Below are 380,222 nucleotides of genomic sequence, written 5' to 3'. Positions count from 1 at the left end.
GTAAATATAAAGCCCGAGCGGCGGGGTGGGTTCATCGCGTCGCCGGGTCAGGCCAAACCGTTCGCGCCAACCGCCGGTGCCGGTTGCCGGTTCATAATGGTCCAGCGCATGTTTCAGGCTTTGCAGCTTCTCGGCGCACAATTCCTGCATAGGATCGTGGGACAGCTCACCAGCGGTGATTTTCGCGCGATAACGGGAAAGTGGGCCGTCGGTCATCAACAAATCTCGGATGCAGTGAAAGAAATCGAAGTCGTGGCTTTGTCATAGCGCCAAGAACCGCTGCAATGCAACAAGGTGCTTTGCAATGCCGCCATTCAGATCAGACGCATCTTCTTGAACAACCAGATTTCAAACGCGGTAATCACCGCAAGTATGATCGACACCCCAAGGAAGCCATACGGGCTGTCTGTTGCCGGAACACCGCCGACATTGATGCCCAGAAGCCCGGTGACAAAACTGATCGGCAGGAACAGACCGGCTATCACGGTTAACCAATACATGGTGCGGTTCATCTGCTCGCTTTCGATTGCCATCAGGTTCTCATTGACGATCTGAATGCGCTCGCGCAGCGAATCAAATTCCTCGACCAGCCGGACGGTTTTATCGGTCAGCGCGCGGGCGCGGCGTTTGAACCGCTTGTCCGACCATGCCGGTTTCTGTTCGACAAAGTTTGCCAGTGCGTCGCGTTGCGGTCCCAGATGGCGGCGCAGGCGCGATAACTGATGGCGGATGTCCGATCCGCGTTTGCGCAGCGCCAGTGTCTTGCCTTCTGCGACGGTTTCCTGATCGTCCTCAATCGCTTCGACATCTTCTTCCATGCCGAGCACGATATTCTCGACGCGAAAGGCAAGCCGTTCTGCAACGGTCAGGACGAAGTCATCAACGCTGCTGGGGGCTTTGCCCTCGGCAATGGCGGCGCGCATGTCATCAAACGCCTTGAGCGGCTGTTTGCGCAGCGTGATCACCATGTTGGCCGTGACCCAGAACCGCACCGATATCATATCGGCCGGATCATTATGGGCATTCAGGTTCACCCCGCGCAGGTTAAGTGAATATCCCGGATCATAGAAAAATACCGCCGGACGCGTGCCCCGGGTCGAAAGCGTGTCGCTGATGGTGGCGTCAATCCCGGCCACATTGATTAGCCAATCGCGTACCCCGTCACCCATCCAGTCCAGATGCACCCAAAGGTAACTGCCATCAGCAATCGGCGGCAGACCGGATTGCAGGGTGGCCCATTCAAACGGCTGGGCCGTGCCGTCCGGGGCAATTTCAAAGGCATTGATCAGCGTTGTATTGCTCATCGCGGGCTCCTTGGCTGACGGTGCATGCACAGGTCAGGAACGGGGTTCTCATAACATTTTCATCAACGCATCGTTGCACGGGAACGAAACGTTAGATGATTCGTTACTGTCTTCAGTGTAGGGTTCTGTTCTGTGAACAAGTATCAAGCCAACCTGTTTACAAAACGCCAAAAACGCTCAAGAAACGGTTGTCGGGCATCATAATGGATCATCAGGAATGACATCAGTTCGTCAGGTCATCGCAGGTCTTGCAATCGCCCTGTTTGCAATGACGGCTTCTTTGGGGGTGTCGGCACAACCCAGTGAACAGCGCACTGAATCTGTTCAGAAGATTGAACTGGAAAACGCCCAGAACCGCATCGCGGGCTGGGAATCCGATCTTGATGAGCTCGAAAAATCCATTTCCGGCGAAGAAGTCACCGGTCGGGTTATTGCAGATGGCCGCGATCGGGTTGAAACCATTCAGCTTGCAATTGGCGATCTGCGCGGGCGTGCCAATGATCGCCTGCAACGTTTTCAGGCAGCGCTTGGCAAGCTCGGCGATCCCCCGGCTGAGGGCGAAGAAGAAGTCCCCGCCGTGGCCCGCGAACGCGAACGCATTGATCAGGATATTGCGCGCGTCAGCGGGGTGATCAAACAACTTGAGTTGGTCAATTTCCGCGCCAGTGAATTATCCGATCAATTGGCCGGACTGGCACGTGAACGTTTTACCCAACGCATTCTTGGTCGGGTGGATGTGCCAGTTGATCCGGTTGTCTGGTTCGAAGCGTGGCGTGAAATTGTCCAGCTACCAAGTATGGTGCAGGCCCGCTACGCCAATCTGGAACTTGAAGGACAGGTGGCCGACGAGCTGTCCGAGGTCGCAGCCGGACTGGTTTTCCTGACATTTATTGTCATTGCGGCGCTGATTGGCGGTGAAGTCATCGTCCTGCGCTACATCCCGGCGCGCTGGAATACTGTGCCCGATGAGGATCGGGTATCGCTTGTTTCCGGTACGCGGTTCCTGTTTACGGCGATGGTGCCGGGAATTGCGCTTGTGATTGCCTATGGCATGCTTGAATCGCGTCAGGCGTTGCTCAGCGGTGCAATGGGCGACTTTGTTCATCAATGCTTTGCCGCGGCGCTTTTCCTGCTGTTTGTCGGGGCCGCCATACGCAGTGTCCATTCGCCCTTTGCCCCGTCATTGCGCCGTTCTGGCACAACAGTAAAAGGCGCACGGGTTGTCGGGTTCTGTTCGCTGGCCGTGGCGGTGATCTTCGCCTTTGACATGGTGCTGCTTCAGGGTGCGACGACGTTGGGAACGTCGCTTGATATCGCGCTTGTGCAGAGCATCTCGAACGTTCTGGTTATTTCGGTACTGTTGTTCGTCTCCTCGCTGGGCGTTTTTTGGCAGCATGACGAGCGCGACCGGCATGCAATCTGGTCAAAGATCGAACGCCGATCGCGCCGGGGCTTTAAAATAATCGCGATCTTGATGCCGGTTCTGATGGCGGTTGGCTATGTCGCACTGGCGCGTTTCATCCTTGAAAACCTGATGATGGCGCTGGCATTCCTGACCTGTTACTGGCTGCTGCGTGCCTATTGCCGGGCGCTTATGCATACCTATCTGGTGCGCCCCGAAAGCAGCGAAGACAGCAATGTCAGCGATGCGGTGCATGGCACGCTTTATTTCTGGATGCGGGTCCTGATCGATGTGGTGATGTTCTCCATCGCCGTGCCGGTTGCGGTCATGATCTTTACCGATATTGCCTGGGCAGACCTCATTCTGGCAGTCCAGCAGGCGTTTGTCGGTATTCAGGTTGGCGGTATTCATTTCTCGCTGCGTTCGATCATGTTGGCGGCCTTGATGTTTGTCATCGTGCTGGCAGTGATGCGTTTCTTCCAGCGCATGCTCAGCACACGCGTTCTGCCCAACACCAAACTTGATCAGGGTCTGCAGCATTCTGTGTCGGCGATCTTTGGCTATGCCGGGATTTGCCTTGCCATTTTGCTGGCGGTCTCTGCCGCCGGGCTTGATTTGTCGAACCTTGCCATCATCGCCGGTGCCATTTCGGTTGGTATCGGTTTTGGCATGCAAAGTATCGTGAACAACTTTGTCTCGGGCCTGATCCTGTTGGTGGAACGCCCGATCAAGGTGGGTGACTGGATCGTGGTGGGGGCCGATCAGGGCTTTGTCAAAGACATCCGTGTCCGCGCAACCGAGATCGAAACCTTTGACCGATCATCTGTTGTGATCCCGAATTCCGAACTGATTTCCAACCGGGTCCTGAACTGGACACTCAAGGAACGTTCAGGCCGTGGCATTATCAAGATTGGGGTGTCTTATGGCGCGGATATCGAAAAGGTTCGCGAAATCCTGTTGGAGATGGCCGACAAGCGCCGTGAAATCCTGACCTATCCGGCACCGCAGGTGGTGTTCATGGATTTCGGAGCCAGCTCGCTTGATTTCGAGCTGCGCTATTTCCTGCGTGATATTGGCGATGTGATTGCGGTGGGAAGTTCGATCCGCTTTGAGCTTGTGCAGCGCTTCCGCGATGAAGGTATCGAAATTCCATTCCCGCAGCGTGATTTGAACCTGCGCGATATCGATAAGCTGACCGATGCCATCCGCGATGCTGGCAAGGGTGCTCCGACAAAGATCACTGAGGTCGAGCCGCAAAAAACCGAGACCTTGGAAAACAAGCCGGACGACACATCTTCTGATGCCGATAATAGCGGAGCGGATCAAAAGGCCGCGCCACCATCCACGGCCAAAGATGTGTCGCGTGATCGCGATGCGTCTGGCCGTGAAATACCCGATGCGGGCGGTAGTTCGGATGGGGATGCGCCGCGCTAGGCGTGTTGTCGCTTGGAAACGCAGATCAGATATCAAACAGGGCCGCAGTGATCTTTTGCCCCATTGGCGCCATCAAATGGCGTTCGCGCGGTGAGAGCCATCTGAGTTCTGCGATCTCGCTTGCCGGTGCAAGGGTGCCGGAATAGTGCCCTGTAAAACAGGTCATGCGCACAACCGATCCGTTGGGCTGGTTGTGGCCCTGTCCGGCAAAGGTGCCCAGTTGGCGTAATGTGCCGGGGATCAGGTCAACGCCGAGTTCTTCGCTAATTTCACGTTTGATGGCTTCGCGGGCGGTTTCGCCCGGGTCAATCTTGCCACCGGGTAAATAGAACCGGTCGCGACCGTGGCTGCGGACCGACAGGATGTTCTCCCCGTCACGCAAAATCCAGTTGGCGGTTTCGATCACCTTGATCAGGGCAGGGTCTGTGATGCTGTGATTGCTTTCGCGCATGCGGCCTCACAGGATTGCGACATCAAGTCCAATATCAACGGCCGGGGCAGACTGGGTGATCCGGCCGACGGAAACATAATCGACCCCGGTTGCGGCGATGGCACCGATGGTCTGAAGGTTTACACCCCCGGATGCCTCAGTCTTGCAGCGACCAGCGACAATGGCAACTGCTTCGCGCAACATATCCGGGCCCATATTATCAAGCAGGATGATATCCGCGCCGGCTTCGGTCGCTTCCTTGACCTGATCAAGGGTGTCGCATTCGACCTCGATCTTGGGCAGGTTGGCGGCACGGGCAGCTTCGACGCATTTGGTGATCGACCCGACAACGCCGATATGGTTGTCCTTGATCATCACGCCGTCATAAAGCCCCATGCGGTGGTTTTGCGCGCCACCCATGCGGGTCGCGTACTTTTCAAGTTTGCGCCACCCCGGCAGTGTCTTGCGGGTATCAAGCAGTTTGGCGTTTGTTTCGCCCATCGCCGCGACATAGGTGCGCGTGGTGGTGGCAATGCCCGACAGGTGTTGAAGCGTGTTCAGTGCTGTGCGTTCGGCCGTCAGGATGCCGCGTGCATTGCCCTCGACCACAGCCATGACGTCCTTGGCGGAAATTGCATCGCCATCTTCGCAGTGCTTTTCGATCTTCGCATCCGGGACCAGCTTGCGGAAACAATCAAGGGCAATGTCAAGCCCGGCCACCACGATATCCTCGCGGGTTTCAAGGGCCACGCGCAGGCGGGCATCAGCGGGAATGACATTATCTGATGTGATATCACCTGTACCGATATCCTCGGCAAAGGAACGATCAATGAATTCCGCAATTTCGGCTTGGGTCAGGACGGTCATGATGGCGGGCTGCTTTGGATTCTGGTGGGGATTGCAAACAGCCCCGCAAGATTTGCGGGGCTGTGAGGTAACTCGGCCTAGGCCGCGTGGTCTTTGTCGTCTTTTTTGACCGGAATGTGCTTTGACATTTCCAGCATGCGTTCAAGCGGTTTGACCGCTGCTACGCGCAGGTCTTCGGGCATGACGATCTGCGGACCGTTATTGACCAGACACAGATAGAGCTTTTCAAGCGTATTGAGCTCCATGAACGGGCAGTTGTTGCACGCACATGACCCGTCGGCACCCGGAACCGGAATGAATTCCTTGTGCGGGGCGGCCTTTTCCATCTGGTGGATGATGTGGGGTTCAGTCGCGATCAGGTATTTCTGATCCGGGCCGTTAATCACATATTCCAGAATGGCGCGGGTCGACCCGATGTGATCGGCATGCTTGAGAATACCGTCATGGCATTCCGGATGGGCTGCGATCTTGGCATCCGGGTTCTGGGTTTTCAGACGGATCAGTTCACGTTCGGAGAACTGTTCATGCACGATGCATGACCCGTTCCACAGCGTCATGTCACGACCGGTTTTCTTGGCAAGATAGGAACCAAGATGGCGGTCAGGCGCCCAAAGAATCGGCTGATCTGCCGGGATCTGATCAATGATTTCGGCCGCATTGGACGAGGTCACGATAATATCGGACGCCGCCTTAACCTCGGCCGAGCAGTTGATATAGGTGATCGACACGTGATCAGGATGCTGTTCGCGGAATTTGCGGAACGGCTCGGGCTGACAGGAATCTTCGAGCGAGCAACCCGCTTTCGAGTCCGGCAGCAGAACAGTCTTGTTCGGGCTGAGGATTTTGGCGACCTCAGCCATAAAGCGCACACCGCAGAACACGATGACATCGGCATCGGTTGCTGCTGCCTTACGCGACAGGTCAAGACTGTCGCCGACAAAGTCGGCAAGGTCCTGAATTTCCCCATCCTGATAGTAATGGGCCAGAATGATCGCGTTCTTTTCCTTTTTCAGGCGCTGAATCTCAGCTTCCAGATCAAGGGTGGGATCAATCTGCATTTCCGACATTGCGTCGGCAGATGCCTCGGCAATGGTGATCATTTCATTCATGGCGTCTTCTCATCTCGCCTGGTTGCAAGCCGGAGATAATGCGCGGGGCCCGGCATCGCAAGTTAATGACAGTTTGAAACCTGAATATCGCCATTGCGACGGGATGGCAAGGAATAGGCGGTGGGTATCCGATATTGATCGGAGCTGACATCTTCTGAGCCCGAAATGGAACGTAATTACTTGAATTAGTAAATAAAAGCGATGTCTTTAAGGTCCGAATTAAAGTTCAAGTTTTTGTTTTTTTGATTAAATAAAAAATAATACCGTTGTAAATTAATCAAAAATATTCATATGGTCGACGCTGCAAATATTTTTTGATTCTCAAATTTCCAATATTTTATTGGCTTGGGCAAATTAGTCCGTTGTTAATCTGAAAACTTTGATCTGTCTGTAATCCGAGTCAGTGTCCGACGGCGGGAATGGTCCCGATCGTTTGGCCTGGCCAACGCGCATTCCGGCGCAAGGAGCCTTTTTTGACCAATCGTACCACTTCGAGAATTCTGAATTTCACACGTCCGTTCAGCATGCGTGGCCTTGCAGAAGTCCTTCCGGCCGGATCCTACAAGGTGATTACCGAAGAAACGCAGGATGAAAAGCTGACATACCCGACATGGCAGTGGGTTTCGACGCAGATTCACCTTAATACGAATTCGGATCGCCCGGAATCTTCCCGCGTGCTCAGTGTTGAGCCCCGCGATCTTGAAGTCGCCTATCTCCGCGATCAGAAAACCATGGACGCCCGCCCGCAAGTCGCCTTCTCGGCGCGCAAATCAAACAACCGTGCAAAGCGTGTTTTCTAACGCTGCACACTGCCGGTAGTCCTGGTCAGGGCAATCTGACCAGACGGCACCTTCAACAGAAAATCTGCAATATTTCCATCCAGTTGCTGGTACTTTCGGCACAATGCGCTGCTTCATGTCAGGGTTGCAGAATGCGAAGTTTGCCTGCGCACAAGATGAGGCCATAACATCCATAACACATAAATATGAGAGTCTTTGTTATGGATTGGGTCCCGATCGCCTTTGGCACGTTTAAAGTTGTTGCACTGCTGACCGCGATGTTTTTTGCCATCAAGTGGCATTACGATCAGGGTCAAAAGTACGGAAGACAAGCGGTCCTGCGCGCCAGTGCCAAGGTCACCGGCATCTTCGTGCTGGCACTTCTGGTTGTCGGCGGCATTACCCTGGCACTCAGCAACTTCCTTGGTTTGGACCTAAGTTACTGATCACTGTGGCACCGTCCCCGCAGATAGGGGATCAGACGGAAAACCCGTAATATTCCCACTCTGCTGCCGAAACCTTCAGCGCCATTTGTTCGTATTCGGCCTGTTTGATTTTGGTGAACGCGGTGTGGAAGCGTTCGCCAAGGGTGCGTTTATTGAATTCGGATGCGGCAAACTGATCAATCGCCTCAAGCCAATGACGCGGCAGGTCGTTTGGTGCCTTTGCCTCGCCGATTTCATCTTCACATGGTTTGCCCGGATCAATTTTGCCTTCGATCCCGTCAAGGGCAGCACCCAGGGTCACAGCCGCGACCAGATAGGGGTTGGCATCAACCCCGGCGATACGGTGTTCGAAATGGCGCGTTTTGCCCGGTGTGCCCGGTACGCGCAGTGCCACGGTGCGGTTTTCAACACCCCAGTCATCAGATGCCGGTGAATACATCGCCGATGCAAAGCGACGCCAAGAATTCATGAACGGGGCGAGCAACAGCATGGTTTCGCCAATCGTGCCGCGAATGCCGCCAATCGCATTGAGCATCAACGGGCTTAACGATCCATCCGCCTGATCGGCAAACAGGTTATTGCCATCCTGACCGGCAAGCGACAGGTGCAAATGCATGCCCGATCCGGCTTCGTTGCCGAACGGCTTGGGCATAAAGACGGCTTCCTTGCCAAAGCGCCGTGCGACCGTGCGGATCAGACGTTTGGCAATGATCACGTCATCGGCCGCACGCATCAGATCGCGATAGCGGATGGTCATTTCATACTGGCCCGGACCATATTCCGAAATCAGGGTTTCCAGCGTCAGGTCCAGATGCTTGGCACCCTCATAAACCGCATCAAAAAGCGGTGACATTTCATCGATTTCATCGACCGACATTGTGTTGCGCAATTTGCTGCGCCGCTTGGTGATGGCATAGGATGCCGGGTGATACAGGCCCTGGGCATCCGGGGTCTGATCGACAAGATAAAATTCAAGTTCGAACGCACCCATCGGATAGAAGCCGAGCTTTGCGGCCCGTTTGACCTGTTCGCCGAAAACGTTGCGCGGATCAACGTCATGCGGTGCATCGTCTTCTTCATACATGGCAATCAAAAGCTGCCCGCGTCCGGTATGGGGCAGATAGCCAAGCGTGCCCGGCACCGGCCAGCAGCGGCAATCCCCGCCACCACCGGTTTGCACAAGGCCGCAATCATCAACATCCTCGCCACTGACATCCTGTCCGAACAAGGAGCTCGGCAAGCCGCGCCCGGATTTATAGATACCTTCTAGTTCATGACGGCGGATCGTCTTGCCCCGGCCAATCCCGTGAAAGTCGGTCAGGATGATGTCGATGGCTTCGACATCGGGATATTTTGCCAGAAAGTCCTGTGCTTCGGACAATTGACTTCCACTGGGCGAAGGGGCATTTGCGGTGGCCACGGCACGATTTCCTAAGATGCTGACGGGGGCTCTGCGGGTACAGAGCCAATTCCAAAACTGGGCGCGATATTAGCCCTGATAACGACGGAAGAAATAGCGATCTTTTGGAACGCCTTCGGGCAGCGGTTCGGCAATCGTGCCCGGCACATCGATTTTCTGGTCGGACGCCACAATTGCACCCTTGATCAATGCCGGGGGCAGGGTCGATCCGATAAAGGCTGCGATCTTGGCATTCAGTTCCTCATCCCCGGTGCCGACATCGGAATGAACAAGGGCGACCTTGCCTTTGAAGCGCTCTACTGCCTTGGGCAGGGTTTCAAAGATATCGCCAAGGAACAGATGGTCATCATCGGGGATGCATTTCGGGTGGGCGGCGATTTGGCGATCAAACACGAAAATCTCGCGGTCGGGCATAATTTCGCGGAGGTGATCGAAGGTGCGTCCGTTGCCAAGCCCGACTTCAAGCACGATCCCGTCCTGATCCTTGATCATTTCTGCTGCCGCATTCAGGCAATCGCGTTGGGCTTGAAGACGGCGGATAACGCTGTTCAGACGGGACATTGTGCAAAAGGCTCCGGGTTGTTTTTAGTGGCTAAGCACTTGATTTAAAATCTTTGCCCTTTGGCGCAAGCAGCATTGCGCCAAAGGGCATCAGTCTCAGGCGACAAACTTGGTGGCCTCAAAGGCCGGGACGCGCGCGTCAAAGGTTTCAAGCCATGTGACAAGCGTCGGATAGCTTTCACGCCATTTGCCCTCAAAGCGCAGATCAAGATAGCCCAGCGCACAGGCAATCGCGACATGACCAATCGTCAGGTCACCTTCAAGCGACGGCGCATTGGCACTCAGTTGATCCAGTGATCGTTTGACCTTGTCCGCCTGATAAGACAGCCATTCGTCATGGCGTTTGTCTTCCGGGCGCATCCGGGTTTCATAGACCTGCAAAATGGACGCATCGACGATGCCGTCACCAAGCGCCTGAAGTGTCAGTGCCTCCCACCGTGCGTCGCTTTCAGTCGGGTGCAGGGTGGTGCCATCGACCTGTGCATCAAGATATTCGCAGATCACGCGGCTGTCGAAAATCTTGCGGCCATCATCAAGGATCAGGATCGGAATTTTGCCCAGCGGGTTTTGCTGGCGCAGTGTATCCGCCGGATCGTTGGTATTCGACATTTCCACCGTCAATTGGTCATAAATACCAAGCATCTTGGCAACGATTTTGACTTTCCGGCCAAACGGCGACGGACCACTCGAACGCAGAATCATGGTTTTCCTCCGTGGGGATCAATTGGTTGCGCGCAGTGTAAGGGGGAAATGCGACCAGCAGGAACCGAAAATTTATAAAACAGGATCTGCAACTCTCAGGATCGCGTGGCGCTTTCCTGTTCGGGGGATTGGTTGTTTGATGAATTTCCGGTTTCTTCATCGCCAAGTCCGGCCAGATGCAGTTCCCGCGCAAGGCGCACGGCAGGCCGGGCCGCAAAGAAAACCGATCCGATGATAAACAACCAGGTCCCGGCTGTGACGGTTTCGTCGTCAAGAAACAGGAAACTTCCAACGATGAACAACACGGCGGCCAGCAGGTCGACGGCTGAATAGGCGATTTCATAGGCGCTGTAAATCTGGCGGTGGCGATGGCTGGCATCAAAGCGGCGGGATCGAAATAACTTCATCGGGCGACTGCTTTTTCCCGTGGGGCTGGAAGGATGACTTGTCTGGCTTTAACGCCCGGTCGAGCGCAGCAGTTCCGGCAGATGTCCTAGCGCCGGGCGCGTGGATGGGTGCCGTTATAGACAGCCATTAACTGTTCGGTATCAACCGCGGTATAGCGCTGGGTCGTTGAAAGCGATGCGTGACCCAGCAAATCCTGAATGGTGCGTAAATCACCCCCACCGGCCAAAAGGTGGGTCGCAAAGGAATGACGCAGCGCGTGCGGTGTTGCGGTGTCGGGCAGGTTCAAAAGTTCCCGTACCTTGCGCATTTCGCGCTGGGCCACCTGCGCAACAAGGCGTTTGCCGCGTGCGCCGAGAAACAATGGATCATCGCCATCGGGCGCAAACGGGCAGGTGCGGACATAGTCCTCGATTGCGTCCCGTACGATGGGCAGAACCGGGACAAGGCGCTGTTTGTTGCCCTTCCCCGTGATCACCATCGAATCGCCGGTCGGGCGTTGATTGGCATTCAGATCAAGTGCCTCCGATATACGCAATCCGCATCCATAAAGCAGGGTAAACAGGGCAAGGTTACGTTTGCCAAGCCACGGTTCATCCTGCCAGGCATCGGCATTTTCCAGCACCGCCATGGCGTCATCCGGTGCCAGCGGCTTGGGCGTTGATTGCGGCAGGCGCGGGTTTCGGATCGACTGTACGGCGGCGTTCTGGCCCCGCCCGGACCGTTCAAGAAATCGGTAGAAATTGCGAAGGGAAGACAGTGCGCGCGCGGTCGAAGTCTTGGCCATGCCATCCATGCTGCGACGCGCCAGCCAGCTTCGAAAATCGCGCGGGTTCAGGCGGAGCAAGTCCTTAAGCGTCGGAGCATCGCCAAGATGGTCTTTGACGAAGCCCAGAAACGCATAAAGATCGGCCAGATAGTTTTCAGTGGTGTGGTTGGATGCGCGGCGCTCATTGGCAAGCCAGCCACGCCAGTCGGCAATGGCGTCGCTCACATCCTGTGGCAGGGTGATGGCGGTCAGACCGTTTGGGTCAGCCATCGACGCACACCAAACTCGATCACGGATGCCAGGAACATGATCAGGTCATTGGCCTGGGCCGGGCTGAAATAATCCGGTTCCTTCACGCCAAAGGCAACAAGCCCGACCGGATCACCATAAAACGGTGCGAGGCGGACAATCGCCGCAGACCGGATTTCAGAGGCCTTTGGACCAAAGATAGCCTCATCCCCGGCGTCATCTGGCAACAGCCAGACATCCTGTTCTTCGCCAAGAACCTGATCAACCGCACCAACGACAAGGCGGCGCACCCGGCCATCACAACTTGGCACCGGGGCCTCAGTGCATTCTTCAAAGCACAGCGCAATGGCATCAAGATCAAGAAGTTCGGGCACCAGATCCTGAAGCGCCTCGACAAAGGTTTCAAACCCGCGTGCATTCAAAAGCGCCAGAACCGCACGGTGAATACGGCTTTGGGTTTCGAGATTGGATTTGGAAATATTGATAAGCTCGCTGGTGGCACCACGCAGCTTTTCGCGTTCGTCGCGCAGGCGGGCAACGACATATTGTTGCATGTCGGCAACGCCATTGCCCAGTTCGCGCATCGGCAAATCAAGACTTTCAAGCAAGTCCGGGCGCGTAGTGAAGAATTCAGGATGTTCGGCAAGGTAGTCCGCGACATCATCGGCGCGCAAAGCTGTCTTTTCCATCGGTTCCGGCTTGAAAAGTGAGAAACAAAAAACCCGGCTGCCACAATGCGGGCTGCCGGGTTAAATGCATGTTAAAAACCACGCGAGATGCGGGTTTTTATATATCTGTCGCGATCAGCGATCCGAAATCAAAGGATCGACTGGCCGGTTTTTTCCCAATCGGCAAGGAAGGCTTCGAGGCCTTTGTCGGTCAGCGGGTGTTTGGTCAGCTGGCCAAGAACCTGCGGCGGGATGGTGACGACGTCAGCACCAAGACGTGCCGAGTCGACAACATGCTGCGGGCCACGTGCCGATGCCACAAGGACTTCGGTGTTCCAGTTCGGGTAGTTGCCATATACATCAACGATGTCGGCAATCAGCTGCATGCCGTCAGAGGAAATGTCATCCAGGCGGCCAACGAACGGCGAAACATAAGTCGCACCGGCCTTGGCAGCCAGAATCGCCTGACCAACCGAGAAGCAAAGGGTGACGTTGGTCTGAATGCCTTCGTCGGTGAAGGTGCGGCAAGCCTTGAGACCATCAGCGGTCAGCGGCAGTTTGACGACGACATTGTCGGCGATCTTGGCAAGCTTGCGGCCTTCGGCAACCATGGTTTCATAATCGGTTGCAGCAACTTCCGCGCTGACCGGGCCGTCAACAACGTCACAAATTTCCTTGATCAGTTCAAGAAACGGTCGGCCAGACTTTGCTACCAGCGAGGGGTTGGTGGTGACACCGTCTACGAGGCCGGACATGGCCAGTTCGCGGATTGCGTCGATGTCAGCGGTATCGATGAAAAACTTCATTGGAATTCCTGTTTAGGACCTGTTGTTCAATGATGCGGTTAGCTGCTAGGTTCTGGATCATCTGTTAACGAAACCAGATCCTTGCTGTGGGACCGTTTGTTTCTGTGCCCAGTCTCTGGCGAACCTGAAACGGCACCGGTCTGATGGGCAACCTCACGGGGTTTATAATATATGAGTGCCGCAAAGGCCACCTCTGGAAATTTGTTTGCGAACGATCCGGCCTTTGAGGTAACCGCCCAGACCGTAAGCGTCCTGCCGCCACTGCCATTGGCCGGGCCATATGACTATCTGGTGCCCGAAGGTGTTTCTGTCGCACCCGGCGATTTCGTTGAAATTCCCCTGGGCCGTCAAACCCAGCGCGGTGTCGTTTGGGGCGATGCCAAGGGTGATGTGGATCCCGCCAAGCTGCGCGAAATTTTCGGTGTTCTGCCAACCCCGCCGATGGCGGATGTCACGCGCAAATTCATTGATTGGGTATCGGCCTATACCATGTCCCCGCAAGGGGCCGTCTTGCGTATGGCCATGAGCGTGCCTGACGCGCTTGAGGCCCCCAAACCGATCTTTCGATTTACCCTTAATCCCGAATTTGAGGCAGCAAGCTTGCGCATGACGCCGCCGCGCAAGCGGGTTCTGGCGTTTCTGGCTGATCATCCACCGATGGAACAGGGCGATATCCTGCGCGAAACCGGTGCCGGGGCCAGCGTGATCAAGGGGCTGGTCGACGCCGGTGCCGTGCAGCGCCTGATGGTCACACCACCATCGCCATTTGAAGCCCCTGATCTTGATATTGCACGACCGAGCCTGTCGGCAGAGCAGAACGAGGCAGCAGATGCGCTTTGCGCGCGCCTTGATGACGGCGGCTTTTCCTGCACGCTGCTGGATGGGGTGACCGGGTCGGGCAAGACCGAGGTTTATTTCGAACCGGTCCGTGCAGCCCTGGCGCAGGGCAAACAGGTTGTTGTCCTGTTGCCGGAAATTGCGCTTTCGGCCCAGTGGCTGCAACGTTTCCGCGACCGGTTTGGTGTCGAACCTGCCCTTTGGCATTCCGAAGTCGGACAGGCCAGGCGCCGCGATACCTGGCGGGCGGTGGCCGATGGGTCGGCCAAGCTTGTCGTTGGCGCCCGCTCGGCCCTGTTCCTGCCGTATCAGGACCTTGGCCTGATCGTGGTGGACGAGGAACACGAACACGCCTTCAAACAGGAAGATGGCGTGATGTATCATGCGCGTGACATGGCCGTGACACGTGCGCATCTGGGCAATATTCCCATCGTTCTTGCGTCCGCGACCCCATCACTTGAAACCCTGGCCAATGTTGAAGCCGGTCGCTATCAGCATGTTCAACTTGGCAATCGTCATGGTGCGGCGGTGTTGCCAAGTGTCGAGATCATCGACATCCGGCAGGACAAACCCCAACGCAACCGCTGGATCACGCCGACCCTGAAAAAACGGCTGACAGAAACCTTTGCCAATGGCGAACAGGCGATGCTGTTTCTGAACCGCCGGGGCTACGCACCGCTTACGCTGTGTCGGGCCTGTGGTCATCGCTTCCAATGTCCGAACTGCACGGCCTGGCTGGTTGAACATCGGGCATGGGGCAAATTGCAATGCCATCATTGCGGCTATCAGGCCAAGGCGCCCGATGCCTGCCCTTCCTGCGGGGCAGAGGGAAAACTGGCTCCTTGCGGGCCGGGCGTGGAACGCCTGTATGAAGAGGCGGTAGAAACCTTCCCCGATATCCGGGTAGAAGTCGCGACATCGGACAACATCATGGGGCCAAAGGCGGCAGCCGCGCTAATCAACCGTGTGCATAATCACGAAGTCGACCTTTTGATCGGCACCCAGATATTGGCCAAGGGCTATCACTTCCCGATGCTGACACTTGTTGGGGTGGTTGATGCCGATCTTGGCTTGGCCGGCGGCGATTTACGCGCGGCCGAACGCAGCTATCAGCTTTTAACACAGGTTGCTGGCCGTGCAGGGCGCGGGGATCGTCCCGGTACAGTGATCTTGCAAACCGCCGACCCGGCCAATCGGGTGATCAAGGCTATTGCCGCTGGTGATCGCGATGCTTTTAACGAGGTCGAGCTGTCCCAGCGTATGACCCATGGCATGCCGCCGCATGGTCGGTTGGCCGCCCTTATTATAAGTGGCAAAAAGGAAAATGAAGTCGATGAAGCAGCCTGGCGCATTGGCCGGGTTGCGCCGCGCGGGGATGGTCTGATGGTGCTTGGTCCTGCACCGGCACCATTATCGCTCTTGCGTGGGCGTTATCGGCGGCGGTTCATGATCCGGGCGGACAAAGGGGTCAAGATGCAGGCCCTGATCCATGACTGGCTGTCCAAGGTCAAAACGCCCGGCAGTGTTCGTGTGCAGGTCGACATAGATCCCTACAGCTTTATGTAGTTGGCGCTTGTTGCGCCAACTCCGGCTATTGGGAATATTGCGATTGCCACCAGTCGTACCCGTCGGGTCCGAGATAGCGTTCAAAAATACGCAGCAACCTGCCGTCATCGCGCATCTCGCGAATGATCTTGTCGTATTCTTCAAGAAAGGCTTCCTTGCCCGGATAGTCTGATGCCCGCGAGAACACGTTGTAATAGGGCGCGCGACGCAAAGGTGGATAAAGGAAGGCAACCCTGTCGCGATAGCGGTTCTGCAAACTGTGATAAATGGTGTTGAGGTAGTTTACCGGCACCACGTCAAAACGCTTTTGCAGCAGCATCGGAATCAGAAGGTCGCTGCGCGCCACGGTCTGTATATCGAGACCTGAATTCCAAAAGCTGCTGGTATAAGAGTAATCGGCAGCCGCACCGATCCTGAGACGTTCAAGGTCGGTGAAATCGTCAAACCGAATTTTGTTCTTGTCCTCGGCCCGCACGGCAAAGCGCCAATCAAGAAGCAGATGGGCCTCGTCCGGATACATAAGGTATTTGGTTCGTCGGTCATTCATCGACAGCGTCAATATGATGTCCGAATTGCCACTTTTTGCATTGTGCAGCAGCCGGCTGCCCGTATCGACAAAGCGAAACACATAGTCGCTGACGCCCATGGTGGTGAGAACCTCGGTCATGATATCGACATCAATGCCCATGGCTTCTTCGTGACCAAGCCATTTGAGAGGCGCTTCTTCAACGCCCTCTATCACCAGTGTGCGCGCCAAAGGAGTTCTGTAGGATAACAGGATCAGGCAAACTGCGGCGCATAGGCAAAGCGCCCAGGTCAGGGAACCTTGTTTTCGTGCTGCGGGCATCTTCGTTGTCATTCTTGCGGTCCTGAAAGCGGCGCGAGTGCATTTTGATGTCATACTATATTTAAGGAGTTAATTTGAGAATGCGTTGTGAAAACAATAATCAATCATCCGAAAACCAGCGCAGCATGTGCGATTGGGCGGAGCAAACCTTTGGCCCCGTCGCCGATCCCGCATCGCTCGTACAAAGGGCGCTCGTGGAAATGCAGGAACTTGGCGAGGCCGTCGATCAGCGCGACATCAATGAGATCGGCAAAGAGGCCGCCGATGTTCTGATCTTGTTGTATCGCCTTGCCGATCAGTTCGACCTCGATCTTGATCAGGAAGTTCAGGCCAAGATGGAAATCAATCGATCAAGGACATGGGTATCGAAGGGCGATGGCACAGGATCACATGTCTAAATCCATGGACTGCTTCTTTATATAGGAAGGGTGCCTTTCGATAATCAGGGGTGACAACCGGGTTGCCAAAGGCAGGTGATGGTCAGCTTCTGATGTGAACTCGATAACAGTTTGGGCGGTTCCAGATGACGATTTTGACCGTTCTGCGACCGCGCACTGTGCAAATTGCGGGATTCGTCATGAAAATGGTCGATCAAACTGCCCAATCGATGGATCGTCGGAAATGGGCGTCTTATAAAATAGTTGTAAGCCTGCCTTAAAAATGAGCGAATTCGCGGTGTTTTGGCCCATCTTTGCCAAAGAATGGAAAAGAGGGCGCAAATGCGCTTGCGCGGGGGTTGCCCCCTCCAAGGACATGTGATACCAAACGCTCGCTTCCCGGAAGGAACCCCTTTCGGGGGACCATTTTTTTATACGTATCCGAGTCGTTCTCATAACCAGAATTGAGGGCTTTCACCGGTGTCCCAAAATACTGCCGCGACCGGGCTCCAAGGGCGCTATGCCACAGCACTATTTGACTTGGCCAATTCGGCCAACCAGCTTGATGCTGTCAAAAGCGATCTTGAATTGCTCGACCAGGCCATCGCAAGCAGCGATGACCTCCGGAATGTACTCCGCAGTCCCGTGATTTCCCGGGACGTGCAGGCCAAGGCGATGGCGGCTCTTCTGGACAAGCTTGGCGTTTCCGAGTTGACCAAGAAGACCGTAGGGCTTCTGTCTCAGAAGCGTCGTCTGTTTGCCCTGCCGGATGTCATTGATTCCTACCTTTCCATGCTCTCGGCTCACAAGGGCGAAGTTACCGCACAGGTGACCTCGGCTTCCGAGCTGAAAAAAGAGCAAATCGAAGCCGTTACCGGCGCTCTCAAAGAAGTTGTCGGCGCCACTGTCAAAGTGGACCTTAAAGTTGATCCGGCTGTTCTTGGCGGTCTTGTCGTCAAGGTCGGTTCCCGGGTTTTTGATGCCTCGCTTCGTACTAAACTGCAGAAGCTCGAGCTCGCTATGAAAGGGGTTGCGTGATGGAAATCCGCGCCGCGGAAATCTCCGCTATTCTCAAGGATCAGATTGCCAATTTTGGTGCTGAAGCCGAAGTTGCCGAAGTCGGTCAGGTTCTGTCTGTCGGTGACGGTATTGCCCGTGTTTACGGTCTGGACAACGTTCAGGCTGGTGAACTTGTTGACTTCCCAGGTGGCATTAAGGGCATGGCCCTTAACCTCGAGGAAGACAACGTTGGTGTCGTGATCTTCGGTTCTGACCGTTCGATCAAGGAAGGTGACCAGGTTAAACGTACTGGCGCCATCGTTGACGTTCCGGTTGGCAAAGAACTTCTTGGCCGCGTTGTTGACGGTCTGGGTAACCCGATCGACGGCAAAGGTGATCTGGGTGCCAAAGAACGTCGCCTTGCTGACGTCAAGGCGCCGGGCATCATCCCGCGTAAGTCGGTTCACGAGCCAGTACAGACCGGTATCAAGTCGATTGACTCCCTGATCCCGATTGGTCGTGGCCAGCGTGAGCTGATCATTGGTGACCGTCAGACCGGTAAAACCGCCATCATCGTTGACACCATTCTGAACCAGAAGCCGGTGAACGATGCAGCGAAATCCGACAGCGACAAGATGTTCTCCATCTATGTTGCAGTTGGTCAGAAACGTTCGACCGTTGCACAGGTTGTCAAGGTCCTTGAAGAGCGCGGCGCGATGGACAACACCATTATTGTCGCTGCGACCGCATCCGACCCGGCGCCGATGCAGTTCATCGCACCGTTCGTTGCTTGCGCAATGGGTGAGTACTTCCGTGACAACGGCATGCACGCAACCATCTTCTATGATGATCTGTCCAAGCAGGCTGTTGCTTATCGTCAGATGTCGCTGCTGCTTCGCCGCCCGCCGGGTCGTGAAGCATTCCCGGGTGACGTCTTCTATCTGCACTCCCGTCTGCTGGAACGTGCTGCGAAGATGAATGACGAAAACGGCGCTGGCTCGCTGACCGCACTTCCGGTCATTGAAACCCAGGGTAACGACGTTTCGGCATTTATTCCGACCAACGTGATCTCGATTACCGATGGTCAGATCTTCCTTGAAACCGACCTGTTCTACAAAGGCGTACGCCCGGCTGTGAACGTTGGTCTGTCGGTTTCGCGTGTTGGTTCGTCCGCACAGATCAAAGCGATGAAGCAGGTTGCTGGCTCGATCAAACTGGAACTCGCTCAGTATCGTGAGATGGAAGCATTCGCACAGTTCGCATCGGATCTTGATCCGGCGACCCAGAAACTTCTGGCCCGTGGCGCACGTCTGACCGAGCTGCTCAAGCAGCCGCAGTACTCGCCGCTCAAGGTCGAAGAGCAGGTTGTTGTGATCTATGCTGGTGTTAAAGGCTATCTCGACAACGTTCCGGTGAACAAGGTTCGCGCCTTCGAAGAACAGTACCTGTCCGAAATTCGTTCGGCTGGCGCTGATATCCTCGATGCGATCCGCACCGAGAAGGTTCTGTCCGATGACAGCGAAGCCAAGCTTAAAGCGTTCCTCGACAAGTTCGCGAAAACCTTCGCGTAAGACTGAAACTTAGGCGAAGGAGGAAACGCAATGGCTAGTTTGAAGGATCTGCGCTCGCGCATTGCCAGCGTCAAGTCGACGAGGAAGATTACCTCGGCGATGAAGATGGTGGCAGCCTCCAAGCTCCGTCGTGCACAGGATGCAGCGGAAGCAGCCCGTCCCTATGCGGAACGCATGGGGACGATGCTGGGCCGTCTTGCAACTGCCGTCGGTAGCAATGAAGGCGCTCCGAAGCTTCTGGCCGGTACCGGTAAAGATGATGTGCATCTGCTCGTCGTCTTCACCGCAGACCGTGGCCTTTGCGGTGGTTTTAACGCATCGATCGTGAAAGCGGCTCGTGCGAAGGCCCTTGCCCTTAAGGGTGAAGGCAAGACCGTTAAAATCATCTGCGTCGGCCGTAAGGGCTCAGATGCGCTCAAGCGTGAATTTGGTGACAATATTGTCGCCCGGTATACTGGCATCGAGGGCAAGAAGGGGATTGATTTCTCCTCTGCAACCGAGGTGGCAGACAAGGTTCTGGCGCTTTACGACGAAGGCGAATTCGACGTCTGCACGATCTTCTACAACAAGTTCGTGTCCGCGATTTCGCAGGTAGCAACCGCTCAGCAGCTGATCCCGTTCGCGGGTGAAGAAGTTGACGAGCAGGAAGAAGCAACCGGTTCTTCTGCGGTTTACGAATACGAACCGTCCGAAGAAGCCATTCTGGCTGATTTGCTGCCACGTAACGTTGGCGTCCAGATCTTCGGTGCAATGCTTGAAAGCAGTGCATCTGAACACGGCGCGCGTATGTCCGCGATGGATAACGCAACCCGCAATGCCGGCGACATGATCGACCGACTGAGCATCGAATATAACCGCTCACGTCAGGCTCAGATCACCAACGAACTGATTGAAATCATTTCCGGCGCCGAGGCTTTGTAAGCGGGTCGCAGGAAGTTAACGGATAGCTTTGTCCGAGCAGGAGACAATACCTATGGCGAACAAGAAGGCGGGGAAAATTTCCCAGGTAATGGGCGCCGTCGTCGACGTTAAATTCGACGGCGAACTGCCTCCCATTCTGAATGCGCTGCATGTTGACAACAACGGTCAGCGCCTGGTTCTTGAAGTTGCACAGCACCTTGGTGAAAATGCGGTTCGTACGATCGCAATGGACACCACCGAAGGTCTGAGACGCGGTCAGGAAGTCATCGACACCGGTGATGCGATCTCGGTTCCGGTTGGTCCGGAAACCCTTGGTCGTATTCTCAACGTTATCGGTGAGCCGGTTGACGAACGTGGTCCGGTTAAATCAGCCAAGACCTCTCCGATCCACCGTGAAGCACCTGACTTCATTGACCAGTCCACCGACACCGAAATTCTGGTGACCGGCATTAAGGTTATCGACCTTATCGCGCCGTACACCAAAGGTGGTAAGATTGGTCTGTTCGGTGGTGCGGGCGTTGGTAAAACCGTCCTTATCATGGAACTGATCAACAACGTGGCAAAAGGCCACGGTGGTTATTCGGTCTTTGCCGGTGTTGGCGAACGTACCCGTGAAGGTAACGACCTCTATCACGAGATGATGGAATCGGGCGTTATCAACCCGGAAGGCGAATCCAAAGCTGCACTGGTTTATGGCCAGATGAACGAACCCCCGGGAGCACGTGCACGTGTGGCTCTGACCGGTCTGACCCTTGCGGAATACTTCCGTGATGAAGAAGGCCAGGACGTTCTGTTCTTCGTCGATAACATCTTCCGCTTTACCCAGGCTGGTTCGGAAGTGTCGGCACTTCTCGGTCGTATCCCGTCTGCTGTGGGTTATCAGCCGACGCTGGCAACCGACATGGGTGCGCTGCAGGAACGTATTACCTCGACCAAAAAAGGTTCCATTACCTCGGTTCAGGCAATTTACGTCCCGGCCGATGACTTGACTGACCCGGCACCTGCAACCTCGTTTGCCCACCTTGACGCAACCACCACGCTGAACCGTCAGATTGCCGAGCTCGGCATCTACCCGGCAGTTGACCCGCTCGACTCCACTTCGCGTGCTCTGGATCCGGGCGTCATTGGTCAGGAACACTACGAGACCGCTCGTGAAGTTCAGCGTGTTCTCCAGACCTACAAAGGTCTTCAGGACATCATCGCCATCCTCGGCATGGACGAGCTTTCGGAAGAAGACAAACTGGTCGTGGCACGTGCCCGTAAGATCCAGCGTTTCCTTTCGCAGCCGTTCCACGTTGCAGAAGTCTTCACCGGTACTCCGGGCGTGTTCGTTCAGCTCGAAGACACCATCAAGGCGTTCAAGGCGATCTGCGCTGGTGAATATGACCACATGCCGGAACAGGCATTCTACATGGTCGGCACCATCGAAGAAGCCATCGAAAAAGCCAAGAAGATGGCCGAAGCTGCCTAAGGCAGCTTTGGTCCCCCTCCGGCTAAGGAGCGAGGATTGTCATGACTGATACGACTGTACTGGAACTTGTTTCACCGTCTGCCCTGCTCAAATCCGAGCCGGTCGAGATGGTCGTTGTTCCGGGCACGGACGGGAATTTTGGTGTACTGCCCAAGCATTCGCCGATGATCTCGACCATTCGTCCGGGTGTCATCGACATCTATGCAGGTGGTAAGGTTTCCGAACGTATCTTCGTTGCTGGCGGTGTTGCAGAGGTTAATCCCGAGCGGTGCACCATTCTGGCAGAAGAAGCGGTTCCGGTTGCCGATTTGAAAGCTGACGAAGCACAAGCCCGTCTTGAAGCGGCAGAAGCCGACATCAAGACTGCCGAGACTGCACACGACAAAGCCAATGCCGAGCGCGCGCTTGACATTGCCCGTGCACAGATCCAGGCCCTGACCAACTAATCGTCGGTTTCAGAAAATCATTTCAAAAAAGGCCGTCCTGCTGGGACGGCCTTTTTTGTTGTCAACGCCGCAAGCAATCTAGCCACGCCACCCGGACTGGGCGCTCAGACTTGCTGCTTGTAAAATCCAGCCACCCCCAAATCCAATGACCAGAATAAATCCGAATGTGATCGCTGCCATCGGTCCAGCGACATTTGCGACCTGGCCCAAATTGATCGGGCTGATGGATTGTGCTGTGACAAGGGCAATTGTGCTTCCGGCGGTGACGCCGACCATCCCGCCAGTCGCGACCATCAGTCCGGTTTCAAGCGCCCCGGTTCTGGTGATCTGTCCGGGTCGAAGACCCAGCGCACGCAGCATCGCAAGCGTTGCTGTTTGTTGCTGACGCAGTGCAATCAGCCCGCATACAATCACGAAGGCCGCGCCGATCGTTGCCAGGGTGGTCAGGCCAATCAGTCCTGTAACCACGCCATCAAACAGACGGGTAAGTTTCAAAAGTACCTGATTGATGAAAATGACCGGAATATCGGGGTAGGTATCCAAAGTGGGTGTAATTGCCGCCTTTGTGCCGACACCTTCTTTCAGGTCAATCGCACTGATTACCCCATGATCAAAGGCGGGATCCATCGGTGAGAGTACAATTGGAAAATCAAGCCCAAGTCGCGTCCAGTCGATCTGGCGTAAATTGGCGACTTCCACCACGTGCGATTGTCCAAGGATGTTCAGGGTCAGCTGATCTCCAAGCGTGATGCCGATGGCCCTTGCAGCCCCGGCATCAAGCGAAACCAGGTTCTCATTGAGGCTGTCGGGTTTCCACCAGTGTCCTGTCTTAATCGGGTTTTGGCGCATGTCCGATGTCGGCCGATCAGTCCATGACATGCCGCGGTCCCCCCGCAAGAACCAGTGATAGCGGCGCGGCACATCTGCGTGGGTCAGTGGTCGGCCATTGAGGTGTGTCACCCGGCCATGCAGGAACGGCATCTGGATGACGGATGTCACGGCTTCATTGTTCTGGATACTGGTACGAACAGCGTCTTGTTCAGCCGGTGGAATATCGAAAAACACCACATCAGGCGTTTGTGTTGGCAAAACGGATTTAAGGTGTTGCCCTGCCAGTGCCCCAAACAGCAGGACAGCGCACAAACAAGTCATGGCGAGCCCGAATGATGCCGTAATGGTTACAGTCGGGGCAGAAGGCCGGGAGATGTTACGCAACGCCAGACGCAGCGTAGGAGAGTGCATGCGTATTGTTGCAAGCTTTCCTGCCAGCAGGCGGACCGCCCGACCAAGCAGGACAAACAGTCCCTGACAGGTGATCAAAACCCCCAACAAAACAAGGGCGACCCAACCCAGGTCAATCAGGACACTGGCGATGGCAATCAGGCCAAGTGCGAGGAAAGCCTGCAAAAGGCTGAGTCGGGCTGATCGATGTTTCGCCTCTGTGGGGGATTGATGGCGAAACAGACAAGCGGGGGATGTCAGGCAGGCATCACGCACGGGCTTGATCGTGACAAGTGCGACAAACCCGAAGACGAAGGCGGTGATCAGCGGGCCATCTTTGAAATCCGGGTGAACATCAAAACCAAGAGTCTCACCGATCAAAGGGCCAATCGCGGTGCCGATGAGCATGGTTAGGATTACCGCAATCAGGATGGCGACACCGGTGACAAGTCCAAGCTGCCATATGATGCTGCGTGCGATGTCGCGCGAACGCGCACCCACGCTGCGTAGCGTGGCAAATCGCGAACGCCTTGCCGCAAGGTCAGCGCGCAGGGCATTACGGATTGCACTTGTCGCAATGGCAAAAATTGCGATGCCGATCAGGCTGACAAAGGCCGATGCGAAATCACCGATGCGCTCAAGGCCCGGTACGCCATCCGCAGCATTGACGATCCGCCAACCACTGTCGGGAAACCTGGCTTCAATGTCGGCAATGACTTGCTGGTGTGTTTGGCGGCTGTCTTGCGGAAGTTTGAGGCGCAAATACCAATAGACCTGCTTGCCAGGCGCCAGAAGGGGGCTTTCGCGATAGTGCTCCAGTGCGACGATTACCCTTGGACCCAGTGAAAACAGCCTGAATTTTCGTTCAGGTTCCGCCGCGATGCTTGCGCGAATTTGGTAACTGCGTCCTCCTAGATCAAGCTTGTCGCCAATCGCAAGTCCGGTGTCCTCGAGCAATTCCGGGCCAACGACGATCCCGGGCAGGCCGTCTTTGTTTTTTATCGCATCGCGAAGGGGGATGTCGGGCGACAGCCCCAAATTGCCAAACAGCGGGTAGGTTGCGTCAACCGCCTTTAATTCGGACAGAACCGGTGGCTGATCATTTGAAGGCTGGATCATTACCCGTTGTTCTATGCTGACACCGAGGGTGCCAAGCGTCTCGAGGAACGCTACCTCATCAGTTGTTGGCGCACGGTGAAACAAACGTAATGATATGTCGCCGCCGATGGTCTGTTGAGCAGATTGACGCAATCCATCGCGAACTGATTGGGTCAGGCTGACGGTCAGGACCAGAATGGTCACGGCAAAGACAAGGGTTGCAAACAGGATGGTGATGCCTGCACCAAGCTTGCGCAATTCACGCAGCGCGATCCGCAAACTCGTTGGAACATAAAGGGATTTGAAAGGAGCGGATGTCGGGCGGGACACGGCAGTCTCGCTGGCAGAAGGTTACGGCGTGGGCGTTAACGCCAGCCCCAGCCAGAATGATTCGATCATTTTCATCAGATCAATGAATTCTGTCACATCAACCGGTTTACGCAAATAACAGTTCGCACCGGCCGCATAACAGAGATCGACGTCATGCTCGGCACCGGATGTGGTCAGGACAATCACGGGAATGGATGCACAGTTCGGATCATTGCGGATATCACGCAACATTTCGCGGCCATCTTTGCGCGGCATGTTCAAATCCAACAGGATAAGACGCGGGCGCGGCGAATTGCGATAGGGGCCGTCCTGCTGCAAGAACTGCAGGGCAGCCATTGCATCTTTTACATGATGCAGCTCAACCGGTTGTTTGAATTCTCTAAGTGCTTCACGCACAAGGCGCGCGTCACCTGGATTGTCCTCGATCAACAACAGGTTGTTTGTTGTGCCATTTCTATGATCCGGCATGTTGATCCGCTATCCTTACGGGTGACCTCCCAGAAAGCCCGGCCAGCCCTGTTTTTTTTATTTCGTGAGCCTGTTAGTCAATTGATCCTAAAGAAAAGATGGCCCCCGCCATCGGTAAGTATTCTCTAAGACTATGTATATGATTATTTATTCATATATCCTTAAGTCTTATTCTCATACCCCAGCACGAACATCAATTCAATAAGACTTCAGTAAAGTTGCAGATATTATTCGTACGTATGAGATATAATGGCCCAAAAGTGCAGTAAAAAGGGCCTGCCGCGAACTATTTTTCTTTTGCGTTAAAGTTGAGAAGCGACAGCTCAGTTCGCCGTGATACCGATCTCACGAGCCAACGAGTCGAATCGGGTCAGCAGTTCTGGCTGTTGGGCAAATACCTTGCCGACCTTCTCATAGGCGGCTTTGGCATCGTCTTCCTGGCCCAGCACCATATAGGCCTGCATCAGGCGGGCCCAGCCGTCCGGGTCGTTTGGCTCTGTCTCAAGACGTTCGGCCAAACCATTGACCATCGACATCACCATTTCCTGACGTTGTTCGGGCGTGAGTTCTTCGGCGGCGGCGATGTCAGCCTGACTTGGGCCGGGTTGTGTGTTCTCGGCAAGGTTCAGGCGTCCTTCAATGTCGATCCCTTGCGCAAGCGCAGCCTCGTTGATCCGCCCCACCACCATTTGCAACCACGGCGCATCGGCAGGTGCATTGTTGGCAAGGGCGATCCAGCGATCAATAGCGGCCCCGACATTGCCTTCTTGCGCATCGGCAAGGCCAAGGTAAAACTGAATGCGTGGATCAGTGCTGTCGGTTTTTTCGGCTTCACGCAACACGCCACGGGCGGTTGCATTGATTTGACCATTATTGCCGCGCACAAGGCTTTCTGCATACATGGCAAGATAATCGCCATTGCGTCCGGACCGTTTGACGGCCTCAAGAAATGCGGTCTGGGCTTCTTGCGGGCGACCAAGCGCCATGAGGCTGGCACCAAGCAATTCCCATGCGCGCAAATCATCCGGGTCTTCCAGAAGTTTCTGCGACAGGTCGCTGACGGCACGATTCAAAACCGACTGGCGGTCCTCATCAGCACTTTGCGCCATGCGCATGGCATTGATTTCATCGGTGCGGCTGGCGATCGGCCGATCCGGCATGGTCGGGCTCCCCAGATCCAGATAAAGCCCAATGCCGCCGGCAATGAACAATACGATGAAACCTGCGGCAATGGCGCGCATTGGCGAACGGTTCGATGAGATGTGTGTTTCAGAACCATCCGCTTGTTGCTGCTTGATACGCTGGTCAGCAGCCAGAATACGGCGCTGGACCTCGATACGTGCTGCCGTGGCCTGCTCTGTGCTCAGCACGCCACGTTCGATGTCGCGGTCAATTTCGGACAGCTGGTCACGATAGACCGCAAGATCACGCGAAAGTTCGTTCTCCGGGCTGCCATCCTCAGCACTCTTTGCGGATGCTGGTGTTTCGCCATCCGCATCGGCGGTTTCGGTCCGGCTGTTTTGGAAGATCGGCCACAAAATGAACCCCGCAAGCAGCAGGGTCATCGCGCCAAGAACAATCCAGATGGTCATTATGCGTATCCTGTTCCTGGGCTTTTATTCTGCGGGAACCGCTTTGGCGGTGCTTTTGTGCGATCGGGTGGGGGCACCAATGCGATAGCGACGATCAGACAATGACATCAAACCGCCAAATACCATGACAATGCCACCAAACCACATCCACGGGATCATTGGTTTGACATAGAACCGTGTGATCCACTTGCCGCTTTCATCCTGATCCCCGATCACGGCATAGATATCGCCGGTGAAGCTTGACCGGATGCCCGCCTCGGTGGTTGGCATGCCTTCAACCGTATAGATACGTTTTTCCGGCGTCAGGGTGACGGTGCGCTCACCCGGCGTGGTAATGGTGATCTCCGCTTCGCGGGCTGCATAGTTCGGTCCCTGATATTCGCGGATGTCAGACAGGATAAAGGTGTGTCCGGCAAGCTCGGCACTTTCGCCAACCGCCAGCGACTGCACGGCTTCCTCAGTCCAGGCCTGTGAGCCGGTTATCCCGGCGACGACAATCGCCACACCGGCATGGGCCAACATCGTGCCATGGGCTGAGCGCGGCAGGTTGCACATGCGTCGCCAACTGGTGCTGAGCGGTTCGCGGAACAGTTTGATCCGGCCTGCCCATTCAAGGATCGATCCGACAAACAACCACGCCGCCAGGCCCATACCAAACAGGGCGATGGCAGGGCCACCCGCCAGCCAGAGCGTTCCCAGCACGACCACGGCGGTCGCAGCCAGCGCAATTCTGAGCTTGTTAAACACACCCATCAGGTCGGCACGTTTCCATGGCATCATCGGGCCGAATGCCATGGCAACAATTAGCGGGGTCATGATCGGGACAAAGGTCGCGTTAAAGAACGGCGCCCCAACAGAGATTTTTTCGCCGGTCAGGGTTTCAAGCAACAGCGGGTAAAGTGTTCCCAGCAAAACCATCGCAGCCGCGATTGACAACAGCACATTGTTGAAGACAAGTGCCCCTTCGCGCGAAATCGGCTGGAACAATCCGCCGCCCTTCAAAGAAGGTGCACGCCACGCATAAAGCGATAGCGACCCACCGACTGTGAGGCACAGCAGGAACAGGATAAACACCCCGCGCGTCGGATCGGTGGCAAAGGCATGCACGGATGTCAGCGCGCCTGAACGCACAAGGAAGGTGCCCAGAAGCGAAAAGGAAAAGGCCAGGATCGCCAGAAAGATGGTCCAGCTTTTCAGCGCGTCGCGCTTTTCCACCACGATGGCCGAATGCAAAAGTGCTGTGCCGGCAAGCCAGGGCATGAAAGATGCGTTTTCGACCGGGTCCCAGAACCACCAGCCGCCCCAGCCAAGCTCGTAATAGGCCCACCAGGACCCAAGTCCGATTCCGGCGGTCAAAAAGACCCAAGCGGCCAGAGTCCATGGCCGAACCCAGCGTGCCCAGGCCGGATCAACCCGGCCTTCGATCAGGGCGGCAACCGCAAATGCAAAGGCGACCGAAAAGCCAACATAGCCGAGATACAGGAATGGCGGATGGATGGCGATGCCCGGGTCCTGCAAAAGGGGGTTCATGCCCTCCCCGTCAAGCGGCGGGTTCAAGACGCGCTCAAACGGGTTGGAGGTCAGAACGATAAACAGAATAAAGCCAACCCCGATCAGCCCCATGACACCAAGCACACGGGCCAGCAAGGTCGGCGGAAGATTGCGACCAAATGCTGCAACCGCGCCACCAAACAGGGTCAGGATCAGCACCCAAAGCAGCATCGATCCTTCGTGATTGGCCCAGACGCCGGTGATCTTATAAATCATCGGTTTGGATGTGTGGCTGTTGGCCAGAACGTTCACGACAGAGAAATCCGAACTGACATAGGCATACGTAAGCGCAAGGAAACTTGTCGCAACCAATGCAAAACACGCAATCGCCAAGCGGGGTGCAACATTCAGAAGCGCCGCATCGCGACGGGACGCCGCCAAAAACGGAATCGTGGATTGGGCCACTGCCATCACAAGTGACAGTATCAGGGCGTAATGTCCGATTTCTACAATCATGTTCGCGTGTCTCGTCCCTAGCAGGCCTGAGGTTATCTCTTATGCGCCCGGATGCGACATATAATCCCTTTAAAAAGGCTTGGAAACCTTGCGGAATATCAAATATGCGCTATTTGCTGCACAATGCGGGCGAAAATATGGCAATAGTCGTTACATATTGTACCCAAACAGGCTATAAAACCGTGATCAGCCAGCATATTGGTAGGCCAGAGGTCAACAACCCATGAGTCAATGTCCCGTCATTGACATCGCACAAAAAGAAATGTGGGCACGTCGTGCGACGACGGCCTCCATTGTTATTGCTGCGACACTGATCCTGATCAAGGCTGTCGGCTGGTTTCTGACCGATTCCGTAAGTCTTCTGTCTTCCATGATTGATAGCATGCTTGACGTTGGCACATCTGTGATCAACTTCATGGCTGTGCGTTCGGCTTGGCGTCCGGCGGATTACGATCATCGCTTTGGCCATGGCAAGGCAGAACCATTGGCCGGTCTGTTCCAGTCCGCCTTCATGATTGGTGCAGCTGTTCTGGTGTTGGCCGAGGCCGCATCACGCCTTAATGAACCCAAACAGATATCCTTTGCCGTTGAAGGCCTGTGGATCATGGGTGTGTCGCTGGTCATGACAGTTGGTTTGGTTCTGCTTCAACGCAAGGCGGTCCGTATTTCCGGCTCTGCTGCGGTCGAGGCGGATTCGCTTCATTACAGCAGCGATATCCTGTCCAATCTTGCGGTCATGATTGCGCTGTTTGGCGGTATGTCCGGGCTGGCCTGGGCCGATCCGGCGATTGGCGGGATGGTTGCGATCTTCCTGCTGTATTCCGCGATCAAGGTCGGGCGCTCCTCGGTCGGGGTTCTGATGGATGCGGAACTTCCCGAATCTGACAGCCAGCGCATCATCGAACTGACCATGAAAAATCCCGATGTCATCGGTATTCATCGTCTGCGGACCCGTTCATCGGGTGTGCATCGCTTTGCCGAGATCGAGCTGATCATGGATGGTGGCATGTTGATGCGCGAATCACATACCATTTGCCATCAGGTGATGGACAGTATCCGTGCGGAATATCCCGATCTCGATATCACCATCCATCCCGAACCGCCCGAAGACATCCACCTTGATGAATTCAGCGGCTATACCGAAGATCCTGAATTCTGGCACACCGGCCGCGCCAAGCGTGCCGGACAGCATGATATCCCGGTTTCCAACAGTGGCGGTGAAGTCGCGGCCATGGGGCGCTAAGCGCCACCCGGTGACAACCCCGTCGCTTGGATTTGAAAGCAGTCACAAAAAATGGCGGACCCTTGCGGGCCCGCCTTTGTTTTATGCAGTGTTTTTGCAGTTTGCCGTGTTGAAACCTTAGAGAACGGTCAGCATGCTTGCGACCAGCGGATGACGGACAATGTCCTTGTCGCGCAACTGGACGCAGGCAATGTCATCAACATTGCGAAGGCGATCAGACATTTCTGACAAGCCCGACATTTCCGGCAGAAGGTCGGTCTGATCCGGGTCGCCGGTCAGGATCATGGTGGAGTTCCAGCCAAGACGGGTGACCAGCATCTTGAGCTGCCCATAGGTGCAGTTCTGTGCTTCGTCGATGACGACAAAGGCATTGTTGAGTGTACGACCCCGCATATAGCCAATCGGTGCAATCTCGATCGTGCCGTCCGAGATATAAGTCTTAAGGCGCTTGGCCCCAAGACGATCATTCAGCGCATCATAAAGCGGGCGAAGGTAGGGGGCCATTTTGGCTTCGACATCACCGGGAAGGAAGCCGATATTTTCCCCGGCTTCGACAGCAGGGCGGGCCAGAACAATGCGGGCGATATCGCCGTTATCAAGCGCCTCAACCGCCTTGGAGACCGCGATATAGGTCTTGCCGGTCCCCGCCGGGCCAAGGGCCATGACCAGATTGAAATTGTCGATGGCATCCATCAGGGCTGCCTGGTTCTCACTTTTCGGGCGGATGTTGCGGCGGTAGCTTTGATCGCGTTGTCCTTTCTGTTCTGGTTCGCCAAGCGGATGCCAATCGGCATTCTTTTCATCAAACAGCTCATGAACATTGGTGTTAGGCTGTTGCGGACGGTTACGACGACGTGCTGCGCGCTTACCCATGACGATCACCTCAACAAAGTTGCCAAAAAAGCAAAACGCGCCATTCCGTCATGGAAAGGCGCGCATTCAATTTTCATCTTGCGATGGAAGTGGCGGTAGGAGTTTCCGCCGGTCACAGCATGTTGCATGTGCGATCCGGGGGGCGAAAATTCTCGTTTTAAGACGCTTTTTCGCGGCACTCGGGAACCCCTCCTGCGGTCCAGTTATTGACCGTTGACTGGAATCGTACCCCTATATGCTGTGTCTTGTCACGGGTTTTTGCGCGATTAAATTTTCATGAAACAGGATTGTGAGTCTTTTCAGATATTTATCCCGCATCTGCGAAAGAACTTTTTCCCATCAACTCTGCGTTGATGCCCCGGAACGCGATGGCAACGCGGCACTGATCACCCAGGCAAGGGTTAAAAACGCGATTGATGTCACAAGACACCCGACCAGTCCGCCATACAGATAGGCTACCCCCGAAAGCACCGTGCCGGTCAATCGCCCGATGGCATTCGACATATAATAGAAACCGACATTCATCGCGACCTTGTCGCCCTCGGCATAGGCAAGGATCAGGTAGGAATGCAGCGATGAATTGATCGCAAAGACAATCCCGAACACCAGCAATCCGCCCAGAACTGCAAGTTCTGGGGCGATATCATGTGTGATGGCTGCGGCAATTGCCGCCGATACGGCAATCAGGACTGCAATCCAGATTTGCGCAGTTCTGCCGTCCGGCTCGCGGGTTTTGGCACGCAACATCTTGGGGGCAATGGCCTGAATAAAGCCATATCCGATCACCCAAAGCGCCATGTAGCTGCCGACTTCGATATGGCTCCAGCCAAGCTCGGATGCCAGAAACACCGGCAACCCGACGACAAACCAGATATCGCGCGATCCGAACAAAAACAGCCTTGCTGCCGACAGAACATTGATCTTGCGGTCACGCGAAAAGACATCGCGGAACTTCGGCTTTATGCCCCCGGCCGGACCTGCCATTGCCGATCCGAGCGATATGGCAACCGCAATCAGGGTAAGCGCAAGACCTGCCGCCATTGCCAAAAGTGCACCTGAAAAACCAAGCCAGGACAGTAGCGCGCCACCCATGAAAAAGCCCACGCCCTTAAGCGCGTTCTTCGATCCGGTCAAAAGCGCGACCCAGCGGAAAAGCGCACCGTCAGCATTAGCAGGCACCAGAACCTTGATTGCCGATTTGCTCGACATTTTGGTCAGGTCCTTGGCAACGCCTGATGCAGCCTGAAGCCCCATGACATAGGCCACCGAAAGGGCGGGGAGCCAATCGGGATTGGTAAGTGATAGGGCGGTTAGCGAAGCGATTTGTAATGCCAGCCCGGCAAACAGGGTAAAGCGCAATCCGCGTGCCTGGGCCAGCCATCCACCGACCAGATTGGTGACGATCCCGGCCACTTCGTAAAGGATGAACAGAAGTGCGATTTCAAACGCCGAATAGCCCAGCGCATGAAAATGCAACAGCACCAACATGCGAAGCGCCCCGTCGGTCAGGGTAAAGCCCCAATAGGCCCCGGTGACCAGCGCATAATTGCGGATTGCGGCCGACATCTTTGCTAGTTCCCCAAAAGATGTTGCGCGACTTTGACGGTCAAATCCGCCATGCGGCAGACATATCCCCATTCATTGTCATACCAGGCCAGAATTTTGACCTGACGCTTGTCGATCACCATGGTCGATCCGGCATCAATGATTGAAGATCGGCTGTCATTAAGATAGTCGGCACTCACCAGCGGGCGTTCTTCATATCCAAGAATACCCGAAAGATACGTTTCCGATGCCTCTTGCATCAGTCGATTGACGGTTTCGACATCGGTATCCTCGGCCACTTCGAACACGCAATCGGTCAGCGATGCATTCAGCAGCGGAACGCGCACGGCAATGCCGTTCAGTTTGCCCTTGAGTTCCGGGTAAATCATCGTGATCGCGGTGGCAGAGCCCGTACTGGTCGGGATCAGCGATTGCAGGCAGGACCGTGCGCGGCGCAAATCCTTGTGCGGCAGATCGACAATCGTCTGGGTGTTGGTCACATCATGAATGGTGGTGATGGATCCATGCACGATCCCAAGCTTCTCATGCATGACCTTGACCACCGGCGCCAGACAGTTGGTTGTGCAACTCGCCGCCGTCAGAAGGTGGTGGTGCGTTGGGTCATAAAGATCATCATTCACGCCGTAAACGATGTTAAGCGCACCTTCCTTGACCGGGGCGGCAACGATGACCTTTTGAACCCCCTGATCGAAATAGGGCTGCAATGTTTCGGGTGTTTTGAATTTGCCGGTGCATTCCAGAACAATGTCACAGCCCATGCCGACCCAATCGGTCTCGCCGGGGGTGGCGTTTTCGCTAAAACTGATCTTGTGCGTCTGATCGATCACCACGTGATCATCAATGCAGGCTACACCATTGCCCCAGCGGCCATGGACCGAGTCAAATTCCAGCAAATGGGCCGCGGTAACGGCCCCGCCCTTTATTTCATTGATGTGCACAAATTCAAGGTTCGGGTGTCCCCATCCAGCGCGCAGAACCAAGCGCCCCATGCGGCCAAAACCATTGATGCCAACGCGAATTTTACGGCTCATGTCAGGGCTCCGTTAGTTTGCAATTTTTGATGGGTTGAACCAGCCGCGGGTGCGGTTGGCAATCGCGACGAGCGACAGCATCACGGGTACTTCGACCAGCACACCAACCACGGTGGCAAGGGCTGCACCCGATGAAAAGCCAAACAGCCCGATGGCAGTCGCCACAGCCAGTTCAAAGAAGTTCGAGGCCCCGATCATCGAAGACGGCGCAGCGATTTTATGCTCCACGCCCAGCACCTTGTTGGCGACATAGGCGATGGCCGCGATGAAATAGGTCTGCAAAATGATCGGCACCGCCAGAAGAGCAATGATCATCGGTTGAGCAAGGATCTGTTGCCCCTGAAAGGCAAACAGCAGAACCAGCGTGCTTAGCAACGCAATCATCGATACGGGTTTAAGCTTGGCATCAAAGCTGTTGAATGCCGCGACCCCGCCTTTCATGACGCGGTTTCGGATGATCTGCCCGGCAATCACCGGAATAACGATAAACGCCACAACCGAAATGGTCAGCGTTTCCCACGGAATAGTGATTGCCGAAATGCCCAGCAATAGGGCCACAATCGGCGCAAAGGCAAAGATCATGATCGTGTCATTAAGTGCCACCTGGGTCAGCGTAAAGTTTGCATCCCCCTTGGTCAGGTGCGACCAGACAAACACCATTGCTGTGCAGGGGGCTGCCCCCAACAGGATAAGACCGGCGATATAGCTTTCGATTTGTGACTCGGGCAAAAGCGGGCGGAATAGAAAGCCGATAAACAACCAGCCAAGGGCGGCCATGGTAAACGGCTTGATCAGCCAGTTCACACCAAGTGTTACGCCAATCCCGCGCCATTGCCGTCCGACTTCATGCAGGGCACCAAAATCGACCTTCATCAACATCGGCACGATCATGAGCCAGATCAGAACCGTGACCGGCAAATTGATCTCATAGGCGGTCATATTGCCGATCGCCTGAAACACATCGGGGAACAGTTCGCCAAGGATGATGCCGACAATGATGCTTGCAGCGACCCAGATGGTCAGAAAACGTTCGAAAATACCCATCTAGCAGCATCCTTTGTCAGTGTTGGTGGCTGAACGGCTTGGCAACCCGCACAGTTCGGGGTGTCCTTGGCAGCAATCATCGGCAAGGAACCCCAAAAGATCGCGCATCGCATCTGGCACAATCCGGTAAATGATCGACCGGCCTTCGCGTGTGCTTGTGATCAGACCCGCCTGACTAAGCGTGGTCAGATGCGATGACATGGTGTTGTGCGGAATGGATATCTGCCGGGCCAGTTCGCCCGCGGCAATGCCATCATTCCCCGCACGGACCAGCAGCCGGAAGGCCGCCAGTCTGTGTTCCTGTGCCAGGGCGCCAAGGGCGCTGATTGCGTGTTTTGTTTCCATATGTCGGGAATTATCGACATATAGCCACGCTGGCAAGTGACATTTGTATTTCAGTGATGCGGACTGTTATGCGTGAGAGCAAAAAAGTAATTTGAAACAGTAAGGTAGGTTCGATCAAAAAAATAAGTTTAAATAACTAGAAATATAGTTATAATAGCGCCATGAGCGAAAAAACAGTTGCACCGGCCTTTGCCGCCTTGGGCCACGAAGCCCGTCTGAAAATCTATCGTCTGTTGGTAAAGGCAGGTGATGAGGGACTTAATATTGGCGATATCGGACGGCTGGTTGGACTGCCGGCCTCGACCCTTTCCCACCATCTGGGGACTTTGGTTCAAGCCGGTCTGGTCAAGCAGGAAAAACAAGGCCGTGAAACCCGCAATCGGGCGGATTTTGATGTGATGCGTGATCTGGTCGGCTTTATCGCGGACGAATGCTGCAGCGGCGTTGATCTTGATGCCGTACGGGAACAGGAAACCGCCGACTGAGCGGCGCGTTTTTTTGGGTTAAAGAAACTAATTTTCTAGGGATATAGATATGAGTGCCCTGACAGTTCAATTGCGCCGCTTTGGGTCATCTGCACGACAGATTGATCGTGTGTTGCTGGCCGCCTGCATCATCCTTGCCGCGATCTTTATCTTGGACGCGCCGCAATTTGTGCCAAGCGTGCTGTTCACGGCCAATTCCTTTGCCGAAACTGCGCCGTTCCTTGTTCTTTCCATCGGGATTGCTGCTTATGCCACGGCAACCGGGGCCGATAACCTGATTTCACGCGCCTTTGCCGGGCGGCCTGTGCGGATGGTCTTTACCGCTGCGGCCTTTGGGGCGTTGTCGCCATTTTGCTCTTGCGGGGTGATCCCGCTGATTGCGGCCCTGCTTGCCATGGGGGTTCCCTTGGCGCCGGTCATGGCATTCTGGTTGGCAAGTCCGGTGATTGATCCGGCGATGTTTGTTCTGACCATGGGGACGCTCGGTACCGATTTTGCCGTGATCAAAATGATCTCGGCGATTGCGCTTGGTCTGATGGGCGGTTTTGTCACCATGTGGTTGGGTGCGCGGGGTTTTCTGTCTGATCCACTACGCGACGGCGTTGGCAATGGCGGCTGCGGCGGGGCGAAGGTGCGGTCCCACAAGGCCGTCTTCTGGAAGTTCTGGCAGGATGGCGAACGGATCAAAAAGTTCCGCACGTCCGCTGTGTCGAACATGATCTTTCTGGGGAAATGGCTGGCGTTTGCCTTTCTGCTGGAAAGCATCATGGTTGCTTATGTCCCGGCCGAAAGTGTTAGTGGATTGCTTGGTGGCGACGGGCTGGCACCGATTGCGATTGCCACCCTTGTCGGGGTTCCTGCCTATTTGAATGGCTATGCTGCGCTTCCGATCATGGAAGGCCTGATTGCGCAGGGTATGCAATCGGGGGCGGCAATGGCGTTTCTGGTGGCCGGTGGTGTGTCATCCATCCCGGCGGCGATTGCGGTCTTTGCGCTGGTGAAAAAACCGGTCTTTGCGCTTTATCTGGTCTATGCGCTGGTCGGTTCGTTCGCAATCGGCGTCATTTCGCAAGCTTGGCTGGGTTAAACCGTCCGCTTCATGTCCGATATGATGATTTCACGGTGGCAATACCGTTAAAAATCGCTACATTGCGCGCCAAGAAATTCATATCGGATTAAAGTTGATAACCATGTCGATGATTGACCAGCAGGTATCGCGTCGCCGTACCTTCGCCATCATTGCCCACCCGGATGCGGGTAAAACGACCCTGACCGAAAAGCTGCTGCTGTTCGGGGGTGCCATTCAGATGGCAGGTGCGGTGAAGGCGAAAAAGGAACAGAAGGGTGCCCGTTCGGACTTCATGAAGATCGAACAGGACCGCGGTATTTCCGTGTCTTCGGCTGTGATGACCTTCGAGTTTGAAAAGAACATCTTCAACCTGCTTGATACGCCGGGCCACGAAGACTTTTCCGAAGATACCTATCGCGTGCTGACCGCAGTTGATTCCGCCGTCATGGTGATTGACGGTGCGAAGGGCATCGAGTCCCAGACCCGTAAGCTGTTTGAGGTCTGCCGTCTGCGTGACGTGCCGATCACGACTTTCGTCAACAAGCTTGACCGCGAAGCCCGTGATTCATTCGAACTGATCGATCAGATCGAACAGGATCTCGCCCTTGATGTCTCGCCGGTAACCTGGCCAATCGGGTCGGGCCGTGATTTCCATGGCTGTTACGATCTGGTCAATGATCAGCTTCTGTTCATGGAAAAAGGCGGCAATGTCGTCAAGGAAGCCATTCCGATCAAGGGGCTTGATGATCCGAAGCTTGATGAGCTGATCCCGGATTATCTTCTGGAAAAGCTGCGCGAGGAAGTCGAAATGGTGCGCGAAATGTGCCCGCCATTTGATTTGCAGAGCTATCGCGAAGGGCATCTGACGCCGGTCTTCTTTGGGTCGGCCGTCAATAACTTTGGCGTGCGTGAATTGTTGCGCGGCATTGGCGAAATTGCACCGACCCCGCGCCCGCAAGAGGCGGCAACGCGTCTGGTCGAAGCGGTTGAGCCAAAGGTGGCGGGCTTTGTGTTCAAGGTACAGGCCAACATCGACCCGAACCATCGTGACCGCATTGCGTTTATTCGTCTGTGCTCTGGCCACTTCAAACGCGGCATGAAGCTCAAGCACGTTCGTGCGGGCAAACAGATGGCGGTGCATAACCCGATGCTGTTCTTTGCCAACGAACGTGACATTGCCGAAGAAGCCTGGCCGGGTGATATCATCGGCATTCCGAACCACGGGACGCTTCGTATCGGCGATACCCTGACCGAGGGCGAAGAGCTTCGCTTCCGCGGTGTTCCGGCCTTTGCCCCGGAATTGCTGCAGAAAGTCCGTCTGGATGACCCGCTCAAGGGCAAGCATCTCCAGCGCGCGCTTGAACAGCTTGCCGAAGAAGGCGCATCACAGGTTTTCAAACCGATGATGGGGGCAGACTGGATCGTTGGCGTCGTCGGGCAACTGCAGTTCGAGGTTCTCAAGGAACGCATTTCGGCCGAATATGGCATCAAGGTGCATTTCGAACCGACCCCGGCCTATGCCGCGCGTTGGGTGGTTGGCGATCCGGCGGAAATCAAGAAGTTCCGCGATACCAACCAGTCCGCGCTGTTTGAAGATCACGATGAAACGCTGGTCTTCATTGCGCGCAATGCCTGGCATCTTGATACGACCCAAAGCGACTGGCCGAACCTCAAATTCGAATCCACCCGCGAACAGAATCTGGTTGCGGCCTGATCATTGGCTGCCGACCATGTGAAAAAGCCGCCCCGATCAAGGGCGGCTTTTTGTTTGGTGTAGGCAGGTCGTCGCGATAGTTTTGATTTTCGACGTCACAGAAGGGCAACCAAATGACCGGTGATCGCAAGACACATTGGGACTGCGTTTATCGCGAAAAGCCCGAAGCCAGCCTGACCTGGTATCAGGATCGCCCGGCGGCGTCGCTGGCGCTGATTGATAACGCCCGGTTGACGCCATCCTCCTCGGTGATTGATGTCGGCGGCGGAACCTCTCGGCTGGCGGCATCATTGCTGGCTATCGGTATCCGCGATGTGACGGTTCTGGATATCTCAGGCGTTGCCTTGGACCATGCCCGTGATCAGCTTGGCGGTGCGGGCAAGTCGGTAAAATGGATTGCAACCGACATCACTGCTTGGTCGCCGGATCGCCAATATGATCTTTGGCACGATCGCGCGGTATTTCATTTCCTGGTCGATCCGGATGAACGCATGGCATATGTCGCGAACCTCAAAAAAGGGCTTCGCATAGGCGGGCATGCCATCATCGCGACCTTTGCGCCGGACGGGCCGGAAAAATGCAGTGGCCTGCCCGTTGTGCGTTACAGCCCGGCTGAACTTGGTGCTGTTCTGGGTGATGATTTTGAACTGATCACCCATCGCAACGAGATGCATCAAACCCCGATGGCCAGAACGCAGTCCTTCCAGTTCAGTCTCTTTCGCCGGATAGCTTAGCAGCCTAGCCTAATTGCTGATGAAATATCGGCCGACACCAACCAGAACCATGCCCACTGCCATGGCGGCAAACAGGTTGCGCGCGAGCGCCATGGTAATCACGGTGGCGGCAGCCCCTGCAATGCCAATCGCACCTGCCGAAAGGGCGCTGGGTACCCAGACGGAAATCAAAACGGCACCGGGCAGGCGTTCCAGTACATGCGCCCAACGACCATGTTGCGGCAAACGGTCCGCCATCAGAAGGCCCCCCAGCCGCATACCATAGGTCACGGCTGCCATGCCAAGAATGGTCAGAACGGCCTCTAAGCTGAAACTTGTCAGATCGGGGAATTGGGTCATTTGCCGGTCTCCACTGCGGGGGTGGCGCGGGTGGCGCTGTTTTTGCCTTCCGGCGCGCCATAGGCATTGCGGCCTTCGACGGCAAATTCGGCCTCAAGGCTGTCATCATCCATGTCTTCACGCCATGTCAGTGCGGCAACAACCACCCCTGCACCTGCACCGACCAGGATCGACCAGGTTCCGGGCAAGGTGAAATGGCCAATCACGGATCCAATGGCCGCTGCAATCCAAGGTAAAAGGTCAACGCGCCCCTTCCACATGCCAATGGTGAGTGCGGCAAACACGGCAGTGAACGCGAAATCAAGCGCATAGACTTCCGGGTCAGGAATGCCGCCGCCAAGCAGGTAACCAACCGTATTGCCCGTCGCCCAGACCACACCAAGGAACATCCCGCCGCCCAGCAAGAATCCTGGATTGGCAAGGTCCTTTTGGGTCATCGACACGGCCCAGTTTTCATCGGCGACCATATGCATGCCGGTCACCTTGACCCAGAGCGGGCGACCGCGAAACACGGGGCGCAAGGATGCCCCGATCAGGATATAGCGCATATTGATCACCGCGGTTGCGATGATGATGGTGGCACTCGGGATGGTTTCGCGCCACAGATCGACCGACACGAACTGTGCCGATCCGGCAAACACCGCCAGGCTCATAAATAAAAGTTCGCCAAGCGACAATCCGCGCTGTGCGGCCAGAACGCCAAGCACCGCACCAAAGATTATGGTGCTGGGCAAAAGCGGCAGGCAGGCAAGGGCGCCGCGTCTGATGGTGTCAGAATCAAAATGGCCCGTTTTGGGCTGGCTTTCCGGGTGTTTTTCGGGCTGTCCGGGGCGTGACATTTCCGACGTTTCCTATGGTTGTTGGCAGCCGGTTCTTTGGCGTGACCGGTGCGTCCTTTTTATCATGCGGTGGGCGAGGAGCCATTGTTTCAGGCTCCATAATGATCGACATCAGATAGTCGGTCTTGGACGATATTGCTATCGATTGCGATTGCCGGTTTTCACTTGGCAGTCAGGCAGCGTCGCCTGCGAAATCAGCAATCAGCATATCAAGAAACAGGTTGGTGATCGGGTCGGGCTGTTTGGTGTCATCAAGGCTTGCCTGAAACGTGACCTTCACCGTCAATCGGTCTGGCAGAATCATGCGCATGCGACCGGCATCCACAAACTGCTTGGCATAGTGTTCGGGCAGATAACCCAGAAATGCACCTGACAGGATCAAACGTGCTTCGGCCTCCATGTCTGATACGGTTGCGTGCGGCCGGGCAATCGCGAATTCCTTAAGGTCCCTGCCAAGCCAGGATTTGCGCCCGATCAGGCGGTAACGCCGGATTTCATCAATGTCGATTTCGTCATCGGGCTGGGTAAAAAGCGGATGGTCCGATCCGCAATAGAACCGATGGGTTTCACCGTAAAGCGGGATATAGCGCAGACCCAGAACGGTTTTCGGAAAACTGCAGATGCCAATCTGGATATTGTCGGTCACCACTTCACGCAACAGGTCATTGGGCGGATAGGTCACGACATTGAGCGTCACATCCGGGGCGCGTTCCATAAAGCGTGCAATGGTTTTTTCGATCCGGCGTGCAGCAGGATCGGTGATGGTATTATCCGTCAGTCCGATGGTCAGGGTGCCGCTTAGCTTGTCACGCAGTGCTCGCATCTTGGTTTCATATTGCGCGACCGATTTGAACAGCCGGTGGGCTTCTTCAAATACCACCTGTCCCTCAGCCGTCAGCGCAAAGCCACCCCGTCCGCGTTTGCAAAGTGTGAACCCAAGCCGGGTCTCAAGGGCGGTGACATAGCTTGAAATTGTTGAAAGTGACAGGTTGAGATCGCTTTGTGCAGCGGCAAATCCCCCGGCCTCGACGATGGTCAGGAAAATACGCAAAAGCTTCAGGTCGGCCTGTTCCGTGATCATCGGGTCAATTCCATGCGGTAAAAGTCATTACTTTGGAAAATGCCAAAGTAAAGTTCAGAAATACGTGATTTTTAAGTGCCGCGCAATTTGATCTGATCGGGCCAACAACAATATCCGGCCACTGGTTCAATGTCCGCGAACCAATGCCCCGATCAGGAGGTCCCATGTTCACCGACGACAAACTTGCAAAACTGCGCGAAAAATACGGCAACACCAAAGGCGCAGACATTTTTGATCCGCATTTTCGCGAAGTGGCGGCATCGCAGTTTTCTGAAAGTGGCGCGCGCAAATGGCCATTTGCCGGTGTGCCAACTTTCCTTGATGCGCCGTTTGCCGCCGATGCCGAGAACGAGAATTTTGCAGGCCTCGACATCGCACTGGTTGGCGTGCCGATGGATCTTGGTGTCAGTAACCGTGCCGGTGCACGACTTGGCCCGCGTGCGGTACGCAATATCGAACGCATCGGTCCGTATGAACATGTCCTGCGCATGGTGCCCGGGGCCATGGCACGCATCGCTGATATTGGCGATGTACCGTTTCGTAGCCGATATTCATTGGAAAGCTGCCACGAAGATATTGAGGCCTATTTCAATAAGATCGTTGGTGCCGGTGTCATTCCGATTGCCATCGGTGGCGATCATTCGATCAGCTATTCGATCCAAAAGGCGGTCGGCAAGGATCGCCCGGTCGGCATGATCCATCTTGATGCCCATTGTGATACCTGCGGGGAGTATGATGGATCGCGGTTCCATCATGGTGGCCCGTTCCGCGAGGCGGTGATGGATGGTGTGCTTGATCCCGAACGCACCATACAAATCGGCATTCGCGGCCCGTCGGAATATGTCTGGGAATTTTCCTATGACAGCGGCATGACCGTGATCCACGCCGAAGAAGTCCCGAAAATGGGCGTTGAGGGCGTCATCGCCAAGGCGCGCGAAGTGGTCGGCGATGGCCCGGTTTATCTGTCATTTGATGTTGATTGCCTGGATCCGTCCTTCGCACCGGGCACGGGCACGCCAGAGGTCGGTGGCCTGACCTCGCGCGAGGCATTGGCGATCCTGCGCGGTCTTAAGGGGATTGATTTTGTCGGTGCCGATGTTGTCGAGGTTGCCCCGCAATATGATGCCACGACCAACACCGCCCAGGTCGCGGCACAGGTTCTGTTTGAAGAGCTTTGTCTGGTGGTCGATGCGATGAAGCGTCGCAATGGCGAAGCATAAGGCCTTGCCGTAAAACCCGATGAACGACCTGTCCGTACGCTTTGTCGTTATGGACAGGTCTTAATGATCAAGACTGGCGATAAACGCACCGGGACTGACACCCCACATGGCCTTGAAATGTCGGTTCAAATGGCTTTGGTCGGCAAAGCCCGTGGCAGCCGCTGCATCGGCAATGGTCGATCCGTCAAACAGCATCCGCTTGGCCCGACGCAATCGCATATGGTTGAAATAGGTGTGTGGCGGAAGCCCGGTTGCCGCACGGAACACGCGGAGCAAATGAAACCGGCTAAGCCCGGTCACAGCGGCCAGATCATCCAGTGATATATTCGCATCGAGATGGGCCGCCATATAGTCAATCACCGCCTCGACGCGCTTGTCCTCGGACCCCGGTTGATAGGAATAGGGCGGGGCATCCGCATGGCGCAGCGCAAAGCGGGCTGCGCTGTAAAGAAGCTGGCTGTCGCGTTCCAGCAACCTGTTTGAGCCGTCTTCTTCGGGCCGGAACAGGCGGTGCAGACCTTGCAGTTGTAAATGCAATTCCGGGTCATTGACCACGCAGGTGCCAAAGAATGGCAAGCCGGTGTTCTTTGGTGATGTCTCTGCCACCAGTTCACCAAACACCTTCGGGTCGATGAACATGATTTGGTACTGATACCCATCATCAGATGCCGGGCCACCGTCATGAACCTGCATCGGGTTCATCATCAAGATCTGTCCGCGCGCGGCGACATAATTGGTCCCACGCGTCATGAACCGCTCGGCCCCATTCAGGATGGTGCCAAACGCGTAATAATCGTGGCTGTGTTTCGGGAAAGAGAAATTCTTGTAGTCGGCCTCGAACATATCAATGCCGTCGGCTGCCCGCCAATGACGGGCAATCTCGCGGGGACGCCTGGACGCCGGTCGGGATGATCCCGGACGTCGAGCAGGCGCAGAGCTATGTCGCGACACTTTGTTCATCGCCTCATTATAGCGTTTCTAACGATGCGCAGCTTGTACAATATTGTCATGGCGACATTTTAATCCGCTTTCTTCCAATGGGTTCCAGAAAGCGAAAATGGGTCTGGCGGTCGTGCCGATTCGCGGACCAAGACCGCAAAACTGACTTTTTGACGCATTTTGAAATGGATAATGTGCCCCCGCCCAATTGTATAGATGCATGTTCATATGAACATTTTCAGGTGGGCGTTTTGTTGTTTTCTATATTCTGAATGCGCGTCTTGTACGTTGCGCCATGGACAAATGCTGATTTCATCCAACTGAAACAATCCCGGACGCAGAGCGGATGTAAGGATCACGCCAAGTGTAGTTCTTACTGTTTGGATGTCCCATGTTTCTTGACCGAATTCGCATTGGTTCGCGCATTTTCGCTGGTTTCTTTGTTCTTGTGGTTATGCTTGTCGGCCTGTCTGCGCTGTCTTCAACCTATTTGCTGGGGTTTGGTTCCCATGCAGACCGCATAGCCAAAAGCACCGGGTTGGTCGGACTTGCCAACGACTATGCATTGCGCCTTGAACGCCTGTCCAATCAGGTTCTGCTGTTTGCCCAAACGGTCGATCCGCTTGATCGTGACGGCATCGCCACCATCCGCGAAGCTGCAGAGCAAAGCGGCGCGACGTTGGTAGCTGAACTGCGGATGAATGGTGATACTGAGCGGGCCGATGCGCTTGAAAGCCTGAGCGCAGATTACATCGCAACGCTTGAGCCACTTGTGCTGCGCGCGGAAAACCTGTCTGCGGCGTCAGAAACCATGCTGCTTGGGGCCAATCAGCTCGGAAAATCTGCGGCCCGGCTCGAAGATTTCATCACCAAGCGAAACCCGGCCATCGCCGAAAAATTCGACGACAAACTTGCAACAGCCAATTTGTCCGCAATCGTTAATTCGTTGCAGTTCTCGATACTGCGCACCCCGGAATCCCTTGATGCCGCACGCACACAGACCTCTGCCCTGACGGACTTGCAGGAAGAAATCAAATCTTCCTTTGATGGTTTGACCCGCAATGACAAAAAGCTGTTTTCCTATGCAATTCGCGACAACGACTTGCTGAAACAGGGGGCAAATCAGCTGGAAGCCTCGATTGCAGGTTTCCGCCAGTCGATGGATGCCTTTAAGTCGGCGGTCCGCGAAGTTCAGACCATCACCCAGAACATTCGATCCGATGCGATGGCCAATCAGATCGCGCTTGTCGATGCTGCGCACAGCCAGTCCGAAAACTCTGCCCTGACCAACATCGTGGTGGCGGCCATCGGTGTTGTGGTTGCTGTTGCCCTGGCCCTTGGGATCGCCATGAGCATCCTGCGCCCGCTCAAACGTGTAAATGGTGACATGACCCGCCTGAGCGAAAACGACACCAATATCGCCCTTTCCGATATCCAGCGTCGTGACGAATTCGGTGCAATGTCGCGCACAGTGGCCATTTTCCGGGAAAATGCGCTTAAGATCGAAAGAATGGCTGAAGAACGCATCACGCTTCAGCGCATCGAAGAGGAAAAACGCCGTGCCTCATTGGGGGCGATGGCCGAAACGATTGAAGGCGAAACCACGGGCCTTGTTAAATCGGTCAATCATCAGGTCACCCGTATGCGTGAAGCCGTGATTGAAGTCGCGGCAGCGGCCGAACGTGTGACGGTGCAAACCGAATCTGCGAACGGTGCCGCACAGGACAGCCAGTCACATTCCAATGCCATTGGGGATGCCGCCAACCGCTTGCGCGAAGCCATCGTCTCGATTGCCAACCGCGTCGAGCATCAGCGCGAAATTGCCCAGAACGCCGTCGGTTCGACCGAGGAATCGGCAAAGGCCGTCGATGACCTGCGCGAAGTGGCGACCAGCATCGAACAGATTGTCGATCTGATCCGCGGCATTGCCGGGCAAACCAACATGCTGGCCCTTAATGCGACGATCGAGGCCGCCCGTGCGGGGGATGCCGGCAAGGGCTTTGCCGTGGTTGCCGCCGAGGTCAAAAACCTTGCCAGCCAGACCGAGCGCGCCACCGAACAGATTACCGAACATGTCAACGCCATGGGCGCTGTGACGGATCGTTGTGTCGCTTCAATGGAAGACGTTGGCGTGACGGTGCGCTCCATGATGTCGATCTCCGAAGAAGTCGCCGGTGACGTTGAACATCAACGTCGCGAGACCGAGGAAATCACAGGCGCCATCGCCCTTGCCGGGGATGCGGTACGCAATGTCGGAACAGCCATCGGGGCGGTTTCGGAAGACATCGAAGTTACTCGCAAGCTAAGTCTGGATCTGAACCGCCGTGCGGATGAGGTTGATCGCAATGTGACCGAGCTCACAGCATCCCTTGATCGGGCGGTGGCCTCTGCCGCAGGTGACGAAGGAATTGATGCTGAGAACAACAATACCGCTGTTGATGATAGCTGGCACGAAGACAATCTGCTGACCTTCCCGCAAGAGCAAAGGCGCGGTGCTGCCTGAAAAGCTGCTTGCCAAGGATAATCAGACAACCAAAATTCACATTTGAACGACACGGGCCTGTTCACCGTATATCTGGTGTGCAGGCCCGATGCATTTGGTCTGCATTTTCGGTGCAAAACACAGGTTTTGTCAGCGGTTAAGATACAAACTGCGACGTTTCTGATACACTTTTTGTGTGGTTCTGACTGGCTGGTTGCAATATCGTTTCCCCCAATGGAAACCCACAAACGCATGACAACCTGAATTGGTACTGAATTGAAATACCGACACTTTCCCGGTGTGGGAATAGGGTTGTTTGCACTAAGGCTGTTTGGTCAGTCCGACTTGGAAGTATCAATGTGATGGCGCGTAAACCGACGCTTCTGATCGCAGGTGTTGCACTGATTGCAGTTGCAGCCTCTGCCTATTTCTTTGCCAAAGACGACATCACGGCGCTGATTGCGCCCGATGCGCAACCCGCAAGCGTGGCGCAGCGCGGCGGTGGCGATCGCAGCCTTCCGGTGATCGCCGAACATGCCAGCCTGATGGACGAAAAAACCGTGGTTGAGGCTGTCGGGACCGGCAAGTCCGCCCTTGGTGTTTCGATCTATCCTGCGGTGTCGGGTGAGGTTGCTGATGTGCTGGTTCGGGCTGGTGCCAAGGTGACCAAAGGTCAGGTCCTTGTCATTCTTGATGCCGAACGCGAACGCCTTGCCCGCGATCTTGCGGCTGTTCAGGTGCGCGATGCCCAACAGCTTCTTGACCGGTATGAAAAGGCCCGGCCACTTGGCGCGGTTGCCGAAAGCGAAGTTGATACCGCCCGGACGGCGCTGGCCGAGGCCCGCATTCAACTTGATCAGGCCGAGGTTAATCTGGCGGACCGAACCATTCTGGCCCCGTTTGACGGCATTGTCGGTATTCCGCAGATCGAGGCAGGTGATCGCGTGGACAGCTCGACCATGCTTCTTACCCTGGACAATATCGACAGCATCCTGGTTGATTTCGAAGTTGCCGAAACCCGGTTTGACAATGTCCGTCCCGGCCAGTCCGTGCGGGTTGAAACATGGAGCCTGCCGGGCGAAGAATTCACCGGTGTGATCGAATCTATTGGCAGCCGAATTGACCCGGAAAGCCGCACCTTTGCCGTGCGTGCCCGTGTGCCAAATCCCAACGGCCGTTTGCTCGCGGGGATGTCCTTTGCGGTTTATGTTGATATCGAAGGAAAACAGTATCCCTCGGTCGCTGAAATCTCTGTGCTTTGGGGCGATGAGGGTACCTATGTCTGGCGGATTGATGACGAGAACAAAGTCTCGCGCGTTCCGGTCCGGGTCGTGAAACGAACCAATGGTCGCATTCTGCTTGATGGTGGCATTGCGCAGGGTGACCTGGTTGTCGTCGAAGGTGTCTTGCGCCTGCGTCCCGGGCGGACCGTTTCCGCAACCATTCGCGGTGACAACAATGCTGGCGGCACTGGTGGCGTTGCCATCCGTGAAGACACTGGCGAGGGGTCCTGATCATGTCGACAGGAACCGGCAATCACGACCAAAACGATCTAGCGTCACTCAGTATCCGACGCCCTGTTCTGATCTGCGTGGTTGCCATGCTGATCATCCTTGCCGGTCTGGCTGCGATGCTGGGTGTCGAAATTCGCGAACTGCCCAATGTCGACCGCCCGACCATCACCGTGACCGCCGACTATGACGGTGCATCACCTGAAACAGTTGATGCCGAAGTGACCGGTATCATCGAAAGTGCAGCTTCGCGTGTTAGCGGGATCAAGGAAATCAGTTCCCAAAGCGAAGAGGCCAATGCACGCATCCGCATCGAATTCTACCCCGATGTTGAAATCAACGATGCCGCCAGCGACATCCGCGAAGCCATCAGCCGGGCAGAACGCAGCTTGCCCGACGGAGTGGAAAATATTCGTGTGGTCAAGGCTGACGCCGATGCCAGTGCCATCATGCGCATTGCGGTTGTCAGCAACCGCTTGACCGAAGAAGAACTTGCCAACATTGTCGAAGACCAGATCAGCCCGTCCTTGCTGTCTGTTCCCGGTGTGGCAGAGGTCGGGGTGAACGGGGATCGTGAACGTGTCTTGCATGTGCGCGTTGATCCGCTGCGCATGGCAAGCTTCGGCCTGTCGGTTCAGGATGTGGCAGATCTGTTGCGCACGGCGCAATTTGATATTCCGGCAGGCAGTTTTGAATCATCGGATCAAAAGCTTTTTGTCCGTGCCGACGCATCCGTGTGGGAAGTCGACAAGCTTAATCAGATGCTGGTGCGTGACAGCGTGCTTCTGGGTGATGTTGCCGATATTTATTACGGTCCCGATGATGCGACATCCTATGTGCGATTGAATGGTCGCACCGTGATCGGGCTGAGTATTACCCGACAGGCGCAATCCAATACGATCGCGATTTCCAATGGTGTGCGCGAGGTGGTTGAACGCCTCAATCAGCAATATGATGACCTTGATGTTTTCGTGAACTCTGACGATGCGGTCTTCATCGAAGGCGCGCTTTGGGAAGTGATCTTTAGTCTGGGTTTGGCCATCCTGATTGTCATTGCGGTGCTGTATCTGTTCCTGCGCTCCTTCACGGCAACTCTTATTCCGACCATCACCATTCCGATTGCCCTGATCGGCACGGTCGCTGCGATCTGGGCGATGGGCTTTTCGATCAACATCCTGACCCTTCTGGCCCTAGTGCTGGCGACCGGCATGATTGTCGATGATGCGATTGTTGTTCTTGAAAATATCCAGCGCCGTCGACATCAGGGGCTTGGGTCGATGGCGGCGGCGGTCCTTGGCTCACGACAGGTCTTCTTTGCTGTTGTTGCCACCACACTTACGCTGATTTCCGTTTTTGTGCCGATTTCCTTCCTGCCCAGTACGGCCGGGCGGTTGTTCCGGGAATTCGGCTTTGTTCTGGCTTTTGCAGTGGCTGTGTCATCCTTTGTTGCCCTGTCCCTATGCCCGATGCTGGCATCACGGCTTAAACATATCGATCCACATGACGGCAAGGCCGACGATGCGCCCAACATGCTGGAACGCTTTGGCTTCTTCTGTGCCGGGATCTATCGCCGCATTCTTGAAGCAGCCCTTGGCAGCCCGGTTATAACCTTGATGGTTTGTATCGTTGCCGGCGGAACGGCCTTTGGTGTTTATACAACTGTGACGCAGGAATTGCTGCCCGATGAGGATCGCGGTCGTATTCTGGTGTCGATGCGCGGGCCGGACGGGGTTGGTATCGACTATATGGACCGTCAGGTCGAGGCGGTTGAAGACATTCTGCGCCCGGTGGTCGAGGCGGGGGATGCCTATAACATCTATACCATTGTGGGGCTGTGGGACCCAAACCGTGCCCTTGTGATTGCCCCGCTTAAACCATGGGAAGATCGCACCCGCTCGCAACAGGAAATCACGGCGTCGATACGGGGCGATCTGAATGCGCTTCCGGGCGTGCAGGCCTATATCTGGCAGCCCAACAGTCTTGGCTTGCGCGGTGGCACGGGCGAGGGGCTTGAATTTGCCCTGATCGGAACAAGCTATCGCAAGCTGGCTGAAAATGCCCGCGCCATGCAGCAGGAAATCGAGGCGAACTATCCCGGTCTGACGGGCCTTCGGGTGTCCTATCAAACCACCCAGCCACAGCTTCTGGTGAATATTGATCGCAGGCGCGCCTTTGATCTGGGCATTCCGATCGAAGAACTCGATACAACTTTGCGTGCGATGATCGAGGGGTACGAAGTCACCGAAATCAATGTCGATGACCAGAATGTGCCGATCAAGTTGCGCAGTGCGCTGGGCAGCATCAACGACCCGTCCGATCTTGAAAACCTGTTTGTGACCGGCACCAATGGCCGCATTCTGCCATTGTCATCCGTGATCACACTCAGTGAAGAGGCGGTTGCCTCCGAACTTGAACGCGAAGGACAGCAACGCGCTGTCACCATCTCGGCCAACCTGACACCGGGCTATACCCTGGCCGAAGCGGTCGCGGATGTGAACGCGGTTGGCGATGAATTGCTGCCACCAGGTGTCGGCATTCTGTTCCTTGGCAATGCTGCGGCGTTGGGTGAAACCGCCAGCGATGTCCAGATTACCTTCCTGATTGCTGTTCTTGTCGTGCTCCTTGTTCTGGCTGCCCAGTTCGAAAGCTTCACTTCGGCCCTTGTAGTGGTTTTGACCGTGCCGTTTGGTCTTGCGGCTGCCATCTTTGCGCTGGCGCTTAGTGGTACCTCGATCAATATCTATAGCCAGATCGGGTTGGTGATGTTGGTTGGACTGATGGCCAAGAACGGGATTTTGGTTGTTGAATTTGCCGATCAGCTGCGCGATGCGGGTAAATCTGTGCGTGAAGCCGTGCATGATGCGGCGATGGTGCGTTTGCGCCCGATCATGATGACCATGATCTCGACCGTTCTGGGGGGCTTGCCGCTTGTCCTTGGCACGGGTGCCGGGGCCGAAGCACGCGCAGCCATTGGCTGGGTGGTATTTGGCGGTCTTGGCTTTGCGACGGTCTTTACTTTGTTCCTGACCCCGGTGCTTTATTTGTTGTTGGCTCCACTGGTGTCGGCCCGTGCCGATGGCGGCAAGAAGCTGCAATCACAGTTGCGCGCCGCAGAAGCCATTCCTGATCACGGCGAGGCGGCATCACATGTGGCGGCGGAGCCCGGAAGTGACGGTCTTCAAGGAAGTGCGAAATAATATGAATAATCCTCACATTTCTGCGATTTCGGGCATTGCCCTTTTGCTCGCGCTGGCGGGGTGCCAGTCCGTCGGACCGGATTATACCGCCCCGAACTTTGATCTTGTTGGCGCCTATACGCCGGAAATTCCTGTGATTGCCGCCAACCAGAACGAACAGGGCCGTTGGTGGGAAAGCACTACAGACCCGGTTTTAAATGGTCTGATTAATGAGGGGCTCGACAACAATATCGACCTTCAGATCGCGATCAGCCGTATCCGTGCCGCTGCCGCAACCGCACGCGGTGTTGCCGGGGCGAATGGGCCGCAGGTCGGTGCATCGGTGGATGGTTCGGCAAGTCGTTCGACCTCCAGCCGTGCCAGTGGTGATCAGGTGTCCGATATGGGCTATGGCGCGGGCATTGATTTGTCCTGGACCGCCGATATCTGGGGCGGGCAAACCCGCGAAGAAGAAGTGGCAGAGGCAGATTACCTTCAGCAGGTTTATCTGCGTGAAGATGTCTATCGCACGATGATTGCCGACATCATCACAAACTATATCGAACTGCGCGGGGCACAGCGGCGTTTGGCACTTTTGCAGGACTCCCTTGATCTGCAACGTCAGACCAGCAACATCGTGCAAGTGCGTTTGCAGACGGGCCTTGGCTCCGAACTTGATCTGTCACGTGCGCGCGCCGAAGTCGCCGATCTCGAAGCAACGGTCCCGACCCTGCAAACCACCATTGATCGCTCGATCAATGCGATTTCTATTCTCGTCGGTGCACAGCCGGGAACGCATCGCGATTTGTTGCTTGATGCATCACCGCTTCCCGAGTTTCAAAGCAGCCCACCAATTGGTATTCCGGCCGATCTGCTGCGCCGTCGCCCGGATGTGCGCGCGGCCGAACTGGCGCTGATTTCTGCGACCTCGCAAATCGGTGTGGAAACCGCAACGCTTTATCCGGAATTGTCCCTTGATGGGTCACTCGCCCTTGGTGTCACCGGCTATGGCACCGGGCCGATTGTCCGCACCGCCATGGCCGCCATCGGGGCGCTGATTGATGCGACCCTTTATGATGGCGGGGAACGCCGTGCCAATATTACTGTTGCCGAGGAAGAGGCAGAACAAGCCTTCCTGACCTACCGCCAGACGCTTCTGAACGCGATCGAGGAAGTTGAAAGCGCGATTTACGGCTATGTCGGGGCGGTGGCACAGCGCGATTCCCTGATTGCATCAGTGCAATACCACCGCGAGGCCTTTGAACAATCGCGCGTGCGTTATGTACAGGGGCTTTCGGACTTCCTTGATGTACTTGATTCCCAGCGCAGCCTGACCTCGTCGCTGCAATCATTGGCCGATTCCGAGACCGATCTGGAACTTGAAACCATCAATCTCTATAGCGCGGCAGGACTGAGTGTCGAAGACGTCGAGCGTTATGCCAAAGAGGCCGGTGTGACGCTTGCGAATGGTTAGAAAGCGCTGCAAAAACGCATATATCAGTGAACTGTGGCTTGAGTTTCCTGATCTTTCATCCTAGGTCTTTGGCAATCTGCATTCCGGGGAAAATCATGACAGGCGATCTGTTTGCCAATGAACCACCACGCAACCTTTTGCCCTTTGATGGCGAAGTGTTGCTGCTGCGTGACATCATGGCCGCCGATGACGCCGACAAGACCTTTGCCCGACTTCAAAGCAACATCGTCTGGCAACAGGAAACCGCCAAAATCCATGGCAAGGAAATCCCGGTCCCGCGCCTGACTGCGTGGTATGGTGAGGTGGCCTATCGCTATAGCGGTGTCTATCACCCGGCCAGTCCGTTTCCCTCTATCGTTGCGCCGTTGCGCACACTGGCCGAAGAACTGTCTGGCGCGGCATTCAACACAGTGTTGTTGAACCAGTATCGTGATGGGCGCGACAGTGTTTCCTGGCATGCCGATGACGAGGAAGTTCTGGGCGAAAACCCGGTGATTGCCAGCCTCACCTTCGGGCAGGAACGCCGGTTTCATTTCCGCCACAAGAAAACCGGCGATCGTATCAGCGTCGATCTGCCGCATAACTCGGCCCTGATCATGTCAGGCGCGACCCAGCATTGCTGGCTGCATCAATTGCCAAAGACCGCCCGTCAGGTTGGCCCGCGGATCAATCTGACCTTCCGCAATACCCGCCCGGAAAGCCGATAAATTATCGCGTCGTGACGTGGCAATGCGTTCTGGTAGTATCGTGCAGGACTTGGCTATAGTGTCGGCAATTCAACTGGCTAACGATTACACACGACGGTTTCGGGGATAAGGCACGCATGGCAAAACGCGTAAAACTTCTGGATGTCGCCAAGGCGGCCGGGGTTTCGCAAGGGACAGCGTCGAATGCGTTTGGCAAGCCTGATCTTGTCCGCCCGGAAGTCCGCGAACGCATCTTTGAAGCCGCGCGCGAACTGGGTTATCGCGGCCCGCATGTCATGGCGCGCATGCTGCGCACGGGCAAGGCCGGGGCACTGGGCGTCGTTTTCCCCGATAATCTGGAATATGCCTTTAGCGATCCGGTGGCGATTGAATTGCTGCGCGGGATCGGGCGCGAATGCGCGCGTCATGGTGTGAATGTCATGATCATCTCGGCCGAAAACCCCGAACAGGCGATTGCGGCGGTTAACAATGCGGCGGTCGATGCCTTTCTGGTGCATTGCTATTCCGATAACAACGACATCATCAAAGCCATCCAGCGCCGCAACCAGCCCTTGATCAGCATTGATACCGACATTGCCGGGGCGGCGGGCACCGTGGTGCTTGATGACTTTTCCGCGGCGAAAAATGCTGCGCAGCATTTGCTTGATTGCGGGGCGTCAAAGTTTGCAATTTTGTCATTGCAAGCCACCGAGCATGATCATTTCGGCCCGATGAGCCCAAATCGTCTGGGGGCTGCCAGTCACCGGGTGGTGCGCGAACGTCTGGCGGGCTATCACGCCGCACTTGAGGCCGCAGGCATTGCCGCCACTGATGTTGTCCATATCGAATGCGACAACCAGTCCGCTCACAGTGCGAAAATGACGACAGAGCTTCTCTCTGATCATTCCGACATCAACGGCATTCTCGCCATGTCGGACGTGATCGCGATTGGCGCGATTGATGCTGCACGCGCCATCGGCCGAAGCGTGCCGGGCGATCTCAAGGTCATCGGCATTGATGGCATTGCTGCTGGCGAACGCACCGACCCGCCACTCACGACCATGTATCAGGATTCGGTGGAAAAAGGCCGGCTTGCCGCCGAAATGGCCCTGTCGGATGCGCCGGGCAAAACCATCACGCTTGAAACCAGCCTGTTGCTGCGCGGTTCTACTCAGGCCCCGAACTAGGAGAGCTCGGCATAGCGGTAACAATCCGTCGTGTGGTCCATCACGATCCCGGTGGCCTGCAGGAAGGAATAGACGATCGTGGTGCCGACGAACTTCATGCCGCGTTTTTTCAGATCCTTGGAAATGCGATCGCTAAGGTCGGTCGAAACCGGCACGTCTGACATGCTTTTCCAGTGATTGATTACAGGCTTCCCGCCAACAAAGGACCAGATGTAGGCATCAAAGCTTCCGAATTCTTTCTGGATCGCGATGAATGTTTGCGCATTTTGAATAGACGCCGCGACTTTTAATTTATTTCGAATAATCCCCGGATCGGCCAGAAGCGCTTCTTGCTTTGCCGCGTCGTAAGCTGCGACCTTGGTCACATCAAAATTGTCATAGGCTGCGCGATAGGTGTCGCGCCGTGCCAGAATGGTCAGCCAGCTTAAGCCTGCCTGAGCCCCCTCAAGGATCAGCATCTCAAAGAAATGCCGGTCATCATGTACTGGAACCCCCCATTCCTTGTCATGGTATTCGACATAAAACGGCTTGTCGGCATGGACGAGTGCCCAGCCGCAGCGCGGGTGATCCGTATCTTGCATGATAAATCCTCCTTTAACGCCCGCATTCTGGCGGTGAAGCGCGCCTGTATACAAGGCGTAATCGGGGCGCGACTGACATCTCCTGACAGTTTCTGGCAGGGGTTTGGCGGGGCTTTGGGCTGGCGTTGAAGGGGCGTGTTGATCAACCGGTTGGTGAGCATGATCACAAAGCGATGAAAACTTGGCGTGAATTGCACCAAAATCAACGCTGTGTGCTTGCGTTGGGGGCAATTGCCGACTAGGTTTTGCTGCGTGCAAACATCTTTCCGGGCCAAAATCATCCATGTGCCCGGCGATTGTAAGGAGCGGCGATGCTGGCGATTTTCTGGCTGATTGACACTGTGGTGGGGATCTACATTTTCATGCTGATTGCATCTGCAATCCTGTCATGGCTTGTGGCGTTCAACGTGATCAACACCAACAACCGGTTCGTCTATATGGTCGGTGATTTCCTCTATCGTGTCACCGAACCGGCATTGCGTCCGATCCGGCGGATCATGCCCGATCTTGGCGGCATTGATATCTCGCCGATTATCCTGATCCTGATCCTGCAATTTGCCAACATGCTGATCCAGACCGATGTCCGCATGGCGCTTGTCGGGTATTAGGTCCTGACCCCTAATGTCTCATTTCACCTATTAAATTGTCTCATTTAGACAATGTCTGATCATGCGCCCGTGTTACGGTCCGAGCCATCAGGGGTTCGACTGTTCGTTCGGTTGACGCCAAAGGCATCGCGTAACGCGATTGGTGATGTCATGGTCGATGCAAACGGGCAGGAGCAGCTAATGGTGTCGGTGACGGCCGTGCCCGAAAACGGCAAGGCCAATCAGGCGCTGATAAAACTTTTGGCAAAAGCGGCCAAATGTCCTAAATCGTCGGTCAGGATTGTTTCCGGGCAAACTGATCGCACCAAAACGCTGCTGATCGACGGAAATCCCGAAGAGCTGATGGCGAAAATATCCCAACTCACGGGGCGGACAGACATATGAGTGACGCGAAAATCATCGACGGCAAGGCATTCGCAGCCAACCTGCGCACCGACATCACAGCCGAAGTATCCAAGCTTAAATCCGAACATGGTGTAACACCGGGTCTGGCCGTCATTCTGGTCGGCGAAGACCCGGCCAGTCAGGTCTATGTGCGCAACAAGGGCAAACAAACCCTTGAATGCGGCATGAATTCCTATGAGCACAAGCTTCCGGCCGAAACCAGCCAGGCCGATTTGCTGGCGCTGATTGCCACGCTGAATGCCGATGAAAATGTCCACGGCATCCTCTGTCAGCTTCCCGTGCCCAAGCACATCAACGAACAGGCCATTCTGGCCGCCATCGACCCGGCCAAGGATGTGGATGGCTTCCACGTTGTGAATGCCGGAGCCCTGGCAACGGGCGGAGAGGGCTTCGCACCCTGCACGCCGTATGGCTGCCTGATGTTGCTCAAAGACACGCTGGGTGATCTGTCGGGCAAACGTGCGGTGGTGGTCGGCCGTTCGAACATCGTTGGCAAGCCGATGGCGCAGTTGCTGCTGAAGGAAAGCTGCACGGTCACGATTGCGCATTCGCGCACCCGCGACCTGCCTGAGGAAGTCCGCCGTGCCGATATCGTGGTTGCCGCCGTGGGCCGCCCGAACATGATCAAGGGCGACTGGATCGCCCCGGGTGCCACCGTGATTGATGTCGGCATCAACCGCGTTGAAGGGACTGAGGGCAAAATGAAGCTGGTCGGCGATGTCGAGTTTGAGACCGCCTCCAAGGTGGCCGGTGCTATCACCCCTGTCCCGGGCGGTGTCGGCCCGATGACCATCGCTTGTCTGCTCAACAACACCCTGATTTCGGCGTGTCGTGCCAACGGCCTTGAAGTGCCGAATCTTGGTTTCGACAACTAAGAAAATCGATCATATCGAAATGAAAAAGGGCAGCCATTGGCTGCCCTTTTATTTTGACTTAAAGCGGCCAGACCCACAGCAACATCGGTACACCAACCGCGACAACGATGATTTCAATCGGCAGGCCGAGGCGCCAGTAGTCGCTAAAGCGGAAGCCGCCGGGGCCGAGGATAAGCGTGTTGTTCTGATGGCCGATGGGCGTCAGGAACGCGCAGGATGCGCCGATGGCGACCGCCATCAGGAACGGGTCGGAGCTTGCGCCGAGCTGGGCTGCACTGCCAATCGCAATCGGGCACATGACGGCAGCAGTCGCGGCATTGTTCATGAAATCCGAGAGCGTCATGGTGACAATCAGGATCAGCGCAAGGGCAACTGGCGGGCTTCCTTGTGCGACGGTATCGAGAAGGAAGCGCGCAATCAGATCGGCACTGCCGGTACTTTCCATGGCGTTGGCGACCGGGATCAGGGCGGCCAGCAACACCACCACCGGCCAGTCGACTGCATCATAAAGGGTACGCGGCGAGATGACGCCCAGAAGCAATGCTGCCAGAACGCCAAGGGCAAAGGAAACTGCCGCGGGTAAGACTCCAAAGGCGGCCAGAGCGATGGCAACCGCCATGATGCCCGTCGCCTTGAGCGCGTCGAATTTATCGCCCAGATGGAGCGAGCGTTCGGCAAGCGGCACACAGCCCATGCGGTTGCCAAATTCATTGACCGCGTTTGGCGATCCTTGCATCAACAGCACATCACCGGCCTGCATTTTCATCGTTCGTAATCGGCTCATGGAGCGATTGCCCTGACGCGAGATGGCCAGTAGGTTGATGCCATAGCGGCTGCGAATGCGAATGTCAGCCGCCGAGCGGCCAATAAATGTCGCATTTGGCAGGACCGCGACTTCAATCAGCGAGATGTCTTCTGATTGCAGGGCTTTTTTGCGGGCTTCGGCCTTGGCGTGAATCGGGTCTTTTTCAGGTTCGGCGTTCTCGGCTGGGGCGTCACCCTTCTTCTCGGCCGCGCGTTGGGCTTTCTGCGCTTTGACCTGCTCGCGGGCTTCTTCTTTTTGTTCGGCGTTTGCTTCTTCGCTGCGGAATTCAGCCTCAAGCGTCAGTTCGAGGTTGTTCAGCACGCTGGCCAATCCTTCGGGTTCTGCTTCAATCAGAAGAATGTCGTCCTTGTGCAATTCGCGATAGGGACTTGGTGCGGGAATGCGACGTTCGTTGCGGATCAGGCCGATGATCTGTGCATCAGACTTTTCGAGTTCAAGGTTGATGTCGCGCAGCAACATACCAGCAGATTTGCTGTTTTCGGTAATGCGCGCTTCGGTCAAATAGGATCCGGTCTCGAACCCTTCGGCCCCGGCACGTTCACGGGTGGGGACCAGAAAGCGGCCCAGCAGTATGACAAATAACAGACCGGCAAGCGCGATGGCGACGCCGACCGGGCTGTAATCAAACATCGAAAAGCCCGTTCCGGTGGCCTCGGCCCGGAAGCCCGAAACGATCAGATTGGGGGGTGTGCCGATCAGGGTTGTCATGCCACCGAGGATCGAGCCAAAGGCCAGCGGCATCAGGATTTTGCCCGGCGGCAAGTCCTGTTTGTTGGCGATCTGAATGCCAATCGGCATCAAAAGAGCCAGTGCGCCGACATTGTTCATAAAGGCCGAAAGGATGGCGGCCAGAAGACTAAGGGCTGCCATGGTGACAAATGGCCCCGCCGATTGCGGCAATACCGTGCGCGACAGGGTATCGACAGCGCCAGATTTTTGCAGGGCCGAGGACAGAATCAGAATACAGGCCACTGTGATTACGGCCGGGTGGCCAAAGCCGACAAAGGCATCGTCGGTTGGCACCAGTCCCAGCATCACACAAACCAGAAGTGACGCCATTGCAACCATGTCATGGCGCCAGCGGGCCCATAAGAACAGCACAACCGTGCCAAGCAGCACGGCCAGAATCATGATCTGCGGGGTGGTCATTCGGGCTGTCCTGTTTGTTGGGTCGTCATTGCTGCGATGTTACCTGAATCCTATGAGCGTCGTGATGTGCGGTCAAGTTCGCCAGCAGTGAAGATGCTGAAATCATCCTGCCAGAATTGTCAGGAGCCTGTGTTAGTATCACCCTGTTTCCGTTTAAGAAATTATATGTGTTCTGATGCCAATTGACAGTGCCGACAGGCAAACGCCTGCCGTTTCGATTTCCGCCAAACAGGCACGCAACCTTGCACTTGTCGGGCAGGGGTTTGCAGCCAATCCTGACCGGGATGTGACCAAGCGCCGGATTCTGAAAACCATCCGGGCGACCAACATGTTGCAGGTCGATAGTGTCAATGTTCTCACGCGCGCGCATTACATGCCGGTCTTTTCCCGGTTGGGGGTCTATGACCCGGATTTGCTTGATGAACTGGTCTGGGGAACGGCCCGTCAGCGCAAGCTGTTTGAGTATTGGGGACATGAAGCATCGATGATCCCGGTTGAGGATTATCCCCTTTATCGGTGGCGCATGCATGATGCGCAAAGAGGTATGGGAACGTGGGGACGGATCGCGCGGGTTCAACGCGAACAACCCGATCTGATTGATAATATCCTGCGCCATATTGATCAGGAAGGTGCAGTTGCCGCCAGTTCCCTTGAGACCGAGGGACGCAGCAGTGCCAAATGGTGGGGTTGGTCAGATACCAAAACCGCGATGGAATACCTGTTCTGGAGTGGACAGGTCATGGCGCGCAAACGACGCAGCAGTTTTGAACGCGAATATGATTTGCCCCACCGTATTATCGGTGACATGGCACACGAACCGGCCCCCGATCGACAGGATGCAATGTGCGATTTGATCTGCAAGGGGATGGCCGCGATGGGGGTGGCTGCAGAGATCGATGTGCGCAAATATTTCCGCCTGCCAACTGATGAGACCAAGACGTGTCTGGCCCGCCTTGTTGAAGAGGGCCGGTTGCTGCGCGCCGATGTTGAAGGTTGGAAACAGCCGGGCTATCTGTGCCCGACGGTCAATCCACGATCCCGTGCCAAACCGACTTGCCTGATGGTGCCGTTTGATCCGGTGATGTGGGAGCGCGACCGGGTAGAGCGGATATTTGGCTTTACCTACCGCATCGAGATCTATGTGCCCTCCGAAAAACGCGAGTACGGCTATTACGTTTTGCCATTCATGTTAAACGGCGAATTTGCAGCGCGAGTGGATTTGAAATCAGACCGCAAGGCGGGGATGCTTCGGGTGCAAAGTGCGCATCTGGAACATCATGCCAAGGCTGGCGATGTCGCCGGGCCGCTGATGGAAAATTTGCGGCGTCTTTCGGTCTTTCTGGGACTGGAAGGGGTTGAGGTCATGCCCGCCAATGACTTTTCGATATATCTGGGGTCATGCCCCTAGATCGCCTAATAGACCGCCAAAGGTAAACGGGGCGCAGGTCCCACATCCGCGCCCCGTCTATCCGTCGTACTGGCCGACCACAAAAGCTTCAGGACATTGTGGTCATATCGTTGCACCTGGCCTTACCAGCAGGTGTAACCCCCATCAGCCAGAACGATGGACCCGGTCATCAGGCTTGACGCATCGGATGCAAGGAACAGCACAACCGACCCGATTTCTTCGGTCAGGCCAAGACGGGCCATCGGAGTGCCATTGATCCAGGCGTCATACATTTCCGGTTTGGATTTCACGAACTCATTGAGCGGGGTCGCGATATAGGTCGGTGCGACGGCATTAACGCGCACACCACGATTGCCCCACTCGGCCGCAAGCGACTTGGTCAAGTGATGGACCGCAGCCTTGGATGCGTTGTAATAGGCCTGTTCCTGCGGCTTGTTCACGATGAAGCCCGACATGGAACCGACATTGACGATGACGCCGTTTTTCTTTGCGAGCATTTGCTTGCCGAATTCACGGCAGCACCAGAAGGTACCGTTCAGGTTGACATCAATGACATTGAGCCAATGTTCGTCAGTTACGGTTTCGGCCGGGGTTTCAGAACGCGCGATCCCGGCATTGTTCACAAGGATATCAACACCACCCTGTTTAGCCATTTTTTCGGCACTGTCGCGGACCTGATCGGTGTTGGTGACATCCATGATGTCGATGTCAGCCGAGTAACCCTTGGATTTCAGGTAATCGCGACCTTCTTCGGCAACGCCTTCGCTGATATCGCCGATGATGACATGTGCGCCTGCCTCGGCAAGGGCTTCGCAGCAGGACAGGCCGATGGCGCGACCGCCGCCGGTGACATAGGCCCGACGGCCGGTAAGATCGAACTTTTTCAGGTACATTTTGGACTCACAATTAGCTTGTTTGGTAAGACGGGCCCCAATGCGTGTGGGACATTGGGGGCCGGTTTATGCACGTATCAGGAATTGCCCAACGCCAGCCCGTGGGCATCAAAGCGATGGATGCGATCCTGTTCGGGTGTCAGGAAAATCTTGTCATGTTCGCCCAACGGGATTTCGCCGGTCGCGCGAACTGTCATCGGGCCGAGGCCATCTGCTTCGACATGAAGATAGGTTTCGGCCCCAAGGTGTTCGGCGATCTTGACCGTTGCGGGGATTTCGCCGCTTTCGGTGCTGACCGCGATATGTTCCGGACGAATGCCGATTTCGTGGCAGTCGCGTTTTTGGGCAAGCTCCCCGCCCAGAAAGTTCATTTTCGGTGACCCGATGAAGCCCGCGACAAACTTGTTTGCCGGGTTGTTGTATAGTTCCATCGGTTTGCCGACCTGCTCGACGCGTCCGGCCTGCAGAACCACAATCTTGTCCGCCATGGTCATGGCTTCGACCTGATCGTGGGTGACATAGATCATGGTGGTTTTAAGTTCCTGATGCAGACCGGTGATTTCGAGCCGCATGTTCACACGAAGTGCGGCATCAAGGTTGGAAAGCGGTTCGTCAAACAGGAAGGCAGCCGGGTTGCGGACAATCGCGCGGCCAATCGCAACACGCTGGCGCTGACCACCAGAAAGCGCACTTGGGCGGCGTTCAAGATAGTCGGTCAGGTTCAGGATCTTGGCAGCAGACTGGACTTTCTCTTCGATAACTTCCTTGCTTTCGCCCGCCATTTTCAGGCCAAAGGCAATGTTGTTATAGACCGTCATATGCGGGTAAAGCGCATAGGACTGAAAGACCATGGACAGGCCGCGTTTGGCCGGGGCCTCGTTCGCGACGTCCGTACCATTGATCAGGATTTTGCCGTCAGTGACGTCTTCAAGGCCTGCAATCAGCCGCAGAAGCGTTGATTTGCCACAGCCAGACGGACCGACGAAGACAACGAATTCGCCGTCATTGATATCAAGGTCGACACCGGGAATAACATCGAGTGTGCCGAAGGTTTTCTTGACTTTCTCCAGTCGGATAGCACCCATTTTGGTGTTCCTTCTTTCCAGATTTCTATCAGGCTGCGGTTACTTGACCGCGCCGAATGTCAGACCACGAACCAGCTGTTTCTGAGAGAACCAGCCAATCACGAGAATTGGGGCAACCGCGAGCGTCGATGCGGCTGAAAGCTTCGCCCAGAACAGGCCCTCGGGGCTTGAATAGGAGGCGATGAAAGCAGTCAGCGGGGCTGCATCGGACGTTGTCAGGTTGAGCGTCCAGAAGGCTTCGTTCCATGCCAGAATGATGTTGAGCAGCATGGTCGATGCAATGCCCGGAACCGCCATGGGCAACAGCACAAAGATGATTTCCTTGGGCAGGGTCGCGCCATCCATGCGGGCCGCTTCGAGGATGTCGGTCGGGATTTCCTTGAAGTAGGTGTAGAGCATCCAGACCATGATCGGCAGGTTCATCAGGAACAGAACCATGATCAGACCAAAGCGCGTATCAAGCAGTCCCCAATCGCGGAACAGAAGATAAATCGGGACCAGAACGCCGACCGGCGGCATCATCTTGGTCGAAAGCATCCACAGAAGGGCATCCTTGGTCCGTTTGGTCGGGTTGAATGCCATCGCCCATGCACAGGTGACGGCAAAGACCAGACCAACCAAGGTGGAGCCCACAGCCAGGATGACCGAGTTCATGGCGAACTTGAAATAGTTCGAGCGTTCCTGAACCTCGACATAGTTTTCCAGCGTCCAGTCAAAGGAAATGAAGCTGGGCGGGATGGAAACGGCTTCGAGTTCGGTCTTGAAGCTGGTCAGCACCATCCAGAAGATCGGGAAGAAGATCAGAAGACCCACGATCCACGCAAAGACCGAGAAGCTGACATAGCCAAGGGGTGTCTGTTTGTTTTCCATTTCGGGCCCCTATTTGTCCAGATTCTTGCCGATAAGGCGGATCAGGAAGATCGCCACGATATTGGCCAGAATGACCGCGACAATGCCGCCTGCAGATGCGCCACCGACGTCGAACTGCAACAGCGCCTGCGTATAGACGAGGAAGGCGATGTTGGTCGTTGCCAGACCCGGGCCACCACCCGTGGTGACAAAGATTTCGGCAAAGACGGTGAGCAGGAAGATGGTTTCAATCAGAACAACCACCGTGATCGCACGGCTGAGATGCGGCAGGGTGATATAGAAAAAGATCGATATCGGCCCGGCGCCATCCATCTGGGCGGCTTCTTTCTGGTCGCGATCAAGCGATTGCAGCGCGGTCAAAAGGATAAGCACAGCAAAAGGAAGCCATTGCCAGGACACCATGATGATGATCGAGGTCAGCGGCGCATTGGTAAACCAGTCGATCGCGGGCAGGCCAAACAGGCTGGCGATCCAGGCAAACATGCCAGACACCGGATCCATCAGTAGGTTTTTCCAGACCAGCGCATTCACAGTCGGCATGATAAAGAACGGTGCAATCACCAGCAGGCGCAGAACACCGCGGCCAAAGATCGGCTGATCAAGCATCAGGCCCAACAGAATGCCACCCACCACCGTGATGGCCAGCACCGATCCAACCAGCAAAAGAGTATTTGCAAGGGATGCGAAAAATGCCGGATCTGTCAGAAAGAATTCGTAGTTAAGTGTCCCGATCCACTCTTCCATGCCCGGCGACAACAGGTTGTAGCGCAGGAAGGAGAAGTAAATCGTCATGCCCAGCGGGACGGCCATCCACAAGAACAGGACGATGATCGACGGTGCGGACATAATGCGCCCGGTAAGGGTCGAGGCCCGTGTCGACATGATGTGCTCCCCGAAATTGACGTTTTGTCCTTATTAGGCCCTGAGCCTAGTCCTTAAGGGAAAAAAAGGGTGGTGCGTTTTGCAACCACCACCCAAGTTTCTCTCAGGTTAAGGAGGTGCAGACCGGAATTCCAATCAGGTAAAGAATTCCGGTCCGGGAAGTGTATCAGTAGTAACCAGCTTTACGCATGGTGCGGTCGGTAGAGGATTGTGCAGCAGAGAGGGCCTGCTCAACGCTCATCTGACCGGCAAGGGCTGCTGAGAACTGCTGACCAACCGTGGTTCCGATACCCTGGAATTCAGGGATCGCAGCGAACTGAACACCAACATACGGCTTCGGTTCGAGGGTCGAGTTGATCGGGTCGGCGCTGTCGATTGCCAGAAGGGTCTCGTCTGCGAACGGTGCCGCTTCAAGATATTTCGGGTTTTCATAAAGCGACATACGGGTGCCCGGGGGTACGTTTGCCCAGCCTTCCTTGGAGGCAACCAGTTCCAGATAGTCTTTCGAGGTCGCCCAGGAGATGAACTTCTGAGCAGCTTCTACTTTCTGGGAGCCCATCGGAATGCCAAGGTTCCAGGCCCAGAGCCAGTTGGCGCCGGTGCAAGTTACAGCGCACGGTGCTTCGGTGAAGCCGACCTTGTCTGCAACTTTGGATTCTTTCGGGTTGGTGACGAAGGATGCGGCAACAGTGGCGTCGATCCACATGCCGCATTTGCCGGAGTTAAACAGCGACAGGTTTTCGTTAAAGCCGTTCGACGTCGCGCCCGGAGGACCATAGTTCCCAAGAATGTTGGTGTACATATCGAGGGCGTTTTTCCATGCCTCGCCATCAAAGGTCGGTTTCCATTCTTCGTCGAACCAGCGCGCGCCATAGGCGTTACCCATGGTCGAAATCAGCGCCATGTTCTCACCCCAGCCGGCCTTGCCGCGCAGGCAGATGCCGTAAACGCCTTCGTCAGGCTTGTGGAGTTTCTTGGCGATTTCAAGGGTCTGGTCCCAGGTCAGGCGGCCGTTGATTTCAATACCGGCAGCTTCGAACAGGTCGGTGCGGTACATCATCATCGAGCTTTCGCCGTAGAACGGTGCAGCATACAGCTGGCCGTCATTTGACACAGCAGAGCGGATGGCAGGCATCAGATCATCGACGTCATAGTCGGAGCCGAGGTTATCAAGCGGTGCAAGCCAGCCTTTTTCAGCCCAGATCGGAACTTCATAGGTGCCGATTGTCATGACGTCATACTGACCGCCCTTGGTGGCGATGTCGGTGGTGACGCGCTGACGCAGGGTGTTTTCCTCAAGCGTGACCCATTCCAGGGAAATGTCAGGGTTCTTGGAGGTGAAATCATCCGTCAGCTTCTGCATGCGGATCATGTCACCGTTGTTGACGGTTGCGATGGTCAGTTTCGTTTCGGCATTGGCGTGTGCGATACCGCCCGCCAGCAACGCACACAGCGCTGCTCCCATTACGCGTTTCATATTTCCTCCCAAAGGACTATTTACCCGCTGAGCAGCTTCGGCTGCTCATATTGATCATTTGTTCAGGTAGTGAGCATTCACTCAATTTCAGCTGCGCTTGTCAAACAAAATCGTTTTTGCGTCGCACAAAAAAGCGCCCCGTCCAAGAGATTGGCGGGGCGCAAAAGCATTTCAAGAATGGTCAAAAATTGCAGTCGCTAGCGCAGCAAACTTTCCGCTGTGGCTTCGTCAGTAATGAGAGTCGAAATGAGCCTGCCGCGCATTGCGCCGCGAATCGCTGCGACCTTTTTAGCCCCTTTGGCAACCGCAATGGTGTTGGTTGCAGGCTGCACTGCCGGGGCGCTTGTCACACAGTGATTAACCGGATGATCAAGGATATTTCCGTCCTGATCGAAGGACCAGCTGATGACTTCACCAATTCCGCCGCTGTCGCGCAGCGAGACCAGCTCTTCCTTGGAAATAAAGCCATCAATGTGAAGCGGCGCGTCATCACCCAAATGGCCGACACCGATAAAACGGATATCGGCCTCGCGCGCGAGTTTGAGGATGTTGTCCATCGGTGGCTGTTGCTGCATGCGCTGACGCATTTCCGGATCAGCGATGATCACCGGGATCGGCAAGGGATAGTGCGGGGCGCGCGTGCGATCAGCAAGGTCCGTGACGGCATCATAGAAACTGGCAGCCCCGTCATGAGCGATTGTGCCAACCAGCGAGACGATCTTGTGGTGCTGGGCGTCAATACGCCCGATTTCGTCCACCATGGCGCGCATGGCACGCCCGGTGCCAAGGGCAATAATCTGTGGCTCTGTGGTATGCAGCGTGCGTTCCAGATAGTTGGCGGCCGCCTGTGCCATGCCAAACATTGCGTCCGGGGCGGCCGGATCGGTTGGCACCACATCGCAATTGGCAATTCCGTATGTTTCGCAGATGGCCTTGCCCAGTTCCATGCAATGGGTAATCGGGTGATCAAGGCGGACCTTTACCAGTCCTTCGCTGACGGCGGCAGATACCAGGCGTTGAGCCGTCGGGCGCGACACGCCAAGCTTGTGGGCGATTTCATCTTGCGTATTGCCCGCACAATAATAAAGCCATCCCGCACGGGCAGCTTCATCAAGGCGGGATGCTTCTTTGCGTGTGCGTTTGACCATCCGATTCCCCAGATTTTTTTTGATCCGTCGTCATCAGGACGTCGGGTGTTTTTTGGCTTTGAAATTTGTGTTCTTTTTCCCTAGCGCCTTTTGGTGCTTCTGACCAGTATCTTGCCGGGTCCGGAACGACAAAACCCGCCCCAGGATGGGCGGGTTTTGGTTTCAATTCGGTATATGGCCGGAGGCTGCCTTTACTTTTTCGGCAGGAAATCGGCGATCAGTTTTTCGGCTATTTGCACGGCGTTCAGTGCGGCACCCTTGCGCAGGTTATCGCCAACACACCAAAGCGACAGGCCGTTTTCAACCGTCGGGTCCTTGCGCACGCGCGAGACAAAGACATTGTCTTCGCCCTGTACTTCTTGCGGGGTGACATAGCCTTCGTCCTGGCGGTAATCGACGACCGAGACACCCGGGAAGTCTTTCATGGCCTTGCGGGCATCTTCGACGGTGATCGGTTTTTCGAACTCGATATTGACGGCTTCGCCATGACCGACAAAGACCGGCACACGGACACAGGTGGCATGTACGGCGATTTCCGGCGCAAGGATCTTGCGGGTTTCAACCGTCATTTTCCATTCTTCGCGGGTCGCACCATCATCCATGAAACTGTCGATATGCGGGATGACGTTGAAAGCGATCTGCTTGGTGAATTCTTCTTTCTGCGGCGGGTCGTTCACATAGATGCCGCGCGTCTGGTTAAACAGCTCGTCCATGGCGGCCCGACCGGCACCGGACACCGACTGATAGGTCGAGACGACAATGCGCTTGATCGCTGCCATGTCATGCAGCGGCTTAAGGGCAAGCACCATCTGAATGGTCGAGCAGTTCGGGTTGGCGATGATGTTTTTCTTGGCATACCCCGACAGCGCATCCGCATTGACTTCCGGTACGACAAGCGGAACACCCGGCTCCATCCGCCAGTAGCTTGAATTGTCGATGACAACGCAGCCGGCCTCAGCTGCCTTCGGCGCCAGCTTTTTGGCGGTTTCGCCGCCGGCGGAAAACAACGCGATATCGGCCTTGGAAAAATCAAAGGTCGCGGCGTCCGAAACGGTCAGTTCGTCATCTTCGCCATAGGAAACCGTGCGACCGATGGATTTCGAAGAGGCCAGTGCAAAGATTTCGTCTGCCGGGAATTTGCGTTCGGCAAGAGTGTTGAGCATTTCGCGCCCAACATTTCCGGTCGCGCCGACAACGGCGATTTTATAGCCCATCAGGGTGCCTCTTTTCAGTCTGGCAGGCAGCGGGGATCAAAGCCCGTACCTGTGGATAATGTCTGATAATCTGCGGCGACATGTAAGGGTTTCGGGGTGATTGTGCAAGCATGTCGTTGGTAGGGGGATAGGTCCTGAGCCTAACGATTACTACTTGAGATCGCAGAAAAATCTGGCAGAATTATTACAGGGGTTTATGTAGCGAACCTGAAATCAGAATCGTTTTGCATATTGCCGGGTTGATTTCTGACTTTCGGCTTGGCGGGCATTGATGCCGCCAGTGCCACTACTTGACGACTTTTCCGGACGACCAGTCAAAACGATCGTGAAGATGGGTTCAACGCAGATATGCGGCATTGCTGCATATGGGGCGATCACCAGGGGCTGGACCCATTAATTTGGTTTGAATGGTTGACCGAGTTTGCGCGGATGCGCGGAGAAAAACCGCAGAAAGATGAATATCTTTCAAGGCCTTGCGACCAAGTATCCCGTGCAAATCCGGTTAATCCGAAGGACAGACGTTATATTTGCAAACCCCGGCGTCAAATCCCTTGTGCGGGATGCCAACCGGCTCTGCGGCATTTTCCGTGGATTTCGCAAATATAACGTCTGCCATTCAAATCAAATTAATGGGTTCGGACCCTATCCCGACTTTTGAAAAAAGGACGGCCAATGACGTACCCGATGACTTTGGATTGGACACAGAAAAAGGTTCTCGATTTCTTTCGGGAACATGTCACGCGCGGGACTTTGGTATTTCGCGTGGATGACAAGCACGAAGTTGTGCTGGGGGATGGGACAGAACCACGGGCGGGCATGACCGTTCCGGACTGGACCAATACACTTAAAATGGCACTGAGCCCGGATCCGGGCTTTGGCGAAGCCTTTATGCGTGGCGGGTTTGACCTTGTCAATTGCGAGATGGAGGACCTGATAAAGGTGCTGCGTCTTAATTTTGAGGGCGGACATTCGACCAGCGGATTTGGCAGCTTTATTGAAAAACTTCAGGCGCTGAAATTCCAGATCGGACAATTTACCTCGGTCAGGGCGGCGTCGCACCGTGTGCGCCATCATTATGATATTGGCAATGATCTTTACACCCGGTTCCTTGATCCGGAGATGCAATATTCATGTGCCTTCTGGGATGATGGGGCGCAAACCCTTGAAGAAGCCCAGCATCGGAAAATGAGCCTGACCACCCAGCGCCTCAAGATCAATGAACCGGGGTTGCGGGTGGTCGATATCGGTTGTGGCTGGGGCGGGCTCAGCCGCTTTATCCATCGTGAAACCGGGGCAGAGGTGCACGGCATCACGCTTTCGACCGAACAATATAATTGGGCACAGGAAAAACGTGCTGAGATGGGCGATAACATGAAGGCGGGCCTTGATTATCATCTGCTGGACTATCGCCTGTTTGCCGATGCCAATGCCGGGAAATATGACCGGGTGGTATCGGTTGGTATGTTTGAACATGTGGGTCGCCATCAGTTCAGAACCTATTTCGAAAAGGTTGGTGAACTTCTGAAGGCGGGCGGTCGTGCCGTGATCCACACGATCATCAAGCCGCGGGCGGAATTCACCTCGCCCTGGATCGACAAGTACATTTTCCCGGGTGGTTACATTCCGGCCGTCCATGAGGTGGTTGAGGCCGCCGAGCATGCCAACCTGACGGTGGAGGCATCGCATTTCCATCCCGGGCGCAATTATGCCAAGACGCTGATGGCGTGGCGCGATCGGTTCCGGGATGTGGCTGATGATCTTGATCCGGAAAAATACGACGAAGAATTCAAACGCATGTGGGAATTCTATCTGGCGGGTTGCATCAATGCCTTTGACGCGGGCGAGGGCGGCGGCGGCATGCGGGTCGGCCAGTTCGTCTTTACCAAGCCGGGCTTCGAATATGCCTAAAGCTAAAGGGCGGGGAACGATGGTTTCCCGCCCTGTTTGTTTTATGCGTGCCAATTCCCATATCGAATAAGTGGGCGCGCACTGTTTCCGAAGCTGAATACGCAGCAGGACTGCAAATCAAAATCAAACCAAAGCGGAATCAGAATGTGCCCTCAAACCAGACCACATCGCGTGATGGACCGGCACGACAGATGTGAAAAGCGAATATGAAAAACGATGTTCCGGTCATTTTGTCGGGAGGAAACGACATGTTTGAACTAGTCGGCCGGGATGACGCCAACCACCATACTCAATCAGATACCGCGACAGCGCCCCATATCGGACGGCCAGAGGATTATGTCCGTGCCTTGGCTGAAATTGAAATGTCGAGCTGCGAGCGCGATATGCTGCGTGCACATGCCAAAGCACCGGGGCGCAAGATTACCGGCACGAAACTTGCCGAGACGGTCGGGCATTTCGGCTGTCGGATCGGGAACAAGAAATACGGCCGCCTTGCTGCCAAGATCGCAACCGCAGCAGGTCTGCCGATGTGCAAGACTGATGTCAGTGACTATCTTGCAGCGATCTTTACCGTTGCCGAAGGAACGCAAGGCGAGGGTGAGGATTGGACATGGGAGATGCATGACAATGTCGTCAAAGCGCTTGAAAGTTCCGGCATGGTCTGACGCAAAGGTATCATCAGGCCAGTAATTTTGGTTTTTGCAGACGGGCATGTAACACCACCCGCATGTGGTTCGTCCTTGTTGGCAGAGGGGGAAATTTTTCCCTTAAGTTCCTCGTGTCACCAAGGAGAATTGTCATGACTCGCTTTGCCTTCCACGAAGATACGCCTGCCCTGTTTCAGGCTCAGTTTGCCCTTGCCGCACAGCTTGGCGAAAACCCGCGGATCGCACCGGTCCTTCGCGATTTGATCGAATGCCGGGTGTCTCAGATCAATGGTTGTGCCTATTGCGTTCGGATGCATTCAGAAAGCTTTGCCAAAAATGGCGGTGACCCGACCAAGCTGACCATGCTCGCAGTCTGGGAAGGGGCACAGGGGTTTGATGAGGCCGAACGTGCGGCACTGGCATGGGCCGAATGCCTGACCCGAACGGAAAGTCAGGTGGAGATATCGAAATGCCATCGTGCGCTGCTTGATCATTTCGAGGCTGCCGAAATCTCGGAGCTGACCTGCATTATCTCTACCATGAATGCCTGGAACCGGTTGGGTATCGCACAGCATGAATACGCATAATCTGCGCAAGGTTCCTGACGGGGCCACAAAAAGGACTTACACTAGGACGGAAACAGCGGTACGGGATTTGCCCGTATCGCTTCATTTGCTTGGTGGTACGTCCTTGGTAGACCGGATTTTCGAAACACATCGCGCCCGGCTAACAGCGCTGGCTTATCGCATGCTCGGCAGTCATGCCGATGCCGAAGACGCGGTTCAGGATGTATGGTTGCGTTGGCGCCAACAGGATCAGGATATGATCAAGGATGCTACTGGCTGGCTTGTGCGGGTCTGTAGCAACATATGCCTTGATGTCTTGAAATCGGCTCGGCGGCAACGTGAAAATTATGTCGGCAATTGGTTGCCCGAACCCTGGCTTCCCCCCGAGCAGCCCAAAGCCGAACAGCAGCTGATCGAGCAGGATGGCCTTGGTCAGGCTTATATGCTGATGCTTGAACGTTTGGCACCTGTGGAACGCGTGGCCCTTGTGCTGCATGAAGTGTTCGATTGGGTGCATGATGACATTGCCCCGCTGATCGAACGTACGCCAAACAATACCCGTCAGATATTGTTTCGGGCACGACGCAAGATGCAACGCGAAAGTGACCGTGACGCGACACCAGAACCGGATTCAACGACCTGCGACCGTGCCAAACTGGACGCTTTTGTAACGGCAATTGGTTGCAGCGATGTGAGCGGATTGCTTGATCTGCTAGCCCCTGATGTGATCTTGCATTCAGATGGTGGGGGTAAGGCACTGGCAACCGCCAACCCGCTATATGGCGCAGATCATGTGTCACGCTTCTTTATCGGGGTTTGGGGCAAGCGTAGTGCTGACGAGCGTGTGTTTCATATCACGCTGGACGATGAATGCTGGCTTCTGATGGTGGAGAACGGCGTGGTGACGACGGGTATATGCGCTTCTGAACGTGATGGGCGAATCATTGATCTGTTCGTGCACCGAAACCCGGACAAGCTGGCATTGTTTTCGCCCGTTCTTGCCGGTGCCAAACCGATCGAACTTTCAAATAAAAAGGCCGGGTGATTTCCCGGCCTTTTGTCATTGAAGCTTACTTGATGCTGTCATTTGCCTGAATGGCTAGCCCCATCAATTCAACTGCTGTGTTTGGTTGAATACCACCTGCGGCGATGACGCCAAACGGAACCGGTTCATCAGGTGCCAGCGAAATCACCAGATGTTGCGGGTCATTCAGCCAGGTGACAAGTTCACCAATGTTTTCTGCCAGCTTTGGAAACGGTGCAAAGTTCTGCTGGGTTTGCATCAGGGTCATTGTTCCGATCATCTGCAAGTCTTCTGGCGACTGGCGTTGGCTTTGTGCGATCAGGCGCAGGAACATTTTGACCAGTTTCTCCCCCTCGATTTCAAGGCGTGCACCGCCAAAACCGGTTTGGGTCAAACCAATCTGTTGCAGTTTTTCTGTCTCGCTCAGGCGGGTTGCCAGAAGTCGGCTCATGACATCGCGGGGTATGTTCCCGATACTGACTGACAAGCTGATGCTGCCAATATCATCGATCGAGGTATCTTCGATGTTATGGGTGAAAAGCCCTGCTTCTTCATCCCAGGTGACTGAAGCCTTGCCATTGATGCTGACGCGTTCGAAATCATCAACACCAAGAACACCTGCGATGGCGGGTTTGATTGGTGAGTTGTCCGAAACTTTCAGATATAGGCCTTCGTAAGCTGTTCGCGCTTTTTTGGCGAACGTCATGTTGCTGCCTTCCAGCTGAACGGGGTCGCCAAGGCTGGCATTTCCGCGCTCCAGTCCAAACTCAATCCTGCTGTCCGGGGCCATATTGCCAGCAATCGACAGATCAGAGACAACCAGGCTTTCATAGATCAATGGCGATATCAAAACGCCGATATCGCCAAGTGTTTGGGTCATAAGGTTTTCGAGTGGTGCCTCGGGGTCGGTCGATGTCGAAACACCCATAGCATCAAACATGCGGTGAACACGATTCAGGGAAAGCTTCGAGATTTCGAAGTTACCCAGCTGCATGTTTGGCTTGGCTTCGTGGTTGCTTACATTGACGTCGATGCCAGCAAGCTGGAACTTTTCAAGGGCACCATTCTTGAAGCCATCAATGGCAAGGATACCCAGTTTCCCCGTACCGGTAACGTCCTCCACAAGCAAATCATTGATGGAAAAATGCCCGATCGACAGATTATCGACGATGTGTTGCCACTCGCGGCTGTCAAGTTGGCGGTTATCATCGAAGGCGTCTGTGCGCAGTGATTGCACAATGTCCTTGATGTTAATTTCAGCAACCGTTGCCTTGACCATGTCATCACTGACGATTTGGATGTCTGTCAGGGTCGCGCTTTCAACGCCTTCACGGTTGAGCTGATTGGAAGCAAATGCGGCAGTGTTGATTTGCTTGTTGTCATCAAACGAGATGGAAACGCCAGTTCCTGAAAGGGCGATGCAGTCATCCAGCGGCGTTTGGGGGAGGGCAATGTTTACCGGCTCCGTCAGGTGCAGGGTACAGTTATCTGCAGTCATTGTTTCCAGTGAAACGGCATCGCTGCCCATCGGATTGGTATAGTGAATATTCTGGATTGTGACTTTGCCGAGCTCCACCGGGTTAATGATTTCAAAGGCAACGAGATCCGCAGTGACGGCATGTTCGGCGCCTGCATCAATGATCAGATCAATCACTTCCCCGGACTCAGCTGCATATTGCGGCCCGTTCGCGCCAGGTGTCATATGCAGCGTGTCTAGTGACACCGCATGGGCGGAAATTGACTGAGAACCAAACTCGACCGTCCCATTTTCAGCGGTTACCTGATTGGCAAGGACGTCGCCGAATGGATTGGCGTTGATCAGGGTGAGCCAGTTGACTTTTCCGAGCGCAAGCATATCGGCGGTAAACTTGACGCCTTCACTGTTGCGCAGGGTGATGTCCGTGGCGGACATCGTGCGGTTAAACAAAGACAGCTCGAAATTATCGAATGTGCCACCCAGACCTGAGTTCGGACTGGTCAAATGTGTGCGAAAGCGGCCTTCGAAAAAGGATGGCGCTGCAAAATGCGCGCCGACGGCCAAGGCGGTGATAACCCCGATACTTCCCAGAATGATTTTGTTTTTGCTCATGTGACCCTGCTTAATGGCACTTTTGCGCACCTTGTTTGGTTTATATTACCAAATCAGCTTCCGGCCTCACCATCAGAGTGTCAACCCGCACAAAAGAACAGGCCCGGCTGCAATCAGCCGGGCCTGTTAAAGATCTGAGTTTTGTAGATCAGAAAACTCAGACGAGCTTGTCGAGTTCGTTGATCAGCGATTCGCCCATGACGGTGGTCGAAACCTTGGCCATGCCGTTCTGCATGATGTCAGCAGTACGCAGACCGCCTTTAAGGACGTTCTGAACTGCGTCTTCAATCAGGGTGGCATCATCGCCCATGTCGAACGAATAGCGCAGCATCATGGCAAAGGACAGGATGGTTGCCAGCGGGTTGGCGATGTCCTGGCCGGCAATGTCCGGGGCGGAGCCGTGTACCGGCTCGTACAATGCCTTGCGGGCACCGTTTTCATCTGCCGCACCAAGGGATGCGGACGGCAGCATGCCAAGCGACCCGGTCAGCATGGCGGCACAATCGGAAAGAATGTCGCCAAACATGTTGGTGGTGACCATCACGTCAAACTGTTTCGGGTTACGGACCAGCTGCATTGATGCGTTATCGACATACATGTGGCTGAGATCGACTTCTGGGAAGTCCTTGGCAACACGTTCGACAACTTCGCGCCACAGAACGGTGGATTCCAGAACGTTTGCCTTATCGACAGAGCACAGGCGTTTGTCGCGTTTCATCGCCATATCAAAGGCTACGCGTGCAATGCGTTCGACTTCCGGCTCGGAATAAACCAGCGTGTTAAAGCCGTGACGCACACCGTCACGTTCTTCGATGCCGCGCGGCTGGCCGAAATAGATGCCCCCGGTCAGTTCACGCAGGATCATGATGTCCAGACCCTTGACGATGTCTTCCTTCAGCGAGGATGCACCGGCAAGTGCGTCAAACACCAGTGCGGGACGCAGGTTGGCAAACAGGCCCATTTCCTTGCGGATTTTCAGAAGACCGCGTTCCGGTTTGATGTCGAACGGCATGTCGTCCCATTTCGGACCACCAACAGCACCCAGCAGAACGGCGTCTGCGGCCATGGCATCGGCCAGCGTTTCGTCGGTCAGCGGATTGTTATGCGCGTCAATCGATGCGCCGCCAATCAGACCTTCGGTGATTTCAAAATTCACACTGCGCTTTTTTGCCATCCAGTCCATGACGCGCTGAACCTGACGCATGACTTCCGGGCCAATTCCGTCGCCCGGCAGCATCAGTACTTTTTTGGTGGTGCTCATAAATGCTTCCTTCCCAGATATTTTCCGACCAGATTTTTTTTGGGGTGGATCACCCCGTAACGATCAGAAAACGGGCGACAAACCGATGTTTGCCGCCCGTCTTGAAATTACAGCGACAGCCAGGGCTGCGATGCAGCGCGTTTGGCTTCGAAATCATTGATGGCATCCGCCTTCTGCAGGGTCAGACCGATATCGTCGAGACCATTGAGCAGGCAGTGCTTGCGGAATTCTTCGACTTCAAACTTGATGCAGCCGCCATCCGGGCCGGTGATTTCCTGTTTTTCAAGGTCAACGGTAACAGTGGCGTTGGCACCGCGTTCGGCATCAGCCATCAGCTTGTCGACATCTTCTTGCGGCAGACGGATCGGCAGGATGCCGTTCTTGAAGCAGTTGTTATAGAAAATGTCGGCAAAGCTCGGTGCAATCACGCAGCGAATACCGAAATCAAGCAGCGACCAGGGTGCGTGTTCACGCGAGGAACCACAGCCGAAGTTATCACCAGATACAAGGATCTGGGCGTTGCGATAAGCCGGTTTGTTGAGAACGAAATCCGGGATTTCGTTGCCGTTGTCATCATAGCGCATTTCATCAAACAGGTTCTTGCCAAGGCCCGAACGTTTGATGGTTTTGAGGAACTGTTTGGGAATGATCATGTCGGTGTCGACATTGATCATCGGCAGCGGTGCGGCAACACCGGTGAGCTTGGTGAATTTTTCCATTATCTTATCCCTTGCTTCCAGTTTCCCAGGCCAGACCGAGTGCTTCGATCAATTCTTCGGTCGCGTCGAGTTCCTGCGCAACGAAGTCCGGCAGATTAATGCCGGTGAGTTGCGGCAGGAGTTGCTCAAGCACCGGTGCGCGGCCCAGACGTGGGGCACTTTCGCGGAAATTGATGAATGTCTGATCGGCCATGGGAACCTTCCTTAACCGAGTTTACGAATGTCGGTCAGATGACCGGTGATCGCAGCTGCAGCTGCCATGGCCGGGCTGACGAGGTGGGTACGACCACCACGGCCCTGACGGCCTTCGAAGTTACGGTTCGAGGTCGAAGCGCAACGCTCGCCCGGGGCCAGACGGTCCGGGTTCATTGCCAGACACATCGAGCAGCCCGGCTCGCGCCAGTCAAAGCCTGCTTCGATGAAGATCTCATGCAGGCCTTCGGCTTCTGCCTGTTCCTTCACAAGGCCTGAGCCCGGAACGATCATGGCATTGACAGTTTCGGCAACCTTGCGGCCCTTGGCGACTTCGGCAACGGCACGCAGGTCTTCGATACGACCGTTGGTGCAAGAACCGATAAACACACGGTCGATCTTGATTTCCTCGATCGGGGTACCGGCGGTCAGACCCATATATTCAAGCGAACGCTCGATCGCTTTTTGCTTGCCGGCATCCTTGCCGTCGGTCGGGAACGGAACAGTGCCCGTGACCGGTACGACGTCTTCCGGGCTGGTGCCCCAGGTCACCTGCGGGACGATGTCGGCGGCATCAAGTTCGACAACCTTGTCGTAATGTGCGCCTTCGTCAGACGGCAGGGTCTTCCAGTATTCAACAGCCTGTTCGAACGCGGCACCTTTCGGTGCCATCGGGCGACCCTTGATATATTCAAAGGTTTTCTCGTCCGGTGCGATCAGGCCGGCACGTGCGCCGCCCTCGATCGACATGTTGCAGACCGTCATGCGGCCTTCAACCGACAGTGCACGGATGGCCGAGCCAGCATATTCGATGACATAGCCGGTACCGCCAGCCGTCCCGATGCGACCGATGATCGCAAGAGTGATGTCCTTGGCCGTTACACCCGGATGCAGATCGCCTTCGACCTTGACCAGCATGTTCTTGGCCGGTTTCTGAACCAGGGTCTGGGTGGCCAGAACATGTTCAACTTCCGAGGTGCCAATCCCAAATGCCAGTGCGCCGAATGCGCCGTGGGTGGAGGTATGTGAGTCACCGCAAACCATGGTCACACCGGGAAGAGTGAAACCTTCTTCCGGGCCGACGATATGCACGATGCCCTGACGCAGGTCAGCCATCGGGAAATAGTGAATGCCGGTATCCTTGGCGTTCTGATCAAGGGTTTCAACCTGAATACGGCTGTCTTCTTCCTTGATGCCTTCGGAACGGTCAGACGTCGGTACGTTGTGATCAGGCACAGCAAGGGTCAGTTTGGGATGGCGCACTTTACGGCCCGAATTGCGCAGGCCTTCGAAAGCCTGCGGGCTGGTCACTTCGTGGACGAGATGACGGTCGATATAAAGCAGGCAGGTACCATCATCCTGCGTATCGACCACATGGCTTTCCCAAATCTTGTCAAAAAGGGTTTTAGGCTGACCCATCTCGACCTCCTCATAAAACATCGATCTTTTGAGCAGCAACTCTCTTCCCGTCTGATGCGGTCCTGAATGTCACGAAGATTGGTGCAATACCTGCCATTGATGGCGGGTGGGACTTGACGTTTCTTCGGCGCAACCGGCTTTGTCCAGTCTGCGTAATTTTATTATCCAGAACCACACGGGTTTGATCGTTTTTGCCGCGGGAGTGCCTTTATACACGCCGCCCTCTAAATCGCAAGGTACAGGGCGCGTGTTTTTGGGTGTTTAACACTCCGAAATAGAGTGGCGCGATCCGGAGCATCCCTAAGTAGCTAAATCAGGCGTGCTGGATTTACGTAAGAGATATCTGATATAACTTAAGCTGATAAATTAATCGCCGGGTTTCTGCGGGACTTGTTCTAGGGGCACGGAATCTTGCGATTCGCTATAATGCAATCAATGCGTGTATATGACGTTCTTTGATCCCGCCGGACATGGCGAGAGGGAGAAACAAAAACGGGCCCACCCGAAGGTGAGCCCGTATTTTTGTCCGACGTTGCGGAACGTGCGAATTACTTTTTCGCGCGTTCTGCTGCGGTCAGTTTGCCTTTGTGACCGGTGGTCTGCTCGGCGATACGTGCAGATTTACCGGTACGGCCACGCAGGTAGTAGAGTTTCGCGCGACGTACGTCACCGCGGCGAACGACTTCGATTTTGTCGATGGCCGGGGAGTAGGACTGGAAGATACGCTCAACGCCTTCGCCCGATGCGATTTTACGCACGGTGAAGGAAGAGTTGAGGCCGCGGTTCTTACGCGCAATGCAAACGCCTTCGAACTGCTGAATACGCTCACGGGTACCTTCCACGACTTTCAGGTGCACACGAATGGTATCACCGGCGTCGAATTCAGGAACTACGCGCTTTTCAGCGATTTTGTCGAGCTGCTCTTTCTCGAGCTGCTGGATGATGTTGGTCATGGTTTAACCCTCTTTGATGTTCCCGTTTGCCACGTACCGGTCCCAAAGGTCCGGGCGTCGCGCGCGGGTAATTTCTTCTGCCTGAGCATGCCGCCAGGCTTGTACCTTGGCATGATGTCCGGAAAGCAAGATCTCCGGCACGTCACGCCCGTTCCAATTGGCCGGGCGCGTGTAATGCGGATATTCAAGCAACCCGGTTTCAAAGCTTTCCTCGTCGACAGACTCGGTCTTGTTGACCGTTCCCTCGATGAGGCGAATGCACGATTCAATCAGGACCATGGCCGGCAGTTCGCCGCCCATGAGGATGTAATCACCGATGCTGATTTCCTCGGCCTGATGTTCATCCAGAACCCGTTGGTCGATACCTTCGTAACGACCGCAAAGCAGGATGGCACCCGGGCCTGCTGCCAATTCGCGGCAGCGTTTCTGGTTCAGCACTTTTCCCCGCGGGCTGAGATAAATCAGCGGCAATTGCGGTGCATCTGCACGCAATTCACGCAGGGCGGCGTCGACAATATCCGGGCGCATGACCATGCCGGCCCCGCCCCCAAAGGGATTGTCGTCTACAGTGCGGTGGCGGTCGGTTGCATGATCGCGGATGTCTTTGACATCAAGCGACCAGATCCCGTTTTCAAGCGCCTTGCCAGCCAGAGACTGACCAAGCACACCCGGAAACATTTCCGGGAACAGGGTTGCAACTTTTGCCTGCCACACAGACATCGATCAGGCCTCCTTCCCGCTGCCGGTCGCGTTTTCCGCGCCTACTGCATCGGCAGTAACGGCATCAGAATCGCGGTCGGCCTGAGAGTCCTTGCGGGATTTGTTCGGACGTCGGCTGCGATTGCCGGGTCCGTCCTCATCCTGCAGTAGCCCCTCGGGCGGATTTACCACCATCTTGCGTTCCGAAAGAATGACCTCGGGCACGACTTCCTTGGTGAAGGGGAGAACCACAACCTTGTTCTTGGCTTCTTCAAGCGCGACTTCGATCACGTCGCCGGCGCCAAAATCGGCCACACCCCGTACGGTGCCGAAAATCGAACCATCAATATGGTGCGCTTTCAGACCGACAAGGTCAGCAAGGTAGAATTCATCTTCTTCAACCGTGTCAGGCAGTGCAGCACGCGGTACATGCAGCTTGGTGCCCCGCAGCCGTTCGGCAGCGTCCCGGTCGTCCACGCCTTCGATCTTGGCGATCAGCTGGTCGCGGACATGTCCGACAGGAGACAGCTTGTATTTCACGCGTCCCTTGGCGTCGAACAACGGGCCGTAACCGACAAGGTTATCCGGATCGACGGTATAGCTTTTGACGCGCACGGCACCACGCACCCCGTGCGGGGCGGTGATCATGCCGACGCAGACATAAGCTTCGTCGTTTTTGGATTTGCGGGTATCAGCCATTTCGGTTCACAAGTTTCCGGTATCTGATCAAAGCGTGCGTTCAGCGATTACTCGCCTGCAGCTTCTTCAGCAGGTGCTGCTGCTTCGGCAGCGGCTTCCGCAGCAGCGGCAGCAGCAGCTTCGGCTTTCTCAGCTTTCTCGCGAAGACGTTCCTGAGCTTTCGCTTTCGGAGCAGACTTCTGCGGCTGTTCGGTCGGTTTGAACGCTTCTGCCAGGCCAGCTTTGCCCAGGAAACGTGCAACACGTTCGGTCGGCTGTGCGCCAACAGACAGCCAGTATTTGATGCGCTCTTCTTTGAAGGTCACGCGGTTGTCAGCATCCTTCGGGAGCATCGGGTCATAGGTACCGACACGCTCGATGAAGCTGCCGTCACGCGGCGAACGAACGTCAGCAACTACGATACGGTAGTACGGACGTTTTTTGGCACCGCCACGGGAAAGACGAATCTTGACAGCCATTCGGATAAGTTCCTTTCAGCTTGGGTTTGTAGTCTTCTAAATCATGACCCCGAGGGGCCTATTCACTTGGTCTTTGACCCGGCTTTATGGGCCGGTTTTGGTTCGTAAGAGGAATTCATGAAGAACTCATTCTAGAACCGGGGGCTTGACTATTTCTTTTTGCCGAACCCCGGGAATCCCGGAGGCAGGCCACCGCCGCCTCCCAATCCCGGCAACCCGGGCGGCAAACCGCCCCCGCCACCGGTCAATCCTTTTGGCAGGTTATTGAGATCCGGCATTTCGCCGCCCTCAAGCATCGAGGGATCCATTTTCGGCATACCGCCAAACATCCCTTTCTTGCCCTGCTTGCCCATCTTTTTAATCATGGTGGACATGGTCTGATATTGCTTCAGAAGCTTGTTGACCTCCTGAACGGTCAGGCCACAGCCTGCGGCAATGCGCTTTTTGCGTGATGCCTTGATGATGGCCGGGTTTTCACGTTCTTTCGGCGTCATCGACAGGATGATTGCTTCCTGGTGGGTCAGAAGTTTGGGATCAAGCTTGGTCTGCGACATCTGTTTTTTCAGCGCGCCCATGCCCGGCAGCATCCCCATGATGCCGGAAAGATCACCCATTTTCTGAAGCTGTTTGAGCTGTGCCAGAAGATCGTTCAGGTCAAACTGACCTTTACGCAGCTTCTTGGCCATTTTCTCGGCGTCTTCGGCCTTGATGTTTTCCGCAGCCTTTTCAACCAGGCTGACAACATCGCCCATGCCAAGAATACGGTTGGCGATACGATCGGGATGGAAGGCTTCCATCTCGTCGATTTTTTCGCCGATACCGATCATCTTGATCGGGCAGCCGGTAATCTGACGCATCGAAAGGGCTGCACCACCGCGTGCATCACCGTCAACACGGGTCAGAACGATACCGGTGATGCCGACCTTTTCGGCAAATTCCTTGGCAACGTTGACCGAGTCCTGACCGGTCATCGCATCGGTGACCAAAAGCGTCTCGACCGGGTTGACCGCATCACGGACCTGAGCGACTTCGCTCATCAGTTCCATGTCGATATGCAGACGACCAGCGGTATCAAGGATAACCGCGTCATACCCTTCCTTGCGGCCGGTATCCATCGCGCGCTTGGCAATCGAAACCGGCTTTTCGCCCATCACGATCGGCAGAACGCCAAGGCCGTTATCGTCGGCCAGAACTTTCAGCTGCTGCTGGGCAGCCGGGCGATAGATATCAAGCGATGCCAGAAGGACTTTCTTGTTGCGCTTCTTGGTCAGGTTCAGTGCGATCTTGGCAGAGCTGGTGGTTTTACCAGAACCCTGCAGACCAACCATCAGGATCGGCACAGGCGGGGTCGAGGAAAGATTGATTTCCTCGCCTTCGCCCAGCATGTTTTTCAGTTCGTCATGGACGATCTTGACGACCATCTGGCCCGGTGTGACCGAGCGCAGAACATCGGCACCAATTGCACGTTCGGTGGCGTTGGAGATAAAGGTTTTGACGACCGGAAGTGCCACGTCCGCCTCAAGCAGGGCGACGCGTACTTCGCGCATGGCTTCCTTGACGTCGGATTCTTTCAGCGCGCCACGTTTGCGCAGCTTATCGAGAACCCCGCCAAGGCGATCGCTTAGTCCTTCAAACATTCCAAATCCCGTCTGTGTTGCCGGTGTTTCCACCGAGTGCGCACAAAAAACTAAAACCCAGTGCTCGAAACTCGAGGACTGGGGGAGTCACCCCTTGGGCGACCTTTGGTGGAGAGGGTTTATTGGATCAGGGGGTGGGAGTCAAGCGCAATCGGGCGCAAAAGCGCGTTATTCTGCGCTTTTCATTCGCCTTGCTGTGCAATTGGCGATTCCGCCACTAAGCGCGGGTATTTAACCCCCGGTCATGCTTTTGGCTATGGCCGGTTCAATTGCATGATTGTCGATCAAACGCGCTTTGCCAAGCCGGGCTGCAACGAAGATTCGGGCGGATTTTTGGACCGTGTCGCTGATCAGTTCCAGGGTCGCTGCATCGCGGACTTCAAGATAGTCGATCGGATCGAACCCGGCCTTGAGGATATCTTCGCGCCCCTTTGCCAGAAGCGGACCGAGTTCAGCACCCTGTGCCGCCTTGGCGGTGATTTCCGCCAACACGTTGTTGAGCGTTGGGGCAATGGCGCGTTCGTCGGGTGTCAGATAACGGTTGCGCGATGACATGGCAAGTCCATCTTCTTCGCGCAGGATTTTCGCCCCGATGATCTCGACCGGAATGTTGAGATCTTCCGTGAACCGGCGGATGACCATCAGTTGCTGGTAATCCTTCTGACCAAAAATGGCGCAATCGGGCAGGGCCTGGAGCAGCAATTTGGTCACAACCTGTGCCACGCCATCAAAGTGGCCGGGCCGGGCCGCCCCACACAGCACGTCGGTCATTGCGCCATCAACAGAGACCTTGGTGGCAAAGCCGTCGGGATACATTTCATCAACCGACGGGGCAAAGCACAGCTCGACCCCGGCACCATCAAGCAGTTTCTGATCTGCTGGCAGGGTGCGCGGATAGGCTCCGAAATCCTCGTTCGGGGCAAATTGTGTCGGATTGACGAAGATCGAAACGATCACCCGGTCGGCATGTTCACGGGCCAGATGTGTCAGGCTGACATGGCCATCATGAAGCGCGCCCATGGTTGGAACCAGGGCGACACGCAGGCCTTTGGCGCGCCAGTCGGCAACAGTCGCGCGTAAATCAGCGACAGTGTGAACAGTCGTAAGGGACATCGTTATCGTCGTACCGAAGATTGCAGAAAATTACGGCGATCTGGATCAGACCGCGCGCAACTTACCTTTTTTGGCGATACCAAAGCAATGTTCATCCGTCGGAAACTGACGGGTGCGCACTTCGTCGGCATATTGGCCGACAGCCTCGGAAACCGCATCACCAAGATTGGCGTAGCGTTTAACGAATTTTGGCGTGAAATCGGAAAACAGGCCAAGGATGTCTTCGGTGACAAGGACCTGACCATCACAGGCAACCGAGGCACCAATGCCAATGGTCGGGATGTCGATGGCCTCGGTTATCTGACGTGCGACGGGTTCGACCGTACCTTCGACGACAACCGAAAAGGCACCGGCATTAGCAACCGCCTTGGCATCGGCAAGTGCCTTCATGGCCGTTTCTTCGTCACGGCCCTGACTTTTGAAGCCGCCCATGGTGTTGACCTGTTGGGGCATCAGGCCGATATGGGCCATGACCGGTACACCACGCATGGTCAGAAATTCGATGGTTTCGGCAAGTTCGGCGCCGCCTTCAATTTTCACAGCCGCGCATCCGGTTTCAGCCAGAATGTGCGATGCGGTGCGGAAGGCCTGTTCCTTGGATTCCTGATAACTGCCAAAAGGCAGATCAACGACGACGCAGGCATTCTTTGATCCGCGCATGACGGCCTTGCCATGGTTGACCATCATATCGACAGTCACGGCAAGGGTGCTTTCCATACCATAAACAACCATGCCCAATGAATCCCCGACCAGAAGCAGGTCACAATGTTCATCAAGGCGCTGGGCCATTGGTGCGGTATAGGCGGTCAGGCAGACAATGGGGTCATGCCCCTTACGGGCACGGAGTTGTGGGACGGAGGTCCGGCCCATCTTTTTGCTGGTGGCACTCATCACGTTTCTCCCCCGGTACAACCGGATTTCGCTGCCCGATCTTTGTCGGGCGTGCGGTCATGTTTACAATACCATGACCGCGAACGGGAAACATTTTTTGCAATCGCGAAATAGGCAATTCGGCCAATAACCGCCATTTAAGGCGTGCGTTGGCAGATGGTTCGAATGATCTGCGCCGCTTATTGTGATTGGCACTTCACGGTCACGAAGGAATCACAGACCTTCGGCAAGATCTTCAAGCATGTCGAGACCAACCGCCTCAATATGGCGGTTATCCTTAAGCGAAATGGTCGATTCCTTGCGAAGCTGGGTCAGGGTACGTGACACGGTTTCAATGGTCAGGCCCAGATAATCGGCGATGTCAGAACGGCTCATGGGCACATTGATCGTCTCGGTGCTTTCGCCACGATGTTCCTGACGGCGGGCAAGCATCAGAAGGAAGGATGCGACCTTTTCCTTGGCGGTCTTGCGGCCAAGCAGAAGCATCTGATCCTGTGCTGCGGCCAGTTCATCGACCGCCATGCCCAGCATGCGTTTTTCAAGATGCGGAAACTTGTCAAACAGCTTTTCAAGCTTTTGGCGCGGGAAACGGCAGGCTGTTACCGGCTCAATCGCCTCGGCGGTGTAACTGTAATTGGCATTAAGTGCCAGGCCCAGAAAATCACCTGCAAACAGGAAACCGGTAATCTGACGGCGGCCATCGCCCAGCAGTTTATACAACTTTACCGAGCCGGTTGTGACGTTAAAGACGTAATCAGCATCTTCGGCTTCGTGGAAAATCGTGCTGTGTGGATCATACTGAGCATGAGTCAGCAATTGACGCAGCTGGTCATGTTCATCGCCGTGCAATGCCGAGCAAAACGTTAAGTCCTTGATAGAACAGGCGTCGCAGATTTGAGGGCGGACTGCCATCACAGACTCCGATGCTGGTGACCCGATAGGCGAAATAAAACTGAATCTATCCGATGATATAGGTCAGTTTCAAGCAATTCTAACTATCGTCCTGATGGAATTTCTTCGACTTGTCAGAAGGTTTAACATCGTCGTCATCAAAAAGAATGCGATTTGCTGCTCCTTCCATATCGTCAAACTGGCCAGAACGCAATGACCACAAGAACGCACCAAGGCCCAAAAGCCCCAGAAACAATGCAATCGGGATCAGGAGAAGAAGGTTGCTCATGGCTTTATGATCCTGCCTGCTGCGACAACTTGGTTACCGGTTTCGCGCCAACCAGGTCAGGCTTGCCTGAATTGACGTGTAAACGCAAGGCGTTGGCGATCACGACAAGCGAAGAAGATGACATCGCAATTGCCGCAATGAGTGGCGTGACATACCCGGAGACCGCAAGCGGGATCGTGATCACGTTATAGGCAAAGGAAAGGGCGAAATTCTGACGCACCAACTGGTCAGCCTTGCGGGCCACGTCAATCGCCTCGATCACGGCACCCAGCCGGTCGCCCTGAAAAACGATGTCGGCAGCATTTTGCGAAATTTCGGCGGCTGTGGCCGGGGACATCGATGCATGGGCCGCGGCAAGGGCCGGGGCATCGTTGATGCCATCACCAACCATCAAGTCGCATTTGCCCTCATCCGACCGCGTCTGAATGTGGGCAGCCTTCTGGGTTGGGGACATCCGGGCCTGCCAGTCCGGAATCCCCAGTGTTTCGGCAAGCTGGCGCACAGTGCTTTCGCGGTCGCCCGACAGCAAGGTCATTTCAAACCCGCGTGTGCGCAGACTGTCGATGACGTCCGGTGCGTCGCTTCGCATGGTGTCACGGAACACAAAGCGGGTCGGCGCAACACCGGGTTCAGACAACCACAGTTCCGGTCCGGCAATATCGGACGGGAAATCTGCGTTCTCGGCCACATCGCAAAAGGCACGACTGCCAAGTCGGATCGGCCCGGATGGGCCGGGGGTCACAAGGCCAAGACCAGCCTGTTCGCTGACATTGGGAAGGGCTGTAACATTGCCAGCAGCGCGTACCAATGCCCGCGATAGCGGGTGATTGCTGTTTGCGGCCATCCCGGCGGCAAACAGTAGCTTGTCCTGATCTGGTTCGCCAACCAGTTCCGGTTTTCCGGTGGTCAATGTGCCGGTCTTGTCAAAAATAATTCCGGTAACTTTTGTAAGCCGTTCAAGGGCTGTTGCCGATTTGACCAGAATACCTGCACCCAACAAGCGCCCGGTGGCGATCACCTGCACGACAGGAACAGCCAGTGCAAGCGCACATGGACAGGTAATGATCAGAACGGCAATGGCATTCATCAGCGCATCCTGCCAGCCAATGCCGCCAATCAACCACCAGCCGATAAAGGTTGCGAGCGACAGGGTATGAACCACCGGTGCATAAGCCTTTGCCACACGATCGGCAATCGCAACATAGCGCGCGCGCCCCTGTTCGGCATTTTCCATCAGACGGACAATTTCCGACAGCAACGTATTGCCACCTGTGGCGGTGACTTCAATGCGCAGCGGTGCAGAAATGTTGGTTGTTCCGGCAAAAACGGTCGCGCCCGGACGGTTCAGAACGGGAATGCTTTCGCCGGTGATAATGCTGGTATCGACATCGGACTGGCCATCGACGACCTTGCCATCAATACCAATGCGTTCGCCTGCTGCGACCAGAACAATCATGCCCGGCACGGCCTTTTGTGGTGCGATAAGCCGTCGCGTGCCGTCAGGTTCGACAACGGTAATCGAACGGGCATTCAGCGATAACAGATGTTCCGCGGCTGATCGCGCCTGGCCCCGTGCCCGGCCGTCCAGATATCGTCCGATCAGCAAGAAGAACAGAAGCGTAATCGCACTGTCGAAATAGGCATGCGGTTCACCACGAATGGTTTGGGCAAGGCTCATGCCAAGCGCCAGGATGACACCGAGGCTGATCGGCACATCCATATTGACCCGTCGGTTGCGAATAGCTCCAACGGCGGAACGATAAAACGGCAAACCGGCATAGGCGGCCGCAGGCAGCGCGATCAGGGCGGAAATCCAGTGAAACAGATCACGGGTTGCCCCGCCCATGCCCTGAAAATACCCGGCCCAGACCGAGACGGAGAGCAACATCACATTCCCCGCAGCAAACCCGGCAACCGCAAGGCAACGCAGCAATTCCTTGTTGCGTGACGCTGTTGCCTGTTCAAGTGCGGCCGGATCAAACGGGATCAATCGATATCCCATCTGCATCACCGGGCGGATGATGTCGTCAATGTCGCCAAGTTCGCCCTGCCAGCTCAGGCGCAGGCGCCGGGTGGTCATATTGACGCGCGCCTGAAGAACAGTCGGATTGCGTTGCAGGAGGGTTTCGATCAGCCAGACGCAAGCCGCACAATGAATGCCATCAACCATCAGATTGAGGTGGTGGTTTCCATCGCCGTCCGTGCTTGCGAGTTCGGTGAAATCGACGTTTGCCACTTCATCCTCGTCGGGGCGGAGCGCACGGACCTTCGGATCAATTGCACGTCGATTGTAATAGGATTTCAGTCCCAGTTCACCGAGCAAGGCATAGGCACCCGCACATCCGCTACAGCAAAAGTCGGGTGCAGCCGGTGAAAGGGCTGTCACCGGCTCGCCGCAATGGCGACAGGACTGAAGAGGGGCGTTCATGGATTTACGACGACATACTCGACGGTTTGATAATCATCCCCCATCGCGTTCGCGATGGTGCGCAGCTGCCAGCGTCCGTAAACCGGGAAAGCAGCACTTGCACGATATTCACCCGGGGCAATTTCGGCCAGCGGAATTGTGGCATCAAGGTCATCTCGGTCCGCACGCGACATCATGACAGACATTTTAGCGCCGGTAATCGGGTTGGATTCCTTGTCGCGGAACAGGACGGTGATTGTACCATTCTGATCAATGACACCATCGACGCTAAGCTTGCTGCGCCAGCCAAGTTCTTGCTGACGGGCTGCACCGGAAATGGCCGCGTTATAGTTGTTGCCCTCTTCAAATGCATGCTTGGTCACAAGGCCATTCCAACTGGTCATCGAAAAGGTGACAAGCGAGATGTTGGCGATCAGCATGATGGCGAAACCGCCGACAAAGTACCACGGTATCCAGCGATCAGATTTGCGCGGGCCGTTCGGGTCTGAAGAAGGGGACGTCGTCATATGCATAGCCATTTCTTGTCTCCAGTACTGAGTCGCAGCGGCGATCAGTTTTCGGTCTCGGGACCGGCGAATACTGTATCATATGTTTCGGTGTTTCCGGTTTCCTTATCGGTCACCGTAAATTCGAATGGCGTGGATTTCTCGCCAAGATCGTCAGGATCAGCGGCAACAAAGACGCGGAAACTGCCGACACGATCTGGTGCAACTTCAAGGTCAAAGGTGCCGTTCTGGTTGGGTGTCAGGCCAATCACCTGAAGGTCGGTGGTATCGAGCCCCTGAACGGACAGGACATAGGTTTTTTCAGCCTGTTCCTTGTTGAGTACCTTCAGCGTATAGCCGTTGCGTACATCGCCATTGGACAGCGCAACAAACAGCGGGTTGCGATCACGCAGGACATTGAGTTCAAGGACCGAGCGGTTGGCAAGGCCAAACATCATCACCGACGCGACAAGGACAAGAATAACCGAATAGAAAATGGTGCGCGGACGGATGATGCGAACACGGGTCGCCTTGCCCTGGGCCCGCAATTGGGAGTTCTGAACCGAGTCAAACCGGACGAGATCCCGCGGGAAGCTGACCTTGTCCATCATTTCGTTGCAGGCATCAATGCACAATCCACAGCCAATGCATTCCATCTGCAAGCCGTCGCGGATATCAATCCCGGTCGGGCAGACATTGACACAGGCACGGCAATCAATGCAGTGGCCGGTTTCGGGGACTTCACCACGTTGCAGGTTTTTGCGCTTGATCGGTCCACGCGGTTCACCGCGCCAGCCTTCATAGGTTACAATCATGCTTTCATCGTCAAGCATGGCTGACTGGAAGCGCGGCCACGGGCACATATAGGTGCAGACCTGTTCGCGGGCCCAACCCGCAAGAAGGTAGGTGGAACCGGTAAGGAAGGCGATGGTGACATAGGTGCCAAAAGAGGCATTGGCAGTGAAAATATCGACCATCACGGTCGGCGCATCGTGGAAGTACAGGACAAAGGCACCACCGGTCGCCATGGAAATGACAATCCATGCCACATGCGTTGCACCGATTTTCCAGGCTTTTTCGAGTGTCCATTTAGACTGGTCGAGACGCATGCGCGCGTTGCGGTCGCCCTGAATGTAACGTTCAACCAGCATGAACAGATCAGTCCAGACTGTTTGCGGGCAGCCATAGCCGCACCAGATGCGACCAAACAGCGATGTTGCCAGAAACAGCCCGATCGCCGCCATGATCAGGATGCCAGTGATGTAGTAAACTTCCTGAGGCCAAATCTCGATGAAGAAGAAATAGGCGCGCCCAAGATCCATGTCGATCAAAACAGCCTGATCCGGCGCAGTTGGTCCGCGATCCCAGCGCAACCACGGGACAGCCCAGTAAATGCCCAGAAGCGCGATCAGCGCAAACCATTTCAGATTTCTGAACCGGCCCGAAACCCGTTTCGGGTAGACCTTGTCGCGTGCCTTGTAAAGCGGCTGATCACGGTCATCTTCTTCCATGACAGTGGCGGGGTCGACATCGGGATGCTGCAAATTGGACATGGCCATGTTCGCTACCTGGTTGTTGCTCTGAATCTTGCGATTGCTCTCTGTGCGGGATGGACCCGCCAATCGTTTTCAAGATTAGGCTGTCAGGAGACGTTGGTTTCTGGCAGCTTTGCAGGGCAAACTCTAATTATTCAAATCTCAGGCTGAAAATACGAGAGCCCCGGCACAGACACCATGACACATGTCAATTTATCGGCAGTTCCTGTGCGAAATTTGGGAAAAGGCTTTCGCGTGTGCAAAGTAGTCACGAAAAAGGCCCACGACTTGTGATCGCGGGCCTTTATTCAAAGCTGTTCCGGCTTACTGACCGCCACCGAGCGAATGGACATAAACCGTCAGCATTTTGATGGTTTCTTCGTCCAGACGACCACCCCAGGCCGGCATGACACCGCTTCGGGAATTCATGACCGTTTCGGTGAGGGTTTCTTTCGATCCGCCATAGAGCCAGATGGCATCGGTCAGGTTCGGTGCACCGAGATCCTGAATACCTTTGGCATCTTCACCGTGGCACGAAGCGCAGTTTTCCTCAAAAACGACCGCTCCGCGATCCGCAGCAGCGGCATCGGTTTCACGACCGGTGAAGGAGAGAACATACTCAACCACATCTTCGATCTGGTCACGTTCAAGCAGTTCGTCACGACCAAATGCCGGCATGTCGTTGAAGCGGGTATCTTCGTTGGCATCCCAACGAATACCGACATGCAGCGTTTCATTGATCGCATCAAGCGTCCCGCCCCACAGCCATGCATCGTCCTGCAATGACGGGAAACCCGGGTTGCCCGAACCACCGGTGCCATGACATGGCGCGCAGTTATCAGCGAAGACTGCCTTGCCACCAGCCATCGAGAAGTTCAGAAGTTCGCTGTCATTGGCGATTTCCGATACATCGAGGGCAGCCAGACGTTCCATGTAAGGTGCACGTTCAGCTGCAACGTTGGCCATGGTTTCGTGAAGTTCAGTACGGTTGGTCGTACCAAACGTACCTTTAAGGTAGTCATTGGCGGTTGGCCAGGACGGGTAAACCACCCAATAACCAACTGACCAGATGACGGTGATCCAGAAGACATAGACCCACCAGGACGGCAGCGGAGTGTTGAGTTCCTTGATGCCATCCCATTCATGACCGGTGGTCTCGCGCCCGGATACTTGGTCTTTCTCGACTTGTGTCGACATTGCTCTGTTCTCCCCTCAATCCTGATCCCGGAAGGGGATCTGCGCGTGCGATTCCATGTCCTTGTTGCGCTTTTTGCTTGGCCACATGACCCAGGCAATAATCGCGCTGAACAGCAGCATCAGCCACAGACCCCACAGAGGGCGGAAAAAGTCAGCGAGTTGCGTAAAGAATTCCATGACGATCCCCTTGCACTAGCGCAGGTTCATCTGCGGGTTGTAGGTGGTGAAGTCGACCATCCGGCCAAGGACCTGCAGGTACGCAACAAGCGCATCCATTTCGGTCAGTTCTGCCGGGTTGCCGTCAAAGTCACCTGTTGCCGCATTCGGATACCGTGCGAGGAAATCATCGTCATAGGCCGCATCCTCGCTGGCCTGCAGGTAAAGGTCTGCCTTGGCCGCCTCGATCATCTCGTCTGTGTAGGGGACACCCACCATCTTGAGGGTCTCGAGATGTGCCCGAGCGTCATCGAAATCCAGTTTGCGTTCCGCCAGGAACGGATAACCCGGCATGATCGATTCCGGCACAACGGCGCGCGGGTCAATCATGTGGGCCACATGCCAAGCATTGGAATATTTTCCGCCAACACGTGCCAGATCAGGACCGGTTCGTTTTGACCCCCACTGGAACGGATGGTCATACATCGATTCTGCTGCAAGACTGTAATGGCCATACCGTTCGACCTCGTCACGGAACGGACGGATCTGCTGGGAATGGCAGTTATAGCAACCCTCGCGGATATAAATGTTACGACCAGCCTGCTCGAGCGGCGAATAGGGACGGACCCCTTCGACCTTCTCGATGGTTTGTTCCATCGTGAACAACGGCACGATTTCAACAATACCGCCAATGATGATGGTCAGGAAAATACCAAGGATCAGAACGAAGACGTTCTTTTCAACAATATGGTGTTTTTTAAGAAGCATATCTCGTTCCCCCTTATTCGGCTGCAACGGTTGCAGGCGTGCCGATTGGTGCTTCGTTACGGAGGTCACCCTTGATGGTCTTGTAGATGTTCCAGACCATCAGCAGCGAACCCAGCAAGAACAGCAGGCCACCGGTTGCACGAATGATGTAGTAGGGATGCATCGCCTCTACCGTTTCGATAAAGGAATACTGCAGGAAGCCAAGCTCGTCATAGGCGCGCCACATCAGGCCCTGCATGATCCCCGAAACCCACATCGAGGTGATGTAAAGAACGATCCCGATGGTGCCGAGCCAGAAGTGATGAGCAACAAGGCGCATCGAATACAGGCGTTCACGGTTCCAAAGTACCGGGATCAGGAAGTAGATCGCACCGAACGATACGAAGGCAACCCAACCAAGCGCACCGGAATGCACGTGACCAATGGTCCAGTCGGTATAGTGCGACAGGCCGTTGACCGCCTTGATTGACATGACCGGACCTTCGAAGGTCGACATGCCATAGAAACCGACAGCCGCGACCATGAAGCGCAGAACCGGGTCAGTGCGCAATTTGTCCCAGGCACCCGAAAGCGTCATCAGACCGTTGATCATCCCGCCCCAGGAGGGCATCCACAACATGACCGAGAAGGTCATGCCAAGGGTCTGCGCCCAATCCGGCAGTGCGGTGTAGTGCAGGTGGTGCGGACCAGCCCAGATATACAGGAAGATCAGCGCCCAGAAGTGAATGATCGACAGGCGATAGGAATAGACCGGACGTTCAGCGCGCTTTGGGATGAAGTAATACATCATGCCAAGGAAGCCTGCCGTCAGGAAGAAGCCAACCGCGTTATGGCCATACCACCACTGGGTCAGCGCATCCTGCACGCCCGAGAACATCGAATAGGATTTCGTGCCCATGAACGAGACCGGAATGGCAAGGTTGTTGCCAAGATGCAGCATCGCAATGGTCACGATGAAGGCCAGGTAGAACCAGTTCGCAACATAGATGTGAGGCTCGGTACGTTTCAGAAGGGTACCGACAAACACCGCCAGATAGCAAACCCAGACGATCGTGATCCAGATATCAACGAACCATTCCGGTTCGGCATATTCACGACCCTGGGTCACGCCGGTAACATAGCCGATTGCTGCCATCACGATGAACAGCTGGTAACCCCAGAACACAAACGCCGGAAGGGCCTTGCCACCATAAAGCGGGGCGCGGCAGGTGCGCTGTACCACATAGAAGGATGTTGCCAGCAGCGCGTTACCGCCAAAGGCAAAAATCACAGCCGATGTGTGCAGCGGACGCAGACGTCCGAAATTCAGAAATTCGGTATCAAAATTGAGAACCGGAAATGCGAGCTGCCATGCAATGACATCGCCCACCAAAAATCCGACTACTCCCCAAAATACGGTCGCAAGTGCGGCCCAGCGCACAACGTCCATATTATAATCGACAGCAACTGAAGGCGATGCTGCCTGTGCCATGCTCCCCTGGCTCATGCTTGACTCCCGTTCAAGGTGGTCGGGTGAACTGCCCAAAACCCTCTCGGGCAGTTTCAATAGTCCTGGTGAAACGCTGATCAGCCGATCTTTGATTCACCCGCACAAAAAGCCCCACCCAAAATGCGCCATGGCCTGTGGTCAGGGCGCGCTATTCCGGGCGAGGTTTCCTAATTCGTCTGACGAGTATGCGGGCAGTTCATCGGAAAGCCATTGACCTACGTCAATATTGGCGTGCAATCCCGTCAGAAATTCAATCAATGGAAATCTCATAGCCCTTGGAATGGGTGCTTCTGTACTGGCTGTGTTTATGCGCGCCAAACCCTTGGAAGGTGTTGATACACATCAAGGTTAGCGCGAATTTTTTCCGGCATGATTTGATAAATTCGAGAGGGCAGGATCATGTCAGAAGCCTATAAGTCACTTCCACTTACAGCACAGACCGCGGATATGACCTATCCGCTGGTTCAGATGTTGAAAGTCGACATGTCTTTTGACCGCTGGCGGGCATTTGTCGACCAATATTGCATGCCCGTTGCTGCCGGTTCGCTTGATGCAAACGCCGACAGAGATGACATTCTTTGGCAGCGTCAGCGCGGCATCATCGTGGTTGCCAACGAGCGTGGCTATATTCACGGGCTTTTTTCATATTATGTCCGTGATGACATGGCTGACGGTGTGGTGCTGCATGTTGATAATGTCATCGCCGTGGAAATTGTCACAGGTGACTATGTGCTGGATGCCATGCGCGATGCCATGGCCCGGCTTTCGGACCTTCATGAATGCCGGAACGTTTACGTGTCACTGGGTGAAGTCGAAGGCCGCTTGCAGTCCTATTTCACCAAATCCGGGTTCGTGCCCAGCAAGGTGCGCTATTGTGCGCCTGCAACGCCCAGACTTTCCGCCTGATTTATCCGTTTTCGTATGCGTGAAAGCGCAATCGGTGTAATGCCGATAAAACTTGCAATCTGCGCCTGGGTCAGGCGCGGAACGATATGGGCGTAATCTTCGAGAAACCCCCGGTAACGGTCCTGTGCGGACAGGCACAGGAATTCGTATTCGCGCTTTTCCTTGCGCAGGCTGACCTGTTCGTTGAAATCAAAAAATACAGCCATCAGGTCCGGGTCTTTTGAGCACACAGATCGCAGTTTGTCATACGGAATGGCGGTGACTTCGCAATCCTCAAGGCAGGTGATTGCGAAATGGCTGGGTTCGCCCATGATCTGGCAGCGGCGCGATCCCATAACCGAGTTTTCCGCAAAGAAGCTTTTGATCCATTCCTTTCCCTCGAAAGTGACATAGGACATCTGGGCCAACCCGCGGCGCAGGAAAATCACATCCTGGCACACCTCACCCTGTTTGATAATTTGACTGCCCTTGGCATGGTTGGTGTTGCAGATATGGGGTGCCAAATACGCATCTGATTGAAGTCGTCCGATCAAATCCGAAAAATTCATGTCCAATAAACCCGGGTTAATGCGAGTCCCGCTCTGTGGTGGCCAACTGTGGTGGTTCCAAACAACAGACTACGCGGATGGCAGACCATTATGAATAGACAATCGGGAACTGTCTTAATTACCGGGGCAACATCGGGAATCGGGCGGGAATTGCTGGGCATTTATCACGCAGAAGAGTTCGATGTGATCGCCCATGGACGATCAGAGGTAAAGCTCCATGACCTGAAAGACCAGTTTCCGGGCATCAGGACCGTTCAGTCTGATCTGGCTGACATGGCGTCTGTTGACGCGATGATGACCGATATAATGCGTGATGTTCCGCACCTTGATCTTGTGATCAACAATGCCGCCATTCAGGAAAAAGGTGTTCTGACGGACGCGGACTTCAGCACATCGCAGGCAGATCGCGAAATCGCGGTTAACCTGCTGGCGCCAATGAGTATATGTCGCGCTGTGATCCACGGATGGATGACGCGGGCTGAAACAACAAGAGCGCGAAGCAACAGCGCAAGCTGTCGGATCGTAAACGTGTCATCGGGTTTGGCATTTTTTCCCAAGACAAGCGGGGCTGTTTATTGCGCCAGCAAAGCCGCGCTTCACAGCTTTTCCCAAAGCCTGCGCTACCAGCTTGTTGCTGCAAATCTTCCTGTTGCGATCAGCGAAGTATTCTTGCCGGTGGTGGATACGCCAATGACCGCGAGTCGCGACCTGCCCAAGATCCCGGCGCGACAGGCAGCACTCGCGATACATGACGGAATTCTTGCCGGGCAGGATGAAATCTATGTCGGTAAGGCCAGACTGATCCCGGTGGTGACCCGTTTGTCTCCGTCGTTGATGAAATCCATTTTACGCAAGGGATAAGCCACCATGAAGGATCTGATTAAAACGGGATTGGTCCTGGCGATCTGTTTTGCTGCGACGTTTGGCATATTGGTCGCCACCGGATTGCTGCAGCGCGACGATGTTGTGCGCTGGCTGGAAGCAGCCCGTGAGATTGATGCCTGGATTGTTGCGCTGATTGTCATGGGTTTGCTGGTGGCGGACTTGTTCATCGCCGTACCAACCATGACTGTCACCTTGCTTGCCGGTTTTTTCCTCGGACCCGTTGCCGGGGCACTTGCCGCCGGGGCCGGTATGATCACTGCGGGCGCAATGGGTTATGTCATGAGCCATCAATTCGGCCGTCCGGTCCTGCGGCGGATAATCAGTGATGAAATCAGATTGGCCGAAATGGAGGAGGTCTTTGCCCGCTATGGGCTGGTTGTTTTGATGATCTGTCGCGCGATGCCGATCCTGCCCGAGGTTTCCTGCTGTCTGGCAGGGGTGACCCGTATGCGGTTTACCAAGTTCGGGTTCGGTTATCTCATCGGGACGGTGCCCTATGTCATTGTTTGCGCATGGTTGGGCGCACAAAGTTCGACCACTGATCCGATGCCGGCGATCTGGGGTGCTGCGGGCGTGACAGTTGTGATGTGGTCCTTCTGGTTCTTTCTGATACGCCATCACCGCCGTTCAACCCGAAGGACTTTAAAGGGATAGGTTTGGCAAAACTGCACATACCCACATGTGGACGTGATTTGGAATCAGGACTATAAGGCGGGTATGAACGGTATTCCTTTTGTCAAAATGCATGGTCTGGGAAATGATTTCGTTGTCTTTGACGGACGACGCGATCCCGCCGTGCTTGATCTTGATAACGCGACCGCAGCCCGCATTGCCGATCGTAAGACCGGGGTTGGCTGTGATCAGCTGATTGTGATCGAACCGGCGCGCGATGATCTTGCCGATGTCTTTATGCGCATCCGCAACAATGATGGCGGCGAGGTCGAGGCATGTGGCAATGCCACGCGCTGTGTTGCCAACGTCGTCATGGGCGAACTGGGCCGCAAGGAAGTCATCATCGAAACTGTTGTTGGTCTGCTTGATGCCAACGGTCTGGCCGATGGCCGTGTCACCGTCGATATGGGGCAGGCCAAGCTGGACTGGCGTGATATCCCGCTGTCCGAGGCGGTCGATACCAATCACATTCCATTGTCGCTTGGTCCGCTTTCCGATGCAGTTGGCGTCAATGTCGGCAACCCGCATGGTGTTTTCTTTGTCGATGATGCCGAGGCGGTTGATATTGAAAAGCTGGGCCCGGTGCTTGAACATCACGAAATGTTCCCGGAACGCGCCAACATCGAGGTTTGCAGCATCATTGATGAAAACAAACTGCGCATGCGGGTTTGGGAACGCGGTGTCGGGGTAACCCGTGCTTGTGGAACCGGCGCCTGTGCGGCCGGTGTTGCCGCAGCACGCCGTGGTCTGACCGGGCGTAAGGTCGAGGTCGTCCTCGATGGCGGTCCGCTGACCATTGAATGGTTGCCCGATGATCATGTCTTGATGACCGGGCCAGTAGCGACCAGTTTCTCAGGATTTTTGCACGCGTCCCTTTTGGGGAACCATTGATCAGGTTTTGAAAACCGGCCAAACATAAACGTCGGCCGGTTTTTCGTAGAGGTATTTTTGCGGGCCTGATCCGGCCTTGCGTCGGTTGCGCTGATCGGGCAAAACAGGGCGCATCAGGATTTGGTTCAATCCATGTCGGGACACCCAATCCCGTCTTTTGTGAAACTCAAAAGCAGGTTCAGATAATGGCTGACTTCAATACGCTTGACGGTGTCAATGTCGCTGGCAAGCGCGTTTTGCTGCGCGCTGATCTTAACGTTCCGATGAAGGATGGTGTTGTTGGCGATACGACTCGTATCGACCGCACCGTACCGGGCCTGATCGAACTGGCGGATGCAGGCGCGAAACTGGTGGTTATCACCCATTTCGGCCGTCCCAAAGGTTCGCGCGTTCCGGAAATGAGCCTGAAACCGGTTGCTGATGCCCTTGCCAAGCAGCTTGGCCGTCCGGTGAAGTTTGCTGATGACTGTATTGGTGACGCGGCGGCAAGCGTGGTTAATAGTCTGAAAGACGGCGAAGTCGCCCTTCTGGAAAACCTGCGTTACCACGCCGAGGAAGAAAAGAACGACCCGGCCTTTGTTGGCGAACTGGCAAAGCTTGGCGATATGTATGTCAATGACGCGTTTTCCTGCGCGCACCGGGCACACGCCTCGACCGAGGGGCTGGCACGAGCTCTTCCGGCCTATGCCGGCCGTTTGATGCAGGCGGAACTCGAAGCCCTTGGCAATGCGCTGGAAGCACCAAAACATCCGGTAATGGCGATTGTTGGCGGGGCCAAAATCTCTACCAAGCTTGATCTTCTGGGGAACCTTGTTGCCAAGGTTGATCAGCTGGTCATTGGCGGCGGCATGGCAAACACTTTCCTTGCGGCCAAGGGGGTAAATGTTGGCAAGTCGCTGTGCGAGCATGACCTGCTTGATACCGCGCGCGAGATTTTCAAAAAGGCCGAGGCTGCCAATTGCGAGATCGTCCTGCCGGTTGATGGTCTGGTTGCCAAGGAATTTGCCGCCAACGCACCGCATGATGTCTCTGACATCAATAACGTCGCGCCTGACGGGATGATCCTTGATGCAGGCCCTGCCACCATCGTGGATCTGAACAAGCGTCTTGAGTCTTGTGAAACGCTGGTCTGGAACGGTCCGCTTGGTGCGTTTGAAATCACCCCGTTTGACACAGCAACAGTTTCCGTTGCCCAACATGCAGCCAAGCTGACCAAGGATGGCAAGCTTCTGTCTGTTGCCGGTGGTGGTGATACTGTTGCCGCCCTGCGTCATGCCGATTCTGATCAGGCATTTTCCTATGTCTCGACCGCGGGTGGGGCGTTCCTTGAATGGCTGGAAGGCAAAACCTTGCCCGGTGTGGCAGCGCTTCGCGCCAGCTAAGCCGGTTGACTTGATCGTAAGACAACAAACCCCGCCAAACTGGCGGGGTTTTCTTTTGCCAAGTCCGCAGCGGATTTAGTCGTTCTTGACGTCTGGCAAGCTGTTTTGCGCGGTACTTTGCATGATTGCATCACGATCCCTGAGAAACGCAGCATAGCCATTTTCGGTCATGGCCGCGGCCAGTTCGATATAGACCGTGAACAGGCGCGACAATGTGTCGGCCTCGTCCGTATCAAGGACGGACAGCAGTTCACTGGATCGGGCCTGACCGGTTTCAAAATGTTCCCACGCGTGTTCAAGCAGGATCTTGCCCAGATAATCAAGGTCGTCATACTTGCCCTGACCGATGGCATTGCGGATCTCACCCAGTGTGATGTCCGCTGCAATCAGCATTTCGGATGGAACGGTAACAAGGCGATCGGGGCCTTTGATGTCTTCGGGCAGGTCGCGAAGGATGTGAATGATATAGCAAAAGATCGCCATATCGCGTGCGTGATAAAGCGGTGGATCGGTCAGTGGCGAGGTGTATCCGATTTCAGGATCATGCCGCGCTGACAGCAGATAGACAAAAATTGATGCTGGTGCCGCGGTCGCGCCTTCGCAATAGGCGATGAAATCGTCCCATTCATCCATAGGTTCTTCGGCGATGTCACGATGCAGCGCATCGGCCAGTTCAATCCATGGATCGGCGGGAAGGTCACTACGCCCAAGGGTTAGTCGGAGTGCGTCATAAACCGCACCGGTCAACGGACCGCCTTCGGGCATCGGATTGTCCACATCGGCCTTGGCTGCCATGACCTGTGCTTGCCACTGATGAACGGTTTCAAGAACCGCTTCGCGTTCGGCATCACGCTGGGCATCAGGAAGTTCCAAGAACCCGTCATCAACGATATCGTCAATCACGCGCATCGAGGCATAGGCAGCCAAAAAGAATCTCTGGCGTTCCGGACCAAGGCGCATGGCCGCACGATAGAGGTTGGCGTTTTTTGCCGCTGCCAGATCGTTACAGGCATCAAATGGTGCGCCAAGCACAGCGTGTTCTGGTGGAAGCGAATGGCTCATGCGCGTCTGTATGTTCCTTTGGGTTTCCTTCCAAAGAGTCATACAGGACTGCCCGCCTTGCGCAAGATCGGAATTGGGAATTGTGCGCAAAGCCCAAGCTGCGTTCACTCAAATCATCAGAACTTGATCTTATAACTCGCCGTAAGACCCAGCATGGCGTCAATTCCGTCAAGAAGGCCGTCTTCGGTGTTTTTGGTGCCCAGATCGCGCGAGACAGAGCCATGCAAGCCAATCCAGATATCTTCAAGCGGCATATAGGATAGTGAACCCGCGAGCCCGGCGTCATTGGCATTCGAGACACTATTCAAGCCAAACCTTGGGCGGGCAAGATGACGGGTGCCGAATTGGTCGGTTTCGTACACCCCGACAGTTCCAGGCGCAGCCGCGTTAAGATCAACAAACGGCCCCATTGAAAAGCCGAGGTCGGGTGACGGTGAATAACCAAAACCAATCCGCGCATTAATGCCGTGATCAGAACGCGGTGCGCCCCCGAACTCAAGCCAATATTGTGATGGGTTCCCCGATGCATTGGCATCCGGGGCAAGCGTGAAGCCATAGCGCGCAGATGGTGTGAAATCGGGATTAAACCCGGATGGGCTTGATGGGGAAATACCATCTGGACCAAAGGCACTACCGCCTGGAATTAACTGAAAACCATTGGCGGAAGATGCTTTGTTTTCAAGTGACTGGGCCATGACAACAGGGCTCTGAGCCGTGCTTGCAATCAGCAAGGTCGCCAGAATCGTCAGAGTCCGCTGTTTTTTTATCCAATCCAACCAATGCAGCTTTGTCATGTCGCCTGTTCCAACAGGTGATTGAACAACCACAAAAATCGAGGCAACAGCCAAGCCGCGTCTCGTCCCGGACGCTTGAATGGTGTGATTTTGTCGGTCCCAACCAACATCCGTCGAACCCGTGCCGCGTTCTTGGCGCGCAGCAAAGCAGTACCGGATTCAAGACGGACGGGATTTCAAGGCGTGATGATATCCTGTAGCGGGCCAAGCTTGGCCGGTCAGGATGTGCTCTTGCTCAGAAAGTCCCGAATTGCGTCGATTTGCGCTTTATCATTCAGATGGGGAGCGTGTCCGCAGTTCGCCACTGCAAAAACCGGCATTTCCGGTTTTTTCTGTTTCATCTTTTCGACAATGGGTTTTGGAATCAGGTCGGATTTCTCGCCGCTGATCAACATGACGGGGCAGGGCAGGGCTTCGAATTCGGCCCAGGCGTCAAATGAATCAATATGTTCGGCAAAGACCCGCATTACTTCGGGATCGTAATGCATCATGAAATTGCCGTTTGGCAACCGGCGAACGGAACGTGACGCCAAAAATGCCCATGTCGCATCATCTGCCACCCCGAAGGAGGCATAAACCAGCCGCACCAGTTGTTCGACCTCGTCGATGGTTTCAAATTCCGGAGATGCCCCGACATACGATTTGATCCGTGCAACCGCATCGGGATCAAGTTCCGGGCCGATATCATTAAGTACCAATCGTTCGATACGCCCTGCGACCTCGGTCGTGGCGTAAAGTCCGATCAAGCCACCCATGGATGTGCCAATCCAGTCGCAGGTATCGATTTTGAAATGGTCCAGCAGTTCAAACATCTGCGCAACATAGAAGGGCACGGTATATTCCGCATCCGGATCACGGGCCCAGCCAGAGAAACCGCGCCCGATCATTGATGGGCACAGCACGTAATATTTATCGGTGAAATGCGGCGCGACATGGTCAAAGTCATCGGCCAGACGGGCGAGACCATGCATCATCAAAAGCGGCCGATTGGCCGGATCGCCCCATGCCCTGACATGGACCTCGTAACCGCAGCATTTGACGAAATGTTCGCGAAAATCGGCCATCGGGGGCTCCTTGTCAGGGATGTCTGCTTTCCGGGCTTACCCGGATTTCTTTTGGGCAATCATGAACAGACGGTTGAACGGAAACAGGGTTCGCCCATCATCACGTGATGGATAAACCTGATTAAGACGTTCCTTGTATTTCTTGGTAAATTTTTCGCGCGCTTCGTCATCTGGCAGGGCATCCATCACCGGACGCAAGATGGTCGAACTGGTCCAGTTATACACCGCATCGGGGCCAGTCAGGACATGGCAATACTGGGTTTGCCACAGATCGATGTCGTCACAGGACGGGGCAAGCGCATCGAAATAATCACCCGGACGCATGATGCGGGCTGCGTGTATGGCGGTTGCCACTTCCTTGCGCCAATCCATGCCGGCTTCACCGATCAACTGGTGGCTGGGGGCAAGAAAGTTGTTGGGCACCTGAATGGCGATCATGCCGCCGGGGCGCAGATGTTCAAGAAGACGTGGAAACAGCTTTGAATGATCAGGCACCCAGTGCAGGGCTGCATTGGAAAACAGCAGATCAACCGGCTCATCAGGTTGCCAATCTGCGATGTCTGCCTTTTGCCATGTGATGTTTTCTGCGCGCTTGCGCGCGGTTTCAAGCATCTCGTCAGAAGAATCGACGCCGACGATGCTTGGCCCGTCAGTCGCGCCTGCACCATAAGCATCGGCAAGAACCGCCGTCACTGATCCCGGGCCACAGCCGAGATCGACAATGCTACGGGGAGAAAACCCGTTTGCCGGTTTGGGCAAACGTGAAATCAGATCGATGGCCGGTCGCAGGCGCTCATTGCCGAACAAACCGTAACGGGCAGGGTCCCAATGTGTATTGCTCATGGGAAACTCTTATCGCGTTTCGGGAGCCGTTTGAAGCATGGAGGTGACTAATTCCCAAAGACTTACGCCCCGAACCAATGAACGGGGCGCAGTAAACCGGATTTACATCACGTCAGGGCAGCGATCAGTGATCAGCTGCCTCGAGCTGATCATAGTGGCCCTTGATCAGATGGAACATGAACAGCACGGCACCAATGAACATGGCAAGGCCGACGAAGTAGGAATAGCCGTCCTGCGAACCTGACGCATAAAACAGGCCGAAAAGACCGACCACAATGGTCAAAACACCAAAGATCAACCGATCCATACCCATGCTGGAACTCCTCTAAGCCGAATGTCTGTTTATTAAATCTAACGAAAACTGCGCTGCGATCAAACCGCAAACATCGTCTTATGCATCACCCATTTCGCGAATTCTTTGCGGTACATCATGAAATTCAGCCGCGATTTGCAAATAAACAGGTCTTTTGAACGGTACGATCAGATCAGGCAAGGTCGCCAGATCGTTCCAGCGCCAGCTGTCGAATTCCGGGTCTGGCACATCAATATTGATGTGCTTGTCCTTGCCGGTAAAGCGCATGGCGAACCATTTCTGTTTCTGGCCGCGATACTTGCCTTTGAAAGCCTTGCCAATCAAATGTTTGGGGAGATCATAGGTCAGCCAGCTTGGCGTCTCAGCGACGATTTCGGCTTTGTCGGTTCCGATCTCTTCCTTGAGTTCGCGCATTGCGGCTTCGACCGGGGTTTCCCCCTCGTCAATTCCGCCTTGCGGCAATTGCCAGGCGCCTTCGAACCCGTAGCGGTTACCCATCCAGACCAGTCCGTCGGCATTGAACAGGGCAATGCCGACACACGGACGATAGGGAAGGTCCTCTGCTGTGACGTGATCCGGGGAACCGGTTTCCGTCTGTTTGGGGGTGTCGGACTTTTTTGCCATGATTGCTCCTGACGGGCGGGCCAAGCGGCCCGGCAACTGTTGCTAGTTCTCAATTGTGTCGGCCGGTTCGGCGTTCTCTTCCTGGGCTGCCTGCTCGGCCATGGCTTCGCGTTCACGTTCTTCGGCTTCAAGGCGGGCCGCTTCGGCCTCGTCCGCTGATTGCGGGGTGACCTGCTGGCCGCTAATTGCGCTGACGGGTACCAGAACAACACCGTGACGGCGCAGGCGGAACGCCCAGTTGCGCAGTCGCTGAATTGTCACCGGATAGGATTGCGCAATTCCGACGGCAACTCCGTTGCGTTTGGCCATTTCAACCAGTTCGGCCAGACGGTTGTCAATCTGGCGGCGGCTTGGCGTGTCATCAATGATCACATTGCCAATCGCATTCGGGGTGCCGGCGTTTGCTGCCAATTGTGCACCATAACTGGCAACTCCGCTGCCCGATGCTTCGACATACATCAGACCCGTGCGCGATATGAATTCGATCACCGGGCGAATGGCGCTATCAAGGCTGCCAAATTTGGATCCCTGACGGCTGACCAGTCCGGCATACCCCGGGAAGCGCGCCAGCAGCCATTCCAGACGGACAAGATTTTCGCCCTCTGACAGCGACGTCAAAAGCGCGCGCGGGCCGGGATCGGAAAGCGGGAAGTCAGCCGGTTCCATGGGAAGTTCAAGAAAGACCTCATGGCCCATGGCGCGTGCTTCGCGGGCAACGGTTTGCAAATCGCGGGCATAAGGCGAAATCGCCAGCGAGATATTCAAAGGCAGATCATTGATCGCGGTTTCGGTACGCTGTTCGTTCAGGCCGACACCGGTCAGCATCACCGCGACAACAGGCGTGTCTTCCGGAAGTTCGAACGGGCGCTTATAGGCATCAAAAGGCGTTGTGCCATCATCGGCAATGCGCGGGATGCGGCCAAAGCTGCCTTCTTCGTCCAGACCGGGCAACGGGGCCGGGCGCAGGGGATCGGGCTCGATCGGATCATCAAGCGATCCTTCTTCCTCGATCAGGGCTGCGAGTTCTTCCGGGGTCGGGGCATCATTTCCACCGGTGCCATCAGTTGAACCCGGTGTTCCGATCAGGTCGGAAACGCCATCAAGGTTCCCTGCAATGTCTTCGGCGGATTGTTCTTCACCGTTCGCTGCGTTTGCTGCTTGCTGTGCCGCACGGTCACGATCCTGAATATCCTGAACACCGCGTGCGATTTCTTCTTGTAGTTCGCGCTCGGTGCCCGGAACCGTAATTGTGGTTTGCGGTCCGCCCATGTGAAACAGACGCCAGCCGGTTTCAGGGTCCAGAACAGGGATCATCGCAACTGCTGTTGCCCCGAACGGCGACAGAAACAGCGTAATAATCAGCAACTTTGACAGCCAGCTGCGCCGTGATTTAGGCCGTTTGGGCAGTCGTTTTGACTGCACCTCGATGGGCAGCTCGTTAAAGGGAAGATCGTCAAGATTGACATCGTCCTCGTCTTCGGCGGCGTCAGTCATCCCGTCGGCAAGGTCGTCGGCCAGCTCATCGGCCATTTCCCCGTCGATGTCGCCGTTCTCCTTTTTGCGGAACGGCAAGGAATTTAGGATTTTCCTGAACACGAACAGCTAGTCTTTCACGATGCCAAGCCCAACCTTATCCATTCGGACGTGGGCCAAACAGGGAAATACCCCGGATCATGTCAAGCGCCCGCGACAGCTGATAGTCGTCAACCGCCAGCTGCTCGGCCTCGTCACGGCGGGAGTTTGCATCCTTTTCTTCATCACTGATGCCTTCGTCCTCATTGCGAAGGGCCCCGCTCAGGGACGCTTCCGAACGACGGGTTTCGGCTTCGATGCTTTCGACGCGTGCCTGCGGAACGATGATGTCCGGCACGATGCCCACTTCCTGAATGGATTTGCCAGATGGCGTGTAATAGCGCGCAGTGGTCAAACGAAGGGCGACGTTGCCCGGCATTGGCAGGATGGTCTGAACCGATCCCTTGCCAAAGCTGCGCGTGCCCATGATGACAGCGCGACGGTGATCCTGAAGGGCACCCGCGACGATTTCCGATGCCGAGGCAGAGCCATCATTGATCAGAACCACAATCGGCAAACCTTCGCTGAGGTCACCACTGCGTGCGTTGTAACGTTCGGTATTCTCGGTATCACGCGGGCGGGTCGATACGATTTCGCCCTTATCAAGGAAGGCATCGGAAACCGAGATCGCCTGGTCAAGCAAACCGCCCGGGTTGTTGCGCAGATCAATGACCAGACCCTTGATTTCCGGGCCGATTTCTTCGCGCATGTCAGCAATGGCGCGCTGCAGGCCACTAGAGGTCTGTTCATTGAATTTGGTGATGCGGATATAGCCGACATCGTCTCTGGGCTCGGCGCGTACTGACTGGATCTTGATGACAGCACGGGTCAGGGTAACATCGAACGGTGCCTGTTCACCCTTGCGGATGATGGTCAGGACAATGTCGGTATTGACCTTGCCGCGCATCATTTCGACCGCGTCATTTAGCGTCATGCCGCGAATGGCGGTGCCGTCAATATGGGTGATGAAGTCGCCCGGCTGCAGACCGGCCTTTTCGGCCGGGGTGTCATAGATCGGCGCGATGACTTTAACAAAGCCGTCTTCCATGGTGACTTCGATGCCAAGGCCGCCGAATTCGCCGCGGGTATCGACCTGCATTTCCTCGAAATTATCCATATTCAGATATGACGAATGCGGATCAAGCGACGTCAGCATGCCGTTGATGGCTGCTTCGATCAGTTGTTTGTCATCGACGTCTTCGACATATTTGCCTTTGACCTGTTCGAATACATCACCGAACAGATTGAGCAGGCGATAGGTCTCAGCCGAGGAGGTTGAAGATTGCGCCAAACCTGGCGACGCAAGGCCGAGAGTCATGCCGGTCGCGAGTGCGAGTACTGCCAATCGAGAGGTTTTCATCCACTTACCTTGCCGTTTTTCGAGGCCAGCCATGGAAGCGGATTGATTGCTTCCCCGTTCTGGCGCATCTCCAGATATAGTTTTGGCGAAGTTTCACCCATAATACCAACAGGTTCGCCCGCCAATAGATATTGTCCTACCACACTGTCGAGCCGATCAAAACCGGCGATAAGGCTATGGTATCCTTCGCCGTGTTCGATAATCAAGAGTCGGCCATAACCGCGGAAGGGCCCGGCAAAGACAACTTTGCCGTCAAAAGGCGAGACAACCTGTGCATTTGCGCGTGTGCTGATCTCAATTCCCTTCGACCGGTTTACGGTCAAACCATCCGGGCCGCGTGATTTTTCACCAAAAAGTGTAACGACTTTACCGCTGGCGGGCATCCTGAGGTTGCCTTGTGCCAGTGTGATTGAACTGCCAACGGCAAATTCTTCTTCGTCGCTTGTGTCGTTGGTTCCGCTGTCATTACTGCTTGCGGGTTCGGTTTTGCTTTCGGGTGGTGGTGGCGGTGTGTTTTTGGCAATCGTTGTTGCGCCAAGCGTATCGGCATCCGGTTCGGTGCGCGCTGCAACCCGCATGTCCGGACGTGACCGCGGCACCGGCAGGCCCTCGGCGCGGTTTTGAAGATTGCGCAGAAGCTCGCCCAGTGATTTTGCCTCATCGGCCAGCGCGCTGACCGCCTCGGCGGCTTCTTCGGCTTCGGCCTCTGTCTGGGCGCGCAGGCGGCGCTTTTCATCAAGCAACGCTGAGAGGGATGCGCGTTCGTTCTGCAATTCTTGGGTGGCGGCGGCCAACTCGCTGCGACGATTGCGGATATCTTCGCGCAGGGTGGCGATCTCGCCCAGTTCCTTGCGCAGGTCACGCGCGTGTTGCTCGACACCGGGCAGGGCGGCTTTCAGCAATACTGCCGAACGCAGTGTATCCTGTGGCGATGTTGGCAGGGCAATGACGGCCTCGGGCGGCGTGGTCGAAAGACGCTGCAGGGCCATGAGAATGCGGGCATATTGCCCGGCCTTGTCTTCCAGACTGGTGGCAGCAACCTTTTCACGCGCTTCAAGGTTTTCTAGCTGATCTTCCAGATCGGTCAGGGTTGTTTCAAGGCGCTGGGCGCGTCTGGCGACGGAAATCGCCTCGGACTGAAGGGCTTGTTCCTCGGTCCAGAGTTCACGCGATTTGCGTGACAGGAATTCTTCCTGTTTTTGCTGTTCGGAAAGCTGGTTTTCAAGTTGATCGAGTTGCTGATCAACTTTTTGCAGTGATTGGGCAAAAGAAGGCGCAGCCCCGCCTGCAGCAAGAACCGCAAATGCGATCAGCGCAGGCAGGGCGATCTCATAAGCTAGCTTAGCTCGCAAGAAGCGCGTCATTTTCTTTCATGCCCTTAAGCAAGGGTTTTCCGGTCATCTCGGCCGGTTGCGGCACGCCAAGCAATTGCAGCAGGGTCGGTGCGACATCGGCCAAACGCCCATCTTCCAATGTTACTCCTTCCGGACCGTTAACAAGGATGGTCGGAACGAGATTAAGCGTATGTGCGGTGTGCGGTTCGCCGGTTTCCGGATCGACCATCACTTCGCAGTTACCGTGATCGGCGGTGACAAATGCAACGCCGCCCACCGACTTGATCGCGTCAATCACCTTGCCAAGGCAGCTGTCAACGGCCTCTGCCGCCTTCATGGCCGCTTCAAGAATGCCGCTATGGCCGACCATATCGGGGTTCGCGAAATTCAGGATAATGGTGTCGTATTTTTCCGACTTTATGGCCGCAACCAGCTTTTCGGTAACTTCCGGCGCAGACATTTCCGGCTGCAGGTCATAGGTCGCTACTTTTGGGGACGCGACTAGAATGCGTTCTTCGCCGTCAAAGACCTGTTCTTCGCCGCCATTAAAGAAGAAGGACACATGCGGGTATTTTTCGGTTTCGGCAATGCGAAGCTGCTTCATGCCTGCCTTGGAAACCACTTCGCCAAAGATGTTTGGCAGGGTTTGCGGCGGATAGATCGCATCCATGTATTTGGCATGTTCGGACGAATATTCGACCATCCCGGCCTGCACGGCGAATTTCACCGGCGTGCCGCGATCAAACCCGTCAAAATCCGGTGCGCAGAGGGCGGCCAGAATTTCACGCGCACGGTCCGCGCGGAAGTTGGTCATCAGAAGGCCATCGCCATCTTTTATACCAGCATAATCGCCAATCACGGTCGGCAGGACGAATTCGTCTGTGGTGTCGGCTTCATAGGCGCTGGCAATCGCGGCCTCGGCACTTTCGGCTGTGCGGCCATCGACGTAATTTTTGCCCTGAACCATGGTGAAATAGGCTTGGCTCACGCGTTCCCAGCGATTGTCGCGGTCCATGGCGTAATAGCGGCCTGTGACTGTGGCGATTTCAACATTGGCATCGCCAATCAGGGCGCGGAATTTCTCAAGGAATTTGGCGGCACTTTTCGGTGCGGTATCACGACCATCAAGATAGGTGTGGATTTTTACCGGTACACCGGCAGCCGCAATAATTTTGGCAAGGGCGGCCATGTGCGCCTGATGGGAATGCACCCCGCCCTCGGACAGAAGGCCCGCGATATGGCAGACGCCCTTGGAATCGGACAGTTTGGCAATGATCTTTTTGACGGTGTCGGTTTCGGCGATGGTGCCGGTTTTGACGGCCTCGTCAATTTTGGGCAGTTCCTGCATGACGACGCGGCCAGCACCAAGGTTCATGTGACCGACTTCCGAATTGCCCATCTGGCCTTCGGGCAGGCCAACATCCAGACCGCAGGCCTTGAGGAACCCGGTTGGGTTATTGGCGTAAAGGTCATCCCAGACAGGCGTGTTGGCAAGCGCAACAGCGTTGTTCTTGCTTTCTTCGCGATAACCCCAGCCATCCAGAATGCACAGCACCACAGGGCGCGGGCGCTTTACGGAATTCGATACAGTCACGTTCATAAACCCCACAGATAAAGTAAAAGGCTGAATGTCCCGTAAATATGGTGACTTACGGGATGTTTCGCCATTAATCCTGTTATGCGGGCAGGGTGGGTCAACCTTCGCACACAACAGGTGCATGAATTGTCCCGGCAATTTAGCACGATTGCCGGTATGTAACAGTATCCGTCGCAGAAAATTTTGCAGATGCACACCAGTTCTTTTGACAGTGTCTAAAGACGCAGATAGTGTTCAATCTGACGGTGAACCTCTGAGGTGGCAGAAATGCCATTTCGCACCGTGACGGGAGAGTTCGGATGTCATGCGATTTGCGTGATGGACGGCGCCGAAGGAGCAATGCCTCATAAACACTCTCAGGCAGATGGACCGTCACGGATAGAGGCTCTGGAGAGAGAAACCAAAAAGCGTCTGGGAGAAAGCGCTGGTCAGGTTTCCACCGAAGGATAAACGCCATTTGCGCGATCATGATCGGGCGTTGGCGGATAATCTCAGGTCAAGGGACAGAGGGGGCAAAAACACCGGTTCGTAAACAGCGCGAAAACAAGCGCTTTATTGAGCCGTGAAGGAGGCCCTTGATGACGAATCCCGCGACCGATCCCTCTTCGGGATCGCAAAACAATTCCCAGCACGACGTCAACCTGTCGGTTGTCGACCTTTACACGATCGGCATCGGCCCATCGAGTTCGCATACGGTTGGCCCGATGCGTGCGGGTTATCGTTTCTGCCTTGAACTGGAATCGCGCAATCTTTTGCAAAACACCGGCAGTGTCGTGGTTGATCTTTACGGTTCGCTTGCCCTGACGGGCAAGGGGCACGCAACCGATACCGCCGTGATCATGGGCCTGAATGGCAAGCGCCCGCGCAACATTGATCCTGATGATATTGTGCCAACGGTCGCGGCAATTGATGAAACCAACCTGCTGCAGCTTTACGGCCAATATCCGGTGTCGTTTAACCGCGATACCAATCTGGTGTTTCATTTCACCGAAACCCTGCCGCAGCATCCCAATGGTATGCGCATTACCGCCTTTGACCGCGATGGCCTAAAGATCCACAGCCAGGAATATTTTTCGGTCGGGGGTGGCTTTATCGTCTCAAGCGATGATCACGGGGCGGAGTATTCCGGTGATAACATCACCTTGCCATTTCCGTTCTCTTCTGCGGATGAACTTATGGAAATCTGCAAGCGCGAAGGTCGATCCATCGCGGAAATCATGATGGAGAACGAGCAAAGCTGGCGCAGCCCAGAAGAAACCATCGCTTTTGTCGATCGCGTTCATGATGCGATGATGTGCTGCATTGACCGTGGCATTCGTACCGATGGCATTTTGCCCGGTGGGCTCAATGTGAAGCGGCGGGCATCGAAGCTTTATAAAGAACTGACGGAGAAGCCCGAGGCGGGCCTGCGCGATCCGCTGACCGTGATTGACTGGGTTAACCTTTATGCGCTGGCCGTGAACGAAGAAAATGCCGCAGGCGGGCGGGTTGTTACCGCGCCGACTAATGGGGCGGCGGGCGTTATTCCGGCTGTACTGCGCTACTACGAAAAGTTTGGTGCCAATGCCAATCAGCACAATATACGTGAATTTCTGTTAACCGCGGCGGCGATCGGGTCGATCTATAAAAAGCGTGCCTCAATCTCGGCGGCCGAAGTTGGCTGTCAGGGCGAAGTTGGGGTTGCCTGTTCGATGGCGGCCGGTGCGTTGTGTGCGGTTCTTGGTGGAACGCCAGAGCAGGTCGAAAACGCTGCCGAAATCGGCATGGAACATAACCTTGGTCTGACCTGCGATCCGATTGGTGGTCTGGTGCAGGTACCTTGCATCGAACGCAACACCATGGGCGCGGTCAAGGCGATCAACGCCGCACGCCTGGCTTTGCGCGGTGACGGCCAGCATACCGTGTCGCTTGATAAGGTGATCGAGACCATGCGCCAGACGGGACTCGACATGCAAAGCAAGTACAAGGAGACCAGCCAGGGCGGTCTTGCGGTCAATGTCAACGTGGTCGAGTGCTAGCCCCAATTCTTAAGAATAGGGCAGAAAACCGGGCTTTTTGACATCTATAATGTAAATTGGCCGGTTTTATGTGCTTGTTTCTTGCGACTTGCGGTTGGTGTTTTGCTATGATTTTCCGACTAAAAAATAGGGGCAAAGACCCCAATATCGGTTGGACATAGACATGAGCAAAAAACTGTTCCGCATTTACATCGCGGTCAGTCTGGATGGCTTCATTGCGCGCGCTAATGGTGCGGTGGACTGGTTGGGGGAATATGACCCGGCCGAGTTCGGCTTTGATGACTTTCTGGACTCCGTTGGCACCCTGATCATCGGGCGAAACACTTTTGATCAGGTGATGGAATTTGGCGATTGGCCTTATGAGGCCCGTCGCACAATCGTTCTGACATCACGGGATCTGCCCCGGGACCGGCCCGCCAATACCGAGGCCTATGGCGGGAGCATCATCGAACTGGTCGATCAGTTGCGTGACCGTCGGGCCGGAGACGGTGATATCTGGGTCGTTGGAGGGGGCAGTGTGGTAACACAGTTCCTGTTTGGCGGCTTTGCTGATCAACTTGATATCTTTACGATTCCAGAAGTGCTGGGCGATGGCATTTCATTGTTCGGGCGTGATGCCGGGGGGATCAAGCCCCGGCTGCTGGCATCCGAGCGATACAATTCCGGCGTCGTGCGCAGCCAGTACGGCTTGGCATAATCACAAAGAAACAGCACAGACAGCATCGCGATTCCGATGCGGTCTGTGCTTTTCTGTGCCGGTTTTGAAGCGGGTAGAAGCTTAGATCTCCTCAAGTGCCTCAAGCGATTCCGGCAGTATCTGACCACCGTCGACCACGATCTGCTGGCCGGTGATGTAGGCGGCTTCATCAGATGCAAAGAACAGCGCGGCATTGGCAATATCCTCGACACTGCCCAGACGTTTGAGCGGGATCGAGTTGGCCATGGAATCAAGATATTCCTGACCAAGATCAGCAAGGCCTTCTGTCATGATATTGCCGGGCATGACGGCATTGATCGTCGTGTTATAGCGTGACAATTCCATGGCTGCGGTCTTGATAAAGCCAAGCTGGCCGGCCTTCGACGCGCCATAATGCGACCACCCCGGATAGCCCGTTACCGGCCCGGTGATCGAGGATGTGATCACCACGCGACCCTTGCCGGTTTTTTCGAAATAAGGGATACAGGCCTTCACGCACAAAAAGCTGCTTTTAAGGTTGGTCGACATCACCTGATCCCAGTCGTCCGCTGTCATGTCGACCATCTTGATCTGTGGGAAGATGCCGGCATTGGCGCACAGGATATCAATCCCGCCAAAGGTCTTGGCAGTGTGTTCGGCCAATGCGCTTACCTGTTCGAAATCTGACACATCGCACAAGAATTTGTCGGCGGTACCCCCGGCTGCCTTGATTTCATCAACCGTTGCGGCGGCATCCTTTTCGGTGCGGGCCGCGATCATGACCTTTGCACCCTTGCTGGCAAATACCATGGCAATACCCTTGCCAATGCCCTTGGAGCCACCGGTGACGATGACGCTTTTGCCGGAAATCGAAGTCAGCATGGTCGATCCTTTCGTGAAGTCATTGGGCAATGCGCCAGCTTTTGCCGGGTTCGCTTGTTGCCGGTTCCCTGATTGTGCGCTGCGTTATGTTTTCTTGATGATTGGTCGAAATATTCCGTGATGCAACAAAAAATGTTGCAAGTTACACATTTTGTGCCGCATTATTCACAAAATGGCGCTGGGGCGGCACGGAACCCCGTTCCAATGGCGGTCAAGGTTGAGCGACAGGAGGCACCGGTTGGGCGGCATTTACGATGACAACATGATTGATGTCCTGAAGGCCGGGGCGGCATCGGTTCTGCCCGGATGGGGCATGGCACCAGATACCGATGTGTCATTACTGACCGTTTCGGAAAACGCGACCTTTTTGGCAACAGACCCAAACAGTGGTGCGAAGCTGATCTTGCGGGTGCATCGACCGGGCTATCACACGCGCGCGGAAATCGAATCTGAATTGGCCTGGATCAATGCCCTTCGTGCTGCTGAGGTCGTCGATACACCCAAGCCGCGCCTGCGCAGTGACGGGTCGCTGGTCGCCGAATTCGATCAGGGGGGCGTCAGTCGCCATGTGGTTGCCTTTGATTTCATGAGTGGTTCTGAACCTTCCGCCGATGAGGCATTGGTTGATGGGTTCTTCAAACTGGGCGCGATCAGTGCACGTCTGCACGGGCATGCGCGGCAATGGACGCGATCTGTTAATTTTGTCCGCAAAAGCTGGACCTTTGACACCACCCTTGGTGCCAATCCGCATTGGGGAGACTGGCGCGCAGCCCCCGGCCTTGATAGCGATGGTCTGGCGTTGCTTGAGCGACTGTGCAGTCATCTTGACCAGAAATTGTCGGCTTTCGGGATGGGCAATGATCGGTTCGGGTTGATCCATGCCGATCTGCGTTTGGCCAATCTGTTGGTCGATGGTGAACGACTTGGTGTGATTGATTTCGATGACTGCGGTTTTGGGTGGTTTGGCTATGACTTTGCGGCAGCGATCAGCTTTATCGAACTTGATCCGATGATCCCGGCACTTAAGGAAGCATGGATCGAAGGATACAGGACCGTTGCGCCATTTTCGGCCAGTGATGCGGGGATGCTTGATAGCTTTGTGATGCTGCGTCGCCTGCTTTTGACCGCCTGGATCGCAAGCCATCCGGAAACGCCGACCGCACAGGAAATGGGGACGGGCTTTACGGCAGGGACCCTGCAAATGGCGCAGGATTATCTGACGGCCGAAGGTGCAAAATGAAGCCTGTGCGCCCCATCCTTGATATGAACGCCTATGATGGCAAAACGTCACCCGATCAGCTCAAGGCTGGAGATGACTTGCTGTCACGGCGCACCCGGAACTTTGGTGCAGCATCGGTCTTGTTTTACCGTGATCCGATTGAAATGGTGTCGGGGGCAGGCTGCTGGATGACGGCGGCGGACGGCACCAGTTATCTTGATTTCTATAACAACGTCCCATCGGTCGGTCATTGCCATCCGCGTGTTGTTGCTGCCATGGCCGAACAGGCGGCCAAGCTCAATATCAACAGTCGGTATCTGCATCAGACGACAGAGGAATATCTCGACCGCCTGAAGGCGACGTTCCCGGACTATCTTGAAAATGTTGTTCTGACCTGCAGCGGCAGTGAGGCCAACGATCTTGCATTGCGTATTGCCGGACGCGCTACGGGGGCGCGCGGCGTTATCGTGACCGAGTCTGCCTATCACGGGAACACGACGGCAGTGACCGACATTTCCCCATCAGCATTGAAGCGCGGCAACCTGCCCGATCATGTTGTTGCCGTTCCCGCACCGAGCAAATTGACCTATGGCGACAACATAGCCGCCGGTTTCGCCGATGAAGTTCACAAGGCCGCACTTGTTCTAGAGGATCGTGGGCATGGGGTAGCTGCCTTGATCGTGGACAGCATTTTTTCAAGCGACGGTGTGTTTTCCAATCCGCGCGGTTTCCTGAGACTTGCGGTGGCGGTCGCTCATCGGGCGGGGGGGCTGTTTATTGCCGATGAAGTTCAACCGGGTTTTGCGCGAACCGGGGATGCGTTCTGGGGATTTGATCGTCATGACGTCGAACCCGACATCGTCAGCATGGGTAAACCGATGGGCAATGGTTTCCCCATGGCAGGCATTGCGGTGCGCCCGGAACTTTTGAATGCGTTTTGCGAAGACGTTGGTTATTTCAACACCTTTGCCGCAAGCCCCGTGGCATCGGCGACGGGATTGGCAGTGTTAAATGTTATCCGTGATGAGAACCTTCAGGGAAATGCTGCACTTTCTGGCAACTCATTGCGTGAAGGATTGCTGCATCTGGCCGATATTGATGGACGCATCAGTGATGTACGTGGTGCGGGCTTGTTTATCGGTGTTGATCTGTCCCCGGACGGCGATCCGGCCAAACCCAGCGGGCAACTGGTCAGTGATGTGATCAATGCCATGCGCGAACATCGCGTTCTTATCGGTGCGGCCGGGAAACACGGTCAGACATTGAAAATACGTCCGCCACTTTGCCTGAAGTCGTCCGAGGTCGATTTCTTTATTGATGCACTGGCAAAGTCCCTGCGGTCCTGTCGCTAGGGGGTGGTTTGGGCTGAGAGGTCAGGTTTTCGTCGCAGCCTTGATCATACAACCGCCTCCCCGGATGGTTTCATCAAGCACCCCCATGGGGTGTTCATCCGTGACAAGAACATCGACCGACGTCCAGTCGCAATAGCGCGCCGGGAAGGCCTGATTGAACTTGGTATGATCGGCAACGATCATGCTGCGGGTGGCGCGTTCCATCATGACGGAATAAACGTCAGCCGCCTCGATCAGCGCATCGCTTGCCCCGTCACCATCAAGGCCGCTGGCACCCAGAATGGCCCATTCCACCCGATAGTTTTCAAGAAACCGCACGGTCTGCGCGCCATGCATCGCACCCTCCTGTGCGTGATAAAGCCCGGGCGCCATGATGACCCGGATCGTCGGATTGATGGCAAGAACCGTCGCCACACCGAAAGAATGGGTGATCACGGTCAGATCGGTCATGGTGACAGCCAATCGTTTGGCAACATGAACCGTCGTGGCACCAGACCCGATCATGATATGGCGTGCCCCGGCCAGAACCGGCACGGATTGTTTGGCGATGCTTTCGCGTTCGGCAATGTGAAGTTGATGGCGTTCGTTCAGCCCCGGCTCGCTCGCCTGACGGCGAACCGCACCGCCATAGGTACGGTTGATCAATCCTTGCGACGTCAGTTCGTCAAAGTCGCGCCGGATGGTCTCATTCGAGACATTCAGGCGTTCGGCCAGATCGGCGATCCGCAATGACGGTTCAAGGTCGAGTTCGCCAAGAATGCGTTGTTGTCGAAGGGTTTTCTTGTTTGCTGCCATGATGCGATGATAGTGCCCGGACTCTCATCGCGCCAGCCGTTTTACGCAATCTGTCAATCGGGATTGAGCCCGTATTTGCGGCAGTGGGCGTGGTAGCTGCTGGCCAGTTCATCGGCCCCGATCAGATTGCCGGCTTCGTCCTTGTAGGTCAGGTGATGTTCAATCTTTTGACCCTGCCAAAGCTTCTCTATTTCGGTGCGTTTTGGCGTATTGCGGAAATCAGCAATGAAGTTATTGATCGCACACAGCAGTGGATAGGATGCAGGGTCGGCAGCAACTGCCGCCGCATAAAAGAACGGGTGCGACAGGATCGGTTTGGGCAGGACCTCCAGTCGGCCATGCCATGGGCTTTGCGGGTTTTTCGAAGCCCAGTAAAACACCGGATGATCTCCGGCAAAGGCATCAATTGCCCCGTCGGCAACGGCATCATGGACGCGCGAGATATCGCCATAGGCGATCATGTTCGAAAGCTTGGCAATGCCGCCGGGCTTGTTTTCATTGTCCGCCCAGCGAAGACCGACATCCTCAAGCACGGCAAGGGCGGCCGGGTCGTTAACCGTCCCCAGAACCTTGCCCTCAAGATCGGCAATCGTGTTGATTGATGTGTTATCCGGGCGGCGGATCAGCGAAAAGTTAAGGTACGTGTAAGTATCTGAAAACGCGACACCCTTGTAAAAATCACTTGGCGGCAGCGCACACCAGACAACATCGGCGGGCGGTTGTCCCGCCTTTTTGCCAACAAACAGAAGCTCGGTCAAAAGATCCCACGGATGTTCAATGAACTCGCATTTTACGCCGATGGATTTGGCAAAGGCTTCGGCATAGTCGATATCAATGCCATGCAGCGGGCCGCCCTTTTGCGGGCGGAAGGATGCACCGACCAGTGCCGGGTCGATCGCAATGCGTATTTTGCCACGTGCCTTGATGTCGGTAAGCCGGTCATAAGCAGGGTCTTCATGGATGTGATTGGCTGCAAGAAATTGCGAAAGCCGTCCTTTGGCCGAGATGGAGTCTTCGGTGCAGTTTGATAGCTTGCCGATTTCACCTGCGGCCCAGGTGACCTTGCCCCGTGCACGCGCAGATGATTCCTTGCTGGCATCCAGCAGTTCGAAGACGACATGGTTATGGCCACTGATATGCTCCAACCGACCCGACATCTCGTGGAAACGGTTTTTCAGATCGCTAAGTGCCTGTTCGATTTCACCCCCGAGACTGTCAAGATCGCGTCCAATACTGACCATGCTATCGCGCAGGGACTGCGTGACGTCGGACAGGTCAATCAAGTCAACCGCCTCGTTGGTGCGTTGCATTGTGCTTTGAGCCAGATTGCCGACTTCCTTGGCAACAACGGCAAAACCGCGTCCGTGCTCGCCCGCGCGGGCTGCTTCGATGGTGGCATTCAGAGCCAAAAGCTTGATGCCTTTGCCGATATCTTCAATCGCGCTCAGGACCTTGGTTGCGCCTTCGGCTTTGGATTCAAGGTCCTGACTGATTTTTTCAAGATCAGTGCGGATCGCATGGGTCTTGGTCGAGACGATTTCGCGCGTGGATTCCTGCACATCATTGGCTGTTGCAGTGCTTTCCTCAATCTCGCGACTGGTTTGTTCAAGCCCGGTACGCAGATTGTTAGAGCGAACATCAATTTCGCGCATCAGGCTGTCCTGGGTTTCACCAGCGGTATTGGCGAATTCCAGCAAATGTTCGATATAGTCAAGGGCAGTGGAAATACCGCGCATCAGCGCGTCAAGTTGTTCAGCTTGCGGGTCGCTGTAAACAGATTGCATGTCTGCTGATTGTTGCAGTGCGTCCTGATCGCTCAAGTCCGCACGCGGTGCCATGATGGTTTCTTCCATTTTCAAAGCCTCACCACTGCCACTGAATTTTGTGAATTTTTATTTCTTCTAAGGAAACCCTATCCTCGGGTGAAAAATGTTGCAAGGCAACATGTTGTGAAAGTTGATAATAGGTCCTGTGACGCGTTGAAGTTGCAATGCTTTTCAAATGCCGCTGGACGATGCTTCTTCGCACAACGGTATTTGATATTGCGTTGCAAAATCTAACTTTCGGCAATGCCGAACTTGCGGCAATGTGCGTGATACAGGGTGGCCAGTTCATTCTCACCGATCAGGTTTCCGGCCTCGTCCTTGTAGGTAAGATGATGTTGCAACGCTTTACCTTGCCAAAGCTTTTCGATTGCGGCGCGTTCGGACGTGTTGCGGAATTCGGCAATGAATTGGTTGGCCGCTGACAAAAGGGTCCATGATGCGGGTTCGGCAGCGACGGCCGCGGTATAGTAATATGGCAGCGGCAGGATGTTGCCCGGCAGGACTTCAATCCGCCCATGCCATGGGCTTTCCGGGTTGTTTGCCGCCCAGTGGAAGATCGGCTGATCAACCGCAAAGGCATCAACCGCCCCATCGGCCAACGCATCATGCAGGCGGGTCTGGTCGCTATAGGCGATCAAATTGGAAAGCTTGGCAATGCCCCCTGGTTTGCTTTCATTATCCGCCCAGCGCAGTCCCTGTTCTTCAAGAACCTGAAATGCAACGGGATCATTGATGATGCCCAATACCTTGCCATTCAGGTCAGAAAGACGGTTGATCTCGGTGTTGCCGGCCCGGCGACAAAGCGCAAAGTTGAGATACGTGTAGGTATCGGAATATGCGACCCCTTTATAGAAGTCACTGGGGGGCAGCGCGCTCCAGACCAAATCGGCGCACGGCGCACCGGGTTTTGGTCCGACGAAAAGAAGTTCGGTCAAAAGATCCCAGGGATGTTCGACAAACTCGCACTCAACACCCAGCCATTTGGCCAAGGCCCTTGCATAATCGGCATCCAGACCGCGCAGCGGATCGTTGGCTTTGAGGCGGAAAGACAACCCCACAAAGGCCGGTTCGATGGCAATGCGTATTTTCCCGCGTGCCTTGATGTCGGCCAGGCGGTCATATGTCGGATCATCATGCAGATGATGACTTTTCAGGAACCGGCGTAGGTTTTCCTGTGCAGTGGTCGCATTCGAAAGATTTGAGCCAAGCGCGTTGGTATCTTCGTGCGCCCATTTGACTTTGCCACGTGTCCGCGCAGAGGCATCCTTGCTACCTGCAAGCAGCTCAAACACTACCTGATTGTGTTCGGAAATGTCGGATAGCCGCTCGGACATGGTAGCAAAGCGTTCCTGAAGAGTGGTCAATGACCCTTCGATTTCATTGCCAAGACTATCAAGGTCGCTGCTGATATTCGCAATATTCCCGTGAAGGGCTTTCGTGACATCGGAAAGATCAATCAGGTCAACCGCCTCGTGAGTGCGTTGCATCGTGCTTTGGGCAAGGTTGCCGACTTCCTTGGCAACAACAGCAAAGCCTTTACCGTGATCACCTGCCCGTGCAGCCTCAATCGCAGCATTCAGCGCCAAAAGCTTGATGCCTTTGCCGATATCTTCGATTGCGCTTAGAACCTTGTTGGCACCCTCCGCCTTGGTTTCAAGTTCGGCGCTGATGCGTTCCAGATCGGTGCGGATGGCCTCGGTTTTTTCAGAGACCGTGGCGCGCGTGGATTCCTGAACCTCCTGGGCAACAGATGTGCTGTTTTCAATTTCAAGCCGTGTATCATCAAGCCCGGCGCGCAGATTGCCTGATCGCACATCAATTTCGCGCATAAGGCTGTCCTGAGTTTCCCCCGCCGTGTCGGCAAATTCCAGAAGATGCTGGATGTAATCAAGTGCAGAGGAAATCCCGCGCATCAAATCTTCAATGCTGGCATTGGTTTGGGCGACTTTGTGCGCAGTCTTGCCATTCTGCGCGGCCAAAATGGTTTGTTCCATGTTCATAGCCTTACGATTGCCCAAGAGTCTTTTTTGATTTTGGGAATATTTGTTTCTTGTAGGGAATGTTAGCGGTGCTTTTGGCATGTTGCAAGGCAGCATGCGCTAGAAGCGAGAAAATATACTTATTTTCTCGGGCTTTACTTGATCAATTGTATAGGGATATTGGACGGAAGGTGGGGCAGGGTCACTACCATATACCGCACTGCGGTATTACTCGCGGTGATAGGGATGATTTGTTTGGATCGCGTGGGCGCGAAATAGCTGTTCGGCGATCAAGGCACGCACCAGCATATGTGGCCAGGTCGCCTTGCCCAGAGACCAAAGTGTGTTAGCACGTGCTTTTAAAGCTGTGCCATGCCCGTCCGCCCCGCCAATGGCAAAGGCGATATTGCCGGAATATTGATCCATCCAGCCTTCAAGCTTTTGCGAAAACTCGATCGAGCCGTATTCCTTGCCGCGCTCATCAAGCGCGATCAGAAACGCGTTTTCCGGAATGACGCCAAGCAGGAGATCCGCTTCGCGGTCTTTGAGCTGATTGGGCGGGAGTTTCTTTTTTTCTTCAACTTCGCGAAGCGCAAAAGGCCAGCGCAGTCGGCCTGCGTAATGGTCAAACAGATCTTTCTCGGGGCCGGATTTCATCCGTCCCACAACTGCAAGGGTAATTTGCATGTCTTCGATCCAGACCGTTACGCAGATATCTGTTCGGCGTCCGTTCGGGGGACCCGGGGAAGCGCCAAACAGCGCGGGCTGTTAGTACAGCCGCGCTGCCTGCTGTTTCAGAGCCGGGTTTTCAACGCCCCACATCTCTTCGATGTTGTAAAAGGCACGAACTTCCGGACGGAACAGGTGAACGATGACGTCGCCCGTATCCACCAGAACCCAGTCGCCCTGTTCCTTGCCTTCGGCCAAAGCACGGCCCTGACCAGCATCCTTGATGGCCTCGACAATGTGTTCGGCCATGGCTGCGACCCGGCGCGATGAAGAGCCGGTTGCGATAACCATGTGATCGGCAAGAGAGGTTTTATCGGTCAGATCAATGGTGACAAGGTCTTCCGCCTTGTCATCTTCAAGCGTACTCTTGATGAGCGAAAGCATTTCGCCCGGGTTAAGAGTCTGTTTTGCGGTACCTATGGTCGCCACCTTAATTTTCCGCGCGATGGTCGGCTTTTGCCGACAAATAACATCGCTGCGATGCTTACACCTGCCATCTGCCTTCGGCGCGAATTGCGGTCGAAGAAGCCGGATGGCGCTTGATTGGCAGGTACACCCAGGCCGGAACATCGAGATCGGCCAGCAAACCCGCCCTGTCCATGGGAATTCGCCAGCGTTCCATACGGCGCGCGGCGGTTCCGGACAATGCCTTGTTAGAATACCCCTCACGGTCGAGAACCGCAATGGGAGCACGTAAAATCAACCTTTCCCACCATTTCCATTTATGGAACTGGGCCAGGTTGTCTGCTCCCATCAGCCAAACGAACTTTGTTCGGGTAAAACGGCGTTGCAAGGCTGCAAGAGTATCGGCCGTATAGCGGGTTCCAAGCTCGTTTTCAATTGCAGAAACAACAATGCGGGGATGCTTTGCCATCATCAGTGCAGAATCAAACCGATCCGCGAAGTCGGCCATACCCGACGATGATTTCAACGGATTTTGCGGCGATACCAGCCACCAAACCGCATCAAGCTGCAAGCGTTTCAATGCTTCGAGCGATATATGAAGGTGACCTTCGTGGGCGGGATTGAACGACCCGCCCAACAGGCCGACCCGTGGCGGGGCCGCATGTGATCTGGGCGCAGATGACGTCATGGACGGGTCTGACCCTGACCACGGACAATGTATTTATAGCTGGTCAACTGTTCGACTCCGACCGGGCCACGCGCATGCAGCTTGCCGGTCGAAATGCCGATTTCAGCCCCCATGCCAAATTCGCCGCCGTCTGCAAACTGGGTTGATGCATTAACAATCACGATCCCGGAATCCACACCATTCAGGAACGTGGCCGTGGCGGTGGCGTTTTCGGCAACGATTGCATCAGTATGGTGTGATCCGAACGTGTTGATGTGATCAACGGCTTCTTCGACACCCGATACAACCTTGATCGAGACAATCGCATCAAGATATTCGGTGACCCAGTCATCGGCGGTGGCCGGTTTGATGCGCCCGTCAATCGCCTGCGCGGTTTCATCACCACGCAGCTCACACCCCTTGGCGACAAGTGCTTCAGCAATGCGGGGCAATAGACGACCCGCAACCGAACTGTCGATCAGAACCGTTTCGGTCGCACCACAGATGCCAACCCGGCGCATCTTGGCATTGACGACAATATCCACGGCTTTTTGCGGATCGGCACTGGCATGGACATAGGTGTGGCAGAGCCCTTCAAGGTGCTTGAAAAGCGGAATACGGCTTTCATCGGTGATGCGCGAAATCAGTGACTTGCCACCGCGCGGGACAATGACATCAATGTAATCTGACAGTTTCAGCATCTCGCCAACGGCGGCACGGTCGGTCACCGGGATCATCTGAATGGCATTCTCAGGCAGGCCCGCTTCACGGATGCCCGCGACCATGCAATCAAAAATCGCACGCGATGAATGGAAGCTTTCCGATCCACCGCGCAGGATGGCAGCATTGCCCGACTTGATGCACATGGCACCGGCATCTGCCGTCACATTCGGGCGGCTTTCATAGATGATGCCAATCACGCCAAGCGGCACGGACACACGTGCGATATCAAGTCCGTTGTGCTCCGGGCTCCAGCGCGCCAGTTCACGTCCGATGGGGTCGGGCAATTCACCAACGGCTTCGACACCCTTGGCAATCCCTTCGATGCGGTCTGCATCCAGTGCCAGACGATCAAGCAAGGCTGCAGTCAGGCCCTTGGCACGACCGGCTTCCATGTCCTTGGCGTTGGCGCTCAGGATAGCATCGGAATTTTCACGCAGCTTGGCAGCCGCGGCCTTGAGAGCGGCTTCTTTTGGTTCGGCCGGGACCTGTGCGAGTTCGAGTGCTGCTTTGCGGGCTTTGATTCCCATATCGCGCATCAATGCTGCGATATCCTGGCTTTCGATACTGGCAAGCGCCGTCATGGTCCTGGTTCCGTTCATGAAGGTAGAAAATGGGTTGGTCATCAGGCGCCAAACCCGGTGTTTCTGAGATTTTATCAACAAATTGGCAAAATAGACATCAAACCGGCTATCTGCAATGACCTTCATGGATAAACGACCCAGGATGCTTGCCAAATTGGCCTGATCGGTCCATCTGTTGATGACAGAATGAAAAGATATGCCGTGCACATCCTGAAATGCTGTTCGGTACCTGTTTGGGGATAAGAAATTGAAAAGCATGGGTTCCGACCAGCCAACTGCACGCGCAGAGTTTGGCGTCGTCAAGACATTCCTGCCGTATTTGTGGCCGCGCGGCGAGCTTGAGCTCAAGGCGCGCGTTGTGTTGGCATTGCTGTTCCTGGTCGGTGCCAAGGTCGCCAATGTTTATATCCCGGTACTGTATAAATACGCGGTCGATGCGCTTGGCGGTGGTGACAAGGCCGGTGATGCGGCAGCAAACGCGACCCAATCTGGATCGCCAGATACCACAGCCCTGATTGTTGTGCCGGTGGCATTGATCGTCGGCTATGGCCTTGTGCGTATTCTTGTCTCGGCCTTTGGTGAAATGCGCGATGCGGTCTTTGCCAAGGTGGCCCAACGTGCCATTCGCAGATCCGCGCTCAGCGTTTTTGAACATCTGCATGGTTTGTCGCTGCGTTTCCATCTGGATCGTCAGATGGGCGGGTTGTCGCGTGCGATTGAACGCGGGGTGAAGGGCATTGAATTTCTTTTGTCCTTCATGCTGTTCAACATCCTGCCGACCTTGCTCGAGATCTTCATGGTCTCCATCATCTTGTGGGCGCTTTATGACGTCTGGTTTGCACTGATCACCTTTACCACCATTGTGATCTATATCGTCTTCACACTGGTGGTGACGGAATGGCGCATGAAGTTCCGTCGCGAAATGAACAAGCGCGATGATGAAGCCAACACCAAGGCCATCGATAGCCTGATCAATTACGAAACAGTCAAATACTTCAATAACGAAGCCCATGAATCGACCCGCTATGACAAGGCATTGCGTGGGTATGAAGTTGCCGCGGTTCAGTCGCAAGTCTCGCTGTCTAAACTTAACGTCGGGCAAGGCGCGATCATTGCGCTGGGCTTGGTTCTGAACATGCTGCTGGCTGCGCAGGGCGTGAAGGACGGTACGATGACGGTGGGTGATTTCGTTCTGGTGAACACCTATCTGCTTCAACTTTACATGCCGCTGAACTTCCTTGGGTTTGTCTATCGCCAGATCAAACAGTCCCTGACAGATATGGAGCGGATGTTCTCGCTTCTCGATGTCGAAAAGGAAGTCGAAGACAAGGCGGATGCCAAAAGCCTCGCCTGTGATGCAGCAACCGTCCGGTTTGAGGATGTGCATTTCTCCTACAACCCGGATCGCAAGATTCTTAAGGGTGTAAGTTTTGAGGTTCCGGCTGGCAAAACCGTTGCCGTTGTCGGGCCAAGCGGTGCAGGCAAGTCGACCCTGACCCGTCTGATGTTCCGCTTTTATGATGTGTCGGGCGGCAAAATCACGATTGATGATCAGGACATCCGCGAGGTTACGCAAAACTCGCTCAGACGTGAAATCGGCATCGTGCCGCAGGATACCGTCCTGTTTAACGATACCATTGCCTATAACATTTCCTATGGTCGACCGGGTGCGGCGCACGATGAGATCGAAAATGTCGCCAAGCTTGCCAGCATCGACGGATTTATCGCAGGCCTTCCCGAAGGCTTCAAAACCATGGTTGGTGAACGTGGCCTGAAGCTGTCGGGTGGGGAAAAGCAGCGCGTATCGATCGCGCGTATGCTTCTCAAACGTCCGAAAATCATGATCTTTGACGAGGCAACATCAGCGCTTGATACCCGGACTGAAAAGGATATCCAGCAAGCACTTCGCGATGTGTCACGCGGGCACACGACCCTGATCATTGCGCACCGTTTGTCGACCGTGATTGATGCTGATGAAATCATCGTGTTGCGTGACGGGCAGGTGGCAGAACGCGGCCGCCATCAGGAATTGCTCGATCGTGATGGCCTTTATGCCGAGATGTGGGCACAGCAACAGGAAATCCGCGAAGCCGAGGAAATTCTGGCCCATGCTGGCGAAATTCCGACCTGACAGAACCGCGTGGGAAATTTGGACTGGAACCCTGCGCGGCGTCGCTAAATAATAGGGGTGTTATCGCAACTGGTTTTGGGGGGCGTCCAGTGCCGAAATTAACACGAACTGATCTGCATGCGCTTAGGGGGGCGTCGTCAGAACACCATCATCATCACCATATGCCAGCGGATGAAGGTTGTTATGCCGGGGATGCGCGTGAAGAAGTTGATCGCATGCGTCGCAATGTTCTGGTGGGAATGGGGATGTTGCCGCTTGCTGGCATGGTCCTCAATCCGACGAAGCAGGCCTGGGCGCTTTCAAATCAAGTCAGCATGCGCGAAGACGGTCGCTATCGTTACATACGGTCCAACGCAATCCCGGATCATGTGACCGGCAGTTTCCCCAACCGCAAGAACCCCAATTCCATCAAAGCCCAATCGCTTGAGTTCAGGTTGCCACTAAACCCGACCAAAGGCGGGCGGTTTTCATCGATTGATCACATGTCGTTTGGTGTGGCGGTAAACGGCGTGCCATTTGATCCCTTCACGGCCGAATTCTGGCAACGTGATCGTCAGTCCGGATGGCGCTATGAGGCGATCTCGCCGACAGTGGATCTTGGTCTTGACCAGAACAATGCCCATGTCCAGCCAGACGGAACCTATCACTATCACGGCCTGCCCACGGGATTGATCAAAAGCTGGTCGCCGGACCAGCATTCAATTCGCATTGGGTTTGCTGCGGACGGGTTTCCAATTTATGCGATGTTTGGCTATTCCGACCCCAATAATCCTGCTTCACCCGTGGTGGCAGTGCGCAGTTCATGGCGGGTAAAGGCTGGAACACGACCGAGCGGACCGGGTGGCACATATGATGGCACTTTTGGCGAGGATTTCGAATTCGTTCCGGGGCTTGGCGATCTGGACGAAGCCAACGGCCGTGAAACGGTGACGCCGGAATATCCCCGGGGCACCTACGCATACTTTGTCACGGAAAGCTTCCCGTTCGTTCCCCGCATGCTGGCAGGAATGCCTGATCGCAGTTTTGCAAAGGGGCCGGGCGGCATGGGACCCGGCGGTCAGGCAGGCGGACCTGGCAGTGGCCCCGGTGGCGCCCCTGATCAGGGGCGACGCCCACCACCACCGGGCGGCGGTTTTCCGGGGCAACGGCCGAAATTCGGACAGCCGCCGCGATAATCAGGGCAATGGTCCGAATACTGCCGTGCTATCAAGTAACCATAGTGCTGTGCTTATGGTGATAAAGGATAGAGATGTCGCTGCCATCAGGGATGCTGCCCCCATGCCCTCGTGCCCGTAACGCTGACCATAGATCGGGTAGACGCTCAACATCGGGGCACAGGCAAAGCCGACCGCAGCTACCTTCATCAACGGGTCCAGGTCGGGAACAAGTCCGAGCAAAAGGAAAATGATTAACGGGTGCAGCACGAGTTTGCCAAACACGATGCGTGCCATGTCGAAACGCAAACCGCGCAGTTTGAGCCCAACAAGCCCGCCACCGATGACAAACAGTGCAACCGGGCCCGAAGCCGAGGCCAGCATATCGATCACCGAAAAGATCGGGCCGGGTAATGTGATCCCGGAAATCGAAATGCTCATCCCGATCACGATGGCGATAATGATTGGATTGCGTGCAAGCCGGGCAAGGGTCTTGCGCAGAATTTGCCAACGGCTAGTGCCCTCTGCCTCGGCACTATCACCCAGGATCAGAGCAAGTGGCGTGATGACCAGATTTTCGATGATGAAGCACAATGCCAGCGCAATACCCGCCGTAGGACCAAGCAGCTGCAGAACAATCGGATAGCCGATAAAACCACTGTTGGACACAGACATCCCCATGCCTTGTAGTGCGGCATTCTGTTGGCTTTTCCTGGCGACCAGCCGGGCAAAGAAATAGCCCAGTGCGAATACGATCAGCGACCCGCTGCCATATGCCACCAGATAGTTGGTGTTGAACACCTTATTGATATCATGGGCAATTACCGTGCGGATCAAAAGGCATGGCAGAGCAAAATTAATAACGAACGCCCCCATGCCACGCACAACTGTTTGAGGCACAATGTTGCGAAGAACCGCGATATAGCCGATGGCAATGATTAGAAAAATCGGTGTTGTTATGGCAAGAATATCAAGCATTTGTGCCAGCGGCTTTCGTTAGGAGTGGGCTTGGATATCAGCTATCCCGGTAAAACTGTGCAGGTCAAGAAACGGAATGACTTTCAGAATGAACCAAACGGTAATGGATTGGCCTGAAGGGTTGGATACCCAAAGCTTTTCGGGGATTGGTCGGCTTGCGACTGCATCGCTGCAGGGCGCGCAGGCAGCGGATATTCTTGATCGTTTCCAGATTCTGGAATGCCTTGTGGATTACGGTCCGGAAGTTGTCGGTACCCTGCCTTTGGGGATAGATATAGCAACATCTGACATCGACATATTGTGCAATGTATCCGGACTGGATGCTTTTGGCTTGTTTGCTGATCACGCCTTTGGTGATTTCGCGGGCTATACCCGGCACAGGCGTGATGCGACCGACCATGTCGACGCGGCCGTTGTCGTGCGGTTTGAATGCGACGGACTGCCAATTGAAATCTTTGCAACGGATCGTCCGGCCCGCAAACAATACGGCTTCGTCCACATGTTGGTAGAGGCGCGCATTCTTCACGTCATGGGGGATGGCTTTGCCCGTAAAATACAGGACTTGAAGCAGACAGGCATTAAGACCGAGCCAGCCTTTGCCAGCCTTTTACGGCTCGATGGGGATCCCTATCTCGCATTGACAAAACTCGCTGACCTGTCGCCAAGCGAGCTCTGCGGGCGGCTTGGAGTATCGGGTATCTAATTTGCCTCTTCAGGCACAGGTAACGCGCGATAAACGACGTTTTCAATTTCCATTGAACGTGCTTCGAGAAGTGCGTTGCCTGCAAGGTCAAGGATTTCACCAGCTGTGTGGTGGAACTTGGTTTCCGGTTCCGCCCAAGTGGCACCGACACTCACGGTGATCCTGACCGGATCGCCTTCGGCATCGGTGAAACGGCATTGTTCGCGCACGGTGTCACACAGTTTGAAACCCAGAAAACTTGTTTGTTCTTCACGCGCGCCGGGCATCAGGCAGGCAAAGCCATATTTATCAACACGCCCGACAACATCACGGTCGCGGAGCGATGACGTCACGGCAGAAGCAATTGCTTGCACCACGCGCTCCAGGGTTTCCGCTCCGTACGTTTTGGCAAGGTTTTCATGCTCATCAATCTCAAAGCGAAAGATGGCAATCGGTGTGTTTTTGAGACGCGCATTGATCAGCTCGCGATGCAGGAATTCCGTCATGCCTGCCGCATTCCAGGAGCGCGTTTGGGGATCGGTCAGCAGTTCTTGTTTGGCCGGATCAAGGTCATCAAAGACCTGTTGTGGGGTTCTTGCACCATAACGCAATGCGATGATGGTTTCCGCCCACAACCCGAGATCCTCCAGAATCTGAATGTCTTCATCGCTAAACTGGCGGCTGGTGGTGTCGACCACACACAAGGTTCCGATCTTGAAGCCGTCCGGGTTTGTCAGGGGTACACCGGCATATGACCGAACAAACGGCGCGCCGGTGACCAGCGGATTGTCACGGAACCGGTCATCGGATATCGCATCTTCTACGACGAATGTGCGATCATCATGAATCACATGACCACAAAATGAAACGTCGCGCGGTGTTTCAGAAGTCGGCTGGTTGATGTTGGATTTAAAAAACTGGCGGTCGTTATCAAGCAGCGATATTGCCACGATTTCAGAGCCGAATATCCGTTGGGCAACACGCGTGATGCGGTCAAGTTCCGGATCGGCAACACTGGTCAGAATGCCCATGCTTTCAAGAGACTTCTGACGGTCCAGTTCGTTATCGGGCAGTTCCGCCTTGTGCATCCAGTAATCCCCCAATTAGGTGCTCTTGATATCCGGAATTCTAGATGGTTCAAAAATCTGATCAAGTTGACCTTTGAACTAGATAATCTGGTTGACCGGATCTCCGATCGATAGTGTTCCGGCTCCGACCACGCGGCAGGTTACGCCGCCACGCCAGTTTGGTGTAAGCGCGTCTTTCAGGCCCATGGCGACTTCGTCCATTCGATCACACGGGTCGGTTTCTCCGGTGATCTCGAATATCACACCACCGATTGAAAGTTTGCTGCCTTTGATCCGCGGTAACACGATGCCGCAGACATACAAGTTTGCGCGGCGCTCGGTCCATGGGATATCGCCTTGATCAATTTCGCGACATGCCGCCTGCCAGTCTTCCTTGGCCAGAATGGTGACCTGACGACGGCGCAACTTGCCGCGATAATCACCATTCACGCCAAGCTCTTTTGTGACCTCAACGCGGTCAAGGCTTTCCATGGGGGCTCGCGACCGTGTCTTGCGTGCGATGCCAATAAGTTCCGCTTTGGTATTCATTCAAGTTTTCCACTGACCGGAAATCACCCAGCGACCCGCAAAGTTTTCCGGGACCAGTATGGTCTGGCGCGGGGTGCCGCTTTCATCAAGTTCAGGATAGTCGATCGTGTAATGCAAACCCCGGCTTTCGCGACGCCACAGGGCGGACTGAATGATCAGTTTGGCTACCACCGAAAGGTTACGCAGTTCCAGAAGGTCATTGGTGACGCGGAAGTTGCCGTAATATTCGTCAATTTCTGACAACAGCAGGTCCACGCGGTGCTGGGCGCGTTGCATGCGTTTGGTTGTGCGCACAATACCGACAAAGTCCCACATCACGTTGCGCAGCTGTTCCCAGTTATGGGCAACAATGACTTCTTCGTCTGAATCGGTAATGCCGGTTTCATCCCAGTCCGGGATCGGTTTGAAAAGATCTTCGACCGGAAGGGCTTCGATAATGTCCTTTGCCGCGGCCTCACCAAATACAAGGCATTCCAGAAGCGAGTTCGACGCAAGTCGATTGGCCCCGTGCAAGCCCGTGCCAGCACATTCGCCAATTGCGTAAAGGCCGGTCAGATCGGTACGCCCGCGCAAATCGGTAAGAACCCCGCCACAGGTATAATGGGCGGCTGGAACAACCGGGATCGGTTGTTTGGTCATATCGATGCCGTAGCTCAGGCAGTTCTCGTAGATGGTCGGGAAGTGCTCCTTGATGAAATCAGCCCCCTTGTGGGTGATATCAAGGTAAACGCAATCCGCACCAAGACGTTTGAGCTCATGGTCAATCGCGCGTGCGACAATATCGCGCGGGGCCAGTTCACCACGTTCGTCGAACTGGTCCATGAAACGTGTGCCATCGGGTAGCAAAAGTTTGCCGCCCTCACCACGTACAGCTTCGGAAATCAGGAAGGATTTGGCCTGTGGATGATAAAGGCAAGTCGGGTGGAACTGGCTGAATTCCATATTCATCACACGACAACCCGCACGCCAGGCCATCGCAATACCATCCCCGGTCGAGCCGTCCGGGTTGGATGTGAATCGGTACACCTTGCTTGCCCCGCCTGTGGCAAGGATCACGGTGCGCGCGTTAAATGATTTGACCTGCCCGGTGCCAAGATCAAGCGCATAAGCCCCGATACAACGCCTGCCTTCACCGCCGAACTTGCGGTCGGTCACCAGATCAATCGCCAGATAGTTTTCAAAGATATCAATGTTTGGGTGACTGACGGCTTGGCTTTGCAGTGTGGTCTGGACCGCGCGCCCGGTGGCATCTGCGGCATGGACGATGCGCCGATGGCTGTGGCCGCCTTCGCGGGTCAGATGAAATGGCTGATTGTTGTCGCCATTAGGATCGCGGGTCAGTTGAATGCCAAGTTCGTCCAGCCATGCAATTGCCTTTGGCGCGTTGGTGGCGACGAATTCGACGGTTTCACGTTTGCACAGGTCCGCACCGGCGACCAGTGTGTCACGGACATGGTTTTCAACACTGTCAGCGGCATCAAGAACAGCGGCAATGCCACCTTGTGCCCAATTGGTCGAGCCATCATCAATCTTTCCCTTGGAAAGAACGGCGACCTTCACATGTGGGGCAAGTTTAAGCGCAGTGGACAAACCGGCAGCACCACTGCCGATGATAAGCACGTCATACTGGAAAGAATTCTCGGACATTTTTCCCATCACTTTCGGGCGGTGCCTGATGGCAGAAACTGGCGCGGTGGCGTCAATATCAGGCTCCGAACAGAGGCGCAGAATAGGGCTGCTTTTGCGCAATCTCAAACATAATCGCCATCAATCGCTACGAATACCCACCAAGGGGTGAATACCTTTGGTTGTATGAATATCTTGCGAACTAATCCGGGATCGGATGAAATGGGGGTTTGTATGGCAGCTTGTCTTGACACCCGCCATCAGCTTATCGGGGGATGCTGTTGTGGTCGATAAACTCCGCCTGCGCCTGATTGATTTCTTGCCCTTGTTGCTTGGGCTGCTTGGTTTTGCCATTGGGACGACACTGCTTGGCCGGTTTGGGTTGCATGAACTTGCACTGGTGGCGGACCCAAAGGCGGAAATCATTGAGCATCTTGGCGAAATGCCAACCGCCACACAGGTCACTGCGCGATATGCCATGGCGGCGGCCTTTTTGACATTTCTGATCGCGGGTCTCGTGGTGGTCATTCAGGCGTTGCGTCAGATTGCATTTTGCCTGAAAGACAGAATGCATTTTACCCTGGTGCCACCGGGCTGGGTATTGCGCGTGCCGGGAAGTGTTCTGTTGCGTAAGTGGCTTGGATGGTTGTCGGCAAAACTCACTGCCCATACGCTTGTTCTTGTGACCTCCATCATCTTGCTTCTCGGTCTGGTGGGGTATCTCGAACCACAGGTCTATCAGGGGCGCTTGTTACCCTGCGCGGTGCTAGAAGATGGTGCGTGTGTTGCAACAACCGATGACCAGCAGACAGAAATGGTTCGGAAGTTCGCGCCAGCCGTGTTTGCCAACACCCTGGGGCGTTGCAATGAAACGGGTTGCCTGACGGAAAGTGACGCGCCTGGCGGAGATGAGGAGTATTTCCTGTGGGATTTGCGCAAGAGCATTGTGATTGGCAACGTGCTTGCGGCTGTTGCGGCATTTTTGATGGCCGTTGCGGCATCCTGTCTTGTCATCCGGGCGTTTGACGTCGCATCGGATGATCCGGATGCCCGTGTTGTCTTTGCCCGGTTGGGAGCCCGTTGGAAAAATCTTTTGTACTTTACGTCGCTGTTTCTCGTTACCAGCGTTCTGCACATGAACTATTGGCGCAGTTGGCCTGCGGCTTATCTGCCAGACGATGCCAAGTTGACAATGGCATTCGAAGCCGCAGTAAAAGGTACGGTCCTTTATGAAGGTATCCTCTATTCGATTATCCTGTTTTTGACTTTTGTGACGGCAGCGACGCTGATGGGGGATGCCTATGAAAAGGCGGGGCTGGAGCCGGAAGTCGACAAAGGTGCCAAGGGCGTCATGGCATTGCCTGATTTCAAGAACATGCTCAATGTCGGCGAGTTGGCAAAGACCATGCTGGCGATCATTGCACCCGCTGCCAGTGCCGCCGCCCCGATTATCGAGCAGCTTTTGACAGGAGCACCATAATGACAGCCCCCAGTTCGAAGTCAGGCAAGCATCAAGGTGGGTGTCATTGCGGTAAGGTACGCTTTGAAACCCGCGGGCAGCTAGATAATCCGGTAATGTGTCACTGCAATTTGTGCCGAAAATTGCACGGACATGTCAGTGCTTATGCCCGGTTTAATCGCAAGGATTTGCACCTGATCGAGGAAGACGGTTTGCGGTGGTATCGAATGTCGGGCAAGACGGATCGCGGCTTTTGCAAGCTGTGCGGAACGGGCATTTTCTGGCGGCCAGTCCGGTCGCGCAGTATGGCGGTGATGCCCAGCACCCTTGACGATACCAGTCAACTTACGATGTCAGGCCAGATTTTTTGTGCCGATAAGGGGAACTATTATCCGCTTGATCCGGCAATTCCCCAACATGATCAATCAGACAATGCCGATAACGCTGCTGTTGCCGATCAATCCTGATCGGTAACGCCGGGCACCTTCATCCAGGTCAGTTCGTGCTTGTTGTTATACAGATGCACGACCTTTGACCCCGGAATATCGGCAAACTGGGTGATGGCGGAATAGTCCGTATCGCCCTGAAGCTTGATGGTGCAGATGAAATTGGTCGCCATCCCGGCATCCATCCACTGATTGACCAGTTGGTATAGCCGATCCGGATAACAAATCACGTCCGAGCACAGCCAGTCGATATAGCCAACTTCGTCCGGGTTCAGGCCAAAGGCACTTTCCTGGCGGAAATCAACGCGGGGCAGATTGGCGATCTTGCTATCAAGGCGGGCCTTGTCGATGGAAATGACATCGGTGCCAAATTCATGCAAGACCCAGGTCCATCCGCCGGGACTGCCGCCAAGATCCATGGTGCGATCACCGGCCTGCGGGTAGGCGCCCAGACGGGTGAAGGCTTCCCACAATTTAAGGTACGCACGGTTGGGCGGGGTGACCTTGTCCTCTTCAAATTCGATTTCGCCGTTCTTCCATGGGCTGGAACAATCGGCCGCCGCGATGATGGTATCGGGATCAATCAGTGTCCATGATCCAAGCGGTGCGGTAGGGGCTGGTTCGCCAAACACCTGACGCTTGGCTGAGACGTGGGGCAGGTGGCTTTCAATCAGCTTGGCACGGGAAAAGTGGTCAAACTTGAACAGCGCCCAGTTACGTTGATTGAATTTCAGGATTTTGGCCGCCCCCTTGATCGACGGGATGGCAATGCGCACAGGGTTGCGCCAGACATTCTGTGCCCAGAAAACGCGCCGTTCCGGGCCGGGAGCAAACATCAACCGGTCATGGCGTTCAATCACGTCGCCAAGCTCTGCTTCCAGCTGATCCTCAAAGCCCACAGGGGCGAGATAGCCGGTGGCATCCATTGGTTCGATGACAGCATCAATGCCGTCCGGGGTGTCGAATGTCTGTGTGTTTTCCATCATGGGCCTGCTTTTACGCCGTTTTGACCCAATAAAAAAGCGGGAAAGCTGCATGACAGCTTTCCCGCCCGTGATTGCCGGCTTGAGAAGCAAAAACTCAGAATTTGTCAGCCTGAACCAGACCGTCGATCAGCAGAACCTTGGTCGGATCGCCTTTGATGCCAAAATCATTATCGTTGATCATCGCAAGCGCGCCGTCCCCCATGATGGCCAGGCCTTCAAGCTTGTTCGGGGCTTCCGGGTAATCGGCACTGTCGAAACGCAGCGTCTTGGAAACCGCGACCAGATCAATGCTGCCAAGGTCGTTTTGTTGTTCCAGTGTCGGGCTGGTGGACATGTCGTCCCAACGGGTGGCAAGGATGTTGGTCGCCCCGCTCAGTTCGACTTCGTGTAGCTTGGTGGTCTTGTTGGTGCGTTCCAGCACCAGAAGACGGTCATTACCAAGGGCCAGAACTTCGGAAATGCGCGGAGAATTCTGTTTCTCGGAGGGATCGTTGCGGAAGGTCTGCGGGTCATCAAGCTGGTAGATATATTCACCGCTCAGCTTTGAAGATTTACGATCATAGACAAACAGACGGGTGTTCTTTGCCTTGGTGTAGGCAGCCTTGTCCGGGTTCGCCAGCGGGTTCTGAACCATGAAATACAGTTTGCTTTCATCTGGCGAAACGGCCATCGATTCAATGCCACGGTTGGTCTGGCGCTTCACGAGGATGGCCGGAAGGCCGCCACTGACCTTATAGGCAGAACCTTCGAAGTCCTTTTCCGAGCCGGCTGGAACGATACGTTCAATAACTGTACCGTCAGCCGCGACATGCAGGATCGACGGACCGTTCTCTTCACCGATCCAATATGACCCATCGCTCAGACGAATAATGCCCTCGGCATCGATCGAGGAAACCGACTGTTCAAGCATATTGCCATTGGCATCAACCGGTTTTTCGGTTTTGGCGACGGTCAACTTGTTGGTAAGACCGGTCAACGGCACACCGTTCTGGTCCTTGATGGTAATGACATCCTTGATGTCAAAGCTGCCATCGTCATTCAGGAAGATGGTGTAGATCGAGGGCGAATAATCCGGGGTCGGATAGACGCGAACTTTCGCACCTTTGCAGACCTGATCGGCGGGTACGCCCAGAACCACTTCGACGTTTGCGCAGGTAAAATTCGGACCACGGTCAGACACTGCATAGAACATGTTGCCCGGATCGCTTGGCCGACGATAGGCACCAGAGCCGAGACCAATGGTCAAATCACGGGCCTTGCCGCCTTCGACCATGATGGTCGACAGGTTGTTGATCGCGCTTTTGGTTTCAAAAACCTTGGCTTCGCCTGCCATGACAGAGCCCGCCACCAAACTGGCGGCTACGCCGATTAGGCCGGCTGCAAATGACCGTTTCATTTCTGGGAATCCCCTGGAAAAATTTCACAAAAACATGCAGCTCAAGCCCGTCATGTTCGGGCGAGCTGTGTTCTTGTTCACACTAAGGGGTCTGTGTGACAGTTTGGTTGCGCTTGAGCGTCGCTTTGATGAAACAAATCAGGCGCTTGGCGGCAACTGCTACCGACTATTTCCAGAAATCCTCTCGGCGGACCGTGAAAGTTTCCGATACGCTGGCATATTCCTGATAGCCAAGGCGTGCGAGTGGTTCAAACAGGGTGACATCGACCATGCCATCGCGAATGATTGAATCATCAATATGCAGACCAATGACAGTACCAATCACCATAGCGCAAGGATGTTGCGGACTGGGGCTTGGCAGGTCAACGATCTGGAACACCTTGCATTCCATGTGGATCGGCACCCCCTTGATCAGGTGCGGTTTGACACACTTGGCGGGCAATTTTTCCAAGCCAGCATATTCAAACTCGTCCTCACCCGGCGGCAAGGGGGCTGAAGAAAAGTTAAGTTCTTTCAGCATCGCCTTTGGGGCAACGCCAACCACGAATTCACCTGTGTCACGGGCATTGCGCAAACTGTCGACAGAGCCACCTGATGAAAACATCACCATTGGCGGGTTGCCATGCACTGCATTGAAAAATGAATAGGGGGCCAGGTTGGGCCGACCATTGGGGTCAACGGTCGACACCCAGCCAATCGGACGCGGAGCCACACAGGCCTTGAATGGATCATGTGGCAAGTTATGCGCGGTTTTTCCAGGTTCGTAGAACATGGTGCATCCTGATGTGTTTGCGTGTTTCTTATCCGCGAACTGCGCCCGTTTGGATCACAAGAAGTTATCCGGATCTGTTATTGGCGCGGGGCATATGCATGTTCTCGTACATGATCCGGTCGGTCGGCAAGGTGCAGGCGCGTTTGGGCCATCGGTGTTTCGGCTATGATCTTGCCATGCTTGATCACAAACAGGCGGTTGGCGCGCATGCGGATGGCTTCAATCGTGTCGCGGGCCTGAAGGATGACGAAGTCCGCGTTATTGCCGACCTCAATCCCGTAACCTTCAAGACCCATGATCTTTGCAGGTTCGGTGGTGACGGCATCAAAGCAGGCGCGGATATCATCGCGCGACGTCATCTGGGCCACATGCAGCCCCATCGATGCAACTTCAAGCATGTCGCCCGATCCCATGGAATACCAGGGATCCATCACACAGTCATGACCGAATGCCACGGTCAGCCCGGCCTTGCGGAGCTCCGGCACGCGGGTCATGCCGCGCCGCTTGGGATAGGTATCGTGGCGGCCCTGCAGGGTGATGTTGATCAGCGGGTTGGCGATGGCGGAAACTTCCGCCTCTGCCATCAGGGCGATCAGCTTGGACACATAGTAATTGTCCATCGAGTGCATCGATGTCAGGTGTGATCCGGCTACCCGGCCCTGAAGCCCCAAACGTTGTGTTTCATAGGTCAGCATTTCGATATGACGCGACAGCGGATCATCCGACTCATCGCAATGCATGTCGACCATAAGCCCGCGTTTGGCCGCCATTTCGCAAAGCTCTTTGATGCTTTGTGCACCATCGGCCATGGTGCGTTCGAAATGCGGAATGCCACCCACAACATCAACACCCTTATCAAGGGCGCGGATGGTGTTTTCCTTGGCGGTCGGGCTGCGCAAATAACCATCCTGCGGGAAGGCAACAAGTTGCAGATCGATATAGGGTGCGACCTGCTTTTTGACTTCCAGCAACGCATCAACCGCAAGCAAACGGTCATCGCAAACATCCACATGGGTGCGGATGGCAAGCAGGCCCTTGGATACTGCCAGATCGCAGTATTTAAGCGCGCGTTCAATCACCGCTTCGGCGGTCAGAAGTGGTTTCAGTTCGCCCCACAACGCGATGCCTTCAAGCAACGTGCCCGACTCATTCATGCGCGGCAGACCCAGTGACAGGGTCGCATCCATATGGAAATGGCTGTCGACGAAGGGCGGGCTGACCAGCATGCCGCCGCAATCAAGCACCTCGACCGCCGGAACATCAATATGACTGGCGATCTCGACGATCTTGCCATTCTGGCAGGCAATATCGACGCCGGTCTGGCCGTTGGCGATATTGGCGTTTTTCAGGATCAGATCGGGTTGCATGATGTCATCCTTGGTCTGGTGGTGGCAGTCACAAACGGGTTGTAGTGCTTAACGTTGTCCCTTGAACCATGGCACAAGAAGCGCCTTGGGGTAATCGGCTTTGCGGGCCACAACAATAAGCGCAATGATCGACAGGATATAGGGCATCATCAGGAAGACCTGCGATGGCAGGAATGCGCCGACCTCGGTCTGCAAACGCACCTGAAACGCGTCAAATGCCCCAAACAGCAACGCCCCGATCAATGCCTTGCCCGGTCGCCAGCTGGCAAACACGGTCAGCGCGATACAGACCCAGCCACGGCCATTGATCATGCCAAAGAAGAACGCATCAAAGGCCGACATGGTCAGGAAAGCCCCGCCCAATGCCATCAGCGATGATCCGACAACGACCGCACCAATGCGAAGGCCATAAACCGAAAGTCCCTGTGCCTCGACCGAGGACGGGTTGTCACCAACAGCCCTGATCGCAAGACCAAGCGGTGTGCGATACAAAACCCAGCCGGTGACAAACACCAGAACAAGGGCCAGCATCGTCATGGCCGTTTGCGAAAACAGCGCCTGTCCGATGAAGGGCAGGTCTGAAAGAAACGGGATATCAAGCGGACGGAACGGTTCGATGCGCGGCGGGGACGAAACATCGGGCAATGCCGTGCGATAGGTGAAATATGACAAACTGGTCGCAAGCAACGTCACCCCGATGCCCGACACATGCTGGCTTAGCCCCAGCGGCACAGTCAGGATCGCATGGATCAGGCCAAAGAAGCCACCCGCAAGGGCTGCAACCAATACACCACCCCAAAGACCGGCACCCAGCCATACAGCCATCCAGCCCGCCATGGCACCGGCGGTAAAGATGCCCTCGATCCCAAGGTTAAGCACACCGGCGCGTTCGCAAATCAATGCGCCCAACACGCCAAATATCAACGGGGTTGCAATGCGAATGGCGGCTTCCCAGAAGCTGGCGGCAAGAAGAATATCAATGATTTCCATGGTCTTTCCCCTTAGCCCTGCGCCGATTTGCGATCAAAGTGAACCCTAAACCGGGTCAGGAACCCGCCGATCAAAACGCACAGCAACGCCATGGCAACGATCAGATCAGCGAGATAGCTTGAAACGCCAATCGCGCGGCTCATGGAATCTGCACCGACAAAGACCGATGCAACGAAAAGCGCCGATGCAATTACCCCGATGGGCGACAGACGTGCCAGCATCGCGACCACAATTCCGGCATAGCCATATCCGGGCGACAGGTCAGTTGCGAGGTAACCACGCGTGCCAGCCACTTCCGATACCCCGGCAAGACCGGCCAAACCACCTGACAGGGCGGCAACAAGGATCATGGTTTTGGTCACCGAAATGCCGGAAAATTTGGCAGCTGCGGCATTTTCCCCCACCGCACGAATTTCAAAGCCCCATACCGTACGCTTGACGAAAATCGCCAGCGCAATGGCCGAAACAAGTGCGATGAGAAGCCCGATATGTACCCGCATGCGTTCAAGAAGGGCCGGGAAGGCCGCACTATCAATGATCGGTTCGGACTGTGGCCAGCCCATCGACATCGGGTCTTTAAGCGCCCCTTCAAGCATCATCTGCACGAACAACAATACGATGAAGTTCAAAAGAAGGGTGGTGACGACCTCGTCCACACCAAGGCGGGTCTTCAAAAGCGTCGGACCAATCAGCATCAACGCACCAGCAGCCATGCCAGCGATAATCACGACCGGGATCATCACCCAGCTTGGCCCGTCAATCACACCGGAACCAACGGCAACTGCGGCCATGGCCCCCATGTAAAGCTGGCCTTCGGCACCGATATTCCAAAGCTTGGCGCGGAATGCGATGGCGGCCGCAAGCCCGGTCAGGATCAGCGGGGTGGCGCGGGTCAGCATTTCCGAGGTTGAGAACACTGATCCAAAGGCACCACTGATCATAAGGCCATAGGCCTCAATAATCGGTGCACCGGCAAGCGCCAGCGGAATGGCGGCGAGAAGTATGGCAATCGTCGCGGCCAGAACCGGCACGCCATAAACAAGAAGCGGGCCGGGATTGCTGCGCGGTTCAAAGCGGATCATGCCGTTTCTCCCGGTTTGGTGGTCGTCGTGCCATCGGGGGCATGCGGGGCGGCTTTCTGTCCGGCCATCATCAGGCCAAGCTCGGACCTGTCAATGCTGTCGGTTGGCATGGCGGGCGTTATGTGCCCGGCATGGATCACGGCGATCTGGTCGGAAATGGTCAGAAGTTCATCAAGGTCTTCGGAAATCAGAATGACCGCCGCCCCACCCTGACGGGCTTCCAGCAAGCGGCGATGGACTTCTGATTGCGCACCAACATCAAGGCCACGCGATGGTTGGTTGGCAAGGATCAGCTTGGGTGATTTTTCCAGAACACGTGCCAGGATCAGTTTTTGGATATTCCCACCCGACAAAAGACGGGCAGGCGCATCAGGACCCGGGCAGCGCACGTCATAATCGGCAATGGCATGCTCGGCCCGTGTGCGGATGGCGTCGAAATCAAGGAAGCCGAGTTTTTGGTATTCCGGGCTTCGGACATCTTCGATCGCGATATTTTCAGCCACGGTCATCGACCCGACCATACCGTCATGATGGCGATCTTCGGGGATGCGCGCGATGCCGTTTTGGGCGAATGTGTGGGCATCGAATTTGGTGATTGTTTCGCCAAATATCTCGACTGTGCCGCTATCGGGTTTATCAAGGCCTGCGATCAGTTGCGCGAGCGCCGCCTGGCCATTGCCTGACACCCCGGCGATGCCAAGGATTTCTCCCTCGCGGGCGGTGACATTCACCCCATGCAGGGACCGGCGGGAATCCCCGCGATCAATTATGACGTCTGCAAGCGTTATCACCGGTTTTCCGGCCTCGCGCGGTGTGCGGCGGCTGGCAGGAACTTCGCGACCGACCATCAGTTCAGCGATGGATTTGTGGTTCGCGTCGCTTGTTTTCATTTCGCCAACCTTGGCCCCGCCGCGCAGCACCGCAATCCGGTGCGATACGGCAAGAACTTCGGCCAGTTTGTGGGCGATGATAATCACCGCAAGGCCGGTTGCGGCAAGTTTGCGCAGGATGGCAAACAGGCTGTCGGCTTCTTGCGGGGTCAGAACAGCGGTCGGTTCATCTAGAACCAGCAACCGCGCATCGCGATAAAGCGCCTTGAGGATTTCTACGCGCTGCTTTTCGCCAACAGTCAGTTTGTGGACCGGTTGATCCAGATCGACATTAAGCCCCGATCCGGCCATCAGTTCACCAAGCTTTGCTCGCGCCGTGCTGCGATCACGACGGAGCCTGAAAATCGGTTCGGTCCCAAGGACGATGTTATCAAGACCGGTCAGGTTTTCAGCAAGTGTGAAATGCTGATGAACCATGCCGATCCCGGCATCAAGGGCTGCCTGCGGGGCGCCCGGTTCAAGCTGCTCAAGATCGCCATCGCGACCGGCAACCGTAACGGTGCCTTCGTCTGCGACATAGTGACCGAACAGAATATTCATCAAGGTGGTTTTGCCAGCGCCGTTTTCGCCAAGAAGGGCGACGATTTCGCCCTTGTGAACGGTCAGATCAATGGCGTCATTGGCAACCAGCGGGCCAAATCTTTTGGTGACACCTGCCAGCGACAGCAGCAGGTCTTGCGACGTTTCAGAAGATGTGTGCGCAGCAGATGACATTCGGGTAATCCGTTTTGTTTTTATGCGTCACGCTGTGGGGCAGTGGGCGTATGCGGGGCGGGATCGGGTTAGTACCCTATCATGTCGTAAACAACAAAGGGCAGTTCGATTATGTAACCGAACTGCCCAATGATTTCAGCGAAATCTTACATCGATGATTTCGGTTCTTCGTCGTTTACTTCGACAGTGAAGGACCCATCAAGGATTTCAGCCTGCTTGGCTTCGACTTCTTCGACCGTACCGTCCGGCAGCAGGGCCGGATCAAGAACGACGGAACCGCCGCCGAATTCCATGTAGCTGTATTTGCCGTAATCTTCGGCTTTGAATTCACCGGCTTTGACCGCTTCGATCGCGTGGTCAATGGTCGCTTCCATATGCCACAGTGCCGAACCCAGAATGGTGCCCGGATAATCAGCCGCAGTGTCGATCACGTTACCAACAGCCAGAATTCCGCGTTCCTTGGCCGCATCGGATACGCCAAAGCGTTCGGCATACATGATGTCCGCGCCATTATCGATCATGGCAAAGGCTGCTTCTTTGGCCTTGGGCGGGTCATACCAGCTGTTGATGAAGGTCACCATGAATTCGACATCGGGATTAACCGATTTGGCACCAGCCATGAAGGCATGCATCAAACGGTTCACTTCCGGGATGGCAAAGCCGCCAACCATGCCGATCTTGTTGGTTTCGGTCGCCTTGCCAGCGGCCATGCCGACAAGGTAGCTCGGCTCATGGATGAAGTTATCAAAGACCGAGAAGTTTTCCCCGTCCGGCGCAAAGCTTGACCCCATCAGAAATGCAGTTTCCGGATAGTCAGCAGCAACCTTGCGGGCAGCGCGTTCGACACCAAAGACTTCACCAACGATCAGATCAGAACCGTTTTCGGCATATTCGCGCATGACGCGCTCATAGTCGGTGTTGGCGACGTTTTCGGAAAACTCATAGGAAATATCGCCGCGTGCTTCGGCAGCGTTGAGCGCCTTGTGAATGCGCGATACCCACTGCTGTTCGACCGGAACGGTGTAGATCGCCGAAACTTTCAGCGGATCAGCGGCCTCTGCCGGTGCGCCAAAGCCAAACGAAACCACTGCGGCTGCGCCGGCGATGGCTGACAGCATGGCACGACGCGTTAGGCGGAAAGTACCAGACTTCATTTTTGTCCCCCTGCGGATTATTGCCGTTATACGAAACTCAACCTTTTGCATAGATTGTGTGCAGATTGTATACGCGATCACAAAAGAGGCAAAGCACCTTCTGTCCAAATGGTCAGTTTTCCACTTTTTGGTGTAACTATTTGGGAATACGCGGGCTTTAAACCAAATCCTCGGGCGGAATTGGCTGAGGTTTAATCAGTCCATCAAGGAACACGTTTTTCTGAGCGTCGATTTCCACCCCGTCGAATGCCATTGGCCCACGGAGTCCCCGACATATTCCGGTGCATTTAAGAATTGCGTTTGTCGCGGCAAATCTTCCGGTTTTTCGACCATAGCCGTTAAGATTGTCTAAACAGGCGACGCACTTTCTAAGACAATGCGAATCCTTGAAAAATTTCGGAGTCGGTTAACTCTTTCATTAACTATTTCGGTTGATGCTTTCATCAAGATTTCAAGGGGGAACCTAGAAGGCATCATGACAAAAAAGACATCTTTACCACTTGATCAGGTGATGGTTGGCGATTGCATCGAACTGATGAACAGCCTGCCGGAAAAATCCGTCGATCTGATTTTTGCCGATCCGCCCTACAACCTTCAGCTTGGTGGGGATCTGCTGCGCCCGAACAATTCCAAGGTCGACGCTGTCGACGATCATTGGGATCAGTTCGACAGCTTCCGTCACTATGACGAGTTCACCCGCGACTGGCTGACGGCAGCACGCCGTGTTCTTAAGGATACCGGTGCGATTTGGGTGATCGGGTCGTATCACAACATTTATCGCGTTGGTAACACGCTTCAGGACATCGGTTATTGGATCCTCAATGACATTGTCTGGCGCAAAACCAACCCGATGCCGAACTTCCGCGGCAAGCGTTTCTGCAACGCGCACGAGACCCTTCTGTGGTGCTCGAAAAGCGAAGAGCAAAAGGCGATCACCTTTAATTACGAAGCGATGAAGCAGCTTAATGAAGGCTTGCAGATGCGCTCTGACTGGTTGATGCCGATTTGCTCTGGCTCGGAGCGTCTTAAGGACGACAAGGGCAAGAAGGTCCATCCGACCCAGAAGCCCGAAGCACTGTTGCAGCGTGTTCTGATGGCAACCACCCGTCAGGGTGACGTGGTGCTTGATCCGTTCTTTGGTACGGGAACGACCGGCGCGGCTGCACGACGCCTTGGCCGTCACTTCATCGGTTTGGAACGCGAAGAAAGCTATGCCGAGGCCGCGCGTGATCGCATTGCCAAGGTCCAGATGCTGGATGGCGACAGCCTTGAGTTGACCGAGTCGAAGCGTTCCTTGCCGCGTATTCCGTTCGGTGCTGTGATCGAACGTGGCCTGCTTTCGCCGGGCGACAAGATCTATGACAACCGGGGCAATGTCGCTGCCATGGTACGTGCCGACGGGTCCATCAGTCACAAGGACAATGCCGGTTCGATCCATCAGGTTGGCGCACATGTGCAGGGCGCACAGGCTTGTAATGGTTGGACTTATTGGCATTACAAGTGCGATGGCCGACTGGTTTCGATCGACAATCTGCGTAGTCAGCTACGCAAGGAAATGGGTCAGGTCCCCGCCTGAGCCTGACCGGAAAATTCCGACTAGATCATTGATGCCCAAAAAAAACCGGCGTGGTTGCGAAACCCGCCGGTTTTGCTTTTGCGCAAAATTCTTGCTATATTACGATCATCAAACTTATCCGCAAGGATAGATGGAGAAGAACATGCAAGCAGGTGCAGTAGGGGGTGCCGCATACGCACCCAACCCGGTCCAAATTCAGCAGGCCACAGCGCCGATTGCTGAAACGGGTAACAATGACCTGAACACACCGCCGACACAGCGGGTAGAGCAAACAGCAGAAGCTGAAACGTCGCAGCAGGCCGCACCGACCCCGACAGAGGGCCGTGGACAGGTAATCGACATCTACGCCTGATCGCGCCGCGCGATGAAAGAAAAAGACAAAGGCCCGTGGTTTTGACCACGGGCCTTTTTAATTACGCAGGTTTTATACGACAGAGCTGCCAGATCAGGCTGGCCCGTATTTGAGGGCATGACGGACGATCTTTTTCATGACGGTCGGCAGGGCAAAGTCCGACAGCCCGTCAATTGTTGTCCAGCTGCCGTCAAGTTTATCTGCCTCCTCAACGGGCAGGGTGGTCGCAAGCACGCTGACATTCAGATGAAAGTGCGTGAAGGTGTGGCCAACCGTGCCGTCAAGCTCTGCCCACTTGGCCGACACCGGTGCTTCGGACAGCATCACATCATCAGGCGTTTCAATCGCGCGCCAGTCGCTTCCGGGGACTTCATACAAGCCACCAAGCAATCCCTTTTCCGGGCGGCGCCGCACAAGAATGCGACCATCGTCTTCGCGCCGGATCCAAAACGCATAACCGACCCGTGTTGGTTTCGGTTCTTTTTTGCGTTTTTTGGGAAGCTCTGGCGCAATGCCTGATTTGCGTCCCTCGCAATCGGCCTGCCACGGGCAAATGCCGCATGCCGGATTGCGCGGCGTGCATACCGTTGCACCCAAATCCATCAATGCCTGGGCATAATCACCCGGGCGATCAGTCGGGGTTAGGGCGGCTGACTTTTCCTTGATTTCGGGTTTGACGTCAGGCAGTGGCGTTTCCAGTGCAAACAACCGAGAAATCACCCGTTCAATATTTCCATCAACCGGGCTTGCATGGCGGTTAAAGGCAATGGCGGCAACCGCGCAGGCGGTATAGGGACCAATACCCGGCAGCTTCAACAAGCCGTCCTCGGTATCGGGAAAAACGCCGTCATATTCGGATGCAACAACCTTGGCGCATTTATGCAGGTTGCGCGCCCGCGCATAATATCCAAGCCCTTGCCAGGCATGCAGCACATCATCAAGTTCTGCATTGGCAAGATCAGTCACCGTCGGCCAACGTTTCAAGAAGGCAGCAAAATAAGGCCCCACCGTCTGCACGGTGGTTTGTTGCAGCATGATTTCGCTGAGCCAGACATGATAGGGATCTGGCGTCTCGCCTGGTTCTGATCGCCAGGGCAGGGTGCGGTGATGGCGGTCGTACCATTCAAGCATGCTTGCTGCGAGGCGTTGGGTATCCTGATGGGTGAAATGCACGTCGATCCCGTGTTATGTTGTTTTTCGGACTTTGAAGCAGACCCTACGAAAGAAGCGGGCGTGAGCAAGAAAAAAGATAGTGTAGGTACGAAAAGTGGCTCGATGCTGGATCAGCCATCCAAAACCGTTGCACCTAAAAAGAAGCAGGCATTCACACCGCTTGGCAGCTCAGAACGTCGCATGGGGCTTCGCAATGTCGCCCCGCTTGTTGGCAATCTGACCCGGCCGCTGGTGCGTAAACGTGGCTTCTTCCAAACCGAAATCATCCTGCATTGGGCCGAGATCGTCGGGCGTGACCTTGAAAAATACACCATGCCGTTGAAATACAGCCCCCCGCCCAAGGAAAGTATCGCCGGTGGCACCTTGCTGATCCGGGTTGTTGGTCCGGTAGCCCTTGAATTGCAACACCGTATGCCGCAAATCATCGAGCGGGTGAACAGCTATTTCGGCTATCGTGCGATCAACAAGATCACGATGCTTCAGGGTGATATTTCGCGCCCCGAACGCACAGTCCATCGCCCGACCGAAGTCCCCGAAGCCGACATCAGCCCAACCAGTCAGGCCGATCTCGAAAAGATCGAAGATCCCCATCTGCGTGAAGTGCTTGCACGGCTTGGCCGACATATCGCCGGGGCAAGTGGCGGGTTGCGGCCCAAAACCGGCAAGAAATAAGGCATTTGATGCAGTTCGCGGGTGCCCGCGCTCCCATGTTTGGCGATCACGCCCTGTTGTGTTGCGTGTCGGTAATAATCGAATCAGTTTTCTTAAATGAACGATCACGGAGTTGCCGCAATTGCGCGCCAACTTGGCGACTCGTTGGTGGCATAGCCGTTTTCGGGGGTGTGTTGACTCCCGCGCTGCAACAGGCTTGTAATCACAAAACTTTGTTTTAACGGAGGTTTCCTTGCTAAAGGCAGTTAAGTTTCTTGCTGGTGCGTTTTTGATGATGGTCGGGCTTGCAAGCGCCCAACAGGCACAAGCAGTAGAGTGGAAAGAACATGTGATGGGTGACGAGAATGCGCCGGTCACGATGATTGAATATGCATCTTTGACCTGCCCGCATTGCGCGTCCTTCCACAACGAGGTTCTGCCTGAGATCAAGGAAAAGCTGATTGATACCGGCAAACTGAAGCTGATCTATCGCGACTATCCGCTTGACGGTGTTGCGTTGCGTGCTGCTGCCATTGCGCAGTGCGCGGGCGAAGATCGCTATTTCGGTGTTCTGGGCATGCTGTTCAAATCCCAGATGACCTGGGCACGTTCGCAGGACCCGGTCGCCAGTATCAAGGAAGTGGTGCGCTTTGCAGGCATGACCGGCGATGCGGTGGATGCCTGTATTGCCGATCAGGAACTGATTGATGGTATCGTTGGTTCGCGCATGACTGGCGAACAGGAATTCAATGTCAGCTCCACGCCAAGCTTCATCCTTGATGGAGAGCTAATTGAGGGTTCGCGCGAAGCAGAACTCTTTGTTGAAAAAGTCGAAGACCTTATCGACTAAATAAAACAATCCTGTCGAACACCGTATCTGCGGTGTTCGGCAACAGGGGACAGGGTCGGACCGGGGGACATGATTGGTCCAGTTTAAATCGCTAAAGCTGACGGGGTTTAAATCCTTCGTCGATTCAACAGATCTACTCGTTGAAGACGGGCTGACCGGTGTTGTCGGCCCGAACGGCTGTGGCAAATCCAATCTTGTCGAAGCACTGCGCTGGGTGATGGGTGAAACATCGGCCAAGCAGATGCGCGGGTCCGACATGTCCGACGTGATTTTTGGCGGCACTTCGAGCCGTCCGGCACGTAACGTGGCGGAAGTATCGGTTACCCTTGATAACAGCGAGCGCAAGGCGCCCGCGATGTTCAATGACTTTGACATGCTTGAAGTCACGCGCCGTATCGAACGTGGTGGCGGGTCGAATTACCGCGTGAATGGCAAGGATGTTCGTGCCCGTGATGTGCAGCTGTTGTTTGCTGATGCCGCGACCGGCGCACGATCAAACGCCATGGTTTCCCAAGGCAAGATTGGCGCTCTGATCGGGGCCAAACCGATCCAGCGTCGCCTGATCCTTGAAGAAGCTGCGGGCATCACAGGCCTGCATTCGCGCCGCCATGAGGCGGAACTCAGGCTTAAGAACGCCGAACAGAATATGGAACGTCTCGAAGACGTTCTTTTGCAGCTTGATGGCCAGATCGCCTCCCTGCAAAAACAGGCAAGACAGGCCGAACGTTATCGCAAACTCTCCGAAAGTGTCCGCCAGACCGAGGCATTGCTGTTCCACATCCGCTGGACCGAAGCCCAGAAACGTCAGGATGACGCTCGTGAGTTGCTGGTCGCAGGCGAAAGCGCCGTGCGCGACCTGACATCGTCGGTGACCGAGGCAACAACTGTTCAGGCCCACGTGGCTGCAAGCCTTCCCGATCTACGCAAAAAAGAATCTGAGGCGGCAGCAGCCCTTCAGCGCCTTTTGATCGAACGCGAAGGTCTTGATAAGGACAAGGCCCAGATTGAAACCCAGATGGGCCAATTGCGCGCACGCATCCAGCAGATTGACGCCGACCTTGCCCGCGAGGCGGAATTGGCAAGTGACGCGGAAGGCGCACTTAAAAAACTGAAGGACGAGCGCGAAGAACTGAGCGAGGCGCAGGGCGGCGAAGACGACGCCCTTGATGAAGCCCGCGAGGTCGCATCTGAAAAGGCCCTTCGTGTTGAGGAGCTGGAAACAGAAGTTGATGCACTGACCAACAAGGTCGCCGAAGAAGAGGCGCGCCTGAAATCGGTTCAGCAGCGACTGAGTGAACTTAATGCACGCCGTTCGCGCCTGACGGAACGCCACGACGAAGCTGTTGCAAAGCTTGATGACATCCGCATCGAGGCTGATTTTTCCGAAGCCCTTGAAGAAGCAAGCATGCATCTTGAAGAGTGCGAGGAGCTTGTTGAACAGCGCAAAATGGCGGTCGAAGAGGCGGAAATGCGCCTTGCTGAAATGCGGGATCGCGAAGATGGCTTGAAAACCGCTGAAAGCGATGCGCGCGATGCGCTGCGTGACGCCGAAAGCCGAAAGGCCCGCCTGACAGCGGAAATAGAGGCGCTTGAAAGCCTTTTGCGCGGCGGTGATGATGACAAGTATCCCGGCGTGATTGAAAACATCACGGTACAAGGCGGGTTTGAACTTGCCATGGCGGCTGCGCTTGGCGAGGACCTTGATGCCCCCGATGCAACTGATGCCGCCATGCATTGGGCAACCATTGATCCGGCAACCGATGACCCGGCCCTGCCTGATGGTGTCACAGCACTTGCAAAATATGTCGAGGCACCCGCCCTTTTAAACCGTCGTCTTTGGCAGATCGGCATTGTCGATGATGAGGCGACCGGTAACTTCCTTGCCAAGAACCTTAAGGTTGGCCAGCGGCTTGTGTCGCGCGACGGTGCACTTTGGCGGTGGGATGGCTATCGCATTCTTGCCGGGGCTGAATTACCCGCCGCCGTGCGGCTGCGTCAGCGCAACCGCCTTGAGGAACTGCGCGGTGAACTTGAAGAAGCTGATGCGGTGGTTGAAGCTGCGAGCGAGCGCGCCGAGATCGCCAGTGAAAATGTCGAACGCCTTGATGAAGAAATAGAGGCAGCTCGAGCGGCGGAGCAGGAAGCTCATAGGGCGGTGCGCGATGCGGAAAATGCCGCGTCATCCGCGCGTGAGGAAATCGCCAATATCAAACGCGATGCCAGCGCCATCGAAAGCCGCCTTCAGAACGCCGAAGAAGCCGAAAAGCGCGCCAAGCAGGATCTTGATGAGCTGATTGCCGAACAGGAAGAGCTTGCGGCCCTGCCAGAGGAAAGCAGTGAGGGCCTGATGGAAATCAAGGCCGAAATGATCGAGAAACGCGCAAATCTGGCCGATGCGCGTGCCGATCACATGGAAGCCCGCAGCCAGCTTGAACGCATGCAAAGCACCATGTCGGGCCGGCGGAAGCGTCTTGAATTTGTTGAAAACGAAATTGCCACCTGGAACGAACGTGCATCGGGGGCGGGTGAACGGGTTGCCGAACTGCGCGAACGCCAGGAAGAAGCCCGCATGGAGATCGAGGAGCTTGAACTAAAGCCCGAAGAGATCGAAGAACGCCGTGCAATCCTGTCAGACCGGATCGAGCTTTCTGACGCGACCCGTAAAGAAGCCGCTGATGAACTGCAACGCGCCGAAAACGCCCAACGCGAGGCCGATCAGAACCTGCGCGAAGCAGAACAAAAACTGGCCGAAGCCCGTGAGGGGCGCGTGCGCTGCGAAGCCCTGCTGGAACAAGCTGAGCAACATCGCCGTGACCTGATTGAACGTATCCGTGAACGGGTTAATGCAACGCCAGACCAGTTGGTGGAGCTTGGCCAAATTGATCTGACCAAGGACCTGCCAAGCGAAGGCGATATCGAAGCCCGTCTGCAACGCCAGACCCGTGAACGTGAAAATCTGGGGGCGGTCAACCTGCGTGCAGAGGTCGAACTGGCCGAAATGCAGGAACAGAAAGACACCATGGTGTCCGAACGCGATGATTTGATTGCTGCCATTGAAAAGCTGCGCAATGGCATCAACCAGCTCAACCGCGAAGCTCGTGCACGTTTGAAAGCTGCCTTCGATGAAGTCGACAAGCACTTCCAGCAACTGTTTGTCCGCCTGTTTGGCGGTGGTGGTGCGCATCTGATGTTGACCGACGCGGACGATCCGCTTGAAGCCGGGCTGGAAATCATGGCATCCCCGCCGGGCAAGAAGCTCCAGCATCTTTCGCTGCTTTCGGGTGGTGAACAGGCCCTGACTGCTGTGGCATTGCTGTTTGCGGTCTTCCTGACCAACCCGGCACCGATATGTGTGCTTGACGAGGTCGACGCACCACTTGATGACGCCAACGTGGACCGCTTCTGCAAGCTGTTGGAAGCCATCGGCCGACATGCCAATACCCGCTTCCTGGTTATCACGCACCACCGTATGACCATGGCACGTATGAACCGCCTGTTTGGCGTGACCATGGCCGAACGCGGTGTGTCCTCTCTGGTCTCGGTCGACCTGCATCAGGCAGAAGTCTATTCCAAAAAAGAACAGACCGAACTCGACTTCACCAGCTAAGACCCACAACATCGGCTACAGGCCGCCCGGTTCTTGAGCAGTTTATTAATAAACTGATAGGGCACCCGATGCTAAACATCATAGAAACTCAATGATGGTGAAGGCCGAATGTCCCAGAAAGTGCGCGAGCTGTATGAGCTGTTTCCCTATCCCCTGCGTGATCCGCAGCAGGAAAAAGACCGTCTGTTAATGCCGCCACTTGATACACTCTCGCGGGTTAATCATTACTGCTTTGGCGGGGCCAAGGACTTCGACGACAGCTTTCGCGCCCTTGTGGCAGGTGGCGGAACCGGTGATTCGATGATCTGGTTGGCAGAACAGCTACGTGACGTTGGTGGATCGGTAACCTATCTTGAACCATCAAGCGCCAGCACAAAGGTCGCCCGGGCACGGGCCGAGGCACGCGGTCTTTCAAATGTCAGCTTTGTTAATCAGACGATCTCAGAGTTTGCCAAATCCAAACCCGAAGCGTTCGATTACATCAATTGCGCCGGTGTCTTGCATCACCTTGAAGACCCGGAAGAAGGCCTGCGGGATCTGACATCTGTGCTTAAGGCCGATGGGGCGATGGGCATCATGGTTTACGGCGAACATGGCCGTCTTGCCGTGACAGAATGGCGCAAAATGATCGAGCCATTGCTGGAAGGCAAAGACCTGCCGCAGCAGCTTGAGATGACGCGTACGTTGCTCTCGGCCCTGCCCGAAGACAACATGTTGCTTAAAATGGGCGGCTGCCCGGGCTTTATCAAAGGTCTGCTTGAAAACGATCCGGAAATTGTCGACCTGCTGCTGCATCCCGTTGAATGTGCCTATGACGTCCATGGTGTTTATCGCTTTGCGTCTTCGGCAGAACTGCATGTTGCGGCCTTTACCGGTTTCTTCGGGTTCGGTGGCACGGGCAAGGCCCATTACAACATTGAAAATCTGGTCCGTGATCCGGCGTTGCTGCGTGAACTGGCGGCAAAGCCGCTATGTGATCAACAGGCATTCTGCGAACGCTTCAGTGGCGCGATGCCACTTCATGCATTTTATCTGACGCGTGAAGACAAGGGCCAAACGACCGAAGTTCTGCCGGATGCGGAACTGGCACCCTATTTCTTTGTTCCGCCAAACAAGACCTTCTTTGACGATCTGGTTGCGCTCGCAGGTCAGCCGGTCCTGATCGAAGATGGCAGTGGCAATGCGGTTGATCTGACAGGTGGGCCAGATTTGGCGCGCTTGTTGGCGGTCTTTGATGGCAAGAACACGGTCGCACAGATTGTTGCCATCCTGCGTGACGAAATCCTTGATACCCAGCCGATTGATATGAACTCAATTGCGGTCAATACGCTTGGCGCTGTTTGGGCACTGTTTCACAAGTTCGACTGGATGTTGGCTGCCAAACCGGATGGCTGGCAGAAAGTCGACGGTGAACGCACCCTGCGCGTGCGTAAGGTATGATCAACTGATGGCTGTCCTTGGTGACGGGAGTGACGGGAACTGAAGTCGCGGCCTGATGGTGAATCGGGAATGTGGCCACGGTTTAAACTGCCGATATTTCATGGTTTCGAAGAAATTCAGCTCTGATTCTGGCAAATTGTATGGTCTTGGGGAAAATCACCAAATTTGTCAGTCGGCACAGAAACCGCCGCCAAATCGGTGATAACCAAGGAAAACCGCCCGTTGCAGGCAAGTGGGGCAGTTCACTGTTAATTTAACCGATTGCGACTATTGCCTAACATCAAAAGTGTTTTCAATCACATTTGCTGGGTTAAGTATTTGAAATATATCATTTAACATCAGTTTTTAAAGCCAGCGCAGGGTGGGGTTTTACAGCTTGACAGCCCATGGGGTGCTAAGTATGTTGCCCGCGCATTTCCTTGCGACGTCTGCAGGGCTGCCAAAGCGGGGTTCACGACAATGAGCGATGATAAAGATCGCGCTTCATTAGCAGAGCTTGAAAGCAAACTGGCAGCAGTTACAGGCAAACGCAAAGACCTGCACAGCCCGAACCGGGCGACCGGCAAACCATCCCAAGGGATGGCGCTTGGCATGAGGATTTCGGCGGAAATGATCGCTGCGGTTCTTGTTGGCTTGCTGATCGGCTGGGCGCTGGATCGGGTGCTTGATACGACACCTTGGCTGCTTGTTCTGTTTGTTTTTCTCGGAGCAGGTGCCGGAGGTTTGAACGCTTATCGCGTTGCCAAGGGTTTTGACAGTGCTGTCGGACTTGGCCGTGCGATGGGGGAGCGCAAGCAGGGGAACGGGGACCAATCCGAACCCTGATAATATTGAGCGAGGATTACGGTGGCTGGACCGCTAGAGCAGTTTGAAATCAAGCCCTTGGCCGAACTTTCGGTTGCCGGCATTGATATTTCCTTCACCAACTCCGCACTTTGGATGGTGATCGCAGCCGTTCTCGTAACGGGCTTCATGACGCTTTCGATGCGTCGCGGCGCGCTGGTTCCGGGGCGCTGGCAGGGATCTGCCGAGGTGATGTACGAATTCGTCGCCAATATGCTCAAGGACAACGTGGGAAGCGCAGGTCGCAAATATTTCCCGTTCGTCTTTACGCTGTTTATGTTTGTTCTGTTCGGGAACCTGCTTGGCATGATCCCGCACAGCTTTACCTTTACGAGCCACATCGCCGTAACCTTTGCGATGGCTCTGGTGATCTTCCTCGGTGTGACGGTCATCGGCTTCATGCGTCATGGTACGCATTATCTTCGGATGTTCTTCCCTGAAGGTGCGCCGATTGCGACTGCGATCATTCTGATCCCGATCGAAATCATCTCCTATTTCTCTCGTCCGTTCAGCTTGGCGATCCGACTGTTTGCGAACATGACCGTCGGCCACATCATGCTGAAAGTTATCGGTGGGTTCGTTGGCCTGATTGGCATTCTCGGCGTGCTTCCGTTTGCTTTGCTGACGGGGATTACTGTTCTGGAGTTCGGCATTGCTGCGCTTCAGGCTTATGTCTACACAATTCTCACCTGCATCTATCTCCATGATGCAATCCACATGCACTGATGTGTGTGGTTTGGTGTGATCTCTTCTGATTGCCTTTAAGAAATTCGAAAGGGTGAAGTTATGGAACTCGATGCTGCTAAGATGATCGGTGCTGGCCTGGCTGCTATTGGCATGATTGGTGCCGGTATCGGTGTTGGTAACATCTGGTCGAGCCTGATTGCGACTGTTGGCCGTAACCCGGCTGCAAAAGGCGACGTTGAACTGTATGGCTGGATCGGCTTTGCTGTTACCGAAGCTATTGCACTGTTCGCACTCGTCGTTGCGCTGATCGTTCTGTTCGGCTAATCGGCGCCTTTTGCGCGAATACACGGCCCGGCGAGGCACTCCCTCGCCGGTCTCGTTGAATTCGGGAGTAGGCTATGCCGCAGTTTGATATTGCGACGTTCTCAGAACAGATTTTCTGGCTGTTCGTTATTTTCGCCATCTTGTATTTCCTGATGTCGAGAATCGCGCTGCCGAAAGTCGGTGAAGTTCTTGAACGCCGTCAAAAAACCATCGAAGACAACCTTGGCAAGGCTCGGGCGTTGAAAGACGAAACCGATGCCGCCATCGCGAAGTACGAGGCTGCTCTGGCAGAAGCTCGTGATGCTGCTCAGGCAGATATTCGCGAAGCATCGGAAAAGGCTGCTGCAGAGCAAGCCAAGAAAACCGAAGCTATGGTCAAGAAGCTGTCTAAAAAGACATCTGACGCCGAAAAGGCAATTGCGGACGCAAAAGCGGATGCGATGACGGGTGTTGCAGAAGCAGCATCGGAAATTGCCCGTGAAGCAACCGACAAACTTATCGGTGTCAAGGTTCAGGCCAAAACTGCCGACAAGGCTGTTTCGGCAATCGTAGGAGAGTAAGATAATGGCAACCCAAGAGGTTACTTTCCTTACCGATCCATACACCTGGACCACGCTTTCCTTCGTGCTGGTCGTCGGTTTTGGCGGTTTCAAAGCCGTCAAAGGGATCTCTGCTGCACTTGATAAACGTGCACAGAAGATTTCCGACGAACTGGACGAAGCACAGCGTCTTCGCGAAGAAGCCCAAGAGCTTCTGGCCAATTATCAGGCCAAACAGCGTGAAGCGCTTAAGGAAGCTGACGAAATCCGCGCGCATGCCAAGGTAGAAGCCGACCGTATGCTAGAGAGCGCCCAGGCAGAGTTGAAAGCGGCCCTTAAACGCCGTGAACAGCAGGCTCTGGATCGTATCTCCAACCTCGAAAGCCAGGCTATCGCCGAAGTTCGTGCGCATGTCGCCGAAATCGCAGCCAAGGCCACCACGGCACTTGTCAGCGACAAGGTTTCGGGTGCAAAGGCAGACGAGCTGGTTGATAGCGCGATCGCGGAAATCAAAGTTCGTCTGAACTGATTTTTCCGATTTTCGGAAATTAAAAACCCCGCAGCGATGCTGCGGGGTTTTTTGTTTTTCGATACCGGGTTTGGCGATCAGGACAGCTTTTCGCGACCATGTGGCGCATCCAGATCCATCACCGGGCCCAATGGAACCACACCAGATGGATTGATCGTCGGGTGGCTTTCGTAATAGTGGCCCTTGATATGGTCCATGAACACCGTCTGCTTGATACCGGGCTGCTGATACAGATCACGCGTATAGGCCCAAAGATTGGGATATTCATTCAGCTTGCGCAGATTGCATTTGAAATGCCCGTGATAAACCGGGTCAAAGCGCAGCAGGGTGGTAAACAGCCGCCAGTCTGCTTCTGTAAGCTGATTGCCAACAAGATAGCGCTGTTTGGACAGGCGGTCTTCCAGCCAGTCGAGCGCGTCAAATAGGGTGGTGACCGCCTCTTCATAGGCTGACTGTGTCGTGGCAAAGCCTGATTTGTACACGCCGTTATTCACGTCGTGGTAAACGCGCTCGTTCACCTTGTCGATTTCGGCCCGCAATGCTTCGGGATAGAAATCAACGTTGGTCGCGCCAAGGTCATCAAACGCACTGTTAAACATGCGAATGATTTCGGCAGACTCATTGCTGACCAGTTTGTTGGCCTTCTTGTCCCAGACGACAGGCACCGTGACGCGCCCTGTGTAATCGGAAATCGCGTCCGTATAGACCTGATGCATGAAGTCGCGGTCTTCAAGATGGTCGGGAAGCCCTGCGGTGCGATCAAACTCCCAACCGTTCTCACCCATATGCCAGTGCACGACCGATACGCTGATCATGTCTTCAAGCCCCTTCAGGGCGCGGAAAATCAGGGTGCGATGCGCCCAGGGGCAGGCATAGGACACATAAAGATGATAGCGGCCCTTTTCCGCGGGGAATTCTGCATCTGCATCAGCCGAGATCCAGTTGCGAAACGCTGATTCCTGACGCTTGAACTTTCCGCCGGTACTTTTGGTATCGTACCATTTGTCTTGCCATTTTCCGTCGACAAGTAATCCCATGTCCGTTTCCTTGCATGTTGTCGGCGCGGTGCCCTAGCGGCTGCAAAGGGCATATTGCGATTGTTGAGGTTTATTGTCCCGATTTCCGCGTTGAAGACAATCCGTTGATGTGACATTAATTTGTTTCCAATCGCGCAACAGTCCGCCCTGGGAGTCGCTTAATGTTGATCGGAAATCTTGACGGGATGACCGTCTTTGCCCGCGTTGTCGAAGAACGCAGTTTTTCCGGCGCGGCCCGCAAACTTGGTATGTCAAAATCTGCGGTCAGCAAACATGTGACGAAGCTTGAGGACAATCTTGGCATTCGGCTTTTGAACCGCACAACACGGCGGCTGAGCCTGACAGATGCCGGGTCGACCTTCTATCAGCACTGCGCACGCGTGGTCGAAGAAATCGAAACAGCCGAACATGCATTGACTGATTTGCGTGGCACACCGCGTGGCACACTTCGCATTTCCGCCCCGCTGACCTTTGGGCAGATGTATCTGCCGCAACTCGTTACCGAGTTCATGGAAAAGTATCCGGGGCTCCACGTCGATATTCACCTGGCCGATCATATGGTCGATCTCGTGGCCGAAGGGATTGATATGGCGTTGCGAATCACGCGCCTTAAAGATTCCAGTCTTATTGCACGCAAACTTGCCGATTTCAGGGGGCATGTAGTTGCATCCCCGGGGTATCTGGCAGAACATGGCGAACCCAAAACGCCACAGGATCTGCTCGAACACAGGACGATTTCATATACCAACGTCCCAAGTCCCAATATCTGGGATTTTGAAGGTCCCGATGGTCAGGTCTCGGTTCGGGTGAACCCGGTGATGTCATGCAACAATGGCGAGTTCACCTCTGTTGCTGCCATCCGGGGACTTGGCATCGCGCGCGAACCGGAATTCATCGTTGCCGAGGCCCTCAGTGAAGGGCGTTTGGTCCGCATCCTTCAAGACTATGACCCGCTTAGCAGTGGCGGGATTTATGCGGTCTATCCCGAGCGCCGCCACCTGCCAAGCAAGGTGCGTGTCTTTATCGATTTCCTGGTCGAGAAATTCAAAGGTGGCCTTTGTAACTTCCACAAGGAAGCATGCGTCGAATATCATGAAGGGCGTGGACGTCAGCGCCCGACCCCGTAATTACTTGCTTTCAATCCGCCAGCCCAGCAAACAGATCGCGCCGATCAAAAGTGCTACAAACGGGATGGGCAGCAGGTTGGTGATGCCGCCAATCACGGTCTTGAAACTGTCGGTTTGTACAAAGCCAGCCCAGTTACCGCCATGCCAGATACGATCATCAGGCACATGGCGAAAATCAGGCAAGCCGTCTTCGATCCGACCGATATAACCGTCATTTTCCGCCACCACGCCAGCCAAAAGGTCTGGGGTGGAATTGGTGTTCTGGGTTTCGGCGGTCAAAACATCGCGATCCACATGCAGGCTGGTTTGACTGCGATTGTTTTGATCGCGGACCCGAACCCGGATCAGACCACGGGTTTCAATAGGCACGGTCGCCTGCCATGACTGGTCGGGCAGTTGTTCGAACGTGGCGTTGATCTGTTCGCCTGTTTCCGGGTTGATCACGCTGGCTGTGTCCGGGGCCGCGCCGATTTTGCGCCAATTCAGGATCAGGCTGTTGCCATCGGGACTGCGTTCGCTGCGGACCGTATTTTCGTCAAGGGCGGGTTCCTTCATCAGCCAGTGCGAAAGACGCCGCAGCAATTCGGCAACCGGGCCGCCGCCATCATGGCCGCGCTGCCACAGCCACATCTGATCGGAACTCAGCATCGCGACGCGGCCTTCCTCAACGCGCTGCATGGTCAGAAGCGGCATTTCGTCAACACCGGTCAAAAGCGTCATGGCGTCAGGATCAGAGACACGGGTTTCGATCTGGCGATACCACTGCCCCCATTTTGGTGGCGTATTCGGGGACCCGGCAATCGCGGTTGTCACCGGATGCAATCGTCCGGCCTGATTGACGCGCGGGACGAAGGCCTGTTCGATCACACGTCCTGTGGGCACGGCGGGCATCAGATCGTTCAAGGCCGTACCGGCAAGTCCGTCCGGCCCGATATATTCCGGCCCGGCGACGACCAGTGCTGCCCCGCCCCAGCGCACGAAATCAACCACCTTTTCCAGATAGTGGGGCGGCAAAACCCCGCGCATCTGATAGCGATCAAAAATGATCAGATCGAACTGACGCAACCGGACCTCAAACAGGTCGCGGATCGGAAACGGGATCAGGGCCAGTTCATTGATCGGTGTGTCGTCGCCCTTTTCCGGCGGGCGCAAAATTGTGAAATGCACAAGATCCACACCCGGATCGGCCCGCAGAAGGTTGCGCCAGGCGCGTTCGCCCGGATGGGGTTCACCAGAAAGCAACAAAACGCGCAGCCGGTCACGCACCCCTGTGGTTTCAAGGATCAACCGATTGTTGGTTTTGTCGGTTTCTTCATCAAACGTATCCATGCGCAATTCGGCCAGAACCGATCCGGCATGGGGCACCGGGATGCTCACCCGGTGTTGCTCATTGGCAGGCAGGGCAATCTCACGTTCCGTGCCGTCTTCGAACAACATCCTTACCGGGATGGCCGTGCCCGGGGGCAGTTGTGGATCAACGGCCTCGATCATGAATTCGGCATCCTTGCCGACAATGCCGTAATCGGCACTTTGGCGAATGACCAGCCTGCGATCGCGTTCATCGCGCCCGCCACTGATCAGAACATGCAATGGCGCGTTCAGGTCAAGCCGGTCGGGAACGTCATGCACCTGTCCGTCGGTAATCATCATGACCCCGCCCAGCCGTTCGCGCGGTAAACCACCGAGTAACCGGTCAAGCACTGCAAACATCCGCGTATCGGTCTTACCCGGAACATCTTCAAAACGCAGCTCAACAGACGGATCATCGGCAAAGCGATCTTGCAGTTCAGCAATTGCCGCGTCGGTCTGTGTTGCCCGGTCTGCGATATTCTGGCTGGCCGACCGGTCGACCAGCACAAGCACGATGTCGCTGAGTTGTTCGCTTTCCTGATCGGTGAATTGCGGAGCCAGAAGGGTCAAAAGAACCAGCACCATGACAACTGCCCGCCAGACCGTCCCGCGCAAGCGAAACAGCGTAAAGACAATGACCGCCACCAGGCACAGGATCGCCAAACCTTGCAGGATGGTGATATCAAGCAGTGGTGAAAGCTGTAGGTTCTGCCATCCCTGATTCATCGGCCCAACCTTTCAAGGATGGCCGGGATATGCACCTGATCGCCCTTGTAGCTTCCCGTAAGGGCATACATCACCAGATTAACACCAAACCGATAGGCCATTTCACGTTGGCGCGGCGAAATGTCTTCATTGCGCAGATCATCGCGGCCTTCCGGGATGATCCATGCCGACGCCCAGTCATTGCCACCAAACAAAACGGAAGCCACACCGTCCAGTCGCTGACTGGGGCGGGCGTCAAGCCAAAGCGGTTCTGAAAACCGGCCAAAGGCGTGATCCAGCAGATAGAAACTGCGAAACAGGATGTGATCACTTGGCGCGCGGTCCAAAAGCGGGACTTCAAGCCCGGCCAGAAGGCGCCGCAGACGGGCGGGTTCCACCTCGCGGTCGCGGCTATCAATCAGGATCATTCCCCCATTGTTAAGATATCTGTTCAAGCGATCCTGTGCGCGTTCGGAAAACGGTTCCTGACCATCAACCAGTGGCCAGTAAATCAGGGGATAGAAGCTAAGCTCATCTGTTTCCGGATTGATGCCATCAACGCTGTTCAAATCCGCTGCACTGCGCCGACGCAATATTTCGGTAAGCCCGGTCATGCCCGCGTGGCTAAGACGATCCACCGGCGCATTCCCGGTTTCCAGATAGGCCAGGCGTGGCTGCAATGCGGCCTCGGGCAGGTTGGTTGCGGCTGCCGAAGGCAAAGGGTGCATGACGGCGATGCTGGCCCCGGTAAGGATAACCGCGAGCAAGACCGACGTCAGGGCATTGCTGCGGCGACTTCGGCGCAGGGACACATGGTTTAGAACAAGCAAGATCAAGGCATCAAACAGAACAAGAATGAAAGCCGCCAACAAACAAAGGGCTGCAAGGTCTATCTGGTTTTGATCGGTGACTTCGCGTGTGCTGACGCCAGACGGCCATACGACATCGCGCCCGATATCTGTAAGCGACGGACCAAGATTAAGTGCAACTGCTTGTCCGTTTTCGCCGTAAATGCCCGGTGGATGGCGCGGGCTCGGTGTTGGCAGCGGTGTTTGAACCGGCAAGATGAGCGCGTCTGGTTGGTGCGGATGCCCAAAACCGTCCAACACGGTTTGCGCCGGAAGACTGCTTTGAAGTTCGGCATCGCTGCGATTGCTCGGACTGGCAAGTGGAAGGATCTTTTGCCACAGCTCCACAAACAGGCCCGACATCGGCAGGTTCGACCAATCCGCCCATGGTGTGACATGGAACAGCACAAGTCGGCCAGCGTTGCGCGGTGCGCTGGTAATCAGCGGTGTGCCGTCGGTCAGGCGCGCCCATGTTTTGCTGACAATGTCCGGGTCAGGTTCGGCCAGCAATTGTCGGGTGACGGTGATGTCACCGGGGACAGCGATACCGTGAAACGGACTGTTTTCCGGGAAATCGAGCAACCTTTTAGGTTTCTCCCATGACATTGATCCGCCAAAGTCCCGGTTGCCCAGTCTGAGCCTGACGGGCAGAAAGTCATTGCCGATTTGCGATGAACTGTCGCCTGCGAAGCGGACCAGCATACCGCCTTGATTGATCCACCGTTCAAGCGCGTCAAACTGGCTACCCAGACCGGAAATCGGCCCGGCGGAGACCAGAACATCGACCCCGTTTTCCAACAAAGTCCCCAGTGGGGCATAGGTCACATCCGCATAGGGCGATAACGCACGATCAAGAAAGAAGTACTGATCAGACAATACCCCCGGACCATCGCCGGAACTGGCAACGACGCCAACCCGACGTTGCTGCCAGCGCGCCCCGGTCTGGAACATCGTTGCGGCACTTTCGATACCCTCGATCCCGACAGACTGTATCGCGTTGGAGATATCACTGGGCAGCATTATGGCGACGTCGCTTTGGTCGGTATTGGCTGCCAGATCAACCGAATGGCGCAGGATCACATTGCCGCGCTCTCCACGGGCCAGAAGGTTGACTGTGCGTGGAAGGTCATCGCGATTATGGCTCAATGTCGCAACCATGCCCGTTCCGGACCGGTTCAATGACCGGATGGCAATACGATCTGTTGTGGTCGGCGAGATGATGGTGATTGGTGCGATATCAAGTAACTCGGATGCCAGTTCCGCTTTGTCGGGACTGTCCATTTGCCCTGTCAGCCACAGAATGCTTCCAACCGACCGGTTCATTTCCGGGCGTTCTGAAATCAGATCCGACAGTGCGGTGTAATCGGCCGACCAGGGGCGTGGTTGCAACCTGTCAAACAGGCTTGTGGTGTCGGCGGGGGATACCGGCCCGACAATGTCGGGAAGCTTCCATGTGCTTGCACCGGCGGCCTCGGGCACGGTTTGTGCGATATAAACTGTTTGCAGATCAAAACGGGCCTGGTTGGCGATCTGGTCCAGTGCCGTCCGGTATTGTCGCCAGTTCGCCGCACTGTCCCAGCCATTATCGGCAATGATCAGGATCGCGCCATCATCGGCGGCAAAATCATTTCGGTTCATCACCGGGCGGGCGGCGGCAATGATCAGAAGTGTCAGGATAAGACACCGCAGAATGGTCTGCCAAATCGGGGCACGCTGGATGTCGCGGCGATTACTTTTAAGACCGCGCAAGATGCGAGCTGCCGGGAAAACAATGGTTTTTGGTGAACGCGGTGCCGATCTGATCAGAAGCCAGACAATCGGTAAAACCATCAGTCCGGCCAGCATCGCGGGGTACAGGAATGTAATGGCCGAAAGGCTCATGACGTCTCCTGCCTGTTGGCACGCTGCAGGTTCGGGCGACCCCGCCCGTTTGACCCGCTTTGGTTTTGTCGTTCGCTCAGATGCTGATAAAGCGCAAGCAGGGTCGGGCTGGCGCTTTCTGATGTGACGTGGCGGTCATAGAGCCAGTCATTATGACGCGCGGCATCGCGGACCTGCGCGCGCCATTTTTGCGCGCGCTTTTTAAAACCATCGGCAAGGTCTTCGAACTTTTCGCTGCGAAAAATCATCTGATCGTCGGTATCGAACAGATCAACACGCCCCTGATATGGCGGGGTGATCTCCGCAGGATCAAGAATCTGAACCAGCGCCCCGTCATTTTGATATTGCCCCAATCGCCGAACAGTTTGCGTCGATCTTTCGGTTTCATCAGAAAATTCAAGGAAGTCACCCAGAATTAGAACCGAATGTTTCCGTCCGGGATGAATGTTTGTGCCCTGATCGGAAATGCTTTGCGGACTTGCCAGCATCGCATGGGCCAGCTTTTCAAGATGTTCTGCCGAAGTGATACGCGTGCGTTCACCATCAAAAGTGCCAACGGTTTCACCGTTGCGGATCAAAAGATCAGCCAGCGCAATGGCGATGATCAGGGTGCGCTCTGCCTTTGATGGAAGGCTGTCTTTCGATGCCCAATAGGTTGATGGCGAAAGAACCGGCCAGATCCAGTAATTGTGACTGGCTTGCCATTCGGTTTGTCGGATGAAGGTGTGCTCGCTGCGCGCCGAACGACGCCAGTCTATCTGGTTGGTCGGATCGCCCGGGACATAGGGGCGGAACTGCCAGAAATCGCTGCCCGGTCCGACCTTGCGATTGCCGTGCAGACCACTGCGCAGACTGATGGCCGTTCGGCGCGACTCATCAATCAGCTGGGGCAGTCGGGCCGCAAGGGCGCGGGCGGCGGCAACATGATCATGCGCGGGGGCGGTGACCAATTAGCTGTTCTCCTGCAGATGGGCCAGCGCATCGGTTATCAGTCCCTTGGCGGTAAAGCCCTCGGCGCGGGCACCATAGGTCAGACCGAAACGATGGCGCAGGACAGGGACGGCAAGTTCTTCGATGTCTTCGATGGATGGCGCGAAGCGGCCAAACAGCATGGCCCGTGCCCGGCATGCCAGTGACAGGGCCTGTGCGGCACGTGTACCGGGACCCCAGGCCACATTTTCGCGAATTTCGGCAAGTGATGTGCTTTCAGGACGGCATTCGCGACACAGTGCGACGATCGTGTCCAAGACCCGGTCAGGCATCGGAAGGCGCCGGACAAAGTCCTGTGCCTCGACCAGATCATCGGTCTGGAGAACCTGGCGCGGGCGGGTCGGATAACGGCCGGTGGTCTCGGTCACGATCTTGCGTTCTTCATCGGCATTGGGATAGCCAAGACGTACTTCAAGCAGGAAACGGTCAAGCTGTGCTTCGGGCAGGGGATAGGTGCCTTCCTGCTCCAGCGGGTTCTGGGTTGCCAGAACGTGGAACGGTTCGGGCAGCTTGTGGCTGTAACCGGCAACAGATACTTCGCGTTCCTGCATGGCTTGCAACAGGGCCGACTGTGTACGCGGGCTGGCACGGTTGATTTCGTCGGCCAAAAGCAACTGGCAAAATACCGGTCCCTTGATAAAGCGAAACGCGCGTTTGCCATCTGCGCCTTCTTCAAGAACTTCAGAGCCCAGAATATCAGCAGGCATCAGATCGGGCGTAAACTGGACACGCTTGTCAAGCAGGCCAAGAACCTTGCCCAGCGTATGGGCAAGCAATGACTTGCCAAGGCCCGGCGCACCAACCATCAGAACATGTCCACCGGATAAAATTCCGATAAGTGTTTGCTCTACGGCATCATTCTGCCCAAATATAATACTGGAAACCATTTTGCGGGCTTCGGCCAGCCGTGAGACGCACTCGTCCAGACGAGTTGCATCGCGTTCCAGACTGCTTTCCTGGGAGAAACCCATTTCTTCGGGAAATTTTGGCGCGTTTGTCATGGCGGTTGACTGTGCTTCCTATGTTGCAGTGCAGGCGATAGCAGGTCGAAGAACGCAGATGAAATCGGTTAAGTGAAACGGGAAAACGTCTGGTTCAGGATCAACTCTACAGCATGAATGATAACCAAAAAACCGTCGATCTCGCCGAGAAATTGTGGACGCGCCTTCGGGGGCAAAAGCCTGATACCGGTCGACATCCACAAATTTGCGGCGACATACCTATGTCTATAGGTCGTGATGGCACCTGGTTCTATCAAGATGGGCCAATCGGCCGAATTGAACTGGTAAAGCTTTTTTCTTCCGTGCTGCAGCGTGACGAGGAAGGCGGCCACTGGTTGGTTACCCCCGCCGAGATGGCGCGAATTGATGTCGAAGATGTCGCCTTCATCGCGATCGAGATGCAAAACGAAGGCAAAGGCAAGGATCAGAACATCCGCTTTCGGACCAATATCGACCAGTGGGTCGAACTCGATAGCGACCACCCCCTGCGTGTCGAACATGATCCCGAAACGGATGAACCTTCGCCCTATATCGGGCTGGAGCGCGGGCTTGAGGCCCGTCTGAACCGCGCGGTTTTCTATCAGTTGGTCGAACTGGCCGAAGAAATAAATGACCCTGATAACAATATGATCCGTATCGGTGTGTATAGTCATGGCCAGTTCTTTGAGATCGGTCGGATGGAGGCCACCGAATGACACCCGATGATATCATTGCAGCCTTGCGCGCGCCCGCGGGCGATGTTTTGCAGCGCCGTGGTGATCATGCTGTCGATTTCCCGGGTTCTAAATCCCGTGCGCGTGCCTTTGCCGATGGCGAACTGGTGTCGCGTCCAGCCGCCGTTCTGGTGCCTTTGGTCAAACGCGATGCCGGGTTGCATGTGATTCTGACAAGGCGTACTGATCATCTCAGCGACCATGCTGGCCAGATCAGTTTTCCCGGCGGGCGGCAGGAAGAAATCGATGCGACATTGGAAGAAACCGCGCTTCGCGAAACAGAAGAGGAAATCGGTCTCGCGCGACATCATATCGATTTGGTTGGGCGGATTGACGATTACTACACAGTGACCGGTTATCAGGTGACACCGGTGATTGGTCTTGTGACTCCGCCCTTCGACCTGAAACCTGATGATCACGAAGTGGCCGAAGTCTTTGAAGTTCCGCTCAATTTCATTCTTGATCCGCGAAACCAGAAACTGCAAACCGTGACATTTGAAGGTACCCGCAGGCGTTATTTTGCGATCCCGTATCGAGAATATTACATCTGGGGGGCAACAGCCGGGATGCTGGTCAATTTTTCCGAAGTCATCCGGGCCAATGCACCATCACTTAACCGTTAATCCGAATATTAGGACAGAGCTTTATGTTGCGACAAATCATCCAGATCGGTCTTCCTCTGATCCTGCCCTTTGTGATTTACGGACTGTGGCTGAAATGGGCACGTATAAAGGCCATCCGCGAAGGTCATGATATTATCCCGCCCTGGAACAAGGGGCCGTGGCTTATGCTGTTTGGTTTGGGTGTGTTACTGACCGCCGCAATCCTGATTTTCACCGCACTTGGGACTGGTGCGCCGCCCGATTCCATTTATCATGCGCCGGTATTGCGCGACGGCGTGGTTGAACCGGGCTATTTCGAGCCCAAGGAATAGCCATAACCCAACCCCCCGTTGCGACAGTGGATATGCGGTAACAAAGCAACGATGACAGCACTTGAAGTAACCGGCAGATTGCGGCCATACGGGATCATGGCCGCCGATGATACCGCCCGCGTGTTTGATGCTATTGCGCAGCAAGGTGGTTGCGCGCGCTTTGTCGGCGGCGTGGTGCGCGATGCGTTGCTGCAACGTGATCTGGTCGATGTCGATATTGCCTGCGACCTTGCGCCTGAGGAAACCCAGTCAGCATTGGAAAAGGCAGGCATTCGGGTAATCCCGACCGGGCTTAAACACGGGACCGTCACGGCGATAACCGATGCTTCGGCCTATGAAATCACCACCTTGCGGGTCGATGTTCTGACCGATGGCCGCCATGCAGAGGTCGCCTTTACCGACAGTTGGCTTGAAGATGCCAAGCGCCGCGATTTCACCTTCAATGCGATATATTGTGACCTTGATGGCACCATCTATGACCCGTTCGACGGCGAAACCGATTTACGGGCAGGGCGGGTCCGTTTTATCGGTGTTGCTGAAAGCCGCATTGCAGAGGACTTCCTGCGTATATTGCGGTTTTTCCGCTTTCAGGCGTGGTTTGGCAGTATGCCAATTGACCCTGTCGGCGCAGAGGCATGCCGAAAGGCGGTGAACGGGCTGCGCAGCATCTCGATTGAACGCATTCGCGACGAGATTTTCAAACTGCTCCGATCGCCAAGCCCTGCAAGTACGGTCAATGACATGATCGGGTTTGGTATTCTGCCGGCTGTTCTGCCCCAACTGATCCATACAGATTGCCTGCGCATCATGCAGTGGCTTGATAGCACCGCGCTTGCTGATCCGACCATCCGGCCGGATCCCTTGCGCAGACTAGCGTCATTATTTGCACCAGACGATGACACCGGAAAACATGGTGAACAGGAAGACGATCTGGCCTCTGCAGAACGCTTTGCACGTGGTCTGCGGTTGTCGAACGAGGAAACTGACCGGTTTGCGGAAATGGTTGCCCACGCACCACTGATCAATCCGAAACTGCCGATTGAAACGGTGCGTCGTGATCTTTACCGGATGGGGGCTGCGGCTTTTCGCGATGCTGTGCTTTTGGCATGGAGTGCGCGTGCCTCTGTACCGCCACGCTGCACGCGTGCGGAAAACGAAGAATGGAAAACCCTTCTTGAAGCCGCGACAAACTGGCAACCGGTTACTTTGCCAATACAAGGGCGCGATATCTTGAACGCGGGTTTGGCGACTGCGGGGCCGCGTGTTGGTGTTTTGCTAAGGCAGGCAGAAGAATACTGGCTTGAGCATGATTTCAAACCTGATCCGAATGAACTGATGGATTATCTTGCCCGCCAATCCCAAGTGGGCGACGAGGAAGCGCAATGAATAAAGGTACGATTGGACATCGGATTTGCTGTTTTGGTGACAGCTTGGTCAACGGTGTTCGTGACGCCAAGAAGGGCGGTTGGCCGATGCGTCTTGGTCAGCGCCTTTTGGAGCAATCCGGGCGGGATGTCACCATTTACAATCTTGGCATCCGGGCGGATACGAGCGAGGGGATAAAAGCGCGCTGGCAGCACGAAGCCAGCCTGCGGATGGTTGAGGAATTCCCGACAATCCTGATTTTCAGTTTTGGGGTCAATGACGCCAACCATGCCGAAGACCGAGGCGAGGAAACCACCATGCGGGTATCTCCGGCGGCCTCGGCGGCGAACGCAGCGGAAATCATCGGCGCCGCATCCAAACTGGCACCCACCCTTTGGGTCGGACCGCAGGCCGTGATCGATGGCAGCAAATCCAGTCAGGAAATCAATCAGCGACTGGAAGGCCTAAACCAGATTTACCTGGAAACCGCACGTGGCTTTGATGTGCCATATCTGGATCTGCATGCCACAACACTTGCCGATGACACATGGCAGCGCGCCCTTCGACGCGGTGACGGCTATCACCCGGATGCAGCGGGTTACGACCGGCTAGCAGACTTGATATGGGAATGGGGTGCTGTGCAAAAGGTCATCGGTCTTTAGGCATCTGATGGATAAAGACCGATGATGGATCAGGTCAGAATGTCGAAATACTGTCCACGACCGCCGGAACTGGCGGTCAGGTTATTTAATGAATTGCCCGACGCGTTATAGGTCGGGGACGCGAACTTTTCGATATACTGATCCGATTGCGTCTTTTGTTCGCCGTCTTTTAGAAACTGTCTCTGTTCACTGCGGTCGCGCTGATAGGACTGAACGGCGCGTTCAATTTCCTGATCAGATGTCAGGACAGTGGCACGTGTCCCGTCAATAATCCGGCTTTGATCGGCAAATCGTTGTTCGTCGCCGCGTTGCTGGGCGATCGGGCTTGCCTGACGGACGGGATTGGACGACGGAAGATCAGAAAAAGGCGCGATATTTACCATTGACGGAACTGCTCACTCGAACCGATTGGTGTTGTTGATTTGGTCGGAATATTACTCAGAGTGAGCCCGATTTGAAGCCCTAATTTGACCTGTGACACAACAAAATTACAAGTCTTTGAAAACCAAAATCAAAGCAGTTTTGGTGCGCTGGCATTGTTGCTGTTCGCATCATAGATTCCGGTCGCAAACCGGCCCGGGCTGGTCTTTGCAAGTGCCTTCAGTTTCGCGGCTTCGACGGAAATATGATCAAGGGTAATATCGGTGCGTTCGGCAGGAAGGCGGATCAGAGCGGCGCTGACACTCATCAGGTCAAACCGTGTCGGTTCGCCATCGCGGCCCTTGCCCGTAAGATAACCAGTTTCACGGGTTTTCGGATCATAGAAACTCTTGATCTGGGCATCGAACATGGCCTGTGCGCGTCGCACAGCAGCGACTGCATCCTCAAAATCAATCGACTGGACATAGGCAAAGAAATCATCACCGCCGATATGTCCGACAAACCAGTCATTCTGACTTAAAACCTTGCCCAGAATATCCTTGAAAAGCAGGATCGCGCGATCACCCTGACGAAAACCATAGCGGTCGTTAAACGGTTTGAAGTTGTCGAAGTCGAAATAGACAGCAAACCGGCGTCTGCGGGGTTCGGCCAAAGCGCGCGCGGCATACCGGTAAATCGCGCTGTTGCCAGGCAAACGGGTCAGGGGGTTTTCATCACGGGCATTAAGGGTGTTGCGCTCGTTCACTGCGCGCAACAGCGCACTTTGATCCAAAACGCCAAGGTACTGACCATTTTCTGTCAGGATCACGCCATCAAGGGCTTCTGTCGCAACAAAGGTCTCAAGCAGTTCTGACAGGCTGGTGCGGATATCGGCAATCGGGCAGCGGCGCAAGAAACGCTTGATGTTGGCGCGATTGGCCGGGTTCTGCAAAAGTTCACGCCCGAACGGGGTATAGATGAACGCCTTGAATTCTGAATCCCGGACGATACCCAGTGGTTCGCCATCCGGTCCAACTACCGGCACCAGCGAGATGTCCGGGTTTTGTTGAAAGTACGTCAGTATATCGACCGGGTTGATATCACTTGGCAGGGCCGGCGTTTCCAGCAAATAGGACCTGACGACATCATCATCGTGATCAGACTGACGACGTGAGTCGGCCGCGATGTCTGCGGCTGCTTTAACGATATCCGTTTGTTCGGGAATATCGCGTCCTGGGCGTGCAATAAAGAAGCCCTGTACCAGATCACAGCCCAGACGACGGCAGCACAGGAACTCCTCGCGGGTTTCGACACCCTCTGCGACAACTTGTGCTGCGATCATATGGGCAAAGGCGGTGATTTGGGTTACGAACAACTCCTTGCGACGGTCCCGGTCAATGCCATCAATAAAGAACCGGTCGATCTTGATGATGTCTGGTTCGCATTCGTAAAGCGCGCGCAATTGGGCAAAGCCGCTGCCGTAATCGTCAATGGCAATCTTGAAGCCCTGACTGCGATAGCGCACCAGAATGTCTTTGAGATACCCGGCATTGCTGATGTCGTGGCGTTCGGAAATCTCAAGGAAGATGGTATCGCGTTCCAGTCCAGCTTCGCTGAGCAAAGCGGCGGTTTGACCGGGTTGGTAATCCTCGGTCTTAACGACGCGATTATCGAAATTGTAAAACAGCTTAAGACGTTTGGCATCCGGGAAGCGTGCGAATTTCTCGATCGCCTTGGCGCGCAGCATCATATCGACACTGTGCAGGTTGCCGGTGTCCCAGGCGGTATCAAACAATGCCTGAATAGATGAAAACCCGGCGTCCTCCCAACAGCGCAGAAGTGCTTCATAGCCAAAAACATGGCCTGTATGTGGGCTAACGATTGGTTGAAACGCAAAGTCGACTTTTTCGACGACCTGCTGCCAGTTACGGAGCATGACCGGATGGGTCATGGGTCGCTCGGTTATCCATTGTTCATCTGCATCAGACGTCAAATGCAGTACCCCGATCTTCAAAATGGCCTGATTTCCCGGAAGTTAGAAAAGACATGAGTTTCCGGTAATGCTGTTAAACCAGATATGACAACAAGTTCATGACAGCGGGGTTACGAATATATGACATCCGCAGAAAACGTCCGCTTTTTTGTCAAAAAACGGCAGGGTGCCTATACATAGGGGTTAGACAAATCGACAGAATCGATACTGCATCGACCTAGCTGTTTTTACGTGCGGCAAGCGGATGATGTTCCTGAACCAGTCCGCGCAGGCGTGACTCGAGAACATGGGTGTAAATCTGCGTGGTCGAAATATCGGAATGGCCCAGCATCTTTTGCAGGCTGCGCAAATCTGCACCATTGGCCAGTAGGTGGCTGGCAAAGGAATGACGAAGGACGTGCGGCGAAACCTTTGACGGCGGCACACCGGCTTCAACAGCCAGATCCTTGATCATTTTCAGAAACATTTGGCGGGTCAGATGCCCGGTTTTCCCACGCGACGGGAAAAGGTATGAGGATTGCCCGGGCCGGTCCGCATGGCCGGCCGATTTGTCTGACGGAATGAAGGCATCGCGCACTTCAAGGTAATTGCGCAGGGCATCGCGCGCCGGATCGGAAAGCGGTACCAGTCGTTCCTTGCTGCCCTTGCCCCGGACAATCAGCATCTGCGGATCACGTGATGCTGCCGCAAAGGGCAACTCAACCAGTTCGGAAACACGCATGCCGGTGGCATACATCAATTCCACCATCGCCAGCAGGCGTTTGCCCTTGATGCCGGGATGATTGGTCGCAGCGATGATCAGGCGGTCAATTTCCTCAATCGACAGAAACTTTGGCAGGGCCTGACCCTGTTGGGGGCTGTCGATATTCGATGACGGGTCATCATTGCGATAGCCATCAGAATAAAGGAACTTGTGAAACTGCCGCAAAGCCGACAGACGCCGCGCCTGTGTGCGGGGGGCAAGTCCGGCAGAACCCAGTTCGGCCATATAGCGCCGAACATCAGTATCACTTGCAGCCACCGGGTCGGATTTCCCGGCCGTCAGCGAGGACGCGTAATCTTCAATATCCCGGCGATAGGCATCAAGCGTGTGGGCACTGGCCCCGCGTTCAGCCGCCATCATTTCCAGAAAGGCCGATATCAGCGAACTTGTCATTGCCTTGGCCATGGCCGGTCCCAGCGGTGATTAAAGGACGTGGTGATCAGCGGCTCAGTGATTGAATGATATCAGCAATTCTGTTGCCAGACGCCGCGCATCACTCTCAAGCCCGACGGTCTCAAGCGACGTGACAGTATCGCTCAGAACCTTGGGGTCGGCATTGTCCGCCGCAGCAATCTGTTGGGCCTGAATGGTCATTGCGACGGTTTTTGCCTTTTGCTGCGCACGGGCAGCGGCGGTTAGATGATGGGACACCGCACTGCTGGTGGTAACGCGTTCCTCGGCATAGGGGGCTGTTAGAAGCCCATCCCACAAACTATCGGGCACTTCGATGCCAAAGCCTTCAAACAGGTTGAAGATCAGTTCGCTGTAACGTCTTGCCGCGGCCTGATCGCCGCGTGCGGCCTGCATTTCCTGCCACTCGATCATGCGCGCACGATGACGGGCAAGGGCAGCGGCCCGTTCAGATGCGCTTTGCACATCTTCGGGGGAGGCCGAATTGGGCATCACGGTTGCTGATGCCATGCCGCCACTTGATGTTGGCGCGCCCGGAACAACAGCCCCACCCAGGCCAAAGTTCTGCTGCGGGGCGGATTGCGTGTCGCTGCCAAATGTCTGTGGCGTGCTTTGGTTTGCCGCATTGGCAACCGGTTTGATCGCGCCGGTCTCTTCAAGGCCCGAAATCGCCAGAACCGGATAAAGCAGGCTTAGACGCGATGAAATATCATTCGATGCATTGGCCGAGGAGCGTGCAACCAGAAGCCAGTTTTCAGCGCGCTCGAAACTGTTTGCGGCAATGGATGCCTTAAGGGCAGAAACCGCAAACCACGAAAAATCCCCATTGATCGGAATGTCGGCCAACAAAGGGGCAGACAAGCGGGCAGCTTGCATGAAGTCGCCTTCGAACTCGGCGGCTTCAAACAGGGCGGCCAGAATTTCGGCACGCGCTGCCGGAACGTCACTTTGTGCTGCTGCCTGATAAAGCTTGGCGTATTGGCGGGCCTGTATGCCTTCGCTGGCATCATCAAGAACGCTTTCCAGTGCACCGGCCGCGAAATTCACTGATTGATAAACGTCTGCCAATTTTTCCGCACTGATCAGGCCAAGCTTTTCGGCCTTGCGAGCGGCTTCAAGGCGAACATCCGTTGCTGTTGCATCGGCGTTGGTGATGCCAATGATTGCCGCCGCATTACCGGTTTCAAGCTGGCTGGTCGGGATTGATTGCTTGGCAATCGCCAGAAGAGCAAGATCCAGCGGGCGCAATTGGCTGAGCAGTTCCGGATCGGCGGCATTTCCGCTTCGGATCGCTGATACCAGACCAAAGAAGGTCTCATCACCCTCGCCGCCCATTTCACGCACCAGGTCGACCGAAAAGGCCGCCGAGGTCGGATCATTGGCATAGAACGCACACATCGCTGCGGCCTTCAGCCAGAAAAGCTCCTCGTAACTTGCGCCGTAACTTTCAATTGCGTCGCAGGCGGTATCAAGGTCTGAGCCGATCAGCAGCGCGTTAATTTCGGCCTGTGCCAGCATCGAGCCACGCGACCCTTGTGGCGCAGCGCGGACAAGTTCGATGGCTTCATCCAGCGCGCCCATTTCAATCAGCTTGGCAACGCGCGCTTCAAGCAGGCTGATTTCAGCAGAATCCTGTGGCAGGGCAGCCGCCGAAAGCAGCATGCGTTCCTGCAAATCGCGCGCGGTGTGGGTCGCTGGTGTGGCGGGCAGTTCGGAAATCAGTTTTGCCGCAGACCGGCGTGTTGTGCCGTTCCACATATCGATGCCAAGGCCGCCGCGCGATCGATCAATCGTACCGACCGCTTCGGCATCTACAGCGCCAAGTGACAGCGACTGAACTGCATTTGGGTCAGACGGGAATGCTTCTGTCTGCGGTGTGTTGGAGTTCGTGCTGCCAAAACCGCCAGATAGCGGGGCGCTTGTCGTTCCCGGATTGGTCGCGCCCTGATCAGACTGACGTTCCGCGTCCTGCTCGGCTTCCTGTTTTAGAAACAGCGGCACAGGGGCCGATGTCTGCGCGAATGCAGGCGCGGCGCCAAGTCCCGTTCCCGTCATCATGGCCAGTAAACAGGTTCGCATTAACAGGCGGGAACGCAATTTCATATTAGTTGAACCTCGAATTCGGGATGGTTTCTTCGATTTGGGCGGTCGGGGCCGGGATGTCCCAAGTCACAAGGAACGTAGCACCGCCGGCAATCACGGCGATAACCAGCAACAGGATGATGCGCGATAGAATTCTCATTTTGATCCAGACTTCGAAGCGTTTAAGCGAAGGACGCGAATACCAGTATGCGGACGAAAATCAAAGATGCAACAACAGGAACCGCCAATCAATCTGACGATCCGTCCGCGTATCTCCGACCTTTGATCGCATTGGGGTGGTCGCACTCCAATTCGGCAACTTAAAGGCAGTATAAGTGCCTGTTACTCACAGAGAGTTAATGGCATCGCGCAGAACAAGGTTCGGCAAAACGATGCATTGGCATGCCTAAAGTGACTGAAAGGGGCAATTTGGCGCAGTATTTTTGTCGTGTTTTCTGTGCGGTTTGCTTGCGTTCGGGGGCAAGCTGGCCTAAAGATTTGGGTAATTTGTATCTCAATGATTGAACCACAGGACTGCAAACCGAACATGGACAGCAACATTGCCGAGTCGGGTTTGCACGAAGACGTGATCGCCAAAATTCGGGATGGCCTCAAAGGCCGGACATTGGTGTTCATTGGACTGATGGGTGCAGGAAAAAGCTGCATCGGCCGTATGGTCGCCAAGGAACTCAATCTGGATTTTGTCGATGCCGACCGCGAAATTGAAGAAGCCGCTGGCTGCTCGATCGCCGATATCTTCAAGCTGTATGGCGAAGAGGCGTTTCGCGACGGCGAGGAACGTGTAATTGCCCGTTTGCTTGATGGCGAACAGATTGTGTTGGCCACAGGCGGTGGTGCGTTCATTCGTGAACGTACCCGCGAACTCATTCTCGAAAAATCCGTATCAGTCTGGCTGCGTGCCGACCTTGATCTGCTGATGCACCGCACCAGTGGCCGGACGCATCGTCCGTTGCTCAATAACGGTGATCCAAAGCAGGTTCTGGCCGAGCTGATTGATACGCGTTATCCGGTCTATGCCGGGGCAGACATTATTTTTGACTGTGATGAGTCCTCAAAGGAAGCAACCCGTGATGCGGTTCTCGAACTGCTGGCCAAATCCTTTGATGACGATGGTCAATTGATCAAGACAGGAACCTGACAGAGTGAGCAATCACGACACCCTTCGCGTCGAACTTGGCGCACGCAGCTATGATATCCTTGTTGGCAGCAACCTTTTGGCCGACACCGCCAAATATATTGCCCCGTTCGTCAAGAAAGCCGGGGTTGTTGTGATCAGCGATGCGGCCCTTTCCGACAATCACCTGCCAACCGTTCTGGCATCCCTTGACGGGGCGGGGATTAACCATCGCGAAGTCGTCGTACCGTCTGGCGAAAAATCCAAAAGCTTTGCCATGTTTGAAAACGTCGTCGAACAGATTTTGGCGATGGGGATCGAACGGTCCACCCTGATCATCGCATTGGGCGGCGGGGTTGTTGGTGATCTTGCCGGGTATGTCGCGGCGTCTTTGTTGCGTGGGCTTGATTTCGTTCAGATTCCGACAACCTTGCTGTCGCAAGTCGACAGTTCCGTTGGCGGCAAGACCGGAATCAATTCCAAGTCAGGCAAAAACCTGATCGGGGCGTTTCATCAGCCGCGTCTGGTTCTGGCCGACACATCGGTTCTTGATACGCTGCCAGCGCGTGAATTGCGCTCGGGTTATGCCGAGGTTGCAAAATACGGGCTGATTGATGATCCTGAATTCTTTGCGTGGCTCGAAGAAAACGGGCAGGCGGTTCTTGAGGCTGATGGGCCTGAGCGCCGTCAGGCCGTGATCAAAAGCTGCGCGGCCAAGGCCCGCATCGTGTCCGAGGACGAACGCGAAGGCGGCAAACGTGCGCTTCTGAACCTTGGTCACACCTTTGGGCATGCGCTTGAAGCCGAAACCGGGTACGGCGAAAAGCTTTTGCATGGCGAAGCCGTTGCCATGGGCATGGTCATCGCACATGACGTTTGCGGTGCCATGGGTATGGCGCCTGCGGGCGAGAAGGATCGGATTATTGCCCATCTGAAATCGGTGGGGCTTCCGGTGGCGGCGTCCGAGGTGACGGGCATGCATTGGGATATCGACAAGGTGATCGGTCACATGTCGCGCGACAAAAAAGTCCGCGATGGGGAGATCACCTTTGTTATGACACGTGGTATCGGCAAGGCATTTACATCCAAGGCCATGGATGTCGAGAAGATGCGCGCAGCGATCACCCGGTCTTGCCGGGGCTGAGCAAACATTCGACCCATAGCGCGGTCGAATGTCGCCAGTGTGTTGTTGTTAACTTGTTTAACGCCATTTGACCTTATAGATGAACACAGAACAAACTTGCTCTGTTGCAATCACCGTTTGGAGACGGACCTGAATGACGATCACGATTGTCGTGATTTTTTTGCTGTTGATGCTTTCGGCATTCTTCTCTGGCTCGGAAACCGCGCTGACGGCTGCGTCGCGTCCGGTCATGCATCACAAGGAACAGGATGGTGACCCGCGCGCCGGGATCGTCAACAGGCTGCGCCAGTATCAGGAACGTCTGCTGGGCGCGATTCTGCTTGGCAACAACATGGTCAATATCTTGGCCTCTGCGCTTGCAACGTCTGTGATGATCGAACTGTTTGGCGAGAACGGTGTGGTCTATGCCACCGCCGTGATGACTGCCCTTGTTCTGATCTTCTCGGAAATTCTGCCAAAAACCTATGCGCTTCAGCATGCCGATACCATGGCGCTGCGTGTGGCACGCCCAATGAGCGTGCTGGTCGTTCTGTTTGCGCCGATCACCCAGACCATTCAGGTCTTGGTGCAGGCCACCTTGCGCTTGTTTGGCAGTGGCGAGGGACCCGGACTTGATAGCGAACGCGAATTGCGTGGCGCGATTGAACTGCATGCCGATGACGTGGTGGTTGGTAACCACCATGCGGAACGGACCATGTTGCATGGGGTTCTCGATCTTGAAGATGTTGGTGTGTGGGAAATCATGGTGCACCGTCGCAAGGTGCAAATGATCGATATTTCCCGACCGATGGAAGAAATCCTCGATACCGTTCTGGCAAGCCCGCATACCCGTATTCCGGTTTACGAAAAGGACCCGGACAACATCGTCGGCGTTTTGCATGCACGTGAAGTTCTCAAGGCAATTGTGCGTGGGGCGAAGCCGTCCACCGCCGCGGATGTCCGGGAACTGAGCGCCGAACCCTGGTTCATCCCGGACTCAACCACCCTTGCCGATCAGCTCAAGGCGTTCAAGGAACGTCACGAACACTTCGCCATTGTCGTGGACGAATACGGCGCGTTCGAAGGTGTTGTGTCGCTTGAGGATATTCTCGAAGAAATCGTCGGTGACATTGCCGATGAAACTGACGTCGAAGTGGTTGGTGTACAGCCGCAGGCTGACGGATCGGTCATTGTGCGCGGTGATGTCACCATTCGCGATTTGAACCGTCGCTTCGGATGGCGTCTGCCTGATGAAGAAGCTGCAACTGTCGCTGGTCTTTTGCTATATGAGACACGGCGTATTCCCGACGTCGGGCAGCAGTTCCGCTTCCATGGGTTTGAGTTCGAAGTGCTGCGGCGCATTCGCAACCAGATCACCCGTGTGCGCCTGCGTGCCGTCACAGACCCGCTTGGCGAGGAGCAGGAATAAAACCTGCCCTTTCTCGGTGCATGTGCGATGCCGGAAAACCACTATCGCGTAAAAAATTTCAGCTTTATCTACTTATGGGTTAAACTCTTGTTCCAAGGTCTTGACCCAAAGGATTGCAGGGCCACTTGCAAATAAGGGCCCGTCACACTGTGCCATGCAACGACGTCATCATTACCTGACGTCTGCCAGTGTGAAACCAGATGATCTGATCGGGTTTGGGCATGTGCAAACAGCAACCTGCAGAGAGAGATGCATGGATACGAAAATTGTACCGGGTGTGGTCCAGGAACAATCCATCGCGACACTCAATCCCGCCGATTCCGTGATGGACGCCGTCAATATGATGTCGGAACGCAAAATCGGTGCGGTCATCATCGTTGACAATGATGCCAGACTGGCGGGAATTTTTACCGAACGCGACCTTGTTAACCGGGTGGTCGCCAAGGGGCTTGATGCGGCGTCAGTGCCGCTGTCAAAGGTCATGACGGCAAACCCGGATACGCTTGGCCCGGATGACTTGGCTATGAGTGCGCTTGATCTGATGAGTGCCCGGCGATATCGTCACCTGCCGGTCCTTGATGGTGACAAGGTTGTCGGTATGGTGTCGATCCGTGACCTGTTTAACGTGGTCAAACGTCAGCTTGAAGAAGACGTGCGTGAACGTGAAAAGTTCATCTTCGGCTCTGACTACGGGGTAGCATAAACACCCCGGTTCTCAGCAGAACAGCCTGATATCAGCCTGTGGGGATTCTTCCCCCGGGCCTTTCGGTGTGGGTGCAAATTTGGCTGTCGCAAGGATGGTCGAGCATTTTTGTTGCTTGACAGTTCCCACGTGAACGTCTTTACGTTTACGTAAAGGAGATAGTTCCCATGCCATTGTCCAGCCCCACCGAACGTGACCATATCCATACCCGCACGGTGACCTGTCAGGGGTTCCGCCGCAAAGATGGCCTGTGGGATATCGAAGGTCATATCACCGACGTCAAAACATACGCGTTTTCCAATGATGACCGGGGGGAAATTCCCGCGGGTGAGCCGGTGCACGGTATGTGGATACGTGTGACCATTGGCGATGATCTTGTTATCCGCGCGGTCGAAGCGGTGACGGATTATGCCCCGTTTCATGCGTGTGATGCGATTACGCCAAATTACGACAAGCTGGTTGGTTTGAAGTTGGGACCGGGGTTGCGCAAACAAATCCGTGACAGGGTTGGTGGCGTGCATGGCTGCACACACCTTAATGAATTAATGGGGCCGGTTGCGACCACGGCTTTTCAGACAGTTTTCCCAATTCTTGCCAGGGAATCCCTTGAAGCACCCGACGCGGCTGACGACAAGCCGCCACGGCGCAATCCTTTGATCAATACATGCCATGGTTGGCGCAGTGATGGGGCGGCCGTGAAACGCATCGCACCGGACTTCTATACCGGTGATGATTAGGCCGGGGTCCCTATGGCTGTGCCTTGTAAGTGCACGCCTGCAGTACAATATCAATCCCATTCGTAACGTGTCTTTGTCAGGTGTTCGTGACCATGTTGCGCCGGGATGGAAACTGCAGAAACCATAACGAAATCAGGGTTCAACGTAATCTGTTGTGCATGGTCGCAACGGTAGTCGTCTGTTTGTTTGTGACGGTTGGCATCGCCAACACCGCAAAGGCACAGGCGTCGGACAATGATGCGCAGGACGGTTTCCTGATCTTGCAGACAAACCTGCATCCGCCTTATCAGGAACTGCAAAACGGCATGCTGAGCGGATATTCCGTCTCGGTCCTGAACTGTGTGTTCGAGCGGATTGATGTCGGCTATGGCTTTGCCATTGCTCCACGCCAACGTAATCGTGAAATGGTTCGAAATGGCCGGGCGGACGGGTTCTTTCTGGCGCGCATAAGTGAAACCATGGACGAATATGCGGTGGCAACAAATCCGCTGGCGCTTGAGAAATGGATGTGGGTCTCATCGGCAATTAAATCCGATGATCCGCGGGTCAGTCGGCGTCCCAAGCCCGGCGATTTTACCACTGTCGGAGCCATTCTTGGCTCGAACGAGGCCGAATGGCTGACCGAGCAGGGCTATACGGACGTGATGCGGGTTCCCTCGATTGCGTCGCTTGTCGGTCAGGTCGCGGCCGGTCGTGTTGAGTACGCCCTTGTTGACAAGAACAGTTTTGAAATTGCCCGCAATGAACTTGGGATGGGGGCAGATAAATTTACGGTGCAGTTCGAACGCTATGCACCGTTGGTGGTTTATTTCTCCAACAGCTATGTCGCGGCTTTTCCTGATATCCTTGATAAGCTGAATGCAGTTCTTGAGTTTTGTGAAACCCGCCCGATGCGTCTTGAGCCTTGGGAACGCGATGCCATCGAACAGACGCAACTGCCCACCGTTCGTCAGTTCGCAAGTTCACCAGAACTTGTGGCCCACGTACAGGACCAGCTTGCCGGGGCCAAGCAGCCAAAAGAAGATCAGAAACACCTGATCGATGCAGAATGGAAGGCGCTTGCGCGAAGCGGACAATCAAGCGACACCGCAGCCGAGATTCTTCGAAATGACCTGTCGGAACATCTGCGTCGTTTTCAGTCAAGCGTGGGCAATCAGGTGGCAGAGGCCTTTGTCTTTGACGTGCACGGTCAGATCATCGGTATGAGCCGCCTGACATCCGACTTTGATCAGAGCGACGAAGCCCAATTCCAGATGATCGAAAGCATCAATAGAGATCAGGCCCTTATTGCTGATATCTGGTATGATGCCTCAACCCGCACATTCCTGTCGCAAATCACCGTGCCGGTTGTTGATCCGGACACGGGGCTGACGATGGCGGCGCTGACGGTCGGGCTGAACGTTTCCGCCGCACTTCGCCCCGACAGCTGAACGTTTGTCGGGCGCTGTGAAGTTTGGGCGATCAGCCCGCCAGCTTTTTGTATTCATCCGGTGTCATGGTTTTCAAGGCCAGCGCGTGAACGCGATCCTTTAACAGCGCGTCAAGCGCGCCATAAACCATGCGCTGGCGATTGACGCGGTTCTCGCCTTCGAATTTGTCAGATACCACAAGCACGGAAAAATGGGACTCGCCACGCGGGTCGGCCCCTGCATGACCGGCATGTTTGGATGAATCATCATTGATCTGAAGTTCGACCGGCGCGAATTGTTCGGTCAGGATGTCTCGGATCTGATTGGCGACCTGCATTGTAAGGGCCTCTGTTTTCTGGTGATGTTCGCAGATCACTGCGAAACTGATGCGTGCGGACAAGTTCTGTCATGCGATGGCCGTTTTTCAAGCCTTTTATCGCATTTAAAGCGCCCTTATGATATTGCGCGTCGCGAACTTTCAGAACATATAGACGCAAATGAACCGAGGACACCGCAACAAGCGCAAGACGCTCTACCATGACGAACCCGTTCTGCCATCATGTGACTGGCCGGAATGTGACGGGCATGGGGAATTTCGTGCGCCCAAGGATCGCAAGTTGCGCGACTATTACAAGTTCTGTCTGGAGCACGTCCGCGAATACAACAAGTCGTGGAACTATTATGCCGGCATGAAGGCCGAGGACATTGAAAACGACGTGCGTCGTGATACCCACTGGCAACGTCCGACATGGCAGTTCGGTCATATCCGGGGTTCGAAAAAACCGTTCAATTTCAAATTCAAGGACGGGTTCGGCTTCTTTAACGAAGACGGTGCCCAAACCCACCATGGACCCGGTGCCGAAGAAAAGGCCAGGGCCGAACGCAAGCGCAAAAGCGAAGATGCCCAGCGTCGCGCCGGTGCCCTGGGCATGCCAGCCGAGCAGCAACAGGCCATGGCCACCCTCGATCTTGGCTGGCCGTTCACCCGGGACGAGCTGAAAGCCAAATACAAGGCCCTTTCAAAGAAGTATCACCCGGATGCCAATGGCGGGGACAAGGCTGCCGAGGAACGCTTCAAACGCATCAGTGCGGCCTATACATCGCTGACACGGTATATTCGCGACCTGGAAGCGAGGGTAACACTGTAATTCTCTGCGAATTTCGATGAAAACCGGTCTATCTGGTTGCAGTTTGCGTACCGGGAATGTCTTATCGAGCAAACCTTTTGCGATAATAGAGATTTTTTGCGCATCTTCCCTTTGTGTGATGCGTCATAACCGCTATTAATGAGCAAGTTTAATGAAACGACCGCGCCACCAGCGCCGGTCCGAAAAATGCGCGAGTACTTATGAGCCAAGGTTACGAAGCGAGCGGTGCAGCGGCTGAACACCCGCTTGATGCACCCGATACCACCCTTTCCGTGCGTGAAACGTTCGGAATTGACGTTGATATGGAAGTCCCGGCCTTTAGTCAGGGCAGCGAACATGTGCCGGCAATTGACCCGACCTATCGCTTTGACCGCGATACCACGCTGGCGATCCTGGCGGGCTTTGCCCATAACCGTCGCGTGATGATCCAGGGTTATCACGGCACCGGTAAGTCGACCCATATCGAACAGGTGGCAGCGCGCCTCAACTGGCCGTGCGTACGTGTGAACCTTGATAGCCACATCAGTCGTATTGACCTGATCGGCAAGGACGCGATTGTCCTGCGTGATGGCAAACAGATCACCGAATTCCGCGAAGGCATTTTGCCCTGGGCGCTTAAGCGCCCGGTCGCGATGGTGTTTGATGAATATGATGCCGGTCGCCCGGATGTGATGTTCGTGATCCAGCGCGTGCTTGAAGTCGATGGCAAGCTGACCTTGCTTGATCAGAACAAGGTGATCCATCCGCACTCGCATTTCCGCCTGTTTGCAACGTCCAACACTGTTGGTCTTGGCGATACCACGGGCCTTTATCATGGTACCCAGCAGATCAACCAGGCCCAGATGGACCGCTGGTCGATCATTGCAACGCTGAACTACTTGTCGGTCGAGGATGAAACCAACATCATCGCCGCCAAGGTTCCCGCGTTCGATGACGCCGAAGGCCGCCAGAAGATCGAAGCCATGGTCGCCCTTGCCAACCTGACCCGTCAGGGCTTTGTGGCCGGTGATATTTCGACCGTCATGAGCCCGCGTACCGTGATTACGCTTGCCGAAAACGCCAAGATTTTTGGCGACGTTTCCTATGCCTTCCGCGTAACGTTCCTGAACCGTTGCGATGAAGTGGAACGTCCGATTCTGGCGGAATATTACCAGCGTTGCTTTGGTGAAGAGCTGCCCGAGGAAGCCATCAATGTGATGGTCCGCTAAGGCGTGACACTCAAGCAGATTGGCGAACTGGTTCCACAAGCGAGTAGTGCAATGAAGAATGATGAGGCTCTTTCCGGCTTCTTGCGCGGCACGGCAGCGACGTTTCGTGCGCTTGCCGGGCGCAATGATCTGGAAGTCGGCTTTGTCAAAGGCGGGCGTCCGGGCGGGTACGGCGAACATGTGCGTTTGCCTATGCCCAAACAGGCCATGCCAAAGGATGAGGTCGCCGATCTGCGCGGTGTAGCCGATGGCTGGGCGCTTAAGATGCGCCATCATGATGCCGCCCTGCACGCCAGGCGCATGCCCGAAACGGCCGAGGCACAGGCAGTTTATGATGCGCTTGAAACCGCACGCGTCGAAGCCGTGGGATCGCGTTATTTCCCCGGTGTGCGCAAGAACCTGCGCGAACATGCCGAACAGGATTGCCATACCAAGAACTATCACCGTGTGACATCGCGCGACGATGCCCCGTTCGCCGATGCGATCGGGATGCTGGCGCGTGAAATCTTTACCGGTGAAAAAGCCCCGGAATCTGCAGGTCCGCTGATTGATCAGTGGCGTGCGCATATCGAAGAAAATGCTGGTGCTGACCTGACTGATCTGCGAGACATGGTCGACGATCAGGACGCCTTCGCACGCGGCATGCGCAAACTGCTTGATCACCTGTCGCTTGAAGATGACCTCGACGATGCCCCGCCCGAACAGGAAGGCGAGGATGACGAGCAAAAAGAAGGCGAAAACGATCCCGATCAGGAAGATATGGAAAGTCAGGGCGGCCAGCAGGGCCAGAATGATGATTCCGAACCTGATGGTGGTGATGATCAGCAAGATGCCGGTTCCGAAGAAGCCGAAGCTGGCGAAGGCGACATCGACGACCAGCAGCTTGAAGCCATGTCGCAGGAAGAAAAGCCTGCGGGTCCCGGCGAGCAACCGGAATTCGACGGTCGTAACGAACCGGTCGAGCGCGGCTATGAGCCATTCACGCGCGAATATGACGAAGTCGTCACCGCAGATGATCTGTGTGAAAACCTTGAACTGGCGCGCCTGCGCGCGATGCTTGATAAGCAGCTGGCAAACCTTCAGAACGTGGTTTCCAAACTTGCCAACCGCCTGCAACGCCGCCTGATGGCCCAGCAGAACCGTGGCTGGGACTTCGACCTTGAAGAAGGCATTCTTGATGCCGCAAAACTGGCCCGCATCGTATCAACCCCGTCAACCTCGCTGTCGTTCAAGCAGGAACAGGATACCGATTTCCGCGATACTGTGGTGACGCTTCTGATTGATAACTCCGGCTCCATGCGCGGGCGTCCGATCACGATTGCGGCCCTTTCGGCGGATATCCTGGCGCGCACGCTGGAACGTTGTGGCGTTAAGGTCGAAATTCTTGGTTTCACCACCCGTCAGTGGAAAGGTGGCCAGTCCCGCGAAAGCTGGGTCGAGGCTGGCAAGCCGCCAAAACCCGGTCGTCTGAACGATCTGCGTCACATCATCTACAAGGCTGCGGATACGCCATGGCGTCGGGCACGCAAGAACCTTGGTCTGATGCTGCGCGAAGGGCTGCTTAAGGAAAATATCGACGGCGAAGCGCTGCTTTGGGCGCATGAACGTCTTTTGGGTCGCACGGAACAACGCCGGATCATGATGGTGATTTCCGATGGCGCGCCCGTCGATGATTCGACCCTTTCGGTCAATTCAGGAAACTATCTGGAACGCCATTTGCGCGAAGTGATCGAATGGATCGAAACCAGATCGCCGGTCGAACTTCTGGCCATCGGTATTGGCCATGACGTGACGCGCTATTACCGTCGTGCGGTGACGATCAACGATCCGGAAGAACTCGGCGGTACCATGCTGCGCGAATTGTCCGATCTGTTTGACGAACAAGGCGCACGTCAGCCAAAACGTCCGATGCGCCATGTTCCTGCCGACAATGCGCAGGCCCGTGATCACGCCACAGGCGATCGCGACCGCTGGTAAGGGCAAAGGTGGATTGAGGATGAGTATCATCACCCGCTTTGCACCAAGCCCAACCGGATATCTTCATCTCGGCCATGCGGCCTCTGCTCTGTTTTCTGCGGGGCAGGCGGGTCCGGATGGCCGTTTTCTTTTGCGGATCGAAGATATCGACCAGACCCGGTGTCGTCCGGAATATCTTGATGCGATTTACGAAGACCTTGCCTGGCTTGGCCTTGAATGGGAAACGCCGGTCCGGGTGCAATCCGATCACTTTGCCGACTATCAGGCGGTGCTTGATCGCTTGTCAGACATGGAATTGCTCTATCCGTGCTTTTGCACCCGCAAGGACATTCAGGCCGAAATCGCGCGCATTGGTAATGCGCCGCATGGGCCCGATGGTGCGCTTTATCCCGGGACCTGTCGGCAGTGTTCGCCAACGCAACGCCAGGAACGCATTGCGGCAGGTCAAAGCTACGCGCTCCGCCTTGATATGGGGGCTGCGATCAAACGGGTGGGCAAGGAGCTGACATGGTATGACCGCGCTTCTGGCAAACAGATCGCCACCCCGGAAATCTTTGGTGATGTGGTTCTGGCGCGCAAGGATACACCGACCAGCTATCATATCTCGGTCACCTGTGATGATGACCTTCAGGGCATTACACTGGTCACGCGCGGCGAAGACCTGTTCTTTGCCAGCCATCTGCATAGGCTATTGCAGGAATTGCTGGGCTATGCCGTCCCGGAATATCATCACCACGGGCTTCTGACGGGCCCGGATGGCAAACGCTTTGCAAAGCGCGACAAGTCCAAGACGCTTCGATCAATGCGTGAAGAGGGGCTATCCCCGGCGGACGTTATCAAACGCGCGGGTCAATTCTGATCGCAGTTATCCTGTGGGATTTCCCGGCCTAGTATAGCAGTTTTGTCATATTCCCATTGTCGTGTGTTAGTACCTACGTATAGGATATTCTAATCGTACGACGATGTCAGAGGCGCAAGACCAGATGGAAAACAACGCTGGCTTGGTCAGGAGGATCGGTAAACGCGTTCTCGACCCGGGCATAGGACTGCATGCCGACGAAGAATTGACTGGCAAGGTTCGGCGCGACTTGCTTGATTTGGCATATCGCAACAATTGGGCGAACGTTCTGGTCAATCTGGCCGCAAGTGCCAGTCTGGTTGTGATGTTCTGGTTACGGGGTGATCTTTCCCGGGGCACGGTAATCTGGTTGCTGGTCGTGACAGTTGTATGCGGCTTTCGCCTCTGGGGCGGCTATCTGTATTGGCTGGTCCGTGAAAATTTCACTGAATTATCGGATGCATTGTTACGGAAATGGCGGTTTCGCTATCAGGCGGGCGTAATTTTCACAGGCCTTTTGTGGTCTGTCGTCGGACTGACCGTAATTCCCACCGTACGTGGCGAAAGCCAGTTCCTGACCATGATCATCATCGCTGGTATGGCTGGTGGTGCGACCGGCATTCTCGCCCCGGTGTTTCTGGTCGGGCGACTTTATCTCTGTGCGTTGCTGTTGCCGCCTGCAGTGATCTTGATGGTAATGGAGGATGCGAGTTACATCCTCGCTGCGCTGGTGCTGGTGTTCCTGCTTGTGATGCTGGTGACCCATCGCAATAACCACGCGGTCCTTTTCAAATCCTTCGTGCTGAAACACCAGAATCAGGAACTGATCGAGGACCTTAAGCAGAAGAACCGCGTTACCGAAGACTGGAATGCAACGCTTGAAGCGCGTGTCGAGCAGCGCACAGAAGAGCTGCGCGACCTGGTCGAACATGATGCCCTGACGGGGGTCTATAATCGCGATGGGATTGTCGCGTGGTTTGAAAACAGAAAAAGATCAGACCCATTGCTTGATTACGCGGTGCTGTTCATAGATCTGGATCGCTTCAAGCAAATCAATGATGGCCTGAGCCACGCGATCGGGGACGAAGTCCTGCGTGCTGTCAGCATGCGGCTTGGTGAATGTGTTGGTCAACAGCACGCACTGGGCCGGTGGGGCGGGGACGAGTTTCTTATCGTTTTGGCAGCCCCCCATCATGAGCTTCATCCTCTGGTCGAGGACACCGTCGAGCTGGCGCAGCAGGCTGTCAGCCAGCCGATCAATATCGTCGGTCATACGCTTCATGTCGGTTTTAGCACTGGCGTTGCCTTTTCGTCTGGTCGCAACCCGTCGATAGCGGAACTGATCCATTGGGCCGACCTTGCCGCAGCAGAGGTCAAGCGGTCAGGACGGGGCAGTGTGCACAACTATGACAAAATGCTGCTGACCGAACAGGAACGCCGTCTAAGTGTGACACAGGCGCTGCGTCGCGCCATGAGCGCTGACGAGTTCAATATCCATTATCAGCCGGTCATTGATGCCGTCACGGGCGAAATTACCGCATATGAGGCGCTCTTGCGGTGGAACAGCGAGACCCTTGGTCCGGTGTCGCCTGATGAATTTATCCCGATTGCCGAGGAAAGCGCGCTAATCGTTGATATCGGGCAATGGTGCATGCGCCAAGCCTGTCAGGCTCTTCAGGATCATCCTGAAATCCCTGCGACCACGAAAATCGCGATTAACGTCTCGATACGCCAGATCGTAATGCCGAATTTTGCCGATATGGTGTCGCGCATTCTAAAAGAGACGGGCCTGCCTGCGGAACGACTTGCGCTTGAAGTCACAGAGTCAATTTTCGAAAAACGCCAGACGACACAGATCGCCACCGTGCTTGATCAGCTCCACGCCATGGGCATTGAAATCTTTATCGATGATTTCGGAACCGGGTACTCTTCCCTGTCGCGCCTGCATGAAATTCATGTAGATGCAGTCAAGATCGACAAGTCTTTCATTCTTGCCATGGATGAAAATGCCCGTGTGGTGATCGAGGCCGCGATCCTGATTGCGCATCGTTTCGGTCTAAAGGTCATCGCCGAGGGGATCGAAACCAGCTATCAGCGCGCCGAACTCATGGCGATGGGGGTCGATGCCTGTCAGGGCTATTTCTTTGCCCGTCCGGGCGAAATGCCCTGTCATGATATCCACTGGCAGACCGACCTGATCAACCAGGGCGATCGCCAGTCGTAATCTGAAAAAAAGAACGGCCCACCACGACAAATGGCAGACCGTTACAGGTGCTGTTCTACGGGGGGCAGAATCAGCGACTAAAATCAATCAAGACAAGGAAGCTGACCGGCACAAGTGCGAGGGCCACGTAAATCCAGAAGGATGCGACAGGAACGCCCAGCGCGGCCAGAACGTACCCGGCAAGATACAGCGCCAAGCCAATTACAGCGACCAGCAGAATGCCCAAAAGCGGCAGAGAAACTTTGCTATCTGTTTTCATGTTCCGTCATGCTCCCGAAACGGATTTCTTAACTCATGGTGTCGAACTTACCATGCTGTACGCGCCTGCGTTTTGATCCGTGTCAATAAAGGGTTCAGATTGGAACCAAGCCGCCTGAACCGATAAAGACGGGCACTGGAAATATACAGAGTCATAATAGCGTCGGAGAATCGGTACGCAGGGGAGCGATCAAAATGATGCAATTGCCAGCAATTGAGCTCCTTGTTACTGTCGCCCCGGTTTGGCAGGGGGCAGATTCCGTGCGGTTGAGTTGGGTAAAATGCGACCCAAACCACGGATTATCGCCAAAACAGCTCTGATAAGCGTTTTTGTCGCGGTTTTCGCTTGATGAAGGCTTGACGGCATTGGTCAGAGGCGGTAATAACCCGGCTCCAAGCGCGGGCCTGCATGTTCAGGCCAAGCGTCCTTTTGCGAATTTATAGACCAGGAGATCAGGTCATGGCACGTCGCTGCCCGGTATCCGGCAAAGGCGTTTTGGTCGGCATGAATGTGAGCCACGCCCACAATCGTACCAAACGTCGTTTCCTCCCGAACCTGCAGCCGACCTCGCTGCTTAGTGAGTCGCTCGGTCGTTCGGTGCGTCTGCGTCTGACCACCAATGCTGTCCGCACCATCGAAAAACGTGGTGGTCTGGATGCATATCTGCTCAGCACTGCAAATGCAAAGCTGCCGGCAGATTTGGTGAAAATCAAACGCCAGGTCGCCAAAGCTGTTGAAGCAAAAGCTGCCTAATTCAGGCTTCTGCTTTACAGACAGAATTTACGAAGGCTCGCTTTTTAGCGGGCCTTTCGTTTTTTGTGCTTCATGGCATGCATAATTGCACTGGTTTTGATGCGCAATTCACGTTGGCTGCTATGCTCAGTCGGCTTTTTTTGTGCTGCGCGGTATCGGCTTTCCCCAAGGGATCCAAGGGCTGCGTATGAATGTTGCGCCAAGAAACGCGACTCGGCAGAACACGAGCTTTGCGCTTTTGGTAATTTGTTCTATACTTTGCTCTATCAGTGGTTTACGTCGCCGCGTCGCCCGGTTTGGTGAAACGTAATGATATGTTCATCAACAGCGATTCCCGGACCTGCTAAATAAGGCAAGCGACTCGGTAAACACGGTGGAGCGGATGATATGCATTTATCGCCCAATGCGTGTCCGGCACTTGTTCTTAACGCCGATTTTCGGCCGTTGAGCTATTTTCCTCTGTCTCTTTGGTCCTGGCAAGATACGCTCAAGGCGGTCTTTCTTGAACGCGTCGATGTTCTTTCCGAATACGACCGCGAAGTACGCTCTCCTTCCTTTAAAATGCGCCTGCCCAGCGTGATCTCGCTTAAGGAATATGTCCCGCTTAAAAACAGCCCGGCCTTTACCCGGTTTAACGTCTTCTTGCGTGATGAATTTTCCTGTCAGTATTGCGGGGACCGCCTGCCGACCAATGAACTGACCTTTGATCATGTCATTCCGCGCGCAAAGGGTGGTCGTACAAACTGGGAAAACATCGTCACGGCCTGTTCTGACTGTAACCTGTACAAGGGCAGTCGATCGGTGCGCGAGGCCGGCCTGCGACTGCGCAGGACGCCGGGACAACCCTCGATGCACGAACTGCAAAGCACAGGACGCCGTTTCCCGCCAAACTATCTTCATGAAAGTTGGCGGGATTTTTTATACTGGGATACCGAACTGGAATACGATTTCTGATCGCGTTACAGCGCGCTATGCCAGAACAAAAAAAACCGACGGAACATTCCGTCGGTTTTTCTTTTTTGGTCTTCTCGGCTCATGAAACCTCAGCTGATCAGAAATCCGCCGTAAGCGAGAATGTCGCGGTAAGTGGCTTGCCGACGGTCATATAGCTGGTTTCCGTGCTGGCAGTTTCCCAATAGTCATTATTGGTCAGGTTTTCGACATTTGCACGGAAGGTGACCGGATAATCATAAAGCTCGGTCACGTAGCGTGCACTCATGTCAAATCGCGTCCAGGACGGGATTTCAACCGTGTTGCCGGTATTAACGTATTGCGCGGCCGTATGGATCAGGCGTCCACCAACTGTCGCACCATCAAGGAACGGCAAATCATATTCCGCACCAAGGGTTGCCTGATATTCCGGAACGCCCGGTGCCGTATTGCCGTTATTGGTGCCATTCTCGGTTTTGGTTAGTTCGGCGTCGATAAAGGTGATGCCACCCAGAATGCGGGTGGCAACAATCGGTTCACCAAAAGCTGTCAGCTCAAGGCCACGGTTTCGCTGCTCACCATCGGTGGTATAGAGGTTGCTGCTATTAAGAAACGCTGACGGTTTCTCAGCCTGGAACAGGGCAATCCCGCCTCCAAAGGTGCCGAAGTCGAATTTCGCACCGACCTCCATTTGCTCGGTCGTGTACGGTGCTAACGTTTCACCTCGGTTGGTTGCGGTTGCCTCGGTCACGGTTTTTCCGGCCTCCAGACCTTCGATATAGTTGGCATAAACCGTGATCTGATCGGTCACATTGCCAACGAAGCCGAGCATCGGTGAGTTGGTCGAGGAGTCATAGTTGGAGTTCTTGGCCCCGGTAAGTCTGTCGTAACCACGCGATTTGACGTTCTGACGGCGAACACCACCGGTCAGGTGGATGTTGTCATCAAAGAAGCTCACCGTATCGGCCAGGAAATAGCTTGTCAGGATTGTATGTGAACTGAGATTGGCGTCCCCGGGGTCGCCAAATACGATGTTGGATGGGCCGCTGTTATAGATGTTACCGGCAACAGATGTGCCGAAATCCCAGTTTGTCCTTGCTTCCTGCCACATTGCGGTGGTTCCGGCATTGAGTTCGTGCTTGACCGGTCCGGTGTCAAACTCCTGACGGATGCCAGCAACACCACTGACATCTTCGCGTTCATAAACGGTCGCGAACCTGCCAAAATCGCCCGATCCATCCGTGCTGGTTAAGGTGACGGATGAAAAATCACTGTCTTCGTCAGTGGTATGCGCACCAATGGCGGTATAAAGCATCGTGCTGTCGGTTGCGTCATACTCAAAGCGCACCTGTGCGAACTTGTCCTCAAGATCACTATAAGTGCCAGCGGCGGCAAAGTTATGCGAACCGGACGGCGCATCAAGTATTGAGGTCAGGTTGTTCGCCCTAACCGTTGGGCGGCCTTCTTCAACGCGCAGCTTGTTAATCGCTGCATCGAACGTGACCCGGGTATCATCGCCGCGGTAATCGAGCGCGATTGAACCAAGCGACGTCTCACGATCTTCATTCTCGATGGATGCTTCACCCGCCCGATGCATGATGTTGGTGCGAACCCCGAACTGATCGTCCGAACCAAAGCGACGGCCAAAATCAAAATGCCCGCCAACTTCGCTGGTTGCGCCATAACTGCCCGTGAAGCTGGTTACCGGGTCATCACCGGCCCGTTTCGGAACAAGGTTGATGTTGCCGCCCAATCCACCAGAAGATGGCGCCATGCCATTCAAAAAGCCCGAAGCCCCCTTGATGACTTCAACGCGGTCAAACATTTCAAGGGCAACGGACTGGCGCGGTGCCGTTCCATAAAGGCCGTCAATCGAAACGTCATCAGATGTCAGGTCGTAGCCACGAATGGTGAAACGGTTGGCAAATGTGCCAAACCCGTTGGTGTTGATCACCGATGGATCGTTATCCATCACATCGGAAATATCGCGTGCCTGCTGGTTCTTGATCAGCTCGCTGGTGTACCCGGTGGCGGCAATCGGTGTATCCATGATGTCACTGTTGCCAAACGCACCAAGTCGGGTGCCTGTGGCAACCTGTCCACCGGCATAGACCGGCGGGGTGGGGTCACCGGCATCGGCGGCAGTAGCATCGCCTTCGATGATCAGGACTTCGGTGGTTTCGCCTTCGCTTGCTATCGCGTCGTCTGCGGACTGCGCCAGTGCGAAATCGGGTGCGGCAAAAACCATTGTCAGTGCTGTACCCAGCAAAAGGGTCGAAGACAGTTTCTGTCCTGTAAAGCGCATTTGGGATTCCCTGTATCGGTTGTCTTTGATGACGACCTGTCGGGCGGGAACCGGCGGGTCATCTTTGATGATGGCCACTCGATATCACGCGGTAGGGGATGGAATATTGAACCGGATTTCGGCGTATTGAACGGATTTTGGCTTAAGTTAAGCGATCTGTTCCTTGCGCCAGGCACCCGGCGTGGTGCCAACGATTTTGCGGAACACGCGGGTCAAATGCGCCTGGTCGGCAAAGCCGACCCGAAGGGCGACCGAGGCAAGCGGTGTATCGGCATCTTTAAGCAGGGATTTGGCGCGCTCCACCCGGGCTTTCATCTGCCATTGTTGCGGGGGCATACCGGTACTTTCGCGAAAGGCTGAGCAGAAATAGGATTGTGAGAGCCCGGTCAACTGTGCCAGTTCGTCAAGGCGGATGGTGCGTCCGCAATTCTGTTCAATATAGTCGACCGACTTGCGCAGATGATACGGAGCCAGTTTGCCGCGTTTGCGTTGCGGTTCATTGGCTTGGCGCGGTTGCAGAAGGGCCGCGGTCAGCGCGCTGATCAAGCCTTCGCCATAGATCTGCGGGCTTTGGTGTTCGCTTTGCAGGTCGTCGGCTAGCAACCGGACCAACGTATTGATGCGTGGATCGCAAAAACCGATGCGCGGTGTTTCCAAGTTTACGCGGTCAAGCGGAACACCCATGCTGTTTTCAAGCGCGTCGATATCAAAATGAATATCAAGATGACGCAGACGACATGCACCGAAAACCTCGGATGAGACCTCCATCCCGGCCGGGATATAGGACAGGCATCCTTTGCCGCGACGTCGCTGATCTGCCGCGTCATCTGAGGAACGGACGTTGATGCCCCCATCGCCCACGCAATCAAGGATCGCCACCAGACGTGGTGCTTGCGAAACATAGGTTCCCCCGGCCTCTGCTTCACATTCCACATGCCACAAATCGGAAATGGCGGTGTTCCAACGACGGAACCGTAAATCATCAAGAAGGGAAATCCCTTCGATGTGGCTGGTCATATGCGGATGGAATGCCATGGCGCTCACGACAATGGGGTCCTTTGTCCGGTCGGAACTTATGGTGCGAATGGCTCTCAATATAACCAGGAATTTTTTGCAAACAATAACAATTCTCATTATCATGCGAAGAATTGTCAGATTTATGAGCAATTGTTCGCGTAAAAGGCGAGCCTTGGAAATGCAAAAACCCGCCTTGCGTGTCAGGCGGGTTTTCCAAAGATTTGCTTGGGCGCGGCCAAAGTCGTTTGCTGTTACTTTTTCATCCAGCGCGACGGCGCAATCAAACAGAAAACAGTCAGTGCTGCCGAGAAGAAGACATTCACCGTCGGCATGGTGATGCCAAACAGGGTCCAGTCGATCTTGTCACATCGGATGATTGGCTGCGCCATCAGCTGCGCCTTGAGGTCCGCCAACGACGCCGCACCGCTTTGAACCCCGCCACACATGGCGGGCCCTTCCCACCACAGTTCCTGAACACCGACGTGGTAAAACGCAATCGCCGTTCCGACTGCAAACGTTGCAGCGCAGAGATAAACCACCATCCGCGCGGCGCCAGGAAAGCGGATCAGAAGCAGGGCAACTACCGCAAGACCGGCAACCACATAAAACGGCACACGCTGATACAGGCACAGTACGCAGGGCAGTAGCTTCTGCACATACTGGGCATAAAACGCAAAGCCGAGGCTGCCCACCGAAATCAACAGCAGGGCGACGGGCGGAAAGGCCGGGATAAAGCGTGGGCGCAGCAATTTAAACATCAACAAATCCGTTTTTCGTCTTCCATAAGAATCTGGCATCGGGTCAACCATGCGGGATCAGTTTGAGTGCGGCAAACCCACCAACAAGAACCACAATAAATATGGTGAAAACGAGGCCCAGTCTCTTTTCGATAAATTCGCGGATGACGGGGCCGAATTTCCAGATCAGCGCGGCAATAACAAAGAACCGCAATCCCCGCGCCAGGATCGATGCAATGGTGAAAACAGTCGGATCAAGCGCGGTGACGCCAGACAGGATGGTGATCACCTTATAGGGGAATGGTGTGACACCGGCGATAAACACCGCCCAGGCGCCCCATTCATTATAATAATCGCGGAATTGATCAAATTTCCCGGCATAGCCATAAAGCTCCAGCACCGGACGCCCAACCGCTTCAAACAGGAAGAATCCGATCCCATAGCCGACCAAGCCACCCAGCACTGACCCGACAAGGCAGATCAACGCATAGCGCCAGGCGCGCGTGGGCGCCGCAATAATCATCGGGATCAGCAGAATGTCTGGCGGGATCGGAAAGACAGAGCTTTCGATCGCTGCAATGAAAAACAGGGCCCAGCCAGCATGGCGATGGGCAGCAAGGTTCATGGTCCAGTCATAAAGGCTGCGGATCACGGCGATGGTGCCTTGTCTTGATTTTGTGTATTTGATGAACGGCCCATGGCCTTGAAAACGGATCAGATCAAACCGCATTTTGCCAACAATCGCAATGACACAGTTTATCGGTGTTTACCGCAACGCATTTTTGCACAAAGCCCCATTGACCCGGCGAAATTTACAGCTATTATCCCGCCCGTTGATGGAGGGTGCGCAACGCACCCGGATTGCCTGCCCCTGTGGCGGAATTGGTAGACGCGGCAGACTCAAAATCTGTTTCACTTAGTGAGTGGGAGTTCGATTCTCCCCGGGGGCACCATCACTTTTCCAAACCCAGCCAGTTCATGGTTGGGTTTTGTTGTATCAGGCTGATTATTCACTTCTGATATTAATCCAACCAAGACACAACTCCCGTTGGCCAGTGCCAGAATGTGGAGAGTTTCGCTTCCGTCGGTTGCGAGATGCTTCGATGTTTATGGTTGTCAACTGATACTCAGGCCGTGATTCAGCCCGAATCCTTCAGGCGAAAATGCGGCTGAACATGATCAGCAAAATTTTCTTTTCCTGCGATAACCATTGGTTTTGAACGCTTTGCGCGAAAACCAAATGGTTGAAATATATTTCATGTTGACTCCAAAAATGGGATCAACCCAAATGAATGGTAGATATTTCGATCAATGAAATATCTACCATAAATAACATCGTGCGAACCAAGCCGTGTCGTGGAAAGCCCGGAAATGGTTACGCATTAGGGAGGATAACATGAAAATCAAATCAATGCTGCTGGGAACAGCAGCAGCTGCCTTTCTGACTTTCACGGCGTCTTCGGCTATGGCGCAAGAAGCTAAACAAAGTGCATTCCAGTGTGAACCCGGCGAGCTTTACGCGATGAACGTCATGGTCAGCGGCGTTGAATACTGGTTCCCGGTCTACGAAATGTTCAAGCAGGCCGCACAACAGATGGGCTGTGATACCGTCTATACCGGTACCCCGGAATATGACGTGAACAAGCAAATCGCGACCTTTGAACAGGTTCTGGCACGTCAGCCAGCCGGCATCATGGTTCACCCGATGAACTCTGACCCGTTTATCGCGCCAATCAACCGTGCGGTTGAACAGGGTATTGCAGTTGTGACCTTTGCTGCAGATTCACCAAATTCCAAGCGTGCGGCCTACATCACCTCAAACAATGATCGCGAAGGTGCCGCTGCTGCGGACGCAATCGCCGAGGCAATGGGCGGAAAAGGCGAATATGCTGTTCTCGAAAACCCGGGTCAGGACAACCATGACCGTCGCGTTGCGGCCTTTATCGACCGAATGGAAGAAAAATACCCGGACATGAAGCTGGTTGCACGTGCAGCATCAAACCAGGATCCGACCAAGGCCTATAACGCGGTTCTGACCATGCATCAGGCCAATCCGAATTTGGGTGCAGTTTTTATGCCAGAGGCCAACAGTGCCCTTGGTGCCGCACAGGCGGCAATTGAGACCAAAGCCGACATCAAGGTCATGACGGCAGACGTGAATGCCAAAATTCTTGATATGATCAAGGCTGGCGAAGTCTTTGGTTCAATCAACCCGAACCAGGGTATTCAGGGTTATATGGGCTTCATTTCCCTGTTCCTTGCGGCTCATCCAGAACTGATCGACCCGATGAACGACTACAAGCGTACGGGCAGCAACCCGATGCTGGTTCCCTATATCGATAATGGATATGCCGTCGTAACAGCCGAGAATGCTGACGATTTCTATTGGGAAGCATATCTCAAGCGTCGCGGTACCAAAGGTATCGAAGAATAAGGATATCCGCATCCGGTCGTTATCCCATAACGACCGGACGACCCTTCCTTTCGGTCCTCCCATTGTTTTCGGTTCGAAAGGAAGGGATGTCCTTCTTTCCATCGCAAGGCATCTGGTTCCATGCAGCCCATTCTAGAAGTTCACGATATCCATAAGTCATTCGGCCCCGTACAGGCACTGCGCGGTGTGAACCTGTCGTTGATACCTGGCGAAGTACATGCCCTGATGGGGGAAAACGGTGCGGGAAAGTCGACCCTGATGAATATCCTGAGTGGTGTATTCTCGCCTGATCAGGGACGTATTCATTTCAAGGGCCAAGACATCATTCTGCCCAATCCGGCCACGGCACAGGCGCACGGTATCGGCTTGGTGCATCAGGAAATTGCACTGTGTCCCGATATCTCGGTTGCCGAAAACATCCTGATGGCGGCGACCAATGCGCGGAGGTCGTTCTTGATGAATGATCGTGAACTGCGCGAACGTGCGACCAAGATCTTGTCGGATCTGGTGCCGATCCCGGTCGATGAAAAGGTCGGAAACCTGCCCATCGCAAGTCAGCAGATCGTCGAAATTGCCAAGGCATTGACCCTTGATTGCGATGTCTTGATCTTTGACGAGCCAACCGCGGCCCTGACCGACAAGGAAGCGGATGCGCTGTTTCGCATCATTGCCGATCTGAAGGCACGCAATATCGGCATCATCTATATCAGCCATCGCATGGCGGAAATCTTTGCCATTTCCGACCGAATTACCGTTTTCCGTGATGGAACATTCATCGAAACACTCTTGACCGCCGACACCACGCCAGATGCCGTGGCGACCAAAATGGTCGGGCGCGAAATCCTTAATCAGTTTCCCGCCAAGAACGACAACCCGGGCGACGATATCCAGCCCCTGATGTCGGTGCGTGACCTGTCGGATGACGGTTTCCTGCGCGATATCAGTTTTGATCTGCGCAAAGGCGAGGTTCTCGGGCTTGGTGGTTTGATTGGTGCGGGGCGCAGCGAGCTTGCCCATGCAATTTGTGGCTTTGGCAAAAAAACAGCTGGGCACATCACCATGCATGGTGCCGATTTTGCACCGAAAGATTATTCCGACAGCATCAAGAACGGTCTGGTTTATCTGTCAGAAGATCGCAAGGGATCGGGCGTGTTTCTTGATCTTTCGATATCGGCCAACATTTCCGCCCTCGATCTTGCGTATGTCAGTGCGCGTGGCTTTGTGCGTCAGCGCATGGAACAAAACCGTGCCGAGGAACTTGGAAAATTGATGTCCCTGCGCTGTGCGCATGTATCACAACCTGTGTCGTCACTCAGCGGTGGTAACCAGCAAAAGGTCGCCATTGCCAAGATGCTCTCGGTGCAGCCGGACATCATCATTTTTGACGAGCCAACGCGCGGCGTTGATGTCGGTGCAAAAAGTGAAATTTACAGCATTCTTCGAAACCTGGCGGCAGATGGGGTCGGGGTTCTGGTGATCTCATCGGAAATGCCCGAACTGATTGGCCTGTGTGACCGCATCCTCGTGCTGCACGAAGGGTCAATTGCCGGCGAAGTCGAAGGCGAAACCATGACCGAAGAAGAGATCATGAAATTGGCTTCGGGGCTGGGGGGCCAAAATGGAAGCCCGGCAAAGAGGGGGGTGGCGTTATGACGATGGTCAAGGCACTGAAATCAGGAACCAAATCAAAAACTGAAACGACAAAACCGGAGACAACCACATTGGAAAACGGTGTGCACAACCGGATGCTTGGCATCTTCAAGGCCCGCGAAGCAGGGCTTGTGGCCATCATTCTGATCATCTGCATCGCAATGAGCTTTGCCTCGCCCTATTTCCTGACCTGGCAGAACTTCCGCGCGATGTTGCTGTCCTTCTCGATTGAGGGGATTGTCGTTGTTGGCATGACGATACTGCTGATTGTCGGGGGCATTGATTTGTCGGTCGGGTCGGTTGTGTGCCTTTCAATGGTGATTGGCGGGAAGCTGTTCCTGATGGGGGTGGATCCCTGGTCTGCCAGCGTGATCGCGATCCTTGCGTGCGGTTTTATCGGTTTCCTGATGGGGCAATGTGTCACGCGAATAGGACTTCATTTCTTTATCGTGTCACTTGCCTTCATGGTGATCGCGCGCGGGTTGTCGCTTCTGATCACCAAGGGCACGCCGCAGTCGCTGTTCTCGCTGCCGCCAAGCTTCAAGTTTGTCGGACAGGGAGATATCGCAGGCATGCCGTTTGTGATCATTCTGTTTTTTGGACTGGTTATCTTTTTCGATCTGCTGCTGCGTCATTCGACGATCTTTCGCAAGGTCTATTACACCGGCAGTAACGAAAAGGCCGCGCTGTTCTCGGGCATTAAAACCAAGAACATCAAAATCTTCTGTTCGACCCTTTGCGGTCTGCTGTCGGGTGTCGCCGGTGTCGTCTATATGGCCCGTTTTGGCGCCGCGACACCGCAATTTGGCATCGGTATGGAATTGAGTGTGATTGCCGCGGCCGTCATTGGGGGCGCAAGCCTGAATGGTGGGGTAGGCACCATCTTTGGCGCAGTTTTGGGTGCTGCACTTCTGTCACTTGTGACCAGTTCGCTGATCCTTCTTGATGTGCCGGTTTATTGGCAGGACATCATCCGCGGTCTGATTCTTCTGGTTGCGGTTTCAGCAGATCACTTGCTGAACCGTCGCAAACGCAACACGTCGGCCCAATCGTAATCCAGGCGAGATAATAACAATGACGAACAGTACAGAATTCGAACGTCTGCGCCGTCTGCACAAAGTGCTGGTGATGTTCTATGAACAGAATATCTCCCAGGCCAAAATCGCAGAAATGACGGGCATTTCCCATACCACCGTCAACCGGTTGGTCAAGGAAGGTCAGGAACGTGGGCTGGTCGAAATTACGGTCAAATCACCGTTTGGCAACATGACCGACCTTGGTGCAGTGATCGCGGAACTTGGGCGCATCGATAACGCGATTGTCGTGCCCGAAGTGTCGACCGATCCAAATATCACAATCAAATCAACGGCTGATGCTGCGGCAGCGGCCCTGTTTGAAAAGCTTGAAGACGGCATGACAATTGCCATTTCCGGCGGGGTCGGTGTCAGTGCGATTGTCGAAGCGATGAAACCTAAACGCAGCTACGACGTGACCGTCGTGCCGGCAACCGGAGGCGTTCAGGGCAAATATTACACCGACGTCAATCAGGTATCGATGGCGATGGCCGAAAAGCTTGGCGGGCGTGCCCTTCAGCTTCATGCCCCGATCATTGCAGGGTCGCGGGAAGCCCGCGATACGCTGCTCGATGTTCGCTCTATCCGTGACGTTTTTGATGTCGCGCGCAAGGCGGATATCGCGGTGATGGGCATTGGTTCAGTCCGCGCCAGCACATCGACCTATCTGTCACTTGACGAAGATATCGACCGGGAAGAAGTCCTTGCGTCCGGGGCATGCGGCGAATTGTTGGCACATGTGATCAACAAGGACGGTGCGCCTTCTGATTATTCGGGCAACGACCGTGTGGTTGCCCTTTCGCTCGATGAACTGCGTCAGATCCCGCACCGCTTTGCAATTGCCAGTGGACAACACAAGGCAGAACCGATTGCGGCCGTCCTGCGCGGTGATTTCCTGACGACTTTGGCCATGGACGAGCAAACCGCCTATGCGGTCAACGACATACTAAAAGGAGATGCCTGATGGCACAGCTTATTCGTGAAATTGGAAAATCCGGTGTTTCGGCATCTGCAATCGGGCTGGGCACCTGGGCCATGGGGGGCTGGATGTGGGGCGGTCACGACGACGTCAATTCCATCAAGGCCATTCAGGCATCGGTTGATGCCGGTGTGACCCTGATTGATACAGCACCGGCATATGGGCTTGGTCGTGCAGAAGAACTGGTTGGCAAGGCCATTGAGGATCGTCGTGATCAGGTCGTGATTGCCACCAAATGCGGCATGGTCTGGGACACCGACAAGGGGAACTATTTTGTCGACGAGCATGACAAGAAAATCCACCGCTATCTCGGTGCGGAATCTGTTCGCAGCGAGCTTGAAACAAGCCTGAAGCGTCTGCGCACCGATTATGTCGACCTTTACATTACCCACTGGCAGGACCCGACGACGCCGATTTCCGAAACCATGGGGGCCCTTCTTGATCTGAAAAAAGAAGGCAAGATCCGCTCGATCGGGATTAGCAACGTGAACGCCGATGAAATGAAGCAGTATCTGGCGGCTGGTCAACTCGACTGCATTCAGGAATGCTACAACATGCTCGACCGCCAGCTTGAAGATGAGCTGATCCCGCTATGTGTCGAAAATAACGTGGCGATACTGAGCTATTCATCGATGGCGCTTGGTCTGCTTTCAGGCAAAATCGGCCCGGACCGCGTGTTCGAAGGCGACGATCTTCGTCGTGAAAACCCTAAATTCTCGGTCGAGAACCGCAAACGTGTTGCCGACTTCATGAAGGTCCTTGATCCGATTGCGCGGGCTCACAATGTCGAACCGGGCCAGATCGTGATTGCGTGGACCATTTCTCAGAAGGGGATCACGTTTTCACTTTGCGGGGCGCGTAATGCGACGCAGGCAATCGAAAATGCCCGCGCGGGTGAGGTGACGCTCAGCACCGATGAACTTGCCATCATTGACCAGGCAATCGCGGCCCATCTTGGCCCAGTTGCACGGGCTGCCTGATTGATTTTGTGATGACACAGAATTCACAGGAGACAGCAATCCCGCAACGGGCCACGGTTGTGGTCGTTGGGGGCGGGATCAACGGGATCAGTGTGTTCCGTGATCTTGCCCTGCAGGGGGTGGATGTAGTGTTGCTTGAACAGAGTGATTTCTGTTCCGGGGCCAGTGCCGCGTTGTCACGGATGGTGCATGGCGGTTTGCGTTACCTTGAAAATGGCGAGTTTCGTCTGGTGCGCCAGTCCTTGCAGGAACGTGATTTTCTGCTGCGCAATGCCCCGCATTACGTCTTTCCGTTGCCAACGCTTGTGCCGATCTTTGATACGTTTCAAGGGTCGCTTGCATCGCTGAAACGTTTCATTGGTTTGGGCGGCGGTCCGTCACGTCGATCTGCTGTTATGATCAAGATCGGTTTGACGCTTTATGACTGGCTATCACGCAAAAGCCGTACGATGCCAGCCCATGAATTCGTCTCGCGCCGAAAGCTGCGAGATATGGCACCGGCACTTTCACCCAACGCCAAATTTGGGGCGATCTATTACGACGCTTGGGTGAAATATCCCGAGCGCCTTGGTATCGAGATGATTCTTGATACTCAGCAAAGCTGTCCGAATGCGCGGGCCTATTCATATGTCGCGGTGGAAGACGTCGACGGTGCCGACATCCATTGGCGTGATCGCCTGACAGGCGAAACCGGGACTATCACGCCTGATCTTGTGGTAAATGCCACCGGCGCGTGGGTTGATTTCACAAACCTGGCTTTGGCCGGTGGTCAGGAAAACGACACGCCGCGTTTTGTGCGCGGGACCAAGGGATCGCATTTGATGATCCGCAATGACCAGCTGGCAAAGGCGCTTGGCGATCAGATGGTCTATTACGAAAATGCCGATGGCCGGATTTGCATCGCATTTAACTATCTTGGTGTGTCGCTGGTCGGGTCGACCGACATCCTGATTGACGATCCGGAACTGGCACGCTGCGAAGCCACTGAAAAGGACTATATGCTCCGCGCCCTGCGCTTTGTGTTCCCGGACATCAAGGTTGCCGAGAAAGACATTGTTCATGTCTTCACCGGTGTCAGGCCATTGCCTGTCAGTGATGCAGATGCGACAGGCAGAATAAGTCGGGATCATTCGCATCGGGAACAGGAAGCCAATGAAAAGCGGAACTTCCCGGTCATCAGCCTGATCGGCGGAAAGTGGACAACATTCCGCGTATTCGGCGAAGAAATTGCGGATGTCGTTTTGAAACGTCTGGGACGCAAACGCAATTGCAGCACAGTGAATATCAAGATTGGCGGCGGACGTGATTTCCCGATGTCCGAAAGTGATCTGGATGACTGGATCAGTGCAGAGCTGATTGACCTGGAAATTGATCGTCCAACATTGGAACGTTTTGCCGAACGTTACGGCAGTCGGGCACGGGATGTTGCACGCTTTTGCCAGTCGGGCGCGGACAAGCCCCTTTCGGCTGTACAAACCTATAGTCAGCGCGAAATTGAATTTCTTGTTCGCAACGAAAAGGCACGCAGTCTTTCCGACATTCTGTTGCGCCGGACCGCAATCGGTCTTGAGGGCGGGATCACGCAAAACCTGATCGAAGAAATTGGCAAGTTGATGTCGGACATCCTGGGCTGGTCGGCATCGGAACTTGATCACCACAAACAATTGCTGCGCGACGAGCTCGGCAAAAAACACAGCATTGTCTGAATAACAATCCCGGGCCACCGGGGATAGAGGAGGTATTATGTACGTAACCAAGAAAGTTCGTTTGAACCGTTTGATGAAAAACGGCCGTTGCCTTGATGTCGCGATTGATCACGGCGTGTGTAATGAACCAAGCTTCATGGTCGGTCTTGAAGACGTTGAGGCCGTCGTCAGGTCGCTGGTGGATGCGGGCCCGGATGCCATTCAGATGAACTACGGGCAGTCCGATGTGTTGCAGACCTTGCCCGGCGAAAACCGTCCGGCATTGGTGATGCGTGTTGATATGGGGAACCCCTATAACAAGGAACGCCATCGTGCGATGTGGGCTATCATGCAAAATGAAACAGATCCGATCCTGCCGGCCCTGCGGATGGATGCGGCTTGTGTCGTTGTCAATCTGTTCATGCTGCCCGATGAGCCGGACCTGTTCCGTCAATGCGTCCAGAACATCTCAAAGCTTGGCAATGACTGCGAAAAATACGGTATGCCGCTTATGATCGAACCACTGGTCATGCAACCCAACAGCGCACGTGGCGGGTATCTTGTTGATGGTGATACCGAAAAGGTCACCACACTTGTCCGTCTTGCCCGTGAATTGGGTGCCGACATCATCAAGGCGGATCCGACCGACGATCCCAACGATTTCCACCATGTGGTTCAGGCGGCCCGTTGTCCTGTTCTCGTGCGTGGCGGTGGCAAGGCCGAATTGCGCACCGTGTTTGATAACTCGGCAGCCCTAATGGCGCAGGGCGCACACGGGATGGTGTATGGGCGCAATATCTATCAACATGACAATCCCAAGGCCGTTGTTGCGGCCTTGATGGCAATGATTCACGAAGGGGCAGATGGTGCTGCTGCGTGGGACATTTACAGCGGGTTTGAAGGTTAACGCAGATGGGACGTTATTTTCTTGGAATTGATGCGGGCAACACGGTCGTAAAGACCGTGTTGTTTGACGCCGCGGGATCCGAAATTGCCCATGCCTGCCGCGAGGCGGTTTCACATTGCCCGCATCCGGGGTTTGTCGAGCGCGATATTGACCAGCTTCGTCATGACTTGATGGCCGTGGTGACAGAAGTCGTCCAGAAAGCCGGTGTCGAGACCAGCGACATTGCCGCAATTGGCAGTGCTGGGCATGGCAATGGCCTGTACCTTTTGGGTGCAGGTGGCAAGGCGCTTTTGGGAATTCAGTCGCTTGATACGCGGGCCAACGCACTCGTCGATACCCTGACATCGAAGGGCGTCGGGGACGTTAGCTATCCAATTTCCGGTCAACGGCCCTGGGTGTCACAAACGCCGACCTTGTTGGCATGGATCAAGCGCGAACGCCCTGAAATCTATGCCAAAACGCAGACTGTCTTGCTGTGCAAGGATATCGTGACCCATGCCCTGACCGGCGAGCTTGTCAGCGACATTTCGGACATGGGGGGATGCGGCATGTTGCGTATGCCCGAAAATGTCTATGACGATGGCTTGCTTGATGCGTTTGGCATTGGTGATGCGCGTAGCAAGCTTCCGCGTCTCGCAAAGCCAAGCGAAATCGTTGGTCACGTAACCGAAGCAGTCGCGCGTGAAACCGGCCTGTGTGCCGGGACGCCTGTGGTTGCGGGTTTCTTTGATGTGATTGCAAGTGCGCTCGGATCAGGTGTTGCGCGGCCGGGCCAGGCTTCCATGATCATTGGCACCTGGAGCATCAATCAGATTATTGTCGAGAACATTGATTTCACCAGCGAGAACGAGATTTTCATGTCATCGGGCTATGCCGATGACCGGTTCATGTCGATCGAAAGCTCGGCGACATCGGCCGTCAACCTTGAATGGCTGGTGCGAGAATACCTTGAACATGACGCCGAGGTTGCTGCCGGGAAATCGCCCTTTGAATTGGCCAATGAACTGGTCAGCCAAAGTGCATTTCGTGAAGACGGGCCGTATTATCATCCGTATCTGTACGGGGCGCCGGGCAATGGTACTGCGCGCGCCGGGTTCTTCGGGGTTGGTGGTTGGCATGGGCGTGGCGACATGTTGCGCGCAATCTATGAAGGCGTGACCTTTGCCCACCTTAACCACATGGACAAGCTGCGTGCCACGGGGGTCACCTTTGACAAGATCATCTTGTCAGGCGGTGGGGCACGCAGCAACATCTGGCCCCAGATCATCTCAGACATTCTTGAACTGCCGCTGACTGTGGCGAAGTGTCAGGAAACCGGGGCGTTGGGCGCTGCCATGGCAGCATCCGTTGGGGTCGAGATGTATCATGATTACGCGCAAGCCGCTGACAAGATGGTTCAGGCGGACCGTCATTACAGTCCAAATGCCGATGCCAGTGAAATTTATCGCAAACGGTTTGCCACCTGGCGCGAACTGGAACAGGCCATGCTGCCATTCTGGTCGCGCTTTGCCGCCGCCTGTTAGCGCGTGGCAGACGACTGCGTCGTCCTTGACCCTGTCAGAGCCAGCGGCCTGACAGGGTCCCGTTTCTTGATCTTCTGACGATACCACCCTGTGGCGTGGGGCTGGATTTGTGTGCCGTTCTGGCATCGCGGAGAAAACAGATGTCGTTCGACAATGCATCCTTTGACTACATTATTATCGGTGCCGGATCTGCCGGCTGCGTTCTGGCCAATCGGCTAAGTGCGGATCCACGCAACAGTGTTTTGCTGGTCGAAGCCGGGGGCAAGGACAGCTATCCGTGGATCCATATTCCGGTCGGTTATCTGTTTTGCATCGGCAATCCCAAAACCGACTGGCTTTATAAAACGGCTGCCGAAAAAGGTTTGGGTGGACGCTCCATTGCCTATCCGCGCGGGAAGGTGCTGGGCGGCTGTTCCTCGATCAATGGCATGATCTATATGCGCGGACAGGCCGCTGATTACGATCGCTGGCAATCACAAGGGGCGACTGGCTGGGGCTGGAATGATGTTTTGCCCTATTTTGTGAAATCCGAAAATTATCACGAACTGGCAAACGGTCATGGCAACCACGGTGAACTGCGTGTCGAAAGACAACGCCTGCGCTGGGATGTTCTTGATGCAGTCCGCGATGCGGCCGAAGAAATCGGCATTCCCAAAACCGATGATTTCAACGCCGGGAACAATGAGGGATCGGGCTATTTCGATGTGACGCAAAAACGCGGCGTTCGCTGGAGTGCTGCGCGTGCCTTCCTGAAGCCTGTCTTGTCGCGGCCCAATCTGTCGGTGATGACAAAGGCCACAGTGGTGGGCCTCGAAACTGAAGGTGCGATTGCACGGGGCGTGACCTATCAACGCGGAGGCAAGACCAAAACAGTACGGGCCAACCGCGAGGTCATTTTGTCCGCGGGTGCAATCGGAACGCCGCAAATCCTCAAACTGTCTGGAATTGGGCCGGGGGCAGAGCTTTGCGATCACGGTATTACGGTGAAACATGACTTGCCCGGTGTCGGCGAAAACCTTCAGGACCATCTGCAAATTCGAACGGCCTTCCGCGTCCAGGGGGCGAGGACACTGAACGAGATACAGTCAACCGCACTCGGCAAAGTTAAGATTGCGCTAGACTATGCCTTGCGGCGGCGTGGGCCGATGGCGATGGCGCCAAGTCAGTTGGGCATCTTCACAAAGTCCGATCCGGCTTTTGAAACACCCAACATCGAATATCACGTTCAACCGTTGTCACTTGATAAGTTCGGGGATCCCTTGCACGATTTTCCAGCAATCACGGTTTCGGTTTGCAACTTGCGTCCGACCAGCACCGGACGTGTCACACTGACATCGCGGGACCCGAATGCTGCGCCGCATATTGCGCCAAATTACCTCAGTACAGATCAGGACCGGCAGGTTTCCGTGCAGTCAATTCGTCATGCCAGAAGGTTGATGGCGACCAAACGCATGGCGCAATTCTGTCCGGTTGAATTTGCACCAGGCGCGGAAATCACATCAGATGAAGCCTTGGCCGAGGCGGCCGGAAAGGTCGCAACGACAATCTTTCATCCGGTCGGAACCGCAAGGATCGCGCACAGGGATGACCCGATGGGTGTCGTTGATCATCGCCTGCTTGTTCGCGGCTTCTGCAACTTGCGGGTCGTCGATGCGTCGGTAATGCCGTCAATTGTTTCGGGCAACACACATGCCCCGGTTGTCATGATTGCAGAAAAGGCAAGTCAGGCAATACTCGAAGATCAAAAAGGCTAGGCCTGCGGCAAGTTGATTTGTGCGGGGGAGCTTCACCCAGCACGTTGGCATCACCGCTTGCCCCCAACATTCCTGCCAACTTTTCAGTTTGGGCTGGTAACTGCGTTGCGGGCTTTGCTGGTGGCCAGTGCAACAGCACCCCATTCCCTTGCCTGATCAAGGCAGGCCTGATAGCGCGTGCTCTGGGATGCGGAAAGGCTGCCCGCCAGCTCGCTCCAAATCGCAACCCCATAGGTCGCGGCACTGATTTGCATATAGTCGTGGGCGAACTTTTCCGGGGTGTCGCTGGTGGTGATTTCCGAGGTCATCTGACGCCAGTGTTCGAGAAGTTCCGTCGCCAGAGTGATGTAGCTGTCGGACGCGGCAAGCAATTCGCCAATCCATGCGTCAAAGGCCTTGGCACTCGCGCCATCCTTGTGGCGTGTCAGTCGGCCGGCAAGCGTCAGCGCATGGATGCCGTTCGTGCCCTCATAAATCTGGCAGATGCGGGCATCACGCAGTGTTTGTTCCACCCGGTATTCACGTAAATATCCATACCCGCCAAGAACCTGTATGCCGATATGGGCTGCTTCAACCCCGGCATCGGTGCAGAACGATTTGCAAATCGGGGTCAGGAATTCGACAAGGTCGGAATGTGTGTCTGTCTCCATCAGGGCAAAGGTCTTGTAGGCCATCAGGCGACCTGTCATGGCCAGCATGTCCTGACGGGCAAGCTGGCGCGCAATATCGTGATGCTGATCGATTGCAATCGGTTGCCCACTGGCGCGATCCCGGCCCTGTTTGCGCTCTGCGGCGTAGCTTTGGGCAATTTGATGGGCGCGCGCCGCATGGGCCACCCCCTGTAAGGCGACATCAAGGCGCGCATGGTTCATCATGGTGAACATGCACATCAAGCCCTTGCCAATCGGTCCAATCGGCGTTGCGGTTGCCCGGTCAAACGCCAGTTGGCAGGTGGGGGAGGCATGCAAACCCATCTTTTCTTCGATCCGGGTGACCGTAACAGCGTTGCGGTCGGTCTCGCTCGAATGTGACGGACAAAGAAAAAGCGTCAGGCCCCGTACGCCGTCTTCACGGGTGCCGGTCCTGGCCAAAACCAGATGCAGGATTTCATCGCTCAGGTCCTGATCCCCGCCGGAAATAAAGATTTTCTCTCCGTTCAGAATCCAGTGGCCGTCTTGCCTTTGGCTTGCAATCGTGCGGATATCCGAAAGATCGGACCCTGCTTGCGGTTCGGTCAGGCACATGGTGGCAAGGTGGCTGCCTGATGCCAGCTTTGGCAACCAGGTATGGCGTTGTTCATCCGTGCCAAATTTGGCAATCAGTCTGGCCGCACCCGGGACAAGTCCGGTGATCATCTGAAAGGAATGGCAGGCCCCTGCCAGTATCTCGCTGATCGCGCCACAGACGGTGGCGGGGGCACCCTGACCATCAAATTCCTCGGCCAGTGATATCGCCTGCCAACCCTGTTCGACATAGGCCTGATAGGCATCGCTGAAACCCGATGGCATCTGGACCCGTCCATTTTCGATCCGGCAACCTTCCTGATCGCCCTGTTCATCAATCGGCGCGATCACGTCTTCGGCAAAGCGGGCAAAATGATCCAGAATTTCACGGGTGATTTCCGCGTCAAACCCGTGTTCTGCAGCGTGATTTTCATCGCCGGTTACAGACAGGGCAAACAGAATATCTTCAGTTGGGGCTTTGAAGGGGATCACGATGGCGTCTCTTAGACTTGTGTTTCCTGGCGAAGGGTCAGGCGGATAACCTTGTCTTCAGACAAAGCGGTCTTGACCGCGTCCGGCACAGGAACAGCTGCCAGACTTGCCGGGTTGTCCGGGCTTGCGCGCCCCCAAACACGGGTTTGCGATCCTTCAAGCAAGGTTGTTTCGCCCAGCGTGAACCGATGGGAAAGATCAAATGATTTCCCACCCCAGCGTGACACTTCGACATGATGCTCAATCAAATCCCCGACCCGTGCGGGTGCCATGAAGCTGGCGTCACCGCGCACCAATGGCGTGCCACGAAAATCGGGATCGTTTGCAATCATGGTCGCAAGATCGAACCCGGCCACCGACAGCAAGGCCAGAAGGCCACCTTCCATCCAGTCGTAGAAGTTCGGGTTGTAGACAATCCGGGCCGGATCGCAGTGACCCCATTCAACACGGATTTCTCGGGATAGTCGCAGCATGGGCGTAACCTGATCTGAAAGTTATTTAACCTGTTGAATCCGGATCAGCATCCGGACCAGAAGATCACGTTCTTCTGGGCTGAAATCTTCAAGAAGCTTTTCCTCGTGCCTTTGAACGGCCAGACTTGCCTCGTAAAACAGGCTGACGCCTTTGGTGGTTGTTCTAAGGGCATAGACCCGGCGATCCGTCGGGACCTTGTTGCGTACGATCAACCCGCGTGATTGCAATTCATCGACCATCACCACAATGTTGGATCGCTCCATCGAAAGGGCGCGTGCAAGATCGGTTTGGCTGATGTCCGGGTTCTCGTTGATGATCGCAAGCGCACTGAAGGTCGTTGGTTTAAGGTCAAGATGCGTCAGGCTGGCGACGAAATCGCTGTGCAACGACATATAAGCGCGTTTGAGGTTATATCCGACAAACCCGCGCAACGGGCTGTCTGTTGACAAGTCCGTAAGCTGCGTATCCTGATCTGCAGTCTTTTTCTTGTTTGCGTGCAAGGGTTTCTCCATTTGTTGGCCAGGCTAACCTGTAACGATATCAACAAGCCAGAATGTCAGGGCAGGAAACGCAACAATCACCGCGATGCGCAGGCATTCAACGATCAGGAAAGGCACAGCCCCGCGAAAGATCTTGCGTGTCGGAATGTCTGGTGCCATTGCCGATATCATGAACAGGTTCAAGCCCACAGGTGGCGTAATCATACCCAATTCAACAACGATCAGGGAAATGATACCGAACCAGATCGCCTGGTGCGTCGGATCCATGCCAAAGTCCATCGCCATAAAAGCGGGGAAAAATACCGGAACCGTCAACAGGATCATCGACAGGCTGTCCATGATGCAGCCCATAATGATGTAAAACAGAATGACGGCCAGCAACACAGTCATCGGCGCGATGCCTGCCGTTCCGACCCACTCGGCGGCCATGGTCGGGACACGGGTCAGGGCAAGCGCCACGTTGAAAAGGTCCGCCCCAAAGATGATCGCAAAAATCATGGCAGTGGACCCGGCTGTTTCAATCACACATTCAAACAGACCCTTGGCTGTAAGGCTGCGCATCAGAAAACCGGTTAGGGCAATCAATACAACACCGACCGACGCCCCCTCGGCCGGGGTAAAGACACCGCCATAAATGCCGCCAAGCACGGCAATGAACACCAGTGCAATATGCCAGATTCCGCCAAGCGATTTGATCCGTTCGCGCATGGGAACACCGGGATGGGCGGGGCCTTCTTCGGGGAACAGGCGCACATACACCCCGATCGCCAGAATGAAACCCAGTACTGCAAGAATGCCGGGAACCGTTGCAGCCAGAAACAGTTTGACGATGTTCTGTTCAGTCAGCAGGGCATAAATGATCAAGACAACCGACGGCGGGATCAATATCCCAAGTGTGCCGCCCGCAGCAAGCGTGCCCGCGCCCAACGCGCCGGAATAACCATGTCGGCGCATCTCCGGCAGTGCGACCTTGCCCATGGTGGTCGCGGTGGCAATGGATGATCCACAAATTGACCCGAATGCGGCGCAGCCTGCAACCGATGCCATCGCCAGACCCCCGCGCCAATGACCAAGCCAAGCATTGGATGCGGTAAAGATTGCTCTGCTAATGCCGGTCCGGGTCGCAATTTGCCCCATCAGGATAAACAGCGGGATAACAGCAAGGTCATAGGAGATGTATTTGTCTACAATCGCAGTCTTCAGATAGGCCGACAACGGTAGCCATCCCGACAGAACCACATACCCGCCGGCGCCAACGATGGCCATCGCCAATGCAATAGGCATGCGCAAGAAGATAAGGATCATCAGGACGATGACCATGACGATGCTGATTTCAACCGGACTCATTTCAGGGTTTCCGTTTGGGAATTATTGGGATCGGGTCGCGCAAACTGTTCAAGTGCGTTCGACAACGCAGTCAGGGATGAAAGTCCAAGTCCAAGCAGTGCGAACCCGTAGACGATCCATGTGGGCATTCTCAGAAGCATACTGCGGTCGTTATACTCATACATATCAATCAGGCCGTATGCGACGCGCCACGTGATGATAACCCAGGCAAGACAGAACAGGGCTTCCCACACTTGATCAAGAAGCTTGCGGGTCCGCATGGGGAAAGCCATGCTGAAAATATCGACCATGACATGGTTGCCCTTGCGCTGGCACAACGGCAAAAACAGAAATGCGGCTATTCCGCATCCCATTTCGACGATTTCAAAGTCACCACGAATACCGCCAATGCCGATATATCGCATCAAAACCGACAGCGTGACGGTAACCGCCACGCCAACAATCACCGCCCCGGCAATTGCCGCAGCGGCAATGCAGGCGCGATCAACAAACTGGCCAAGGGATTGAATGGACGCGGCAAGGTTGCCGCGCCCATTGTGATCACGGGTGGATCCTGACATCTCAGGCGGTCTCTGCGTCGATCAGTTGATTAAGGCGATCAATCATCGCCTTGCCGTCATGTCCTGCATCGTTCAGCGTTTCGATCCAGTCATCAATTACCGGCTGGGTGGCCGTCTGCCAGCGTTGAACCTCGTCTTTGGGAATCTCGACGAACTGGTTCCCGCGGTCTGCACACATTTTGTATCCAACCGATTCAAAGCTGTCGAACTGTTTGCCGATCTGGCGTGAAAGTTCGATGCCGGAGTTGGCATCAATCACAGCTTTCAGGTCATCAGGCATGCGGTCATAGGCATTACCCGCCATCAACAAGCCAAACGAGTTGGCATAAAGGCCGCGACCACCCTCGGCAGGTGCGCAATGTACCGATGTCAGTTCATGAAGCTTGAACGCAGGGACAACCTCATATGGCAGGCAGGTGCCGTCAATCACGCCATTGGCCAGGCCCACTGCCATCTCTGTGACCGGGAAAAAGACGGGCTCCGCGCCCAGAATGGACAAGGCTTTGCCGACACTCTGGTTTGGTGCGCGGATCTGCAGGCCATCCAGGTCCGCCTGACTTTGGATTGGCTGGTCGCGCATGTGGAATTTGCCACCTGCATGAACATGGAATGCCAACGGCTTCATGCCGCGATATTCGTCCTGACCGAACTCATCCATGAATTTATGCATCGCCACCGATGTTGCTTCGGCAGTCGTGACCATGAAGGGCAGGCTGAGCGTTTCGGAGACCGGATAGCGGCCCGGCGTATACACCGTCAATGTCCAGGCGATATCAACGACATTGTTTGCCACCTGATCTGCGAGTTGCGGTGGTTTGCCACCAAGCTGCATGGCCGGGAAAATCTGGATATCAATGCGGCCATCTGATTGCTCGCGAATGGTCTTGGCCCATGGTTCAAAGAATGCTTTGTGCATGGGGGCAACGGGTGGCAGCATGTGGTGCAAACGAAGTGTCACTTCGGCTGCCCGTGCTTTGCCGATGATGGCCGGGGCAGCAAGAGCACCACCCATAATTCCGAGCATCTGTCGGCGGTTCACTGAAAATCCTGACATCGAACGTCTCCTCAAAAATTGGATACACCTTTGTTTGCCGGTGTTCCTGTTCCTACCTGACTGTTCTGGCGACCGCTTTGGTGCGGTTTCTTGCCTGATGTTTTAGGTGCAGAAGAACGACACGCCCCCTGAACCCAAGCTTCACTTGAAATTCGGGGCGCGTTTTTCCAGAAAGGCCCGAAGACCTTCCTGTGCGTCTTCACTTGTTTGGGTCAATGCGGCGCAAAGACTTTCGGTAAACAGACCGTCGGCCTTTGCCATGTCTTCAATCCGGGCCAGTGCCTGGATCATGACATAGTTGGAAAGCTGTGCGTTTTCGGCAACCGTGGCTGCCAGTTCTTCAGCTTTGGATTTTGCATCGTCTTCGGTGTCACACACGTAATGAGACAATCCGAGACGCAGACCATTTTCGGCGTCATATTTCCGCCCGGTCAGCATCATTTCGATCATGCGGTCTGCGCCCAGGATGCGGCCGATCCGCACAGAGGCACCGCCACCGACAAAGATGCCACGGCGGCCTTCCGGCAGTTGATAAAAGGTTGTCTTGTCGGCAATACGGATGTGGGTGGCGCTGGCCAGTTCAAGACCCCCGCCAATCACCGCACCCTTAAGAAGCGAAATGACCGGCAATCCGCCAAACTGGATCATGTCCATGATCCGGTGCCAGTTTCGCGAATGACGCATCGTTTCCGCAGCATTGCGTGCCACATGTTCGGCAAGATCAAGCCCCGCAGAAAAATGCCCGCCTTCCCCGGCCAGAATGATGACCCTGACATCCTTGGGCGGGTTGGAGAAAAATGCATCCAGTGCTTCCATGAGCGTATCACTGACGGCGTTTCGCTTGTCAGGTCGCGTGATGGTCAAACGTGCAATCGAACCATCGATCGCAACGTCCAATACGTCATTCGCGCCATTCGTCATGTTCTTGTTCCTTAATTTAACTATCAGTCTGTCTTTATCGGGCCTGGAGGCGAACTGCGCCGTCAAGGCGAACAACAGTGCCGTTGAGCATGGTGTTTTCAACAATGTGCCGCGCCAGATCGGCAAATTCCTGTGCTTTGCCAAGGCGCTTGGGAAACGGGATATTTGCCGCAATTGCTTCGCGGGCAGCATCGGGCAGGGTGTCGGTCATGGCGGTGGCAAACAATCCGGGCGCAATTGCCATCACCCGTACACCGATCCGCGCAAGCTCACGCGCAGCGGGCAGGGTCATTGACGCAATCCCGCCTTTGGACGCCGCATAGGCACACTGACCAATTTGCCCGTCCTCATACCCGACTGACGATGTATTGATGATGACGCCGCGCTCCCCGTCGTCATTAAGAGGGGTCGCTTCAGACATCAGTTGTGCAGCATGACTCATGCTGATGTAGCTGCCCGTCAGGTTGACATTGAGTGTCTTGATGAAATCGTTGATCGGCAGTGTCCCGTCGCGGGGCAAGATGCGGCTTGCTGTACCGATACCAGCGCAATTAACCAACACGCGCGGGATGCCCAAACTCTGCTTAACCTTCTTGAAGGCCTCTGCAACCGAGTCAGGATCTGAAACATCGACTTCAAAGCCGATGCCGCCCGTTTCGCTTGCAATGCGTTTCGCTGCATCCGGGTCGCGGTCAAATATCGCAACCCGTGCCCCGGCAACTGCAAATGTACGTGCCGTTGCCGCGCCAAGACCGCTTCCGCCGCCTGTTACGATTGCGGGAATCTGATTAAGCAGCATTTCCTCACCTGAGTTTGTTATGTTTTATAACAATTATATTTACACATCAAAAATGCTGCGTCAATCGCGTTTAATGCGATGAAAATACAGGCAGATTCTCCTGTACTCGCGCGCGATCTATATAATGCAATGCGCGATCATGTTCCTGTCATAGGCACGCTGCAAGATATTCCACTTGATGTAATGAATCATGATTGTTATGAATTATAACAAATAAGAAAAGATAAATTGGAGGTTTCGTCTCATGGCGATGGTTGCTGAACCCGGACTCCGTCCGGTTCGCATGGGTGATACGCGTGTCGCTGTATCAAAGGGAGAAAACGGCACGATCTATATGCGATCGTGCGAAGAGCCGGATGAATACCCGCGTGCCATTACGGACCGCCTGGATCACTGGGCGGAGCAGGCGCCGGACCGATTGTTCATTGCTGACCGGGATGCCAAAGGTGAATGGCAATCGCGCACCTATCGGGAAACCCGCGATCAGGTGCGCAGCATTGCGCAGTATCTTTTGGCGCAGAACCTGTCAGAAGATCGTCCGGTTCTGGTTTTGTCAGGCAACAGCCTTGAACATGGCTTGCTGGCGCTGGCATCAATGTATGTCGGCATCCCTTATGCGCCAGTCTCACCGGCTTATTCTTTGATTTCAACAGACTATGCCAAGTTGCGTCATATCGTTGATTTGCTGCAACCTGGTCTGATCTTTGTTGATAATGGTGCCAAATACGTCAAGGCACTGGCAGCAGTGATGCCAGCAGATGCCCGCCTCGTCGTGATTGAAAACCCGCTAAGTGCACATACCTGTGACCTTTTCAGTGATGTCGTGAACACCAAGGCAACCGGCGCTGTTGACAGTGCGAATGCAAAAATCACCGAAGACACAATCGCCAAGTTCCTGTTTACGTCCGGCTCAACGGGTATGCCGAAGGCGGTGATTAATACCCAGCGCATGTTGTGTTTCAATCAGATGATGCTGCGTCATACTCTTGCATTCTTGCAGGACGAGCCCCCCGTTCTTATTGACTGGTTGCCATGGAATCATACCGCAGGCGGGAACCATAATTTCGGGATCGCCCTCTACAATGGCGGCAGCTTCTATATTGATCAGGGCAAGCCGACACCCGATGGCATTATCGAAACTGTCCGAAATCTCTGCGACGTTTCCCCGACATTGTATTTCAACGTCCCAAAGGGATACGAGGCCCTCGTCCACCACCTTCGGGACAACAAGCGGCTGTGCGAAAGCTTCTTTGCCAGATTGAAACTGATGCAATATGCCGGGGCGGGACTGTCACAGTATGTTTGGGACAGTCTTGAAGAGGTGGCTGTTGATACCGTTGGCGAAAAGGTCATGATCGTCACCGGTTATGGCTCGACGGAAACTGCGCCATTTGCCTTCACAACCACTTGGCCTGTTGATCAGGCCGGAAGTGTTGGTCTGCCTGCCGTCGGTCTCGAAGTCAAACTTGTCCCCAATGCTGAAAAGCAGGAACTGCGCCTGCGTGGGCCAAGCATCACGCCGGGCTACTGGCGTCAGCCGGACAAGACCCGCGAGTCCTTCGATGAAGAAGGCTATTACATGATCGGTGACGCGCTCAAATTTGTTGACCCCGATGATATTGAGCGCGGCTTCCTCTTTGACGGCCGCGTCAGCGAAGATTTCAAGCTTTCGACAGGTACGTGGGTTCATGTCGGCTCCATCCGTGCGGCGATTGCCGAGACCTTTGCGCCTTATGTGCGTGATGCGGTTCTGACCGGTCTGAATGAAAATCATATCGGTGCTCTTTTGTTTGCCGATTTCACCGCGTGTCGGAAACTGTGCGACGACCTTCCCGCAGATGCATCTGAACGTGACATCGCAACCCACCCGGTTGTGCGATCTGTGTTTCAGGAACGTCTTAACGCGCTTGGTGCCAAGGCAACGGGAAGTGCCCAGTTTGTGGCGCGCGCCATTCTGCTGGAAAGCTCGCCAGACCTTGATGCGCATGAAGTGACCGATAAGGGATCCATCAATCAACGTGCCGTTCAGGCCAAGCGCGCTGACAAGGTTGCGGATCTGTATCGTGATCCGATTCCGGCCGGCGTCATGGTTGCGAAAAAAGGGAACTGACATGGCTGCGAATTCCAAAGGTCTGCGGACCGAGTTTGAAGACGTTTGGCTGCTTGGCGGCAAACGCACACCTTTTATTGACTACACGGGCGCTTTCGGCCTGATTTCGCCGATTGATCTGGGGATCAAGGCCGCACGTGCCGCCATTGCGGATGCCGGGGTGAGCGCCGCTGATATCGATTTCACGGTTGCCGGTTCGATGGCCCAGGCGTCTTATGACGCCTATATGACGCCGCGCCATATCGGGTTATACGCGGGCGTTCCCTACGATCGTCCAGCGCATCTTGTGCAGCGTATCTGCGGGACAGGCATCGAAGTGATCTTGCAGGCGGCGGACCATATTTCGCTTGGTCGTGGTGATCTGGCGCTATGCGTTGGCACAGAATCCATGAGCCGCAACCCGATTGCGGCCTATACCCATCGCAGTGGTTTTCGCATGGGGCAGGTCGAATTCAAGGACTTCCTGTGGGAAGCCCTTCTGGATCCGGCCGTTAGTTGCACCATGGGCGATACGGCCGAAAACCTTGCCAAAAAATACAACATCACCCGTGAAGAAGTGGATCGTTTTGCCGAACGCAGTTTTGCGCGCGCGGTCAGTGCGCAGCAAAATGGGTTCCTCGGTGGCGAGATTGTCGCCGTCACCAATGAAACCTTTGAAATGGAAAACGGTAATCCGCGCACCATCAAACTCCCGCGCAAGGTCGAAGCCGTTGACGCCGACAGTCACATTCGCCCGTCTCCCTATGAAATCCTGTCCAAGCTTCGCCCGGCATTCGGGGGTGTCCAGACCGGCGGTAATTCATCTGCCGTGGTTGACGGTGCCGCCGGTGTGGTTCTGGGAAGTTCCGAATATGCCAGGCGCAACGGTCTGACACCGCATGCGCGCATTATTGCGGGCGCGGCTGTGGGTGTGCCCCCGGAAATCATGGGTATCGGCCCGGTCCCGGCCATTCAGGCGGTTCTTGATCAAACCGGTCTGACCGTTGATCAGATTGACCGGATCGAAATCAACGAGGCCTTTGGGGCACAGATCCTGGCCTGTATTCGCGAACTTGGCTTGGACGAGGACAAGGTCAACGTTAATGGCGGCGCAATTGCGATTGGTCATCCGCTTGGCGCGACCGGCGTGCGCATTACCAACACGCTTGCGCGCGAACTGACCAAATCCGGCGGTCGCTATGGCATCGCATCCGCTTGCATCGGCGGTGGTCAGGGGATTGCAGTTTTGATCGAAAATTCAGAATTGGCATAGGCACGATCCAAGGCGCCATCCGCTGCGCCGGGTCGCGACAACCGGAGACGTTATTTTTAGCCGGGACATTGGTTTTGGGCCCGGTTTGGCGATCAGCCCAACCCATGGGGCAAAGGCTTCCAAGGGTGGTCTGATCAAATCGAGAAACCGACAGACAAGGCAACAAAAACAAAATTGCCGGTGCCGGTTTGCTCAGGGAGGAAACAATGAAACGACTTAAACTTGGTTCAGTGATTGCCTTGGCTTCAGTTGCCGCCATGTCGGCCATTTCCGGTGCGTCTGCCCAGGAAGTGAATTTCCGTCTGGCCCACTGGTTGCCGCCAACCCACCCGGTCCAAACCATGGGTCTTGAGGATTGGACTAACTCTATTCGCGATGCATCGGGCGGCAAAATCGACTTCACGATTTTCCCGGCCCAGCAACTGGGCTCAGCACCTGATCACTATGACATGACCCGCGATGGCATTGCCGATATCGGCTATATCAATCCGGGTTATCAGGCCGGGCGTTTCCCGATCTATGGCCTGACCGAGGTGCCCTTCAATGTGAAGGATGCGGTCAATGGGTCGGTCGCCCTTCACAAGTGGTATGCCAACTACGCCGAACAGGAAATGCCGGAAGTCAAACTGTGTCTGGTGAACCCGCATGACCCCGGCACCATCCACTCAAAAATGCCGGTCCGCGTTCCGGAAGATATCAACGGCCATGCCGTGCGTCCGGCCCATGCCACCATGGCACGGTTTGTAAACCTGCTGGGTGGGGCCAGCGTTCAGGTCCCGGCCCCCGAGGCCCGCGAAGCCATTGCCAAGGGCACGGCAGATGCGATCACCTTCCCGTGGAACTCGATCTATATCTTCGGGATTGATCAGGAAACCAAATATCACCTTGATATGCCGTTCTATGTCTCCTCGCAGATCCTTGTGATCAATCGCGGTGTCTATGACGGATTGTCGGCCGAAAACCGCAAGGTCATGGATGATCACTGCACGCCGGAATGGTCCGGTCGTTTTTCCAAGGGCTGGGCCGAGAACGAGGCATCGGGTCGCGACAAGATGATGGCATCGGGCGATCATGAACTGTATCAGCCGACCGCCGATGAACTGCAACAATGGCGCGATGCCGCCGAACCGCTTGTTGCCCAATGGCGCGAAAGTGTTACGGCCAAGGGCGGTGATGCCGATGCCATTTACAAGGCTTTCATCGACGCGCTCCAAGCCGAGAACGCCAAGTATTGATGACACTCCCTGTATCGGCGGCATCGCATCCCGGTGCTGCCGATACCTCTGAAAGTGCATAAATCATGCGGGTTCTTCATCGCTCCCTGACATATCTCGAAGCCTTTTCGCGCAAGGTCGAAATAGTCTCGGCCATTTTGCTTGCGGTGATCACGTTGCTGGTTCTGGCATCCGCAATTGGGCGCTACCTGTTTGCATGGCCGATCCCCGACGCGTTTGATTTTTCGCGCCTGTTTCTGGGCGTGGTCATTATGTGGGGTTTTGCCTGCGTGGGGTATCGCGGGTCGCACATCAAGGTTGATCTGTTCGCCCTGATGCTGCCCGCGCGCGTCCGGCGTTGGACGGATTTCTTTGCCTGGATGGTCTTGCTGGGCTTCACCGGCTTGCTGTGCTGGAAGATGCTGGCGCGTGTCACCAGCGCCTATAACAGTGGCGAGACGACATTTGATCTGCAAGTGCCCGTCTGGCCGGTCATGGGGCTGATCTGGCTTGGTGTTGCGGTCAGCATGCTGACCATTCTGGCGCGTGCCTTGATGATCGCGCTGACCAATGCCGGTCTGGATGATTTTGAACCCGCCGAGTCAGAGCCGCATATTGCCTCCGACCCGCAAAAACAAAAGCAAACTGGTGGTTCAGGGGGAAGTGATGACTGAAGCCGATTTTGTCGCACTGGGCGGGTTTGTTGCGCTGTTTGCCCTGATGCTGCTTCGGGTTCCGATCGGCATTGCGATGGGGATTGTTGGTGTCGGTGGATTTGCCGCGATTGTCGGCCCGACGCCTGCACTCAACCTGCTGGCGCAATCGCCGATCCGCACCATCACCGACTTTAACCTCAGCCTCATTCCGTTCTTTATTCTGATGGGCGTTCTTGCCACCAATTCCGGCATGTCGCGCGAACTGTTTCGCGCAGGGCAGGCGTGGCTGGGATCATTTCGGGGCGGCATGGCGCTTTCGACCATTGCATCCTGTGCCGGGTTTGCCGCCATATCGGGATCATCAGTGGCAACAGCGGCAACGATGACCAAGGTTGCTTTGCCGGAAATGCAACGCAGCGGCTATCGCGATCATGTGGCGACCGGGGTGATTGCTGCGGGCGGAACGCTTGGCATTCTGATCCCGCCATCGGTTGTTCTGGCGGTGTATGGCTTTATCACCGAACAGGATGTCGGCAAGCTTTTCATCGCGGGAATCATTCCGGGCCTTCTGGCGATTGTGATGTATATGCTGGCCTTTCGGGTGACCTATGCTCGTGGATTACCAGCAGGCGAACCCTTTGATTTGCGCAACGCCATTCGCTCCTTGCGCGATGTGTGGGCGGTCCTCGCCCTGTTCATCGCCATTATCGGCAGCATCTATCTGGGTGTCGTGACCGCGACCGAGGCCGCGGCAGTTGGGTCTGTCCTGACCGCCCTGATCGGGGTGATCCGCGGTCGGCTTGGCTGGCGCAGTATTCTTGATAGCCTGATTGAGGCCCTGCGCACCTCGGTTGCGATTTATACCATCCTGATCGGTGCGATCCTGTTTGGCTATTTTCTGGCCATCACCCAGACACCGCAAAAGATCACAGCTTGGCTGGTCGGGCTTGATATCGGGGCCTATCCGACACTTGCCCTGATCCTTGTGTTCTTCCTGTTGCTGGGCTGCATCCTTGATGCCATGGCGATGATCATTCTTCTGGTGCCCATCGTTTTTCCTGTGGTCACCCAGTTGGGGTTTGATCCGATCTGGTTTGGCATCATCGTCGTCATGACGGTTGAACTTGGCCTGATCACCCCGCCTGTCGGAATGAATGTGTTTGTCATCAATTCGATTGCGCGCGAAGTGCCGCTACAAAAGGTTTTTCAGGGCGTCATCCCGTTTGTTGCGGTCGACATCATTCGTCTGATCCTTTTGGTTGCGGTGCCATCCATTGTTCTTTTCCTGCCGACGACCATGAACTAAAGAGGCCGATATGAAGCTTGAGATTGAACATTTTTGCGATCTGACGGTCGAACTGGAAGCCCCGATGGAATTGGGCAACTCGATGCGCGGCACACGCCGGATCATCCCGATCATAGGCGGCCATGTTGAAGGCAAGTCGTTGAATGGTCGCGTTCTGGCTTTGGGTGCGGACTGGCAAACCGTTTTCGACAACGGTGTGGCCGAACTCGACACCCGGTATTGCATCGAAACCCACGACGGGGCGTTGATTGACATCCGCAATTTCGGGTTCCGGCATGGTCCCAAGGATGTTCTGGACGCGCTTGCACGCGGCGAACATGTCGATCCGTCGAAATATTACATGCGCACGCAGCCCCGGTTTGAAACCGGCGATGAACGCTATAGCTGGCTGAACCATCGCATCTTTGTCGGATCCGGACAGCGCGAAAAAAGCACGGTTTATGTGTCGGTCTATCAGGTTCTTTGAACGAGTTTCTTTATTCCGTAAAACCGTGGAAATTCGTCAAAAACTTACCCGAGGAAGTTACTGTGCTCGACCGTGAGGGCACGATAATCGATTGATTTTCTTGAATAATATTCTGCCTCAAAATCTGTTTCACCTAGTGAGTGGGAGTTCGATTCTCCCCGGGGGCACCATCGCTTTTTCTCCAAACGTAATATATCGCGACAAAACCATGCCGTGCATTGTATGGCTGGTCTGGCAGCCGGAGCGGCAAGCGATCATCTCAAGGAGTTCTTGAGCGGCGACCGCTCAACAAAACGCTGATTTCCCTGAGTTTTGGTCATTTTTTGTTGGCACAAGAATTGCCCTTCCCTGAGTCCTTATCAACTTAGGGAGGAAATAATGCAAAAAGTAAAAATCGTGACCTTTGCATCCGCAATGCTTGGTGCAATCGGAATTGTTGGCTCTGCGTGTGCTGATGAAAGGTTCAGTTCTCACTTTGGTCCGGAAGATCAGATCGGGGCAGCGAACTATCTGACTTCGGAAGTAACACTTGCAGCCAGCAAGCTGATTTCCGAAGGCAAGGTCTATTCACTGGGAATGGAAGTTTCACGTGATACGCCGGCCTTTGCACCACGTGGTGTCGCAGTGACGGTTTTCTCGCCCGGACAAAGCGGTAACAAAACAATCGGCAGCAATGCGGGAACCTACAACGATGACATGTTCACCGGCTGGCTCGGTGTCGGGACACAGATTGATGGTCTGGGCCATCTGGGTGATCATCATACCTATTATAACAATAACCACGCCGAAGACATGGTCGCAGCCACCGGCCTGACCAAGCTTGGCATTGAAAACGTGCCACCAATGGCAACGCGTGGTGTTCTGCTGGACGTTGCGGCGATCAAGGGGACGGATCGTCTTGAAGGCGGCTATGTCATCACCCTTGAGGACATCTTGGCGGCCCAAAAAGCGGCAGGTACCGAAATTCGCAAGGGAGATGTGGCTCTGATCCATACCGGATGGCTTGATTTGGTCGGGAAGGACAACGAGCTTTACGGGACGACCGAACCGGGCCTCGGTCTGGAAGCAGCGGAATGGTTGGCAAATCAGGGTGTTGTGGCCGTTGGCGCCGATACATGGGGGCTTGAAGCTGTTCCCCATGAAGATCCCAGTACTTTCTTCCCGGTCCATGTGAAGCTTCTGGCAGAAAACGGTGTCTATATTCTTGAAAATATCGTCACCCGGGACCTGGCCGCAGACCGGGCGCACGAGTTCCTGTTCGTTCTCGGGCAGGCCAAGCTTAAGGGCGCTGTACAGATGATCATCAACCCGGTTGCCATTCGCTAAGCCGGTCTGATCATTTTGATAACTTTAGAACCGGCGGCCAAGCGACCAAACAGGCCGCCGGTTCTTGTGCCACGATACAAACCGAAGTTTGCAAACGGGCAAATCAATAAACGCTGCGATAAATCGCCTCGATTTCCTTGGTAGTCATGTCGCGCGGATTGCTGTCGATCAGGCGATGGATCTTGGTAAAGACTTCCTCGGCCATTTCAGGCAGGGACTCTTCGGTAACGCCAAGATCGCGCAGGCGGATTTCAAGACCGCTGGCCGGGACCATTTCCTCGATCCGTTTGACGAACGCCTCGGCGGCGGCGTCTTCGCTGTCAAAATCGACCCCTTCGATCAGGCACGGGGCGAGTTCGGCATACAGCTTTTTCGCGGCTGGCAGGTTAAAGCGGATCACCTGCGCCATCACCAGCGCATTGGCATGGCCATGCGGGATGTGGAAACGTGCGCCCAGCGGATAGGCCAATCCATGAATGGCGGCAACCGATGCATTGGCAAAGGCCATCCCGGCAATCAGCGATCCCTGCAACATGGCAGAGCGTGCTTGCTTGTCACCCGGATTTTCAATCACCTTCATCAGGTTCTTGCCGAGCAGCGAAAGGGCGGTGACCGCCATGCCATCGGCAATCGGGTTTTTGCGTGTGCGGCTGGTATAGCCTTCGATCGCATGGACCATGGCATCAAGGCCCGTGGCCGCTGTGACCTTTTGCGGCAGGCCATAGGTCAGTTCCGCATCAAGAAGCGCGATATCGGGCATCAGTTGCGGGGTGTAGACAACCTGTTTGAGGTGGTCGTTATCGGTAATCACCGACACCCATGTAACTTCCGATCCGGTCCCGGCGGTGGTCGGGATCTGGATCAACGGCAGGCGATCACCGGTTGCCTTGTCCACCCCATAGATCTCTTCGATGGTCTGATCGCTGTTGGCAAGCAATGCAACCAGCTTGGCACTATCGAGCGAGCTGCCGCCGCCAAGACCGATTACGCCATCCGCCTTCCATTCACGTGCACCGGCAATGGCGGCTTCGACGATTTTCTGGGGCGGGTCGGCTTCGACCTCGGAAAAGACCTGAACCGCGATACCGGCGGCCTCAAGTGCATCTTGCGCCTTTTGCGCAAAGCCCAGTTTGACGATGCCCGGATCGCAGACAATGGTGACACGGCTGGCGCCGAGTTCCTTCATCAGGCTGCCGGTCTTGGCAATGCCGCCGGCTTCGCAGACGATGCGCGGCACGCTTCGGAACATGAAACTCATGATGTGTCTCCTTATCCGGGATCAGTTGGCATTCCCGGCGAGACCGCCGAGGCACATATATTTAATCTCGACGAAGTCATCGACGCCGTATTTCGACCCTTCGCGGCCGATGCCGGATTCCTTGACCCCGCCAAACGGGGCTGATTCGGTCGAAATGATGCCTTCGTTGATGCCAACGATGCCGTATTCAAGCGCCTCGCCAACCCGCCAGATGCGGCCGATATCACGGGCATAGAAATAGGCAGCCAGACCAAATGGCGTGTCATTGGCCATGCGAATGGCGTCTTCTTCGCTGCTGAATTTGAACAGCGGTGCAACCGGACCAAAGATTTCCTCGGAGAAAATCCGCATATCCGACGTAACCCCGGTCAGAATGGTCGGGGTAAAGAAGTTGCTATCCGGTTTGGCCCGGTCACCACCCAGAACAGCCTTTGCCCCACGTGAAACCGCGTCTTCGACAAGTGCTTCGACTTTTTCAATCGCCTTGGCATTGATCAGCGGGCCCTGGGTGATGCCTTCTTCGGTGCCCAAACCGACACGCAATTTGCCAACGGCCTCGGCCAGTTTGGCGGCGAAGGCGTCATAGACACCTTCCTGAACCAGAATGCGGTTGGCACAGACACAGGTCTGACCGGCATTGCGGTATTTCGAGGCAATCGCGCCTGCAACGGCCGCATCCAGATCGGCGTCGTCAAAGACAATAAACGGCGCATTGCCGCCAAGCTCCAGGCTGACTTTTTTGACGGTATCAGAACATTGACGCATCAAAAGTTTGCCGACCTGGGTGGAGCCGGTGAAGGACAACTTGCGCACGATCGGGTTGGCAGTCAGTTCACCACCGATTTCCGCCCCGTGTGATGCCGTGACGATATTGAGTACGCCATCGGGGAACCCGGCACGTTTGGCCAGTTCGACCAGTGCAAGCGCGGTCAGCGGGGTATCTTCCGCCGGTTTGATGACGACCGTGCAACCCGCGGCAAGGGCCGGGGCACATTTGCGCGTGATCATTGCCATCGGGAAGTTCCACGGCGTGATCGCGGCAACAACACCAATCGGCTGTTTGACGGTGATGATGCGTTTGTCCGCGCCATGGGACGGGATGACATCGCCGTAAATGCGTTTGCCTTCTTCGGCAAACCATTCAAGGAAGGACGCGCCATAGGCCACTTCGCCGGATGCCTCGGCCAGGGGTTTGCCCTGTTCGCGGGTCATCAGCAATGCAAGGTCGGCCTGTGCCGCCATGCAGAGGTCAAACCATTTGCGCAACACATTTGCACGTTCCTTGGCGGTTTTGGCCCGCCAAGTTGGAAGGGCGGCATTGGCGGCATCAATCGCACGATTGGTTTCTGCCGCGCCCATATCGGGAACATCGGCAAGATGTTCGCCGGTGGCCGGGTCAACAACCGCAAAGGTCTTGCCGCTGTCCGATGCAACCCATTTGCCGTCGATATGCCCCTGGGTTTGCCAAAGGCCAGTATCATTTAGCTGGATGGTCATGGTGGCTATTCCTTTTCGTTACAGCACGGCGGCATAGATCGCGCGGGCGGCGTCGAACGTCATTTCACGCGGATTGTTGATCAAAAGGCGTTCAACCTTCATCGCATCGGTCGCCAGCATGTCGAGATCGCTTTCCGCCACGCCGACTTCGCGCAAGGTGCGGCTGAATGGCATGCGTTCGACCATGTCGGTCATGAAAGCAATGAAGCGATCACAGGCAGCATCGTCATTTGCGAACTTTTCACCCGGCAGAATGGCGCGGGCGAGTTCGGCATATTGCGATACGGCCGCATCCCGATTGAATTTCAAAACCTCGATCAGGACCAGCGCATTGCTGTGTCCATGCGGGACATGGAAATGCCCGCCCAGTGGATAGGCAAGGGCATGAACCGCTGCGACCGGGGCATTGGCAAAGGCCATTCCGGCCAGCATGGACCCCTGAAGCATGGCTTCACGGGCTTCGCGTGACGGGCTGGCAGAAACCGCATCATCGATATGGGCTGTCATCAGCTGCATCGCGCGGATGGCAAGTCCGTCCGACAGGGCATTTTTCTTGTGCTTGGTGGTGTAGGCCTCAATGGCGTGTACCATGGCATCAATGCCGGTCATGCCCGTGATCGGGGCCGGAAGGCCCATGGTCAGTTTGGCATCAAGCAGTGCGACATCGGGATAAAGCAGGCTGGACACCACGCCCTTTTTCTCGTGCGTTGGCGTGGTAACGATCGAAATCGGCGTGACTTCCGAACCGGTGCCCGCCGTGGTCGGCACCTGAATAAGCGGCAGGCGCGGAACGGTTGCCAGACCGATGCCATAGATCTCGTCAAGTTTCTGATCCTTGCCACACAGAAGGGCGACCAGTTTTGCGGTATCAAGCGATGAACCGCCGCCAAGGCCGATGACGATATCGGCCTTGAAGTCACGGGCACCCTTGACCGCGGCAAGAATGCTTTCCTCGGGCGGGTCTGCCTGAACATCGGTCCAAAGCAGGGTTTCAATCCCGGCTTCCTTAAGTGCTGCATAAGGGGCGTCGATCAGGCCAACCTTCTGCAAACCCGGATCGGACAGAAGAACGGCGCGTTTCGCGCCGAACTCCTTGCACAGGGTGCCGAGTTGCAAGGCACCGTCGAACTCGCAGATGACGCGAGGAGTGGTTTCAAACACAAAGTCTGACATGGGGACCTCGTCTTTTGACATGTCTGTTGTCGGGATCAGGCGGTTTCCAGTTCAGCCTTGGAAACGGTGCCACGTTCGATGCGATAACTGCCCGCCACCAGATCGGCGGAGTGGCTGTCATCAGATTCAGAGATCAGAACGCACAGCCCGCTGCTGCCAAGATCGGAAATGACTTCCGACAGGCGGCGTGACAGGACCGGTGCGACCCCTTCGAACGGTTCATCGAGCAACAAAAGATTGCGACCGGGCATCAATGCACGCCCGAGCGAGACCAGTTTCTGCTGACCACCGGAAAGCTGCAGCGCACGGCGATCCCGGAACTGGGCGATTTCCGGCAGCAGGTCATAGACCCATTTCAACCGTTCCTCGGCGTCCGCAATACCGTTGGTCCAGGCCGGAAGAAGAATGTTTTCCTCGACCGTCAGGGACGGGATCAGACGGCGATCTTCGGGCATATAGCTGATGCCGGCTTTGGCACGGGCAAAGTCAGCCATCTTGCGCAGGTCCTGCCCATCAAAGGTGATGGTGCCCTGATCTGCGTCCAGAAGGCCCATGATGGCGCGCATCAGCGTGGTCTTGCCCGCCCCGTTATGGCCGATCAGGCCAAACATCTTGCCGGACGGCACCGAAAGCGAGACATCGCGCAGGATCGGAATATTACCGATCGATACATCGAGATTACTGATTTCCAGGGTCATGATGCGCCATTCCCTTGTTTGGTGGTGGGACGATGGCCGGTCACAAGATCGCGGACCTGCTGATCGGCCAGAACAGCCGCAGGTTCGCCATCAGCAATGATTTCGCCGCTATAGAATGCCAGAACGCGCGAGACATAGCGTTCGACCACATCCATGTCATGTTCGACAAACAGCACGGTTACGCCATGCTGACGCACGGCATTCATGACCGTATCCATCAGGTCGGTTTTTTCATCCACGCTGACACCACTGGTCGGTTCATCAAGCAGCAGCATCTGAGGATTGCCGATCAACGCCATGGCGATATCAACTAGTTTACGCGCACCCTGCGGAACGGCGGTTACCAGTGAATTGCGATAGTTTTCGACACCGAATTCCTTAAGGATTTCCTCAGCCCTGGCAATACGGGCATCGCTGCGCAGGGGGCTTAGGAAACTCGGACGGGCGCTTTCGGCCGCAGCCAGCGCGACAATCAGGTTGTCGAGCACGGTCATTTCCGGGAACAGCTGCGCAACCTGAAAGGAACGCGCCATACCGGCCCGCGTGATCGCACGCGGGGAATGGCCCATGATGGACTTGCCGTTAAACAGGATCTCGCCGCGTGTCGGCTTGAGATAGCCCGTCACCATGTTGATGAAGGTCGTTTTGCCAGCCCCGTTGGAGCCGATCACACCAACGACTTCACCCTTGTTGATCTGAACGTTCAAATCCTTTGCGGCGATGACCGCGCCGAATTCCTTGTTCAGCGAACGTGTTTCAAGAATGCAGGTCATGCCCGTTCTCCTGTTTTTTCACGGCTGACCAGGCTCCACAGCCCTTTGGGCAGGAAGATAATGACCGCAAGCAGCGTGAAACCGAGGATCATCTGCCAGGTATGGGGAACGAATTCGATGGCGTAGGTCCGCACGAACGAGAACACGATGGCCGCAATAAACGGTGCTGCCACGTGGCCCAAACCACCCAAAAGCGCGATGAAGACAAATTCACCCGACGTGGTCCAATAGGCCATCTCCGGATCAACGTGGCCGGTGGCCAGCGCCGTCAGACCGCCGCCAAGGGCCGATACCGCAGCCGCAGCAACATAGTTGCCATAAAGCAACCAGCGCGGTGACAGACCAAGATATTCAACACGGACTTCATTTTCGCGAACAGCCTCGCAAATGACGCCAATGCCTGCCTTGGTGTACCGATGGATCAGAACAGCAACGATCAGACCAGAGACCACAGTCATGGTAAAGACGGTGTGCTGGCTGCCAGCGCCTGCTTCGGGGGCCCAGCCAAACAGGGTCCAGTCATGAACGTTAAAGCCGTCCGTGCTGCCCAGTTCCTGACTTTTGACAAGGATGCCAAACAGGATCATCGAAAATGCCAGCGACAGCATGGCAAAGAAGATTTCGCGATAGCGCGTCAGCAACAGACCCAACAGCATGGCAACGACGATTGCGACAAACATGCCAAGTGACAGGGCAGCAATCGCATCATGAATGCCAAAGAACTGGCCGCCCATGCCAACGGTGTAACCACCGATGCAATAGAACAGGCCCTGACCAAAGGATACGAGGCCGGAACGCATCTGCATGACGACGCCCTGGACGACAAGTGCCTTGGCCAGCGCGATGGTCAAAAGGAAGATCAGCCAACCCGGCGAAACGAAGCCGAACAGAACGCAGGCAAGCGCGATCAGTCCGAGCGAGATTTCAGTTTTATCAAGACGCATGTCAGATTTTCCTCGCCAAAGTACGGCCAAACAGGCCTTCGGGACGGAACGCCAGAACCAGTGACATCACGCCGTAAATGACGAACAGTTCGAATTCAGGGGCATAGTGAACAGCGGCTGCACGGCTTAGCCCGACCAAAAGGGCACCAACAGCGGCCCCTCCGATGCTGCCAAGGCCACCGATAACCACCACGGCAAAGGCCAGAACGATCACTTCGATGCCGATCCCCGGCACGACAGAGATCGCAGGCGCAGTCAGCGCACCGGCAAGTGCGCCCAGTGTGGTGCCCAGAACGAAGGTAATGGTGAACATCAGTTTCACGTTCACGCCCATGGCAACCGCGATTTCGCGGTCATGGATCACTGCACGCAGGACCTTGCCCTGATTGGTGCGTTCAAGCCACGCCCACAGGCCAAGCCCAAGCAATGCGGATACCCCGACCAGGGCGACGTCGTAATTGGAAACCTTAAGCAAGCCGAGCGATGTTCGCCCAAGCTCGGAATAAGGCTGATAGGCGAAATAGGGGCTGACACCCCAGACGATTTTCATACCGTCTTCAAGAATCAGAAGAAGGGCATAGGTAATGATCACCATCAGGATTTCGTCGCGGCCATACATGAGGCGCAGCAATCCGCGTTCGACGATCACACCGACAATCAGACCGGCAACCAGCGCGGCACCAACCAGCAACAAATAGCTGACCCACGCCGGGCCCATGCCGTTGTTGAAATACCAGCCAACCAGTGACGCTGCCGAATAGGCGCCGATGGCATAAAAGCTGCCATGCGCCATGTTCAGGATGCGCATCACCCCGTAAATCACGGTCAGGCCGGCAGCCACAAGAAACAGCCACGATGCATAGATCGAGCCATCAATCAGGACGGCAAGAAGACTTGTCATCACAAATATCCAGTGTGCAGGGAAAGGGGCGGACACCCCAAGGGAGACGGGATGTCCGCAGGATCAGGAAGCTCTGTGAAACAGAGCGGGCAACTTAGTTACACTTAGCGCCCGGGAAGCCGTCTGCGATCCAGTCCGCAGCAGCAACACCTTCCGGGGGTGTTACGCATTCGCCATCAAACGAAACAGCGTTCTTGATCGAGGCAACGCCATCTTCGTAGTGGTATTCACCATAGGTGATACCCTGCATGGCCTGATGACCATTGGCTCGTGCCATTTCAACCGTGCCCGAAACCGACTCAAAGGTTGCACCTTTCATCGCAGCAGCAAGTTGTTCTGCCGACGGGATTTCCTTATCGGCGACACCGGCATTCTCGGCGGCATATTTCAGACCAAGGATCGCCTGGGCCATCTTGGTTGCCGGATAGACCGGCTCAAGGTCATAGGCGTTCTGATAGACACCCTCAAACCAGGTGTTCAGTTCGTTGTCCGGGGCGAACTGGCCAAACGGGCCACGTGCACCGATGATCATGCCGTTCGGGGCCTGATCCTTGTAGGTGGCAAAGGATGCTTCGCCGCAGGTCAGAAGGCCGGTTGCATCTTCAAGCAGGCCACGTGCATTTGCCTGCAGAACCAGGGCTTCCATGTCACCACCCCAGAAGGAGCTGTGAACGATTTCCGGGCGCTTCACGGACAGGGCAGAGATTTCTGCACCGTACTGACCCTGATAGATTTTCGGGAATTGCTCTTCGACGATTTCTGCTTCGGGCATCAGGACCGATGCAGCCGCGGTGAAGTCAGCCCAGCTGTCCTGACCCCAGGAATAGTTCTGCTGGATACCGGCAAGACGGGTAACGTCCGGGCGGGTTGCCGCAAGGTAGCGAACCGCACCGATGTTATCGACAGATGCGTCAAGGCCGGTACGGAACATGTAGGCCGCGTCCGGGTTGTCAGCAAACAGGCGGGGAGTACCGCAATCATATGCGATGGTGAAGGTTTTCAGTTCTTCGGCAACCGGCGCAATCGCCAGGCAGTCGCCCGAAGAAACATAGCCGATGACAGCATCGACTTTCTGACGCTGAACAAGGTTGCGGTATTCTTCAACCTGCTTGGTTGCACCACCGGCTTCGTCGATGATCACGGCTTCGATTTCAGCACCATTGATGCCGATCTTGTCGTATGGTGCAGGCAGGTTGCCCTTGTTCAGTTCTTCAACAAGAACCTTGGCGGCATTTGCCGACGGAACGCCGAACGGACCAGCTGCCGGACCGGACAGGAAGGTCACGATCCCGACGCGGAATTTGCCGTTCTCAGCGGCCGATGCAGAACCGGCTGCGCCAGCTGCAAGGGCAAGCGCTGCGACGCCCGATACAAGGTATTTGCTGAATTTTGATTTATTGTTCTTCACTATTTCCTCCCTTGGGAAAGGTCATGGAGTTGGCGGTGGAACTGCCTCTGACCCGCCGGCCACGGCATCGCGGCGACGTTTGACCATCTCTTTCGATGGTTTGAGGTCTTCGGCATCGTAGATCGCCCAGTTCCCCACCATCAGTTTCGATGGTGGAAAGTCTTCGTTGTGGACGACCGTGCCCACGGCTTGCGCCTGGACAATCTGGTGAGTTTCGGGATCGATATAGGATGCAAAGCCCGGCGGATCTTCGGGCAGGGCCAGTTGCAATCCTTCAAGTGCGGTGATGAGCGCGCGGTCATCGTCAACGCCACCAGCCTTTTCAATGGCGCGTGCAATGGCGATGATCCCGGTATAGGCGCCTTCGGCCGCATAGGTCGGATAACGCCCGGTCATGTCGTGAAACTGTTTGACGAACCGCTTGTTACGGCCGGTGTCGGGCCAGTTATTGTGATGGCGTGCCGACAGGATCAAACCCGGATAGGGCTGATCACCAAGGGCCATCATCACATCGTAATTTGCACCGGTATCGAAATTGGCCAGACGGGTGGTTTCAAAGAAACGGGTTGATGCCGCCTGCTTGATAAAGGCGATGAAATCGCCGCCCCAAAGGGCGGTTACGACCACGTCGGCCTTCGCCGATTGCAGGGCGTTGATGTAAATCGAATAATCCGGCTCATAAAGCTTCGGCCACAGATCGCCGACGGTCTCATATTCGACACCCAGTTCATCAAGGGCGAGTTGCAGATCCGTCCAGGAAACATGGCCGTAATCATAATCCGGTCCGACAAAGGCAAGGCGTTTCCACCCGGTTTCCTTTTGCAGATCGCGTAAATAGCGCGCACCGGCGGCCATCGACGTCCAGCTGTCATTGGTGACGCGGAAGTAATAATCGTGGCCGGCCTCGATGCTGAGCCGCGATGATGCATGATCGGTACCGACCATGATGATCTTTTCGTTCTTGGCGAGATCGCTCACGGCGTGGGCCACTCCCGATGACACGATGCCGCAGAAGAACTTGGCATTGTCATTGGTGATGAAATCCTGTGCCAGACGGACCGCATAGGATGCCTTTGATCGCGGGTCATCGGCGATGACGCGCAGATTGGGCACATCCAGGCCGGACTTTGCTTCGGCTTCGAGGTCCTGAAGGGCGATCTTGATGCCGGAAATACTGTCGCGGCCATAGGTGGCCGACCGTCCGGTCATCGGGTACAAACAGCCGATGACAGCATCTGCGTTCTGTGCAGATGCGCCCAGCTCAAAACGTTCTGCCTGTGCGGTATTGGCCGCAAACAGTGCGAACGTGGCTACAATAATGGTGATGCACCCGGAAACCGGGTGTTTGAGCATCTCCATGACTTTCCTCCCTGCGAATGGTTGTTCCATCCGCGTTTGTACCTTTGTCTCGCTATTCCGCAAAGGCTGTGCCAGTTGCGAAATTTCGGCGCAAAGTCAGGAAAGCCGCGCGATTGACCGTTTTGGGCCAAAATCATGGAGCGGTCTTGAGCGCGAATTTGAGCGTTAGGCGCTCAAACAGCAAAACACCCTTGAGCGGAAACCGCTCAAGGGTGCATCGGAAATGCTTCGGGTTGGGGATACGTTATTGCAGGCCCAGCCTTTGTAGTCGGCGTTTCAGGGCATGACGTGAAATACCAAGTATTTCTGCCGCACGGCCTTTGTGACCGTCGGCCTGATCAAGCGCATCTTGCACCAGATGACGCTCGGTGTTGTCCATGCGGTCCTGCAATTGCGCATTGCCATCCGAAACTCCGCCATGCAGATCATCGGGGTTATCATCCGTGACGTGGAATTCAGCCGGCAGCAGGTCGGGCGAAATCTGTTTGGACGGATAAAGAATGGTCAGACGCTCAATCAGGTTTTTAAGTTCGCGCACATTGCCGCGCCAGCGATGATGGCGCAGCAGATCAAGGGTTGCATCGTCAAAATGGATCGGATGGCATCCTTCGGCCTTGGCCTGATGATCGGCGAAATGGTCGACCAGTTTGATAATGTCCTCGCCGCGGTGGCGCAGGGCGGGGATATCAATGGTGATGACGTTCAGGCGGTAAAACAGGTCTTCACGGAAATTGCCCAACCGGACTTCCTCGGCAAGGTCGCGGTTGGTCGCGGCAATCACGCGGACATCGGCCGATGCGGAATGTTCGCTCCCGACCGGGCGATAGTCGCCGTTTTCAAGGAAGTGCAAGAACTTCGCCTGCAGCGCCAGCGGCAATTCGCCGATTTCATCCAGAAACAGACTGCCACCATCGGCAAGACGGACAAGGCCGGTGCGTTTCTGATGCGCGCCGGTGTAGGAGCCCTTTTCGGCGCCAAACAGTTCGCTTTCAATCAGCTGTTCTGGCAGGGCGGCACAGTTGACCTCGATAAAGGCGTTGGAGGCACGCGGGCTTTGGCCGTGAATTGCGCGCGCAACCAGCGCCTTGCCGGTCCCGGACTCCCCTTGCAGCAGGATGCGGCTGGCACTGCTTTGTGCGACACGGTCGATCGTTGTGCGCAATTCGCGCATCGGCGCGCATTCGCCAATCAGACCGTTGGTCGGGACATTGCGCTTGCGGTGGTAATCAAGCTCAAGCGCGGTGCGGTTCTGATCAAGGGTGGTGTTGATCGTGTGGATCAGCTCATCAAGTTCGAACGGCTTGCTCAGGTAATCGGCCGCACCAAGCTTGACGGCTTTCACCGCCGCACGGGTATCGCCATGGGCCGAAATCATGATGACGGGCACGTCGATATCAAGTTTGCGGATGCTATCAAGGACCTCCATACCATCGGCACCGGGCAGGCGCAGATCAAGCAGGATGATATCGAACTTGTTTTCACGGACTTGCAAAAACGCATCTTCACCGGAATGGACGCCGGTGACATCCATGCCTTCGGTACGAAGCGCAAAGCTTAGTGATCGGACGAATGATTCTTCATCATCAACGATCAGAATCCTGATCTGGCGGGGCATTTTTCGATGTTTCCTCCTTTGAAGTTTCCGATTTCGTTGCCGGGAACTTCAATGTGATTGTCGTGCCCTCTTGCGGGGCACTTTCAATATTGATTGAACCGTTATTTGACTCGACCAGTTGTTGGCTGATTGTCAGGCCAAGTCCGGTTCCTTTGCTTTTCATGGTAAAAAATGGCTGCACGACGTCAAGCAAATGCTCTTTGGGGATGCCGGAGCCATCATCGGTGACGCGGATTTCGACCTGATCGTGGTGGCGTTCTGCGCGCAGGCTCACTGTGCCGCCGGGCTGGCAGGCCTGAATCGCATTGATCCCGATATTGAGCAGGATCTGCAGCACCTGATCGGGGTCGACAAAGATCGTCAGGCGGGAATCGCCGCTGGTGTAAAACCGCACCTGGGCCTCTTCGGCGACCGGGGTCAGGACGCGCGATGACTGTCGGAACAGATCCCGTATTTCGGTTTCCTGCGGGCAAGCCTCACCCGGTCGGCCATAGGCCAGAAGATCATTCACCACGCGTGACAGACGATCAATCTGGTGGCCCATATCATCCAAAAGTGTTTTGCGCTCGCCATCGGGTTCCTTGCGCACAAGGGCCTGAACGGTGGTTTTCATCGTCGCCAGCGGATTGCGGACCTCGTGCGCCACACCGGTGGCAAACTGGCCCAGAACGGCAAGTTTTTCGGCGCGCACTGTCCGATCAATCAGGTCTTTAAGCTGCCAGGCCATGGTGTTGAAGGCCTTGGCGACCGTGCTGATTTCATCGCGACGGCGACCTTCGGGCAGGCGGTAATACAGATCGCCCGATGCAATACTGTGTGCCCCCTGAACAAGTGTATCGACCCGTCGGCGCAGACTGCGCGACAGGGCAAAAAAGATCGCCAGAATAACCACAATGATGACGGCGGCTGTCACCGTCAGCCAAAAGCGCGTTTCATCAATCGGCTGCAGGATGGTGCCCGGTCGAACACTCATCACAAGGTTCCATCCCGGAAGGATGCTGGGGCCTTCGATCAGTTCGCCAGTGACCTCGGTCGGCCGCCCGGTGGCATCAAGAACAATACCGCCCGGCGTGCGCAAAAGCGGATCAATCACGCCCGACACCCCGGCACTTGCCAGAAGCTCGGTCAGGGATGCCAGACGCACATGCAGGGCCACAGACGTGTTCTGCCCCAAGCCGGTATCGCGGATATGGGCCCGCATCAAGATCCAGCCGGAATTGCCATTTTCGGGCAATTTGGGACCGATAAACTCAATACCTTCGTGCTCTACACGCGGCAGGCCGGAAATATCCCAGCCGTTTTTCGACCAATAAGGCGGGCCGGATGCGGCTTGGCCGGCGACCAGGCGATCAAGATTGTCGTACCAGTCAAAAAACAGCACACCATAAAGGTCGGGCGAATCTGCCTCCACCCGAAGCAGGGTCAGGGCCTCTTCAGCCTGTGGGGAATTCGGCGCTTCAATAAAGGCCGGCAGGGCCGGGTGGTTGGACAGCGTAACCAGCTGATAGATGCGCGCATCAAGAAAGGCAGAAAGCTTGTTTGACGTTGCCGCGACCTGCGCACTGAGCCGTTCACCAGTCAGACGGTCAATCAGTTCATTGGAAAAGCGCTGATAAAAGAAACTGAGTGCCAGAAGCGCGCACACGACAACACCGACCGATAACAAGGTATATCGGCCCACAAGGCTTAGTCGTTGATTTCGGGACCAATGAAATCCGGTCACGAGCGTTCCCTGTTCTCAGCGTTTTTCGTTTTATTGTTTCCTAAGTTCTCGCCGAATTCCGCCAAAACGGCAATGCAAATATCTACAACTTTCCGGTGTGATGCTTTGGGTGGCCTTGCAATTACGTGTCACAAAGGGCAGCAATCAGCTTGATACATTTGACCTTGCCCATATATGCCAGCACTAAAAAACGCCCCGGAACGAACCGGGGCGTTTTTTGTTTTCGATGGGTTTTTACTTAGAACACGACACTTGGCAGCCAGTTGGCGAGTGACGGCCACAGCCAGATCACGAAAATGCCAAACAGCTGAAGGGCGATGAACGGAATGACGCCCTGATAAATCTGGCCGGTGGTGATTTCCGGCGGGGCGGCACTGCGCAGATAAAACAGCGAGAAGCCGAATGGCGGGGTCAGGAACGATGTCTGCAGGTTGATTGCAATCAGGATCGCCAGCCACACCGGATCGTGGCCCATCATGATCAGGCCCGGCGCAATCAGCGGCAGCAGGATCACCGTGATTTCAACGAAATCAAGGAAGAAGCCCAGCACAAAGATCAACGCCATGCAGAAGATCAGCGCCCCTGTCGGGCCACCCGGCATGGATTCAAGAATTTCTTCTACATGGTCTTCGCCGCCCAGCCCGATAAACACCAGCGAGAACATGCTGGCCGTCAGGATGGTGGCAAAGATCATTGAGCTGACCGTCATGGTCGACGTCAGGGCCGATTTCAGAATGTCGGTCTTCCATGCCTGACGCAGGCAGGCGAGGATCGCGATAATTCCGACAACAGCCAGCGTCACATAACCGGCACCCAACACATAATCGAAACCGGTCAGATCACTGCGCTGGAAACGCACTGGCGCGACACCAGCCATGACTGCAAGAATCAGAAGTGCCACAGTCCCGGTCAGAACCAGATTGCGGTTCGCCCCCTGACGGACGCCCGCCATCAGGATCGCGCCGATTGCACCCACTGACGCCGCCTCGGTCGGGGTGGCAACGCCGCCCAGAATGGCACCCAGCACGGCAATGATCAGAAGCACAGGCGGCAAAACTGCACCGACCACTTCGCCCACACTGGGGCGGCCATCATCACTTTGCACCGGTGGCATGTCGGCCGGGCGGAACACCCCGCGCAGCAGGATATAGATGATATAAATCGCCACCAGCGTCAGGCCGGGGATCAGCGCGCCGGCAAAAATCTGCCCGACCGAAATGGTTTCAATCGTGAACTTGCCCTGTTCGTATTGCGCTTGCTGATAGGCCGACGACATCACGTCAGACAGAATGATCAAAAGCGTCGAGGGCGGGATAATCTGGCCCAATGTGCCTGCGGTGCAGACAAGGCCCGATGCCATTTTGGGGTTATAGCCAGTGCGCAACATGGTTGGCAGGGCAATCATGCCCATGGCAATGACAGTGGCCCCGACAATCCCGGTCGAGGCCGCAAGCAACGCCCCCACCAGCACCACCGAAATGCCCAGGCCGCCGCGCAACTGCCCAAACAGTCGGCCCATGGTATGGAGCAAATCTTCGGCAATGCGGGATCGTTCAAGGACGACACCCATGACGACAAACAGCGGGATGGCGATCAGGACATCATTGGTCAGCGTACCAAACACGCGCTGACCGAACGCCCCCATCAGGCCGATATTCATCGAATCCGTGACCCAGCCGAGATAGCCAAAAATCACCGCCGTTCCGGCAATCGAAAACGACACCGGAAAGCCCAGAAGGATGCAGCCCATCAGGGCGGCAAACATCAAAAGATCAAGATATTCCATTAGCTTTGCGCACCCCGGTCTTCAACGCCACTGCGCAAGGCAATGATCTGTCTGAGCAAGCAGGCGACAGACTGAATAATCAAAAGAATGCAAAAGGCCGGTATCAGTGATTTCAAAAGCCAGACGGCGGGAATGCCACCCACCGAAATGGCCCCTTCCATCATCGCGATCGAATTGACCACCGACGGCCAGGTCCAATACAGCAGGGCTGCCATCGACGGGATTGCCAGTACCACATAGCCAAACGCATCGATCCGCGCCTTGGTCCTGTCGGTGGCTGCGGCATAAAAAATGTCCACGCGGACATGGCCATCAACCAACAGCGTATAACCCGCCCCCAACATGAACAAAGCGGCATGCAGATACAGAACGCTTTCATTTAGCGCAATCGAACTAAACCCGAAAACATAGCGCAGCATGACCACGGTAAATTGCAACAGAACCATCAAAAGTGCGAACCAGCGCACAGTCTTTCCGGTCCAAATGTTTACCTGATCAAGTGCATCAGCAAGGCGTTGCATGACATCTCCCCGCGAAAGGCACGCCTGAAAAGAAAAAACCGACGCTGGTTTGTCCAGCGTCGGTTTCAGTGTTTATCAGAAGCCGAGCGCTTTGGCGCGTGCATTCATCTGACCGTTATCGGCATAGGTCATGTAACCGCCGATCAGGTCACGGTAAGAAACAAAGCTTTCCGTAACTTTGCGGGTCAGTGCATCGTCGCTTTCGCGAAGCTCCGCAATCACCTCGGCACCGGCTTTGGCCATGGCTTCGACAACTTCGTCCGGAAGCTTGCGAACCTTGACATCCTGTTCTGCAACAAGCTGTTTCAGCGCCATGGCATGCTTGGTCTCGTACTCGGTCCAGACTTCGTTATAAAGGCTGTCTGCCGCGAACTTGACGACGGCTTTCAGGTCATCGGGAAGATCGGCATAGGCCTTGGCGTTCACCGCACATTCCTCGGCTGAGGACGGCTCACCAACACCCGGCCAGTAGTAGTTCTTGGCAACCTGATAGAAGCCAAGCGCACTGTCACTCCACGGGCCAATGAACTCACCGGCATCAAGCGCACCAGACTGAAGTGCCTGGAACATGTCACGGCCGCCCATGGCCTGAACCGCCATGCCAAGTTTCGAGCACATCTCCGATGCCAGACCGGTGGTACGGAACTTGAGACCCTTGAGGTCATCTACCGAGTTGATTTCGTTGCGGAACCAACCTGCCCACTGCGGGCCGGAGTTACCGCAAAGGAACGGTTTAAGACCGAACTGGCCATAGACTTCGTCATACAGTTCCTGACCGCCACCATAGTTCAGCCAGCCAACCTGTTCATCGGCACGCAGGCCAAACGGCTGCGACCCGAACAGAAGGATACCTTTGGATTTCGAACCCCAGTATGCCGGAACCGCGTGATAAATCTCGGCCGTACCTTCGGCGACGGCGTCAAAAACACCATTGCCCGGAACCAGTTCGCCAGCCGCATGAAGTTTGACTTCAAGACGACCGCCCGAAAGTGTGGTGATACGGTCTGCCAGTTTCTGTGCAGCGACACCCGGCCCAGGCAGGTTTTTCGGCCATGCGGTAACCATGTTCCACTGGCGCTTGTCCTGTGCGATGGCAGGGGTTGCGAATGTTGCAGCGGCCGCTGCACCTGCGCCGGCAACACCGGCGGTCAGAAATTCACGTCTTTTCATGTTAAGAAGCCTCCTTGATTGTACCCCAAAAGGGCGGTGCAGGGGCAATCGTCATTGCCCCCACGTGAAAGTTCGACTTACTTGCCGAGAATCCCGGGCAGGTTCAGCCCGTGTTCTCGTGCGCAATCCAGTGCGATGTCATATCCTGCATCCGCATGACGCATCACACCGGTTGCGGGATCGTTCCAAAGGACGCGTTCGACCCTTCGTGCGGCATCTTCTGTGCCGTCACAACAAATCACCATGCCGGAATGCTGCGAGAAGCCCATTCCGACACCGCCGCCATGATGCAGCGATACCCAGGTTGCCCCGGACGCCGTATTCAGCAGCGCATTAAGCAACGGCCAGTCACTGACCGCATCCGAGCCATCTTTCATGGCTTCGGTCTCGCGGTTCGGACTTGCGACCGAACCGCTGTCAAGATGGTCACGCCCGATGACGACCGGGGCTTTCAGTTCACCATTCTTGACCATTTCGTTAAACGCCATACCCAGACGATGGCGCTGTCCCAGACCGACCCAGCAAATACGCGCCGGTAGGCCCTGGAACGAAATGCGTTCGCGCGCCATATCCAGCCAGTTATGCAGGTGCGGATCATCGGGGATCAGTTCCTTGACCTTCTGGTCGGTCTTGTAGATGTCCTCCGGATCACCCGAAAGTGCTGCCCAACGGAACGGACCGATGCCCTTGCAGAACAGCGGACGGATATAGGCCGGAACAAACCCCGGGAAAGCAAAGGCGTTTTCAAACCCTTCCTCAAGCGCCATCTGACGGATGTTGTTGCCGTAATCGACCGTCGGGACGCCCGCCTCGTGGAAGGCAACCATGGCCTCGACCTGAACGCGCATCGAAGCACGTGCGGCCTTGGAGACAGCCTTGGGATCGGATTCCTGCTTTTCGCGCCATTCGGCAACGGTCCAACCCTGCGGCAGGTATCCATGCACGGGATCATGTGCTGATGTCTGGTCGGTGACGATGTCCGGGCGAACGCCGCGCTTGACCAGTTCCGGGAAGACATCGGCCGCATTGCCGATCAGGGCAACGGACTTGGCTTCGCCTGCCTTGGTCCAGCGTTCGATCATTTCAAGCGCTTCGTCCAGCGAATGGGTCTTCTCGTCGACATAACGGGTGCGCAGGCGGAAGTCTGCACGGGTTTCATCGCACTCGACTGCCAAACAGCATGCACCGGCCATCACGGCGGCCAACGGCTGTGCGCCACCCATGCCGCCAAGGCCACCGGTCAGGATCCATTTGCCCTTAAGGTCACCGTCATAATGCTGGCGGCCTGCCTCGACAAAGGTTTCATAGGTGCCCTGAACGATGCCCTGTGACCCGATATAGATCCACGAACCCGCCGTCATCTGGCCATACATCGCCAGACCTTTCTTATCGAGTTCGTTGAAATGGTCCCAGTTGGCCCAATGCGGCACAAGGTTGGAGTTCGCGATCAGAACGCGCGGTGCGTCCTTGTGGGTGCGGAATACACCAACCGGCTTGCCTGACTGCACCAGAAGGGTCTGATCATCTTCAAGTTCCTTCAGGCTGGCAACGATCTGATCGAAGTCCTTCCAGGTGCGCGCAGCCCGGCCAATGCCGCCATAAACAACCAGCTCATGCGGGTTTTCGGCAACATCGGGATGCAGGTTGTTCATCAACATGCGCATCGGTGCTTCGGTCAGCCAGCTTTTCGCCGAAATTTCGCTCCCGGTGTCGGGATAGATATCACGCTGGTTGTGACGCGGATTGTTGGTCATGACTTGCCTCTTAGTGCTGGGGCCAAATCGGCCAGTGTCTTAAGGATTTCAGTAAGATGCGTGCGCAATTTTGCTGCACGGCTTTCGTCATAGGACCAAGGGGCTTCCTCGGCCGTCAGATAGGTGGATTGCGCCAGTTCCATCTGGATGGCGTGTTGATTGATCTCCGGGCGGCCGTAATGGCGGGTGGTCCAGCCACCCTTGAAACGACCGTTCAGAACCGCACTGTATCCTTGGGCCTGCGAACAGATTTCCGACGTCAGCGTTTCGATCATCGGATCGCATGTCGCGCCCAGATTGGTGCCGATATTGAAGTCCGGCAGGGTCCCGTCAAACAGGAACGGAATGTGCGAGCGGATCGAATGGCAATCATAAAGGATCGCCACACCGTGTTTGGCGCGCACGCGCTCAAGCTCGGCGGCCAGTGCCTGATGATAGGGCGCGTGGAAGGTTGCCGCCCGATAGGCGATGTCATCCTCGGTCGGGGCAACGTTCCAGATATTCTCGCCGTCAAAATCGGTCAGCGGCACAAGGGTGGTGGTGTTTTGACCGGGATAAAGGCTGACACCTTCGGGGTCGCGGTTGGCATCAATCACATAACGATGGAACGTCGCACGCACCGTCGTCGCACCATCCAGCAACCCGTCATAAAGGGTGTGAATATGCCAGTCGGTATCAGCCAGTTCACGGCCACGATCATTCAGCTTTGCTGCAATGTCACCTGGCACAAAAGTACCCGTGTGGGGCAGACCCAGAACGACCGGGCTATCGCCGCGCTTGATTTCAACCGGGTTGGTCATGATTATGCATCCTCCCCAACGACAAAGCCCGAAAGCTTGGCCGCGGCGACAAGGGTGCCTTGGCTTACAAGCTCTGCGGCCTTGGCCAAATCCGGCGCCATGTAACGGTCTTCCTTGACGGTCGGAATGTCGGCACGAACGGATTTCAGAACATTGAGCAGCCCCGGGCTGGTCTTAAGCGGCGCACGGAATTCAACACCCTGCGCGGCACAGATCAGCTCGACACCAAGAATTTTGGAAAGATTGGCGTTCATCCGGGCCAGGCGGCGTGCGCCGTGGGCCGCCATCGACACGTGGTCTTCCTGATTGGCACTGGTCGGTGTGCTATCGGTCGAACACGGGTTGGCGAGATGCTTGTTTTCACTCATCAGGGCTGCGGTCGTGACTTCGGCAATCATCAGGCCGGAATTCAGGCCGGGCTCCGGGGTCAGGAACGGCGGCAAATCATGTGACAGGGTCGGATCGACCATCAATGCGACACGGCGCTGGGCAATTGCACCGATCTCGGCAACGGCAAGCGCGATCTGATCGGCGGCAAACGCCACCGGCTCGGCATGGAAGTTGCCGCCCGAAACAATGCGGCCGTCTTCTTTCAGAACCAGCGGGTTGTCGGTCACGGCATTGGCTTCGATCTCAAGCGTCTGACCGGCAAAGCGCAGCAAATCCATCGCCGCCCCGGTGACTTGCGGCTGGCAGCGGATGCAATAGGGGTCCTGAACGCGGGTATCGCCTTCGCGGTGGCTTTCGCGGATTTCCGATCCGGTCATCAGATCGCGCATCGCACGCGCGACATTGATCTGGCCTGGATGACCGCGCAGCGTATGGATTTCATCGACCAGCGGGGCGGTCGATCCCATGATGGCATCGGTCGAAAGCGATGCTGTGACAATCGAACTCGCCGCATTGCGCCATGCCGAAAACAGCCCGACCAGCGCGCAGGCTGTGGAAAACTGCGTACCGTTAATCAGCGCCAGGCCCTCTTTCGGACCCAGTACAACCGGGGTCAGGCCGGCCTTGGCAAGTGCCTCGCCACCCGGAAGGGTTTTACCTTCATATGTGGCTTCGCCCGCACCGATCATGACGGCTGCCATGTGCGCCAGCGGGGCCAGATCGCCCGATGCGCCAACCGATCCTTGCGACGGGACGACGGGGGTAACACCCTTGGCCAGCATGCCTTCGATCAGTTCGATCAGATCCCAGCGCACACCCGATGCCCCGCGACCAAGCGACAGCAACTTCAACGCCATCATCAAACGGGTGGTCGCGATATCAAGCGGCTCACCCACGCCGCAGCAATGGCTGAGGATCAGGTTGCGTTGCAGGGTTTCGGTATCTTCCGGGGCAATCTTGACCGAGGCCAGTTTGCCAAAGCCTGTATTCACGCCATATACCGCGTCGCTGCCGTCGGCCGCCTTGCGCACCATTGCGTTTGCGGCTTCAACATCGTCGCGGGCCGATGGGTCGAGTTTGACTGCGACCTGATCACGCCAGATGCGTTCAAGCTCTGCCAGTTTGACCGAGGCGGGGATAAGGGTGACAGTCATAATCTATCCTCAGGGCATATGTTGATGCGGTGGCGCAGTTATCTTTGGGTTCAGGCGGCGGTGCTTTCACCGCCAACAATGCGTTCGAACAGCGGGTTGAACCCGATGCGGTATGCAAGCTCGGCCGGGTGTTTGGCATTCCAGATGGCAAGATCAGCCCGCAGTCCCGGCTTGATCCGACCGGTATCCGACAGACCAAGGGCGCGCGCCGCATGGGCAGTCGCGCCAACAAGCGCTTCTTCGGGCGTCAGGCGGAACAGCGTGCAGGACATGTTCATGGTCAAAAGGATTGATGCCAGCGGCGAAGAGCCGGGATTGCAATCGGTCGCAATTGCCATCGGCACGCCGTGCTTGCGGAATGCGTCAATCGGCGGCAACTGGGTTTCATGCAGGGTATAAAACGCACCGGGCAGAAGTACCGCGACGGAGCCAGCCTTGGCCATGGCGACCGCGTCTTCTTCGGTGGCGTATTCAATATGATCGACCGAAATTGCCCCATATTCGGCGGCCAGTTTGGTGCCGCCGATGTTCGATAGCTGTTCGGCATGGAGTTTGACCGGAATGCCAAGCTCGCGGGCAACATCAAAAACGCGTTTGATTTGATCGGTGTTAAAGGCAATGCCTTCGCAGAAACCGTCAACGGCGTCCACCAGCCCTTCGGCGTGGGCGGCTTTCAGGGCCGGAATGCAGACATCATCAATATAGCCGTCCGGGTTGTCTTTATATTCAACCGGCACCGCATGGGCGCCAAGGAAGGTGGTCTTGATCCGCACATTACGATGATCGGCAATTTTCCGGGCTGCGCGCAGCATATTAAGTTCGGTCTCGCGATCAAGGCCGTAACCCGACTTGACCTCGATCACCGACACGCCCTCTGCCAGCAGCGCATCCACGCGCGGTAGGGCGGATGTCAGAAGATCCTCAATTGATGCTTCGCGGGTCGCCTTCACGGTCGAAACAATGCCGCCGCCAGCACGCGCGACTTCTTCATAGCTTGCACCCTGCAGGCGCATTTCAAACTCAACCGCGCGGTCGCCGCCATGGACAACATGGGTATGGCAATCAATCAGGGCCGGGGTGATCAGGCGACCTTCAAGGTCACGCACTGGACCGTCAAGATATTCGGCCGGGATGGCGTCATCCGCGCCAACCCAATCGATCAGGCCGTCCTTGATGGCAATCGCGCCGCACTCGATCAGGCCATAACTGTCCTGATCCTCAATCGTGACGATTTTTGCGTTTCGAAGCAGCATCGCGAAGCATCACCCCTTGATAAGTTTGTTATTAAAGATAATATGTACGTACATAATATTTCTGTCAAGACGGGTAGAGGCAATGAAGGTTCTTTGGGCAAATCAGGCACTTACGACATCAGGCTGGCAGCACAATGTCCGGATCGAGATTGATGAGAATGGCAGAATTGCTGCGATTCAGGCCGATTCTGCTGCGCCATCCGATGCCACGAGCAAAACCGATATTCTTCTTCCGGCGATCTCAAACCTGCACAGCCACGCGTTTCAGCGCTCCATGGCCGGCCTGACCGAAAGGCGCGGCCCTGATCCGCGCGATACCTTCTGGACCTGGCGGCAATTGATGTTCCGCTTTCTGGATCAGCTGACCCCGGACCATGTCGAGGCGATCGCAGCCTTCGTTCAGATGGAAATGCTGGAAGCCGGGTATGCCAACAATACAGAGTTCCATTACCTGCATCACCGCCCCGGCGGGCATTTGTATGACAATATCGCCGAGATGGCCGAACGTATCGCAGCGGCCACCGAAATCACCGGCATCGGCCTGACGCTTCTGCCGGTGCATTATCAATATGGCGGCTGTGACAAGCGCCCGCTTGGTCCCGGTCAAATCCGGTTTGGCAACGATCCCGACCAGTTTACCAAATTGTATGAGGAATCCGCTCGCGCAATCAAAAACCTTCCCGCGGATACGGTAATGGGTGTCGCGCCGCATTCCCTGCGTGCGGTGGGCCGTGAAGACCTGCTTGCGACAAGTCTTCTTTCCAAGGACGGACCGATCCACATGCATCTGGCCGAACAACTGGCCGAGGTCGATGAAGTTCGTGAAAGCTGGGGCAAGCGCCCGACCGAATGGCTGCTTGAAAATGCCGATGTTAATGCGAACTGGTGTTTGATCCACTGTACACAGATGGAAGAACACGAAACGCTTGCCCTCGCCAAAACCGGTGCTGTGGCGGGGCTGTGCCCGATCACCGAAAGCAGTCTGGGCGATGGTATCTTTGATGGCGTTCGTTATCTCAATGCCGGTGGCGTGATTGGTGTGGGATCGGATTCCAATATCCGTATTTCGCTTTCGGAAGAACTCCGCACATTGGAATACAGCCAGCGCCTGCGCGATAATTCCCGCGCGGCTTTGGCAACCGAACAAAAATCGACCGCACGGCGCATTTATGATGCAGCGGCCAAGGGCGGCGCACAGGCCGCCGGGCGCGATGCAGGCCGGATTGAGGTCGGCGCACTGGCCGATTTGATGGCCCTTGATGGTTCGGCGGTTGACCTGATCGGCCGGACAGGCGATACGATCCTCGATACATATATCTTTGCCGGAGATGATCGCATGGTGCGTGATGTCTGGTCGGCCGGTCGCCATGTTGTGACCGAGGGCCGCCACATCGCCCATGACGCAATCACCAGCCGGTATCGCAAAGTGATGGAACAACTCAAGGAAGCAGTGTGAACAGCACGGAACAGCAAAGCTGGCAATCCGTCCATGACGAGGTTTTGCGCCGCATTCATACGCGTGTTTGGAAGCCCGGCGATCTGATCCCCAAGGAAGTCGAGCTGGCCGAGCAACTTGGCTGTGCGCGGGCCACCGTGAACCGTGCGCTGCGCGAACTGGCATCCGAAGGGTTCCTGGATCGCAGGCGCAAGGCGGGCACGCGCGTGGCGGCCCACCCGGTGCGGCGCGCCAAGCTTGATATTCCGGTCATCCGGCTTGAGATCGAAGGGCGCGGACAGAAATATGCCTACGCCCTGCTGTTTAGCGAACGGCGCACACCGCCCCCGGAAATCTGCGCCAATCTGGGTGTCACGGCCGAAAGCGACATGCTGCATATCACGTCGCTTCATCTGGCCGATGGCAAACCGTTCATGTTTGAGGATCGCTGGGTGTCGATCAAGGCAACCCCGACGATCCTTGATGCCGATCTTGAAAAAATCAGCGCCAATGAATGGCTGGTGTTGCATGCACCCTATACGCGCGGCGATATCTATTTTTCCGCGGTCAATGCCAGCGCGGCAGAGGCGAAGGTGCTGCGCACCGACCCCGGCACATCGCTTTTCCTGATGGAACGTACCACCTGGGAAAATAACACCGGCATCACATCGGCCAGGCTTCTGTTTGCACCGGGCTATCGCAAGCATTCTGCGATCTGATTGCGGTTCTGGTGGGCGAAGTCGGCCATTGACCAGCTTTGCCAAATGTTTTCTTGAAGGCCACACCACATCGGCGCGTTACAGATTTTCGGAAATCAGAATTTCGATGCGAATGCGTTCCTGAGAGGCCAGTGTCTCGCGGTTTTCGCATTTGGCTCTGAGGGTGCGAATGGCGCTTCGTACAATGTGGCCGGGATCTTGATTGATCAGTGCATCAAGCCTGTTGTCACGTAACGCCTGTTCAGTGGATGGGGTGCGCTCGTGCGCAATGGTAATCAGTTTCTTGTCAGGGTTTAGCTTGCGTGCGCATTCAATTGCCAAACGCGCTTCCGAGCCCATGATGTACAATCCGACGATATCGGGGTGGGCGGCGAAGGCGTTTTCCAGAACAAGTTTGGTTCGTTCCGGATAGCCATGTGTTTCAAGGGTTGGCAGCGCATGGAATTGCGGGCAGCCGGGGCTCATGATGCGGTCAAAGCCAAGGCGCCGTTCAAGGCTGTCGCGAGATTGCATGGTTTCGGCAAGGACAAGGATATCACCCGATTGGGTGCCAAGAAACCGCGCCATAAGGCGCCCGGCTGTGGCGCCCGCGGCCACGTTATCAATGCCGACAAACGATTGGCCGTCTTCTTCCTGCTGGTTGGAAACAATAGCAACCGTCTGAATGCCGCGTTCACGCATCCGATAAAGCGCATCGCGAATTTGCGGGGTTTCCGGGGCCATGATTGCGATGCCGTCATATTCATCTGCTGACAGACGCGAAAGCGTTCTTGCTGCGCGATGGGGGTCATGGTCGTCAATGCGAATGACTTTTGTCTGGATCATCTCGGCCCGGCTGGCCTGATCAAATTCAGAGATATGTTTGATGATGACACTCAGGAACTCGTCACCGGAACGCGGCACGACAAATCCAAATCGATAGCCGCGCTGGCGGGCCAGTGTGGCGGCGACCTGATTGCGTTCAAAGCCGATGCGCGTGATTGCGTCGTTAACGGCATCGACGGTTTTCTGGCGCACACCGGATCGTCCATTCAGTACCCGGTCAACCGTCGCAAGGCTGACACCGGCGGCCTTCGCAAGATCTTTTGTGGTCGGTCTCATTGTTTCATAAGGCCCAGATTCAGTCTGTTTTTTTCTATCTTACCCTCAACCATCGGAGACGTCTCTGCAAGAAAATTGAGGTACGTACCGCAAAAAATGCTCATTTTGAGGTGCGTACCTCAAAAACTTGTGGTAGAAGTGTCGCAGTCGCTAAAAAGCTGCGACTTTCCAACGGGAGGAAAAACAAAATGAAATCAACAGTTTTAAAGACCGCGGTTGCGTCCGCAATCGTGGCAGGCGCGCTTCCAACAGCCGCCGCTGCAGAAGATCTAACCCTTTGCTGGGCGGCATGGGATCCGGCAAATGCCCTGGTAGAACTTTCCAAGGACTTCGAGGCCAAAAGCGGCCACAACATGAGCTTTGAGTTTGTGCCGTGGACCTCGTTTGCTGACCGTATGCTCAATGAGCTGAATTCAGGTGGTCAACTTTGTGATCTGATGATCGGCGACAGCCAGTGGATTGGTGGCGGTGCCGAAAACGGTCACTACGTCAAACTGAATGACTTCTTTGATGCGAACAGCATCGATATGGGCGACTTCATTCCGGCTACCGTGACCGGTTATGCCGAATGGCCCAAAAACACACCGAATTACTACGCGCTGCCGGCTTTCGGGGATGTGGTCGGCTGGACGTATCGCAAGGACTGGTTCGAGCGTCCGGAAATCCGTGCCGAGTATAAGGAAAAGTACGGCCGTGAACTGGGCGTGCCGGAAACCCTTGAGGAACTGAAAGATATTGCGCAGTTCTTCCAGGGGCGCGAGATTGATGGAAACACGGTCTATGGTGCGGCGATTTATACAGAGCGTGGCTCTGAAGGCATCACCATGGGTGTCACCAACGCGCTGTACAACTATGGTTTCCAGTATGAAAACCCGGATCAGCCCTATGATATTGAAGGGTTTGTCAATTCCGACGGTGCGGTCGCCGGGCTGGAGTATTACAAGGAACTTTATGATACCGCCACGCCCCCGGGGTCTTCGAACTGGTATATGGGCGAAAATATTGATGCCTATAAATCTGGCCAGGTTGCCCTTCAGATGAACTTCGCCTTCATCTGGCCCGGGGTTGAAGCCGATGCCAATGTTGGTGGTGGAAAATCGGGATACTTCCCGAACCCGGCAGGTCCGGAAGGGCAATACGCCCAGCTTGGTGGCCAGGGAATTTCGGTTGTTGCCTATTCCGAAAAACAGGATGCCGCGCTTGAATACATCAAGTGGTTTGCCCAGCCTGAAATCCAGGCCCGCTGGTGGGAGCTTGGTGGCTATTCTGCGCTGCGTGCCGTGGTCGAAGATCCCGGTTTCGCCAGCAGCCAGCCATATGCACAGACCTTCCTTGATAGCATGGCCATCGTGAAGGACTTCTGGGCGGAACCTGCTTATGCCGATCTGCTTTTGTCGATGCAGGAGCGCGTCCACAACTATGTTGTTGCCGGTGACGGCACGGCAAAGGAAGCGCTTGATGATCTGGTCAAGGACTGGATCGAAGTCTTCGAAGACGAAGGTAAGCTGTAAGTCGTCTTATTGAAGATGACTGGCTCTGGACCGGTCCTGGTGTGATGTGTAATTGCGCCGGGACCATTCCTGACAAAAGCAGAAACCGTGTGGCCTTGCCGCATGGTCAAGGGCATCCATAATGAAGAATATTCCGATCGAAAAGATCGCCAGCGCGACGCCGGACGGTGTGGCGCGGCACATTCGGGGCCTGTCGGACCGAAGCATTGCATGGATTTTTGTTGCACCAACGATCTTCCTGTTGCTGGCGATCAACATTTTCCCACTGATCTGGACGGTCTGGCTGAGCTTTACCAACAGCCGTGTAAACCGCCCCAACCGTGATGTTGATTGGGTGGGGTTGCGCAATTACGAGCGCATCCTGACCGATTCCGATATCTGGAACACGATGCAGGCAACGGCACATTTTCTGATCTGGACCATCGTCTTGCAGGTCCTGATCGGTTTTATGCTGGCATTCCTGATTAACAAGAAGTTCCGGGGTAACGACCTGTGGACGACGATAATTGTCTTTCCAATGATGCTGTCACCAGCGGTGGTCGGCAACTTCTGGACCTTTTTGTATCAGCCGCAAATTGGTCTTTTCAATTATGTCATCGCCTTCTTTAACGGTGCTGATCCGGCAAGCTTTTCGATGATTGGTGATGTGCATCTGGCACCCTGGGCAATCGTGATTGCCGATACCTGGATGTGGACGCCGTTCGTGATGCTGATCTGTCTGGCAGGTCTGCGATCAATTCCCGAAAGTATCTATGAGGCGGCCGAGTGTGATCGGGCGTCGAAATGGCGGCAGTTCTGGACGATCACGGTTCCCATGGTGCTGCCGTTCTTGATGCTGGCCGTACTGTTCCGCGGGATTGAGAACTTCAAGATGTTTGACCTTGTGGTCCAGCTTACGGGCGGTGGTCCCGGAAATACGACGACATTGACGTCAATCGATCTGAAACGCGAAGCCTTTGAAAAATGGCGAACCGGATATTCGTCGGCTTATGCCGTCATTCTGTTTGTCACTGTGTTCGGGCTTGCGTCGATTTATGTCAAAGCTCTCAACAAGGTAAAAGAAAGATGAGTTTTTCTGTTACAGAACCAAATAAGGGGACCAAATGGGTCGCCGGGGTCCTTGTTGTTGGCTATGCGCTGGTAACGATCGCACCCTTGTTATGGATCATTGCGACCGGGTTCAAGTCACCTGCTGATTCCATCGCCTATCCGCCAAAGGTGGTTTTTGAACCATCGATGGAAGGATATGTGAACCTGTTTACCGAACGTACACGGGCGACCGACGATATGCTTGAAGAAGCCGGGGAGCCCGAAACCTGGTACGAAGAAATCGCGCGCAATCAGGGAACCGTGATCAGCGGTCCGTCGCGCTATGGTGAACGTTTCCTCAACTCGGTCATTATCGGTTTTGGCTCAACCGCACTGTGCATGATCCTTGGGACGGCTGCTGCCTATGCGTTCAGCCGTTTTCGGGTGCCGCTCAAGGATGACCTGCTGTTCTTCATTCTTTCAACGCGCATGATGCCGCCAATTGCGGTCGCCATTCCGATTTTTCTGATGTTCAGAAATCTAGGGCTGAATGACACGCATTTGGGAATGATCCTGCTTTATACGGCCGTAAACCTGTCATTGTCGGTTTGGTTGCTGAAGGGATTCATTGATGAAATCCCGATTGAGTATGAAGAAGCCGCCCTCATTGATGGCTATACCCGTTTTCAGGCCTTCTACAAGGTGGTGTTGCCACAGGCGGCTACGGGCATCGCATCCACAGCAATCTTCTGTTTGATCTTTGCGTGGAACGAATATGCGTTTGCTGTGCTGCTGACGTCTGGTACTGCCCAGACAGCGCCACCCTTCATCCCGACAATCATTGGTGTGGGTGGCAAGGACTGGCCGGCGGTTGCCGCCGGGGCAACCATCTTCCTTGTGCCCGTCATGGTCTTCACCATCCTGTTGCGCAAACATCTGTTGCGCGGGATCACGTTTGGAGCCGTACGCAAATGAGCAATTTCATCAATAAACTTCTGATGCTGCGCCGTGGTCCATGGGAAATGGTGGCGTCGGTTCTTATTGCGCTGGGTGTTGTCATGCTGATGCAACCGTTTGCGATCACGCTTTACACCTATTCCTTTATCACCACGCTGATCGGAACAGTCATGTTCATCATCGTCAGCCATTTCCCGGAGTAACCCATGGCACAGATCAGAATTGAAAACGTGCGCAAGGATTTCGGGGCGTTTACGGCGGTTCAGTCGTCAAGCTTCACGATTGAAGACGGCGAGTTCTTCATGCTTCTGGGGCCGTCTGGCTGTGGCAAGACGACCACGCTGCGCATGATGGCCGGGCTTGAATTGCCAACCCGGGGCGAAATCTTTATCGATGGCGAGGAAGTGGGCCAAAAGCCTGCGAGCCAGCGCGATATTGCCTTTGTTTTTCAGATGTTTGCCCTTTATCCGCATATGAATGTGCGCGCCAATATCAGCTATCCTCTGAAAAGTCAGGGGATGAAATCAGGCGATATCAAGAAGAAGGTCGGGGAAGTTGCCGAGATTCTTGGCATCACGAACATCCTTGACCGCCCGGTTGGCGGGTTGTCCGGCGGTGATCGCCAGCGCGTTGCGTTGGGTCGGGCAATTGTCCGTGACCCCAAGGCATTTTTCATGGATGAGCCGCTTGGTGCGCTGGATGCCGAGTTCCGCGAACATATGTCCGAGGAACTGCGCGCGCTGCATGACCGGATGGGGGCAACCACGGTTTACGTCACCCATGATCAGCTCGAAGCAATGCAGATGGGCGACAAGATCGTGGTTATGAACCATGGCGTTGTCGAACAGTTTGGCGTTCCCCAGGACATCTATGACTGGCCTGCGACCCGCTTTGTTGCCGAATTTATCGGATCGCCACCAATGAACTTTCTTGAGTTCGACGGGATGATTGGCACTGGCGGAACAGAGGTACGGTTAAACGATGTCCCCATGGAGGTGCCGCAAAGCCGCGAAGGAGCAAATGGCAAACTGACATTTGGCATACGTCCCGAACATGTCGATTTTGATGATGATGCGCCCTATCGCGGGCGGGTGATTGCGACCGAGTATCTTGGCACCACCCAGATCGTCACTTTCGATACGCCAAATGGTTTGCTCAAGGCGCGTGTCCCCAGCCATGAAGTGGTAACGAACGGGCAGTTGATTGGTCTGCGGTTTGATCCAAGAACCATCACATTGTTCGATGCCCAACATGGCAAGGCATTGCGTTCACAGGCGAATGAAGGAGTGCTCGGACATGGCTGAGGTAAGCTTGACCGGCGTAACCAAGCGTTTTGGGGCGGATGTGGCGCTTGATGATGTGACTATGACCATTCCGCATGGTTCTTTTGTTGTGCTGCTGGGGCCGACCGGGGCTGGAAAAACCACAACGCTTCGCATGGTTTCGGGGCTTGATAAGCCGGATGCCGGGCAAATCATGATTGGTGGCCGCGACATGACCGGGCTGACCCCGGCGCAACGCGACGTCGCCATGGTGTTTCAGCAATATTCGCTTTATCCGCATATGACGGTGCGCGAAAATCTGGAATTCCCGCTGAAATCACCAATTCTGAAAACGCCCAGGGATGAAATCAAACGCAAAGTCGGTGAAATCGCCGAAATCTTGCAGATCAGTCACAAGCTGGACAACAAGGCGACCGAGTTGTCAGGCGGCGAGATGCAGCGTGTGTCAATCGGGCGGGCGCTGGTGCGTAAACCAACAGTTTATCTGATGGATGAACCGCTAAGTTCCCTTGATGCCAAGCTGCGTGCAGATCTTCGGGTTGAACTGAAATCCATTCAGGCGGACTCGGGTGCGACCCTTTTGTACGTTACCCACGATCAAATCGAAGCCATGACCATGGCAACCCATGTCGGGGTGCTTGATCAGGGGCGGTTGGTTCAGTTCGGGGCACCGCGCGAGATCTATGAAGATCCGGTCAGTATCTATGCGGCAAGCCGCCTTGGCCTGCCACGGATCAATGTTCTGCCTGCCGATGTTTTTGCAGGCGCCCCCAGCGGCGCAACCCAAATCGGATTGCGTCCGGAACAAATCATTCAGGGCGAGGGCGAAGAAAGCTTTGTCCAGCGGGTTGAGCATCTTGGGGATCAGACGCGCCTGCATCTGACGTTCAAGTCCCATGACCTGATCACGGTCACCGATGCCCACACCGAACTGAAAACCGGAGACATCGTCAAGATTAGTCCACGGAACCCATTCTACTTCGGCGCTGATGGCGCCCGGATGGCCTGAAGGAGATCACAATGGCCCAATTCATAAACAATAAAGACGCGACTGTAACCGAAGCCATTGACGGTGTGATAAAGGCATCCGGCGGTAAGTTGGCCCGGATTGACGGTTATCCGCATATTCGCGTGGTTGTGCGCAACGACTGGGACAAGTCAAAGGTTGCCATCGTGTCTGGTGGTGGTTCCGGCCATGAACCGGCACATGCCGGATTTGTCGGGGCGGGCATGCTTACGGCAGCTGTTTGCGGGGATGTGTTTGCATCTCCGTCGGTTGACGCGGTGCTTGCCGGTATCTTGTCTGTCACCGGCCCGTCAGGGTGTTTGCTGATTGTCAAAAACTATACGGGCGACCGGCTGAATTTTGGTTTGGCAGCAGAACGCGCGCGTGCTTTTGGTCTTAAGGTCAACATTGTCATTGTTGATGATGATATTGCCTTGCCGGACTTGCCGCAGCCCCGCGGTGTGGCGGGGACGCTTTTTGTTCACAAGATAGCAGGTGCGATGGCCGAAAGCGGGGCGTCGCTTGAAGATGTCACTGCGGCTGCCGAGCGGGTGATTGCCGGGACCAAATCCATCGGCATGTCACTTGATACCTGTACCGTTCCGGGTTCCCCCAAGGAAAACCGCATTGGTGATGGTAAGGCAGAGCTTGGCCTTGGTATTCACGGTGAAGCGGGTGTTCAGCAGATTGATTACCATAATGCCGAACAGGCCATGGCTGCGGTCACGGCCAAACTTGCTGCGGTGATGGAAAACAAGCCGCATGTGGTGTTGCTCAACAACCTTGGCGGGACGTCTGTGCTTGAGATGGCGATTCTGGCAAACGACCTGATCAATTCGTCGATTGCCAAGAATCTGAAATTCATCGTAGGGCCAGCCGCCATGATGACGTCGCTTGATATGCGGGGCTTTTCTGTTTCCGTGTATCCGGTTAGTGCCGAAGACCATGCCTGGTTGTCGGCACCCTGCGCCCCGTCGGCGTGGCCTGGATGCAACCCGATAAAGCCGGTCAGTGTTGTTGAGCTTCCCGATGGACTGACGCCGATACAGCCGATCCCCTCTGAACACCGGCAGACAGCGGCGTTCCTGACCCAATGCTGTCACATTCTGATTGATGCCGAGAATGACCTGAATGCGCTTGATGCCAAGTCAGGTGACGGGGATACAGGCTCAACGCTTGCCACTGCCGCAAGGGCCTTGATGGGGGCGCTTGATCGACTGCCGCTTGCCGATCACACCCAGCTTTTGCGCGCCATCGGGCAGGAGCTTAGCCAGACAATGGGCGGATCATCCGGTGTGTTGCTGGCAATCTTCTTTACCGCTGCCGGTGATGCGGCCTCAAGCGGGCGCTCGATGGTCGCATCGCTCAAGGACGGTCTGGAGCGGATGCAGCAAATCGGGGGGGCTGAGCTTGGTGATCGCACCATGGTTGATGCCCTGAAACCCGCACTGAATGCTCTTGAAGAAAAAGACCTTTCGGCTGCGGCAGATGCTGCGCGCAAGGGGGCTGTTCATACCTCGACCATTGTGAAGGCAAAAGCCGGGCGCGCATCCTATATCAATGCCGAACAGCTTGAAGGTCATATTGACCCCGGGGCCGAGGCCGTAGCCCGTTTGTTCGAACAGCTCAGCGCCCAGTAAAACAACAAGCTTGCATCAAAACACCCCCGTCATTCGTTATGTGACGGGGGTGTTTTGCAACCACTAAATCCAGGTGACGCGGTTTTGTTGGTGCTGTCTTCGGGCCAAGGGCACGGGCCACGGGATCCGCAGATATCCTCTACGCGAAATGCGGGCGGCAAGCAGACTACTTCAAATGCGTTGCCAGAAATTCTTGCGTGCGGGCATGGGCCACTTCAGCAGCGGCGGGGACATAGGCTGTGCGCGCTTCGTTGGCGAAGGCATGACCGGCTTCATACATGTGGATTTCCATGTCGGGCATGGCGGCCTTTGCCTCTTCGATCATCTCGATCGGCACGTGACTGTCGGCAAGGCCAAAATGTCCAAGGAACGGCTTGGCCAACGGGCGGTCCAGATACAGGTTCAGCCGTGTCCCGTAAAATGCCACAGCTGCCGCGATATCAAGGCTTTGGGCACAGCGCAAAGCCAAACCACCGCCCCAGCAAAAACCGATCACCGCAACTTTGCCGCCATTGGCCTTGAGGGCGTTGATGGTGGCATCAATGTCACAAAGATTGTCTGACAGGTCAGACGCCATCATCAAGGCGCGGGCCCGCTCGAAATCGTTGAAGTCGACAGCCGCCTTGGGTTCAATCCGGTCAAACAGGGCAGGGACGGCAACCTCATAGCCAAGTTCAGCATACTTTCTTGCAACACCCTTGAGTTGATCGGTGACGCCAAAGATTTCTTGCAGGATCACGATACCGCCGCGGCGCGCGCCAACAGGGTCTTCAAACCAGCAATCCAGTGTATGGCCATCAGCCGCAGTTATGGTTTTCATCATGGTCGTCGTTTCCGTTTCATGCCGAACTGATTTTGGCTGCGATGATATCGAATTGCCGGACCAGAACAATGCTGTTGAATTAATTGGATAATGTTTTGTCCAAGAGGCTTGCCTTGGGGGAACATGATATGACATCAATATTGTATGAGGAATAACCCATCTTTTTGCAGCGTTTGGCGAAGAACAAGACGCGCAAATCATCCCAATGACGAACTCAGGAGAGAGAATTCATGAAGCTTTTGCGCTATGGCCCATTGGGGGCAGAAAAACCGGGGCTTTGTGATGTTGGTGGTGTCATTCGGGATCTGTCGGGTGTGGTTGATGATTTTGATCCGACCACGATTTCTGATGAAACCTTTGCGCGTATTGCAGCACTTGATCCTGAAAGTCTGCCTGTTGTGTCGGGCAACCCGCGCATTGGGGCCTGTGTCGGCCAGCCGGGCAAGTTCATTTGTATCGGGTTGAATTATTCGGACCATGCGGCTGAGGCTGGTATGGACGTTCCGCCCGAACCAATCATTTTCTTTAAGGCGACGTCGGCCGTGTGCGGCCCGAATGATGCCATCGAAATCCCGCGCGGTTCGACAAAAACCGACTGGGAGGTCGAGCTTGGCATTGTGATTGGCAAGCATGCCAAATATGTCGATGAAGCCGACGCGCTTGATTATGTCGCAGGCTATTGTTTGATCAATGATGTCTCGGAGCGCACTTTCCAGCTTGAGCATTCCGGTCAGTGGGTGAAAGGCAAAAGTGCTGATACCTTTGGCCCGACGGGTCCGTGGCTTGTGACCCGCGACGAGATCGAGGATCCGCAAAACCTTGCCATGTGGCTTGATGTCAATGGTGTGCGCTATCAGGACGGCAGTACGAAAACCATGGTGTATGGCGTGGCCCATGTGGTCAGCTATCTGTCGTGCTTCATGAGCTTGCAGCCGGGTGACATCATCTCGACCGGTACGCCGCCTGGTGTTGGCATGGGACAGAACCCGCAAGTTTACCTCAAGCCGGGTGATGTCGTGGAACTTGGAATCGAGGGCTTGGGTGCGCAACGCCAGGACGTCGTCCAAGGGTAACGACAGGCGGGTATATTCGATAAATTCCTTGTTGCACAAAAGTTTCACACGATTGTGATGGGCGTCCGGCAACTGCCGTGAACGGCGATGCCCAAAGGCTTTAAGCCGCCAAAAGCTTGGATTTGTGCGATGCAGAACTCCGTGGCGACAAAAAATGTTGCCACGGACCTTGCGGTTTGCCCGATTTGGGACATTTTTCTACAGGACAAAGTGCATTGACGTTGGTTTGTTCTGCAGTGTAAGTGACTAATAGTCATCATTGTTTGACGAAAACACGATATGAGATGCGTGTCCAAGGGGTATGGGGATACCGTGCGCGAATGCGCCCTTAAAGGATTGGTGATGCATATGTCTAATCTTGCGTTTAATGTGAAGGAGTCCTGGCCGGCTGCAGTCGAATCAATGGATGTTTCGATTGAAGACGCCTCCCCTGTTTCTGAAACTTCCAAGCAACAAGATAATGTTGACAGCTTTGCGTTTGCAGACATTTATCTGCGCAATGCGCCTTGCTTTTTGAAGGGTATGTTGCTGCAAGCCCGCGGCGATAATGTCGAGGTTTCGCTGCGCAAACCAGATGCCGGTTTGCTGGCCTTTGAAAAAGGCGCCTGCGAGCTGAGCGCGACCTACCTGTTTTTGACGGTTGCAATGTCTGCCGCTGACGAGGAAAGTCTTGCTGAAATGCAGGCCTATTTCGAACAAAAGCTGCGGACCCTGTCGCCGCAGGCCAAGTTCGAGATCGATTGGCGAAATAAATGAACAATCGTCATTTGTTGATACTTCAAAAGCCCGTTCAGTTTTGAACGGGCTTTTGTGTTTGTTAAGGTAGCCAAAGGCTGGTTTCTGTTTGCAGGCCCAGTTGCAAACCTGTTGACGTCAGGAAGGTGTTCGCGCGTATGACGTCGGACGACTTAGCTGTGCATTTCGGCTTTGCACCGGTGTTGGTCATTCGACGATAAATCTGGCGCGTGCTGTGCGCACAACCTTGGTAATATGCTCTGCAATTGCCGCGACGCTCCGGGTGTCCTTGGTGTCCGGATGCTGGAGCATCCAGTAGTTTCGGGTGAAGCGGATTTCAGGCAGCAGGCGGACAAGGTCGGGGATGCCTTCGGTGGCGTAGTCATGCAGGATGCCAATACCATATCCGTTGCGCACCGCCTCCATCTGGGCCACCACACTGCCGCATTCAAAGCGACGCTTCATCAGTTTGCCAAGGCGGGCGGCATAATCCAGCGCGCGGCTGTAAATCAGATCCTCGATATGGGTGACAAACAGGCGGTCCGTCAGATCGGCCTCGGTTTCGACCGCGCCAAAGCGTTCGATATAGGATTTCGTGGCATAGACACTCAACGTGTAGTCGGTGAGTTTGCGGATTACGAGCCGGCCCTGCTTGGGGCGGTCAAGTGTAATGGCAATGTCGGCTTCGCGCTGGGACAGCGAAAAGGTGCGTGGCAGCGGCACCAGCTGAATGACAAGGTCCGGGTGGTTTGACGCAAAGTGAGCCAACTCACTTGCCAGAAAATAGTTGCCCAATCCATCCGGTACGCCGACGCGGACCGTGCCGCTGATCATTTCGGACTGGTTGGAAACGGCATTGCCGGCGCGCAAGAAAGCCGATTCAGCAGCCTCTGCCGCCTGCATCAACTCCTGTCCCGCCGGGGTCAGGTCCGATCCGGTGGTGCGCCGTTCAATCAGCTTGGTGCCAAGTTCCTGTTCAAGTGCCGTCAGCTGCCGGCCCACCGTTGCGTGGTTCAGGCCAAGCTGCCGGGCAGCGGCAAGGATCTGGCCTTGGCGGGCAACAGCCAGAAAGATGCGGAAACGATCCCAATCCATGACGGGTCTGGTCCTGTGGTGACTTTAAATTTTGCACATCGAGTTTGCGGAAATGATAATTGATGTGCATCCCTGTGCATAGTCATAATGGGTACAGGTTATGAGGGGTAAAACCCCCACTTATATTAAGTATCAAGATCGTCCCACGGATCATCAGGTTTATCGGGAGAAACCCAATGGCAACCCAACTTACCCATTACATCAACGGCAAACGTGTTGCCGGTACGTCCGGGCGTTCGGCACCGGTTTTCAATCCGGCGACGGGTGCCGAAAGCGCGACGGTTGATCTGGCGTCCAAGGCCGAAGTCCGCGCAGCGGTTGAGTCCGCATCCGCAGTCGCGGCCGAATGGGCGGCAACAACGCCGCTGCGCCGTGCGCGCATTCTCAACAAGTTCCTCGGCATCCTCGAAGATCGTTCTGAAGAACTCGCTGCCGCCATTACCGCCGAACACGGCAAGGTTCTGTCCGATGCGCTGGGCGAAGTCACCCGCGGGATCGAGGTTGTCGAGTTTGCAACCGGTGCGCCGCAGCTGCTGAAAGGTGAGTTCACCGAGAATGTCGGTACCAAGGTTGACAGCCATTCCATCCGTCAGCCGCTGGGCATCGTTGCCGGTATCACGCCGTTCAACTTCCCGGCCATGGTGCCGATGTGGATGTTCCCGGTCGCCCTTGCTTGCGGCAACTGCTTCATCCTGAAACCGTCCGAGCGCGATCCGTCTGCCTCGCTTCTGCTGGCAGAATGGCTGACCGAAGCCGGTCTTCCGGACGGTGTGTTCAACGTTGTTCAGGGTGACAAGGAAGCGGTGGATGCGCTTCTGTTTGATCCGGATGTTTCGGCCATCAGCTTTGTCGGCTCGACCCCGATTGCCAAATACATCTACGAAACCGCAACCGCACAGGGCAAACGTTGTCAGGCCCTTGGCGGGGCGAAAAACCACATGATCATCATGCCGGATGCCGACATGGATCAGGCGGTTGATGCCCTGATGGGCGCGGCTTACGGTTCGGCTGGCGAGCGTTGCATGGCCATCTCGGTTGCTGTTCCGGTTGGCAAGAAAACGGCAGATACCCTGATCGAAAAGCTGGTTCCGCGCATCAATGAACTGCGTGTGGCGCCGGGCACGGATCCGACGGCCGAAATGGGCCCGCTGGTCACCGCTGCACACCGCGACAAGGTTGTTGGCTATATCAACAAGGGTGTCGAAGAAGGTGCCAAGCTGGTCGTTGATGGCCGTGATATCAAGCTTCAGGGCTATGAAGACGGCTACTTCGTTGGTGGCACCCTGTTTGATGACGTCACCCCGGATATGAGCATCTACAAGGAAGAGATCTTTGGTCCGGTTCTGTCGGTGGTGCGCACCGATGATTTTGATACCGCAGCCAAACTTGTTGACGATCATGAATATGGCAACGGCACCGCGATCTTTACCCGCGACGGTGACACCGCACGTGAATTTGCGGCGCGTACCCAAACCGGTATGGTTGGCATCAACGTGCCGATCCCGGTTCCGATGGCCTTCCATTCGTTTGGCGGCTGGAAAGCATCGCTGTTTGGTGACCATCACATGCATGGCCCGGAAGGCGTTCGCTTCTATACCAAGCTGAAAACCATCACCTCGCGCTGGCCGACCGGTATCCGCAAGGGTGCTGAATTCGTCATGCCGACGATGAAATAAGCGACGGGTTAAGCATTGCGATCATCGCAATGAGCAAGAATGAGCAAGGGCGTGCAAAGTTTGTTTTGCGCGCCCTTGTTGTATCTGGAAGGTGGATTACTTGGCCAGGGTATCGGGTCTTGCCGGGGCAATGGACTCCATCATCTCGCCGGGGATGAAAACGCGGAACGTCGCCCCCTGTCCTGCCGGGCTTTCAGCCCAGATTTTGCCCTGACAATGTTCGACGACATGTTTGGCGATTGCCAGTCCAAGGCCGGAACCGGATGGTTTGGGTTTGTCGTCGGCGTATTTTCCGCCCCGCGAGAATTTGTCAAAGATGATCTCAAGCTCGTTGGGGGCAACGCCGTTGCCGTTGTCGGTGATCGACACCAGATAACCGCCATCCATGGCCTCGCCCCGGACCGAGACCTCGGGATGATCGGGGTCAGAGAACTTGGCCGCGTTGGAAAGCAGGTTGATAAAGACCTGTGTCAGGCGGTCCCGGTCGACATGCAACAATACCGAGTTGCGCGAATATTCCGTGGTCAGCACCACGCCCTTGGAATCAAACAGGCCTTTGACCGCATCGATGCTTTCATCAAGCACCGTACGCGGGTCCACCTCGACCGCACGCCAGTCGGAATGACCGGCTTCCAGACGGGCAAGATCAAGATGATCATCAATCAGGCGTGTGAGACGTTCGCTTTCACGGACAATAATCTCAAGGAAGTGGTCGGCCTGTTTCGGGTCAAGGTTGGGCGAATCGACCAGAATCTCGGAGAAGGACCGGATCGATGTCAGTGGGGTTCTGAATTCATGACTGACCATTGTCAGGAATTCATCCTTGAGCCGGTCCAGTTCCTTGAGCCGTTCATTGGCCGCGCGCAGCTCGGCGGCGGTTTTTTCAAGCTCTCGGGACTTGGTTTCAAGGCGTTGGGAATACTCGATGACGTGCGATGTTTCTTCAAGAATCTCAAGCACTTCATCAAGACTGACCATCTCCCCCTTGGCAACAGATGACACCATGACACGCGCCGATGCCGCCCCGATGGACCCCGCCAGCAGGCGTTCGGTAAAGGCGATCATGTCGGCATCGGCTTCGCCCTTGCCCCGCCACGAAGGATCAATGCTTCGGTCAAACTGGCGGAAGGACTGATAGGCGCGATCCCGGCCCAAAAACCGTTCAACCAGTTCATAAAGATCATTGGCCGAGGCCGATGACCGCCAGATCACCGTATCCTGACCTTTGCGCGAAAAGGCATCGACAAACAGGGTTGCCTGAATGCGTTCAAGCGCACTTGGTACGGTAAACAGGCTGATCAGGACATAGGCGGCAGTATTAAGCGAAATCGACCAGATCAGGGCATGGGTCAACGGCGCAAAATCGGTCAGGCCAAACAGGCTTTCGGGGCGCAACCACGGATGGCCAAACGCGCCGTTCAGAATTAATGACGGATCCATCCAGCCACTGTCGGCAAGCGATGGCAGCAACAAGGTATAGCCCCAAACGGCAAAGCCGATGGTCAGTGCGACCTGCGCACCGGTGCGTGTGCCACCCTTCCAGTACAGGCCGCCAATCATGATCGGGATGAACTGGGCAATGGCGGCAAAGGAAATCAGGCCGATTTCAGCCAAGGCATCGCTGGCCCCGGCAGACCGGTAATAGGCAAAGCCCATAAACACCACGACAACGATGGAGGCGCGGCGGATAAAGATCAAAAGCCCGGTCAGGTCATCACGCTCGGTCAGGCGCAGTGGGCGAATACGCAACAGGGCCGGGACAATCAGGTCGTTACATACCATGGTGGAAAGGGCGATGGTCGCAACAATCACCATGCTGGTACTGGCCGAAAGTCCGCCAACATAGGCAAGAAGGGCCAGCAAGGATTGGTCTTCAAAAAGCGGGACGGAAATCACAAAGAAATCCGGGTCCGACCAGACCGGAAGTGCGCCAAGCCCGGCAAGGGCAATTGGTAGAACAAACAGGTTCATCGCCAGAAGATACAGCGGGAACGCCCAGCTTGCGGTGGCGAGATGACGTTCATCGACATTTTCAACGATGATGACCTGAAACTGGCGCGGCAGACACAGGATGGCAGCCATCGACAGCATCATAAGCGTCAGCCAGCGTGAACTGCCATTTTCCGGCAGCATCAAAAGTTTTGCCGTATCGGCGTTTTCGGCTGATTGCGCAAACAGATCGCCAAGCCCGTCATACATCACGAACGAGACAAAGAAACCAACGGCCAGAAGGGCAAACAGCTTAACCAGACTTTCAAAGGCGATGGCAGCAACCATGCCCTCGTGATGTTCGTCGGCATCAATAAAGCGCGTGCCAAACAGAATGCCAAAAAGCGTCAGGCCAACAGCGGCCCAAAAGCCACTGTCGGAAAAGACGCTGACGGTCTCGCGGACCGGCTCGATCATGCCGTGATCCCAGGCCGTCAGCACCGTATAGCTGGTGGCGATTGCCTTGAGCTGAAGCGCGATATAGGGCGTGGTGCCAATCACCGCGATCAGGGTCACAAGGACGGAAAGCTGGGTGCTTTTGCCATAGCGTGACGAGATAAAGTCAGCGATTGACGTGATACGGTGGGCCTTGGAAATGCGCAGCATCTTGCGCAGCAAAAACCACCAGCCCAGAAAGATCACGGTCGGTCCCAGATAGATCGTCAGATATTCAAGCCCGTTGCGTGCTGCCGTGCCAACAGCGCCATAAAACGTCCAGGACGTGCAGTAAACCGCGATGGATAATGTATAGACCGTCGGGTTGCGGACCCAGGAATGTCCGTCACGCGCGCGCTTGTCGCCCCACCATGCAATCGCATAAAGCAGCCCGACATAAATCAGCGAAACGAGGATGACCAGTTCCGAGGACAGCATGGGCTATTTCCTCTCGGTCTGGGCAGCGTTGCGAAGTGCGCTTGTTAGAACAGCACACAGCGCAATCAGTATGGCCCATCCGACAAAAAAATAGACAAACAGGATCGGCAGGCCAAGGATCGTGCCATCAAGCGAAAACATGCCCACGATTGGTGGCAGCCAGATGAACAGGGCCACCAGCATCAGGACAAGGGCGCGTTCGGTAAGTCTGCGTGGCGGTGTGATGGGCGCCTCCTGCCGGTTGATGGGGAACGCGAACGCGCGTTTCAGTTCGCGTTGCGTTCCAGCAGGGCCTTGACCCGGGACACAACATCGCGTGTGGAAAATGGCTTGGTCACAAAATCATCGACACCAAGCTCAAGACCCTTGCGACGGTCCACTTCGCGTGTCTTGGCGGTGAGCATCATGATCGGCACTTGCCGGGTGTTGGAATCGCCGCGCACGGCGCGCACGACTTCAAACCCATCGCAAACAGGCATCATGACATCAAGTAAAACCATGTCCGGAATGTCGCGCGCAATCATGGAAATCGCGGTGCGCCCATCGGTGGCGACGCTGACATCATAGCCTTCCTTCTCCATCAGGAAGCTCAGGGACTCGACAATGGTTTCCTCGTCTTCGGCAATCAAGACCTTTGGTCTCTCATTCAAGGACGTTCTCCCGATTTTTCGGATTGTTATACCCCCAATCCTAGCGGCTAATGCGCTGAATGATAATGCTACTTTGGGGTGGTATACATAAGGTATTGCTGTTGATGGTGTCGGCCTCTCATTTCGCAGCCATTTTGGGTGTGCCTTCCGCCATTTCATAAGCGCGTTGCGCACAGTCATTACGTGGGCATTGTCGGCACGATATACCAACCGGAACGGCTGATTCCGGTCGATCAAGCGACAAACGGTCACCATAGACGACATCATTCGAGAACACCGTATCACATCCGATCATCACCGAATGAACCGATCGCGGCACCCCATACCCCCCGGCGCCTGATCGCAGGGCACGCGCGACAAACAGATATTCACTGTCATCGGGCAGGCGGACAAATTGCGGAATAACACGTTCGGGCGCGGTATAGGCTTCGTGCACGACCCAGCGGGGGCAGGCGCCGCCATAGCGTGGCAATTGCAGGCCGGATGCCGAAAAGCGCTTGGAAATATTTCCGGCAATATCCGTTCGCACCAGATGAAACGGAATGCCTTCGGCTCCGGGGCGGCGAAGCGTGGTCAGGCGGTGGCAAACTTGCTCCCAGCTTGCGGCATAGCGTTGCTGAAGCAGTTCGATATCGTGGCGCATGCTGCGCGCATCATCCAAAAACGGCTCATAGGGAAACAGCAATGCCGCCGCCGCATATGAAATCAGGGCTTCTGATGCGCGAACCCGGCCTGCTTCGCTGCTGACCTGGGCCTGATCAAGGATTTCATTGATTGGCTCGGCAGCCTCAAGGCGGCAAATGGTGCGGGCCGCCTGAAAACGGGCCGAGGTGATCGGCAGGGCGCGCGATACGCGCAGTGTGTTGTTTTTGGCATCCCATTGATGGCCGCTTGTCAGGAAATCTTCGGACGGCAGGCGTTCGATCCGGGTTTTGTGGCGGTCCTCAAGATAGTTGATCAGGTCAGTCAGATAGAGCCCGCCATCCGGATCAATCACCGGGCGCATCTTGTGGGCGTGGTCTTCAAGGCTGGGGAAATGGTTGGCATTGTCATACAGCAGGTCATCGACTTCCTCGGCCGGGCTGGCGGCGGGGCGACCGGCTTCGCCTCGTTCAAGAAAGTTGAAAATCTCGGTCGCGGATTCAGCAAGGCGCTGGGATTCCTGTACCAGTGTCGCGTTAAAGCGTGCCCGCTGATCGGGCGACAGATCATCATAATCATCAAAGATTTCCGCCACGGTGCGGATCGACGTGATGCGCGTCAGGATCGAATGGCTGGCCTCGGTCAGGAACGGATCGTGGCTAAGCCGTTCGGACAGGGCATCAATGTCATCAAGGCCGCTGCGATATGCGCGGTACAGCGACAGGAACGCCGTGATCATGCCCGGTGCGGCGGCGATCATGGCCGGGAAGTCGCGGCTTTCGACCGGGGTGGTGCGAAAGACGGGGTCGGATGCGACTTCGGCAAGGTCGGAAAGCAATCGGCTTTCCTCTGACCCGGACAGCGTATGCGGGTGAATTTCCAGTGCCTCGGCAATTCGCATCAACAATCCGCCGCCAATAGAGCGACGGTTATGTTCGATCAGATTAAGATAGGATGCCGAGATGCCCGCAGCCTTCGCCAGGGCGTTCTGGGTCATTCCGATGTCTTTTCGTCGTCCGCGAATGCGGTGTCCGATGGGGGCCTGACGCGCCATACTAAAGTCTTACCTGTTGACAAGATTTACAAATTTTCACAAGGGCCATCTATATATTTACAAAAAAGTTGTTTTATATCAACTAGGTGTTGATTCATTTTCAAATGCTCCTCATTGTTTTGACAGGTCGATAAGAAAAAGAACCAAAATACAGACCTCAGATTTCTCTGAAACAGATCCCAAGACATTGGGGAGGAAAACCATGTCGGAGACTAAGCTTATCGGAAATGTATCTCGTCGTACGATCCTGAAAGGGTCCGCGGCAACAACGGGTGCAGCCCTCATTGGCGGCACTTTCCCGATGCATTTCATCAAGAACGCGCATGCCCAGACCTTCCGTGGCGATCCGGGTAGCGCTTCCAGCGTCAAACTCGGCTTTAACGTTCCGCAGACCGGTCCGTATGCCGATGAGGGTGCTGACGAACTGCGCGCCTATCAGCTTGCAGTCAAGCACATCAACGGCGAAGGCGATGGTGGTATGCTCAATACCATGAAGCCGCTTGAGCTCAAGGGTAACGGTATCCTCGGCAAAAAGGTCGAGTTCGTAACCGGTGATACCCAGACCAAGTCCGATGCTGCGCGTGCTTCTGCAAAGCGTATGATTGAAAAAGACAATGTGGCAATGGTTACCGGTGGTTCGTCCTCTGGTGTGGCAATTGCCGTGCAGGGTCTTTGCCAGGAAATGGGCGTCATCTTCATGGCGGGTCTGACCCACTCGAATGACACCACCGGTAAAGACAAAAAGCGTTATGGCTTCCGCCACTTCTTCAACGCTTACATGTCCGGTCAGGCGATCGCGCCGGTTCTGCTTGACGAGTACGGCAACGAACGCCGCGCTTATCACCTGACGGCCGATTACACCTGGGGCTGGACTCAGGAAGAATCGATCAAGGCCGCAACCGAGAATATCGGTTGGGAAACCGTCAACACGGTTCGTACCCCGGTTGGTGCTGGTGACTTCTCGCAGTACATCACCCCGGTTCTGAACTCTGGTGCAGATGTCCTGATCCTGAACCACTATGGTAAGGACATGGTCAACTCCCTGACCCAGGCTGTTCAGTTCGGTCTGCGTGACAAGCAGGTGAATGGCAAGAACTTCGAAATCGTTGTTCCGCTGTATTCCCGCCTGATGGCACAGGGTGCTGGCGAAGCTGCAAAAGGTATCCTTGGTACCACCAACTGGCACTGGTCGCTGACCGACGCCGGTTCGCAGGCCTTCGTCAAATCGTTCGGTCAGGAATACGGCTTCCCGCCGTCCCAGGCTGCACATACCTGCTACGTCCAGACGCTGCTGTATGCAAACGCCTGCGAAATGGCCGGTACCTTTGCACCTTGGGAAGTCATCAAGCAGCTCGAAGGCTTCGAGTTCGATGGCGCGGGCAACGGCCCGACCCTGTATCGTGCAGAAGACCACCAGTGCTTCAAGGACGTTCTGGTTGTGCGTGGTAAAGAAAACCCGCAGTCCAACTTTGACCTTCTTGAAGTCGTTAAAAACGTTCCGCGTGCACAGGTCGAATATCCGGCCGATATGTTCGGCGGGGAACTGGGGCCGTATCAAGTCTGATACACCCAAAATTGATGCAAGTAGGGCCGGCCATCTCCCAATGGTCGGCCCGTTTGCCCTCTGGCCTCGGCCTATACGACTTTTGACTAAGTCCCTTACGAATACGCGGCGGATAACTGATGGACGCTATATTTCTTCAAATCCTGAATGGTCTGGACAAGGGCGGTGCCTACGCACTGATTGCACTTGGTCTGACCCTGGTGTTTGGCACGCTCGGCGTGGTGAACTTTGCCCACGGTGCCATCTTCATGATGGGCGCATTCTGCGCGGTCACTCTGGAAAAACTTTTGACCCTTTCGGTCAAGGTCAAGGATGAGTCGGTCACCTTCTTTGACGCCTACAAGGAAACGCCATACCTCGAACTGTGGTTTGGTGATACCGGGACGGCGATCATTGACTGGTCGGTACCGTTATCGATCATCCTGGCAGTACCGGTGATGTTGTTAATCGGCATTGTCATGGAACGCTCGCTCATCCGGTATTTCTACAAGCGTCCTCATGCCGAGCAGATTCTTGTGACCTTTGGTCTGGCCATTGTTCTTCAGGAACTGGTCAAGGCAGCCTTTGGCGCGAACCCGATCCCGCAGGGGGCACCTGATATCGTTTCGGGGTCTGCAGCCGTTGGCGCGATCTTTGGTCTTGGTGAAGCTGTTGTTTATCCGTGGTGGCGTCTGATTTATCTGGCGTTCTCGCTGATTACCATTGGCCTTGTATTCTCGTTCCTGCATTTCACCACCTACGGGATGGTGGTGCGCGCCGGGATGGCCGACCGTGAAACGGTCGAGCTTCTGGGCATCAATATTGAACGTCGCTTTACGATTGTGTTTGGCATCGCGGCCGTGGTCGCGGGTCTGGCAGGCGTGATGTACACGCCGGTTCTGCCCCCGGATTATCATCTGGGCATGGACTTCCTGGTACTGTCATTCGTCGTGGTTGTTGTGGGTGGCATGGGCTCTTTGCCCGGTGCGGTGGCCGCTGGCTTCCTGCTGGGGATCTTGCAGTCCTTCTCATCCATGACCGAGGTGAAAGACATCTTCCCGGGGATTGACCAGATCATCATCTACCTTGTTGCCGTCGTCATTCTGCTGACCCGTCCGCGCGGTCTGCTGGGACGCCGGGGCGTGATGGAGAGCTAAAAAATGTCAAATACAAAAATCGTCTCGCCCAAGAAGGATATGATCTTCATGGCCATCCTGTCGGCCGTGGTCCTGACCATGCCGCTGTGGTTGCAGCCCTTCGGGGCGGCCTATCCCGACCTGATGCAGAAGTTCATGATCTTTGGCATCTTTGCCATCGGCTATAACATTCTGTTTGGCCTGACCGGCTATCTGTCCTTTGGTCACGCAGCCTTTCTGGGTGTGGGGTCGTACACCGCCGTCTGGTCGTTCAAGCTGCTGTCGATGAATGTCATTCCGGCATTGATCTTTGGCACGGTCCTTTCGGGGCTGTTCGCGCTGGCCATCGGTTTTGTGTCCTTGCGTCGTTCGGGGATTTACTTCTCGATCCTGACACTGGCCTTTGCACAGATGTCCTATAACCTGGCCTATTCGGTTCTGACCCCGATCACCAATGGTGAAACCGGTCTGCAGCTTGAACAGGCGGATCCGCGTGTTCTCGATCGCATGTCTGGCATCGAAGCGGACGCATCGCTTCCGACCCCGAACCTGTTCGGGATCGAGGGGATCGGTTATTCGGGCTTCTATATCTGTGCGGCCCTGATGCTGATTTCGTTCTTCATTTACCTGCGTATCTTCCGCTCGCCATTCGGGCTTAAGCTGCGCGCGATCAAGTCAAACCAGAACCGCATGGGCTATACCGGGTTCAGCACCCGTCCATATCTGATGACCGCCTTTGTCATCTCGGGCATGTATGCCGGTCTTGCCGGTTCGCTTCTGGCGGTAACCGATCCGCTGGCCGGGGCCGAGCGCATGCAGTGGACTGCATCGGGCGAGGTCGTTCTGATCACGATCCTTGGCGGTGTTGGCACCTTGATTGGTCCGCTTCTGGGCGCTGGTATCATCAAGTATTTCGAGAACATCTTCTCGGCCTTTAACGATACCGTGCTGCTCAATGCATTCTCCTTCCTGCCGGACTGGCTGGCACACCCGATTGCATCCGTGGTTGGCCTGTTTGTTGGCGAAGGCTGGCATCTGACCCTTGGCCTTGTCTTCATGCTGATCGTGATCTTCCTGCCCGGTGGCATCATGGAGGGTATCAGCCGCCTGTCGCGTCTGCTCTTCAAACGCGAGAAAACCGAGCCGAAGTCCGACGGTCATGAAAACAAAGAAAAAGAACAAACATCGGCGGGGGAGGTCTGATCCATGTCCGAATACATTCTTGACGTCACCGACGTTGACAAGAACTTTGGCGGTCTGCAGGCGCTTTCCGATATTAACCTTCGGGTTAAGGAAGGCACCGTGCACGCGATTATCGGGCCGAACGGGGCTGGCAAATCGACATTGCTGAACGTGATTGTCGGGCGTCTGGCACCCAGCCGTGGCCGTGTGCTTCTTGGCGATCAGGTGCTGACTGGCAAGGAACCGCACGAGATCAACCAGCTTGGTGTCGCGCGTGTTTTCCAAACGCCGGAAATCTTCCCGGAACTGTCGCTTTTGCAAAATGTGATGGTTCCGGCCTTTGCCAAGCGCGAAGGCATTTTCAAGATGAACTTCATCAAAAGCCTGTTCTCGGAAAAAGAAGTCCTCGAACATGCTGAACACCTTCTTGAAGATGTCGGCTTGCTTCAGCACAAGGATCATCTTGCCGGTTCGATGTCACGTGGTGACAAGCGCCGTCTTGAACTTGCCATGTGCCTTGGGCAACAGCCGAAACTGTTCTTGCTTGATGAACCGACCGCAGGCATGTCGCGCCATGATACCAACCGCACGATTGATCTGCTTAAACGGATCAAGGAACGTGGCATGACCAAGGTGATCATTGAGCACGACATGCATGTTGTGTTCAGTCTGGCCGATCGCATCAGCGTTCTGGCCCAGGGTGCCATCATTTGTGAAGGCACACCTGAAGAAGTACGTAACGACCCACGGGTCAAGGAAGCCTATCTCGGAGGGGAAACGGTATGAACGCGCTGCCAAAACAGGAACCTGTCCGTAAACAGGGTGGCGACCCGGCGTTTTTCTCGGTCTATGACATCCATGCCTATTACGGCGAAAGCTACATCGTTCAGGGGCTGTCCTTTGACATCCGCGAAGGCGAAATTCTGGCCCTTCTCGGGCGTAACGGGGCGGGCAAGACATCGACGCTCCGTACGCTTGCCCGCATGGGGGACCCGGAACTCAAACATGGCGAGATCTGGCTTGATCACCAGCCATTGCACGAAATGAAGGCATGGCAGGCCGCCCGTTTGGGTCTGCAACTTGTGCCCGAAGATCGTCGCATCATTCCGGGCATGACGGTCGAACAGAACCTTGAGCTGGCCCAGATTGCCGAACCGCATGGTTGGTCAATCCAGCGCATCTATGAACTGTTCCCGCGTCTTGGTGAAAGGGCGGAGCAGGAGGCGATCACGCTTTCGGGCGGTGAGCAACAGATGCTTGCCATCGGGCGTGCTCTGGCCCGTGACATCAAGATCCTGCTGCTTGATGAACCTTATGAAGGTCTGGCACCGGTTATTGTTCAGGAAATCGAAAGAACCCTGCAAAACGTCAAAAAGCTCGGCATCACCACCATTATTGTCGAACAGAACGCGATTGCAGCGCTGAAACTGGCAGACCGCGCCATCATCATGGATAGCGGCGAGATCGTCTTTGACGGGACCGCGCAGGCTGTTCTGGATGACGAGGAACTGCGCGATCAGTACCTCGCCATCTAGGGAACATACCTAGGGTCACCTTGCCCGTTTTGTGTGGGGGGAGTTTCCGAAGCTTTGTTGTAAGGGGGGCTTCGGAACAGTTAAGGCCGTGCCTGTGGGGCGCGGCCTTTTCCTTTGTCTGGGCTGAATGATGATCTAATCGTCAGACGCCAATCGCCTTTCCGTCACTGCGCGGATCATGTGCCCCGTCGACGAAGCCATCCTCGTCAATGCGGATGATCCCGGCCTGTCCGGCAAGGGCACTTTGCTGCTCAATCGCACGCAGGACATGACCACGTGCGGCCAGCTCGTCAAACACGTCATCCCCGGCATCGACTTCAAGTTTCAGGCTGTCATTGGCATCGGAAAACGTCTTGCCAAGCAAAAAGCGCGGCTTGGCGAGTGCGTCCGCCGGTGACAGGCCGAAATCAAGCAGGCGGGTCAACAACATCGCAAGGGTTTGCGGCTGTCCATCGGCCCCTTGTGTGCCATACAGCAAATGCGGCTTGCCCCCCTTAAGCGCCATGCCGGGATTAAGCGTATAGAACGGAAGCTTGCCCGGTGCGAAGGCATTCGGGTGGTTGGGATCGGTGCTGAATGCGGCCCCGCGGTTTTGCCAGACAATGCCGGTATCGCCCGCGACCACCCCGCTGCCCCAATCGAAATAGGTGCTTTGCAAAACACTGGCGCAATTGCCATTGGCATCCTTGGCGGCCAGAAACACCGTATCGCCATGCCGGAACGGATGCGGCCAATCAAGCGCATTGGTGGGCGAGATGTCCTTGGCATCTGCGGCCAGATCGGCGTGATCCAGAAGGGCCGTAAAATCGGTGCTGGTAAAATCGGGATCGGCGATCTGATCGCGTTTCAGGAATGCCCGTTTGATGGCCTCGACCACCAGATGGTAATGATCCGCCGTTCCCTCGGCCCAGTTCTTTTGCCCCATTTCGCGCAACACCCCCATGGTCATAAGCGTCGCCAATCCTTGCGTTGGCGCGGGCGGGGCAAACAGGGTGACGTCACCATAGTCAAGGGACACCGCATCGACCGTTCGGGTGCGGGTTTTTGCAAGGTCCGCCTTGGTGATCGGCGATCCGACGGCTGACAAACCTTTGACAATCTGATCCGCAAGACCGCCTTCATAGAAATCGCGCGCGCCAAACTCGGCAATGCGTTTCAGGCTTTGCGCCAAATGCGGCTGATGGAAGGTTTCACCGACATGGGGCATCCGCCCGTTTGGCGTGAAAACGTCCATAAAGCTCGGCCAATTGGCGATTTCCTCTTTACGGAAATCAAGCCAGAAACATTGTGACGGACTGATCGCAAAGCCGTTTTCCGCAAGCGCAATTGCAGGCGTGATCAATTCCGACAGGTTTTTGGTCCCGCCCCAGTTCTTTGCCGAATGATCAAGCGCGTGTTGCCATGAATCCACCGTGCACGCTGTGGTCAGGGTCGAGCCCGGACCGCGCAGCGGAATTGGGGTACCGGGCGTGATTGTATCGCCGCCTTTTTCGGCGGCCTGACCAATACCCAGGAAAGACTGAACCTTGCCGGTGTTGTCTGAAACCATCCAGACCGCATCACCACCAATGCCGCAGAAATGCGGGTAGGTCACGGCAAGGACGGATGCCGTGGCGACAACCGCCTCAATCGCGGTGCCGCCATCGCGCAGAACTTTTGCACCGGCCTCGCTGGCCGCCGTGCTGGGGCTTGTGACCATGGCGCGATGTTTAAAGGCCGTCTGTTGATCGGTCATGGGGGCATTCTTTCAGTCAACGAGGTTGTATTTGAATTGGGTCGGACTGCGCGTGGATCGGGTGTGGCGAAATTGCATACAATCCTTTATACAAGCGCAGGTTACAAAATCTTCGAAACAAGAAACGTGGCGGATCGGGATGAAAGCAGCGGACAAGGCAAAGCATCGTACAGACATGATCAGTTCGGCATTGCGTTCGGCAATCCTTGAACGTGTACTGATGCCCGGCATGAAGCTGCCCGAAGATTCTTTGGGTGAACGGTTCGGCGTCAGCCGCACCCTTATTCGCCAGTCGCTTGAACGGCTTGCGGCCGAAGGGCTGATCGAACTTCGCCGCAACAAGGGCGCGATGGTTGCCAAGCCCAGCCTTGAAGAGGCCCGTGATCTTTTCGAGCTCCGCACCCAGATCGAAGACCTTGTCATCAGCCGGGTGATCAAGAATATGAGCCCGGAAATTCTGGGCGAACTTGAAGCCCATCTTGCCAAGGAAGTCGAAGCCGAAAACGCGTCGGAGCCGATCTCGATCCGGCTTGCCACCGAATTCCACATTTTGCTCGCACGTCTTTCGGGAAGTCCGGTCTTGCTGCGCTATGTCGAGGAAATCGGCTATCGCTGTGGTTTGACGCTTTCGCTTTATGCCCGCCCGCACTCGACCGATTGCGGCATTCAGGAACACCGCCAGATCATTGATGCCCTCGCCAAGGGGGACGAAGACACCGCGCGCAAACTGATGCGCCATCATCTGACGGCGGTTGCCGACAGGGCCCTGTTCACGACAGAGGAAGGCGGGCCGCTTTTGTATCTTGATGCGCTCGAACCCTATGCCCGGAAAGTGCGCGACGGCGGGGCATAACGCAACAGTGCCGCCGCGCACATGATCGCCTGTCCGCAAGTGCAGGCGATCTTTCGCATTCCAGGGATTGGGGGTGGGCAGGTGCCGATGCGGATTTGGCATATGCGGGCCTAAGCCTTGATACCCTTGCGGATCAGAATGCGTTCCGCACTTTCATTCCAGACATCCATTTTGATGATCTTGCCGTTTTCAATCACGAAACGGTCGATATAACGGTTGCCTTCAAACGGGGTGCCGTCGGGCCATTCGCCGTAAAGCCAGCCAGTGCTGTAAACAACGGTCTGGCCGTTGGTATGGGCGACATCAAACTGACCGAACTTCTTTTTTACCCATTTATAGCGCGCGGCGTTAAAGGCCGTGGTGCCCGACGGATGATCGTACTTCTGACCATCGGTAAAGGTGATGACGACATCATCAGACATGAATGTCGCCGCCAGTTCCGGGTCGGGTTTCATGGATGCATCAAGAAAATCACGCACGGTCTGGGCCTCTGGCGGCAAGGTATCAAGCACATTTTCCGCGGTTTGGTCGCTCATTTCAAAAGCCTCTGTTTTCGGGAATTGATCTGGCATCAGCATAAACGCTGTGCAGAAATTTTGCATGCACTAATTTTATGCAAAAATTGCATGCAATCTGCGTATACATGAGGCAATTCTGTTTTCTGCCCGGATGGAAAAACGCCTAAGTCTCTGATTTTGAATGATTATGATTCTTGGCATGTCGCTTGCTGCACTGCGGTGACGATTTGGTGCGCAACGCGAATTTGCGACACCGAACGCTGCAGACACATAATCAGGGAGTCTCACATGCCTATTTCTTCGCCTTTCCGGAAAATAACGCGGCGTGCCGCCCTTCTCGGGGCTGCTGCTGCGCTGATATTCGCCACCACCCTGCCTGCCCACGATGCCCGTGCAGAAGACACTGTGAAGCTTGGCCTTGTTGCCGCACTCAGCGGTCAGTCGGCCAAGTCGGGCGAAGCCATTACGCGCGGCATCACCCTTGCGATTGACAAGATCAATGCCGAGGGTGGTGTTCTTGGCAAGCCGCTTGAACTTGTATCGCGTGATGATGAAAGCAACCCGGGCAAGGGTCTGGTTGCAGCCCGTGAACTGGCCCAGCGCGAAGGCGTTGCGGCGATCATTGGTGGCCTTGATACGCCGGTATCCTTTGCGATCGTGCCCTATGTGAACCAGCAGAAAATCCCGTTCATTGGCCCGTGGGCTGCCGGAACCGGGATCACCAAAAACGGTGCAGAGGAAAACTATGTCTTCCGCGTTTCGGCGGTTGATGAATATGTCGACGAAGCCATCACGGAGTATCTGATTGCCAATTACGGTGCGAAGAAACCGGGCATGATCCTGATCAACAACCCTTGGGGGGAGTCGAATGAAAAGGGCCTGCTCAAGGCGCTTGAAAAGCGTGGCATGGAACATGCCGGGATCGAAAAGTTTGAATCAAACGATGTCGATGTTGTCCCGCAGCTGACCCGTCTTAAGGAAAACGGTGCGGATTCCCTGTTTGTCGTTGCCAACGTTGCCCCGACTGCACAGGTGATCAAGTCGCTTGATCGTATGGGCTGGGATGTTCCGATTTCATCGCATTGGGGGCCGGCCGGTGGCCGCTTCACCGAACTGGCTGGCAAGTCGGGCGAGAAAGTCCACTTCATCCAGACCTATCTGTTTACCGATCCGGCAAATCCGATGTTCGTCAAACTTCAGGAAAAGTTCCCGGAAATCGAAACCCTTGCCGACGTGACCCCAGCAACCGGCATTGCCAATGCCTATGACGCAACCCTTCTGCTTGCAGCCGCCATTGAAAAGGCCGGTTCGACCGAAGGTCCGGCCATCCGCGAAGCGATGTACGAAATCAGCGGTGTCGAAGGCATGATCAAAACCTATGACAAGCCGTTCACCCCGGACGATCAGGATGCGCTTGGTCCCGAAGACTACACCTTCGCGCATTTCGTCGAAGGCCAGATCATTCCGATCAAATAAGCGATTTACTAACCCGAATGGCGTGTACCCAATGCGCGCCATTCGGGGATTTATCCATTTTAAATGATGCACTCATGTGCACGGCATAGGCAGGCGGCTGGCAATGACACTTTTAATCGCAGCTCTGATAACCGGGATCGGTCTGGGCAGTATGTACGGGCTGATCGCACTTGGTTTCCAGATCACCTATTCGGTGTCCTCCAAGGTCAATTTTGCGCAAGGATCGATGGTGATGCTGGGCGCTGTTCTGGGCTTTGTGTTCTGCGAACGATACGGTTTTCCGGTCATTGTCGGCTATCCGCTGGCCATTTTGTGCTGCGGGCTTGCCGGTATCATGGTCGAATTTTTCCTTGTTCGTCCGTTTGCCATTCGCAATTCCGAAGCCTGGCTGATGGCGACTGTCGCGGGCGGTATTTTGCTTGATAACGCGGTTCTGTTCACCTTTGGCAACGAACCGCGCACCCTGCCATCGGCCCTTGTCGGTGAAAGCTGGAACGTGTTTGGCACCGGCGTTTACCCGCAACAGATCCTGATCCCGGTCGCGGCCATTGGTGTGGCACTCGCACTGCATGCCCTGTTCCGTCATACCCGTCAGGGCCGGGCCCTTTTGGCCGTCGTGCAGAACCTTCAGGCCGCCAAGCTGATGGGGATCAACACCACCCTGATGGTGACCGGATCCTTCGCCATTTCATCGATGCTGGCCGGCTGTGCCGGGCTTCTGATTGCGCCGCTGTTTTCGGTGCATTCGGATATGGGTACGCTTTTTGGCCTCAAGGCCTTTGCGGTTGCCATTCTGGGCGGCATGACATCGGCCTATAGCGTGATGTTGGCTGGCTTTATCTATGGCCTGGTTGAGGCCGGTGTGACCACCTATCTCGGATCGTCCTACACCTTCATCGTCGTCTTCGCGCTTGTGATCGCGGTTCTGACCGTCAAACCAAGCGGCCTGTTTGGCCGTGCTGCGATCAAGAAGGTCTGATGATGAAACGCGAAATCAAATTCAAAAATCCGATGCCCAAACTCAATAAATCCATCGCCCTTGATGCCACCATCCTGGCCGCCATCATTGCCGGTTTGATCGGTGTCACGATCACGGGCGGCTATACCCAGTTCGTCATCGGCCTTGTCGCCATCACCACCGTTTTGTGTGTGGGGCTGAACGTTTTATATGGCCTGACCGGGTTGGTGTCGCTGGGGCAGGTCGGGTTCTTTGCCATCGGGGCCTATGCCAGCGCCATTCTGACGCTGGCCGGGCTTAATTTCTGGATGGCGCTGATTGCATCGACCGTGATTGCCGGGTTGGCGGGCTGTGTTTTGGCACTTTCGGCTGTGCGCATGGCCGGGCCGTTCCTTGCCATGGTGACGATTGCCTTTGCCTTTATTGTCGAACATGGCGCGATTGAATGGCGCGCACTGACCGGCGGGCAAAACGGCCTGATGGGTTTCCCGATGCCCGAACTGTTTGGCTATATGTTTAGCGAACGCGATCTTGTGATGCTGTGTGTTGTTCTGGCCGGGGTTGCGCTTTTTGCCTTCCGTCGTCTGGCGACAAGTGGCTGGGGCATGGCAATGACCAGCATGCGCGATGCCGAAATCGCCGCAAGTTCGCTTGGTTATAACGCCTTTGCCGTCAAGGCATCGGGCTTTGCCATTGCCGCTGCCATGGCCGGTCTTGCCGGGGCGTTGTTTGCACCGCTTATGATGTTTATCGCACCGTCAAACTTCCCGCTCAGCCAGTCGATCCTGTATTTGTTTGCCGTCATTCTGGGTGGTGCGGGCACGGTTCTGGGGCCACTGGTCGGCGCATCGGTTTCGGTGTTGTTGCCCGAACTTCTGGCCGATTTTGCCGAATATCGCCTGCTGATTTTTGGCGGACTTTTGATTGTCGTTTTGCTGATTGCCCCGCGCGGGATTGTCGGCGTGATCGAACGGTTCATTCCGCTGACCAAGCGCGGTGTCACCGCCACCCCGGCGCACGAGATCGAGGCAGGCCTTAAGGATTACGCCAAATCAGACGGTCTGGTGGTTGAAAACCTGTCCATCGCCTTTGGCGGGGTGAAGGCGGTCAATGCCGTTTCCTTCACCGCCAAGCCGGGCGATGTCACATCCATCATTGGTCCGAACGGGGCTGGTAAAACCACGCTTTTGAACATCATCAGCGGGTTCTACAAACCGACCGAAGGAACCGTGCGCATCGGGGATCAGGACATCGCAGGCAAGCCAACCGATTTTGCTGCGCGGAATGGCATTGCGCGCACCTATCAGGCGACCCGTCTGTTTGAAAACATGTCGGTGATCGACAATGTCATTGCCGGTCTTCCGGTCGGTCGCTTTGGCAAGCCTTTCAGCGCGATTGCATCGGATAGCAACCGCAACCATGCCGCCGGGCTTCTGGCCTTTTGTGGCTATCATGGCGATATCGATGCCCGTGCCGGTGACCTGCCGCATGTTGATCGCAGGCTGGTTGAAATTGCGCGGTCGCTGGCGACCAGACCCGGGGTCTTGTTGCTGGATGAACCGGCCGCTGGCCTGATGCATGCTGACAAGGTGTCGCTGGCGAAATTGCTGCGTCAACTGGCCGATGCCGGAATTACCGTGGTGCTGGTCGAACATGACATGGAAATGGTCATGGGCATTTCCGATCAGATTTTGGCCGTGGATGCCGGAACACCGATTATCTTTGACACCCCGCAGGCGGTTCAAAACGACCAGCAGGTTATCGCCGCCTATCTTGGTGACGGCGAAATGAAGGCCCGCCCGCGCCCGATCCCGTTTGAGGCCGGGGACTCTCCGGTGATCGAAACCCTGCGCTTGACGGCTGGCTATGGCGCCGCACCGGTTCTGCATTCCGTGGACCTCAAGGTCCGTCAGGGCGAAATGGTTGCGCTTCTGGGGGCAAACGGTGCAGGCAAGTCGACCTTCCTGACCGCACTGGCCGGGTTGCTGCGCCCCGTGGATGGCAAGATCGTTCTCAACAACGAATATATCCATGATCTTGCCCCGCATCAGATCGTTGAACAGGGCTTGGTTCTGGTGCCCGAAGGCCGTCAGGTCTTCCCGGAACTGACTGTGCGCGAAAACATCGAACTGGGGGCCTATAAGCAACCCAAACCTGTCAGTTCGGATGAACTTGAAGCCATCCTGAATCGCTTCCCGCGTCTGCGCGATCGCATCAACAGCCCGGCTGGTCTTTTGTCCGGGGGCGAACAGCAAATGATGGCAATTGCCCGTGGACTGGTCGCCAAGCCAAAGGCGCTGTTGCTTGATGAGCCATCGCTTGGTCTGGCGCCTGCCATGGTCGAGGAACTCTATGCCATTCTCGGCGAATTGCGCGACGAAGGGGTCACCATCCTTCTGGTCGATCAGATGGCGACCATGGCGCTTTCGGTCGCTGATTATGCCTATGTCCTTGAACAGGGGCAGGTGGTTGCCAAAGGCAAGGCATCCGATCTGAGAGAAGATGAACGCCTGATTGCCGCCTATTTGGGTGGTGCCGAACAGGGCGATAAAGCCCCCAACGATAAAAACCCGGAACTGGGAGCACACGAGAATGCTTGACTATCTGGTGAGGAACGCCTGCCTGAATGGTGAGAATGCGCTTGTCGATCTTGCCGTGGCGGATGGAAAAATTGTTGAAATTGCCCAGTCGATTACCGGCGATGGACCAAGTTTTGATGCGCCAAGCTTTGATGCAGCGGGCCAACTGATCAGTTGCGGCTTTGTGGAAAGCCACATCCACCTTGATAAGGCCTGCATTCTTGACCGTGCCAAAAACGAAACCGGCACGCTTCAGGGCGCGATCAGTGCCGTCGCCAACGCCAAAAGCGGCTTTACCAAGGATGACATTTACGCCCGCGGTGCCCGCGTGATTGAAAAGGCAATTACCGAGGGCACCAATGCGGTGCGCACCCATGTCGAAATCGATCCGGGCATCGGCTTGGCGGGCTTTAACGCCATCAAGCGGCTTAAGGCTGATTTTGCCTGGGCAATGGATATCGAAATTTGCGTTTTCCCCCAGGAAGGCCTGTTTAACTATCCCGGGACCGAGGAACTGTTGCGCCAGGCATTGGATAGTGGTGCCGATTTGCTGGGCGGTTGTCCCTATATGGATACCGATCCACATGGCCAGATCCTGCGTCTGTTTGAAATGGCGCGCGACTATGATGTCGATCTGGATTTCCATCTTGATTTTGATCTGGATGCCAGCTGGCGGCATTTGGATGAAGTGGCAAAACAATCCATCGCCTTTGGCTGGCAGGGGCGGGTGATGATCGGGCATGTGACCAAATTGTCGGTGCTGCCCAAACCCGAACTTGAAGACACGATTGCCATCATGCGCGATGCCGGGATCGGCCTGACCGTGTTGCCCGCAACCGACCTTTTCCTGACCGGGCGCGATCATGATCACTCCGTACCGTGCGGCGTTGCCCCGGCGCACAAGCTTGCCGCCCATGGTGTGTGTTGCACGATTGCGACCAACAATGTGCTGAACCCGTTTACGCCTTATGGTGATTGTTCGCTGTCGCGCATGGCCAACCTGTATGCCAATGTCAGTCAGCTTGCGACCGAGGCCGAACTTGAAAACTGCTTTGCCATGGTGTCCGACGCCCCGGCCAAACTTCTCGGCCGATCCAGCAAGATCGCGGTTGGCGAAGCGGCAAGCTTCATCGTCCTGCCCGCCCAAAGCCGCGCGCAAGTGGTTTCGGAAATCAGCCGCCCGATCTGGGGCATGAAAGAAGGGCGCGTAACGTTCGAGCATCCGGCAGCCCGCCTGTTTAAACCCGCATGAAAACCACAGCGTTCTGGAACGCAAAAAGCCTGTCCGTGCAGTAAGGCACCGACAGGCTTTTTTTGTGCACAGGGTGGGATACCTGCGTTGGGGGAATTGGGCTTATCTCGGCAGGTGGCCGTGTTCGCAGACGAATGCGACGTCTTTGCGGTCAATGCCGATGTCTTCAAGCACTTCGCGCGGGGCATTGCGAAGCATTTCCGCATCACGGGCGACCTTGTAGGCCAGCGCCCATTTGCGCGAAAAAAGAACGAGCCAGCGCCAGATGGTTACGCCTGATACCGGCGCGACATTGGTGGTGGCGGCGAGGGATCCATTTGTAAACTGTGCTGGCATGATGCTGGCTCATGAGTTTGTTTGCTAATAAGGGGTCAAAGTTTCCTTCGAACCCGCAAACAATCTACGCCTCGTTTATGTGAAACAGTGCGCAAAGTTCGCAAATCTGTGCGACATTTTCGCAAAGATCTGGCAAAAACGATTTTCTTTCGCTGTCGGCTTCGGTCATGTTTATCCGAAGGATGTTACAGCGTCGTTTGGTATATTGAACCTTGGCGGAACTCGATAAATTTGACTATCGCCTGCTGGAATTATTGCAGGAAAACAGTCGGTTAACAGGTAATGAGCTGTCCGCGAAAGTTGGCCTTTCATCGGCGGCCTGTTTGCGCCGGGTGCAGCGCCTGCGTGAAACCGGGGTGATTGAACGCGATGTCGCGATCGTATCGCCCAAGGTATTTGGCAAGAAGATGATGGTGATCGTGCTTCTGACCATGGAGCGCGACCGACCGGATCGTTACATGCTGATGCGCGAGGAATTCGGCAGAATGCCTGAAGTTGTGCAGTGTCATCATGTGACCGGGGCGCATGATTTTGTGCTGCGTATTCAGGTCAGCGACATGGAAGAATACAGCGCCTTTGTCGACCGGGTGTTTCATGAACCCTATATCAAACGCTATGAAAGTCTGGCGGTTCTGGGCTCGCTGAAATAGCGCAAAAAGGGGGGGGGTGCATTCTTCAATTAAATTGAAGAATGCAGCCCATTATTCAAAATAAGTTAAAGATCAGACCGCAAGCGCCCGCCCGACGCGACACCCATATTTGCCGTCATTTTAATTGTATGAGGATTTAAAACGCGCCCGGATCGGAAATCCGGCATGCGCGTTTTGTCATGCCGGGATGGTTTTTTCCGATGCGTCGAACAGATGCACATCGCCGGATGCGAAATGCAGCCCGACGGTATCGCCCACGCCCGCGTCGGAATGACCAACGATGCGGACCGTGAACAGGCCGACATCGGGCACGTTGACATAGACAAAGCTGTCGGAGCCGAGATGTTCCATGACATCGATCTGGCCGGTCAGGATGGCTTTTGAGGCATCATTGGCATCACAAAGCGCCATATGTTCGGGGCGAATGCCCATCTTGGTAGCACCTTCGGTATTGCGGGCAATATCGGATGTGTTGCCATTGCCAAAGGTAAGCTGCGTGCCCGTGCCCTTGCAGTCGACCACATTCATTTTGGGTGAGCCGATAAACTGGGCGACAAACAGGTTGCCCGGATGGCGATAGAGATCAAGCGGGGTGCCGATCTGTTCGATCTGGCCGGCCTGCAGAACGACGATCTTGTCGGCAAGCGTCATGGCCTCGACCTGGTCATGGGTGACATAGACCATGGTGGCACCGAGTTTCTGATGCAGGCGGGCGATTTCAAGGCGCATTTCAACGCGCAAAGCGGCATCAAGGTTGGAGAGCGGCTCGTCAAACAGGAAGGCGCGCGGTTCGCGGACAATCGCGCGGCCAATCGCCACACGCTGGCGCTGACCGCCTGACAGTGCCTTGGGTTTGCGATCCAGATAATCTTCGAGTTTGAGCGTTGCGGCGGCTTCATCGACCTTTTGGGTGATTTCGGCCTTTGGCATGCCGGCAACGGTCAGGGCAAAGCCCATATTTTCGCGCACGGATTTGTGCGGATAGAGGGCATAGGACTGAAACACCATCGAGAGTTCACGTTCGGCCGGGGGCTTGCCGGTGACGTCATCGCCATCAATCAGGATCTGGCCATCAGATGCTTCGACAAGGCCCGAAATCAGGCGCAGCAATGTTGATTTGCCACAGCCGGACGGGCCGACAAAAATCACCAGCTCGCCTTCATTGATTTGAAGGTCGATGCCCTTGATGACATCAACCCCGCCAAATGATTTGCGGATGCCTTTAAGTTCGATCTGGCCCATTTTATGTGTTCTCCTGATCTGCGGTGCCGGTTGGTGAGGCTGATGGTGCGGTCGATGGGGACAGGCGTGATGCGGTTGGCAAGGCTTCGGGACGGGCCGCCCAATAAAGCGACATGGATGCCGTCCACGAAAAGTCGGTGCCCCCGCCGCCACGACCGGTCACCGGGCAGAAATATTCACGAAATTCCGAAAGTTCGATAAGGGACTGCGTGTCACGCCGGATGCGATCAGCAAGGTCGGTCTCGCCATGCTCAGACAAGCCGGTTGCGATCATCCAGTTGATCATGGCCCAGACCGGACCGCGCCAATAGCGAATGGAATCAAACAGTTCGTGGCCGGGATCAAAGCTTGGAACGCTGTGTTCGACCTGCGAAAGCCAATGTGAAAGCGTTGCGGCCATCTTGCCCGCACGGGCCGGTTCGACCGCGCCAGCGAACAGGGCAAGCCAGCTTCCTGATGTCAGGCCGGTGGCGTGTTCATCACGGCGCAAATCAAGCGTGACATAGCCACCAACTGTCTCAGACCAAAGCTGTTCAAACCCGGCATCGAGACGGGCAAGGCGGGCTTTGGCGCGGGCGGCGATATCATCCTGCCCCAGAAGCGTTGCCATATTGATCAGGTCGCGTTCGGCCCGGCGCAATATGGCATTCATGCCCGGTTCGGCCACCCAGAACGGGCAATCGCGGGCAATGATTTCTGTATCCCAATTGCAATCACGACCAAACCTGACCAGCGCCATGTAGTGATCATAGTCGTCGTTTTTCGGACGTTCGTCCTGATTGACGATATCGGTGTCGCGGCGGTGATAGGTGCCAACCCCTGTGGTATCGATAAAGGATAAGGGGCGATCCCAGTCGGGCAGATTATCGCGGCCACTTTCCCACGGATGCATGATCGCAACCACACCGCGCCCATCCGGGTCGCGGGCATCAAGGAACCATTGATGCCAGCGATCAAGTTTGGGCAGAAGCTTTTCCGCCCGGTCGCGATGGGCAGCAATGTCTTCGGCCAGAAGCCGTTCGATCACGGTTGCGGCAACGGGCGGCTGGGTAATGCCCGATGTTGGCGGGCTTTTGGCGATGTCGGTCGTGCCCCACTGTTCCGGTCCGGGGAAGTAGCTTTTTTCCTCTTTCCAGAAAATGATGTGCGGCACCATGCCGTTGTCCCATTGCGCGGAAAGCAGGCTTTCGATTTCCTGCCAGGCACGATCGGGATCAAATACGGAAAAGCCAAGGGCAACCAGCGCACTATCCCAGTTCCACTGGAACGGATAGAGCTTGGCACTTGGCACGGTATAGCCGCCGCGATCATTGCCAAGCAGGATGTCGGCCGCACGTCTGTTAGTACCCGTAAGCTGGTCGAGTGAAAGGCTTGCCTGGCTCATTTGGCTCATCCCTTGACGCTCCCGGCGGTGAGGCCCTGAACAAGGAAGCGTTCAAACCACAGGAAGATGACAAGGATCGGAACCGTTGCGATCACCGCACCGGCCATCAGATGTTGGCGCGGAACTTCGGATGAATTGAGCGACACCACGCCACGTGACAGGGTGAAGATGTCGGGATCATCGAGGAACATGAAGGCAAACAGGAATTCGTTCCAGGCGATCATGAAGACATAAAGCGACACCGATGCCAGGGCCGGCAAGGCGAGTGGCAGGGTGATTTTCCAGATCACGCCAAAGCGCGACAAACCATCCATCAAACCGGCTTCTTCCAGTTCGGCCGGAAGGCCACGGAAATAGCCCTGAAGCATGTAAAGGGCCACGGGCACCGTGGTGGCCGGATAGACGATCAGAAGGCCAACCACCGTATTGCGCAGGCCAAGCTGACTGAACACGGCATAAAGCGGGATGACCAGAACGATCATCGGCACCAGATAGATCAGCAGGATCGAGCTTGAAAGCACCGTTTGTCCGGGGAATTTCAAACGCGCAACCGCATAGGCGCCGGGGATCGAAAAGGCGAGTGTGATCACAACGGTGCAGACCGACACGATGGTCGAAATCAGAAGGAAGCGGCCAAAATTGAACTTGGTGAACAGTTCGACATAGCTGTCAAACAGGCTGGCAGCGCCCTGTGTCAGATCAATCGACAGATCCAGCGGGTTCAGGAACAGATCCTGCTGGTTCTTGAGGCTGGTCATCACCATCACATAGAAGGGCAGGATGACGATCACGCTAAAGAACACAAAGCCAAAGCCCTTGAGTGTGCGCACAATCACCAGATCAATCGCATACCGTTTGAGCATGCCCGACTGAATGTCGATCAGGACTGCGCGGTTGGCAAAGGTCACGGCAAGCGCAATCAACCCGACGCCGAAGGCCTGAATAAGCGAACTTTCAGATAAGGCCAGACTGAACGGTGCGCCAAAGGATACCAGCATCATCGAGACGATCACGCCAGCAAAGGCGACAAGGTAAAGCCCCGGTGTGCGATCCGCGGGCGCGCGCAGCATGATGATGGCGGCATTGACCGCCCCGCCAAGCGCACCTGCCGATATGATCGGCGTTGCCGGAAGGCCGGTGATCAGGGTCAGGGAAATGCCGGTGAGGGCAACCGCAATCGTGCCCCAGAGCAATCCGGTCAGCAGACCCAGAAGAAGACCCGTACCGATACGCATTACGAATCCTCCCGATGGACGAATTTGAAATAGAACACGGCAAAGACCAGAAGCAGGATGAAGATGGCCACCGCCACTGCCGCCCCGGCCCCGAGGTTGGACAGGGCAAAGCCCTGTTCATAGACATCGACCGTGAGTGTGCGCGTGCCCGCGGCCCCGCCGGTCAGCAGGAAGATGTCGTCGAACTTGTTGAACGTCCAAATGAAGCGCAGCAGGAACAGGGTCGACAGGATCCCCAGAAGTTGCGGCAGGGAAATGTGCCAGAACTGTTGCAAGGGCGTGGCGCCATCGACCTCGGCGGCCTCGTACATGTCAGAGGATATCGACTGCATCCGGGCCAGAATGAACAGGAATGACAGCGGGAAGTAGCGCCACGCTTCAAAGGCAATCACCGTTGCCAGTGCCAGCGGAAAATCGATGGTCAGGCCGAAAACATCAATGGGAATGTCGCGCTGGCCAAAGAAGTTTACGCCTTCATCCGCGATGTTCATGCGCTGCAAGATGGCATTGAAGGTGCCGTTGAACGGATCAAGCAGGATGACCCATGTAAAGGCAACGGCAATGACCGGTGCGACATAGGGAAACAGGAAAAGCCCCCGGATGATCGAGCGGCCAGCAAAGGGTTTGTTGAGCATCTGGGCGGCGAAAAGGCCAAGCACGAGGGCACCCAGCGTACCAAACACCGTATAGGCAATCGTCACCCACAGCACCGACCAGAATTCGCGGGAATCAAAAATTCGCGCGAAGTTTTCCAGGGTGAATTCGTTATTGGTCAGAATGTTTTCAGCCGTGCCGGTGACGGTTGGTTCGCTGTCACGCGGCGAGACGGGGTTGGCGGCAAACGTTTCATCAGCCACAGCGGTCATTTTCAGTCGGGTGCGTTCCCCGGCCGGAAGGCCATCAAGGGCACAGCGGACCGCGGCCCCCGTGACCGTACAAACATCCCCCGGATCAATGACCGTAATGCCCGCGGGCAATGTATCGGTCAGGACGACGTCGGTAATGTCGCCTTTGCGCGATGAATTGCGCATGCGGTACTGGATTTCAAATTCCTGCCCGGCAACATCGAAATCCCCCCGCACGCGTTCGGACACAACAGGGGTTGGCGGGCGCAAGTCAGACAATGTGACCGGCTTGACCGAAATCCAGAAATTGGCAAGCAACGGAAACAGGACGATGCCCATCACAATCAGAAATGTCGGGGCCAGCATCCAGAGCGCAAGCCGCGCTTCGCGCCGCGCCATCGGGCCGAGCCCGGTTTTTCGGCCGTTGGGGGGGGCGGTTGCCGGGGATGTCTTGGTTGTTCGGGACATCGTCATCGTCTTGCTATCCGTTGTGAAATTCGGCGTCCGGGGCGCTGGTTCAGCGCCCCGGATCAGGATCGCTTAGTTGATAGCGGCGATTTCCTCGTTGATCAGGTCCGCCGTTTCCGATGCGTCACGTTCGCCGTCGATATATTCGCGGACGAGACGGTTGATCACCTGACTGTTGATGATGCGCGATGCCATGGCCAATTGGCCTTCGGCGACACCCCAACGGTTTGCGGTTTCAAGGCCGGAAACGATGTCGGTGATGACGGCCGGGTCATAAAGCTCTGACAGCGGCTTTTTGCGATCAACACCAACCGGCAGGGTCGACCATGCCTTGACAAATTTCTCGGGATCTTCGGCGGTGCCATGACGGACCGGGAATTTGCCTTCGGGCGCGATGGAAAGCGTGCTGGTGTAGCCTTCATCCAGCGAGAATTTGACGAATTCTTCCGCCGGGTCGGTATCAGCATCGTTAGTGATACCGAAATAGCGAATGTCACCCCATGCTGCGCCATTCGGATTGGACGGGCCCATCAGGCGGGTGACAACACCGGTTTTCGATGCCAGTTCGCCCGAGGTCGGGTCATTGTTGATGGTGGGCGGGGCGCTGTCACGCAGGCCTGCCAGTTCATCAAGGATGAAGGGTGACCAGATGATCATGGCCGCCTTGCCTGCGAAATAGACTTCGCGTGACTGTTTCCAGTACAGATCCCCCGGAGGCGAGGCCTTGGCGAGTTTTTTATAAAACTCAAGCGCCTCGACGAGCTTTGCCTTGTCAAAGCCGACCGATCCATCGGCGGAAACCGGGGTTGCGCCGTTTGCCAGGAAGACATGTTCGAGCACCTGGCTCATGAAGTTTTCGTCAATTTTGGTCGCAGCGACAAAGCCGTACATTTCGGGCGGGTTGTGCAGCGCCTCGATGGCCTTGACGATATTGCCATAGGTGTTGGGGGCCTCAAGGCCCGCCTCGTCAAACAGGTCCTTGCGATAAAGCACCATCTGGGTCCAGCCATCAGACGGTACAGCCGCGACTTCGCCATCGAAATCGGCCATGCCAAGGGCGGCGGGTGCAAAGGTGTCCTTGCCCAGCTGGTTGACGACTTCGTTATTGGCTTCGGTATCGAGGATGCCGGCCTCGGACCAGGGCAGGACATATTGCAGGGTCAGGTAAATGACGTCTGGCAGATCACCGGCGGCATAGGCCGCGGTGGCGCGGGTTCCGAGTTCGGTTTCCGTGACCGGAATGACTTCAACAGAAGTGCCGGTTTTGGCTTCGAACGCCTTGGCCATTTCTTCTTGTTTGGCCAGTCGTTCGGGTTGTTCTTCGGTGGTCCAGAAGCGCAGTTGTGCACTTGCCATGCTGGTCGAGACCAGCAGACCAGCGGCTGCGAGTGTCAGTGCACGCGTAAACCTTGTTTTCATGAGATGCCTCCCTTGGCATTTTCTGCCAGTTTCGTTACTGGCGGGTTGGCTGACCCACGGACGGTCAGCGATGCTTCCCACAGGATTTGGGAAAATTCCGATGCAGGTTCGTTGGCCTGCGAGACAACGATCCGGCCGACTTCGCGGCCGATCTGATAGCTGGCCTGCGACATGGTCGTCAGGCCGGGATGGATGGCTTCGCCCATGGGCAGGCCATCAAAACCGATCACGGACATTTCCGATCCGACGTCGATACCGGCATGCGCCAATGCGTGCATTGCCCCAATGGCAACCGCATCGGTGACGCACAGAAGGGCGGTCGGACGATCCGGGTGTTTCAGGATTTCTGAAATCGCATCGCGCGCGGCCAGTTCGTTGGTGATGCCGTCATGCAGGTAGCCCGATGGAAGATCGCAACCATTGGCACTGACTGCGGCAAGATAGCCGGCGCGTCGTTGCCATGCGTAATTGAGTTCAGGATCGCCGCCAAGAAACGCGATCTTGCGATGCCCAAGACCGACAAGGTAATTCACGGCATCGACAAAGGCCTTTTCGTTGTCGATATCAAGCCATGCATAGTCTTCGCAGTTTTCGGTGCGCCCCTGGGCCACAAACGGGATGTGGGATGTGCGCAAAAAATCGATGCGCGGATCATGGCGTTTGGTGCGGGCAACAACAAATCCGCCGACCTTGGCTGAGCGGATCAGGCGGTCCATGACTTCGACCTCGTCATGACCATCGGGAACGGCGGAGACCAGCAAGTCCCAGTCTGAAAGGGCAAGTTCGGTGGCAAGACCATCGAGAATTTCGGCCAGAAACGGATCAATCTGATGGCCGTCGCGGGCGGGCAGGACAAAGCCGATGGTTTCCACCACGCCACGGGCAAGACGCCGTGCGGTGGTCGAGGGGCGATAGCCCAGCTCATCGGCGGCCTTGCGCACACGGGCGACGGTCTTTGCGGCGATATCGGGATAATTGTTAAGCGCGCGCGAAACGGTTCCCTCGGACAAACCAAGATGTTTGGCCAGCCGGGCAATCGACATGGTTTCGTTTTGCTTCCGAACGCGCGGCACGGAACCTCCCTGAGTGTCTTCGTTAGAGCCTGTTGCATCAAATTTGCCTCACTTTGCCGAGGACATCCTTCTGTCCGGCAAAGAAAGGTCCGCTGTGCGTAGCGGGGCTACGGTTCAAGGACCTTGACGCTGCGGGGCGGAAGAATGTCTCGGCCCACAGGGTTCGTTTTTGGCGGCGTTTCGCGGCGTTACACCGTTTGACCGATGCGCCGCATCGCTCTGCACGCTGTGCCTTGCCAAACGACACGCCAAAAACAAACAAAGCGAAGCAAATTTAATGCAACAGGCTCTACTGCTTTTCACCGCCTTTTTGACGGTGTTTGGTGTTCCGAAACCGCTTTCGGAACAGGGAAACGCTATCCGAAACCGCTTTCGGTTGTCAAATAGTTGATTTTGAACGATTTATTTTGCGGCGCGGTAGGGTTTTAAGCTATCCGCAAGGGTGGGCTAAAAACGTGCGTAATTCTTGTGCGACAAGCCTTGTGCGCAAATGTATCAACCAAAGGTATAGAATTCGGCACGTATCGGATTTTGCGACGCAACTCATTGTTTTAACGCATGTGGGCGGTGTGTTTTGGCATGTTGGGCCGTGAATCGCGCCGGTGCTTTATCCAATACGGTGCGTGATGCCATCATCGGCAATCCTGCCGGGGACGGTGCCGTTATCGAACGGACGTCGTTTTTATCTGCTAAGTATCGAATTGCGTTGCCTAAAACAGGGCAAATCATATCACATGGCATGATGACTGACCAAAATGCCGAGATTAACCCGAATGCCATTGCGCAAGTGAAGGTTCTGGCCTTGCTTGGCGCGGTGTTGCTTGTCGGGTCGAATTCGTTTGTTTTAAGCCCGATCCTGTCAGAAGTGGCGGCCGGGCTTTCGACGCAAACCTATCATGTGGCCTGGGCGATTTCGGCGTTCGGGGCGGCGACGGCACTATCGGCGCTGACCCTGGCGGGGATGATTGACCGGATGTCGGTCGGGCGTGTTTTGGGCGGTGCGGCACTTCTTTTGGCGGTGGCGCAGGTTTCAAGCGGGCTCAGCCAGCATTGGGTGTGGCTTTGTCTGTCACAGGCGCTGGCCGGGGTGGCCGTTGGTGTGTTGTTGCCGGGATCCTATGCCACGGTCACCGCCACAGCCCCCAAGGGGCGCGAGGCCGCGCGGCTTGGTGTGGTTCTGACCGGGTGGGCGTTATCGTTGGTGGTGGCAGTCCCCGCCGCAGCGTTCATAACCGAGCAATTTGGCTGGCGGATGGTTTATTTCCTGATGGCCGGGTTGTCGGTCCTGGTGGCCGGTATTCTGGTGATTTTGCTGTCGGATGTGCGCGGCGGGATGAGCACGCGGACATCGCCCTTGCGCGCATTCCGGCTGCCGGGTGTGTGGCAGTTGCTGGCGGTGATGCTGGTTTATATGACCGCGTTTTACGGCTGTTTTGCCTTTTTCGGGGTGGGTGTGCGCACGGCCTTTGACCTGTCAGCGCAGGGCAGCGGGATGTTTGTTATGGCCTATGGCGTGGGGTTTGGCGTCATGGGATTTGTTTTGGGGGTGATATCGCCCAAAATTACCCGCGGGTATTTGTGTCTGGTGTTGATCGCGATTGCGACGAGCTATGCCACCTGGGGATTGACCCTGCAAAGCCAGAGCAGCGCCATGGCCGGAACCGCCATCTGGGGGATGCTTAATCAGCTGGGTCTGAATGCGATGGTGGTGTCGCTTAACCGTCAGGCGTCTGATGCGCGCGGGGCGGTGATGGGGCTGAATAGTGCGGTGACCTATTCGGCGGTGTTTGCCGGGCCGATGATCATGGGGCCGATTTATGCCGGGTTCGGTTTTGCCGCCGTGGCCGGGTTTGGTGCCGTTTTGGTGATGTGTGGTGTGATTGTCAGTTGGCGACGTGCGTGAGGCGGGACCGTCGAACATCGTTATGCAGGGCCAAGCGCAGCATCGAGGCCATAGCGGTTTGAATGGCGGGAGTTTCCCGCCTGCGCGGGAATGACGACTTCATCAAAAACGCAGAATGACGGGTCGAAACCCGCCATTTGCTATGATTGTTTCGCGTTCCTGGATTGCTTGGGAAAAGTCCAGTGCAAGGTCGCCATCGGCATCCTTGATGCGGGTCATGGAAGTTTGGTTTTCACCCAGCACCCGCATGTCCCAGATTTTCTTGATCTCGAACATCTTGTTGGCCTGCCATGGGTATTCTGTATGGAATAGATGTTCCCCCTCAATAACGCATTGCAGGTGATAACAACCGTGGCCCATGAAAACTGGTGCAATCGGTTGCAAAAGTGTTGTCATCTAAGTTTATAAGGGAATTTAAATTCTTGAAATGAAATCTAAAGTAGCCAAAACTTTATTTCTTTTTGCTTTCGCATTGGGGGCGGGCAATGCAATGTGAGATTGTCTCAGTCACATCTTTAGTAACATGTCTTGGTGCTGTTCCGCATTTCGTGGCCAAGCAAATGGGATCTTCTCACCCAACCATAATCGCCGGGATGTTTTATCTTGGTTTGTTGGTCGCAGGGAGTACCTTCACAGTGGCAAAAATATGCTTGAAGGCGCAGCCAGGTGATTCGGGACGCAAATTTTTTCTGGATATTCTGAAAATTACCGGCGGGATAACGGAAAAGCTGAAGTTGGCCATCCGTGCAACCCTTACATTGTTTGACCGGATCATCGGCGATGACTATTTCAAGCAACACGGCGACCAAGTAAACTGGCAATCCTTATCGCCCTTGGCCAAAAACAGTCCGTTCACTTTCAAAAGTTTCCAGACCTGTTTTTCGCTGGCAATCCTTTACCCACTTATTGCCCTGTTGATGATCTATGTGCTTGCCGATCGGGGAGAATTCGTAATTTGGGCGGTCGCAGAAAGTGATTTGCCATTCGCAGACCGGTTAGGCATCGGAACCACGATTGTCATCCTTTATGTGATCGGGGGATGGGTCAGAAAACGCATTGAAACAAGACAAGTTTCAAGTCTCAAAAAAAGTTTGCTGATCGCTGTTACTACCAGTGTCGCTGTCGCTCTCGCTTTCGCTTTCGCTGTCGCTCTCGCTGGCACTTTCTCTGTCGGTGACGATATCCCTGAGGCTTTCTCTTTCACTATCATACTAGCTATTTCTGTCGCTGTTGCTGTCGCTTTCGCTCTCGCTGGCCCTTGCGCTGGCGCTTTCGCTTTTGTTTTCTCTCTCTCTTTCGCTCTCTCTTTCGCTAACGCTAGCGCTGACGCTGTATCCTTTTATGGCTCTTTCACTGTCGCTTTCGCTTTGGCTTTCGCTGTTGCTAGTCCAGGTGCGATTTTATTCGTTCGTTTTGCTGCCAATCAATTCGACCGATTATCTAAACCTTTGCGGAAAACGTCATATTTTGGGGTGGCGTGTCTTGTGACCCTGCTTCCACTGTTCGCCTTTGAACCGGATAGCGTCTCTTTTCCAGCGTTTTACTTGTTGCTTGCAGTTCCTCTTTTGTTTCTGCCTTTTGTCAATGGCTGTTTGGATTGGTTTTCCTTGGGCATAACCCGTGTTTTGTTGGCCACGCAGTTAAAGCTGGATTTGCGGTTGATGCGCACGGGGCTTGTGGTTGTCGATGTGCTTGTGGCGCTTTTTTCGGTGCCTCTTTTGCTTGTTGCAATCATTGGTGCCATAAAGCTCTTGGATGCTTTTGGGGTTGTCACCGAGATTGATCTGATTGCAATCAAGAATAGCCTTTTGACCCCTGCTGGTTCAGTTGTTGAGTATTTTCAATCACATGCAGACTATTTTTGGGTGGTTGCCATGCTGTTCACCACTCTTGTGCCAACCCTGATTCATTTCGTATTTGGCCTTTGTGCATTGGCCACGCACAGTTTTTATCTTTTTCCATTCATTCGGCAGAAAGTGGACGGCTTCGTGGCAGAAAGAGCGTTGGAACTACAGGGCAATCCAGGCGGGATACCAGCAGAAAGTGACACATGGATGAGATGGTGGATCCCACTCATCATTGCCAGTTCGGTCTGTATGACAGTTTGGGCCTTCAGCTTGCCGATACTTTTGTTGGATCATCTCATCACCTCAGGCTTTGGCTATTATGCACAGCTTCTTAAGTGGGTTGCCAATCTGACGATATGAACACGAGCTGACCTTGAGTATCTTGGCGTAACTGGCTTAAAAAAAGAATGGCGGACCAAGTGATTTTGGTCCGCCATTTTAACTGTTAGTTCCGGATATCAACGCTTAGCTGAAATCGAGCGCCCGGTCGCCGTTGGCGTCCTTGATGCGGGTCGGAAGACCCATGCCGTTCAGCAGGTTGAGGAACGGTTTGGATGGCAGTTCTTCGACGTTTGCCATCTTTTTCACGTCCCACTCGCCGGTGGCGATCAGCATCGCAGCCGCGACGGGCGGCACACCGGCGGTATAGGAAATGCCCTGGCTTCCGACTTCGTTATAGGCGTCCTTGTGGTCCGCCACGTTATAGATCAGGACTTCGGTTTCCTTGCCGTCCTTCGTACCCTTGACCAGATCACCGATGCAGGTCTTGCCGGTATAGTCCGGTGCGAGCGAGCTTGGATCCGGCAGGCAGGCCTTGACGACCTTGAGCGGCACGACTTCGAGGCCCTCGGCCGTGGTGACAGGTTTTTCTGACAGCAGGCCGATATTGTTGAGGACCGTGAAGACATTGACGTAGTGATCGCCAAAGCCCATCCAGAAGCGGACGTTTGGCACGTCAAGGTTCTGGGACAGGGAATGGACTTCGTCATGGCCGGTCATGAAGGTCTGGCTTTCGCCGACAACCGGCATGTCCCAGATCTTTTTGACTTCAAACATCTTGTTGGCCTGCCACTGGCTGTCCTGCCAGGAATAGACCGTGCCGGTGAATTCGCGGAAGTTGATTTCCGGGTCGAAGTTGGTGGCAAAGTATTTGCCGTGGCTGCCGGCATTGATGTCGATGATGTCGATCGAGTCAATTTTATCGAAGTAATCTTCGACAGCCAGTTTGGCATAGGCGTTCACCACACCCGGATCGAAGCCGACACCAAGGATTGCGGTCGTGCCAGCGGCTTCGCATTCTTCGCGGCGCTTCCATTCATAGTTGGCATACCATGGCGGGGTTTCGCAGATTTTGTCCTGCTCTTCATGGATGGCGGTATCGAGATAGGCGACACCGGTTTTGATGCAGGCCGACATGACCGGCATGTTGATGAAGGCAGATCCGACATTGATGACGATCTGGCAGCCGGTTTTTTCGATCAGGGCCGCGGTTGCATCGACATCGGTCGCATCGAGGGCGTGACCTTCGAGAACGCCTTGCTCTTTAAGGTTTTTCTTTTCATGGATGCTGTCGATGATGGACTGGCACTTTGATGCCGTACGCGATGCGATATGAATATCGCCAAGCACGTCGTTATGCTGTGCGCATTTATGTGCAACGACCTGGGCGACGCCACCTGCGCCGATAATCAGAACATTCTTTTTCATGTCGGGCCAAAAACTCCCCTGTTTTGAGAGGTGGGGAAACACTTCCCCGGTTCGCTATGAAAACTGCGCTTTCGTTTTTTACGAAAGGCTCGAAACGTAGTCGTCAAAGGTGAACTCACGCACAACGCGCTCTGTTCCATCGAGTTCCCGGATCACGATGGACGGCATGCCGACCCCGTTAAACCAGTTCTTTTTGACCATGGTGTAACCGGCCGCATCCTGAATGGAGATACGGTCGCCGACCTTGATCTCGTTTTCGAAATCAAATTCGCCAAATACGTCACCCGCAAGGCACGATTTGCCGCAAATCATATAGGGGTGATCACCCGTGTTCGGCAGGACCTTGGCATTTTCGCGATAGATCAGAAGATCAAGCATGTGGGCTTCGATCGAGCTATCGACGATGGCAAGGTTCTTGCCGTTGAACAGGGTATCGAGCACCGTGACCTCAAGGGTGGTGCTGTTGGTGATCGATGCTTCGCCAGGTTCGAGATAAACCTGCACGCCGAATTTTTCGGAGAATGCCCTGAGCCGCGCGCAGAATTTATCAAGCGGGTAATCCTCACCGGTGAAATGGATGCCGCCACCCAGGCTGACCCATTCAACACGCGACAGAAGCGTTCCGAATTTTTCCTCGATATCGGTCAGCATGCGATCAAACAGATCGAAGTCTTCGTTCTCGCAATTGTTGTGGATCATGAAGCCGGAAATCTGATCCATCACCGCTTCGACCTTGGCGACATCCCATTCGCCCAGACGCGAAAACGGGCGGGCCGGGTCGGCCAGATCAAAGCTTGAGGTCGAGACCTGCGGGTTCAGACGAAGCCCGCGCACGATGCCCGATGCCTGATCGGCAAAACGGGTCAGCTGGCCGATGGAATTGAAGATGATCTTGTCGGCATTTTCGATGACTTCGGAAATCTCGTCATCGGAATAGGCGACACTGTAGGCATGGGTTTCCTTGCCGAATTTCTTGCGGCCCAGCTTGACTTCATAGAGCGACGAAGACGTCGTGCCATCCATGTAGTCCGACATGAAATCAAACACCGACCAGGTCGCAAAGCATTTCAGTGCAAGCAACGCCTTGGCGCCGGAATGCGCGCGCACATAGGCGATCTTTTCCATGTTGCGCAGCAGCTTGGACTTGTCGATCAGGTAATAGGGCGTTGCGGGCATAGGCGGCTCTCTACAACTATGTCACGGGGAATGCGGATGAACTCGGAATGCGCGATCAGGCGTCTTTTGTTCCGGGTAGTGGCAAAATCACCATTCAGGTGGAAGGCACGCGGCTTCTAGTGGTCAGCCTGACGGTGTGTCATCCAATAGACGGAGACAGATAAACTGTATTCATTCATCAGATGCCTCCATCTTGCGGGTTTTGCCAGAATGCGCAGGCTTTCAATTGATGTGCTGCGCTACGATACATGTATTTGCCGCGTCCCAATAGCAGCGAGCGTGGGTGCGGTCAATACTGCAATGTTCCCTATGTAACGCGATTATACGCGTCTGTGCATGTTGTGGTTTCATGACGCTTTGATCAAGGGGCAAATGCATTGATTTTGAGTTGCTATTCACCCATGTGTTTATCACGGACTGCGTGCAGCCTGTTGACGAATGGTCCGAAAACATGTTCCGGATGACGCAAGGATTTCAAGCGCCGCCTGTGGCGCATTGCATTGCTGTGTGGCGTGCGTCCGGGCGACTGTCGAATTAAAGATCAAACCAGACGGAGGAGCCCCATGTCACCTGCACCTGTAAGTGTCGATCATCTTGCTTTTCCGACCCGCGACCTGGAAGCCACCGACCACTTCTATTCCAAGGTGGTCGGGGCGACGCTGGTTCATGCCGAAAGTGGTTACAGCCCGTCGTGGAAAAGCGACTACTTGCTGATTACCTTTGCGCTGCCCGACGGGACGCGCCTGTCATTTTTTGACTGGCCGGCAGATACCGGGCCATATCCCGATGATCCGGAGATGCCAGATGACGTGTTCCATATCGGATTGCGCTGTGACAGCCCGCGCGATGTGATCGCCTGGCAAAACCACCTGTTCCAGCACAAGGTTGTTTACCACAACGAGGATGATGGACAGTCGCGGCGCCTGTTCGTGCGTGACCCCAATGGCATCCGGTTCGAGATTTTTGCATCTGAAATGGCCAAATCCGGCGAAGATCACGCAGAACGCGCACGATCCGTCATGGGTGAATGGCAAAAGATTTCAGGGGCCTGAGCCGCAAGAAGTGCCTGTTTGCCAGCAGCCCGGGGCGGTCCGGGGCAGGCGAAATCGACCCGAATTGAGCCAAAACCAGTCAAATCACCCCAATCGATCCCAGTCAATCCGGGGTGGGCAGCCGGTTTGCCGGACTAGGGTTTGGGGCAGGGGCCGGTGCTTTGGCGAATGATCAGTTCGGTCGGGACAATCACCGGGCCGTCGTCATTATTGACGAACGGCGTCTTTGATCCCAAACGGTCAAGTAGCAGCTTGATGGCCTGTTCGCCAAGACGGCGACGGGGCTGGCGCACGGTGGTGATCGGCGGGTCATAGGCGGCGGCATGCGGAATATCGTCAAAGCCGACAACCGACAGATCCTCGGGGATGCGCAAGCCGTATTCCTTGGCCGCGACGATAACGCCAATCGCCATGCCGTCACTGGCACAGCACACCGCAGTCGGGCGGGTTTTTTCATCCGCCAGCAAGGCGCGGCCTGCGGCAATGCCGGAATCGATGGAAAAGTCGCCGCGATAAACCAGACTTTGCTCGGGCGCGATTCCGGCTTCTTTCAGCGCCCGGCGATAGCCCCCGACCCGGTCTGTGGTCAGGATGTTGCCCGATGGTCCGCTGATATGTGCGATGCGGGTATGGCCCAGATCAAGAAGGTGGCGCGTGGCGACAAAAGAGGCCTGATCATTATCAATGATGACGGTTGGCAGGGCGCAACCCGGAATACGTTCACAGGCGATGACAACAGGCGGTGTCGCATTTACCGGTGCCTTGGCCAGCGGTGCGGGAAGCCGACCATTGAGCAGGATCATGGCGTCGGCCTGATTGCTGCGCAGATAGGCGGCATAGGTTGCTTCGCGTTCCGGATCGTTTTGGGTGTCGCCGATCAGAACGTTATAGCCGGCCTGACTGGCACCTTTTTCGATTCCCGACAGAATCGAGGAAAAGAAAGGGTTTCCGATGTCGGGAACCAACAACAGGATCATGCCCGAACGATTCAGGCGAAGGTTTCTGGCCATGACATTGGCCGTATAACCCGTCGCGGCGATGGCGGTTTGCACTTTTTCCCGCGTGGCTTCGGAAACCACATCAGGCTTGTGCACGGCCCGGCTCACAGTCGCAATGGAGACCCCTGCGTGGCGGGCAACATCTTCAATCGTCGCGATTTTCTCTGTCATGCTTCTTCCTACTCCGCCGGTCACAAGCTGTCCAGCGGCATTCATCGCTTCAAACGGACGGTGATTTTGGTCACAATATTCAAAATGTAAAGGTTTACATTCAAAATGAAAACGTTTACACAGAGCTTAATAAGCAGTTGATCGCAAAAAATGCGACGCTAGGGAGGATAAATTCATGACGGATGCGGCCGTTCACGCCGTTGACACCGATCAGCAGGCGCGTGTGCGTCTTTCAGGTCGGGAGATTTGCAAGTCATTTGGGCCTGCGCAGGTGCTTTTCGATGTTTCAATCGACTTGCGTGCGGGTGAAGTGCATGCGCTTCTTGGTGAAAATGGCGCGGGCAAATCCACACTCGTGAAAATCCTGTCTGGCTATCATCAGCCAACCAGCGGCGAACTGATCCTGGATGGTGCGCCGGTCGAATTTGCCGACAGTGAAATCGGTGAAAACCATGGCGTCATCCTGATCCATCAGGAACTTAACCTGGCCGAGCAGCTGACCGTTGAGGAAAACATTTTCCTTGGACGCGAGATCAAGCGCGGCTGGTTCCTTGACAAGGCAGCAATGCGCGCAGAGGCCAAAAAGCTTCTGGACCAGTTGCAATGCGATGTCGATCCGCGCACACGCATCAAGGATCTTGCGGTTTCGGACCGCCAGATGGTTGAAATCGCCAAGGCCCTGTCCAAAAACGCCGATATCCTTATTCTGGATGAACCAACCGCAGTTCTGACCGGGCGCGAAGTTGATATCCTGTTTGATCAGGTCAAGCGCCTGCGCGAACAGGGCGTTGCGATCCTTTACATTTCCCACAAGCTTGACGAGATCAAGGCGATTGCCGACCGGGTAACGGTGCTGCGCGACGGGCGTCTGATCACAAGCGAGCCGGTTGCTGATCTTGAAAAAGATGACATGGCGCGCCTGATGGTCGGGCGTGACATCAAGCAGATGTTCCCCGACCGCGCGCCGGTCGAGGCATCCGATGTTGCGCTTTCGGTGCGTGATGTCTCTGTCGAAGGGCAGGTGCGTGACGCCAGTTTTGATTTGCGGCGCGGCGAGGTGCTGGGTTTTGCCGGGATTGTCGGCGCAGGACGCACCGCATTGATGGAAGCCATCATCGGCCTGCGCGAACGCACATCGGGCGAAATCAAGCGCAATGGCAATACGGTTTCAATCAACAGCCTTCAGGATGCCAAGAAGTGCCGTATTGCGTATCTGACCAAGGATCGCAAGGGCAGTGGCCTGTTGCTGAATATGGATATGCGTCCCAACCTGACCTTGCTGGCGCTTGAAAAATTCGGGTCTGTCATCATTGACCGCAAGGCCGAAGAAGCCGCGCTGGCAAACGCGATTGAGGCCTTTGACATCCGTGCCGCCGACCCCAAAACCAAAGTCGGCGATTTTTCCGGGGGCAATCAGCAAAAATTGCTGCTGGCCAAGGTCATGGAGACCGACCCGGAAATTGTGATTATCGACGAGCCGACACGCGGCATCGATATCGGCACCAAGAGCCAGATTTATCATTTCATCGGCGATCTTACCAAGCGTGGTAAATCCGTCATTCTCCTGTCGTCCGAGATGCCAGAAATGCTTGGCCTGTCTGACCGCATTGCGGTCATGGCAGCGGGCCGCATTACCGGCATTCTCGAAGGCAACGACCGCAATGAACATGAAATCATGCGGCACGCGACAGGAATTTCAGGCAAGCAGGGAGTGTCTGTTCATGAGTAGCCTTGAGCGCACCGAAGCTTCGACTTCGAGCGGTTTTAATATCGATTTCAAAGCGCTGGGTCCGTTTTTGGCCCTTGTCGGTCTGTTCATTCTCGGCACAGGCATCAATGATGCGTTTCTGAGCGGTGGCAACCTTTCAAACATTTTCACCCGTGCGGCCTTTATCGGCATTATCGCGGTAGGTGCGACCTTTGTGATCACCGCAGGCGGGATTGACCTTTCGGTCGGCTCCATGGCGGCGTTTATTTCGGGCGCCATGATTGTCGTGATGAACACGCTTGTCGCCACCTTGGGCGCGGGTGTCGAGACCGTACTGATCGGTATTCTGGTCAGTGTGTTGCTTGGCATCGCGGCCGGGGCCGTGAATGGCCTGGTCAGCACCAAGGGCAAGATCGAAGCCTTTATCGTGACACTGGGCACGATGGGGATTTACCGATCCCTTGTGACCTATATGGCCGATGGCGGGACGCTGTCGCTTGATTTCGATGTGCGCGGTGTATATCGCCCGGTTTATTACGGCGACCTTCTGGGCATTCCCGTGCCGGTGATTGTGTTCTTTGCCGTGGCAGTTGCAGGCTATGTGCTTTTGAACATGACGCCGTTTGGCCGTAAATGCTTTGCCATCGGATCGAACGAGCAGGTTGCGCGCTATTCGGCGATCCATGTCGACCGTGTGAAGACCCTGACCTATATCATCCAGGGCCTGTGCGTGTCGGTTGCGACCATCATCTATGTGCCGCGTCTTGGGTCTGCGTCGAGTTCGACCGGTGTGCTTTGGGAACTTGAAGCAATCGCTGCCGTGATCATTGGTGGCACGATGCTCAAGGGCGGTTATGGCCGCATCTGGGGCACGGTGATCGGTGCAATCATGCTGACCACGATTGGCAATATTCTGAATTTGACGGATGCGATCAGTAATTATCTGAACGGAGCGGTTCAGGGGCTGATCATTATCGTTGCCGTATTCCTGCAGCGCGGGGACTGGCGACGCAAAAAAAGTAAATAACCGGCGATCAACGTCCGGGATGAATGAGAAACCGCATCATTTTTTTGATCAGGAGGAAACGTTAATGAAAACGTTTACAAAATATCTGGGGGCCGCCTGTGTTCTGGGCCTTGGCTTGGTATCGACTGGTGCATTCGCACAGGAAAAGATCAAGATCGGGGTTTCAATCCCGGCGGCGACCCATGGCTGGGCCGGTGGTCTGAACTGGCATGCCGAGCAGGCTGAGAAGCGTATCGAAGCCACCCATCCGAATATCGACATCATCGTGGTTACCGCGAATGGTGCGTCCGAACAGGCCAACGATCTTGAGGATCTGGTATCGGTTCAGGACATCGACGCCCTGGTGGTTCTGCCGTTTGAATCCGATCCGCTGACCGTTCCGGTCCAGCAGGTCAAACAGGCTGGCAAGTTTGTCACCGTGGTCGACCGTGGTCTTTCGCTTCCGGGTATCGAAGACGTCTATGTTGCTGGTAACAACCCGCAGCTTGGCCGTGTTTCGGGCGAATATATCCGTGAACGCCTGAATGACGAGGGCAAGATCGTCGTTCTGCGTGGCATTCCGACCACGATTGATACCGAACGTGTGGACGCGTTTGTTGAAGCGCTTGAAGGTTCGAAGATTGAAATCCTCGACATGAAGCACGCGAACTGGAACCGCGATGACGGGTACGAAGTCATGCAGGACTTCCTGTCTCGTTTCCCGGAAATCGATGCTGTCTGGGCACAGGATGACGATATTGCCCTTGGCGTGATCGAGGCTGTCAAACAGGCTGATCGTACTGACGAGCTGTTCATCGTTGGTGGTGCAGGCATGAAAGACATCATCAAACGCGTGATGGAAGGTGATGACCTGACCCCGATCGACGTTCTGTATCCGCCGGCGATGATTGCAACTGCAATGGACATCACCGCGATGAAGTTCACGTCGAACGCACCGGTTGAAGGTCGCTATATTCTGGGCGCGACTGTTGTCACCCAGGAAAATGCCGAGAACTTCTATTTCCCGGACAGCCCGTTCTGATCCGAACCACAACATCCTGCGTCGGGCGGCCTTCGCCCGACGCAAACGATCCAACCGATGTCAGTCAGGACGTAGCCAAAGAGGTCTAAGATGAAAACGCTTAAGGGACCGGCAATTTTCCTTGCCCAATTTGCAGACGATGAACAGCCGTTCAATAGCCTTGATTCCATTGGCCGATGGGCTGCTTCACTTGGTTACAAGGGTGTTCAGATCCCCAGTTGGGACAAACGTCTGTTTGATGTCGAAAAGGCCGCAGAAAGCAAAGATTACTGTGACGAGGTTGTTGGAACTTTGGCCGCCCATGGCGTGGCGTTGACCGAACTTTCAACCCATTTGCAAGGTCAGCTGGTTGCCGTGCATCCGGCCTATGACGAAATGTTTGATGGTTTTGCCGTCCCGGAAGTGCGCGGAAATCCCAAAGCGCGTCAGGAATGGGCCGTCAAGCAGGTCAAGGCAGCGATCAAGGCTTCGCAACATATGGGTATTAACGCCCATGCAACATTTTCCGGCGCACTGGCCTGGCCGTTTGTTTATCCCTGGCCGCAACGTCCGGCCGGTTTGATCGAAACTGCGTTTGACGAACTTGCCAAACGCTGGACGCCGATCCTGAATGCCGCTGACGAGGCAGGTGTTGATGTCTGCTACGAGATCCATCCGGGCGAGGACCTGTTTGACGGGGCGACGTTCGAGATGTTCCTTGAGCGCGTCAAGAACCATCCGCGCGCGAATATCCTGTATGATCCGAGCCATTTCGTGCTTCAGCAGCTTGATTATCTTGATTTCATCGATATTTACGCGGATCGTATCCGCATGTTCCACGTGAAGGATGCCGAGTTCAATCCGACCGGGCGTCAGGGTGTGCATTCCGGCTATCAAAGCTGGGTCGGGCGTGCAGCACGCTTTAGATCCCTTGGTGACGGGCAGGTTGATTTTGGCGCGATCTTCTCGAAGCTTGCGGCAATCGATTTTGATGGCTGGGCCGTTCTTGAATGGGAATGCGCGCTCAAGCATCCGGAAGACGGGGCACGCGAAGGGGCGGAATTCATCAAGAACCACATCATTCGCGTGACCGAGCGGGCCTTTGACGATTTTGCCGATGGCGGTACGGACGAGGCTGCTAATCGCCGCATTCTTGGCATCAGCTAGGCGATGTACAGGCAAGACTTTTCTACCAGACTTTGGAGAGTGAAATGAGCAAGCAAACATCTCCCGGCCGTCGCCTGCGTCTTGGCATGGTTGGTGGCGGACAGGGGGCCTTTATCGGGGCCGTTCATCGGATCGCTGCAAGGCTTGATGATCGCTATGAACTGGTGGCTGGTGCGTTGTCATCAAAGCCCGATGTCGCGGCGGCGTCGGCAGCAGAGCTGTTTATTGATCCGGACCGCAGCTATGCCAGTTTTGAAGACATGGCCAAAAAGGAAGCAGCGCGCGAAGACGGTATTGATGTCTGCGCCATTGTGACGCCAAATCACCTGCATTTCCCGGCAGCCATGGCAATGCTGGACGCCGGCATTCACGTGATTTGTGACAAGCCGCTTTGCATGACGGTCGAGGAAGCCGAACAGATCGAGGCCAAGGTTGCGCAAACCGGGCTTTTGTTCGCGTTGACGCACAACTACACCGCCTATCCGATGGTCCGCGAAGCGCGCCAGATGGTGGCGGATGGCAAACTTGGCGATATTCGCCTTGTTCAGGTCGAATACCCGCAGGGGTGGATGGCAACAAAGGTCGAAGATACCGACAACAAGCAGGCAAGTTGGCGCGCCGATCCGGCAAAGGCCGGAATGGGGGGTGCGCTTGGCGATATCGGAACGCATGCCCATAACCTTGCGAACTTTGTGTCGGGTCTGGACATTACCGAACTGTGTGCCGATGTTGATGCCATCGTTGAAGGCCGCAAGCTTGACGACAATGTTCAGATTCTGCTGCGCTACGAAAACGGGGCGCGCGGCATGTTGTGGGCAAGTCAGGTGGCCGTTGGCCATGAAAACGGCCTTCGTCTGCGCATCTATGGCGACAAGGGCGGAATGGAATGGGCGCAGGAACACCCGAACCATCTGCATTTCAGCCCGCTTGATGGTCGCCCGGAACTGCTGACACGCGGTGGTGCCGGTATCGGCGAAGAGGGGCTTCGGGGTGTTCGGGTTCCGCCGGGCCATCCCGAAGGTTACCTTGAAGGTTTCGCCAACCTTTACACGGATTTTGCCGACCAGTTGACGGCCCATCTGAACGGCAGTGAACCAGACCCGGCATCGCTTCTTGTTCCGGGTGTGGTTGAAGGCCTTAAGGGCATGAAGTTTGTTGAGGCCGTCGTACGGTCCGGGCGGGATGGGGCCGTTTGGGTCAAAATGTGATGAATGCCCATGCCTGCTAAATCTGGGGATTGGCGGGTGTGACCACGCATTGAAACAGTTCTTCCCGACCGACGTCTTGTCGGCGATTGAGCCGCAGCCTTATGGGTTGCGGCTCTTTTTTTGCGTTTCAGGTCGATTCTGCATGCGGATGAAAAGTCTGGCGAGCGCAATTTGCAGTATTTTGTAATTGCCCACACGTTCAGCAATAAGCATCTTGGCGCGAATTTAAGCTATTAAAATCAATATGTTAATAATCCAAATGCGCGCATTTAGAGGGTGCTGAGTGCCCTGTGGTTTTCCACGAAGTGAAAAAGAATAGCGGTCAAGTTGATCGCCTATTGCTGGATTTTCCGTATAGGTGTTTCCTAGATTTATAAAAAATAAGACTACTTTCAGGGAATTTATCCGGGAGCGTCCGCATGCCCGAGAAGCCAAAGCTTCTGATAACGCGACGATTGCGCGATGCCGTACAGGCACGTGCCGCGCGGGACTATCAGGTCTTGACCAATGACGAGGACCGCGTTTTCTCACGCGCGGAGCTGATCGAGAAATGCCAGCAGGTCGATGCTGTCCTGCCTTGTCATTCAGAGCATTTCTCTGCCGATGTCATTGCGGCGCTGCCCAAAAGTCTCAGGATCATTGCCAACCATTCGGTCGGGGTCGATCACGTCGATCTGGCTGCGGCGAAGGATGCCGGCATTGTCGTGACCAACACACCCGATGTGTTGTCCGATGCCACGGCCGAGATTGCCATGCTGTGCATGCTTGGGGCGGCGCGCCGCGGGGCCGAAGGTGACGCCATGGTGCGTGCCGGGAAGTGGGATTTCTGGTCCCCGGCCTTTATGGTTGGCCGACAGGTTTCAGGCAAACGGTTTGGGGTTCTGGGCATGGGCCGTGTCGGTCAGGTTGCCGCCGAACGGGCACGCGGGTTTGGCATGGAAATCCATTACCACAACCGCAAACCATTGCCCGACCATCTGGCCAAGGGCGCGGTTTTTCATGACAGTATCGAAGATCTGTTTGCGCATTCCGACGTGCTGTCGCTGCATTGTCCGTCAACGCCAGAGACAAAAGGCATCATCAACAGCAAGACGATTGCGAAGCTGCCCGACCGCGCGATCCTTGTGAATACAGCGCGCGGCAATCTGGTGGATGAGGATGCGCTGGTGGCCGCCCTTGAGAGCGGAAAGCTGTTTGCGGCGGGCCTTGATGTGTTCTGTAACGAACCCGGCGGAAATCAACGGATTAGCGCGTTGAATAACGTATTCCTGTTACCACATATAGGATCTGCTACAGAAGAAACGCGCGATGCCATGGGCTTTCGCGCGCTTGATAACCTTGATGCCTATTTTCAGGGGAAAGAACCCGGTGACCGGGTGGCTTAAAGGCGGGGAACCGTCTGAATTCAGTTTTTCAAGTCTTTAGGGTCAGGACCTATTAATTTGATTAGAATGGCAGAGCTTATATTTGTGAAATCCAAGGAAAATGCCGCCAAGCGGGTTGGTATCCCGCTTAAGGGATATGACGCAGGAGTTTGCAAATATAAGCTCTGTCCTTCGGATCACTCAGATTTGCACGGTCTACTTTGTCGCAAAACCTTGAAAGATAAATATCTTCCTGCGGTTTTGCTTCGCGTATCCGCACAAATCTGAGAGACCATTCGAACCAAATTAATAGGTCCTGACCCTAACAATAACAAAATGCGTGCCGTTTTCTTTAGGTCCCGGAACGGGCCAAGCGCATCAAAAACGATCTTGGATATCAAGATCAGGGGCTTTTGAAGGCTGACAGTTACCGTTCGTTTTCCGCCAATGGTTGGCGCGTTGCGACGGTATATCTGGGAGGAAAAATGGAAATGAAAACCAAATCTGAAGACGTGAAGTCCAAGGAAGTATCCCGTCGTTCGTTCCTGACCAAAGGGGCGACTGGCGTGGTTGCTGGGGGTGCTGCTGCGACAGGCATGTTTGCCGCACCGGCTGTGCACGCGCAGCCCGCACCGATGGTTCTTAAAATGCAGACTTCCTGGCCGTCATCCGATATCTGGATGACCTTTGCCCAGCAATATGTTGACCGCGTTGAAGCCATGTCCGGCGGGCGTTTGAAAATCGACCTTCTGCCAGCGGGTGCTGTCGTTGCCGCCTTCCAAGTTCTTGATGGTGTGAATGACGGGGTGATTGATATCGCCCATTCCGTGCCGGTTTACTGGTATGGCAAGAACAAGGCCGCATCGCTGTTTGGCACCGGTCCGGTGTTTGGTGGTTCTGCAACCACCATGCTGAGCTGGTTCTATGCCGGTGGTGGCGAGGAATTCTATCGCGAACTGACCCAGGATGTGATGGGGCTGGACGTGATTGGTCTACTTGGCTTCCCGATGCCTGCCCAGCCGTTCGGCTGGTTCAAGGAGGAAGTCAACAGTGTCGCCGATATCGAAGGCTTCAAATACCGTACTGTGGGCCTTGCCGCAGACCTTCTGCAGTCGATGGGCATGTCGGTCGCACAGCTTCCGGGCGGCGAGATCGTCCCGGCCATGGAACGCGGCGTGATTGATGCGTTCGAATTCAACAACCCGTCTTCTGACATGCGCTTTGGCGCACAGGATGTTGCGAAGAACTACTATCTGTCTTCGTACCATCAGGCTTCGGAAAGCTTCGAGTTCCTGTTCAACCGTTCCTTGATGGAAGACCTTGAACCGGATCTGCAGGCGATCCTGCGTCACGCGGTCGAGGCGGCTTCGACGTCGAACACGGCACTGGCGATGGATAACTATTCCTCGGATCTGCAGAAATTGCAGGACGAGGGCGTTGAAGTGCACCGGACCTCGAAAGAGATTCTGGCCGCACAGCTTGAAGCCTGGGACAAACTGATCCCGACGCTTGAAGAAGATCCGTTCATGAAACGTGTTCTTGATAGCCAGCGTGCCTGGGTTGAACGTGTGACATTCTATGAACTGATGAACTCACCTGATTATCAGCTCGCATATGATCACTACTTCCCGGGCAAACTGAAACTCTGATCCCCGGTTCGGGTTTTTCAGTGTTTCGATGATCCTGACTGCTCCGTTGGCCTGATTGCTTGGCTGGCGGGGCAGTCAATACGCGAACGGACAGGATTTCATGATTGGATTTATTGAATTCGCGGACAAGCTTTCGGCCTGGTTTGGCAAGGCGTTTGGCTGGCTGATTATCCTTATGACGCTTGGCATGAGTTATGAGGTGGCGTCGCGATACCTATTTAACGCGCCAACCACATGGTCGCTTGATGTGTCGTTTATCATGTATGGCACGCTGTTCATGATGGGTGGGGCCTATACCCTTTCGCGTGGCGGGCATGTCCGTGGCGACTTCCTTTATCGCCTGTGGTCGCCCAGAACCCAGGCCAAGGTGGATCTGGTTCTTTATATCTTTTTCTTCTTCCCGGGTGTGACCGCCCTGATTCTTTCGGGCTGGAAATATGCCGCCCGATCGTGGGGCTATGGGGAAGTGAGCGTGAACAGCCCGGCGGGTGTTCCGATCTTTCAATTCAAGGCGGTGATTGTCGCAGCCGGTATTCTTCTGTTCATCCAGGGCATCGCGCAGGTGATGCGCTGCATTTTGTGTATCCGTGAAGGGTACTGGCGCAATGCAGATGATGACGTTGAGGAAACCGAAGAACTGCTGATGAAACAGCGCGTGGCCAAGGAAGACTGATCTGATGACGATCACGATCGACATGACCCCCGTGCCATACGCGATACACGCCCCCGAACGGAGCAGCCAAAGTGATTGACGCACATGTCGCCCTGATGATGCTGGGCATCTTTATTTTACTGGTATTTCTTGGTTTCCCGGTTGCCTTCACGCTGATGGCGCTGGGGATCGGGTTTGGCTATTACGCCTATTTCGATGCAGGCCGCATGTGGCGGTCCTTTAACCGCTTGGCCGAGGACAGCGAGACCCTGACCTCGGTGATAACGTGGTTTGAAGGGGCGTTTAACAACCGAATATTCGATCTGTTCATCAACCAGACATACACGGTGATGTCGAACGAAGTTCTGACCGCCGTGCCGTTGTTCCTGTTTATGGGCTATATCGTTGAACGCGCCAATATCGTGAACCGGCTGTTCTCGACGCTTAATATTGCCGCGCGCAACATTCCGGGATCGCTTGGTGTTGCCGCCCTGATTACCTGTGCGCTGTTTGCAACCGCGACCGGGATTGTCGGCGCGGTGGTAACACTTATGGGGATGCTGGCCCTGCCAGCCATGCTCAAGGCGCGCTATAACAAAAGCTTTGCATCGGGCATCATTTGTGCGGGCGGGACGCTTGGCATTCTGATCCCGCCATCGATCATGCTGATTGTGTATGCGGCGGCCTCGGGTGTTTCGATCGTGCGGCTTTATGCCGGGGCATTGTTGCCCGGTCTGACCCTTGTCGGGCTGTATCTTTTGTATGTCATGGGCCGTGCAATGCTGCAGCCCAAAGCGGCCCCGCGCCCGACCTCTGATGAAGTGCCAGAAGTTCCGCTGCCAAAAGTTCTCTGGATGCTGGCGACCTCGTTCTTCCCGCTGGCCTTCCTGATCCTGTCGGTTTTGGGCTCGATCCTGTTTGGACTGGCAACGCCGACAGAGGCGGCCTCGATCGGTGCGCTTGGCGGGATGATCCTGGCGGCAGCCTATCGGGCGCTGACCTTTGATCGCCTGCGTGAATCGGTTTATCTGACGGTGCGTACATCGGCGATGGTGTGCTGGTTGTTTGTCGGGTCCTATACCTTCTCCTCGGTGTTCTCGTACCTTGGTGGGGAACATGTGATTGCCGAGTTTGTCGGGGGTCTTGACCTGACACCGCTTCAGTTCCTGTTGCTTGCACAGTTGATCATCTTCCTGCTGGGCTGGCCGCTGGAATGGTCGGAGATCATTATCATCTTCGTGCCGATCTTCCTGCCGCTGCTGCCGCTGTTTGATATTGATCCGCTGTTCTTTGGCATCCTGGTGGCGTTGAACCTGCAGACATCTTTCCTGACCCCGCCCATGGCCATGTCGGCCTATTACCTCAAGGGGGTGGCGCCACAGGGGATATTGCTGACCGATATCTTCAAGGGGATCATGCCATTCCTGTTTATGGTCATTGTCAGCATGGTTCTGATGTACAGCTTCCCGCAAATCGTGTTCCATTTGCCTGATCTGTTCTATGGCGCACGCTAAGGGGGCGAATGTAATGAGTGATATCAACCCGCTACTGACACTTGATGTTGTCGAACTGCGCGACCGCCTTGCCAGCGGGGCGGTGCGCGCGGTTGAATATGTCGAAGCCTGCCTTGCCCGTATTGCTGAGGTCGAGCCACAGGTTCAGGCATGGGCCTGGCTTGACAGTGATCATGCGATCACACAGGCCCGCGCCCTTGATGCCCGCCGGCAATCAGGCGCACCGATCGGGCCGTTGCATGGTCTGCCGGTGGGTCTGAAAGACGTTATCGATACGGCAAAGATACCGACCGAAAACGGGACCGTCCTTGACAAGGGGCGCGTGCCCGAAGAGGACGCGGTGCTGGTATCGCGCCTGAAGGCGGCAGGCGCGATCATCATGGGCAAGACGGTTTCAACCGAGCTTGCCTTTATGCATCCGTCCAAAACGCGAAACCCGCACAACCCGGATCATACACCGGGTGGATCATCGGCCGGGTCGGCTGCGGCGGTGGCAGCAGCCATGGTGCCGCTTGCGGTGGGAACCCAAACCGGTGGGTCGGTCATCCGGCCGGCATCGTTCTGTGGCGTGGTCGGTTTCAAGCCGACGTTTGGCGCAATCGCGCGCACCGGGGTTCTCAGCCAAAGCCCGACCCTTGATACGATCGGGGTGTTTGCCAATTCGATCAACGGGGCGGCGATGGTGGCGGAAAGCCTGTTTGGCTTTGACGCAGGCGACCGGGCAACCGTGCCATCCCCGACACCGCGGCTTCTCGATGTTGCCACAAGCGATCCGCTGGTCACGCCGATGTTTGCCTTTGTCCGCCCGCCACAATTTGACGAGGTCGCCGACGCGGAGACCGTCGCGGCATTTGGCGAAATTACCGGCATGCTCGGCGATCAGTGTTTCGAGGCCCCGTTGCCAAGGGCATTTGACGACGCAAACGCACTGCGTGCGCGGATCAATTTTGCCGAGATGGCCAAGGATTACTACAGCTATGAAAAGCGGGGCCGTGATCAGCTTTCGCCGGAAATTCGCGAGGCCATCGACAAGGGCAATGACGTCAAGGCACGCGACTATCTGGCGGCACTTGACTGGCGCAAGGTGCTGAATGCCGGGCTGGATGAAGTTTTCAAACGGTGTGACGTGATCATTACGCCCGCGGCACCCGGACCGGCACCCGCCAACTTGCAGACGACGGGCAATCCGATCTTTAACGGGCTCTGGACATTTTGTGGCACACCGGCGGTGACCATTCCGCTTCTGTGGTCGCAAGGCGGGATGCCGATGGGTATTCAGCTTGTGGGGCGGGTTGGCGATGATGCGCGTTTGATGCGCACCGCAAACTGGTTGAAATCACATCTTAGCAGTCAGGAGAACGCATAATGGAAAACAGTCTTTTGAACCGTGCCATGGGCCTTCTGGCTTTTGTCGTTCTTATCGGATTTGTCGGCATTCTTGTGGGGTACGTGACCCGCTGGGACCTTGCGGTCATGGTCGCGATTACAGTGGGGCTTGCCGGGTGGGATATCTGGCATGTCGCCATGGGCCACAAGGAAGACACACACTGATCCAAAAGGGAGCAACCCTTGCGGATGCAAGCCAACTTGCGGGGCAGGATGTATTCCTGCCCCGATTTTTGTAGGTTATTTGCGTTCCGGCGGGGCGACAAGGTTTTCGATGGGCGGTACCGGTGTGGTTTTGACCTTTTTGGTGACGATATAGGTAAAATACCGGTCAATGCCGATATTGGACACCAGCAGGCCATCAATCATGCGCTGATAGGCATCAACGTCATAACAGAGCACCTTGAGCATGTAGTCCACCCCGCCGCCCAGTGCATAGCATTCGACGATTTCGGGGATGTCCTGGACGGCGCGTTCAAAAATCTGGAAATCATCATGCTGATGATGACGCAGCGTGACTTCGGTCAGAACCAGCGTCGGCTTGACCAGCTTTTCCAGATTAAGGTGGGCGTGATACCCCGAAATGACACCGAGATCCTCAAGCCGTTTCAGGCGTTCCCAGCAGGGGCTGGGCGAAAGGTTCACCGCCTCGGCCAGTTTGACCTTGGTGATGCGCCCTTCGCGTTGCAGGGTTTTAAGGATTTTCAGATCCAGCTCATCAAGCCTGATCATGGTCAGAGTACCTCGGCAATCACAATCAGGCAGTCCCCCGTTTTGATCAGGCCCTGGAAGTGACGGCATGAAACAATGCCTGCGCGCGGGGCGTAATATTCGCGCGGCGGGGTGCCTGTGCGTTCAACGTCATAGATGCGTGCAATCAGGTCGCCCTTTTCGATCCGGTCCCCCAGATCAACGCAGGGCTCATACAGGCCGCTGGCATTGGATGCGACAAAGCAATCGTCATCTGGCATATCAAGCATGACCGTCCCGGTCGGGGATGTTTCGAGCTCGCCCTTGAGGATACCGGCATGAATAAGGATATTGCGGACACCGCGATCTGCAATTGCCACACGTTCTGCAGTGGTTGAGCCGCCGCCGCCCAGTTCGGTGGTGACAAAGGTTTTGCCAGCTTCCTCGACGACGGTATCAAACATGCCAACGGCATCGAGTTCGAGCATCATCATCGAATAGGGGGCGCCAAAGGCCTTCATGGCGGCAACGCAACGTGCTTCCTGTTCCTTGTCTGGCAGGACGTGAACGGCCGCGAACGGAATGAAATCAAGCGTTTTGCCGCCCGAATGCATATCGAGAACGATGTCGGCTTCTGGCACAAGATAGCGGAAAACGTAATCGGCGATCTTTTGGGTCACCGTACCATCGGGCTTGCCCGGGAAGGACCGGTTCATATTGCCCGCATCAATCGGGGATGTCCGCGAGGCACTGCGAAATGCGGGATAGTTCATGGCAGGCAGAATAATCACGCGGCCATTGATTTCACCAGCGGACAGGGATTCTGCCAGTTTGAACAGCGACACCAGACCTTCATATTCGTCGCCATGGTTGCCACCGGTCAAAAGGGCGGTGGGGCCATTGCCATTGCGGACCACGGTGATCGGGATCATCACAGCGCCCCACGCGGAATCATCACGCGAATAGGGCAGCTTCAAAAAGCCGTGGTGAATGCCATCCTGATCAAGCGGGATCGTCGGGCTGATGGGTGATGGTTTTGTCATGGTCGTATCCTTAAAAAGCCTGACGTCGCGACCGTCGTCATCAGGCTGTGGCATCTGGGACCGCACACCAGGACCCGCGCAAATGTCGCGATGTCATGGCGTGCGGTTGCGGATCAGTTTTTGACAAACAGCTGTCGCGGATAGCTGGTCAGGGTTTTTGACCCGGTTTCGGTAATCATCATGCTTTCGGTGATCTCGATGCCCCAGTCATCAAACCAAAGGCCCGGCATGAAGTGGAACGTCATGCCCGGTTCAAGAACCGTGCGGTCACCGGGACGCAGGCTCATGGTGCGTTCGCCCCAATCGGGCGGATAAGAAAGCCCGATCGGATAGCCACAACGGCTGTCTTTTTCGATGCCGAATTTCTGCAAGACCCCAAAGAAGGCAATGGCGATGTCTTCGCAGACATTGCCCGGTTTGGCGGCTTCAAGCCCTGCCTGAAGGCCTTCGATCAGGGCACTTTCGGCATCCAGGAACCGTTGATCGGGATCGCCAAGGTAAACCGTGCGTGACAGCGGTGCATGATAGCGACGATAGCAACCGGCGATCTCAAAGAACGTGCCGGCATTGGCCGGAATGGGTTTTTCATCCCAGGTCAGGTGGGGTGCGCTGGCATCCTGCCCCGACGGCAGAAGCGGCACGATGGCAGGATAATCCCCGCCAATTCCGTCGATGCCCGCGATGCCGGTACGGAAGATTTCCGCCACCAGTTCGTTCTTTTTCATGCCCGGTTCGACGATTTCAAAAATGCGTTCATGCATGTTTTCGACGATGCGGGCCGCCTGACGCATATAAAAGATTTCGGTCTCGGACTTTACCGCACGCTGCCAGTTCACCAGTGCGGTGGCATCGGAAAACTTGGCGTTTGGCAGATGGGTCTGAAGCTGCAAGAAAGCCTTGGCAGAGAAATAGTAGTTATCCATTTCCACGCCAATGCGACGCGATGCCCAGCAGCGATGTTCAATCACCTCGGCAAGATAGTCCATCGGGTGGTGCGTGGTCGATTGCACATAGTAGTCCGCATACGGGATGATGCGGTCATGGGGCATATAGACCGTGCGTTTTGCACCGTTGGCATCCTGCGAACGCCCGAACCAGACCGGGTCGTCTTCAATTGGAACCAGCACACATTGATGGACATAAAAGGACCAGCCGTCATAGCCGGTCAGCCAGGCCATGTTTGACGGATCGGTCACGATCAGAAGATCGATGCCCTTTTCCACCATGGCTTTTTTGGTTTTCTCCAGGCGTTCGGCGTATTCCTCACGCGTGAAATTCAATTCTACCTGGCTCATCGCAGGCCTCCAGATAAAGGCGGGGTTTCAGCTACCTGACCCATTTTCCTTTTGTTGTTACGAATTAATCTCGACCCCTGCACCGGCTGCATCACAGCGGTGACGGGCGAGGGTGGCGATCGCGGTGTCCTGAACACCGGTTCCGGTCAAATCACAGACCGTAATCTGACCTGCAGATGTTCTGCCGGTCAAGGATTTGGCAATGATCTGGCCGAGTTCTGGCAATGTCGCGTCTGAGGGCACGGTGCCGGCATCAATGGCGTGGTGCAGTTCGCCAAGGATACGCGTTTGTGCCTGACTGTCGCTGACATAAAGGTCGGCCTGCCCGATCAGGGCAGGATCAATTTCGTTTTTATGTTCGGCATCCGACCCCATGGCGGTCACATGCGTACCGGGTCTGACCCAATCGGCCATCAGAACCGGTTCGCGCGCAGGCGTCGTGGTGACGATGATATCCGCGGTGTTTGCGGCGTCCTTGCCATCCGCGGTGGCCGTGACCGGAATACCCAGTTCAAGGGATGCCTTTTTCGCGCAGGTTTCGGCCTTGGCAAGGTCGCGGGCCCAAATGGTGGCCGAACTGATATCGCGTACCAGTGTCAGTGCCTTTAGCTGAAGGCGCGCCTGAACACCCGCACCATAAATGGTGGCATGTTTGGCATCTTCACGGGCGAGATGTTTGGCGGCCACACCGCCTGCGGCAGCGGTTCGCACATCGGTCAGATAGCCGTTATCAAGCAAGACGGCCTCCAAAAGGCCGGTCCTGGATGAAAACAGGTTCATCAAACCATTAACCGATGGCAGGCCGAGCTTGGGATTGTCAAAGAAGCCGGGGCTGATTTTGATGGCGAAGCTATCAATACCCGGCACATAGGCGGTTTTGACATCGACTTCGCCATTATATTCATCAATATCCAGACGCAGGATCGGCGGCATGCGGACGTCCTGCGTGGCAAGGGCGTTAAATGCGCCTTCGACGCAATCAATGGCATCCATGTCCAGATCAATGACCTTGCGCAGGTCTGTTTCGGTCAGAATTCTGATCGTGGGCATTTGAGTTACTCCGCCATCAGGTCGACGTCTTCGCCGCCGACAATTCGTTTGTGTAGATCCATGTCGATATTGCAGCCCGTCGTCAGGACCACCGTACGACCGGGATTATCGACCAAACCGGCACGCAGGGCCGCAATGCCAACGGCACCGGCACCTTCGATTACCTGTTGATCATCAAGATAGGCGGCCCGGATGCCATCCGCGATCTGGGCTTCGTTGACCAGGACGAAGTCGTCGGTCAGATCGCCACACATATCGAACGTGTACTGGTTGTTGTCACCAATGCCACCACCAAGGCTATCTGCCAGTGTCGGGAGTTCCTTGACCGCGGTTGGCTTGCCTTCCTGAAGGCTTGTGATCATCGCACAGCCACGTTCCATGGTGATACCGACAACCCTGATCATCGGATTGACCGATTTGGCGACCAGCGCGACACCGGCCAGCAACCCGCCCCCCGACAAAGGCACCAACAAGGTATCCACGTCGGGTAGAGCTTCGATGATTTCAAGACCAAGTGTGCCTTGCCCGGCAATGACATCCGCATGGTCAAATGGCGGCAGCATGATCATGCCTTCGTCTTTGACCAGCCGGTCGACTTCCTGCTGGGCTTCGTCCTGTGATTGTCCGATGATGCGGACTTCGGCCCCCTGGGCGCGGATCCCGTCGACCTTGTTCTGCGGGACGAGTTCGGACATGCAGATCACGGATCGCACCCCGGCATTGCGCGCCGCATAGGCCAGTGCCCGGCCATAGTTGCCGGTAGATACACCAACGACACCTTTTGCCTTGTCTGCATCGCTCAGGCGCAAGACAGCATTGGCGGCACCGCGCAGCTTGAAGCTGCCGGTATATTGTTGCTGTTCACATTTAAGCCAGACCGGGCTGCCGATATGATCGGTCAATGCGGCAGACGGGCGCAAAGGGGTGTGGATCACATGATCCGAGATGGTTTTTCGGGCAGAAAGAACATCAGCAAATGTGATGGGGTCTTTCATGGGACCTCGACTTTACTGGTTGGTTGCGGGGCCTGATCAAACAGGGTTCCGAACCCTGTGATCGGTTTTTTGTATTCAATCAGGTTCAATGCGTGCCAGACCAAAGCCTGATTGCTGGTGATGACCGGTTTTTCAAGCAGGCGTTCGGCTTCGGCGATGATTTCGGCTGACCGGATGGCGGTGCAGGAAATGAACACCGCATCGGCATCGGGTGTGTTGACCTTGAGCGCGCCTTCCAGAATGGCTTTGGGCGGCAGCGCAGTCATGTCGAAATCATTATCAAGGCCAAAGCCCATCACACGCGTGACGTCAAAGCCCTTGTCGGCAAAGCCATCCGCGACCGATTGTGTCACATCGGGAAGATACGGGGTCAGGATGGCAATTTTTTGTGCTCCGACCGCGCGAAGGGCAAGCTCACTTGCCAGAAGCGGATTGGTGACTTTGGTTCCCGGCATGCCCTGATTGATCAGGGCGGCGATCTTGTCCGACCCGGTGACAGCCGTGCCGGATGTGCAGCCGAAAATGGCGACATCAACGCCATAACCCGGCAACAGGGTCTTGGCGGCACGCGGCAAATCCTTGGCCATGGCCTGCAGATTTTCGACCGTGACCGGGTTGGCGTTTTCAATACGGGTCGTGAACAGGCGCAAATCATCGGGCAGGATGGCGCGCAGGTCATCCTCGCTGTTGAAATCTGTTGCCAGTGTGATCAGGCCGACCCGCCCTGCCGGTCCAACCGGTTCGGGCGAGTACAGCAGATCTACCGGCTCTGGCGTGACCGCACGCGATACGGACATCATCCTGAACTCCACAAGGCGGATGGTCCTGATATGTATCAGGACCATCCCGTTTTCAAATTTTCAAAAGTGCTTCCGGCAAATCCGGAATTTGCAGGCCAGAACCCGATCAGCGGAAGGCAAGTTCTGGCAGGAACAGTGCAATCTGCGGAACGAAGATCAAAATCACCGCTGCAAGCAGCAGCATGAAGATGAAGGGCGGCGTTCCACTTATGACCTCTGCATAAGGTCGCCTGAAGATTGCTATGGCTGTAAAGATGTCACACCCGAACGGGGGCGTGGCAGAGCCAATGGCGACCTGCAGGGTGACCAGTGTGCCGACAAGAACCGGGTCCAGCCCCGCCGCATTGACGAGCGGCATGAAGATTGGCGTCAGTACCAGAATGACAACAATCGGGTCAACGAACATGCAGCCGATGAAGAAGGCAACACAGATCGCAGCCAGAATGATGTACGGATTGGCACCTTCAAGCCCCAATGCGCCGATCACATGTTGCGGGATCTGGGCAAAGGAAATCACGAACGAGAATGTCGTGCCCGCACCCACCAGAATGAACACAACTGCGGTGATCAAGCCGGTTGAACGCGCAATCGCCAGCAGTTCAGACCATTTCACCGACTTGAAGATCAGCACTTCAAGGATAATGGCATAGACAACGGCAACGGCCGCGACCTCGGTCGGGCTGACCCAACCCAGATAGATGCCGCCCACGATCAGAACCGGGAACATGATCGCCGGACCAGCATTGATCACGGCCTTGCCGCGTTCGGCCCAGGTCATGCGCGGGATGGTCGGGATATTGTTCTTTTTGGCGTAGTACATGCAGTACAGCGAGAACATGATCAGAATGAGAATGCCCGGACCAATACCGGCCAGGAACAGTTCACCGATCGAAACTTTGCCAACCACACCAAACACGATCATGCCGATCGATGGCGGGATCAGAAACGCAATGTCACTGGCATTGATGATCAGCGCCATGGCGAACTTGTCTTCGTACCCGGCCTTGAGCATCTTGGGACGCAGCGGACCGCCCATGGCAACCACGGTGGCCTGTGTCGACCCCGATACGGCACCGAACATGGTGCAGCCAAGGGCCGTGGTCACCGCAAGGCCGCCGCGCACATGACCGACAAAGGTCATGGCAAGGTCAATCAGCCGGTTGGCCGTATGCCCCTTTGTCACGATATCGGCGGCAAAGATAAACATCGGCACCGCGATCAGGGCGACCGGTGATATGCCCGTGACCATCTGCTGAATCAGGATGCGTTCGGGAATGGGCATGTAAAACATGAAGGCAACGACGCTGGCCGTTGCAAGCGGCACCATCATGGGGAAGCCAAGGACCAGAAGGACCAGCATCACCAGAAGGATTGAAGTACCTAAATCCATTTTCTGTTCCCCCTTACAGATGATGCTCGTCGGCGTCGTCAAACTTATCCTCGACCTGATAGGACAGGTGCGTCCCGGGCTTGAGGATATTGGTCAACGCGGCCAAGACAAACTGGATACCGGTTACACAAAGACCAAACGGTACGATCAGTACGGTCAGGTAATACGGGATGCGCAATGCCGGGGTTAACCGGTTCGATGTGATCAACGAGGAAACATAATCAAGCGAATACCACGCCAGAAGGAACAGCAGGCTGGCCGTTCCGAGCGTGATGATGATCATCATGACCTTGCTGGCGCGCGGGCCGAGCATGTCGGTAAAGGCAGACATGCGAATGTGCCGTCCCATGCGGGCGGCCTCGCTGATGCCGACAAAGGTGACAAGAATGATCAGAAACTGATTGAGCTCTTCGGAAAAGAAGATGCTCGAATTAAAGCCCAGGCGCATGATCACGTTGGCAACGGTATTCACCGCCATGATCACGATGCTCCATCCGAGAAGCTGTCGCTCGACAAACGACAAGCCGTGATCAAGCTTTCTCAGAATACCCAACGCCCCGCCGCTCGGAGCGGGGGCCTCCCCGTTTGAACCTGACATAGAACCTCCTTGGTGCGCGTGCGAGACATTATTGCAAAACGTGCTTTGTGGCTGTTGGTTCCCCCCACACGGGTTGTCTTCTGCTTCACGCCAATCGTGTCAGAATAAAAACGCTTTGTGATGGTTCAATCAGATTTTTGTCATGAGACAAAATCAATACATGACATCGAAGGCATGAACGCCCGGCATTTGATCCATGGTATGGCGAATTTGGATCAGGGCGTGCTGTGCGGTTGGTGTATCGGGGGCGCCGCCAAGGCAGATGCGCATGGCGTTTGGTCGCGGCACCTTGACTGTCATGAACGGGTCGGAAATTGTGACCGCAACCCCGTTTTTGCGCAGTTCAGAGGCAAACCATTCCTCTTGCCAATGTTCGGGGATGCGGACCCAGGCGCTTAATGAGGTCGGGTGGTGGCGGACGACGGCGTCACCCAGAATTTCGGCCACCAGTGCCTGACGTTCACGCATCAGGGCGCGCTGGACGGTAACCGCCTGATCGATGGTACCATCGGCAATCCAGCGTGCGCCGATCTCGGCCATCAACGGAGTCCCCATCCAGCCGGTGACACGCAAAACGCTGCTGGCGCGAATCGACAAATGTGCAGGTACCGTCAAAAAGCCGGTGCGAAGGCCGGGCATGACAACCTTGGTCAGGCTTGAAACATGGAAGCCGAGCTTGGGCAGAAAGCTTGTGATCGGCGGCAGGTTTTCTTCAAGCAGCGGGCGATAAACATCATCTTCGATGACGTAAACACCATAATGTTCAGCGATTTCGGCGATGCGTTTGCGGCGTTCAACCCCCATCAGACAATTGGTCGGGTTGGTAAAGATCGGGGTCACGACAAGGGCCCGGACCTGACGGGTGCGGCATTCCCGCTCGAAAGCATCGGGCAGGATGCCCTCGTCATCGGTTGGCAAGGCACCGAGTTTAAAGCGCAGGATGCTGGCCGATCCGATAACACCATGATCCGTCAGGCTTTCGGTCAGGACGACATCATCGGGCTGAATGACGGTGGAAAGGGCGGTAAACACCCCTTGCGCGGCGCCGTTGGTGATCAGAAGGTTGGGGATGTCGACATCAACGCCCATCCCTGAAAGCCAGGTGCGGCCGATCTCGCGGTGGTATTCGAACCCGGCCACCGGACGGCAGCTTTCCATCCAGCTCTGGTTGGTTTCTTCGGCCAGTTTTGCATGCATCTGACGCGACAGATCATTGTGAAAGTCGGTATAGGCCGCGCGGACGATGGAAAGATCAATCAGGTCGGGCTGGCGGCTATCAAGGATGAAGGATGATGCCCGGTCGGTAAGGCGGGCCTGAACGAAGGTTCCGCGTCTGCGTTCGGATCGCAGATAGCCCTGGCGTTCGACTTCCTTGTAGGCCGCACTTACTGTCTGGACGCTGACTTTCAGGCGATATGCCAGCTCGCGATGGGTTGGCATTCGCACATCATGGCGAAGCCTGCCAGATTCAATATCTGTAATGATCGCTTCGACGAGTGTCTTGTATTTCGGACCTGTTTCGCCACTTAGGTCGATTTCAGGTAACCACATGATTTTATTTCCACCCCTGATGTTTAGGGTCAGAACCTACTATTTTGGTTGGAATGGTCGCTCAGATTTGTGCGGATACGCGGAGCGAAACCGCCGGAAGATCAACATCTTGCAAGGTTTTGCGACAAAGTAGGTCGTGCAAATCTGAACGATCCAGAGGACAGGGCTTATAATTGCAAACTCCCGCGTCAAATCCCTTGAGCGGGGTGCCAACCCGCTCAGCGGGGTTTTCCTCGGACTTCACAAGTATAAGCGCTGCCATTCAAATCAAATTAGTAGGTTCTGACCCTTTGACCCTAACATGACCAACAGGGGTTTGTGTAGGCGTTGAAGTTAATTTGTCATGAGACAAAACTAGCATTGACCTGATGCAGGAACATTTCAACACTTTGCGCGTTCATGACAGTGATGTTCTAACCAAACGCCCCGATTCCGGGCTTCAGGCCGGTCGTTGTGCGTATATAACACGGGAGACTTCGATATGAGTTTGAACAAACTCCTTAAAGCGACCCTTTCTGCTGCTGCGCTGTTTGCAGTAGCCGGGACCGCTGCCCACGCCGAGGAATGGAAATTCGCCCACGAAGAAAGCCCGGGTGATGTTCAGGACCTGTATGCACAGGAATTCAAGCGCCTGGTCGAGGAAAAGACCGATGGCGACGTTAACGTGACCATCTACACCTATGGCCAGCTGGGCACCGAGAACGACATTACCGAGCTGACCGCAGCCGGTGCTGTCCAGTTCTCCAACGCGTCCCCTGGTCACCTTGGTACCTTTGTTCCGGAAATCCAGGTCTTTGGTGTTCCCTACCTGCTGTCGCAGGATAACGAGGTGAACAAGAAGGTCCTGTCATCCAGCCCGACCATTTACGAAGGCCTGTCCAAGGACTTCGAGTCCAAGGGCTTGAAGCTTTACACCATGTACCCGGAAGGCGAGATGGTCTGGACCACCAAGAAACCGGTCGAAGAGCCGGCTGATTTCGATGGTGTCAAGTTCCGCGTGATGACCTCGCCGATCCTGATCGAAACCTACAAGTCGTTTGGTTCCGATCCGGTTGCCCTTCCGTGGGGTGAAGTTTATTCCGGTCTTCAAACCAGCGTGATTGACGCGCAGGTTAACCCGATCTTCTTCGTTGAAAGTGCTAAATTCTACGAAGTGACCGACTATCTGATCTATGCCGGTCAGCAGCAGTACACCACCACCGTGGTATCCAATGCGGCGTTCTATGAAGGTCTGTCCGATGAACGCAAAGAGATGCTGGCTGAAGTGAAGGCCGAACTGGACGACTTCATCTATGACGCCCAGAAAAAGGCAAATGACGAGGCACTGGCCCGCATCAAGGAAGCCAAGCCGGAAATCGAAGTCATCCGCCTGAATGAAGAACAGCGCGAAGTCTTCAAGGAAGCTTCCAAAGGCATTGGCGCAAGCCTTGTCGAGGAAGTCGGTGGCGATACCGAAGAAGTTCTGAATTCGCTGCGTGAAGAGTTCGGCACTGAAATGTAATCAGTATTTCCCGGCGTAACGGGATTTCACAAAACCCCCGCAGGCGATGCTTGCGGGGGTTTTTGTTTGTGTCGCGCCCAGTGGCCTTACGTTCGGAAATCATCCGTATTTACATCCCTGTGGTGCTCACAACATCAAGCCTCCCGCGTCTGATGCGTGCCCTGTCCGAGGATCGGACTGAGGTGATGAAACTGACGTGAAAGGATTTGGCTGTGAATATGTTCAACCTGCTTTTGGGTGTTCGCGACGTTCTCTTCCCGGCGATTATGTTTGGGTTGATGTTGCTTGGCTCGGTTGTGACCTCGCCAAAGGCTGAAGTTCGCAATCCCAATGGTGTACCGATATCTAAAACCGAACTGGCCGAGAAATCGCCGGACGCGGCAGCGGTTACCGTACAAGATGCGCTGAGCAATTCTGACAATGACGACATCGTTGCCGGGGTCAGCAACCCGGATTCTGCGCCGTATTTGAACCTGTCTGGTTCTGACAGCGCAGGTTCGATCTGGTGGCCCGCCAAAGGTGGTGGAAATGCCGAAATCAAACTTCAAATCCGCAATGCATCGGGCAGCGTGACGGGCAATTGTACGGTCTCGTCAAAAAAAGGCACCGGTGGCAAGTTTGAGACCACCTGCTGACCGGCGGGCCTTTTGCGTGCTCACATAAAAACAGGGGCCGGCATGGGTCCGGCCCCTGTGGGCCGCCGCGTCGGGAAGAAGGTATGACGCGGCGGGTATTTTTTGATGTCAGGTTGGCTTACTTGCCAGCAGCAACTTCGTCAGCAACCGCATCAACAGCCTGCTTGGCGATGTCGATGACTTTGTCGACTTCGGCTTTGGTGATGCAAAGCGGCGGTGCAAAGCCAAGGATGTCACCGTGCGGCATGGCACGTGCAATCATGCCACGCTCAAGGCAGGCAGCCGAAACGCGCGGACCGATTTTCGCATTCGGATCGAAGCGTTCCTTCTTGGTTTTGTCTGCGACAAACTCCAGCGCGGCCATCAGACCAACGCCACGGGCTTCGCCAACCAGCGGGTGGTTGTCAAAGGTTTCATGCATGCGCTGCTGGAAGTAGCCACCGGTTTCCGCCGAGTTGCCCGTCAGGTTTTCACCATCGACGATATCCAGGTTTGCGTTGGCCGCAGCCGCGCAGACCGGATGGGCGGAATAGGTCCAGCCATGGCCGATCGGACCCATCTGATCGGAACCCTGTTCAAGAACTTTCCAGACGCGTTCGCCAATGATCACACCCGACAGCGGCAGGTAGCCCGATGAGACGCCCTTGGCAATCGTGATCAGGTCCGGCTTGATGCCATAATGCAAGGAGCCGAAATAGGACCCGGTACGGCCAAAGGCGGTCACGACTTCGTCGGCAACCAGCAGAACATCATACTTGTTCAGAACAGCCTGGATGGCTTCCCAATAGCCGTCCGGCGGGGTGATGATGCCGCCTGTGCCCATGACCGGCTCGCCGATGAAGGCCGCAACGGTTTCCGGACCTTCGCGCAGGATCATTTTTTCCAGATCATCGGCACAACGTTTGGCAAATTCTGCTTCGGTTTCGCCTGCCTCTGCATTCCAGTAATGGTGCGGGCAGGTGGTGTGCAGAATGGGTGCACGCGGAAGATCAAATGCATTGTGGAAGGCAGCAAGGCCGGTCAGGCTGCCGGTCATGATGCCCGAGCCATGATAGCCACGCCAACGCGAGATGATTTTCTTCTTCTGCGGCAGGCCGCGGATGTTGTTGTAGTACCAGATCAGCTTGATGTTGGTTTCGTTCGCATCCGAACCGGACATGCCGTAATAGACGCGCTGCATGCCTTCGGGCGCGCTTTTGATAATACGGTCCGACAGACGGATGACCGGCTCGTTCCCGTGTCCGACATAGGTGTGGTAATAGGCCAGTTCCTTTGCCTGCGCATAGATCGCATCGGCAATTTCGGTGCGGCCGTAACCAACGTTTACACAATACAGACCGGCGAACGCATCAAGGCTTTCGCGGCCTTCGGTGTCGTGGATATAGATGCCCTTGCCGCCATTGATGATGCGGTTGGGGGTTTCACCCGCTGCGTGCTGACGCATGTGGGTCGAGGGGTGCATGAAATGCGCCCGATCCATTTCCTGCAGATCAGCAGTGGTGTTTTTGATGACATTCATTTTACTTCTCCCATGTGAATGCGTTGATGCCCGTGCGCGCGTTACGATTTGTAGGCAGCGCAGACGTATTTCAGTTCGGTAAATTCTTCGAGGCCATGGCGCGAACCTTCGCGACCGAGGCCGGATTGCTTGACGCCGCCAAACGGAACCGGCGCGCCGGTGATCTTGACGCAGTTCAGCGCAACCATGCCGTATTCCAGCGCGTTCGAAACGCGTGCAGCGCGGTCGTGGTCACTGGTCATCAGATAGGCGGCAAGGCCATATTCGCTGTCATTGGCCTTGGCGATGACTTCTTCTTCTGACTCAAACGCCATGACCGGAGCAACCGGGCCGAATGTTTCTTCGCGATAGATCTTCATCTCGTCGGTGACATCGGCAAGCAGTGTCGGGGCATAGAAAAGCCCGCCCATCTTCTTGCCACCTGTCAGGACGCGTGCGCCTTTGATGCGGGCGTCTGTGACGTGGTCTTCGCATTTGGCAACGGCGCGGTCATGCATCAGCGGACCGATTTCGACATATTCCTCGATGCCATTGCCGACCCGCAATTCTGCGATGGCCTTGGCATATTTATCAAGGAAGTCGTCATAGATGCCTTGCTGAACGAAGATGCGGTTGGCCGCCAGGCAATCCTGACCACTGGTGGCGAATTTGGCATTCACCGCATGGGCAACGGCCTCCTCGAGATCGACGTCATCAAAGACGATGAACGGCGCATGACCACCCAGTTCCATCGACATTTTCTTGACCGTCTGTGCGCCCTGAGACAGCAGGAGACGGCCAACCTCGGTCGAGCCGGTAAAGGACAGCGCGCGGACATCGTGATGGCCGCAAAGCTCGCCCACCACCGGGTTCGGGTCACCGGTTACGATATTAAACACGCCGGCCGGGATGCCAGCACGTTCGGCCAGTTCAGCCAGTGCGGTGGCCGAGAACGGTGTTTCGGTTGCCGGACGTACGATCATGGTGCAACCGGCTGCCAGGGCCGCGGCGGCCTTGCGCGTGATCATCGCGCACGGGAAGTTCCACGGCGTGACTGCGGCGGTAACACCAATCGGTTCGCGTTTGATCGACATGTTGCGACCAGGCAGGTGGGATGTGACGTTTTCGACATTCACCCGTTTGGCTTCTTCGGCATAAAATTCGACGAAGCTTGCAGCGTAATCGATCTCGCCGCGTGCCTCGTTGATTGGCTTGCCCTGCTCGAGGGTCATCAGAAGGGCCAGATCTTCCTTGTTTTCAATCAGAAGATCATGCCAGCGCCGCAATGCAGAAGAACGTTCCTGTGGCAGAAGGGCTGCCCAGGCCGGGAAAGCTTCCTTGGCGCTCGCAATAGCCTTGCGGGTTTCCAAAACGCCCATGTTCGGAACCGTGCCGATGAAGCTGCCATCGAACGGGTTGGTGACTTCGATCACCTGAAGATTATCAGCCGAACACCAGCGGCCATCAATGTAGGCATGTTCGCGCAGCAAACGCAGATCGGAAAGCTGGCTGAGCGATACGCAGCGTTGTTCCTTTGATTGTGCCGTCATGGTTGGCCTCCTTCCGTTGGGGCGACTGTGGCTTGGCGCGGTTTGCGCGAAGCGTGTCATTGAACTGAAAGGAAGGTATCAACAGGCGGTCAGAGGAGGTGACCGAACTCCATGCCATTTAATGCGTTTTTTTTGGCACGAGGTGGCAAAATCGGAATGTTTTTTCTGCCAGAGGTCAAAAAGCGCAGAAAATCAATCTTCTGAGCGATCTATATATTTCCGCATTTCGCGCTTCTGGCGACGTTTTTCGATGACGGTGCGGATGATGATGACTGTGAAAAACAAGACCACCACACTGGTCGTCATCGGGAAGGCGACCGGGATGCCGATGACAAAGACAATCGCGCCCACGACACTTCCGCCGACAAGGGCGATGAAGCCACCCAGAATGACAATGGCAAGCAGTCCAGCAAGCAGGATAGAGGCGATCTTGTTCATGGGACGCAATTCATAAAAGTCGGTTCAAACAAGGCAGGAATGACAGGTAGCGTTGCCCCGTCATTCCTTGTTGTTGCTGTTGTTGTTGCGGTTGGTCAGCTGTTTGGTGGTTTGATCAAGGCGTTCGGCCAGTACGCGGATCAACTGGTTGGAGACAGCCTGGTCCTGTCGGACGAGGCCAAGGAATTCGGCCTTGTCGAGTTTCAGAACCGTCATGTCCTCGACCGCACGGATCGTGGCAGAGCGCGGCGCGTCAACCAACAGGGCGATTTCACCAATGACTTCCTTGGGATGGACATCACGCAGTTTCAGGGTCTGGTGTTCATCGGTGGTCAACCAGATTTCACCACGCCCGGAAATGACGATAAAGGCTGCATCGCCCGGATCCCCCTGTTTGACGAGAACCTCGCCATGTTTGAAGGTCAGGCGCGGACTGGTAAAGGCCAGCAGCTTGACGACGCTGGGATCGAGACCGGCAAACAGCGGTATGGTGCGCAGCAACCTGACTTCCTGATCGATGTCGCCACTTGCCAGTGCTGCGGCATCGTCTTCGGCGTCTTCGGTGGTTGTTTCAGTGGCGTCCGCAATGTTCCGGCGTTTGACCAGTTTGCCGTTCGACATGTGCAGCAGTGTGTCGAACTTTTCACCGGCATGATCGTCATCATCAACCCAGATCAGACTGGTATGGTCGGTTTCGCCGGTAAGGTAGTTGATGATGCTTTCGCGGGTTTCGCGATCCAGGGCAGAAAGGCCTTCGTCGACCACCAGAAGATCCGGGTTCTTGATCAATGCCCGGACAAGGGCGATTTTCTGACGCAATGTCTGGGACATGCGGCTGCCACCAACCCCGACCTGACTTTCAAGGCCAAGTGACACCAATCCTTCGTAAAGGCCGCCTTCGTGGGCGATTTCAAACAGGACTTCGCCAACACGTTCTTCGGAATTTGCACGGCCATAGGCGAAGCGACCAAACAGCAAGTTATCCAGGATCGGTGCGGCTGATGCATAGCCATCCGCCTCGAAGAAGTCGATATAGCCAGCCAGTTCGTCAGGCAGGTTGGCGCGGACTTTGGGCCGGGCCTGCAGGACAAGCTCACGGAAACCATCATCGATCACGCGCAGGCGGTGGCGGGCCGGTGTCAGATGCATGGCGACATCAAGAAGATGCAGTTGGTCTTCCTTGCGCATGTCATCAACAGCCACGCCATCGGTCCGGCGCAGGATGTTTTTGACTTCGGGAATTTCATCGGCCGAGACAAAGCTGTAACGGTCAAAGAACTCATGGCCGGGTGGCAGGCCGGTAAACAGTTCGATCATCAGATCAAGGGTTTCACGCCCCATCTTGACCATTTTGTCGTAAAGGCCGTTTTCGCGAAGGCTTCTCTGGATATAGGGATGCGACAGGAAGTCAAAGCGCTTGAACTCGGTGCGCGATGGCGTCCCGAACATGATGTTCACGCCAACGGGCGCGTTGTCATTGTACTTTTCAAAGTCATAGGGTTCTACAAGGTCGGACAATTGCCGTTCGGCCAAAATTTCCTTGAGCCTTGGCCGAACTGCCAGAACCGATTCGACCAGTTGCGGGCGTTCTTCCGGGGTGATCCGGCGGGAAAGACCGATGCGGTAGATGTCACGATCAAGACCGACAACCTCCAGCAGGCGCATCAGTTCCTTTTGCAGTTCGTCACGCGATGCAAAGCCCGGCCCAACATAATCAATCCACTCGGCGGACGGATCATAGGGGATGTTGCCCGACATCTTGATCTCGTCATACATCTCGCGGGTCAGTTTCCACGGCAGTTCGGCGGGATCGGAAAGTTCGATCACATCAACAAACTTGGGATCGGGGAAGGATTTTTTCGCATCAGGCGTCGCGTTGGTCGTGGCGACGGCATTTTCCTTTTTGGCATCTTTTGGGGCAGGGTTGTCGTTATCCTGTTGCAGCAGGACCGGACGGTGTTTCAGGCCATAGAAAAGGTTGTCTGAAATGGTGCCATTAAACAGATAGGCATCCGCCCCGACATAGGCCAGCCGTTGTCCAACGATTGCCGCAGGTAGTTTTGTGGCATCGACATCGGCAAACTGGATGCGTCCGCCGCTGGGATCAAGGATACGCGCCAGAAGTCTTGCGAGTTGCGATTTGCCGCTGTCTGACGAGCCGATCAAAAGCGCCTTGCCGGGAAGCGGCATGTTAAAGGACACATTTTCAACCACCCGCGTTCCGTCATCATCGGTCCAGGACAGCGCGCTGACATCCAGCGGGCCGCCAAGCGGTTCGGATGTTTGGGCGTCAAGCTGATGTTCGGGACCCAAATCGTTGAGTTCGAACTGTTCGTGAAGCTGTTCGTATTTGATCCGTGCGTCGGCAAGGCGCTGATAGTAAGCCAGAAGTTCCTTCCACGGCGCAGACATGTCCTTGTAGGCGGCAAGAGCTGCGACCAGTGCACCGAAGCTCAGATCACCGGTAATCACCAGATAGCCGCCGATGGAGTAGAAGAAGAACGGCGTGATCTGGGCGATGAAGTTGTTGAGGAACTTGATGAAGAACTTTCGGTAATAGATTTCCTTGCGGATTTCGAAAATTCGACCCAGACGCTGGGTGAAATGGGTCAGTTCAAAACCCTGTGTTTCGTTGGCGCGGATATCGGTCGCGCCGCCAACGGTCTCGCCGATATGTTCGGACATGCGGCGCACGTTCTGCACGCGCTGTTTACCCAGCAGATTGACGCGTTTTTGCAGTTTCGGGATCAGGTAGCCCTGCAGCGGATAGAACGCGACTGCCGCCAACCCCATTAACGGGTCCTGAATAAAGATAAAGGCAGAAATCGTGATCAGGATGCCGCCCTGATAAAGCGGCAGAGAAATCGCCTCGCCGAAGAAACCGCCAAGCGGTTCGGCTTCGGCGGTGATCATGGAAACAATTTCGCCCTGACTGGTTTTGCGGAAATGCGGTACCGGAAACCGCAAGACACGATCAAACAACAGATAGCGCAGGCGCCGCAACAGCCGTTCGGCCATTACCCCGCGATAGACGTTGATGAAATACTTGAACCCGCCATTGACGAAGACAAGGGCCAGAAAAACCCCTGAAAGGGCGAACAGGTATTCGATCTGGGTCAGGTCAACGCCCATAAGGTCATAAGGCGCACCGGCACCACCGATGGCTTCGTTGACAATCTGTTTGGGCAGATCGAGCGAGTAATACAGGAACGGGAAAGAGGCCAGCGTGATCACTGTCAGAATGATCTGCTGGAGGCGGCTATGACGCCATATATAGGCAAAAACCGATTTTGGCATTCGCACGTCCCGTTTTGTGAATCTGGAACATTTTTGTTCCGTTTGCTCGATTTATTGTTTGGGCAGGGGCAGGACCCCATCGTGTGCAGATTATGCGCCAGATGTCAGATCAACCAAGATCAAAACTTTGTTCCGGGTCAATGAATCCGCAAAAACCATCTGCCACCGCGTCAGGCTTGTCATACGCCTGATAGTGATACAGCCACATCTTTGCCTTCACGTCATCGGGCAGGGTTATCAGCTCGTCGTAATGGGCATGTACACCCGAATGGCGGGGGCCCAATTCACAATCCTGAAAGATGATATCGGCCTTTTTGTAAAACGCCATATGATCCTTGGGATTGAAAATCGCATCTGTCGTCAGGAAGAAAGACTTTTCTGTCCCTGTTCCGAACAGGGCAAAGGAATACATCGTGTTTTCGGGTGTTACGACATGCGGGGTGGGAATGACATCAAAATGCATGCCTTGCCAGTCAAAGCCGTCTTTGGGTGTCAAAGGAACGACATCGAAATAGGAGGACAGTTTGCTGTTGCCATGGTCGCTGGTTTCCAGCCCGCCGCGCAGCGAATGTTCCCAAAGCGGATCAAGCAATTCCCTGGCTGCAAACAGTTGTGTTCGGTGACCATCAAAGACGAAGTAATTGGCAAGGGCCATCCATTCCAGACCCCCGATATGATCGGAATGCAGATGGCTGATATAGACGCCATCAAAGTCGTTTGGCATGAAACCAAGATTGCGCAGCGAATGGCGTGCATCTGAACCACAGTCAATCAGCAGGCGCTGCGGCCGGTCTTCGCCAGACGGGGTCGTTTCCAGAACCATGTTGCTCTGAAAATTGTCGGCAGCCATACAAAAGGCCGAGCCTGTCCCCGCAAACGTAAGTTTCATTCCCCGATCTCCCGATATTTTGTCGAAAGATTAGACGAGGTTCGGGGCGTTTAACCACCCCCTTTTGCAAGGAAAGTTCCGATTTTTACCGGATGGCCCGTCATGACCGTGTATTCAGGGCGTCTCGGACGACTGTTTTTCGTCTGACGAAGCATTTTGAATTTCGCGATTCTCGGCGCTGGTCAGTTTGCTCATTTCTGCGCGAAGAGCGCGGAGTTCGGTCATAATTTCCTGATGATCCAGCTGGATTACATCGCGTGTCTGGGTTTCCTCGACATCGACATGCGTCGACATCGCATCAACCACAATTGCGATAAACAGGTTCAGTACCGCAAAGGTCGTTATCAGGATAAACGGCACGAAGAAAAGCCACGCCAGCGGATAAGACTCCATCACCGGCCGGACAATGCCCATTGACCAGCTTTCCAGCGTCATGATCTGGAACAGCGAATAAAGTGATTCGCCAATTGTGCCAAACCAGTCTGGGAAGCCTTCGCCGAACAATTTGGTCGCCATCACCGCCGAGACGTAAAATACCAGTGACAGCAATGTCAGAACCGAAATCATGCCGGGGATGGCACGCATCAATGCCTCGACCACCTTGCGCATCGAGGGGACGGTGGAAATCAGGCGGAAGGCACGCAGGATACGCAGCGCGCGCAGGACCGATACCCCCTGGCCCGCAGGCATCAGGGTGATGGCAACAATCGTGAAATCAAAGATGTTCCAAGCGCGTTTGAAAAATGCCAGCCGATAGACGGCAAGTTTCATCAGGAGCTCGATCACGAAGATCGCGACCGCCAGTTGGTCAAGGACGTGCAAGGTCGAGCCCATCGCGTTCATCACAGTCGGGGATGTTTCAAGCCCGAGTATGACGGCATTGATCGCGATGACGGCGGTGATGAAATTTTGAAAGCGACTGGATTCAACAATCCGGCGAAGAAAGTTCATGGTGCCTCCCGACAAGGTCGGAAAAGGGCGCTTCATTGTGCCGGATATAGCCGACGGAAAGACTGCGCCGGAAAATAACAACAGGGCGCAGATTCATTGACAATCATCTGCGCCCTGAATGGAAAATCAGTTCAGGCCCTTGCGGCCCATTTCAAGGAACTTGTCGCGACGGCGCGCCTTGAGTACGCCACCTTCGACGTCATCCATGCCTTCAAGCGCCTTGATGATCGCATTGCCAACCCGTTTGCAGGCTTCCTTGGCATCGCGCTGTGCGCCGCCAAGTGGCTCTGGCACGATTTCGTCAATGACGCCAAGCTGCAAAAGATCCTGTGCGGTAAGACGGAGCGCCTCGGCCGCAGTTTTGGCTTCGTCGCCGGAACGCCAAAGGATTGATGCGCAGCCTTCTGGCGAAATCACCGAATAGATCGAGTTTTCGAGCATCAGAACGTTGTTGGCAACGGCAAGTGCAATCGCACCGCCCGATCCGCCTTCACCGATGATCACGGATACCAGCGGCACCTTGATATCAAGGCAGGCTTCGATCGACCGCGCGATGGCTTCGGACTGGCCACGTGCCTCTGCGTCGGCACCCGGGAAGGCACCGGCGGTGTCAACAAGCGTCACAACCGGAATATTGAAACGTTCGGCCATGCGCATCAGGCGGATCGCCTTGCGATAGCCTTCCGGGCGGGCGGAGCCGAAATTGTGTTTTACGCGGGTTTCGGTATCGCGGCCTTTTTCATGACCAATGACCATCACCGTGCGGCCCTGCAAACGACCAAAACCACCGATGATTGCGGCGTCTTCGCCAAACTGGCGGTCGCCGGCAAGCGGGGTGAAATCGTCAAACAGGTTGGCGATATAGTCGGTGAAATGCGGACGATCCGGATGGCGCGCCACCTGGGTTTTCTGCCAGGGGGTCAGCTTGCCATAGGTGCCCTGCAAAAGCTTTGTCAGCTTTTCCTGCAGGCGGGAAACCTCGTCTGCGATGTTGACTTCGTCATTGCCCGTCAGGTGACGGAGCTCTTCGATCTTGCCTTCAAGTTCGGCGATCGGTTTTTCAAAATCGAGGAAGTTATGCATCAGTGCATCATATCCGACTGGGAAACAATGGGGCGGAACATAGTATATCGACCCGCTACGTCAAGGGTCGAGCGATACGCAGCCCATATTTTCCGTTTATGTAAAATAACCAGCGTCGCATGCCATGTTTAATAACAACAGTTTGCACATTGACGCCTGTGCCGTCCAGTAACCAGATCACACCGGGCCAAAAGCCCCGGGGATCAAGGCGGGACGTGTTCATTCACAGCGTGTTCATGCGGGTTCACTGTCGGGCATCGGGTGTTTTGACATGGCATAATAAGGCACGTGTGTTTCGCCCCAATCCTTCAAGGCCAGAATAATGCCACGCAGTGTTTCACCCTTTTGGGTCAGACTGTATTCAACGCGCGGCGGGACTTCGGCGTAAACTTCACGATGCACAAGACCGTCGGCCTCAAGTTCGCGGAGCTGGCGGGTCAGCATGCGCTGGGTCACACCGGGCATCAAGCGGCGCAGTTCGTTAAAGCGTTTTTTGCCATCTAGCAGATGGAACATTACAACGCCTTTCCACTTGCCGCCAATCAGGTCAAGCGCACCTTCAACCGGGCAGCCGGGGCTTCTGTTGGGTGGGCAGATCGTCATTTCAACCTCCATGTCACCAAGGATCGGCGCAGGTAGTGCTTCTGCAAGCGTTGGAAATCCACAATAGTATACAAATTGACACTATATGCAAAAATTGTGCGTACTTATAATGGTGGTGATTATGCGTTAAAACTTGGCCATTCACAAATCAAACCTTTGACGAAAGGGAAGGCCAAAGATGAAAGCCATTGGTATTTATAAATCCGCCCCGGTCGAAACCGACGGGCTGTTCACCCAGATCGAAACCGATGCCCCTGTTGCTGAAGGGCGCGATATCCTTGTTCGGGTAAAGGGTGTTGCGGTCAATCCGGTCGATTTCAAAGTCCGCAAGGGCAAGCAGGATGACGGTGCCTTCAAGGTGCTTGGCTGGGATGCGGCCGGTGTGGTCGAGGCTGTTGGCGAGGACGTCACCCTTTTCCGTCCGGGCGACGAGGTCTGGTATGCCGGGGATGTGACCCGGTCAGGTTCCAATGCCCAGCTGCAAGTTGTTGATGAACGTATTGTCGCGCCCAAGCCAAAGTCACTTGATTTTGCCGCTGCTGCAGCGCTGCCGCTGACGACGATTACGGCGTGGGAAGCGATGTTTGATCGTCTTTTGATTGATCGCACCGCAGTCGATTCCAATGCGGACAAAACGATCCTGATCATTGGCGGGGCCGGTGGTGTTGGTTCCATCGCCATTCAGTTGGCCAAGCTTGCCGGTTTGAAAGTCATCACGACCGCATCCCGCCCGGAAACTGTGGCGTGGGTGGAGAAGCTTGGCGCAGACCAGGTGATCAACCATCGCAATCCGCTGGATGAAGAACTGGCAGCCATTGATGTTGCCAATGTCGATTACATTCTCTGCACATCGGAAACCGATCAGTACTTTGATGTGATGACGACTGTTATCGCGCCGCAGGGCCGGATCGTGACGATCACCGAGGCCAAGGAAAACCACAATGTGGACCTTTTGAAAGCCAAGTCTGCCAGCTTCTCTTACGAGTTCATGTTTACCCGCTCGATGTTCCAGTCGGCGGACATGATTGAACAGCACAAGCTTCTGGCGACGGTGGCCCAGTTGGTGGATGACGGAACCATCATCAATACCGCGAATGAAAGCTTTGGCGCGTTGTCACCGGAAAGCCTGCAGAAAGCGCATGCGTTGCTGGAAAGTGGCAAGGCCATTGGCAAGATCACCTTTGATGGTATTGCCGACTGATCACAGCGCCTGTTGATGACGGGCATCTGAATACCGGGCCGATCCGCGTGAATGTCGCGGGTCGGCCTTTTTTATTTGCGCGATATGCCGTTTAATCGGCGGACGCGTTTGCAATCAATGCGGTGATTCGATCACGGAGCCAGCGATGCAGGGGATGGGTGGTGGTGCGGTCATGCCAGATCAGGGCCATGTCAAAACCCGTGACAGGCATCGGGGGATCAAACATCCGGATTTGTCCAGTGCGGCCCTTTGCAACCCGGCTGGGCACAAGGGCGATCATATCGCTGCGCGCGACGATTTCGGGGACGACAAGAAAACCCGGCGCAGACAGGGCAACATTGCGTTTGCGACCAAGTGCCGCCAGGGCATCATCCGCTGGCCCCTCAAAGCCGCCGCCTTCGGGGGATACAATCACATGGTCAAGTGCACAAAAGCTGTCGAGATCAAGCGAACGGTCGATTGCCGGATGATCGCATCTGGCGATGGCGACATATTCCTCGCGATAGATTTTACGCATCCGAAGCGTTTCTGGCGCGGTTTGAGGGGTTGAAAGTGCCAGGCTGACATCGCCGCGCGCCATCTGGGTATCAAGCATGGACGTATCAATCGTGCGCCACGCGACCTTGATCCCCGGCGCATCACGCCGCAATACATCAAGAAGCGGCATCAGGATCGCGTATTGCACATAGTCACTGGCGGCAATGGCGATGGTGGCGGTGATTGTTGATGGATCAAACGGGCTGTTTTCCGCAACGACCCGGCGCACACCTTCCAATGCTTGATGCAGTGGTTCTTGCAGTTCAAGTGCGCGTTCGGTCGGGATCATGCCGCGCTGTGCGGGCAACAAAAGCGGATCGCCCAGCAAATCACGCAGGCGCGTCAGGCGTGTTGAAATCGCCGGTTGGCTGAGGTTCAGGCGCTTTGCCGCATGCGTGACATTGCGTTCGGCCAGCAGCGTGTCGAGTGTCACCAGCAGGTTCAGGTCAAGCTTTCTGATATCTGTCATATTTATACCAAATCAAAAATAATTGGATTTCAAAGATAGCAGAACATCAGGCCATGATCACGCATCGAACGTGATCCCCTTTGGAAAGGACGGCCCAATGTCGAATGTCTTGATTGTCCATGCCCATCCCGAACCCGCATCCCTGACCAGCGCATTAAAGGATGTTGCCGTTGAGAAACTGCGTGCTGACGGCCATGCCGTAAAGGTTTCGGATCTGTATGCCATGGGGTGGAAACCCCTTGCAGACGGGCAGGATTTTACTGACCGCAGTGACGCGGAACGGCTGATTTATATCGCCGAGTCAAAGAATGCCTATCGCAGTGGAAGCCAGTCACCAGACATCGCAGCCGAGCAGGACAAACTTCTGTGGGCGGATGCGGTTTTGTTCAGCTTTCCACTGTGGTGGTTTGGCATGCCCGCCATCCTGAAAGGCTGGTTTGATCGGGTGTTTGCCTATGGCTTTGCGTATGGAGTTGGCGAACACAACGAAAAACACTGGGGCGATCGCTATGGCGAGGGCACCCTTGCCGGGCGTCGCGCGATGTTGATTGTGCCGATTGGCGGGCATTTGCCGCATTACAGTGACCGTGGCGTTAATGGCAGCATCGATGATGTGTTGTGGCCGATCCAGCACGGCGCGCTTTTCTATCCCGGTATGGATGTCATGCCGCCATTTCCCGTTTATAGCGCCGATCGCATGGATGAGGACGGATGGACAGAAGCCCAGACCGCGTTCAAGGGGCGCCTTGCGCGTCTGTTTGTCGATGATCCGATCCCGTATCGTGCTCAGAATGGGGGGCACTATGATGGTAAACAGCGCCTGAAGCCGGAACTCGGTGGTGGTTCAGATGGCATCAGCATGCATCTGCTGCGTGAAGGCGATCCCCAGGAAGTCATTCGCGGGCAGGTCCGGCAAACAAGGCGGCTTGCGTCCTAGAAAAAAGGGCCGGAGAGTTCATCTCCGGCCCTTCTTAATTTTGTTGGCGTTCTATGCCTAGCCCGCGTCGCGTGCGGCGATGGCTTCGGCCTGACGGACCATGACTTCGGCCTGTTTGATCGATGCGATATCAATCAGACGACCATCAAGGGCGACGGCACCGGCTCCTTCGGCCTGGGCCTTTTCCATTGCTTCAAGGATGCGCTTGGCTTTGGTGACTTCTTCTTCGGAAGGCGAGTAAACCTCGTTCGACAGGGCGATCTGGCTTGGGTGAATGGCCCATTTGCCCTCGCAGCCCAGTACCATGGCGCGGGCGGCTTGTGCGCGATAGCCATCCGGATCGGAAAAATCACCAAACGGACCATCAATCGGACGCAGGCCATTGGCGCGCGCCGCAACCACCATGCGCGCAATGGCATAGTGCCACATGTCGCCCCAGTGATAATCGCGCGGATTGTCGCCATCCTTGTCGGTCAGGACACCATAATGCGGGTTCGGGCCGCCAATGCCGGTTGTCATGGCCTTGGTCGAGGCGGCGTAGTCGGCCACGCCGAAATGCAGGCTTTCATTGCGCGGGGAGCCTGCGGCAATTTCATGGATGTTTTGCATGCCAAGGGCGGTTTCAATGATCAGCTCGAACCCGATGCGCTTTTTGCGGCCCTTGGCCGTTTCGATCTGGGTTGCCATCATATCAAGCGCATAAACGTCGGCAGCGGTTCCGACCTTGGGGATCATGATCAGGTCAAGCCGGTCACCGGCCTGTTCGAGAACATCGACGACGTCACGGTACATGTAATGGGTATCAAGACCGTTGATGCGAACCGACAGGACCTTGTCGCCCCAGTCGATATCGTTGATGGCCTCGATGATGTTTTTGCGCGCCTGTTCCTTGTCACTGGGCGCGACGGCGTCTTCCAGATCAAGGAAAATGGCATCGGCCTTGGATTTCGCGGCCTTTTCAAACAGTTCGATGCGACTGCCGGGAACGGCAAGTTCGGACCGGTTCAGACGTGCCGGGGCCGGGGGCGGTGTGGTGAAGCTCATGGTAACGTTTCTCCAGAACCTGTCATTTCAATCAGTGCGTCGCAGGCGATGGATCATCAATCGATCATCGCGCGAGGCATGTGGCGTATTCTTGCGTCCCGTTTTCGGGATCGTACCGTGGCCGCCGTGACAGTTATGTGGCCTGCGATCATTGTGCGTCGCAGTAATCCTGTGGGTAATCTATGGTGCGGATGCGAATGCTGGCAAGCCCAAATACGCTTATCCTTCTAGTGCTTTCGGCGCAGAGGACCCAGAGCAGGCTCTAGTTAAGAAAAACTCGAGATAAGCCGGATAAAGCAATAGCCCCTTAACACGACTGTCGTTAGATTACCGACGTTATCGGGTTTGCGGCCCGGTATGCGTCCCGGAGACCCTATCAGCAGGTAGTATCAAACGGCCCATGCGTCGCGTTTATTCCATCGTTGTTTCTGCCGGTCTGGCACCCGCGCTTATTCTGGGGGCGTGTCTGGTGCTGGCCGTTTCACCGACGCTGGTGCCTGCGGAACTTGCTGGTCTGGTGCGATATGGCCCGTTCTTGCTGGCATTGCTGGGCGGGGTGATCGGGTGGTGGTTTAACCGCGGGCGTGCGGTTTTTGTCATGGCTTTGTTGCTGATTTGCTATTGGCTTCTGGTTGGCAACGGGGCGGGCATTTCGGCCGAGGGGCTGGCGTTTCTTCAGATCGCGACACTTTATCTGGTTCCGTTGAACCTTCTATTTCTGGGCTTTACCGCAGAACGGGGTGTTTTGAACCCGCGTGGTATTGCCCGAATGCTGATTCTGGGATTGCAGATCTTTGTCATGCTGATGCTGGCCGGGCAGCCCGATGTTGGTTCCGCCCTTTATCGCGTTCTTGAGACACGGTTCTTTGCCAGCACAGGTGTGCTTGGGACGATGCCCCATCCGGCGATGATCATTTCAGCTATTGCGGTGGTCCTGCTTTTGATCCGGCACAAGCCGCTTGAAACCAGCTTTGCAGCGGCGATCATCGCGATTGATGCGGCAACCGTGATGGGGGCCGGTGTCATTCAATATGGATATCTTGCTGCGACCGGTGTGGTTCTGGCAGGACTGGCGCAGGAAGCCTGGCGGATGGCGTTCGTGGATGATCTGACCGGGTTGCCGGGGCGGCGCGCGCTGGGACATGCGATGGCGGAACTTGGCAATCAGTATGCGATCGCGATGCTTGATGTTGATCACTTCAAGAAGTTCAACGACACCTATGGTCATGATGTTGGCGATATCGTTTTAAAAAAGGTCGCGCGTGAGCTTGCGCGTGTCGGCGGGGGCGGCAAGGCATACCGTTATGGCGGCGAAGAATTTGCGGTCCTGTTTGCCGGGCGGACCGCAGAACGGGCCCAGGAGCCGCTTGATGCCCTGCGCCAACGCATCGCGGATAACAAGATCACCCCGCCCGAGAAATCCAAACCTGTATCCGTCACCATTTCGGTCGGTGTGTGCGAACGCGACGAAGACACCACCGACCCGTGGGCGGTGCTGAAAAGTGCCGACCAGAAACTTTATCGGGCGAAACAGTCGGGTCGAAACCGTGTGGTGATCTAGCGGGTCTCAGAGCTCGTCAAACTTGAAGACGAGGCGCATGGATCCCGCTGTATTGGCAAGCGTTGCCAGGCAGTTGGCCGACCGTTCAGGCGGAATGGCAACCGCAAAGCGCAGGGTGTAGATCCGGGCATCTTTTTCATCGGTTGCCGATGCGGCCAGACGCACGATGTTGGCGTTATATTCGATAAAGATTTCTGACAGGCGCGCAATCAGGCCTGGCTGATCAATCCCCGAACATTCAATCAGATGGGTTGCGCCCGGTGCTGTCGTCAGTTCCGGTGCAGCGGCGATGGCTTCGACCGTGATATCGGCATTTTCCAGTGCCAGTTCCCGAAGGCCCGTTTCGCATTCAGCAATCGGGCAGTCTTCGGGGAGTTCACAACTGGTTTCGAAGTGCGCCCGGTTGCCTTCAAGAGAGAAGGACGTTGGGCCAAGATTGGTCCCAATATCAAACAGCCGTCCGGTGATATCTGAAATCAAACCGACGCGGTCGTTGCAGGAAATGGTGATCCGGGTGTTGGCGTTCATGTGGTGCGCTCCGTTCTAGGAGGTTCTCCCGTTGGGGCAGTGCCCTTGTTATCACGTGACCATAGCACCGGGCGATGCAAGGTACAGTGATTTTGTCGTGTGTTGGGCGCGCACGAAAGGGTCAGTACGTTGCCCAAAGGTGATTGGATGGGGTGTGTGTCATCACAATCATATGATTGAACTGGTGTGTGATGATGGGGCGTATGCCTTCCTGTGACAGCAAAAATTCGACGTTGGAAACAAACGTTGGTTAACAGGAGAACAGGACCATGTCTGCGATCAAAACATCTCTTATTGCCGTTGCTACCGCTGCCAGCCTTACCTTTGGTGCGATGTCTGCCAAGGCAGCTGACATCGTTGATACCGCCGTTGCCGCAGGTTCATTCAACACGCTTGTCACTGCTGTAAAGGCAGCAGGGCTTGTTGACACCTTGAAGGGTGACGGTCCGTTTACCGTATTTGCCCCGACCGACGAGGCGTTTGCAAAACTGCCTGCCGGAACTGTCGAAGACCTGCTGAAACCGGAAAACAAGGATCAGCTCGTATCTATCCTGACCTATCACGTTGTTCCGGGCAAAGTCATGTCGGGTGATATTGCCGGCAAGGAAATGATGGTCGCAAGCGTTCAGGGCGATAGCATCGATGTGGATGCCACGAATGGTGTCATGGTCGATGAAGCCAGCGTGGTGACTGCTGACATCGAAACCGACAACGGTGTTATTCACGTGATTGATACGGTGATCATGCCTGGCATGTAATGAATTCGGAATTTCGACCAGCGAAGCCCGGTGCATACAAGCGCCGGGCTTTTTTCGTTTCCAAACCACGACTATTTGCGTTGTGCTGTTCGTCCATCAGGAACGAAAACAGCTCCAAACATTTGAAATAGTTCAAATATTCAGGCACTCTAACTTCGGGTAACAGACCGCTTGTCTTCTGCGGCGGCAATTCTTCCAGGTTAATCCGTTGGTTTGTCTGCCGTTGGAACGTGCTGTTCTGGTGCAGATGAGAAGGGGGACTGATGAACAATCTTGCACTTGGTGCAAAAATTGCGCTGTTTTCGGCGGTCGTTGTTGCGCTGGCACTGGTGATTGTGATCGCCCAATCGTCGAGCCGCGCATTTGATGCGGCCCGCAGTGGCGGTATTTCCCAGATGCGCAGCGAAATCCGAACCGCTGCCAATGATATGTCCGAGGTTGTTGAAACGGCCCTTACCGCGAGTTCCGGTTTCTCCGATATGGCAGCCGCGGTTGCACGCAATGGCAAAACATCTGGCAGCAGTGACGGGCGCGAAGTGCTTAGCCAGGCCTTGCGGGAATCCCTTGTTGATCACGAAAGCTGGTTTGGTACCTGGACGCTGGCGCGCCCGAACGTTCTGGGCGGTTCTGATGCCGACTGGATCGGAAAATCAGGCGGTGATGCCGCAGGGATTTACACACCCTATTGGGTGCGTGATGGCAGCGATATCGTCATGGACACGGATGCTGACTACGACGCAACCGGCGATTTCGGCGAAGACTTTTATATGGTGTCTGAAACCACCAAGCTGCCAGCCGTGCTTGAACCCTATGTCGAGACGCTGGCTGACGACAGCGAGGTCGTCATGACCTCTGCGACAGCGCCGGTCATTGTGGATGGCAAGGTGATTGCGGTTTCAGGTGTCGATCTTGAACTTGGCGCACTTCAAAGTCGCGTGGCAGAGGAAAAGCCGTTTGGCGTTGGCAGGGTGTGGCTTGTGACCGATACCGGGTCCGTCGTTGCCCATCCGGATCCGGCTTTGCTTGCCGCAAGTCTGGAAGACACCGGCGTCACGGCTGAACTGCTTGAACAAGCCCGCACGGAAGGTTTCGTGACGGCCGAACTTGACGGGGTGGAAAACTATGTCGTTGCATTGCCCGTGCAATTTGGCCGTGCCCCGCAGGTGTGGACGATTATCGGGGCAGTACCAAGTGATGCGGTTCTGGCCAGTGCGAACAGTGCTGCCCTCGAAGCCATCATCATCGGTTTGATCGTTCTGGTTGCCGCGATTGCGGCTGCGCTTATGGTCGGCAAGCTTCAGGCGCGGCCGATCCTGAATTTGGCAGCCGTGATGGGCAAGATGGCCGATGGTGACCTTAAGGCGGAAATCCCCCATGTCGGGCAGGGCAATGAAATGGGCAAGATGGCCGCCGCCCTTGAAAACTTCCGCGACAAGGCCATCCGGGCAAAGGAACTTGAAGACGAGGCGGAAGAAGCCGAACAACGTGCCGAGCAAAATCGCAAGCAGGCCATGATCAAGGTTGCCGACGATTTTGAAGCCAGTTCCGGTCAGGCGGTGGCATCCGTCAGTTCGGCCGCTGCTGCGCTTGGCGAGATTACCGAACGCATGGGGCAACTTGTCGAAACTGCACGTTCCCGGATGGCAGAAGCCACCGGCGGTGCAGATCAGGCCAGCGAGAATGTTCAGGTTGTGGCATCCGCTGCCGAAGAGTTGCTGGCCTCGATCGAGGAAATCGGTCAGCAGGTCTCGATGGCGGCCGATGTTGCCCGTGAGGCTGCGCAAGAAGCCGGAACAGCGACGGCCAATATCAGTGATCTTGACGGCAAGGCCCGCCAGATTGGCGAGGTTGTCACCATCATTCAGGATATTGCCGAGCAAACCAATCTTCTGGCGCTGAATGCGACCATTGAGGCCGCACGCGCCGGTGACGCGGGCAAGGGCTTTGCGGTTGTTGCAAACGAAGTCAAAAGCCTTGCAAACCAGACTTCCAAGGCCACGGATGAAATTTCCGATCAGATCAGCGTCATTCAGAGCTCTGTGACGGGTGCGGTGGAAACGATCACGCGCATTGATGAAGTTGTCGGACGTGTCGAGGGGATTTCAACGACGATTGCCTCGGCGGTCGAGGAGCAAAGCGCTGCAACACGCGAAATTGCCAATAGTGCAGGCAAGGCATCCGAGGGTGTTCAGACCTTTGCAAGCAGCATCGGAGATGTGGCGCAGTCGATTGAGGAAGTCGGAGGCGTTTCGCAAGATGTGCGCGGTTCGGCAACCAATCTGCAATCTGACAGCGGATCGCTTGAACAGTCGGTTTCGACGTTCCTGAATGCTGTGCGCAAGGGATAAGACGCCAGATTGCCCCAGATGAAACAAAGGCCCGACGCGTCGACGTCGGGCCTTTGACTGGCGCGCCCGGAAGGATTCGAACCTCCGGCCTTCTGATTCGTAGTCAGATGCTCTATCCAGCTGAGCTACGGGCGCTTTTTAGCTTGTATAAAAGGCAAAGGCTCGACGCGCTAACGTCGAGCCTTTCAATGGCGCGCCCGGGAAGATTCGAACTCCCGGCCTTTTGATTCGTAGTCAAATGCTCTATCCAGCTGAGCTACGGGCGCTTTGCCTTATTTTCCGGCGGTTCGCTTAGTGCTGCTCCCCGTCGGCGGAGCGGAACTTATGCAAACGAGGGTATCATTGCAAGTGGTAAATTTGAATTTTTGCCATTTTTTCGTAAGGCGCGGTTTGCCTGACTGCTACGGCCCTGTTTTGCCCGGCTTTGTCCAGTTTGCAGTGAATAAGGACAAGACTCGGCAAAAAAGGGGCAAATGCGTCTTGTTCCATAAGTGGTCGTAGACTAAGATGCATTCAATCCCGGGGGAGCAGGGGCTTGTTTCACCTAGATAAAAAAGCAGGCCCAGGGAGATTCGCATATTTCTACTTAGGTAATAGATCGAAATGGCCGTTCGTAAAACCTACCTCGCCGTAATCGGCACCGCCCTTATGCTGGGGGGATGTTCTTTTTCTTCTGAGGCCCTTTGGCCGACACTTGCCGGAGAAGAGGAAACGACGCAGGAAAACGTCGTTGCTTCGCAGCCGGCTGGCGCCGATGCCATCACCAATTATGATGTCGCTGCAAGCACAGAGCCGCTGACGGGTGTGTCTCAGACCGGAACCTTTGTCGGTTCCAAAGTCGAGAACATGCAGCAAGAGCTGAACCGTCTCAAATCTGCGTTGAACCAGCACAGCAACGAACTGCAGCAGCTGCGAGGACAGACCGTCGCGCACTCGCAGGCCTATCACGGCACGGTTGCCGCGATCAGTGCCCGTCTGCAGGTCGGCACCACGCCGGGTAACCCGGTTCTGGTGCAGCAGTGGAACACCGCACAGGGCGAGCTTGATCGTGTGAACGACGATATTGCCGCGCTGAACTCGCTGGCCAACAAGGTTGCTGCCGACAGCACGCTGTCGACCTTCCTGCTTGAGTCGGTTCGTTCGGCCTATCAGGTTTCCGGTGCTGTTGACGAAGATCACCGTCAACTGGCCCTGCTCGAAGACGAAACCAACCGCACGACAGTGCTGATTGACCGTCTTCTCAATGAAATCAGCGAAAGCCTTGCGCGTCAGACGTCTTATGTCAGCACCGAGCGTGCAAACCTCAATGCGCTGGCACTGGCCGTCAAGAATGGTGAGATCTTCGGGGACTCACTTTCCAAACGTGTCTTCCAGTCGCAGGCTGCACCGGCATCAAGCGGTCAGCGCATGGCAGCAGCACCAAGCGACCGTCCGCTTGTTGTCATTCGTTTCGATACGGCCAGCGTGAAATACGAACAGGCGCTTTACAACGCGGTTAACCGCGTTCTGGAACGTCGCCCGCAGGCAAGCTTTGACGTTGTTGCGGTAACACCGAATCGTGGTACCCCGGCGCAGGTTGCGCTGAACGCCAACAAATCCAAGCGCAACGCGCAGGCAGTTCTTCGGTCGCTGACCGATATGGGCATGCCAAGTTCACGCGTGCGTGCTTCTGATGCCACAAGCGCATCTGTCTCGGCCAACGAGGTGCACGTCTTCGTGCGCTAAGTCCGGTCGGACATAAAAGGATTTTAAGAACGGCTAGCGGGTGCTTCGGGATATCGAAGCACCCGTTCTTTATTTCGGTGGGCTTTATTTGGGTGGGTGCTGACCGCCTTTGTCAGCACCCGGCAGGCAGATAAACAGAAGTGTTGTGATATGGGCGATCTCGTCAATCTGCGTCAGGTACGCAAACGAAAGCAACGCGACGACAAGGCACGCAAGGCCGATCAAAACCGTGCCTTGCATGGTCGAACGCGCGGCGAGCGCACACTTGGCGATCATGAACGCAAGAATGCCGACAAACAGCTTGATGGTCACAAGCGTACGGGTGTTGCAGATGATGAGGCGCAGACTTCCAGCAAGGCCTCAAAGGGCGACAAAGCACCGTCCAAGAGCGCGGGTGACAATGTGGTTCCGATTTTCGGCGCGGATGAGCCGTCGGACAGCTGACGTCCTGGTCGTTAAATAGCCATCCCTTTCAAAACGGTCCCGTCTACATGCGACAGATGTCTGAGCGCATGACGAGGCATCTGTGGTGCAGAAATTTCACAGGTTTGGGAACAGGGGGCAAAAAGCCGCTGCCGGTTCTGATGCGCAGTGACACTGGCTTGTTGCCATCGTCGCGGATCGAACGGGCAGGCTTTGGCCGTTGCGCAGGTTGGCACGGCAATACCGGCGAAGCCGGGTCTTCAAATCACAGCACCCCACGATGACGTTTCAGGTGCCGGTCGCATATCTTTGGCCGTCATGCCGAATGGCAGAACGGGGATCAGTTCACCAGCGTTTCCGCTTCGCGTTTGGCCTGATCAAGGGCCTCGTCCCAGCCCATCAACCAGTCTTCAAAGTCGCGGGAGTCGGACGGATAGGGGTTTTCGGTCAGGCGGTGGGCTTCGATGCCGGCCGAGAAACCGGAACCATAGGCCGAGTTCGGCAGATGGCGTTCCTGCACCACAGGGGCATGGGTTTCATAAATGCTGTTGCGGAAAGCAGGAAGAGAGCACAGCACACCGTCATCAATGCCCATCGGGTAGGCCATCATCATGGCGGTTCCAAGCGAGGTAATCGACAATTCTTCGCCAGCCGTCATACGGATCAGTCCGGCCAGTTTGAGGTGGGCAATGGCATTATCAATACGGCGGTGCAGATCAGGATTGTCTTCAATGGCAACCTGATTGCCGTAATCATCGGTACAGAAAAGGGACAAGACACGGCGCAGCAGCATGCTGCGATCAAGATTTGCCTCTGCGCTGCGCAGTACGGTCAGCATCAGGGCCGGGTCGCCAGGCGCGAAATCCATAGAACTGGACATTCATGGGCCTCCGTTCGGGTCTAAACGAATTCCCTCCCAATTCGGCAGCGGTTTTGACTCTTGGCATTGCTCTCTCGGTCTTGATGGGGGCAAAGCCTTGCTGCCTTTTTCTTATTATAGTTTGCAGATATGTTGCCAACTTGTGAAGACAAGATTTCGCTTGTGCGGAATTTTTTGTTCTTTGCAGTGAACAAAAACACTTTTCCAATCTAACAAACTGAAATTGTGCGCTGATTGAGATTGCTGCATTGCAGTGAAAATCGGCAAAAAATTTTCGGGCCCGGTTGGATTGTGGGCGGTGCAGGGCATCCCAATGGGGCGTAGGTCGCTCAGGGGGCGTTCTTGCCGTGTTTTGGTGCCGTGGGAGCTGCCTTGCCATCCGGACTGCGCCAGACGCGCACGCGGTTCCGACCGCCTTCCTTGGCGGCGTAAAGGGCCCTGTCGGCTTTTTCGATGATTTGCTCTGTCGTGCGGCTTTTGGTCATCGGCGCTGCGCCGATGGATGCGGTAACGGGCAAGATTGTATCATCGCTGATCGTGACCGGCGATGCCTCGATCACCCGGCGCAGGCGTTCAAGCACGCGCGCACATTGCTTCATGTCAGCATTGGGCAGGCAGATCAGGAATTCTTCCCCGCCATAGCGATACACCTTGTCAAACGGCCTGACATGCGATTGCAGAATGCCCGCTACCGATTGCAGGACGATATCGCCTGCCTGATGGCCATAGGTGTCATTGACCGATTTGAAGTGATCGAGATCGACCAGCGCAATGGCGGTGGGGACTTCGGTGCGGCTCGCGCGTTCGCGTTCGGCATTCAGATCGCCCATCATCGTCTGGCGATTATAGGTGCCTGTCAGCGGGTCAACATCGGAGCGGGCCGTTCGGAACGCGCGTTCAAGGCGACGCAACTGGGCAAAGAACGACTCCGCGCGCAGTGCCATCATGTCAAATTCGGCCGAATCGACTTCGTTGTCGACATCACGTGCCGATAAAAGCCGTTTTGCCGAATCGTGCAGTTGCTGATGGGTTGTTGCCAGCGCATGCATGGCCGGTTGATCAATGAGCCTGTTGTGGCGATTTAAAGCGTACCAGGCCCCGAAATCGCAGTCATGGTCGTCGTCTTCGGTATCCGGGGCGGGCGAATCCGGCAGGACGAGCTTGCGGTTCCAGCGCAGCAAAAGGGCAACATGTTCCCCAAGTGCCTTGTCGAGTTCCGCAAGAATGTCACGTTCCGCGTCGGCCATTCCACCGTTCGCAACACTTCCGGGCATTTTATGGCCCTTGGTCCTGCCTTTGGCCTGCATGGGCGCTGCGGCTTCTGCTTGGGCTTCTGCCTTGGCCGGGTGCGACTTGTCACTCATGCGGATGGCTCGGGAACGGTTTCACGAAAATATTTCACCAAAGGTTTGTTTTAACAGCCGATCAAGTTCCGCCATAGAAATATCGACGCCAAGGTCCTTAAGGCTGGTAACACCATGATCAGAGATGCCGCACGGAACGATCCCACCAAAATGTGACAGGTCCGGGGCGACATTGATGGCAATGCCGTGGAAGGTCACCCAGCGGCGCACACGCACACCGATGGCGGCGATCTTGTCTTCGCGGCCGTCATCGCGCACCACCCAGATGCCCACACGGCCGTCACGGCGTTCCCCCTTGATGCCGAGCAACGCAAGCGTGCGAATCACCCATTCTTCAAGATTATGAACATAGACCCGGACATCGCGACCGCGATTCTTAAGGTCGAGCATCAGATAAACCGTGCGCTGACCCGGTCCGTGATAAGTATATTGCCCGCCACGTCCCGCGTCATAGACCGGAAAGCGATCCGGATCGACAAGGTCTTCGGCGTGCGCACTGGTGCCCGCAGTATAAAGTGGCGGATGTTCAAGAAACCAAACAAGTTCATGGGCTTCGCCGGTATGGATGGCCTCTGCGCGGGCTTCCATTTCAGCAAGGGCTTCAGGGTAGGAAACCAACTCCTGGGTGGTGCGCCACTCGGGGATTTGCGCGGTTGGGGCGTTGCTTTGCATTTTTCCTGTCAAATAAGTGAAATGAGCCCTTGATCAGGGGATACCAATTTGCTATCTCCCTTTCCGCGCCAAGGCAAGCCCGCTTCGATACCTCAAGGGCTTGCAGACATACATATGCGGTCGTGGCGGAATTGGTAGACGCGCAGCGTTGAGGTCGCTGTGGGTTAATAGCCCGTGGAAGTTCGAGTCTTCTCGACCGCACCATTATCTGGCCTCCCGGCCAATCGGGATGGTCACGAAAAAGAGCCCGCCAGAAATGGCGGGTTTTTTCGTTTGTGGACCTTCCCCATATATCCCCTACAATGGTTTGCATCAGGCAAGTAACCGGTTGGCAAATGCGATGTCGCAGTTGCGGCATAACCGATTGATTTATTGTGCGGTGCCGCGTTGAAAATTACGCAATGCAGCCCCTTGGCAGAGAATGACACTGAATGCTTCAACAGCGGACCAAACTCATTTAGTCTACCGGTCCCACTAGAGTGAATGATCAGGATTTAACCGATTCACGGTTAATTTATGTAAATACCTGAAATTTAAAGGTATTATGATGGCAAATAGAAATGACAAGCTGCGCGAAGCAGCTTTGGACTATCACCGGTATCCCACCCCGGGGAAATTGTCCGTAACGGCAACCACCACCCTTGCAAACCAGCGTGACCTAGCCCTGGCCTATTCGCCGGGCGTTGCGTTTGCCTGCGAAGAAATCGTCAAAGACCCGGATACCGCAGTTGACTACACTGCGCGCGGCAATCTGGTTGGTGTGATTTCGAACGGTACGGCGGTGCTGGGCCTTGGCCCGATTGGCCCGCTGGCGTCCAAGCCGGTGATGGAAGGCAAGGCGGTTCTGTTCAAGAAGTTCGCCAATATCGATGTCTTCGATCTTGAAGTGAACGAAACCGACCCGCAGAAATTTATTGATATCGTTGCGGCGCTGGAGCCGACTTTCGGGGGTGTTAACCTCGAAGACATTAAGGCCCCCGAATGCTTCATCATTGAAGAGGCATTGCGCAAACGCTGCAACATTCCGATTTTCCACGATGACCAGCACGGCACGGCGATTTGTGTTGCGGCCGCAGTCCTCAATGGTCTGCGTGTGACCGGCAAGGATATCAACAAGGTCCGCCTTGTAACATCAGGTGCCGGTGCAGCGGCCTTGGCGTGTCTGAACCTTCTGGTTTCCATGGGCCTGCCCAAACACAACATCACGGTCACTGACCGGTTTGGCGTGGTCTATAAGGGCCGGGCCGAGGAAATGGATCCGTGGAAAGCCGAATACGCCATTGAAACCAATGCACGTACGCTGAGTGATGTGATCGAGGGGGCTGATATCTTCCTTGGTCTTTCGGCACCGAACGTGATGGGTGAGGACGAACTGCGCAAGATGGGCGAAGGCCCGATCATCATGGCGCTGGCCAACCCGACCCCGGAAGTTTCCCCGGAACTGGTCAAGGAAATCCGCCCGGATGCGGTCATGGCGACCGGCCGCACGGATTACCCCAACCAGGTCAACAACGTACTTTGTTTCCCGTTCCTGTTCCGCGGCGCGCTTGATGTCGGCGCGACCGAGATCAACGAGGAAATGAAGATCGCCGCCGTCGAGGCGATTGCCGATCTGGCGACAGCCGAAGTTTCCGATATCGTGGCAACTGCCTATGGCGGTGAGGAGCTTAAATTCGGTCCGGAATATCTTATCCCGAAGCCGTTTGATCCGCGCCTGATGCTGGAAATCCCGCCGCGTGTTGCCAAGGCTGCGATGGATAGCGGTGTTGCCAAACGCCCGATCGAGGATTTCGACGAATATCGCCAGCAGCTTGAAGGGTTTGTCTTCCGGTCCGGCCTTGTCATGAAGCCGGTCTTTGATGTGGCGCGCTCACACAAGAAACGCGTTGTTTATCCCGAAGGCGAATCGCGCCGCGTTCTGCAGGCCTGTCAGGTGCTTGTCGATGATGGCATTTGCCATCCGGTGTTGATCGGGCGTCGCGAAGTCATCCTTGAACGGATTACCGAACTTGGCCTGCGTCTTGTCCCCGACGAGCAGATCGAAATTCATGATCCCGATGACAACCCGCATTTCGAGCAGGACTGGCAGGACTTCCACAACATCATGGGCCGCCGGGGGATCAACCCGGAATATGCCCGTGCAATCGTGCGTACCCGTCCGACCGTGATTGCGGCCCTGATGCTGCGTCGTGGTGAAGTCGATGCGATGCTGTGCGGTTGTCAGGGCGGCTTCCTGCGCCATCTGCGCTATGTCCGCAATCTTGTCGGGCTGCGCAAGGGGGTTACCGACTTCTCGACCGTCAACATGATGATCATGAAGCAGGGGACGTTCTTCCTGACCGATACCTATGTGTCGGTGGATCCGACCCCGGAGCATGTCGCAGAAACCGCCATCATGGCGGCAGACGTGGTCAAGCGTTTCGGTATTACGCCAAAGGCCGCTTTGATTTCGCATTCCAACTTTGGCAGCCATGAAAACAAATCGGCCTGCAAGATGCGTGATGCGCTTCAGCTGATCAGAACGCAGGCCCCGGATCTTGAGATCGAAGGTGAAATGCATGCGGATGCAGCCATTTCGCAACCGATCCGTGACCGGATCTTCCCGCATTCGATGCTGAGCGGTTCGGCCAACCTTTTGGTCATGCCGACCCTTGATGCAGCCAACATCTCGTATAACATGGTCAAAATGTTGGGTGACGGGCTTCCGGTCGGGCCGATCCTGGTCGGTGCGGCGAAGGCTGCCCACGTTGTCAGCCCGTCCATTACCGTGCGTGGCATCGTCAACATGACGGCGATTGCCGTGGTTGACGCCGTGACACGGAATCAGGAAGGTCAGTAAAACGTCATCTCATCGCGCCCCGCCTTGATTGCGGGACGAGGTGACCTGCCATCGCGCTCTTGACCAAGTCATTGTGATGGCGCAGAAACAGCCGTGTCGGGCATTGGAACCAAAAGCCCGGCACGGCGTTTATCTTGTGCAGAAAGAGACGGCGGCACATTAATTCAGGGAGGGGCAGATGACAGGTCAAGTCGAAGAACTCGACCGTCCGGCGGATACGTCCTCCGGCGATGAATATGTCGATCTGACTCCCGAATATGCCCGCGAAATTTTTGACGCCCTTGGCGAAGAAGAGGGTAGCAAGGCCGCCGATCTTCTGGCCGAGTTGCACTTTGCCGATATTGCTGACTTGCTTGGTTGGGCCAGTTCCAGCCAGCGTGAACAGCTTGTCGACCTGATCCGGCCGGACTTTGACCCGGAATTCCTTACTGAACTTGATGATGAACTTCGTGAAGAGGTCATTGGCCTGCTTGGCACCGACGTGGTGGCCGAGGCGATCACCGAACTTGATTCGGATGACGTGGTCGAGGTCATCGAGGACTTTGACGAAGACGAGCAGCGCGAACTTCTTGGCGCGCTTTCGGATATCGAGCGTGCGCGTGTTGAAGAGGCGCTGTCCTATCCGGAATACACCGCCGGTCGTATCATGCAGCGCGAGCTGGTGGCGATCCCGGATTACTGGTCTGTCGGGCAAACCATTGATTTCCTGCGTTCGGCCAAAAGCCTGCCCGAAGATTTTTACGACATTATCGTTGTTGATCCGCGCTATAGCCCGGTGGGCATTGTTCCTCTGTCGCGCGTGATCCGAACAAACCGCCCAGTGCTGATCCGCGATGTCATGGAATCTGAGGAAATGCGCACGGTCGTCGTGACCGAGGAGCAGGAAAACGTCGCCCATCTGTTCCGTCAGCGCGACCTGATTTCTGCGCCGGTTGTTGATGATAGCGGTCGACTGGTCGGTGTGATCACGGTTGATGACGTCGTTGACGTTATTGACGAGGAATACGAAGAAGACATGATGCGCCTTGCAGGTGTCGGTGAGGAGGATGACCTTTCAAGCGACATCCTTGCCACGACGCGGTCGCGCTTTACATGGCTTCTGGTCAATCTTGGGACTGCTGTACTGGCATCGCTTGTCATCGGCATGTTCGAAGGCACGATTGAAAAGCTGGTTGCCCTGGCGGTTCTGATGCCGATTGTCGCATCCATGGGCGGGAATGCCGGTACCCAGACCCTGACGGTTGCCGTGCGCGCCATCGCAACGCGTGAACTTTCCAGTACGAACGCATGGCGTGTTATTCGCAAGGAAGTTGCCGTCTGTGGTTTGAACGGCCTTGCCTTTGCTTTTTTGTCCGGGGCGGTAACGTGGTTTTGGTTCGATGATATGATGCTTGGCGGTGTCATCGGGGTTGCGATGATCATCAACCTGTTGTTTGCCGGGCTTTTCGGGGCATTGATCCCGCTTGGTCTCGAACGTGCGGGCATTGACCCGGCCGTGTCGTCCTCGGTCTTTTTGACCACTATTACCGATGTGGTCGGCTTCTTTGCTTTTCTTGGATTGGCGGCGGTCTTTTTGCTTTAAGCATGCAAGTCTGAACAGTAAACCCCCGCAAGCGATACCGTTGCGGGGGTTTTGTTTGTTTCAGATGTCAGCTTAGCCAGAACTCTAGCCAGACCCTTTGTCATCTGACGGGCCCGGTGTTGCCTTGGGGGCCGGTTGGGGCTTGTTTTGCTGGATCAGGAGTTCTGTTGTGTCGGCCGCATCACGTGGTGCAGACAGCAAGAAGCCCTGTATCTCGTCACATTCGGCAGCCTGCAATGACGCCATCTGTTCCTCGGTTTCCACGCCAACGGCCACGACCTTGCGATTGAGGCTTTTACACAGTCGAATTGCCGGTTGCAGAACGCTGTTTTCGGGTTGTTCATCAAGGGCCACGCTGAACAACGACTTGGACAGTTTGATCCGTTGCACCGGGAAGCGCTTTAGATAGCGAAGCGATGTGTTGGCTGCTGCGAAGTGGTCCAAGGTCAAGCCAATGCCGGCCTCGGCAAAGCGATAGAATTGACCAAGCGCACGTTCAGGGTCGCGCATGGCGATTTCCTCGGAAACCTCGATCTCGATCATTGCTGGATCGATTTCGTATTCGGAGGTCAGATCGGTGATGTTCTTGATCAGGTCGGCCTGAATGAACTGGCGGCTTGAGACGTTCAGTGCAATCGGTACCGGGGCATATCCCTGCTTGCGCCATTCGGCAAGCTGTTTGCAGACCGTTTCAATGATCCAGTGCCCAAGCGGTGACAACAGACCTGTGCGGTCGGCAACTGCGATGAAATCGGGCGGCAGACGACGTTTGCCGCTGTCATCAATCCAGCGCAGAAGCGCCTCAAACCCGGTAAGGTTGCGATCCGAGGTGCGATACCGTGGCTGATATTCAAGCACAAAGCGCTTTTCATCCACAGCGCGGCGCAATTGCGTTTCCATCGACAGGCGCGCATGCATCACGTTGTTCATCGTCTCGACAAAGAAGCAATAGGACGACTCAGCCGATTTCTGGGCGCGATACATTGCGGCATCGGCGTTGGCCATCAACTGCGATGGTGCGCGCGCATCATTGGGATAAAGGGCCACGCCAACGCTGACATGCAGGCGGATTTCGTCGCCCGTGGTGGTCAGGATCGGTTGCGACATCGCCTCGACCACGCGTTCTGCAACCAGTGCGGCACCCTCTGCTTCGGATAGGTCCGTGGCGATGATGGCAAACATATCGCCCGAGAACCTTGCACAGGTGTCCTTTTCGCGCACTGTCGCGCGCAGGCGACCGGAAATGGTGCGGAGCGTTTCATCGCCGACATCGGCACCAAACCGGTCGTTGATCGCCCGGAAGTTGTCGATATCGACCACCAGAACCGAAAGCAGCTTTTCATAGCGCTTGGCATGTGCAACCGCCTGGTTAAGGCGATCCTCGAACAGGGCGTGGTTGGGTAGGCCGGTCAGCGGGTCGTGCGTGGCCAGATAGCGCAGCCGGTTGACCGATGCGTTGGCCGCCGGATTATGATGCAGTGTGATGTCAACGCAGTCTGGATGTGTCGTCGATGGCTTCATCGCCAGATTGCAGACAACATGCACGCCCTCTGCACTGCGAACAATCCATTCACGACGCAGTTCCTCGTCACCGCGATTGATCGCCAGCAACATCTTTTCCTGTGAACGGCGCGACGCCGTGCCATCGGACTGGAATTCCGGTGCCAGATTATAAAAACGGATGAAGCCGTAGTCTTCTTCGCGCAGGTCAAAGAATTCGGCTGTTTCGGAAGACATTGATTTCAGATGACCGTCGAGCCTGGTAATCGACAGTGACAGGTCATTGATGTCATCCCCGACATTGATGTGATGAACCGAACGTCGCAGAGGGGCTTTTTGCCGGTTGGTCAGCAAGAACATGATGACCGTGAACAGAACCGTGGTCAGGGACCCAAATATCACGACCAGTTCAGGATGCACTGTGGTTTGCGCCAGTTTCGGATCAGCGATGACATCGACTTGCCATTGGCGGCCGACCACTTCGAAGGACACCGTACGTTGCAGGGTTTCATCGTCACCCTCGCCACGGATCTCGAACAGAACCGTATCGCCTTCGCGCACACGTACGGTGTAATCCTCGACCTGTTCGGTATTGATCACCGATGCCAGCATGGAGCGAATGCGAAACGCACCATTGATGATGCCAATGATTTCGCCGTCACTTCCAAGAACCGGGCTATAGGCGGCAAAGCCACGGCCACCCTGCATCAGTTCAAGGGTTGGCGTGATCTGGGTGCGGCGCTGATCAAGCGCAATATCAAGCACCGGGCCTGCCAGCGGATGGCGCTTCAGGTCGGCACCCATGGCCGGTACGTTGCCCTTGATTGGGGCAACATACAAAATGATGTAGTTCGGTGTGATCCAGTTGACGGCCTGCAGCGCAGGGAAGCGGCTTTGCAGGGGCGTTGCAACGGAGAGATATTCACGTTCGTCCTCTGGCGGGCCACTTTGCCAGTTATCGGCAAAGCTTTCGAGCACCGAGAGATTGTTGTTCACAATGGTCTTGACCTGCTGGGCTACGGAACTTGCCGTAATCTGACCTGCTGATTGAAGGATTGCCCTGCGATCATTCTCGACCGTGTTCCAAACGAGGTAGGTGACCGATGCGAAGAAAGCAGCCGTCAGAAAACCAGCCACCAACGCCCGCTTCTTGAGGCGTGACGTCTGTTTGGTTTCGTTTTCCTCCACGAGCTTGGCTTCTTCTTCCATGTCTCCCCCAACATAAACACGCTGCCTGATCCTCCCCGATCGGGCTGTGTGTAAAAAAAAACTGGCCTCACCAGAAACCATCGGCGAAGCCAAGCACAGCATTCGCGATGAACAAAACGGCGATGGCATTTCGCCGACAAGAAATCGGTACTATTATCTTATGGTGTTATTCTTACACGACTTTAAGGGGTTGGTCGCCTGCATTCACGGAATAATTTTGTTCGGGATCCGCAAAAAGTATTTCGGGACAGGGTATTGAGATAGACCAGAGGACAATAAATCAGCGTTAGCCCCTGTTCTGGGAACGTGAAGTGGTGTATCTCAGGCGGAAATCCGGCACCCGTATTCAATGCCGATTTATTGTGTGACAAAGTTCACCCCCAGAGAGAGTTCATGAAACACCATAACCGCAATCCCCGCGCCCGAGGGGGACGCAAACGTCAACCGTCCCGGCGCGATCCGCTGATCGGGTTTGAAGCAGACGTGACAGTCGAACAGATTGGTGCGCGCGGTGACGGGATCGCGCATGTCGCAGCACCCGATGGAAAGTCGGTTCTGATCTATGTCGATTGCGTCCTGCCCGGGGATCAAGTGCGTGTGGCGTTGCGTCAGAAGCGTGGCGATGGTTACGGGGCAGAGGTGGTTTCCGAAATCGCACGTTCCGACGGGTATAGTGCGCCGCGCTGTGCGCATTTCAAGGAATGCGGTGGTTGCGCCCTGCAACATATGAATGACGACGATTACCGCAGCTGGAAACGCGACAAGGCTATTGTCGCCCTGCAGCGGGCCGGTATTGACCCGCAAGATGCCGAAGGCCTTGTCGGGGATGTCGAAATATCACCACCTGCCAGCCGCCGCCGTGCAGGGTTTTCCGTGCATGTTGGCGCAACTGGCGTTTTTGTCGGATTTCACGGCCGGTTCAGTCACACAGTTCTGAATGTGCCCGACTGTGCCGTCCTGAGACCGGAATTGATGACGTTCCGCAAAGCGTTCGTGGCGTTTCTTGAAGCCTGCCCACCGGCGCAAGCGCGCGATATCAAGGAAGTCTTTGTTACATTGACCGATACAGGGTTGGATGTGCTGGTTCACGCCAGTAACGACCCGGATCTGGATATGCGTCAGGATCTGGCCGCGTTTGCAGATGACCAGAATATTGCCCGCCTTAGCTGGAAAACAGGCGATCGCCCTGATGAACCCTTGGCCGCACGTCACACGCCGGTTGTCCATTTTGAAAATATCGATGTTCCAATTGCGCCGGGCGGCTTTTTGCAGGCCACCAGTCACGGCGAAGAAGCACTTGTTCGTGCGATCAAGGCGGCCGTCGTCGAGATTGCGCCCAAGAATGTGGCGGATCTCTTTTGCGGTGTTGGGAGCTTTACATTTTCGCTGGCACTTGCAGGTAAGCGGCGTTCGGTAACCGCGGTTGAAAGTGACCCGCGTGCGGTAGAGCTGTTGCAATATGCTGTTGGGCAATCGGGCAGCCCGATCAAAGTGATGCGTCGCGATCTGTTTCGTCAGCCACTTGTGGGCGATGAGTTGACCGGCTTTGATCTGGTGGTGTTTGACCCGCCGCGTGCCGGTGCGTTGGCGCAATGTGAAGCCTTGGCCGCAGACGGGCCGGAATGGGTTATTGCAGTATCATGTAATCCAGCGACGTTTAGCCGCGACATGCGGGTGCTGCGCAACAGTGGCTACGAGATCGAAAAGGTCGTCCCGGTTGACCAGTTTCTGTGGTCATCTCATCTCGAAATATTTGCGATTTTGCGGCGCGGATCCAACGGTTAAGGGCCGTTTGCAGTCCAGATCGCTTTGGGGCTTAATTTTTATTCTCTGATATACTATACTATCAGCTGGAATTTCCGCCGGACACCAGGAAGGTCAGGTTGGCAAGGGATTGAAAACGTTCGATCCCTGTTGCCCAAGCAGCATGTAGTTGTTTTACCGGCTTGTTTGAGCGGAAAACGATGGAAACACTGGCCAGCCAGCTACCAATCTATACCAATACTGCGCGCACAATTGCGCCGCAGAACAGGTTGATTGCGTCTGACAGCAGCCAGTTCTCCGCTGAAAATCAGAATACAGATCGCAGCGCCGACTCGTTTCGCAATGCCGGTTATACCAGTGCCCAGCTGAATGGGTCGCTTGGCAGCGCTGGTGCACTACTTGGTCAGGCATCCAATGATCTTTCGCGGATCGGTGACGCGCTTGACGAGATTGATGCACTGGTCACGATCGCCGAAGAAAATAGCGATCTTTCGACGCAGCAGCGCGCGCAGTTGAATGCGCAGATCGAAGATTACCTGACCCGGATCGATGATATTGCCGCGAACAGCAGCTTTGAAGGGCGCGATCTACTGGCGTCCGACCAGACGATCACGCTTCAGGTCGGTACGGGGACATCATCGGATAACCGGATTGATATCGACCTGTCGGCATCAGGTTCCGAAGATTTGGCCACTGGCCTGTCAGAGATCAATGTTTCGGACAGTGCGGGCGTTTCAAATGCGCGAACGCTGGTGGACCAAGCACAGGAAGCCCTGCGTGATCGCGAAATTTCGGTGGCTGCAGATCAGGGCAGCCTGCGCACAGCACAGGACCAAAACCGTGTTTCTCAGGTTGCTGGTGAAAATATCGTGCAGGCGCAACTGGCCGCATCACAGACGTCCGGGCGCGATGACGCACAAGCACGTATTTCTGAAAATCTTCAGGCGTATCTGGGGGATATATCCACCCAGCTGGCCAGCCAGTCTGTGACGGTGGGTGGCTTTACCCTGCCTGAGCCGCGTCCCGACCCGCTTCCCGAGCCTGAGGAAAACACAATCCTCGATCCGGATGCGGAAGATGACGGCACGTCTGATGATCAGGAATTCCTGGCCCAAACCGGGCAGGGTGGCGCGACAGCTCAGCCGTTTGCTGCGCCGGCCTTTGGCGGATATGACAGCGGTGGCAATGGGACGTCTGCGGGTGGCGGTGGCGCCGAGCGTGCGGCGGCCAATCGGGTTTCTGTTGAAGTCTGACCCCCAGCCTGATCTGATTTCCTGATCTGATATTCCGAGGCCCGGGGCGGCTGATCCTAGCCTTCGATATTCTCGCCTTCATAGATGCCCCAAAATCCGTGACGGGGCGTCCATCCTTCGAAATCACCAAAGCGCAGCTGGCACCAGTCAACGCTGCTTGGGCAATCCTCGATGCTGCCGATTACGCTGGCTGAAACCATTGCGATCTTGCGCGCGTTTTTATCGGCTGCAGAGTATAGGGTGATGCTTTCATCGGTCACGATCACATGGCGCGATCCGATCAAAAGACTTTGATGAACCCAGCCCTCGCTGCCTTCCCAGTCACGGACCTTGCGCCAGGTATCAAACTCGGACACCACTTCCATGGGCATGTTGCGGCGATGATAAATCCAGACTTTCGGGTATCTAAGGCCGGGGCCGGCGCGCAGGAATACTTTGTCAGAGCGCAGTGCGACAAATCGCGGGATCGGAAGGCCCGATTCCTGTGCGCTGGCCACGATCGGTGCGGTCAGACTGCCCAGAATCGCCAATGCCATGAAGCGATACAGAAATTTGCGCAAAACCTGCGACATCTTGTTGGTATTCCTTTGGTTATTCGATTTGAACGGTTTTTGTGGAAACTCGCACTTGCGAAATAAAATTACAAAAAATGCGTCAAAATCCTTGCTTTTGTACCTTTTGGCATGGCATCACTGCGTTGCGGCAGGACACAAAATGCACCATGCCGTATTTTGTCTGAAAAAGAGTTAAAAGACCGCATAGGATCGGCACATGACCAAGAAAAAACCGCTTGTCGTCGTGACCCGGAAACTGCCGGAAGCGATTGAAACCCGCATGATGGAGCTGTTTGACGCGCGTCTGAATATCGACGATGCGCCGATGAGCAAACAGGAACTGATTGATGCGGTCAAGGAAGCCGATGTGCTGGTGCCGACGGTGACCGACAAGATTGATGCAGCGGTTCTCGCACATGCGGGCCCCAATCTGCGTCTGATTGCCAATTTCGGCACGGGTGTCGACCATGTTGATCTGCAAACAGCGCGTTCGCGCGGCATTACCGTGACCAACACCCCTGATGTTCTGACCGAAGATACGGCGGACATGACCATGGCGCTGATCCTGTCGGTATCGCGCCGCTTGGCAGAGGGCGAGCGTCTTATTCGCAAGGGCGAATGGGGTGGCTGGGGCCCGACCTTGATGCTGGGCCATCGTATCTGGGGCAAGCGCCTTGGCATTGTTGGCATGGGGCGCATTGGCCGTGCACTTGCGCGCCGCGCCAAGGGGTTTGGCTTGTCGGTGCACTACCACAACCGCCGCCGTGTTCATCCTGACATCGAAGAAGAACTCGACGCGACCTATTGGGAAAGCCTTGATCAGATGCTGGCCCATGTCGATGTCATTTCGGTCAACTGCCCGCATACGCCAGCAACCTATCACCTGCTTTCGGCGCGTCGTCTGAAACTGATGCAGCCGCATGCCATTCTGGTGAACACCGCGCGCGGCGAAATCGTGGATGAACCGGCCCTGACACGGATGCTGGCCGATGGCGAAATCGCCGGTGCCGGTCTTGATGTGTTCGAACATGAACCGGCGGTGAACCCGAAATTGCTTGAACTGCAAAATGCCGTTCTGTTGCCGCATATGGGATCGGCCACGATTGAGGGACGCGTTGACATGGGCGAAAAAGTCCTGATCAATATCAAGACCTTTGTGGACGGTCATACACCGCCAGACAGGGTTATTGAAGGATTGCTGTAATCCGGATTTCATAGCGATATCAAAGGGGTGATACTGGTTGTATCACCCCTCTTTTCTGCACTCCCCATATGTGGATGGTGCAATTTTCCCGATACCGGCATCTTTCCCGTGTTCAAACCAAACAGGTTTTCAATTTCGGGAAGTGCGCAAATGGTAAGGCTGATTGACAAGCCCACGACAGACCAGGATCAGATAACGCCAGTAAATGGTGACGTTGCGTCATGCCTTGCGACGCGCGAATTGAACCTGAGTGGGCCTTGTGTTGTGTCTGGCGTGCAAAGCCACCATGCCGAAGAACTGGTTTTTGTGCGGTCCGGAAATGCCGAGATCTGGGATGGTGAAGGCAATGTTTTTAGCGGCCGTGATTGCTGTGTTTCGTTAGCACGCGGGCAAAGATATCGTCTTCAGGTCAATGCAGGTGACACCGCCAAGCTTTTGATACTTACGGTGCCGGAGCTTGATGACCCGAAAAATCGCGAGATCCTGCAAATTGCCAAAGCCCGTGTCAGGGATATGATACTTAACGAGCAACGGCACTATTCCGCCTTTATGCCCAAGCGCTGAAAGATTTGATGCGGCCTCCTGACAATTCCTGACAGCAGAGGTGCGCCAAGTCGTTTTGGCCGTTTCATTCTGGCCCTTGCTTGTTTATGACTGATGCATACCACGCATAAACAACATGGGGTCATCATGAGCTTGATCTTTGACGCGCCTGCGCCGACGACCATTCCGGTTCAGGGAGCGGACGACTTTTTCCCGGTAAATCGCATTTTCTGCATTGGAAAGAACTATGCCGATCACGTGCGTGAAATGGGATCGGACCCGTCTGATACCCCGCCTTGCGTCTTCATGAAGCCAACCGATTGCCTTGTAGTGGGCAATGGCGACCTGCCGTACCCGTCGGGTACTGAGGATCTGCATTACGAGGGTGAACTTGTCGCAGCCCTTTCCAAAGGCGGCAAGGATCTGGACCGTGCGGCTGTCGAGGATGCGATTTTCGGGTATGCGGCAGGTCTTGATATGACCCGCCGTGACGTGCAGGCGGGCCTGAAGGAACGTCGTCTGCCCTGGGATATGGCCAAGTCCTTTGATGGGTGTGCGGCCATTTCCGCAATCCAGCCCAAAGCCGATGCGGGTCATCCGCATGCGACCAATCTGAAATTGTCGGTTAATGGCGATGTCCGCCAGAATGACACTACGGCCAAGATGATCTGGCCGGTTGTCGATGCGCTGATGCACCTTTCCACACTGATTGAACTCAAGCCCGGGGACCTTCTGTTTACCGGAACACCGGAAGGCGTCGGTCAGGTCGTTCGCGGTGATCGGATCGATCTGGCAATCGCCGAAGTCGCAGAACTGTCAGTGACCCTTAAATAGAACCTTGCAGGGACCAAGGGTTTGGAAGGTCATTCCCAAAGCCCGTCCTTTGAAGAAGAAAGAAAACGGAGCCCGTTTTGAAAATCGTAAGCTGGAACATCAATTCCGTCCGTCTGCGCATCGAACAGGTTGTCAAGTTCCTGGAAGAACAGCAGCCTGATGCGCTGTCCCTGCAGGAACTGAAATGTCCGGACGAGTATTTCCCCCATGACGCCTTTGAGGCCGCCGGATACGTTCACCGCCACAATCACGGCATGAAAAGCTATAACGGGGTGGCGATTGTATCGCGCCTGCCGTTTGCCGAAACCGACATCAAGCATTTTTGTGGCAAGGAAGATCGCCGTCACTGCATGGTGACGTTTGAGAACGGCGTTGAGTTGCATAACTTCTATATCCCGGCAGGTGGCGACGAGCCGGACCCGGCAATCAACGAAAAGTTTGCCCACAAGCTGTCCTTCATTGATGAAATGACCAATTGGTGGAGTGAGCGTCGCGCGGCCAACCCTGATCGCAAGGCGGTTCTGGTCGGGGATTTCAACATTGCCCCGTCCGAAAATGATGTGTGGTCGCACAAGCAGCTTCTCAAAGTGGTCAGCCACACGCCGGTCGAGGTCGAAATTCTTGAGAAATTCCGTCAGTCGGGTGATTTCATTGACGCTGTGCGCGACGTTGTTCCCGAACCGGAAAAGCTGTTTAGCTGGTGGAGCTATCGCGCGCGCGACTGGCGCAAAAGCAACAAGGGGCGTCGTTTGGATCATGTCTGGATGACGCCGAATATGGCCGGAACCGTTCGCACGGCGTCGGTTTATGATATTGCCCGTGATTGGGAAAAACCATCAGACCACGCACCCGTTGTGGTGGAATTCAATCTCTGAGTACCCGGATCATCCGAGATATCAAAACAGCGGATCAGGGAAGCCTAATCCGCTGTTTTGTCATGTGAAATAACTTGATTGTCTGGCCGATCAGCGCAACTCTTCTGATTGAACGATACCGGATGCGTACCCATTTGCACCCTAAGGGTTGAATTTCGCGTATTTTCGGTGAGGCACTACGCAGGAAACGGGCAATGAAAAAGATACTGATTGGTCTGGCCGTGATCATCGCTTTGGTCGTCGGGGCCCTCGTCTATGTTTACGTCAATCTTGATAACATCGTGAAATCCACCATCGAAGAGGCAGGCACGCGTGTGACGCTGGCCGATGTCGCGGTTGAAGGTGTGTCGATCGAACCAACGCAAAATACCGCGGCGATCAACGGGCTTGTGGTCGGCAATCCGGATGGGTTCAACACCGATTATGCGTTTTCGCTTGGCAATATCTCGGTCCGTCTTGATGGTTCGACCCTGACCAGCGATACGATCCGTATCATCGAAGTGGTGGTTGATCAGCCAAGTGTCATTTACGAACTGGGCAATGGCAGTTCAAACATCGCAACCATCCAGCGCAACGTCGAAGCCTTTGTTCAACGTGTTTCCGGCCCGACCGGGGCGGGTGGCGCTGATGGTGCAACATCTGGCGATGATGCCGCAGGTGGAACCAAAATCATTATCGACAATGTCTATGTCCGCAACGGTGACGTTGGTGTCTCGGCAGGCTTCCTGCAGGGCAAAAAGCTGTCGGCCAGCCTGCCGGAAATTCATCTGACCGATGTGGGCAAGGAAGAAGGTGGCGCGACCCCGGCCCAGGTTGCTGGTGAAATCCTGACAGCGATCAACACCGCCGTCTTCAAGGCCGTTTCGAGCCTGAATGTCGATGGTCTGTTGCAGGGTGTCGGTGATCTGGGCAAAGGCGTCGTTGGTGCTGTTGGTGGTGTTGCCAGCGGCGGAGGCACCAAGATCAAAGAAGGTACAGACGCATTGGGCGGTGCGGTCAAGGGGCTGTTCGGCGGGTCGTCGGAATAGAGCCGCAGTTAACCATACCAAGTTGATCTAATATTCGGCCCGGCGGATGGAAAACATGCGTCGGGCCGTTATACTTTTTGAACCGTTCACGGGCTCGATTTGCCGGTATTGCCATCGTTATTGGACGTTAGCGGTTTATGAAATTTCTCTATCCCACTGCTTTTTTTCATGAATTTGACTTCTATATATCTGTGGATAGGGTTAAGTATATCCATAATCTATGTTGTCTTGGGGCAATCGGCCAAGGACTTGGGGCTGGTCGACATTCGGGGTCAGGTCCTTTGATCTGATCGATAACAAGAACGGCATGGAACCGGACGGGCCACAAGGTCCGCAAGGATGAGGCATGAAAAGGCATTGGCAACAAATGCCGTTCGGCCTGAATAATGGGACTGGGATCCTGATAGTCGGTCAGACCAAGGAGTAAAACCGATGAAAGCTAAACTGCTTGCCGTTGTATCCGCCGCCGCCTTTCTGAGCGCGTGTGCAAATATGAACATCCCCGGAGTACGTGAAATGGCCGACGAAGGGTCGGCTTTTGACGCCGCTCTTCACCAGAATTACGCCGACCTTGCCCAGGCAGAATATGACGAGGCCGATTGGTCGGACGCGCGTTATTTCACCAACCGTTCCAAGACAGCAGCGATGGGCATGGATGGCGGACCGCAGGAAATTGCGGAACGTTCGCTTCCTGAAGGGTCCGGCGCTGAGGTCGAAGTTGCGCGTGCTGATCTGATGGCAGCGCTTGATGCAGGTGGTCGTGAGAAGGCTTCAAGTGCCGCAGCGCGTGCGCAGTCCAGCTTCGATTGCTGGTTGCAGGAACTTGAAGAAAACATTCAGCAGGAAGACATCGATAACTGCCGCGCGGCATTCTATCAGGCACTGGCAATCGTTCAGGCCGAACTTGACACTGCTCCGGCACCGATGGCGGCCATGCCGATGCCGGTTCCGATGAATGTCTATTTCGGTTTCGACAGTGCCGAGATCAGTGACAAGGCGATGTCGGTTATTGATGGTATCGTTGAGGCCTATGGCAAGTACGAGCCGGAAATGATCAGCCTTGTTGCCTATGCTGACCGCGCTGGCGATGCGAAGTATAATGACATGCTTGCCAAATCGCGTGTTGATGCGGTGGTCAAGGCATTGCGTGATGCCGGTATCCCGGCCAGCATGCTTGCAATCAGCATCAGTGGCGAATCCGATGTGCCGGTTTCGACCGCAGATGGCGTTGCCGAACAGGGCAACCGGGTTGTGACCGTGACTTTCGAAGACGGCATGTAAGCACGTCGAACCAAAAAGGGGATTTCATCCATGCGTCTATTGATTGCACTACTTCTGCCCTGGTTGCTTTTCTTTACCATCGGGCGTCCGATTGCAGGTGTGATTTGCCTGATCTTGCAGATCACTCTGGTAGGGTGGGTTCCGGCCGCGATCTGGGCCGTTTATTCGCTTAGCCAGTATAACACCGACAAGAAAATCAACAGCGCCATGGGTGGCGGTCTGGAATGACCCGCCCTGTCTGCCGGAAGGCAGGCAACTGAAAATCCGAAAAAGGAGGCAGGCCTATGGGCCTGCCTCCTTTTGTTTTGGGAATGTTGCTATTGCAGCTTTCGGCGTACGCCGCCAATAAACCGACCGATCAGGCGTGAAATGGCAAATCGGGTGACAATAAAGGTCACCACACTGGCAAGGGATGGCCAATACCAAGCCGCGATCTCGGGGCGTGTGCTTTGTTCGACGAGGCCATAGATGATGGCGGCGAATGCTGCTGCCCCCAGAAAAGCCGTGCGACGCCGATAGCGGGCAATGAAAGGACCAAGCAACCACATGGCCTAGTGCTGTCCGCCGCCAATGTCACGGGCAAGGCGTGCGGCGAAGTCATCGGTCATGCCCGATACATAATCAAGAATGACCAGATAAAGATCATAAAGCGATGCGCCGATGGGCATGGCATCATTACCAATCAGTTCACGCACCCGTCCGGCGCGATAGGGCAGGTCGGATTCCGATTTTGCATGATGGACCTCAAGCGCGGTTTTGCAGAATGTCTCAAGCAGGGTTTCGAGATGGGCGAAGGCCCCGACTTCAATCTGGACCTTGCGGCGGTTAAGAATGATCTGCTTTTCCGAGAACGACTTGGCTTGAACGATCAAATCGTTATAGGGACCATCTGCACATGCCAAAAGATCTCCCTTCCATTCACCGGCAAGCAGTGCTTCTTCGTTGGCGACAAATGCCTTTACCAGTGCATCGAGCAAACCGGTTATGATCTTGCCGCGCAGGAAGGAGATCTTGCGGCTGGTGTTCTGTTCGCGGGCATATTCCGAAGGCAGTTCGTCAGAGATGCAGGGCAGGAGCATTTTTTCCAGAACGGCGAAGTCGACGAGTTCAAGTTCCACGCCATCTTCAATATCAATCAGCGCATAGCAAACATCATCGGCGGCCTCGACAAGATAGACCAGTGGGTGGCGACAGAATGATTGTTCGCCTGTCCGGATCAGCCCGGTGGCATCGGCGACTTCTTCAAGTAGCGAGAATTCTTTCTGGAAGGCACCAAACTTCTTTTTCTCGGGAAACGGGCTTCCTGCTGCCGACCAGGGATATTTCAGAAAACTGGCCAATGTTGCGTATGTCAGGCGCATACCACCATCATACAGACCGGTCCGTTTGTTTGTCAGAAGGCGGAAACCCTGGGCATTTCCCTCGTAGGTCGTCAGATCCGCGAACTGTTCTGGACTGAGGCCTTGGGTGAATTTCGGGGCCGCATCAACGAACCACTGGCGGATGGCGTATTCCCCGGCATGACCAAAAGGCGGGTTGCCGATATCGTGACAAAGGGCTGCGGCCTGAACGATGGCGGCCATGTGGTCTGGCTCAATCGCGTCGGGCAAACTGCCCTTTTCATGCAATTGATGCCCGACCATCAAGCCAAGTGACCGGGCAATGCAGGATACCTCCAGACTGTGGGTCAGGCGGGTATGGACATTGTCATTTTCCGGCAGGGGATGGACCTGCGTTTTGCGCTGCAGGCGTCGAAAGGATGCGGAAAAGATGATCCGGTCGTAATCCTTGTGGAAATCTGATCGGCCAAAGGGCCCAACACTGGAATGACGGGTGCCAAGGCGCGCCGGTGATAGCAGTTTTTGCCAGTTCATCATCGCTGTCATCGTTTTTTGGCGCCTTCCGTTCGGACTTGAGTTCTTTGATAACTGGAGTGTTTATGCCGCTTGTTGGTAAATAAGCATTTTAAATTTTGCATAAACTTGGGTCCTGCCCCTAGCGAAAACGGCGCATCTGATGATGCGCCGTTTTGCAAAGATCGAATGTTCGGGGCAGTTAAGCACCCAGACCTTTTTCCATCACCAGATCAAGGCGGCGGGCGAAGCTGACCGGATCGGGCAGGGCTTCGCCTTCAAGAATGCGGGCCTGATCCAGAAGCAGCAGGGCTGCGTCATTCAGGATCGGGGCCTTGGCATCCTTGGTTGCGATGTCAGACAGCTTCTTGATCAGGCTGTGCTTCGGATTGATTTCAAGGATGCGCGGGCTGACTTCATCAACACGGTTGTGTTGTTTCATCAAACGTTCCATGCGCAGATCCATACCCATCTCATCGGCAATCAGACAGCAGGCCGAACTGGTCAGGCGATCAGATTCGCGAACGTCCTTGATCCCGTCGCCAAGGGCGACCTTGATGGCGGCAATCAGTGCAGATGCATCGCTTGCATCCTCATCCTTCTTGTCGTCCTTGTCCGCATCCTTGTCATCGGACTTGATGTCGTTAAGGTCCGCACCACCACGGGTGACCGATTTGAAGTCCTTTCCGTCAAACTGGCCAACAGATGGCATCCAGAACTCATCGACCGGATCGGTCAGAAGCAGGACTTCGATCCCCTTGGCGGCAAAGCCTTCAAGCTGCGGGCTGCGTTTAAGGGCGTCGATATCCTCGCCGCTGATGTAATAAATGGCCTTCTGGCCTTCTTTCATGCGTTCGACATAATCGGCCAGCGTCGTCCAGCCATCACCATGGGTCGAACGGAACCGTGCCAGTTTAAGGATGCGGTCACGGTTGGTCTGGTCTTCGTAAAGGCCTTCCTTAACGACCGAGCCAAAGTTTTCCCAGAAGGTTTCATAACCCTCAGGATCTTTCTTGGCAGCCGTTTCAAGTTCGGACAGGACCTTTTTGGTCAGGCCGTTCTTGATTTTGGTCAGAAGCGGATGGTCCTGCAACATCTCGCGCGAGACGTTGAGGGGCAGGTCCTGACTGTCGACCACACCGGAAACAAAGCGCAGCCAGGGCGGGAGAAGTTCATCGGCACCTTCGGTGATGAAGACCTTGCGGACATACAGCTTCAGATGGCCTTTGCGCTGCGGATCATACAGATCGAACGGGCGCATGGTCGGCAGATACAGAAGGCCGGTATATTCAATTGCACCTTCGGCCTGATAGTGGATGGTTTTCCACGGATCATCAAAGGCGTGCGAGGTGTGCTTGTAGAATTCCTTGTATTGTTCCTCGGTGATCTCGCTTTTCGGGCGGGTCCAGAGTGCGGATGCCTCGTTAAGCGTTTCGTCACCGTCGCCTTTCATCAGGACCACCGGAATGCCGATATGGTCGGAATAGGTTTTGACGATATGGCGCAGGCGGTGTTCGTCTGTGAATTCCTTGTTGTCGTCGCTCAGATGAAGGGTGATCTGCGTGCCGCGCCCTTCCATCTCTGCTTCGGAAATGGTGTATTCGCCCTTGCCGTCAGAGGACCATTTCCAGGCCTGGTCATCACCAGCCTTGCGGCTTACGACTTCGACCTTGTTTGCCACCATAAAGGCGGAATAGAAACCGACACCAAACTGACCGATCAGATCGACATCCTTGGCGTTCTCGGACTTCGAGACGGCATCAAGGAACTTGGCGGTGCCGGAATTGGCGATGGTGCCAAGGTTTTCGACCAGATCTTCCTTGTTCATCCCGATCCCGTTATCGGCAATCGTCAGAACATTGCGGACATTGTCCGTCAGCAAGCGGACCTTGAATTCAGCGTCGCCAGCGAGCAGTTCCGGTTTGGCAATCGCTTCGTAGCGCAGCTTGTCGCAGGCATCAGAAGCGTTTGAGATCAGCTCGCGCAGGAAGATGTCCTTGTTGGAATAAAGCGAATGGACAACGATATCGAGCAGGCGGCTGACCTCGGCCTCGAACCGCATTTTTTCTTCCGTCATGACCTCTTGTTTCTCCTGTAATTCAAACAATTATAAACCCTCCCCGATTGAGGCAGAGGGTCAACCAACTCAACGGTCTGGTTTCAACCGAGCTTGATATGCGTCAACGCACCTTGCAGCGCAAGTCCTGTATCCTAAGTATAAATATAGACGGTTTTTAACAGGGGCGTACAAACCACACAACAACGCCCCTAAAAATCCCGAAACTGCAAAGTTTTCGGGGGTGAACGGCAGGGTGCAATGCCCTGCTTTGCGTCCAAGGCTTTAAACAGGAGGCCGTATCATGAAGGTTCCCGTTCAAATCACCTACCGTGATGTTGATCAGTCAGATGCGCTTGATGAGCGTATTCGTTTCAAGGTGCAAAAACTGGAAGAAACCTTCGATCGCATGACCAGTTGTCATGTTGTAGTGGAACGCCCGCACGCGTCGCACAATCATGGAAACCGTTTTGCCGTGCATTTCGGTATCAATGTCCCCGGCAAGGAAATCATGGTTAAACGCGATAGCGCGGACCATGCCCACGAGGATGTCTATATCGCTTTGAAGAACAGTTTCCAGGCGGCCCGTCGCCAGCTCAAGGAATATGCCGACAAGATGCGGAACCACTAGGGTCCCTTATGAAGGCTAGGAAGACAAGCGGGGCGACCAGATGGTCGCCCCGCTTTTTCGTGTGGTGGCACGAGGTGGTAAAAAGGATGTATCAGCCCGGCACTGCGGGGCGGGGCGAGGGGGAAAACAGTGCCGGACTGATACGGGGTGTTGAACCGGCCGGGAGATGCCGGTTCAATTAACGGTCGAACGCGCGCCATGTGGTTGGCGAAATGCCAAGACCCGTTGCATCAGGTTTCCGGGTCATGATGCGATCGCCTCAATGAACTGGGCTTTGCTTTGCGGATGGCGCGCCTCACGCAGGGCGCCTGCCCACCATTTGAGGTCCGTAATCATGTGATGCAGGGCGGCGTTGGTGCCATCAAGGTCCCTGGGCAAGCCGTTCTCATCAAACTTGTCCCAGCCTTGGGCAAAGCTGACCACGTCGCGCATTGTCACGGCGTGCAGTTCGGCAAAGACAAGGCGCAATTGCTCAACAGCGCGCAGCCCGCCGGACACGCCGCCATAGGACACAAAGGCAACAGGTTTACGCTTCCATTCCTCTTTGGCGGCATCGATCAGAAGTTTTAATTCGCCAGTGAAGCTGTGATTGTATTCCGGGGTGACCACAACAAAGGCGTCGGCTTCTGCCAGCGAGGTGTGGAGCTGCTGAACCGAAGGGTGGCTGGCACCAACATGGGCAGCAGGCAAATTCAAAACAGCCGGGTCAATCGTCTCTACAGACAGCTCGCGATCCGTTTTCAACGTTTCAACGGCCCAGTTTCCAACGGTGTCGCAAAAGCGGCCTTCACGCGCACTGCCGAAGATAACGGCGATGTTAAATGTCTCTTTCACGGCTTTGGCTCCTTGCTAATTTCGCTTCATTGAGTAAAGTTCTAAAACCTCAACTAATGTTAAGGTCAAGCATGTTTTTTGAACTTGTCCAAAACAGTGACGGGAGCAGGAAAAATGGCGGAAAAAGGCGTGTTGCAGCGCTATTTAAGTGTCGGAGAAGTTGCGCGCCGGTGTGGCATTGCCGTGTCGGCTGTTCATTTTTATGAACGCAAAGGTCTGATCAGCTCCATTCGCACCGATGGCAATCAAAGACGTTTTCATCGCGGGGTCTTGCGTAAACTGGCGATTATCAAGGTTGCCCAGAAAACCGGTATTCCGCTTTCGGAAATCGGGGACGCGTTCGAAAAGCTACCCCCCAACACGGTGCCAACTGCCAAGGATTGGGAAAAGCTGTCCTCGCAGTGGCGCGATGACTTGAATGACCGGATTGAACAACTGACCCGGCTTCGCGATCAATTGGGGCAATGTATCGGCTGTGGCTGTCTGTCGATATCCGATTGCCCGCTGCGCAACCCTTATGACGAACTCGCCGGGGATGGCCCGGGGGCGCGGTTGCTGGAAGTCGAAGAAGAATAAGTCTTTGTCGCTGCAGTTACTGTCCTGGTCTGCTGGTGTGAGATGAGACAGTCCAGACGCCGCATGGTATGCGCATTGTACATTGCCCGGCGCGGGCAGAATGCTTGACATCGCGCCGGATCGCGTGTTGAAAGGCCCAATGATTGCGACGGCCCGGATCATTGGGCTGTCGATTGGAAAAGATTGATGCAGATTTCAACCCGAACCGGCCCACGTATCCTTGCCATATTGGGGCCGACCAACACCGGCAAGACCCATCTGGCCATGGAACGGATGTTGGCGCATACCACCGGGATGATCGGGTTCCCGCTCAGACTTCTGGCGCGCGAAAACTATGACCGCGCAGTGGCCAAGGTCGGCAAGGGGGCGGTGGCATTAATCACCGGCGAAGAGCGTATTCTTCCCAAAACGGCCCGCTATTTCCTGTGTACGGTCGAGGCGATGCCAATCGCCAAACAGGTCGATTTTCTTGCCATTGATGAAATCCAGATGTGCGCGGACCCGGAACGCGGCCATGTCTTTACCGACCGGTTGTTGCACGCGCGTGGTCGGTCGGAAACCATGTTCATGGGGGCGGAAACCATCCGCCCGGTGATCCGCAAGCTGGTTGATAATGTCGAATTTGATCGCCGCGAACGCTTTTCGACCCTGACCTATAACGGGGCCAAGAAAATACAGCGCCTGCCGGCCCAGTCGGCCGTGGTGACGTTTTCAGCCCAGGAAGTTTATGCCGTTGCCGAGCTGGTGCGTCGCCAGAAGGGCGGGGCGGCTGTGGTTCTTGGCGCGTTGAGCCCACGCACGCGCAATGCCCAGGTCGAGATGTTCCAGAATGGCGAGGTCGAACACCTGATCGCGACCGACGCAATCGGTATGGGCTTGAACCTTGATCTCAACCATGTCGCCTTTGCGGCGATGAAAAAGTTCGATGGCAAGTTCAATCGTGGTCTGACGGCGGCAGAAACCGCACAGATCGCGGGCCGTGCCGGACGTCATATGAATGACGGCACGTTCGGGGTGACGGGTAACCTTTCGGGGATTGATCCCGACATTATCGAGCAGATCGAAGAGCACGAGTTCGAACCGCTTGCAAAAGTGTTCTGGCGCAACGCGCGACTTGATTTCCGAACCGTTGGCGCGCTTCAGAAATCGCTGCGCAGGCGTTCGGATGACCCGACGCTTATTCTGGCGCGTGAGCCGGTTGACGAGATCATGCTCGATCACCTTGCGCGCAACGAAGATGTCGCACGTATCGCAACAGCGCCTGATCGGGTACAGTTATTGTGGGAAGTCTGCCAGATTCCCGACTTCAGAAATATCCATACCGATGCCCATCCGAGGCTGCTAACATCTATCTATCGCTATCTTGCGAAACCCGGAAGCAAACTGCCCATCGACTGGCTGGGCGAACAAATCTTGCGTCTGGATCGTTATGATGGTGATATTGACCAGTTGTCATCACGTTTGGCAGGTATTCGCGTCTGGACATATGTATCGCATAAGCATCACTGGCTCGAAGATGCCAATCATTGGCAGGAACGCACGCGGGCCATTGAGGACAAGCTCTCAGATGTGCTACATGAACGCCTGACCCAAAGGTTCGTTGACAGACGAACCTCGGTTTTATTGAAAAGTCTCAAGGACAAGTCTGAACTCATGTCTACCATCACTGCGAATGGTGAAGTACAGGTCGAAGGTGAATTTGTCGGCCGTCTTGACGGATTCCGTTTCATTGCTGATGAAACCGATGCTGCTTTTGAAGGCAAGGCTATTGCCAGTGCCGCACGTCGCGCGTTGACCGGCGAAATCGCCCAGCGCGTCAAACAACTTGAAACCGACGAAGACGACAAGTTCGCGGTTAACGGCAAGCTTGAAGTCCTTTGGAACGGTTCGTCGGTTGGTGTTCTGAAAAAGGGTGACACGGTCTTGTCGCCCGAAGTTCAGGTGATCGACAGCGAGTTCTTTGACGGTCCGACCCGCGAACGGGTGCGCACCCGTCTGCAGAATTTCATCAATGCCCACATTGAAACGCGTCTGAAGATGCTGACCCGCCTGCGCGATTGTCAGCTTTCCGGACCGATTCGCGGTCTTCTGTTCCAATTGAACGAAGGTCTGGGCTGTGTGCCGCGTTCGGAACTCGAAAGCCTGGTCAAGGACCTGTCTGACGAGGACCGCAAGGCGCTTGCCAAGCTTGGTGTGCGTCTGGGTGTTGAAACTGTCCATGTGCTTGACGCGCTTAAACCGGATCCGGTTGAGCTGCGCGGCATTCTGTGGGCGGTGGCACGTGAACTTGAAGCCCTTCCTGAATTGCCGCCGGCAGGCCGGACATCGGTCCCCAATGATCGTGCGAATTCCAAGGGGTTCTATCTGGCGGCGGGTTACATGCCGGTCGGTCCGCTTGCTGCGCGCGTGGATATGCTGGAACGTTTTGCGGCCCTTCTGCGTCAGAAAGCGCGTGAAAATGACGGCAAGGTGCGCCCGGATCCGGATCTTTTGTCCCTGCTGGGCTGCACGGTCGAACAGGCCGAAGGTGTGTTTACCGCACTTGGCTGGCGTGCCGAGGTGACCAAGGTCAAGAAATCCGAACTTGAAGCCAAGGAAGCCGATAAAAAGGCCGAAGAATCCGCCAAGGAGACCAAACCTGAAGCGGAAAAAGCCGAAGCCGAAACTTCTGATGCCACTGCAACCGAAGCCAAGGCTGATGCCCCGGCCGAGGAGCCAGCAGCACCGGCAGAAGCAAAGGCAGAACCGGCAGAGGTCGCTGCGGATGCGTCTGCAGAAGCAACGTCGGAAACGCCGGCGGTTGAAACCGATGCCGATGGCGACGAACTGGTCGAAGTCAAATATTTCGTCCGGGTTGATCGTCGCAAACGCGGTGGCGGACAGAACCGTGGTCAGCGCGGCCCGCGTCAGGAAGCCCGTGGTGGCGGCAAAGGTGGCCCGAAAGGCAAGGGCGGCAATCGTCCAAACCAGGGCGGCAAGGGTGGTCGTGGCGGCAAGCCGGGCGGCGGTCGCAATCATGCCCCCGAAAAAGCCAACCAGATCAATGAAGATTCGCCATTTGCCAAGCTCAAGGAAATGCTTGAAGCCAAGGGCTGATCATCTCAGATATTATGGCTGTGCGGCGACCCTTGTGGGTCGCCGTTCTGCTTTCCAAGTGTGTTGTATCCCGTTAGTGCAGGAAATCGTTGGCCGTGGCGGAACAGGCAGAGAAGCTCAGGATTGATAAATGGCTATGGCACGCGCGGTTTTACAAAACCCGGTCGCTTGCCAGCAAGGCCTGCCAGTCTGGCCATATTGTTTTGAATGGTCAGTCGGTTTCCAAGGCAAGCGTCACGATCGTCGTCGGTGACCGCCTTCAGTTCTTTCAGGGCCCGCATCTGCGTGTGGTCGAGATCATGGCCCTTGGTGTGCGTCGTGGCCCGGCACCGGAAGCGCAGACCCTTTATGCCGATCATTCGCCGCCGCGCATGCCAAGGAAAGAAGTCGCATCTGACATCCGCACCGCCCCCGTTGCCGAACGTGAAGCCGGGGCGGGCCGCCCGACAAAGGCTGAGCGCCGGGCACTCGATCGGTTGCGCGGCGAAGGTGGTGATGCTTAAAATGGTCTGGCGATACTGACGTTTATCCTGCCGCTGATCCGTGGCCGGTTATTCCCGGTAAGATGTAGATCATATCAGGTTGTGTTATTGCCACGATCTTCTTGCGTCTGGTGAGGCGATCCAGTATGCATCCTATCTGATGGTATATATCCACCACTTTGGTGTGGTGGATCTTGTAAAGTTCTGGAGCTTGCCAGCCTGATGAGACGTCGGTCTCGATTAAATATCGGTGCATTGTCGCACTTGCGTACCGGTCGCTTTGCACTGTTGATCACGGCTTTGGTGATCAACCTGCTGACGCTTGCCCTGCCGATTACGCTGTTGCAGGTCTATGACCGGGTGCTGCCGCACAGTTCGATCCCGACGCTGACGCTTTTGATCTTTGGGGTTTTGGGGGCAATTATCCTTGAAGCGATCATGCGTCTCGGGCGGGCATATATCTCGTCGCTTTCTGCGGCAAAGTTTGAGCATCACAGTTCACAACAGGCGGTAGGACATCTGCTGGCTGCAAGTTTGACCGACTATGGGAAAACTGCGCCGGGGCTGCATTTGCAGCGTCTTAACAGCCTGAACATGCTGCGCGATTTCTATTCCGGTCAGGCGATCGGGGCGGTTGTGGACCTGCCATTTATCGTTCTGTTCCTGGCTCTGATTGCGGTGATCGGCGGATATCTGGTCTTTGTGCCGCTGGCCATTCTTGCGGCGTTCCTTTTGACCGCGGTGTTTTTGGGTCATCAATTGCGTTCAGCCCTTGATGACCGGAGCCAGTCCGATGAACGGCGTTACAACTTCATCATCGAGACCCTGACGGGCATTCACACCATCAAATCGATGGCGATGGAAAACCTGATGATCCGTCGTCATGATCAGCTCCAGTCACAATGTGCGGGTGATGACCTGCGTGCAGCACGATCAGCGCATGCTGCGGTTAATGCCAGTGCGACATTTTCCATGCTGACCATGGTGCTGGTGGCGGCGATGGGCAGTGTGCTTGTGATTGACGGCGAACTGACGGTTGGTGGTCTTGCGGCCTGCACGATGCTGTCGGGGCGTTCGATCCAGCCATTGCAACGTGCCATGACCCTGTGGACACAGTTCCAGAACATTCGTGTTGCCCGCCAACGGGTCAATGAGCTGTTTGAGATCGAAGAAGAAGACGAACTCGGTGCGTCTGACATGCCACTGCTTGATGGCAAGATCGAACTGCGCAACGTCGCGTTCTCGCACGCTGACGGCAAAAAAATCTTTGAAGATCTGGATTTGAAGGTGGAGCCCGGTGAGTGCATCGCGATTACCGGCGATAATGGAACGGGCAAAACCACCCTTTTGTGGTTGTTGATGGGGGCCTTGCGCCCGGATCGCGGTGACGTGTTGCTCGATGGCAAGAACCCGGCAGACTACTCAGCCGAATCCACCCGTCGCCAGATTGCCTATCTGCCGCAACATGGTGTGATGTTCAAGGGAACGATCCTTGAAAACATTACCGGTTTTCGCAAGGAAATCAGCGTGGACCGCGTGATCGAGATTTCGCGGCGTCTTGGACTGGACAGCATCGTTATGCGCATGCCCGAAGGCTATGACACCGAGGTCGGCGGGCAGGCATCCGAAACATTGCCGCGCGGGGTGAAGCAGCGCATTGCTGTTGCCCGTGCCCTGATCGACTATCCGCGGATTGTCCTGTTTGACGAAGCCAACAGTTCGCTTGATATCGCGGGCGATAACATCATGACCAGCCTGATGATGGAGCTTAAACGCCACTGTACGCTGGTGATGGTATCGCATCGACCGTCGCTGATTGCGATGGCCAATAAACAGTACCGTCTGATCGACAAGCATCTTGTGCCTGTTCTGCGTCGTACCAACAAAACCGCTGCCCTTGGCGAGGATGCCAAGTCGCAAGCGGCCGGGACGGGGGTACGATGAAAAAACTCGAAAACATGGACTTTGCGCTGAACTATCGCATGGGCCTGGAAAGCACGGACGCGCAGTCCGATTTCGACGCATGTGTTTGGCCTTTGCTTCAGGCGCTTGGTTGGCGCGGATTGCCGCGTCAGGTTGCCGAGGCCCTGCCGCACATGGATCAGGCGCTTGATCTGACCGATTTCCGAAACGTTCTGGCGCATCTGAACTATCAGTCGCGCGAAATCGATGCGACGTTTGATCTGATTGATGAACGGATGATGCCCTGTCTGTTCGTTCCCGACGAAGGCACGGCCCTGGTCGTAATCCGCCCCGAAGAAAATGGCGTGCGTGTCTTTGACGGTGGCACAGACCGGGAAATGGTCATCAAGCTGTCGGCCATTCCGGGCAAGATTTATCAGTTTTCGGCGGCGGATCGTCGTGAACGTTATCTCGAAGATGATAAACGCGGCTGGTTTGGCGGCATTGCCGACCGGTTCTCGAAGCTTGGTTATCAATTGCTGACGATGACCTTTGTGCTCAACATCATGGCACTGGCGACGCCGATTTTCATCATGGGTATTTATGACCGGGTGATCGGAACGCGCTCCATTCCGATGTTGATCCAGTTTTCCATCGGGATCGGGATTGTCCTGATCCTGAGCTGGGTTTTGCGTACCTTGCGAAGCCAGATTGTCAGTCATTTCGGTGCACGGCTTGATACACTGGTCAGCGGTGCGATTTTCGAACGTTTGTTATCCTTGCCACCGGCCTTTACCGAACGCGCCCCGGTCGGCGTGCAGATTTCACGCATTCGCGATTTTGAAAGCGTGCGCGAATTTTTCACTGGGCCGATGGCTCTGGTGGTTATGGAAATTCCGTTCGTCCCGCTTTTCCTGATTGTCATGTTCTATCTTGGCGGCTGGCTTGCCCTGATCCCGATTGCCCTGATCGGGGTGTTCGCCCTGATCGGTATCGTGGCATTTCCGATTGTCGCGCGCCGCGTGTCCGAGTTGGGCCGGCATGGTGCAAGCCGACAGGAGTTTCTTGTGGAAACGGTCGGCAAGATGTCGGCCTTGAAATACACCGCATCTGAAAAACGCTGGCTTGCGCGTTTCCGCGATATATCTGCTGATACTGCCTATGCCGGTTATCGCGTTGCCATGGTCAATAACGTGATCAACACATCCGCACAGGTTTTGATGATTACGTCCGGTGCGCTTGTTCTGGCGTTTGGGGCGCAACGCGTGATGGATGCGCAAATGAGCGTCGGTGCGCTGGTGGCATCCATGATGCTGGCATGGCGGGTTCTGGGCCCGATCAATCAGGCATTTCTTGGATTGCCGCGACTGGCACAGTTGCGTGGCAGCGTACGCCAGATCAACCGGTTGATGACCATCGCGCCGGAAGGTGATCTGGTGCCGCGCTCGGTCGAGCAGCATCGTTTTGACGGGGCGGTGACATTTTCACGTGTCAGTTTCCGCTACACAGCTGATTCCGACCCGGCACTGGTCGGGGTGAACTTTGAAATCAAGCCGGGGCAGGTCGTGGCGGTTGTTGGTGCCAATGGTGCCGGTAAATCATCCCTGATCAAGCTTGTGGCAGGCATGTACCAGCCCCAGGCCGGCGCGGTTCTGATCGATGGGGCCGATATCCGTCAGATGGATCCGCAGACCTTGCGTCAGGCCATTTCCTATGTGCCGCAGGATATCGAGTTTTTCCGGGGGTCCATTGCGCAGAACCTGCGTTTGGCCAACCCGGTGGCCGCGCCTGATGATTTGCGGATGGCTTGTATGGCGGCTGGCATTCTTGATGAAGTCGAAGCGCTGCCCAACGGTTTCAAGACCCGTGTCGGCGATCAGCATTCTTCGCGCTTTTCTGCCAGTTTCCTGCAGCGTCTGGCACTTGCGCGTGCGCTTGTGCGTGAAGCGCCAATTATTCTGTTTGATGAACCTACCAATGGTCTGGACCAGCGGGCCGACCGTGCCTTCCAAAGCACGATCAATCGCCTGCGCGGTGGTTCGACCATCTTTTTGATTACCCATCGGCCAAGTCACCTGGATTTGGCAGACCGCATTCTTGTCCTTGATGGCGGGCAACTGCGCGGGGACGGCCCGCCCGAACGCATCAAGCAACAAGTGATAGACGGAGGCTACCTATGAGTGATGCAGCAGTTCGGGATACTGCGATTCAGCGGTTCCGGCGCTCGCGGCGCATGGCGCGCTATTTGTCGCATGCCGTGTTGCTTGAAGAGGGGGGCATTTCCGTCTTTGTGCGTTCCGCCATGGTGATGCTTTCGGTCGGCTTCCTTGCCTTGATCGCATGGTCTGCGACCACCGAAATCAAGGAAACTGCGATCACGTTCGGGCAGGTCATGCCAACCAGTGCGGTCAACAAGATCCAGCATCTTGAAGGCGGCATCATCGAAGAGATCATGGTGCGCGATGGCGACCTTGTTGAAAAGGGTCAGGTCCTTCTTCGCCTCAAGGCCGACGGGGCGCAGGCGGAGCTTTCCCAGACCGAAACGCGGCTGGGTAATTTGCAGCTTGAAGCCGAAAGGTTCCGCGCGCTGGCCGAGGGGCGCGAACCGGATTTCACAATTCTTCATGAACGCTATCCGGAACTGGCGCAAAATCAGGAGGAAATCTATCGCATTCAGACCGAACTTGATGCGAACCAGAACGAAATCCTTCAGGTTCAGATCAAGGAACGCAATGCCGAGCTGGCCCAACTGAGCGAGCAGGAAGCAACCCTTCGCAAATCAGTTGATTTGCTTAGCCAGGAAGTGACGATGCGCCGTTCGCTTTATGAGCAGGGGCTGAATTCCAAGGTTCTGTTTCTTAATATCCAGCGTGAGCTGAACGAGGCACAAGGCAACCTTTCCGGCGTGGTTGCCGAACAGGCCCGTGCACGTGAAACCATTGCCGAGGCGAAGCTGCGCCTCAATGAACTTGAGAAAAGCCAGCGCGAAGAATCAATTACCGAGCTTGGCCGATTGGGCGGGGAAATTGCACAGGCCCGTGAAGCATTGCGCAAACTGCGTGATCGCGTGGCGCGACTTGAAATCGTCGCGCCAACGCGCGGCTACATCAAGGGCCTGCAGTTCACCACCATCGGCGGGGTCATTGCGCCAGCACAGGTGGTGATGGAGCTTGTCCCGATTGACGATGTGCTGATTGCCGAAACCCGCATTTCGACCGAGGATATCGGTCATGTTCACCTTGGTCAGCCGGTGACGGTCAAGGTCAGCGCGTTTGATTTTATCCGCTATGGCGGGATTCAGGGTGAATTGGTATCGATTTCGGCCTCTACTTTTGTTGATGAAGATGGACGTCCGTATTATAAAGGCAAAGTTGCGCTGGAAGCCGATGCTGTCGGCGAAGGGGCAACAGCTCAGAAGATCATACCCGGGATGACGGTTCAGGCCGATATCCAGACCGGGGAGCGTACTCTTCTTCAATATCTGTTGAAGCCGGTTTATGTCTCGCTTGATCAAGCGTTTAGCGAACGCTGAGCAAAATTCTGGTCCCGCTGGAAATGTGATTCATTTCTACTGCCTGGCCGTACATTTCACTGGTTTCTATCAGTGATTCTATACTAAGGTATAGAAGTGTGGGCTGGGGCTATCCTGTCCCGCGCTTTACGGAGAATGGGTTAGATGGCGGACGATCTTCGCGATACTGAAAATTCTCGCTCTGACGACGGTCGGGGTGATCTTGACAACGCGGCCGCGCAGGAAGAAATCGAGCGCGGGCTTGGTCAGGATGGCGACGCGGACGAACTGGTCGAAATGCATGACGATCAGGACGGTTCTGCGCGTCCGCAAGATCAGGAGCAGGAACTGGGATCAGTGCATTACGGCACCCAGATCCGAAATCCGCAAGCTGAAGAACAGCAGGCCTTTCTGCGTCAAAATGCCGCCGCCCAGCGTCAGGAACGTGCGCAAGCCCAAGAGGCGACCGAACAGCAGACCCTGTCTCAGATTGAAAATGCCGAGATTGAAAACAATCTCGATACCGGGGCGGACAGCTTCGAAAGTAGCGGTGGGAACGACGGTGCTGACGAGCTTTCGTTGCAGTCCGAACCCAGCGCGGTCGAGTTGCCCGAGGTCCCGCTTTCGACCAATGATACGAATGCATTGCGTGGCGACCGTGAAGATGCCGGTCCCGCCACGGATGATAGCCTGCAACCCGATTTTGTGCCGCCAGCACAAGAAGCACCATCAGCAGAATCTGCAGTTGTTGAAGACGACCTTGAAGAAGATGACGAGCTTCTTCTTGATGACGAAATCGACACCGAAGACGAGATCGAGGTTGAAGAACCCAAGGTCGCCGATGCACCGAGCCTGAATGCTGGCGATGTGAGCGGTGCGGAAGACAGCGCGATCACGCTTGATCTGTCGGCGTCGCTAAATGACCTTGATAGTGGAAGTGAAACCCTGTCCATCACGATTTCCGGTGTCCCCGAAGGTGCCGTGCTTTCGGCCGGGACAGATAATGGCGATGGTTCATGGACGCTCTTGCCCGGGCAGTTGAACGGCCTGACCCTGACGCCGCCGGAAGATTTCAGTGGCAGCATTGATCTTGATATCGCGGCAACCAGTCGTGAAGCCAATGGTGATACGTCAACCGTCAATTCTGGCTTCACGGTTGACGTCACGGGTGTTGCAGACGGTGCAAACCTTGCTGTTTCTGACGCCAGTGGCCGCGAAGACAGCGCAATCGCACTTGATATCGATACCGAGCTTCTTGATGGCAGCGAAAACCTCTCGATCACCATCGAAGGTGTGCCCGAAGGTGCTGCGCTCTCGGCTGGAACAGATAACGGCGATGGCACCTGGACGCTTGATGTTGATCAGCTTGAAGGCCTGACCATTACACCCGCCGAGAATTTCAGCGGCGATATTGACCTTTCCGTTCTGGTTTCGACGACAGATGGCGATGACAGCGCCGTCGTAATGGAAAACCTGACCGTCGAAGTTGAAGGCGTTGCCGATGCGCCGACGCTGGATGTATCCGATGCGTCGGGCAACGAAGATAGTGCGATTGCGCTTGATATCGATGCAGGTCTGACGGATTCCAGCGAGACGCTGACCGTGACCATCTCTGGTGTGCCGGATGGCGCAACCCTCTCTGCCGGTACCGACAATGGCGATGGCACCTGGACCCTAAATTCTGATCAGCTTGATGGTTTGAGCATTGCACCGCCGGATGACTTCAGCGGATCGTTTGATCTTGGTGTGACAGCGACGTCTGCTGATGGTTCGGATGTTGCGACTGCCACCGACAGCGTCACCGTCGATGTTACTGGTGTTGCAGACGCGCCGACGCTGGATGTGTCCGATGCTTCAGGCAATGAAGACAGTGCCATTTCCCTCGATATCGATGCAGGGCTGACGGACTCCAGCGAAACCCTGACGGTGACGATCTCCGGTGTTCCGGATGGCGCAACCCTCTCTGCCGGTACCGATAATGGTGACGGTACCTGGACGCTGGGTTCTGATCAGCTTGATGGTTTGAGCATCACGCCGCCGGACGATTTCAGCGGGTCGTTTGATCTGGGTGTGACGGCGACATCTGCTGATGGTGAAGACGTTGCCAGCGCGACGGGTTCAATCACGGTTGATGTTGAAGGCGTTGCCGATGCGCCGACGCTGGATGCCAGCGATGCTTCAGGTAACGAAGACAGTGCCATTGCGCTCGATATTGATGCAGGTCTCACCGACAGCTCTGAAGCTCTGACGGTGACGATCTCCGGTGTTCCGGATGGCGCAACCCTCTCTGCCGGTACCGATAATAGTGATGGCACGTGGACACTGAGCTCTGATCAGCTTGACGGTTTGACGATCACACCGGCTGACGACTTTAGCGGATCATTTGATCTTGGTGTGACAGCGACATCTGCTGATGGTTCGGATGTTGCCACCTCAACCGGTTCGATCACGGTTGATGTCGATGGCGTC

General features: G+C 55.4%; 334 protein-coding genes, 4 tRNA genes, 1 pseudogene and 2 riboswitches. Of the genes and pseudogenes, 158 read left to right on the top strand and 181 right to left on the bottom strand.

What is annotated here, in order from left to right:
- Positions 1 to 216, bottom strand: a pseudogene (locus tag AUQ43_RS09585) (cell division protein ZapE); the annotation flags it as partial.
- Between the two features lie 98 nt (positions 217 to 314).
- On the bottom strand, positions 315 to 1,304 hold the full coding sequence (locus AUQ43_RS09580; RefSeq protein WP_062956019.1) for a CorA family divalent cation transporter: 990 nt from the start codon (positions 1,302 to 1,304) through the stop codon (positions 315 to 317).
- 217 nt (positions 1,305 to 1,521) lie between these two features.
- Here AUQ43_RS09580 and AUQ43_RS09575 point away from each other — a divergent pair, with 217 nt between their 5' ends.
- Positions 1,522 to 4,140, top strand: coding sequence for a DUF3772 domain-containing protein (locus AUQ43_RS09575; protein WP_062956018.1), 2,619 nt, complete (start codon positions 1,522 to 1,524; stop codon positions 4,138 to 4,140).
- 25 nt (positions 4,141 to 4,165) lie between these two features.
- Here the strand turns inward: AUQ43_RS09575 and AUQ43_RS09570 are convergent, their stop codons facing one another.
- The 3 genes from AUQ43_RS09570 to nadA form a co-directional block, all read right to left on the bottom strand.
- On the bottom strand, positions 4,166 to 4,591 hold the full coding sequence (locus AUQ43_RS09570; RefSeq protein WP_062956017.1) for an NUDIX domain-containing protein: 426 nt from the start codon (positions 4,589 to 4,591) through the stop codon (positions 4,166 to 4,168).
- 6 nt (positions 4,592 to 4,597) lie between these two features.
- Entirely contained in the window at positions 4,598 to 5,437 is an 840-nt protein-coding gene (gene nadC, locus AUQ43_RS09565) for a carboxylating nicotinate-nucleotide diphosphorylase (protein WP_062956016.1), read from the bottom strand.
- 77 nt (positions 5,438 to 5,514) lie between these two features.
- Positions 5,515 to 6,546 carry a quinolinate synthase NadA gene (nadA, locus tag AUQ43_RS09560; protein ID WP_062956015.1) on the bottom strand — a complete coding sequence of 344 codons (1,032 nt, stop codon included), beginning with the start codon at positions 6,544 to 6,546 and terminating at the stop codon, positions 5,515 to 5,517.
- A 473-nt stretch (positions 6,547 to 7,019) separates the two neighbouring features.
- Here nadA and AUQ43_RS09555 point away from each other — a divergent pair, with 473 nt between their 5' ends.
- Positions 7,020 to 7,346, top strand: coding sequence for a hypothetical protein (locus AUQ43_RS09555; RefSeq protein ID WP_062956057.1), 327 nt, complete (start codon positions 7,020 to 7,022; stop codon positions 7,344 to 7,346).
- A 200-nt stretch (positions 7,347 to 7,546) separates the two neighbouring features.
- Positions 7,547 to 7,771, top strand: a complete 225-nt coding sequence (locus tag AUQ43_RS09550; RefSeq protein ID WP_062956014.1) for a hypothetical protein — start codon at positions 7,547 to 7,549, stop codon at positions 7,769 to 7,771.
- A 31-nt stretch (positions 7,772 to 7,802) separates the two neighbouring features.
- On the opposite strand, the gene AUQ43_RS09545 is transcribed toward AUQ43_RS09550, so the two are convergent.
- From AUQ43_RS09545 to fsa, 7 genes are all read right to left on the bottom strand, one after another.
- The gene (locus AUQ43_RS09545; RefSeq protein ID WP_062956013.1) at positions 7,803 to 9,191 is read right to left on the bottom strand and encodes a glutamine synthetase family protein; all 1,389 of its coding nucleotides are present in this window, start codon (positions 9,189 to 9,191) and stop codon (positions 7,803 to 7,805) included.
- Between the two features lie 69 nt (positions 9,192 to 9,260).
- Complete coding sequence (locus tag AUQ43_RS09540; protein WP_062956012.1) at positions 9,261 to 9,752, bottom strand: class I SAM-dependent methyltransferase; 492 nt, start codon at positions 9,750 to 9,752, stop codon at positions 9,261 to 9,263.
- A 96-nt stretch (positions 9,753 to 9,848) separates the two neighbouring features.
- On the bottom strand, positions 9,849 to 10,454 hold the full coding sequence (locus AUQ43_RS09535; protein ID WP_062956011.1) for a glutathione S-transferase family protein: 606 nt from the start codon (positions 10,452 to 10,454) through the stop codon (positions 9,849 to 9,851).
- A 95-nt stretch (positions 10,455 to 10,549) separates the two neighbouring features.
- Complete coding sequence (locus AUQ43_RS09530) at positions 10,550 to 10,861, bottom strand: YrhK family protein (RefSeq protein WP_062956010.1); 312 nt, start codon at positions 10,859 to 10,861, stop codon at positions 10,550 to 10,552.
- A gap of 86 nt (positions 10,862 to 10,947) precedes the next feature.
- Positions 10,948 to 11,898, bottom strand: coding sequence for a tyrosine recombinase XerC (locus AUQ43_RS09525; protein WP_062956009.1), 951 nt, complete (start codon positions 11,896 to 11,898; stop codon positions 10,948 to 10,950).
- Positions 11,877 to 12,566, bottom strand: a complete 690-nt coding sequence (locus AUQ43_RS09520) for a DUF484 family protein (RefSeq protein WP_062956008.1) — start codon at positions 12,564 to 12,566, stop codon at positions 11,877 to 11,879. The genes AUQ43_RS09525 and AUQ43_RS09520 overlap by 22 nt, the downstream gene beginning before the upstream one ends.
- Positions 12,567 to 12,694: 128 nt before the next feature.
- The gene (gene fsa, locus AUQ43_RS09515; RefSeq protein WP_062956007.1) at positions 12,695 to 13,351 is read right to left on the bottom strand and encodes a fructose-6-phosphate aldolase; all 657 of its coding nucleotides are present in this window, start codon (positions 13,349 to 13,351) and stop codon (positions 12,695 to 12,697) included.
- Positions 13,352 to 13,522: 171 nt separating this feature from the next.
- Between fsa and AUQ43_RS09510 the strand changes: the two genes are divergently transcribed.
- Entirely contained in the window at positions 13,523 to 15,754 is a 2,232-nt protein-coding gene (locus tag AUQ43_RS09510) for a primosomal protein N' (RefSeq protein WP_062956006.1), read from the top strand.
- Between the two features lie 25 nt (positions 15,755 to 15,779).
- Here AUQ43_RS09510 and AUQ43_RS09505 read toward each other — a convergent pair whose 3' ends face one another.
- Positions 15,780 to 16,613 (bottom strand): ABC transporter substrate-binding protein, encoded by an 834-nt coding sequence (locus tag AUQ43_RS09505; RefSeq protein ID WP_062956005.1) that lies wholly within the window; start codon positions 16,611 to 16,613, stop codon positions 15,780 to 15,782.
- A 68-nt stretch (positions 16,614 to 16,681) separates the two neighbouring features.
- Here AUQ43_RS09505 and AUQ43_RS09500 point away from each other — a divergent pair, with 68 nt between their 5' ends.
- The 6 genes from AUQ43_RS09500 (at position 16,682) to atpC (ending at position 22,386) form a co-directional block, all read left to right on the top strand.
- Positions 16,682 to 16,999: a MazG nucleotide pyrophosphohydrolase domain-containing protein gene (locus tag AUQ43_RS09500; protein ID WP_062956004.1), complete on the top strand. Its 318-nt coding sequence runs from the start codon at positions 16,682 to 16,684 to the stop codon at positions 16,997 to 16,999.
- Between the two features lie 459 nt (positions 17,000 to 17,458).
- Positions 17,459 to 18,016 (top strand): F0F1 ATP synthase subunit delta, encoded by a 558-nt coding sequence (locus tag AUQ43_RS09495; RefSeq protein WP_062956003.1) that lies wholly within the window; start codon positions 17,459 to 17,461, stop codon positions 18,014 to 18,016.
- The gene (atpA, locus tag AUQ43_RS09490; protein ID WP_062956002.1) at positions 18,016 to 19,548 is read left to right on the top strand and encodes a F0F1 ATP synthase subunit alpha; all 1,533 of its coding nucleotides are present in this window, start codon (positions 18,016 to 18,018) and stop codon (positions 19,546 to 19,548) included. The genes AUQ43_RS09495 and atpA overlap by 1 nt, the downstream gene beginning before the upstream one ends.
- A 30-nt stretch (positions 19,549 to 19,578) precedes the next feature.
- Positions 19,579 to 20,469 (top strand): F0F1 ATP synthase subunit gamma, encoded by an 891-nt coding sequence (locus AUQ43_RS09485; RefSeq protein WP_062956001.1) that lies wholly within the window; start codon positions 19,579 to 19,581, stop codon positions 20,467 to 20,469.
- 52 nt (positions 20,470 to 20,521) lie between these two features.
- Positions 20,522 to 21,940 (top strand): F0F1 ATP synthase subunit beta, encoded by a 1,419-nt coding sequence (gene atpD / locus AUQ43_RS09480; protein ID WP_062956000.1) that lies wholly within the window; start codon positions 20,522 to 20,524, stop codon positions 21,938 to 21,940.
- A 41-nt stretch (positions 21,941 to 21,981) separates the two neighbouring features.
- Complete coding sequence (gene atpC / locus AUQ43_RS09475; RefSeq protein ID WP_062955999.1) at positions 21,982 to 22,386, top strand: ATP synthase F1 subunit epsilon; 405 nt, start codon at positions 21,982 to 21,984, stop codon at positions 22,384 to 22,386.
- 78 nt (positions 22,387 to 22,464) lie between these two features.
- Here the strand turns inward: atpC and AUQ43_RS09470 are convergent, their stop codons facing one another.
- From AUQ43_RS09470 to AUQ43_RS09455, 4 genes are all read right to left on the bottom strand, one after another.
- Entirely contained in the window at positions 22,465 to 25,035 is a 2,571-nt protein-coding gene (locus AUQ43_RS09470) for an ABC transporter permease (protein ID WP_147250452.1), read from the bottom strand.
- Positions 25,036 to 25,056: 21 nt separating this feature from the next.
- Positions 25,057 to 25,503, bottom strand: coding sequence for a response regulator (locus AUQ43_RS09465; RefSeq protein ID WP_062955997.1), 447 nt, complete (start codon positions 25,501 to 25,503; stop codon positions 25,057 to 25,059).
- Between the two features lie 323 nt (positions 25,504 to 25,826).
- The gene (gene ccmI, locus AUQ43_RS09460; RefSeq protein ID WP_062955996.1) at positions 25,827 to 27,095 is read right to left on the bottom strand and encodes a c-type cytochrome biogenesis protein CcmI; all 1,269 of its coding nucleotides are present in this window, start codon (positions 27,093 to 27,095) and stop codon (positions 25,827 to 25,829) included.
- A 24-nt stretch (positions 27,096 to 27,119) separates the two neighbouring features.
- Complete coding sequence (locus AUQ43_RS09455; RefSeq protein ID WP_062955995.1) at positions 27,120 to 29,102, bottom strand: heme lyase CcmF/NrfE family subunit; 1,983 nt, start codon at positions 29,100 to 29,102, stop codon at positions 27,120 to 27,122.
- Between the two features lie 223 nt (positions 29,103 to 29,325).
- Between AUQ43_RS09455 and AUQ43_RS09450 the strand changes: the two genes are divergently transcribed.
- The gene (locus AUQ43_RS09450) at positions 29,326 to 30,345 is read left to right on the top strand and encodes a cation diffusion facilitator family transporter (RefSeq protein WP_062955994.1); all 1,020 of its coding nucleotides are present in this window, start codon (positions 29,326 to 29,328) and stop codon (positions 30,343 to 30,345) included.
- A gap of 117 nt (positions 30,346 to 30,462) precedes the next feature.
- Here the strand turns inward: AUQ43_RS09450 and AUQ43_RS09445 are convergent, their stop codons facing one another.
- The 5 genes from AUQ43_RS09445 to AUQ43_RS09425 all read right to left on the bottom strand — a co-directional run bounded on the left by AUQ43_RS09445 (position 30,463) and on the right by AUQ43_RS09425 (position 35,204).
- Positions 30,463 to 31,218, bottom strand: coding sequence for a PhoH family protein (locus tag AUQ43_RS09445; RefSeq protein WP_062955993.1), 756 nt, complete (start codon positions 31,216 to 31,218; stop codon positions 30,463 to 30,465).
- A 339-nt stretch (positions 31,219 to 31,557) separates the two neighbouring features.
- Positions 31,558 to 32,784 carry an organoarsenical effux MFS transporter ArsJ gene (arsJ, locus tag AUQ43_RS09440; protein WP_062955992.1) on the bottom strand — a complete coding sequence of 409 codons (1,227 nt, stop codon included), beginning with the start codon at positions 32,782 to 32,784 and terminating at the stop codon, positions 31,558 to 31,560.
- 5 nt (positions 32,785 to 32,789) lie between these two features.
- Entirely contained in the window at positions 32,790 to 33,815 is a 1,026-nt protein-coding gene (locus AUQ43_RS09435; protein ID WP_062955991.1) for an ArsJ-associated glyceraldehyde-3-phosphate dehydrogenase, read from the bottom strand.
- Positions 33,816 to 33,827: 12 nt separating this feature from the next.
- A complete protein-coding gene (arsB, locus tag AUQ43_RS09430; RefSeq protein ID WP_062955990.1) occupies positions 33,828 to 34,859 on the bottom strand; it encodes an ACR3 family arsenite efflux transporter in 1,032 nt (343 codons plus the stop codon).
- A complete protein-coding gene (locus AUQ43_RS09425; RefSeq protein WP_062955989.1) occupies positions 34,860 to 35,204 on the bottom strand; it encodes a helix-turn-helix transcriptional regulator in 345 nt (114 codons plus the stop codon).
- Between the two features lie 161 nt (positions 35,205 to 35,365).
- Between AUQ43_RS09425 and AUQ43_RS09420 the strand changes: the two genes are divergently transcribed.
- The 4 genes from AUQ43_RS09420 to AUQ43_RS09405 all read left to right on the top strand — a co-directional run bounded on the left by AUQ43_RS09420 (position 35,366) and on the right by AUQ43_RS09405 (position 39,206).
- A complete protein-coding gene (locus tag AUQ43_RS09420; RefSeq protein WP_062955988.1) occupies positions 35,366 to 35,689 on the top strand; it encodes a helix-turn-helix transcriptional regulator in 324 nt (107 codons plus the stop codon).
- Positions 35,690 to 35,738: 49 nt separating this feature from the next.
- The gene (locus AUQ43_RS09415; protein WP_062955987.1) at positions 35,739 to 36,776 is read left to right on the top strand and encodes a permease; all 1,038 of its coding nucleotides are present in this window, start codon (positions 35,739 to 35,741) and stop codon (positions 36,774 to 36,776) included.
- 103 nt (positions 36,777 to 36,879) lie between these two features.
- A complete protein-coding gene (locus AUQ43_RS09410) occupies positions 36,880 to 38,472 on the top strand; it encodes a peptide chain release factor 3 (protein ID WP_062955986.1) in 1,593 nt (530 codons plus the stop codon).
- Between the two features lie 113 nt (positions 38,473 to 38,585).
- Positions 38,586 to 39,206, top strand: a complete 621-nt coding sequence (locus tag AUQ43_RS09405) for a trans-aconitate 2-methyltransferase (RefSeq protein WP_062955985.1) — start codon at positions 38,586 to 38,588, stop codon at positions 39,204 to 39,206.
- A 9-nt stretch (positions 39,207 to 39,215) separates the two neighbouring features.
- Here the strand turns inward: AUQ43_RS09405 and AUQ43_RS09400 are convergent, their stop codons facing one another.
- From AUQ43_RS09400 to AUQ43_RS09390, 3 genes are all read right to left on the bottom strand, one after another.
- Complete coding sequence (locus AUQ43_RS09400) at positions 39,216 to 39,545, bottom strand: AzlD family protein (RefSeq protein ID WP_062955984.1); 330 nt, start codon at positions 39,543 to 39,545, stop codon at positions 39,216 to 39,218.
- Complete coding sequence (locus tag AUQ43_RS09395) at positions 39,542 to 40,384, bottom strand: AzlC family ABC transporter permease (protein ID WP_062955983.1); 843 nt, start codon at positions 40,382 to 40,384, stop codon at positions 39,542 to 39,544. Before AUQ43_RS09395 ends, AUQ43_RS09400 begins: the two co-directional genes overlap by 4 nt.
- A gap of 172 nt (positions 40,385 to 40,556) precedes the next feature.
- Entirely contained in the window at positions 40,557 to 41,465 is a 909-nt protein-coding gene (locus tag AUQ43_RS09390) for a LysR family transcriptional regulator (RefSeq protein WP_062955982.1), read from the bottom strand.
- 164 nt (positions 41,466 to 41,629) lie between these two features.
- Here AUQ43_RS09390 and speB point away from each other — a divergent pair, with 164 nt between their 5' ends.
- Positions 41,630 to 42,685 carry an agmatinase gene (speB, locus tag AUQ43_RS09385; RefSeq protein ID WP_062955981.1) on the top strand — a complete coding sequence of 352 codons (1,056 nt, stop codon included), beginning with the start codon at positions 41,630 to 41,632 and terminating at the stop codon, positions 42,683 to 42,685.
- Positions 42,686 to 42,745: 60 nt separating this feature from the next.
- Here speB and AUQ43_RS09380 read toward each other — a convergent pair whose 3' ends face one another.
- The gene (locus AUQ43_RS09380; RefSeq protein ID WP_232310643.1) at positions 42,746 to 43,636 is read right to left on the bottom strand and encodes an AraC family transcriptional regulator; all 891 of its coding nucleotides are present in this window, start codon (positions 43,634 to 43,636) and stop codon (positions 42,746 to 42,748) included.
- A 379-nt stretch (positions 43,637 to 44,015) separates the two neighbouring features.
- Between AUQ43_RS09380 and AUQ43_RS09375 the strand changes: the two genes are divergently transcribed.
- The 6 genes from AUQ43_RS09375 (at position 44,016) to AUQ43_RS09350 (ending at position 54,140) form a co-directional block, all read left to right on the top strand.
- The gene (locus AUQ43_RS09375) at positions 44,016 to 46,127 is read left to right on the top strand and encodes a methyl-accepting chemotaxis protein (RefSeq protein WP_062955979.1); all 2,112 of its coding nucleotides are present in this window, start codon (positions 44,016 to 44,018) and stop codon (positions 46,125 to 46,127) included.
- Between the two features lie 341 nt (positions 46,128 to 46,468).
- Positions 46,469 to 47,620, top strand: a complete 1,152-nt coding sequence (locus AUQ43_RS09370; RefSeq protein WP_062955978.1) for an efflux RND transporter periplasmic adaptor subunit — start codon at positions 46,469 to 46,471, stop codon at positions 47,618 to 47,620.
- Between the two features lie 2 nt (positions 47,621 to 47,622).
- A complete protein-coding gene (locus AUQ43_RS09365) occupies positions 47,623 to 50,814 on the top strand; it encodes an efflux RND transporter permease subunit (RefSeq protein ID WP_062955977.1) in 3,192 nt (1,063 codons plus the stop codon).
- Between the two features lies 1 nt (position 50,815).
- Positions 50,816 to 52,267, top strand: a complete 1,452-nt coding sequence (locus tag AUQ43_RS09360; RefSeq protein ID WP_062955976.1) for an efflux transporter outer membrane subunit — start codon at positions 50,816 to 50,818, stop codon at positions 52,265 to 52,267.
- 95 nt (positions 52,268 to 52,362) lie between these two features.
- A complete protein-coding gene (locus AUQ43_RS09355; RefSeq protein WP_062955975.1) occupies positions 52,363 to 52,974 on the top strand; it encodes an alpha-ketoglutarate-dependent dioxygenase AlkB in 612 nt (203 codons plus the stop codon).
- A gap of 116 nt (positions 52,975 to 53,090) precedes the next feature.
- Entirely contained in the window at positions 53,091 to 54,140 is a 1,050-nt protein-coding gene (locus AUQ43_RS09350) for a LacI family DNA-binding transcriptional regulator (RefSeq protein ID WP_062955974.1), read from the top strand.
- Here the strand turns inward: AUQ43_RS09350 and AUQ43_RS09345 are convergent.
- Positions 54,137 to 54,721, bottom strand: coding sequence for a DNA-3-methyladenine glycosylase I (locus AUQ43_RS09345; RefSeq protein WP_062955973.1), 585 nt, complete (start codon positions 54,719 to 54,721; stop codon positions 54,137 to 54,139). The two genes, AUQ43_RS09350 and AUQ43_RS09345, sit on opposite strands and share 4 nt — an antisense overlap.
- On the opposite strand from AUQ43_RS09345, the gene AUQ43_RS20620 reads away from it, so the two are divergent.
- The 4 genes from AUQ43_RS20620 to folD all read left to right on the top strand — a co-directional run bounded on the left by AUQ43_RS20620 (position 54,716) and on the right by folD (position 56,609).
- Positions 54,716 to 54,850, top strand: a complete 135-nt coding sequence (locus AUQ43_RS20620; RefSeq protein WP_255356115.1) for a hypothetical protein — start codon at positions 54,716 to 54,718, stop codon at positions 54,848 to 54,850. The genes AUQ43_RS09345 and AUQ43_RS20620 overlap by 6 nt on opposite strands.
- 182 nt (positions 54,851 to 55,032) lie before the next feature.
- Positions 55,033 to 55,329: a YggT family protein gene (locus AUQ43_RS09340; protein WP_062955972.1), complete on the top strand. Its 297-nt coding sequence runs from the start codon at positions 55,033 to 55,035 to the stop codon at positions 55,327 to 55,329.
- 51 nt (positions 55,330 to 55,380) lie between these two features.
- The gene (locus AUQ43_RS09335; RefSeq protein ID WP_062955971.1) at positions 55,381 to 55,713 is read left to right on the top strand and encodes a DUF167 family protein; all 333 of its coding nucleotides are present in this window, start codon (positions 55,381 to 55,383) and stop codon (positions 55,711 to 55,713) included.
- Entirely contained in the window at positions 55,710 to 56,609 is a 900-nt protein-coding gene (gene folD / locus AUQ43_RS09330; RefSeq protein WP_062955970.1) for a bifunctional methylenetetrahydrofolate dehydrogenase/methenyltetrahydrofolate cyclohydrolase FolD, read from the top strand. The genes AUQ43_RS09335 and folD overlap by 4 nt, the downstream gene beginning before the upstream one ends.
- Positions 56,610 to 56,667: 58 nt before the next feature.
- Here the strand turns inward: folD and AUQ43_RS09325 are convergent, their stop codons facing one another.
- Complete coding sequence (locus AUQ43_RS09325) at positions 56,668 to 58,584, bottom strand: SLC13 family permease (RefSeq protein ID WP_062955969.1); 1,917 nt, start codon at positions 58,582 to 58,584, stop codon at positions 56,668 to 56,670.
- Between the two features lie 175 nt (positions 58,585 to 58,759).
- Here AUQ43_RS09325 and AUQ43_RS09320 point away from each other — a divergent pair, with 175 nt between their 5' ends.
- Positions 58,760 to 59,992 carry a winged helix-turn-helix domain-containing protein gene (locus tag AUQ43_RS09320; RefSeq protein WP_062955968.1) on the top strand — a complete coding sequence of 411 codons (1,233 nt, stop codon included), beginning with the start codon at positions 58,760 to 58,762 and terminating at the stop codon, positions 59,990 to 59,992.
- Positions 59,993 to 60,114: 122 nt separating this feature from the next.
- Here the strand turns inward: AUQ43_RS09320 and AUQ43_RS09315 are convergent, their stop codons facing one another.
- The 7 genes from AUQ43_RS09315 to AUQ43_RS09285 form a co-directional block, all read right to left on the bottom strand.
- Positions 60,115 to 60,885, bottom strand: coding sequence for an SDR family NAD(P)-dependent oxidoreductase (locus AUQ43_RS09315; protein ID WP_062955967.1), 771 nt, complete (start codon positions 60,883 to 60,885; stop codon positions 60,115 to 60,117).
- 77 nt (positions 60,886 to 60,962) lie between these two features.
- Positions 60,963 to 61,970, bottom strand: coding sequence for an ABC transporter ATP-binding protein (locus AUQ43_RS09310; protein ID WP_062955966.1), 1,008 nt, complete (start codon positions 61,968 to 61,970; stop codon positions 60,963 to 60,965).
- Positions 61,971 to 62,009: 39 nt separating this feature from the next.
- Complete coding sequence (locus AUQ43_RS09305) at positions 62,010 to 62,840, bottom strand: carbohydrate ABC transporter permease (protein WP_062955965.1); 831 nt, start codon at positions 62,838 to 62,840, stop codon at positions 62,010 to 62,012.
- 9 nt (positions 62,841 to 62,849) lie between these two features.
- Positions 62,850 to 63,722: a carbohydrate ABC transporter permease gene (locus AUQ43_RS09300; RefSeq protein ID WP_062955964.1), complete on the bottom strand. Its 873-nt coding sequence runs from the start codon at positions 63,720 to 63,722 to the stop codon at positions 62,850 to 62,852.
- Between the two features lie 166 nt (positions 63,723 to 63,888).
- The gene (locus AUQ43_RS09295) at positions 63,889 to 65,199 is read right to left on the bottom strand and encodes a sugar ABC transporter substrate-binding protein (RefSeq protein ID WP_062955963.1); all 1,311 of its coding nucleotides are present in this window, start codon (positions 65,197 to 65,199) and stop codon (positions 63,889 to 63,891) included.
- Positions 65,200 to 65,396: 197 nt separating this feature from the next.
- On the bottom strand, positions 65,397 to 66,347 hold the full coding sequence (locus tag AUQ43_RS09290) for a sugar-binding transcriptional regulator (protein WP_062955962.1): 951 nt from the start codon (positions 66,345 to 66,347) through the stop codon (positions 65,397 to 65,399).
- Between the two features lie 191 nt (positions 66,348 to 66,538).
- The gene (locus tag AUQ43_RS09285) at positions 66,539 to 67,561 is read right to left on the bottom strand and encodes an aspartate-semialdehyde dehydrogenase (RefSeq protein WP_062955961.1); all 1,023 of its coding nucleotides are present in this window, start codon (positions 67,559 to 67,561) and stop codon (positions 66,539 to 66,541) included.
- 684 nt (positions 67,562 to 68,245) lie between these two features.
- On the opposite strand from AUQ43_RS09285, the gene AUQ43_RS09280 reads away from it, so the two are divergent.
- The 4 genes from AUQ43_RS09280 (at position 68,246) to sigJ (ending at position 71,727) form a co-directional block, all read left to right on the top strand.
- Entirely contained in the window at positions 68,246 to 69,469 is a 1,224-nt protein-coding gene (locus AUQ43_RS09280) for a cyclopropane-fatty-acyl-phospholipid synthase family protein (protein WP_062955960.1), read from the top strand.
- A gap of 248 nt (positions 69,470 to 69,717) precedes the next feature.
- Positions 69,718 to 70,134 (top strand): hypothetical protein, encoded by a 417-nt coding sequence (locus AUQ43_RS09275; RefSeq protein ID WP_062956056.1) that lies wholly within the window; start codon positions 69,718 to 69,720, stop codon positions 70,132 to 70,134.
- A gap of 134 nt (positions 70,135 to 70,268) precedes the next feature.
- Positions 70,269 to 70,703 (top strand): carboxymuconolactone decarboxylase family protein, encoded by a 435-nt coding sequence (locus AUQ43_RS09270; RefSeq protein WP_062955959.1) that lies wholly within the window; start codon positions 70,269 to 70,271, stop codon positions 70,701 to 70,703.
- Complete coding sequence (gene sigJ, locus AUQ43_RS09265) at positions 70,690 to 71,727, top strand: RNA polymerase sigma factor SigJ (RefSeq protein WP_084272046.1); 1,038 nt, start codon at positions 70,690 to 70,692, stop codon at positions 71,725 to 71,727. Before AUQ43_RS09270 ends, sigJ begins: the two co-directional genes overlap by 14 nt.
- 25 nt (positions 71,728 to 71,752) lie before the next feature.
- Here the strand turns inward: sigJ and AUQ43_RS09260 are convergent, their stop codons facing one another.
- The 21 genes from AUQ43_RS09260 to ccoN all read right to left on the bottom strand — a co-directional run bounded on the left by AUQ43_RS09260 (position 71,753) and on the right by ccoN (position 93,056).
- Positions 71,753 to 73,795: a hypothetical protein gene (locus AUQ43_RS09260; protein WP_147250453.1), complete on the bottom strand. Its 2,043-nt coding sequence runs from the start codon at positions 73,793 to 73,795 to the stop codon at positions 71,753 to 71,755.
- A 157-nt stretch (positions 73,796 to 73,952) separates the two neighbouring features.
- The gene (gene leuB / locus AUQ43_RS09255; RefSeq protein ID WP_062955957.1) at positions 73,953 to 75,056 is read right to left on the bottom strand and encodes a 3-isopropylmalate dehydrogenase; all 1,104 of its coding nucleotides are present in this window, start codon (positions 75,054 to 75,056) and stop codon (positions 73,953 to 73,955) included.
- Between the two features lie 107 nt (positions 75,057 to 75,163).
- The gene (gene leuD / locus AUQ43_RS09250) at positions 75,164 to 75,775 is read right to left on the bottom strand and encodes a 3-isopropylmalate dehydratase small subunit (protein WP_062955956.1); all 612 of its coding nucleotides are present in this window, start codon (positions 75,773 to 75,775) and stop codon (positions 75,164 to 75,166) included.
- 4 nt (positions 75,776 to 75,779) lie between these two features.
- Positions 75,780 to 75,968: a hypothetical protein gene (locus AUQ43_RS09245; RefSeq protein WP_062955955.1), complete on the bottom strand. Its 189-nt coding sequence runs from the start codon at positions 75,966 to 75,968 to the stop codon at positions 75,780 to 75,782.
- Between the two features lie 11 nt (positions 75,969 to 75,979).
- Positions 75,980 to 77,386 (bottom strand): 3-isopropylmalate dehydratase large subunit, encoded by a 1,407-nt coding sequence (gene leuC / locus AUQ43_RS09240; RefSeq protein WP_062956054.1) that lies wholly within the window; start codon positions 77,384 to 77,386, stop codon positions 75,980 to 75,982.
- 548 nt (positions 77,387 to 77,934) lie between these two features.
- Positions 77,935 to 78,339, bottom strand: coding sequence for a 50S ribosomal protein L19 (rplS, locus tag AUQ43_RS09235; protein WP_062955954.1), 405 nt, complete (start codon positions 78,337 to 78,339; stop codon positions 77,935 to 77,937).
- Between the two features lie 3 nt (positions 78,340 to 78,342).
- Positions 78,343 to 79,059, bottom strand: a complete 717-nt coding sequence (gene trmD, locus AUQ43_RS09230; protein ID WP_062955953.1) for a tRNA (guanosine(37)-N1)-methyltransferase TrmD — start codon at positions 79,057 to 79,059, stop codon at positions 78,343 to 78,345.
- A gap of 3 nt (positions 79,060 to 79,062) precedes the next feature.
- Positions 79,063 to 79,737, bottom strand: coding sequence for a ribosome maturation factor RimM (gene rimM / locus AUQ43_RS09225; protein WP_062955952.1), 675 nt, complete (start codon positions 79,735 to 79,737; stop codon positions 79,063 to 79,065).
- Between the two features lie 47 nt (positions 79,738 to 79,784).
- Complete coding sequence (gene rpsP, locus AUQ43_RS09220; RefSeq protein ID WP_062955951.1) at positions 79,785 to 80,195, bottom strand: 30S ribosomal protein S16; 411 nt, start codon at positions 80,193 to 80,195, stop codon at positions 79,785 to 79,787.
- A 149-nt stretch (positions 80,196 to 80,344) separates the two neighbouring features.
- Complete coding sequence (gene ffh / locus AUQ43_RS09215; RefSeq protein WP_062955950.1) at positions 80,345 to 81,832, bottom strand: signal recognition particle protein; 1,488 nt, start codon at positions 81,830 to 81,832, stop codon at positions 80,345 to 80,347.
- Positions 81,833 to 82,063: 231 nt separating this feature from the next.
- A complete protein-coding gene (gene panC / locus AUQ43_RS09210; RefSeq protein ID WP_062955949.1) occupies positions 82,064 to 82,945 on the bottom strand; it encodes a pantoate--beta-alanine ligase in 882 nt (293 codons plus the stop codon).
- A 45-nt stretch (positions 82,946 to 82,990) separates the two neighbouring features.
- Positions 82,991 to 83,836 carry a 3-methyl-2-oxobutanoate hydroxymethyltransferase gene (gene panB / locus AUQ43_RS09205; protein ID WP_062955948.1) on the bottom strand — a complete coding sequence of 282 codons (846 nt, stop codon included), beginning with the start codon at positions 83,834 to 83,836 and terminating at the stop codon, positions 82,991 to 82,993.
- 213 nt (positions 83,837 to 84,049) lie between these two features.
- Entirely contained in the window at positions 84,050 to 84,748 is a 699-nt protein-coding gene (locus AUQ43_RS09200; protein WP_062955947.1) for a cyclic nucleotide-binding domain-containing protein, read from the bottom strand.
- A gap of 79 nt (positions 84,749 to 84,827) precedes the next feature.
- Entirely contained in the window at positions 84,828 to 85,016 is a 189-nt protein-coding gene (ccoS, locus tag AUQ43_RS09195) for a cbb3-type cytochrome oxidase assembly protein CcoS (RefSeq protein WP_062955946.1), read from the bottom strand.
- A gap of 4 nt (positions 85,017 to 85,020) precedes the next feature.
- Entirely contained in the window at positions 85,021 to 87,444 is a 2,424-nt protein-coding gene (locus AUQ43_RS09190) for a heavy metal translocating P-type ATPase metal-binding domain-containing protein (RefSeq protein ID WP_084272044.1), read from the bottom strand.
- Entirely contained in the window at positions 87,441 to 87,962 is a 522-nt protein-coding gene (locus AUQ43_RS09185) for a FixH family protein (RefSeq protein WP_062955945.1), read from the bottom strand. Before AUQ43_RS09185 ends, AUQ43_RS09190 begins: the two co-directional genes overlap by 4 nt.
- 32 nt (positions 87,963 to 87,994) lie before the next feature.
- Entirely contained in the window at positions 87,995 to 89,488 is a 1,494-nt protein-coding gene (ccoG, locus tag AUQ43_RS09180) for a cytochrome c oxidase accessory protein CcoG (RefSeq protein ID WP_062955944.1), read from the bottom strand.
- A 300-nt stretch (positions 89,489 to 89,788) separates the two neighbouring features.
- Complete coding sequence (gene ccoP, locus AUQ43_RS09175; protein ID WP_062955943.1) at positions 89,789 to 90,661, bottom strand: cytochrome-c oxidase, cbb3-type subunit III; 873 nt, start codon at positions 90,659 to 90,661, stop codon at positions 89,789 to 89,791.
- Between the two features lie 15 nt (positions 90,662 to 90,676).
- Positions 90,677 to 90,838 (bottom strand): cbb3-type cytochrome c oxidase subunit 3, encoded by a 162-nt coding sequence (locus AUQ43_RS20090; RefSeq protein ID WP_084272043.1) that lies wholly within the window; start codon positions 90,836 to 90,838, stop codon positions 90,677 to 90,679.
- A 15-nt stretch (positions 90,839 to 90,853) separates the two neighbouring features.
- Positions 90,854 to 91,585 carry a cytochrome-c oxidase, cbb3-type subunit II gene (ccoO, locus tag AUQ43_RS09170; protein ID WP_062955942.1) on the bottom strand — a complete coding sequence of 244 codons (732 nt, stop codon included), beginning with the start codon at positions 91,583 to 91,585 and terminating at the stop codon, positions 90,854 to 90,856.
- A gap of 13 nt (positions 91,586 to 91,598) precedes the next feature.
- Positions 91,599 to 93,056 (bottom strand): cytochrome-c oxidase, cbb3-type subunit I, encoded by a 1,458-nt coding sequence (ccoN, locus tag AUQ43_RS09165; protein WP_062956052.1) that lies wholly within the window; start codon positions 93,054 to 93,056, stop codon positions 91,599 to 91,601.
- A 417-nt stretch (positions 93,057 to 93,473) separates the two neighbouring features.
- On the opposite strand from ccoN, the gene AUQ43_RS09160 reads away from it, so the two are divergent.
- Positions 93,474 to 93,980 carry a hypothetical protein gene (locus tag AUQ43_RS09160; protein WP_062955941.1) on the top strand — a complete coding sequence of 169 codons (507 nt, stop codon included), beginning with the start codon at positions 93,474 to 93,476 and terminating at the stop codon, positions 93,978 to 93,980.
- Here the strand turns inward: AUQ43_RS09160 and AUQ43_RS09155 are convergent.
- The gene (locus tag AUQ43_RS09155) at positions 93,944 to 94,528 is read right to left on the bottom strand and encodes a Crp/Fnr family transcriptional regulator (protein ID WP_062955940.1); all 585 of its coding nucleotides are present in this window, start codon (positions 94,526 to 94,528) and stop codon (positions 93,944 to 93,946) included. The two genes, AUQ43_RS09160 and AUQ43_RS09155, sit on opposite strands and share 37 nt — an antisense overlap.
- 90 nt (positions 94,529 to 94,618) lie before the next feature.
- Here AUQ43_RS09155 and AUQ43_RS09150 point away from each other — a divergent pair, with 90 nt between their 5' ends.
- The 4 genes from AUQ43_RS09150 to pgk all read left to right on the top strand — a co-directional run bounded on the left by AUQ43_RS09150 (position 94,619) and on the right by pgk (position 98,358).
- Positions 94,619 to 95,389, top strand: coding sequence for an SDR family oxidoreductase (locus AUQ43_RS09150; protein ID WP_084272042.1), 771 nt, complete (start codon positions 94,619 to 94,621; stop codon positions 95,387 to 95,389).
- 6 nt (positions 95,390 to 95,395) lie between these two features.
- Entirely contained in the window at positions 95,396 to 96,067 is a 672-nt protein-coding gene (locus AUQ43_RS09145; protein ID WP_062955938.1) for a TVP38/TMEM64 family protein, read from the top strand.
- A gap of 63 nt (positions 96,068 to 96,130) precedes the next feature.
- A complete protein-coding gene (gene dapF / locus AUQ43_RS09140; protein ID WP_062955937.1) occupies positions 96,131 to 96,976 on the top strand; it encodes a diaminopimelate epimerase in 846 nt (281 codons plus the stop codon).
- Between the two features lie 185 nt (positions 96,977 to 97,161).
- Positions 97,162 to 98,358 (top strand): phosphoglycerate kinase, encoded by a 1,197-nt coding sequence (gene pgk, locus AUQ43_RS09135; protein ID WP_062955936.1) that lies wholly within the window; start codon positions 97,162 to 97,164, stop codon positions 98,356 to 98,358.
- Positions 98,359 to 98,433: 75 nt separating this feature from the next.
- On the opposite strand, the gene AUQ43_RS09130 is transcribed toward pgk, so the two are convergent.
- The 10 genes from AUQ43_RS09130 to gpmI all read right to left on the bottom strand — a co-directional run bounded on the left by AUQ43_RS09130 (position 98,434) and on the right by gpmI (position 108,924).
- A complete protein-coding gene (locus AUQ43_RS09130) occupies positions 98,434 to 99,420 on the bottom strand; it encodes a squalene/phytoene synthase family protein (protein ID WP_062955935.1) in 987 nt (328 codons plus the stop codon).
- A gap of 116 nt (positions 99,421 to 99,536) precedes the next feature.
- On the bottom strand, positions 99,537 to 100,115 hold the full coding sequence (locus tag AUQ43_RS09125; protein WP_147250454.1) for a hypothetical protein: 579 nt from the start codon (positions 100,113 to 100,115) through the stop codon (positions 99,537 to 99,539).
- A gap of 317 nt (positions 100,116 to 100,432) precedes the next feature.
- The gene (locus tag AUQ43_RS09120) at positions 100,433 to 101,278 is read right to left on the bottom strand and encodes an alpha/beta fold hydrolase (protein WP_062955933.1); all 846 of its coding nucleotides are present in this window, start codon (positions 101,276 to 101,278) and stop codon (positions 100,433 to 100,435) included.
- A gap of 36 nt (positions 101,279 to 101,314) precedes the next feature.
- On the bottom strand, positions 101,315 to 102,121 hold the full coding sequence (locus tag AUQ43_RS09115) for a methyltransferase domain-containing protein (RefSeq protein WP_062955932.1): 807 nt from the start codon (positions 102,119 to 102,121) through the stop codon (positions 101,315 to 101,317).
- A gap of 124 nt (positions 102,122 to 102,245) precedes the next feature.
- The gene (locus AUQ43_RS09110) at positions 102,246 to 102,434 is read right to left on the bottom strand and encodes a hypothetical protein (protein WP_062955931.1); all 189 of its coding nucleotides are present in this window, start codon (positions 102,432 to 102,434) and stop codon (positions 102,246 to 102,248) included.
- A gap of 78 nt (positions 102,435 to 102,512) precedes the next feature.
- Complete coding sequence (locus AUQ43_RS09105; RefSeq protein WP_062955930.1) at positions 102,513 to 103,058, bottom strand: RNA pyrophosphohydrolase; 546 nt, start codon at positions 103,056 to 103,058, stop codon at positions 102,513 to 102,515.
- Positions 103,059 to 103,100: 42 nt separating this feature from the next.
- On the bottom strand, positions 103,101 to 104,630 hold the full coding sequence (locus AUQ43_RS09100; RefSeq protein WP_084272041.1) for a divergent polysaccharide deacetylase family protein: 1,530 nt from the start codon (positions 104,628 to 104,630) through the stop codon (positions 103,101 to 103,103).
- Positions 104,631 to 104,688: 58 nt separating this feature from the next.
- Positions 104,689 to 105,990: a S41 family peptidase gene (locus tag AUQ43_RS09095; RefSeq protein ID WP_062955929.1), complete on the bottom strand. Its 1,302-nt coding sequence runs from the start codon at positions 105,988 to 105,990 to the stop codon at positions 104,689 to 104,691.
- Entirely contained in the window at positions 105,987 to 107,354 is a 1,368-nt protein-coding gene (locus tag AUQ43_RS09090) for a murein hydrolase activator EnvC (RefSeq protein ID WP_062955928.1), read from the bottom strand. The genes AUQ43_RS09095 and AUQ43_RS09090 overlap by 4 nt, the downstream gene beginning before the upstream one ends.
- The gene (gene gpmI, locus AUQ43_RS09085; protein ID WP_062955927.1) at positions 107,332 to 108,924 is read right to left on the bottom strand and encodes a 2,3-bisphosphoglycerate-independent phosphoglycerate mutase; all 1,593 of its coding nucleotides are present in this window, start codon (positions 108,922 to 108,924) and stop codon (positions 107,332 to 107,334) included. The genes AUQ43_RS09090 and gpmI overlap by 23 nt, the downstream gene beginning before the upstream one ends.
- Before the next feature lie 273 nt (positions 108,925 to 109,197).
- A riboswitch (glycine riboswitch) is annotated at positions 109,198 to 109,303 on the top strand.
- A 3-nt stretch (positions 109,304 to 109,306) separates the two neighbouring features.
- Positions 109,307 to 109,430, top strand: a riboswitch (glycine riboswitch).
- Positions 109,431 to 109,499: 69 nt separating this feature from the next.
- On the opposite strand from gpmI, the gene AUQ43_RS09080 reads away from it, so the two are divergent.
- Both AUQ43_RS09080 and AUQ43_RS09075 read left to right on the top strand, forming a co-directional pair.
- Positions 109,500 to 110,939, top strand: a complete 1,440-nt coding sequence (locus tag AUQ43_RS09080) for an L-serine ammonia-lyase (protein WP_062955926.1) — start codon at positions 109,500 to 109,502, stop codon at positions 110,937 to 110,939.
- Between the two features lie 163 nt (positions 110,940 to 111,102).
- Positions 111,103 to 111,636, top strand: a complete 534-nt coding sequence (locus AUQ43_RS09075) for a dihydrofolate reductase family protein (protein ID WP_062955925.1) — start codon at positions 111,103 to 111,105, stop codon at positions 111,634 to 111,636.
- An 81-nt stretch (positions 111,637 to 111,717) separates the two neighbouring features.
- Here AUQ43_RS09075 and fabG read toward each other — a convergent pair whose 3' ends face one another.
- Positions 111,718 to 112,497: a 3-oxoacyl-ACP reductase FabG gene (gene fabG, locus AUQ43_RS09070; protein ID WP_062955924.1), complete on the bottom strand. Its 780-nt coding sequence runs from the start codon at positions 112,495 to 112,497 to the stop codon at positions 111,718 to 111,720.
- Positions 112,498 to 112,735: 238 nt separating this feature from the next.
- On the opposite strand from fabG, the gene AUQ43_RS09065 reads away from it, so the two are divergent.
- Entirely contained in the window at positions 112,736 to 113,737 is a 1,002-nt protein-coding gene (locus tag AUQ43_RS09065) for a phosphotransferase enzyme family protein (RefSeq protein WP_084272040.1), read from the top strand.
- Positions 113,734 to 115,068, top strand: a complete 1,335-nt coding sequence (locus AUQ43_RS09060; protein WP_062955923.1) for an aspartate aminotransferase family protein — start codon at positions 113,734 to 113,736, stop codon at positions 115,066 to 115,068. Before AUQ43_RS09065 ends, AUQ43_RS09060 begins: the two co-directional genes overlap by 4 nt.
- A gap of 21 nt (positions 115,069 to 115,089) precedes the next feature.
- On the opposite strand, the gene AUQ43_RS09055 is transcribed toward AUQ43_RS09060, so the two are convergent.
- The 7 genes from AUQ43_RS09055 to AUQ43_RS09025 form a co-directional block, all read right to left on the bottom strand.
- Positions 115,090 to 115,863: a DeoR/GlpR family DNA-binding transcription regulator gene (locus tag AUQ43_RS09055; protein ID WP_062955922.1), complete on the bottom strand. Its 774-nt coding sequence runs from the start codon at positions 115,861 to 115,863 to the stop codon at positions 115,090 to 115,092.
- A gap of 53 nt (positions 115,864 to 115,916) precedes the next feature.
- Positions 115,917 to 117,716: a methyl-accepting chemotaxis protein gene (locus AUQ43_RS09050; protein WP_062955921.1), complete on the bottom strand. Its 1,800-nt coding sequence runs from the start codon at positions 117,714 to 117,716 to the stop codon at positions 115,917 to 115,919.
- Positions 117,717 to 117,919: 203 nt separating this feature from the next.
- Entirely contained in the window at positions 117,920 to 119,683 is a 1,764-nt protein-coding gene (locus AUQ43_RS09045; protein WP_062956049.1) for a methyl-accepting chemotaxis protein, read from the bottom strand.
- Positions 119,684 to 119,896: 213 nt separating this feature from the next.
- The gene (rlmH, locus tag AUQ43_RS09040; RefSeq protein WP_062955920.1) at positions 119,897 to 120,355 is read right to left on the bottom strand and encodes a 23S rRNA (pseudouridine(1915)-N(3))-methyltransferase RlmH; all 459 of its coding nucleotides are present in this window, start codon (positions 120,353 to 120,355) and stop codon (positions 119,897 to 119,899) included.
- A gap of 81 nt (positions 120,356 to 120,436) precedes the next feature.
- Positions 120,437 to 120,826, bottom strand: coding sequence for a ribosome silencing factor (rsfS, locus tag AUQ43_RS09035; RefSeq protein WP_309471155.1), 390 nt, complete (start codon positions 120,824 to 120,826; stop codon positions 120,437 to 120,439).
- Positions 120,827 to 120,881: 55 nt separating this feature from the next.
- Entirely contained in the window at positions 120,882 to 121,490 is a 609-nt protein-coding gene (locus AUQ43_RS09030; RefSeq protein ID WP_062955919.1) for a nicotinate-nucleotide adenylyltransferase, read from the bottom strand.
- Entirely contained in the window at positions 121,487 to 122,773 is a 1,287-nt protein-coding gene (locus AUQ43_RS09025; protein WP_062956047.1) for a glutamate-5-semialdehyde dehydrogenase, read from the bottom strand. Before AUQ43_RS09025 ends, AUQ43_RS09030 begins: the two co-directional genes overlap by 4 nt.
- A gap of 256 nt (positions 122,774 to 123,029) precedes the next feature.
- On the opposite strand from AUQ43_RS09025, the gene AUQ43_RS09020 reads away from it, so the two are divergent.
- Both AUQ43_RS09020 and AUQ43_RS09015 read left to right on the top strand, forming a co-directional pair.
- On the top strand, positions 123,030 to 124,904 hold the full coding sequence (locus AUQ43_RS09020) for an ABC transporter ATP-binding protein/permease (protein ID WP_062955918.1): 1,875 nt from the start codon (positions 123,030 to 123,032) through the stop codon (positions 124,902 to 124,904).
- A 161-nt stretch (positions 124,905 to 125,065) separates the two neighbouring features.
- On the top strand, positions 125,066 to 126,079 hold the full coding sequence (locus AUQ43_RS09015; protein WP_062955917.1) for a YHYH protein: 1,014 nt from the start codon (positions 125,066 to 125,068) through the stop codon (positions 126,077 to 126,079).
- On the opposite strand, the gene AUQ43_RS09010 is transcribed toward AUQ43_RS09015, so the two are convergent.
- The gene (locus AUQ43_RS09010; RefSeq protein WP_062955916.1) at positions 126,080 to 127,036 is read right to left on the bottom strand and encodes an AEC family transporter; all 957 of its coding nucleotides are present in this window, start codon (positions 127,034 to 127,036) and stop codon (positions 126,080 to 126,082) included. It abuts the gene before it with no gap.
- 88 nt (positions 127,037 to 127,124) lie between these two features.
- Between AUQ43_RS09010 and AUQ43_RS09005 the strand changes: the two genes are divergently transcribed.
- Complete coding sequence (locus tag AUQ43_RS09005) at positions 127,125 to 127,739, top strand: DUF4269 domain-containing protein (RefSeq protein ID WP_181838557.1); 615 nt, start codon at positions 127,125 to 127,127, stop codon at positions 127,737 to 127,739.
- Here AUQ43_RS09005 and AUQ43_RS09000 read toward each other — a convergent pair.
- The 3 genes from AUQ43_RS09000 to nadB form a co-directional block, all read right to left on the bottom strand.
- Positions 127,736 to 128,806 (bottom strand): GAF domain-containing protein, encoded by a 1,071-nt coding sequence (locus AUQ43_RS09000; protein ID WP_062955914.1) that lies wholly within the window; start codon positions 128,804 to 128,806, stop codon positions 127,736 to 127,738. The two genes, AUQ43_RS09005 and AUQ43_RS09000, sit on opposite strands and share 4 nt — an antisense overlap.
- 78 nt (positions 128,807 to 128,884) lie before the next feature.
- Positions 128,885 to 129,334: an MOSC domain-containing protein gene (locus AUQ43_RS08995; protein ID WP_062955913.1), complete on the bottom strand. Its 450-nt coding sequence runs from the start codon at positions 129,332 to 129,334 to the stop codon at positions 128,885 to 128,887.
- Entirely contained in the window at positions 129,335 to 130,981 is a 1,647-nt protein-coding gene (gene nadB / locus AUQ43_RS08990; protein WP_062956046.1) for an L-aspartate oxidase, read from the bottom strand.
- A 262-nt stretch (positions 130,982 to 131,243) separates the two neighbouring features.
- Here nadB and AUQ43_RS08985 point away from each other — a divergent pair, with 262 nt between their 5' ends.
- Both AUQ43_RS08985 and AUQ43_RS08980 read left to right on the top strand, forming a co-directional pair.
- Positions 131,244 to 132,440: a hypothetical protein gene (locus AUQ43_RS08985; protein ID WP_147250455.1), complete on the top strand. Its 1,197-nt coding sequence runs from the start codon at positions 131,244 to 131,246 to the stop codon at positions 132,438 to 132,440.
- On the top strand, positions 132,440 to 132,886 hold the full coding sequence (locus tag AUQ43_RS08980) for a GFA family protein (RefSeq protein WP_062955911.1): 447 nt from the start codon (positions 132,440 to 132,442) through the stop codon (positions 132,884 to 132,886). The genes AUQ43_RS08985 and AUQ43_RS08980 overlap by 1 nt, the downstream gene beginning before the upstream one ends.
- On the opposite strand, the gene AUQ43_RS08975 is transcribed toward AUQ43_RS08980, so the two are convergent.
- From AUQ43_RS08975 to AUQ43_RS08940, 8 genes are all read right to left on the bottom strand, one after another.
- Positions 132,877 to 133,851: an SAM-dependent methyltransferase gene (locus AUQ43_RS08975; protein ID WP_369813467.1), complete on the bottom strand. Its 975-nt coding sequence runs from the start codon at positions 133,849 to 133,851 to the stop codon at positions 132,877 to 132,879. The two genes, AUQ43_RS08980 and AUQ43_RS08975, sit on opposite strands and share 10 nt — an antisense overlap.
- 94 nt (positions 133,852 to 133,945) lie before the next feature.
- Positions 133,946 to 135,247 carry an esterase-like activity of phytase family protein gene (locus AUQ43_RS08970; RefSeq protein WP_062955910.1) on the bottom strand — a complete coding sequence of 434 codons (1,302 nt, stop codon included), beginning with the start codon at positions 135,245 to 135,247 and terminating at the stop codon, positions 133,946 to 133,948.
- A gap of 166 nt (positions 135,248 to 135,413) precedes the next feature.
- A complete protein-coding gene (locus AUQ43_RS08965; protein ID WP_062955909.1) occupies positions 135,414 to 136,019 on the bottom strand; it encodes a flavin reductase family protein in 606 nt (201 codons plus the stop codon).
- A 77-nt stretch (positions 136,020 to 136,096) separates the two neighbouring features.
- Complete coding sequence (locus tag AUQ43_RS08960) at positions 136,097 to 137,386, bottom strand: amidohydrolase family protein (protein ID WP_062955908.1); 1,290 nt, start codon at positions 137,384 to 137,386, stop codon at positions 136,097 to 136,099.
- 48 nt (positions 137,387 to 137,434) lie between these two features.
- Positions 137,435 to 138,376, bottom strand: a complete 942-nt coding sequence (locus AUQ43_RS08955) for an ABC transporter permease (protein WP_062955907.1) — start codon at positions 138,374 to 138,376, stop codon at positions 137,435 to 137,437.
- A gap of 11 nt (positions 138,377 to 138,387) precedes the next feature.
- Positions 138,388 to 139,458, bottom strand: a complete 1,071-nt coding sequence (locus tag AUQ43_RS08950; RefSeq protein WP_062955906.1) for an ABC transporter permease — start codon at positions 139,456 to 139,458, stop codon at positions 138,388 to 138,390.
- Positions 139,455 to 141,062, bottom strand: coding sequence for an ABC transporter ATP-binding protein (locus AUQ43_RS08945; RefSeq protein WP_062955905.1), 1,608 nt, complete (start codon positions 141,060 to 141,062; stop codon positions 139,455 to 139,457). The genes AUQ43_RS08950 and AUQ43_RS08945 overlap by 4 nt, the downstream gene beginning before the upstream one ends.
- A gap of 146 nt (positions 141,063 to 141,208) precedes the next feature.
- Positions 141,209 to 142,216, bottom strand: a complete 1,008-nt coding sequence (locus tag AUQ43_RS08940; protein ID WP_062955904.1) for a BMP family protein — start codon at positions 142,214 to 142,216, stop codon at positions 141,209 to 141,211.
- 475 nt (positions 142,217 to 142,691) lie between these two features.
- On the opposite strand from AUQ43_RS08940, the gene AUQ43_RS08935 reads away from it, so the two are divergent.
- Positions 142,692 to 143,792, top strand: a complete 1,101-nt coding sequence (locus AUQ43_RS08935) for a site-specific DNA-methyltransferase (RefSeq protein ID WP_062955903.1) — start codon at positions 142,692 to 142,694, stop codon at positions 143,790 to 143,792.
- A gap of 142 nt (positions 143,793 to 143,934) precedes the next feature.
- Positions 143,935 to 144,144, top strand: coding sequence for a hypothetical protein (locus tag AUQ43_RS08930; RefSeq protein ID WP_232310642.1), 210 nt, complete (start codon positions 143,935 to 143,937; stop codon positions 144,142 to 144,144).
- 93 nt (positions 144,145 to 144,237) lie between these two features.
- On the opposite strand, the gene mutY is transcribed toward AUQ43_RS08930, so the two are convergent.
- Positions 144,238 to 145,317 (bottom strand): A/G-specific adenine glycosylase, encoded by a 1,080-nt coding sequence (mutY, locus tag AUQ43_RS08925; RefSeq protein WP_084272037.1) that lies wholly within the window; start codon positions 145,315 to 145,317, stop codon positions 144,238 to 144,240.
- 60 nt (positions 145,318 to 145,377) lie between these two features.
- Here mutY and AUQ43_RS08920 point away from each other — a divergent pair, with 60 nt between their 5' ends.
- The 9 genes from AUQ43_RS08920 to AUQ43_RS08880 all read left to right on the top strand — a co-directional run bounded on the left by AUQ43_RS08920 (position 145,378) and on the right by AUQ43_RS08880 (position 154,787).
- Positions 145,378 to 145,989, top strand: coding sequence for a DUF721 domain-containing protein (locus AUQ43_RS08920; protein ID WP_062956044.1), 612 nt, complete (start codon positions 145,378 to 145,380; stop codon positions 145,987 to 145,989).
- A 232-nt stretch (positions 145,990 to 146,221) separates the two neighbouring features.
- On the top strand, positions 146,222 to 146,818 hold the full coding sequence (locus tag AUQ43_RS08915) for a DsbA family protein (protein ID WP_062955900.1): 597 nt from the start codon (positions 146,222 to 146,224) through the stop codon (positions 146,816 to 146,818).
- A 73-nt stretch (positions 146,819 to 146,891) separates the two neighbouring features.
- Positions 146,892 to 150,425 (top strand): chromosome segregation protein SMC, encoded by a 3,534-nt coding sequence (gene smc, locus AUQ43_RS08910; RefSeq protein WP_062955899.1) that lies wholly within the window; start codon positions 146,892 to 146,894, stop codon positions 150,423 to 150,425.
- 108 nt (positions 150,426 to 150,533) lie between these two features.
- Complete coding sequence (locus tag AUQ43_RS08905) at positions 150,534 to 151,865, top strand: bifunctional 2-polyprenyl-6-hydroxyphenol methylase/3-demethylubiquinol 3-O-methyltransferase UbiG (RefSeq protein ID WP_062955898.1); 1,332 nt, start codon at positions 150,534 to 150,536, stop codon at positions 151,863 to 151,865.
- A gap of 459 nt (positions 151,866 to 152,324) precedes the next feature.
- Positions 152,325 to 152,690, top strand: coding sequence for an AtpZ/AtpI family protein (locus AUQ43_RS20540; RefSeq protein WP_062955897.1), 366 nt, complete (start codon positions 152,325 to 152,327; stop codon positions 152,688 to 152,690).
- 21 nt (positions 152,691 to 152,711) lie between these two features.
- Entirely contained in the window at positions 152,712 to 153,434 is a 723-nt protein-coding gene (locus AUQ43_RS08895; protein ID WP_008889876.1) for a F0F1 ATP synthase subunit A, read from the top strand.
- A 60-nt stretch (positions 153,435 to 153,494) separates the two neighbouring features.
- Positions 153,495 to 153,719 (top strand): ATP synthase subunit C family protein, encoded by a 225-nt coding sequence (locus tag AUQ43_RS08890; protein WP_007089066.1) that lies wholly within the window; start codon positions 153,495 to 153,497, stop codon positions 153,717 to 153,719.
- Positions 153,720 to 153,793: 74 nt separating this feature from the next.
- Positions 153,794 to 154,279, top strand: a complete 486-nt coding sequence (locus tag AUQ43_RS08885; protein ID WP_062955896.1) for a hypothetical protein — start codon at positions 153,794 to 153,796, stop codon at positions 154,277 to 154,279.
- Positions 154,280 to 154,283: 4 nt separating this feature from the next.
- Positions 154,284 to 154,787 (top strand): F0F1 ATP synthase subunit B, encoded by a 504-nt coding sequence (locus tag AUQ43_RS08880; protein WP_062955895.1) that lies wholly within the window; start codon positions 154,284 to 154,286, stop codon positions 154,785 to 154,787.
- Between the two features lie 77 nt (positions 154,788 to 154,864).
- Here AUQ43_RS08880 and AUQ43_RS08875 read toward each other — a convergent pair whose 3' ends face one another.
- A complete protein-coding gene (locus AUQ43_RS08875) occupies positions 154,865 to 155,824 on the bottom strand; it encodes a glutathione S-transferase family protein (protein ID WP_062955894.1) in 960 nt (319 codons plus the stop codon).
- A 161-nt stretch (positions 155,825 to 155,985) separates the two neighbouring features.
- Here AUQ43_RS08875 and AUQ43_RS08870 point away from each other — a divergent pair, with 161 nt between their 5' ends.
- A complete protein-coding gene (locus AUQ43_RS08870) occupies positions 155,986 to 156,951 on the top strand; it encodes a LysR family transcriptional regulator (RefSeq protein ID WP_062955893.1) in 966 nt (321 codons plus the stop codon).
- Here AUQ43_RS08870 and AUQ43_RS08865 read toward each other — a convergent pair whose 3' ends face one another.
- Genes AUQ43_RS08865 through AUQ43_RS08850 form a run of 4 tightly spaced genes read right to left on the bottom strand, consistent with a single transcriptional unit; the run spans position 156,952 to position 163,726 of the window.
- Positions 156,952 to 159,027 carry a hypothetical protein gene (locus AUQ43_RS08865; protein ID WP_062955892.1) on the bottom strand — a complete coding sequence of 692 codons (2,076 nt, stop codon included), beginning with the start codon at positions 159,025 to 159,027 and terminating at the stop codon, positions 156,952 to 156,954.
- Positions 159,024 to 161,735: a DUF4159 domain-containing protein gene (locus AUQ43_RS08860; protein ID WP_062955891.1), complete on the bottom strand. Its 2,712-nt coding sequence runs from the start codon at positions 161,733 to 161,735 to the stop codon at positions 159,024 to 159,026. Before AUQ43_RS08860 ends, AUQ43_RS08865 begins: the two co-directional genes overlap by 4 nt.
- Entirely contained in the window at positions 161,732 to 162,685 is a 954-nt protein-coding gene (locus tag AUQ43_RS08855; protein WP_062955890.1) for a DUF58 domain-containing protein, read from the bottom strand. Before AUQ43_RS08855 ends, AUQ43_RS08860 begins: the two co-directional genes overlap by 4 nt.
- Positions 162,686 to 163,726, bottom strand: a complete 1,041-nt coding sequence (locus AUQ43_RS08850; RefSeq protein ID WP_062955889.1) for a MoxR family ATPase — start codon at positions 163,724 to 163,726, stop codon at positions 162,686 to 162,688. It abuts the gene before it with no gap.
- Between the two features lie 113 nt (positions 163,727 to 163,839).
- Here AUQ43_RS08850 and AUQ43_RS08845 point away from each other — a divergent pair, with 113 nt between their 5' ends.
- The 5 genes from AUQ43_RS08845 to AUQ43_RS08825 are packed head-to-tail and all read left to right on the top strand — an operon-like array spanning position 163,840 to position 167,400.
- Positions 163,840 to 164,421 carry a DUF1285 domain-containing protein gene (locus AUQ43_RS08845; protein ID WP_062955888.1) on the top strand — a complete coding sequence of 194 codons (582 nt, stop codon included), beginning with the start codon at positions 163,840 to 163,842 and terminating at the stop codon, positions 164,419 to 164,421.
- A complete protein-coding gene (locus tag AUQ43_RS08840) occupies positions 164,418 to 165,062 on the top strand; it encodes a CoA pyrophosphatase (protein ID WP_062955887.1) in 645 nt (214 codons plus the stop codon). The genes AUQ43_RS08845 and AUQ43_RS08840 overlap by 4 nt, the downstream gene beginning before the upstream one ends.
- A 23-nt stretch (positions 165,063 to 165,085) precedes the next feature.
- Positions 165,086 to 165,373, top strand: coding sequence for a hypothetical protein (locus AUQ43_RS08835; RefSeq protein ID WP_062955886.1), 288 nt, complete (start codon positions 165,086 to 165,088; stop codon positions 165,371 to 165,373).
- A gap of 51 nt (positions 165,374 to 165,424) precedes the next feature.
- The gene (locus AUQ43_RS08830) at positions 165,425 to 166,759 is read left to right on the top strand and encodes a CCA tRNA nucleotidyltransferase (RefSeq protein WP_062955885.1); all 1,335 of its coding nucleotides are present in this window, start codon (positions 165,425 to 165,427) and stop codon (positions 166,757 to 166,759) included.
- Positions 166,756 to 167,400 (top strand): GDSL-type esterase/lipase family protein, encoded by a 645-nt coding sequence (locus tag AUQ43_RS08825; RefSeq protein WP_062955884.1) that lies wholly within the window; start codon positions 166,756 to 166,758, stop codon positions 167,398 to 167,400. Before AUQ43_RS08830 ends, AUQ43_RS08825 begins: the two co-directional genes overlap by 4 nt.
- 29 nt (positions 167,401 to 167,429) lie before the next feature.
- Here AUQ43_RS08825 and AUQ43_RS08820 read toward each other — a convergent pair whose 3' ends face one another.
- The 5 genes from AUQ43_RS08820 to AUQ43_RS20425 form a co-directional block, all read right to left on the bottom strand.
- A complete protein-coding gene (locus AUQ43_RS08820; RefSeq protein ID WP_062955883.1) occupies positions 167,430 to 167,783 on the bottom strand; it encodes a hypothetical protein in 354 nt (117 codons plus the stop codon).
- 128 nt (positions 167,784 to 167,911) lie between these two features.
- Positions 167,912 to 169,711, bottom strand: a complete 1,800-nt coding sequence (locus AUQ43_RS08815) for an EAL domain-containing protein (RefSeq protein ID WP_232310640.1) — start codon at positions 169,709 to 169,711, stop codon at positions 167,912 to 167,914.
- A gap of 259 nt (positions 169,712 to 169,970) precedes the next feature.
- On the bottom strand, positions 169,971 to 170,921 hold the full coding sequence (gene xerD / locus AUQ43_RS08810) for a site-specific tyrosine recombinase XerD (RefSeq protein WP_062955881.1): 951 nt from the start codon (positions 170,919 to 170,921) through the stop codon (positions 169,971 to 169,973).
- Between the two features lie 42 nt (positions 170,922 to 170,963).
- On the bottom strand, positions 170,964 to 173,030 hold the full coding sequence (locus AUQ43_RS08805; protein WP_062955880.1) for a hypothetical protein: 2,067 nt from the start codon (positions 173,028 to 173,030) through the stop codon (positions 170,964 to 170,966).
- A gap of 1 nt (position 173,031) precedes the next feature.
- Entirely contained in the window at positions 173,032 to 173,169 is a 138-nt protein-coding gene (locus tag AUQ43_RS20425) for a hypothetical protein (RefSeq protein WP_165374927.1), read from the bottom strand.
- A gap of 387 nt (positions 173,170 to 173,556) precedes the next feature.
- Here AUQ43_RS20425 and AUQ43_RS08800 point away from each other — a divergent pair, with 387 nt between their 5' ends.
- From AUQ43_RS08800 to AUQ43_RS08775, 6 genes are all read left to right on the top strand, one after another.
- On the top strand, positions 173,557 to 174,168 hold the full coding sequence (locus AUQ43_RS08800; RefSeq protein ID WP_232310639.1) for a shikimate kinase: 612 nt from the start codon (positions 173,557 to 173,559) through the stop codon (positions 174,166 to 174,168).
- A gap of 4 nt (positions 174,169 to 174,172) precedes the next feature.
- Positions 174,173 to 175,288, top strand: a complete 1,116-nt coding sequence (gene aroB / locus AUQ43_RS08795) for a 3-dehydroquinate synthase (RefSeq protein WP_062955878.1) — start codon at positions 174,173 to 174,175, stop codon at positions 175,286 to 175,288.
- A gap of 133 nt (positions 175,289 to 175,421) precedes the next feature.
- Positions 175,422 to 176,696, top strand: a complete 1,275-nt coding sequence (locus AUQ43_RS08790) for an HlyC/CorC family transporter (protein ID WP_062955877.1) — start codon at positions 175,422 to 175,424, stop codon at positions 176,694 to 176,696.
- A 253-nt stretch (positions 176,697 to 176,949) separates the two neighbouring features.
- Positions 176,950 to 177,399 (top strand): CBS domain-containing protein, encoded by a 450-nt coding sequence (locus AUQ43_RS08785; protein WP_062955876.1) that lies wholly within the window; start codon positions 176,950 to 176,952, stop codon positions 177,397 to 177,399.
- 167 nt (positions 177,400 to 177,566) lie between these two features.
- Positions 177,567 to 178,136 carry a DUF2889 domain-containing protein gene (locus AUQ43_RS08780; RefSeq protein WP_062955875.1) on the top strand — a complete coding sequence of 190 codons (570 nt, stop codon included), beginning with the start codon at positions 177,567 to 177,569 and terminating at the stop codon, positions 178,134 to 178,136.
- A gap of 158 nt (positions 178,137 to 178,294) precedes the next feature.
- The gene (locus AUQ43_RS08775) at positions 178,295 to 179,566 is read left to right on the top strand and encodes a transporter substrate-binding domain-containing protein (protein ID WP_232310638.1); all 1,272 of its coding nucleotides are present in this window, start codon (positions 178,295 to 178,297) and stop codon (positions 179,564 to 179,566) included.
- A 31-nt stretch (positions 179,567 to 179,597) separates the two neighbouring features.
- Here AUQ43_RS08775 and AUQ43_RS08770 read toward each other — a convergent pair whose 3' ends face one another.
- Positions 179,598 to 179,882, bottom strand: coding sequence for a BolA family transcriptional regulator (locus AUQ43_RS08770; RefSeq protein ID WP_062955873.1), 285 nt, complete (start codon positions 179,880 to 179,882; stop codon positions 179,598 to 179,600).
- Between the two features lie 160 nt (positions 179,883 to 180,042).
- Between AUQ43_RS08770 and AUQ43_RS08765 the strand changes: the two genes are divergently transcribed.
- From AUQ43_RS08765 to AUQ43_RS08745, 5 genes are all read left to right on the top strand, one after another.
- Positions 180,043 to 180,693 (top strand): DnaJ domain-containing protein, encoded by a 651-nt coding sequence (locus tag AUQ43_RS08765; RefSeq protein WP_062955872.1) that lies wholly within the window; start codon positions 180,043 to 180,045, stop codon positions 180,691 to 180,693.
- 200 nt (positions 180,694 to 180,893) lie between these two features.
- The gene (gene cobS, locus AUQ43_RS08760) at positions 180,894 to 181,901 is read left to right on the top strand and encodes a cobaltochelatase subunit CobS (protein ID WP_062955871.1); all 1,008 of its coding nucleotides are present in this window, start codon (positions 180,894 to 180,896) and stop codon (positions 181,899 to 181,901) included.
- Between the two features lie 51 nt (positions 181,902 to 181,952).
- The gene (gene cobT / locus AUQ43_RS08755; protein ID WP_062955870.1) at positions 181,953 to 183,878 is read left to right on the top strand and encodes a cobaltochelatase subunit CobT; all 1,926 of its coding nucleotides are present in this window, start codon (positions 181,953 to 181,955) and stop codon (positions 183,876 to 183,878) included.
- A 19-nt stretch (positions 183,879 to 183,897) separates the two neighbouring features.
- Positions 183,898 to 184,737 carry a tRNA glutamyl-Q(34) synthetase GluQRS gene (gene gluQRS / locus AUQ43_RS08750; RefSeq protein ID WP_062955869.1) on the top strand — a complete coding sequence of 280 codons (840 nt, stop codon included), beginning with the start codon at positions 183,898 to 183,900 and terminating at the stop codon, positions 184,735 to 184,737.
- A 124-nt stretch (positions 184,738 to 184,861) separates the two neighbouring features.
- Positions 184,862 to 186,940 (top strand): bifunctional diguanylate cyclase/phosphodiesterase, encoded by a 2,079-nt coding sequence (locus AUQ43_RS08745; RefSeq protein WP_232310637.1) that lies wholly within the window; start codon positions 184,862 to 184,864, stop codon positions 186,938 to 186,940.
- 70 nt (positions 186,941 to 187,010) lie between these two features.
- Here AUQ43_RS08745 and AUQ43_RS08740 read toward each other — a convergent pair whose 3' ends face one another.
- On the bottom strand, positions 187,011 to 187,199 hold the full coding sequence (locus AUQ43_RS08740) for a hypothetical protein (protein WP_062955867.1): 189 nt from the start codon (positions 187,197 to 187,199) through the stop codon (positions 187,011 to 187,013).
- A 459-nt stretch (positions 187,200 to 187,658) separates the two neighbouring features.
- On the opposite strand from AUQ43_RS08740, the gene rpmB reads away from it, so the two are divergent.
- Both rpmB and AUQ43_RS08730 read left to right on the top strand, forming a co-directional pair.
- A complete protein-coding gene (gene rpmB / locus AUQ43_RS08735; protein WP_008889909.1) occupies positions 187,659 to 187,952 on the top strand; it encodes a 50S ribosomal protein L28 in 294 nt (97 codons plus the stop codon).
- A gap of 387 nt (positions 187,953 to 188,339) precedes the next feature.
- Complete coding sequence (locus AUQ43_RS08730; RefSeq protein WP_062955866.1) at positions 188,340 to 188,906, top strand: HNH endonuclease; 567 nt, start codon at positions 188,340 to 188,342, stop codon at positions 188,904 to 188,906.
- A 97-nt stretch (positions 188,907 to 189,003) separates the two neighbouring features.
- On the opposite strand, the gene AUQ43_RS08725 is transcribed toward AUQ43_RS08730, so the two are convergent.
- From AUQ43_RS08725 to AUQ43_RS08710, 4 genes are all read right to left on the bottom strand, one after another.
- Positions 189,004 to 191,187, bottom strand: coding sequence for a TonB-dependent siderophore receptor (locus AUQ43_RS08725; RefSeq protein ID WP_147250456.1), 2,184 nt, complete (start codon positions 191,185 to 191,187; stop codon positions 189,004 to 189,006).
- A 147-nt stretch (positions 191,188 to 191,334) separates the two neighbouring features.
- Entirely contained in the window at positions 191,335 to 192,222 is an 888-nt protein-coding gene (locus AUQ43_RS08720) for an AraC family transcriptional regulator (protein ID WP_062955864.1), read from the bottom strand.
- Positions 192,223 to 192,455: 233 nt separating this feature from the next.
- Positions 192,456 to 192,962: a disulfide bond formation protein B gene (locus tag AUQ43_RS08715; protein ID WP_062956043.1), complete on the bottom strand. Its 507-nt coding sequence runs from the start codon at positions 192,960 to 192,962 to the stop codon at positions 192,456 to 192,458.
- Between the two features lie 43 nt (positions 192,963 to 193,005).
- Complete coding sequence (locus tag AUQ43_RS08710) at positions 193,006 to 193,593, bottom strand: YqaA family protein (RefSeq protein WP_062956042.1); 588 nt, start codon at positions 193,591 to 193,593, stop codon at positions 193,006 to 193,008.
- A 215-nt stretch (positions 193,594 to 193,808) separates the two neighbouring features.
- Here AUQ43_RS08710 and AUQ43_RS08705 point away from each other — a divergent pair.
- The 10 genes from AUQ43_RS08705 to AUQ43_RS08660 all read left to right on the top strand — a co-directional run bounded on the left by AUQ43_RS08705 (position 193,809) and on the right by AUQ43_RS08660 (position 205,926).
- Positions 193,809 to 193,894: transfer RNA gene (locus tag AUQ43_RS08705), tRNA-Leu, on the top strand.
- A gap of 443 nt (positions 193,895 to 194,337) precedes the next feature.
- Positions 194,338 to 195,375, top strand: coding sequence for a substrate-binding domain-containing protein (locus AUQ43_RS08700; protein WP_062955863.1), 1,038 nt, complete (start codon positions 194,338 to 194,340; stop codon positions 195,373 to 195,375).
- Between the two features lie 120 nt (positions 195,376 to 195,495).
- Entirely contained in the window at positions 195,496 to 197,028 is a 1,533-nt protein-coding gene (locus tag AUQ43_RS08695) for a sugar ABC transporter ATP-binding protein (protein ID WP_062955862.1), read from the top strand.
- Entirely contained in the window at positions 197,025 to 198,080 is a 1,056-nt protein-coding gene (locus AUQ43_RS08690) for an ABC transporter permease (protein ID WP_232310636.1), read from the top strand. The genes AUQ43_RS08695 and AUQ43_RS08690 overlap by 4 nt, the downstream gene beginning before the upstream one ends.
- A gap of 19 nt (positions 198,081 to 198,099) precedes the next feature.
- Positions 198,100 to 199,062 (top strand): sugar-binding transcriptional regulator, encoded by a 963-nt coding sequence (locus AUQ43_RS08685; RefSeq protein WP_062955861.1) that lies wholly within the window; start codon positions 198,100 to 198,102, stop codon positions 199,060 to 199,062.
- Complete coding sequence (locus AUQ43_RS08680; protein WP_062955860.1) at positions 199,062 to 200,057, top strand: aldo/keto reductase; 996 nt, start codon at positions 199,062 to 199,064, stop codon at positions 200,055 to 200,057. The genes AUQ43_RS08685 and AUQ43_RS08680 overlap by 1 nt, the downstream gene beginning before the upstream one ends.
- 11 nt (positions 200,058 to 200,068) lie before the next feature.
- On the top strand, positions 200,069 to 201,763 hold the full coding sequence (locus tag AUQ43_RS08675; RefSeq protein ID WP_062955859.1) for a glycerol-3-phosphate dehydrogenase/oxidase: 1,695 nt from the start codon (positions 200,069 to 200,071) through the stop codon (positions 201,761 to 201,763).
- 37 nt (positions 201,764 to 201,800) lie between these two features.
- Positions 201,801 to 202,649, top strand: coding sequence for a class I fructose-bisphosphate aldolase (locus tag AUQ43_RS08670; RefSeq protein ID WP_062955858.1), 849 nt, complete (start codon positions 201,801 to 201,803; stop codon positions 202,647 to 202,649).
- A gap of 5 nt (positions 202,650 to 202,654) precedes the next feature.
- Positions 202,655 to 204,172 carry an FGGY-family carbohydrate kinase gene (locus AUQ43_RS08665; protein WP_062955857.1) on the top strand — a complete coding sequence of 506 codons (1,518 nt, stop codon included), beginning with the start codon at positions 202,655 to 202,657 and terminating at the stop codon, positions 204,170 to 204,172.
- Positions 204,173 to 204,312: 140 nt separating this feature from the next.
- The gene (locus AUQ43_RS08660) at positions 204,313 to 205,926 is read left to right on the top strand and encodes a GMC family oxidoreductase (RefSeq protein WP_062955856.1); all 1,614 of its coding nucleotides are present in this window, start codon (positions 204,313 to 204,315) and stop codon (positions 205,924 to 205,926) included.
- 83 nt (positions 205,927 to 206,009) lie between these two features.
- Here AUQ43_RS08660 and AUQ43_RS08655 read toward each other — a convergent pair whose 3' ends face one another.
- The 8 genes from AUQ43_RS08655 to AUQ43_RS08620 all read right to left on the bottom strand — a co-directional run bounded on the left by AUQ43_RS08655 (position 206,010) and on the right by AUQ43_RS08620 (position 213,296).
- Positions 206,010 to 207,641 (bottom strand): acyl-CoA dehydrogenase family protein, encoded by a 1,632-nt coding sequence (locus AUQ43_RS08655; protein ID WP_062955855.1) that lies wholly within the window; start codon positions 207,639 to 207,641, stop codon positions 206,010 to 206,012.
- A gap of 11 nt (positions 207,642 to 207,652) precedes the next feature.
- The gene (locus AUQ43_RS08650) at positions 207,653 to 208,114 is read right to left on the bottom strand and encodes a thioesterase family protein (RefSeq protein WP_062955854.1); all 462 of its coding nucleotides are present in this window, start codon (positions 208,112 to 208,114) and stop codon (positions 207,653 to 207,655) included.
- Positions 208,115 to 208,135: 21 nt separating this feature from the next.
- On the bottom strand, positions 208,136 to 208,615 hold the full coding sequence (locus AUQ43_RS08645) for a MarR family winged helix-turn-helix transcriptional regulator (protein ID WP_198157161.1): 480 nt from the start codon (positions 208,613 to 208,615) through the stop codon (positions 208,136 to 208,138).
- A gap of 24 nt (positions 208,616 to 208,639) precedes the next feature.
- Positions 208,640 to 209,962: a TRAP transporter large permease gene (locus AUQ43_RS08640; RefSeq protein WP_062955853.1), complete on the bottom strand. Its 1,323-nt coding sequence runs from the start codon at positions 209,960 to 209,962 to the stop codon at positions 208,640 to 208,642.
- Entirely contained in the window at positions 209,959 to 210,522 is a 564-nt protein-coding gene (locus AUQ43_RS08635) for a TRAP transporter small permease (protein WP_062955852.1), read from the bottom strand. Before AUQ43_RS08635 ends, AUQ43_RS08640 begins: the two co-directional genes overlap by 4 nt.
- Before the next feature lies 1 nt (position 210,523).
- Positions 210,524 to 211,576, bottom strand: coding sequence for a TRAP transporter substrate-binding protein (locus AUQ43_RS08630; RefSeq protein WP_062955851.1), 1,053 nt, complete (start codon positions 211,574 to 211,576; stop codon positions 210,524 to 210,526).
- Positions 211,577 to 211,717: 141 nt separating this feature from the next.
- Positions 211,718 to 212,497, bottom strand: coding sequence for a crotonase/enoyl-CoA hydratase family protein (locus AUQ43_RS08625; RefSeq protein ID WP_062955850.1), 780 nt, complete (start codon positions 212,495 to 212,497; stop codon positions 211,718 to 211,720).
- Positions 212,498 to 212,531: 34 nt separating this feature from the next.
- Positions 212,532 to 213,296: an SDR family NAD(P)-dependent oxidoreductase gene (locus AUQ43_RS08620; protein WP_062955849.1), complete on the bottom strand. Its 765-nt coding sequence runs from the start codon at positions 213,294 to 213,296 to the stop codon at positions 212,532 to 212,534.
- A 244-nt stretch (positions 213,297 to 213,540) separates the two neighbouring features.
- Here AUQ43_RS08620 and AUQ43_RS08615 point away from each other — a divergent pair, with 244 nt between their 5' ends.
- From AUQ43_RS08615 to AUQ43_RS08585, 7 genes are all read left to right on the top strand, one after another.
- Complete coding sequence (locus AUQ43_RS08615) at positions 213,541 to 215,406, top strand: feruloyl-CoA synthase (RefSeq protein ID WP_232310635.1); 1,866 nt, start codon at positions 213,541 to 213,543, stop codon at positions 215,404 to 215,406.
- 1 nt (position 215,407) lies between these two features.
- A complete protein-coding gene (locus AUQ43_RS08610; RefSeq protein WP_062955848.1) occupies positions 215,408 to 216,658 on the top strand; it encodes a thiolase family protein in 1,251 nt (416 codons plus the stop codon).
- Positions 216,659 to 216,864: 206 nt separating this feature from the next.
- Entirely contained in the window at positions 216,865 to 217,893 is a 1,029-nt protein-coding gene (locus AUQ43_RS08605; RefSeq protein WP_062955847.1) for a TRAP transporter substrate-binding protein, read from the top strand.
- A 65-nt stretch (positions 217,894 to 217,958) separates the two neighbouring features.
- Complete coding sequence (locus AUQ43_RS08600; protein ID WP_062955846.1) at positions 217,959 to 218,546, top strand: TRAP transporter small permease; 588 nt, start codon at positions 217,959 to 217,961, stop codon at positions 218,544 to 218,546.
- Positions 218,539 to 219,834, top strand: a complete 1,296-nt coding sequence (locus tag AUQ43_RS08595) for a TRAP transporter large permease (protein WP_062955845.1) — start codon at positions 218,539 to 218,541, stop codon at positions 219,832 to 219,834. Before AUQ43_RS08600 ends, AUQ43_RS08595 begins: the two co-directional genes overlap by 8 nt.
- A gap of 10 nt (positions 219,835 to 219,844) precedes the next feature.
- On the top strand, positions 219,845 to 220,300 hold the full coding sequence (locus AUQ43_RS08590) for a DUF3237 domain-containing protein (protein WP_062955844.1): 456 nt from the start codon (positions 219,845 to 219,847) through the stop codon (positions 220,298 to 220,300).
- 378 nt (positions 220,301 to 220,678) lie between these two features.
- Positions 220,679 to 221,626, top strand: a complete 948-nt coding sequence (locus AUQ43_RS08585; protein ID WP_062955843.1) for a cyclase family protein — start codon at positions 220,679 to 220,681, stop codon at positions 221,624 to 221,626.
- Between the two features lie 103 nt (positions 221,627 to 221,729).
- Here the strand turns inward: AUQ43_RS08585 and AUQ43_RS08580 are convergent, their stop codons facing one another.
- The 18 genes from AUQ43_RS08580 to hutI all read right to left on the bottom strand — a co-directional run bounded on the left by AUQ43_RS08580 (position 221,730) and on the right by hutI (position 243,803).
- On the bottom strand, positions 221,730 to 222,884 hold the full coding sequence (locus AUQ43_RS08580) for an iron-containing alcohol dehydrogenase (RefSeq protein WP_062955842.1): 1,155 nt from the start codon (positions 222,882 to 222,884) through the stop codon (positions 221,730 to 221,732).
- Positions 222,885 to 222,905: 21 nt separating this feature from the next.
- Positions 222,906 to 224,381: an NAD-dependent succinate-semialdehyde dehydrogenase gene (locus AUQ43_RS08575; protein ID WP_181838558.1), complete on the bottom strand. Its 1,476-nt coding sequence runs from the start codon at positions 224,379 to 224,381 to the stop codon at positions 222,906 to 222,908.
- Positions 224,382 to 224,399: 18 nt separating this feature from the next.
- Positions 224,400 to 225,554 (bottom strand): iron-containing alcohol dehydrogenase, encoded by a 1,155-nt coding sequence (locus AUQ43_RS08570; RefSeq protein ID WP_062956037.1) that lies wholly within the window; start codon positions 225,552 to 225,554, stop codon positions 224,400 to 224,402.
- Positions 225,555 to 225,589: 35 nt separating this feature from the next.
- Entirely contained in the window at positions 225,590 to 226,252 is a 663-nt protein-coding gene (locus AUQ43_RS08565) for an ABC transporter ATP-binding protein (protein WP_008889927.1), read from the bottom strand.
- A complete protein-coding gene (locus AUQ43_RS08560; protein ID WP_062955841.1) occupies positions 226,249 to 227,025 on the bottom strand; it encodes an ABC transporter ATP-binding protein in 777 nt (258 codons plus the stop codon). The genes AUQ43_RS08565 and AUQ43_RS08560 overlap by 4 nt, the downstream gene beginning before the upstream one ends.
- Positions 227,022 to 227,969, bottom strand: a complete 948-nt coding sequence (locus AUQ43_RS08555; RefSeq protein WP_008889929.1) for a branched-chain amino acid ABC transporter permease — start codon at positions 227,967 to 227,969, stop codon at positions 227,022 to 227,024. The genes AUQ43_RS08560 and AUQ43_RS08555 overlap by 4 nt, the downstream gene beginning before the upstream one ends.
- Before the next feature lies 1 nt (position 227,970).
- Positions 227,971 to 228,870, bottom strand: a complete 900-nt coding sequence (locus AUQ43_RS08550; RefSeq protein WP_008889930.1) for a branched-chain amino acid ABC transporter permease — start codon at positions 228,868 to 228,870, stop codon at positions 227,971 to 227,973.
- 94 nt (positions 228,871 to 228,964) lie between these two features.
- On the bottom strand, positions 228,965 to 230,278 hold the full coding sequence (locus AUQ43_RS08545; protein ID WP_062955840.1) for an ABC transporter substrate-binding protein: 1,314 nt from the start codon (positions 230,276 to 230,278) through the stop codon (positions 228,965 to 228,967).
- A 21-nt stretch (positions 230,279 to 230,299) separates the two neighbouring features.
- Complete coding sequence (locus AUQ43_RS08540; RefSeq protein WP_062955839.1) at positions 230,300 to 231,637, bottom strand: ABC transporter substrate-binding protein; 1,338 nt, start codon at positions 231,635 to 231,637, stop codon at positions 230,300 to 230,302.
- Positions 231,638 to 231,881: 244 nt separating this feature from the next.
- Complete coding sequence (locus AUQ43_RS08535; protein WP_062955838.1) at positions 231,882 to 233,252, bottom strand: sigma-54 dependent transcriptional regulator; 1,371 nt, start codon at positions 233,250 to 233,252, stop codon at positions 231,882 to 231,884.
- Positions 233,221 to 234,975 (bottom strand): PAS domain-containing sensor histidine kinase, encoded by a 1,755-nt coding sequence (locus AUQ43_RS08530; protein ID WP_062955837.1) that lies wholly within the window; start codon positions 234,973 to 234,975, stop codon positions 233,221 to 233,223. Before AUQ43_RS08530 ends, AUQ43_RS08535 begins: the two co-directional genes overlap by 32 nt.
- Positions 234,976 to 235,213: 238 nt before the next feature.
- The gene (locus tag AUQ43_RS08525) at positions 235,214 to 236,761 is read right to left on the bottom strand and encodes a TRAP transporter large permease subunit (protein ID WP_062955836.1); all 1,548 of its coding nucleotides are present in this window, start codon (positions 236,759 to 236,761) and stop codon (positions 235,214 to 235,216) included.
- Positions 236,761 to 237,282, bottom strand: a complete 522-nt coding sequence (locus AUQ43_RS08520) for a TRAP transporter small permease subunit (RefSeq protein WP_062955835.1) — start codon at positions 237,280 to 237,282, stop codon at positions 236,761 to 236,763. The genes AUQ43_RS08525 and AUQ43_RS08520 overlap by 1 nt, the downstream gene beginning before the upstream one ends.
- Before the next feature lie 75 nt (positions 237,283 to 237,357).
- Entirely contained in the window at positions 237,358 to 238,452 is a 1,095-nt protein-coding gene (locus AUQ43_RS08515; protein ID WP_062955834.1) for a TRAP transporter substrate-binding protein, read from the bottom strand.
- Positions 238,453 to 238,529: 77 nt separating this feature from the next.
- Positions 238,530 to 240,206 (bottom strand): urocanate hydratase, encoded by a 1,677-nt coding sequence (gene hutU, locus AUQ43_RS08510; RefSeq protein ID WP_062955833.1) that lies wholly within the window; start codon positions 240,204 to 240,206, stop codon positions 238,530 to 238,532.
- A complete protein-coding gene (gene hutG / locus AUQ43_RS08505; RefSeq protein ID WP_062955832.1) occupies positions 240,203 to 241,006 on the bottom strand; it encodes an N-formylglutamate deformylase in 804 nt (267 codons plus the stop codon). The genes hutU and hutG overlap by 4 nt, the downstream gene beginning before the upstream one ends.
- 2 nt (positions 241,007 to 241,008) lie before the next feature.
- A complete protein-coding gene (gene hutH / locus AUQ43_RS08500) occupies positions 241,009 to 242,550 on the bottom strand; it encodes a histidine ammonia-lyase (RefSeq protein ID WP_062955831.1) in 1,542 nt (513 codons plus the stop codon).
- Positions 242,551 to 242,600: 50 nt separating this feature from the next.
- Entirely contained in the window at positions 242,601 to 243,803 is a 1,203-nt protein-coding gene (gene hutI, locus AUQ43_RS08495) for an imidazolonepropionase (RefSeq protein ID WP_062955830.1), read from the bottom strand.
- Positions 243,804 to 243,885: 82 nt separating this feature from the next.
- Here hutI and AUQ43_RS08490 point away from each other — a divergent pair, with 82 nt between their 5' ends.
- Entirely contained in the window at positions 243,886 to 245,259 is a 1,374-nt protein-coding gene (locus tag AUQ43_RS08490) for a formimidoylglutamate deiminase (RefSeq protein ID WP_062955829.1), read from the top strand.
- Positions 245,256 to 245,957: a GntR family transcriptional regulator gene (locus tag AUQ43_RS08485; protein ID WP_062955828.1), complete on the top strand. Its 702-nt coding sequence runs from the start codon at positions 245,256 to 245,258 to the stop codon at positions 245,955 to 245,957. The genes AUQ43_RS08490 and AUQ43_RS08485 overlap by 4 nt, the downstream gene beginning before the upstream one ends.
- Before the next feature lie 78 nt (positions 245,958 to 246,035).
- Here AUQ43_RS08485 and AUQ43_RS08480 read toward each other — a convergent pair whose 3' ends face one another.
- Positions 246,036 to 247,058 carry a LacI family DNA-binding transcriptional regulator gene (locus AUQ43_RS08480; protein WP_062955827.1) on the bottom strand — a complete coding sequence of 341 codons (1,023 nt, stop codon included), beginning with the start codon at positions 247,056 to 247,058 and terminating at the stop codon, positions 246,036 to 246,038.
- Positions 247,059 to 247,246: 188 nt separating this feature from the next.
- On the opposite strand from AUQ43_RS08480, the gene AUQ43_RS08475 reads away from it, so the two are divergent.
- The 7 genes from AUQ43_RS08475 (at position 247,247) to AUQ43_RS08445 (ending at position 254,484) form a co-directional block, all read left to right on the top strand.
- Complete coding sequence (locus tag AUQ43_RS08475; RefSeq protein ID WP_062955826.1) at positions 247,247 to 248,569, top strand: ABC transporter substrate-binding protein; 1,323 nt, start codon at positions 247,247 to 247,249, stop codon at positions 248,567 to 248,569.
- A gap of 121 nt (positions 248,570 to 248,690) precedes the next feature.
- A complete protein-coding gene (locus tag AUQ43_RS08470; RefSeq protein WP_062955825.1) occupies positions 248,691 to 249,638 on the top strand; it encodes a carbohydrate ABC transporter permease in 948 nt (315 codons plus the stop codon).
- Positions 249,635 to 250,573, top strand: a complete 939-nt coding sequence (locus AUQ43_RS08465; protein ID WP_062955824.1) for a carbohydrate ABC transporter permease — start codon at positions 249,635 to 249,637, stop codon at positions 250,571 to 250,573. Before AUQ43_RS08470 ends, AUQ43_RS08465 begins: the two co-directional genes overlap by 4 nt.
- Positions 250,570 to 250,758: a hypothetical protein gene (locus AUQ43_RS08460; protein ID WP_062955823.1), complete on the top strand. Its 189-nt coding sequence runs from the start codon at positions 250,570 to 250,572 to the stop codon at positions 250,756 to 250,758. The genes AUQ43_RS08465 and AUQ43_RS08460 overlap by 4 nt, the downstream gene beginning before the upstream one ends.
- A 3-nt stretch (positions 250,759 to 250,761) precedes the next feature.
- Positions 250,762 to 251,859 carry an ABC transporter ATP-binding protein gene (locus AUQ43_RS08455; RefSeq protein ID WP_062955822.1) on the top strand — a complete coding sequence of 366 codons (1,098 nt, stop codon included), beginning with the start codon at positions 250,762 to 250,764 and terminating at the stop codon, positions 251,857 to 251,859.
- Complete coding sequence (locus AUQ43_RS08450) at positions 251,852 to 252,847, top strand: ABC transporter ATP-binding protein (RefSeq protein ID WP_062955821.1); 996 nt, start codon at positions 251,852 to 251,854, stop codon at positions 252,845 to 252,847. The genes AUQ43_RS08455 and AUQ43_RS08450 overlap by 8 nt, the downstream gene beginning before the upstream one ends.
- An 11-nt stretch (positions 252,848 to 252,858) precedes the next feature.
- Complete coding sequence (locus tag AUQ43_RS08445; RefSeq protein WP_062955820.1) at positions 252,859 to 254,484, top strand: dihydroxyacetone kinase subunit DhaK; 1,626 nt, start codon at positions 252,859 to 252,861, stop codon at positions 254,482 to 254,484.
- Between the two features lie 166 nt (positions 254,485 to 254,650).
- On the opposite strand, the gene AUQ43_RS08440 is transcribed toward AUQ43_RS08445, so the two are convergent.
- Entirely contained in the window at positions 254,651 to 255,307 is a 657-nt protein-coding gene (locus tag AUQ43_RS08440) for a dienelactone hydrolase family protein (RefSeq protein ID WP_062956036.1), read from the bottom strand.
- 230 nt (positions 255,308 to 255,537) lie between these two features.
- Between AUQ43_RS08440 and AUQ43_RS08435 the strand changes: the two genes are divergently transcribed.
- A complete protein-coding gene (locus AUQ43_RS08435; protein WP_062955819.1) occupies positions 255,538 to 256,380 on the top strand; it encodes a fumarylacetoacetate hydrolase family protein in 843 nt (280 codons plus the stop codon).
- A gap of 312 nt (positions 256,381 to 256,692) precedes the next feature.
- On the top strand, positions 256,693 to 257,136 hold the full coding sequence (locus AUQ43_RS08430; RefSeq protein WP_181838559.1) for a DUF2218 domain-containing protein: 444 nt from the start codon (positions 256,693 to 256,695) through the stop codon (positions 257,134 to 257,136).
- 186 nt (positions 257,137 to 257,322) lie between these two features.
- Here the strand turns inward: AUQ43_RS08430 and AUQ43_RS08425 are convergent, their stop codons facing one another.
- On the bottom strand, positions 257,323 to 258,210 hold the full coding sequence (locus tag AUQ43_RS08425; protein ID WP_062955817.1) for a LysR family transcriptional regulator: 888 nt from the start codon (positions 258,208 to 258,210) through the stop codon (positions 257,323 to 257,325).
- 176 nt (positions 258,211 to 258,386) lie between these two features.
- Between AUQ43_RS08425 and AUQ43_RS08420 the strand changes: the two genes are divergently transcribed.
- Positions 258,387 to 259,886 (top strand): CoA-acylating methylmalonate-semialdehyde dehydrogenase, encoded by a 1,500-nt coding sequence (locus AUQ43_RS08420; RefSeq protein WP_062955816.1) that lies wholly within the window; start codon positions 258,387 to 258,389, stop codon positions 259,884 to 259,886.
- A gap of 96 nt (positions 259,887 to 259,982) precedes the next feature.
- Here the strand turns inward: AUQ43_RS08420 and AUQ43_RS08415 are convergent, their stop codons facing one another.
- The 4 genes from AUQ43_RS08415 to AUQ43_RS08400 form a co-directional block, all read right to left on the bottom strand.
- Positions 259,983 to 262,748 carry a sensor histidine kinase gene (locus tag AUQ43_RS08415; protein WP_062955815.1) on the bottom strand — a complete coding sequence of 922 codons (2,766 nt, stop codon included), beginning with the start codon at positions 262,746 to 262,748 and terminating at the stop codon, positions 259,983 to 259,985.
- A 3-nt stretch (positions 262,749 to 262,751) separates the two neighbouring features.
- Positions 262,752 to 262,931: a hypothetical protein gene (locus tag AUQ43_RS08410; protein ID WP_062955814.1), complete on the bottom strand. Its 180-nt coding sequence runs from the start codon at positions 262,929 to 262,931 to the stop codon at positions 262,752 to 262,754.
- An 83-nt stretch (positions 262,932 to 263,014) separates the two neighbouring features.
- Positions 263,015 to 263,398 carry a response regulator transcription factor gene (locus AUQ43_RS08405; protein WP_232310634.1) on the bottom strand — a complete coding sequence of 128 codons (384 nt, stop codon included), beginning with the start codon at positions 263,396 to 263,398 and terminating at the stop codon, positions 263,015 to 263,017.
- Between the two features lie 118 nt (positions 263,399 to 263,516).
- Entirely contained in the window at positions 263,517 to 265,094 is a 1,578-nt protein-coding gene (locus AUQ43_RS08400) for a helix-turn-helix domain-containing protein (RefSeq protein WP_062955812.1), read from the bottom strand.
- 202 nt (positions 265,095 to 265,296) lie between these two features.
- Between AUQ43_RS08400 and AUQ43_RS08395 the strand changes: the two genes are divergently transcribed.
- From AUQ43_RS08395 to AUQ43_RS08375, 5 genes are all read left to right on the top strand, one after another.
- On the top strand, positions 265,297 to 266,658 hold the full coding sequence (locus AUQ43_RS08395; RefSeq protein ID WP_084272034.1) for an ABC transporter substrate-binding protein: 1,362 nt from the start codon (positions 265,297 to 265,299) through the stop codon (positions 266,656 to 266,658).
- Between the two features lie 119 nt (positions 266,659 to 266,777).
- Complete coding sequence (locus AUQ43_RS08390; RefSeq protein WP_062955811.1) at positions 266,778 to 267,794, top strand: branched-chain amino acid ABC transporter permease; 1,017 nt, start codon at positions 266,778 to 266,780, stop codon at positions 267,792 to 267,794.
- 3 nt (positions 267,795 to 267,797) lie between these two features.
- A complete protein-coding gene (locus AUQ43_RS08385; protein ID WP_062955810.1) occupies positions 267,798 to 268,976 on the top strand; it encodes a branched-chain amino acid ABC transporter permease in 1,179 nt (392 codons plus the stop codon).
- Between the two features lie 3 nt (positions 268,977 to 268,979).
- Positions 268,980 to 269,741, top strand: coding sequence for an ABC transporter ATP-binding protein (locus AUQ43_RS08380; protein ID WP_062955809.1), 762 nt, complete (start codon positions 268,980 to 268,982; stop codon positions 269,739 to 269,741).
- Positions 269,738 to 270,490: an ABC transporter ATP-binding protein gene (locus tag AUQ43_RS08375; RefSeq protein ID WP_062955808.1), complete on the top strand. Its 753-nt coding sequence runs from the start codon at positions 269,738 to 269,740 to the stop codon at positions 270,488 to 270,490. Before AUQ43_RS08380 ends, AUQ43_RS08375 begins: the two co-directional genes overlap by 4 nt.
- Positions 270,491 to 270,632: 142 nt before the next feature.
- On the opposite strand, the gene AUQ43_RS08370 is transcribed toward AUQ43_RS08375, so the two are convergent.
- The gene (locus tag AUQ43_RS08370) at positions 270,633 to 272,225 is read right to left on the bottom strand and encodes a gamma-glutamyltransferase family protein (RefSeq protein ID WP_198157160.1); all 1,593 of its coding nucleotides are present in this window, start codon (positions 272,223 to 272,225) and stop codon (positions 270,633 to 270,635) included.
- 139 nt (positions 272,226 to 272,364) lie between these two features.
- Here AUQ43_RS08370 and AUQ43_RS08365 point away from each other — a divergent pair, with 139 nt between their 5' ends.
- Entirely contained in the window at positions 272,365 to 273,078 is a 714-nt protein-coding gene (locus tag AUQ43_RS08365; RefSeq protein WP_062955807.1) for a GntR family transcriptional regulator, read from the top strand.
- 110 nt (positions 273,079 to 273,188) lie between these two features.
- Here AUQ43_RS08365 and AUQ43_RS08360 read toward each other — a convergent pair whose 3' ends face one another.
- Positions 273,189 to 273,614, bottom strand: a complete 426-nt coding sequence (locus AUQ43_RS08360) for a nuclear transport factor 2 family protein (protein WP_062956033.1) — start codon at positions 273,612 to 273,614, stop codon at positions 273,189 to 273,191.
- A 270-nt stretch (positions 273,615 to 273,884) separates the two neighbouring features.
- Between AUQ43_RS08360 and AUQ43_RS08355 the strand changes: the two genes are divergently transcribed.
- The 4 genes from AUQ43_RS08355 to AUQ43_RS08340 all read left to right on the top strand — a co-directional run bounded on the left by AUQ43_RS08355 (position 273,885) and on the right by AUQ43_RS08340 (position 279,861).
- On the top strand, positions 273,885 to 275,072 hold the full coding sequence (locus AUQ43_RS08355; RefSeq protein ID WP_062955806.1) for an ABC transporter substrate-binding protein: 1,188 nt from the start codon (positions 273,885 to 273,887) through the stop codon (positions 275,070 to 275,072).
- Positions 275,073 to 275,175: 103 nt separating this feature from the next.
- Positions 275,176 to 276,051 (top strand): branched-chain amino acid ABC transporter permease, encoded by an 876-nt coding sequence (locus AUQ43_RS08350; protein ID WP_062955805.1) that lies wholly within the window; start codon positions 275,176 to 275,178, stop codon positions 276,049 to 276,051.
- On the top strand, positions 276,051 to 278,630 hold the full coding sequence (locus AUQ43_RS08345) for a branched-chain amino acid ABC transporter ATP-binding protein/permease (protein WP_062955804.1): 2,580 nt from the start codon (positions 276,051 to 276,053) through the stop codon (positions 278,628 to 278,630). The genes AUQ43_RS08350 and AUQ43_RS08345 overlap by 1 nt, the downstream gene beginning before the upstream one ends.
- The gene (locus AUQ43_RS08340; RefSeq protein WP_062955803.1) at positions 278,623 to 279,861 is read left to right on the top strand and encodes an amidohydrolase family protein; all 1,239 of its coding nucleotides are present in this window, start codon (positions 278,623 to 278,625) and stop codon (positions 279,859 to 279,861) included. The genes AUQ43_RS08345 and AUQ43_RS08340 overlap by 8 nt, the downstream gene beginning before the upstream one ends.
- Positions 279,862 to 279,963: 102 nt before the next feature.
- On the opposite strand, the gene AUQ43_RS08335 is transcribed toward AUQ43_RS08340, so the two are convergent.
- Positions 279,964 to 280,197 carry a hypothetical protein gene (locus tag AUQ43_RS08335; RefSeq protein WP_062955802.1) on the bottom strand — a complete coding sequence of 78 codons (234 nt, stop codon included), beginning with the start codon at positions 280,195 to 280,197 and terminating at the stop codon, positions 279,964 to 279,966.
- 212 nt (positions 280,198 to 280,409) lie between these two features.
- Here AUQ43_RS08335 and AUQ43_RS08330 point away from each other — a divergent pair, with 212 nt between their 5' ends.
- Complete coding sequence (locus AUQ43_RS08330) at positions 280,410 to 280,847, top strand: Lrp/AsnC family transcriptional regulator (RefSeq protein WP_062955801.1); 438 nt, start codon at positions 280,410 to 280,412, stop codon at positions 280,845 to 280,847.
- A gap of 177 nt (positions 280,848 to 281,024) precedes the next feature.
- Here the strand turns inward: AUQ43_RS08330 and AUQ43_RS08325 are convergent, their stop codons facing one another.
- The 6 genes from AUQ43_RS08325 to AUQ43_RS08300 form a co-directional block, all read right to left on the bottom strand.
- Positions 281,025 to 282,089 carry an ABC transporter ATP-binding protein gene (locus AUQ43_RS08325; protein WP_062955800.1) on the bottom strand — a complete coding sequence of 355 codons (1,065 nt, stop codon included), beginning with the start codon at positions 282,087 to 282,089 and terminating at the stop codon, positions 281,025 to 281,027.
- Between the two features lies 1 nt (position 282,090).
- Entirely contained in the window at positions 282,091 to 283,473 is a 1,383-nt protein-coding gene (locus AUQ43_RS08320) for a trehalase family glycosidase (RefSeq protein ID WP_232310632.1), read from the bottom strand.
- 5 nt (positions 283,474 to 283,478) lie between these two features.
- Positions 283,479 to 284,708 (bottom strand): carbohydrate ABC transporter permease, encoded by a 1,230-nt coding sequence (locus tag AUQ43_RS08315; protein WP_062955798.1) that lies wholly within the window; start codon positions 284,706 to 284,708, stop codon positions 283,479 to 283,481.
- On the bottom strand, positions 284,708 to 286,021 hold the full coding sequence (locus AUQ43_RS08310) for a sugar ABC transporter permease (RefSeq protein WP_062956032.1): 1,314 nt from the start codon (positions 286,019 to 286,021) through the stop codon (positions 284,708 to 284,710). Before AUQ43_RS08310 ends, AUQ43_RS08315 begins: the two co-directional genes overlap by 1 nt.
- A gap of 72 nt (positions 286,022 to 286,093) precedes the next feature.
- Positions 286,094 to 287,440, bottom strand: a complete 1,347-nt coding sequence (locus AUQ43_RS08305; protein WP_062955797.1) for an ABC transporter substrate-binding protein — start codon at positions 287,438 to 287,440, stop codon at positions 286,094 to 286,096.
- Complete coding sequence (locus AUQ43_RS08300; RefSeq protein WP_114129856.1) at positions 287,437 to 288,513, bottom strand: substrate-binding domain-containing protein; 1,077 nt, start codon at positions 288,511 to 288,513, stop codon at positions 287,437 to 287,439. The genes AUQ43_RS08305 and AUQ43_RS08300 overlap by 4 nt, the downstream gene beginning before the upstream one ends.
- Before the next feature lie 739 nt (positions 288,514 to 289,252).
- Here AUQ43_RS08300 and AUQ43_RS08295 point away from each other — a divergent pair.
- A complete protein-coding gene (locus AUQ43_RS08295; protein ID WP_062955795.1) occupies positions 289,253 to 290,416 on the top strand; it encodes an MFS transporter in 1,164 nt (387 codons plus the stop codon).
- 102 nt (positions 290,417 to 290,518) lie between these two features.
- Here AUQ43_RS08295 and AUQ43_RS20255 read toward each other — a convergent pair whose 3' ends face one another.
- Complete coding sequence (locus tag AUQ43_RS20255; RefSeq protein WP_157088445.1) at positions 290,519 to 290,692, bottom strand: hypothetical protein; 174 nt, start codon at positions 290,690 to 290,692, stop codon at positions 290,519 to 290,521.
- A 209-nt stretch (positions 290,693 to 290,901) separates the two neighbouring features.
- Here AUQ43_RS20255 and AUQ43_RS20250 point away from each other — a divergent pair, with 209 nt between their 5' ends.
- A complete protein-coding gene (locus AUQ43_RS20250; protein ID WP_147250457.1) occupies positions 290,902 to 292,623 on the top strand; it encodes a hypothetical protein in 1,722 nt (573 codons plus the stop codon).
- A 105-nt stretch (positions 292,624 to 292,728) separates the two neighbouring features.
- Here the strand turns inward: AUQ43_RS20250 and AUQ43_RS08280 are convergent, their stop codons facing one another.
- Both AUQ43_RS08280 and AUQ43_RS08275 read right to left on the bottom strand, forming a co-directional pair.
- Entirely contained in the window at positions 292,729 to 293,970 is a 1,242-nt protein-coding gene (locus AUQ43_RS08280; protein WP_062955792.1) for a saccharopine dehydrogenase family protein, read from the bottom strand.
- 78 nt (positions 293,971 to 294,048) lie between these two features.
- On the bottom strand, positions 294,049 to 295,146 hold the full coding sequence (locus AUQ43_RS08275; protein WP_062955791.1) for a carboxynorspermidine decarboxylase: 1,098 nt from the start codon (positions 295,144 to 295,146) through the stop codon (positions 294,049 to 294,051).
- Positions 295,147 to 295,709: 563 nt separating this feature from the next.
- Here AUQ43_RS08275 and AUQ43_RS08270 point away from each other — a divergent pair.
- The gene (locus tag AUQ43_RS08270) at positions 295,710 to 296,198 is read left to right on the top strand and encodes a VOC family protein (protein ID WP_062955790.1); all 489 of its coding nucleotides are present in this window, start codon (positions 295,710 to 295,712) and stop codon (positions 296,196 to 296,198) included.
- Between the two features lie 134 nt (positions 296,199 to 296,332).
- Here AUQ43_RS08270 and AUQ43_RS08265 read toward each other — a convergent pair whose 3' ends face one another.
- Positions 296,333 to 297,367 carry a LacI family DNA-binding transcriptional regulator gene (locus tag AUQ43_RS08265; protein WP_062956031.1) on the bottom strand — a complete coding sequence of 345 codons (1,035 nt, stop codon included), beginning with the start codon at positions 297,365 to 297,367 and terminating at the stop codon, positions 296,333 to 296,335.
- A 175-nt stretch (positions 297,368 to 297,542) separates the two neighbouring features.
- On the opposite strand from AUQ43_RS08265, the gene AUQ43_RS08260 reads away from it, so the two are divergent.
- From AUQ43_RS08260 to AUQ43_RS08210, 11 genes are all read left to right on the top strand, one after another.
- Positions 297,543 to 299,096 (top strand): sugar ABC transporter ATP-binding protein, encoded by a 1,554-nt coding sequence (locus AUQ43_RS08260; RefSeq protein WP_062955789.1) that lies wholly within the window; start codon positions 297,543 to 297,545, stop codon positions 299,094 to 299,096.
- Positions 299,089 to 300,102, top strand: coding sequence for an ABC transporter permease (locus AUQ43_RS08255; RefSeq protein ID WP_062955788.1), 1,014 nt, complete (start codon positions 299,089 to 299,091; stop codon positions 300,100 to 300,102). Before AUQ43_RS08260 ends, AUQ43_RS08255 begins: the two co-directional genes overlap by 8 nt.
- Positions 300,103 to 300,166: 64 nt before the next feature.
- Complete coding sequence (locus AUQ43_RS08250; protein WP_062956030.1) at positions 300,167 to 301,123, top strand: ABC transporter substrate-binding protein; 957 nt, start codon at positions 300,167 to 300,169, stop codon at positions 301,121 to 301,123.
- A 90-nt stretch (positions 301,124 to 301,213) separates the two neighbouring features.
- Entirely contained in the window at positions 301,214 to 302,269 is a 1,056-nt protein-coding gene (locus tag AUQ43_RS08245; protein WP_062955787.1) for a sugar phosphate isomerase/epimerase, read from the top strand.
- A gap of 44 nt (positions 302,270 to 302,313) precedes the next feature.
- A complete protein-coding gene (locus tag AUQ43_RS08240; protein WP_062955786.1) occupies positions 302,314 to 303,477 on the top strand; it encodes a Gfo/Idh/MocA family protein in 1,164 nt (387 codons plus the stop codon).
- Between the two features lie 419 nt (positions 303,478 to 303,896).
- Positions 303,897 to 304,862: a D-glycerate dehydrogenase gene (locus AUQ43_RS08235; protein ID WP_062955785.1), complete on the top strand. Its 966-nt coding sequence runs from the start codon at positions 303,897 to 303,899 to the stop codon at positions 304,860 to 304,862.
- A 470-nt stretch (positions 304,863 to 305,332) separates the two neighbouring features.
- A complete protein-coding gene (locus AUQ43_RS08230; RefSeq protein ID WP_114129859.1) occupies positions 305,333 to 306,490 on the top strand; it encodes a TRAP transporter substrate-binding protein in 1,158 nt (385 codons plus the stop codon).
- Between the two features lie 100 nt (positions 306,491 to 306,590).
- The gene (locus tag AUQ43_RS08225; protein WP_062956029.1) at positions 306,591 to 307,163 is read left to right on the top strand and encodes a TRAP transporter small permease subunit; all 573 of its coding nucleotides are present in this window, start codon (positions 306,591 to 306,593) and stop codon (positions 307,161 to 307,163) included.
- A 71-nt stretch (positions 307,164 to 307,234) separates the two neighbouring features.
- The gene (locus AUQ43_RS08220; protein ID WP_062955783.1) at positions 307,235 to 308,656 is read left to right on the top strand and encodes a TRAP transporter large permease subunit; all 1,422 of its coding nucleotides are present in this window, start codon (positions 307,235 to 307,237) and stop codon (positions 308,654 to 308,656) included.
- 13 nt (positions 308,657 to 308,669) lie between these two features.
- Positions 308,670 to 310,022, top strand: coding sequence for an amidase (locus AUQ43_RS08215; RefSeq protein ID WP_062955782.1), 1,353 nt, complete (start codon positions 308,670 to 308,672; stop codon positions 310,020 to 310,022).
- Complete coding sequence (locus AUQ43_RS08210; RefSeq protein ID WP_062955781.1) at positions 310,022 to 310,207, top strand: hypothetical protein; 186 nt, start codon at positions 310,022 to 310,024, stop codon at positions 310,205 to 310,207. The genes AUQ43_RS08215 and AUQ43_RS08210 overlap by 1 nt, the downstream gene beginning before the upstream one ends.
- A 75-nt stretch (positions 310,208 to 310,282) precedes the next feature.
- Here the strand turns inward: AUQ43_RS08210 and AUQ43_RS08205 are convergent, their stop codons facing one another.
- From AUQ43_RS08205 to AUQ43_RS08165, 9 genes are all read right to left on the bottom strand, one after another.
- A complete protein-coding gene (locus AUQ43_RS08205) occupies positions 310,283 to 310,774 on the bottom strand; it encodes an Lrp/AsnC family transcriptional regulator (protein WP_062955780.1) in 492 nt (163 codons plus the stop codon).
- Positions 310,775 to 310,776: 2 nt separating this feature from the next.
- Positions 310,777 to 311,775, bottom strand: a complete 999-nt coding sequence (gene doeB / locus AUQ43_RS08200; protein WP_062956028.1) for a N(2)-acetyl-L-2,4-diaminobutanoate deacetylase DoeB — start codon at positions 311,773 to 311,775, stop codon at positions 310,777 to 310,779.
- A 113-nt stretch (positions 311,776 to 311,888) separates the two neighbouring features.
- Positions 311,889 to 313,070 (bottom strand): ectoine hydrolase DoeA, encoded by a 1,182-nt coding sequence (gene doeA, locus AUQ43_RS08195; protein WP_062955779.1) that lies wholly within the window; start codon positions 313,068 to 313,070, stop codon positions 311,889 to 311,891.
- A gap of 57 nt (positions 313,071 to 313,127) precedes the next feature.
- Positions 313,128 to 314,120, bottom strand: a complete 993-nt coding sequence (gene eutC / locus AUQ43_RS08190; RefSeq protein WP_062955778.1) for an ectoine utilization protein EutC — start codon at positions 314,118 to 314,120, stop codon at positions 313,128 to 313,130.
- 5 nt (positions 314,121 to 314,125) lie between these two features.
- On the bottom strand, positions 314,126 to 315,115 hold the full coding sequence (gene eutB, locus AUQ43_RS08185; protein ID WP_062955777.1) for a hydroxyectoine utilization dehydratase EutB: 990 nt from the start codon (positions 315,113 to 315,115) through the stop codon (positions 314,126 to 314,128).
- Entirely contained in the window at positions 315,112 to 315,915 is an 804-nt protein-coding gene (locus AUQ43_RS08180) for an Asp/Glu racemase (RefSeq protein ID WP_062956027.1), read from the bottom strand. Before AUQ43_RS08180 ends, eutB begins: the two co-directional genes overlap by 4 nt.
- Before the next feature lie 106 nt (positions 315,916 to 316,021).
- On the bottom strand, positions 316,022 to 317,305 hold the full coding sequence (locus AUQ43_RS08175) for a TRAP transporter large permease (protein ID WP_062955776.1): 1,284 nt from the start codon (positions 317,303 to 317,305) through the stop codon (positions 316,022 to 316,024).
- Between the two features lie 13 nt (positions 317,306 to 317,318).
- On the bottom strand, positions 317,319 to 317,903 hold the full coding sequence (locus AUQ43_RS08170; RefSeq protein WP_232310631.1) for a TRAP transporter small permease: 585 nt from the start codon (positions 317,901 to 317,903) through the stop codon (positions 317,319 to 317,321).
- Between the two features lie 153 nt (positions 317,904 to 318,056).
- The gene (locus tag AUQ43_RS08165) at positions 318,057 to 319,454 is read right to left on the bottom strand and encodes a PLP-dependent aminotransferase family protein (protein ID WP_062955775.1); all 1,398 of its coding nucleotides are present in this window, start codon (positions 319,452 to 319,454) and stop codon (positions 318,057 to 318,059) included.
- Positions 319,455 to 319,935: 481 nt separating this feature from the next.
- On the opposite strand from AUQ43_RS08165, the gene dctP reads away from it, so the two are divergent.
- Both dctP and AUQ43_RS08155 read left to right on the top strand, forming a co-directional pair.
- Entirely contained in the window at positions 319,936 to 320,955 is a 1,020-nt protein-coding gene (dctP, locus tag AUQ43_RS08160; protein WP_062955774.1) for a TRAP transporter substrate-binding protein DctP, read from the top strand.
- Between the two features lie 212 nt (positions 320,956 to 321,167).
- Entirely contained in the window at positions 321,168 to 321,590 is a 423-nt protein-coding gene (locus AUQ43_RS08155) for a hypothetical protein (RefSeq protein WP_147250458.1), read from the top strand.
- Between the two features lie 118 nt (positions 321,591 to 321,708).
- On the opposite strand, the gene AUQ43_RS08150 is transcribed toward AUQ43_RS08155, so the two are convergent.
- From AUQ43_RS08150 to AUQ43_RS08115, 8 genes are all read right to left on the bottom strand, one after another.
- Positions 321,709 to 323,109: an aspartate aminotransferase family protein gene (locus tag AUQ43_RS08150; RefSeq protein WP_062955772.1), complete on the bottom strand. Its 1,401-nt coding sequence runs from the start codon at positions 323,107 to 323,109 to the stop codon at positions 321,709 to 321,711.
- A gap of 41 nt (positions 323,110 to 323,150) precedes the next feature.
- Positions 323,151 to 324,638 (bottom strand): NAD-dependent succinate-semialdehyde dehydrogenase, encoded by a 1,488-nt coding sequence (locus AUQ43_RS08145; protein ID WP_062955771.1) that lies wholly within the window; start codon positions 324,636 to 324,638, stop codon positions 323,151 to 323,153.
- A gap of 192 nt (positions 324,639 to 324,830) precedes the next feature.
- Positions 324,831 to 325,076: a hypothetical protein gene (locus AUQ43_RS08140; RefSeq protein WP_062955770.1), complete on the bottom strand. Its 246-nt coding sequence runs from the start codon at positions 325,074 to 325,076 to the stop codon at positions 324,831 to 324,833.
- A gap of 60 nt (positions 325,077 to 325,136) precedes the next feature.
- A complete protein-coding gene (locus AUQ43_RS08135; protein ID WP_062955769.1) occupies positions 325,137 to 328,373 on the bottom strand; it encodes an ABC transporter transmembrane domain-containing protein in 3,237 nt (1,078 codons plus the stop codon).
- Between the two features lie 109 nt (positions 328,374 to 328,482).
- On the bottom strand, positions 328,483 to 329,262 hold the full coding sequence (locus AUQ43_RS08130) for an MBL fold metallo-hydrolase (RefSeq protein WP_232310630.1): 780 nt from the start codon (positions 329,260 to 329,262) through the stop codon (positions 328,483 to 328,485).
- Between the two features lie 114 nt (positions 329,263 to 329,376).
- Positions 329,377 to 330,213 carry an ion transporter gene (locus AUQ43_RS08125; RefSeq protein ID WP_062956025.1) on the bottom strand — a complete coding sequence of 279 codons (837 nt, stop codon included), beginning with the start codon at positions 330,211 to 330,213 and terminating at the stop codon, positions 329,377 to 329,379.
- Positions 330,214 to 330,339: 126 nt separating this feature from the next.
- Positions 330,340 to 331,296: an acetyl-CoA carboxylase carboxyltransferase subunit alpha gene (locus AUQ43_RS08120; protein ID WP_062955767.1), complete on the bottom strand. Its 957-nt coding sequence runs from the start codon at positions 331,294 to 331,296 to the stop codon at positions 330,340 to 330,342.
- A 234-nt stretch (positions 331,297 to 331,530) separates the two neighbouring features.
- A complete protein-coding gene (locus AUQ43_RS08115; RefSeq protein ID WP_114129860.1) occupies positions 331,531 to 331,899 on the bottom strand; it encodes a helix-turn-helix domain-containing protein in 369 nt (122 codons plus the stop codon).
- Positions 331,900 to 332,077: 178 nt separating this feature from the next.
- Between AUQ43_RS08115 and AUQ43_RS08110 the strand changes: the two genes are divergently transcribed.
- Positions 332,078 to 333,100: a zinc-binding alcohol dehydrogenase family protein gene (locus tag AUQ43_RS08110; protein WP_062955765.1), complete on the top strand. Its 1,023-nt coding sequence runs from the start codon at positions 332,078 to 332,080 to the stop codon at positions 333,098 to 333,100.
- A 91-nt stretch (positions 333,101 to 333,191) separates the two neighbouring features.
- On the opposite strand, the gene AUQ43_RS08105 is transcribed toward AUQ43_RS08110, so the two are convergent.
- Entirely contained in the window at positions 333,192 to 334,106 is a 915-nt protein-coding gene (locus tag AUQ43_RS08105; RefSeq protein ID WP_062955764.1) for a LysR family transcriptional regulator, read from the bottom strand.
- Between the two features lie 97 nt (positions 334,107 to 334,203).
- On the opposite strand from AUQ43_RS08105, the gene AUQ43_RS08100 reads away from it, so the two are divergent.
- Positions 334,204 to 335,043, top strand: a complete 840-nt coding sequence (locus tag AUQ43_RS08100) for an NAD(P)H-dependent oxidoreductase (RefSeq protein WP_062955763.1) — start codon at positions 334,204 to 334,206, stop codon at positions 335,041 to 335,043.
- A 57-nt stretch (positions 335,044 to 335,100) separates the two neighbouring features.
- Here AUQ43_RS08100 and AUQ43_RS08095 read toward each other — a convergent pair whose 3' ends face one another.
- Positions 335,101 to 336,087: a CoA ester lyase gene (locus AUQ43_RS08095; protein WP_062955762.1), complete on the bottom strand. Its 987-nt coding sequence runs from the start codon at positions 336,085 to 336,087 to the stop codon at positions 335,101 to 335,103.
- Positions 336,088 to 336,487: 400 nt separating this feature from the next.
- On the opposite strand from AUQ43_RS08095, the gene AUQ43_RS08090 reads away from it, so the two are divergent.
- Positions 336,488 to 337,648: a diguanylate cyclase gene (locus tag AUQ43_RS08090; RefSeq protein ID WP_062955761.1), complete on the top strand. Its 1,161-nt coding sequence runs from the start codon at positions 336,488 to 336,490 to the stop codon at positions 337,646 to 337,648.
- A 6-nt stretch (positions 337,649 to 337,654) separates the two neighbouring features.
- On the opposite strand, the gene AUQ43_RS08085 is transcribed toward AUQ43_RS08090, so the two are convergent.
- Positions 337,655 to 338,176, bottom strand: coding sequence for a glycine cleavage system protein R (locus AUQ43_RS08085; RefSeq protein ID WP_062955760.1), 522 nt, complete (start codon positions 338,174 to 338,176; stop codon positions 337,655 to 337,657).
- Positions 338,177 to 338,508: 332 nt separating this feature from the next.
- Here AUQ43_RS08085 and AUQ43_RS08080 point away from each other — a divergent pair, with 332 nt between their 5' ends.
- Positions 338,509 to 338,934 carry a fasciclin domain-containing protein gene (locus AUQ43_RS08080; protein WP_369813468.1) on the top strand — a complete coding sequence of 142 codons (426 nt, stop codon included), beginning with the start codon at positions 338,509 to 338,511 and terminating at the stop codon, positions 338,932 to 338,934.
- Positions 338,935 to 339,197: 263 nt separating this feature from the next.
- Complete coding sequence (locus AUQ43_RS08075) at positions 339,198 to 341,282, top strand: methyl-accepting chemotaxis protein (protein WP_062955758.1); 2,085 nt, start codon at positions 339,198 to 339,200, stop codon at positions 341,280 to 341,282.
- A gap of 58 nt (positions 341,283 to 341,340) precedes the next feature.
- On the opposite strand, the gene AUQ43_RS08070 is transcribed toward AUQ43_RS08075, so the two are convergent.
- A tRNA-Arg gene (locus AUQ43_RS08070) sits at positions 341,341 to 341,417 on the bottom strand.
- Between the two features lie 54 nt (positions 341,418 to 341,471).
- Positions 341,472 to 341,548: transfer RNA gene (locus tag AUQ43_RS08065), tRNA-Arg, on the bottom strand.
- A 337-nt stretch (positions 341,549 to 341,885) separates the two neighbouring features.
- On the opposite strand from AUQ43_RS08065, the gene AUQ43_RS08060 reads away from it, so the two are divergent.
- Positions 341,886 to 343,007 carry a hypothetical protein gene (locus AUQ43_RS08060; RefSeq protein WP_062955757.1) on the top strand — a complete coding sequence of 374 codons (1,122 nt, stop codon included), beginning with the start codon at positions 341,886 to 341,888 and terminating at the stop codon, positions 343,005 to 343,007.
- 150 nt (positions 343,008 to 343,157) lie between these two features.
- On the top strand, positions 343,158 to 343,451 hold the full coding sequence (locus AUQ43_RS08055; protein ID WP_084272047.1) for a DUF4169 family protein: 294 nt from the start codon (positions 343,158 to 343,160) through the stop codon (positions 343,449 to 343,451).
- A 319-nt stretch (positions 343,452 to 343,770) separates the two neighbouring features.
- Here AUQ43_RS08055 and AUQ43_RS08050 read toward each other — a convergent pair whose 3' ends face one another.
- The 3 genes from AUQ43_RS08050 to lipB all read right to left on the bottom strand — a co-directional run bounded on the left by AUQ43_RS08050 (position 343,771) and on the right by lipB (position 346,346).
- On the bottom strand, positions 343,771 to 344,310 hold the full coding sequence (locus tag AUQ43_RS08050; RefSeq protein ID WP_232310629.1) for a hypothetical protein: 540 nt from the start codon (positions 344,308 to 344,310) through the stop codon (positions 343,771 to 343,773).
- Between the two features lie 329 nt (positions 344,311 to 344,639).
- Positions 344,640 to 345,674, bottom strand: a complete 1,035-nt coding sequence (locus AUQ43_RS08045) for a diguanylate cyclase (protein ID WP_232310628.1) — start codon at positions 345,672 to 345,674, stop codon at positions 344,640 to 344,642.
- A 21-nt stretch (positions 345,675 to 345,695) separates the two neighbouring features.
- Positions 345,696 to 346,346, bottom strand: coding sequence for a lipoyl(octanoyl) transferase LipB (gene lipB, locus AUQ43_RS08040; protein ID WP_062955754.1), 651 nt, complete (start codon positions 346,344 to 346,346; stop codon positions 345,696 to 345,698).
- A 116-nt stretch (positions 346,347 to 346,462) separates the two neighbouring features.
- On the opposite strand from lipB, the gene AUQ43_RS08035 reads away from it, so the two are divergent.
- The 3 genes from AUQ43_RS08035 to mgtE all read left to right on the top strand — a co-directional run bounded on the left by AUQ43_RS08035 (position 346,463) and on the right by mgtE (position 350,767).
- Positions 346,463 to 346,550: transfer RNA gene (locus tag AUQ43_RS08035), tRNA-Leu, on the top strand.
- A 343-nt stretch (positions 346,551 to 346,893) separates the two neighbouring features.
- Positions 346,894 to 349,185: an NADP-dependent malic enzyme gene (locus AUQ43_RS08030; protein ID WP_062956023.1), complete on the top strand. Its 2,292-nt coding sequence runs from the start codon at positions 346,894 to 346,896 to the stop codon at positions 349,183 to 349,185.
- Positions 349,186 to 349,363: 178 nt separating this feature from the next.
- The gene (gene mgtE / locus AUQ43_RS08025) at positions 349,364 to 350,767 is read left to right on the top strand and encodes a magnesium transporter (RefSeq protein WP_062955753.1); all 1,404 of its coding nucleotides are present in this window, start codon (positions 349,364 to 349,366) and stop codon (positions 350,765 to 350,767) included.
- Between the two features lie 84 nt (positions 350,768 to 350,851).
- Here mgtE and AUQ43_RS08020 read toward each other — a convergent pair whose 3' ends face one another.
- Positions 350,852 to 353,476, bottom strand: coding sequence for an EAL domain-containing protein (locus AUQ43_RS08020; RefSeq protein WP_062955752.1), 2,625 nt, complete (start codon positions 353,474 to 353,476; stop codon positions 350,852 to 350,854).
- A gap of 393 nt (positions 353,477 to 353,869) precedes the next feature.
- On the opposite strand from AUQ43_RS08020, the gene AUQ43_RS08015 reads away from it, so the two are divergent.
- Both AUQ43_RS08015 and AUQ43_RS08010 read left to right on the top strand, forming a co-directional pair.
- Positions 353,870 to 355,261: a class I SAM-dependent RNA methyltransferase gene (locus AUQ43_RS08015; protein ID WP_062955751.1), complete on the top strand. Its 1,392-nt coding sequence runs from the start codon at positions 353,870 to 353,872 to the stop codon at positions 355,259 to 355,261.
- A 179-nt stretch (positions 355,262 to 355,440) separates the two neighbouring features.
- Positions 355,441 to 356,493, top strand: coding sequence for a hypothetical protein (locus AUQ43_RS08010; protein ID WP_062955750.1), 1,053 nt, complete (start codon positions 355,441 to 355,443; stop codon positions 356,491 to 356,493).
- A 56-nt stretch (positions 356,494 to 356,549) separates the two neighbouring features.
- Here the strand turns inward: AUQ43_RS08010 and AUQ43_RS08005 are convergent, their stop codons facing one another.
- Positions 356,550 to 357,065 (bottom strand): SH3 domain-containing protein, encoded by a 516-nt coding sequence (locus AUQ43_RS08005; RefSeq protein WP_062955749.1) that lies wholly within the window; start codon positions 357,063 to 357,065, stop codon positions 356,550 to 356,552.
- Positions 357,066 to 357,264: 199 nt separating this feature from the next.
- On the opposite strand from AUQ43_RS08005, the gene AUQ43_RS08000 reads away from it, so the two are divergent.
- The 7 genes from AUQ43_RS08000 (at position 357,265) to AUQ43_RS07970 (ending at position 363,040) form a co-directional block, all read left to right on the top strand.
- Entirely contained in the window at positions 357,265 to 358,251 is a 987-nt protein-coding gene (locus AUQ43_RS08000; RefSeq protein ID WP_062955748.1) for a D-glycerate dehydrogenase, read from the top strand.
- 150 nt (positions 358,252 to 358,401) lie between these two features.
- Positions 358,402 to 358,815 (top strand): hypothetical protein, encoded by a 414-nt coding sequence (locus AUQ43_RS07995; RefSeq protein ID WP_062955747.1) that lies wholly within the window; start codon positions 358,402 to 358,404, stop codon positions 358,813 to 358,815.
- Positions 358,816 to 358,941: 126 nt separating this feature from the next.
- Complete coding sequence (locus AUQ43_RS07990; protein ID WP_062956022.1) at positions 358,942 to 359,628, top strand: fumarylacetoacetate hydrolase family protein; 687 nt, start codon at positions 358,942 to 358,944, stop codon at positions 359,626 to 359,628.
- Positions 359,629 to 359,705: 77 nt separating this feature from the next.
- Complete coding sequence (gene xth / locus AUQ43_RS07985) at positions 359,706 to 360,503, top strand: exodeoxyribonuclease III (protein WP_062955746.1); 798 nt, start codon at positions 359,706 to 359,708, stop codon at positions 360,501 to 360,503.
- Positions 360,504 to 360,697: 194 nt separating this feature from the next.
- Complete coding sequence (locus tag AUQ43_RS07980) at positions 360,698 to 361,531, top strand: hypothetical protein (protein WP_062955745.1); 834 nt, start codon at positions 360,698 to 360,700, stop codon at positions 361,529 to 361,531.
- Between the two features lie 432 nt (positions 361,532 to 361,963).
- Positions 361,964 to 362,812, top strand: coding sequence for an OmpA family protein (locus AUQ43_RS07975; RefSeq protein ID WP_062955744.1), 849 nt, complete (start codon positions 361,964 to 361,966; stop codon positions 362,810 to 362,812).
- 30 nt (positions 362,813 to 362,842) lie between these two features.
- Entirely contained in the window at positions 362,843 to 363,040 is a 198-nt protein-coding gene (locus tag AUQ43_RS07970; protein ID WP_062955743.1) for a YqaE/Pmp3 family membrane protein, read from the top strand.
- 89 nt (positions 363,041 to 363,129) lie between these two features.
- Here the strand turns inward: AUQ43_RS07970 and AUQ43_RS07965 are convergent, their stop codons facing one another.
- The 3 genes from AUQ43_RS07965 to htpG all read right to left on the bottom strand — a co-directional run bounded on the left by AUQ43_RS07965 (position 363,130) and on the right by htpG (position 366,742).
- Complete coding sequence (locus AUQ43_RS07965) at positions 363,130 to 363,360, bottom strand: hypothetical protein (protein ID WP_062955742.1); 231 nt, start codon at positions 363,358 to 363,360, stop codon at positions 363,130 to 363,132.
- A 3-nt stretch (positions 363,361 to 363,363) separates the two neighbouring features.
- Entirely contained in the window at positions 363,364 to 364,698 is a 1,335-nt protein-coding gene (locus AUQ43_RS07960) for a deoxyguanosinetriphosphate triphosphohydrolase (protein WP_232310627.1), read from the bottom strand.
- A gap of 169 nt (positions 364,699 to 364,867) precedes the next feature.
- Positions 364,868 to 366,742 (bottom strand): molecular chaperone HtpG, encoded by a 1,875-nt coding sequence (gene htpG, locus AUQ43_RS07955; protein WP_062955741.1) that lies wholly within the window; start codon positions 366,740 to 366,742, stop codon positions 364,868 to 364,870.
- 283 nt (positions 366,743 to 367,025) lie between these two features.
- On the opposite strand from htpG, the gene AUQ43_RS07950 reads away from it, so the two are divergent.
- On the top strand, positions 367,026 to 367,352 hold the full coding sequence (locus AUQ43_RS07950) for an HPF/RaiA family ribosome-associated protein (RefSeq protein WP_033067024.1): 327 nt from the start codon (positions 367,026 to 367,028) through the stop codon (positions 367,350 to 367,352).
- Between the two features lie 243 nt (positions 367,353 to 367,595).
- Here AUQ43_RS07950 and AUQ43_RS07945 read toward each other — a convergent pair whose 3' ends face one another.
- The gene (locus AUQ43_RS07945; protein WP_062955740.1) at positions 367,596 to 368,186 is read right to left on the bottom strand and encodes an NADPH-dependent FMN reductase; all 591 of its coding nucleotides are present in this window, start codon (positions 368,184 to 368,186) and stop codon (positions 367,596 to 367,598) included.
- 114 nt (positions 368,187 to 368,300) lie between these two features.
- Between AUQ43_RS07945 and soxR the strand changes: the two genes are divergently transcribed.
- The 7 genes from soxR to AUQ43_RS07910 all read left to right on the top strand — a co-directional run.
- Positions 368,301 to 368,762, top strand: coding sequence for a redox-sensitive transcriptional activator SoxR (gene soxR / locus AUQ43_RS07940; protein WP_062955739.1), 462 nt, complete (start codon positions 368,301 to 368,303; stop codon positions 368,760 to 368,762).
- Positions 368,763 to 368,948: 186 nt separating this feature from the next.
- Positions 368,949 to 371,858, top strand: a complete 2,910-nt coding sequence (locus AUQ43_RS07935) for a helicase-related protein (protein WP_062955738.1) — start codon at positions 368,949 to 368,951, stop codon at positions 371,856 to 371,858.
- 95 nt (positions 371,859 to 371,953) lie between these two features.
- Positions 371,954 to 372,361: an RNA-binding S4 domain-containing protein gene (locus AUQ43_RS07930; protein WP_062956020.1), complete on the top strand. Its 408-nt coding sequence runs from the start codon at positions 371,954 to 371,956 to the stop codon at positions 372,359 to 372,361.
- A 201-nt stretch (positions 372,362 to 372,562) separates the two neighbouring features.
- Positions 372,563 to 374,284 (top strand): peptidase domain-containing ABC transporter, encoded by a 1,722-nt coding sequence (locus tag AUQ43_RS07925; RefSeq protein WP_062955737.1) that lies wholly within the window; start codon positions 372,563 to 372,565, stop codon positions 374,282 to 374,284.
- Positions 374,281 to 376,422: a peptidase domain-containing ABC transporter gene (locus AUQ43_RS07920; RefSeq protein ID WP_062955736.1), complete on the top strand. Its 2,142-nt coding sequence runs from the start codon at positions 374,281 to 374,283 to the stop codon at positions 376,420 to 376,422. The genes AUQ43_RS07925 and AUQ43_RS07920 overlap by 4 nt, the downstream gene beginning before the upstream one ends.
- The gene (locus AUQ43_RS07915; RefSeq protein WP_062955735.1) at positions 376,419 to 377,774 is read left to right on the top strand and encodes an HlyD family type I secretion periplasmic adaptor subunit; all 1,356 of its coding nucleotides are present in this window, start codon (positions 376,419 to 376,421) and stop codon (positions 377,772 to 377,774) included. Before AUQ43_RS07920 ends, AUQ43_RS07915 begins: the two co-directional genes overlap by 4 nt.
- A gap of 144 nt (positions 377,775 to 377,918) precedes the next feature.
- Positions 377,919 to 380,222, top strand: a 2,304-nt coding sequence (locus AUQ43_RS07910) for an Ig-like domain-containing protein (protein WP_232310626.1), incomplete at its 3' end; no start/stop codon positions are given.

Source organism: Thalassospira sp. MCCC 1A01148, assembly GCF_001613795.1.
GTDB lineage: Bacteria > Pseudomonadota > Alphaproteobacteria > Rhodospirillales > Thalassospiraceae > Thalassospira.
This window is presented reverse-complemented; position numbering and strand designations above follow the sequence as displayed.

What these genes read in the sequence shown, in the direction of transcription:
- AUQ43_RS09580 (WP_062956019.1), bottom strand. Translation starts at nt 1,304, where the DNA reads ATGAGCAATACAACGCTGATCAATGCCTTTGAAATTGCCCCGGACGGC.
- AUQ43_RS09575 (WP_062956018.1), top strand. Translation starts at nt 1,522, where the DNA reads ATGACATCAGTTCGTCAGGTCATCGCAGGTCTTGCAATCGCCCTGTTT.
- AUQ43_RS09570 (WP_062956017.1), bottom strand. Translation starts at nt 4,591, where the DNA reads ATGCGCGAAAGCAATCACAGCATCACAGACCCTGCCCTGATCAAGGTG.
- nadC (WP_062956016.1), bottom strand. Translation starts at nt 5,437, where the DNA reads ATGACCGTCCTGACCCAAGCCGAAATTGCGGAATTCATTGATCGTTCC.
- nadA (WP_062956015.1), bottom strand. Translation starts at nt 6,546, where the DNA reads ATGAATGAAATGATCACCATTGCCGAGGCATCTGCCGACGCAATGTCG.
- AUQ43_RS09550 (WP_062956014.1), top strand. Translation starts at nt 7,547, where the DNA reads ATGGATTGGGTCCCGATCGCCTTTGGCACGTTTAAAGTTGTTGCACTG.
- AUQ43_RS09540 (WP_062956012.1), bottom strand. Translation starts at nt 9,752, where the DNA reads ATGTCCCGTCTGAACAGCGTTATCCGCCGTCTTCAAGCCCAACGCGAT.
- AUQ43_RS09535 (WP_062956011.1), bottom strand. Translation starts at nt 10,454, where the DNA reads ATGATTCTGCGTTCGAGTGGTCCGTCGCCGTTTGGCCGGAAAGTCAAA.
- AUQ43_RS09530 (WP_062956010.1), bottom strand. Translation starts at nt 10,861, where the DNA reads ATGAAGTTATTTCGATCCCGCCGCTTTGATGCCAGCCATCGCCACCGC.
- AUQ43_RS09525 (WP_062956009.1), bottom strand. Translation starts at nt 11,898, where the DNA reads ATGGCTGACCCAAACGGTCTGACCGCCATCACCCTGCCACAGGATGTG.
- AUQ43_RS09520 (WP_062956008.1), bottom strand. Translation starts at nt 12,566, where the DNA reads ATGGAAAAGACAGCTTTGCGCGCCGATGATGTCGCGGACTACCTTGCC.
- fsa (WP_062956007.1), bottom strand. Translation starts at nt 13,351, where the DNA reads ATGAAGTTTTTCATCGATACCGCTGACATCGACGCAATCCGCGAACTG.
- AUQ43_RS09510 (WP_062956006.1), top strand. Translation starts at nt 13,523, where the DNA reads ATGAGTGCCGCAAAGGCCACCTCTGGAAATTTGTTTGCGAACGATCCG.
- AUQ43_RS09505 (WP_062956005.1), bottom strand. Translation starts at nt 16,613, where the DNA reads ATGACAACGAAGATGCCCGCAGCACGAAAACAAGGTTCCCTGACCTGG.
- AUQ43_RS09500 (WP_062956004.1), top strand. Translation starts at nt 16,682, where the DNA reads ATGCGTTGTGAAAACAATAATCAATCATCCGAAAACCAGCGCAGCATG.
- atpA (WP_062956002.1), top strand. Translation starts at nt 18,016, where the DNA reads ATGGAAATCCGCGCCGCGGAAATCTCCGCTATTCTCAAGGATCAGATT.
- AUQ43_RS09485 (WP_062956001.1), top strand. Translation starts at nt 19,579, where the DNA reads ATGGCTAGTTTGAAGGATCTGCGCTCGCGCATTGCCAGCGTCAAGTCG.
- atpD (WP_062956000.1), top strand. Translation starts at nt 20,522, where the DNA reads ATGGCGAACAAGAAGGCGGGGAAAATTTCCCAGGTAATGGGCGCCGTC.
- atpC (WP_062955999.1), top strand. Translation starts at nt 21,982, where the DNA reads ATGACTGATACGACTGTACTGGAACTTGTTTCACCGTCTGCCCTGCTC.
- AUQ43_RS09465 (WP_062955997.1), bottom strand. Translation starts at nt 25,503, where the DNA reads ATGCCGGATCATAGAAATGGCACAACAAACAACCTGTTGTTGATCGAG.
- ccmI (WP_062955996.1), bottom strand. Translation starts at nt 27,095, where the DNA reads ATGACCATCTGGATTGTTCTTGGCGCGATGACCCTGCTGCTTGCGGGG.
- AUQ43_RS09455 (WP_062955995.1), bottom strand. Translation starts at nt 29,102, where the DNA reads ATGATTGTAGAAATCGGACATTACGCCCTGATACTGTCACTTGTGATG.
- AUQ43_RS09450 (WP_062955994.1), top strand. Translation starts at nt 29,326, where the DNA reads ATGAGTCAATGTCCCGTCATTGACATCGCACAAAAAGAAATGTGGGCA.
- AUQ43_RS09445 (WP_062955993.1), bottom strand. Translation starts at nt 31,218, where the DNA reads ATGGGTAAGCGCGCAGCACGTCGTCGTAACCGTCCGCAACAGCCTAAC.
- arsJ (WP_062955992.1), bottom strand. Translation starts at nt 32,784, where the DNA reads ATGTCGGCCGCAATCCGCAATTATGCGCTGGTCACCGGGGCCTATTGG.
- AUQ43_RS09435 (WP_062955991.1), bottom strand. Translation starts at nt 33,815, where the DNA reads ATGAGCCGTAAAATTCGCGTTGGCATCAATGGTTTTGGCCGCATGGGG.
- arsB (WP_062955990.1), bottom strand. Translation starts at nt 34,859, where the DNA reads ATGGGTATTTTCGAACGTTTTCTGACCATCTGGGTCGCTGCAAGCATC.
- AUQ43_RS09425 (WP_062955989.1), bottom strand. Translation starts at nt 35,204, where the DNA reads ATGGAAACAAAACACGCAATCAGCGCCCTTGGCGCCCTGGCACAGGAA.
- AUQ43_RS09420 (WP_062955988.1), top strand. Translation starts at nt 35,366, where the DNA reads ATGAGCGAAAAAACAGTTGCACCGGCCTTTGCCGCCTTGGGCCACGAA.
- AUQ43_RS09415 (WP_062955987.1), top strand. Translation starts at nt 35,739, where the DNA reads ATGAGTGCCCTGACAGTTCAATTGCGCCGCTTTGGGTCATCTGCACGA.
- AUQ43_RS09410 (WP_062955986.1), top strand. Translation starts at nt 36,880, where the DNA reads ATGTCGATGATTGACCAGCAGGTATCGCGTCGCCGTACCTTCGCCATC.
- AUQ43_RS09405 (WP_062955985.1), top strand. Translation starts at nt 38,586, where the DNA reads ATGACCGGTGATCGCAAGACACATTGGGACTGCGTTTATCGCGAAAAG.
- AUQ43_RS09400 (WP_062955984.1), bottom strand. Translation starts at nt 39,545, where the DNA reads ATGACCCAATTCCCCGATCTGACAAGTTTCAGCTTAGAGGCCGTTCTG.
- AUQ43_RS09395 (WP_062955983.1), bottom strand. Translation starts at nt 40,384, where the DNA reads ATGTCACGCCCCGGACAGCCCGAAAAACACCCGGAAAGCCAGCCCAAA.
- AUQ43_RS09390 (WP_062955982.1), bottom strand. Translation starts at nt 41,465, where the DNA reads ATGATCACGGAACAGGCCGACCTGAAGCTTTTGCGTATTTTCCTGACC.
- speB (WP_062955981.1), top strand. Translation starts at nt 41,630, where the DNA reads ATGTTCACCGACGACAAACTTGCAAAACTGCGCGAAAAATACGGCAAC.
- AUQ43_RS09375 (WP_062955979.1), top strand. Translation starts at nt 44,016, where the DNA reads ATGTTTCTTGACCGAATTCGCATTGGTTCGCGCATTTTCGCTGGTTTC.
- AUQ43_RS09370 (WP_062955978.1), top strand. Translation starts at nt 46,469, where the DNA reads ATGGCGCGTAAACCGACGCTTCTGATCGCAGGTGTTGCACTGATTGCA.
- AUQ43_RS09365 (WP_062955977.1), top strand. Translation starts at nt 47,623, where the DNA reads ATGTCGACAGGAACCGGCAATCACGACCAAAACGATCTAGCGTCACTC.
- AUQ43_RS09360 (WP_062955976.1), top strand. Translation starts at nt 50,816, where the DNA reads ATGAATAATCCTCACATTTCTGCGATTTCGGGCATTGCCCTTTTGCTC.
- AUQ43_RS09355 (WP_062955975.1), top strand. Translation starts at nt 52,363, where the DNA reads ATGACAGGCGATCTGTTTGCCAATGAACCACCACGCAACCTTTTGCCC.
- AUQ43_RS09350 (WP_062955974.1), top strand. Translation starts at nt 53,091, where the DNA reads ATGGCAAAACGCGTAAAACTTCTGGATGTCGCCAAGGCGGCCGGGGTT.
- AUQ43_RS09345 (WP_062955973.1), bottom strand. Translation starts at nt 54,721, where the DNA reads ATGCAAGATACGGATCACCCGCGCTGCGGCTGGGCACTCGTCCATGCC.
- AUQ43_RS09340 (WP_062955972.1), top strand. Translation starts at nt 55,033, where the DNA reads ATGCTGGCGATTTTCTGGCTGATTGACACTGTGGTGGGGATCTACATT.
- AUQ43_RS09335 (WP_062955971.1), top strand. Translation starts at nt 55,381, where the DNA reads ATGTCTGATCATGCGCCCGTGTTACGGTCCGAGCCATCAGGGGTTCGA.
- folD (WP_062955970.1), top strand. Translation starts at nt 55,710, where the DNA reads ATGAGTGACGCGAAAATCATCGACGGCAAGGCATTCGCAGCCAACCTG.
- AUQ43_RS09325 (WP_062955969.1), bottom strand. Translation starts at nt 58,584, where the DNA reads ATGACCACCCCGCAGATCATGATTCTGGCCGTGCTGCTTGGCACGGTT.
- AUQ43_RS09320 (WP_062955968.1), top strand. Translation starts at nt 58,760, where the DNA reads ATGCCAATTGACAGTGCCGACAGGCAAACGCCTGCCGTTTCGATTTCC.
- AUQ43_RS09315 (WP_062955967.1), bottom strand. Translation starts at nt 60,885, where the DNA reads ATGTACCTGAAAAAGTTCGATCTTACCGGCCGTCGGGCCTATGTCACC.
- AUQ43_RS09310 (WP_062955966.1), bottom strand. Translation starts at nt 61,970, where the DNA reads ATGGGTGCTATCCGACTGGAGAAAGTCAAGAAAACCTTCGGCACACTC.
- AUQ43_RS09305 (WP_062955965.1), bottom strand. Translation starts at nt 62,840, where the DNA reads ATGGAAAACAAACAGACACCCCTTGGCTATGTCAGCTTCTCGGTCTTT.
- AUQ43_RS09300 (WP_062955964.1), bottom strand. Translation starts at nt 63,722, where the DNA reads ATGTCGACACGGGCCTCGACCCTTACCGGGCGCATTATGTCCGCACCG.
- AUQ43_RS09295 (WP_062955963.1), bottom strand. Translation starts at nt 65,199, where the DNA reads ATGAAACGCGTAATGGGAGCAGCGCTGTGTGCGTTGCTGGCGGGCGGT.
- AUQ43_RS09290 (WP_062955962.1), bottom strand. Translation starts at nt 66,347, where the DNA reads ATGGTCAAACGCACACGCAAAGAAGCATCCCGCCTTGATGAAGCTGCC.
- AUQ43_RS09285 (WP_062955961.1), bottom strand. Translation starts at nt 67,561, where the DNA reads ATGGGCTATAAAATCGCCGTTGTCGGCGCGACCGGAAATGTTGGGCGC.
- AUQ43_RS09280 (WP_062955960.1), top strand. Translation starts at nt 68,246, where the DNA reads ATGACTTTGGATTGGACACAGAAAAAGGTTCTCGATTTCTTTCGGGAA.
- AUQ43_RS09275 (WP_062956056.1), top strand. Translation starts at nt 69,718, where the DNA reads ATGTTTGAACTAGTCGGCCGGGATGACGCCAACCACCATACTCAATCA.
- AUQ43_RS09270 (WP_062955959.1), top strand. Translation starts at nt 70,269, where the DNA reads ATGACTCGCTTTGCCTTCCACGAAGATACGCCTGCCCTGTTTCAGGCT.
- sigJ (WP_084272046.1), top strand. Translation starts at nt 70,690, where the DNA reads ATGAATACGCATAATCTGCGCAAGGTTCCTGACGGGGCCACAAAAAGG.
- AUQ43_RS09260 (WP_147250453.1), bottom strand. Translation starts at nt 73,795, where the DNA reads ATGAGCAAAAACAAAATCATTCTGGGAAGTATCGGGGTTATCACCGCC.
- leuB (WP_062955957.1), bottom strand. Translation starts at nt 75,056, where the DNA reads ATGAGCACCACCAAAAAAGTACTGATGCTGCCGGGCGACGGAATTGGC.
- leuD (WP_062955956.1), bottom strand. Translation starts at nt 75,775, where the DNA reads ATGGAAAAATTCACCAAGCTCACCGGTGTTGCCGCACCGCTGCCGATG.
- AUQ43_RS09245 (WP_062955955.1), bottom strand. Translation starts at nt 75,968, where the DNA reads ATGGCCGATCAGACATTCATCAATTTCCGCGAAAGTGCCCCACGTCTG.
- leuC (WP_062956054.1), bottom strand. Translation starts at nt 77,386, where the DNA reads ATGGGTCAGCCTAAAACCCTTTTTGACAAGATTTGGGAAAGCCATGTG.
- rplS (WP_062955954.1), bottom strand. Translation starts at nt 78,339, where the DNA reads ATGACCAACATCATCCAGCAGCTCGAGAAAGAGCAGCTCGACAAAATC.
- trmD (WP_062955953.1), bottom strand. Translation starts at nt 79,059, where the DNA reads ATGTCTGTGTGGCAGGCAAAAGTTGCAACCCTGTTCCCGGAAATGTTT.
- rimM (WP_062955952.1), bottom strand. Translation starts at nt 79,737, where the DNA reads ATGGCTGATACCCGCAAATCCAAAAACGACGAAGCTTATGTCTGCGTC.
- rpsP (WP_062955951.1), bottom strand. Translation starts at nt 80,195, where the DNA reads ATGGCTGTCAAGATTCGTCTTTCCCGTGGCGGTGCCAAAAAACGTCCG.
- ffh (WP_062955950.1), bottom strand. Translation starts at nt 81,832, where the DNA reads ATGTTTGAAGGACTAAGCGATCGCCTTGGCGGGGTTCTCGATAAGCTG.
- panC (WP_062955949.1), bottom strand. Translation starts at nt 82,945, where the DNA reads ATGTCCCTTACGACTGTTCACACTGTCGCTGATTTACGCGCGACTGTT.
- panB (WP_062955948.1), bottom strand. Translation starts at nt 83,836, where the DNA reads ATGAGTGCCACCAGCAAAAAGATGGGCCGGACCTCCGTCCCACAACTC.
- AUQ43_RS09200 (WP_062955947.1), bottom strand. Translation starts at nt 84,748, where the DNA reads ATGGCAGTCCGCCCTCAAATCTGCGACGCCTGTTCTATCAAGGACTTA.
- ccoS (WP_062955946.1), bottom strand. Translation starts at nt 85,016, where the DNA reads ATGAGCAACCTTCTTCTCCTGATCCCGATTGCATTGTTTCTGGGGCTT.
- AUQ43_RS09190 (WP_084272044.1), bottom strand. Translation starts at nt 87,444, where the DNA reads ATGAACGCCCCTCTTCAGTCCTGTCGCCATTGCGGCGAGCCGGTGACA.
- AUQ43_RS09185 (WP_062955945.1), bottom strand. Translation starts at nt 87,962, where the DNA reads ATGGCTATGCATATGACGACGTCCCCTTCTTCAGACCCGAACGGCCCG.
- ccoG (WP_062955944.1), bottom strand. Translation starts at nt 89,488, where the DNA reads ATGGCCATGTCCAATTTGCAGCATCCCGATGTCGACCCCGCCACTGTC.
- ccoP (WP_062955943.1), bottom strand. Translation starts at nt 90,661, where the DNA reads ATGTCGACACAAGTCGAGAAAGACCAAGTATCCGGGCGCGAGACCACC.
- AUQ43_RS20090 (WP_084272043.1), bottom strand. Translation starts at nt 90,838, where the DNA reads ATGGAATTCTTTACGCAACTCGCTGACTTTTTCCGCCCTCTGTGGGGT.
- ccoO (WP_062955942.1), bottom strand. Translation starts at nt 91,585, where the DNA reads ATGCTTCTTAAAAAACACCATATTGTTGAAAAGAACGTCTTCGTTCTG.
- ccoN (WP_062956052.1), bottom strand. Translation starts at nt 93,056, where the DNA reads ATGGCACAGGCAGCATCGCCTTCAGTTGCTGTCGATTATAATATGGAC.
- AUQ43_RS09160 (WP_062955941.1), top strand. Translation starts at nt 93,474, where the DNA reads ATGTCAGAAGCCTATAAGTCACTTCCACTTACAGCACAGACCGCGGAT.
- AUQ43_RS09155 (WP_062955940.1), bottom strand. Translation starts at nt 94,528, where the DNA reads ATGAATTTTTCGGATTTGATCGGACGACTTCAATCAGATGCGTATTTG.
- AUQ43_RS09150 (WP_084272042.1), top strand. Translation starts at nt 94,619, where the DNA reads ATGAATAGACAATCGGGAACTGTCTTAATTACCGGGGCAACATCGGGA.
- AUQ43_RS09145 (WP_062955938.1), top strand. Translation starts at nt 95,396, where the DNA reads ATGAAGGATCTGATTAAAACGGGATTGGTCCTGGCGATCTGTTTTGCT.
- dapF (WP_062955937.1), top strand. Translation starts at nt 96,131, where the DNA reads ATGAACGGTATTCCTTTTGTCAAAATGCATGGTCTGGGAAATGATTTC.
- pgk (WP_062955936.1), top strand. Translation starts at nt 97,162, where the DNA reads ATGGCTGACTTCAATACGCTTGACGGTGTCAATGTCGCTGGCAAGCGC.
- AUQ43_RS09130 (WP_062955935.1), bottom strand. Translation starts at nt 99,420, where the DNA reads ATGAGCCATTCGCTTCCACCAGAACACGCTGTGCTTGGCGCACCATTT.
- AUQ43_RS09125 (WP_147250454.1), bottom strand. Translation starts at nt 100,115, where the DNA reads ATGGCCCAGTCACTTGAAAACAAAGCATCTTCCGCCAATGGTTTTCAG.
- AUQ43_RS09120 (WP_062955933.1), bottom strand. Translation starts at nt 101,278, where the DNA reads ATGGCCGATTTTCGCGAACATTTCGTCAAATGCTGCGGTTACGAGGTC.
- AUQ43_RS09115 (WP_062955932.1), bottom strand. Translation starts at nt 102,121, where the DNA reads ATGAGCAATACACATTGGGACCCTGCCCGTTACGGTTTGTTCGGCAAT.
- AUQ43_RS09110 (WP_062955931.1), bottom strand. Translation starts at nt 102,434, where the DNA reads ATGGGTATGGATCGGTTGATCTTTGGTGTTTTGACCATTGTGGTCGGT.
- AUQ43_RS09105 (WP_062955930.1), bottom strand. Translation starts at nt 103,058, where the DNA reads ATGGCAAAAAAGTCCGACACCCCCAAACAGACGGAAACCGGTTCCCCG.
- AUQ43_RS09095 (WP_062955929.1), bottom strand. Translation starts at nt 105,990, where the DNA reads ATGAAAACCTCTCGATTGGCAGTACTCGCACTCGCGACCGGCATGACT.
- AUQ43_RS09090 (WP_062955928.1), bottom strand. Translation starts at nt 107,354, where the DNA reads ATGACGCGCTTCTTGCGAGCTAAGCTAGCTTATGAGATCGCCCTGCCT.
- gpmI (WP_062955927.1), bottom strand. Translation starts at nt 108,924, where the DNA reads ATGAACGTGACTGTATCGAATTCCGTAAAGCGCCCGCGCCCTGTGGTG.
- AUQ43_RS09080 (WP_062955926.1), top strand. Translation starts at nt 109,500, where the DNA reads ATGACGAATCCCGCGACCGATCCCTCTTCGGGATCGCAAAACAATTCC.
- AUQ43_RS09075 (WP_062955925.1), top strand. Translation starts at nt 111,103, where the DNA reads ATGAGCAAAAAACTGTTCCGCATTTACATCGCGGTCAGTCTGGATGGC.
- fabG (WP_062955924.1), bottom strand. Translation starts at nt 112,497, where the DNA reads ATGCTGACTTCGATTTCCGGCAAAAGCGTCATCGTCACCGGTGGCTCC.
- AUQ43_RS09060 (WP_062955923.1), top strand. Translation starts at nt 113,734, where the DNA reads ATGAAGCCTGTGCGCCCCATCCTTGATATGAACGCCTATGATGGCAAA.
- AUQ43_RS09055 (WP_062955922.1), bottom strand. Translation starts at nt 115,863, where the DNA reads ATGGCAGCAAACAAGAAAACCCTTCGACAACAACGCATTCTTGGCGAA.
- AUQ43_RS09050 (WP_062955921.1), bottom strand. Translation starts at nt 117,716, where the DNA reads ATGGAAGAAACCATCATGGCACCGCGTGCGGACTTGAGCGATCAGGAC.
- AUQ43_RS09045 (WP_062956049.1), bottom strand. Translation starts at nt 119,683, where the DNA reads ATGGAACAAACCATTTTGGCCGCGCAGAATGGCAAGACTGCGCACAAA.
- rlmH (WP_062955920.1), bottom strand. Translation starts at nt 120,355, where the DNA reads ATGCAAATTACCCTTGCAGTTGTGGGACGGATGAAATCCGGCCCCGAG.
- AUQ43_RS09030 (WP_062955919.1), bottom strand. Translation starts at nt 121,490, where the DNA reads ATGACGTCATCTGCGCCCAGATCACATGCGGCCCCGCCACGGGTCGGC.
- AUQ43_RS09025 (WP_062956047.1), bottom strand. Translation starts at nt 122,773, where the DNA reads ATGACGGCGCTTGCCAGTATCGAAAGCCAGGATATCGCAGCATTGATG.
- AUQ43_RS09020 (WP_062955918.1), top strand. Translation starts at nt 123,030, where the DNA reads ATGGGTTCCGACCAGCCAACTGCACGCGCAGAGTTTGGCGTCGTCAAG.
- AUQ43_RS09015 (WP_062955917.1), top strand. Translation starts at nt 125,066, where the DNA reads ATGCCAGCGGATGAAGGTTGTTATGCCGGGGATGCGCGTGAAGAAGTT.
- AUQ43_RS09010 (WP_062955916.1), bottom strand. Translation starts at nt 127,036, where the DNA reads ATGCTTGATATTCTTGCCATAACAACACCGATTTTTCTAATCATTGCC.
- AUQ43_RS09005 (WP_181838557.1), top strand. Translation starts at nt 127,125, where the DNA reads ATGAACCAAACGGTAATGGATTGGCCTGAAGGGTTGGATACCCAAAGC.
- AUQ43_RS09000 (WP_062955914.1), bottom strand. Translation starts at nt 128,806, where the DNA reads ATGCACAAGGCGGAACTGCCCGATAACGAACTGGACCGTCAGAAGTCT.
- AUQ43_RS08995 (WP_062955913.1), bottom strand. Translation starts at nt 129,334, where the DNA reads ATGAATACCAAAGCGGAACTTATTGGCATCGCACGCAAGACACGGTCG.
- nadB (WP_062956046.1), bottom strand. Translation starts at nt 130,981, where the DNA reads ATGTCCGAGAATTCTTTCCAGTATGACGTGCTTATCATCGGCAGTGGT.
- AUQ43_RS08980 (WP_062955911.1), top strand. Translation starts at nt 132,440, where the DNA reads ATGACAGCCCCCAGTTCGAAGTCAGGCAAGCATCAAGGTGGGTGTCAT.
- AUQ43_RS08975 (WP_369813467.1), bottom strand. Translation starts at nt 133,851, where the DNA reads ATGATGGAAAACACACAGACATTCGACACCCCGGACGGCATTGATGCT.
- AUQ43_RS08970 (WP_062955910.1), bottom strand. Translation starts at nt 135,247, where the DNA reads ATGAAACGGTCATTTGCAGCCGGCCTAATCGGCGTAGCCGCCAGTTTG.
- AUQ43_RS08965 (WP_062955909.1), bottom strand. Translation starts at nt 136,019, where the DNA reads ATGTTCTACGAACCTGGAAAAACCGCGCATAACTTGCCACATGATCCA.
- AUQ43_RS08960 (WP_062955908.1), bottom strand. Translation starts at nt 137,386, where the DNA reads ATGCAACCCGATCTGATCCTGAAAAACGCCAATATCGCCAACGGCCAG.
- AUQ43_RS08955 (WP_062955907.1), bottom strand. Translation starts at nt 138,376, where the DNA reads ATGGAAATCATTGATATTCTTCTTGCCGCCAGCTTCTGGGAAGCCGCC.
- AUQ43_RS08950 (WP_062955906.1), bottom strand. Translation starts at nt 139,458, where the DNA reads ATGATCCGCTTTGAACCGCGCAGCAATCCCGGCCCGCTTCTTGTTTAT.
- AUQ43_RS08945 (WP_062955905.1), bottom strand. Translation starts at nt 141,062, where the DNA reads ATGTCATCTGCTGCGCACACATCTTCTGAAACGTCGCAAGACCTGCTG.
- AUQ43_RS08940 (WP_062955904.1), bottom strand. Translation starts at nt 142,216, where the DNA reads ATGAAGTCTGGTACTTTCCGCCTAACGCGTCGTGCCATGCTGTCAGCC.
- AUQ43_RS08935 (WP_062955903.1), top strand. Translation starts at nt 142,692, where the DNA reads ATGACAAAAAAGACATCTTTACCACTTGATCAGGTGATGGTTGGCGAT.
- AUQ43_RS08930 (WP_232310642.1), top strand. Translation starts at nt 143,935, where the DNA reads ATGCAAGCAGGTGCAGTAGGGGGTGCCGCATACGCACCCAACCCGGTC.
- AUQ43_RS08905 (WP_062955898.1), top strand. Translation starts at nt 150,534, where the DNA reads ATGTCCCAGAAAGTGCGCGAGCTGTATGAGCTGTTTCCCTATCCCCTG.
- AUQ43_RS20540 (WP_062955897.1), top strand. Translation starts at nt 152,325, where the DNA reads ATGAGCGATGATAAAGATCGCGCTTCATTAGCAGAGCTTGAAAGCAAA.
- AUQ43_RS08890 (WP_007089066.1), top strand. Translation starts at nt 153,495, where the DNA reads ATGGAACTCGATGCTGCTAAGATGATCGGTGCTGGCCTGGCTGCTATT.
- AUQ43_RS08885 (WP_062955896.1), top strand. Translation starts at nt 153,794, where the DNA reads ATGCCGCAGTTTGATATTGCGACGTTCTCAGAACAGATTTTCTGGCTG.
- AUQ43_RS08880 (WP_062955895.1), top strand. Translation starts at nt 154,284, where the DNA reads ATGGCAACCCAAGAGGTTACTTTCCTTACCGATCCATACACCTGGACC.
- AUQ43_RS08875 (WP_062955894.1), bottom strand. Translation starts at nt 155,824, where the DNA reads ATGGGATTACTTGTCGACGGAAAATGGCAAGACAAATGGTACGATACC.
- AUQ43_RS08870 (WP_062955893.1), top strand. Translation starts at nt 155,986, where the DNA reads ATGTTGATCGGAAATCTTGACGGGATGACCGTCTTTGCCCGCGTTGTC.
- AUQ43_RS08865 (WP_062955892.1), bottom strand. Translation starts at nt 159,027, where the DNA reads ATGAATCAGGGATGGCAGAACCTACAGCTTTCACCACTGCTTGATATC.
- AUQ43_RS08860 (WP_062955891.1), bottom strand. Translation starts at nt 161,735, where the DNA reads ATGAGCCTTTCGGCCATTACATTCCTGTACCCCGCGATGCTGGCCGGA.
- AUQ43_RS08850 (WP_062955889.1), bottom strand. Translation starts at nt 163,726, where the DNA reads ATGACAAACGCGCCAAAATTTCCCGAAGAAATGGGTTTCTCCCAGGAA.
- AUQ43_RS08845 (WP_062955888.1), top strand. Translation starts at nt 163,840, where the DNA reads ATGAATGATAACCAAAAAACCGTCGATCTCGCCGAGAAATTGTGGACG.
- AUQ43_RS08840 (WP_062955887.1), top strand. Translation starts at nt 164,418, where the DNA reads ATGACACCCGATGATATCATTGCAGCCTTGCGCGCGCCCGCGGGCGAT.
- AUQ43_RS08835 (WP_062955886.1), top strand. Translation starts at nt 165,086, where the DNA reads ATGTTGCGACAAATCATCCAGATCGGTCTTCCTCTGATCCTGCCCTTT.
- AUQ43_RS08830 (WP_062955885.1), top strand. Translation starts at nt 165,425, where the DNA reads ATGACAGCACTTGAAGTAACCGGCAGATTGCGGCCATACGGGATCATG.
- AUQ43_RS08825 (WP_062955884.1), top strand. Translation starts at nt 166,756, where the DNA reads ATGAATAAAGGTACGATTGGACATCGGATTTGCTGTTTTGGTGACAGC.
- AUQ43_RS08820 (WP_062955883.1), bottom strand. Translation starts at nt 167,783, where the DNA reads ATGGTAAATATCGCGCCTTTTTCTGATCTTCCGTCGTCCAATCCCGTC.
- AUQ43_RS08815 (WP_232310640.1), bottom strand. Translation starts at nt 169,711, where the DNA reads ATGACCCATCCGGTCATGCTCCGTAACTGGCAGCAGGTCGTCGAAAAA.
- xerD (WP_062955881.1), bottom strand. Translation starts at nt 170,921, where the DNA reads ATGGCCAAGGCAATGACAAGTTCGCTGATATCGGCCTTTCTGGAAATG.
- AUQ43_RS08805 (WP_062955880.1), bottom strand. Translation starts at nt 173,030, where the DNA reads ATGAAATTGCGTTCCCGCCTGTTAATGCGAACCTGTTTACTGGCCATG.
- AUQ43_RS20425 (WP_165374927.1), bottom strand. Translation starts at nt 173,169, where the DNA reads ATGAGAATTCTATCGCGCATCATCCTGTTGCTGGTTATCGCCGTGATT.
- AUQ43_RS08800 (WP_232310639.1), top strand. Translation starts at nt 173,557, where the DNA reads ATGGACAGCAACATTGCCGAGTCGGGTTTGCACGAAGACGTGATCGCC.
- AUQ43_RS08790 (WP_062955877.1), top strand. Translation starts at nt 175,422, where the DNA reads ATGACGATCACGATTGTCGTGATTTTTTTGCTGTTGATGCTTTCGGCA.
- AUQ43_RS08785 (WP_062955876.1), top strand. Translation starts at nt 176,950, where the DNA reads ATGGATACGAAAATTGTACCGGGTGTGGTCCAGGAACAATCCATCGCG.
- AUQ43_RS08780 (WP_062955875.1), top strand. Translation starts at nt 177,567, where the DNA reads ATGCCATTGTCCAGCCCCACCGAACGTGACCATATCCATACCCGCACG.
- AUQ43_RS08775 (WP_232310638.1), top strand. Translation starts at nt 178,295, where the DNA reads ATGGTCGCAACGGTAGTCGTCTGTTTGTTTGTGACGGTTGGCATCGCC.
- AUQ43_RS08770 (WP_062955873.1), bottom strand. Translation starts at nt 179,882, where the DNA reads ATGCAGGTCGCCAATCAGATCCGAGACATCCTGACCGAACAATTCGCG.
- AUQ43_RS08765 (WP_062955872.1), top strand. Translation starts at nt 180,043, where the DNA reads ATGAACCGAGGACACCGCAACAAGCGCAAGACGCTCTACCATGACGAA.
- cobS (WP_062955871.1), top strand. Translation starts at nt 180,894, where the DNA reads ATGAGCCAAGGTTACGAAGCGAGCGGTGCAGCGGCTGAACACCCGCTT.
- cobT (WP_062955870.1), top strand. Translation starts at nt 181,953, where the DNA reads ATGAAGAATGATGAGGCTCTTTCCGGCTTCTTGCGCGGCACGGCAGCG.
- gluQRS (WP_062955869.1), top strand. Translation starts at nt 183,898, where the DNA reads ATGAGTATCATCACCCGCTTTGCACCAAGCCCAACCGGATATCTTCAT.
- AUQ43_RS08745 (WP_232310637.1), top strand. Translation starts at nt 184,862, where the DNA reads ATGGAAAACAACGCTGGCTTGGTCAGGAGGATCGGTAAACGCGTTCTC.
- AUQ43_RS08740 (WP_062955867.1), bottom strand. Translation starts at nt 187,199, where the DNA reads ATGAAAACAGATAGCAAAGTTTCTCTGCCGCTTTTGGGCATTCTGCTG.
- rpmB (WP_008889909.1), top strand. Translation starts at nt 187,659, where the DNA reads ATGGCACGTCGCTGCCCGGTATCCGGCAAAGGCGTTTTGGTCGGCATG.
- AUQ43_RS08730 (WP_062955866.1), top strand. Translation starts at nt 188,340, where the DNA reads ATGCATTTATCGCCCAATGCGTGTCCGGCACTTGTTCTTAACGCCGAT.
- AUQ43_RS08725 (WP_147250456.1), bottom strand. Translation starts at nt 191,187, where the DNA reads ATGCGCTTTACAGGACAGAAACTGTCTTCGACCCTTTTGCTGGGTACA.
- AUQ43_RS08720 (WP_062955864.1), bottom strand. Translation starts at nt 192,222, where the DNA reads ATGGCATTCCATCCGCATATGACCAGCCACATCGAAGGGATTTCCCTT.
- AUQ43_RS08715 (WP_062956043.1), bottom strand. Translation starts at nt 192,962, where the DNA reads ATGTTTAAATTGCTGCGCCCACGCTTTATCCCGGCCTTTCCGCCCGTC.
- AUQ43_RS08700 (WP_062955863.1), top strand. Translation starts at nt 194,338, where the DNA reads ATGAAAATCAAATCAATGCTGCTGGGAACAGCAGCAGCTGCCTTTCTG.
- AUQ43_RS08695 (WP_062955862.1), top strand. Translation starts at nt 195,496, where the DNA reads ATGCAGCCCATTCTAGAAGTTCACGATATCCATAAGTCATTCGGCCCC.
- AUQ43_RS08690 (WP_232310636.1), top strand. Translation starts at nt 197,025, where the DNA reads ATGACGATGGTCAAGGCACTGAAATCAGGAACCAAATCAAAAACTGAA.
- AUQ43_RS08685 (WP_062955861.1), top strand. Translation starts at nt 198,100, where the DNA reads ATGACGAACAGTACAGAATTCGAACGTCTGCGCCGTCTGCACAAAGTG.
- AUQ43_RS08680 (WP_062955860.1), top strand. Translation starts at nt 199,062, where the DNA reads ATGGCACAGCTTATTCGTGAAATTGGAAAATCCGGTGTTTCGGCATCT.
- AUQ43_RS08675 (WP_062955859.1), top strand. Translation starts at nt 200,069, where the DNA reads ATGACACAGAATTCACAGGAGACAGCAATCCCGCAACGGGCCACGGTT.
- AUQ43_RS08670 (WP_062955858.1), top strand. Translation starts at nt 201,801, where the DNA reads ATGTACGTAACCAAGAAAGTTCGTTTGAACCGTTTGATGAAAAACGGC.
- AUQ43_RS08665 (WP_062955857.1), top strand. Translation starts at nt 202,655, where the DNA reads ATGGGACGTTATTTTCTTGGAATTGATGCGGGCAACACGGTCGTAAAG.
- AUQ43_RS08660 (WP_062955856.1), top strand. Translation starts at nt 204,313, where the DNA reads ATGTCGTTCGACAATGCATCCTTTGACTACATTATTATCGGTGCCGGA.
- AUQ43_RS08650 (WP_062955854.1), bottom strand. Translation starts at nt 208,114, where the DNA reads ATGCTGCGACTATCCCGAGAAATCCGTGTTGAATGGGGTCACTGCGAT.
- AUQ43_RS08640 (WP_062955853.1), bottom strand. Translation starts at nt 209,962, where the DNA reads ATGAGTCCGGTTGAAATCAGCATCGTCATGGTCATCGTCCTGATGATC.
- AUQ43_RS08635 (WP_062955852.1), bottom strand. Translation starts at nt 210,522, where the DNA reads ATGTCAGGATCCACCCGTGATCACAATGGGCGCGGCAACCTTGCCGCG.
- AUQ43_RS08630 (WP_062955851.1), bottom strand. Translation starts at nt 211,576, where the DNA reads ATGTCAGGATTTTCAGTGAACCGCCGACAGATGCTCGGAATTATGGGT.
- AUQ43_RS08625 (WP_062955850.1), bottom strand. Translation starts at nt 212,497, where the DNA reads ATGACGAATGGCGCGAATGACGTATTGGACGTTGCGATCGATGGTTCG.
- AUQ43_RS08620 (WP_062955849.1), bottom strand. Translation starts at nt 213,296, where the DNA reads ATGCTGCTTAATCAGATTCCCGCAATCGTAACAGGCGGCGGAAGCGGT.
- AUQ43_RS08615 (WP_232310635.1), top strand. Translation starts at nt 213,541, where the DNA reads ATGGCGATGGTTGCTGAACCCGGACTCCGTCCGGTTCGCATGGGTGAT.
- AUQ43_RS08610 (WP_062955848.1), top strand. Translation starts at nt 215,408, where the DNA reads ATGGCTGCGAATTCCAAAGGTCTGCGGACCGAGTTTGAAGACGTTTGG.
- AUQ43_RS08605 (WP_062955847.1), top strand. Translation starts at nt 216,865, where the DNA reads ATGAAACGACTTAAACTTGGTTCAGTGATTGCCTTGGCTTCAGTTGCC.
- AUQ43_RS08600 (WP_062955846.1), top strand. Translation starts at nt 217,959, where the DNA reads ATGCGGGTTCTTCATCGCTCCCTGACATATCTCGAAGCCTTTTCGCGC.
- AUQ43_RS08595 (WP_062955845.1), top strand. Translation starts at nt 218,539, where the DNA reads ATGACTGAAGCCGATTTTGTCGCACTGGGCGGGTTTGTTGCGCTGTTT.
- AUQ43_RS08590 (WP_062955844.1), top strand. Translation starts at nt 219,845, where the DNA reads ATGAAGCTTGAGATTGAACATTTTTGCGATCTGACGGTCGAACTGGAA.
- AUQ43_RS08585 (WP_062955843.1), top strand. Translation starts at nt 220,679, where the DNA reads ATGCAAAAAGTAAAAATCGTGACCTTTGCATCCGCAATGCTTGGTGCA.
- AUQ43_RS08580 (WP_062955842.1), bottom strand. Translation starts at nt 222,884, where the DNA reads ATGAGTTTCATGTTCCGAAGCGTGCCGCGCATCGTCTGCGAAGCCGGC.
- AUQ43_RS08575 (WP_181838558.1), bottom strand. Translation starts at nt 224,381, where the DNA reads ATGACCATCCAGCTAAATGATACTGGCCTTTGGCAAACCCAGGGGCAT.
- AUQ43_RS08570 (WP_062956037.1), bottom strand. Translation starts at nt 225,554, where the DNA reads ATGTCAGACTTTGTGTTTGAAACCACTCCTCGCGTCATCTGCGAGTTC.
- AUQ43_RS08565 (WP_008889927.1), bottom strand. Translation starts at nt 226,252, where the DNA reads ATGACCCTGGAAATCAGTAATCTCGATGTATCGATCGGTAATATTCCG.
- AUQ43_RS08560 (WP_062955841.1), bottom strand. Translation starts at nt 227,025, where the DNA reads ATGACCTGCATTCTTGAAACACGTTCGCTGAACAAGGAATTCGGCGCG.
- AUQ43_RS08555 (WP_008889929.1), bottom strand. Translation starts at nt 227,969, where the DNA reads ATGCGTCTTGATAAAACTGAAATCTCGCTCGGACTGATCGCGCTTGCC.
- AUQ43_RS08550 (WP_008889930.1), bottom strand. Translation starts at nt 228,870, where the DNA reads ATGACAAGTCTTCTTGCCGTCCTGATTGATGGCTCGATCTATGCATCG.
- AUQ43_RS08540 (WP_062955839.1), bottom strand. Translation starts at nt 231,637, where the DNA reads ATGGAGATGCTCAAACACCCGGTTTCCGGGTGCATCACCATTATTGTA.
- AUQ43_RS08535 (WP_062955838.1), bottom strand. Translation starts at nt 233,252, where the DNA reads ATGCCCCGCCAGATCAGGATTCTGATCGTTGATGATGAAGAATCATTC.
- AUQ43_RS08525 (WP_062955836.1), bottom strand. Translation starts at nt 236,761, where the DNA reads ATGGAATATCTTGATCTTTTGATGTTTGCCGCCCTGATGGGCTGCATC.
- AUQ43_RS08520 (WP_062955835.1), bottom strand. Translation starts at nt 237,282, where the DNA reads ATGCAACGCCTTGCTGATGCACTTGATCAGGTAAACATTTGGACCGGA.
- AUQ43_RS08515 (WP_062955834.1), bottom strand. Translation starts at nt 238,452, where the DNA reads ATGAAAAGACGTGAATTTCTGACCGCCGGTGTTGCCGGCGCAGGTGCA.
- hutU (WP_062955833.1), bottom strand. Translation starts at nt 240,206, where the DNA reads ATGACCAACAATCCGCGTCACAACCAGCGTGATATCTATCCCGACACC.
- hutG (WP_062955832.1), bottom strand. Translation starts at nt 241,006, where the DNA reads ATGACCAACCCGGTTGAAATCAAGCGCGGCGATAGCCCGGTCGTTCTG.
- hutH (WP_062955831.1), bottom strand. Translation starts at nt 242,550, where the DNA reads ATGACTGTCACCCTTATCCCCGCCTCGGTCAAACTGGCAGAGCTTGAA.
- hutI (WP_062955830.1), bottom strand. Translation starts at nt 243,803, where the DNA reads ATGCTGCTTCGAAACGCAAAAATCGTCACGATTGAGGATCAGGACAGT.
- AUQ43_RS08490 (WP_062955829.1), top strand. Translation starts at nt 243,886, where the DNA reads ATGAAGGTTCTTTGGGCAAATCAGGCACTTACGACATCAGGCTGGCAG.
- AUQ43_RS08480 (WP_062955827.1), bottom strand. Translation starts at nt 247,058, where the DNA reads ATGAGACCGACCACAAAAGATCTTGCGAAGGCCGCCGGTGTCAGCCTT.
- AUQ43_RS08475 (WP_062955826.1), top strand. Translation starts at nt 247,247, where the DNA reads ATGAAATCAACAGTTTTAAAGACCGCGGTTGCGTCCGCAATCGTGGCA.
- AUQ43_RS08470 (WP_062955825.1), top strand. Translation starts at nt 248,691, where the DNA reads ATGAAGAATATTCCGATCGAAAAGATCGCCAGCGCGACGCCGGACGGT.
- AUQ43_RS08465 (WP_062955824.1), top strand. Translation starts at nt 249,635, where the DNA reads ATGAGTTTTTCTGTTACAGAACCAAATAAGGGGACCAAATGGGTCGCC.
- AUQ43_RS08460 (WP_062955823.1), top strand. Translation starts at nt 250,570, where the DNA reads ATGAGCAATTTCATCAATAAACTTCTGATGCTGCGCCGTGGTCCATGG.
- AUQ43_RS08455 (WP_062955822.1), top strand. Translation starts at nt 250,762, where the DNA reads ATGGCACAGATCAGAATTGAAAACGTGCGCAAGGATTTCGGGGCGTTT.
- AUQ43_RS08450 (WP_062955821.1), top strand. Translation starts at nt 251,852, where the DNA reads ATGGCTGAGGTAAGCTTGACCGGCGTAACCAAGCGTTTTGGGGCGGAT.
- AUQ43_RS08445 (WP_062955820.1), top strand. Translation starts at nt 252,859, where the DNA reads ATGGCCCAATTCATAAACAATAAAGACGCGACTGTAACCGAAGCCATT.
- AUQ43_RS08440 (WP_062956036.1), bottom strand. Translation starts at nt 255,307, where the DNA reads ATGATGAAAACCATAACTGCGGCTGATGGCCATACACTGGATTGCTGG.
- AUQ43_RS08435 (WP_062955819.1), top strand. Translation starts at nt 255,538, where the DNA reads ATGAAGCTTTTGCGCTATGGCCCATTGGGGGCAGAAAAACCGGGGCTT.
- AUQ43_RS08425 (WP_062955817.1), bottom strand. Translation starts at nt 258,210, where the DNA reads ATGGATTGGGATCGTTTCCGCATCTTTCTGGCTGTTGCCCGCCAAGGC.
- AUQ43_RS08420 (WP_062955816.1), top strand. Translation starts at nt 258,387, where the DNA reads ATGGCAACCCAACTTACCCATTACATCAACGGCAAACGTGTTGCCGGT.
- AUQ43_RS08415 (WP_062955815.1), bottom strand. Translation starts at nt 262,748, where the DNA reads ATGCTGTCCTCGGAACTGGTCATCCTCGTTTCGCTGATTTATGTCGGG.
- AUQ43_RS08410 (WP_062955814.1), bottom strand. Translation starts at nt 262,931, where the DNA reads ATGCTGGTGGCCCTGTTCATCTGGCTGCCACCAATCGTGGGCATGTTT.
- AUQ43_RS08400 (WP_062955812.1), bottom strand. Translation starts at nt 265,094, where the DNA reads ATGGCGCGTCAGGCCCCCATCGGACACCGCATTCGCGGACGACGAAAA.
- AUQ43_RS08395 (WP_084272034.1), top strand. Translation starts at nt 265,297, where the DNA reads ATGTCGGAGACTAAGCTTATCGGAAATGTATCTCGTCGTACGATCCTG.
- AUQ43_RS08390 (WP_062955811.1), top strand. Translation starts at nt 266,778, where the DNA reads ATGGACGCTATATTTCTTCAAATCCTGAATGGTCTGGACAAGGGCGGT.
- AUQ43_RS08385 (WP_062955810.1), top strand. Translation starts at nt 267,798, where the DNA reads ATGTCAAATACAAAAATCGTCTCGCCCAAGAAGGATATGATCTTCATG.
- AUQ43_RS08380 (WP_062955809.1), top strand. Translation starts at nt 268,980, where the DNA reads ATGTCCGAATACATTCTTGACGTCACCGACGTTGACAAGAACTTTGGC.
- AUQ43_RS08375 (WP_062955808.1), top strand. Translation starts at nt 269,738, where the DNA reads ATGAACGCGCTGCCAAAACAGGAACCTGTCCGTAAACAGGGTGGCGAC.
- AUQ43_RS08370 (WP_198157160.1), bottom strand. Translation starts at nt 272,225, where the DNA reads ATGACCGATCAACAGACGGCCTTTAAACATCGCGCCATGGTCACAAGC.
- AUQ43_RS08365 (WP_062955807.1), top strand. Translation starts at nt 272,365, where the DNA reads ATGAAAGCAGCGGACAAGGCAAAGCATCGTACAGACATGATCAGTTCG.
- AUQ43_RS08360 (WP_062956033.1), bottom strand. Translation starts at nt 273,614, where the DNA reads ATGAGCGACCAAACCGCGGAAAATGTGCTTGATACCTTGCCGCCAGAG.
- AUQ43_RS08355 (WP_062955806.1), top strand. Translation starts at nt 273,885, where the DNA reads ATGCCTATTTCTTCGCCTTTCCGGAAAATAACGCGGCGTGCCGCCCTT.
- AUQ43_RS08350 (WP_062955805.1), top strand. Translation starts at nt 275,176, where the DNA reads ATGACACTTTTAATCGCAGCTCTGATAACCGGGATCGGTCTGGGCAGT.
- AUQ43_RS08345 (WP_062955804.1), top strand. Translation starts at nt 276,051, where the DNA reads ATGATGAAACGCGAAATCAAATTCAAAAATCCGATGCCCAAACTCAAT.
- AUQ43_RS08340 (WP_062955803.1), top strand. Translation starts at nt 278,623, where the DNA reads ATGCTTGACTATCTGGTGAGGAACGCCTGCCTGAATGGTGAGAATGCG.
- AUQ43_RS08335 (WP_062955802.1), bottom strand. Translation starts at nt 280,197, where the DNA reads ATGCCAGCACAGTTTACAAATGGATCCCTCGCCGCCACCACCAATGTC.
- AUQ43_RS08325 (WP_062955800.1), bottom strand. Translation starts at nt 282,089, where the DNA reads ATGGGCCAGATCGAACTTAAAGGCATCCGCAAATCATTTGGCGGGGTT.
- AUQ43_RS08320 (WP_232310632.1), bottom strand. Translation starts at nt 283,473, where the DNA reads ATGAGCCAGGCAAGCCTTTCACTCGACCAGCTTACGGGTACTAACAGA.
- AUQ43_RS08315 (WP_062955798.1), bottom strand. Translation starts at nt 284,708, where the DNA reads ATGCGTATCGGTACGGGTCTTCTTCTGGGTCTGCTGACCGGATTGCTC.
- AUQ43_RS08310 (WP_062956032.1), bottom strand. Translation starts at nt 286,021, where the DNA reads ATGTCCCGAACAACCAAGACATCCCCGGCAACCGCCCCCCCCAACGGC.
- AUQ43_RS08305 (WP_062955797.1), bottom strand. Translation starts at nt 287,440, where the DNA reads ATGAAAACAAGGTTTACGCGTGCACTGACACTCGCAGCCGCTGGTCTG.
- AUQ43_RS08295 (WP_062955795.1), top strand. Translation starts at nt 289,253, where the DNA reads ATGATGACTGACCAAAATGCCGAGATTAACCCGAATGCCATTGCGCAA.
- AUQ43_RS20255 (WP_157088445.1), bottom strand. Translation starts at nt 290,692, where the DNA reads ATGTTCGAGATCAAGAAAATCTGGGACATGCGGGTGCTGGGTGAAAAC.
- AUQ43_RS20250 (WP_147250457.1), top strand. Translation starts at nt 290,902, where the DNA reads ATGCAATGTGAGATTGTCTCAGTCACATCTTTAGTAACATGTCTTGGT.
- AUQ43_RS08280 (WP_062955792.1), bottom strand. Translation starts at nt 293,970, where the DNA reads ATGAAAAAGAATGTTCTGATTATCGGCGCAGGTGGCGTCGCCCAGGTC.
- AUQ43_RS08275 (WP_062955791.1), bottom strand. Translation starts at nt 295,146, where the DNA reads ATGCCCGCAACGCCCTATTACCTGATCGACAAGTCCAAGCTGCTGCGC.
- AUQ43_RS08270 (WP_062955790.1), top strand. Translation starts at nt 295,710, where the DNA reads ATGTCACCTGCACCTGTAAGTGTCGATCATCTTGCTTTTCCGACCCGC.
- AUQ43_RS08265 (WP_062956031.1), bottom strand. Translation starts at nt 297,367, where the DNA reads ATGACAGAGAAAATCGCGACGATTGAAGATGTTGCCCGCCACGCAGGG.
- AUQ43_RS08260 (WP_062955789.1), top strand. Translation starts at nt 297,543, where the DNA reads ATGACGGATGCGGCCGTTCACGCCGTTGACACCGATCAGCAGGCGCGT.
- AUQ43_RS08255 (WP_062955788.1), top strand. Translation starts at nt 299,089, where the DNA reads ATGAGTAGCCTTGAGCGCACCGAAGCTTCGACTTCGAGCGGTTTTAAT.
- AUQ43_RS08250 (WP_062956030.1), top strand. Translation starts at nt 300,167, where the DNA reads ATGAAAACGTTTACAAAATATCTGGGGGCCGCCTGTGTTCTGGGCCTT.
- AUQ43_RS08245 (WP_062955787.1), top strand. Translation starts at nt 301,214, where the DNA reads ATGAAAACGCTTAAGGGACCGGCAATTTTCCTTGCCCAATTTGCAGAC.
- AUQ43_RS08240 (WP_062955786.1), top strand. Translation starts at nt 302,314, where the DNA reads ATGAGCAAGCAAACATCTCCCGGCCGTCGCCTGCGTCTTGGCATGGTT.
- AUQ43_RS08235 (WP_062955785.1), top strand. Translation starts at nt 303,897, where the DNA reads ATGCCCGAGAAGCCAAAGCTTCTGATAACGCGACGATTGCGCGATGCC.
- AUQ43_RS08230 (WP_114129859.1), top strand. Translation starts at nt 305,333, where the DNA reads ATGAAAACCAAATCTGAAGACGTGAAGTCCAAGGAAGTATCCCGTCGT.
- AUQ43_RS08225 (WP_062956029.1), top strand. Translation starts at nt 306,591, where the DNA reads ATGATTGGATTTATTGAATTCGCGGACAAGCTTTCGGCCTGGTTTGGC.
- AUQ43_RS08215 (WP_062955782.1), top strand. Translation starts at nt 308,670, where the DNA reads ATGAGTGATATCAACCCGCTACTGACACTTGATGTTGTCGAACTGCGC.
- AUQ43_RS08210 (WP_062955781.1), top strand. Translation starts at nt 310,022, where the DNA reads ATGGAAAACAGTCTTTTGAACCGTGCCATGGGCCTTCTGGCTTTTGTC.
- AUQ43_RS08205 (WP_062955780.1), bottom strand. Translation starts at nt 310,774, where the DNA reads ATGATCAGGCTTGATGAGCTGGATCTGAAAATCCTTAAAACCCTGCAA.
- doeB (WP_062956028.1), bottom strand. Translation starts at nt 311,775, where the DNA reads ATGACAAAACCATCACCCATCAGCCCGACGATCCCGCTTGATCAGGAT.
- doeA (WP_062955779.1), bottom strand. Translation starts at nt 313,070, where the DNA reads ATGAGCCAGGTAGAATTGAATTTCACGCGTGAGGAATACGCCGAACGC.
- eutC (WP_062955778.1), bottom strand. Translation starts at nt 314,120, where the DNA reads ATGCCCACGATCAGAATTCTGACCGAAACAGACCTGCGCAAGGTCATT.
- eutB (WP_062955777.1), bottom strand. Translation starts at nt 315,115, where the DNA reads ATGAAAGACCCCATCACATTTGCTGATGTTCTTTCTGCCCGAAAAACC.
- AUQ43_RS08180 (WP_062956027.1), bottom strand. Translation starts at nt 315,915, where the DNA reads ATGATGTCCGTATCGCGTGCGGTCACGCCAGAGCCGGTAGATCTGCTG.
- AUQ43_RS08175 (WP_062955776.1), bottom strand. Translation starts at nt 317,305, where the DNA reads ATGGATTTAGGTACTTCAATCCTTCTGGTGATGCTGGTCCTTCTGGTC.
- AUQ43_RS08170 (WP_232310631.1), bottom strand. Translation starts at nt 317,903, where the DNA reads ATGTCAGGTTCAAACGGGGAGGCCCCCGCTCCGAGCGGCGGGGCGTTG.
- AUQ43_RS08165 (WP_062955775.1), bottom strand. Translation starts at nt 319,454, where the DNA reads ATGTGGTTACCTGAAATCGACCTAAGTGGCGAAACAGGTCCGAAATAC.
- dctP (WP_062955774.1), top strand. Translation starts at nt 319,936, where the DNA reads ATGAGTTTGAACAAACTCCTTAAAGCGACCCTTTCTGCTGCTGCGCTG.
- AUQ43_RS08150 (WP_062955772.1), bottom strand. Translation starts at nt 323,109, where the DNA reads ATGAATGTCATCAAAAACACCACTGCTGATCTGCAGGAAATGGATCGG.
- AUQ43_RS08145 (WP_062955771.1), bottom strand. Translation starts at nt 324,638, where the DNA reads ATGACGGCACAATCAAAGGAACAACGCTGCGTATCGCTCAGCCAGCTT.
- AUQ43_RS08140 (WP_062955770.1), bottom strand. Translation starts at nt 325,076, where the DNA reads ATGAACAAGATCGCCTCTATCCTGCTTGCTGGACTGCTTGCCATTGTC.
- AUQ43_RS08135 (WP_062955769.1), bottom strand. Translation starts at nt 328,373, where the DNA reads ATGCCAAAATCGGTTTTTGCCTATATATGGCGTCATAGCCGCCTCCAG.
- AUQ43_RS08130 (WP_232310630.1), bottom strand. Translation starts at nt 329,262, where the DNA reads ATGAAACTTACGTTTGCGGGGACAGGCTCGGCCTTTTGTATGGCTGCC.
- AUQ43_RS08125 (WP_062956025.1), bottom strand. Translation starts at nt 330,213, where the DNA reads ATGAACTTTCTTCGCCGGATTGTTGAATCCAGTCGCTTTCAAAATTTC.
- AUQ43_RS08120 (WP_062955767.1), bottom strand. Translation starts at nt 331,296, where the DNA reads ATGCATAACTTCCTCGATTTTGAAAAACCGATCGCCGAACTTGAAGGC.
- AUQ43_RS08115 (WP_114129860.1), bottom strand. Translation starts at nt 331,899, where the DNA reads ATGACGATCTGCCCACCCAACAGAAGCCCCGGCTGCCCGGTTGAAGGT.
- AUQ43_RS08110 (WP_062955765.1), top strand. Translation starts at nt 332,078, where the DNA reads ATGAAAGCCATTGGTATTTATAAATCCGCCCCGGTCGAAACCGACGGG.
- AUQ43_RS08105 (WP_062955764.1), bottom strand. Translation starts at nt 334,106, where the DNA reads ATGACAGATATCAGAAAGCTTGACCTGAACCTGCTGGTGACACTCGAC.
- AUQ43_RS08100 (WP_062955763.1), top strand. Translation starts at nt 334,204, where the DNA reads ATGTCGAATGTCTTGATTGTCCATGCCCATCCCGAACCCGCATCCCTG.
- AUQ43_RS08095 (WP_062955762.1), bottom strand. Translation starts at nt 336,087, where the DNA reads ATGAGCTTCACCACACCGCCCCCGGCCCCGGCACGTCTGAACCGGTCC.
- AUQ43_RS08090 (WP_062955761.1), top strand. Translation starts at nt 336,488, where the DNA reads ATGCGTCGCGTTTATTCCATCGTTGTTTCTGCCGGTCTGGCACCCGCG.
- AUQ43_RS08085 (WP_062955760.1), bottom strand. Translation starts at nt 338,176, where the DNA reads ATGAACGCCAACACCCGGATCACCATTTCCTGCAACGACCGCGTCGGT.
- AUQ43_RS08080 (WP_369813468.1), top strand. Translation starts at nt 338,509, where the DNA reads ATGTCTGCCAAGGCAGCTGACATCGTTGATACCGCCGTTGCCGCAGGT.
- AUQ43_RS08075 (WP_062955758.1), top strand. Translation starts at nt 339,198, where the DNA reads ATGAACAATCTTGCACTTGGTGCAAAAATTGCGCTGTTTTCGGCGGTC.
- AUQ43_RS08060 (WP_062955757.1), top strand. Translation starts at nt 341,886, where the DNA reads ATGGCCGTTCGTAAAACCTACCTCGCCGTAATCGGCACCGCCCTTATG.
- AUQ43_RS08055 (WP_084272047.1), top strand. Translation starts at nt 343,158, where the DNA reads ATGGGCGATCTCGTCAATCTGCGTCAGGTACGCAAACGAAAGCAACGC.
- AUQ43_RS08050 (WP_232310629.1), bottom strand. Translation starts at nt 344,310, where the DNA reads ATGTCCAGTTCTATGGATTTCGCGCCTGGCGACCCGGCCCTGATGCTG.
- AUQ43_RS08045 (WP_232310628.1), bottom strand. Translation starts at nt 345,674, where the DNA reads ATGAGTGACAAGTCGCACCCGGCCAAGGCAGAAGCCCAAGCAGAAGCC.
- lipB (WP_062955754.1), bottom strand. Translation starts at nt 346,346, where the DNA reads ATGCAAAGCAACGCCCCAACCGCGCAAATCCCCGAGTGGCGCACCACC.
- AUQ43_RS08030 (WP_062956023.1), top strand. Translation starts at nt 346,894, where the DNA reads ATGGCAAATAGAAATGACAAGCTGCGCGAAGCAGCTTTGGACTATCAC.
- mgtE (WP_062955753.1), top strand. Translation starts at nt 349,364, where the DNA reads ATGACAGGTCAAGTCGAAGAACTCGACCGTCCGGCGGATACGTCCTCC.
- AUQ43_RS08020 (WP_062955752.1), bottom strand. Translation starts at nt 353,476, where the DNA reads ATGGAAGAAGAAGCCAAGCTCGTGGAGGAAAACGAAACCAAACAGACG.
- AUQ43_RS08015 (WP_062955751.1), top strand. Translation starts at nt 353,870, where the DNA reads ATGAAACACCATAACCGCAATCCCCGCGCCCGAGGGGGACGCAAACGT.
- AUQ43_RS08010 (WP_062955750.1), top strand. Translation starts at nt 355,441, where the DNA reads ATGGAAACACTGGCCAGCCAGCTACCAATCTATACCAATACTGCGCGC.
- AUQ43_RS08005 (WP_062955749.1), bottom strand. Translation starts at nt 357,065, where the DNA reads ATGTCGCAGGTTTTGCGCAAATTTCTGTATCGCTTCATGGCATTGGCG.
- AUQ43_RS08000 (WP_062955748.1), top strand. Translation starts at nt 357,265, where the DNA reads ATGACCAAGAAAAAACCGCTTGTCGTCGTGACCCGGAAACTGCCGGAA.
- AUQ43_RS07995 (WP_062955747.1), top strand. Translation starts at nt 358,402, where the DNA reads ATGGTAAGGCTGATTGACAAGCCCACGACAGACCAGGATCAGATAACG.
- AUQ43_RS07990 (WP_062956022.1), top strand. Translation starts at nt 358,942, where the DNA reads ATGAGCTTGATCTTTGACGCGCCTGCGCCGACGACCATTCCGGTTCAG.
- AUQ43_RS07980 (WP_062955745.1), top strand. Translation starts at nt 360,698, where the DNA reads ATGAAAAAGATACTGATTGGTCTGGCCGTGATCATCGCTTTGGTCGTC.
- AUQ43_RS07975 (WP_062955744.1), top strand. Translation starts at nt 361,964, where the DNA reads ATGAAAGCTAAACTGCTTGCCGTTGTATCCGCCGCCGCCTTTCTGAGC.
- AUQ43_RS07970 (WP_062955743.1), top strand. Translation starts at nt 362,843, where the DNA reads ATGCGTCTATTGATTGCACTACTTCTGCCCTGGTTGCTTTTCTTTACC.
- AUQ43_RS07965 (WP_062955742.1), bottom strand. Translation starts at nt 363,360, where the DNA reads ATGTGGTTGCTTGGTCCTTTCATTGCCCGCTATCGGCGTCGCACGGCT.
- AUQ43_RS07960 (WP_232310627.1), bottom strand. Translation starts at nt 364,698, where the DNA reads ATGACAGCGATGATGAACTGGCAAAAACTGCTATCACCGGCGCGCCTT.
- htpG (WP_062955741.1), bottom strand. Translation starts at nt 366,742, where the DNA reads ATGACGGAAGAAAAAATGCGGTTCGAGGCCGAGGTCAGCCGCCTGCTC.
- AUQ43_RS07950 (WP_033067024.1), top strand. Translation starts at nt 367,026, where the DNA reads ATGAAGGTTCCCGTTCAAATCACCTACCGTGATGTTGATCAGTCAGAT.
- soxR (WP_062955739.1), top strand. Translation starts at nt 368,301, where the DNA reads ATGGCGGAAAAAGGCGTGTTGCAGCGCTATTTAAGTGTCGGAGAAGTT.
- AUQ43_RS07935 (WP_062955738.1), top strand. Translation starts at nt 368,949, where the DNA reads ATGCAGATTTCAACCCGAACCGGCCCACGTATCCTTGCCATATTGGGG.
- AUQ43_RS07925 (WP_062955737.1), top strand. Translation starts at nt 372,563, where the DNA reads ATGAGACGTCGGTCTCGATTAAATATCGGTGCATTGTCGCACTTGCGT.
- AUQ43_RS07920 (WP_062955736.1), top strand. Translation starts at nt 374,281, where the DNA reads ATGAAAAAACTCGAAAACATGGACTTTGCGCTGAACTATCGCATGGGC.
- AUQ43_RS07915 (WP_062955735.1), top strand. Translation starts at nt 376,419, where the DNA reads ATGAGTGATGCAGCAGTTCGGGATACTGCGATTCAGCGGTTCCGGCGC.